399 protein-coding genes, 4 tRNA genes, 1 other RNA gene, 6 pseudogenes and 1 riboswitch (1 of these 411 only partly in view) are annotated in these 456,564 nt (G+C 71.9%); of the genes and pseudogenes, 205 read left to right on the top strand and 205 right to left on the bottom strand.

Annotation, left to right across the window (positions count from 1 at the left end):
- On the bottom strand, positions 1-1,175 hold the 5' portion of the coding sequence (locus ACZ42A_RS03515) for an MFS transporter (protein WP_468525455.1). 286 nt of this gene lie to the left of the window's left edge; only the first 1,175 of its 1,461 coding nucleotides appear in the window; its start codon is at positions 1,173-1,175; the stop codon falls past the left edge of the window.
- A 77-nt stretch (positions 1,176-1,252) separates the two neighbouring features.
- Here ACZ42A_RS03515 and dusB point away from each other — a divergent pair, with 77 nt between their 5' ends.
- On the top strand, positions 1,253-2,407 hold the full coding sequence (gene dusB / locus ACZ42A_RS03510; protein ID WP_468525454.1) for a tRNA dihydrouridine synthase DusB: 1,155 nt from the start codon (positions 1,253-1,255) through the stop codon (positions 2,405-2,407).
- On the opposite strand, the gene ACZ42A_RS03505 is transcribed toward dusB, so the two are convergent.
- Positions 2,408-4,075, bottom strand: coding sequence for an alkaline phosphatase family protein (locus tag ACZ42A_RS03505; protein ID WP_468525453.1), 1,668 nt, complete (start codon positions 4,073-4,075; stop codon positions 2,408-2,410).
- Between the two features lie 190 nt (positions 4,076-4,265).
- Here ACZ42A_RS03505 and ACZ42A_RS03500 point away from each other — a divergent pair, with 190 nt between their 5' ends.
- Positions 4,266-4,763, top strand: coding sequence for a hypothetical protein (locus tag ACZ42A_RS03500; protein ID WP_468525452.1), 498 nt, complete (start codon positions 4,266-4,268; stop codon positions 4,761-4,763).
- Between the two features lie 13 nt (positions 4,764-4,776).
- Here ACZ42A_RS03500 and ACZ42A_RS03495 read toward each other — a convergent pair whose 3' ends face one another.
- Both ACZ42A_RS03495 and ACZ42A_RS03490 read right to left on the bottom strand, forming a co-directional pair.
- Positions 4,777-6,729 carry an amylo-alpha-1,6-glucosidase gene (locus tag ACZ42A_RS03495; RefSeq protein ID WP_468525451.1) on the bottom strand — a complete coding sequence of 651 codons (1,953 nt, stop codon included), beginning with the start codon at positions 6,727-6,729 and terminating at the stop codon, positions 4,777-4,779.
- Positions 6,726-8,165, bottom strand: a complete 1,440-nt coding sequence (locus tag ACZ42A_RS03490) for an MGH1-like glycoside hydrolase domain-containing protein (protein ID WP_468525450.1) — start codon at positions 8,163-8,165, stop codon at positions 6,726-6,728. Before ACZ42A_RS03490 ends, ACZ42A_RS03495 begins: the two co-directional genes overlap by 4 nt.
- Before the next feature lie 120 nt (positions 8,166-8,285).
- On the opposite strand from ACZ42A_RS03490, the gene ACZ42A_RS03485 reads away from it, so the two are divergent.
- Both ACZ42A_RS03485 and ppdK read left to right on the top strand, forming a co-directional pair.
- Complete coding sequence (locus tag ACZ42A_RS03485; protein WP_468525449.1) at positions 8,286-9,512, top strand: ROK family protein; 1,227 nt, start codon at positions 8,286-8,288, stop codon at positions 9,510-9,512.
- Positions 9,513-9,945: 433 nt separating this feature from the next.
- Positions 9,946-12,693 carry a pyruvate, phosphate dikinase gene (ppdK, locus tag ACZ42A_RS03480; protein WP_468525448.1) on the top strand — a complete coding sequence of 916 codons (2,748 nt, stop codon included), beginning with the start codon at positions 9,946-9,948 and terminating at the stop codon, positions 12,691-12,693.
- Positions 12,694-12,805: 112 nt separating this feature from the next.
- Here the strand turns inward: ppdK and ACZ42A_RS03475 are convergent, their stop codons facing one another.
- The 4 genes and pseudogenes from ACZ42A_RS03475 to ACZ42A_RS03460 form a co-directional block, all read right to left on the bottom strand.
- A complete protein-coding gene (locus ACZ42A_RS03475; protein ID WP_468525447.1) occupies positions 12,806-13,747 on the bottom strand; it encodes an SMP-30/gluconolactonase/LRE family protein in 942 nt (313 codons plus the stop codon).
- Positions 13,748-13,899: 152 nt separating this feature from the next.
- Entirely contained in the window at positions 13,900-15,057 is a 1,158-nt protein-coding gene (locus ACZ42A_RS03470; RefSeq protein WP_468525446.1) for an alkaline phosphatase PhoX, read from the bottom strand.
- A gap of 66 nt (positions 15,058-15,123) precedes the next feature.
- Positions 15,124-15,927, bottom strand: a pseudogene (locus ACZ42A_RS03465) (sensor histidine kinase); the annotation flags it as partial.
- A 176-nt stretch (positions 15,928-16,103) separates the two neighbouring features.
- Positions 16,104-16,802: a response regulator transcription factor gene (locus tag ACZ42A_RS03460; RefSeq protein ID WP_468525445.1), complete on the bottom strand. Its 699-nt coding sequence runs from the start codon at positions 16,800-16,802 to the stop codon at positions 16,104-16,106.
- 200 nt (positions 16,803-17,002) lie between these two features.
- Between ACZ42A_RS03460 and ACZ42A_RS03455 the strand changes: the two genes are divergently transcribed.
- The 3 genes from ACZ42A_RS03455 to ACZ42A_RS03445 are packed head-to-tail and all read left to right on the top strand — an operon-like array spanning position 17,003 to position 19,705.
- A complete protein-coding gene (locus ACZ42A_RS03455) occupies positions 17,003-17,593 on the top strand; it encodes a carbonic anhydrase (RefSeq protein WP_468526124.1) in 591 nt (196 codons plus the stop codon).
- Positions 17,590-19,257 (top strand): SulP family inorganic anion transporter, encoded by a 1,668-nt coding sequence (locus tag ACZ42A_RS03450; protein ID WP_468525444.1) that lies wholly within the window; start codon positions 17,590-17,592, stop codon positions 19,255-19,257. The genes ACZ42A_RS03455 and ACZ42A_RS03450 overlap by 4 nt, the downstream gene beginning before the upstream one ends.
- Before the next feature lie 37 nt (positions 19,258-19,294).
- Positions 19,295-19,705 carry a VOC family protein gene (locus ACZ42A_RS03445; RefSeq protein WP_468525443.1) on the top strand — a complete coding sequence of 137 codons (411 nt, stop codon included), beginning with the start codon at positions 19,295-19,297 and terminating at the stop codon, positions 19,703-19,705.
- Here the strand turns inward: ACZ42A_RS03445 and ACZ42A_RS03440 are convergent.
- The 4 genes from ACZ42A_RS03440 to ACZ42A_RS03425 all read right to left on the bottom strand — a co-directional run bounded on the left by ACZ42A_RS03440 (position 19,669) and on the right by ACZ42A_RS03425 (position 25,112).
- Positions 19,669-20,817: an NADAR family protein gene (locus ACZ42A_RS03440; protein ID WP_468525442.1), complete on the bottom strand. Its 1,149-nt coding sequence runs from the start codon at positions 20,815-20,817 to the stop codon at positions 19,669-19,671. The two genes, ACZ42A_RS03445 and ACZ42A_RS03440, sit on opposite strands and share 37 nt — an antisense overlap.
- 112 nt (positions 20,818-20,929) lie before the next feature.
- Positions 20,930-21,283 (bottom strand): nitrite reductase small subunit NirD, encoded by a 354-nt coding sequence (nirD, locus tag ACZ42A_RS03435; RefSeq protein ID WP_468525441.1) that lies wholly within the window; start codon positions 21,281-21,283, stop codon positions 20,930-20,932.
- Complete coding sequence (gene nirB, locus ACZ42A_RS03430) at positions 21,280-23,898, bottom strand: nitrite reductase large subunit NirB (protein WP_468525440.1); 2,619 nt, start codon at positions 23,896-23,898, stop codon at positions 21,280-21,282. Before nirB ends, nirD begins: the two co-directional genes overlap by 4 nt.
- Positions 23,898-25,112: an NAD(P)/FAD-dependent oxidoreductase gene (locus tag ACZ42A_RS03425; protein WP_468525439.1), complete on the bottom strand. Its 1,215-nt coding sequence runs from the start codon at positions 25,110-25,112 to the stop codon at positions 23,898-23,900. The genes nirB and ACZ42A_RS03425 overlap by 1 nt, the downstream gene beginning before the upstream one ends.
- 297 nt (positions 25,113-25,409) lie before the next feature.
- Between ACZ42A_RS03425 and ACZ42A_RS03420 the strand changes: the two genes are divergently transcribed.
- The gene (locus tag ACZ42A_RS03420; RefSeq protein WP_468525438.1) at positions 25,410-26,951 is read left to right on the top strand and encodes an outer membrane protein assembly factor BamB family protein; all 1,542 of its coding nucleotides are present in this window, start codon (positions 25,410-25,412) and stop codon (positions 26,949-26,951) included.
- Between the two features lie 43 nt (positions 26,952-26,994).
- Here ACZ42A_RS03420 and ACZ42A_RS03415 read toward each other — a convergent pair whose 3' ends face one another.
- Positions 26,995-27,933, bottom strand: coding sequence for an NAD(P)-dependent oxidoreductase (locus tag ACZ42A_RS03415; RefSeq protein ID WP_468525437.1), 939 nt, complete (start codon positions 27,931-27,933; stop codon positions 26,995-26,997).
- A gap of 108 nt (positions 27,934-28,041) precedes the next feature.
- Between ACZ42A_RS03415 and ACZ42A_RS03410 the strand changes: the two genes are divergently transcribed.
- Positions 28,042-28,389: a winged helix-turn-helix transcriptional regulator gene (locus ACZ42A_RS03410; RefSeq protein WP_468525436.1), complete on the top strand. Its 348-nt coding sequence runs from the start codon at positions 28,042-28,044 to the stop codon at positions 28,387-28,389.
- 6 nt (positions 28,390-28,395) lie between these two features.
- On the opposite strand, the gene ACZ42A_RS03405 is transcribed toward ACZ42A_RS03410, so the two are convergent.
- The gene (locus ACZ42A_RS03405) at positions 28,396-29,016 is read right to left on the bottom strand and encodes a class F sortase (RefSeq protein ID WP_468525435.1); all 621 of its coding nucleotides are present in this window, start codon (positions 29,014-29,016) and stop codon (positions 28,396-28,398) included.
- 125 nt (positions 29,017-29,141) lie between these two features.
- Positions 29,142-29,660 carry a hypothetical protein gene (locus tag ACZ42A_RS03400; protein WP_468525434.1) on the bottom strand — a complete coding sequence of 173 codons (519 nt, stop codon included), beginning with the start codon at positions 29,658-29,660 and terminating at the stop codon, positions 29,142-29,144.
- Positions 29,661-29,946: 286 nt separating this feature from the next.
- Between ACZ42A_RS03400 and ACZ42A_RS03395 the strand changes: the two genes are divergently transcribed.
- Positions 29,947-30,528 (top strand): NADPH-dependent FMN reductase, encoded by a 582-nt coding sequence (locus ACZ42A_RS03395; protein WP_468525433.1) that lies wholly within the window; start codon positions 29,947-29,949, stop codon positions 30,526-30,528.
- A gap of 43 nt (positions 30,529-30,571) precedes the next feature.
- Here the strand turns inward: ACZ42A_RS03395 and ACZ42A_RS03390 are convergent, their stop codons facing one another.
- The gene (locus ACZ42A_RS03390) at positions 30,572-32,197 is read right to left on the bottom strand and encodes a M4 family metallopeptidase (protein ID WP_468525432.1); all 1,626 of its coding nucleotides are present in this window, start codon (positions 32,195-32,197) and stop codon (positions 30,572-30,574) included.
- A gap of 109 nt (positions 32,198-32,306) precedes the next feature.
- Between ACZ42A_RS03390 and ACZ42A_RS03385 the strand changes: the two genes are divergently transcribed.
- Positions 32,307-32,756, top strand: coding sequence for a gamma-glutamylcyclotransferase family protein (locus ACZ42A_RS03385; protein ID WP_468525431.1), 450 nt, complete (start codon positions 32,307-32,309; stop codon positions 32,754-32,756).
- Positions 32,757-32,769: 13 nt separating this feature from the next.
- Here ACZ42A_RS03385 and ACZ42A_RS03380 read toward each other — a convergent pair whose 3' ends face one another.
- The gene (locus ACZ42A_RS03380; protein WP_468525430.1) at positions 32,770-34,926 is read right to left on the bottom strand and encodes a molybdopterin oxidoreductase family protein; all 2,157 of its coding nucleotides are present in this window, start codon (positions 34,924-34,926) and stop codon (positions 32,770-32,772) included.
- A 388-nt stretch (positions 34,927-35,314) separates the two neighbouring features.
- Between ACZ42A_RS03380 and ACZ42A_RS03375 the strand changes: the two genes are divergently transcribed.
- The 3 genes from ACZ42A_RS03375 to ACZ42A_RS03365 are packed head-to-tail and all read left to right on the top strand — an operon-like array spanning position 35,315 to position 38,894.
- A complete protein-coding gene (locus ACZ42A_RS03375; protein ID WP_468525429.1) occupies positions 35,315-36,850 on the top strand; it encodes an amino acid adenylation domain-containing protein in 1,536 nt (511 codons plus the stop codon).
- Positions 36,847-38,091, top strand: a complete 1,245-nt coding sequence (locus ACZ42A_RS03370; RefSeq protein WP_468525428.1) for a ferredoxin reductase domain-containing protein — start codon at positions 36,847-36,849, stop codon at positions 38,089-38,091. The genes ACZ42A_RS03375 and ACZ42A_RS03370 overlap by 4 nt, the downstream gene beginning before the upstream one ends.
- Before the next feature lie 35 nt (positions 38,092-38,126).
- Positions 38,127-38,894, top strand: coding sequence for an enoyl-CoA hydratase-related protein (locus ACZ42A_RS03365; RefSeq protein ID WP_468525427.1), 768 nt, complete (start codon positions 38,127-38,129; stop codon positions 38,892-38,894).
- Positions 38,895-39,900: 1,006 nt separating this feature from the next.
- On the opposite strand, the gene ACZ42A_RS03360 is transcribed toward ACZ42A_RS03365, so the two are convergent.
- On the bottom strand, positions 39,901-40,578 hold the full coding sequence (locus ACZ42A_RS03360) for a SanA/YdcF family protein (RefSeq protein ID WP_468525426.1): 678 nt from the start codon (positions 40,576-40,578) through the stop codon (positions 39,901-39,903).
- Positions 40,579-40,713: 135 nt separating this feature from the next.
- On the opposite strand from ACZ42A_RS03360, the gene ACZ42A_RS03355 reads away from it, so the two are divergent.
- From ACZ42A_RS03355 to ACZ42A_RS03335, 5 genes are all read left to right on the top strand, one after another.
- Positions 40,714-41,475 carry a sirohydrochlorin chelatase gene (locus tag ACZ42A_RS03355; RefSeq protein ID WP_468525425.1) on the top strand — a complete coding sequence of 254 codons (762 nt, stop codon included), beginning with the start codon at positions 40,714-40,716 and terminating at the stop codon, positions 41,473-41,475.
- Between the two features lie 117 nt (positions 41,476-41,592).
- On the top strand, positions 41,593-42,855 hold the full coding sequence (locus ACZ42A_RS03350) for a deoxyguanosinetriphosphate triphosphohydrolase (protein ID WP_468525424.1): 1,263 nt from the start codon (positions 41,593-41,595) through the stop codon (positions 42,853-42,855).
- A gap of 104 nt (positions 42,856-42,959) precedes the next feature.
- Entirely contained in the window at positions 42,960-44,225 is a 1,266-nt protein-coding gene (locus ACZ42A_RS03345) for an NAD(P)/FAD-dependent oxidoreductase (protein ID WP_468525423.1), read from the top strand.
- 29 nt (positions 44,226-44,254) lie between these two features.
- Positions 44,255-46,168, top strand: a complete 1,914-nt coding sequence (gene dnaG / locus ACZ42A_RS03340) for a DNA primase (protein WP_468525422.1) — start codon at positions 44,255-44,257, stop codon at positions 46,166-46,168.
- A gap of 105 nt (positions 46,169-46,273) precedes the next feature.
- Entirely contained in the window at positions 46,274-47,518 is a 1,245-nt protein-coding gene (locus ACZ42A_RS03335; RefSeq protein ID WP_468525421.1) for an RNA polymerase sigma factor, read from the top strand.
- 40 nt (positions 47,519-47,558) lie between these two features.
- On the opposite strand, the gene ACZ42A_RS03330 is transcribed toward ACZ42A_RS03335, so the two are convergent.
- From ACZ42A_RS03330 to ACZ42A_RS03315, 4 genes are all read right to left on the bottom strand, one after another.
- Positions 47,559-49,487 carry an ABC transporter ATP-binding protein gene (locus ACZ42A_RS03330; protein ID WP_468525420.1) on the bottom strand — a complete coding sequence of 643 codons (1,929 nt, stop codon included), beginning with the start codon at positions 49,485-49,487 and terminating at the stop codon, positions 47,559-47,561.
- Positions 49,487-51,220, bottom strand: coding sequence for an ABC transporter ATP-binding protein (locus ACZ42A_RS03325; protein ID WP_468525419.1), 1,734 nt, complete (start codon positions 51,218-51,220; stop codon positions 49,487-49,489). Before ACZ42A_RS03325 ends, ACZ42A_RS03330 begins: the two co-directional genes overlap by 1 nt.
- A gap of 108 nt (positions 51,221-51,328) precedes the next feature.
- Positions 51,329-52,780 carry a xylulokinase gene (locus ACZ42A_RS03320; RefSeq protein WP_468525418.1) on the bottom strand — a complete coding sequence of 484 codons (1,452 nt, stop codon included), beginning with the start codon at positions 52,778-52,780 and terminating at the stop codon, positions 51,329-51,331.
- A 92-nt stretch (positions 52,781-52,872) separates the two neighbouring features.
- On the bottom strand, positions 52,873-53,145 hold the full coding sequence (locus tag ACZ42A_RS03315) for a YtxH domain-containing protein (RefSeq protein WP_468526123.1): 273 nt from the start codon (positions 53,143-53,145) through the stop codon (positions 52,873-52,875).
- A 167-nt stretch (positions 53,146-53,312) separates the two neighbouring features.
- On the opposite strand from ACZ42A_RS03315, the gene ACZ42A_RS03310 reads away from it, so the two are divergent.
- The 4 genes from ACZ42A_RS03310 to ACZ42A_RS03295 all read left to right on the top strand — a co-directional run bounded on the left by ACZ42A_RS03310 (position 53,313) and on the right by ACZ42A_RS03295 (position 54,505).
- Positions 53,313-53,385, top strand: a tRNA-Asn gene (locus ACZ42A_RS03310).
- A gap of 5 nt (positions 53,386-53,390) precedes the next feature.
- A tRNA-Asn gene (locus tag ACZ42A_RS03305) sits at positions 53,391-53,463 on the top strand.
- A gap of 189 nt (positions 53,464-53,652) precedes the next feature.
- Positions 53,653-53,726, top strand: a tRNA-Ile gene (locus tag ACZ42A_RS03300).
- A 302-nt stretch (positions 53,727-54,028) separates the two neighbouring features.
- On the top strand, positions 54,029-54,505 hold the full coding sequence (locus ACZ42A_RS03295; protein ID WP_468525417.1) for a DUF7919 family protein: 477 nt from the start codon (positions 54,029-54,031) through the stop codon (positions 54,503-54,505).
- A gap of 34 nt (positions 54,506-54,539) precedes the next feature.
- Here ACZ42A_RS03295 and ACZ42A_RS03290 read toward each other — a convergent pair whose 3' ends face one another.
- On the bottom strand, positions 54,540-54,770 hold the full coding sequence (locus ACZ42A_RS03290) for a hypothetical protein (protein WP_468525416.1): 231 nt from the start codon (positions 54,768-54,770) through the stop codon (positions 54,540-54,542).
- 245 nt (positions 54,771-55,015) lie between these two features.
- On the bottom strand, positions 55,016-55,567 hold the full coding sequence (locus ACZ42A_RS03285; RefSeq protein ID WP_468525415.1) for an STAS domain-containing protein: 552 nt from the start codon (positions 55,565-55,567) through the stop codon (positions 55,016-55,018).
- 163 nt (positions 55,568-55,730) lie between these two features.
- Between ACZ42A_RS03285 and ACZ42A_RS03280 the strand changes: the two genes are divergently transcribed.
- A complete protein-coding gene (locus ACZ42A_RS03280) occupies positions 55,731-56,039 on the top strand; it encodes an STAS domain-containing protein (RefSeq protein ID WP_468525414.1) in 309 nt (102 codons plus the stop codon).
- On the top strand, positions 56,036-57,013 hold the full coding sequence (locus ACZ42A_RS03275) for an anti-sigma factor RsbA family regulatory protein (RefSeq protein ID WP_468525413.1): 978 nt from the start codon (positions 56,036-56,038) through the stop codon (positions 57,011-57,013). Before ACZ42A_RS03280 ends, ACZ42A_RS03275 begins: the two co-directional genes overlap by 4 nt.
- A gap of 42 nt (positions 57,014-57,055) precedes the next feature.
- On the opposite strand, the gene ACZ42A_RS03270 is transcribed toward ACZ42A_RS03275, so the two are convergent.
- From ACZ42A_RS03270 to ACZ42A_RS03250, 5 genes are all read right to left on the bottom strand, one after another.
- Complete coding sequence (locus ACZ42A_RS03270) at positions 57,056-58,093, bottom strand: rod shape-determining protein (RefSeq protein ID WP_468525412.1); 1,038 nt, start codon at positions 58,091-58,093, stop codon at positions 57,056-57,058.
- A gap of 148 nt (positions 58,094-58,241) precedes the next feature.
- On the bottom strand, positions 58,242-62,735 hold the full coding sequence (locus ACZ42A_RS03265) for an SAV_2336 N-terminal domain-related protein (protein WP_468525411.1): 4,494 nt from the start codon (positions 62,733-62,735) through the stop codon (positions 58,242-58,244).
- Positions 62,725-63,735 (bottom strand): AAA family ATPase, encoded by a 1,011-nt coding sequence (locus ACZ42A_RS03260; RefSeq protein WP_468525410.1) that lies wholly within the window; start codon positions 63,733-63,735, stop codon positions 62,725-62,727. Before ACZ42A_RS03260 ends, ACZ42A_RS03265 begins: the two co-directional genes overlap by 11 nt.
- A gap of 26 nt (positions 63,736-63,761) precedes the next feature.
- Positions 63,762-65,423: a VMAP-C domain-containing protein gene (locus tag ACZ42A_RS03255; protein WP_468525409.1), complete on the bottom strand. Its 1,662-nt coding sequence runs from the start codon at positions 65,421-65,423 to the stop codon at positions 63,762-63,764.
- Positions 65,420-65,752 (bottom strand): CU044_2847 family protein, encoded by a 333-nt coding sequence (locus ACZ42A_RS03250; RefSeq protein WP_468525408.1) that lies wholly within the window; start codon positions 65,750-65,752, stop codon positions 65,420-65,422. Before ACZ42A_RS03250 ends, ACZ42A_RS03255 begins: the two co-directional genes overlap by 4 nt.
- A 209-nt stretch (positions 65,753-65,961) precedes the next feature.
- Here ACZ42A_RS03250 and ACZ42A_RS03245 point away from each other — a divergent pair, with 209 nt between their 5' ends.
- Positions 65,962-69,606 carry a S8 family serine peptidase gene (locus ACZ42A_RS03245; protein ID WP_468525407.1) on the top strand — a complete coding sequence of 1,215 codons (3,645 nt, stop codon included), beginning with the start codon at positions 65,962-65,964 and terminating at the stop codon, positions 69,604-69,606.
- Positions 69,607-69,675: 69 nt separating this feature from the next.
- Here the strand turns inward: ACZ42A_RS03245 and ACZ42A_RS03240 are convergent, their stop codons facing one another.
- Positions 69,676-71,025: a carboxyl transferase domain-containing protein gene (locus ACZ42A_RS03240; protein WP_468525406.1), complete on the bottom strand. Its 1,350-nt coding sequence runs from the start codon at positions 71,023-71,025 to the stop codon at positions 69,676-69,678.
- Entirely contained in the window at positions 71,018-72,466 is a 1,449-nt protein-coding gene (locus ACZ42A_RS03235) for an acyl-CoA synthetase (protein ID WP_468525405.1), read from the bottom strand. Before ACZ42A_RS03235 ends, ACZ42A_RS03240 begins: the two co-directional genes overlap by 8 nt.
- Before the next feature lie 284 nt (positions 72,467-72,750).
- On the opposite strand from ACZ42A_RS03235, the gene ACZ42A_RS03230 reads away from it, so the two are divergent.
- The 5 genes from ACZ42A_RS03230 (at position 72,751) to ACZ42A_RS03210 (ending at position 80,117) form a co-directional block, all read left to right on the top strand.
- A complete protein-coding gene (locus ACZ42A_RS03230) occupies positions 72,751-73,644 on the top strand; it encodes an ATP-grasp domain-containing protein (RefSeq protein ID WP_468525404.1) in 894 nt (297 codons plus the stop codon).
- 69 nt (positions 73,645-73,713) lie between these two features.
- Positions 73,714-74,991 (top strand): toll/interleukin-1 receptor domain-containing protein, encoded by a 1,278-nt coding sequence (locus ACZ42A_RS03225; protein ID WP_468525403.1) that lies wholly within the window; start codon positions 73,714-73,716, stop codon positions 74,989-74,991.
- On the top strand, positions 74,988-75,923 hold the full coding sequence (locus tag ACZ42A_RS03220; RefSeq protein WP_468525402.1) for an AAA family ATPase: 936 nt from the start codon (positions 74,988-74,990) through the stop codon (positions 75,921-75,923). Before ACZ42A_RS03225 ends, ACZ42A_RS03220 begins: the two co-directional genes overlap by 4 nt.
- Positions 75,924-76,080: 157 nt before the next feature.
- Positions 76,081-77,145 carry a hypothetical protein gene (locus tag ACZ42A_RS03215; protein WP_468525401.1) on the top strand — a complete coding sequence of 355 codons (1,065 nt, stop codon included), beginning with the start codon at positions 76,081-76,083 and terminating at the stop codon, positions 77,143-77,145.
- Positions 77,145-80,117, top strand: coding sequence for a hypothetical protein (locus ACZ42A_RS03210; protein WP_468525400.1), 2,973 nt, complete (start codon positions 77,145-77,147; stop codon positions 80,115-80,117). The genes ACZ42A_RS03215 and ACZ42A_RS03210 overlap by 1 nt, the downstream gene beginning before the upstream one ends.
- 50 nt (positions 80,118-80,167) lie before the next feature.
- Here ACZ42A_RS03210 and ACZ42A_RS03205 read toward each other — a convergent pair whose 3' ends face one another.
- Positions 80,168-80,695 (bottom strand): hypothetical protein, encoded by a 528-nt coding sequence (locus ACZ42A_RS03205; protein WP_468525399.1) that lies wholly within the window; start codon positions 80,693-80,695, stop codon positions 80,168-80,170.
- A gap of 286 nt (positions 80,696-80,981) precedes the next feature.
- Here ACZ42A_RS03205 and ACZ42A_RS03200 point away from each other — a divergent pair, with 286 nt between their 5' ends.
- The gene (locus ACZ42A_RS03200; RefSeq protein WP_468525398.1) at positions 80,982-81,461 is read left to right on the top strand and encodes a hypothetical protein; all 480 of its coding nucleotides are present in this window, start codon (positions 80,982-80,984) and stop codon (positions 81,459-81,461) included.
- Positions 81,462-81,505: 44 nt separating this feature from the next.
- On the opposite strand, the gene ACZ42A_RS03195 is transcribed toward ACZ42A_RS03200, so the two are convergent.
- Positions 81,506-82,072 carry a hypothetical protein gene (locus ACZ42A_RS03195; protein ID WP_468525397.1) on the bottom strand — a complete coding sequence of 189 codons (567 nt, stop codon included), beginning with the start codon at positions 82,070-82,072 and terminating at the stop codon, positions 81,506-81,508.
- A 70-nt stretch (positions 82,073-82,142) separates the two neighbouring features.
- Between ACZ42A_RS03195 and ACZ42A_RS03190 the strand changes: the two genes are divergently transcribed.
- The gene (locus tag ACZ42A_RS03190) at positions 82,143-82,541 is read left to right on the top strand and encodes an ACT domain-containing protein (RefSeq protein WP_468525396.1); all 399 of its coding nucleotides are present in this window, start codon (positions 82,143-82,145) and stop codon (positions 82,539-82,541) included.
- A 295-nt stretch (positions 82,542-82,836) separates the two neighbouring features.
- Here ACZ42A_RS03190 and ACZ42A_RS03185 read toward each other — a convergent pair whose 3' ends face one another.
- The 8 genes and pseudogenes from ACZ42A_RS03185 to ACZ42A_RS03150 form a co-directional block, all read right to left on the bottom strand.
- The gene (locus tag ACZ42A_RS03185; RefSeq protein ID WP_468525395.1) at positions 82,837-83,646 is read right to left on the bottom strand and encodes an FkbM family methyltransferase; all 810 of its coding nucleotides are present in this window, start codon (positions 83,644-83,646) and stop codon (positions 82,837-82,839) included.
- Complete coding sequence (locus tag ACZ42A_RS03180; RefSeq protein ID WP_468525394.1) at positions 83,643-83,885, bottom strand: Trm112 family protein; 243 nt, start codon at positions 83,883-83,885, stop codon at positions 83,643-83,645. Before ACZ42A_RS03180 ends, ACZ42A_RS03185 begins: the two co-directional genes overlap by 4 nt.
- On the bottom strand, positions 83,882-84,784 hold the full coding sequence (locus ACZ42A_RS03175) for a hypothetical protein (RefSeq protein WP_468526122.1): 903 nt from the start codon (positions 84,782-84,784) through the stop codon (positions 83,882-83,884). The genes ACZ42A_RS03180 and ACZ42A_RS03175 overlap by 4 nt, the downstream gene beginning before the upstream one ends.
- 15 nt (positions 84,785-84,799) lie before the next feature.
- Positions 84,800-85,537: a class I SAM-dependent methyltransferase gene (locus ACZ42A_RS03170; RefSeq protein ID WP_468525393.1), complete on the bottom strand. Its 738-nt coding sequence runs from the start codon at positions 85,535-85,537 to the stop codon at positions 84,800-84,802.
- A complete protein-coding gene (locus tag ACZ42A_RS03165) occupies positions 85,534-86,856 on the bottom strand; it encodes a condensation protein (RefSeq protein WP_468525392.1) in 1,323 nt (440 codons plus the stop codon). Before ACZ42A_RS03165 ends, ACZ42A_RS03170 begins: the two co-directional genes overlap by 4 nt.
- A 211-nt stretch (positions 86,857-87,067) precedes the next feature.
- Positions 87,068-91,183: pseudogene (locus tag ACZ42A_RS03160) on the bottom strand (DUF3367 domain-containing protein); the annotation flags it as partial.
- The gene (locus tag ACZ42A_RS03155; protein WP_468525391.1) at positions 91,180-91,992 is read right to left on the bottom strand and encodes a class I SAM-dependent methyltransferase; all 813 of its coding nucleotides are present in this window, start codon (positions 91,990-91,992) and stop codon (positions 91,180-91,182) included. The gene ACZ42A_RS03155 and the pseudogene ACZ42A_RS03160, both read right to left, overlap by 4 nt.
- A 5-nt stretch (positions 91,993-91,997) precedes the next feature.
- Entirely contained in the window at positions 91,998-93,137 is a 1,140-nt protein-coding gene (locus tag ACZ42A_RS03150; RefSeq protein ID WP_468525390.1) for a glycosyltransferase family 4 protein, read from the bottom strand.
- A 397-nt stretch (positions 93,138-93,534) separates the two neighbouring features.
- On the opposite strand from ACZ42A_RS03150, the gene ACZ42A_RS03145 reads away from it, so the two are divergent.
- Both ACZ42A_RS03145 and ACZ42A_RS03140 read left to right on the top strand, forming a co-directional pair.
- Positions 93,535-93,693: a hypothetical protein gene (locus tag ACZ42A_RS03145; RefSeq protein ID WP_468525389.1), complete on the top strand. Its 159-nt coding sequence runs from the start codon at positions 93,535-93,537 to the stop codon at positions 93,691-93,693.
- Positions 93,690-95,006 carry a PucR family transcriptional regulator gene (locus tag ACZ42A_RS03140; protein ID WP_468525388.1) on the top strand — a complete coding sequence of 439 codons (1,317 nt, stop codon included), beginning with the start codon at positions 93,690-93,692 and terminating at the stop codon, positions 95,004-95,006. The genes ACZ42A_RS03145 and ACZ42A_RS03140 overlap by 4 nt, the downstream gene beginning before the upstream one ends.
- On the opposite strand, the gene ACZ42A_RS03135 is transcribed toward ACZ42A_RS03140, so the two are convergent.
- The 3 genes and pseudogenes from ACZ42A_RS03135 to ACZ42A_RS03125 form a co-directional block, all read right to left on the bottom strand.
- Positions 94,934-96,058 (bottom strand): MBL fold metallo-hydrolase, encoded by a 1,125-nt coding sequence (locus ACZ42A_RS03135; RefSeq protein WP_468525387.1) that lies wholly within the window; start codon positions 96,056-96,058, stop codon positions 94,934-94,936. The genes ACZ42A_RS03140 and ACZ42A_RS03135 overlap by 73 nt on opposite strands.
- 230 nt (positions 96,059-96,288) lie before the next feature.
- Positions 96,289-96,615 carry an antibiotic biosynthesis monooxygenase family protein gene (locus ACZ42A_RS03130; RefSeq protein WP_468526121.1) on the bottom strand — a complete coding sequence of 109 codons (327 nt, stop codon included), beginning with the start codon at positions 96,613-96,615 and terminating at the stop codon, positions 96,289-96,291.
- A 123-nt stretch (positions 96,616-96,738) separates the two neighbouring features.
- Positions 96,739-97,053 (bottom strand): annotated as a pseudogene (locus ACZ42A_RS03125) (RidA family protein); the annotation flags it as partial.
- Between the two features lie 72 nt (positions 97,054-97,125).
- On the opposite strand from ACZ42A_RS03125, the gene ACZ42A_RS03120 reads away from it, so the two are divergent.
- Complete coding sequence (locus ACZ42A_RS03120) at positions 97,126-98,034, top strand: LysR family transcriptional regulator (RefSeq protein ID WP_468525386.1); 909 nt, start codon at positions 97,126-97,128, stop codon at positions 98,032-98,034.
- Here the strand turns inward: ACZ42A_RS03120 and ACZ42A_RS03115 are convergent.
- The 3 genes from ACZ42A_RS03115 to ACZ42A_RS03105 form a co-directional block, all read right to left on the bottom strand.
- Positions 98,006-99,211, bottom strand: a complete 1,206-nt coding sequence (locus tag ACZ42A_RS03115; RefSeq protein WP_468525385.1) for a tryptophan 2,3-dioxygenase family protein — start codon at positions 99,209-99,211, stop codon at positions 98,006-98,008. The genes ACZ42A_RS03120 and ACZ42A_RS03115 overlap by 29 nt on opposite strands.
- Positions 99,212-99,346: 135 nt before the next feature.
- Positions 99,347-99,922 carry an NADPH-dependent FMN reductase gene (locus ACZ42A_RS03110; protein WP_468525384.1) on the bottom strand — a complete coding sequence of 192 codons (576 nt, stop codon included), beginning with the start codon at positions 99,920-99,922 and terminating at the stop codon, positions 99,347-99,349.
- Between the two features lie 42 nt (positions 99,923-99,964).
- Entirely contained in the window at positions 99,965-100,420 is a 456-nt protein-coding gene (locus tag ACZ42A_RS03105; protein ID WP_468525383.1) for a nuclear transport factor 2 family protein, read from the bottom strand.
- A gap of 205 nt (positions 100,421-100,625) precedes the next feature.
- Between ACZ42A_RS03105 and sigJ the strand changes: the two genes are divergently transcribed.
- Complete coding sequence (gene sigJ / locus ACZ42A_RS03100) at positions 100,626-101,507, top strand: RNA polymerase sigma factor SigJ (RefSeq protein WP_468526120.1); 882 nt, start codon at positions 100,626-100,628, stop codon at positions 101,505-101,507.
- A gap of 85 nt (positions 101,508-101,592) precedes the next feature.
- Here sigJ and ACZ42A_RS03095 read toward each other — a convergent pair whose 3' ends face one another.
- From ACZ42A_RS03095 to ACZ42A_RS03040, 12 genes are all read right to left on the bottom strand, one after another.
- Complete coding sequence (locus ACZ42A_RS03095; RefSeq protein ID WP_468525382.1) at positions 101,593-102,147, bottom strand: DUF3291 domain-containing protein; 555 nt, start codon at positions 102,145-102,147, stop codon at positions 101,593-101,595.
- A gap of 217 nt (positions 102,148-102,364) precedes the next feature.
- Entirely contained in the window at positions 102,365-103,666 is a 1,302-nt protein-coding gene (locus tag ACZ42A_RS03090; protein ID WP_468525381.1) for a PucR family transcriptional regulator, read from the bottom strand.
- Between the two features lie 130 nt (positions 103,667-103,796).
- Positions 103,797-104,702: an ABC transporter permease gene (locus ACZ42A_RS03085; RefSeq protein ID WP_468525380.1), complete on the bottom strand. Its 906-nt coding sequence runs from the start codon at positions 104,700-104,702 to the stop codon at positions 103,797-103,799.
- The gene (locus tag ACZ42A_RS03080; protein WP_468525379.1) at positions 104,689-105,483 is read right to left on the bottom strand and encodes an ABC transporter ATP-binding protein; all 795 of its coding nucleotides are present in this window, start codon (positions 105,481-105,483) and stop codon (positions 104,689-104,691) included. The genes ACZ42A_RS03085 and ACZ42A_RS03080 overlap by 14 nt, the downstream gene beginning before the upstream one ends.
- Positions 105,484-105,558: 75 nt before the next feature.
- Positions 105,559-106,677 (bottom strand): ABC transporter substrate-binding protein, encoded by a 1,119-nt coding sequence (locus ACZ42A_RS03075; protein WP_468525378.1) that lies wholly within the window; start codon positions 106,675-106,677, stop codon positions 105,559-105,561.
- Complete coding sequence (locus ACZ42A_RS03070; protein ID WP_468526119.1) at positions 106,664-107,908, bottom strand: sulfate adenylyltransferase subunit 1; 1,245 nt, start codon at positions 107,906-107,908, stop codon at positions 106,664-106,666. The genes ACZ42A_RS03075 and ACZ42A_RS03070 overlap by 14 nt, the downstream gene beginning before the upstream one ends.
- A 139-nt stretch (positions 107,909-108,047) precedes the next feature.
- Positions 108,048-108,956: a sulfate adenylyltransferase subunit CysD gene (cysD, locus tag ACZ42A_RS03065; RefSeq protein WP_468525377.1), complete on the bottom strand. Its 909-nt coding sequence runs from the start codon at positions 108,954-108,956 to the stop codon at positions 108,048-108,050.
- On the bottom strand, positions 108,953-109,501 hold the full coding sequence (gene cysC, locus ACZ42A_RS03060) for an adenylyl-sulfate kinase (protein ID WP_468525376.1): 549 nt from the start codon (positions 109,499-109,501) through the stop codon (positions 108,953-108,955). Before cysC ends, cysD begins: the two co-directional genes overlap by 4 nt.
- Positions 109,498-110,619 carry a sulfotransferase family protein gene (locus ACZ42A_RS03055; protein ID WP_468525375.1) on the bottom strand — a complete coding sequence of 374 codons (1,122 nt, stop codon included), beginning with the start codon at positions 110,617-110,619 and terminating at the stop codon, positions 109,498-109,500. Before ACZ42A_RS03055 ends, cysC begins: the two co-directional genes overlap by 4 nt.
- Before the next feature lie 64 nt (positions 110,620-110,683).
- Positions 110,684-111,772, bottom strand: coding sequence for a type III polyketide synthase (locus ACZ42A_RS03050; RefSeq protein WP_468525374.1), 1,089 nt, complete (start codon positions 111,770-111,772; stop codon positions 110,684-110,686).
- 302 nt (positions 111,773-112,074) lie between these two features.
- Positions 112,075-114,369 carry an MMPL family transporter gene (locus tag ACZ42A_RS03045; RefSeq protein ID WP_468525373.1) on the bottom strand — a complete coding sequence of 765 codons (2,295 nt, stop codon included), beginning with the start codon at positions 114,367-114,369 and terminating at the stop codon, positions 112,075-112,077.
- Positions 114,370-114,445: 76 nt separating this feature from the next.
- On the bottom strand, positions 114,446-115,192 hold the full coding sequence (locus ACZ42A_RS03040; protein WP_468525372.1) for an LmeA family phospholipid-binding protein: 747 nt from the start codon (positions 115,190-115,192) through the stop codon (positions 114,446-114,448).
- A 98-nt stretch (positions 115,193-115,290) separates the two neighbouring features.
- On the opposite strand from ACZ42A_RS03040, the gene ACZ42A_RS03035 reads away from it, so the two are divergent.
- From ACZ42A_RS03035 to ACZ42A_RS03025, 3 genes are all read left to right on the top strand, one after another.
- Entirely contained in the window at positions 115,291-115,911 is a 621-nt protein-coding gene (locus tag ACZ42A_RS03035) for a TetR/AcrR family transcriptional regulator (RefSeq protein WP_468525371.1), read from the top strand.
- Between the two features lie 95 nt (positions 115,912-116,006).
- Positions 116,007-116,780, top strand: coding sequence for an IclR family transcriptional regulator (locus tag ACZ42A_RS03030; RefSeq protein WP_468525370.1), 774 nt, complete (start codon positions 116,007-116,009; stop codon positions 116,778-116,780).
- On the top strand, positions 116,777-117,622 hold the full coding sequence (locus ACZ42A_RS03025) for an SMP-30/gluconolactonase/LRE family protein (RefSeq protein ID WP_468525369.1): 846 nt from the start codon (positions 116,777-116,779) through the stop codon (positions 117,620-117,622). Before ACZ42A_RS03030 ends, ACZ42A_RS03025 begins: the two co-directional genes overlap by 4 nt.
- A gap of 410 nt (positions 117,623-118,032) precedes the next feature.
- Here the strand turns inward: ACZ42A_RS03025 and ACZ42A_RS03020 are convergent, their stop codons facing one another.
- The 6 genes from ACZ42A_RS03020 to ACZ42A_RS02995 form a co-directional block, all read right to left on the bottom strand.
- The gene (locus ACZ42A_RS03020) at positions 118,033-119,424 is read right to left on the bottom strand and encodes an FAD-dependent oxidoreductase (protein ID WP_468525368.1); all 1,392 of its coding nucleotides are present in this window, start codon (positions 119,422-119,424) and stop codon (positions 118,033-118,035) included.
- 61 nt (positions 119,425-119,485) lie between these two features.
- Positions 119,486-120,661 (bottom strand): MAB_1171c family putative transporter, encoded by a 1,176-nt coding sequence (locus ACZ42A_RS03015; protein ID WP_468525367.1) that lies wholly within the window; start codon positions 120,659-120,661, stop codon positions 119,486-119,488.
- A complete protein-coding gene (locus ACZ42A_RS03010) occupies positions 120,658-121,842 on the bottom strand; it encodes an MAB_1171c family putative transporter (protein WP_468525366.1) in 1,185 nt (394 codons plus the stop codon). Before ACZ42A_RS03010 ends, ACZ42A_RS03015 begins: the two co-directional genes overlap by 4 nt.
- Positions 121,839-122,345, bottom strand: coding sequence for a toxin (locus ACZ42A_RS03005; protein WP_468525365.1), 507 nt, complete (start codon positions 122,343-122,345; stop codon positions 121,839-121,841). Before ACZ42A_RS03005 ends, ACZ42A_RS03010 begins: the two co-directional genes overlap by 4 nt.
- Before the next feature lie 164 nt (positions 122,346-122,509).
- The gene (locus tag ACZ42A_RS03000) at positions 122,510-123,721 is read right to left on the bottom strand and encodes a DUF6545 domain-containing protein (protein WP_468526118.1); all 1,212 of its coding nucleotides are present in this window, start codon (positions 123,719-123,721) and stop codon (positions 122,510-122,512) included.
- Positions 123,722-123,744: 23 nt separating this feature from the next.
- The gene (locus ACZ42A_RS02995; protein ID WP_468525364.1) at positions 123,745-124,353 is read right to left on the bottom strand and encodes a toxin-antitoxin system, toxin component family protein; all 609 of its coding nucleotides are present in this window, start codon (positions 124,351-124,353) and stop codon (positions 123,745-123,747) included.
- Between the two features lie 232 nt (positions 124,354-124,585).
- On the opposite strand from ACZ42A_RS02995, the gene ACZ42A_RS02990 reads away from it, so the two are divergent.
- The 5 genes from ACZ42A_RS02990 (at position 124,586) to arfA (ending at position 130,317) form a co-directional block, all read left to right on the top strand.
- The gene (locus ACZ42A_RS02990; RefSeq protein ID WP_468525363.1) at positions 124,586-125,935 is read left to right on the top strand and encodes an extracellular solute-binding protein; all 1,350 of its coding nucleotides are present in this window, start codon (positions 124,586-124,588) and stop codon (positions 125,933-125,935) included.
- Positions 125,932-126,873, top strand: coding sequence for a carbohydrate ABC transporter permease (locus tag ACZ42A_RS02985; protein WP_468525362.1), 942 nt, complete (start codon positions 125,932-125,934; stop codon positions 126,871-126,873). The genes ACZ42A_RS02990 and ACZ42A_RS02985 overlap by 4 nt, the downstream gene beginning before the upstream one ends.
- A complete protein-coding gene (locus ACZ42A_RS02980) occupies positions 126,870-127,727 on the top strand; it encodes a carbohydrate ABC transporter permease (RefSeq protein ID WP_468525361.1) in 858 nt (285 codons plus the stop codon). Before ACZ42A_RS02985 ends, ACZ42A_RS02980 begins: the two co-directional genes overlap by 4 nt.
- Positions 127,724-128,695 (top strand): arabinan endo-1,5-alpha-L-arabinosidase, encoded by a 972-nt coding sequence (locus ACZ42A_RS02975; RefSeq protein ID WP_468525360.1) that lies wholly within the window; start codon positions 127,724-127,726, stop codon positions 128,693-128,695. Before ACZ42A_RS02980 ends, ACZ42A_RS02975 begins: the two co-directional genes overlap by 4 nt.
- A 107-nt stretch (positions 128,696-128,802) precedes the next feature.
- Positions 128,803-130,317 (top strand): arabinosylfuranosidase ArfA, encoded by a 1,515-nt coding sequence (arfA, locus tag ACZ42A_RS02970; protein WP_468525359.1) that lies wholly within the window; start codon positions 128,803-128,805, stop codon positions 130,315-130,317.
- 39 nt (positions 130,318-130,356) lie between these two features.
- Here the strand turns inward: arfA and ACZ42A_RS02965 are convergent, their stop codons facing one another.
- Positions 130,357-130,794, bottom strand: coding sequence for a hypothetical protein (locus ACZ42A_RS02965; RefSeq protein WP_468525358.1), 438 nt, complete (start codon positions 130,792-130,794; stop codon positions 130,357-130,359).
- Positions 130,791-130,949 (bottom strand): hypothetical protein, encoded by a 159-nt coding sequence (locus ACZ42A_RS02960; protein ID WP_468526161.1) that lies wholly within the window; start codon positions 130,947-130,949, stop codon positions 130,791-130,793. Before ACZ42A_RS02960 ends, ACZ42A_RS02965 begins: the two co-directional genes overlap by 4 nt.
- A 95-nt stretch (positions 130,950-131,044) precedes the next feature.
- On the opposite strand from ACZ42A_RS02960, the gene ACZ42A_RS02955 reads away from it, so the two are divergent.
- Complete coding sequence (locus ACZ42A_RS02955) at positions 131,045-131,461, top strand: ankyrin repeat domain-containing protein (protein ID WP_468525357.1); 417 nt, start codon at positions 131,045-131,047, stop codon at positions 131,459-131,461.
- A gap of 60 nt (positions 131,462-131,521) precedes the next feature.
- On the opposite strand, the gene ACZ42A_RS02950 is transcribed toward ACZ42A_RS02955, so the two are convergent.
- Positions 131,522-133,921 carry a proprotein convertase P-domain-containing protein gene (locus ACZ42A_RS02950; RefSeq protein ID WP_468525356.1) on the bottom strand — a complete coding sequence of 800 codons (2,400 nt, stop codon included), beginning with the start codon at positions 133,919-133,921 and terminating at the stop codon, positions 131,522-131,524.
- A gap of 160 nt (positions 133,922-134,081) precedes the next feature.
- Positions 134,082-135,665, bottom strand: a complete 1,584-nt coding sequence (locus ACZ42A_RS02945) for a phospholipase A2 (RefSeq protein WP_468525355.1) — start codon at positions 135,663-135,665, stop codon at positions 134,082-134,084.
- A gap of 520 nt (positions 135,666-136,185) precedes the next feature.
- On the opposite strand from ACZ42A_RS02945, the gene ACZ42A_RS02940 reads away from it, so the two are divergent.
- The 4 genes from ACZ42A_RS02940 (at position 136,186) to ACZ42A_RS02925 (ending at position 141,330) form a co-directional block, all read left to right on the top strand.
- Complete coding sequence (locus ACZ42A_RS02940) at positions 136,186-136,572, top strand: effector-associated constant component EACC1 (RefSeq protein ID WP_468525354.1); 387 nt, start codon at positions 136,186-136,188, stop codon at positions 136,570-136,572.
- Complete coding sequence (locus ACZ42A_RS02935; protein ID WP_468525353.1) at positions 136,572-138,794, top strand: caspase family protein; 2,223 nt, start codon at positions 136,572-136,574, stop codon at positions 138,792-138,794. The genes ACZ42A_RS02940 and ACZ42A_RS02935 overlap by 1 nt, the downstream gene beginning before the upstream one ends.
- A gap of 149 nt (positions 138,795-138,943) precedes the next feature.
- Complete coding sequence (locus tag ACZ42A_RS02930) at positions 138,944-139,912, top strand: arabinan endo-1,5-alpha-L-arabinosidase (RefSeq protein ID WP_468525352.1); 969 nt, start codon at positions 138,944-138,946, stop codon at positions 139,910-139,912.
- Complete coding sequence (locus ACZ42A_RS02925; protein WP_468525351.1) at positions 139,894-141,330, top strand: family 43 glycosylhydrolase; 1,437 nt, start codon at positions 139,894-139,896, stop codon at positions 141,328-141,330. The genes ACZ42A_RS02930 and ACZ42A_RS02925 overlap by 19 nt, the downstream gene beginning before the upstream one ends.
- Before the next feature lie 5 nt (positions 141,331-141,335).
- Here the strand turns inward: ACZ42A_RS02925 and ACZ42A_RS02920 are convergent, their stop codons facing one another.
- The 8 genes from ACZ42A_RS02920 to ACZ42A_RS02885 all read right to left on the bottom strand — a co-directional run bounded on the left by ACZ42A_RS02920 (position 141,336) and on the right by ACZ42A_RS02885 (position 151,504).
- Positions 141,336-142,874 carry a pyridoxal phosphate-dependent aminotransferase gene (locus ACZ42A_RS02920; protein ID WP_468525350.1) on the bottom strand — a complete coding sequence of 513 codons (1,539 nt, stop codon included), beginning with the start codon at positions 142,872-142,874 and terminating at the stop codon, positions 141,336-141,338.
- Positions 142,875-142,988: 114 nt separating this feature from the next.
- Complete coding sequence (locus ACZ42A_RS02915; protein ID WP_468525349.1) at positions 142,989-144,137, bottom strand: aldose epimerase family protein; 1,149 nt, start codon at positions 144,135-144,137, stop codon at positions 142,989-142,991.
- A gap of 58 nt (positions 144,138-144,195) precedes the next feature.
- The gene (gene mmsB, locus ACZ42A_RS02910; RefSeq protein WP_468525348.1) at positions 144,196-145,440 is read right to left on the bottom strand and encodes a multiple monosaccharide ABC transporter permease; all 1,245 of its coding nucleotides are present in this window, start codon (positions 145,438-145,440) and stop codon (positions 144,196-144,198) included.
- Positions 145,437-146,987, bottom strand: coding sequence for a multiple monosaccharide ABC transporter ATP-binding protein (gene mmsA, locus ACZ42A_RS02905; protein WP_468525347.1), 1,551 nt, complete (start codon positions 146,985-146,987; stop codon positions 145,437-145,439). The genes mmsB and mmsA overlap by 4 nt, the downstream gene beginning before the upstream one ends.
- A gap of 32 nt (positions 146,988-147,019) precedes the next feature.
- The gene (gene chvE / locus ACZ42A_RS02900) at positions 147,020-148,132 is read right to left on the bottom strand and encodes a multiple monosaccharide ABC transporter substrate-binding protein (protein WP_468525346.1); all 1,113 of its coding nucleotides are present in this window, start codon (positions 148,130-148,132) and stop codon (positions 147,020-147,022) included.
- Between the two features lie 93 nt (positions 148,133-148,225).
- Positions 148,226-149,194, bottom strand: a complete 969-nt coding sequence (locus tag ACZ42A_RS02895) for a glycosyltransferase family protein (RefSeq protein WP_468525345.1) — start codon at positions 149,192-149,194, stop codon at positions 148,226-148,228.
- A gap of 151 nt (positions 149,195-149,345) precedes the next feature.
- Positions 149,346-150,350: a zinc-dependent alcohol dehydrogenase gene (locus ACZ42A_RS02890; RefSeq protein WP_468525344.1), complete on the bottom strand. Its 1,005-nt coding sequence runs from the start codon at positions 150,348-150,350 to the stop codon at positions 149,346-149,348.
- On the bottom strand, positions 150,347-151,504 hold the full coding sequence (locus ACZ42A_RS02885) for a mandelate racemase/muconate lactonizing enzyme family protein (RefSeq protein WP_468525343.1): 1,158 nt from the start codon (positions 151,502-151,504) through the stop codon (positions 150,347-150,349). Before ACZ42A_RS02885 ends, ACZ42A_RS02890 begins: the two co-directional genes overlap by 4 nt.
- A 280-nt stretch (positions 151,505-151,784) precedes the next feature.
- Between ACZ42A_RS02885 and ACZ42A_RS02880 the strand changes: the two genes are divergently transcribed.
- Positions 151,785-152,735, top strand: a complete 951-nt coding sequence (locus ACZ42A_RS02880) for an SCO2400 family protein (protein ID WP_468525342.1) — start codon at positions 151,785-151,787, stop codon at positions 152,733-152,735.
- 89 nt (positions 152,736-152,824) lie between these two features.
- On the top strand, positions 152,825-153,694 hold the full coding sequence (locus ACZ42A_RS02875; RefSeq protein ID WP_468525341.1) for a hypothetical protein: 870 nt from the start codon (positions 152,825-152,827) through the stop codon (positions 153,692-153,694).
- A gap of 38 nt (positions 153,695-153,732) precedes the next feature.
- Here ACZ42A_RS02875 and ACZ42A_RS02870 read toward each other — a convergent pair whose 3' ends face one another.
- Positions 153,733-154,188 (bottom strand): MarR family winged helix-turn-helix transcriptional regulator, encoded by a 456-nt coding sequence (locus tag ACZ42A_RS02870; protein WP_468525340.1) that lies wholly within the window; start codon positions 154,186-154,188, stop codon positions 153,733-153,735.
- A 90-nt stretch (positions 154,189-154,278) separates the two neighbouring features.
- Between ACZ42A_RS02870 and ACZ42A_RS02865 the strand changes: the two genes are divergently transcribed.
- A complete protein-coding gene (locus ACZ42A_RS02865) occupies positions 154,279-155,301 on the top strand; it encodes an NADP-dependent oxidoreductase (protein WP_468525339.1) in 1,023 nt (340 codons plus the stop codon).
- A 95-nt stretch (positions 155,302-155,396) separates the two neighbouring features.
- Complete coding sequence (locus tag ACZ42A_RS02860; RefSeq protein ID WP_468525338.1) at positions 155,397-155,816, top strand: organic hydroperoxide resistance protein; 420 nt, start codon at positions 155,397-155,399, stop codon at positions 155,814-155,816.
- 65 nt (positions 155,817-155,881) lie between these two features.
- Here the strand turns inward: ACZ42A_RS02860 and ACZ42A_RS02855 are convergent, their stop codons facing one another.
- Entirely contained in the window at positions 155,882-157,033 is a 1,152-nt protein-coding gene (locus ACZ42A_RS02855) for a serine hydrolase domain-containing protein (protein WP_468525337.1), read from the bottom strand.
- 27 nt (positions 157,034-157,060) lie between these two features.
- Positions 157,061-159,595, bottom strand: a complete 2,535-nt coding sequence (locus ACZ42A_RS02850) for a M14 family zinc carboxypeptidase (RefSeq protein ID WP_468525336.1) — start codon at positions 159,593-159,595, stop codon at positions 157,061-157,063.
- A gap of 119 nt (positions 159,596-159,714) precedes the next feature.
- On the opposite strand from ACZ42A_RS02850, the gene ACZ42A_RS02845 reads away from it, so the two are divergent.
- The gene (locus ACZ42A_RS02845) at positions 159,715-160,509 is read left to right on the top strand and encodes an EI24 domain-containing protein (protein ID WP_468525335.1); all 795 of its coding nucleotides are present in this window, start codon (positions 159,715-159,717) and stop codon (positions 160,507-160,509) included.
- Positions 160,510-160,523: 14 nt separating this feature from the next.
- Here ACZ42A_RS02845 and ACZ42A_RS02840 read toward each other — a convergent pair whose 3' ends face one another.
- Positions 160,524-161,759, bottom strand: a complete 1,236-nt coding sequence (locus tag ACZ42A_RS02840) for a pyroglutamyl-peptidase I (RefSeq protein ID WP_468525334.1) — start codon at positions 161,757-161,759, stop codon at positions 160,524-160,526.
- A 126-nt stretch (positions 161,760-161,885) separates the two neighbouring features.
- Here ACZ42A_RS02840 and ACZ42A_RS02835 point away from each other — a divergent pair, with 126 nt between their 5' ends.
- Positions 161,886-162,119, top strand: a complete 234-nt coding sequence (locus tag ACZ42A_RS02835) for a fibronectin type III-like domain-contianing protein (RefSeq protein WP_468525333.1) — start codon at positions 161,886-161,888, stop codon at positions 162,117-162,119.
- Positions 162,120-162,206: 87 nt separating this feature from the next.
- Here the strand turns inward: ACZ42A_RS02835 and ACZ42A_RS02830 are convergent, their stop codons facing one another.
- Both ACZ42A_RS02830 and ACZ42A_RS02825 read right to left on the bottom strand, forming a co-directional pair.
- The gene (locus tag ACZ42A_RS02830; RefSeq protein ID WP_468525332.1) at positions 162,207-163,184 is read right to left on the bottom strand and encodes an aldose epimerase family protein; all 978 of its coding nucleotides are present in this window, start codon (positions 163,182-163,184) and stop codon (positions 162,207-162,209) included.
- 23 nt (positions 163,185-163,207) lie between these two features.
- Positions 163,208-164,110, bottom strand: a complete 903-nt coding sequence (locus ACZ42A_RS02825; protein WP_468526117.1) for an SGNH/GDSL hydrolase family protein — start codon at positions 164,108-164,110, stop codon at positions 163,208-163,210.
- A gap of 275 nt (positions 164,111-164,385) precedes the next feature.
- Between ACZ42A_RS02825 and ACZ42A_RS02820 the strand changes: the two genes are divergently transcribed.
- A complete protein-coding gene (locus tag ACZ42A_RS02820) occupies positions 164,386-164,880 on the top strand; it encodes a DUF3145 domain-containing protein (RefSeq protein WP_468525331.1) in 495 nt (164 codons plus the stop codon).
- Between the two features lie 76 nt (positions 164,881-164,956).
- Here the strand turns inward: ACZ42A_RS02820 and fabF are convergent, their stop codons facing one another.
- The 5 genes from fabF to fasR form a co-directional block, all read right to left on the bottom strand.
- The gene (fabF, locus tag ACZ42A_RS02815) at positions 164,957-166,228 is read right to left on the bottom strand and encodes a beta-ketoacyl-ACP synthase II (RefSeq protein WP_468525330.1); all 1,272 of its coding nucleotides are present in this window, start codon (positions 166,226-166,228) and stop codon (positions 164,957-164,959) included.
- A gap of 75 nt (positions 166,229-166,303) precedes the next feature.
- The gene (locus ACZ42A_RS02810; protein ID WP_043500565.1) at positions 166,304-166,552 is read right to left on the bottom strand and encodes an acyl carrier protein; all 249 of its coding nucleotides are present in this window, start codon (positions 166,550-166,552) and stop codon (positions 166,304-166,306) included.
- A 78-nt stretch (positions 166,553-166,630) separates the two neighbouring features.
- Positions 166,631-167,632, bottom strand: a complete 1,002-nt coding sequence (locus tag ACZ42A_RS02805) for a beta-ketoacyl-ACP synthase 3 (protein ID WP_468525329.1) — start codon at positions 167,630-167,632, stop codon at positions 166,631-166,633.
- Between the two features lie 22 nt (positions 167,633-167,654).
- Positions 167,655-168,566: an ACP S-malonyltransferase gene (locus ACZ42A_RS02800; protein ID WP_468525328.1), complete on the bottom strand. Its 912-nt coding sequence runs from the start codon at positions 168,564-168,566 to the stop codon at positions 167,655-167,657.
- 89 nt (positions 168,567-168,655) lie between these two features.
- A complete protein-coding gene (fasR, locus tag ACZ42A_RS02795; protein WP_468525327.1) occupies positions 168,656-169,861 on the bottom strand; it encodes a fatty acid biosynthesis transcriptional regulator FasR in 1,206 nt (401 codons plus the stop codon).
- Positions 169,862-169,934: 73 nt separating this feature from the next.
- On the opposite strand from fasR, the gene ACZ42A_RS02790 reads away from it, so the two are divergent.
- Positions 169,935-170,588, top strand: coding sequence for a pirin family protein (locus ACZ42A_RS02790; RefSeq protein WP_468526116.1), 654 nt, complete (start codon positions 169,935-169,937; stop codon positions 170,586-170,588).
- Between the two features lie 10 nt (positions 170,589-170,598).
- On the opposite strand, the gene ACZ42A_RS02785 is transcribed toward ACZ42A_RS02790, so the two are convergent.
- Positions 170,599-171,426 (bottom strand): serine hydrolase domain-containing protein, encoded by an 828-nt coding sequence (locus ACZ42A_RS02785; protein ID WP_468525326.1) that lies wholly within the window; start codon positions 171,424-171,426, stop codon positions 170,599-170,601.
- Between the two features lie 77 nt (positions 171,427-171,503).
- On the opposite strand from ACZ42A_RS02785, the gene ACZ42A_RS02780 reads away from it, so the two are divergent.
- Both ACZ42A_RS02780 and ACZ42A_RS02775 read left to right on the top strand, forming a co-directional pair.
- Positions 171,504-171,965: a MerR family transcriptional regulator gene (locus ACZ42A_RS02780; RefSeq protein WP_468525325.1), complete on the top strand. Its 462-nt coding sequence runs from the start codon at positions 171,504-171,506 to the stop codon at positions 171,963-171,965.
- A complete protein-coding gene (locus tag ACZ42A_RS02775) occupies positions 171,962-172,975 on the top strand; it encodes an aldo/keto reductase (RefSeq protein WP_468525324.1) in 1,014 nt (337 codons plus the stop codon). Before ACZ42A_RS02780 ends, ACZ42A_RS02775 begins: the two co-directional genes overlap by 4 nt.
- Positions 172,976-173,056: 81 nt before the next feature.
- On the opposite strand, the gene ACZ42A_RS02770 is transcribed toward ACZ42A_RS02775, so the two are convergent.
- The 3 genes from ACZ42A_RS02770 to ACZ42A_RS02760 all read right to left on the bottom strand — a co-directional run bounded on the left by ACZ42A_RS02770 (position 173,057) and on the right by ACZ42A_RS02760 (position 175,931).
- Entirely contained in the window at positions 173,057-173,935 is an 879-nt protein-coding gene (locus ACZ42A_RS02770) for a DUF4429 domain-containing protein (protein ID WP_468526115.1), read from the bottom strand.
- Positions 173,936-173,992: 57 nt separating this feature from the next.
- A complete protein-coding gene (locus tag ACZ42A_RS02765) occupies positions 173,993-175,210 on the bottom strand; it encodes an alpha/beta hydrolase (RefSeq protein ID WP_468525323.1) in 1,218 nt (405 codons plus the stop codon).
- 79 nt (positions 175,211-175,289) lie between these two features.
- The gene (locus ACZ42A_RS02760; protein ID WP_468525322.1) at positions 175,290-175,931 is read right to left on the bottom strand and encodes a TetR family transcriptional regulator; all 642 of its coding nucleotides are present in this window, start codon (positions 175,929-175,931) and stop codon (positions 175,290-175,292) included.
- A 114-nt stretch (positions 175,932-176,045) separates the two neighbouring features.
- Here ACZ42A_RS02760 and ACZ42A_RS02755 point away from each other — a divergent pair, with 114 nt between their 5' ends.
- Positions 176,046-177,665: an MFS transporter gene (locus ACZ42A_RS02755; protein ID WP_468525321.1), complete on the top strand. Its 1,620-nt coding sequence runs from the start codon at positions 176,046-176,048 to the stop codon at positions 177,663-177,665.
- A gap of 207 nt (positions 177,666-177,872) precedes the next feature.
- Here the strand turns inward: ACZ42A_RS02755 and ACZ42A_RS02750 are convergent, their stop codons facing one another.
- Together ACZ42A_RS02750 and aceE are read right to left on the bottom strand one after the other, a co-directional pair.
- Positions 177,873-178,613 (bottom strand): potassium channel family protein, encoded by a 741-nt coding sequence (locus ACZ42A_RS02750; protein WP_468525320.1) that lies wholly within the window; start codon positions 178,611-178,613, stop codon positions 177,873-177,875.
- Between the two features lie 71 nt (positions 178,614-178,684).
- On the bottom strand, positions 178,685-181,432 hold the full coding sequence (gene aceE, locus ACZ42A_RS02745) for a pyruvate dehydrogenase (acetyl-transferring), homodimeric type (protein WP_468525319.1): 2,748 nt from the start codon (positions 181,430-181,432) through the stop codon (positions 178,685-178,687).
- Between the two features lie 370 nt (positions 181,433-181,802).
- On the opposite strand from aceE, the gene ACZ42A_RS02740 reads away from it, so the two are divergent.
- From ACZ42A_RS02740 to ACZ42A_RS02715, 6 genes are all read left to right on the top strand, one after another.
- Positions 181,803-182,249, top strand: a complete 447-nt coding sequence (locus ACZ42A_RS02740; RefSeq protein WP_468525318.1) for a DUF3052 domain-containing protein — start codon at positions 181,803-181,805, stop codon at positions 182,247-182,249.
- A 120-nt stretch (positions 182,250-182,369) separates the two neighbouring features.
- On the top strand, positions 182,370-182,828 hold the full coding sequence (locus tag ACZ42A_RS02735) for a peroxiredoxin (RefSeq protein WP_468525317.1): 459 nt from the start codon (positions 182,370-182,372) through the stop codon (positions 182,826-182,828).
- Positions 182,829-182,941: 113 nt separating this feature from the next.
- Complete coding sequence (locus tag ACZ42A_RS02730; RefSeq protein ID WP_468525316.1) at positions 182,942-183,517, top strand: calcium homeostasis/redox stress adaptation protein; 576 nt, start codon at positions 182,942-182,944, stop codon at positions 183,515-183,517.
- Positions 183,518-183,632: 115 nt separating this feature from the next.
- Positions 183,633-184,208: a TerD family protein gene (locus tag ACZ42A_RS02725; RefSeq protein WP_468525315.1), complete on the top strand. Its 576-nt coding sequence runs from the start codon at positions 183,633-183,635 to the stop codon at positions 184,206-184,208.
- 58 nt (positions 184,209-184,266) lie between these two features.
- Positions 184,267-185,409: a DUF475 domain-containing protein gene (locus ACZ42A_RS02720; protein ID WP_468525314.1), complete on the top strand. Its 1,143-nt coding sequence runs from the start codon at positions 184,267-184,269 to the stop codon at positions 185,407-185,409.
- Positions 185,410-185,534: 125 nt separating this feature from the next.
- Positions 185,535-186,272, top strand: coding sequence for a TerD family protein (locus ACZ42A_RS02715; protein WP_468525313.1), 738 nt, complete (start codon positions 185,535-185,537; stop codon positions 186,270-186,272).
- 103 nt (positions 186,273-186,375) lie between these two features.
- Here the strand turns inward: ACZ42A_RS02715 and ACZ42A_RS02710 are convergent, their stop codons facing one another.
- On the bottom strand, positions 186,376-187,158 hold the full coding sequence (locus ACZ42A_RS02710; protein ID WP_468525312.1) for a TerD family protein: 783 nt from the start codon (positions 187,156-187,158) through the stop codon (positions 186,376-186,378).
- A gap of 209 nt (positions 187,159-187,367) precedes the next feature.
- Here ACZ42A_RS02710 and ACZ42A_RS02705 point away from each other — a divergent pair, with 209 nt between their 5' ends.
- From ACZ42A_RS02705 to ACZ42A_RS02695, 3 genes are read left to right on the top strand one after another with little or no spacing between them, the layout of a single operon-like run.
- Positions 187,368-188,537 carry an HpcH/HpaI aldolase/citrate lyase family protein gene (locus ACZ42A_RS02705; RefSeq protein ID WP_468525311.1) on the top strand — a complete coding sequence of 390 codons (1,170 nt, stop codon included), beginning with the start codon at positions 187,368-187,370 and terminating at the stop codon, positions 188,535-188,537.
- 43 nt (positions 188,538-188,580) lie between these two features.
- Positions 188,581-191,064 (top strand): phosphoribosyltransferase, encoded by a 2,484-nt coding sequence (locus ACZ42A_RS02700; RefSeq protein ID WP_468525310.1) that lies wholly within the window; start codon positions 188,581-188,583, stop codon positions 191,062-191,064.
- Positions 191,064-191,879: an HAD family hydrolase gene (locus ACZ42A_RS02695; protein WP_468525309.1), complete on the top strand. Its 816-nt coding sequence runs from the start codon at positions 191,064-191,066 to the stop codon at positions 191,877-191,879. The genes ACZ42A_RS02700 and ACZ42A_RS02695 overlap by 1 nt, the downstream gene beginning before the upstream one ends.
- 86 nt (positions 191,880-191,965) lie before the next feature.
- On the opposite strand, the gene ACZ42A_RS02690 is transcribed toward ACZ42A_RS02695, so the two are convergent.
- From ACZ42A_RS02690 to ACZ42A_RS02675, 4 genes are all read right to left on the bottom strand, one after another.
- The gene (locus tag ACZ42A_RS02690) at positions 191,966-192,181 is read right to left on the bottom strand and encodes an FmdB family zinc ribbon protein (RefSeq protein ID WP_468525308.1); all 216 of its coding nucleotides are present in this window, start codon (positions 192,179-192,181) and stop codon (positions 191,966-191,968) included.
- 9 nt (positions 192,182-192,190) lie between these two features.
- Complete coding sequence (locus tag ACZ42A_RS02685; RefSeq protein ID WP_468525307.1) at positions 192,191-192,772, bottom strand: DUF4383 domain-containing protein; 582 nt, start codon at positions 192,770-192,772, stop codon at positions 192,191-192,193.
- A 91-nt stretch (positions 192,773-192,863) separates the two neighbouring features.
- Positions 192,864-194,273 carry a hypothetical protein gene (locus ACZ42A_RS02680; protein WP_468525306.1) on the bottom strand — a complete coding sequence of 470 codons (1,410 nt, stop codon included), beginning with the start codon at positions 194,271-194,273 and terminating at the stop codon, positions 192,864-192,866.
- A gap of 74 nt (positions 194,274-194,347) precedes the next feature.
- Entirely contained in the window at positions 194,348-195,175 is an 828-nt protein-coding gene (locus ACZ42A_RS02675; protein WP_468525305.1) for a DUF4097 family beta strand repeat-containing protein, read from the bottom strand.
- 196 nt (positions 195,176-195,371) lie between these two features.
- Between ACZ42A_RS02675 and ACZ42A_RS02670 the strand changes: the two genes are divergently transcribed.
- Positions 195,372-195,443: transfer RNA gene (locus ACZ42A_RS02670), tRNA-Val, on the top strand.
- A gap of 159 nt (positions 195,444-195,602) precedes the next feature.
- Here ACZ42A_RS02670 and ACZ42A_RS02665 read toward each other — a convergent pair.
- The 4 genes from ACZ42A_RS02665 to ACZ42A_RS02650 form a co-directional block, all read right to left on the bottom strand.
- The gene (locus ACZ42A_RS02665; RefSeq protein WP_468525304.1) at positions 195,603-196,271 is read right to left on the bottom strand and encodes a class I SAM-dependent methyltransferase; all 669 of its coding nucleotides are present in this window, start codon (positions 196,269-196,271) and stop codon (positions 195,603-195,605) included.
- Between the two features lie 78 nt (positions 196,272-196,349).
- A complete protein-coding gene (locus tag ACZ42A_RS02660) occupies positions 196,350-196,805 on the bottom strand; it encodes a glycine-rich domain-containing protein (protein ID WP_468525303.1) in 456 nt (151 codons plus the stop codon).
- 236 nt (positions 196,806-197,041) lie between these two features.
- Positions 197,042-197,590, bottom strand: coding sequence for a DUF6415 family natural product biosynthesis protein (locus tag ACZ42A_RS02655; protein WP_468525302.1), 549 nt, complete (start codon positions 197,588-197,590; stop codon positions 197,042-197,044).
- A complete protein-coding gene (locus tag ACZ42A_RS02650; protein WP_468525301.1) occupies positions 197,587-197,796 on the bottom strand; it encodes a hypothetical protein in 210 nt (69 codons plus the stop codon). The genes ACZ42A_RS02655 and ACZ42A_RS02650 overlap by 4 nt, the downstream gene beginning before the upstream one ends.
- Before the next feature lie 172 nt (positions 197,797-197,968).
- Between ACZ42A_RS02650 and ACZ42A_RS02645 the strand changes: the two genes are divergently transcribed.
- From ACZ42A_RS02645 to ACZ42A_RS02635, 3 genes are all read left to right on the top strand, one after another.
- Positions 197,969-198,721, top strand: a complete 753-nt coding sequence (locus ACZ42A_RS02645; RefSeq protein ID WP_468525300.1) for a DUF6879 family protein — start codon at positions 197,969-197,971, stop codon at positions 198,719-198,721.
- Positions 198,722-198,731: 10 nt separating this feature from the next.
- Positions 198,732-199,583 (top strand): helix-turn-helix domain-containing protein, encoded by an 852-nt coding sequence (locus ACZ42A_RS02640; protein WP_468525299.1) that lies wholly within the window; start codon positions 198,732-198,734, stop codon positions 199,581-199,583.
- 162 nt (positions 199,584-199,745) lie between these two features.
- Positions 199,746-199,967, top strand: a complete 222-nt coding sequence (locus tag ACZ42A_RS02635) for a hypothetical protein (protein WP_468525298.1) — start codon at positions 199,746-199,748, stop codon at positions 199,965-199,967.
- 321 nt (positions 199,968-200,288) lie between these two features.
- Here the strand turns inward: ACZ42A_RS02635 and ACZ42A_RS02630 are convergent, their stop codons facing one another.
- Entirely contained in the window at positions 200,289-200,513 is a 225-nt protein-coding gene (locus ACZ42A_RS02630; protein ID WP_468525297.1) for a hypothetical protein, read from the bottom strand.
- A 1,546-nt stretch (positions 200,514-202,059) separates the two neighbouring features.
- A complete protein-coding gene (locus ACZ42A_RS02625) occupies positions 202,060-202,407 on the bottom strand; it encodes a hypothetical protein (protein ID WP_468525296.1) in 348 nt (115 codons plus the stop codon).
- A gap of 134 nt (positions 202,408-202,541) precedes the next feature.
- On the opposite strand from ACZ42A_RS02625, the gene ACZ42A_RS02620 reads away from it, so the two are divergent.
- Together ACZ42A_RS02620 and ACZ42A_RS02615 are read left to right on the top strand one after the other, a co-directional pair.
- Positions 202,542-202,823 carry a chaplin gene (locus tag ACZ42A_RS02620; RefSeq protein WP_468525295.1) on the top strand — a complete coding sequence of 94 codons (282 nt, stop codon included), beginning with the start codon at positions 202,542-202,544 and terminating at the stop codon, positions 202,821-202,823.
- 76 nt (positions 202,824-202,899) lie between these two features.
- Positions 202,900-203,406 carry a GNAT family N-acetyltransferase gene (locus ACZ42A_RS02615; protein WP_468525294.1) on the top strand — a complete coding sequence of 169 codons (507 nt, stop codon included), beginning with the start codon at positions 202,900-202,902 and terminating at the stop codon, positions 203,404-203,406.
- 21 nt (positions 203,407-203,427) lie between these two features.
- On the opposite strand, the gene ACZ42A_RS02610 is transcribed toward ACZ42A_RS02615, so the two are convergent.
- A complete protein-coding gene (locus tag ACZ42A_RS02610) occupies positions 203,428-204,327 on the bottom strand; it encodes a ketopantoate reductase family protein (protein ID WP_468525293.1) in 900 nt (299 codons plus the stop codon).
- A gap of 135 nt (positions 204,328-204,462) precedes the next feature.
- Here ACZ42A_RS02610 and ACZ42A_RS02605 point away from each other — a divergent pair, with 135 nt between their 5' ends.
- From ACZ42A_RS02605 to ACZ42A_RS02595, 3 genes are all read left to right on the top strand, one after another.
- Positions 204,463-204,693, top strand: a complete 231-nt coding sequence (locus tag ACZ42A_RS02605) for a DUF2277 domain-containing protein (RefSeq protein WP_468525292.1) — start codon at positions 204,463-204,465, stop codon at positions 204,691-204,693.
- A gap of 111 nt (positions 204,694-204,804) precedes the next feature.
- On the top strand, positions 204,805-206,262 hold the full coding sequence (locus ACZ42A_RS02600) for a basic amino acid/polyamine antiporter (RefSeq protein ID WP_468525291.1): 1,458 nt from the start codon (positions 204,805-204,807) through the stop codon (positions 206,260-206,262).
- Positions 206,263-206,292: 30 nt separating this feature from the next.
- The gene (locus ACZ42A_RS02595; protein WP_468525290.1) at positions 206,293-207,555 is read left to right on the top strand and encodes an arginine deiminase; all 1,263 of its coding nucleotides are present in this window, start codon (positions 206,293-206,295) and stop codon (positions 207,553-207,555) included.
- Between the two features lie 66 nt (positions 207,556-207,621).
- On the opposite strand, the gene ACZ42A_RS02590 is transcribed toward ACZ42A_RS02595, so the two are convergent.
- The 5 genes from ACZ42A_RS02590 to ACZ42A_RS02570 form a co-directional block, all read right to left on the bottom strand.
- Complete coding sequence (locus ACZ42A_RS02590; RefSeq protein ID WP_468525289.1) at positions 207,622-208,227, bottom strand: DedA family protein; 606 nt, start codon at positions 208,225-208,227, stop codon at positions 207,622-207,624.
- Between the two features lie 134 nt (positions 208,228-208,361).
- A complete protein-coding gene (locus tag ACZ42A_RS02585; protein ID WP_468525288.1) occupies positions 208,362-208,820 on the bottom strand; it encodes a DoxX family protein in 459 nt (152 codons plus the stop codon).
- Between the two features lie 79 nt (positions 208,821-208,899).
- Positions 208,900-210,792, bottom strand: a complete 1,893-nt coding sequence (locus ACZ42A_RS02580; RefSeq protein WP_468525287.1) for an FAD/NAD(P)-binding protein — start codon at positions 210,790-210,792, stop codon at positions 208,900-208,902.
- Positions 210,793-210,995: 203 nt separating this feature from the next.
- Positions 210,996-212,639 (bottom strand): alkaline phosphatase D family protein, encoded by a 1,644-nt coding sequence (locus tag ACZ42A_RS02575; protein ID WP_468525286.1) that lies wholly within the window; start codon positions 212,637-212,639, stop codon positions 210,996-210,998.
- A gap of 74 nt (positions 212,640-212,713) precedes the next feature.
- On the bottom strand, positions 212,714-213,358 hold the full coding sequence (locus tag ACZ42A_RS02570; protein ID WP_468525285.1) for an HNH endonuclease family protein: 645 nt from the start codon (positions 213,356-213,358) through the stop codon (positions 212,714-212,716).
- Between the two features lie 388 nt (positions 213,359-213,746).
- Between ACZ42A_RS02570 and ACZ42A_RS02565 the strand changes: the two genes are divergently transcribed.
- Together ACZ42A_RS02565 and ACZ42A_RS02560 are read left to right on the top strand one after the other, a co-directional pair.
- Complete coding sequence (locus ACZ42A_RS02565) at positions 213,747-214,328, top strand: TMEM165/GDT1 family protein (RefSeq protein WP_468525284.1); 582 nt, start codon at positions 213,747-213,749, stop codon at positions 214,326-214,328.
- A gap of 196 nt (positions 214,329-214,524) precedes the next feature.
- Complete coding sequence (locus ACZ42A_RS02560) at positions 214,525-215,196, top strand: HAD family hydrolase (RefSeq protein ID WP_468525283.1); 672 nt, start codon at positions 214,525-214,527, stop codon at positions 215,194-215,196.
- A gap of 10 nt (positions 215,197-215,206) precedes the next feature.
- Here the strand turns inward: ACZ42A_RS02560 and ACZ42A_RS02555 are convergent, their stop codons facing one another.
- A complete protein-coding gene (locus ACZ42A_RS02555) occupies positions 215,207-216,190 on the bottom strand; it encodes a peptidoglycan-binding protein (protein WP_468525282.1) in 984 nt (327 codons plus the stop codon).
- A gap of 211 nt (positions 216,191-216,401) precedes the next feature.
- On the opposite strand from ACZ42A_RS02555, the gene ACZ42A_RS02550 reads away from it, so the two are divergent.
- Entirely contained in the window at positions 216,402-218,465 is a 2,064-nt protein-coding gene (locus ACZ42A_RS02550) for an MDR family MFS transporter (RefSeq protein WP_468525281.1), read from the top strand.
- Between the two features lie 11 nt (positions 218,466-218,476).
- Here ACZ42A_RS02550 and ACZ42A_RS02545 read toward each other — a convergent pair whose 3' ends face one another.
- Positions 218,477-218,995, bottom strand: a complete 519-nt coding sequence (locus tag ACZ42A_RS02545) for a GNAT family N-acetyltransferase (RefSeq protein ID WP_468525280.1) — start codon at positions 218,993-218,995, stop codon at positions 218,477-218,479.
- 85 nt (positions 218,996-219,080) lie between these two features.
- Here ACZ42A_RS02545 and ACZ42A_RS02540 point away from each other — a divergent pair, with 85 nt between their 5' ends.
- Positions 219,081-219,755 carry a hypothetical protein gene (locus ACZ42A_RS02540; RefSeq protein WP_468525279.1) on the top strand — a complete coding sequence of 225 codons (675 nt, stop codon included), beginning with the start codon at positions 219,081-219,083 and terminating at the stop codon, positions 219,753-219,755.
- A gap of 5 nt (positions 219,756-219,760) precedes the next feature.
- Positions 219,761-220,789 carry a hypothetical protein gene (locus tag ACZ42A_RS02535; RefSeq protein ID WP_468525278.1) on the top strand — a complete coding sequence of 343 codons (1,029 nt, stop codon included), beginning with the start codon at positions 219,761-219,763 and terminating at the stop codon, positions 220,787-220,789.
- A gap of 6 nt (positions 220,790-220,795) precedes the next feature.
- Here ACZ42A_RS02535 and ACZ42A_RS02530 read toward each other — a convergent pair whose 3' ends face one another.
- Positions 220,796-221,203 carry a DnaJ family domain-containing protein gene (locus ACZ42A_RS02530; RefSeq protein ID WP_468525277.1) on the bottom strand — a complete coding sequence of 136 codons (408 nt, stop codon included), beginning with the start codon at positions 221,201-221,203 and terminating at the stop codon, positions 220,796-220,798.
- 106 nt (positions 221,204-221,309) lie between these two features.
- Here ACZ42A_RS02530 and ACZ42A_RS02525 point away from each other — a divergent pair, with 106 nt between their 5' ends.
- Positions 221,310-221,702 carry a hypothetical protein gene (locus ACZ42A_RS02525; protein ID WP_468525276.1) on the top strand — a complete coding sequence of 131 codons (393 nt, stop codon included), beginning with the start codon at positions 221,310-221,312 and terminating at the stop codon, positions 221,700-221,702.
- 87 nt (positions 221,703-221,789) lie between these two features.
- Here the strand turns inward: ACZ42A_RS02525 and ACZ42A_RS02520 are convergent, their stop codons facing one another.
- Positions 221,790-222,461, bottom strand: a complete 672-nt coding sequence (locus ACZ42A_RS02520) for an O-methyltransferase (protein WP_468525275.1) — start codon at positions 222,459-222,461, stop codon at positions 221,790-221,792.
- The gene (locus ACZ42A_RS02515; protein WP_468525274.1) at positions 222,458-223,552 is read right to left on the bottom strand and encodes a DUF2330 domain-containing protein; all 1,095 of its coding nucleotides are present in this window, start codon (positions 223,550-223,552) and stop codon (positions 222,458-222,460) included. Before ACZ42A_RS02515 ends, ACZ42A_RS02520 begins: the two co-directional genes overlap by 4 nt.
- 290 nt (positions 223,553-223,842) lie before the next feature.
- On the opposite strand from ACZ42A_RS02515, the gene ACZ42A_RS02510 reads away from it, so the two are divergent.
- Positions 223,843-225,978, top strand: coding sequence for a bifunctional glycosyltransferase 87/phosphatase PAP2 family protein (locus ACZ42A_RS02510; RefSeq protein WP_468525273.1), 2,136 nt, complete (start codon positions 223,843-223,845; stop codon positions 225,976-225,978).
- Here ACZ42A_RS02510 and ACZ42A_RS02505 read toward each other — a convergent pair.
- Positions 225,909-226,121 (bottom strand): annotated as a pseudogene (locus ACZ42A_RS02505) (ATP-binding protein); the annotation flags it as partial. The gene ACZ42A_RS02510 and the pseudogene ACZ42A_RS02505 overlap by 70 nt on opposite strands.
- 229 nt (positions 226,122-226,350) lie before the next feature.
- Between ACZ42A_RS02505 and ACZ42A_RS02500 the strand changes: the two are divergent.
- The gene (locus tag ACZ42A_RS02500; RefSeq protein WP_468525272.1) at positions 226,351-227,196 is read left to right on the top strand and encodes a helix-turn-helix domain-containing protein; all 846 of its coding nucleotides are present in this window, start codon (positions 226,351-226,353) and stop codon (positions 227,194-227,196) included.
- Positions 227,156-227,359: a DUF397 domain-containing protein gene (locus ACZ42A_RS02495; protein ID WP_468525271.1), complete on the top strand. Its 204-nt coding sequence runs from the start codon at positions 227,156-227,158 to the stop codon at positions 227,357-227,359. Before ACZ42A_RS02500 ends, ACZ42A_RS02495 begins: the two co-directional genes overlap by 41 nt.
- Here ACZ42A_RS02495 and ACZ42A_RS02490 read toward each other — a convergent pair.
- Entirely contained in the window at positions 227,343-228,512 is a 1,170-nt protein-coding gene (locus ACZ42A_RS02490; protein WP_468525270.1) for a steroid 3-ketoacyl-CoA thiolase, read from the bottom strand. The two genes, ACZ42A_RS02495 and ACZ42A_RS02490, sit on opposite strands and share 17 nt — an antisense overlap.
- Before the next feature lie 179 nt (positions 228,513-228,691).
- Between ACZ42A_RS02490 and ACZ42A_RS02485 the strand changes: the two genes are divergently transcribed.
- Positions 228,692-229,924 carry a cytochrome P450 gene (locus ACZ42A_RS02485; protein WP_468525269.1) on the top strand — a complete coding sequence of 411 codons (1,233 nt, stop codon included), beginning with the start codon at positions 228,692-228,694 and terminating at the stop codon, positions 229,922-229,924.
- A gap of 92 nt (positions 229,925-230,016) precedes the next feature.
- Here ACZ42A_RS02485 and ACZ42A_RS02480 read toward each other — a convergent pair whose 3' ends face one another.
- The 8 genes from ACZ42A_RS02480 to ACZ42A_RS02445 all read right to left on the bottom strand — a co-directional run bounded on the left by ACZ42A_RS02480 (position 230,017) and on the right by ACZ42A_RS02445 (position 237,851).
- On the bottom strand, positions 230,017-230,436 hold the full coding sequence (locus ACZ42A_RS02480; protein ID WP_468525268.1) for an aggregation-promoting factor C-terminal-like domain-containing protein: 420 nt from the start codon (positions 230,434-230,436) through the stop codon (positions 230,017-230,019).
- 265 nt (positions 230,437-230,701) lie between these two features.
- The gene (locus ACZ42A_RS02475; protein WP_468525267.1) at positions 230,702-231,619 is read right to left on the bottom strand and encodes an ECF transporter S component; all 918 of its coding nucleotides are present in this window, start codon (positions 231,617-231,619) and stop codon (positions 230,702-230,704) included.
- On the bottom strand, positions 231,580-233,280 hold the full coding sequence (locus ACZ42A_RS02470) for an ABC transporter ATP-binding protein (RefSeq protein WP_468525266.1): 1,701 nt from the start codon (positions 233,278-233,280) through the stop codon (positions 231,580-231,582). Before ACZ42A_RS02470 ends, ACZ42A_RS02475 begins: the two co-directional genes overlap by 40 nt.
- Entirely contained in the window at positions 233,277-234,389 is a 1,113-nt protein-coding gene (locus ACZ42A_RS02465) for an energy-coupling factor transporter transmembrane component T (RefSeq protein WP_468525265.1), read from the bottom strand. Before ACZ42A_RS02465 ends, ACZ42A_RS02470 begins: the two co-directional genes overlap by 4 nt.
- The gene (locus ACZ42A_RS02460; RefSeq protein WP_468525264.1) at positions 234,382-235,017 is read right to left on the bottom strand and encodes an SCO2322 family protein; all 636 of its coding nucleotides are present in this window, start codon (positions 235,015-235,017) and stop codon (positions 234,382-234,384) included. Before ACZ42A_RS02460 ends, ACZ42A_RS02465 begins: the two co-directional genes overlap by 8 nt.
- Entirely contained in the window at positions 235,014-236,249 is a 1,236-nt protein-coding gene (locus tag ACZ42A_RS02455; RefSeq protein WP_468525263.1) for a prenyltransferase/squalene oxidase repeat-containing protein, read from the bottom strand. The genes ACZ42A_RS02460 and ACZ42A_RS02455 overlap by 4 nt, the downstream gene beginning before the upstream one ends.
- Positions 236,250-236,355: 106 nt before the next feature.
- Positions 236,356-236,429, bottom strand: a riboswitch (cobalamin riboswitch).
- Positions 236,430-236,470: 41 nt separating this feature from the next.
- Positions 236,471-237,535, bottom strand: a complete 1,065-nt coding sequence (locus tag ACZ42A_RS02450) for an MBL fold metallo-hydrolase (RefSeq protein WP_468525262.1) — start codon at positions 237,533-237,535, stop codon at positions 236,471-236,473.
- A gap of 64 nt (positions 237,536-237,599) precedes the next feature.
- A complete protein-coding gene (locus tag ACZ42A_RS02445; protein ID WP_468525261.1) occupies positions 237,600-237,851 on the bottom strand; it encodes a hypothetical protein in 252 nt (83 codons plus the stop codon).
- A 110-nt stretch (positions 237,852-237,961) separates the two neighbouring features.
- Here ACZ42A_RS02445 and ACZ42A_RS02440 point away from each other — a divergent pair, with 110 nt between their 5' ends.
- Together ACZ42A_RS02440 and ACZ42A_RS02435 are read left to right on the top strand one after the other, a co-directional pair.
- Positions 237,962-239,413 (top strand): aldehyde dehydrogenase, encoded by a 1,452-nt coding sequence (locus tag ACZ42A_RS02440; RefSeq protein ID WP_468525260.1) that lies wholly within the window; start codon positions 237,962-237,964, stop codon positions 239,411-239,413.
- Positions 239,414-239,427: 14 nt separating this feature from the next.
- Entirely contained in the window at positions 239,428-239,661 is a 234-nt protein-coding gene (locus ACZ42A_RS02435; RefSeq protein WP_468525259.1) for a ferredoxin, read from the top strand.
- Between the two features lie 10 nt (positions 239,662-239,671).
- Here ACZ42A_RS02435 and ACZ42A_RS02430 read toward each other — a convergent pair whose 3' ends face one another.
- Positions 239,672-240,106 (bottom strand): hypothetical protein, encoded by a 435-nt coding sequence (locus tag ACZ42A_RS02430; protein ID WP_468525258.1) that lies wholly within the window; start codon positions 240,104-240,106, stop codon positions 239,672-239,674.
- A gap of 5 nt (positions 240,107-240,111) precedes the next feature.
- Positions 240,112-240,735, bottom strand: coding sequence for a TetR family transcriptional regulator (locus ACZ42A_RS02425; RefSeq protein ID WP_468525257.1), 624 nt, complete (start codon positions 240,733-240,735; stop codon positions 240,112-240,114).
- 219 nt (positions 240,736-240,954) lie between these two features.
- Between ACZ42A_RS02425 and ACZ42A_RS02420 the strand changes: the two genes are divergently transcribed.
- Genes ACZ42A_RS02420 through ACZ42A_RS02410 form a run of 3 tightly spaced genes read left to right on the top strand, consistent with a single transcriptional unit; the run spans position 240,955 to position 244,270 of the window.
- Positions 240,955-242,430 (top strand): glycosyltransferase family 4 protein, encoded by a 1,476-nt coding sequence (locus ACZ42A_RS02420; RefSeq protein ID WP_468525256.1) that lies wholly within the window; start codon positions 240,955-240,957, stop codon positions 242,428-242,430.
- Positions 242,424-243,197 carry a class I SAM-dependent methyltransferase gene (locus tag ACZ42A_RS02415; protein ID WP_468525255.1) on the top strand — a complete coding sequence of 258 codons (774 nt, stop codon included), beginning with the start codon at positions 242,424-242,426 and terminating at the stop codon, positions 243,195-243,197. The genes ACZ42A_RS02420 and ACZ42A_RS02415 overlap by 7 nt, the downstream gene beginning before the upstream one ends.
- Positions 243,194-244,270 (top strand): prenyltransferase/squalene oxidase repeat-containing protein, encoded by a 1,077-nt coding sequence (locus tag ACZ42A_RS02410; RefSeq protein ID WP_468525254.1) that lies wholly within the window; start codon positions 243,194-243,196, stop codon positions 244,268-244,270. The genes ACZ42A_RS02415 and ACZ42A_RS02410 overlap by 4 nt, the downstream gene beginning before the upstream one ends.
- A 13-nt stretch (positions 244,271-244,283) precedes the next feature.
- On the opposite strand, the gene ACZ42A_RS02405 is transcribed toward ACZ42A_RS02410, so the two are convergent.
- On the bottom strand, positions 244,284-244,577 hold the full coding sequence (locus ACZ42A_RS02405) for a hypothetical protein (RefSeq protein WP_468525253.1): 294 nt from the start codon (positions 244,575-244,577) through the stop codon (positions 244,284-244,286).
- A gap of 143 nt (positions 244,578-244,720) precedes the next feature.
- On the opposite strand from ACZ42A_RS02405, the gene ACZ42A_RS02400 reads away from it, so the two are divergent.
- The 3 genes from ACZ42A_RS02400 to ACZ42A_RS02390 are packed head-to-tail and all read left to right on the top strand — an operon-like array spanning position 244,721 to position 248,359.
- A complete protein-coding gene (locus ACZ42A_RS02400; protein WP_468525252.1) occupies positions 244,721-246,010 on the top strand; it encodes a hypothetical protein in 1,290 nt (429 codons plus the stop codon).
- The gene (locus ACZ42A_RS02395; RefSeq protein WP_468525251.1) at positions 246,007-247,599 is read left to right on the top strand and encodes a substrate-binding domain-containing protein; all 1,593 of its coding nucleotides are present in this window, start codon (positions 246,007-246,009) and stop codon (positions 247,597-247,599) included. The genes ACZ42A_RS02400 and ACZ42A_RS02395 overlap by 4 nt, the downstream gene beginning before the upstream one ends.
- Positions 247,580-248,359, top strand: a complete 780-nt coding sequence (locus ACZ42A_RS02390) for a hypothetical protein (protein ID WP_468525250.1) — start codon at positions 247,580-247,582, stop codon at positions 248,357-248,359. The genes ACZ42A_RS02395 and ACZ42A_RS02390 overlap by 20 nt, the downstream gene beginning before the upstream one ends.
- Here the strand turns inward: ACZ42A_RS02390 and ACZ42A_RS02385 are convergent.
- From ACZ42A_RS02385 to ACZ42A_RS02365, 5 genes are all read right to left on the bottom strand, one after another.
- A complete protein-coding gene (locus ACZ42A_RS02385) occupies positions 248,334-249,374 on the bottom strand; it encodes an LLM class F420-dependent oxidoreductase (protein ID WP_468525249.1) in 1,041 nt (346 codons plus the stop codon). The two genes, ACZ42A_RS02390 and ACZ42A_RS02385, sit on opposite strands and share 26 nt — an antisense overlap.
- A gap of 100 nt (positions 249,375-249,474) precedes the next feature.
- The gene (locus tag ACZ42A_RS02380) at positions 249,475-250,314 is read right to left on the bottom strand and encodes a DUF5336 domain-containing protein (protein ID WP_468525248.1); all 840 of its coding nucleotides are present in this window, start codon (positions 250,312-250,314) and stop codon (positions 249,475-249,477) included.
- Between the two features lie 157 nt (positions 250,315-250,471).
- Positions 250,472-251,425 (bottom strand): N-acetylmuramoyl-L-alanine amidase, encoded by a 954-nt coding sequence (locus tag ACZ42A_RS02375; RefSeq protein ID WP_468525247.1) that lies wholly within the window; start codon positions 251,423-251,425, stop codon positions 250,472-250,474.
- 31 nt (positions 251,426-251,456) lie between these two features.
- Positions 251,457-252,902: an MFS transporter gene (locus tag ACZ42A_RS02370; RefSeq protein ID WP_468525246.1), complete on the bottom strand. Its 1,446-nt coding sequence runs from the start codon at positions 252,900-252,902 to the stop codon at positions 251,457-251,459.
- A 116-nt stretch (positions 252,903-253,018) separates the two neighbouring features.
- Positions 253,019-254,371, bottom strand: a complete 1,353-nt coding sequence (locus tag ACZ42A_RS02365; RefSeq protein WP_468525245.1) for a glycoside hydrolase family 10 protein — start codon at positions 254,369-254,371, stop codon at positions 253,019-253,021.
- A 215-nt stretch (positions 254,372-254,586) separates the two neighbouring features.
- On the opposite strand from ACZ42A_RS02365, the gene ACZ42A_RS02360 reads away from it, so the two are divergent.
- From ACZ42A_RS02360 to ACZ42A_RS02330, 7 genes are all read left to right on the top strand, one after another.
- Entirely contained in the window at positions 254,587-256,329 is a 1,743-nt protein-coding gene (locus ACZ42A_RS02360) for an MFS transporter (protein WP_468525244.1), read from the top strand.
- Between the two features lie 181 nt (positions 256,330-256,510).
- Positions 256,511-256,765, top strand: coding sequence for an RICIN domain-containing protein (locus tag ACZ42A_RS02355; protein ID WP_468526114.1), 255 nt, complete (start codon positions 256,511-256,513; stop codon positions 256,763-256,765).
- 38 nt (positions 256,766-256,803) lie between these two features.
- Positions 256,804-257,328, top strand: a complete 525-nt coding sequence (locus tag ACZ42A_RS02350) for an RICIN domain-containing protein (protein WP_468525243.1) — start codon at positions 256,804-256,806, stop codon at positions 257,326-257,328.
- Positions 257,316-258,452, top strand: a complete 1,137-nt coding sequence (locus tag ACZ42A_RS02345) for a sialidase family protein (RefSeq protein WP_468525242.1) — start codon at positions 257,316-257,318, stop codon at positions 258,450-258,452. Before ACZ42A_RS02350 ends, ACZ42A_RS02345 begins: the two co-directional genes overlap by 13 nt.
- A gap of 105 nt (positions 258,453-258,557) precedes the next feature.
- Positions 258,558-259,208 carry a class I SAM-dependent methyltransferase gene (locus tag ACZ42A_RS02340; RefSeq protein WP_468525241.1) on the top strand — a complete coding sequence of 217 codons (651 nt, stop codon included), beginning with the start codon at positions 258,558-258,560 and terminating at the stop codon, positions 259,206-259,208.
- Positions 259,209-259,312: 104 nt separating this feature from the next.
- Entirely contained in the window at positions 259,313-259,852 is a 540-nt protein-coding gene (locus tag ACZ42A_RS02335) for a SigE family RNA polymerase sigma factor (protein ID WP_468525240.1), read from the top strand.
- A complete protein-coding gene (locus ACZ42A_RS02330; protein ID WP_468525239.1) occupies positions 259,852-260,679 on the top strand; it encodes a hypothetical protein in 828 nt (275 codons plus the stop codon). Before ACZ42A_RS02335 ends, ACZ42A_RS02330 begins: the two co-directional genes overlap by 1 nt.
- 8 nt (positions 260,680-260,687) lie before the next feature.
- Here the strand turns inward: ACZ42A_RS02330 and ACZ42A_RS02325 are convergent, their stop codons facing one another.
- Positions 260,688-261,305 (bottom strand): GNAT family N-acetyltransferase, encoded by a 618-nt coding sequence (locus tag ACZ42A_RS02325; RefSeq protein ID WP_468525238.1) that lies wholly within the window; start codon positions 261,303-261,305, stop codon positions 260,688-260,690.
- 253 nt (positions 261,306-261,558) lie between these two features.
- Between ACZ42A_RS02325 and ACZ42A_RS02320 the strand changes: the two genes are divergently transcribed.
- From ACZ42A_RS02320 to ACZ42A_RS02310, 3 genes are read left to right on the top strand one after another with little or no spacing between them, the layout of a single operon-like run.
- On the top strand, positions 261,559-262,416 hold the full coding sequence (locus ACZ42A_RS02320) for a MaoC/PaaZ C-terminal domain-containing protein (protein WP_468525237.1): 858 nt from the start codon (positions 261,559-261,561) through the stop codon (positions 262,414-262,416).
- Positions 262,417-262,461: 45 nt separating this feature from the next.
- Entirely contained in the window at positions 262,462-263,538 is a 1,077-nt protein-coding gene (locus tag ACZ42A_RS02315; protein WP_468525236.1) for a Zn-dependent alcohol dehydrogenase, read from the top strand.
- A 19-nt stretch (positions 263,539-263,557) separates the two neighbouring features.
- Entirely contained in the window at positions 263,558-264,496 is a 939-nt protein-coding gene (locus ACZ42A_RS02310; RefSeq protein WP_468525235.1) for a 3-oxoacyl-ACP reductase, read from the top strand.
- Positions 264,497-264,622: 126 nt separating this feature from the next.
- Here the strand turns inward: ACZ42A_RS02310 and ACZ42A_RS02305 are convergent, their stop codons facing one another.
- Positions 264,623-264,781, bottom strand: coding sequence for a hypothetical protein (locus ACZ42A_RS02305; protein ID WP_468525234.1), 159 nt, complete (start codon positions 264,779-264,781; stop codon positions 264,623-264,625).
- Positions 264,782-264,875: 94 nt separating this feature from the next.
- Positions 264,876-266,258, bottom strand: a complete 1,383-nt coding sequence (locus ACZ42A_RS02300) for a hypothetical protein (RefSeq protein WP_468525233.1) — start codon at positions 266,256-266,258, stop codon at positions 264,876-264,878.
- A 198-nt stretch (positions 266,259-266,456) separates the two neighbouring features.
- On the opposite strand from ACZ42A_RS02300, the gene ACZ42A_RS02295 reads away from it, so the two are divergent.
- From ACZ42A_RS02295 to ACZ42A_RS02285, 3 genes are read left to right on the top strand one after another with little or no spacing between them, the layout of a single operon-like run.
- Complete coding sequence (locus ACZ42A_RS02295) at positions 266,457-267,308, top strand: Nif3-like dinuclear metal center hexameric protein (protein ID WP_468525232.1); 852 nt, start codon at positions 266,457-266,459, stop codon at positions 267,306-267,308.
- A complete protein-coding gene (locus ACZ42A_RS02290) occupies positions 267,305-268,048 on the top strand; it encodes a zinc ribbon domain-containing protein (protein WP_468526113.1) in 744 nt (247 codons plus the stop codon). The genes ACZ42A_RS02295 and ACZ42A_RS02290 overlap by 4 nt, the downstream gene beginning before the upstream one ends.
- A gap of 11 nt (positions 268,049-268,059) precedes the next feature.
- Entirely contained in the window at positions 268,060-269,340 is a 1,281-nt protein-coding gene (locus tag ACZ42A_RS02285) for a bifunctional RNase H/acid phosphatase (RefSeq protein ID WP_468525231.1), read from the top strand.
- Here the strand turns inward: ACZ42A_RS02285 and eda are convergent.
- On the bottom strand, positions 269,315-270,001 hold the full coding sequence (gene eda, locus ACZ42A_RS02280) for a bifunctional 4-hydroxy-2-oxoglutarate aldolase/2-dehydro-3-deoxy-phosphogluconate aldolase (RefSeq protein WP_468526112.1): 687 nt from the start codon (positions 269,999-270,001) through the stop codon (positions 269,315-269,317). The two genes, ACZ42A_RS02285 and eda, sit on opposite strands and share 26 nt — an antisense overlap.
- A gap of 69 nt (positions 270,002-270,070) precedes the next feature.
- Positions 270,071-270,853, bottom strand: a complete 783-nt coding sequence (gene yaaA, locus ACZ42A_RS02275; RefSeq protein WP_468525230.1) for a peroxide stress protein YaaA — start codon at positions 270,851-270,853, stop codon at positions 270,071-270,073.
- 74 nt (positions 270,854-270,927) lie between these two features.
- On the opposite strand from yaaA, the gene ACZ42A_RS02270 reads away from it, so the two are divergent.
- From ACZ42A_RS02270 to ACZ42A_RS02235, 8 genes and pseudogenes are all read left to right on the top strand, one after another.
- Complete coding sequence (locus ACZ42A_RS02270; RefSeq protein ID WP_468525229.1) at positions 270,928-272,361, top strand: RNB domain-containing ribonuclease; 1,434 nt, start codon at positions 270,928-270,930, stop codon at positions 272,359-272,361.
- Positions 272,362-272,418: 57 nt separating this feature from the next.
- Positions 272,419-273,249 (top strand): AraC family transcriptional regulator, encoded by an 831-nt coding sequence (locus ACZ42A_RS02265; RefSeq protein WP_468525228.1) that lies wholly within the window; start codon positions 272,419-272,421, stop codon positions 273,247-273,249.
- 23 nt (positions 273,250-273,272) lie between these two features.
- A pseudogene (locus tag ACZ42A_RS02260) lies at positions 273,273-274,052 on the top strand (DMT family transporter); the annotation flags it as partial.
- A 115-nt stretch (positions 274,053-274,167) separates the two neighbouring features.
- Positions 274,168-274,569: RNase P RNA component class A (rnpB, locus tag ACZ42A_RS02255), an RNA gene on the top strand.
- 211 nt (positions 274,570-274,780) lie between these two features.
- The gene (locus ACZ42A_RS02250; protein WP_468525227.1) at positions 274,781-275,122 is read left to right on the top strand and encodes a DUF429 domain-containing protein; all 342 of its coding nucleotides are present in this window, start codon (positions 274,781-274,783) and stop codon (positions 275,120-275,122) included.
- 154 nt (positions 275,123-275,276) lie between these two features.
- Positions 275,277-275,606, top strand: coding sequence for a plasmid mobilization protein (locus ACZ42A_RS02245; RefSeq protein ID WP_468525226.1), 330 nt, complete (start codon positions 275,277-275,279; stop codon positions 275,604-275,606).
- A complete protein-coding gene (locus ACZ42A_RS02240) occupies positions 275,603-276,088 on the top strand; it encodes a hypothetical protein (protein WP_468525225.1) in 486 nt (161 codons plus the stop codon). The genes ACZ42A_RS02245 and ACZ42A_RS02240 overlap by 4 nt, the downstream gene beginning before the upstream one ends.
- A 221-nt stretch (positions 276,089-276,309) precedes the next feature.
- Positions 276,310-276,438 (top strand): DUF397 domain-containing protein, encoded by a 129-nt coding sequence (locus ACZ42A_RS02235; RefSeq protein WP_468525224.1) that lies wholly within the window; start codon positions 276,310-276,312, stop codon positions 276,436-276,438.
- Between the two features lie 76 nt (positions 276,439-276,514).
- On the opposite strand, the gene ACZ42A_RS02230 is transcribed toward ACZ42A_RS02235, so the two are convergent.
- The 8 genes from ACZ42A_RS02230 to ACZ42A_RS02195 form a co-directional block, all read right to left on the bottom strand.
- Positions 276,515-279,610 carry a restriction endonuclease gene (locus ACZ42A_RS02230; protein ID WP_468525223.1) on the bottom strand — a complete coding sequence of 1,032 codons (3,096 nt, stop codon included), beginning with the start codon at positions 279,608-279,610 and terminating at the stop codon, positions 276,515-276,517.
- A complete protein-coding gene (locus tag ACZ42A_RS02225) occupies positions 279,611-281,605 on the bottom strand; it encodes a site-specific DNA-methyltransferase (RefSeq protein WP_468525222.1) in 1,995 nt (664 codons plus the stop codon). It lies immediately after the preceding gene.
- Between the two features lie 45 nt (positions 281,606-281,650).
- A complete protein-coding gene (locus tag ACZ42A_RS02220; RefSeq protein ID WP_468525221.1) occupies positions 281,651-282,421 on the bottom strand; it encodes a DUF4391 domain-containing protein in 771 nt (256 codons plus the stop codon).
- The gene (locus ACZ42A_RS02215) at positions 282,418-285,594 is read right to left on the bottom strand and encodes a helicase-related protein (RefSeq protein WP_468525220.1); all 3,177 of its coding nucleotides are present in this window, start codon (positions 285,592-285,594) and stop codon (positions 282,418-282,420) included. The genes ACZ42A_RS02220 and ACZ42A_RS02215 overlap by 4 nt, the downstream gene beginning before the upstream one ends.
- Positions 285,595-285,873: 279 nt before the next feature.
- Positions 285,874-287,238 carry an AAA family ATPase gene (locus ACZ42A_RS02210; RefSeq protein ID WP_468525219.1) on the bottom strand — a complete coding sequence of 455 codons (1,365 nt, stop codon included), beginning with the start codon at positions 287,236-287,238 and terminating at the stop codon, positions 285,874-285,876.
- Positions 287,235-288,746: a hypothetical protein gene (locus ACZ42A_RS02205; RefSeq protein ID WP_468525218.1), complete on the bottom strand. Its 1,512-nt coding sequence runs from the start codon at positions 288,744-288,746 to the stop codon at positions 287,235-287,237. The genes ACZ42A_RS02210 and ACZ42A_RS02205 overlap by 4 nt, the downstream gene beginning before the upstream one ends.
- Positions 288,743-289,861 carry a hypothetical protein gene (locus tag ACZ42A_RS02200; RefSeq protein WP_468525217.1) on the bottom strand — a complete coding sequence of 373 codons (1,119 nt, stop codon included), beginning with the start codon at positions 289,859-289,861 and terminating at the stop codon, positions 288,743-288,745. The genes ACZ42A_RS02205 and ACZ42A_RS02200 overlap by 4 nt, the downstream gene beginning before the upstream one ends.
- A gap of 84 nt (positions 289,862-289,945) precedes the next feature.
- A complete protein-coding gene (locus tag ACZ42A_RS02195) occupies positions 289,946-290,821 on the bottom strand; it encodes a hypothetical protein (protein WP_468525216.1) in 876 nt (291 codons plus the stop codon).
- 146 nt (positions 290,822-290,967) lie between these two features.
- Between ACZ42A_RS02195 and ACZ42A_RS02190 the strand changes: the two genes are divergently transcribed.
- From ACZ42A_RS02190 to ACZ42A_RS02175, 4 genes are all read left to right on the top strand, one after another.
- Positions 290,968-292,593, top strand: a complete 1,626-nt coding sequence (locus ACZ42A_RS02190) for a PD-(D/E)XK nuclease family protein (RefSeq protein ID WP_468525215.1) — start codon at positions 290,968-290,970, stop codon at positions 292,591-292,593.
- The gene (locus ACZ42A_RS02185; protein ID WP_468525214.1) at positions 292,590-293,768 is read left to right on the top strand and encodes a pPIWI_RE_Y domain-containing protein; all 1,179 of its coding nucleotides are present in this window, start codon (positions 292,590-292,592) and stop codon (positions 293,766-293,768) included. Before ACZ42A_RS02190 ends, ACZ42A_RS02185 begins: the two co-directional genes overlap by 4 nt.
- Positions 293,761-297,198, top strand: a complete 3,438-nt coding sequence (locus tag ACZ42A_RS02180) for a pPIWI_RE_Z domain-containing protein (RefSeq protein WP_468525213.1) — start codon at positions 293,761-293,763, stop codon at positions 297,196-297,198. The genes ACZ42A_RS02185 and ACZ42A_RS02180 overlap by 8 nt, the downstream gene beginning before the upstream one ends.
- A 61-nt stretch (positions 297,199-297,259) precedes the next feature.
- Positions 297,260-300,127 (top strand): pPIWI_RE module domain-containing protein, encoded by a 2,868-nt coding sequence (locus ACZ42A_RS02175; protein WP_468525212.1) that lies wholly within the window; start codon positions 297,260-297,262, stop codon positions 300,125-300,127.
- Between the two features lie 201 nt (positions 300,128-300,328).
- On the opposite strand, the gene ACZ42A_RS02170 is transcribed toward ACZ42A_RS02175, so the two are convergent.
- The 3 genes from ACZ42A_RS02170 to ACZ42A_RS02160 form a co-directional block, all read right to left on the bottom strand.
- Positions 300,329-301,837, bottom strand: a complete 1,509-nt coding sequence (locus ACZ42A_RS02170; RefSeq protein ID WP_468525211.1) for a hypothetical protein — start codon at positions 301,835-301,837, stop codon at positions 300,329-300,331.
- A gap of 71 nt (positions 301,838-301,908) precedes the next feature.
- Positions 301,909-303,498 (bottom strand): acyl-CoA carboxylase subunit beta, encoded by a 1,590-nt coding sequence (locus ACZ42A_RS02165; RefSeq protein WP_468525210.1) that lies wholly within the window; start codon positions 303,496-303,498, stop codon positions 301,909-301,911.
- A gap of 134 nt (positions 303,499-303,632) precedes the next feature.
- Entirely contained in the window at positions 303,633-304,427 is a 795-nt protein-coding gene (locus tag ACZ42A_RS02160; protein ID WP_468525209.1) for an AfsR/SARP family transcriptional regulator, read from the bottom strand.
- A gap of 315 nt (positions 304,428-304,742) precedes the next feature.
- Here ACZ42A_RS02160 and ACZ42A_RS02155 point away from each other — a divergent pair, with 315 nt between their 5' ends.
- The 4 genes from ACZ42A_RS02155 to ACZ42A_RS02140 all read left to right on the top strand — a co-directional run bounded on the left by ACZ42A_RS02155 (position 304,743) and on the right by ACZ42A_RS02140 (position 309,279).
- Entirely contained in the window at positions 304,743-304,964 is a 222-nt protein-coding gene (locus ACZ42A_RS02155) for a hypothetical protein (protein WP_468525208.1), read from the top strand.
- Positions 304,961-307,204 (top strand): TOMM precursor leader peptide-binding protein, encoded by a 2,244-nt coding sequence (locus ACZ42A_RS02150; protein ID WP_468525207.1) that lies wholly within the window; start codon positions 304,961-304,963, stop codon positions 307,202-307,204. Before ACZ42A_RS02155 ends, ACZ42A_RS02150 begins: the two co-directional genes overlap by 4 nt.
- 182 nt (positions 307,205-307,386) lie before the next feature.
- Positions 307,387-308,637 carry a histidine kinase gene (locus ACZ42A_RS02145; protein WP_468525206.1) on the top strand — a complete coding sequence of 417 codons (1,251 nt, stop codon included), beginning with the start codon at positions 307,387-307,389 and terminating at the stop codon, positions 308,635-308,637.
- A gap of 33 nt (positions 308,638-308,670) precedes the next feature.
- The gene (locus tag ACZ42A_RS02140) at positions 308,671-309,279 is read left to right on the top strand and encodes a response regulator transcription factor (RefSeq protein ID WP_468526111.1); all 609 of its coding nucleotides are present in this window, start codon (positions 308,671-308,673) and stop codon (positions 309,277-309,279) included.
- An 8-nt stretch (positions 309,280-309,287) separates the two neighbouring features.
- Here the strand turns inward: ACZ42A_RS02140 and ACZ42A_RS02135 are convergent, their stop codons facing one another.
- The 4 genes from ACZ42A_RS02135 to ACZ42A_RS02120 form a co-directional block, all read right to left on the bottom strand.
- Positions 309,288-310,523, bottom strand: coding sequence for an acyltransferase domain-containing protein (locus ACZ42A_RS02135; RefSeq protein WP_468525205.1), 1,236 nt, complete (start codon positions 310,521-310,523; stop codon positions 309,288-309,290).
- A gap of 56 nt (positions 310,524-310,579) precedes the next feature.
- Positions 310,580-312,328 carry a fatty acyl-AMP ligase gene (locus ACZ42A_RS02130; RefSeq protein ID WP_468525204.1) on the bottom strand — a complete coding sequence of 583 codons (1,749 nt, stop codon included), beginning with the start codon at positions 312,326-312,328 and terminating at the stop codon, positions 310,580-310,582.
- A gap of 134 nt (positions 312,329-312,462) precedes the next feature.
- Positions 312,463-312,669: an acyl-CoA carboxylase epsilon subunit gene (locus tag ACZ42A_RS02125; RefSeq protein ID WP_468525203.1), complete on the bottom strand. Its 207-nt coding sequence runs from the start codon at positions 312,667-312,669 to the stop codon at positions 312,463-312,465.
- A gap of 130 nt (positions 312,670-312,799) precedes the next feature.
- Positions 312,800-313,420 carry an antibiotic biosynthesis monooxygenase gene (locus ACZ42A_RS02120; RefSeq protein ID WP_468525202.1) on the bottom strand — a complete coding sequence of 207 codons (621 nt, stop codon included), beginning with the start codon at positions 313,418-313,420 and terminating at the stop codon, positions 312,800-312,802.
- Positions 313,421-313,673: 253 nt separating this feature from the next.
- On the opposite strand from ACZ42A_RS02120, the gene ACZ42A_RS02115 reads away from it, so the two are divergent.
- The 9 genes from ACZ42A_RS02115 (at position 313,674) to ACZ42A_RS02075 (ending at position 320,147) form a co-directional block, all read left to right on the top strand.
- The gene (locus ACZ42A_RS02115) at positions 313,674-313,832 is read left to right on the top strand and encodes a hypothetical protein (protein ID WP_468525201.1); all 159 of its coding nucleotides are present in this window, start codon (positions 313,674-313,676) and stop codon (positions 313,830-313,832) included.
- 55 nt (positions 313,833-313,887) lie between these two features.
- Positions 313,888-315,594 (top strand): acyl-CoA dehydrogenase family protein, encoded by a 1,707-nt coding sequence (locus ACZ42A_RS02110; protein ID WP_468525200.1) that lies wholly within the window; start codon positions 313,888-313,890, stop codon positions 315,592-315,594.
- Positions 315,595-315,780: 186 nt separating this feature from the next.
- Entirely contained in the window at positions 315,781-316,521 is a 741-nt protein-coding gene (locus ACZ42A_RS02105) for a 4'-phosphopantetheinyl transferase family protein (RefSeq protein ID WP_468525199.1), read from the top strand.
- Positions 316,522-316,586: 65 nt separating this feature from the next.
- A complete protein-coding gene (locus ACZ42A_RS02100) occupies positions 316,587-317,411 on the top strand; it encodes a thioesterase II family protein (RefSeq protein WP_468525198.1) in 825 nt (274 codons plus the stop codon).
- An 18-nt stretch (positions 317,412-317,429) separates the two neighbouring features.
- Positions 317,430-318,272, top strand: coding sequence for an AfsR/SARP family transcriptional regulator (locus ACZ42A_RS02095; RefSeq protein WP_468525197.1), 843 nt, complete (start codon positions 317,430-317,432; stop codon positions 318,270-318,272).
- A 36-nt stretch (positions 318,273-318,308) separates the two neighbouring features.
- Positions 318,309-318,569: an acyl carrier protein gene (locus ACZ42A_RS02090; protein WP_437065070.1), complete on the top strand. Its 261-nt coding sequence runs from the start codon at positions 318,309-318,311 to the stop codon at positions 318,567-318,569.
- A complete protein-coding gene (locus ACZ42A_RS02085) occupies positions 318,566-319,309 on the top strand; it encodes an SDR family NAD(P)-dependent oxidoreductase (RefSeq protein WP_468525196.1) in 744 nt (247 codons plus the stop codon). Before ACZ42A_RS02090 ends, ACZ42A_RS02085 begins: the two co-directional genes overlap by 4 nt.
- The gene (locus tag ACZ42A_RS02080) at positions 319,309-319,698 is read left to right on the top strand and encodes a SchA/CurD-like domain-containing protein (protein ID WP_468525195.1); all 390 of its coding nucleotides are present in this window, start codon (positions 319,309-319,311) and stop codon (positions 319,696-319,698) included. The genes ACZ42A_RS02085 and ACZ42A_RS02080 overlap by 1 nt, the downstream gene beginning before the upstream one ends.
- Positions 319,695-320,147: an anthrone oxygenase family protein gene (locus ACZ42A_RS02075; protein WP_468525194.1), complete on the top strand. Its 453-nt coding sequence runs from the start codon at positions 319,695-319,697 to the stop codon at positions 320,145-320,147. Before ACZ42A_RS02080 ends, ACZ42A_RS02075 begins: the two co-directional genes overlap by 4 nt.
- Before the next feature lie 200 nt (positions 320,148-320,347).
- Here ACZ42A_RS02075 and ACZ42A_RS02070 read toward each other — a convergent pair whose 3' ends face one another.
- The gene (locus tag ACZ42A_RS02070; protein ID WP_468525193.1) at positions 320,348-320,728 is read right to left on the bottom strand and encodes a SchA/CurD-like domain-containing protein; all 381 of its coding nucleotides are present in this window, start codon (positions 320,726-320,728) and stop codon (positions 320,348-320,350) included.
- Between the two features lie 176 nt (positions 320,729-320,904).
- Between ACZ42A_RS02070 and ACZ42A_RS02065 the strand changes: the two genes are divergently transcribed.
- From ACZ42A_RS02065 to ACZ42A_RS02010, 12 genes are all read left to right on the top strand, one after another.
- Positions 320,905-321,240 carry a TcmI family type II polyketide cyclase gene (locus tag ACZ42A_RS02065; RefSeq protein WP_468525192.1) on the top strand — a complete coding sequence of 112 codons (336 nt, stop codon included), beginning with the start codon at positions 320,905-320,907 and terminating at the stop codon, positions 321,238-321,240.
- Positions 321,237-321,674, top strand: coding sequence for a cupin domain-containing protein (locus ACZ42A_RS02060; RefSeq protein WP_468525191.1), 438 nt, complete (start codon positions 321,237-321,239; stop codon positions 321,672-321,674). Before ACZ42A_RS02065 ends, ACZ42A_RS02060 begins: the two co-directional genes overlap by 4 nt.
- Complete coding sequence (locus ACZ42A_RS02055) at positions 321,671-322,957, top strand: beta-ketoacyl-[acyl-carrier-protein] synthase family protein (RefSeq protein WP_468525190.1); 1,287 nt, start codon at positions 321,671-321,673, stop codon at positions 322,955-322,957. The genes ACZ42A_RS02060 and ACZ42A_RS02055 overlap by 4 nt, the downstream gene beginning before the upstream one ends.
- Before the next feature lie 2 nt (positions 322,958-322,959).
- The gene (locus ACZ42A_RS02050) at positions 322,960-324,180 is read left to right on the top strand and encodes a ketosynthase chain-length factor (protein ID WP_468525189.1); all 1,221 of its coding nucleotides are present in this window, start codon (positions 322,960-322,962) and stop codon (positions 324,178-324,180) included.
- 54 nt (positions 324,181-324,234) lie between these two features.
- The gene (locus tag ACZ42A_RS02045; protein ID WP_468525188.1) at positions 324,235-324,699 is read left to right on the top strand and encodes an SRPBCC family protein; all 465 of its coding nucleotides are present in this window, start codon (positions 324,235-324,237) and stop codon (positions 324,697-324,699) included.
- Positions 324,700-324,709: 10 nt separating this feature from the next.
- Positions 324,710-325,165: an anthrone oxygenase family protein gene (locus tag ACZ42A_RS02040; RefSeq protein ID WP_468525187.1), complete on the top strand. Its 456-nt coding sequence runs from the start codon at positions 324,710-324,712 to the stop codon at positions 325,163-325,165.
- Between the two features lie 29 nt (positions 325,166-325,194).
- Positions 325,195-325,950 (top strand): SDR family NAD(P)-dependent oxidoreductase, encoded by a 756-nt coding sequence (locus tag ACZ42A_RS02035; RefSeq protein WP_468525186.1) that lies wholly within the window; start codon positions 325,195-325,197, stop codon positions 325,948-325,950.
- Positions 325,950-326,273, top strand: a complete 324-nt coding sequence (locus tag ACZ42A_RS02030; protein ID WP_468525185.1) for an antibiotic biosynthesis monooxygenase family protein — start codon at positions 325,950-325,952, stop codon at positions 326,271-326,273. Before ACZ42A_RS02035 ends, ACZ42A_RS02030 begins: the two co-directional genes overlap by 1 nt.
- Positions 326,263-326,595 (top strand): antibiotic biosynthesis monooxygenase family protein, encoded by a 333-nt coding sequence (locus tag ACZ42A_RS02025; RefSeq protein WP_468525184.1) that lies wholly within the window; start codon positions 326,263-326,265, stop codon positions 326,593-326,595. The genes ACZ42A_RS02030 and ACZ42A_RS02025 overlap by 11 nt, the downstream gene beginning before the upstream one ends.
- A gap of 77 nt (positions 326,596-326,672) precedes the next feature.
- Complete coding sequence (locus ACZ42A_RS02020) at positions 326,673-327,548, top strand: NAD(P)-dependent oxidoreductase (protein WP_468525183.1); 876 nt, start codon at positions 326,673-326,675, stop codon at positions 327,546-327,548.
- A gap of 4 nt (positions 327,549-327,552) precedes the next feature.
- Positions 327,553-329,235 (top strand): FAD-dependent oxidoreductase, encoded by a 1,683-nt coding sequence (locus ACZ42A_RS02015; protein ID WP_468525182.1) that lies wholly within the window; start codon positions 327,553-327,555, stop codon positions 329,233-329,235.
- Positions 329,232-329,534, top strand: coding sequence for an antibiotic biosynthesis monooxygenase family protein (locus ACZ42A_RS02010; RefSeq protein ID WP_468525181.1), 303 nt, complete (start codon positions 329,232-329,234; stop codon positions 329,532-329,534). The genes ACZ42A_RS02015 and ACZ42A_RS02010 overlap by 4 nt, the downstream gene beginning before the upstream one ends.
- Before the next feature lie 291 nt (positions 329,535-329,825).
- Here the strand turns inward: ACZ42A_RS02010 and ACZ42A_RS02005 are convergent, their stop codons facing one another.
- Entirely contained in the window at positions 329,826-331,283 is a 1,458-nt protein-coding gene (locus ACZ42A_RS02005; RefSeq protein ID WP_468525180.1) for an MFS transporter, read from the bottom strand.
- A gap of 208 nt (positions 331,284-331,491) precedes the next feature.
- Here ACZ42A_RS02005 and ACZ42A_RS02000 point away from each other — a divergent pair, with 208 nt between their 5' ends.
- From ACZ42A_RS02000 to ACZ42A_RS01990, 3 genes are read left to right on the top strand one after another with little or no spacing between them, the layout of a single operon-like run.
- Positions 331,492-333,327: an asparagine synthetase B family protein gene (locus tag ACZ42A_RS02000; RefSeq protein WP_468525179.1), complete on the top strand. Its 1,836-nt coding sequence runs from the start codon at positions 331,492-331,494 to the stop codon at positions 333,325-333,327.
- Positions 333,324-334,529: a M24 family metallopeptidase gene (locus ACZ42A_RS01995; RefSeq protein WP_468525178.1), complete on the top strand. Its 1,206-nt coding sequence runs from the start codon at positions 333,324-333,326 to the stop codon at positions 334,527-334,529. The genes ACZ42A_RS02000 and ACZ42A_RS01995 overlap by 4 nt, the downstream gene beginning before the upstream one ends.
- An 8-nt stretch (positions 334,530-334,537) precedes the next feature.
- The gene (locus ACZ42A_RS01990; protein ID WP_468525177.1) at positions 334,538-336,103 is read left to right on the top strand and encodes a multicopper oxidase family protein; all 1,566 of its coding nucleotides are present in this window, start codon (positions 334,538-334,540) and stop codon (positions 336,101-336,103) included.
- Between the two features lie 79 nt (positions 336,104-336,182).
- Here the strand turns inward: ACZ42A_RS01990 and ACZ42A_RS01985 are convergent, their stop codons facing one another.
- Entirely contained in the window at positions 336,183-337,823 is a 1,641-nt protein-coding gene (locus ACZ42A_RS01985; protein WP_468525176.1) for an FAD-dependent oxidoreductase, read from the bottom strand.
- Between the two features lie 151 nt (positions 337,824-337,974).
- Between ACZ42A_RS01985 and asnB the strand changes: the two genes are divergently transcribed.
- The 8 genes from asnB to cydC all read left to right on the top strand — a co-directional run bounded on the left by asnB (position 337,975) and on the right by cydC (position 348,998).
- On the top strand, positions 337,975-339,828 hold the full coding sequence (gene asnB / locus ACZ42A_RS01980; RefSeq protein ID WP_468525175.1) for an asparagine synthase (glutamine-hydrolyzing): 1,854 nt from the start codon (positions 337,975-337,977) through the stop codon (positions 339,826-339,828).
- Between the two features lie 245 nt (positions 339,829-340,073).
- On the top strand, positions 340,074-340,940 hold the full coding sequence (locus ACZ42A_RS01975; protein WP_468525174.1) for a DUF6410 domain-containing protein: 867 nt from the start codon (positions 340,074-340,076) through the stop codon (positions 340,938-340,940).
- Positions 340,941-340,964: 24 nt separating this feature from the next.
- Positions 340,965-341,726 (top strand): GNAT family N-acetyltransferase, encoded by a 762-nt coding sequence (locus tag ACZ42A_RS01970; RefSeq protein ID WP_468525173.1) that lies wholly within the window; start codon positions 340,965-340,967, stop codon positions 341,724-341,726.
- A complete protein-coding gene (sbnA, locus tag ACZ42A_RS01965; protein WP_468525172.1) occupies positions 341,723-342,691 on the top strand; it encodes a 2,3-diaminopropionate biosynthesis protein SbnA in 969 nt (322 codons plus the stop codon). Before ACZ42A_RS01970 ends, sbnA begins: the two co-directional genes overlap by 4 nt.
- Before the next feature lie 205 nt (positions 342,692-342,896).
- Positions 342,897-344,198, top strand: coding sequence for a cytochrome ubiquinol oxidase subunit I (locus tag ACZ42A_RS01960; protein ID WP_468525171.1), 1,302 nt, complete (start codon positions 342,897-342,899; stop codon positions 344,196-344,198).
- A gap of 35 nt (positions 344,199-344,233) precedes the next feature.
- Positions 344,234-345,241: a cytochrome d ubiquinol oxidase subunit II gene (locus ACZ42A_RS01955; protein ID WP_468525170.1), complete on the top strand. Its 1,008-nt coding sequence runs from the start codon at positions 344,234-344,236 to the stop codon at positions 345,239-345,241.
- Positions 345,242-345,291: 50 nt separating this feature from the next.
- Positions 345,292-347,301 (top strand): thiol reductant ABC exporter subunit CydD, encoded by a 2,010-nt coding sequence (gene cydD, locus ACZ42A_RS01950; RefSeq protein ID WP_468525169.1) that lies wholly within the window; start codon positions 345,292-345,294, stop codon positions 347,299-347,301.
- On the top strand, positions 347,298-348,998 hold the full coding sequence (gene cydC / locus ACZ42A_RS01945) for a thiol reductant ABC exporter subunit CydC (RefSeq protein ID WP_468525168.1): 1,701 nt from the start codon (positions 347,298-347,300) through the stop codon (positions 348,996-348,998). Before cydD ends, cydC begins: the two co-directional genes overlap by 4 nt.
- Before the next feature lie 102 nt (positions 348,999-349,100).
- Here the strand turns inward: cydC and ACZ42A_RS01940 are convergent, their stop codons facing one another.
- Positions 349,101-351,023, bottom strand: a complete 1,923-nt coding sequence (locus ACZ42A_RS01940; protein WP_468525167.1) for an ABC1 kinase family protein — start codon at positions 351,021-351,023, stop codon at positions 349,101-349,103.
- Positions 351,024-351,234: 211 nt separating this feature from the next.
- On the opposite strand from ACZ42A_RS01940, the gene ACZ42A_RS01935 reads away from it, so the two are divergent.
- The 7 genes from ACZ42A_RS01935 (at position 351,235) to ACZ42A_RS01905 (ending at position 363,201) form a co-directional block, all read left to right on the top strand.
- The gene (locus tag ACZ42A_RS01935; RefSeq protein WP_468525166.1) at positions 351,235-353,415 is read left to right on the top strand and encodes an MMPL family transporter; all 2,181 of its coding nucleotides are present in this window, start codon (positions 351,235-351,237) and stop codon (positions 353,413-353,415) included.
- A gap of 407 nt (positions 353,416-353,822) precedes the next feature.
- Positions 353,823-355,346, top strand: a complete 1,524-nt coding sequence (locus ACZ42A_RS01930) for a peptide MFS transporter (RefSeq protein WP_468525165.1) — start codon at positions 353,823-353,825, stop codon at positions 355,344-355,346.
- A gap of 86 nt (positions 355,347-355,432) precedes the next feature.
- On the top strand, positions 355,433-357,124 hold the full coding sequence (locus ACZ42A_RS01925) for a trypsin-like serine peptidase (protein WP_468525164.1): 1,692 nt from the start codon (positions 355,433-355,435) through the stop codon (positions 357,122-357,124).
- Positions 357,125-357,165: 41 nt separating this feature from the next.
- Positions 357,166-359,559 (top strand): tetratricopeptide repeat protein, encoded by a 2,394-nt coding sequence (locus ACZ42A_RS01920; RefSeq protein WP_468525163.1) that lies wholly within the window; start codon positions 357,166-357,168, stop codon positions 359,557-359,559.
- Positions 359,556-361,067, top strand: coding sequence for a VWA domain-containing protein (locus ACZ42A_RS01915; protein ID WP_468525162.1), 1,512 nt, complete (start codon positions 359,556-359,558; stop codon positions 361,065-361,067). The genes ACZ42A_RS01920 and ACZ42A_RS01915 overlap by 4 nt, the downstream gene beginning before the upstream one ends.
- Positions 361,064-361,996: a hypothetical protein gene (locus ACZ42A_RS01910; RefSeq protein ID WP_468525161.1), complete on the top strand. Its 933-nt coding sequence runs from the start codon at positions 361,064-361,066 to the stop codon at positions 361,994-361,996. The genes ACZ42A_RS01915 and ACZ42A_RS01910 overlap by 4 nt, the downstream gene beginning before the upstream one ends.
- Positions 361,993-363,201 carry an ABC transporter substrate-binding protein gene (locus ACZ42A_RS01905; protein WP_468525160.1) on the top strand — a complete coding sequence of 403 codons (1,209 nt, stop codon included), beginning with the start codon at positions 361,993-361,995 and terminating at the stop codon, positions 363,199-363,201. Before ACZ42A_RS01910 ends, ACZ42A_RS01905 begins: the two co-directional genes overlap by 4 nt.
- 34 nt (positions 363,202-363,235) lie before the next feature.
- Here ACZ42A_RS01905 and ACZ42A_RS01900 read toward each other — a convergent pair whose 3' ends face one another.
- Positions 363,236-363,802, bottom strand: coding sequence for a DoxX family protein (locus ACZ42A_RS01900; RefSeq protein WP_468525159.1), 567 nt, complete (start codon positions 363,800-363,802; stop codon positions 363,236-363,238).
- A 219-nt stretch (positions 363,803-364,021) separates the two neighbouring features.
- On the opposite strand from ACZ42A_RS01900, the gene ACZ42A_RS01895 reads away from it, so the two are divergent.
- A complete protein-coding gene (locus ACZ42A_RS01895) occupies positions 364,022-364,348 on the top strand; it encodes a nuclear transport factor 2 family protein (RefSeq protein WP_468525158.1) in 327 nt (108 codons plus the stop codon).
- 203 nt (positions 364,349-364,551) lie between these two features.
- Here ACZ42A_RS01895 and ACZ42A_RS01890 read toward each other — a convergent pair whose 3' ends face one another.
- Positions 364,552-365,334 (bottom strand): SDR family oxidoreductase, encoded by a 783-nt coding sequence (locus ACZ42A_RS01890; protein ID WP_468525157.1) that lies wholly within the window; start codon positions 365,332-365,334, stop codon positions 364,552-364,554.
- 134 nt (positions 365,335-365,468) lie between these two features.
- On the opposite strand from ACZ42A_RS01890, the gene ACZ42A_RS01885 reads away from it, so the two are divergent.
- Positions 365,469-367,109, top strand: coding sequence for an alkaline phosphatase D family protein (locus ACZ42A_RS01885; RefSeq protein WP_468525156.1), 1,641 nt, complete (start codon positions 365,469-365,471; stop codon positions 367,107-367,109).
- On the opposite strand, the gene ACZ42A_RS01880 is transcribed toward ACZ42A_RS01885, so the two are convergent.
- Positions 367,096-368,142 carry a Gfo/Idh/MocA family protein gene (locus tag ACZ42A_RS01880; protein WP_468525155.1) on the bottom strand — a complete coding sequence of 349 codons (1,047 nt, stop codon included), beginning with the start codon at positions 368,140-368,142 and terminating at the stop codon, positions 367,096-367,098. The two genes, ACZ42A_RS01885 and ACZ42A_RS01880, sit on opposite strands and share 14 nt — an antisense overlap.
- Before the next feature lie 89 nt (positions 368,143-368,231).
- Between ACZ42A_RS01880 and ACZ42A_RS01875 the strand changes: the two genes are divergently transcribed.
- From ACZ42A_RS01875 to ACZ42A_RS01865, 3 genes are read left to right on the top strand one after another with little or no spacing between them, the layout of a single operon-like run.
- Entirely contained in the window at positions 368,232-369,551 is a 1,320-nt protein-coding gene (locus tag ACZ42A_RS01875) for a multidrug effflux MFS transporter (protein ID WP_468525154.1), read from the top strand.
- The gene (locus tag ACZ42A_RS01870) at positions 369,479-370,678 is read left to right on the top strand and encodes a serine hydrolase domain-containing protein (RefSeq protein ID WP_468525153.1); all 1,200 of its coding nucleotides are present in this window, start codon (positions 369,479-369,481) and stop codon (positions 370,676-370,678) included. The genes ACZ42A_RS01875 and ACZ42A_RS01870 overlap by 73 nt, the downstream gene beginning before the upstream one ends.
- 37 nt (positions 370,679-370,715) lie before the next feature.
- A complete protein-coding gene (locus tag ACZ42A_RS01865; RefSeq protein WP_468525152.1) occupies positions 370,716-371,735 on the top strand; it encodes a small ribosomal subunit Rsm22 family protein in 1,020 nt (339 codons plus the stop codon).
- Between the two features lies 1 nt (position 371,736).
- Here ACZ42A_RS01865 and ACZ42A_RS01860 read toward each other — a convergent pair whose 3' ends face one another.
- Positions 371,737-371,916, bottom strand: a complete 180-nt coding sequence (locus ACZ42A_RS01860) for a DUF6243 family protein (RefSeq protein ID WP_468525151.1) — start codon at positions 371,914-371,916, stop codon at positions 371,737-371,739.
- Between the two features lie 108 nt (positions 371,917-372,024).
- On the opposite strand from ACZ42A_RS01860, the gene ACZ42A_RS01855 reads away from it, so the two are divergent.
- Together ACZ42A_RS01855 and ACZ42A_RS01850 are read left to right on the top strand one after the other, a co-directional pair.
- Complete coding sequence (locus tag ACZ42A_RS01855) at positions 372,025-372,654, top strand: TetR/AcrR family transcriptional regulator (RefSeq protein WP_468525150.1); 630 nt, start codon at positions 372,025-372,027, stop codon at positions 372,652-372,654.
- 212 nt (positions 372,655-372,866) lie between these two features.
- Complete coding sequence (locus ACZ42A_RS01850) at positions 372,867-373,601, top strand: bifunctional DNA primase/polymerase (protein WP_468525149.1); 735 nt, start codon at positions 372,867-372,869, stop codon at positions 373,599-373,601.
- A gap of 11 nt (positions 373,602-373,612) precedes the next feature.
- On the opposite strand, the gene ACZ42A_RS01845 is transcribed toward ACZ42A_RS01850, so the two are convergent.
- Genes ACZ42A_RS01845 through ACZ42A_RS01835 form a run of 3 tightly spaced genes read right to left on the bottom strand, consistent with a single transcriptional unit; the run spans position 373,613 to position 376,564 of the window.
- Entirely contained in the window at positions 373,613-374,584 is a 972-nt protein-coding gene (locus tag ACZ42A_RS01845; protein WP_468525148.1) for an SCO2278 family lipoprotein, read from the bottom strand.
- Complete coding sequence (locus tag ACZ42A_RS01840; protein WP_468525147.1) at positions 374,562-375,473, bottom strand: heme ABC transporter ATP-binding protein; 912 nt, start codon at positions 375,471-375,473, stop codon at positions 374,562-374,564. The genes ACZ42A_RS01845 and ACZ42A_RS01840 overlap by 23 nt, the downstream gene beginning before the upstream one ends.
- Entirely contained in the window at positions 375,473-376,564 is a 1,092-nt protein-coding gene (locus ACZ42A_RS01835; protein WP_468525146.1) for a FecCD family ABC transporter permease, read from the bottom strand. The genes ACZ42A_RS01840 and ACZ42A_RS01835 overlap by 1 nt, the downstream gene beginning before the upstream one ends.
- A gap of 371 nt (positions 376,565-376,935) precedes the next feature.
- Between ACZ42A_RS01835 and ACZ42A_RS01830 the strand changes: the two genes are divergently transcribed.
- The 3 genes from ACZ42A_RS01830 to ACZ42A_RS01820 are packed head-to-tail and all read left to right on the top strand — an operon-like array spanning position 376,936 to position 379,942.
- Positions 376,936-378,432 carry an HtaA domain-containing protein gene (locus tag ACZ42A_RS01830; protein ID WP_468525145.1) on the top strand — a complete coding sequence of 499 codons (1,497 nt, stop codon included), beginning with the start codon at positions 376,936-376,938 and terminating at the stop codon, positions 378,430-378,432.
- Between the two features lie 41 nt (positions 378,433-378,473).
- Entirely contained in the window at positions 378,474-379,301 is an 828-nt protein-coding gene (locus tag ACZ42A_RS01825) for a hypothetical protein (protein WP_468525144.1), read from the top strand.
- Positions 379,298-379,942, top strand: a complete 645-nt coding sequence (locus ACZ42A_RS01820; protein ID WP_468525143.1) for a PhzF family phenazine biosynthesis protein — start codon at positions 379,298-379,300, stop codon at positions 379,940-379,942. Before ACZ42A_RS01825 ends, ACZ42A_RS01820 begins: the two co-directional genes overlap by 4 nt.
- Here the strand turns inward: ACZ42A_RS01820 and ACZ42A_RS01815 are convergent.
- Both ACZ42A_RS01815 and map read right to left on the bottom strand, forming a co-directional pair.
- Positions 379,939-380,586: a biliverdin-producing heme oxygenase gene (locus ACZ42A_RS01815; RefSeq protein WP_468525142.1), complete on the bottom strand. Its 648-nt coding sequence runs from the start codon at positions 380,584-380,586 to the stop codon at positions 379,939-379,941. The two genes, ACZ42A_RS01820 and ACZ42A_RS01815, sit on opposite strands and share 4 nt — an antisense overlap.
- Positions 380,587-380,737: 151 nt before the next feature.
- The gene (gene map, locus ACZ42A_RS01810) at positions 380,738-381,595 is read right to left on the bottom strand and encodes a type I methionyl aminopeptidase (RefSeq protein WP_468525141.1); all 858 of its coding nucleotides are present in this window, start codon (positions 381,593-381,595) and stop codon (positions 380,738-380,740) included.
- A 58-nt stretch (positions 381,596-381,653) separates the two neighbouring features.
- Here map and ACZ42A_RS01805 point away from each other — a divergent pair, with 58 nt between their 5' ends.
- Positions 381,654-381,887, top strand: a complete 234-nt coding sequence (locus ACZ42A_RS01805) for a hypothetical protein (protein WP_468525140.1) — start codon at positions 381,654-381,656, stop codon at positions 381,885-381,887.
- On the opposite strand, the gene ACZ42A_RS01800 is transcribed toward ACZ42A_RS01805, so the two are convergent.
- Together ACZ42A_RS01800 and ACZ42A_RS01795 are read right to left on the bottom strand one after the other, a co-directional pair.
- Complete coding sequence (locus ACZ42A_RS01800) at positions 381,888-383,219, bottom strand: MFS transporter (protein ID WP_468525139.1); 1,332 nt, start codon at positions 383,217-383,219, stop codon at positions 381,888-381,890. It lies immediately after the preceding gene.
- A gap of 66 nt (positions 383,220-383,285) precedes the next feature.
- Positions 383,286-383,888, bottom strand: coding sequence for a hypothetical protein (locus ACZ42A_RS01795; RefSeq protein WP_468525138.1), 603 nt, complete (start codon positions 383,886-383,888; stop codon positions 383,286-383,288).
- A gap of 101 nt (positions 383,889-383,989) precedes the next feature.
- On the opposite strand from ACZ42A_RS01795, the gene ACZ42A_RS01790 reads away from it, so the two are divergent.
- The 3 genes from ACZ42A_RS01790 (at position 383,990) to ACZ42A_RS01780 (ending at position 386,044) form a co-directional block, all read left to right on the top strand.
- Positions 383,990-385,063: a sialidase family protein gene (locus tag ACZ42A_RS01790; protein WP_468525137.1), complete on the top strand. Its 1,074-nt coding sequence runs from the start codon at positions 383,990-383,992 to the stop codon at positions 385,061-385,063.
- A gap of 37 nt (positions 385,064-385,100) precedes the next feature.
- Entirely contained in the window at positions 385,101-385,814 is a 714-nt protein-coding gene (gene npdG, locus ACZ42A_RS01785) for an NADPH-dependent F420 reductase (protein WP_468525136.1), read from the top strand.
- Positions 385,815-385,876: 62 nt separating this feature from the next.
- The gene (locus ACZ42A_RS01780; RefSeq protein ID WP_468525135.1) at positions 385,877-386,044 is read left to right on the top strand and encodes a hypothetical protein; all 168 of its coding nucleotides are present in this window, start codon (positions 385,877-385,879) and stop codon (positions 386,042-386,044) included.
- Here the strand turns inward: ACZ42A_RS01780 and ACZ42A_RS01775 are convergent.
- Positions 386,034-386,834, bottom strand: coding sequence for a site-2 protease family protein (locus ACZ42A_RS01775; protein ID WP_468525134.1), 801 nt, complete (start codon positions 386,832-386,834; stop codon positions 386,034-386,036). The genes ACZ42A_RS01780 and ACZ42A_RS01775 overlap by 11 nt on opposite strands.
- 179 nt (positions 386,835-387,013) lie before the next feature.
- Here ACZ42A_RS01775 and ACZ42A_RS01770 point away from each other — a divergent pair, with 179 nt between their 5' ends.
- Positions 387,014-390,289, top strand: coding sequence for an AfsR/SARP family transcriptional regulator (locus ACZ42A_RS01770; RefSeq protein ID WP_468525133.1), 3,276 nt, complete (start codon positions 387,014-387,016; stop codon positions 390,287-390,289).
- 7 nt (positions 390,290-390,296) lie between these two features.
- On the opposite strand, the gene ACZ42A_RS01765 is transcribed toward ACZ42A_RS01770, so the two are convergent.
- The 3 genes from ACZ42A_RS01765 to panB all read right to left on the bottom strand — a co-directional run bounded on the left by ACZ42A_RS01765 (position 390,297) and on the right by panB (position 393,171).
- A complete protein-coding gene (locus ACZ42A_RS01765) occupies positions 390,297-391,106 on the bottom strand; it encodes an ABC transporter permease (RefSeq protein WP_468525132.1) in 810 nt (269 codons plus the stop codon).
- Complete coding sequence (locus ACZ42A_RS01760) at positions 391,103-392,122, bottom strand: ATP-binding cassette domain-containing protein (protein WP_468525131.1); 1,020 nt, start codon at positions 392,120-392,122, stop codon at positions 391,103-391,105. Before ACZ42A_RS01760 ends, ACZ42A_RS01765 begins: the two co-directional genes overlap by 4 nt.
- 173 nt (positions 392,123-392,295) lie before the next feature.
- Entirely contained in the window at positions 392,296-393,171 is an 876-nt protein-coding gene (panB, locus tag ACZ42A_RS01755; RefSeq protein ID WP_468525130.1) for a 3-methyl-2-oxobutanoate hydroxymethyltransferase, read from the bottom strand.
- 193 nt (positions 393,172-393,364) lie between these two features.
- Between panB and ACZ42A_RS01750 the strand changes: the two genes are divergently transcribed.
- From ACZ42A_RS01750 to ACZ42A_RS01730, 5 genes are all read left to right on the top strand, one after another.
- A complete protein-coding gene (locus tag ACZ42A_RS01750) occupies positions 393,365-394,957 on the top strand; it encodes an MFS transporter (RefSeq protein WP_468525129.1) in 1,593 nt (530 codons plus the stop codon).
- A gap of 87 nt (positions 394,958-395,044) precedes the next feature.
- Entirely contained in the window at positions 395,045-395,656 is a 612-nt protein-coding gene (locus ACZ42A_RS01745) for a TetR/AcrR family transcriptional regulator (protein ID WP_468526110.1), read from the top strand.
- Positions 395,657-395,862: 206 nt separating this feature from the next.
- Positions 395,863-396,912 (top strand): endonuclease/exonuclease/phosphatase family protein, encoded by a 1,050-nt coding sequence (locus ACZ42A_RS01740; protein ID WP_468525128.1) that lies wholly within the window; start codon positions 395,863-395,865, stop codon positions 396,910-396,912.
- Between the two features lie 171 nt (positions 396,913-397,083).
- Positions 397,084-398,310: an MFS transporter gene (locus tag ACZ42A_RS01735; protein ID WP_468525127.1), complete on the top strand. Its 1,227-nt coding sequence runs from the start codon at positions 397,084-397,086 to the stop codon at positions 398,308-398,310.
- Between the two features lie 43 nt (positions 398,311-398,353).
- Entirely contained in the window at positions 398,354-398,905 is a 552-nt protein-coding gene (locus ACZ42A_RS01730) for a CbrC family protein (RefSeq protein ID WP_468525126.1), read from the top strand.
- An 11-nt stretch (positions 398,906-398,916) separates the two neighbouring features.
- On the opposite strand, the gene ACZ42A_RS01725 is transcribed toward ACZ42A_RS01730, so the two are convergent.
- Positions 398,917-399,381 (bottom strand): MarR family winged helix-turn-helix transcriptional regulator, encoded by a 465-nt coding sequence (locus ACZ42A_RS01725; protein ID WP_468525125.1) that lies wholly within the window; start codon positions 399,379-399,381, stop codon positions 398,917-398,919.
- A 62-nt stretch (positions 399,382-399,443) separates the two neighbouring features.
- Between ACZ42A_RS01725 and ACZ42A_RS01720 the strand changes: the two genes are divergently transcribed.
- Together ACZ42A_RS01720 and ACZ42A_RS01715 are read left to right on the top strand one after the other, a co-directional pair.
- Positions 399,444-399,953: an SgcJ/EcaC family oxidoreductase gene (locus ACZ42A_RS01720; RefSeq protein WP_468525124.1), complete on the top strand. Its 510-nt coding sequence runs from the start codon at positions 399,444-399,446 to the stop codon at positions 399,951-399,953.
- A gap of 93 nt (positions 399,954-400,046) precedes the next feature.
- Positions 400,047-400,793: a sensor domain-containing protein gene (locus ACZ42A_RS01715; protein ID WP_468525123.1), complete on the top strand. Its 747-nt coding sequence runs from the start codon at positions 400,047-400,049 to the stop codon at positions 400,791-400,793.
- Here the strand turns inward: ACZ42A_RS01715 and ACZ42A_RS01710 are convergent.
- The 3 genes from ACZ42A_RS01710 to ACZ42A_RS01700 form a co-directional block, all read right to left on the bottom strand.
- Positions 400,765-402,519, bottom strand: a complete 1,755-nt coding sequence (locus ACZ42A_RS01710) for an NAD+ synthase (RefSeq protein ID WP_468525122.1) — start codon at positions 402,517-402,519, stop codon at positions 400,765-400,767. The two genes, ACZ42A_RS01715 and ACZ42A_RS01710, sit on opposite strands and share 29 nt — an antisense overlap.
- An 84-nt stretch (positions 402,520-402,603) precedes the next feature.
- Positions 402,604-403,224, bottom strand: coding sequence for a DUF305 domain-containing protein (locus tag ACZ42A_RS01705; RefSeq protein WP_468525121.1), 621 nt, complete (start codon positions 403,222-403,224; stop codon positions 402,604-402,606).
- A 64-nt stretch (positions 403,225-403,288) separates the two neighbouring features.
- Positions 403,289-403,954 carry a DUF3105 domain-containing protein gene (locus ACZ42A_RS01700; RefSeq protein ID WP_468525120.1) on the bottom strand — a complete coding sequence of 222 codons (666 nt, stop codon included), beginning with the start codon at positions 403,952-403,954 and terminating at the stop codon, positions 403,289-403,291.
- Between the two features lie 377 nt (positions 403,955-404,331).
- On the opposite strand from ACZ42A_RS01700, the gene glnA (ACZ42A_RS01695) reads away from it, so the two are divergent.
- Positions 404,332-405,693, top strand: coding sequence for a type I glutamate--ammonia ligase (gene glnA / locus ACZ42A_RS01695; RefSeq protein WP_468525119.1), 1,362 nt, complete (start codon positions 404,332-404,334; stop codon positions 405,691-405,693).
- 84 nt (positions 405,694-405,777) lie between these two features.
- Here glnA (ACZ42A_RS01695) and ACZ42A_RS01690 read toward each other — a convergent pair whose 3' ends face one another.
- Positions 405,778-406,440 (bottom strand): hypothetical protein, encoded by a 663-nt coding sequence (locus ACZ42A_RS01690; protein WP_468525118.1) that lies wholly within the window; start codon positions 406,438-406,440, stop codon positions 405,778-405,780.
- Positions 406,441-406,623: 183 nt separating this feature from the next.
- On the opposite strand from ACZ42A_RS01690, the pseudogene ACZ42A_RS01685 reads away from it, so the two are divergent.
- Positions 406,624-406,965 (top strand): annotated as a pseudogene (locus tag ACZ42A_RS01685) (GNAT family N-acetyltransferase); the annotation flags it as partial.
- A gap of 157 nt (positions 406,966-407,122) precedes the next feature.
- Here the strand turns inward: ACZ42A_RS01685 and ACZ42A_RS01680 are convergent.
- Positions 407,123-407,572, bottom strand: a complete 450-nt coding sequence (locus ACZ42A_RS01680) for a VOC family protein (protein WP_468526109.1) — start codon at positions 407,570-407,572, stop codon at positions 407,123-407,125.
- A gap of 33 nt (positions 407,573-407,605) precedes the next feature.
- A complete protein-coding gene (locus ACZ42A_RS01675; protein ID WP_468526108.1) occupies positions 407,606-408,133 on the bottom strand; it encodes a pyridoxamine 5'-phosphate oxidase family protein in 528 nt (175 codons plus the stop codon).
- A gap of 129 nt (positions 408,134-408,262) precedes the next feature.
- Here ACZ42A_RS01675 and ACZ42A_RS01670 point away from each other — a divergent pair, with 129 nt between their 5' ends.
- Positions 408,263-411,259, top strand: coding sequence for a bifunctional [glutamine synthetase] adenylyltransferase/[glutamine synthetase]-adenylyl-L-tyrosine phosphorylase (locus ACZ42A_RS01670; RefSeq protein WP_468525117.1), 2,997 nt, complete (start codon positions 408,263-408,265; stop codon positions 411,257-411,259).
- Here ACZ42A_RS01670 and ACZ42A_RS01665 read toward each other — a convergent pair.
- Positions 411,247-412,167, bottom strand: coding sequence for a DMT family transporter (locus tag ACZ42A_RS01665; RefSeq protein WP_468525116.1), 921 nt, complete (start codon positions 412,165-412,167; stop codon positions 411,247-411,249). The genes ACZ42A_RS01670 and ACZ42A_RS01665 overlap by 13 nt on opposite strands.
- Before the next feature lie 92 nt (positions 412,168-412,259).
- Between ACZ42A_RS01665 and ACZ42A_RS01660 the strand changes: the two genes are divergently transcribed.
- On the top strand, positions 412,260-413,147 hold the full coding sequence (locus tag ACZ42A_RS01660) for a LysR family transcriptional regulator (RefSeq protein WP_468526107.1): 888 nt from the start codon (positions 412,260-412,262) through the stop codon (positions 413,145-413,147).
- Positions 413,148-413,164: 17 nt separating this feature from the next.
- Here the strand turns inward: ACZ42A_RS01660 and ACZ42A_RS01655 are convergent, their stop codons facing one another.
- Positions 413,165-414,043 carry a phosphatase PAP2 family protein gene (locus ACZ42A_RS01655; protein WP_468525115.1) on the bottom strand — a complete coding sequence of 293 codons (879 nt, stop codon included), beginning with the start codon at positions 414,041-414,043 and terminating at the stop codon, positions 413,165-413,167.
- Between the two features lie 141 nt (positions 414,044-414,184).
- The gene (locus ACZ42A_RS01650; protein ID WP_468525114.1) at positions 414,185-415,219 is read right to left on the bottom strand and encodes a LacI family DNA-binding transcriptional regulator; all 1,035 of its coding nucleotides are present in this window, start codon (positions 415,217-415,219) and stop codon (positions 414,185-414,187) included.
- A 382-nt stretch (positions 415,220-415,601) separates the two neighbouring features.
- Here ACZ42A_RS01650 and ACZ42A_RS01645 point away from each other — a divergent pair, with 382 nt between their 5' ends.
- The 5 genes from ACZ42A_RS01645 to ACZ42A_RS01625 all read left to right on the top strand — a co-directional run bounded on the left by ACZ42A_RS01645 (position 415,602) and on the right by ACZ42A_RS01625 (position 422,223).
- Entirely contained in the window at positions 415,602-416,870 is a 1,269-nt protein-coding gene (locus ACZ42A_RS01645) for an extracellular solute-binding protein (RefSeq protein WP_468525113.1), read from the top strand.
- A gap of 95 nt (positions 416,871-416,965) precedes the next feature.
- Positions 416,966-417,970 carry a carbohydrate ABC transporter permease gene (locus tag ACZ42A_RS01640; protein WP_468525112.1) on the top strand — a complete coding sequence of 335 codons (1,005 nt, stop codon included), beginning with the start codon at positions 416,966-416,968 and terminating at the stop codon, positions 417,968-417,970.
- A 13-nt stretch (positions 417,971-417,983) separates the two neighbouring features.
- Entirely contained in the window at positions 417,984-418,892 is a 909-nt protein-coding gene (locus ACZ42A_RS01635; RefSeq protein WP_468525111.1) for a sugar ABC transporter permease, read from the top strand.
- A gap of 164 nt (positions 418,893-419,056) precedes the next feature.
- Positions 419,057-420,724: a glycoside hydrolase family 13 protein gene (locus ACZ42A_RS01630; RefSeq protein ID WP_468525110.1), complete on the top strand. Its 1,668-nt coding sequence runs from the start codon at positions 419,057-419,059 to the stop codon at positions 420,722-420,724.
- Positions 420,725-420,843: 119 nt separating this feature from the next.
- Positions 420,844-422,223, top strand: a complete 1,380-nt coding sequence (locus tag ACZ42A_RS01625; RefSeq protein ID WP_468525109.1) for an alpha-amylase — start codon at positions 420,844-420,846, stop codon at positions 422,221-422,223.
- 4 nt (positions 422,224-422,227) lie between these two features.
- Here the strand turns inward: ACZ42A_RS01625 and ACZ42A_RS01620 are convergent, their stop codons facing one another.
- On the bottom strand, positions 422,228-423,946 hold the full coding sequence (locus tag ACZ42A_RS01620) for a carbohydrate-binding module family 20 domain-containing protein (RefSeq protein WP_468525108.1): 1,719 nt from the start codon (positions 423,944-423,946) through the stop codon (positions 422,228-422,230).
- Between ACZ42A_RS01620 and ACZ42A_RS01615 the strand changes: the two genes are divergently transcribed.
- The 3 genes from ACZ42A_RS01615 to ACZ42A_RS01605 all read left to right on the top strand — a co-directional run bounded on the left by ACZ42A_RS01615 (position 423,945) and on the right by ACZ42A_RS01605 (position 430,149).
- On the top strand, positions 423,945-424,154 hold the full coding sequence (locus ACZ42A_RS01615; protein ID WP_468525107.1) for a hypothetical protein: 210 nt from the start codon (positions 423,945-423,947) through the stop codon (positions 424,152-424,154). The genes ACZ42A_RS01620 and ACZ42A_RS01615 overlap by 2 nt on opposite strands.
- A 179-nt stretch (positions 424,155-424,333) precedes the next feature.
- Complete coding sequence (gene pulA / locus ACZ42A_RS01610; RefSeq protein WP_468525106.1) at positions 424,334-429,742, top strand: pullulanase-type alpha-1,6-glucosidase; 5,409 nt, start codon at positions 424,334-424,336, stop codon at positions 429,740-429,742.
- A gap of 50 nt (positions 429,743-429,792) precedes the next feature.
- Positions 429,793-430,149, top strand: a complete 357-nt coding sequence (locus ACZ42A_RS01605) for a 5-carboxymethyl-2-hydroxymuconate Delta-isomerase (RefSeq protein WP_468525105.1) — start codon at positions 429,793-429,795, stop codon at positions 430,147-430,149.
- 12 nt (positions 430,150-430,161) lie between these two features.
- On the opposite strand, the gene ACZ42A_RS01600 is transcribed toward ACZ42A_RS01605, so the two are convergent.
- From ACZ42A_RS01600 to ACZ42A_RS01580, 5 genes are all read right to left on the bottom strand, one after another.
- Positions 430,162-430,851: a TetR/AcrR family transcriptional regulator gene (locus tag ACZ42A_RS01600; RefSeq protein WP_468525104.1), complete on the bottom strand. Its 690-nt coding sequence runs from the start codon at positions 430,849-430,851 to the stop codon at positions 430,162-430,164.
- A gap of 56 nt (positions 430,852-430,907) precedes the next feature.
- Complete coding sequence (locus tag ACZ42A_RS01595; protein ID WP_468525103.1) at positions 430,908-431,951, bottom strand: PDR/VanB family oxidoreductase; 1,044 nt, start codon at positions 431,949-431,951, stop codon at positions 430,908-430,910.
- Positions 431,951-432,874: a metal-dependent hydrolase gene (locus tag ACZ42A_RS01590; protein ID WP_468525102.1), complete on the bottom strand. Its 924-nt coding sequence runs from the start codon at positions 432,872-432,874 to the stop codon at positions 431,951-431,953. Before ACZ42A_RS01590 ends, ACZ42A_RS01595 begins: the two co-directional genes overlap by 1 nt.
- 69 nt (positions 432,875-432,943) lie before the next feature.
- The gene (locus ACZ42A_RS01585) at positions 432,944-434,869 is read right to left on the bottom strand and encodes a hypothetical protein (protein ID WP_468525101.1); all 1,926 of its coding nucleotides are present in this window, start codon (positions 434,867-434,869) and stop codon (positions 432,944-432,946) included.
- 49 nt (positions 434,870-434,918) lie between these two features.
- The gene (locus ACZ42A_RS01580; RefSeq protein WP_468525100.1) at positions 434,919-435,419 is read right to left on the bottom strand and encodes a tetratricopeptide repeat protein; all 501 of its coding nucleotides are present in this window, start codon (positions 435,417-435,419) and stop codon (positions 434,919-434,921) included.
- A 114-nt stretch (positions 435,420-435,533) separates the two neighbouring features.
- Between ACZ42A_RS01580 and ACZ42A_RS01575 the strand changes: the two genes are divergently transcribed.
- Entirely contained in the window at positions 435,534-435,941 is a 408-nt protein-coding gene (locus tag ACZ42A_RS01575; RefSeq protein ID WP_468525099.1) for a hypothetical protein, read from the top strand.
- Between the two features lie 59 nt (positions 435,942-436,000).
- On the opposite strand, the gene ACZ42A_RS01570 is transcribed toward ACZ42A_RS01575, so the two are convergent.
- The 8 genes from ACZ42A_RS01570 to ACZ42A_RS01535 all read right to left on the bottom strand — a co-directional run bounded on the left by ACZ42A_RS01570 (position 436,001) and on the right by ACZ42A_RS01535 (position 445,139).
- On the bottom strand, positions 436,001-437,593 hold the full coding sequence (locus ACZ42A_RS01570) for a DUF1996 domain-containing protein (protein WP_468525098.1): 1,593 nt from the start codon (positions 437,591-437,593) through the stop codon (positions 436,001-436,003).
- Between the two features lie 118 nt (positions 437,594-437,711).
- Positions 437,712-438,725 carry an SDR family oxidoreductase gene (locus ACZ42A_RS01565; RefSeq protein ID WP_468525097.1) on the bottom strand — a complete coding sequence of 338 codons (1,014 nt, stop codon included), beginning with the start codon at positions 438,723-438,725 and terminating at the stop codon, positions 437,712-437,714.
- Between the two features lie 68 nt (positions 438,726-438,793).
- Positions 438,794-439,354, bottom strand: a complete 561-nt coding sequence (locus tag ACZ42A_RS01560) for a winged helix-turn-helix domain-containing protein (RefSeq protein WP_468525096.1) — start codon at positions 439,352-439,354, stop codon at positions 438,794-438,796.
- Positions 439,355-439,764: 410 nt separating this feature from the next.
- The gene (locus ACZ42A_RS01555) at positions 439,765-441,414 is read right to left on the bottom strand and encodes a nuclease/transposase family protein (protein ID WP_468525095.1); all 1,650 of its coding nucleotides are present in this window, start codon (positions 441,412-441,414) and stop codon (positions 439,765-439,767) included.
- A 280-nt stretch (positions 441,415-441,694) separates the two neighbouring features.
- Positions 441,695-442,726, bottom strand: a complete 1,032-nt coding sequence (gene glnII, locus ACZ42A_RS01550; RefSeq protein ID WP_468525094.1) for a glutamine synthetase — start codon at positions 442,724-442,726, stop codon at positions 441,695-441,697.
- 352 nt (positions 442,727-443,078) lie between these two features.
- Positions 443,079-443,756 (bottom strand): RlpA-like double-psi beta-barrel domain-containing protein, encoded by a 678-nt coding sequence (locus ACZ42A_RS01545; RefSeq protein ID WP_468525093.1) that lies wholly within the window; start codon positions 443,754-443,756, stop codon positions 443,079-443,081.
- Positions 443,757-443,909: 153 nt separating this feature from the next.
- Positions 443,910-444,704, bottom strand: coding sequence for a hypothetical protein (locus ACZ42A_RS01540; protein WP_468525092.1), 795 nt, complete (start codon positions 444,702-444,704; stop codon positions 443,910-443,912).
- A gap of 75 nt (positions 444,705-444,779) precedes the next feature.
- A complete protein-coding gene (locus ACZ42A_RS01535; protein ID WP_468525091.1) occupies positions 444,780-445,139 on the bottom strand; it encodes an arsenate reductase family protein in 360 nt (119 codons plus the stop codon).
- Between the two features lie 246 nt (positions 445,140-445,385).
- Here ACZ42A_RS01535 and ACZ42A_RS01530 point away from each other — a divergent pair, with 246 nt between their 5' ends.
- Positions 445,386-445,700: a hypothetical protein gene (locus tag ACZ42A_RS01530; RefSeq protein WP_468525090.1), complete on the top strand. Its 315-nt coding sequence runs from the start codon at positions 445,386-445,388 to the stop codon at positions 445,698-445,700.
- A 51-nt stretch (positions 445,701-445,751) separates the two neighbouring features.
- Here ACZ42A_RS01530 and ACZ42A_RS01525 read toward each other — a convergent pair whose 3' ends face one another.
- A complete protein-coding gene (locus ACZ42A_RS01525; RefSeq protein ID WP_468525089.1) occupies positions 445,752-446,942 on the bottom strand; it encodes a winged helix DNA-binding domain-containing protein in 1,191 nt (396 codons plus the stop codon).
- A 236-nt stretch (positions 446,943-447,178) separates the two neighbouring features.
- On the opposite strand from ACZ42A_RS01525, the gene ACZ42A_RS01520 reads away from it, so the two are divergent.
- Complete coding sequence (locus tag ACZ42A_RS01520; RefSeq protein WP_468525088.1) at positions 447,179-448,540, top strand: DUF2252 domain-containing protein; 1,362 nt, start codon at positions 447,179-447,181, stop codon at positions 448,538-448,540.
- 6 nt (positions 448,541-448,546) lie between these two features.
- On the opposite strand, the gene ACZ42A_RS01515 is transcribed toward ACZ42A_RS01520, so the two are convergent.
- A complete protein-coding gene (locus ACZ42A_RS01515) occupies positions 448,547-450,187 on the bottom strand; it encodes a phosphotransferase (protein ID WP_468525087.1) in 1,641 nt (546 codons plus the stop codon).
- A gap of 131 nt (positions 450,188-450,318) precedes the next feature.
- On the opposite strand from ACZ42A_RS01515, the gene ACZ42A_RS01510 reads away from it, so the two are divergent.
- Positions 450,319-450,588 (top strand): hypothetical protein, encoded by a 270-nt coding sequence (locus ACZ42A_RS01510; protein ID WP_468525086.1) that lies wholly within the window; start codon positions 450,319-450,321, stop codon positions 450,586-450,588.
- Between the two features lie 13 nt (positions 450,589-450,601).
- Here the strand turns inward: ACZ42A_RS01510 and pspAB are convergent, their stop codons facing one another.
- The 3 genes from pspAB to ACZ42A_RS01495 form a co-directional block, all read right to left on the bottom strand.
- The gene (gene pspAB, locus ACZ42A_RS01505) at positions 450,602-451,186 is read right to left on the bottom strand and encodes a PspA-associated protein PspAB (protein WP_468525085.1); all 585 of its coding nucleotides are present in this window, start codon (positions 451,184-451,186) and stop codon (positions 450,602-450,604) included.
- 5 nt (positions 451,187-451,191) lie between these two features.
- Positions 451,192-452,112, bottom strand: a complete 921-nt coding sequence (htpX, locus tag ACZ42A_RS01500; RefSeq protein WP_468525084.1) for a zinc metalloprotease HtpX — start codon at positions 452,110-452,112, stop codon at positions 451,192-451,194.
- Between the two features lie 66 nt (positions 452,113-452,178).
- Positions 452,179-452,442: an SCO2583/SCO2584 N-terminal domain-containing protein gene (locus ACZ42A_RS01495; protein WP_468525083.1), complete on the bottom strand. Its 264-nt coding sequence runs from the start codon at positions 452,440-452,442 to the stop codon at positions 452,179-452,181.
- Between the two features lie 269 nt (positions 452,443-452,711).
- Between ACZ42A_RS01495 and ACZ42A_RS01490 the strand changes: the two genes are divergently transcribed.
- On the top strand, positions 452,712-452,948 hold the full coding sequence (locus tag ACZ42A_RS01490) for a hypothetical protein (RefSeq protein ID WP_468525082.1): 237 nt from the start codon (positions 452,712-452,714) through the stop codon (positions 452,946-452,948).
- 141 nt (positions 452,949-453,089) lie between these two features.
- Here ACZ42A_RS01490 and glnA (ACZ42A_RS01485) read toward each other — a convergent pair whose 3' ends face one another.
- Positions 453,090-454,499 carry a type I glutamate--ammonia ligase gene (glnA, locus tag ACZ42A_RS01485; protein ID WP_468525081.1) on the bottom strand — a complete coding sequence of 470 codons (1,410 nt, stop codon included), beginning with the start codon at positions 454,497-454,499 and terminating at the stop codon, positions 453,090-453,092.
- Between the two features lie 220 nt (positions 454,500-454,719).
- Here glnA (ACZ42A_RS01485) and ACZ42A_RS01480 point away from each other — a divergent pair, with 220 nt between their 5' ends.
- Positions 454,720-455,187 carry an RDD family protein gene (locus tag ACZ42A_RS01480; RefSeq protein WP_468525080.1) on the top strand — a complete coding sequence of 156 codons (468 nt, stop codon included), beginning with the start codon at positions 454,720-454,722 and terminating at the stop codon, positions 455,185-455,187.
- A gap of 128 nt (positions 455,188-455,315) precedes the next feature.
- Here the strand turns inward: ACZ42A_RS01480 and ACZ42A_RS01475 are convergent, their stop codons facing one another.
- Both ACZ42A_RS01475 and ACZ42A_RS01470 read right to left on the bottom strand, forming a co-directional pair.
- Positions 455,316-456,017, bottom strand: a complete 702-nt coding sequence (locus tag ACZ42A_RS01475; RefSeq protein WP_468525079.1) for a DUF4191 domain-containing protein — start codon at positions 456,015-456,017, stop codon at positions 455,316-455,318.
- Positions 456,018-456,108: 91 nt separating this feature from the next.
- Positions 456,109-456,309: an SCO2195 family GlnR-regulated protein gene (locus ACZ42A_RS01470; RefSeq protein ID WP_468525078.1), complete on the bottom strand. Its 201-nt coding sequence runs from the start codon at positions 456,307-456,309 to the stop codon at positions 456,109-456,111.
- Positions 456,310-456,564: the final 255 nt, after the last annotated feature.

Raw genomic sequence — 456,564 nt, 5'->3', positions numbered from 1 at the left:
GCCGCGACGCCCGCCTGGCTGCGCGGCATGCCGGACACCGCCGTGTTGGTGATCGGCGCATTGACGAAACCGAACCCGATGCCGAACAGCGCGTACCCGAGGAGGAGGGTCACGTTCGACGTCTCCGCCTCGAACGCCGCGAAGAGCACCGCGCTCGCGGTCATCGCCACCCCCGCGATCAGCAGCGGGAGCCGCGGGCCCCGGCTGCCCACCAGCCGTCCGGACAGGGGTGCGCACAGGAACGTCGGTACGGCCATCGGCAGCATCCACAGGCCGGCGTGCAGGGCGTCCAGGCCGCGCACGTTCTGGAGATACAGCGTGGACAGGAAGAGGAAGCCGCCCAGTGCGGCGAACGCCGCGATCGCGATCACCGTCGCGCCGCTGAACGGGGCCGAGCGGAAGAAGCGAAGGTCGATCAGGGGGTCCGTCCGCCGGGGTTCGTACAGCAGCAGGCCCAGTAGCGCCGCTGCCGCAACCGCCGCGAACGGGAGGACCGTCGCGAAGCCGGCCGCGGGCGCCTCGATGATCGCGTACGTCAGGCCGCCGAAGAGGAGGATGACCAGCACCTGCCCGAGCGGGTCCGCCCGGCGGGGCTTCGCCGCGCGGGACTCGGGGACGTACCGGAGGGTCAGCAGCAGGGCGGCCAGTCCCACCGGCAGGTTGATCCAGAAGATCGCCCGCCAGCCGACCGACTCGACGAGCAGCCCGCCCACCAGGGGGCCCGCGGCCATCGAGATGCCGACCACCGCGCCCCAGGCACCGATCGCGCGGGCCCGTTCCCGCGGGTCCGTGAAAGTGTTGGTGATGATCGACATGGCGACCGGGTTCAGCATCGAGCCGCCCACCGCCTGGACCATCCGGAACGCGATCAGCGCGTCCAGGTTCGGCGCCATGGAGCACAGGGCCGAGCCGACGGTGAAGACGACCAGTCCCGCCAGGAAGACGCGTTTGCGGCCGATGCGGTCCGCCGTCGACCCGGCGAGCATCAGCAGCGAGGCCAGCACCAGTGTGTAGGCGTCGATCGTCCACTGGAGTCCGGACGTGGTCGCGCCGAGGTCCTCCTGCATGGAGGGGAGCGCCACGTTCAGCACGGTGTTGTCGAGGCTGACGATCAGCAGGCTCATACAGCAGATCGCGAGGACGAGCAGACGTCGGCGATGGCTGAGCTCGGGCATGCCGCCATCGTACGCCGATTTCGATAGTGCGACTAACTAAAGAATTTTACCAACTCATTGCGCTGCACAATGGAGGAATGTCCACGCCCACGCAGCCGCCCGCGCAGCCGCTCCAGATCGGTCCGCACACCGTTCAGCCGCCCGTCGTCCTGGCCCCCATGGCCGGGATCACCAACGCGCCCTTCCGCACCCTGTGCCGGGAGTTCAGCGGCGGCAAGGGACTGTTCGTCAGCGAGATGATCACCACCCGGGCGCTGGTCGAACGCAACGAGAAGACCATGCAGCTGGTCACCTTCGACCCCACCGAGCAGCCCCGCTCCATCCAGCTGTACGGCGTGGACCCGGCGACCGTCGGCAAGGCCGTCCGCATGATCGCGGAAGAGGGTCTCGCCGACCACATCGATCTCAACTTCGGCTGCCCCGTCCCCAAGGTGACGCGGAAGGGCGGCGGCTCCGCCCTGCCCTACAAGCGCAACCTGCTCCGCGCCATCCTGCGCGAGGCCGTCAGCGGCGCCGGGGATCTCCCCGTCACCATGAAGATGCGCAAGGGCATCGACGACGACCACATCACCTACCTGGACGCCGGCCGGATCGCCGTCGAGGAGGGCGTCACCGCCATCGCCCTGCACGGCCGTACCGCCGCCCAGCACTACGGCGGCACCGCCGACTGGGACGCCATCGCCCGGCTGAAGGAGCACGTCCCCGAGATCCCGGTCCTCGGCAACGGCGACATCTGGTCGGCCGAGGACGCGGTGCGGATGGTGCGCGAGACCGGCTGCGACGGGGTAGTGGTCGGGCGTGGGTGCCTGGGGCGGCCGTGGCTGTTCGCCGACCTCGTCGCCGCCTTCGAGGGGCGCCCGCAGGACGTCGCGCGCCCCGCCCTCCGCGAGGTCGCCGACGTCATGGTCCGGCACGCCCGGCTGCTCGGCGAGTGGATCGGCGACGAGTCCAAGGGCGTCGTCGACTTCCGCAAGCACGTCGCCTGGTATCTGAAGGGCTTCGCGGTCGGCTCCGAGATGCGCAAGCGGCTCGCCATCACCTCCTCCCTGGAGGAGCTGCGCGCCGGGCTCGACGAACTGGACCTCGACCAGCCCTGGCCGGCCGGCGCTGACGGGCCCCGGGGCCGTACCTCCGGCAACAACCGGGTCGTCCTGCCCGACGGCTGGCTGAAGGACCCGTACGACTGCGCGGGGATCAGCGAGGACGCGGAGCTGGACACCTCCGGCGGCTGATCAGTCCGTCTTCCGCCTGGGCGTCGAGCCGTACGCCGTCAGGAAGCGGTCCCGGAACGCGCTCATCTTCCACACCGGCGCGTCCCGGGCCGGCTCCAGGCCGTCCGTCAAGCCCCAGCCGGCGATCTTCTCCAGCACCTCCGGGTCCTTGGCGACGATCGACACCGGTACGTCCCGGCTCGCGCCGTTGCCGCTGACCCGGGCGATCGGCTGGTGGTCGCCGAGGAAGACCAGGACGGTGTCCTCACCGCCGTAGCGCCGCAGCCACTGGGTGAGGCTGGTCACCGAGTACTGGACCGACCTGCCGTACTCGGTCTTCGAGCGGTCGGAGCTGGCGACGACCTCCGCCGGGTCGGCGCCCTTCTCCTCGATGCCCTGGAAGATCCGCCCGTCGCCCAGTTCGTCCCAGCCGACCAGCTCGGGGATCGGCGCCCAGGGCTGGTGGCTGGAGGTGAGGATGACCTCCGCCATCAGCGGCTTCTCCCGCTTCTTCCCGTGCTCCAGCCGCTGGAACGCCTCCAGCGCGTACTGGTCCGGCATCGTCGACCAGCTGAACTTCGGGCCGCGATAGCCCAGGTGGAAGGCGTCGTAGACGTGGTCGAGGCCGTAGAACTCCGCCTCCGGCCAGGCCTTCTGCACCCCCGGCATGACCCCGACCGTCCGCCACGCCCCCGTCTTCTGGAAGGCCTTGGTGAGGGTGAGGTGGTCGCCGGAGGTGACTGTGCGGTACCGCTGCTGGTTGGCGATCCACAGGCCCGACAGGAACGTGGAGTGGCCGAGCCAGCTGCTGCCGCCGTACGTCGCCGAGGTCAGCCAGCCGCTCTTCGCCCGGAACCCGGCCTTCGCCAGCGCCTCGGTGCTCGACTCCAGGGTGCGGTGGACGCCCGGGCGGATCGCCGGGTCCTCGATGGCGCTGCGGCCGTAGCTCTCGATGAACGTGAAGATCACGTCCTTGCCGCGCAGATCGGGGACCAGCTGCCCGGGCGGGGTCGCCCCGAACGCGTCGGCCTTGGCCTCCCTGGCGAACGCCGCCTCGTCCCGCAGGGTGGCCCGCACCCGCTCCGTCTGGATCCGGACCAGCGCCGACGCGTGGTCGGAGGCGACCGGCAGTCCCGCGAGCTGCACGCCCAGCGCGGCGGTCGTCGTCCATACGACGGCGGCGGCGAGCGTGGAGCGGACGGCGACCGTGCGATGGCGGGCCAGCAGCTCGCCCAGCCGGACCGTGGCCAGCGTGAGCAGTGCGCACAGCAGGAGGACGAGGACGATCACTCCGGCGGCCAGACCGAGCGCGCCCGCCGCGCCCATCGTGTCCCCGGCGTACGACTGGGCGTCGTCGAGCAGTTCCCAGTCCAGGACCAGGTTGAAGCCCCGGCCCAGATACTCGTGGAACCCCATATCCAGCAGGTTCAGCACCGTCAGCGCGGACAGCACCAGCCCGGCGGACACCGCCACCGCCAGCCGGGGCCGGCGCGGCAGCGCCAGCAGCAGCGCGGCGCCGATGATCGCCTCCACCGGGATCCGCAGGAACTTGCCCGGCGTGAGGGTGTGCAGGGTGTTCGGCAGCAGCAGGGCCAGCAGGACGAGCAGGGCGGACAGGACGGTGAGCGTCCGGCTCAGCACCCGCGCGGCGGTGGGATGGGCGGTGCGCCAGCGGGCGAGGACAGACACCCGGGGTCCTTCCGTACGGGGCTGGTCTGGCGGCGGACCCGGCGTGGGGGAACGGGTCCGCCGCCATGTCGTACGGCCGGACCCGGTCCAGCGTTCACGTCAAGTCCCGAATCTCCGTGCCGTGACCCGGGCTGCCGCCCTGGGGCTGAATGGAGGAGTCCCCTCCCCGAGCGTGCAAGGACCCCCTCCCATGACCCTCGCGAGCCCCCGACGCTTCGTCCTCCTCATGGCCGCCACCGTCCTGGCCGCCGGAGCCACCTCCCTCTCCGCGCCGGCGTTCGCCGCCACACTGGGCCAGGACCCCAAGGTCCCCGACACCTGCGGATGGATACTGACCGACGACGGCTACAACGTCTGCACCTACTCCGGCCCCTCCGACGCGACCGGTGGCGACACCGACTTCGGCGAGGCGTCCGACGGGGATCCCTCGGTCGCGACCGGCGGTGACACCGACTTCGGCGAGGTGCCCGACCAGGATCTCTCTGTCGTGACCGGCGGCGACACCGAGGCGCCGGCCGGGGGCTCCTCCGGCGCGGCCGGTGGTGACACCGAGCCGCCCAACGGGAGTTCGTCTGCCGCCACCGGCGGCGACACCGAGCCGCCCACCGGCGGCGGTCCCGGCCCCCGCGACGACATCGACTACGGCGGCTACACGCCCCCCATCGACTCCGGTCCCATCGTCAAGTGATCCCGGCCTCCGTCTAGGCGCCGCCCACCGCCGTCAGCAGGGCGAGCGGCGCCGCCGCCGACCGCGACTCCCGTACGCACGCGTGCGGGTACGGCACCGGCTCGGCGTGGGTGTCGCGGCCGTAGCCCGCCAGCACCTCCGGCAGCCGGTGCCCGGTCGCCGTCGCCGCGTCGACCAGGGCGTGCGCGACCGTGCGGGCCTCGTCGTGCAGGCCGTAGCGGGCCAGGCCCAGGGCGATCAGCGCGTTGTCGTGCGGCCACACCGAACCCCGGTGGTACGACAGCGGGTGGTACGCCGGCTGGCCCGCCGCCAGGGTGCGTACGCCCCAGCCGGAGAAGAAGTCCGGGTCGACGAGGCGCCGCCCGACGAGTTCCCCGTACTCCTTGTCCAGCAGCCCGGACCACAGCAGATGCCCGGCGTCGGAGGCCAGCGCGTCCACCTGGCGGCCGTCGCCGTCCAGCGCGAGCGCCGGGAAGGACTGCTCCGGCATCCAGAAGTCCCGCTGGAAGCGGTCGCGGAGATCCCCGGCCGCCTGTTCCAGCAGCGCCGCGTAGGTCTCGTCCGCCCAGACCGTACGGGCGAGCTGGGCGGTGCGGCGCAGGGCGTCGTACGCGTACCCCTGCGCGCCCGCCGCCATCACCGGGCCGCTCGGGCGGGTGCCGTCGGCCCAGCAGATCGCGCCGGGGGAGTCCTTCCAGTTCTGGTTGGCGAGACCGCCCTGGTCGGCGCGGTAGACGAGATAGCCGCGCGAGGTCAGTCCGCCGTGGTCCAGCATCCAGCCGACCGCCGCGCGAGCGTGCGGCTCCAGGCGGCGGGCCAGGGCCGTGTCCCCGGTCTGGTCGACGTACGCGCCGAGCAGCACCAGGAAGAGCGGGGTGGCGTCCACCGAGCCGTAGTACCGGCCGAACGGCACCTGCCCGAAGTGCGCCAGCTCGCCGTACCGCACCTCGTGCACGATCTTTCCGGGCTGTGCCACCGAACCGGGGTGCGCCTCGGTGGCCTGGGTCGCGGCGAGCGCGGGCAGGGTCGCGGCGGCCAGCTGGGGCCGGTAGGGCAGCGCGAACAGGGCGGTGAGCAGGGCGTCGCGGCCCAGCAGCGCCAGGAACCAGGGCGCTCCGCCCGCCGGCACGCGCAGATCCTCGCCGTCGGGGCCGGTCGCCGGGATCTGCAGCGAGGCCAGGTCGGCGAGGCCGCGGGCGCAGGCCGCCGCCAGTTCCGGCCAGCCGGTGGGGAAGGCCACGCCCTCCATGAACCGGCCCTCCCGCGCGAGCTGCCGGTCGCCCACGGCGGCCGGGGAGCTGGGCACCCGCAGCGCCCGCTTCTCGCCGTGCGGCCGGGCCATCACCCGCAGGGTCAGCTCGGCCGTGCCGTGCGGTTCGAGGTCGAGGGTCCACACCAGGCGGCGGGCCCCGGTGCCGGTCTCCTCGACGGCGTCCGGGGCGGGCTCGGCGGTGACCGTCGTGGAGGACCGCCACTCGCCGCGCTGGTAGGTGAACTCCAGTCCGTGGTCGAGGACCTGGCGGCGGCGGACGGCGCCCGGCTTGTGGTACGTGCGGTGGTCGGAGCGCAGCTCGAACTGGTCGGTGAAGTCGGCGTCGGCGGTGATGGCGAGCCGGACCGTGGTCGGCACCGGGCGGTTGCTGGTGACCCGCAGCCGCTCCACGAACGAGCTGTCGCCGACGGCCTGTTCCCGGAAGATCGTATACGCGGGCGGCTCCTGCCGTCCGCCGCGCGGGACCAGCACACAGCGCGCGGTGTCCCCGTCGGCCACCGGCGACAGGGTCTCCGGCACCGCGCCGTCGACGGTGAGCTGCCAGCGGCTCAGATGCCGGGCGTCGCGCACGAAGAGCCCGTCGGGCAGGCCCGGCCGCCCCGCCCCGCCGGTCCGTACCCCGCTGATGTCGCCGCCGTCGCCCACGGCGGCGAACGTCCCGCCGTGCACGAGCGGATGATGCCGGTCCGTCATCCCCGGTCCCCTCCCCTGAGGTCACTGCTGGGCTCACTGCTGGCGGTCTGGTCGGTCTCTTCCCGGTGGTCCGGATCGAGCTGGTGGTCCAGATCGAGGGCGAGGGCGGCGGTCCAGCCGAAGCCGGTCGCGCCGCAGGCCTCGCCGGTGTACGGATCGACGTACTCCGCGAACCCGGAGGCGTCCGCGAGGTCGAGGACCGCCGTGCGCAGCGCGTCGGCCCGCTCCCGCTCGCCGTGCGTGCGCAGCCCCCGCTCCACCAGCCAGCTCGTGTTGAACCAGGCCGGGCCGCGCCAGTACCGGTGCCGGTCGAAGGACTCGCCGAGCAGGTCGTAGCTCGGCACCAGGCGGGTGGTGTCGCCGAGGCCGAAGTGCGGGCCGGTGAGGGTCCGCACCAGGGCGCCGGCGAGGTCGCGGGGGAGGGTGGGCAGCAGCAGCGGGATCAGGCCGGAGACACCGCGCTCGGGGACGAGTTCGCCGGAGCGGACGTCACGGCAGAAGAACATCCCCTCCCGCTCGGCGTACAGGCGGTCGATCAGCACCCCGGTCAGCCGCTCGGCGCGGGCGTGCCGGGCCGTGCCGGTCGCGCCCAGTTCGCGGGCGATGCGGGCGAGGGCGTGCTCGGAGGCGATGAGCAGGGCGTTGAAGGCGGGGTCCTCGACGGCGAAGTCGCTCTCCCCGTCGGCATATCCCCGGTCCCGGTAGTCCGTCGCCAGGCGCACATACCGGCCGTAGTCCAGATCCGTCGGGCGGTCCTCGGGCGCGCCGTGGTCGAGGTCGGCGCGGCGGAAGGAGCGGGCCGGGGCCGGGGTGACGCGGGCGAGCGGGGCGTCCCAGCAGGGGCTGTTGTCCATGCCCTGCTCCCACGGGTGCACGACCGAGGCGAGCCCGGCGCCGCCCAGGTCCCGCCGGTGCAGCAGATAGCGGTGCCAGGCGGCCAGCCGCGGATACACCCCGGCGAGGAAGCCGCGCGCCCGCGAAAGACCCGGGTCGGCGCGGTGCACCAGCCAGGCCGCGAGCGCGTGCACCGGTGGCTGCACGATCCCGGACGTCTGTACGGTGCGCGGGGCGCCCGCGGCGCGCCCGGCGGTCGAGGAGCGCCAGAAGTCGGGGCTCGGGAAGTACGCGTCGAGCGGCACGGAGGGGTTGAAGACGATGTGCGGGATCCGCCCGTCGCCCCACTGGGCGGCGAGCAGCGTCTCCAGCTCGGTCTGGGCCCGTAACGGCGACAGGTGCCGCAGGCCGATCGCGATGAACGCGGAGTCCCAGGACCACTGGTGCGGATACAGGCCGCGGGAAGGCACGGTGGAGGTGCCCGTCCAGTTGTCCTCCAGCACCTGGGCGGCTCTGACATGCGGCGAACCAGCCGCGGGAGGCGGATCGTATGCGATGTCACGCTCGGCGCGACGGACTGTGAGCTGGGCAGTGCGATCCACTCGGGGCTCCCCGAAAGGCGTCCGGCCGACCGGTTCGGTCATGGCCACCGTAGAGTTACGTCTATTTAACACGCAAAACTCAATATGTAATGCAAGCTTGAGAAACACAAGGGGGTGCGCATGACCGGACGGCCGGGAAGGACCGGAAAGAGCGGCGGCCAGGCGAGCGCCGGCGAGCTGCTCGAACTGGTGCGCAGTGGCCGCGCCACCACACGGGGCGCGCTCCAGCAGGTCACCGGGCTGTCCCGGGCCACCGTCGGCCAGCGCCTGGACCGGCTCTTCCGCGCGGGCTGGCTGCGCGAGGGCGCCGGCGGACCGGTGGACTCCCCGCTGGGCGGCCGGCCCTCCATCACCCTGGAGTTCGACGACGAACACGCGGTCGTCCTCGCCGCCGACCTCGACACCCGGCACGCACGAGCGGCCGTCCTCTCGCTGACCGGCGAGATCCACGCCGAGCACTCCGGCACCCTCGTCATCGAGGACGGCCCCGACGCGGTCCTCGGCGAGCTGGGCCGCTGGTTCGCCGAGCTGCTGGAGAAGGCCGGACACCGCGCCGAGGAGGTCTGTGGCATCGGACTGGCCGTACCGGGCCCGGTGGACAACGGCACCGGCCGGGTCGTCCAGCCGCCGATCATGCCCGGCTGGGACGGCTACGACATAAGGGGCCGCCTGGCCAGGGCGTTCACCGACCACACGGGCGCCGGCGAGGTGCCCGTGCTGGTGGACAACGACGCCAACCTGATGGCGTACGGCGAACAGCGCACGTCGTACCCCGACTGCTCGGCGTTCGTCCTGGTGAAGGTCTCCACCGGTATCGGCGCCGGTGTCGTGGTCGACGGCTCGGTCTACCGGGGCATCGACGGCGGCGCCGGGGACATCGGCCACATCCGGGTGCCGGAGGGCTCGGGCGCGCTGTGCCGGTGCGGTTCCTACGGCTGTCTGGCCGCCGTGGCCAGCGGCGGTGCCGTCGCCCGACGGCTGGCCGAGAGCGGGGTGCCGGCGGCGTCCGGCTCGGACGTACGGGACCTGCTCGCGGCCGGGCATCCGGAGGCGGTGGGGCTGGCCCGGGAGGCCGGCCGCCGGGTCGGCGACGTCCTCGCCACGGTCGTGACCCTGCTGAATCCCGGGGTGCTGATGATCGCGGGGGATCTGGCCGGAACACCCTTCCTGACGGGTGTGCGGGAGCTGCTGTACCAGCGGGCGCTGCCGCGTTCCACCGCTCATCTGGAGGTCGTGACCTCGCGGCTGGGGGAGCGGGCGGGCCTGGTGGGGGCGGGGGCGCTGGTCGTGGAGCACCTGTACGCGCCCGAGCGGGTGGAGGAGCGGCTGCGGGCGATGGGGGTCTGAGAGACCCTGGTGTGACGGCCGGGTGTGACGGCTGGATTTCCATCTCGGGACGCGTCCGGATGGTGAAATCCGGCAGCTCGTGGCAGCGTGATTCTCGCCACCCTTGATAAGGGTTGCGCTCAGATGAGCGGATCATGGGCGACTGCACTTCTCCAAGGGGTGGCACTCAGTGCCACCCCTTGATCGTTCACCGATCGAACTCAGGCGTGCTGGAGTCCGCTCATGTGAGCACCAAATCCGGTCTACGGGCGTTGTTGCGTTCAAGAAGTGAAAACATGACCCGTCGGCGGCTTACCAAGCCTTGACTTTCGATCCGCTGGCGGACGACTGGTTACAGGCGCATGACGCGCAAGTAGACGTACCCAGCGGCCTTCGATCTGGGTATGTTCCTCGCCGTCAGGGCAGCCACCGCGTCCTCGAGGAGTCGAGACCCGTGTCGGAAAACAAAGATCCCCAGGTAGCCGAGCAGGGCGGCAGTGTTGAGGGCGTGAAGTTCGTTTACGACTTCACCGAGGGCAACAAGGACCTCAAGGACCTCCTCGGCGGCAAGGGCGCGAACCTCGCCGAGATGACCAACCTGGGCCTTCCCGTCCCGCCCGGCTTCACCATCACCACCGAGGCCTGCAAGGTCTACCTGGAGAGCGGCGAGGAGCCGGCGGCACTGCGTGACGAGGTGAGTGCGCACCTCGACGCGCTGGAGCAGCGGATGGGCAAGAAGCTCGGTCAGGCCGACAACCCGCTCCTGGTCTCGGTCCGCTCCGGCGCCAAGTTCTCCATGCCGGGCATGATGGACACCGTCCTGAACATCGGTCTGTCCGACAAGTCGGTGCAGGGCCTGGCCAAGCAGGCCGGCGACGAGCGGTTCGCCTGGGACTCGTACCGCCGCCTCATCCAGATGTTCGGCAAGACCGTCCTCGGCGTCGACGGCGACCTCTTCGAGGAGGCGCTGGAGAAGGCCAAGGAGGCCAAGAAGGTCACGGTCGACACCGAGCTGGAGGCCGCGGACCTGAAGAAGCTGGTCACCGCCTTCAAGAAGATCGTCAAGAAGGAGGCGGGCCGCGACTTCCCGCAGGACCCGCGCGAGCAGATGGACCTCGCCATCAAGGCGGTCTTCGACTCCTGGAACGGCGACCGCGCCAAGCTGTACCGCCGCCAGGAGCGCATCCCGCACGACCTCGGCACGGCCGTCAACGTCTGCTCGATGGTCTTCGGCAACCTGGGCCCGGACTCCGGCACCGGTGTCGCCTTCACCCGCGACCCCGCCTCCGGCCACCAGGGCGTCTACGGCGACTACCTGCAGAACGCCCAGGGCGAGGACGTGGTGGCGGGCATCCGCAACACCGTCCCGCTGGCGGAGCTGGAGACGATCGACAAGAAGTCGTACGACCAGCTGATGCAGATCATGGAGACCCTGGAGAACCACTACAAGGATCTCTGTGACATCGAGTTCACCATCGAGCGCGGCCAGCTCTGGATGCTCCAGACCCGCGTCGGCAAGCGCACGGCGGGCGCGGCCTTCCGTATCGCCACCCAGCTGGTGGACCAGGGCCTGATCGACGAGGCGGAAGCCCTCCAGCGTGTCACCGGCGCCCAGCTCGCCCAGCTGATGTTCCCCCGCTTCGACGACAAGGCGAAGGTCGAGCAGGTCGGCCGGGGCATCGCGGCCTCGCCGGGCGCGGCGGTCGGCAAGGCGGTCTTCGACTCGTACACCGCGGTGAAGTGGTCGCGCTCGGGCGAGAAGGTCATCCTGATCCGCCGCGAGACCAACCCCGACGACCTGGACGGCATGATCGCGGCGGAGGGCATCCTGACCTCGCGCGGCGGCAAGACGTCCCACGCGGCCGTCGTCGCCCGCGGCATGGGCAAGACCTGCGTCTGCGGCGCGGAGGAGCTGGAGGTCGACACCAAGCGCCGCCGGATGACGGTGCCGGGCGGCCACGTCGTCGAGGAAGGCGACCTGATCTCCATCGACGGCTCCAGCGGCAAGGTGTACCTCGGCGAGGTGCCGGTCGTGCCCTCCCCGGTCGTGGAGTACTTCGAGGGCCGGATGCACGCCGGCGCCCAGGACGCCGACGAGCTGGTCGAGGCCGTGCACCGGATCATGGCGTTCGCCGACCGCAAGCGCCGCCTCCGGGTGCGCGCCAACGCCGACAACGCCGAGGACGCGCTGCGCGCCCGCCGGTTCGGCGCCCAGGGCATCGGCCTGTGCCGCACCGAGCACATGTTCCTCGGCGACCGGCGCGAGCTGGTCGAGCGGCTGATCCTGGCCGACACCGAGGAGGAGCGCGAGGAGGCCCTGCAGCAGCTGCTGCCGCTGCAGAAGAAGGACTTCGTGGAGCTGTTCTCCGCGATGGACGGCCTGCCCGTCACCGTCCGGCTGCTCGACCCGCCGCTGCACGAGTTCCTGCCCGACATCACCGAGCTGTCGGTCCGCGTGGCCCTCGCCGAGTCCCGCCAGGAGCCGCACGAGAACGACCTGCGCCTGCTCCAGGCCGTGCACCGCCTGCACGAGCAGAACCCGATGCTGGGCCTGCGCGGCGTACGCCTGGGCCTCGTCATCCCCGGCCTGTTCACCATGCAGGTCCGCGCGATCGCCGAGGCGGCCGCCGAGCGCAAGAACGCCAAGGGCGACCCGCGCGCGGAGATCATGATCCCGCTCGTCGGCACCGTCCAGGAGCTCGAGATCGTCCGCGAGGAGGCCGACCAGGTCATCGCCGAGGTCGAGGCCGCCACCGGCACCGAGCTGAAGCTGTCCATCGGCACGATGATCGAGCTGCCGCGCGCCGCGGTGACCGCCGGTCAGATCGCCGAGGCCGCCGAGTTCTTCTCCTTCGGCACGAACGACCTGACCCAGACGGTGTGGGGCTTCTCCCGCGACGACGTGGAGGCCTCGTTCTTCACGGCGTACCTGGAGAAGGGCATCTTCGGCGTCAGCCCGTTCGAGACCATCGACAAGGACGGCGTCGGCGCGCTGGTCAAGGCGGCGGCGAAGGCGGGCCGCGAGACCCGCCCGGACATCAAGCTCGGCGTCTGCGGCGAGCACGGCGGCGACCCGGAGTCCGTCCACTTCTTCCACGAAGTGGGCCTGGACTACGTCTCCTGCTCCCCGTTCCGCATCCCGGTCGCCCGCCTCGAGGCCGGCCGCGCGGCGTCCACCTCGGAGGGCAGCGACCACCGCTGACCTCCCCCGGCCACCGGAGTCGCCGCTTGTCACCCGACCCTCACCGATCGGCGACGACTCCGGTCTCTTGAGAGAGGGCGGCACCCTTGTGCGGGGGTGCCGCCCTCTCGGTTCAGATCGGTACCGCCACCGCGTTGAACGTCGTCTCCGGCGTCTGCGGAGTCGTGAAGCGGGCGTTGACCAGGTAGAGGCGGTCGCCGTGGCGGGCCGCCGTGGTGGGGACGTCGAAGCGGGGGTCGGTGATCGTGGTGTGGAGGGTGGCCGCGGTGCCGGTGGAGTCGAGGTGCCAGACCGAGATCTTGTTCAGGCGGTTCTGGACGACGTACAGGGTGCGGCCGATGCGGTACAGGCCGTCGCCGTTGACCACCGTGTCCTGGCCGGAGAGGGTGATCTCCACGGCCTCGCCGGTCTTGAGGGAGACGTTGTACAGCTTGCCCGGCGTGCTCTTCACGACGATCAGGCCCCGGCCGTCGGGCGTGGTCACGATGCCGTTGGCGTTGATGATGTCGGGGAGCTGTTCCCAGGCGCCGGTGAGGGGCAGCTCCCGGACCTCCCCGTCGCCGCCGCGCGGGACGCCGTGGAGGATCGGGGCCCGGGAGTCGGTGAACCAGGCGCGGTCCTTGTGCAGGATCACGTCGTTGATGAAATGGCCCGTGGGGGAGGTCAGTTCGTACGTCCGCTGCACCGTGCCCGTTCGGGCGTTCACGATCTTCGCCGTGCCGCCCGCGCCTCCCGCCACGTACAGCAGCCCGTCCCGGTCCAGTTTCAGGCCGATCGCCGCCGTGCCCGGCGTGCCCGCGTGGACGATCTCGCTCGTGCCGGTGCGCAGGTCGGTGCGGAGGATGGCGCCGTTGGCGCGGGAGCCCATGTAGGCGTACGGCTTGGCGCCGATGGTGATGCCTTCGGGGAGCCAGCCGTCGGGAAGCGGGAACTCGGCCGGCCAGGTGGGGTGGGGGGTCGCGGCGGCCTCGGCCGTGGTGGCCACCGTGAGCGCGGCGACGGCGGCGGCGCCGAGGAGGGTGCGCCGGGAAGGGTGGGGGTGGTTCCGGGGCATGGGTCGGCCTCCGTGAGAGTGAGGCGTGCAGGGGCGGTGGGACTCGATGAAACGTCATTGCCGCGGCCGGCTCGACCGGTGCGGGGAAGTCGACAGCAAGTCGACAGCCCATGACGGTTCCGTCGGGTCCCACCTTGTCCGCGTCCGGGCGCTTACGCGCGGAACGGGCCCGTCACCTCGTACGTGATTCCGCCGGACGAGCTGCCCGTCGTACCGCGCTGGCTGGAGAAGTACAGGCGCCGGCCGTCGGGGGAGAACGCCGGGCCGGTGATCTCGGAGCCGGTCTGGCCGTCGATGCGGAGGAAGGGGGCGATGACGTCGTCGGGGGTGATGACGCAGATCTCCATGTTGCCGCCGTCCTCGGCCACGTACAGGTCGCCGGAGGCCGCGCCCGTGACGTTGTCGACGCCCGTCAGGGGGGCCGTGCCGCCGGTGACGAGGGAGTCGTCGTAGGCGAGTTGGATGGTCTGCGTCGCCGCGTTGTACTGCCAGACGCGGTTGTCGCCCTTCGTCGTGAACCAGCAGGTGTCGTTGGCGTAGTAGCAGCCCTCGCCGCCGTTGAAGCGCTTGGCGCCGGAGACCTGGCTGCGGGTGGCGGTGGCGCCGGTGGGGTCGGGGACGCGGGCCCAGGTGACCGGGCCCGAGGTGCCGGTGCCGGCGACCAGCACCTCCAGGGTGCCCGACGACAGGTCGCCCCAGGTCGTCGGCCTGAAGCGATAGAAGCAGCCGTCCGACACGTCCTCGGTCATGTAGATGACCTGGCGGACCGGGTCGGCCGCTGCCGCCTCGTGCTTGAAGCGGCCCATCGCGTCGCGGCGGATGGCGGCCTTGGTGCCCCAGGGGTCCGTCTCGTAGACGTAGCCGCGGTCGACCTCCTCGCAGGACAGCCAGGTGTTCCACGGAGTCTTGCCGCCCGCGCAGTTGGTGCGGGTGTTGGAGAGGATGCGGTACGCGCCGGTGATCGCGCCGGTGGACGAGAACTTCACCGCGCTCGCGCCGCCGCCCGGGTTGATCTCCGAGTTCGAGACGTAGATCCAGCCCGTGCCGTCGGCGTAGCAGGCGCCGCCGTCGGGGGCGTTGTGCCAGGTGTACGAGGTGCCGGCCACGCGCTGGCCGGAGCGGGCGATGACGCGGCTGGTGAAGCCGCTGGGGAGTCTGATGCCGTTGGCGTCCGGGCTGCCCAGGGGGCCGTACGGGCCGGTGCCGGGCTGGGCGGGGGCCGCGTACGCGGCGCCGCGCCACAAGGTTCCGCCGAGCGCGGCGGAAGAGCCGCCGATCAGGGCCGCACGCAGGAGGCTACGACGTTCCACTCTCACTCCAAGAGTGCCGTGTCCGCCCCGCCGCCGGTCGGTGGCGGGGTCGTGCGTTCCGGGACCTTAGAGGAGGCGGGTGGACGGGTCATGGATATGCCGTGACGGGTCGGCGTATACGGGGATGGCGCGTCGGGGGAGGAGCGCGGCAGGCGGTTCCGCCGAGCGCAGTCGTACCACCGCGTCCAACCCGCCCGTCGCCGCCGCCCGCAGCGTGATCTCGCCTCCGCTCGCCCGGGTCAGGCGCTGGACCAGGGACAGCCCGAGGCCGGTGCCGCCCTTCGGGGCGCCGGGAGCGCGCCAGAAGCGGTCGAAGGCACGGGCGCGCTGCTCGGGGGTCATGCCGGGGCCCTCGTCGGTGATGTGGAGGTCGACCCAGCAGGGGCGGCTGTCGCGCAGCGGGCGGCGGGTGGGCGTGTGGAGGCGGAGCTCCACGGTGACGGTGCTGCCGGCGGGGGAGGCGCGCAGCGCGTTGGAGAGGAGGTTGTCCAGGATCTGCTCCACCGCGCCGGGGAGCGCCAGGACCGGGCCCACGCTGCCGGCGAAGAGGACCAGGGAGACGCCCTCGCGGACGAACAGCGGGTGCCAGGCGCTGTGGCGTTCCGCGCAGACCGCGCCGACGTCCACCGGGGCCGGTGTCGCCGCCTGCTCCTCCAGGCGGGCCATCGCCAGCAGGCCCTCGATCATGCGGGCCAGGCGGTCGGTCTCCGTGACCGCCGACGTGAGGGTGGCGCGGGCCGGAGGGGACAGGGACGGTTCCAGGGTCTCCAGGCGCAGGCGCAGGGCCGCCAAGGGGGTCTTCAGCTGGTGGGAGGCCTCGCCCGCGAAGGCGTGCTGGGAGGTCAGCAGGTGTTCCAGACGGGCGGCCGTCTGGTGGAAGGCCTCCTCCAGCGTGCGGAGGGGGCCCGCCGCCCAGCGGGCCAGGGCGATCGCCGACGCCGCGGTGAGGAGGAGGGCGAGCGCGCCGGGCGTGCCGTGCGCGTGCGCTCGCGCCAGGATCCATCCGGCCGCCGCCCCGCACAGGTGACTTCCCAGCAGGCGGCGGGTCATGACGGGGTGTCGTCGCGCTGCGGGCGGACCGCCAGACGGAAGCCGACGCCGCGCAGGGTCTGGATCCACGCCGGGTCGCCGAGTTTGCGGCGCAGGGTGGCCACATGGACGTCGAGGGTCTTCGTCGGGCCCTCGTAGTGCTCGTCCCAGACGCGGTCCAGGATCTGCTGCCGGGAGTAGACCGCGCCGGCGTCCTCGGAGAGGAGGGCCAGCAGGTCGAACTCCTTGGGCGTGAGGGCTATCGGGGTCTCGCCCACCCACACCTGGCGGGTACGGCGGTCCACGACCAGCGGACCCGGCGTCTCCTCGCCGCCCGGCTCGCCCTCGTGCGCCGGCGGCCGCCCGTGGCGGCGGTGCACCGCGCGGATACGGGCCACCAACTCCCGTAGGGAGAACGGTTTCGCCAGGTAGTCGTCCGCGCCCAGCTCCAGGCCCAGCACCCGGTCGGCCTCCTCGCCCCGCGCGCTGAGGATCACGACGGGGACGTCGGAGGTCTCGCGGATGGCGCGGCAGACGTCGATGCCGTCCATGTCGGGCAGGCCCAGGTCCAGGAGCACGACATCGCCGTAGGGGCCCTTCAGGCCTTCCTCGCCCGTGGCCACGCGGTGCACCGTCAGGCCGTAGTGCCGCAGTCCCTCGGCGAGCGGTTCGGCGATCGTCTCGTCGTCCTCGATGAGCAGCACTTGTACGCCCATGGCGTTCTGTCTCTCCAATGAAAAGGGGGAGGGGAGTGGCACGCTACTGGAGACGGTGCTGTTTTCGGGCCCGATTCCGGAGTTTGTGAAAAGGGCCTCAGAAACCGCTTGCAATTCCTCGCTTTGGTCTTCGCTTAACCTTTCTCTGGTCTGCCCTCCCCTACGTTCTCGATGCGTCGGAACCGAAGTCAGGAGGCATGATGAAGGCGTTGCTGGATCGCGCACGATCGTTCGGGCGGCGGGTCGGATTCGAGAGCGACACATACCGGAAACTCGCCGTCGGGCAATTTCCCGAGGCTCTGTTCATTTCCTGTTCCGATTCACGAGTGATTCCCGCGCTCATCACCGGCGCACGGCCCGGTGAGATATTCGAGCTGCGCAATGCGGGCAACATCGTGCCGCCCTACGGCGCGCAGGGGTCCGCCTGCGGCGCGGCCGCCACCATCGAGTACGCGCTGGACGTGCTCGGCGTTCAGGACGTCGTGGTGTGTGGCCATTCCCACTGCGGGGCGATGGCCGCGCTGCGGGACGGGGCCGATCTGTCGGGGCTGCCGGCGGTGGCCGCGTGGCTCGACCAGGTGCGGGGCGGGCTGACTCCGGTGACGGGGGAGCTGGCCGACGTCGTGCAGGCCAATGTCCGCAACCAGCTGGACGCGCTGCGCGGCTACCCCGCCGTCCGGCGGCTGGCGGACGAGGGACGGCTGCGGCTGCACGGCTGGTACTACGAGATCGACACCGGCGTCGTCCACGAACTGGGCGACGACGGGCGGTTCCGGGTGCACGCCTCATGAGCGGGGCACACGCGCGCAGGGGCGCTTCCCCGAGGAGGAGCGCGGGCGCCGCAGGCACCAAGCCGGGTCCCGGCGGGGTCGACCTCGTCAACGAGATCACCGCCTCCCTCGTCGTCTTCCTGGTCGCGCTGCCCCTGTGCATCGGGGTCGCGGTCGCCTCCGGTGTCCCCGCCGAGCTGGGGATCATCTCCGGGGTCGTGGGCGGGCTGGTGGTGGGCGCGGTGCGCGGGAGCACGCTGCAGGTGAGCGGGCCGGCGGCGGGGCTGGCCGCGCTGGTCGCGGAGACCGTGCGGGAGCACGGGGTCGCCATGCTCGGGGTGATCGTGCTGTTCTCCGGGGTGTTGCAGATCGTGCTGGGGGTGGTGCGGCTGGGGCGGATGTTCCAGGCGATCTCCCTGGCCGTGGTCCAGGGGATGCTCGCGGGGATCGGACTGCCGCTGATGTTCGGCCAGTTGTATCCGATGGCGGACGCGAAGGCGCCGGGCACGCCGTTCGAGAACATCGCCGGGGTGCCGGGGCTGGTCGCCCGTACCGTCGCCGACGGGCAGGCGGTCGTCGCGGCGGGGCTGGGGATCCTCACGATCACGCTCGCGTTCGTCTGGAAGAAGGTCCCGGGGCCGCTGCGGAAGATCCCGGCCGCGCTCGTCGCCGTCGGCGTCGGCATCGCCGTCGCCGCCCTCCCCGGCGTGGACGTCAGGACGCTGCGGGTCGGTGACCTCGCCGACTCCGTCGACGTGCCGGGGCCGGAGCAGTTCGCGGGGCTCGCCGACGCCGGGATCCTCACCGCGATCCTCACCTTCACGGTGATCGCCTCGGCGGAGAGCCTGTTCACCGCGGCCGCCGTGGACCGGATGCACACCGGACCGCGCACCCGCTACAACACCGAACTCGTCGCGCAGGGCGCCGGGAACACGGTCGCCGGTCTGCTGGGCGCGCTGCCCGTCACCGCCGTCGTCGCCCGCAGCTCGGCGAACGTCCAGGCCGGGGCGAAGACCAGGATCTCCCGCACCCTGCACGGCCTGTGGCTGCTGGCCTTCGCGCTGCTGCTGCCCCAGGTGCTGGCGCTGATCCCGGTCTCGGTGCTGGCCGGGGTGCTGGTGCACAGCGGATGGAAGCTGTTCGCGCCGGAGGAGTTCCCGAAGATGTGGCGCCAGGACCGGGGCGAGTTCGCGGTGATGACCCTCACCACGGTCGTCATCATGGCCACCGCGCTGCTGGAGGGCGTGCTCATCGGGCTGGCCGCCGGAGTGGTGCTCGCCGCGCTGCGGATGTCCCGGGCGGTCGTACGGCAGGACGTCGCGGACGACACCGCGCGGGTGGTGATGTCCGGCAACGCCACCTTCCTGCGGCTGCCGCGGCTGATCGAGGCGCTGGAGGCCGCGGCGGCGTCCGGCAGGCCGCGGATCCGGCTGGACCTGCTCGGCGTGACCCACCTGGACCACGCCTGCCGGACCCAGATCGAGGAGTTCACGGCCCAGCAGCGGGGGGCCGGGGTGCGGGTGGAGGTGCTGATGCCGGATCCGGGCGTGCCGATGCCGGATCCCGGCCGGGCTCCGCGGGCACCGGCCGAGGCGCCCGTGCCGGGGCCCACCGCCGAGTGGTTCCAGCTGGACGCACGGCCCGTGGACGGGGCACGGGAATGGCCGGAGCCGTCCCGGAGTTGAGGGCCGGTCAGTGACCGTACGACCTTCAGGAGCCCCGATGTCCGACGCCCCCGCCGTCCGCGAACTGCGCCTCGTCGTCACCGCCGAGGACTACGACGCCGCACTCCGCTTCTACCGCGATGTCCTGGGCCTGCCCGAGCGGGCGGCGTTCAGCTCCCCCGGGGGCCGGGTGACCATCCTGGAGGCCGGGCGGGCGACGCTGGAGATCACCGACCCGAACCACGCGGAGTTCATCGACGAGGTGGAGGTCGGGCGGCGCGGCGTGGCCGGGCACATCAGGGTCGCCTTCCAGGTGGACGACTCGGCGGCGGCCACCGAGCGGCTGGCCGCCGCCGGGGCGGAGGTGGTCGCCGAGCCGACCCGCACGCCCTGGAACTCGCTGAACTCCCGGCTCGAAGCCCCGGGCGCCCTTCAGCTGACGCTGTTCACCGAGCTGGAGGACGGCTGACCGGAGTCCGCGCGCTGGACGTGGAGTTCCGCGCGGACCAGCTCCAGCAGCCGGCCCGTCCAGTTGCGCCCCCGGCCCCCGTTGTCACCCCAGAACTCGGAGTCGATGTCGTCGTAGACGAGCGTCGCGTCGCCCGTGTCCAGCAGGATGCGGGCGAGGTCCGGATGCTGGGTGTACTTGGCTCGCAGCAGGCGGGTCATGACGGCTGTACGGGTGTGCTCCCAGCCCTCGCGGCAGCCGGCCGCGACGGAGAGGTCCCGGGCGGCGGTCCAGGGGGTGTCGGCGTCCGCGATCGCGGCCCGCGCGGCGGGGTCGTCGGTGGCGAGGGCCCAGTACGCGTGGACGACGGACGGGTAGGTGACGCCGTCGATGTCGACGGGCGCCGGATAGCCGTTGCGCAGAGCCTTCTTGCCGGGGTCGGCGGAGGGCTTCAGCGGGTAGCTCTGGGGGAGGTGGAGCGCCGGGGCGACCGGCGTCGCGGGGCCGTCCGGCGGTACCCGCTTCGGCCGATCGGCGAGCCACTTCGCGCGGTCCTCGAAGTAGGCGACCGCCGAGTCGTACTCCTCCTGTGTGAGGGGCTCCTCCGGCCGGGACTCCATCCGTCCGCCGGGCCCCGCCACCAGCGCCTTCAGCGGCCAGTCCTTGCGGTCCATGTCCCCGAGGGCATAGCGGCGCCGTGTCTCCGGGATGGCGAGGTACGCCTCGCGGGCCGCCGCCCGCTTCTCCTCGGTGCGGTCGGCGAGGAAGGCATCCACGGCGGCCAGGCAGCGGGCCGTCGCATCGGGGCGGCCGTTGAGCTGGTCGATGGTGTCGCGGACCTCGGCGAGCAGCAGCTCGGGGGTGAGCCCGGTGTGCGCCTCGGCGAACCTCCACCAGGCGAGGTCGTGGGCGGACGCCAGGGCGCCCTCGGGGAGTTCGGTGGCGACCCAGCCGCTGCGCAGCTTCTCCTCGAACTCCTCCAGGGTCACCAGGCCCCAGCAGTCGACGAGGCCGTCGGCGTAGATGAAGAGGTCGGTCAGGAAGTAGTCGCCGTTGCGGATGAAGGCGTGCCGCCAGGTGCCGGGTATCCGCCTGCCGTCCGCCGTGCGGTGGATGATGCGTCTGCCGATCATGCGGGCATTCTTCTCGCGGGAACGCCGGACCGCCACCGTTCACCGGGCCGGGGCAGGGCAGGCAGGGTTGGCCGGTGAGCGGTGGCGGTCGGGGTGGGGCGGCGGTGTCGGCTCAGGCCGCCCGCACCTCGTACGCCGTCACACGTACGGTCTCGTCGTCCAGGCACTGCCCGGACAGCAGGTCGAACCGCTGCTTCAGGAGAGGGGAGGCGACGAAGGGGCGTCCCTGGTGAGTGCCCGTCAGGCCGCGGGAGAGGACGGCCGCGCCGGTGAACGGGTCGCGGTTGTCGATGCCGTACAGCTCCCCCTTGCGGTCGCGGAAGAGGGCCACCTGGCGGCCGTCCGGCAGCAGGGCCGCCACTCCGCGGCCCGGCATCAGCACGTGCAGGTCGCAGACCGTGAACCAGTCGTCGTCCGCCAGCCGGAGCTGGACCTTCAGGTCGGTCGTCTCGGGTGCCAGGGTCATCGCTGGGCGCTTCCTTCCAGAACGTCTTCGCCGGTGGGGCGCAGGCCGATCGACAGCAACGGCAGGTCCGGCTTCATCTGGTCGCGCTCGGGGACGAAGCCGACCACCGGGTCGGGGGTGTCGGGCGCGTTGATGAAGGACACGAACCGGGCGAGCTTCTCGGGGTCGTTGATGGTCTCGGCCCATTCGTCGCGGTAGTGCGAGACATGGGCGGCCATCAGGTTCTCCAGCTCCTCGCAGATGCCGAGGGAGTCGTGGACGACCACGTCGCGTACGTGGTCCAGGCCGCCGGGGATCCGCTCCAGCCAGGTGGAGGTGCGCTCCAGGCGGTCGGCGGTGCGGATGTAGAACATCAGGAACCGGTCGATCAGGCGGATCAGTTCGGCGTCGGAGAGGTCCTGGGCGAGGAGGTCCGCGTGGCGCGGGGTGGCGCCGCCGTTGCCGCCGACGTAGAGGTTCCAGCCGTTGGAGGTGGCGATCACGCCGAAGTCCTTCGACTGGGCCTCAGCGCACTCGCGGGCGCAGCCCGACACCGCCGACTTCAGCTTGTGGGGCGACCTGAGCCCCCGGTAGCGCAGCTCCAGGTCGATCGCCATCCGGACGGAGTCCTGGACGCCGTAGCGGCACCAGGTCTGGCCGACGCAGGACTTCACGGTGCGCAGCGACTTGCCGTAGGCGTGACCGGACTCGAAGCCCGCGTCGACCAGGCGGGCCCAGATCGACGGCAGCTGCTCCACGCGCGCGCCGAACATGTCGATCCGCTGGCCACCGGTGATCTTGGTGTAGAGGCCGAAGTCCCGGGCGATCTCCCCGATCACGATCAGTTTCTCCGGGGCGATCTCACCGCCGGGGATACGAGGGACGACGGAGTACGACCCGTTCTTCTGGAGGTTGGCCAGAAAGTGGTCGTTGGTGTCCTGGAGGGCCGCCTGCTCGCCGTCCAGGACATAGCCGTCGGCGCCGATGGTCGGGGCGAGGGAGGCGATGATCGAGCCGACCGTCGGCTTGCAGACCTCGCAGCCGTCACCGCCGCGCGCCTCCTCGCGGCCGTAGCGGTCGAGCAGGTCCTGGTAGGAGGTGATCCGCAGGGCGAGGACGATCTCGTACAGCTCCTCGCGGGTCTGCGAGAAGCAGGCGCACAGGCCCTTGTCGACCTCGACGCCGCTCGCCTCCAGCTCGGCGGTGACCAGCTGGCCGAGGACCTTGACGCAACTGCCGCACGTCGTACCGGCCTTGGTGCACTTCTTCACCTCGGGCACGGTGGTGCACTTGTGCTCGGTGACCGCCTCGCGGATCGTGCCCTTGCGGACGTTGTTGCAGGAGCAGATGATCGCGTCGTCCGGCAGCGACGTCGGGCCGAGCTGGACGGGCGCTCCGGCACCGGCCGGCAGCACCAGCGCCTCGGGCGAGACCGGCGGGACGGAGCCGGTGAAGGCCTTCAGGGTGCCGTAGGCCTCCGCGTCGCCGACCAGGATGCCGCCGAGCAGGGTGCCGTCGCGGCCGATGACCAGCTTCTTGTACAGGCCGGAGCGGGAGTCGGAGTAGACGACGTCGAGGCAGTCGTCGGCGGTGCCGTGCGCGTCGCCGAAGGAGGCCACGTCCACGCCGAGCAGCTTCAGCTTGGTGGACAGGTCGGCACCGGTGAAGGACGCCTCGTCCGCCGCGATGGTGGCCGCCGCCGTCTCGGCCTGCTCGTAACCCGGCGCGACCAGGCCGTACACCCGGCCGTCCGCGGCCAGCGCGCACTCGCCGATGGCGAACACGTGCGGGTCGGTGACGGTACGGCACTGCTCGTCGACGGTGATGCCGCCGCGCTCGCCGACCGCCAGGCCGCAGTCGCGGGCCAGCTGGTCACGCGGGCGGACACCGGCGGAGAAGATCACCATGTCGGCGGCGAGTTCCGAGCCGTCCGACAGCTTCATGCCCGTGACGACGCCCGCGGCGTCGGCCACGATCTCCTGCGTGCCCACGCCCGTGTGGACGGACAGGCCCATGTCCTCGATGGTGCGCAGCAGCGCCGCGCCGCCGCCCTCGTCGACCTGCACCGGCATCAGCCGCGGCGCGAACTCCACGATGTGCGTCTCGACGCCGAGGCCCTTCAGCGCGCCCGCGGCCTCCAGGCCGAGCAGACCGCCGCCGACCACCGCGCCGGTCTTCGCCTTCGTCTTCGCGTACTCCTCGATCGCGAGCAGGTCCTCGATCGTGCGGTAGACGAAACAGCCGGTCGCGTCCTTGCCGGGGACGGGCGGCACGAACGGGTACGAGCCGGTGGCCAGGACGAGGATGTCGTAGTCCACGACGAGACCGGAGCGCGCCGTCACCTTGCGGGACGCGCGGTCGACGGTCTCGGCCGGGTCGCCGATGTGCAGCTCGATGCCGTGTTCCTCGATGAACGCCATGTCCGTCATGGACAGGTCCTCGGGCGTCTTGCCCGAGAAGTACGAGGTGAGCGCCACGCGGTCGTACGCGGGACGCGGCTCCTCACAGAGCACGACCACGCGGTGCGTGGCGGTCAGGCCGCGCTCGGCGAGCGCCTCGAGGAAGCGCTGGCCGACCATGCCGTGGCCGACGAGCACGATCGAGGGGCGGTCCCCAGCAGGTGCGGTCGTGGACATCAGGAGCCTCCGTCGTTGGTGAGCAGGTGGAGCAGGGGGCCGCCGTCCGAGGGGAGCGGCTCTGCTCCCTCCCAGGCGCGGGCGAGCGCGCCGACGGTGCCGAGTTCGCCGACGAGGACCCCGCCGATCAGGCGGTCGTCGCGGACGACGACCTTGCGGTAGGTGCCGCGGGTGGCGTCGGTCAGCTGCACGACGTCGTCGCCGGGGCGGGGTTCCGTCTCGCCGAACGCGGCGAGGTCGAAGGGGGCCTGACCGGAGAGGGTGAGGCGGGTGAGGGAACGGGTGCCGGTGTAGCGGGCGCTGTCGTTCCCGGTGAGCAGGGCGGCGAGCACGTCGGCCTGTTCGAGGGCGGGCGCGGCGAGGCCGTACACGTTCCCGTCGTGCTGGGCGCAGTCCCCGATCGCGCGGATGTGCGGGTCGGAGGTGCGCAGCTCGTCGTCGACCAGGACGCCCTTGTGCACGGCGAGCCCGGCGGCCTTGGCGAGGCCGACGCGCGGGTGGACCCCGCAGGCCAGGACGACGAGGTCGGCGTCCAGGGCGTATCCGTCCGCCATCTCCACGGAGCGGACCGCGCCGCCGACCACGCGGACGTCCCGCACCCGGCACTCGGTGTGCACCTCGACCCCGAGGTCGATGAGGTGCCGCCGGACCAGCTTGGACGCGGCCGGGTCGAGCTGCCGCTCCATCAGCCGCTCGGACTGCTGGGCGAGCACGACCTGCGCGCCGCGCATCGCGAGGGCGCGGGCCGCGGAGACCCCGAGCAGGCCGCCGCCGATGACGACCGCGCGCACGCCCGGCCGGACCGCCTTGGACAGGCCCAGGCAGTCGTCCATGGTGCGGAAGGCGTGGACGCCCTCGGGCAGTTCGTGGTCGGGGGTGAACAGTCCGCGCAGCGGCGGCAGCACCGGGTTGGAGCCGGTGGCCAGGACCAGCGTGTCGTATGCGATCTCCGAGCCGTCCGCGCAGCGCAGGCTGCGGCTGTCGCGGTCTATCTCGGTCACTCGCGCACGGGTCAGCTCCGCGGGCGCCGGGAGGGCGATCACATCGGGGCTGTACCGTCCGGCCAGCACTTCGGCGAGCAGCACCCGGTTGTACGGCCGGTGCTCCTCCTCGCCGATCAGCAGCGCGGGCGTGCCGAGCTCACCGAGCCGCCGGGCGAGCCGTACGCCCGCGAGGCCGGCGCCGATCACCACCACACGCGTATTCGAGGTCATGCTCCTGAGCGTGCGGTGTGGGTGTTACCCGGCCGCATCACGTCTGTTTCACCCGGGGAACTCTGCCCTCAGCGGAGGCGGAGGAGGGGTGTGAGGGTTGCCGGAGGGCGGGGGCGGGGCGCTGTGAGGTGCGGAAGCCGAGGGGGCGGGGCGCTGTGAGGTGCGAAAGCCACGGCGGCGGGGAGGGCGCCCGGGTTCCGCTGACATGATCCACTCCGCCGCGTTATGCTCCGGCGCCGCCCTGTCGTGAGGCGGTGGCGCTGGGGAGCGCCGGATCGACGGAACAAGGGGGGCGACATGGCCGAGGGCGACGACAGACCGCGCGGAAACCGGGTGCTGCCGTGGGCCGGACTGGTGGTCCTGGCGGGGGCGGTGCTGGGGCTCGCGGCGGAGTACCACTACCTGGGATGGTCGTCCATCCCCGGCAACTCCTGCGGCGGGCGCTACAGCCCCTGCCCCGACGGCACCACGCCGACCATCCTGCTGGCCTTCCTCTGCTCCTTCGCCGGCGTCGTCGCGGCCCTGGTCGCCGTCGGCGGGTTCACCCACCGCCGCCCCGGCAAGGCACTGCCCCCCGTCCTCCTCGTGGTGGGCGCGCTGCTCGTGCTGTGGCCCGGCTGGCAGGGGTATCTGGCGATGCGCGGGCCGGTGCTCGACCTGGCCTGGAAGGCCGTACCGGACCGGCCCGCCTCGGTGCGCGGGCTCGGCGTGTGGAGCGTCGGGGAGGACGCCGGGACGGTCGTCCGGGCCCGCGGTGACGCGCTGATCGCATACGACTCCCGGGGCGGCGACCGCCGCTGGGTGCTGCGGGCGCCGGTGCGGGAGTCGGTGTGCGGGATGAGCGACACCGTCGTCGACGGCATCGGCCTGGTCGCCTTCGGCCGGCACGAGAAGTCGTGCGACACGGTGTGGGCGGTCGATGTGCGCGACGGCCGCAAGGTGTGGGAGCGGCACATCGACGGCGTCACGCTCTTCACGTCCGCCAGTGACGGTCTGCTCGCGGCCGACGCGGGCACGGCCGTCGCCCTCGCCGACGGCGCCGTGCACGGCTACGGGCTCGCCGACGGCGCCCCGCGCTGGACCACGAAGCTGACCGAGCCGAAGGGCGTCAAGCCGCCCGCCGACGAGGACGTGGAATGCGGGCCGAAGGTGGCCTCCGCCGCCGGCGGCACCACCCGTGTCGTCGTCGGCTGCGAGACGTTCAGCGAGTTCCGGTCCGCGTGGCTGGTCACGTTGGACAACGCCACCGGCGAGGAGCGGGCCCGCCGGCAGCTGCCCGTGGAGAGCGCCGTCAGCACGGCCATGGTGGTCGCGGCCGAACCGTTCACCCTGCTGCTGACGGAGGAGGACGAGCGAGGCGTGTCCGCCGTGCTCTCCTACCCGGGCGACGGCGACCCGGTCCAGATCCCGCTCACCGCCGACGAGGAGGACCTGACGATCGTCGGCGACGGCTTCGGTGCCCGCCCGGCACTGGCGGCCGTGGTGCGCGGCGAGGCACTCGTCGTCGCCGCCACCAAGCCCGGGGCCGACTCCGCCGAGCGGGTCGTCGCCTACTCGCTGCGCGATGGGCAGCGCCTGTGGCACGCCGACCTGGGCATCCCGGTCGTCGCCCTGGCCCCTGCGGGCGACGGTGACGTCGCGGCGCTCGGCGGCAACCAGCGGCTGTGGACCTTCGACGCGGCCGACGGCAAACGGCGCGGCGAGAGCGACGGCACGATGATCCGCGAGGCCGGCGGACTGATCGAGAGCAGCGCACAGCTGGTCAGGGCAGGCGACACCTGGGTCGTCGCCAACGCCGACGGTGACGGCCACCCGCCCCTGCTCGCGGTCAGGCCCTAGGCCGTGTCCGCAAAGTCCCGCCCTCCGGGCGGACGACGGGACTTTACGGACACGACCTAGCGGGACCGGGACGCACGGCGAGGAGGTCGATCACCCCGGTGGTGTCCTCGTCGCCGTGTCCCTCGTCCAGCCGGCGCTTCATCAGGTCCAGGTACGGCCGCAGCAGCTCCTGGCTCACGCCCTGCTCGTCGGCCGTGCGCAGCAGGGTCCGCTGTCCGGCCTGCACCTGCATGGCGAGGTTGGAGACCACGTCCTTCGTGTAGTCGCCGGTCGTCAGCTTCTCGGCCGTCTCGTGCACCGCGCCCGCCATCGCGTTCAGCCAGCCCGCCAGCAGCGGGGCGAAGTCCTTCGGCGCGATGTCCTCCCCGCGGATCAGCGCGAAGGCGTGCGCGATCCCGGAGAACATGCCGTACATCCCGCTCAGCAGCGCCACGTCGTGCAGCGCGGCGAAGCCCGGGTCCGTGCCGACGAACCGGGCGTCCGCCGGGACGGCGAGGGTGGCCCGGTGCTCCTCGAACAGCTCGGCCGAGCCGCTGTAGAACACATAGGCCCCGGAGTCCGGCTGCCCGATCATCGGCGGTACGGCCATGATCCCCGCGTCCAGGAAACGGGCGCCGCGCGCCTCGGCCCAGGCGGCGCGGGAGCGGCCCTCGGCGGGCGTGCCGGTGGTCAGGTTCACCACGTCCCGCCCGGACAGGTCGGCGCCCTCCAGCGCCTCGCCGACCGACGGGTCGTCCAGCAGACAGGCGATCACCAGCCGGTTGGCGGCGACCGCCGCGGCCGCGCTCGCGGCGACCGTCGCGCCCTCGGCGGCCAGCGCCTCGGCGCGGGCCGGGGTGCGGTTCCAGACGGTCACGGGATGCCCGGCGGCCAGCCAGGCGCGGGCCAGGGCGGTGCCCATGGCGCCGGTTCCGAGGAGGGTGAGGGGGGTGAGGTCGGCGCGGGGCGCGCGGGGGCTCGGGGAAGGGGTGGTGTCGGTCATGGCGCTTAGCCTCGTAGAGGGTCAACCGCCTGCTCAAGTACGCACTTCGGAGTGGGTGGTTACCACGAGGGAAGCGTCGAGGCAGCGGACGAGAGGCGGGGGTCGGACATGGCGATCGGACGGCGGGCGGGGGCGTACACCTGCGGGGTCGACGCGGCGATGGACGTGATCGGCGGGAAGTGGAAGGTGCTCATCCTGTGGGCGCTGGGCGAGCGGCCGCACCGCTTCGGCGAGTTGCGCCGCGCGCTTCCCGGGGTCACGGAGAAGGTGCTGGCCGCGCATCTGCGGGAGCTGGAGGCGGACGGGATCGTGCACCGGGAGGAGTACGCCGAGGTGCCGCCGCGCGTGGAGTACTCGCTGACACCGCGGGGCGTCACGCTCAACGAGGCACTGGAGCCGCTCGGCGTGTGGGGGAAGGCGAACGTGCTGGGCCAGGCGCCGGAGCCGGTGGCGTGACCGGAGTCAGCGGCTGCCCGTCAGATGGGCGAAGACGACCACGTTCCCCTGGTAGCCGGTGGTGCGCGAGTAGCCGCCGCCGCAGGTGATCACCCGCAGTTCGGGCCGGCGGGCCGGGCCGTAGACCTTCTCGTCGGGGAAGTTCTTCGCCTGGTAGACCTCGACGGCGTCCACCGTGAACACCGCGACCGAGCCGTCGCGCCGGTCCACCTCGATGGTGCTGCCGCGTCCGAGGGCGCCGAGGCGGTAGAAGACGGCGGGTCCGTCGGTGTTGTCGACATGCCCGGCGACGATCGCGGTGCCGCGCTCGCCGGGCGTGGTCCCGGCCTCGTACCAGCCGGCGAGGTTCGGCCGGTCGGGCGGCGGTGCCTCCAGGCTGCCGGACCGGGTCAGGCCCAGGCCGGTCAGCGGGGCGTCCACCCGGATCGCGGGGATGCGGATGCGGTCGGGCGGGGACGGCGGCAGCGCCGGGGCCGCCGAGCGCTCGGCGGCCGGGTCGGCCCGCGCCTCGGCGGCCGACGGCTGCGGCGGGGCCTGCGTCTCGGCGCCGTCGCTCAGCAGCCAGACGCCCGAGCACAGGGCGACGGCGGTGACGGTGGCTATGGCGGTGTCGCCGCGCCTGCCCATGGGAGCCTCCGTGGGACCGAGGGAACGGGGTGGGGCCCCGGTATCCCCCTCCGGGCCGCGAGGGGCGTCGGACCCGGAGGGGGCGGGGCGTGCGGTACCGGCGGACGGACAGCGGAGGGTGTCCGTCAGATCCCGTCGCCTCTCGCCCGGCGATGCAGGAGCCAGGTACCGCCCGCGGCGGCGACGGCGAGAGCCGCCACGCCGGCCGCGGTCTGCACGGGATCGGGGCCCAGTGCGCCGCCGACCCCCGTCTTCACACTTCCCCGGGGATACGCCGGCTGCGCCGCGGTCAGCGTGACCACCAGGTCGCCCTTGACCTCCCGGCCGTTCCCGGAGCACCGCGCGACGATCTCGTACGTCCCCGGATGCGCGCTCGGCGGCACCCGGAACTGGCCGATCGCGTCGTTCTCGTGGCTGCTGGGCGCCAGCGTGAAGGGCCCGGCGCCGACCGCGCTGGCGTCGCCCTCGGCGGCACCGTCGGCACCGCACGCCGCCGTGTTCACGCTGACCAGGCCGCCGGGCACCACGGAGGACGGATACACCTCAAGGTCGCCGGTGTCGTCGCCGTACGCGGGCGCGGCGGACAGACCCGCGGCGGCGACGGCGAACGCGGTACCGCTCAGCAGCCGGGCGATACGTCGCATCGGGTTCCCCCTCGATCGAGTGGAGCTGTCGGTGCAGTGCTCTTTCGAGGTAAGTGGCAGCGACGCGAGCGCGCTTCCTGATGTGCCGTCAGAAATACGGTGAACGGGTGCTCGCACGGACCGCCGAGCCGGCGCTTCACGGCTCGTTTCAGCAGGTCACCGGCGTGTGGCGAGCTGTCGGGGAAGAGGACCCGAAGGAAGCACGGTGAAGGTGTGAACGGGTGACCGGACCGCCGGGCGGGTCCGACTTGACCTCAATCAAACTTGAGGTACGAGCCTGTGCGGCATGAAGAACACAACCGCTCAGACCCCCCTCCACGTGACCGTCGTCATCGGCAGCAACCGCCACGGCCGGTTCGGGCCCGTCATCGCCGACTGGCTGCTGGACCGCGTCCGCGAACGGGACGACCTGGTCGTCGATGTCGTCGACGTCGCGGACGTCGCGCTGCCCACGACCATGGAGCCCGCCCCGCAGTCCGCCGACCCGGTCAGCGCGCGGCTCGACGCGGCGGACGCGTTCGTGGTCCTCACCCCCGAGTACAACCACTCCTACCCCGCCGCGCTCAAGAACCTCATCGACTGGCACTACACCGAATGGCGCGCCAAGCCCGTCGCCCTCGTCTCCTACGGCGGCATCTCCGGCGGCCTGCGCGCCGTCGAGCACCTGCGCCAGGTCTTCGCCGAACTCCACGCCGTCACCGTCCGCGACACCGTCTCCTTCCACAACGCCGGCGCGTCCTTCGACCGCGACGGCCGCCTGAAGGACCCGACGGGCCCCGACGCGGCGGCGAAGACGATGCTCGACCAGCTGGTGTGGTGGGGCAGGGCCCTGCGGGAGGCGAAGGAGCGGCGGCCGTACGGGGGTTGAGCCGGTCCGTGCGGCCGCCGCCATGGAGACCTGGTGGGATGACCTAGTTCACGCCCACCGCACTCCAGGCCGCCCCCACCGCCCGGTACTCCGCGCTGCCGGTGCCGTACAGGTCGCGGGCCGCGTTCAGGGTCGCGGTGCGGGCTCCGGCGTACGTCGTGGACGACGTCATGTAGACCGTCAGGGCCCGGTACCAGATCGCGCCGAGCTTGGCCCGGCCGATGCCGGTCACGGAAGTGCCGTTGCAGGTCGGCGAGTTGTGCGGGACGCCGTTGATGGTCTTCGCGCCGCTGCCCTCGGCCAGCAGGTAGGCGAAGTGGTTGCCGATGCCGGAGGAGTAGTGGACGTCGAGGGTGGCGACCGTGGGGCTCCAGCAGTCGGGGGAGTCGCCGTCCTTCGACGGGCGGTCCATGTACCGCAGGGCGCTGCGGCCGAAGCCCGAGCGGACGATCTTCTCGCCGATCAGCCAGTCGCCGGGGTCCTTGGTGTTCGCCGCGTGGAACTCCACCAGCGTGCCGAAGATGTCGGAGGTGGCCTCGTTCAGGCCGCCGGACTCGCCGGTGTAGGTGAGGTTCGCCGTCTTGGACGTGACGCCGTGGCTCATCTCGTGACCGGCGACGTCCAGCGAGACCAGCGGGCCGAACGTCGTCCCGTCACCGTCGCCGTACGTCATGCAGAAGCACGTGTCGTCCCAGAAGGCGTTGTTGTAGCGGGTGCCGTAGTGCACCCGGCTGTACGAGCCCTTGCCGTCGCCCGCGATGCCCTCGCGGCCGTGCTTGCTCTCGAAGTAGTCCCAGGTGACGTCGGTGCCGTACTGCGCGTCCACCGCCGCCGAGGCGCGGTCCGCGGTCGTGCCGTCGCCCCAGTGGTTGTCGGCGTCGGTGAACACCGTGGAGGGGGCGCGGCTGACGCAGAGGGTGCCCAGCAGGCACAGGTCGACCTGGTTCGCCGCGTCGCCGGTGTACGTGCCGCCGCGGGTCGGGTCCTTCAGCGCGTACCCCGATCCGGTCGGCGTCGTCTGCAGCGGGACCGTGCCGCCGTACAGGGAACGCCCGTCCCCGGACGCCGACTCCAGCGTGTCCCAGGCGTCGATCTGCGCCCCGGTCCGCGCGTCCGTCAGCACGGTCCGCGCCACCGGGTTGCCCTGCGCGTCGAGCGCCGCCGCCTGCGTCCGCCAGGCCAGCCTCGGCGTCCCGTGCAGGGCGTCGACCACCAGCTCCGGCTTGGCCGTCAGACGCTTCAGGGTCTCGCCAAGGTGCAGGGCCCGCAGCGCGTTCGCGGCCACGTCGGCGGCCTTCGGGGCGGACAGGACGGGGGTCACGCTCGGCAGGGAGACCGGCGCCGTCGTCGCGCGGTTCACCCCGTGGTAGCCGCCCTCGGGCGTCACGTGGAGGACGAAGTCGCCGCCGAGGACGGGGAGGTCGCGGTAGGTGCGGTCGTAGCGGATGTGCTGGGTGCCGTCCTCGTCGATGACGACGTCCCGGACCTTCGTCTCCTGGCCGGCGCCGAGTCCCAGGCTGCCCGCCCGGTCGGCGAGGATCGCGGCGGCGTTCGCCAGCGCGGTGGCCCGCGTGGGCCGGTCGGCCGCTCCGGCGGTGGGGGAGAGCGCCGTGGCCAGCAGGGCGGCGGCGGTCGTGGCGGCCAGGGCGTACGGCCGTATCCGGCTCATGGGTCTCCTTGAACTGATCACGCTGAGGGTGATCAAGATTCAAGGGGGCGTGCACATGCCAGGGCCAGGGGGAGGACGTGGAGGTGTGTGTGGGGAGAGAATCGCTTCTGTGAGTTCTGTGCGGTCCCGTGTCCAACTCCCCTTCTTCGTCTACGGCACCCTGCGCCCCGGCGAGCCCAACCACGACCTCTTCCTGCGCGGCCGGACCCACGCCGAGGAGCCGGGAGACCTCCGCGACGCGGTGCTCTACGACGGTCCCGGCTACCCGTACGCGATCGAGGAACCGGGCGGTGTGGTGCGCGGGGAGCTGGTGACCGCGCTGCCCGAGGCGTACGACGAACTGCTCCTCGTCCTCGACCGGCTGGAGGAGTGCACGACACCGGGCGACCCGCGCAACCTCTACGAGCGGGTCGCCCGTGACATCGTCCGCACCGCCGACGGGGCCGCCGTACGGGCCTGGGTGTACCTCGCCGCGCCCTCCGTCGCCGCCCGGCTGCGCGCCGGGGGCCGGCGGATCGAGGGCGGCGACTGGCGGACGCGGCGGACTTCGCCGTCGTAGCGCGAGACTCGGGTCAGTCCTCCGCGGTGACCGCCTCCACCCGCACCGCGCACGCCTTGAACTCCGGCATCCGGGACGTCGGGTCGAGCGCGGGGTTGGTGAGGGTGTTGGCGCGGCCCTCGCCCGGCCAGTGGAACGGCATGAACACGGTGTCGGGGCGGATCGCGTGGGTGATGCGGGCCGGTGCCACGGCCCGGCCGCGCCGGGAGACGACGGCCACCGGGTCGCCCTCGGCCGCTCCCAGCCGGGCCGCCAGCCTCGGGTGCAGTTCGACGAACGGGCCGGGCGCGGCGGCGTTCAGCTCGTCGACCCGCCGGGTCTGCGCGCCGGACTGGTACTGGGCGACCACCCGGCCCGTGGTCAGCAGCACCGGGTACTCGTCGTCGGGCTCCTCGGCCACGGCCCGGTGCGAGACGGGCACGAACCGCGCCCGGCCGTCCGGGGTGGCGAACCGGTCGAGGAAGAGGCGCGGGGTGCCGGGGTGCACGTCCCGGACCTCGGCGTCCTGCGCGGGGTCGTCCGGCGTCACGTCCAGCGAGGCGTCCTCGGAGTCCACCAGGGCCTGCGGCGCCGGGCACGGCCAGAACACCCCGTTCTCCTCCGCGAGCCTGCGGTAGGTGATCCCGGAATAGTCCGCGGGACCACCCGCGCTGGCCCGGCGCAGCTCCTCGAAGACCTCCTCGGGGTCGGTCGGGAAGCCCTTCTCCACGCCCAGCCGCGCGGCCAGCTCGTGCATGACCTCCAGGTCGCTGCGCACGCCCTCGGGCGGGGTGATCGCCTGGCGGCGCAGCAGCACCCTGCCCTCCAGGTTGGTCGTCGTACCGGTCTCCTCGGCCCACTGCGTCACCGGCAGCACCACGTCCGCCAGTTCGGCCGTCTCCGACAGGACCACATCGCAGACCGCCAGGAAGTCCAGCGACTTGATGCGGTCCTCGATGTGCGCGGCGCGCGGCGCCGACACCACCGGGTTGGAGCCCATCAGCAGCAGCGTCCGGATGTCCGTGCCGAGCGCGTCCAGCAGCTCGTAGGCGCTGCGCCCCGGCCCCGGCAGCGAGTCCGGGTCCACGCCCCACACCTCGGCCACGTGCCGGCGCGCCGCCGGGTCGTCCAGCTTGCGGTAGCCGGGCAGCTGGTCGGCCTTCTGGCCGTGCTCGCGCCCGCCCTGCCCGTTGCCCTGGCCGGTGAGGCAGCCGTAGCCGCTGTACGGCCGCCCCGCCCGCCCGGTCGCCAGGCACAGGTTGATCCACGCGCCGACCGTGTCGGTGCCCTTGGACTGCTGCTCGGGCCCGCGCGCGGTGAGCACCATCGCGGACTCCGGCTCGCAGAACATCCGTACGGCTTCCCGCAGTTGGGGCACGGGCACGCCGGTGATCCGCTCCACGTACTCCGGCCAGTGCGCCATGGCCGCCGCCCGCGCGTCCTCCCAGCCGCTGGTCCGCTCGCGGATGTACGCCTCGTCGGTGCGCCCCTCGGCGACGACCAGGTGCAGCAGGCCCAGCGCGAGCGCGAGGTCGGTGCCCGGCCGGGGCGCGAGATGCAGATCGGCCTGCTCGGCGGTCTTCGTGCGGCGCGGGTCGATGACGATCAGGGTGCCGCCGTTCTCCTTCAGCTCGGTGAAGTAGCGCAGCGAGGGCGGCATGGTCTCGGCGAGATTGGAGCCGACCAGGATCACACAGCCCGTCTTGGGGATGTCCTCCAGCGGGAACGGCAGCCCGCGGTCGAGACCGAAGGCCTTCATCCCGGCGGCCGCCGCCGACGACATGCAGAAGCGGCCGTTGTAGTCGATCTGCGAGGTGCCGAGCACGACCCGGGCGAACTTGCCCAGCGTGTACGCCTTCTCGTTGGTCAGCCCGCCGCCGCCGAACACGCCGAGCGCGTCCGCGCCGTGCTCCGCGCGGGCGCGGCGCAGCGCCCCGGCGATCCGGTCCAGGGCCTCGTCCCAGGTGGCGGGCACCAGCGTGCCCCCGGAACGCACCAACGGGGAGGTCAGGCGCACCCGGGACGAGAGCACCGCCGGCGCCGTACGGCCCTTGCCGCACAGCGCTCCCCGGTTCACCGGGAAGTCGGCGCGTTCCCGCACCTCGACGCCCCCGTCCGGCGAGGGCGACAGGTTCATCCCGCACTGCAGGGCGCAGTACGGGCAGTGGGTGGGCGTCGAGGTGCTGTTCATGCCCTTCAGGGTGCTTCGGTCGTGTTACGTGCGAGACGGCTCCCTGTTACACATGCCGCACGGCGACCTCCCCGGGGGTCCGGCGGCACCGTGAGGCGTCGCCACGCGGCCGCACCGTGAGGCGCACGGCGCCCCCACCCCTAAGTCGCCGCGCGCCGGGTCCGGAGTTGCCGCTGTGGCGGAAGTCGTCACATGTGGCGCATTCCGCCACCTTTCTTGGCCGACCGCACCTGCTTGAGAGCTGAACGACCGCCGCTACAGTCGAGCATCACGCGACTTCGCACCGTCGCGGCGCGACTCCGTACGGCGTTCGACTCCCCGGGCATGCCCGCCGCTCCTTTCCGGACCGGCACACCGTCACCCGAAACAGCCAGGAGGCCCCCCGACCATGCCCCTGCGCCACCTCACCCCCCGTGACCAGCAGCTCTTCTGGCAGTACGGCCGCGGCCCCGCCGTCGCCGTCCCCGATCCGCTGCTCCACCACGCCGTCGAACGGCACGCCCGCACCGCTCCCCACACCGTCGCCGCCGAACACCAGGGCGCGACGCTCACCTACGGCCGGCTCGACCACGCCGCCGACGCCCTCGCCGCCCGCCTCCGCGCGGACGGCGTCCGCCCCGGCGACCACGTCGGCCTCTTCGTGCGCCGCTCCCTCCCGATGCTCGTCGGCCTGCTCGGCATCCTGAAGGCGGGCGCCGCCTACGTCCCCCAGGACATCGGCCTGACCCCGGCCGCCCAGCTCGCCCACGTCATCCGCACCGCCCGCACCCGGGTGATCCTCACCCAGCGCGCGTACGCCCCGCGCGTCCCGCTCCCCGACGGCCACCGCCTCCTCGCCCTCGACGACGCCCTCGACGCTCCGCAGCCGTCCGCCCCCACCGTGCCCCGGCCCGCCGTCCACCCCGACGACGGCGCCTACGTCCTGTTCACCTCGGGCACGACCGGCCGCCCCAACGGCGTCAAGGTCACCCACCGCAACCTCGCCAACATCCTCCTCACCGCCCCCGGCGACCTCGGCATCCGCCGCGGCGACCGGGTGGCGCAGCTGCTCAACGTCGCCTTCGACATGGCGGCCTGGGAGATCCTGGGCGCGCTCACCCACGGCGCCACCCTCGTCATCCGGGGCAAGGACATCGCGGCCACCGCCCGCACCGCCACCGTCCTGATCGCCACCCCGACCGTGCTGTCCGGCCTCGACCCCGCCGCCTGCCCGCGGGTGCGCACGGTCGCCGTCGCCGGGGAGCCCTGCCCGCGCCCGCTCGCCGACGCCTGGGCGCGCCGGGCCGTCTTCCACAACTGCTGCGGCCCCACCGAGACCACCATCGTCAACACGATGCGCCGCCACGACCCGGCCGCCCCGCTGCTCACCATCGGCCGCCCGACCCCCAACAACACCGTCTACGTCCTCGACGCCCACCGCCGGCCGCTGCCCATCGGCGAGGTCGGCGAGATGTGGGCGGGCGGCGACTGCGTCTCCGCCGGCTACCTCGGCGACGACGCCCTCAACGCCGAGCGGTACGCCCCCGACCCCTTCCTCGGCGGCGGCCGCCGCATGTTCCGCACCCGCGACCTGGGCCGCTGGACCCCCGACGGCGAACTCGAACACCTCGGCCGCACCGACGACCAGGTCAAGGTCCGCGGCTTCCGCGTGGAACTCGACTCCGTCTCCTCGGTCCTGGAACGGCTGCCGGGCTGCGCCCGCGCGGTGACCCTGAAACGCGACGCCCGCACCCTGGTCTCCTTCGTCTGCCCCGCCGACGTCGACCCGGAGGCCGCCCGACGCGCGGTCGCGGACGCCCTGCCGTACTACTGCGTCCCGGAGCGGGTGCTGCCGCTCGCCGCGCTTCCCGAGACCGACCGCGGCAAGATCGACAAACGGGCGCTGCTGCGGATGGCCGAGGAGCGGCCGGCGGTGGCCCGATGACCACGTCACTCGACCGGGATGTCGAGCTTCCTCCGCTCACCCCTGGTGCGCGCCGCCTGTGGAAGCACCCGCGCCTGATGCACTACAACCGGCTGGCGGCGCTGGTGATCGCCGTCAATGCCGCTTTCGCGGCGGCCAGTTGGCCTCTCTCGACGCCGACACTGGGCCACACGGCCCTCGCCAATGTCACTCTGGCCGTCCTGGTCCGTCAGCAGTACGTCATCAACCTTCTCTTCCGGCTGGCCACTTCGGCGCCGACGAGCTGGCCGCTCAAGGTCCGCTGGACGCTGGGCAAGGTGTACCACTTCGGCGGACTGCACGTGGGCGGGGCGCTGGCGGGCACGGCCTGGTACCTGGCGCTGACGATCGTGACCCCGAACGGCCCGCTCAGGGCGGTGGGCTGGACCCTGCTGACTCTCCTCGCCCTGATCGTCGCCACCGCCCTGCCGCCCTTCCGCTCCCGCCACCACGACCACTTCGAGCGGATCCACCGCTTCGGCGGCTGGCTGGCCCTCGCCCTCTTCTGGACCCACACCCTGCTCGGCGCCCCGGGGCCGGTCCCCGTGACCGTCCTCGCCCTGGTCACCCTCAGCGTCGCCCTGCCCTGGCTGCGGCTGCGCAAGGTCGACGTCCGGATCGAACGCCCCTCCCCGCATGTGGCCCTGGCCCGCTTCGACTACGGCGAGACGCCCTTCGCGGGCTCCTCCACCGCCATCAGCCGCAGCCCGCTGACGGAATGGCACTCCTTCGCCAACGTGCCCGCCCCCGGCCGGTCCGGCTTCCGCCTCACCGTGTCCCGCGCGGGGGACTGGACGGGCTCCTTCATCGACGACATGCCCTCCACGGTGTGGGTGAAGGGCATCACCACGGCCGGGGTCGCCAACATCGAGGTGCTGTTCAAGAAGGTGGTGTACGTCGCCACCGGCAGCGGTATAGGCCCCTGCCTCCCGCACCTCCTCGCCGCCGAGGTCCCCTCCCGTCTGGTCTGGGCGACCCGCGACCCCCGCGCGACCTACGGCGACGCCCTGGTCGACGAGATCCTCGCCGTCCAGCCGGACGCCGTCGTCTGGGACACCTCCCGGCACGGCAAGCCCGACATGGTCCGCCTGGCGTACGCCGCGTACCGGGACTTCGGCGCCGAGGCGGTGATCTGCATCTCCAACAAGAAGCTCACCTGGCAGGTGGTGCACGGCCTGGAGCGGCGCGGGATCCCGGCGTACGGCGCGATCTGGGACTCATGACGACTCGCCGGAACTCCTCACCCTGGAGGAAGCCCATGAACCACCTCAAGCTCGAACGCGACGGCGCCGTGGTGACCGTACGCCTGCACCGCCCGCACGTCCGCAACGCCCTCAGCTCCGCGCTGCTCGCAGAACTCCTGGACGTACTACGCCCCTTGGACGCGGACCCGGAGACCGGCTGCATAGTGATCACCGGCTCCGACACCGTGTTCGCGGCGGGCGCCGACATCAAGGAGATGGCCGACCGCTCGGCCGTGCGGATGGCCGCGGAGGACTACTTCGCCGACTGGGAGCACTTCGCCGATCTGCGCACTCCGAAGATCGCCGCCGTCCACGGCCACGCCCTCGGCGGCGGCTGCGAACTGGCGATGATGTGCGACCTCGTCATCGCGGGGGAGTCGGCGGTCTTCGGCCAGCCGGAGATCAAGCTCGGCGTGATCCCGGGGATCGGCGGCACCCAGCGCCTGACCCGCCTGATCGGCCGGGCCAAGGCGATGGACCTGGTCCTCACCGGCCGCCCGATGGACGCGTGGGAGGCGGAGGCGAGCGGCCTGGTCTCCCGGGTCGTCCCCGACGACCAGGTACTCCCCGAGGCCCTCCGCACGGCGGCCACCATCGCCTCCTACGGCCGCGCCGCCGTCCGCGCCGCCCGCGAATGCGTCGACCACGCCCTGGAAACCGGCCTGCGCGACGGCATCCGCTACGAACGCCGCGTCTTCCACGCGTTGTTCGCCACGGAGGACCAGAAGGAAGGCATGACGGCCTTCCTGGAAAAACGCCCCGCCCACTTCACCGGCCGCTAGGACCTGCCTCCCGGCTCATGCCGACGTCGTGGGGTCCGCCCCTGAACCGGCCCCCACGGCCGCCGCCGGGCGGTCACCGCGGGCAGCGGGGCAGCGGGGCGGCGGCCGAGAGGCGGCTTGGAGCGGTCGCGCGCCCGCCCGCGCTGCCGCGCTGCCGTGCCCGCCCGCGCTGCCGCGCTGCCGTGCCCGCCCGCGCTGCCGCGCACCGGCCGCGCAGTTGGCGCCCGCCCGTTTCTCCGGCCGCTAGCCCGGCCCCTGCGGTCGTCGCGGCTGGCGCCGGGCGGTCGCCGGGGGCAGTGGGTGGTGGCCGAGCGGCGGCTTGGAGCGGCCGCGCATCGTCGGCGCTGCCGCGCACTGGCCGCGCAGTTGGCGCCCGCCCGCTTCTCCGGCCGCTAGCCCGGCCCCTGCGGTCGTCGCGGCTGGCGCCGGGCGGTCGCCGGGGGCAGCGGGTGGTGGCCGAGCGGCGGCTCGGAGCGGCCGCGCACCGTCGGCGCTGCCGCGCACTGGCCGCGCAGTTGGCGCCCGCCCGCTTCTCCGGCCGCTAGCCCGGCCCCTGCGGTCGTCGCGACTGGCGCCGGGCGGTCGCTGCGGGCAGCGGGCGGCGTCCGAGCGGCGGCTTGGAGCGGCCGCGTACCGCCCGCGCTGCGGCGCACCGGCCCGCGCTGCCGCGCACCGGCCGCGCAGCGGCGCCGGTCCGCTTCACCGGCCGCTAGGGCCTGTCTCCCGGGTCATGCCGGGGTCGCGGGGTCTGGCCTTAGCTGGACCTTGCGGTCGCCGCGGCTGGCGCCGGGCGGTCGCCGCGGGCAGCGGGCGGTGTCCTGGCGGCGGCCCGGACTGGCCGCGCACCGCCCGTGCTGCTGTGCACTGGCCGCGCTGCCGTGCACCGCCCGCGTCGCCGTGCACTGGCCGCGCTGCCGCGCACCGCCCGCGCTGCCGCGCACCGCCCGCGCCGCCGTGCATGCACTGGCCGCGCTGCCGCGCACCGGCCGCACCGCCCGCGCTCGCCTCATCGCCCCCCGGCCAGCGCCCGCTCCACCCCCGGTTCCTCCGGCCCGAGGAACCGGGGATCCGGCTCCAGGACCGCGTCCAGTGCCGCCTTGCCGCTCGCGAAGACCTCCCGGACGCCGCCGTAGTACCAGGTCGCGTCCCGCTTGGCGTAGACCCCGACGCCGTACGACTCCACGCCCGCCTCCCGGCACAGCGCCACCGCCCGCCGGATGTGGAAGTCCTGGCTGATCAGCACCGCCTCGTCCACGCCGAAGATCTTCTTGGCGCGGACACAGGAGTCCCAGGTGTCGAAGCCCGCGTAGTCGCTGACGATCCGCGCGTCCGGGACGCCGTGCCGGGTCAGATACGCGCGCATCGCGTCCGGCTCGTCGTAGTCCTCCCGGCTGTTGTCCCCCGTCACCAGGACCACCTCGATCCGGCCCGCCCGGTACAGCTCGGCCGCCGCGTCCAGGCGGTGGGCGAGATACGGCGACGGCTCGCCGTTCCACAGCCCCGCCCCGAAGACGACGGCGACCTCGGTGCGCGGCACGTCGGCGACGGTCCGCAGCCGGTCGCTCGTCGACACGTACAGCCAGGTCGACGGCAGCAGCGCCAGCACACACCCCGCCATCACGGCCTGCACCAGCCGCCGACGGCCGGTCCGAGTGCGCGGGAAACGGGGTCGTACGATCTTCATACCGAAAGGGACGGAATGTGAGGCGCCCTGGTTGCGTGCCCCTCACACACCCCCCGCCCCCCGCCGTGAACCCACGGAAAACGCCCGTGACCCCCACGCAACGGCTCGGCAACGTCCTCCCGGCACCCTCGATACATGGACAGCCAGCTCAGCCACCGCCCCGGACCCCCCGCGCTCGTCGTCGTGGCCCACGGCAGCCGCGACCCGCGCGCCCTCGCCACCGTCCGCGCCCTCCTGGACCGGGTCCGCGAGCTGCGCCCCGGCCTGCCGGTCCACCTCGGGCACATCGAGCTGAACGAACCCCTGCTCCCCGACACCCTCGCCGCCCTGGGCGACCGCGAGGCGATCCTGGTCCCCCTCCTCCTCAGCCGCGGCTACCACGTCAAACAGGACATCCCCGAGATGGCCGCCGCCACCCTGGCCCGCACCCGCCTGGCCGCCCCCCTGGGCCCCCACCCGCTGCTGGTCGACACCCTCCACACCCGTCTGACGGAGGCTGGCTGGCGCACCCCGGTGACGGAGACCGAACGCCGCACGACCGCCGTGATCCTGGCCGCCGCGGGCTCCCGCGACCCCGACTCGGCAACCGACACCGGCCGCACGGCCGCCCTCCTCGCCACCCGCCTGGGCGTCCCGGTGATCCCCGCCTACGCCTCGGCGGCGGCCCCCACGGTGGAGGCAGCCGTCCGCTCCCTGCGAGCACGGGGCCGCCACCACATAGCCGTGGCCTCGTACTTCACGGCACCGGGCCGCTTCGCAACGGAATGCGCCAAGGCCGCCCCGGATATAGCGTCGGACCCCCTGGGCGCCCACCCCTTGATGGCGGAACTCCTACTGCACCGCTACGACGAGGCAATGGCAGCAACGAGGAATCGGGCGCTGGCTGCGACTTCCTAAGGGGCGCGGGGCTGTATCGATGTGCGGCTCCGCCGCGTGGGCGCGACCAGCCCAAAACAACCCGCACCCGCAAACCAACAACAACCCGGCAGACGCATCTGCGCTTACTGTCAACACATGGAAGGCAACGCATACCCCGCATCCGCAACCGAACGCTGGGCCCCCGAGCCCGACAAACGCCCCGGCCGCACCGCCTTCCAACGCGACCGCGCCCGCATCCTGCACTCGGCCGCACTCCGCAGACTCGCAGGCAAAACGCAAGTCGTCACTCCCGGCACGACAAGCCAGGCGTGGGACCCCAGTCCCCGAACCCGCCTCACCCACTCCCTGGAGTGCGCCCAAGTCGGCCGCGAACTCGGCGCGGCCCTGGGCTGTGACCCCGACCTCGTCGAGGCCGCCTGCCTCTCCCACGACCTCGGCCATCCCCCCTTCGGCCACAACGGCGAAGAAGCCCTCAACGAGTTCGCCGAGGACTGCGGCGGCTTCGAGGGCAACGCCCAGTCCCTGCGGCTCCTCACCCGCATCGAGCCGAAACGCTTCACCCCGGAAGGCTCCGTAGGCCTCAACCTCACCCGCGCCACCCTCGACGCCGCCACGAAGTACCCCTGGCCGCGAGGCGCCCACCCCACCAACCCGGCGTCACCGAAATTCGGCGTCTACGAGGACGACCGCCCGGTCTTCGACTGGGCCCGCAAGGACGCCCCCGGCACCCGCACCTGTTTCGAGGCCCAGGTCATGGACTGGTCCGACGACGTGGCGTACTCCGTGCACGACGTCGAGGACGGCTTGCACGCCGGCCATATCGACCCCAACCTCCTGCACGCCGAGCCGGAACGCCAGGAGATCTTCCGCGTCGCCATCGGCCGGTACGTCCCCGCCGACACCGACCCGGCCGAACTCGCCGCGGCCCTGGACCGCCTCCAGGACCAGGAGTGGTGGCCGCACGGCTACGACGGCTCGGCCGTCGCCCAGGCCCGGCTGAAGGACGCCACCAGCCAGCTCATCGGCCGCTTCTGCCTGGCCGCGGAGGGCGCCACGCGGGAGGCGTACGGCGGCGGCCGGCTCACCCGGTACGGCGCCGAGCTGGTCGTACCGCGCGAGACGCGGATGGAGTGCGCGGTGCTGAAGGCCGTCGCCGACTGGTACGTCATGCAGCGCGCCGAGCAGACCCGGCTCCGCGCCGACCAGCGGATCGTCGTCGCCGAACTCGCCGAGGCGCTCACCGTTCGTGCCCCGGACGGCCTGGACCCGCAGTTCCGCGCGCTGTTCGACCAGGCCCCCGACGACCGGGCCCGCAAACGGGTGATCGTCGACCAGATCGCCTCGCTCACGGACGTCTCGGCCCGTTTGTTGCACGCGAGACTGACGGGACATATGTGACACCGATGTGACCGTGCGTGGCCTGATCGGGTCACCCCCTCTTCCCCCCTCACGCTCCGTGCGGGAGGCTCGCATCTGGCGGCACAGTGACGAGGAGGCATCAAGTGGTCGACGCGGATCAGACATTCGTCATCGTCGGAGGAGGACTCGCCGGCGCAAAGGCGGCCGAGACGCTCCGCGCGGAGGGCTTCACCGGGCGGGTGATACTGATCTGCGACGAGCGCGACCACCCGTACGAACGCCCTCCCCTCTCCAAGGGCTTCCTGCTCGGCAAGGAGGAGCGGGACAGCGTCTTCGTGCACGAGCCCGCCTGGTACGCGCAGCACGACATCGAACTCCACCTCGGCCAGACCGTCGACGCGATCGACCGGGCCGAGAAGACGGTCCGCTTCGGCGAGGACGGCACGATCGTCCGCTACGACAAGCTGCTGCTGGCCACCGGCGCCGAACCCCGCCGCCTGGACATCCCGGGCACCGGCCTGGCCGGCGTCCACCATCTGCGCCGCCTCGCCCACGCCGAGCGCCTCAAGGGCGTCCTCCACCACCTCGGCCGGGACAACGGCCACCTGGTGATCGCGGGCGCCGGCTGGATCGGCCTGGAGGTCGCGGCGGCGGCCCGGGAGTACGGCGCCGAGGTCACCGTCGTCGAGCCGGAGCCGACCCCGCTGCACGGGGTGCTCGGCCCCGAGCTGGGCCAGCTCTTCGCCGAGCTGCACCGGGAGCACGGGGTGCGCTTCCACTTCGGCCTCCGGCTGACGGAGATCGTCGGGCAGGACGGCGTGGTGCTGGCGGCCCGTACGGACGACGGCGAGGAGCACCCGGCGCACGACGTGCTGGCGGCGATCGGCGCGGCACCGCGCGTCGCTCTCGCGGAGGCGGCCGGGCTGGAGATCGCCGACCGGGCGCACGGCGGGGGTGTCATCGTGGACGAGCGGCTGTGCACGTCGGATCCCGACATCCACGCGGCCGGGGATGTCGCCGCGTTCCCCCACGCGCTCTTCGGCACGCGGATGCGGGTGGAGCACTGGGCGAACGCGCTGAACGGCGGCCCGGCGGCGGCGCGGGCGATGCTGGGGCAGGACGTCGTCTACGACCGGGTGCCGTACTTCTTCTCCGACCAGTACGACCTGGGCATGGAGTACTCGGGGTGGGCGCCGCCCGGGTCATACGACCAGGTGGTGATCCGCGGTGATGCCGGGAAGCGGGAGTTCATCGCCTTCTGGGTGAAGGAGGGGCGGGTGCTGGCCGGGATGAACGTGAACGTGTGGGACGTCACAGAGCAGATCCAGCGGCTGATCCGGTCCAGGGAGCAGGTGGACACCGAGGCCCTGGCGAACCCGCACGTTCCGCTGGAAAGCCTCGTCCCGTGACTGTCACACCACCCCCGTAGAATTCATCCGTGGCAGGACGGATCAACGACGAGGACGTGAAGGCGGTACGGGACGCGGTCCCGATCGACGCCGTGGTGTCCGAGTACCTCCAGCTGCGCAACGCGGGCGGCGGCAACCTCAAGGGGCTGTGCCCGTTCCACGACGAGAAGTCGCCGTCCTTCCAGGTCAGCCCGAGCAAGGGACTCTTCCACTGCTTCGGCTGCCAGGAGGGCGGCGACACCATCACCTTCGTGATGAAGGTCGACCACCTCTCCTTCTCGGAGGCGGTCGAACGCCTCGCCGCCCAGGCGGGCATCACCCTGCGCTACGAGGAGGGCGGGTACAACCCGTCCCACCAGCGCGGCGAGCGCATCCGCCTGGTCGAGGCCCACAAGATCGCCGCCGAGTGGTACGCGGAACAGCTCGCGACCTCCCCCGAGGCCGAGACCGGCCGGATCTTCCTCGCCGAGCGCGGCTTCGACCAGGCCGCCGCCGTCCACTTCGGCGTCGGCTACAGCCCGCAGGGCTGGGACCACCTCACCCGCTATCTGCGCGGCAAGGGCTTCAGCGACAAGGAGCTGCTGCTCTCCGGGCTGTCGCAGGAGGGCCGCCGCGGCCCGATCGACCGCTTCCGCGGCCGCCTGATGTGGCCCATCCGCGACATCGGCGGCGAGGTGGTCGGCTTCGGCGCGAGGAAGCTCTACGAGGCGGACAACGGGCCGAAGTACCTGAACACCCCCGAGACGGCGATCTACCGCAAATCCCAGGTCCTCTACGGCATCGACCTGGCGAAGAAGGACATCGCGAAGTCCTCCCGCGCGGTCGTCGTCGAGGGCTACACGGATGTCATGGCCTGCCACCTGGCCGGGGTGACGACGGCGATCGCGACCTGCGGCACGGCCTTCGGCGGCGACCACATCAAGATCCTCCGGCGTCTGCTGATGGACAACGGCTCGGCCCGCGTGATCTTCACCTTCGACGGCGACGCGGCCGGCCAGAAGGCGGCCCTGCGCGCTTTCGAGGACGACCAGAAGTTCGCCGCCGAGACCTACATCGCCATCGCGCCGGACGGCATGGACCCGTGCGACCTGCGCCTCGCCAAGGGCGACGAGGCGGTGGCCGACCTGGTCGAGCCGCGCACCCCGCTCTTCGAGTTCGCCCTGCGCCAGATCGTCTCCCGCTACGACCTGGACACCCCGGCGGGCCGCGCCGCCGCGCTGGACGAGGCGGCGCCCATCGTCGCCCGCATCAAGAACAGCGGCGCCCAGCACGAGGTCGCCGTCCAGCTCGCGGGCATGCTCGGCATCCTCGACACCCAGTTCGTGGTCAAGCGGGTCGCCCAGCTGGCCCGGTGGGCGCGTGACCGGGGCGGCAAGGGACAGGGCGGCGGCCCGTCACAGCAGCGCGGCCCCCAGCCGTCGTACGACGCCGCCCCCCGCCCCACCACCGCCGGCCCGGCGCTCAACCTCCGCAACCCCGTCTACGCCACCGAACGCGAGCTGCTCAAACTCGCCCTCCAGCGCCCGGAGCTGGTCTCCCCGGCGTTCGACGCGTACGGCGTCGACGAGTTCACCGCCCCGCCCTACGCCGCCGTGCGCCAGGCCATCCTGGACGCGGGCGGCGCCGAGTACGGCACCCAGGACCCGCAGGAGTACCTGGTCCGGGTCCGCGAGGCGGCCCCCGACGACACGGTCCGCGCCATGGTCACCGAGCTGGCCGTCGAGGCGATCATGCGCCGCACGGTCGACGAGGCCTACGCGGGCGAACAGCTGGTCTGGGTCCGCCGCCGCGCCGTCGACCGCCGCATCCAGGACATCCAGTCCACCCTCACCCGCCTCGGCACCGGCGGCGACCCGGCCCAGCTGGCCGCCGTACAGAACGAGCTGTGGGTCCTCCAGCAGTACGGCCAGGCGTTGCGAGAGCACGGCGCCGCCGCGCTCTGACCCCTCGGACGTCCGCCAGGGTAACCACGCGGTCACGCACCGGACTCAAAAAGTCCACGCACGCCCCTCGTGGCGGAGATGTGTCTTACCCCACACTGGGGGGCGGTGCCTGAGTCCTCGGAGCGCGGCCGGTCCGTCCCCCCACGGGTCCCTCCCCGCGGTTCCGCCACCTCAGCAGCGATCACCCTGGAGGTCGCCCCCGTGCAGACCCAGACCCTCGTCCCTACCGACAGCCCCACCACCGCGGAACCCGACGCGGAGCCGGACGTGCTGGTGGCCGTGCCGCCGCAGAGCCGTGCGGCGCACCACCCGGAGACGCGGCCGGAGACGGAACCGGAGCCCGGGCCGCCGCCCGAAGCCGAGGCCGAAGCCGAGGCCGAAGCCGACCCCGCGACCGAGCCCGTCGAGCCGCCGCCCGGACGGGTCGTCGACACCGGCGGTCCCTCCTCCGACCTGTTCCGGCAGTATCTGCGCGAGATCGGACGGATCCCGCTGCTCACCGCCGCCGAGGAGGTGGAACTCGCCCGCCGGGTCGAGGCCGGACTGTTCGCCGAGGAGAAGCTGCTCAACACCCCCGACCTGGACAGCAGGCTCGCCCACGACCTGGACCGCCTCGTCGTCATGGGCCGGATGGCCAAGCGCCGGCTGATCGAGGCGAACCTGCGGCTGGTGGTGTCCGTCGCCAAGCGGTACGTCGGCCGCGGGCTGACCATGCTCGACCTCGTGCAGGAGGGGAACCTGGGCCTCATCCGGGCCGTCGAGAAGTTCGACTACGCCCGCGGCTACAAGTTCTCCACCTACGCCACCTGGTGGATCCGCCAGGCCATGTCCCGCGCCCTCGCCGACCAGGCCCGCACCATCCGCGTCCCGGTGCACGTCGTCGAGCTGATCAACCGGGTGGTGCGGGTGCAGCGCCGCATGCTCCAGGAGCGCGGCTACGAACCCACGCCCGAAGAGGTCGCCGCCCATCTCGACCTGCCGCCCGAGCGGGTCGGCGAGGTGCTGCGGCTCGCCCAGGAGCCCGTCTCCCTGCACGCCCCCGTGGGCGAGGAGGACGATGTGGCGCTGGGCGACCTGATAGAGGACGGCGACGCCGCCTCCCCCGTGGAGTCCGCCGCGTTCCTGCTGCTCAAGGAGCACCTGGAGGCGGTCCTCTCCACCCTCGGCGAGCGCGAGCGCAAGGTCGTCCAGCTGCGTTACGGCCTCGTCGACGGACGTCCGCGCACCCTGGAGGAGATAGGCCGCATCTTCGGGGTGACGCGGGAACGGATTCGCCAGATCGAGTCCAAGACCCTCAACAAGCTCCGCGACCACGCCTTCGCGGACCAGCTGAGGGGCTACCTGGACTGAGAGGAGGGGCCGCTCCCACGGCGAGAGCGGCCCCATATCGCTAGTCGACCTCCGCGACCGCCTGCGCGAACTGCGCCTTGTACAGCCGCGCGTACGCCCCGTCCGCCGCCAGCAGCTCGCTGTGCGCGCCCTGTTCGACGATCGAGCCGTTCTCCATCACGAGGATCGTGTCCGCGTCCCGGATGGTCGACAGCCGGTGCGCGATGACGAACGACGTACGCCCGTGCGCCAGTTTGGCCATCGCCTTCTGGATCAGCACCTCGGTACGGGTGTCGACCGACGACGTCGCCTCGTCCAGCACCAGGATCACCGGGTCGGACAGGAACGCCCGCGCGATGGTGATGAGCTGCTTCTCACCCGCGCTCACGCCCGAGCCCTCGTCGTCGATCACCGTGTCGTAGCCGTCGGGCAGGGTGCGGATGAACCGGTCCGCGTGGGCGGCCCGCGCCGCCTCCTCGATCTCGCCCCGGGTGACCTTCCTGGACGCCCCGTACGCGATGTTCTCCGCGATGGTGCCGCCGAACAGCCAGGTGTCCTGGAGCACCATGCCGATCCCGGCGCGCAGTTCGTCCCGGGACATCGTCGCGATGTCCACGCCGTCGAGGGTGATGCGCCCGCCGGTCACGTCGTAGAACCGCATCAGCAGGTTGACCAGCGTGGTCTTTCCGGCGCCGGTCGGGCCGACGATCGCCACCGTCTGGCCCGGTTCCACGGTCAGCGTCAGATCCTCGATGAGCGGCTTCTCCGGGTCGTACCGGAAGGACACCCGCTCCAGCGCGACCCGCCCGCGCAGCTCCTCCGGCCGCACTCCCGGCACCGGATCCGCCGACTGCTCCTCCGCGTCGAGGAGTTCGAAGATCCGCTCGGCGGAGGCGACACCCGACTGCACCAGGTTGGCCATCGAGGCGATCTGCGTCAGCGGCATCGAGAACTGCCGCGAGTACTGGATGAACGCCTGCACGTCACCGATCGACAGCGACCCGGACGCCACCCGCAGCCCGCCGACCACCGCGACCAGCACATAGTTCAGGTTGGACACGAACATCATCAGCGGCTGCATGACACCGCTGTTGAACTGCGCCCTGAACCCGGCCTCGTAGAGCGCCTCGTTCTGCTCGGCGAACTGCTTCGCCGACTCCTCCTGCCGCCCGAACACCTTCACCAGGGTGTGCCCGGTGTACATCTCCTCGATGTGCGCGTTGAGCGTGCCGGTGGACCGCCACTGCTGCACGAAGTGCGGCTGCGACCGCTTCCCGACCCACGTCGCCACGTACAGCGACAGCGGGACCGTCACCAGCGCGACCAGCGCCAGGATCCACGACACCCAGAACATCATCGCGAGCACGCCGATGATGGTCAGCAGCGAGTTGATGAGCTGGCCCATCGACTGCTGGAGGGTCTGCCCGATGTTGTCGATGTCGTTGGTCGCCCGGGACAGCACCTCGCCGCGCTGCCGCTTGTCGAAGTACGACAGCGGCAGCCGGGACAGCTTCGTCTGCACGTCCTCGCGCAGCCGGTACATCGTCCGGTTCACGGCCCGGTTCACCAGCCGGGTCGCCACCGCCATCAGCAGTCCGGCGACCACGAACACGGCGAGCGCGACCAGCAGGACATTGCCCACGGCGGTGAAGTCGATGCCCTCGCCGGGCGTGAAGTCGGTGGAGCGGAGCATGTCGGCGACGTCGCCGTCACCGCGCTCCCGCATCCCGTCGAGGACCTGCTCCTTCGAGGCGCCCTCGGGCATCTGCCGTCCGACGACGCCCGCGAAGACCAGGTCGGTGGCCTTTCCGAGGATCCACGGCCCGACCGAGTTGAGGCTGACGCTGATCACCACGCACAGCAGCAGCGCGTAGATCGTGAACCGCTCCGGCCGGAACTGGGCGACGAGCCGCCGGCCCGACCCCCTGAAGTCCAGCGAGCGGTGATCCGGTCCGGTCCCGGCCATCATCCGCCCCATGGGCCCGGCCATCAGGCAGCCTCCGCTTCCGTCAGCTGGGAGAGCACGATCTCCCGGTAGGTCTCGTTGTCCGCCATCAGCTCGTGGTGCCGTCCGGTGCCGACCACCCGGCCCTCGTCGAGGACGACGATCCGGTCGGCGTCGCGGATGGTCGCCACCCGCTGGGCCACGATCACCACGGTCGCCTCGGCGGTCTCCCGGGCGAGCGCGGCGCGCAGGGCCGCGTCGGTGGCGTAGTCGAGGGCGGAGAAGGAGTCGTCGAAGAGGTAGATCTCCGGGCGCTGGACGAGGGTGCGGGCGATGGCCAGCCGCTGCCGCTGACCGCCGGAGACATTGGTCCCGCCCTGCGCGATGGGGGAGTCGAGCCCGTTCTCCAGCCGCTCCACGAAGTCCCTGGCCTGCGCCACCTCCAGCGCGTGCCACAACTCCTCGTCGGTGGCGTCCGGATTGCCGTAGCGCAGGTTGGTCGCAACCGTGCCCGCGAAGAGATACGGCTTCTGCGGGACCAGTCCGACGGTCTTCGCCAGCACCTTCGGGTCGATGGTCCGTACGTCCTCGCCGTCGACGAGGACCTCCCCGTCCGTCGCGTCGAACAGCCGGGGGACCAGGCCCAGCAGGGTGGACTTGCCGCTGCCGGTCGAGCCGATCACCGCGGTCGTCTCGCCGGGGCGGGCGACCAGGTCGATGGCCTTGAGCACCGGCTCCTCGGCACCCGGGTAGCGGAAGCCCGCGCCCCGGATCTCCAGGTGCCCGTGCCGGCGCAGCTCGGTCACCGGCGCCGTCGGCGGCACGACGCTGGACGAGGTGTCCAGCACCTCCTGGACGCGCTCGGCGCAGACCTCCGCGCGGGGCACCATCATGAACATGAAGGTGGCCATCATCACGGACATCACGATCTGCATCAGATAGGCGAGGAACGCGGTCAGATCACCGATCTGCATCCCGCCGCTGTCGATCCGGTGCGCGCCGAACCACACCACCGCGATCGACGACAGGTTCACCACCGTCATGACGATCGGGAACATCAGCGCGAGCAGATTGCCGGTGCCCATCGCCATGCCGGTCAGCCCGGCGTTCGCCTTCCGGAAGCGCTGCTGCTCGTACTCGTCGCGGACGAAGGCGCGGATCACCCGGTTGCCGGTGATCTGCTCGCGCAGCACCCGGTTCACCGTGTCCAGCCGCTCCTGCATGGTCCGGAACAGCGGCCGCAGCCGCCGCACGATCAGCGTCACGGAGATGCCGAGCACGGGCACCACGCCGACCAGCACCCCGGACAGCGGCACATCCAGCCCCAGCGCCAGCACGATGCCGCCCACGCACATGATCGGCGCCGACACCATCAGCGTGAACGTCATCAGCGCCAGCATCTGCACCTGCTGGACGTCGTTGGTCGTCCGGGTGATGAGCGAGGGAGCCCCGAAGTGACCGACCTCACGCGCGGAGAAGGACTGCACCCGGTCGAAGACGGCGGCCCGCACGTCCCGGCCGAGCGCCGCGGCCGTACGGGCGCCGTAGTACACCGCACCGATGTTGCAGACGACCTGGGCCAGCGAGATGCCGACCATCAGGGCGCCGAAGGAGAGGATGTAGCCGGTGTCCCCGGTCACGACACCGTTGTCGATGATGTCCGCGTTCAGGGTCGGCAGATAGAGGGTCGCGCAGGTCTGCAGGAACTGCAGCAGCACCAGCAGGGCGATGGGTTTTCGGTAGGGCCTGAGATAGGTCCGCAGGAGTCGTATGAGCACGCTGAGGTCTCTCGGTGGTCGGCGGGAGGGGCCGGATGGTTGCCCCTGGCCCCTATCGTCGGACACTCCACCCGCGTTACCTCAACCGATTAACCCGACGGGCGGTCGCTACGACCGGAACGCCCCTGGATGGGTCTGCTCCCGTACGGACACGAACTGCTGCCGTACCGCCTGCCCCACCGCGAGCTCCTCGCCGGGCTCCAGCACCTGCGCCACCGCCCCCTGCCAGGCCGGCGGAGTGCGCGGGTCCAGGCCGCCCTGCGACACCCCGAGCGCCCAGGCGGCCTGCCGGGCGGCGCCGATCGCCGCGTAGTCGGCGGGCTGCGGTACGACGACCTGCGCGCCGAACAGGGACGGCGCCGCGGCCTGCACGGCGGGCAGCTCGGCGGCCGGGCCCAGCAGGAAGATCCGCCGGACCTCCACGCCCCGCCCGCGCAGCACGTCGAGCGCGTCGGCGAGCCCGCACAGCATGCCCTCGAACGCGGCCCGCGCCAGATGCTCCGGCTTCATCGACTCCCGCCGCAGGCCCGCCAGCGTGCCCGCGGTGTGCGGCAGCGACGGCGTCCGCTCGCCCTCCAGATACGGCAGCAGGACGAGTCCGTGGGCGCCCGGCGTCGACTTCAGCGCCAGGTCGGACAGGCTCTCCAGATCCGGCAGACCGAGGAGTTCGGCGGTGCCGCGCAGGGTGCGCACGGCGTTCAGCGTGGTCACGACCGGCAGATGCATCCCGGTCGCGTCGGCCAGGGAGGTGATCGTCCCCGTCGGGTCGTGCAGCGCCTCGTGATGGACGGCCATCACGGACCCGGAGGCCCCGAGCGAGACGACGGCGTCACCGAACCCGAGCCCCAGCCCGAACGCGGCCGCCATGGTCTCCACGGTCCCGGCGGAGATCAGCAGTCCCTCCGGCGTCGTACCGGCCGCGTCCGACGGTCCGATCACCTCCGGCAGCATGGCCTGATGCCCGAGCGCCAGCTCCACGAGATCGGGCCGGTAGCCGCCGGTGGCGGCGGACCAGTAGCCGGTGCCGGAGGCGCCGCCGCGGTCGGTGGTCCGGCGCACCGGCCGGCCGAGCAGCTGCCACACCAGCCAGTCGTGCGCCTGCAGCAGCACGGCGGTGCGCGCGGCGGCCTCCGGCTCGGTCTTCGCCAGCCAGCGCAGCTTGGTCACCGGGTGCGCGGCCTGCGGCACACAGCCGACGGCCTGCGCCCAGGCCTCCCGGCCGCCGAGCGCGTCGACCAGGTCGGCCGCCGCGACCTGGGCGCGCTTGTCGCCGCCGACCATGGCCGGGCGGACGGTGTTGCCCTGCGCGTCGAGCGGGACCACCGCGTTCGCCTGCGCGGACACGCCGATCGCCTGGACGCCCTCGAGCAGGCCACCGCCGGCTGCCTCGCCGAGGGACAGCAGCCAGGCCTGTGGATCGATGTCGCTGGGCCGGCCGCCGTCGGGGCTCTCCAGCGGATGGGGGGCATATCCCTGCCTGAGCACGGCCCCCGTCTCCGTGTCGCAGACGACGATACGAGTGAAATCAGGCGCACTGTCCAGCCCGGCGACTATCCCCATGGAACAGATTGTGCCGTAGCGCCGCGCTTGCTCGAGCCGGGGCGCATGGGCGCCCTCAGGGAGCGGCAGTCGCCTGCGATCAAGAGGAACCGCTACGTGGCGCTCGTGCCCCAGTCGTCGTCTCGGCCGTTGTGGCGGAAGCGGTCGGGCATGCGGTCGCCGACCTTCTCGCTGACCTTGTGGTAGGCCTTGCCGGCGTACTGGCGGCCCTGCTGGGCGGCGGTCTCCGCGGTGTTGCGGACGGCCGGGTTCTGCGCGACCCGCTGGGCGGACTTCTTCAGCTGTTCGTAGCGCTCGCGCCCGGCCCGTGTGCCCAGGACGTAACCCAGAGCGAGTCCGACGACGAACGTGAGCCGGTAACGCATGGCGGCCACCCTTTCCTTGCGTAGTCCCTGGCACGGTTCCGGTGCGGCATCGGGCCCGGGGGTACCGATTGGCGGAGCACCCCCCTGCTTGCGCTAATGTATGTGTCGCAGCGAGCGAGCGCCCCCTGGCGGATACCCAGGTAGGTACGTTCGATGCAACGAGGCATTCCTCCGTAGCTCAATTGGCAGAGCAGCCGGCTGTTAACCGGCAGGTTACTGGTTCGAGTCCAGTCGGGGGAGCTCGGTCCTCCGTAGCTCAATTGGCAGAGCAGCCGGCTGTTAACCGGCAGGTTACTGGTTCGAGTCCAGTCGGGGGAGCATGCTGAACGAGGACCCTCCGGGGTCCTTTTTCATGTTGGTTCACGCCCGGTTTCCTGTCCGGTGGAACCACTCGGGCCGTGGCGGAGTCCTCATGGTCGTGCGAAGCCGACCATGCCGGAGCAGGAGATCGTATGAGCGGCTATGCTGCGGCAGACGGCGCGCACAAATGTGCGCGACGCGCCGCGAGGGGCGGTAGCTCAGCCGGTTAGAGCAGCGGACTCATAATCCGTCGGCCGTGGGTTCGAGTCCCACCCGCCCCACCTCTGCGGGTCGGTGCAGGAACGTTTTCACCTGCACCGACTGTGCGCCCCGCATCCTGCAGACGCGTGTAGCGACACGCCGTAGATCGTTAGCTCGCTCAACGCTCGACCGAAGCGCAGGCGATCAAGACATGGAGCGGCCCGGTCGGCGTCGGGGGCGCTGGCCGGGGGCGCGGCTCAGCGGCGAGCGGAGACGATTCTGGACGCCGGCTTCGGGCGGAGCCTGACGGCACCACCATGGCCCATCCGCAAGCGCCCCAGCCTGCAGATGGTCACCGAGACGGTGCGGCAATGATGTGCGGGTGTTCTACGAAGATCTCAGCGAGTACGACTACCAGGACGAGGACGAGTTCACGGACAGGGAGTCAGGCTTCTACGCGCTCTGGTATCGCCCCGCATACACCCGCCTGAGTGTCGGGTGGCTGGAAGCCGGCAAGCCGTACTCGACAGGAACGGTCCCCGCGGGGTTCGTGGAGAGGCTGAGGGCTGTTCAGGAGATCCAGTGGGTGAACGTCTGCCTCGGGGTGCACGAGTGCGACCTGTGCCCTGAGGCGGTCGCTCCGGAAGGGAACGGGGAGGTACGGATCCCGGGCAAGCCCGGCCTCACCTATGCCGCTCCGTTCCTGATCACCCACTACATCACCGCCCACGGCTACCGACCGCCACAGGTCTTCATCGATGCCGTTCTCGCCGTCGATCTCGATGCATGGGCGGCCGCGCGATGGCCCGACGTTCCCTTCCCCTGGGTTCCGGATGACGCGGAACGGGTGCTGGGGTAGAGGCGGGCGAACCTCACGCGCGCAGCGTTGATGGTCACGTGATGACGTGGGAGTGGTCCGCGGCCAGGTGCTCCTCGAACCGCTCCTTCAGGGTGGACAGGTCGCGCGCGGTTTTGCCGACCTTGCCCTCGGTTCGGTGGACGCCGTCCTTGATCGATTCGCCGCCGTTCGGCGTCAGCTCCTGCACCGCGTTCGCGATGACGACGATCCGCCGGTTGATCCGCCACACGCCGCGGGCGAGCGCGCCGAGGGCGAGCAGGTCCATGGGCGCCCAGCTCCCGGTCGACGCCCGTGCCGCTGACGACGTACTCGATGATGTACGCCGCGCTGAAACCGTTCGCGGTGGCCCGGTGGGCCCGGTACACCCATGCGTACAGCCGCGCGGGGCGGACATCGCGGGCTACCACGCGCCGCTCGTCACCGACCGGCCCGTGAGCGTGTGGCTGGAGGATGTGACGTTCACGCCGCCACCACTCGCCCGGGCAGGCCGTCGCTGTCCCTGAGCTTCTGTCAGCCCCGGACGCGGGCCACCGCCGTGCGCAGCGCCCGGTCCACCTTCTCCGGCGGTGTCGCGGACGCGTCCTCCGTGCTCGCGGTGACCGTCGCGGCGACCGTGCGGAGCTTGGTGTTGGAGAGCTGGGAGGCCTCGCGCAGGATCTCCCAGGCCTCGTCGGAGGTGCAGGCGTGGGTGGCCATGAGGATGCCGCGGGCCTGGTCGATGACCGGGCGGGTCGCCATCGCCCGGCGCAGCTGCTCCACCTCGCGGCACAGCTCCCAGAAGTCCCGCGGCTGGCCGCGCCAGTTCACCGCGGCCACGGGGATCATGTGGCGCTCGCCGAAGTCGCGCAGCAGGTCCAGGAAGCCGCGGCCGGCCGTGTCCATGAAGTCCACGCCGGACATGTCGACTTCGATGCGGCGGGTGCCGGCGGGCAGCCGGGCCAGGGCCCGGGCCAGGATGCCGGCGCAGCCGTGGACGAGTTCGCCGCGCGCGGTGAGCAGCGCCCGGCCGGAGTCGTCCGTACGGCTCTCGATGGTCAGCGGGTTCGACTCGGCAGTCTTCACAACCGTCCTCGACTTGGGCCGTTATCGGTGTCGGTCCTCGCGTCACCGTGCGCCTTCCCGGTGCGCGGCGTGGTACACCCGCTCCGGCGCGGGCGGCCGGGAATGACCTCCGCCCGCCGGGGGTACGTGCGTTGACATCCGAAGGAGAGAGCGCGGAGACGGTGTGCAGCTGACGGTGTACCCGCTGGCCGAGCGGAGCGGGGTGCGGGCGGCCGGAGAGATCGGCCTGGCCACGCATCCCGTCTGGGAGCGCACGCTGGAACGGATCGTCCAGGACGGCGAGGAGGTGTGTCATCTGGAGCTGTCCGCCGTGACGTTCGTCGACGTGGCGGGCGCCGGTGCGCTGGTGGCCGCCGCCCGTCGGCTGCCCGGGGGGCGACGCCTCGTGTTGCACAGGCCGCCGGCCGCGCTGTGCCGCACCCTGGAACTGTTCTGGCCCGACCTGCCGGCGATCGAGGTGTCGATGTCATGAGTGCCGATGCCGTGCCCAACGATGTCGTGCACCACGCCGACGACCCGTTCGTCCACCCCGCCCTGTTCTACCGCGACGACCGGGAGTACCTGGCGGGGACCGTCCCCTTCGTCCTCGACGGTCTGACCGCCGGGGAGCCGGTCGCGGTGGCGGTGCCCGGGGAGCGGCTGCGGCTGGTGCGGGACGGGCTGGGCGACGCCGCCGCCGAGGTACGGCTGCTGGACATGCGCGAGGCGGGCCGCAACCCTGGCCGGATCATCCCCGGCGTGCTGCGCGCCTTCGCCGACGCCCAGCCGCCCGGCCGCCGGGTGCGGATCATCGGCGAACCCATCTGGGCGGGCCGTAGCGCCACCGAGTACCCGGCCTGCGTCCAGCACGAGGCGCTGATCAACGCCGCCTTCAGGGGCCGCCCGGTGACCATCCTGTGCCCGTACGACCTCAGCCGCCTCGACGCCGACGTGCTCGCCGACGCGTACGCCACCCATCCGACGGTGGTGCACGCGGGCACCGGCCCGTCGGCGGAACAGGTGGAGCGGGTCAGCGAAGCCTACGACCCCGACGGGATCGTCGCCCGCTACAACCGGCCGCTGCCCGTCGTCCCCGGCGCCCTGTCCTTCGCGTTCGACGCCGGATCGCTGCCCGCCGCCCGGCACACCGTCACCGCCGAGGCGGAGCGCCTCGGCCTCACCGGCGCCCGGCTCGCCGACCTGGCCCTCGTCACCGCCGAACTGACCACCAACAGCGTGGTGCACGGCGGCGGCACCGGCACCGTGCGGGTGTGGGCGGAGGACCGGTACGTGGTGTGCGAGGTGCGCGACAAGGGGCGGCTCGCGGACCCCCTGGCCGGGCGCCGGCCCGCTCCACAGGAGCAGCGCGGCGGGCGCGGGCTGCTGCTGGTGAACCTGGTGGCCGACCTGGTGCGGCTGCACACCGGGGACACGGGGACGACGGTGCGCTGCTGGTTCGCGGCCTGACCGGCGCCGCGCCCCGGGGGTTCTCGGGAGCGCGCCGGTGGCTCAGGTGGCCAGCGGGTCCAGTACCAGCGGCTCGATCTTGCCCTCCAGCATCGCGCCGAGCCCCTGCACCGCGCACACGTCGGGTCGTTCGGCGATGTGCACCGGCATGCCGGTCGCCTGCCGCAGCATCTGGTCCAGGCCCGGCAGCAGCGCGCTGCCGCCGACCATCATGATCCCCCGGTCGGCGAGGTCGGCGACCAGGTCCGGCGGGCAGTCCCGCAGCACCTTGCCGATGCCGTCGAGCACCGCGGTGAGCGGGGTCTGGATGGCGTCCCGCACGGCTGCGGTGTCGACCTGCACGGACCGGGCGAGGCCGGTGGCCACGTCCCGGCCGTGGATCTCCGTCGAGGCGGGTCCCTGCGGGGTGAGCCCGTTCCCGGACAGGGCGAGCTGCAACGGCCGTACGGACTGACTCGGCAGCATCAACTCGTGCTCGTGGCGCAGATGCTGCACGATCGCGTGGTCGACCGCCTCGCCGCCGACCGGGATGCGCTCGGCGGTCACGATCGACCCGAGGGACAGCACGGCGACCTGCGTGGCGGCCGCGCCGCACACCAGCACCATCGTCGCCTCCGGCTGCTCCACGGGCAGTCCGCAGCCGACGGCGGCAGCGATGAGGGTGTCGACGAGTTCGACCCGGCGGGCGCCGAGACCGACCAGGGTCTCGACGGTCGCCCGCTGGGCCAGCGGGTCCGCGTCGTGCGGGGTGCAGGCGGCGGCCCGCAGCCGGGGCTTGCGACGCAGACTGCGGCGGATCTTGTCACCGAGCAGATGACGCAGCATCCGCTGCGCCATCTCGATGTCGACGACCGTGCCGCCGGAGACCGGCCGTACGACACGGATGTAGCCGGGGGTACGGCCCGTCATCTTCTCCGCGAACTCGCCGACCGCGATCAGCGCTCCGGTCTTGGTGTTCACGGCGGCGGCGGACGGCTGGTCGACGACGAGCCCGGCGCCCTTGACGTACACCCGCGTCCTCGCCGCGCCCAGGTCGACGGCGAAGTGGCAGCGGCGCAGCTGCTCCAGACTGGCGGTCATGGCAGGGTCCTCCCGAGAGCACAGACCGTGGGCCGCCGGGCGGCGGGCCTCTGTTCGCATCGTGCGCGGGCCGGGGGCGGGGGCGCCTTTTGTGGGGGGCCGGGCGGGGCGCGGCTGAATGGGCGATTCGGGGGTGGTCGTGGTCCGGTCACAGCTCCCGGGCGGCGTCGAGGAGCGGGCGGAGCGCTTTGGGCAGGAAGGGCGCACCCGCCGCGCGCGCCGCCTGTTCCTCGGCGGTCGTCGTGCCGACCACGAGGCACTCGGCGGGCGGTACGCCGAGCCGGACGATGGCCCGCCGCACGGTGTCGGGGTCGGGTGGCAGCGGGGTACGACCGGTGTCGCGGCCGTGGACACCGCCGTCGAAGGAGTCCAGGAGGCCGCGGCGCTCCAGGTAGGCCGTCGCGACGTGCGGTGCCGTGTCGGTGACCACGGCCAGCTTCTTGCCCTTGTCGGCGAGCGTGCGGACGACCAGGTCGGCGTTGGGGGCGGGCATCGCGGCGCGGGCCGCCACTCGTTCGGCCGCCGAGAGGCGGATGTGCAGTGCGTGGGCGTGGGGGCTGTCCCTGAAGGTCCGGAGGAGGTCCAGGGGGTGGAGGCGGTGACCCTGCGGTGTGACCTCGACCCCCGGCGGCAGCAGGGGGCGACCGGTGAGGGCGTCGTCCGGGCTTCTGTTCTCGGTGAGGAGCCGGGCGAGGTCGCGCAGGGTCTCGGAACGGCTGTCCTCCGTGTAGAGCCGCGTCAGCGTGCCGTCGAACCCGAAGATCACGGCCTCCGCAGCGCGGAGTGCCCGGGCGGCGGTGGTGTCGGAGCGGCGGGGGAGGGCGGGGGCGGGGGTGAAGTTGGCGGTGAGGGAGACGGCCCAGCGGACTTCGTGGCCGGGTACGGCGAAGTCGGCCAGGCCCTCCTGGAGGGCCGTGTGGGCCTGGGTCGCGCTGGTGGGAGGGTAGTGAAGCGTCAGCCGGCGCAGCTGGGCGGCGACATGCCTCCGCACAAGGTCGCCGACGTCCTCCGGTCCCTCGAGGGTCGCTTCCTCCAGGTCGGAGACCCACCAGACCGCCTCGCCGCGCGCGGTGAAGACAGGGAGGCCGTTGACCGCCGGGCCGGTCTCGTCGAGCTCCGTGTGGTGGTAGGCGATGACGGGGCGTGTCTCTCTCAGCTCGCTCAGGAGACCGGGTTCGATGCGGATCAGGCCCTGTACGGTGTCCAGGCCCTGCCGGGTCGTCTCCTCCTCGTCGGACATGCCCTGCCCCGGCGCGGACCGGTAGGTGACGAACAGCCGGGTGCCGTGGAGATTGGTGAGGAGTTCGGGGAAGCGGTCCCTGAGGGCCCGGAACCTGTCCGGTGTGGTGGGCATGGAGTAGCCGACGTCCCGCCTGATCAACGGGTACTGTTCCGGACCCCGGCCGTTCTCCGTCTCCCATCGCGTGATCGTCCGCGCCAGCAGCCGGTGGGTCTCGGCGTCCTGGGGGCCGTCCGCGAACTCGAAGTCGGCCCACCTCCGCTCCTCCGGGAACAGACTCTCCGGCACCTCGTCCCGCGGCAGCGGCCTCTCTTCCTGCGACTCCTCGTCCTGTGCGAGCAGCGACGGCAGGTCCTCCTCCGTGGGGAAGGAGCCGGCCGGCAGGTCGTCGGGTTCGGTGAGGTTGTCCTCGTGAGTCGCCTGCTCGGTCTCCTCCGGCGGCTCGCCGAACTCCTCGCGCAGCTCTTGTCCCAGGGCCAGCAGCTCGGGGCTGGTGCCGCCGGAGAGTTCGTACTCCTCATAGGCCTCCAGGGCCTCCTCTATACGGCCCTGGCGGCGCAGGGCAATGAGGTAGAGGCGGCGGAAGTCCTCCCGGGACGGATAGGCGTGGACGAGGTTGGCGAGGTCGTCCGCGGCGCGGTCCACCTCGTCGAGGTCCAGGTCGAGTTCGGCGCGGGTGCGCCACAGATTCAGGCGGAGCTGGAGCAGGCGGGTGCGGGCGGTCTGGGCGGCCGGGCCGGAGACGTCCTCCAGCGCGGGTCCGCTCCAGAGGTCCAGCGCGGCGGACAGATGGCCGCGCGCCCTCTCGGTATCACCGGCGGCGCGTGCCGCCTCGGCCCGGGCGACCAGCTGCTGACAGTCCAGCAGGTCGACGTGGTCGGCGCTGGTGTGCAGGGCGTAGCCGCCGGGCAGCGCGGCCAGCACCCCGGGACCCAGCGCGTTGCGCAGCCGGGAGGCGTAGGTGCCCAGCAGTTCGGCGGCGCGTGGCGGGGCCTGTTCGCCCCAGATGCCGTCGACGAGCTTCGCGTGGGACACCATGCGTCCGTGGGACAGGAGCAGCATGCACAGCATCGCCCGCTCCTGCGGTGAGCCCGTGGCGACCGGCTGTGCGGCGCCACGGGTGACGGCGGGGCGGCCGAAGAGGACGTAGCGAAGCGGAACGTGGTCCGCTCGTGCCAGGTCGAGCAGGGTACGGCGCTGCAGCCGGGCCGCACCCTCCCGCTGCCGGGTGAGGCTTCCGGACAGAGTGTCGGCGAGCGCGGCGCTGTAGAGGCCGCGCAGCGCGGACGGGAGCGCGGACAGCCGGTCCGCGGTGACACGCGTGCCGGGCTGGAAGGGGCTGCCCGACGACAGCTGCCAGAGCAGCGCCCCGAGGGCGTGCAGGTCCCGCGCGAATGCCTCCGGGCCCGACTGCTGCCCGAGGTCGGACAGCGTCAGCTTCGCCGTCCCGTCGGGCAGGAGCACCACGCGTGTCAGGTCGAGGGCTCCGTGGACCGCGTTCGCCCGGTGCAGGGCGATCAGGGCCCGGGCGAGCTGGCTCCCGATCGACACCACGAGGAGGGCCGGGAGACGAAGCCCTCCCGGGGAACCGAGGGCGTCCAGGCGGATGCCGTCCAGGTACTCCGTCACGACGTACGGCATGCCGTCCCGGAGGCCGTGGTCGAGGACGGCGACGATGTTCGGGTCGTCGAGCCGGGCCAGGGCCTGCGCGTCCCGCAGGAAGGCCTGGCGGCGCTCCGCGGTGACGGGTGCGGAGGCGAGCCGCACCATGACCTGCCGGTCCCTCTGTGTGTCGTGCGCCTGCCACAGCGAGCCACCCGGTCGCACGGGCTTCAGCAGCCGGTACCGGTCCCCCGGGCCCACCGGCGCGGGCACGGTCCCCGTCAGCCGCCGCACGCTCTCCTGGCTGACCGTCGCGAACGCCTCCCCCTCCGCCGCGGTCCCCGTACCGCCCTCCGCCGGAGTCGCCGCCAGGAACTCGCCCGGTGCCCTGCCCGCGCGGGTGTCGATCAGGCCGCCGACCCGCTCCAGGAGTTCCGTCGTGCGGCTGCGGGCCGTGCGGGGCAGGCCGCGGAGCAGGAGGTCGCGTACTCCGGGGCGGAAGGCGTACGAGCCCGGCGGGCCGGGGACCGTCGTCAGCAGGCCGCTGAGGATGACCTCGGCCAGGTGCCGGGGGCGCGGGTCGGGTTCCACCGCCGCCTGGACCAGGCGCATCACCGGCAGGTCGGGGCGGCCCACCGCCACATGTGCGGCCAGGCGGAAGGCCTCCGGGGAGGCGGTCGCGCGGAAGCGGAGGACCAGTTCCTCGGGGGTGAGGAGGGCCAGGTCCGTGCGGGCGTCCGGGGGCGGCGGGGTGGTGGTCAGGCGGGCCACGGCCGCCGGGTGTTCCGTGCCGCCGGTACTCGCGGTCAGGCCCGCCCAGTTCGCCAGCCAGTCCGGTTCCGGTTCCAGGACCGGGAGGGGGACGGCGGCGTCCCACTCGTCCTCCCCGGGTCCGTCGTACGGGGTGAACAGCAGTGAGGCCGTGGGCGCCGCCGGGGCCGGTGCCGACAGGCGGCCCGGCGTCGTCGGCAGTGCCGTGTCGCGCCACAGGTGTTCGGGCAGGGGCTGGATGACCGCCAGCGGCATCCGGTGCGCCCAGCGGTGCAGTGTGGCGTACCAGCGGTCGGCCGCCGGGCCCTTGCGCCACTGCGGGCCCATGCAGTCGCTGACGAGCAGGGTGACGGTGCGTCCGTCGGCGGGGGTGTGCGCCGTGTCGCCGGGCACCGTGCCGTCGGGGTCGGCGCGGTGCAGGGTGACCGTACGGAAGATCCCGGACTGGGCGAGCGCGGTGTGCAGTTCGCGGATCAGGGGGCGCCAGACGGGCATGGTGGGGCCGGTGTCGTGCACCAGGCGCAGGCGCAGCCAGCGTTCCCGGGCCGGGCGCAGGACCGGCAGCCACCAGTCGGGGTCCGCGCCCAGGCGGGCGATGTGCTCGGCGGTCGCCCGCTCGTCCAGTTCCTGGCCGTACGGTGCGTCGGTACGGCGCTTCAGGGGGCGCAGGGCGCGTTGCAGGGCCAGCGGGTGGCGCAGCATCGGGGGTGCGGGGGCCAGGAGGGAGGCGTGGCGGGGTCCCGGCCGGTCCTGGGCCGCCGTCGTGGTCGAGGACGGCAGGTGGAGTGGGGCGCGTGGGGTCTCCGGCCGCTGCTCCTCGGGGTCGCGCGGCGGCGGCGGGGGCCGGTCACCGGCCTGGGGCCCGGCCTTCCGTGCCTGCTCCCGCTCCCCACTCGGCTGCTCCGGCGCGGGCTCCATCCGCCCCGCCAGCCACAGCAGTTCCGCCAGTTCCCGCGGGGTGGGGCGGTCGCCGGAGGACGCCTCGGCGAGGAGGCCGGCGAGGCGCGTCAGCGCGTTCTCAGAAGGCATCGGGCTGCGGGGCCTGGCCCAGGTACGGCATCAGCTGTTCGGCCAGCTCGTCCAGGGACTCGGCGCCCAGGTCGGAGGCGCGGGCCAGGTAGATGGCGTTCAGAAGTTGGTCGGTGGCCAGGTCGCCGCCTCCCACCCTGGACAGGAACCGCTCGATCAGACGCTGGGCGTAGTCGTCCGGCTCGCCCAGGTGGGCGCGGACGATGTCGGCGAGGTGCCGGTCGTCGGGCTGGCGCAGCCGCAGGGTGACGCAGCGGCGCAGGAACGCGGGCGGGAACTCGCGTTCGCCGTTGCTGGTGAGGACGACGAACGGGAAGGCCCGGCAGCGGACCCGGCCCCGGGTGACCGGTACGCGGGCGTCGGTGCCGTCCGCCAGGACCTCCGCGACGGGCGTGTGACGGGCCGCGCGCACCAGCTCGGGGATCTCGTACTGGCCCTCCTCCAGCACGTTCAGCAGGTCGTTGGGCAGGTCGAGGTCGCTCTTGTCGATCTCGTCGATCAGCAGGGCGCGGGGGCGGGTGTGGGGGAGGAGCGCGGTGCCCAGGGGGCCCAGGCGCAGGTGGTTCTCGACGCCGGACTCGCCGGGGCCGCCGCTCAGGCTCTGCCGGGCGGCGTACAGGCGGGAGAGCGGGTCGTACTGGTAGAGGCCGTCGTGCAGGGTGCTGCGGCTGGTGATGTTCCAGCGCAGCACCGGGCCGAGCCGCAGTTCGCGCGCCACCGCGTACGCCAGCGAGGACTTGCCGGTGCCGGGCGGGCCGGTGACCAGCAGCGGGCGGCGCAGATAGAGGGCGGCGTTGACCAGCTGCACGGTCTCGGGCGTGGCCTGGTAGGTCTCCGCGCGGTGGGTGCGGTCGGGGGAGCCGGCGGAGGCGTCGTCGGCGTCCGACGGCGGATCGAGCACCGGGCCGCCGTCGAAGGCCCGCCAGGGCGGCGGCGGGGGCAGCTTGAGGATGCCGTCGTGCGGCTCGTTGGTGCCGGTGTAGACGGGCCACAGGGGCATGACGGGTCCTTCTTCGCGATGAGTGGTCAGGCTACGGGCGAGTGCAGGCAGGCGGTCGGCTCGGGGAAGCAGCGCGGGTCGTCCCACATCAGCTGCAGGTCGCGGGCCCAGTGCCGGTCGGGTTCGTCGGCGGCCTCCGCGGTCTCGCGCAGGGTGCGGACATGGCGGGGCAGGTCGGCGGGCGGGACGCCGGTGACGGACTCGGTGAGCTCGTCGAGGAAGGCGTCGCCGTCGCAGGGGCCGTCGTGGGCGGTGCCGGGGCAGCCGGTGCGCGGCCACAGCAGGACGGGGACGGGCACGTTGAGGCCGACCTCGAAGTGCTGGCGTACGGCGGTGGGCGGGGCGGCGTAGGCCGCCAGCCCGGCGTCGTGGTCGCGCAGCCGCTTGCGCAGGCTCGGGGGGCGCTCCGGGGTGCCGCAGCCGATCCGGTGCGGGGGCGTGCCGCCGCAGACGTCCAGCTTCTGCCACTTCTTGGCGAGCTGGTGGCGCAGCCGGCCGCTGCGGTGCCGGGCGCGGTCGGCGACGACGAGGGGATAGGCGCAGCCCAGCGGGGTGGGGTCGTCGGGGCTGCACTCCCAGCGGGCGACCGGCTCGTTCAGCCACTCCCGCGGCAGCACGAAGGTGATCAGCTCCTCGGCGTCCGGCGCGAGCTGGGTGAACGCCTCGTCGATGCGCTCCTGTACGTAGGCCCGCACCCCGGTGCGCGGCAGGCGGCGCGCGCCGACCGGGCGGCGGTGGCCGTCGCGGTACGCGGAGACCTCGACGGTGACCTGGTCGGCGCCCGCGCCGCTGTGCTCTATCTCGACGACGATGGGCGACCAGCCCACGGGCGCCGCCGCGGGCTCCGCGGGCCGCGGCGCCAGCAGGTCCGCCAGCCGGTCCGCGAAGCGCGTCACCGCGTCCGGGTCCGGCACCTCCCACTGCACATACGCCGCCGCCCGTGCCAGGGAGCCGAAGCCGCCCTCCGGCAGCGGCGGCCCGAAGGCGCCCACCGCGTCGACGTAGAGCCGGTTCGGGTCGCACGGCAGGCGGGCGTCCTCCGCCTGCCGGAGCAGCGCGTACAGCCGTCCGCGCGTGTCCGCGCCGTGCCCGGGCGTGGGCACCAGTTCGCCCAGCCCGTCCCAGTAGCGGGCCATGACCTCGGTGGGCAGCATCCGGCCCACCCGTACGGCCCGGTCGCCGGCGATCGCGGACACCATCCCGACCACCGTGCCGTCCGCCAGGGTCACCGCGGCCCCGCTGAACCCGGCGGCCAGCGGCTGCCCGTGCGCGGTCAGGGCCTCCAGCTGGACCCACTCGCCGGAGATCAGCGGCCCGGGCAGCGCCCGGTACTCGGCGAGCATGCCCTCCTCGTACCCCTTGGGAAAGCCGTACGCCACCAGCTGCGGGCTGCCCTGCTCGGCGCCGGGCGGGGCGAAGGCGGCCGGGGCGACCGGCACCTCCCGCGCCAGCTCCAGCACCGCGAGATCGCCGGGATCGGCGGCGCCGCCCCGCCAGCCGCCGTGCACGGCGACGGTGGCGGTGACGGCGCCCAGGTCGCGCCGGCCCGGGAAGGTGACGGTGATCTCCGCGGTGTCGCTGAACCGTACGACGTGGGCGCAGGTGAGCACCCGGCGCGCGGAGACCAGGAAGCCCGCGCCGACTTCCCTCCCGCACACGATCCGGGCGTGCCAGGCGGACGTGCTCATGCCTGCCCGGCGGCCTGCTCCGGCGTCCAGCTCAGCCGGACGAGGATGTGTCCTTCCGCGGCACCCTTGGCGATCACCGCCCCGGTCTCCGCGCTGAGCTTGATGCCGAACTCCAGCTCCACCGCGTCCGGTTGGAGCGAGCCGTCGCGGAACACCCGCAGCGCGGACTCCGCCGCCGCGCGTACCCCGCCCAGCGCTCCCTCGAAGGTGCGCGTCGCCTGCGCGGGTCCGTCGCCGCGCGAGACCAGCCGGGCGCCGGCCTCGTCCTCGACGCCCTCGACGACGATCAGCGCGCCCTCCTCGGTCTTGAACTCCACCAGGCCGTCCATGCGTTGTGCGCTCCCCCGTGTGTGGTGCGTGTGACCTCGACGAACTCCATTGTTGCCGAGCGCACTTCGGGATGTCCGCCCTTCCGGAACGCGCTCTTCGTCGCGCTGGCGGAAACCCGCCACAGCGCGAACCCGCCACGTCCGGTCAACTCACTTGCAACACAAGCCCCCTGACACTCGTCCCAGCACTCCACCGAGAGGGGCTTGGGATGATCAGAGGACCAGTCGGACGCGGGGCGATCCTCCTGGCGGCGGGGCTCGTGCTCCCGCTGCCGCCGACCGCGCAGGCGGGCGCGGCGGACACCACGGACGGTGCGGCGAAGGCCCCGGCGGCCACCCGGGCGGCGAGCGCCGCCCGGACCGTCACCCTCGTCACCGGCGACAGGGTGACCGTCACCGACCTGGGCGGCGGGAAGAGGACCGTCGAGGTCGAACGGCCCCGGGGCGCCACCGGGACGGTGCGGACCCAGACGTCGAACGGCGCCGTCACCGTCGTACCGGACGAGGCACTGCCCTACCTGCGCGCGGGCAGCCTCGACGAACAGCTCTTCGACGTCGACGCGTTGATACGGCAGGGGCTCGCCGACGACCACGCGGACGCGCTGCCGCTGATCGTGACGTACGAGAAGGGCATGCGGGCCGCCACCCCGCGCGGCACCGAACGGACCCGCGCGCTCCCCTCCGTGCGCGGGGCCGCCGTCGAGGCGCACAAGGGGCGTGACTTCTGGCGGGAGTTCACCCGGCGGGGCGCCGGGATCGACGCGGTCTGGCTGGACGGCCGGGTCACCGCCGACATGGCCGAAAGCAATGCCCAGATCGGGACCCCGACGGCCTGGGAGGCCGGGCTCACCGGCAGGGGTGTCACCGTCGCCGTCCTCGACACCGGCGTCGACGCGAGCCACCCGGACCTCGCCGGACGCGTCGCCACGAGTCGGAGCTTCATTGAGGGGGAGAACCCGGAAGAAGGCGCCGCCGACCGTAACGGTCACGGCACGCACGTCGCCTCCACCGTCGGCGGCAGCGGCGCCGCCTCCGACGGCCGGGAGCAGGGCGTCGCGCCCGGCGCCACCCTCGCCGTCGGCAAGGTGCTCGGCGACCAGGGCTCGGGCAGCGAGTCGCAGATCATCGCCGGCATGGAGTGGGCGGCCCGCGAGGTCGGCGCCGACATCGTCTCCATGAGCCTCGGCTCCACCGAACCCAGCGACGGCACCGACCCCATGGCACAGGCGGTGAACACCCTCTCCGCGGAGACCGGCGCCCTCTTCGTCGTCGCGGCCGGCAACACCGGCGCCCCCTCCTCGATCGGCTCGCCCGGCGCCGCCGACGCGGCCCTCACCGTCGGCGCCGTCGACTCCGCCGACGAGGCCGCGTACTTCACCAGCGGCGGACCCCGGTACGGCGACAACGCCCTCAAGCCGGACCTGTCCGCGCCCGGTGTCGGTATCCTCGCCGCCCGTTCCTCGCTGAGCGCGGGCAGCGGCGCCTACACCTCCATGAGCGGTACGTCCATGGCGACCCCGCATGTCGCGGGCGTGGCCGCGCTCCTCGCCGAGCGGCACCCGGACTGGACGGGCGCCCGGCTCAAGGACGCGCTGATGTCGACGTCCACGCCGCTGGACGCCTCCGCGTACCGGCTGGGCGCGGGCCGGGTCAGCGTGCCGGACGCGGTGCGGGCGCGGGTCACCGCGACGGGCAGCGTGGACCTGGGCTTCCACCGCTGGCCGTACGAGTCGAACGAGCCGGTGACGAGGACCGTCACCTACGCGAACTCGGGTGACGAGCCCGTGGAGTTGAGCCTGTCGGTGGAGGGCGGCGACGGGGTCGCCACCCTCGCCGACTCCACCCTCACCGTGCCCGCGCACGGCACCGCGTCCACCACCGTGACCGGGGACGGGGCGAAGGCGCCGGTCGGGAACACCAGCGGGCGGATCGTGGCCGCCGTCGCCGGCGTCCCGGTCGCGCACACCGCGTTCGGGCTGGTCAAGGAGGAGGAGCGATACACGCTCACGGTCCACGTGAAGGACCGCGACGGCGCTCCCACCCCCGCCGACCTGGTCGTGCAGCGGCTCGCCGAGGGTGCCGACCCGGCCCGGGCGTACGTCGGCGACTCCGGCACGCTGCGGCTGCGGCTCGCGCCCGGGACGTACGGCGTGACCTCCTTCCTCGACGTGCGCGGCAGCCATGGCGCCGACTCGCTCGGCCTCGGCTTCCTCGCGGACCCGGAGATCGTCCTCGACCGGGACACGGAGATCACGCTCGACGGCCGTGAGCTGCGGGAGATCAGGGCCGACGTCGACCGGCGCACCGAGAGACGGCAGCTGCTCATGGAGTACGACCGCCGCGCGCACGGCGCCGAACTGTTCGGCGCGGCGCTGGTGCCGGTGAAGTACGACAGCGTCTTCGCCGCGCCCACCCGGAAGGTCACCCAGGGCGGCTTCGAGTACCGGACGGTGTGGCGGCTCGGCAAGCCGCTGCTGGAGGTGAAGGGCGTCCGCGAGGCGCTGGCCCAGCCCGGCAGCACGCTGCTCGACGGGCGCACCCGCCTGCCGCTGGTGGACGTCGGGGACGGACCGCTCACCGGCGACCTCGCGGGCCGGGCGGTACTGGCCGAGCTGACCGAGGGCACGGAGCCGGCCGCGCTCGCCCAGGCCGCCCAGGAGGCGGGCGTGAAGGCGCTGTTCGTGACGGACGACGCGCCCGGCCGGCTGAACGCCTGGTGGGGCTCCGACGACAACGGCGACCGTCCCTTCCCGATCGCCACCCTCGACGCGGCCGACGCGGCCCGGCTGCGGGACGCCGGGAGCGTCGACATGACGGGCACGCGGAACACGCCGTACGTCTACGACCTGTCGAAGGGCTACCCGGGCGCCGTCCCGGACCGCGATCTCACCTACGCACCCGCACCCGACGACCTCGCGGCCCTGCGGACCCGGTTCCACGCGCCGAAGCCGGTCTCCGGCGGGGAGTTCCGCTACTCGATCACCGACACCTTCCCCATCGGCGTCGGCTTCAAGGAGCGCGTCGACTATCCGGCCGAGCGGACCGACTACGTCTCCACCGGCCCCGGTCAGCTGTGGCACGAGTCGGTGGACCTCGGGGACGGGGAGCTGGAGCAGCGCAGCGGCCTCGTCCGCTACCGGGGCGGCACGCGCCCCGCGCTGAACTGGTTCAGGCCGGTCTGGCACCCCTGGCTCGGCACCGGCCTCGGCTGGGGCCAGCAGCGCACCGGCAACCAGCTCCAGTTCAACACCCCCGGCTGGGGCGACTCCGGGCCCGACCACACCGGCTTCGGCGACGTGTGGAGCGAGGAGACCGGCATGTCCCAGACCACGGAGGTGTATCTGGACGGGGAGCTGGTCGACCGGCGCAAGAGCAGCGCCGCGTATGTGTGGGACGCGCCCGCCGAGGAGCGCACCTACAAGGTGGTCACCGACACCGCGCTCGACCCGGCCCACTGGGACCCGGCGACGAAGGGCTACACCGAGTGGACGTTCCGCTCGGCCGAGACCCCCGAGGACCGGCGCACCTTCCTGCCGCTGATCAACCTCGGCTTCGACGTCGGCACCGACCTCGCGGGGACGGTGGGCGAGGGACGGCTGCCGGTCGGGCTGTACGCCGAGTACGTGCGGGGCGCGCCGGACACCGGGACCCTCGGTGGCGGGAGGCTCGAAGTGTCGTACGACGAGGGGAAGTCGTGGCGCGAGGTGGCGCTCACCGGGGACGGTCCAGCCGCCTGGCGCGGCACGCTGACCGTGCCGGAGGGCGCCGCGTACGTCTCCCTGCGGGCGTCGGCGCGGGACGACCGGGGCGGCTCGGTGGTCCAGGAGATCATCCGGGCGGTGGGCGTGCGCTGACCCTGGCTGTTCGGCACGGACGGCGTCGCCTCCCCGTGAAGACGGGGAGGCGGCGCCGTCGTGCGTTCCTCAGGGGCTCTTGTCACCCGGCTGCTCGCCTGTCCGGACCCGGGCGACCCCGAGCCGCTCCAGGTCCTGGGGGCGGATGAGGAGTTGATCGGCCGTGGCCTTCGTCTCCGTGGGTGGCCTCTTGAGGATCGCCGCCGCCAACTCCGGTGCGATGACGGAGAAGTAGCTGTCCGGGGTGGCCCAGGTGTTGCCGGGCGCCGCCAGAGCCAGCGCGCCGCCCGAGCCGCCCTCGCCGACCACCAGCGTGGTCACCGGCGTACGCGCCCCCGCCACCGCGCCGAACAGCTCCGCGATCGCCGCTCCCGCCCCTTGCCGCTCCGCCGCCGCGTCATTGGCGGCGCCCGGGGTGTCGACCAGCGTCAGCACCGGGATGCCCAGCCGGTCGGCGAGCCGGATCAGGCGGGCGGCGGTGCGGTATCCGGCGGGGCGGGTCGCCGTGCCGGTCTGGGCGGCGTAGGCGATGGTCCGGCCCTCGTGCGTGCCGAACCCGCAGAGCATGCCGTCGTCGGTGCCGCCGCAGCGGTCGCCGCTGATCGCGGCCCGGTCGGTGAAGTAGGCGTCCAGATAGCGCTCGGCGCGCGGGCGGTGGGGTGCGCGGGCGCGCAGCACGGCGTCCCAGCCCGTGGCGGGCAGCTCGGCCGCACCGAGCGGGAGGGGCGGGGGAGCGGGCTCGGCGGACGGGGAGGTCAGCAGTCGCAGCCAGCGCCCCAGCGTCGCCCGCAGCTCCTGCGGCGGGACGACCGCGTCCGCCGCGCCCGCCGCGACCTGGGCCTCCGCCGTGTACGCCGCCGGATCCGCGTCCGCCGGGCGCACCCGGGAGCCCGCGAAGCCGACCTGGGCGCCCGGCAGCGCGAGGACCACGTCCGCGCCCGCGCCGAGGGTGGCCCAGCCGCCGCCCGTGGTCGGATCGCGCAGGACCGCGATCTGCGGCAGCCCGGCCTCCCGGGTGAGCACCGACTGGCGGGCCACTCGCTGGAGCTGGGTGAGGGCGAGCATGCCTTCCTGCATCCGGCTGCCGCCGGTGGCGATGAGCGGCACGACCGGCAGCCGGTGCTCGCGCGCGTACGTGTACGCCGCCTCCAGCCGGTCCCCGGTGCGCTCGCCGAGGGAACCGCCGAGGAAGCCGAACTCGAAGGCGATGAGCACCGTGCGCGTGCCCTCGATCTCGGCGGTGCCGCACACCACGGACTCGTCCTCGCCGGTGCGCTCGGCGGCGCGGGCGCGGGAGGCGTCGTAGCCGTGCCAGCCGAGGGGGCCGTCGGGCGGGGAGTCCCGTATGGGACAGGGGAGTTCCCGGAACCCGTCGGTGACGAGGGCGATGACCGCGCGGGCGCCCGGACGCTCAGCCACGGCCCAGCGCCCGCTTCATGATCTTCCCCATGTCGTTCCGGGGCAGGACGTCGAGGTGGTGGACGACCCGGGGCCGCTTGTGCGGGGCGAGCCGCCGGGCCACATGCTCGGCCAGCTCGTCGAGCGTGGGCGGCCGTTCGCCGTCGCTGGGAACGATCCAGGCGACGATCCGCTCGCCCAGATCCGGATCGGGCTCCCCGGTGACGGCGGCCTCCCGCACCCCGGGGTGCTCCAGCAGCGCGTTCTCGATCTCCCCGGCCCCGATCTTGTACCCGCCGCTCTTGATCAGATCGGTGGCCTTGCGCCCCACGATCCGGACATAACCGTCCGGGTCCCGCACGGCCATGTCCCCGGTCCGGAACCAGCCGTCGGCGGTGAACGCGGCGGCGGTGGCGTCGGGCCGGTTGAGGTACTCGGTGAACAGATTCGGCCCCCGCACCTGGATCTCCCCGACGGTCTCCCCGTCGTACGCCGTGATGGCGGTGCCGTCCTCCTCCACGAGCCGCAGCTCGACGCCGGGCAGCGGAACGCCCACGGTCCCGGCGCGGGCCTCGCCGTCGGCGCGCACGCTCGTGTTCATCAGCGTCTCCGTCATGCCGTACCGCTCGATCACCCGGCGCCCGGTCGCCGCCGCGATCCGCTCGTGGTCGTGCACGGGCAGCGCGGCCGACCCGGAGACCAGCAGCCGGGCGCCCGCGAGCGCCTTGACCAGCTCGGGATCATCGGTCAGCGCCTCGGCGATCCGGTGATACATGGTCGGGACTCCGAAGAGCATGGTCGCGCCGGCGTTCAGCTCCCGCGCCACGCCCTCAGGGCTGAACCGCCCGAGATGCCGCACGGCCCCGCCCCGCCGCAGCGGCCCGAGAATCCCCAGCACCAGCCCGTGCACATGGAACAGCGGCAGCCCGTGCACCAGCACGTCGTCGCCGGTCCACTGCCAGGCGTCCGCCAGCGCGTCCAGGGTGGCGGCGACGGCGCGACGCGGGATGACGGCGCCCTTGGGCGGCCCGGTCGTACCGGAGGTGTAGACGATCAGGGCGGGTTCACCGTCGCCGGCGGTCTCCTCAGGGGCGGCTCCGGTGGCGGTGACGTCGACGTCGATCCGCTCAAGCCCGGCGAGCGGGGCGGGGAGCTGCTCACCGGGCGCCGCCAGCACGGCGGCGGGCGCGCTGTCGCCCAGGATGTGCCCCAGCTCCTTCTCCCCGGACTTCGGATTCAGCGGCACCACGGGCACCCCGGCGAGCAGCGCGCCCACCACCCCGACGGCCGTCTCCAGCACCGGCGTCGCCCACACGGCGACCCGCCCACCGCCCCGCACCCGCTCGGCCACGGCACCGGCGGCGGAGGCGAGCTGCGCGTAGGTCAGCGAACGGTCACCGAATCGAAGAGCAGGACGTGCACCGGCCGCACCGTCGGCGAGCGCGGGGAAGGGGGAGGACACGCGGCGTACTCCTTAACCGTCGGGACAGGCTGTCGGGGTCGACATCCCCGTTCCTATCAGGCGACCACCTCGCCCGCGTCCGCCACCGCACAGCCGACGTCATCCGGGCTGCCGCCGCCGAGGGTCTCGCTCGGCCTGTTGACGCCAACCGGAACTCCGCCGCGGCCACCCTGCTCCTGACTTGAGGCTCCCCCACTGCCGCGGCCCTGTCACCGGAGGGTTGTTAGCCTGCGGGTCGATCGGCTGTTCGTCCAGCCGGATGCCGTACGAGGAGGAAGCCCGCCGTGTCGCCCCGTATCGCCCTCGCCACATGCCGGCCCGGGCCCGAGATATCCGTCGACCGTGATCTGCCCGTGCTGGAGGCGGCCTTGCGGGACGCGGGGGCCGAGGTGCGGGTGGTGGTCTGGGACGATCCGGAGGTCGAGTGGGCGGGGTTCGATCTCGTGCTCATCCGGTCGACCTGGGACTACAGCTGGCGGGCCGGGGAGTTCCTGGAGTGGGCGGAGAAGTGCCAGGCGGTGACGCGGCTGGCGAATCCGGCGGAGGTGGTGCGGTGGAACGCCGACAAGCGGTATCTCGGGGAGCTGGCGGCGGCCGGGGTGCCCACCGTGCCCACCCGGTATCTCGCGCCCGGTGATCCGGTCGAGCTGCCCGAGGGGCGGGAGTACGTGGTGAAGCCGACCTCGGGCGCCGGTGGGCGGTTCGCCGCGCGGTACGCGCCCGGCGAGCGGGAGGCGGCCGTACGGCAGCTGGGGCGGATGCACGCGGAAGGGTTCACGGCGATGGTGCAGCCGTATGTGCGGGCCGTCGACGTCAGCGGGGAGCGGGCGCTGCAGTTCTTCGGCGGGCGGCTGCTGCACGCCAGCCGGAAGGGGGCCGTGCTCGCGCCCGGGACGCCGTACGACGCGCGGAAGGTGGCCCACCCGGGGCTGGAGGTCTGGAAGCCGACCGACGCGGAACTCGCCGTCGCCGAGCGCGCGCTGGCCGCCGTGCCGGACCCGTCCCGGCTGCTCTACGCGCGCGTCGACCTCGTCGACGGGGAGGACGGGCGGCCCGTGGTGATGGAGCTGGAGCTGGTCGAGCCGAATCTGTTCCTCGGGCTGCACCCGGAGTCGGTGCCGCGGGTCGCCGAGGCCGTCCTGGCCTGGCGGAACTCGCCGGAGAACAGGGGGAGTTGACCTCCGCCCGGATCGCCTGGGACGCTCTGGCTTCCACAGGGGCAGGGGCGGCAGGACGGTCAGCGGTCGATGGCGACGGTCTTCATCAGTCACAGCAGGGCGGGCGACGAGGAGGACCGGGAGAACGCCGAGGCCGTGCGGGCGCTGCTCAAACAGCGGCTGCGGGACCGCCAGTGGGTGGTCCGGGTGGACGAGGACGATCTGCACGGCGGTGAGCGCTGGCGGTCGGTGCTCTTCCACTGGATGGCGGAGTGCGACGCGGCGTTCATCCTGGTGACCCGGCGCGGGCTGCGGTCGGCCTGGCTGAAGCGTGAGACCAATCTGCTGCTGTGGCGGCAGGAGCTGGGCGCCCGGCTGACGATCGTGCCGGTGCTGCTGGCGGGCGTACGGTCGAAGGACGTACGGGAGTCGGAGATCCCGTACCTGGCGGATCTGCAGTCCATCGTCATCCAGGACGAACTGGGGTGCGCGGACCGCGAAGGGGTCGTGGAACGGATCGCCTCCCGTGTCGCGGACCTGGCGACGACGGCCCCGCTGCCCGACGACACCTCCGCCATGCGCCACTGGCTCCTCGAGATCATTCACTGTCTGGACGCGGTGAAGGACGAGCGACCGCTGCGCAACGCCGCCCGGGAACTCGGCGCGGACGACGACTGGTCCTTCCCCACCCCGTGGGAGGGCCGCCGCTATCTCGCCCACCAGTTCGTCGGCCACGTACCCACCCAGCGGACCCGGCGTGCGCTGAAGCAGGTGTGCACCTTTCTCGGCCCGGACCGGCTGCGCGGGCTCAGCAGCCTGGTGCTGCCCACCTGGATCGATCCGGAAGCCGTCCGCGAACTGCTGCCGAACGGCGAGCAGGTCGTCGCCACCCTCAACAGCAGCCGTTCCGGCACGGCCGAACAGCACCTCTCGCGGGCCACCTGCTTCTCCCTGGACTACTGGTTCAAGACGGTCACCCTGGTGGCGGGCGAGGGACAGCAGCGGGAGTTCCTGCGGGACTGCCTGGACGCCGTGCGCTACATGATCCACCTGCCCGACGACGAACCGCTGGACAAGGACAGCGGGCCGTCCGACGGAGAGGTGGTCTTCCTCGTCATCGATCCCTGCGGCGTCGCCCTGCGCGACGTCGGCACGCTGGTGGGCGAGCTCGTCCGCCGGCTGCCCTGGCTCAACGTCGTCGTCCTGGCCGGCGAGACGGACCCGGCCGAGCTGGGGCGGCAGAACAACACCCGCGCCCTGCATGTGGTGCTCAACCCCGCCGACGAGAAGGAGATGCGGCGCACCGCGGTGGCGCTGGCCCATCTCGTCGAACGGCTGGAGTCCCGAGGAAAGGACCTGACCACATGACCGGCGACCCCCATGCCGAACGCCCGCTCGACGCCGGCGACGCCCCCGACCGCCCCGACGGCCGGGCGTACATCGTCCGCGGCGACCTCGGCCTCGCCGTGGACGTCGCCCTCGCCACCGGACGTCCGCTGCTGCTGCGCGGCGACCCCGGCTCCGGCAAGTCGTCGTTCGCCGCGCACATGGCCCGGACGTGGAACTGCGCCTACCACGAACACGTGGTGACCTCTCGCACCCAGGCGCAGGACCTGCTGTGGTCCTTCGACCAGGTGCGCCGCCTCGCCGACGCCCAGGCCCAGCAGCTGCGCTACATCGACGACTACGTCGAACCCGGCGTCCTGTGGAAGGCCTACGCCCCGCGCTCGGCCCGCGAGCACGCCCGCCGCCGGCAGCAGGAGCCTCTCTGGGAGGACGCGGCCGACGAGTCCGGGCGGTGGGCCGAGCGCTCCGTGGTGCTCATCGACGAGATCGACAAGGCCGACCCCGACCTGCCCAACGGACTGCTCGTGCCGCTCGGCTCCCGGCGCTTCACCGTTACCCACACCGGGGAGCAGATCCAGGCGGAGCCCGGCACCGAGGTCCTGGTCGTCATCACCACCAACGAACAGCGCGAACTGCCGGAGGCGTTCCTGCGCCGCTGCCTGGTCGTGGTCCTGGAACACCCCGACCGGCACGAGCTGGTCCGCGTCGCCCGCGCCCATGTCGAGGCCTACGACGGCCAGTTCGGCGCGGAGGACCAGGAACTCGCCTACGAACTGGCCGTCCTGCTGGACGAACTGCGCGCCGACGCGGCCCGCGCCGCCCACCGCATGCCCAGCACCGCCGAGTTCCTGGACGCCTTCCACGCCTGCCGCCGCCTCGGCATCCGCGTCGGCGGCGAACGCTGGGACGCGCTGAGCCGGATGGCGCTGCTGAAACGGGACACCGTGTCGTGAGCGGGGGTCGGTTCGGGGGGTGGCTGAGTGGGGATCGGCCAGGGGGACGGCTTAGCGCGGATCGGTCCGGTGCGTGGCTGAGCGCGGGCGGGCCGGGGGTGTGGCTCGGGGACGCCGGTGGTGGTGTCCGCGCCGCGCTGGAACGGAGGGTGGTGTGGTGAGCGGGGGCGTGCCCGAGGTGTGGCTCGGGGATCTGGTGCGGGCGCTGGAGGCGGTCGGCGACAGCCCGGCCCGCCGCGACCGGGTGGCCCGGCTGCTCGGCCTCGCCGCCACGCCGTCCCGCGCGGCCGGCCCCGGCCTCGCCTCCGGCCGGCCGCCCGTCGTGCCGCCCGCCGCCCCCGAGCCCGCACCGGCCGGACCGCCCGCCGAAGCCCCCGCCGAGCAGCCGTCGTCCGCGGGGGAGCCCGGACCGGGGGCGGGGGCGGGTACGGGGACGGGGACCGGCACGGGCACCGCGAGTGGCACAGGGACCGGCACGGGCCCCGCTCCGGCCCGGATCGGCGATCTCCCCCTCCTCCGGCCCGTCCGCACCGACCCGCCGCCCGCCGCCACCGACTGGGCCTCCGTACCCTCCCTCGACCCGGTCACCGACGGCCATCTCGAAGCCCGCCCGCCGCTGGAGCCGCTGCTCGCCCGGCGGTCCTCCGCCGCGCTGCTCACCACCGCGCTGACCACCACCGTCCCCGACGGCGAACCCGACATCGACACCCTCGTCGACGCGTTCGCCCACGCCACCCCGCTGACCCGGCTGCCCCGGACCCCGCGCCCCACCCTGCGGTTCGGCGTCCAGCTCCTCGTCGACCTCGGCGACGGCATGCAGCCGTACCTGCGCGACCAGCGGGAGCTGGTGCGGCAGATCACCGGCCTGGTCGGGCCCGAGCTGACCCAGGTCCGCTACTTCGCGGACGTCCCCACCCGGGGCGCCGGACCGGGCGGCCGGCGCACCTGGCAGCCGTACCGCACGCCCGGCGCGGGCACCCGCGTGCTGATCGTCTCCGACCTCGGTGCCGGCGGGCCCGTCTTCCGTCCCCGCCGGGCCTCGGCCGCCGAATGGCATGCCGTCCTCGAGGAGATCGCCCGGGCCGGCTGCACCGCCCTCGCGCTCGTTCCCTACCCGGCCGCCTGGGTGCCCCCGGACCTCACCGGACTGCTCTCCGCGCTCACCTGGGACCGTACGACGACGGTGAGCACGGTGGCCGCGCTCGCCGGGAGACGGCCCTGATGGGCGGCCCGGAGCAGGGGCCGACGGCACAGCGCGTCCGCGCACTCGCGACCGCGCTCAGCGTCGCCGTCCGTATCGAACCGGAACTCGTCCGGTCGGTGCGGCTCGCGCTGTTCCCGAGGTTCGGCGTGGAGACCGAGGCCGCCCTGTGGTTCAGCGACCTCGTCCGCTCCCACGGGCCGCGCGGCATCGTCCTCGACACCGGGGAACGCCGGGCGCTCCAGGACGAGCTGAGCCGCTGGCTGCGCGAGCAGCCGCCCGGCGCCCCGGTGCACACCCTCTGGGACGTCGTGGAACGCGCGCACGCCGCGCTGTCCCCCGCGCTGCTGCTGGAGGAACGCGTCACCTGGCTCGCCGTCGCCGGCCGCCGCGCCGAACTCGACGACGCCCTGGCCCCCGCCCTCAAGGCGGTCACCGTCGAACGCCGGGAAGGCCTGCGCCGCTGGTTCGCCGCCGCGTGGGACCGGCTGCCCCGCTCCGTCCAGCAGTCCGCCGCGGGCTGGCAGCTGGCCCAGGCGGCCCGCCCGTACTTCGCCCCCGGCAGCTTCCCGCTGGCCACGCCGCGCGCCCCCGTCCCCAACCGGCTCCTCGGCGACCTCGCGGCCCTCCTCGACGACGTCCACATCACCGTGCGCCGGGACGGCGACCACCTGGAGATCGACGGCGCCCCGGTCGACCCCGCCGTACGCACCGAGATCCCCCCGGACACCTACGCCCTGACGGTCCCCGACACCGCCCCCCGCACCCTCACCGTCCTCGGCGCCGGTCCCCGGGGCGCCGACCGGGAGCTGTCCGTGCCGGTGAACTGGCAGGTGCGGGTGCCGGTGCGAGCGGGCGCGGCGCAGGTGCGCAACGCCCGCGGCGAGGTGTTCGTGGTGCCGGAGAGCACGGTGGGGGAGGGGTCGGGCGGCCGGGGGCTGCGGGGGCGGTTCCTCGCGATCACGGTGGAGCGGTACGACGACCCCGGACTGGAGGTGACACCGGGTGCGCACGAGGTGGGGCGGGCGATCGGGGCCGAGCTGGAGGGGCAGTACGTCACGGAATACGTCCGCGATCCGACGTTCTTCGAACTCCGGCGGCAGTTGCGGCGGTTGGTGGCGCCGGGCGCGCCGTTGGTGGTGTACTTCGCGGGCCATGCGGTGCCCGACGCCGACGAGGGGACGGTCCTGCTCTTCGCGCGGGACAGCGATCCGCGGAATGCGGACACTCTCTTCCGTAGGTCGGAGCTGATTCGAGCCTGCGCCGCGTCGGGTGCGTCGCAGGTTCTGATCGTGGTCGACGCCGCGAACCCGTCGGATGTCGGAACGTTCGCCGAGACAGAAGAGCTGCACGTGCTGCAGGGGACGGAGTGGTACGGCCTGGTCCGCTCCGGCTCCACCCGCGACGCCCGGCCTGCCGACGGAATCGGCGCGCTGCTGGCCCGCGTGCTGCACCACGGGCCGCAGGAGCCCACAGTCCGCCAGAGCTGGTCGCCGGAGCGCAAGTTCGTGCGTGGAGACGATCTACTGGATGCCTTGGCCGAGTCTGACCCGGAGGCCAGGTGGGTCAGGGTCGGCACCGCTGCCGACCTCCTCCCCAACCCCCGCTACGCCCTCCGCGCCTTCCCGGACGACGTCGACCCCGCCGGCTTCGGCGAGGCGTACACGAACCAGGCCGGCACCTTCCTCCGCCAGATCATCGCCGACCCCGACACCCTCGCCGAGACCCGCGACCGCGCCGTCACCAACATGCTGCTGCTCGGCACGGAACAGGGCATCCAGGCCGGCCGTGCCCTGCACGACCTCGCGACCCGGTACGCCCGCGCCGGGCGCCGGACGGAAGCCGTCAGCACGGGCCAGGCCGCCGTCGCCCTGCTGGGTCCGCTCGTCGACCTGCGGCCGTCCGCCGCCCTCCCCGCCCTGGGCATCGCCCTGGACGGCCTGACCACCTGGCTGCTCGAGGCGCACCGCACGGCCGACGCCGTCGGCACCGGCCAGGAAGCCGTACGGGTCTGGCGCCGCGCGGCCGAGGCGGAGCCGTCGAACCGGCTGCTGGTCGCGGAGAGCCTGCAACGGCTCGCGAGGGTGCTGCTGGCGGCCGGGCAGCACGTGGACGCGTTCAACGCGGCCGACGAGGCCGTACGCGAATACCGTGCGCTGCCCTTCCCGGCGGGACTGGCCGACGGCCTGTCCGTACTGGCCCGGGTGCAGGGAGCGCTGGGGCTCGACCAGGCGGGGCTGAGCGCGGTCACCGAGGCCGTTCAGCTCCGGCGGCAGCTGGTCGCCGAGGACGCGCCGCTCTCCCGTGAGCGCCTCGCCCAAGCACTGCGCCAGCTGTGGAACTGGCAGCGCGACGCCGAGCGACCCGCCGCCGCGTACGCGACGATCAGAGAATGCGCGCAGCTCCGCCGGGACCTCGCGGCCCAGGACCCCGAACCGCACCGCGCCGACCTCGCCGACACCCTCACCTGCCTGGCCATCAGCGAGGCCGACGAGGGACGTATCCGGCAGGCACTGGCGGTCGGACAGGAAGCCGTGGACCTCTACACCGACCTGGCGGCGACGGACCCGGCCCGGGACTGGCGCCCGGCGCTCGCCCTCAGCCTGCGCAACCTGTCGGTCTGGCTGGGCTCGGCACGGCGGACGGAGGCCGCCCTCACCCGCATCACCACCGCGGTCGACCTCTACCGCCGCCTGGAAGCGGAACAGCCGGGCCGCCACCGCGCCGGACTGGCCGCCGCGCTGGAGGGACTGGCGCACTTCCGGACGGAGTCGGGGGACGTGGCGCAGGCCGTCGACACAGTCCGCGAGGCGGTGTCCCTGTACCGCGCGCTGATGGACGACCACCCGGCCGAGCACCGACTGGCCCTGGCCCGCGCCACCAACACCCTGTCGATCGGGCTGGACGCGCTGGGCCGGCGGCGGGAGGCGGCCGAACTGCGCGCCGAAGTACAACGCCTGATCATGGGCGGGAACGGCGGCGGCACGCGCTAGCCGGGCAGCCGGGCCGCCGGCCACCAGGAGGCGGTCGGCGGTTGTCTCTCCTAGCCCAGCCACTCCCGCAACAGCCTCTCCCGCTCCGCGCCCCGAGGTGTCCCGTCCTCCCGCGCACGGCCCCACTCCGACATCGCCGTCAGCGTCGTGGCCATCGTCGCGGCGCCCTCCGTGAGGCGGGACAGGAGGGCGCGGGAGAGATCCACCTCTGTCGGGGAGTAGCCGACGGCAGCGGCCACGTAAGCCGTCAACTCGTGTTCACCGTCGGACGACGCCACGCGCACCGTCATCATCGGCGGGGCCTCGTCCGTCGTGACCGGACCGATGGGCAGAGCCAGGTTCACCACCGCGTCCACGGCCAGGTCCTTCACCACGCCGACCTGCCGCCTGAGGGACTTCACGGGGACGTCCGCCACCGTCAGGGCACGCACGTCCTCCCAGAGGTGAAGGCCGGACTGCCCGTCGCCGAGCGCCACCACGCCCTCAGGGGTCAGGCGTACCCCGGGAGCCAGACCGGACGGCTTCGCGCCCACGTACACATCGCCCTCGGCGATCCAGAACAGGCCGACCATGGCCATGAGTTGCTCACTTCCCCCGTTGACGGCACCGCCGCCGGGTCACACATCAGACGATCAGGTCGTCCCTCGCAACGCGCGAAGGAGCCGGGAGGTTCCCGGAGTTCCCCGCCTCCCGGCACGGCACCGTGCGAGGGCGTTGCCGGATTCACCGGACCCCTGCCGCATCGGCGGATTACTGTACGGATGCGCCACGTCACCCACCGCGGTCGGACGAGGAGGAAACCCTGTGTCGTCGTCGCCCTGTGACCCCCAGCACGCTCCCGCCGGCGATGTGGGCGCGGCGCTCATGATGATCGACTCTCGGCTCAAGGCCATCTACGACGGCAGGACCGGGCCCGACCCCGAACAACAGGCGCTGGTCGACCAGTTCGCCGCGTCCCTGGGCCCCAGGGGAGTGGATGACCTGCTGGACGGCACCTGCACCCTCATCTACATGTTCATGCAGTGGCTGCGGATGGCCTACGAGGACCACGACAAGGACGTCATCGAGTACGTGGTGCCCAACCTCGTCGCCACGATGCGCATCATGCCCAAGAGTGTCCGTCCCGAGGTCATCCCCACGATGGTCGGCCTGATCGTCGCCGCCGGTACCGGCCTGAGCCCCAGCCTGTGGCGCCGGCAGTACGGAGACTGGACCCAGGACGAGATGACGTCCCTCGAAGCCACCGCTCTGCTCCTCGCGGAACACATCAACCGCATCACCGACGACCGCGACTTCGCCACCCGCATGATCACCCGAGCACTGTCCGGGCCTGGCAAGGACTGACGTGCCGCATCCTCCGCGAGAGCCCTTGCAGGCCGCGGCACGGCCTAGCCCGGCAGCAGCCGCTGGAACAGCCCCCAGGTGAACTCAGCCACCACTTCCCGCCCGTCCGGCCCGGTGAGCGCGAGCCCCCAGCGCGTCGGCGCCGTGCCTTGGAGGGGCCGGGCGGGGGAGAAAGCCCGGGCGGCCTCGTCCACGGTGCAGCACCAGGGAGTGAGATCGTCGATCGCGCGCAGCTCGGGCCCCGCCGCCCCCGGCGCCCGTACCAGCCACTCGTTCCATACGGCCCGGCCCTCCCCGACCAGCACCTCGAACCGCAGATCCGGCCACAGCGGCACCGGCCACTGCCAGGCCTCGCACTCCAGGTCGCCGATGCGGCGGGGGATCTGGGACTCGGGTGTGCCGAGGACGGAGCGGTACCGGCCGGCGGCCGAGCGGGCGCGTGGGGAGCGGAGCATCGCCTGCCAGCGCTTGTTGGCCTCCCGCATGTCGGTCAGGGAGACGCCGAGCGTACGGCGGGCGTCGGCCACCAGGTCGGGGTTGTGGTCGGCCATGCGGCGCAGGAGGACCAGCTGGAAGTCGAGGGGGGTGAAGGGGCGTGGGGGACCGCTCATGGGGCGAGTGTCGCAGAGCCATGCGAACGGCTCCCGCTGGTCGTGACGCATGGCGCGTAGTGTGGTGATCATGACTGGCGAGACTGATCTGCGGAAACTGCTGAGCGGCATGCGTCCGGAGCTGAATGCGGGCCGCTATGTGTTCACCACGGTCGAGGGCGGTGTGCCCTCCGGCGTCACTCCGGTGGTCACGGTGGCCGAGGAGGAGGGTCTGACCCTGGTCGTACGGAGAGAAGAGGCGGACGCGGCGGGGATGGCGTACGACTATCTGGCCGGCTGGATCACGTTGCGCATCCACTCCGCGCTCGAGGCGGTCGGGCTGACCGCCGTGGTCGCGCGGGAACTCGCCGACGCCGGCCTGAGCTGCAACGTTGTCGCCGGGTTCCACCACGACCACCTGTTCGTGCCGTACGAGCACGCTGACCGCGCGGTGGCAGTCCTGGAGGACCTGGCGCGGCGCTCCGCCTGAGCTGACGGGATTGCGCCGGTCACAGTCGGGCAGCCCGATCACGCCCCGGAGCCGGTGGCGACGCCGGGATTGGTCGTGTCGAAGCAGACCCTGTCGGTGTCCGGATCGAGAGAGAAGGCACCGGGGTACGCCCCGCCCGTCACCCCGGCGTGCCGCCGGAATCCGGTCCGGAGTCTCCGGCCGGAAGTCCCGCCGCGACGCCCTCACGATGGCGGCGACCGCGCCCGCTCTCAGCTGGGCGGTTCCCACCACGCGGACATCGGTGGGGCCCGGAGCGCCTGTCGTCTCCTGCCGTCTAGCGCCGGGACCGGCGGAGCCGGGCAGGGCTCCCGGGGGCTCCCGGTGTCCGGCCGTCCGGCAGGAACAGGACCGAGTTGATGTACCGGGGGCGGTTGCCCACGGGGAGGACTCGGCGGAGGAGGCCGTGGGCGGCTACGTGGGAGGTGGCCGCCTGGTGGGTTTCCAGGGGGAACGTGGAGAGGGGGACCCAGGTGGTCGTGGGGAGGACCCAGCCGGCGTAGCCCAGCAGGGACAGGTATGTGACCACCGGGTTGATCGGCTGGATGCGGGATTCCAGTTCCACGAAGAGGGCCGGGCGGTCGCGGGACAGGAGGGCTGTCGCGCCGCGGAGGACCGACAGCTCGCTGCCGTCCACGTCGATTTTGATGAAGCCGACGTCCCTCAGGGCCAGGTCGTCCAGGGCCACGCAGTCCACCTCCACGGCGTGCGCGTGGATGTCCCGGCGGATCAGGGACGAGACGCCCCGGGTGCCGGTGTCGTCCGGCGGCAGCCACAGGCGGGCGGTGCCGGGGCGATCCGCGGCGGCGGCCCGGATGACCCGGACGTTGGCGGGGGCCGTCGCCGTCAGGAGGTCCGCCAGGTGCGGGACCGGCTCCACGGTCACCACCCGTCTGGCGCGGCGGCTGAGGCGGCGCGTCCAGGGGCCGTACCAGCCGCCCACGTCGACCGCCGTGCCGCAACCGGGCGGGCACAGGTCCGCGAGTCTCGCCAGCTCCGGTTCGAAGCGGGGATAGACCGCGCGGGCCGTCGCCGCGATCAGGCGGGCGGGGAGGTGGGGGGCCAGGCGGGCCGCGAGCGTCGTCATGGGGACACCTGGGCGCTGCCGGGTCCGTCGGTCATCCGCTTCAGCAGCTCCTCGTGCTCCTCCTCCGACACCTGCTCGCCGGACGCCGGCAGCAGCTGCGGTATTCCGTCGACGATCGGGTAGCGGCGGCGCAGTCGCGGGTTGTACAGAGCCGGCGGCTCCTCCTGGGGCAGCAGGTGCAGCGGGCCCTTGTCCAGGGGGCAGGCGAGGATCCGCATCAGGGGGTCGTCGGGGGTCATGGGGTCAACTCCTTGCGCGCCGAGGTCGATTGCGGGGCCGTGTCGTGTTTCGGCATCGTCAGCAGGACGGCGACCGCCAGCGCCGTACCCGACAGGCGCAGCGCCAGCCGCAGCGGGTCGTCGGGGAGGGCCTCGCCGAACGACAGCGTGCCCAGTACGGCCGTGTAGAGGCAGGTCACCGTCGTGCACACCGGCACGATCAGCGAGGCCCGGCAGCGTTGCAGCGCGGCCTGGGACATCACCAGGCCGAACGCGCCGGTGAACAGCAAGAGATAGGGATACGGGGAGCGCAGGACCGCGGTGAGCGTGCCCAGGAGGTCGCTCGACGCCCAGTAGCCGGAGACTCCCTTGATCGCCAGCGAGCTCACGCCGTACAACAAGCCCACCGCCACGCCGTACTCCACGCCCGTCGTCGGCAGGCGGTGGCGGCGCAGGGCGCGGCGCTCGGCGGCGCGGTAGAGCCAGACGCCGGCCGCCAGGGACGGTACGCACAGCAGGAGCAGCAGGGGGTAGGGGGCCGCCTGGCTGACCGTGTCCGTTTTCTCGTCCAGCGACAGGACGACCATCAGGAGCGCGGCGAGGATCGCCGTCAGCGCGTACCGCTCCCGACCGCTGGTCTCCTCGCCCAGCAGCCGCGCCGACAGCAGCACCAGCAGGACCAGTCCGGACACGAACAGGCCCTGCGCCGCAGCGATCGGGAGCGTGCGGTAGACCACCAGCTGGGCGGCGAAGCCGGACGCCAGGGCGAGCGAACCGGCGATCCACAGCGGGCTGCCGAGCACCAGCCGCAGCAGCCGCGCCGGCTCGCGCACCGTCACCTCCGGCAACCCGGCCAGCGCCCGCTTCTCCAGCACGAAGCCGCCGCTGTAGAGGACGTTCGCCAGCAGCGCGGCGGCCACTCCCCACCACACGGCCTACGTCCTTCGCGCGTGGAGGAGGAGGATCGAGGCGAGGGGCGGTCTCGCGCAGGCCAGCCGGTCGAGCGCGCGCAGCGGGCGCGGTACGCCGTGGAAGGGGGCCCCTGCCAGGCGTACGACCTCGAAGCCCGCCGCCGCGACGAACTGCCGGAGCGCGCGGGCCGTGTAGAGGCGCAGGTGGCCGACGACCTCCCGGCCCGGGCGGCCGTGGATCGCGCGCAGGCTGACCTCGGAGAACACCGGCTGCACGCCGACGGCCAGCAGACCCCGGTTGTACCAGGCGGCCAGGTTCGGGGTGGACAGCATGAGGTGGCCGCCGGGGCGCAGCACCCGGCGGATCTCGTCGAGCGCGGCGTCCGGGTCCACCAGATGTTCCACCACCTCGCTGAACAGCACGGCGTCCACCGCCGCCGAGCGGAACGGAAGGCCGCCGTCCGTGAGTTCGCCGCGGATCGTGTACGGCAGCCGGGTCCGGGCGCGGGCGAGGGCGTCCTGGGACCAGTCGACGCCGACGATGCGGTGGCCGGGGAGGAGGGGTGCGGCGGTCGCGGCCGCCGTGCCGTCGCCGCAGCCGATGTCGAGGATCGTGCTCCCGCCCCCGGGGCCCGCCGGGCCGAGGGCGGCGGCCAGCATGCGGGCCTGGCGGAGCGAGCGGGGGGTGCCGGAGGCGACCGGGACGGCGGGGTTCTCGTAGAAGTCGCGCAGGCCGGCGGGCTTCTCGGGCGCGGTCGTCATGGGGCCGGGACCTCCGTCGCGTGCAGGTGGTGTGCGAACAGGTCCCGCAGGCGCGCGCCGTCGCCCTCGCCGAGCAGGGCGCGGGACCAGCGCAGGGCCAGGTGCAGCCGGCCGGCCGTGGAGGCGGTGGTGACCGTCAGGCCGCGCGGCATCCGGGCGGGCGCCGAGAACCACACCGCGTGCGCGCGGCCCGCCTCCGCGCCGAAGTCCAGCGGGTACGGGATCCGGCCGATGTTGCTGAGCAGGGTCGTCGACGTCCACGGGGACGCCGCCCGGCGCAGCGCCCGGGTGGCGGCGGCCCGCCAGGCGACGGGCGCCACGGGTGCCGTCAACAGGGCGGCGCCATGACCGAGTTGGGGGCGGGGAAGGGACTTCAGGGCGCGGGTGCGGGTGGCGGTGCGACGCAGCAGAGCCGCCATGTCGGTGTCGGCCCCGCCCGCCAACTCCTCATCCGCGAACGGTACTTCCACCAGTCTCGTCCCGTTGCCGATGGGCATGGTGAGGTCGCGGGGGCGGTCGTCGACGGGCATGGTGATGCGCAGCGGGCGGGGACGGGCACCGTGTTCACGGTTCCAGTGGGCGATCGTCAGCGCGGTGGCGACCATGAGCTGGTCGTTCACCGTGTACGGGGCGCCCTTGGGGCGGTGCGGGAGGGCCAGTTCGGCGACGAGCATGCCGTTGCCGGGGGACGCGTCCGGGGTGCCGGGGGCGACCCGGGCGGGCCGGGCCCAGTTGGAGGGCGTGTCGGCGGGGGCCTGCGGCGGCTCGACGGCCCGTACCGGCGCCGGGGTGGCGGGCGAGTTGTCCCGGCCGCCGTACAGCTCCGCGGCCGTCGCGACGACCCGGAGGCAGGCCGGGCCGTCCAGAGCCGTGTGGTTGAGGGTGAGCAGCAGCACCGTGCCGCCCGCCTCCGGCACCGCCTCCAGCCGCACCGGCGGCGCCAGCGTCAGCGGCGGCGCCTGCGTCAGCGCCCGTCTCCGCGCGTCCCGCACCGCGTCCGGCCCCGGCGCCGGGAACGTCACCACCTCCCCGTCCGGCTCCGCCGCCAGCTCCCACTCGTACCGCCGCCGGTACCAGCGCCCCGGAGCCTCCCGCATCAGGATCCGCGGATGCCGGCGCAGCGCCTCCCCGAAGGCCGCCCGCAGCCGGGCCGGATCGACCGGACCCGGCAGATGCACCTCGATGTGCACCGTCTCCGGCTCCTCGTCCTGGAGACAGTGCCGGGCGATCTCGTCCACGACCGGGAACGGCACACGCCCCGCCGGGCGGTGGCGGTGGTGGTGCGGGCCGGGGCGCGCCGGCCGCTCGACTGCGGTCATGTGCGGTCGCCTCCCGGCGTGTCGTCGAGTGCGTCGGGCTTGCGGAAGGGGGCCGAGGGGTCGGCGGATCGGGGACGGGGGTGCCGGGGCCGCGCGCGGTGAGGGTGGGGCCGGTGTCGGGGTGTCGGCGGGGCAGCGGTTCGGTGGGTGGCTCGGGAGTGGTGGGCGGCAGGCCGCCGCCCGGGACCGGCGGCAGCACCGCCGTGGTGCCCGGCTCCCCGGAGCCGTCCCGCGCCCGCACGCTCACCAGCGCCGCGAACAGGCCCAGCAGCGCCAGCAGTTGGGCCGTACGGCCGAACGCGCCCGCCCCGTCCGCCACCGGCTCCCCGGCCCCCGCCGCAGCGGCGAACCCTGCCCCCGCGAGCGCGAGGAACGCCACCGGCACCAGCAACGTGTGCCGTCGGTAGGCCAGCACCGCCAGCGCCGGGACCAGCAGGGCGAGCCACCCCGCGATCACCACGGCCACCACGGTCAGCGCCACCGTGCCCAACCACAGCCCCGGCGCCGGCGGAACCGGCTGCGGTGGGTCGGGGTTCGCGGCGCGGCGGCGCCACAGCGCCAGGCCCGCCAGCACGGCCAGTCCGACGCCGCTGCCGATCAGCGCGGCCTCGTAGGTCGTCGACGGCTCGTACGACAGCCGGATGACGCCCCCGGCCCCGGCCGGGACGCGCCAGCCCTGCTGCCAGCCGTCGAGGCGGACGGGGGTCAGCTCCTCGCCGTTCAGGGTGGCGCGCCAGCCGTCGTTGTGGTTCTCGTACGTCGTGAGGTAGGTGGCCGCCCCGGAGCCGACCGTCAGTTCGCGGCGGTCGCCGAGCCAGTCCCGGACCCGCAGGTCACGGTCGGCGGTGACCGGCCGCGGGGCGGTTCCCCGGGTGAGGGTGACGTCGGTGACGACCAGGGGGCCCGCGTCGCCCGCCTCGACCCGGTGCGCACCGGAGGTCAGGTCCAGGCCGTCCGTCCCGCAGAGGGTGACGTCCACCGGGCGCCGTTCCGTCAGGTCCCGCACGGTGCCGCGCACGCTCGTCCGGTACAGCTCCCCGTCCACCGCCAGCACCGGTCCCTTGCCGCACGGCAGTGTGAAGGTGCGGGAGGGGTCGGGCTGCGGGGTGCGGTAGCGGTCCAGGGACGGGACGTACGCCTCCGTGAGGCCGACCGGGAGTTGCAGGTCCTCGTCGACGACCGGGTTGTAGAGGGTCAGGGGAGCGGTCCTGGTGATGGTGATGTCCAGGCGGTCCGTGGTGATCGGCGGGAAGCGGACCCAGCCGTTCTCGTCGACCGAGGCGATCGCCGCGCCGTCCGGGGAGCTGAGGTGCACCTCGGCCGGCCGGGACGACAGCCCGCCCGCCGCGGCCAGCACCAGCTCGTCCACCGGCTGTTTGTCCGGCCAGCGCAGATGGAAGGTCGGCCGGTCGCCCGCGATCCACGCCGTGGTCAGGTCGCCGTCGGTGAGGTTGCGGGCCGCGAGTCCGGTGCCGAGGCGGGCGGTGGAGTCGGCGGTGGCGGTGATGCGCTGCCGCTGGTCGGGCGCGATCTCGTACAGCAGCCGGTCCAGTTCCGGGCCGGGCACGGCCACCGCGCTCGCCGAGACCTCGTACGTGCCCGCCGTGCCCGTGGTGAAGCGGCGGTGCAGCCCCGGTTCGGTGCCGGTGGGGGACATCCCGGCGGGGTCGGCGACCCGGTGCAGGGAGACGATCTCCGTGTCAGCGGTGGTGCGGGCCGCGTCCGTGGGCAGCCGCAGCATCCGCGTGACCTGCACCCGGGGCAGGTCGATCTCGGCGAAGCCCGCGCCGAGCAGCCCGGCGCGCCGCGCCACCGAGTCGACGATGGTCAGCTTCATCCAGCGCGTCTCGCCCTTCGGCGCCTTCACGGTCTGCGTCGCGCCGTCCGGGCGGAGGTGGCTGGTCACCTGCCCCCGCTCGGTCTCCACCCGCACCCGGGTCGGCGCCGACCGCACGCCCTCCTGCGGCAGCGGCGTCACCTTGAACGAGGACGGCATCGCATAGCTGTCACCCGTGAACGCGATCCTCAGCCACTCCCCGTCCGGTGAGCCGTCGGAGCCCTCCGTCCAGACGGTCTCCGGGTTGCCGTCGAAGGCGTTCACCGGGTCGAACTGCGGCAGGTGGAAGAACCAGCTGCCGTACGAGGACGCGCTCACCGACCGCGCGCCGCGCAGCTCGGCCACCGTCTGGTGGTCGAGGCCGGTCACCGGCAGGATCTGGTGCGGCGGCTCGCCCGCGTCCTGGTGGGCGCCCGGCGCGTTGCGCTCGTCGCGGGTGTACGGGTACGAGGTGTTGGCGTTGACCAGCCCGAACCGGGTGTCCGCGCGGCGCAGCCCGTCGCCGGTCACCTGGAGCTTCGGAGAGCCGAGCCCGGGGTGGTGGTCGCCGGTGAGGACCGCCGCCCGGCCGCGCAGCTCGGCGGCGAGCGGCAGCAGGGCCTCGGGCCCGCCGGAGACCTGGGCGGTGTCGGCGACCGGCCGCAGTGCCGCCTGCCCGGGGCGGGGCACGTCCGCGTCGGCGGGCCGGTAGATCTCCACCGCCCGCTGCCTCGGATACAGGCCCTCCACCTGGAGCGGGGTGTCGTCGGCGATCCGGCCGCCGGTCATGACGGGCCCGAGTCCGGTGACCCGCTCGTAGCCGGACTGCTCCAGGGCGCGTTTGACGGTGGTGGTCGGGGTGTAGCCGATCTGGTCGGGATCGAGGTCGTTGCGGACGACGACGTAATGGATCCCCGCCCGGCTCAAGTAGTCGGCGAGGCCGGGGACTTGTCCTCCGGTCCGCAGCGCCTGCTCGACCGCGTCCATGGCGCGCCGGTTGCCGGGGGTGCCGAAGGGGACGTAGTCGCGCTGCGCCCAGCGGGAGTCGGCGAGCACGTCGAGGGGCTGGTCGATGGTCGAGCCCCAGGTGTACACGCCGTGCGCGGTCGCCGGGACGACGAGGGCGCGCGAGTCGGGGGAGTACTTCTCCAGCCAGTCGGCGGTCGCCCGCCAGTACTTCGGGATCTCCTGGAAGGACCCGGGGTTCAGGATCGACCCGTTGAGATACGGCCACACCAGGCCCGGCAGCACCAGCACCGCCGCGATCAGCGGGGCGTACCGGCGCCCGCGCACATGACGCGCGCCGCGCGGCTCGGCGGCGACCGCGACGAGATGCGCGAGCCCGAGGACCAGCGCCAGCGCGAGCCCCGTCTGGAATTTGTAGATGTTCCGGAAGGGCGCCAGCCAGCCGTTCAGCCAGTCCTGCACGGTCGCATGGAAGGGCGCCCCGAACCCGCCCGCGTACCCGGCGAGCAGTACCAGAGCGCACACCAGCACCGTCAGCACCAGCCAGCGCCGCTCCGGCATGTCCCGCCGCGCCAGCCCGGCCAGCCCGAGGCCGGCGGCGAGCGCCGAGCAGAGGATCACCACCGCCGAGGCGGCCACCGTCCACCCGGCGGGCAGCCACGCCTCGCCGAAGTGCAGATACGCCACCCAGTTCCCGGCGCCGCGCAGTGCCTCCGTAGCCGACATGGTGGCCGTGGTCGTCTGCGAACTCTCCACGTAAGGGAGGAAGTTCTCGCCGTAGACACCGAGCAGCAGCAGCGGGATCCACCACCAGGCCGTGGCGACGATCACTCCCGGCGCCCACCAGGCGATCAGCTTGCGCTGCCGGGGCCCCGGCGGCCGGGACAGCAGATAGAGGCCCACCGGCAGCAGCGACGCCAGCGTGGACGCCGCGTTCACGCCGCCCATGAACGGTACGAGCAGCGCCGAGCGCAGCGCGGCGACCCGGGCGCTGTACCGCTCGTCCGCCAGCGGCAGCAGCACCCACGGCAGGAACGCGCCGGGCAGCGCGGCGGCCGAGGTGGAGCCGACGACCGTGGTGAACACCGGCCACAGCGCGTACGCCACCGCCGCGAGCAGCCGGGTCGCCGGGCTGCCGACCCGCAGCCGCTCGGCGAGCCGCAGCGCGCCCCAGAAGGCGACGGTCACCACCAGCGACAGCCACAGCCGCTCGGCGATCCACACCGGGATCTCCACGGTCCGGCACAGCCAGTGGAACGGCAGCATCGGCCACAGATAGCCGACGTACTGGTCCTGGATGCCGCCGAACCCGGCCCGGTCGTGCCACAGCTGCCCGAGATCGGCGAGGAACCGCCCCGGGTCGACGGTCACACCGAGCTTGGTGTCGAAGGTCTGCCGACCGGGCCGCACGGCCAGGAACAGCACCAGAACCACGGCCCAGAACCCCAGCAGCCAGCGCCGCGACCGGGGGCCCTGGGGCGGACCCGCGGTGGTCGCGGTGGTGGGGACGGCTGCCGGGGGAGGGGCCTGGACCGTGGTCGTCATTCGGGACACCGCCGGAGGATGAGGAGGAGGTTCCAGGTGGCCACCTCACGCAGGCCGGGGACCTTCACGATCGCCTCGGTGAGGAACGGCCAGTAGCGGGAGCGGGCCGAGACGAGCGTGACGTCGTCCCGGGCGCGCACCTGCCGCAGGGTGGGGCCGATGTGCACGGCGAACAGGTTCTCGCCGAGGGTGTGCTTGGCGGGCCGCCCGGTACGCCGCCGGTAGCGCGCCCGCGCCCGTTCGGCACCCAGGTAGTGCCAGGGCGCCCACTCGTGACCGCCCCACGGGGACAGCCAGTTGGTGAACGCCACGTAGATCAGCCCGCCGGGCCGGGTGACCCGCGCCAGCTCGCTCAGAAAGGTCTGCGGGTCGGCCACGTGCTCCAGCACATTGGAGGAGAACGTGACATCGGCGACCCCGTCGGACAGCGGCAGCAGATACCCGTCCGCCACCACCGCCCCCTCGGGCGGCTTCTCGCCCAGCTCCCGCACGTCCGGCTCGAAGAGATACGCGTGCGCACCGCGCCGCCGGAACTCGGTGGTGAAGTACCCACTGCCGCCACCGACGTCCACGACGGTCCGTCCGGCGACGGGACCGTCGTAGGCCTCGACCTGATCGACGGAATAGCGCGCGAGCAGCGAATAACAGGCATCCGGATCCTCCTGCTCACGCAGAAAGGCACGGAACAACTCAAGGGACGGATGCGTAAAGAAGGGGCGCGGGGCTGTGACATTTGCGGCTCCGCCGCGTGGGCGCGACCAGCCACGACGGACTGGCACTCGCGCGACGGCGTTACGCACACGGCGCATAGGCGTCACCGAACCGCTTCAGCCGCAACGGCCCGAAACTGCTGAACCGTCCGCTCCCACCGATACCGCGCGGCACGATCACGCGCGGCCTTACCCATGATCTCCCGGCGCCGGCCCGACAGGGCCAACGTGCACCACGCCGCGGCAAAGGACGACTCCCCGTGCGCGAGCACACCCGTCTCCCCGTCCACGACGGAATCCCTCAACCCAGGCACGTCGAAGGCGACAACCGGCGTCTCCCGAGCAGCCGCTTCCGTGACGACGAGCCCCCAGCCCTCCACGGCCGACGGATGCAGCAACAGCCAGGCCGCGCACAGCAGCCGGTGCTTCTCCGCGTCGGAGACATGGCCGGTGAACTCGACGCCCGGACCGGCGAGCCGTTCCAGCCGCTCCCGTTCGGGCCCGTCCCCGACGACGACGAGCCGCCCGCCGGTGACCGGCCGCACCCGCTCCCACAGCCGCAGCAGCAGATCGATCCGCTTGTACTCGACGAGCCGGCCCACCGCCACGAACAACGGCTCCGGCGACCGGTCGGCGCGCGGCCCGGGGTCCTCGACCCCGTTGTGCACGACCCGGATACGCTCCCGCTCGACGCCGAGCGCGCGCAGCGCGTGGGCCGTCGACGGGGAGACGGCGACCAGCAGTCCGCGGGCCCGCGCCCCGGCCAGCGCCCAGTGTTCGAGTCTTCGGCCGATCCGGGCGGCGGGCGCGAGGGGGCCGCCGAACCGCATCTTCCACAGGTCGGTGTGGACATGGTTGACCAGGCACAGGGTCGGCCCGCGATGCCACAGGGGCGCGAGGTACGGCATGCCGTTGCAGACCTCCACCAGCAGATCCGTCTCTCCCACCTGGCGGGCGAAGGCGGACCGGGCGCGCAGATAGTGGTCGTAGGTGCCGCCCGCCGAGACGACGCGGTAGTCGCGGTAGGACGCGGGCCCGCCGCACAGCAGCGTGACCTCGTGGCCCAGCCGGGTCAGCCCCTCGGCGAGCCGGTCGACGAGCAGTTCGGAGCCCCCGGCGGCGGGATTGCCGAGGTCACGGTGGGCGAGGAAGACGATCCGGCGCGGGGGTGGGGGGAGCGCCGAAGGGTGGCGCTGCGGCGGCCTGGGGAGAGCTGCGCGCAGCGGGGGCACGTGCTGGGGCATGGGTGCTCCAACTCGTCTCGGGGTGCGGAACGCGGTGTGGGGGAAGGGGTGTTCCGGTGGGGCGTCGCGGCGGAGTGTTGCGGGGGGTGTTGCGGTAGGGCTTTGCCGGGAGGCGGTGGGTTTCCTGCGAAGCGTGCGTGGGGGCTGTGGACAGGCTGTGTCCGGGGTGGGTGGACAGTTTTGGCCCAGCGCATCGCCACGGCTACTCACGGGGATGACAATTTCGGCGGTTGTTATAGCTGACGTCACGTCATTTCGTGAGCCTCGTTCGGCACCTTCCCTTGACGCGGCGTCAACACCTTGTCGACACTGAGCAGCGACAGGCAGGGGCGGGACACCCGGGGTGGGACGACCTCCGGAGCATCTCCGGACTTCGGACCAGAGAGGCAGACCCCGCATGTCCAGACTGCTCGCCGCCACCCTCACCGTCGTGGCCGCCGCCGCGCTCGCCGTCGGTGCCGCGTTCGGCGTCGTCGCGCTGCTCGAAGCCACCCCTGACCAGCCCAACGCCCCGCTGATCACATACGAGGAAGCGGGCCGGGGGAGCCGGCCGTGACCGCTCACCCGGCGGCGACCGTCCCGCCCCGCTCGGCCTGGCACGACGTCCCCCGGCTCCAGGTGCGCCGGTTCGCCGCGATCGCCCTGGCCGAGGCGCCCGCCCTCGCGGAGGAGATCCTGCGGGAGATCCGCCGCGAGTACCCGCACCTGCCCGTCGTGCTCGACGAGAACGGCGAGCCCATGGCGCTGGTCGGCATCCGCCGGGCCATCGAGTCCTTCGTCCAGCACCTCGAACACGCCCATGACTCGGCGGGCCGCCCCACCGTGCCGCCCGGCGTCTTCGAGGACTTCGGCCGCGGCGAGGGCCTGAACGGCCGCAGCCTGGACTCCCTCCAGGCCATCTACCGGATGGGCGTACGCCTGGCCTGGCGCCGTTTCGCCGACATCGGCCAGCGCGTGGAGATCCCGCCGCCCGCGATGTACGAACTCGTCGACGCGGGCTACGAGTACCTCGACGGCCTCGTCGACCAGTCCGTGCGCGGCTACGCCGAGGCCGCCGCCCGCCAGGCCGGGGAACGGCTGCGCCACCAGCGCCGGCTGCTGGAGGTGCTGCTCGCCGAACGGCACCGCGACGACCCCGCCGACGCCCTCGTCGAACGGGCCGCGCGGATCGGCTGGCCGCTGCCGGAGAAGGTCGCCGTCGGCGTGCTGCTCCGCCCGGCCCGCGAGGCGGTCGCGCCCGCCGTCGCGGAGGGCGTGCTGCTCGACATGGAGTACGAGCGGCCCCGCATGGTCGTGCCCGAACCGGACGCCGCCGGCCGCCCCGAACTGCTGCACCGGGCGCTCACCGGCTGGGCGGGCGCCATCGGCCCGCCCGTACCGCTCGCCGAGGCCGCCAAGTCGCTCAGCTGGGCGGAGGCCGCCGTAGGCCTGATGGAGCGGAGACTGCTTCCCGCCGGAGAGGTGCTGTTCTGCACCGAGCACACCGAGGCGCTGGTGCTGCTCCAGCCCGAGGAGCTGATCGACGACCTCGCCGTACGCTGCCTCGCCCCGCTCGCCAACTGCGGCCCCGCCCACGGGCGGCGCCTCGCGGAGACCCTGCTGGCCTGGCTGGAGACGAGGGGCGGGGCGCCCGAAGTGGCCGCTCGGCTCGGCGTACATCCTCAAACCGTCCGCTATCGGTTACGCCAGATACGGGAGTTATGGGGCGACGGCATCGACGACCCCGACCGCCGCTTCGAACTGGAACTGGTCCTGCGCGCCCAGCGCCTGCGCGGCGAGATCGGCCGCACCGGCCCTCAGCCGCGCCGCGCCGCCCGCCCCACCGGCAGGCGCACGAGATCCCGCCCCACGACGACCCGCCCCGAGTAGCCCTTCTGCACCTTGGCGAGCCAGGTGGTGTCGGGCACGATATTGATCGCGCCGGGCACGAGATGACTGAGCACCAGCGTGCGCACCCCGGCCCGCTCGGCCAGCGGTCCCAGCCGACCGGCATCGGTGTGACTGATCTCCATGTGCCGCAACTGGGCGGGCTTGAGCCCGCCGAGCTTGAGCGTGGCGAGATCCATGACCTCGTGCACCAGGAGGTCGGCCCCTCTCGCCAGCCGCTCGACGTTTCCACAGGGGGCCGTGTCCCCGCTGAACACCACGGACCCGTCGGCGGTGTCGAACCGGAAAGCGAAGGACGGAAAGACCGGCGGATGCTCCACCAGCACGGCCGTCACCCGCACCCTCTCATCCCGCATCACCTCGAACGGCTTCATCGGCGGCGCCATCAGCCGGTCCGGCCCGGCCCCCTTGGGCATCCGGAACCGAATGTCATGGGGAACGATCAACTCCCGGATGTCCGGCCACCCCTCACTCCGCATCCGTACGTTGATGTCGTACGCCGTCCCCTGAATGTGCCGCCGCAGCAGCTCGGCGGTCCCGGGCGCCGGCGACGAGGGGCTCACGGTGTCCACGTCCCGCCCGGCCGGCCACACCTCCGGCAGCTCGCCCGCCGACCCCGGCCCGTACACGTGCACGGGCCCGCCCAGCGGCTGGAACCCGCCGAACCGCAGCCACAGCAGGGCGTACAGGTCGGCGAGGTGATCGGAGTGGAGATGGGTGATGAACACCGACCCGAGTTGCCCTGCGGTCAGCGCGGCCTCGCCGTACCGCCCGAACGCCCCGGGCCCGCAGTCCACCAGGTACACCCGCCCGTCCACGACCAGCGCGGACGAGATCCCCGCCCGTCCGAACATGGGCACGGGCCCGCCACTGGTGCCGAGCAGCACCAGCTCGGTCCGTGAGCCGCCCGTGGCCGCGGCGGGGGTGGGCCGCAGGGTCAGCGCGGCGGCGGTCAGTCCGGAGGCCGCGGCGGCGGTGCGGAGAACGGTACGACGGCTGGGCGAAGAGGCGGGGGCTGCGGCGGAATTGGGCATGGCGGATCCCGAGGGGTGAGGGGGCGTACGGACTGCGGGTACGCGGTGGGGACGCGTCGACAGGTGCTGTCTGCTGTTCTGCTTGCTGTTCTGCTGTTCTGCTGTTCCTGTCAGCAGTCAACGGCGCCGACGCCCCTCGGGCTTTGGTCTCACCGCCCAAACTCCGGGCGGTGTTTGGGATCGGCGTACATCATCGGACGCGATGCGCTAGGCAGTTCCGGCGGCGGGACCTACGCTCGCGTGAAGCCGTGGCTGCGTTCCACTTTCGCCACGTGCAGCGTGTAGCTCTGGTACCACTCGGCTCGCCCGCGCTGTTGCGCCGCGCGGTGCTCGGCGTTGGTCCGCCACTGCGTGAGGGCGTCGGCGTCGCGGAAGTAGCTGACGGTGATGCCCAGCCCGCCGGGAGTCTGCGCGTGGTCCATCCCCAGGTAGCCGGGGATCTCCTTCACCAGGTCTTCCAGGCGTGCGTCGGTCTCGCTGAAGCCGCTCTGGTCCTGGGTCCGCACCGTGGTGAAGACAGCCACGTAGTAGGGAGGTTCATAGGCCGCGACGGGCATGACGGGCACGACGGGCGCTTCCGAGCGCTTGCTCACGGCGCCACCGTGAGGCGGGATGTGCCGCCGCGCGTACACCTCTATTTCGATCTTCATCCGCGGGTCGGCGAGACCGCACATGAGCATCGTGGCGGCCGGCCGGACATCGCCGAAGTAGCGGCGCAGGACCGGCCAGCAGGGTTCGAAGTCCTCGCGGTCGGGCAGGAGGTAGCGCACGCGCACCACATCGGCGAGGGTGCACTTCGCCTCGGCCAGTGCGGCCTCGATGTTGCGCAGGCACTGCTCGGCCTGCTCCACCACATCGTCGGAGATCGTCATGGTGGCGTAGTCGAACCCGGTCGTCCCGGACACATGCACCCAGTCGCCGTCGACCACAGCACGGGCATAGCCGATCTGCTCCTCAAAGGCCGAGCCGCTGAGAATCGCACGTCGCTCTGTCATGCGCCGAACGCTAAAAGACCAGCACTGATACGTCTAATACGGCCACACGCATGACCTGATATCTCTGGGCGTATGGAGCGCCCCGAACTCCCCCTACCGCAGCTGCACGCCTTCGTCGTGCTCGCAGAGGAACTTCACTTCGGCCACGCGGCCGCCCGCCTGGGCATAGCCCAGCCGCCGCTGAGCCAGCAGATCCGCCGCCTGGAGGACAAGGTCGGCCACGCGCTGTTCACCCGCGCCCCAGGGCGCGTCACTCTCACGCCAGCCGGCAGCGAACTGCTGCCCGCCGCCCGGCGGGCGCTCACCGACCTCGCGGACGGCCTGGCCGCAGCCCGGGCCGTCGGCAGTGGCCGGGCCGGCTGCCTACGGATCGGCTTCGCCGCCTCCCTGGCCCTGACGATCCTGCCCGGCCTGCTGCGCACCTTCCGTCACCGGTCTCCCGGCGTGCACCTGGACATCCACGAGATGACCACCGCTCCGCAGATCGCCGCCCTGCACGACAAGACCATCGACATCGGTCTCCTGCGCGAACCCCCAGCCGACGAGCCAGAGCTCGGCTTCAGGACGGTACTCAGCGAGCCTTTCGTGGCCGTGCTGCCGTCCACCCATCCTCTGGCCACCCAACGGACCGTACAACTGGCACAGTTGGCGGACTCGCCCTTCGTGCTGCTCCCCCGCACGGTCGGCCCGCCCCTGCATGACCAGATCATCGGCCTGTGCACCGCGGCAGGGTTCACACCGCAGGTGGTCCAGCACGCGGTGGAGTGGCAAACCGTGTGCGCCCTCGTGGAAACCGGTCTGGGCGTCTCCCTGGCCCCGGCGAGCATCCGACGCATCCGTCTCAAGGGCGTCGCCTTCCGCAGGATCGAGCCCGGTACCGCCCGCACACGAGTGGCCGTCGCCTGGCGCGAGAACGACCATAATCCCCTGGTGACACGCCTGCTGGCGACCATCAGCCAAGATCCGCCGGACAGGCCCTAGCTCGGCTCGCTGGGGTGGGGTGCTCACCGAGCTGCCAGAAGAGCCGGTTGTCCAGGCATTGGGTCAGGTAAGGGACGCCATCGGTGTAACCCGATCCATGCGCGCTCCCGAGCATGCGCGCGGCGAGGCTTCGGTGGGTGGACTTCCAGCGCTGGTGCCTGTCCTCCAGCCGGCCGAGAGAGGCATCGAGGAGATTCCACTCGGCCTCGCCGAAACAAGCCTCGCGGCGGAGGTCGAGATATGCGCGCGCGACCGTGTCATGACCGTGTTCCTCCGCTTCGGCCTGTACGGCGGGCACACTCGTGAAGGCCGCCGACCGCAAACGCGGGGCGGGCGGGACGCCGCACAGAATCTCGAACCGTTTGTACTGTTCGGACTGAATGGCACTGGCGCCCTGAGTGAACTGCCGGAACTTGGAGAAATGCACCGGCCGCATTGTCGCGACCATCCGGAACAGCGCTGCTGCCCGGTCGAACAGGGCAGCAGCCTGATCTACATATTCAGCCGCTGCTGCCGGTCCGCTGGTGCGCAACGCGGCGATCGCCTCCCGCATATCCGTCGTGATCGCCGTGAAGAGCATTTCGTGGGCCTGAAGGGCGCGGATGAAGAAGTATTCGTCATGCAGCACGTACACGGGCTGGACCGTCACGTCGAACCAGCGGCCGGCCTTTGTCGCCGGGGGCCGCGGAAGGAGGTCGGCGATGTCTGCCCAGCGGGACAGAGACATGTGGTCCGCTCTGGACGACGTCATGTCATCGGCGTCCCATCCGCCGAGGTCGTGGGCCACGAATCGCAGAGCGTGACGCAGTCGCTTACGCAAGGTGACCGGCCCGGGCGGATCCCGGTCCTCGGCTGCCTGTGACGGGGCTGTCGCCTGGATCTCGAAGCGTACGACGTCGGATATGAGCAGGGTGGCCATGTGGTTCGGCCCCAGTCCGTGATCAGGTTCCTCCAGGAGGAGTTCCAGCAGCGGGAGGGCAACGTAGGTCCGATTCCAGTAACGCCCGTCGTGCTTGTCGAGCAGGCAATCGAGAAATGCCCGGAGGAAGGAGCGGTGGCCCGTGGCGTGGCGGCATCGAATATCACTGAGGCGAAGCAGGAGGGGCTGCGGCAGAAAATGCTTTCCGGTCCGTCGCACCTCTTCCGTGACCGTACGGGCCAGATGTATTCCGTCCATTTCCCCATTCGCCTCCTCGGTCCGGGGGCCTCACACCGTCCGAGTGAGGCAGAGGCTTTAAGTAGGCATGATCGAAACCCCTCACGTCATGGCTCGAATATTCGTGTCTTGACAATGCGCGGCCGCGGTGGTTGATCAGGCGGCGGCCTGTGGAGTGGCGCGCAGCGGCGCGAGCGCGGTGCTCCAGGCGACGATCTGGTCCAGCAGTGCGTCCAGGGCGGTGGCGCTGCGGTCGGCCGGCTTGAGGGTGGTGTAGTTCTCGAACTCGGTCATCAGGGACAGCGTGACCTGCCGGCCCACGGTGGCCATCTGCAGCGTGCCGCAGATCGCCCGTAGTTGTTCGGCCGCCCGGGCGCCGCCGAGGACGCCGTAGGAGACGAACCCGACCGCCTTGTTGTTCCATTCCGCGAAGAGGTAGTCAAGAGCGTTCTTGAGCACCCCGGGGGCGGAGCCGTTGTACTCGGGAGTGACCATGACGAACCCGTCGAACGAAGCGATCCTGGCCGCCCAGGCCCGCGTGTGCGCGTGCTGATAGTGACCGTGCATGGCCGCCTGCGGCTCGTCCAGGTGAGGCAGCGGGTGGTCACACAGATCGATCAGCTCGAACTCGGCGTCGGTGCGGCGCGACGCCGTGTCATGGACCCACTTGGCGACCTGTTCGCCGTTGCGCCCCGGGCGGGTGCTGCCAATGATGATGCCGATCCTGATCATGTTGTCCGGTTCTCCTGTCCTGTGTGTGGTGCGACGAATCCGTCAGCAGGCGTCCGTGCCGCGCGGGGGCACGGAGCCCGTCAGGGGACTCTCATCGAGGTACCGGATCTCGTAGACGCGTTCGGTGAACTTCCAGCCGTCCGGGGTGCGCCGGTAACGGTCGTGATAGATGGCGTAGTTCACCCCTGACCGGCCGTCGCGTCCGCGCCCGATCTCGGACATGTACGCACGGCCGGACGCGGTGTCGCCGTCGAGCCGGATCATGCCCGGATGGGTGTTCTGCACCAGGAAGTCCACGAGATCCGGCACCTTTCGGCCCCACGCGCGGATCTGCTCCTGGCCGGACATCTCGGCGGGGATGTCGGGCATCCGCCACACGCCGTCCGGTGTGAACAGCGACGCGACACGGTCGTAGTCGCGCATCATCGCCGCGTCGGTGAACTCACCGCGCAGCGCCTCGATCTCGACCCGGTCCGCGATCGCCTGAAAGTCGCTCATCGTTTGGTTTTCCTCTCTGCCACATCCACGGGGGATGCTGTGCCGGTCTCAGCGGTACGACGACGCAGCTCCCGGAAATGTCAGGTGAGACGCCGACCTCACATTCCGGCGCGTTGTCTCGTCGGTCCGGTGAGTGCAGATCCGGCCGACGCAGGGCAAGGGGAGGACCGTGACCACCGGAGACGATCAGAGCCTGGGCGCGATCATGAGCGAGCGGCGTCAGCTGATCAATCTCGCCTACCGGCTGCTGGGCTCCCTGGCCGAGGCAGAGGACGCCGTCCAGGAGACCTACGCCCGCTGGTACGCCATGTCCCGCGAACAGCAGGACGCCATCGAGTCCCCCGGCGCCTGGCTGACGAAGGTCGCGGGCCGCATCTGCCTCGACCTGCTCGGCTCGGCACGGGCCCGGCGCGAGCGATACGTAGGTGAATGGATCCCCGAGCCGCTGCCCGAACCCACCCAATGGACCACCGAGCCGGCAGGCGGCGCCACGGCCGACCCTGCCGACCGGGTGACCCTCGACGAGTCGGTCAACATGGCCTTTCTCGTCGTGCTCGAATCGATGACCCCGGCCGAACGCGTCGCGTTCATCCTGCACGACGTCTTCCGCTACTCCTTCGCCGAAGTCGCCGAGATCGTCGGCCGCACACCCGCGGCCTGCCGTCAGCTGGCCTCCTCCGCCCGCCGCCGCATCCGCTCCTCCCGGACGCCCGCGACCCCGGCGGCCCACCAGGCCGGCATCGTCAGGGACTTCGGACAGGCATGGCAGGCCAAGGACATCAATGCCCTCATCGGCCTTCTCGACCCCGACGCCACAGTGATCGCCGACGGCGGCGGCCTCACCAGAGCCTCACTCCACCCCATCGAAGGCGGCGAGCGGATCGCGCACTACCTGACCGACCTCGCCGCGAGCGCCTCCGACTCCCTGACCGTCGTGGAGCGCACGGTCAACGGCCGGCCCGGCCTGGTCGCTCAGCAGGACGGCCGCACCGTGGCGGTCTACGCGTTCGACATCGCGGGCGATCAGATCACCCACATCTGGGCCGTACTCAATCCCGAAAAGCTCCGCCTCTGGACAACGGGCTGACCCGCGGCCGGCCGCCACGCAGTGCGCGGCCGAGCTCGATCATCGAGTCGTACTGCAGAACGGGTTCCGCAGGCAGACTGACGAGTCAGCGAACCTTGCTCTTCGTTCCGACGCCTTCGAGTCCGGTCGGTGTTCCGCCTGGGGCAAACGAGCGGTGGAAGGTGAAGGCGTACGGCGCGGAGCCGTATTCGTGGAGGTGCTCCAGCCTGGAAACCCCGTCCTGCCAGGTAGGTATCGCGCCGTCGGCGACCCACCAGAACACGTAACTCGGGTGTCCTGTCCGCTCGAACCAGTCGTAACGCCTGTTGAGCGCCACGCGGTGCAGACCGGTGTAGATGGCATCGAAGGCGGATCGCAGGTCGCTCCAGAGTGAGAGGGTCGCGGCCAGGGCGGTGGTTTCCGCACTGAGGCCTTTGCCGTACCAGGCCGGAACAACAAACTCTCCCCATTCACCCCAGTCCGCATCGAAGAGTACGCCCTGGATGTGGTGTGCCGGTTCAGCATGAGCGATGTATCCGGGGTGCCGGCGGATCTCCCGGTAAACGGCCTCACCGCTCTCGTAGAACTCCCGCACAAGAGGTGCGGGATCGGTGAGGGGTAACTTCAGGACGCCGAACGTGTAGAGAGCAAGATGGGGCATTCGTATCTCCCTGGCCGAGTGGGCCTGATCGACTCAGCCTGATGGAACTCCTATGCGACTGCGGGCGCCGCCGAATGGCAGGTGACGATAGCCACCTCCGCAGACTCTGTCGAAGTTGCGTTTTCCCTCTTCAAGTGGCCTCTCGCAGAGGCCTGCCGCCGACGTTTGGTACGTCCCCGGGACTGCACCTCGGCGATCATCGACGTGTCCTCCGTCGTCAGGGTTTGTCCGGCGGTCCCAGCAGGCGGGTGATTTCCAGGGCCAGGCGGATGTCCAGGGGGTCCGGGTCCAGGGGGCGGCCCAGGAGTTGGGTTGCGCGGCGGACTCGGTAGGTGACCGTGTTGCGGGCGATGAAGAGGCGTTCGGCGGCGCTCTGCGGGCTGCGGCCTTCGGCGAGGTAGACGCGGAGGGTTTCGCGGAGTTCGGCTACCCGGGGGTTGTCCGCGGACAGAGGGCCCAGGACTCCCGCGGCGTACCAGCGGGCGTGTTCGGGGTCCGCGGTCAGGAGGGCGGCCGTGCCGACGTCGGCGTAGTCGCAGAGCCAGCCGGTGTGGCCCAGGCGGGCCATCCGTTCGGCCTCGCGGGCGCCGCGGTGGCTGCGGCGGAAGCCCTCGGGGCCGTAGGCGACGGGGCCCACGGCCACCTTGAGCGGTTTGCGTTCGGGGAGCAGGCGGGGGAGGCGGGTCAGGGCGTCCCGGGGTGGGCGTGCCGGCCAGCTGGTCCAGGCCCACAGCTCCGTGCCGCCCGCCGCCACCGTCAGGAGGGCCTCGGCGCCCGCCGCTCGGGACAGGTTGGTGGCCAGCAGGCGTAACGCCCGGTCCGAGGAGTCGGGAATGGCGGAGGTGATGATGAACGCGGCGTGGTGGCGGGCCAGGTCGTAGCCGAGGGTGCGGGCCGCGACCGCGCTGCCGCCGACCGGGCGGCCGGCGAGCAGGTCGTCGACGATGCGGCGGCGGGCCGCCTCGGTGCTGCGCCGCCAGCGGTCGCGTTCGGCGACGTACTCCTCGGCGAGGCGGCTGGCCTGTACGTCGGCGTAGATGAAGAGGAGTTCGCTGATCCGGTGGGTTTCCTGGGTGCGGGTCTCCTCCGGTTCGCGGTTCAGGGCCTCCATCAGGCGTCCGTGCAGGTGGGCGTGGCCCAGTCGGACGCCCCGGAGCACGCGGTCCAACGGGACGTTCCTCCGGGCCAGTTCGGCGTTGCCCGCGACCGCCTCCGGTGGGACCAGTTCGGCGGTCGGCGAGGGTTCGGTGAGCAGGCCTCGTAGTGCGGTCAGGACCGTCGCCTCCACCGCGCGGTGGAAGGGCGGGAACGCGCCGGGGGTGCCGTGCTCCGGCACCTGGTGGACGATTTCTGTTGCCATGTCTCTGGCAACCTGGATCGCCCAGCCGACCGGGCCCCGCCCGAGCTCCGCCTCCGCCGCCGCCAGTGTCTCGGGTGGGCAGGCGGCTTCCGGGGGCACGCCCTCGGGGGCGAGGCGCAGGAGCCAGGCCTGGGCGGCGGAGTCCGCGGTCGTCGTCATGTCGTCGAGTAGAGCAGTGTGTTGTCGAGTTGAGCAGAGGGGGGCGATGGGAGGCGGAAGCGCCCCGGGCGGCCTCAGGGGGTGGGCCGGGCCCGGGGCGCGGTCAGGGACGGGCGTCCGCCAGGCCTCGTCAGGGGCGGGCGCCCGCCAGGCCCCTGGAGCGCAGCACCCGGCGCTCCAAGGGGGCGAAGAGGAGAAGGTCGACGGCGACGCCTACGACCAGGATCTCCCCGATGGTGGCGAGGACCAGGGCCATGTCCTGGTACGAGCGGGCGTTCTCCAGGAGCTGGCCCAGGCCCAGACCCAGCTCCGGCGAGCTGGCGATGAGTTCGGCCGCCATCAGCGAGCGCCAGGAGAACGCCCAGCCCTGTTTGAGGCCCGACAGGTAGCCGGGCAGGGCGGCCGGCAGGAGGATGTGGCGGACGCGGGCGGCCCCGGTGGCGCCCAGTACCCGGCCCGCGCGCAGGTACAGCGGCGGCACCTGGTCCACGCCCGCCAGCAGCCCGTTCGCGATGGACGGTACGGCGCCGAGCAGGACGACGGCGTAGATCGTGGCGTCGGTCAGGCCGAACCACACCACCGCGGCCGGCACCCACGCCACCGACGGCAGCGACTGCAGGCCGGACAGCACCGGGCCGAGCGCGACGCGTACGGGACGTACCGCGCCCAGCAGCAGGCCCAGCGCGGTGCCGATCAGCACGGCGGCGGCGAAGCCGAGTGCGCCGCGTTCCATGCTGGTCCAGACGGTGGAGAACAGGGTGCCCTCGTACCACTGGTCCGACAAGGCTCCCCACACGTCCGCCGGCGCGGGCAGCAGGTAGTCCGGCTTCAGCTCCGCCTCGTACGCCGCCTGCCACAGCAGGAGCACGGCCACCACGGCCACCACGGGCGGTAGCACCCGCTGCCGCAGGATCCGCCGCAGCGGGAGGCGGCCGGCGCCCGAGGGTGCGCTGTCCAGCGCGTCCAGGCCCGCTCCGACCGCCGCGGTCTCGGCGCCGCCCTGTGCCTTGGTCGTGATCGTGTCACCGGCGCCCATGGCGGCGTATCTCCTCCCGCAGGGCGTCGGTGACCTGGGCCGTCAGCGCGGCCTCCGGGGTGCCGGGGTCGGCGGCCCACTCGCGGACCACCCGGCCGGGGCGCGACGACAGCAGCACCACCCGCTGGCCGAGCCGGACCGCCTCGCGCACGTTGTGGGTGACGAACACGACCGAGAGCTTGTTCTCCGACCAGATCCGGGTCAGCTCCTCGTGCAGCACATCGCGGGTGATCGCGTCGAGCGCGGCGAACGGCTCGTCCATCAGCAGCACGTCCGCGTCCTGCGCGAGGGCCCGCGCCAGCGCCACCCGCTGGCGCATACCGCCGGACAGCTCGTGGACGCGTTTGCCGTACGCGTCCTTCAGCCGCACCAGCTCCAGCAGCCGCCGTGCCTCCTCCGGCCGCTCCCGCCGGGGCACCCCGCGCAGCCGCAGGGCGAGTTCGACGTTCCGTCCGGCCGTCAGCCACGGGAAGAGGGCGTGGTCCTGGAACATCAGCGCGGCCCGCCGCCCGCCGGGCACGTCGATGGCCCCGGCGGACGGCCGGTCCAGGTCCGCGACCAGGTTCAGCAGAGTGGACTTGCCGCACCCGGAGGCGCCGAGGACGCACAGGAACTCGCCGCGGTCCAGGGTCAGGCTGATGTCGTCGAGGACGGTCTGGCGCCGGCCGCCGTTGTCGAACCACTTGGAGACATGGGTGAGGCGTACGGCGGGAGGCTCCGCCCCGGCCGGGGCGAGCGCGGGGCGAGCCGGTGCGCCGGCCCGCAGCACCGTTTCTGACATGTGATCAAATCCTTTGCTTCATCGGGAGCCGGTGGTCTTGAGCCGGTGGTCTTGAGCCGGTGACTGGAGCCCTTGTCAGGTGCCGTCCGGTACGCCGAGGCCCACGTCGTCCACCGCCGGTTCGCCCCGCTGGGCGCGCACCCGGTTGAGCACGCGCAGGTCGAAGATGCCGCGCAGGGCCGTGGAATCGCCGCCCAGCAGGCCCAGCCGGTCCGCCCGGCCGGCCTCCTCGGCGAGGGTCGCGGCGAGCGGGTCGGCGGTGAGGCGGACGTTCCGCCAGGCCGCGTCGAGGACCTCCGGCGGCAGCGGTCTGCCGGTCGCCGCCTCGATGGCCGCGTTGACGCCGGCCTTGCCCTCGCGGGGACTGCGTGCCAGCCACCGGTTGGTCTCCAGCGCACCGCGCAGCACGGCCTCCACCACGTCCGGGTGGTCGTCGAGGAACGACTGGGAGACCACCACCAGCGCGGTGACGAACGCCCCGTCCCGCCACAGATCCGCCTCGTCGACGAGCACGCGCCCGCCCGCCGCGACCAGCTGCGCGGCCACCGGTTCCGGCACCCACGCGCCGTCGATCGCGCCGCGCCGGAAACTCGTCGGGATCTCCTTGGAGGACTGGCGTACGACGGTGACGTCGCCGCGCCCGGTGCGCGGGTCGACGTCCCAGCCCTGCTCGCGGATCCAGTGCAGCAGGGCCACGTCCTGGGTGTTGCCCGCCTCCGGGGTGGCGATCCTCAGGCCCCGGATGTCGGTGCCGCGCACGTCGGCGTCCTTGTCGACGACCAGCGAGACCCCGCCGGACGCGGCGCCCGACACGATCCGCAGCGAGCGGCCCCCGGAGCGGAGGTAGCCGTTGACGGCGGGCGACGGACCCATCCAGGCGATGTCGACCGCGCCCGCGTTCAACGCCTCCAGCGCCGACGGGCCGCCGTTGAAGATCTGGGTGCGCAGCCGGGTGCCGCCCAGCTCCTTGGTGAAGAAGCCCTTCTGGACCCCGGCCAGCGGGGTGGCGTGGGTGACGTTGGCGAAGTACCCGAGCGTGACCGACTCCGCCGACAGCGGCGGCCCGCTGCCGACGGCCGGCGCGGCCGCCGTCTTCGGTGCCCGCGACCCGTAGCCGCAGCCGGCCACCCCGAGCACCAGGAGCAGCAGGAGCACAGGTGTCAGGACAGCACGCGTGCGCTCACTCAGGCGCATGGGCCGTGCCGATCATGCCCGCGGTGAGGGTGGCGCCGTCGGCCGGGTCGATCAGGACGAAGGAACCGGTGCGGCGGCTGTCCTCGTAGCGGTCGTACGCCAGTGGCTCGGCGGTGCGCAGTTCGATCCGGCCGATGTCGTTCAGGTCCAGATGCCCGGCACCGCCGATCCGGCGGACCACCGCGCGCACCGTCCGCGTGGTGTGCCGCAGCAGGACGTGGTCGCCGGGGCGCAGCGGCTTCTCGTGCAGGTGGCACGCGGCCGCCGTGACGTCCCGCGCCATCGTCGGGAGCGCTCCCGACGGCACGATGACGTCGCCTCGGGAGACGTCCAGGTCGTCGGCGAGCCGCAGCGCCCCCGACTGGGGTGCGCCGATCCGGTCGGCGGGGGTGCCCAGCAGGTCGATGCCGGTGACGGTGGTGGTGCGGCCGGACGGCAGTACGGTCACCTCGTCGCCGGTCCGCAGCACGCCCGCGGCGAGCTGACCGGCGTACAGGCGGACGTCCCCGGACCGGATGACGTACTGCACCGGGAAGCGCGCCCCCACCCCGGACGTCTCCTCGGCGACCGGCACGGTCTCCAGGTGCGCGAGGACCGTCGGGCCGCCGTACCAGTCCATCCGGGTGGACGGCTCGACGACGTTGTCACCGGCGAGCGCGGAGATCGGGATCGCGGTGACGTCGGGGATGCCCAGGCCGGCGGCCAGGCGGGCGAACTCCGCGGCGATCTCCGCGAACACCGGCTCCTCGTAGCCGACCAGGTCCATCTTGTTCACCGCCAGCACCACGTGCGGCACCCGCAGCAGCGCCGCCACCGCCGCGTGCCGCCGGGTCTGCTCGACCACGCCCTTGCGGGCGTCGACGAGGATCACGGTCAGCTCGGCGGTGGAGGCGCCGGTGACCATGTTGCGGGTGTACTGCACATGGCCCGGGGTGTCGGCGAGGATGAACCGGCGGCGCGGGGTGGCGAAGTAGCGGTAGGCGACGTCGATGGTGATGCCCTGCTCGCGTTCGGCGCGCAGGCCGTCCGTCAGCAGCGCCAGGTCGGGCGTGCCCTGCCGGGACACGGACTCCAGCTGGTCGGCGAGGACCGACTTGGAGTCGTGCAGCAGGCGTCCGACGAGGGTGGACTTGCCGTCGTCGACCGAGCCCGCGGTGGCCCAGCGCAGCAGGTCCGGCTCGGCCGCCGGGCCGGTGGGGGACACGGCACGGTCCTGGGTGAGGTGGGGCATGGGATTCGGGTGTCCCTCCTGTACGGCGGCCGCGGCCCCGGTGGTCAGCCGGGACCTGGCCTCCTGGAAGATGCCGCGCATCATGAGGGCGGCGGTGACATGCGGGGGGTGGCCGAAGGCCGACAGGTCTGCCGTCATGTCAGAAGTACCCCTCGCGTTTGCGGTCCTCCATGGCGGCCTCGGAGAGCCGGTCGTCGGCGCGGGTGGCGCCGCGTTCGGTGAGCCGGGACGCGGTGATCTCGGCGATCACCGCGTCGACGTCGGCCGCCTCGGAGAGCACCGCGCCGGTGCAGGACATGTCGCCGACGGTCCGGTAGCGCACCCGGCGCCTCTCCACCGGCTCGCCCTCCTTCGGGCCGCCCCACTCGCCGGGGGCCAGCCACATCCCGGAGCGCAGGAACACCTCCCGCTCGTGGGCGAAGTAGATCGACGGCAGCTCGATCCGCTCGCGGGCGATGTACTGCCACACGTCCAGCTCGGTCCAGTTGGAGAGCGGGAAGACGCGGACGTGTTCGCCCGGCAGGTGGCGGCCGTTGTAGAGCTGCCACAGCTCCGGGCGCTGGCGCCGCGGGTCCCAGGTGCCGAACTCGTCGCGCAGCGAGAACACCCGTTCCTTGGCGCGGGCCTTCTCCTCGTCGCGCCGCCCGCCGCCGAACACCGCGTCGAAGCCGCCGCCGGTGATGGCCTCCAGCAGGGGCAGCGTCTGCAGCGGGTTGCGCGTGCCGTCGGGGCGTTCGCGCAGCACACCGCGGTCGATGTAGTCCTGTACGGAGGCCACATGGAGCCGTAGCCCATGTGCGGCCACCACACGGTCGCGGTAGTCCAGCACCTCGGGGAAGTTGTGCCCGGTGTCCACGTGCAGCAGCGCGAACGGCAGCGGCGCCGGCGCGAACGCCTTCAGCGCCAGATGCAGCATGACCACCGAGTCCTTGCCGCCGGAGAACAGCAGCACCGGCTTCTCGAACTCCCCGGCCACCTCCCGGAAGATGTGGACGGCCTCCGACTCCAGGACGTCGGTGTGTGTGAGGAAGCCCGCGGCGGCCGTCACAGCAGCCCCCGTTCCGCCATCAGCGCGTGCAGGGTGTCCACCGACTCGGCCACGGACTGGAGCTGGGTCTCCACCCGGGCGTCCGGCGCCTGCGGCGGCTCGTACGGGTCGTCGACGCCGGTCAGCCCGGAGAGCCGGCCGGCGCGGGCCTGTGCGTACAGGCCCTTCACGTCGCGGACCGCGCACACCTGGAGCGGGGTGGCGACGTGCACCTCCAGATACGGGGTGCCGCTCGCCTCGTGCCGTTTGCGCACCGCCTCGCGGCTGTCGGCGTACGGCGCGATCACCGGGACCAGGACGAGGATGCCGTTGCGGGCCAGCACCTCCGCGACCAGCCCGATGCGCTGCACGTTGGTGTCCCGGTCCTCGCGGGTGAAGCCGAGGCCCGCGCTGAGGAAGGTGCGGATCTCGTCGCCGTCCAGCACCTCGACCCGGTGTCCTTCGCGGGTGAGGCGGCTGGCCAGCGCCTGCGCGAGCGTGGTCTTGCCGGAGCTGGGCAGCCCGGTCAGCCAGACCGTGGCGCCCTGGGTGGGCGGAGTCCTCATGCGCCGCTCCTCACGGTCGAGGCCGTCGTACCGGCCTGGGGCACCACACCGTGCGCGGCGAGCACGGAGAACCCGGCGGCGCACGCCTGGTCCAGCTCCTCGCGCTCGGCGTCGGGCAGATCGCGCCAGGTGGAGGAGGGTGCGCCCACCTTGGCCGCGGCCCGGCTCTCCCAGTCGGCGTCCACGAAGTCCGGGCCGAGGAACTCGGCGATCCGGTGCAGCTGCTCGCCGGGCTCGGCGAGCAGGTCCTCGTACCAGACGTGCAGCACGTTCTCCTGCGGCAGCGCGGACATCGCCTCCATGCCGCGCTTCATCTCGTCGGCCCAGTAGGTGCCGAACAGCGACACCGGCAGCCGGTAGTCGCGCACCGCCTCGGCGTCGAAACGTTCCGGCAGGAACGGCAGCAGCTCCTCCGGTACGAAGCCCAGGTCGCGCTCGGTGTCGCCGGCCGGCTCCTCGGCGTACGGGTCGTGGCCCAGGGTGAGGTGCAGGGCCATCACCACCGCGGCCATCCGGAAGCCGTTGTGGCGGCTCATCGACAGCGCGGTGTCCCGGCCGTCGCGCACGATGTGCAGATAGCGGGCGTCGGGGAAGTGCTCGCGGAACTGCCCGGCGAGGATCAGCGAGCCGCCGCTGCGCTCGGCCCACAGGGTCTTGCCGAACCGGGCGCACAGCCAGGAGAACAGCCGCGCGTAGTGCTCGCCGATGCCCGCCTCCGGGAACTCGGCGACGGCCGCGCCGAGTTCGTCGTACAGCTCGTCGGGGGTGTCGGTGAGGTGCGGCAGGGTGGTCAGCAGGACGGCCGGGATGCCGGTGTCGGCCTGGAAGCGGGTGGCCGGCGACGGGCGGTAGAGGACTTCCTTGGGGGCCAGTCCGTTGGCGGTCAGCAGACGGTTGACGGTGTTGCGGGAGGACAGGACCCCCCAGAACTCCTCGGCCGTGACCGGGCCTTCGGGGAAGACCCGGGCGGTGAGCCGGTACATGTCCGTGAGGTGGTTGAAGAGCTCCGACAGGCTGAGCACCTTCGGGTGCTCGCGCAGCAGCTCGGAGACGAGCGTCGAGCCGCAGCGTCCGGTGCCGGTGACGAAGACCTGGCCCGGCTGGGTCGGGTTGGGCATGGCGCAGCTGTTCCTTCCGTGCGTCCGTCGGTCGGGCGTGGAGGGTGTTGCTCGGTCGGCTCGGTCAGGAGGAACGGCGCAGCAGGGCCGCGTACAGGGTCAGGCCGGGGCCGAAGGCCATGGCGACCACCGGGCCGTCGGTGCGGGGCAGGCGCTGCAACACCATCAGGACGGTGGGGGAGGAACAGTTGCCGCACTCGTCGAGGACGCCGTACGAGGCGTCCAGGGCGTCGGCCGGCAGGTTCAGCCGCTCGCCGACGACCTCCAGGATGCGCTTGCCGCCGGGGTGCACCGCCCAGCCGGTGACCTCCTCGGGGGTGAGCCCGTGCGGGGCGAGCAGCTGGTCGCGGACCACCTCGCCGACGTACTGCCCGAGCACATCCGGCACCTTGGGCGACAGGCCCATCTTGAAGCCGAGGTCGGTGATCTGCCAGCTCATGTGGTCGGCGGTGGAGTGGTCGGTGACCGCGACGACGTCGATCACCTCGTAGCCGCTGCCCGCGTCGGGCTCCAGGACGACCGCGGCGGCGGCGTCCGCGAACAGCGCGTGCGCCACGATCTGTTCGATGTCCTTGGAGGGCGGCTGGACGTGCAGCGAGGTGAGTTCGAGGCAGAGCAGCACGGCCGGCTTGCCGCGGGAGGCGACGAAGTCGGAGACCGCGCCCAGCGAGGGGACGGCGGCGTAGCAGCCCATGTGGCCGATGAACAGCCGCTGGACCCTGCTGCTCATGCCGAGTTCGTCGGCGAGCCGTAAGTCCAGGCCGGGCGTGGTGTAGCCGGTACAGGACGCCACCGCCAGCAGGCCGACGTCCTGCGGGGCGAGGCCGGCCGACTCCAGGGCCTGGGAGACGGTGCGCTTGCCGAGCGGGACGGCCTCCTCGATGTAGCGCTCCATCCGCTGCCCGGTGCTCCACCGGGAGACTTCCTTCTCGGCACGCGGGTCGACGGCCGTGGAGCGGGAACTGATTCCGGAATTCTGGAATATCCGGCGGGCCAGCGGAAAGCCGTCGTAGTGCTCGTGGAAAAAGTCCTGCCACAGCTCGTCCTGGCTGCTCCGGGTGCCCGGAAATGAATGGGCCGAGCCGGTGATGACGGGCCGGGCGGCGGCGCGCAGACCGCGCGGAGCAGGGGCAATCTTTTCTTCGATGTGCATGCGTGATCCCTTTTCTTCGGGCGTGGAAAACAGCCGCAGGAGGGTAGGAGGGGAATCGTGCATGAAGGCGCGAAAACAGCGCCTGGAAAACCCGATGCCGCGCGACTTTGCGCAGGTCAGATCGGGTGGTCGAGGTTTCGTACCCTCAGTCAAACACAGGTTCTCCGGTGGAATCAAATATTCCGGAGGTAATTTCCTTGACGGAAACAACGGACGGCTTGAAAATGACGGCCCGCCTCCCGGTGGAACCGGAAGGCAGGCCGGATTTCTATGTTGGTAATTCAGCCAGTGGTGTCTTGCTTTCAGTCGGCGGTGACGTGGCTCACGGTTACTTCGTGGGGTGTTTCACTTTTCTCCGCGGGTGGCTCGCGGTGCTGCAGCCGCGCCCCCTCGATGTCCAGATCCGGCAGCACCCGGTCCAGCCCGCGTGGCAGCCACCAGGCGCCGCGCCCCACCATCGCCAGCACCGCCGGCACCAGCGTCATCCGGACCACGAAGGCGTCCACCAGCACGCCGAACGCCAGAGAGAAGGCGATGGGTTTGACGATGGCGTCCTCCGTCGTCACGAAACTCGCGAAGACGAAGAACATGATCAGCGCCGCCGCCGTCACCACCCGCGAGGCGTGCGCCGCCCCGTCGATCACCGCGTCCCGGGCCCTGCGGGTGCGGACCCACTCCTCCCGCATGCTGGACACCAGGAACACCTCGTAGTCCATGGCCAGTCCGAACAGCACCGCCATCAGCACGATCGGCAGGAAACTGACCACCGGTCCGGTCCGCGCCACGCCCAGCGCGTCGGCGAGCCAGCCCCACTGGAACACCGCCACGACCGCGCCGAACGACGCCCCGACCGACAGCAGGAAGCCGGCCGTCGCCTTCACCGGCACCACCAGCGACCGGAAGACCAGCAGCAACAGGATCAGACACAGCCCGACGACGACCGCCGCGAACGGCAGCAGCGAGGCGCGCAGCCGGTCGGAGACGTCGATGCCGATGGCCGTCGTACCGGTCACCGACACCGTGGCGCCGGTCTCCCGCTCGATCGTGTCCGCGTCGGCGCGGATCGCGTCGACCAGGTCCTGGGTGGCCTCGTCCTGCGGGCCGCCGTCCGGGACCACGGAGATCACCGCCCGGCCGGACTCCGGCGCGTACTGCGGCTGGCCGACCTTCACCACGCCCGGCAGCTCCTTCAGCCGCGCGGCCACCGCTCCGGCCTGCCGCTGCCCGGCCTGCCCCTCGGTGTTCGCCTCGGCGAGGATCAGCAGCGGCCCGTTGAAGCCCGGGCCGAAGGCCTCGTCGATGGTGTCGTACGTCTCGCGCTGCGGGGTGTCGTGCGCGGCGGTGCCGTTGTCGGGGAGGGCCAGGCGCAGGTCGGCGGCCGGTACGGCCACGGTCACCAGGGCGGCGACCGTGGCGAGGAGGAAGAGGAGCGGACGCCGGGTGACCAGACGGGCCCAGCGGCGGCCCATGACCGCGGGGGGCCGCTTGCCGTCCGGAGCGTCCGCTTCCGAGTCGGAAGGCTCGGAAGAGTCGTCAGAGCCGTCCGCGTCGTACGCGGTGGCCGCGGCCCGCCGGGCCGCCCGGGAGCCCGGCCGCGGGGCCAGCCGGGCGCCCGCGAAGCCGAACAGTGCGGGCAGCAGGGTGACCGCCACCAGGACGGCGACGAGCACGGTCGCCGCCGCGCTGAGGCCCATCACGGTCAGGAACGGGATCCGTACGACGGCCAGCCCGACCAGCGCGATGATCACCGTCGTACCGGCGAACACCACCGCGCTGCCCGCCGTGCCGACCGCCCGCCCCGCCGACTCGCGCGGATCCATGCCCTGGGCGAGCTGGGTGCGGTGCCGGGAGAGCACGAACAGGGCGTAGTCGATGCCGACCGCGAGCCCGAGCATCAGGGCGAGACTCAGCGCGGTGGAGGAGACCGTCACCGCGGAGGACACCGCCAGCAGGCCCACCAGCCCGGTGCCGATCCCGACGAACGCGGTCAGCAGCGGCATCCCGGCGGCGAGCAGCGAGCCGAAGGTGATGGCGAGCACGGCCAGCGCGACGACCACGCCGAGCAGTTCCAGGACGCTCGGGGTGAGGACGCCGTTGCCGTACGCCTGTCCGCCGACGGAGACCTCCAGGCCCGCCTCCTCGGCGGCCTTCGTCGTGTCCTCGAGCGCGTCGAGCGTGCCGTCGTCGAGGTCGGAGCGGGTGACGTCGTAGTTCACCTGGGCCAGGGCGGTGCGGCCGTCGGGGGTGACGGTCCCGGCCTTGTCCGGCGGGATCACGGCGGCGACCTGGGGGGCGTCCTGGGCGGCGGCGAGGGTGCGCTGGACGGCCTGGGCCGCCGCGGGATCGGTGACCTTCGACCCTTCCGGCGCGGTGAACACGATCTGGGCGCTGGTGCCGGCGGCGGCCGGGAAGTCCTCCGCCATCGTGTCCTGCGCCTGCTGGGATTCGGAGCCGGGAATCGTGAACTCGTTGTCGAGTTTGCCGCCGACGGCCATCAGCGTGCCGACGGCGGCGGCCAGGACCGCCAGCCAGACGGCCAGAACCAGCCGTCGGCGACGGTGGGCGCCGAGCCCGAGCCGATAGAGCCAAGTCGCCACGGAAACGCTCCTCGTGCAGTAGTGGCAGGTGCGGGGGAGAGGGCCGGGGAGGGGGAAGGAGGGAGGGGGCGGGGAGTCAGGCCTTCACGGTCGCCGGGCCTCCCGTCAGCTCCAGCCGGAGCCCGTCCGAGGTGACCGCGACACGGTCCGGCTCCAGCCCGAGCGGCAGTTCGGACAGGTCGAGCTCCTGCGGGGTGTCCCCGAGCACCTGGGAGGCAAGGGAGTCCGGCAGGACCCGGTCGCCGATCCGTACGCCGGTGCGCTCGAATCGGATGCCGTCCTTCTGGAGCACCGGCCGGAATCCGACGGCGATCCGCCCGGCGGGCCCCGCGTGCACCACCAGCTCGTGCGTGCCCGGGTCGGTCGTCACGGCCGCCTGGCCCAGCGCGCCGCCGGTCATGGTGCTCACCGCGTCCGCGAGCGCCGCGTCGGTCAGTTCGGCGCTCACCCGGCTGTCCCGCACCGACAGGCCGTCGCCGGTACGGACCACGTCGGCCAGCTCGGCGTGCAGGTCCACCCCGCTGAACCGGCGGAACGTGGCGCCCTCGCCCTCGACCTCCACGCGCGGGAAGGAGCCGCGCGCCAGCTGATAGGTCACCGGCGTCGGGCCGAAGCCCACGTCGAGCCCGGTGTGCAGGCGCTTTTCCATCCGGTCGGCGAAGCGGTCCGCCGTGTAGTGGCGGGCCACCGCCTCCGTGATCCCGCCGACGGCCAGCACCGCGCCGACCGCCGCGAGGGCGACGAGACGCGCTCTGCGGGACGCGAGCCGGGACCCGGGCCGGGGCGCGGTTCGAGCCCCAGGCCGGGCGCCAGGCCGGGACACACGCCCCCTCCGTAAAAGTGTCATGACTGACAGCATAGCGAAAGTGTCAGGACTGACAGATTCTTTGCCGTCGGTTTTGAGCCTGCGATACTCCTCGCATGGCAACCCTCGACACCCCCGCCGCCGAGCCACGGGGCCGGCGCGAGGCGCACAAGGCGGCGACCCGCAAGGCCCTCCAGGAGGCGGCCCACCGCATGTTCGAGGAGCGGGGCTACGCGCAGACGACCGTGCGGGACATCGCGGCCGCCGCCGGGGTCACCGAGCGGACCTTCTTCCGCTACTTCCCGTCCAAGGAGGACCTGGTCCTCGACGAGATCCTGGAGCTGATCCCGGTCGTCCAGGCCAAGGTCGTCGCCCGCCCCGCCGCGGAGGACCCCTACGCCGCCGTCCTCGGCGCCGCCCTGGAACTCACCGCCGCCGGCGGGGTCGGCCTGATGTTCAGCGGGCCGCCGCAGCGCTTCCCCGGTCAGCAGGTACGCCAGTTCCTGCCCGTCCTCAGCAGGTTCGAGACCGGCCTGGCCGACGCCCTGCTGGAGCGGCTGACCGCGCGGGACCCGGAGACGGCGACGCCGCTGCGCGCCGCGGTGCTCGCCCGGGCGGCCGTCGGCGCGATGCGCTCCGCGCTCTTCGCGTACACGGCCCTGCCGGAGGAGGAGCGCAGCCCCGCGGACGCCCGCGAGCTTCTGCTCACGGCCTTCGCGCACCTCCGCGAGAGCTGACGCAGCACCATTGCCCCGCCGAAGACTCCATGAGTAGCCTGTGTTCGCCATTCCGATCGTCAGTTGAAATTTCGAACACAGGGAGGGGGCCGGCCGTGGGACGCCTCGTACCTGCCGTGACCCGGGCTCTCGACATCCTGGAGCTCTTCCTCGACGGGGACGGGACGCTCTCCGCCCCCGACATCGTGCGCAAGCTCCAGCTGCCCCGCACCACCGTGCACGAGCTGGTCACCACGCTCGCCGCCCGGTCGTACATCGTTCCGGTGCCCGGCCAGCCCGGACGCTACCGGCTCGGCGTACGGCCGTACCAGCTCGGCAGCCGTTACGCCGAACAGCTCGACCTGGCCGCCGAGGGCCAGCAGGTCGCCCGGTCCGTCGCCGAGACCTGCGACGAGACCGTGCACGTCGCGATCCTCGAAGGCACCGACGTCATCTACATCGCCAAGGTCGACTCCACGCACGCCGTGCGCATGGTCTCCGCGGCCGGCCGGCGGCTGCCGGCCCACTGCACCTCCGTCGGCAAGATGCTGCTGGCCTCCCTTCCGGAGCAGGAACTCGCGGCCCGCGTCCCGGACGACGCCGAGCTGGCCGCGATGACGCCGAACAGCATCACCGACCCGGGCGCGCTGCGCGAGGCCCTGGCCGAAATCCGCCGCCGCGGGATCGCGGTGGAGAGCCGGGAGTCCAACCCGGACGTCAGCTGTGTGGCCGCGCCGGTCCGTGACCGCACCGGGCAGGTGGTGGCCGCGCTCTCCATCTCCGTGCCGATGATCCGCTGGAGCGAGGAGCGCCGCGGCGAACTGGAACAGCTCGCCGCCAAGGGCGCGGCGGAGCTCTCGGAGCGGCTCGGTTACCGGAGCGTGGCATGACGGCGTACGACGTCGCGGTCCGCGCGGAGGCGACCCTGGGTGAGGGCCCCACCTGGGACGCGGCCCGGGGCCGCCTGCTGTGGATCGACATCCTCGGCTCCCGCATCCACACGTACGATCCGTCGACGGGCCGCCGCACGGTCCGTACGACGGAGCAGCACATCGGCGCGGTGAAGCCGCGCGCGGGCGGTGGGCTGGTGATGAACCTCCGCGACGGCGTGGCGCTGCTCGACGAGGACGGGTCGTTCCGCTGGCTCCACCACGAGCCGGTCCCCGGCCGCCGCGCCAACGACGCGGCGGTCGCTCCCGACGGCGCGCTGTGGGCGGGCACCATGCGCTACGACGAGGCACCGGGAGGTGGCACGCTGTCCCGGCTGACCGGCGAAGGCTCGGTGGACGTGGTGCTGGACGACGTCGCGGTGAGCAATGGCACGGGCTGGAGTCCCGACGGCCGTCTGATGTACTACATCGACTCCCCGACCCGTCGCGTGGACGTCTTCGACGTCGAGGGGCCCCGGGTGACGAACCGCCGTCCCTTCGCGGAGATCGAGGAGGGGGCGGGCTTCCCGGACGGCCTTACGGTCGACGCGGACGGCTGCGTCTGGGTGGCCCTCTGGGACGGCGGAGCAATCCGCCGCTACACGCCTTCCGGCGCCCTGGACCGCGTCATCGACCTGCCGACGCAGAGGGTCACAGCCTGCGCCTTCGGGGGCCGGGACCTCACGGACCTCTATGTCACGACAGCGAGAGTGGGCCTGACGGCCCCGCATCCCCTGTCGGGTTCGGTGCTGGTGATCCCGGGGGTGGGGAAGGGGCTACCGCAGCCGGCGTTCGCTGGTTGAGGCGATGCCTGCGGCGGCCTGCGCGGGTCCGGTGGGGGTTGTTGTAGCGCCTACGGTTCGTGGGGGGGGCGGGGCCGCGCCGGGGGTATCCGTCCTCGGTCTGGCGCGGTTGCCGTATCCACGGCTGTGCCCCGTGCCGGACGCGCCAGCCGCTGCGGGCGGACACCCCCGCCCCGTCCCCTCCTCGCCGTGGGCGGGTGCAGCCGTCCTGTGGTGGCTGCGGGCAGCCGTGCCGCCCATGCCGCGGGCAGCTCGTCCGCCGAAGCCGCGGGCCGTGCGTCCGCCAAGCCGCGGGCCAGTGCCTCCGCCCAAGCCGCGGGCATGCGTGCCGCCTGGGGCGGCACGGGTGGGCGCGGGCGGCGCCCCGTCAGCGCCGGGTTGCGCGACTCCCCCGGCCCGACGCCGGGTGCCTACGGCAACCCCGCCAGCTTCCGTTCCTCCACGCTCAGTGGTGGCGCGGCCAGCGGTTGTTTCACCGGTCCCACCGCCGCGGCCAGCAGCGCGCCAGGTCGCAACAGTCGCGTCGGGGCCGCCGTCATGCTCGTCACGTCCCAGACAGCCGTAGCCGCGCGGTACGAACCGGTCGTGGCGCGCATCATGCGGCGGGTGTAGCGCTTCATCAGGCGGTCGGTGAACGCCGGCGTGCCGCCGCGCGTTCCGGGGAACCAGATGTCCTGGCCGACCGCCATGGTCCAGGCCGCCTCGACCGCCGCGGCGGCCCCGCGCTGCACCCGCCGGGCGAGGCCGGGCCCGGTGAGGCCGGCGCCGGCCAGCTCCCGGTTCAGGACCCGCGCACCGAGCGCCGCCACGGACATGCCCTGCCCGTACGCGGGGTTGAAGGTGGCCAGCGCGTCGCCGAGGACGACGAAGCGTTCGGGCCACTGCCGGGACTTCTCCGCATAGCGGCGGTGGTTGCTGGTGGAGCGGCTGACATGGACGCCGGTGAGCGGTTCGGCGCCGGAGAGCAGGCGGCCGACGATGGGGTGCGGGAGGTCCAGGGCGTACTGGAGGAAGGCGTCGGGGTCGGACGGCGGCTCGCCGCCCCGCGTGCCTGCGAGGCTCGCCATCCAGCGGCCGCCCTCGATGGGGAGGACCATGCCGCTGCGGCCCGGTCGCGACCCGTACGGGTCGGCGTTGACGATCGTGAGGGGGAAGTCCTCGGCGCCCTGGGGTATGCGGTAGATCCGTGTCGCGTTGACCAGGCCGGCGTCGATGGTCCGTTCGCGGACGTCCGTGATGCCGAGGGCCTTGAGCCAGCCGCTCACCCTCGAGCCCCGGCCGCTCGCGTCGACCACGAAGTCGGCCCCCACGTCCTCGGCGCCGTCCGGTGTCGAGACGCGTACGCCCTCGATCCGACGGCTGTCTCCGGCCAGTTCGAGCACCTGGCCCTTGCGGACCCGCACGCTCGTGGCGGCCAGTACCGCGTCCCGTACCGCCCAGTCCAGCAGCGCCCGGCTGCACGTCAGCATCTCCGGCCCCGGACCGCGCCAGCGCCGGTACCAGCCCTCGGGGCCCAGGGACACCATGCCCGAGGCGAGGGAGACCTCACGGGCGCCCGCCGCGAGCAGTCGCTCCCGCATGCTCACGCCCGACAGCAGGTTCTCCATGGCAGCGAGGCCGCCTGCCATGAGGAGGTGCGCGTGGCGGCCCTGCGGCAGCCCCTTGCGGTGCTCCGGGCCGTCGGGCAGGTCGTCGCGGTCCCAGACGACGACGTCGTCCGCGACGGTGGACAGGGCCGCCGCGGCCAGCATGCCGGCCAGACCGGCACCGATGACGACAGCTCTTCGAGCTCTACGCGACATGGGGCTCCTCGCACTCAGCCGTGAGGACGGCACGCACTCAGGCGATCAGTCCTGAAACCGATCAGTCCTGAAACGCTCTCACCGTACCTTCACGCGCCGTTCCCACGGCGGGAGTTCGCCCCAGTGCCTGCGCCAACTCCACCAGCCCACCGGCACCGGACACCTCCGTGGCGTGCAGCCGGTAGGTGCTCGGAGTGCTGAGCGGCGCCTCGCGGGCGGCCGCCCGGTGCGCGGCCGCGTCGAGCATGGCCGCCTCCGCGGCGACCCGCGCCTCGTGCGGTGAGCGGCCGTCCCCGAGGGCGGCCGACAGCGCCGTCCGCCGCACCCGGTCGTCGAAGTACGGCGCCAGGGCGAGCAGCGCGTCGTGGATGGCCACCTCGCGCCAGTGCAGCCGCTCCAGCGGCAGCTGCCACCAGGACACGGGCGGCTTGGGAGCCGTGGACACGAAGGCGACGCGGGACCACAAGGGGCCGAGACGCCAGTAGTCCCGCAGGCCGCACCAGTGCGCCACGGCCGCGGGCAGCAGCCGCGGCAGCACGAAGCCGGCGGAACAGACGAGGGCGCCGAGGGAGGCCATCGGCGGGGCGACGGTCGTGGAGAGGAAGTCGAGGTCGTGGCCCGTCCACCGCGCCACCACGGCCGTGTACTTGGCCAGCTGGAACCCCACCAGGTCCAGCAGCGCCCCGGCCAGGATCAGCCGCAGCCCGGCGCGCAGCAGCCCGGTGACCTCGCGGCCCCACTTCACGCACACGACGCACATCGCCACCATGGCTGCGGTGTGCCCGAGCAGATAGAGCACGATCATCTCGCGCATGAACGGCGTGTTCGCGTAGTAGGTGTCGAGATCGGTCAGCCGCTCGGTGCGCGCGTCCGCGAGCGCGAACAGCACCACGATGGCCACGATCAGCAGGCCGTAGGCGGCCATGCTGTCCCGGATCAGCCGCCGCACCCGCTCCCGCGCCCCGCCCCGCCAGTTGACCAGCAGGATCAGCAGCGAGCAGCTGTACGCCGAGAGCATGCCGTAGGTCAGCGGCGCGCCGAAGTTGGGGGTGCCGGTGAGGTCGTTGACGGCGGCCAGGGTCACCGGCGCCGAGCAGCAGAACACGATCGCGCCCAGCAGGATCGCCACGCAGGTGGACACGGTCAGCGGGTTGCGTACGGGCGTGCGCGGCCGGCGGAACAGCACGACGGCGGAGAGCGCGAGCGCCACGGCCGCCACATAGACGACGAGGCTCATGAGCGAGCGCCCCGTGCGGCGGTCACCGGCAGCGGCCCGGCGGCGCCCCGCGCGAGCGCGGAGGTGACCAGGGCGTCGGCGATGTCCACCAGCGCGGCCGGGTCGGGCGCCCGGTCCGGGAAGCGGTCGGACACGTCGAGGGGGCGGGCGCCCTCCGGGTCCGCCGCCTGCCGCACCGCCGCCGCGATGACCGCCGCCCACGCCACGGCCGCGGCCCGCTCCGGATCGCCCGTCGTGCGCAGCGCGGTGCGCAGGGTCTCGTCGTACAGCTCCCGGTCGACGTACGCGTCCAGATAGCTCAGGGCGTTGTGGATGCTGGTCTGGCGCCACACCAGCCGGGTGGCGGGCGAGGCCCAGCGCGGGCGCGGCAGGCGCAGGGAACGGCGGGCGAGGATGTCGTCCAGTTCGCGCTCCAGGGGTGCGAGGCGGAGGTAGGCGCGCCGGGCCCGCCGCCATTCCGTGAGCCGGGGGCCGGCGAGCGGGACCAGGATGCCGGCGACCGTCAGGAGCGCGCCCAGACCGGCCGCCGCCGGCGACACGCTGCGGTCGAGCGCCGACCAGTCGTGGCCGCCCCAGCGGGCGGCGACGGCGACGAGCTTGGTCCCGCTGTACCCGGCGCCGCACAGGATGCCGAGGCCCAGCGTCACCAGGCCGGTGCGCAGCCAGCCGTCCACCCGGCGGGCCCAGCGCAGGGCCGAGTACGTGGTGACGGCGACGGAGGTGAGATGCGCGAGCAGATAGAGCAGGATCATCTCGCGGATGTACGGCGTGTTCGCGTAGTAGGTGTCCAGGTCGGTACGGCGCTCCACCGGGGCGTCGCCGAGGGCGAACATGGCCACGATGCCGGTGACGACCGCCGCGTACGCGAGGATCCAGCGCCGGGTCGTCCGCCGCACCCCGGGTCCGCCGCGCCAGCGGACGACCAGCACCTGGGACGCGGCGCTGTACGCGGTGATCGCCACGTAGGTCACCGGCGCGGCGAGGTTGGGGATGCCGCTGATCCGGTTGACGGCGCCGACGGTGGGCGGGGCGCCGAGGACGAAGCAGAGGGCGGCCAGGGCCAGGACCGTGCAGATGGAGCGCAGATAGGGGTCGTGCCGGTGGCGGAACAGGTCCGGCGACTTCATCAGCAGGCCGAACCCGAGGACGCCGGCGCTGAGGTAGTTGGTCAGTGCGTTCATCGCCGGGTCCCGCGGTAGTTGAGCGCGGCCCCGATGCGGCCGGCGAGGTCCTGTGGGGCATGGCCGCGGTCCGCGTACACGGAGTCCGCCGGGGCTTCGAGCCAGGTGCGCAGCCGACGGCCCATCAGTATGCCGAACCGGTCGGCCTCCTGCTCGTCGGCGAGGGTGAAGTCGGTGCGCGCGGCGGCCGCCCTGCCGTCCTGCCCCGCGGCCGTCTGCCGCTGGTGCATGTGCCACACCTCGTGGCAGAAGATCACGATCTGGTGCCATACGGCGGCCCGCTTGTCGACGACGACGTCGTCGTGCGTCTCGCCCTCCAGCCAGAGCCCGCTGGCGGTGTGGGGCGGGAAGACCGCCCGGTGCACCACGATCTCCCGTCCTCGCCATTTGATGGCCGACTCGACGACGGCCTGGAACATCACCTCGGGATCCGCGGGAACCGGCACTCGGATGGGGTCGATGAGGGCGTCGGCGAGGCGACGCATCTCCCTGTTCGTACGCACGGTTCTCCCCGTGGCTGCGCGGGTGTTCGATGCAGCAATATGCCAAGAGCGGCGTCGCTTCAGCCACCTCTCGCCGCCCGGGCGCGGGGCGGCAGGGCGGGAGAAACGCGGGTGTAACGGACGAAGACGGTCGGGGTGGCGGACAACAATGGCCGAAAAGCTGGTCAGTTGGAGACGCGCAGATCGTCCTCGGCGGCGGTCGCGCGGAGCCGTATCTCCCGCAGGGCGGCCTCCTGCCGCAGGGCCCGGGACACCGCCCCGATCTCCCGCAGCAGCTCCGCGGTGTCCACGGGGTCGCCGGCGCGCTCGCGGGTGCGGCTTCTGAGCTCCACGGCGTCCAGGATCGTCACCGCGGCGGCCAGCGCCCTGGCCCGGTCCGCCGGGAAGCCGAGGCGGATCGCGGCGGCGTGGGACCGGCGACGCCTGTCCTCGTCGGCGAACCTGGCCAGTGAGAGCAGCGCGTCACGAATGAACGTCTCCCGGCGGATCAGCCGCAGTTCGGGGGTGGCCCGCAGGGCGCGCGGGACACCGTCGCCGTTGACGTTCCTCAACAGCAGGTACAGCGGGCGCAGTTCGCGGTGGGCGAGCCGGACCCGGCGACGGTCGTGCAGGTACTGTCCGGCGTGCGGCAGGATGAAGCCCACCGCCACGAGGACGGCGGACAGGGCGGCGATGGGCGGTGCCGCGACCGTGTTCAGCCAGTCGAGGTTCCGGCCGGTCCGGCGGGCCGCCACCGCGGTCAGCTTGACGGCGTCGAAGAGCAGCTGGAGCGCGAAGCCGGCGCCCAGGAACCTCAGGCCGGCGTGCAGCCAGATGTCGAGGCCGTCGGCGCGGACCCAGTTCCAGACCAGCCGGTTGATGACCAGCCCGGTCGCGGTGTGCGCCAGCAGATAGAGCAGGATCATCTCCCGCGCGTACGGAGTGTCGGCGTAGTACGTGTCCAGGTCCCGTAACCGCTCCTCGGGCATCTCCGCGAGGAGGAACAGACCCCAGATCGCGGCGATCACCCCGGAGCAGCCGGTGGTCACCCAGCGCAGGGCGCGGCGGGTGCGTGCCCTGCGGCCGGCCGGGCCGTCGCGCCAGGTGATGATCAGCCGCAGGCTGGAGCCGCACAACGCGGTGAGCAGGGAGTACGCCCAGGGCGCCGAGATGTTCGGCACGCCCGTGACCCGGTTGCCCCAGCCGATGGTCGACGGCGCCACGAAGACGCACACGGCGCAGGCGAGCAGCAGCAGGCCGCCGACCGAGCGCAGCACCGGGTCCCTCCACAGCCGGAGGATGCTGGGCAGTTTGATCGCCAGGGCGGCGGCGAGGATCCCGGCGGGAATCCACCAGAGGGCGGGATAGAAGCCGTGGACGTACTCGACGGGGTTCAGCTCCGGAGGTGTGGCGGCGGCCGTCACCGGGCCGTCCCTCGGCGTCCGCGGTAACCGAGGGATCGCTGCATCGGGTCGAGGGGTGCGCCGTCGTCGCCCCCGCCGGACACCAGCGGCCGGAAGACGGCGGCCAGCCGGTGCCCGAAGTCGTCCGCCTCCGCCTCCTCCCGCTCCCGGGAGCCGTCGCGGGCGGCGACGGTGAGGGCGATGTCGCGCCAGCCCGTCCTGGCGGCGATCGCGTGCGCGGCCGCCGTGCCGGACAGGTGGTGATGGCCGTGCCCGGCGTGCATGTGCCACAACTCGTGCCCGAGGATCACCAGTTGCTGGACGGCTTCGGCCCGCTCCTCGACGATGACCAGGTCGAAGTCCTGGAACTCCACCCACAGGCCGGTGACCTCGATCTCGTCGGGGAACCGCTCGAAGCGCAGCTCCACCGGCCGCCCGCCGCGCCGTGCGCCCATCTCCTCGCACACCGCCCGGCACACCTGACGGACGTCCGTGGGGGGTTCGGGCCGGGCCCGCAGCGCGGCGCCGAGCTGGGCCGCCAGCTCGCGCATCGCGGCGCCGGTCCGCGCGCGCCGCAGCGCCGTGGCGATCCGGCCCGCCCTGGGCCGCGCGCCCGGGTTCTCCATCGTGCCCCCTTCTCGCCGCCGCCTCACCGCTGCACGGCGACGCGTCCGAGAGTACGCGGCGGGGTCCGGGGACGACCACGCCTGTTTCGAAAGATTCGCGCGCGACCCATTGACGTGCAGACGCTTCGACCTTACGGTCCGTTCGAAGTTACGAGCGGTATCCGAAATTTCGAACAACCACCTTGATTCTTACTGACGTGTCTCGATAGAACTTCAAGAGCAGGGGCAGGGAATGGGACAACCTGGCCTGAACCGCAGGCAATTGCTGGCCACCCTGGGCGGACTGACGGTCGCGGGAAGCTTCGGCTTCGCGGCGCTCGGCACCGGGGCCGACGCGCTGGCCTCCGGCGCGGACACCCGGGTGCGTTACTGGAACCTCTTCAGTGGCGGCGACGGCGTGAACATGATCGCGATGCTGGACGCCTTCCGTAAGGACAACCCCGGCATCGACGTGAAGGACTCGACCCTCCAGTGGGGCAACCCCTTCTACACGAAGCTGGCGATGGCTGCCGCGGGCAACCGCGCCCCCGAACTCGGTGTCATGCACCTGGGCCGGGTCGCGGGCTTCTCGCCGGGACGTCTCCTCGACGCGTGGGACATGGATCTGCTCGCCAAGTACGGCGTACGCAAAGAGGACTACAACCCCGCGCTGTGGAACCGCGGCGTCATCGACGGCAAGCTCTACGCCCTGCCGCTCGACATCCACGTACAGCTCTGCTTCTACCGCAAGGACGTGCTGAGGAAGGCGGACCTGCTGGGTGACGACGGCCGGATGGTCCCGGTGACGTCCACGACCGAGTGGTTCGACGTTCTGAAGAAGGCCAGGAAGGTCCAGAAGAAGGGGCTGCAGACCATCGGCCTGTGGACCAACGACCAGAACTTCCAGTGGTGGTTCTTCGTCGCCTTCTACACCCAGCTCGGCGGCACCTGGTTCAACGACGCCAACACCGAGGTCACCTTCGACGTCGACAAGGCCACCCAGGTCCTGGAGTTCTTCCGGCAGCACGTCACCGACGGGTACGTCATCCCCGGCGCACCCACCGGCGAGCAGTTCGTCAACGGCGCCCCGTTCACCTGGGAGGGCAACTGGTCGGTGCCGGTCTTCTCCGGTGCCAAGCTCGACTACGGCGCGACCCCGCTGCCGCCCGTCTTCGGCAAGCCGGCCACCCACGCCGAGTCGCACGCCTTCGTCCTGCCCCACCAGGCCGACCGCGGCGGCGCCGCCAACGAGGCCGCGCATCGGCTCGCCGCCTACATCGTCCAGAACGCCCAGGCCTGGGCGGGCGGCGGCCACATCCCCGCGTACACGCCCACCCTGTCCACGCCCGAGTACCGGAAGCTCGCACCGCAGAACGAATACGTGAGCGCCATGGACCACCAGGCCACCGAGCCGAAGGTGTGGTTCGCGGGCTCCACCGGTGTGCTCGCCCAGGACCTCGGCCCGATCGTCGTCTCCTCGACGATGGGCTCCGCCAAGCCGGCCGCCGTCGCGGCGCGGATGAAGTCCCGGCTCACCACACTCCTCGCCTCGAAGAACCCGATGGACGGCACCACCGCCGCGCAGGGAGGTGCGGTCGCATGACGACGACCAGCGCAGAGACCGTCATCGCACCGGCCCGCACGAAGACGGCGGCGGCGAGCGCCACCATCCGCCGCAGGCAGGGCTTCCAGCACGGCGGCTGGTTCGTCGCCCCGTTCCTGGCACTGTTCGCGCTGTTCGTGATCTGGCCGCTGCTGCGCGGCGTCTACCTCAGCTTCACGGACGCCAACATCTCCGGCGAGGGCGCGAGCTTCGTGGGCCTCGACAACTACCGCGAGGCCCTCGGGGACCCGCAGATGTGGGACGCGCTCGGCCACAGCGCGTACTTCACGCTGCTGGTCGTCCCCTGCATCACGGTCCTCGCCTTCCTGCTCGCGATGCTCGCCCACAACATCGAGCGCGGCAAATGGCTGTGGCGCCTGTGCTTCTTCGTGCCGTTCCTGCTGCCCTCGACGGTCGCCGCCAACATGTTCCAGTGGCTGTTCACCCAGGGCATCGGCCTGATCAACGAGACCTTCGGGCTCGACACACCCTGGCTGACCGACAAGTCGTACGCGATGCCCGCCATCGTCATCGAGACCCTGTGGTGGACGGTCGGCTTCAGCTTCCTGCTCTACCTCGCCGCCCTGCAGGGCATCCCCGACCACCTCTACGAGGCCGCGAAGCTCGACGGCGCGAACGCCTGGCACCGCATGGTCCACATCACCCTGCCGATGCTGCGCAACATCACCGGGCTGGTGATCGCGCTCCAGATCCTCGCCTCGCTCCAGCTCTTCGACCAGGCCGTCGTGATGATGGACTTCACGCCGGGACCGGAACTCAGCACCCGCTCGTTCGTCCAGTACACCCTCGAACAGGGCTTCACCAGCTACCGCGTGGGCTACGCCTCCGCGATGTCCATCATCTTCTTCCTGATCATCGCAGTCGTCGCCCTGGCGCGGATGTGGCTGCTGCGCAACCGTGAGGAGGGCACCCGATGAGCAGCACCCAGATACGGCTCAAGCCCCGCAGTTCCTGGACACCCAGCCAGATCGTCCTGACGGTGCTCGGTGTCGCCGTCTCCGCCGTCTTCGTCGCGCCGATCGCCGCGGCCCTGCTGACCTCGTTCAAGTCCGAGGCCGAGGCGGCCCAGATCCCGCCGCACTGGCTGCCGACGGAGTGGACCGGCCAGGCGTGGAAGGCTCTCTTCGAGACCGGCAACATCACCAACTGGTTCGTGAACTCGCTGGTCGTCTCGGTCTGCGTCACGACCATCGTCCTGATCGTCAGCGCCCTCGCCGGCTACGGCTTCGCCCGCACCGAGTTCCGCGGCAAGAACGTCCTGCTGGGCGTGGTCATGGCCGGCCTGATGATCTCGCCCGCCGTGCTCGGCGTCCCCCTCTTCACCACCGTCCAGCAGATGGGGATGGTCGACACCTACTGGGGCATGATCCTGCCCCAGTGCGCGCCCGCCGCGATGGTCTACATCCTCTACAAGTTCTTCCAGGGCATCCCGCGCGAACTCGAGGAAGCTGCCTTCATCGACGGCGCGGGCCGCTGGCGGGTCTTCTTCACCATCGTCGTCCCGCTGGCCCGCCCCTCCCTCGCCGCGGTCGGGATCTTTACCTTCATCGCGTCGTGGAACAACTTCCTGTGGCCGTACATGGTCACCAACAACCCCGACCTGATGACCATGCCGAACGGCATCGCGACCGTCATGAACTCCTACGGCATCCAGTGGGCCCAGCTCATGGCCGGCGGCCTCATGGCCGGCCTGCCCCTGATCATCGTCTTCGTCTTCTTCCAGCGGCAGATCGTGGCGGGCGTCGCCCACACGGGATTGGCAGGACAGTGACCGTGCGCAGAACCCTCGCCGCCGTGGCGACGGCGACGCTGATGGCCCTGCTGCCCACCACGGCGCAGGCAGCGGAAAGTTACCCGGACCCGCGGCCCATCACCGGCCAGCAGATCATCCACGACCCCACGGTCATGCGCCTGAAGACGGGCGGCTACGTGGCGTACTCGACGGGCGGCATCATCGGCGCCCGCCTGTCCACGGACGGCAAGCACTGGGACGACGCGGGCAACGCCTTCGCCGAGCCGCCGCGCTGGTGGTACGAGTACAACGACAAGGCCGACCCGTGGGCCCCCGACCTCTCCTACCGCGACGGCAAGTACTGGCTCTACTACGCCGTCTCCTCCTGGGGCAGCAACCACTCGGCGATCGGCGTCGCCACGTCGGAATCGGGCCGCCCCGGCACCTGGACCGACCACGGCAAGGTCTTCAGCTCCGAACGCACCGACACCTGGAACGCCATCGACCCGGCGCTCATCAAGGCCGACGGCAAGCTGTGGATGTCGTTCGGCTCGTACTGGACGGGCATCCGCATGGTCGAACTGGACCCGGAGACGGGCAAGGCGGTGAAGGACGCCCCGGTCCACCACCTGGCGACCCGCCCCGACGCTCCCTACGCCGTCGAAGGCCCGTACATCGTCAAGCACGGCCGCCACTTCTACCTGTTCGCCTCGTACGACGCCTGCTGCTCGGGCGTGAACTCCACGTACAAGATCAAGGTCGGCCGATCCACCTCTGTGACGGGCCCGTATGTCGACAGCACGGGCAAGCCCATGCTTGAGGGCGGCGGCGACCTGCTCCTGGAGGGCCACGGCCGGTTCATCGGCACGGGCGGCCAGTCGGTGTTCAAGGACAAGGGCAAGGACTGGCTGGCGTACCACTACTACGACGCCCAGGACGAGGGCACGCCGAAGCTGGGCCTGAACAAGCTCGACTGGTCGAGAGACGGCTGGCCGAAGGTCTTTTAGGGGCGCGGGGCTGTGCCCGATATGCGGCTCCGCCGCGTGGGCGCGAGAAACCACAGACAACCCGCACCCGCCAACGAATGACAAGCCACGCACATGGAAAGGCGCTCATGCGAACCGCCCGCTTCACCCTCGACCCCGCCTTCACCATCGGCAAGGTCGACCCCCGCCTCTTCGGCTCCTTCGTCGAACACCTCGGCCGCTGCGTCTACACCGGCATCTTCGAACCGGACCACCCCACCGCGGACGAGGCGGGCCTCCGCCAGGACGTCCTGGATCTGGTGAGGGAACTCGGCGTCACAGCGATCCGCTACCCGGGCGGCAACTTCGTCTCGGGCTACAAGTGGGAGGACTCGGTAGGCCCCGTCGAGGACCGCCCCCGCCGGCTGGACCTGTCCTGGCACTCCACGGAGACGAACCGCTTCGGCCTCTCCGAGTACATCGCGTTCCTGAAGAAGATCGGCCCGCAGGCCGAGCCGATGATGGCGGTGAACCTGGGCACGAGGGGCGTGGCGGAGGCCCTGGAGCTCCAGGAGTACGCCAACCACCCGTCCGGCACGGCGCTCTCCGACCTCCGCGTCTCCCACGGCGACAAGGACCCCTTCGGTATCCGCCTGTGGTGCCTCGGCAACGAGATGGACGGCCCCTGGCAGACCGGCCACAAGACGGCGCAGGAGTACGGCCGTATCGCCGCCGAGACGGCGCGTGCGATGCGCCAGGCTGACCCGACGGTCGAACTGGTCGCCTGCGGATCCTCGGGCCAGGCGATGCCGACGTTCGCGGAGTGGGAGGCGACGGTCCTCCAGGAGACGTACGACCTGGTCGACTACATCTCCCTGCACGCCTACTACGAGCCGGTCGACGGGGACGTGGACTCCTTCCTGGCCTCAGCCGTGGACATGGAGTCCTTCATCGAGAACGTGGTGGCGACGGCCGACCACATCGGTGCCAGGCTGAAGTCGAAGAAGAAGATCAACCTCTCCTTCGACGAGTGGAACGTCTGGTACCTCTCCCGCTGGGAGGCGCAGGCCAAGACGTTCGAGCAGCACGACTGGCCGGAGGCGCCCCGCCTCCTGGAGGACAACTACAGCGTCACGGACGCGGTGGTCTTCGGCTCGCTCCTGATCGCCCTCCTCCGCCACGCGGACCGCGTGACGGTCGCCTGCCTCGCCCAGCTGGTGAACGTCATCGCCCCGATCATGACGGAGCCCGGCGGCCCGGCGTGGCGCCAGACGACCTTCTTCCCGTTCGCGCAGGCGTCGAAGTACGGCCGGGGCGAGGTGCTGGACGTCCGCGTCGACTCGCCGACCTACGAGACGGCGAAGTACGGCGAGACCGACCTCCTCCACGCCACCGCCGTACGCGCCGAGGACGGCACGGTCACCGTCTTCGCCGTGAACCGCAGCCGCACCGAGGCGCTTCCGCTGGAGGTCGCCCTGGGCGCCCTCGGCCTGACCCGGGTCGTCGAGCACAGCGCCCTCGCGGATGCCGACCCCGACGCCCGCAACACCCTCGACGCCCCCGAGCGGGTCACCCCGCACCCGGTCGAGGGCACGTCCCTCGAGGACGGCCGGCTGACCGCCGTACTGGAACCCCTGTCCTGGAACGTGATCCGCCTGGCCTGACCCGGAAACGAACCCCACCGACGGAGCCGCCGAAGGGACTCACCCTCCGGCGGCTCCGCCCTGCTCTCCCCAGCTGAACAGATACCGATTCCGCTCCCGGTCGAACGTAAGGCCGATATCGACGCCCCTGATGCCATGGTTCTGCTGCAGACACTCGATCACGGCCGCGGCGGCGACCTCCTCCTGGTAGTCGGCCGGCATCGGCTGGTCCCAGGCGAGCACCCGCACCAGCACGGCGTCGCACCCGCCCCGGAGCCCGTCGAGCTGGTCGGCCACCAGTCCCAGCCCGAACCGCATCCACTCCTCGTCCACCGGCACGATCCCCGGCGGCGGCACCCACCACACAGATGAGCCGCCGATCCTCTGCGCCCCACGCGGCACCTCACCCAGGCCCTGCACCTCGAGGGAGACCCGGGCGACGAGCCCCCAGGGTCCGATGCGCTTCTTGTACATGTGCGTGTTCAGGGCGTCGCTCATCGGGCGGCCGCCTGGGCCAGCCTCCGGTCCAGCTCGCTGTCGAGGTCCTGCTCCTGAGCGGGTGTCGGTGCGTAGCCGTTCCACTCCCTGAGCGTGGCGCGGGCCTGCTCGGCGCGGGCGGCCCGCTCTTCCGGCGTGATGGTGCTGTCAGGCATCAAAGCTCCCTCCCACGCCTAGGGTATGGGTACGTACCCGTGCCAGCCGCGCACGAGCGGGCCGCTACCGTGGCGGGCATGGCGGGGAGCAACGTATGAACAGGCGGCGGCAGAAGAAGCTGAGTGCGCGGCTCGTGTCGGCCGCGAGGCTTGGTGAACACGGGGATGTGCGGGCGCTGTTGCGGGCCGGGGCCGATCCGCGGTTGGCCGACTCCGAGGGGACCACGCCGCTTTACGCCGCCGCCGTTCATGGGGCCACGGACGTCGTCCGGGCGCTGTTGGCGGCCGGTGCCGTGCCCGATGTCGAGAGTGGGCACGGGAGTGAGGGAACGCCCCTGTGTGCCGCTGCCTGTTGGGGGCATACGGAGACGGTTCGGGAGCTTCTCGCTCATGGGGCCGATCCCCATCTGCGCGAGGACGGCGGGACCGGTCTCAGCCCGTTGGCCTGGGCCCTCAACGGGCCGCACCCGGAGACCGCCGACGTGCTGCGGGCCGCGGGCGCCGTGGCGTAGCGGGCGGGGAATGCCGCGGCCCCCGGCGGGGGAAGCCGGGGGCCGGGCGTGGGAGGTGGCTCAGAAGGTCAGCGACCAGCCGTTGAGGGTGCCGGTGGCGCCCCCGGAGATGTCCTCGACGCGGAGCTTCCAGGTGCCGTTCGCCGGGGAGGCACTGGCGTCGACCGTGTAGACCTGCTGGATGGTGCCGCCGGTCTCGGTCGCGGAGTCCGCCTTCACCAGGTACAGCTTGCCGTCCGGGGCGACCAGGTTGATCTCCAGGTCACCGCGCCACTCGTGGGTGGCGTCGACGTACACCTTCAGCTTCCTGGGCGCGGCCCCGGTCAGCCCGCTCACCGCGACCGGCACGTCCACGGTGCCCGGGTCGGGCAGGCTGTGCTTGGTCTGGTTCTCGTATGAGGGGAACGTCAGGGACCAGCCGTTGAGCGTGCCCACGGCGCCCGTCGAGGTGTCCTGGACCTGCAGCTTCCAGACGCCGTTGGCCGGGGAGGCGCTCGCGTCGACCGTGTACGTCGTCTTGATGTCGCCGCCGTCCTCCGTCGCGGAGGGCGACTTCAGCGGGAGCGTGGTGCCGCTCGGGGCGACCAGATCGATCTTCACGTCACCGCGCCACTCGTGCACGGCGTCCACGGACACCTGCAGCGCCCCCGGCGCGTTGCCGGAGATCCCGGCCACCGTGATCTCGGACGTGAGGGTGCCCGCGTCCGGGACGGCGACCGCACCGGTCTTCTCGAACGGGGTCGGGAAGGTCAGCGACCAGTCCTTCAGCGTGCCGACGGCGCCCTCCGAGGTGTCCTGGACCTGGAGCGTCCAGACGCCGTTGGCCGGGGAGGTGCTGGCGTCGACCGTGTAGGTGGTGCTGAGCGTGCCGCCGTCCTCGGTCCCGGAGGGAGACTTCAGCGGGTACAGCCTGCCGTTCGGGTCGGCCAGGGAGATGGACAGGTCACCGCGCCACTCGTGCGTGGCCTCCACGTGCACCTGGAGGTTCTTCGGCGCGTTGCCGGAGAAGCCGGCCACCGTGATCGGCGACTGGGCCGTTCCGGGGTCCGGGACGGTGTGGTCCGTGTTGTTGACGATCACGGACGGCCGGGGCTTGGCGGTGGGCGCGGGCTCCGGCTCGGGCTGCGGCTGAGAACCGCCCAGCGCCTTGCCCAGGTCGATCCGGGGAGTCGTGGCACCGGTGTACGTGATGGTCTTCCCGGAGGTCTCCAGGAGCGACTCCAGCTCCCCGACGCTCTTGGTCGGGAACGCCTCCCGCAGGACCGCGAAGGCACCGGCCACGTGCGGCGCGGCCATCGAGGTGCCGTTCTTCGAGCCGTAGCCGTCGCCGGGCACGGAGGAGATGATCCCGGTGCCGGGGGCGAGGACGTCCAGCAGCGCGCCCCGGTTGCCGAACGTGGACAGCTGGTCGTCGTCGGTGGAAGAGCCGACCGCGATGGCGGAGGAGACACAGGCGGGTGCGCTGACCGCGTCGCCGTAGCCGTTGTTCCCGGACGCGACGACGGTGGCGACACCGGCGTTGAACAGGTTGTCGATGGCCAGCTTGCGCGGGTCCTTCTCACAGGCGGCGTTGTACCGCCCGCTGCCGAGGCTCAGGTTGGCCGCGACGACCGGCGTCCCGGCCTGCCGGAGCTTCAGCACCTTCTCCAGGCCCGCGATCTGGGCGCTGGTGAAGCTGAGGACGCAGGGCGCGGCGCCGGGGCCGCAGAAGTCCTCGGAGGTGAACTTGCTGAACACCTGGATGGCGACGATGTCGGCGCCGGGGGCGACACCGCGCTTGGGGGCGCCGGCGAGGCCGGTGCCGTCACCCGCGGCGATACCGGCCACATGGGTGCCGTGGGAGCACACGGCGGCACCCATGGTCGCGCACCCACCGGTCTCCACGTCGGCGGTGCCCGGACCCTCCTGGGCCGCGGTGCCGTCGGGGCAGAGGCTGGTGGCGGAGTACTCGGCGTCGGCCGGCGAGTAGCAGGCCTCGGCGATGACCCGGCCGTCCAGGAACGGGTGGCCGGTGGCGACGCCGGTGTCCAGGACGGCGATCGCGCTGCCCGCGCCGGTCTTGCCGGCCGCGGTGGCCGCGTCGCCGCCGATGAGCGGCACGCTCTGGTCGAGCGTGGGCGGCACCGGCACGTCCTCGGTGACGCTGACCACGCCCGGCTGGGCGGCCAGTTCGTCCAGGCCGCCGCGGTCGACCCTGAGGGTGACGAGCGGCAGGGTCTCGAAGGTCTGCACCGTCTCACCGGCGCTGGCCGCGCCGGACAGGTCCGTGCGGTTCTCGGTGACGACGTTGACGCGGACGGTGCCGCCGTCGGCGGTCCCGTCGTACAGCGGCGGGTCGACCGGGCCGCTCTCCGCCGTGGTGGCGGTGGGGGTGTTCAGCGGTGCGGCGGTGGCGAGCCCCGCGCCGAGGGACACGGTGACCATCGCCATGACGACCGCGGACCATATCGGTCTCTTCAATTTCTCTCCAACAGGGAGGCGGGCACGGCATGCCCGTGGGGAGGCGCGAAGCCAGGGGTGGGGTGGGACGCCGAAGGCCGGATGGCTGAGAAGTCCGCCGTCCGGCCTTCATGCCCGAGTCGCGTTGTCCGTCAGCGGGTGCTGCCGGGGACCAGGTCGATCAGGTGGCGTTCGCGCCGTTCTTGGCCCGGCCGATGGCCGCGACGAACACGAAGTACGTGTCGGCGAGGGAGCGGCAGGTGCTGGCCCAGAAGTAGGCCTGGCACGTCTTGACGTAGAGCGAGGTCCAGAAGACGCCGTCCACGTTCAGGCCCTTGTTGCGGGAGAGGTACTTGTAGTAGCCCTTGTACGAGTTGCCGATGGTGCCGTAGCCGTAGTCGTGCTGGTCACAGGCCGGGCGGAAGTCGTAGCCGAGGGGCCGGTCGGGCGCGGTGGTGCAGTGGTCCTCGAAGATGCCGCGCACCCAGGTGCCGTTCGGCAGCTTCTTCCACGAGGGGTAGTGCCAGCCGTAGTGCGCCACCTTCGTGGTGCAGCCGGACTTCGTGTAGTACATCCAGCTCGTCGCCGTGTCGCAGTGCGACGGGTACGACGCCGGACCCGACAGGTCCTCGGAGACGAACTCGGAGGCGGGCGGCGTGTCGGCGGCGGTGGCGTCCGGGCTCGGGGCGTCGCCCTCGACGGAGGCGCCCGGGGTCGGCACCTCCCCGTTGGGGGTGGCGTCCGGCAGCGCGGACCCGGACGAGAAGTCCAGGTTCCAGCTGCCGTTGGTCGGCGAGGTGAGGTCGGTCAGACGGTCCGCGGCGTCGTAGGCGTACGTGGCCAGCGGCTCGCCGGACTCCGCCGGGTTGGTCACGGTGCGCAGCAGGCCGGACGAGTCGTAGGAGTACCGGGCGAGGGTCTGCGTGGTGGCACCCTCGGTGACGGTGATCTGCTTGACCCGGCCCGCGTAGTCGCCGGGCGAGGAGGACGTGGCCGTGGTGGCGGTCGCGTAGCTGATCACGGAGGTGCTGGCCGGCTTCTCGCCGATGGCGGGCCTGTTGATCTCGGCGACGCGGCCGTGGGTGTCGTACTCGACGCCGGTGGCGTAGGTGTTGTTGCCGACGCTGATGACCCGCCAGGTGTCGGCGCCGGTCGCGGCCTGCTCCCACTTGTAGGTGGGCTTGAGGTTCGCGGCCGCGATCGGCTGGCCGGACGCGTCGGTGAAGGTGTCGTCGCCGGCGACCGTCGCGGTGAGGTCCACGTTGATGACCTCGACGATGGAGGTGTCCAGGGTCCCCGTGGTGTCGTTCCACTTGGTCGTCTCGGTGATCTGGAACCCGTCCGCGGTCGCGTACTTCTTCACGCCGCCGCCGCTCGGGTACTCGATGCTGGACTTCAGCTCGTACCGGAGCGTCTCGTTCACACCCAGGTCGGTCACCAGGATGACGTCGCCCTGCTGCTCCAGCTTCCGGTTGAGCTGACCGCCGACGAACTCGGCTTCCCAGCTGGGGCCGAAGACGCCCATGTCGGCACGCGTGGTCGGGGCGTCCTCGGGCGAGGCGACGCCGTCGGCCTGGGCGCTCACCGAGTGCCGGCGGTTCATCAGGATGCCGGGCACGTCGGTCTCGGTGACCTGGAACTCCTGGGTCCCCGAGAAGTACAGGCCGGGACCGACGTCCTGGATCGTTCCCTCGGCAAGCGGTTGGTCGACGGTCTCCGCCGCGACGGCCTGATGCTGCGGGAGCAGCAGCGAAAGCCCGAGCACAGCAGCGACAGGCAGCGCAGTTCTGCGCACAAGTCCCCCCTCGATGTAGATCATCTTGAGTGATCGCTGCGGACACTAGGGCGCTGTTGATCACGCCCACAAGGAGTCAGAAGAGGAGCTTCACCCTCCACTTGGCTGGCGGGGCGTGATGGCTCAACTCCCTTGCGTTGCAGGGGGGAAGAGGTTGTCGGGGGCATGCATATATCGGCGGCGTTCATGCTTCTGGCACATGCCACGTGCAGATGCGCGGAGCCTGCGATCGGTCCGTTCCCGTACGTGAAGGAAAAGTGGCGGCCATCCGTGTCGTGTGATCCAGATCACATCAATTACGCCCGCATGCTGGGAACCGAAAGGTGGCCGGCGACATCGGGTCACTTCCTCCTGAGGTCGACGAAATCGGACCGCGTGGGCTGGAGTTGACCGAGTCGGTGGAGTCTGCGGAGTCGGTGGTGCCTGGGGCGGGTGGCGATCACACTGGGCTGTGAGGCAACGGCCGGCGGGACGACGAGGGGGAGGCGCTGTGGAGGTTCGGATCGCGGTCGCGGAGGCGGAGCGGGACACCGCGCTGATCGATCTGTATCGCTGGCTGCGCCGAGACGCGGACGTCCATCGGCACACCACCGTGGGACTGGCGCCGAGCTCGCCGGGCAGCGGGAGCATGGGCGCCGTCGACGTGATCGAGCTGATCGTGGGACAGGGCCTCACCGCCCTCAACCTGGCGCTGTCCTACGCCGCTTGGCGCAGAACCCGTCCCTCCGCGCCGCCCGTCACCATCCATGTGAACGGCGGTTCCCTCACCGTCCATGACGCCTCCGAGGAGACCATCCGCCGGATCGTCGCCGAACTCACCGCTCCGGAAGAGGGAGAGGACGGAGAGCCGCACGACGACGGACCGGGCGCCGCCTGATGCCGCTGCCCGATCCCGCGGCGTCGCGAGCCGTGATCGTCGGCGTGGACACGTACGAGAAGCTCGACGATCTGCCTGCCGTCGCCAACAACATCGAGAGACTCGCCTCCCTCCTCACCGCCGAGGACGTCTGGGGCCTGCCCCCGGAACACCTCGCCGTTCTGTCCAACCCGACGAGCAAGGACGAGGTCCTCGACGCCGTCCACACCGCCGCCACGGAGGCCGAAGACGCCCTGCTGGTCTACTTCGCCGGACACGGCCTGCTCACCGCGGACGCCGAACTCCGCCTCGCCCTGCTGCACACCGACGCCGAGCGGCTGTACCGAGGCGTGGCCTACGACGACGTACGCGACCTGATCGTCGACACCGGCCGGGCGCTCGCCCGGGTCGTCATCCTGGACTGCTGCTACAGCGGCAGCGCGCTGACGGGCTACATGGGCGCCGCGACCGGCATCGCCAACCGCACGATGGCCGAGGGCACCTACGTGATGACGTCCTCCGCCGAGACCAAGCCGGCCATGGCGCCGCCGGGCGAGAAGTACACCGCGTTCACCGGCGAGCTGCTGCGCGTGATCGAGGAGGGCGTACCCGGCGGCCCCGATCCGCTGCCCATGGACGTCCTCTTCACCGAGGTCCGCGACCGCCTGGCCGCCCGCACGGGCATCCCGGCGCCGCAGCAGCGCGCGCGCAACGGGGGGCACGCGATCGCGCTCGTCCGCAATCGGTGGGAGCCGCGTTCCGCCGAGGAGAACGTACCGGCTGAGGGAGGCGCACCGGACGAGGAGGAGATCCCTCCCGTACGTCCCCCTGCCCTCGGCCGCTTCGCCAGGCTGCTGCACCCCCTGCTCGTCATGGCGGCCGTCGTGAGCTTCCCCTTCGTCGCTGTTCCGACCGCGCTGCTGGGCGGCGACGACCCGTGCGCGAGCCTGAGCGCGCACGAGGTGACGCCCGAATGCGGCGGAGTGTCCGACGGGCGCCACTCCTTCATGCCCGAACTCAAGTCCGTCTCCCGGGCGATCGCGGACGACAACGCCCACATCCCCGACGGCAAGCCGTTCGTCACGATCGCGCTGCTCGCTCCGCTGATCGCTGACGACGCCGCCGCCAAGGAGCGGATCCTGCACCAGGTCCAGGGTGCGTATGCGGCGCAGCGCCGGACCAACGAGGGGGGCGACTCGCCGTACGTCCGTCTCGTGCTCGCCCATCCGGGCAGCCGGTCGTCGCGCGTGTCCGACCAGCTGGTGGACATGGCGCAGTCGGAGGAGCACAACCTGCGCGCGGTCGTGGGGTTCGACGTGAACCATGCTTCCGTCCGTCACGTCGTCCAGGACGTCACGGACTGGGGAGTGCCCGGGGTCGCCGGCTCCTTCACGCCGAACTCGCCGCCGCGCGACTACGGGCTGAGCAACGGCAGCATCGCCTGGATCATGCCCAGCGCCGACGATCAGGTCTCCGCCCTGGCGTTGATGAAGAAGGAAGCGGCCACGGAACGGAGTGGCGTCCTCGTCCACGAGAGGGACAAACAGGGGTACGTGCGGGACTTGCGCAACGCCTTCCTCAAGCGGTGGGCAGCCCTGCACGAGACGGTCATCTACAGCTCGGCTTTGGACGAGGAAGACATGGAACGGCAGTTCCGGAACCTCGCCTTCGACATCTGCGCCCAGCCCGCCGATGTCGAGAACGTACTCTTCGCCGGCGCCTCGGAGGACCTGCGTCACCTCGTCCACGCGCTGGGGGACCGGCCCTGTCAGGACCGCGAGTTCACGGTCCTCAGCGGCTCCGGAGCCTCCGCCCTGTACCGGGACCCCGAGCTCGACTGGGGCGCCCTGCGCAGGAGCATCACCGTCGAGTACACCTCCGGGGCCCACCCCGATGGGGCTAAAGGGCGCGAGATGGAGAAACTGGAGGAACTCGTCCGACGTCTGCGGCCGTACATGGGCGCGGTCGACCTCGCCGACGGCGAGACCATCTCCGCGTACGACTCGACGCTGACGGCGGCCCAGGCGATCCGGCGGATGGCTCAGCCCTACAAGGTGCCCAACACCAGCGCCGTCACCGCCGGGTTCCTCACCCTGCGGTTCGAGGCCGCCACCGGCCGGATCTGCCTCGACGACCAGGGCTACGCGTCCGGTCAGGCGGTCTCGGTCCTCCGGCTGGACCCGGCGGACAGGGCGCCGAAGCTGGTCGCTACGGCACCTCCCCGCGAAGGCGAGTGTGGCTGAGGCAGGTCGATCTGCCGGGTTGGTTCCGTCTGTTCCGTGCATGACAGGGCGATGTCTGCGTAAACCGTTGACGCGCAAGGGGTTCGATTCTACGTTCCCGTTCGCAGTGGCGATCGATGTTCGAAATACAGAACAGGAGCGACCCCCACATGAGCCGCACCCGCACCGCCCTTCTTGCCCTGCCCGCCGCCGCCCTCCTCGCCCTGGTCCCCTCCACGGCGTCGGCCTACCCCAACCCCGGCTACGTCACCGGGTCCACCGTCGTCCACGACCCGACGATGATCCGCACCTCGTCGGGGCAGTACCTGCTGTACGCCACCGGCGGCGGCATCGCGAACAAGACGTCCACCGACCGCACCGCCTTCCGCGCCGGCGCCGACGCGTTCTCGACGCGGCCGAGCTGGTGGTCGAACTACTCCTCCGTGCCGGAGGCGTGGGCGCCGGACATCTCGTACCACGGCGGCAAGTACCTGATGTACTACTCCGTCTCGAAGTTCGGGTCGAACACGTCCGCCATCGGTCTCGCCGGCTCCACCACCGGGCAGCCGGGCAGCTGGACCGACTACGGGATCGTCTACACCTCCAACTCCTCCAGCGACTACAACGCCATCGACCCCAACCTCTTCGTCGACAGCGACGGCAAGTGGTGGCTGTCCTTCGGCAGTTGGTGGACCGGGATCAAGATGATCCAGATCAATCCCAGCACCGGGAAGCAGCTGTCCACCAACACCACCCGCTACTCGCTCGCCTCCCGGCCCACCGGCACGAAGGCCGTCGAAGCGCCGTTCATCGTCAAGCGCAACGGCTACTACTACCTCTTCGCCTCGTACGACACCTGCTGCGCCGGCACCAGCTCCACGTACAAGGTCAAGGTCGGCCGGGCCACCTCCATCACCGGGCCGTACTACGACAAGAACGGCGTCTCGATGATGAACAACGGCGGCACGCCGGTGCTGGAGTCGCACGGCAGCATCATCGGCCCGGGCGGTCAGTCGATCATGAACGACGTCGACGGCGACCTGATCGTCTACCACTACTACGACGGCAACGACAACGGCACGCCGAAGCTCGGCATCAACCTCCTGAACTGGAGCAGCGGATGGCCCGTCGCCTACTGACCCTGCTGGCCGCGCTGGTCTTCGTCCTCGCCCTGGGGCAGACCCCCGCCAGTGCCGCCTCGTTCGCCAACCCCGTGAAGTCGGTCAAGGGCGCCGACCCCTGGATCTCGTACCACAACGGCAACTACTACCTGATCACCACCAGCTGGACCGACGCGATCACCATCCGCAAGTCCGCCACCCTCGCCGGGCTCTCCACCGCGCCCAGCGTCCAGGTGTGGAAGGGCGACGCCGCCTCGCGGTGCTGCAACATCTGGGCGCCCGAGCTCCATTTCGTCAACGGGCGCTGGTACCTGTACTACGTCGCCGGGCAGAACGTGTCCGACTACAACCCGACGCAGCGCAGCCACGTGCTGGAGAGCGCCGGGTCCGATCCCATGGGGCCGTACACCTACAAGGGCCAGCTCAACAGCGCGTGGATGCTGGATCCGAGCCTGCTGAACGTGGGTGGCCGGCTGTACATGCTGGGCAGCGCGATCACCGAAGGCACGCAGAACCTCGTCATCGCGCCGATGTCCAATCCGTACACCGTCAGCGGCTCGTACTCGACCATCTCCAGGCCGACGTACGACTGGGAGCGGCAGGGCGGCACCGTCAACGAGGGAGCGGAGGTGCTGCAACGGGGCGGCCGGACGTTCCTCATCTACTCCGCCAGCGGCTGCTGGACCCCCGACTACAAGCTCGGCCAGCTGGAGCTCACCGGCTCCAACCCGCTGTCGGCGTCCTCCTGGACGAAGAAGTCGACGCCCGTCTTCCAGCGCAGCGACGCGAACGGCGTGTACGGGCCGGGGCACAACGGGTTCTTCACCTCGCCGGACGGGCGTGAGGACTGGATCGTCTACCACGCCAACGACAGCGCGAGCGAGGGGTGCGACAACGGGCGTACGACGCGGGCGCAGAAGTTCGGCTGGAACGCGGACGGTACGCCGAACTTCGGTACGCCGGTGCGGCTGGGCGCGTCCCTTGCCGGGCCCTCCGGTGAGCCCTCCACCGCCTCCACCACCTACACCCTCACCAACCGGAACAGCGGGAAGTGCCTGGACGTCTCGGGTGGCTCGACCGCCGACGGGGCCAACGTCCAGCAGTACGCCTGCAACGGCGGCACCAACCAGCGCTGGCGCCTCGAGGACCTGGGCGACGACACCCACCGGCTCGTCAACGTCGCGACCGGCAAGGTGCTCGACACCCAGGACTGCTCCGCCGCCGAGGGGGCCGATCTGCGGCAGTGGTCCTGGCTGAACAACACCTGCCAGCGGTTCCGGTTCCTGGCCACCGACAGCGGTTACGTCCGGATCGTCAATCAGGCCACCGGCAAGGTCGCGGATGTCGCGAACTGTTCCACCGCGGATGGCGCCGACGTACGGCAGTGGACGTGGCTGAACAACGGCTGCCAGCAGTGGAGGCTGAACCCGGTGTAGGCCGGCTACGCGGATGCTGTGCCCGGCCAGCCGCCCGGGCTGGGCCAGCCCGTCGCCGGGGCCGGGGTCAGGCCGTCGGTGCCGCGTACCTGGGCGGCGGTGAGGCCGCCGCGCGCGGGGACGCCGGGCGGGGTGGGGCCGGCCGCCGCCGGGGCGGGTACGGGCACGGGCTGCGGGGGCGGCTGGGGCATCGGCTGAGGCGCCGGTATCGGCTGGGGGGCCGGTACCGGCTGCGGTGCGGGCATCGGCTGGGGTGCGGGCATCGGTACCCCGGCGGGCACGCCCGCCCCGGCGGCCGCTCCGGCCGTCAGCCCCGCAGGGAGCTGCGCTCCCGTCCCGTTCGTCGCCCCCACCAACCGGTCAACCGCCGCCGTGCCCGAGCTGTAGCTGGTCCCGGTGCTCAGCTCGGGCACGGCGGCTCCCCTCCTGGTCCCGTAGAGCACCTGTTCCAGGCCGGACACCAGGCGACGCACGTCGACCTGGGGGCGCACCACGAGTCGCAGGAAGCGGCTGGACGAACCGATCTTGTTGCCGCACTCGCGGACCAGGATCCGGTGCTCGGTGAGCAGCCGGTCCCGGACCACGGTGCCTTCGGCGCCGACGGGGAGGCGGACGAAGAGGAAGTTGCCCTGGGACGGGTAGACCGTCAGGCCGGGCAGAGCCGACAGCGCGCTCGCCATCTCCAGGCGGTCCCGGCGTACCTGCTGGAGGCTCTGCGCGTACTCCGGGCCGTGCTCGCGCAGCATGAAGACCACATGCTCCGCGAACGAGTTGAGGTTCCACTTCGGGAGCATCGAGCGGACCTTGCCCGCCAGCGCCGGATTCGCCACCAGGTAGCCGAACCGGATGCCGTGCAGGCCGAAGTTCTTGCCGAGGCTGCGCAGCACGATCACGTTCGGCCGGAGCATCGCCTCCTGGGCGACGGACGGTTCCGTCTCGGCGTCGCAGAACTCGAGGAACGACTCGTCGACGATCACCAGGTCCCGGTCGGCCATCGCGTCCAGGAACTGCACGACCGCGTGCCTGTGGAGGTAGCCGCCGTCGGGGTTGTTGGGGTTGCAGAGGACGGCCACCCTCGTGCCGCGCGTGCGGATGAAGTCCGCGTACTGCGCCAGATCCAGGGCGAAGCCGCTCGACTCCTGGAGCGGGAACATGTCGACCCGCTTGCCGGTCTCCATGGGCTGGTCGGTCCAGCGGCCGAAGGTGGGGACGGGAATCGCCAGGGACTCGCGGACCAGGAGGTGGTCGATCCAGGTGATCAGCTCTGTCGAGCCGTTGCCCATGGCCACGCACTGCGGCGGGAGCTGGAGCAGGTCGCAGAGTTCGGCGGTGATGGTGTCGGCGCCGCTCGGGTAGTACGTGAGGATGTCCCGCAGCTTCGCCGCCATGTCCTCGAACATCGCCGGGGTGGGGAAGTACGGGTTGCAGGGGATGCAGAAGTCCAGCGGGCCGGCCCCGTCGCCGCCGCCCTGCCGTGCCAGCGCCGCCATCGACGGGCTGTGCGCGGCGCCGCTGCGGAACAGGGCGGTGACGTTGTCAGCCATGGGGCCGGCCAAGGGAACCTCCGTCTGTGGGTGGCCCGCGCGGGGGAGCACGGGCCGCCCTTACATACGGAGGCCCACGGGGAGCCGTTCAACTCCCGTGAAGAGAAAGCGCGTTTACGCGCTGAACGAGTGCACCGTCGTCGAGCGGTACGTCTGCCCCGGTCGCAGCGTCGTCGACGGGAACGACGGCTGGTTCGGGGCGTCCGGGAAGTGCTGGGTCTCCAGGCAGAGCGCGTCGCCCTGGCGGTAGATCGCGCCGCCGGTGCCGACGAGGGTGCCGTCGAGGAAGTTGCCGGAGTAGAACTGCAGGCCCGGCTCGGTCGTCGCGATCTTCATGGTGCGGCCCGAGGCGGGGTCGCGGAGCGTGGCGATGTGCTCCGGGCGCGCCGTGATGCCCTTGTCCAGGACCCAGTTGTGGTCGATGCCCTTGCCGTACAGCAGCTGCTGGTGGGCGACCCGGATGTCCTCGCCGATGGTCTTCGTCCGGCGGAAGTCGAAGGGAGTGCCCGCCACCTTCGCCAGCTCGCCCGTGGGGATCAGGCCCGCGTCGACCGGCGTGTAGCGGGAGGCGGCGATCCGCAGCTCGTGGTCGTAGATCGTGCCGCTGCCCTCGCCCGCCAGGTTGAAGTAGACGTGGCTGGTGAGGTTGCAGATCGTCGGTTTGTCGGTGGTGGCCTCGTAGTCGATGCGCCAGTCGCCGGTGCGGGTGAGGGTGTAGGTCACCTTGGACCTGAGCGTGCCGGGGTAGCCCATCTCGCCGTCGACGCTCGTGTAGTGGAGGTGCAGGCCGACGTCCGAGCCGTCGACGAACGGCTCGATGTCCCACACCCGCTTGTCGAAGCCCTGCGCGCCGCCGTGCAGGCTGTTCTCGCCGTCGTTGACGGAGAGCTGGTGGGCCTTGCCGTCGAGGGTGAAGCGGCCCTTGGCGATGCGGTTGCCGTAGCGGCCGATCAGTGCGCCGAAGTAGGGGCTGGAGGAGACGTAGTCCTCGATGTTGTCGAAGCCCAGCGACACGTTCGCGTAGCGGCCGCGGCGGTCCGGGATCTCCAGGGACTGGACGATCCCGCCGTAGGAGAGGACCTTCATCCGGGTGCCGCCGTTCTCCAGCGACCAGCGGTACACCTTGGTGCCGTCCGCGAGTTTGCCGAAGAGTTCCTTCACCGGCTTCCTGCCTCCCGTGGCGGCCTCAGCCGTGCCGCCGAGTGTTGTCGCGGCGAGGCCCGCCGCGGCTCCTGCGATGACCGTGCGTCTGTTCAGTTCCATAGGTGCGGCTCCTGGGAAGGAGAGAGGGCCCCGCACCGAGTGCGGGGCCCGAGCTGACTCACGAACCGGACTTGCGCTTGTTCCATACGTCGAACCCGACCGCGGCCAGCAGGGCGAGCCCCTTGATGACCTGCTGCCAGTCGGTGCCGACGCTGAGGAGGTTCATGCCGTTGTTCAGCACGCCGAGGACGAGGCCGCCGATGATCGCGCCGAGGACGGTGCCGACACCGCCGCTCATGGACGCGCCACCGATGAACGCGGAGGCGATCGCCTCGAGTTCGTAGTTCAGGCCCGCCTTCGGAGACGCCGCGTTCAGCCGGGCGGCGATCGCCAGACCCGCCAGGGCCGCGAGCACGCCCATGTTCAGGAAGACCAGGAAGGTGACCTTCTTGTCCTTCACACCGGACAGCTTCGCCGCCGGCAGGTTGCCGCCGATCGCGTAGATGTGCCGGCCGAAGACCGAGTTGCGCATCAGGTAGCCGTAGCCCACGACCAGGGCGCCCAGGATGAGCAGGATGATCGGCGCGCCCTTGTAGCTGGCGAGCAGCAGGGTGACCGTGAGGAGCGCGGCGGCGATGGCGACGAGCTTGAGCAGGAAGAGGTTGAGCGGGACCACGTCCAGCGCGAACTCCTGCTGGCGCTTGCGGTCGCGCAGCTCCTGGAGGACCACGAAGGCGATCAGGACGAAGCCGAGCAGCAGCGTGATGTTGTGGTAGTTCGTCTCCGGGCCGACCTCGGGCAGGAAGCCGTTGCCCATCTTCTGCAGGCCGTCGGGGAACGGGCCGAGGGTCTGGCCCTCCAGCAGGATCTCCGTGACACCACGGAAGACCAGCATGCCGGCGAGGGTGACGATGAAGGACGGTATGCCGAGATACGCGATGAAGAAGCCCTGCGCCGCGCCCGCGACCGCGCCCGCCAGCAGGCAGAGCACGACCGCGACCGGCCACGATATGTCGTGCTGCACGGTCAGCACGGCCGCGAACGCGCCCACGAACGCCGTCAGCGAGCCGACCGACAGGTCGATATGGCCGGCGATGATCACCAGCATCATGCCGATCGCGAGGATCAGGATGTAGCTGTTCTGCAGGACCAGGTTGGAGACGTTGCGCGGCAGCAGCAGGTCGCCGTCGGTCCACACGGCGAACAGCGCCACGATCAGACCGAGGGCCAGCAGCATGCCGTACTGGCGCATATTGCGTCGCAGGCCGTCCAGCACCAGGTGGAGCAGGCCCCCGCCGGAGGCCGATCCGGTGCCGCCCGGCGGCGCCGGGGCCGGGCTCTTGGCGGTCACTTCCGTGCTCATCGGGTTACCTCTTTGTCCTTCGTCATCTGGCGCATCAGCGATTCCTGCGAGGCCTCGGCCCGGGAGAACTCACCCGTCAGCCGCCCGGCGGCCATGGTGTAGATGCGGTCGCACATGCCGAGCAGCTCGGGCAGCTCGGAGGAGATGAAGACGACCGCCTTGCCCTCGGCGGCCAGCTTGTCGATGACCGTGTAGATCTCGTACTTCGCGCCGACGTCGATACCGCGCGTCGGCTCGTCCAGGATCAGCACGTCCGGACCCGCGAAGATCCACTTGCTGAGGACGACCTTCTGCTGGTTGCCGCCGGACAGCTTGCCCACCGGTTCGAACACGGTCGGCGCCTTGATGTTCATCGACTTCCGGAACCGCTCGGCGACCTGGCGTTCCTCGTGCTCGTCGACGACGCCGCGCTTCGCCACCTTGCTCAGGGCGGTCAGCGAGATGTTCCGGTTGATGGTGTCGATCAGGTTCAGGCCGTAGTGCTTGCGGTCCTCGGTGACGTACGCGATGCCGTTCTGCACCGCCTCCGCCACCGTCTTCGTACGGATTTCCCTGCCGTCCTTGAGGACGGTGCCGCCCGCGTAGCGGCCGTAGGTGCGGCCGAAGACGCTCATCGCCAGCTCGGTGCGGCCGGCGCCCATCAGGCCCGCGATGCCGACGATCTCCCCGCGCCGGACGTTGAGCGACACGTCATCGACCACCTTGCGCTGCTGGTCGATCGGGTGGTGCACGGTCCAGCCCCGGATCTCCAGCGCGGGGGCCGTGCCCTCCTCCGGGTCGTGCGGGGTGCGCTCCGGGAAGCGGTGGTCGAGGTCGCGGCCGACCATGCCGCTGATGATCCGGTCCTCGGTGGTGCCCGGGTCCTTCACATCGAGCGTCTCGATCGACCGGCCGTCCCGGATGATCGTCACCGAGTCGGCGACCTTGCGGATCTCGTTCAGCTTGTGGGAGATGATGATCGAGGTGATGCCCTGGTTCTTCAGCTCCAGGATCAGATCGAGGAGCTTGTCGCTGTCCTCGTCGTTCAGAGCCGCGGTCGGCTCGTCGAGGATGAGCAGCTTCACCTTCTTGGACAACGCCTTGGCGATCTCCACCAGCTGCTGCTTGCCCACGCCGATGTCGGCGACGCGGGTCTCCGGGTGGTCGCTCAGCCCCACCCGGCGCAGCAGCTCGGTGGCGTGCCGCAGGGTCTCGTTCCAGTTGATGAGCCCGCGGGTGGCGTGCTCGTTGCCGAGGAAGATGTTCTCGGCGATCGACAGGAACGGCACCAGCGCCAGCTCCTGGTGGATGATGACGATGCCGTGCTGCTCGCTCGCCCGGATGTCCTTGAACCGGCAGACCTCTCCCTCGAAGAGGATCTCGCCCTCGTAGCTGCCGTGCGGATGGACGCCGGAGAGGACCTTCATCAGGGTCGACTTGCCGGCGCCGTTCTCCCCGCAGATGGCGTGGACCTCGCCCTGCCGGACGGTCAGCGTGACGTCCGACAGCGCCTTGACGCCGGGAAAGGTCTTGACGATCGAGCGCATTTCCAGGACGGGTCCCGCCATGGTCGTGCCTTCCAATCCTTAAAGGGCGCGGATTACTTGAGGTCGCTTTCCTTGATGTAGCCGGAGTCGACGACGACCTTCTGGTAGTTGGCCTTGTCGACGGCGACCGGCTCCAGCAGGTAGGCCGGCACGACCTTCGCCCCGTTGTCGTAGGTCTTGGTGTCGTTGACCTCGGGCTTCTTGTCGTTGAGCAGCGCGTCGACCATGTTCGAGGCGACCTTGGCCAGCTCGCGGGTGTCCTTGTAGACGGTCATCGACTGCTCGTCGGCGATGATCGACTTCACCGAGGCGACCTCGGCGTCCTGACCGGTGACGACCGGCAGCGGCTTGCTCTTGGAGCCGTAGCCGTCCGACTTCAGCGCCGAGAGGATGCCGATGGAGATGCCGTCGTACGGCGAGAGGACCGCGTCGACCTGGCCGCTCTTGTAGGACTTGGTGAGGATGTCGTCCATACGGCGCTGGGCGGTGGCGCCGTCCCAGCGGAGCGTGGTGACCTGGGTCAGCTCCGTCTGGCCGGACTTCACGACGAGCTGCTTCTTGTCGATGTAGGGCTGCAGGACGTTCATCGCGCCCTGGAAGAAGTAGCGGGTGTTGTTGTCGTCGTTGGAGCCGGCGAACAGCTCGATGTTGAAGGGGCCCTTCTCGCCGCCGTCCTTCAGGCCGAGCTGCTCGACGATGTAGGTGCCCTGGAGCTCGCCGACCTTCTCGTTGTCGAAGGACGCGTAGTAGTCGACGTTCTCGCTGCCGAGGATCAGGCGGTCGTAGGAGATCACCGGGATGTCGGCGTCCTTGGCCTGCTGCAGGACGTTGTTCATCGACTTGTTGTCGATGGCGGCGATGATCAGGGCGTCCACACCCTGCGTGATCATGTTCTCGATCTGCGAGACCTGCTGGTCGGGGTCGTCCTCGCCGTAGACCAGCTTGGTCTCGTAGCCCTTGTCCTTCAGGTGCTGGACAACGTTGTTGCCGTCGGCGATCCAGCGCTCGGAGGACTTCGTCGGCATGGAGATGCCGATGGTGGCACCTTCGCTGCTGTCCTTGCCCTCCTCGCTGCCGCCCTCACTGTTCTGGCCGCAGGCGGTCAGGGTGAGGGCCAGGGAGGCGGCGGTGGCTATCGCGGCGACTGCGGCTCTGCGGTTGCGCATGGTCATCTTCCTTGACGTCGGTGTCCAGCGGGGTGGGGATGTGTGGGATTCTGTTGGGCTCCGTCCTCTTCTGTGAAGAGGGAGTCCGAAAATTTATGAATGTGTTTCGAACCGCTGGAGCTGCCCGGGCAGTCGCGAGCCGAGTGGTGCCATGTCCGCGTCAGCGCCATGCCGCGCCAGCAGGTCCAGCGCCAGCCGGCCGCGCCGCACCCGCTCCTTGGCCGTGGCCAGGGTGAGATCGCGCAGGTGGTGGCCGTAGGGGTAGATCCCGGGAGCCTTGGACAGGCCGAACTTCAGATAGAGCGGTGCGCCGCGCCGGATCAGCTCGGCCACCTCGTACATCCGGACGTAGCCGCCCAGGTCGTCCGGCGCCTCGATGTACATGTCCATCGGCGCGCCCGACACCCGGCGAATCTCGGTGAGGTGATCCAGCGTCAGATCGCTGGGCACGTTGACGGAGTCGGCGCCCAGCCGCTCGTACACCGCGTACGCGGCCGGGTTGACCGGGCCGATCAGCGCCGAAACTTTCAGCGTGGTGTCGGCGGGGATGATCCCGGCCTCGCGTGCCCGGTGCAGCGTCCACAGCACGCCCTCGTCGGCCACGAGCAGGCACTTGACGCCCAGCTCGGTGGCGCGCACGGCGTCCTCGACGCAGCCGGCGACCGCGTCGTGGCCGCGGGCGCGCAGTCCGGCGCCGCGGGAGTCGGTGCGGGTCGAGCCGCCGATGTCCCAGGTGCCGCGCGGGCCGGTGAACAGGCAGAGCTCGATGTCGCGTTCGGCGGTCGCCTCGACCATCTCGGTGATCTCGGCGTCGGTCAGCATCCACACGCCGCTGCCCTGGCTGATCCGGTGGATCGGCACATCGAGGCGCGAGGCCTCCTTGAGCACCACGGCCAGCGCCTCGGGACCCTCGCACGAGGGGATCTCGGTGCGCCAGCGGCCGCCGCCGGGGAAGGAGTGCGGCGAGGCGTCGGCGGGGTCGAGGGTGGGCGCGCCCAGTCCGAGTGCGGCGAGCGCCTGCTCACCGGGTCGACGGGCTGCCGGGGCGGAAGCGTCGGTCACAAGCTGTCCTTTGTGTTCGATATTTCGGACGAAGTTCGCGGCTCAAGGCGTACGGGGTCCGCGACCCAGGGCGTACGGGTTGGAAGTACGCCGGTACGGGGGCCGTCAGGAAACCCCCGTACCGGCGTACGGCTGGGGTGGCCGGCGGTGACTAGGGACGCAGCAGCACCTTGCCCACCTTCGGATCGCCGGCCCCCACCAACTCGATGGCCTGCGAGAACTCGGCGAGCGGCAGCTCGTGCGTGACCAGCGGCACCGGGTCGAGCAGCCCGGCCCCGAACACCCGCACCGCGTGCGACCAGGCGTCCGGCGGTGCGCCGAAGACGGTCTGCACCTCCAGCTGCCGTACGACGAGATCGGTCGGGTCGAGACCGTCCGCGCCCGGCGCCGGGATGCCCGTCAGGACCAGCCGGCCGCCGCGCCGCAGCAGCGCCGCCGCGTTCCGGGCGGCGTCCGCGGAGCCCGCGGTCTCGATGACGACGTCGAAGTCGTCCGGCAGCTCCTCGTCCTTGGTCCGGAAGTCGGTCGCCCCGAACTGCCGGGACAGCGCCTCGCGGTCCCGCCGGGTGCCCACCACCAGCAGCTCGGCCGGGGACGCGGCGCGCAGGAACTGCACGGCGAACATGCCGAGCGTGCCGGTGCCGACCACGGCGACCCGCTCACCCGGCCGCGCGTTCGCCTTCAGCGCGGCGGCCGCGATACAGGCGGCCGGCTCGAGCAGGGCGGCGGCGGTCAGATCCGCGTCGTCGGGCAGCACGTGCAGCAGCCGGGCCGGGAGGGTGAGGGTCGGCGCCATCGCGCCCGGCTGGGTGAAGCCGGTCTCCTCGTAGCCGTCCGTGCACAGGGTGGTCTCGCCCGCGTGGCAGCGGTGGCACACCTGGCAGTTGCGGAAGCCCTCGCCGACGACCTTGCGGCCCACCAGGGACCGCGGCACCCCGGCGCCGACCGCCTCCACCGTCCCGGACCACTCGTGGCCCGGGGTCAGCGGATAGCGGACGTACCCCTCGGGCCGGTTGCCCTGGTACACCTCGCGGTCGCTGCCGCAGATCCCCACGGCGTGCACCCGCACCAGCGCCTCCCCGGCCTCGGGGCGGCGCGGGGTGTGCTCCACCAGCCGGTGGTGTCCGGGGGAGTCGACGACGACCGCGGTGCTCACTTCGTGCCCTTCGGCTTGCGCTGTTCCCAGCCCTCGGCCCACAGGTCGAACCGGGCCTGCTGCTGCGGGAACTCGGCGGCGGCGTCCACGTCCAGTTCGACACCGAGGCCGGGGGCGTCGGAGAGGTGGAAGTACCCGTCGATCACCTGAGGGGCACCCTTGACCACCTTCTTGATCTCCGAGTCGGCGAAGTCGTTGAAGTGCTCGAGGATCTTGAAGTTGGGGGAGGTGAAGCCGACCTGGAGGGAGGCGGCGGTCAGGACGGACCCGCCGACGTTGTGCGGGGCGACCAGCATGTAGTGGGTCTCGGCGGTGGCGGCGAGCTTCCGGGTCTCCCAGATGCCGCCGATGTGGCCGACGTCCGGCTGGATGATGTCCACGGCCTGGTTGTCGAACAGCTCGCGGAACTCGATCCGGTCGTGGATCCGCTCACCCGTGGCGACCGGGATGTCGACCTTGGCGGCGACCTTCTCCAGCGCCTTCAGGTTCTCCGGCGGGCAGGGCTCCTCCAGCCAGGCCGGCTTGAACGGCGCCATCTCCTTGGCCAGCCGGACGGCGGTGGCGGGGGAGAAGCGGCCGTGCATCTCCAGCATCAGCTCGGCCTCGGGGCCGATGGCGTCGCGGACGGCCTCGATGAGGGAGACGGCGTACAGGGTCTCCTGGTGGTCCAGCTCGAAGTGCCCGGTGCCGAAGGGGTCGATCTTCAGCGCCTTGTACCCGCGCTCCATGACCCCCTGGGCGGCCTTGTGGTACGCCTCGGGCGTCCGCTCGGTGGTGTACCACCCGTTGGCGTACGCCTTCACCTTGTCGGTGACCTTGCCGCCGAGCAGCTGCCAGACCGGCACGCCCAGGGCCTTGCCCTTGATGTCCCAGCAGGCCATCTCGATGACGGCGATCCCGGACATGACGATCTCGCCGGCCCGCCCGTAGTCGCCGTACTTCATCCTCTTCACGAGGTCTTCCACGGCGAACGGGTCGGAGCCGAGAATGTGGTTGATCTCGGCTTCCTTCAGGTAGCCGAGGAGGGCGTCGGTGTGTCCCAGCATCCGGGTCTCGCCGACTCCGGTGATGCCCTCGTCGGTGTGCACCTGGACGTAGGTCAGGTTGCGCCACGGCGTCCCGACCACGTGTGTGCTGATTCCGGTGATGCGCACGGCAGTTGCCCCTCGTGAAGCGTTCGGCTCTGTTCGAAATTTCGTCACACGTTCGAAATGCTGGCGTGACAGTAAGGACGGGGCGGCGGGGGTGTCAATGGGGCGAACGGATAACGGTTTCGGCACTTTCGAAACTCCGCGCCGAAAGTCGCTTTCGGTCGAAGCGGGAGGGATGCCTGAGGTGTCCTCAACTCGCCACGCCGGAAGGGGCTGTTCCCCACAGAACATTCACAGGGGCGACTAGGCACGTTACCGACCCGGAACTTAATCTTCCCGCGTCATGGACTACTGCCACCCGTGCCGACGGCACCTGAACGGCGCCCTCGCCTGCCCGGGGTGCGGCATGCCGGCCGAACAGCTCCGCGCGTACGCGGAGGAGGACGTCGTGCACGCGTACGACGCCCCGCCCGCACCCGAGGAGGACGCCGCCCGCCCCGGCCGGGCCGCGGCCCGCCGCGCCCGGCGGGCGGACGGGAGCCCGGCCGACGGGGAGGCGGCTCCGGGCGGCGACGACCGGCGGGCCGACGCGAGCCACCCGGACGGCGAGGTGGCTCCGGGCCGCCGTGGTCGGCGGGGCGCGGGGGGCGACGCCGGCGGCGAGTCCATCTCCGGCCGCCGCGCCCGGCGGGCCGGCGGAAGTCCTGCCGACGACGAGGCGGGCGACCTCGACGCCGAGCCCGGGCCGGGCCGTCGCGGTGGACGCAAAGGGGACCTGAGCCGGCGCGACCGCAAGGCCGCCGCGCACCGGCGGCGCCGTCGCCGTGCCCTCCTCGTCACGGCCGGGTTCGTGCTGGCCGCGGGCGGTCTGAGCCTCGCGGAACTCGGTATGGACGCCCCCGGGTCCGCCCCGGCTCCTTCGGCGGCGGGCGATGCCTCGGCGGACGGCGGCGCGTCGGAGGAGGCGGGCGAGTCGGCGGACCCGCTCTCCGGCACGACGGCGGCACCCGGCGCGGGCGGGGGCGCGGGCACGACGGCATCCCCCTCCGGCTCGGCCTCCCCGTCCTCCTCGGCCTCGAAGGAGTCGGACGAGCCGAAGGACAAGGCCACCCTGACCAAGGACCCCCAGTCCGCCCCCGCCGACACCCCCCAGGACACCGCCCCCAGCACCACGGCGGCCCCGCCCGCCCCGGACCCGACCCCCACCCCCACGTCGAACCCGACGACCGCCGTCCCGGACCCCGAGCCCGAGCCCTCGGAGACGTGCGACCGGTTCCTGTGGTGGTGCACCTGACGCTCCCGGCCGGAGGGGGCAACCTTCGCGGGGGCCGCGGCGACTTGTGGCCGAGTTGCCGTCGTCCCCCACACGCGAAGGAGTTCAGCATGCCCAGACCCCAGGCGTTACCCCGGTACGTCGCGCGGTTGCTCACCGTGCTCGCCGTCCTGGCGGCGCTCGTACCGGCGACCGGTGCGGCCGCCACCCGCGCGCAGGCGGCCGACACCTGGAATCCGCCCGCCCACCTGGTGCAGCCGCTCGGGGAGGTGTGGAACCACGTCGAGTCGACGTACCCGGACCTCTACGGCTTCCGCAACTACGGCTGGGACCAGGTCATGGCCAACAAGGGCAGCGTCAACTACTGCGTGCGCTGGGAGTCCGACGCCCCCGTCAGCGCCGCCCTGCGGGACCGGATCCACGCCGCGCTGAAGAAGCAGTTCGGCAAGTGGATGGCGGCCATGGTGGACAACGGCGTGGGCCACAACGCCTGGCCGTACACCAACGTGTCCGTCAACATCGTCGGCTGGGCCGTGAAGAACCGCTCGAGGCTCCAGTGGACCGACAACTCCGTCGACATCCACACCGGCATCCTCGACGGCGGCGGCGCCCCGCAGTGCGCGCCGGACTGCGGCCGCTTTTTCCACCAGGACGGGGACTACTCGAAGTGCCCAGGCGGCGCGGCACGCCACTACGACCAGTCACTGTGGCTGACCAAGGGCTTCCAGGGCGGGGCCGGCGGCGACTGGGGGCAGCGGCTCGGACAGGAGTACTTCACCGGCGCGCTGGCCCAGGAGAACATCCACATCTATCTGCACGAGGTCGGCCACACCTTCGGCCTCGACGACTTCTACGACTGGACGCCGACCGGCCAGTGCTGCTTCCTGATGAAGGCGGGCAGCGCCACGCAGATCACCGAGTTCGACAAGTGGATGCTGCGGGACTTCTGGCGGCACCTGAAGAGCCGGTACGGCTACTGATCAGCCGCTGATCCGCTGATCGCGCAGCCGGCCGGTGCTCACGCCGGCTCCGACCCCGATTCCACCATCCGCCGCAGCAGATCCCGCAGCGCCAGCCGCTCCTCCTCGCTGAGCGCGGCCAGCGGCTCGCGGGCGAAGCGCAGGGACTCGCGCAGGTCGCGGGCGACGCGGCGGCCCTCGTCCGTGACCGCCGCGACCTTGATGCGGCGGTCGGCGGGGTCGGGTCGGCGTTCGACCAGGCCGCGGGACTCCAGGCGGTCGACGATCCCGGTGACGTTGGACGGCTCGCACCGCAGCTTGTGGGCGAGCTTGCGCATGGGCAGCGGGCCGAGGGAGAGCAGGATGAGGAGCTTCGCCTGGGCGCCGGTGAGGGCGTGCCCGGCGGCGGCCTCCTCGAATTCCGCGTGGTAGCGGGCCACGACCGCGCCGATGAGGTCGACGACTTCCAGGGTGAGGTCATCGGGGCGGCGGGTCGGGTGTGAGGTGGTGGCCATGGCTTCCAGGGTACCGGGTTGCTTGACATCCTGAAATATTCAGGCGCATGGTTGTTTCAGGTCCTGAAACATCCGAGAGGTGCACCTGTCATGTCCGACACCCCCACGCTTCCCGCCGTCAACCGTGAATGGCACCTGCTGAGCCGCCCGGTCGGCTGGCCCAAGCCCGAGGACTTCGCCCTGGTCGAGGCGGAGGTTCCGACCCCGCGCGAGGGTCAGGTGCTGGTGCGGAACCTGTACCTCTCCGTGGACCCGTACATGCGCGGCCGGATGAGTGACGCCAAGTCGTACGTCGCCCCCTTCGAGCTGGGCAAGGTCATGCAGGGCGGCGCCGTCGGCGAGGTCGTCGCCTCCAACGCCGAGGGCTTCGAGGCCGGCGACCACGTCCTGCACTTCCTCGGCTGGCGCGAGTACGCCGCCGTCAGCGCCGAGCACGCCGTCAAGGTCGACCCGAACGCCGCGCCCCTGTCCACCTACCTCGGCGTCCTCGGCATGACCGGCCTCACCGCCTACGCCGGCCTGCTGCGCACCGCCGCGTTCAAGGAGGGCGACGTCGTCTTCGTGTCCGGCGCGGCCGGTGCCGTGGGCAGCCAGGTCGGCCAGATCGCCAAGCTCAAGGGCGCCTCGCGGGTGATCGGCTCCGCCGGGTCCGCGGAGAAGGTGAAGCTGCTGGTCGAGGAGTACGGCTTCGACGCCGCCTTCAACTACAAGGACGGCCCGGTCGCCGAGCAGCTGCGCGAGGCCGCGCCCGACGGCGTCGACGTCTACTTCGACAACGTCGGCGGCGACCACCTGGAGGCCGCCATCGGCTCCCTGAACGAGGGTGGCCGGATCGCGGTCTGCGGCATGATCTCGGTCTACAACAACACCGAGCCCGCCCCCGGCCCGAGGAACCTGGCCCGCCTGATCCAGACCCGCGGCCGGATCGAAGGCTTCCTGGTCGGCGACCACTACGACCTCCAGCCGCAGTTCGTCCGGGAGGTCGGCCCCTGGGTCGCGTCGGGCGCGCTGAAGTACCGCGAGACCGTCGTCGAGGGCATCGAGAACAACCTGGAGGCGTTCCTCGGCGTGCTGCGCGGCGACAACACCGGAAAGATGATCGTCAAGCTGTAGGGCTGTTGCTGAATTTTCGGCATGCGGTAACTTCTTTCCGAAACCGCCGTCGATCGTGGGCGCGAGTCGAGGCGGACGAGGAGGAAGACCACCGCATGCCCATTCAGCAGTCCGACGTCCTGTACACCGCCGTCGCCACCGCCGAGAACGGCCGCGACGGCCGGGTCGCCACCGACGACGGCAAGCTCGACGTCGTCGTCACCCCGCCCGTCGAGCTGGGCGGCAGCGGCACCGGCACCAACCCGGAGCAGCTGTTCGCCGCCGGTTACAGCGCCTGCTTCCAGGGCGCCCTCGGCGTCGTAGCCCGCCAGGAGGGCGCCGACGTCTCCGGCTCCACCGTCACCGCGAAGGTCGGCATCGGCAAGAACGACGACGGCTTCGGTCTGATCGTCGAGATCTCCGCGACCATCCCGAACGTGGACGCGGAGGCCGCCCAGGCCCTGATCAAGAAGGCCCACGAGGTCTGCCCGTACTCGAAGGCGACCCGCGGCAACATCACCGTGACGCTGGTCTGACGCCACTCGTTGCGTACGACGAAGGCCGCACCCTTGGACGTGGGGTGCGGCCTTCGCCTCTGCGGTCATGCCGCCAGTGCCGCGCTGTGCACCGCCCGCACGAACCGTTCGTTCTCCGGCGCCGCGCCGCCCGGGTAGGCGAAGCGGCGCCGGGTGTAGCCGTAGGCCAGGCCGGAGCGGGGGTCGGCGAAGCCCTGGGAGCCGCCGGCGCCGCTGTGGCCGAAGGTGCCGGCCCCCAGGAACGGGTACGCCACGGCGGCCGTGGCCTGGAAGCCGAGGCCGAAGGCGCGGAAGCCCTGGGACACCAGGTCGTGGCCGGCGGAGTGGATCTGGCCGACCTCGGCGATGGTGTCGGGCTTGAGCAGCGGCGGCCGCCCGTCCAGCTCGCCGATGGCCGCCGCGTACATCCCGGCGATCCCGCGCGCGGCCGCCACCCCGCCCGCGGACGTCGGCCCCTTGGCCCGCACCAGCCGGGAGTTGGCGTGGTCCACCAGCGTCCCGGCGCCCGGCGCATGGGCGTTGAACGCGATGGAGCCCAGTGAGTGCGGCCCCGTCGGCTCCGCGTCCAGCTCCGCCTGCTGCTCCGGCGTCGGCGCCATCGGCAGCACGTTGCGGAACCGCGGCTCCAGCGCCTCGGGCAGCCCGAGGTGGAAGTCCAGGCCGTACGGCGCCCGCACCCGTTCCTCGAACAGCTCCTGGGTGGTACGGCCCGTGGCCCGCCGCACCACCTCACCGGTGAGCGCGCCGATCACATACGCGTGGTAGCCGAACGCCGCACCGGGCCGCCAGAACGGCCGCTGATCGGCGAGCCGTTCGGCGATCGCCCGGTCGTCCGCCAGCTCCTCGTGGCTGAACCCGGCGTCCAGCCCCACCACACCGGCCCGGTGCGCGAGCAGATCCCGCAGGGTCACCGCACCCTTGCCCTCGGCGCCGAACTCCGGCCAGTAGTACGTGACCTTCCGGTCCAGCTCGAGGGTGCCGTCCTGCACGAGCAGCGCGACCACGAGGTGTGCCGCGCCCTTGGTCGTGGAGAACACGCCGTACAGGGAGTCGGCGCGCACGCCCTCGCCGGCCCACAGGTCGACGACCTGTCTGCCGTGCACATACGCGCACAACTGCCCCTCGTAGTCCGGCCGTTCCTCCGCCACGAACGCGGCGAACTCCTCCCGTACCGCCTCGTAGCCGTCGGCGACGGTGCCGTGGATCTCCTGCGTCATCCGCTCTCCCTCGTCTTCGTCGTCGGCTCAGCCCCTGCCGGTCTGCTCCATGGTCAACAATGCCCTGGCCACCTGCGAGAACACCCCCTTGGGGTGCGCCCGGAACAGCGGCTCGGTCCCGAACAGCACGGCCTGCGGGCCGCTGACGACCGAGGCACGCCCGGCCGCCTCCGCCGGACCGCCGGCGCCCGTCTCACCGGCCCGCCAGTGCCCGGACAGCAGCGGGTCGCCGCCCGCGTACGACTGCTCCACGCGCACACCGGGGCCCAGATCCGTGAACCACACCGGCGCGTAGACGAAGCTGTGGGACGGCGAACCGGCCGTCAGCGGACCGGAGTTCACCACTCGCACCACGCCGTTGGCGTCCCCGTTGCCCTCCACGGCGTGCGCCTTCAACAGCCCCGTCGCCTCGCTCAGCGCGGCCCCGTCGGCCCCGCGGCCGACCAGCCCGTGCCCGGCGGCCAGGAACGCCTCCAGCGCCTCACGCGCCGCCGGGGTCAACGCGCGGTGGTCCAGCCCGGCCGACACGAACAGCACATCCACGCCCGACCAGTCGAAGCCCGCGTTCAGCACACCCGTCGAGACCGGCGTCACCTCGAAGCCCATCTCCCGCAGCGCGAACAGCTCACCCGGCGTGACGGCGGCGGCGACGCGGACGCGCTCCAGCGGAGCGGTGCCCCGGGCCGTCGTACCGTCGAACGCCACGTCGTACGTCCGGGCCGCCTCGGCCGCCTGACGGCGCGCGGACCCCGGCACGATCGCACTGCCGTCGGCGGACCGCCGTACCGTCACGCCCTGACGCAGCAGGGAGTTGAGGGCCGCGATCTCGCGCGGGTCGTCGAGGCGGAGCCGCAGGTCACCGTGCGGGGCGACGTGAGCCACGGGCGAGGCGGCGCGCACCGGGCGCAGGACGGCGTACGGAAGCCGGCCGTCGGGCACGGGCCGCACCTCGGCCCCCCACAGCCGGCCGAGGCTCCAGCCGGAGATGTCGTACATCACCGACACCTTGTCGCTGATGTCCCGCCCGTCCGCGAGCAGCGCGTTGGCGAGCCCGCGCCTGGGCTGGCGCATGTCGACGACGTACGAGCCCTTCGGATAGCCGGGGACGGCGTGGGCGACGCGGGTGACGCGGACCTCGTTGGCGACGAGGTGGTCGACGAGGCGGGCGGTGGCCGGGCCGCCCGGCGGGAGGACGTAGGCGCGCGGGAAGGTGGTGGTGTAGACGTCCTCGGGGCCGATGCCGGGGACGCCCGGCACGGTCCGCTCCGAGACCGGGACCTGCGCCGCGCCGGCCGCCCCGCGCCGGAAGACCTCGATCTGGTCGGCGACGAGAGCGCCGCGGTGCCGCTGGACGTGGCCGAGGGTGGCGGTCATGGCCGCCTCCGCGACCGCCACGTTGATCGCCGACCGGCGGCGCAGCTCGCTCACCGGCAGGGTGTCGTAGGAGGCGTTGTTCACCCGCAGCGGGATCTCCACCGTGTGCGCGGCGACCGCGCCGTGGAAGGCGGCGTACTGCGGGGTGAAGATGGGCGGCCAGTCGTCCCAGCCCTCCTCCTGGTCGCGGAAAGGTATCTGCGCGGGCTGCACGCCGTCCTTCTCGGCGGTGTAGCCGAGGCCGTTGACGGCGGCTTCCATGTCGAGGGCGTTGGCGTAGGTGTTCTTCAGGAACAGGTCGTACTCGTAGTTCTCGCCGTGCGGCGGGGTCGTGGGCTCGATCAGCGTGCCGTTGACATAGCCGTGCAGGTCCAGCATGACGACCGGCTGCTTGTCCAGCATGATCTGCCGCATCGCCCGGGTCTCCGGCTGCGAGGCGGTGACGAAGTCCCGGTTCAGGTCGAAGCCGTTGGCGTTGGCGCGGGTCCCGGCGATCCGTCCGTCGGGGTTCGCGGTGATGTTGAAGTACAGCCGGCTGTGCGCGAGCAGCTCCTTCGTCCTCGCGTCGTTCGCGGTCGCGAGGCGCTCGATGAGCCGGAGGGAGGCGTCGGTGCCCTCCCACTCGTTGCCGTGGATGTTGTTGTTGAAGAAGACGGGGGCCTTGTACGCCGCCTTCAGTCGCGGGTCCTTCGCCGCGGTCGCCGGGGCCCGCTCGATGAGCTCCCGCATCCGGTGCTGGGCGCGGGCCTGGGACGCGGTCTCCGGGGCGGTCACGGTGACGAGATAGAGCCGGTGACCGCCCGCCGAACGCCCCGCCACCTCGACGCTCACCCGGTCGCCCAGCTCCTGGAGGGCGTTCAGCCGGGAGGCGATGGCGTGGTACGGGACGAGGCCGAGCTTGGGGGACTTGTCGGCCGGGTTCTCGGGATCGGGGGTGAGGGTCTGTTCGCGGGGGTAACCGCGCATGTCGGCCGCCGCGGGGGCGGGTGCGGCCGCGAGAGCCCGGCGGGCCGCGCTCTCCGGGGACATGGCGGCCCGGCTGCGCTCGACGGCCGGGGACTCCCTCGTCGCGGGGACTGTCTCCGCACCGGCGGCGCCGGGTTGGACCAGCAGAAGGGAACTCGCCGAGGCGAGGGCGAGGGTGGTGATCAGGACGGGTCTCGCAGCGGTGGTTCTCGTGGTGCGCACGCGTACCTCCTCCGGGCTTCCTGAGATCGGTACGGCGAGGTGTACATGTTCGACTCATCCGCAACAAGAGGGACTTGCCGTCACCCGAGGCCGCATCCGCCACCCGATAGAGTTCGGCCATGCGCGATCTCGGGGTTGGCTTCGGCTATCTGATCAAGGGCCAGCGATGGGTGGCCCGGCACGGCAGGCAGTTCGGGTTCGGGTTGCTGCCCGGGCTGATCACCCTGGTGCTGTACGCCGCCGCCCTCACCGCGCTCGCGCTCTGGGGCGCCGACTCCGTCGCCTGGGCGACGCCGTTCGCGGACGACTGGTCGGACCCGTGGCTGGGCCTGTTCCGCGGCCTGCTGACCGTCGTCCTGTTCGCGCTGTCGCTGCTGCTGGCCGTCGTCACGTTCACGGCCGTGACCCTGCTGATCGGACAGCCCTTCTACGAGAGCCTGTCGGAGGCGGTGGACCGGGACGTCTCCCCGGACGGCACCGCCCCCGAGTCCGGCCTGCCGCTCTGGCGGGAACTGTGGATCTCCGGCCGGGACAGCCTGCGGATCGTCGTCCGGGCCGCCGTGTGGGGTGTGCTGCTGTTCGCGCTCGGTTTCATTCCGGTCGTGGGGCAGACGGTCGTCCCGGTCCTCGGCTTCTTCGTCACCGGCTTCTTCCTCACCGAGGAGCTGACCGCGGTCGCCCTCCAGCGCCGCGGAGTCGTGCTGCGCGACCGCCTCGCCCTGCTCCGCTCCCGCAAGACCCTGGTCTGGGGCTTCGGCACGCCCCTCGGCGTGGCCTTCCTGGTCCCGTTCGTGGCGGTCTTCCTGATGCCGGGCGCGGTCGCGGGCGCCACGCTGCTCGCCCGTGACCTGCGCGGGGAGGAGACCGCCGGGGACGACGGCAACGACCGGCAGCACGAGGGTGCCGTCCGCTGACCCGGGCGGCCCGTTCAGGGCCGACCGGTCGCGACGGCCACGATCGACCGCACCTGCGCGATGATGTCCAGCCGGTTGCGGACGAACTCGGGGTCGGTGATCTCCGTGGTGTTCCCGGCGGCGAACTGGAGCACGGGCGTGTGGACATGGCCGCCGGGCAGGGTGTCGCGCAGCCCCAGCCGGTCCCGCAGCAGCGTCGCCCGGTAGGCGATCTCGTTGGAGAGGTAGTCCCCGCCGCCCCCGGCCCGCGCCGTCGATCCGGGCGTCGGCCCGTCCGGCCGTACGACGGGCTCGGCGCCACCCGCCGGTATCTCGGTCACGGCGGTGTTGTCGCGGACCGGGAAGCGGCCGGTGTCCGCCGCCACGATGTCCTTGTACGGCAGCGTCGTCGACGTCCACTGCGGCTGCGTGGCCGGGTCGGCGACCGGGACGGTCTCCGCGCGGCCGGTGTTCTCGTTGTCGGCGAAGCCGCCCCGCCACGCGCCGTTGGTCCGCTCGAGGTCGAACCGCCCGATCCGGCCCTGGCTCACGGTCGCGAACAGGTCGATCCGCGGCAGGTGCGGCCGTAGCGTCCGCTCGACCGTCCCCTCGGTGAAGTCCCGCCAGCGCACCGGGAACACCGCGGTCTCCACCCGCGCCGGCCCGTCCGCCGTCTCCACCACCGTGCCGTCGAGGGCGAGCGCGGCGGCCCCGGACGGGTTGGAGATACGGATGTCCCGGTCGAGGGTGAAGGGGTCGAAGCCGGTGACCAGGACGCGCTTGAGGCCCCTGTCGTCGTTGTGGGGGTAGCGGAGGTCGGCCTGCCCGCGAGAGGTCCGCTCCAAGGCGTCCAGCAGCGCGGCCCGTTGCGGCTCGGAGAGACCGAACTCCGGCTGCCAGGCCCGCACCTCCCGAGTCATCCCCAGCCGCGCCCAGTACAGCGGCCGGTCGTCGTCGCGGCTGAGATCCCCGCCCAGCGGCCCCCGCCCCTGCGCCCGGTCGACCGCCCGCCGCCACAGGGCCGCCCCCTGGCGTACGACGACGGCGCGCGCCTGGCCGTAGGAGCGTGCCGCGCCCAGCACCTCGGCGAACTCCGGTGCCACGTCGGCGAATCCGGAGCGGCGCAGGATCTCCTGCGGGACGGCGCGGTCCAGCCGCTGTTCCTCGACGGTCGCGGCGGTCGTGCCGGTGGTGGCGGTGGCCGGGGCGGTGAGGCCGGTGACGAGCGCCAGTCCGAGGAGAGCGCCGATCCGGACACGTACGGATATCACGGCGGTTGGGTTCCTTCCGTCGCCGGGAGAGCATGGTGCGGGACGGCGGAAGTCTCCCCGAGACACGTGTGGTCTACGCGGTCACTCCTCGCCCAACAGGCTGAGGAAGTCCCGGAACGCCCCGGCATGTCCACCGAGTCCGGGTCCAGCTACTCGGCGCGCAGGACCTCCGCGGTCGCTGCCGCCAACCTGAACACCGCCCCGGCCGTGCCCGTCGAAGAGGTCGTCGAGATTCCGCGCCGGGCGTTCGAGATCTGGGACGAGACGACCAACTCGTGGTCGTTTGTGAAGGGTTCGTACGAAATCCAGGCGGGGCGCTCGAACGCCGACCGCGGGATCACCGCGACGGTTAACGTCTGAGGCGGGACGACTCGTCCTGCCGAGCAGCCCCGGTCCGGCACCTGACCCCGGACCGGGGCTCGTCCCTGTCGGGCCCCGGTCGAGAAGTCAGCCCCTTGTCGAGAAGCCGTAGACGGTCTCCGACCGGAAGGTCTCGCCCGGCCGCAGCACCGTGCTCGGGAACTCGGGCCGGTTCGGCGAGTCCGGGACGTGCTGGGTCTCCAGCGCGATTCCGGCGCCGGGGGAGAGGGGGCCGTCGAGGTGGTCCGCGGTGTACAGCTGGAGGCCGGGCTCGGTGGTCGCCACCGTCAGCACCCGCCCGGACGCCGGGTCGTACAGCTCGGCGACCTCCTCCGCCGTCGCCGTGACGCCCTTGTCCAGCACGAAGTTGTGGTCGTACCCGGAACCGGTCGGCCGCGCCTTGCGGAAGTCGAACCGGGTCCCGGCGACCTCCGCCACCCCGGTCGGGATCAGCTCGCCGTCGACCGGGGTGTACCGCGAGGCGGCGATCCGCAGCTCGTGTCCGCCCGCGGGGCCGGACCCGGCGCCGGCGAGGTTGAAGTAGCTGTGGTTCGTCAGGTTCACCACCGTCGGCGCGTCCGTGACCGCCTCGTACCCGATCCGCAGCGCCCCGTCCGCGTCCAGCGTGTACGTCGCCGAGACCGTCAGCCGCCCCGGGAACCCCTCCTCGCCGTGCGGGCTGACCCGGCTCAGCCGCAGCCCGTGCTCGACCGGCGTCACCTCCCACACCCGCCGGTCGAAGCCGCGCTCGCCGCCGTGCAGCGAGTTCGGACCGTTGTTCGGCGCGAGGGCGTACGTCAGCCCGTCCAGCTCGAAACGGCCGCCCGCGATCCGGTTGGCGTAGCGGCCGACGAGCGCGCCCAGATACGGGCCGGGGTTCTTCAGGTAGCCGTCCAGCTCCTCGAATCCCAGCACGACGTTCGCCGTCCGGCCGTCCCGGCCGGGCACCTCCACCGACTGCACGATCCCGCCGTACGAGAGAACCCGCACCCGCACGCCGGCCCGCTCCAGGGTCCAGCGCCGCACCGGCGTGCCGTCGGGAAGTGTGCCGAAGTGTTCGTTCATGAGCGGAACCCTAGGTCACCGGCCTAGGAGGGCGCCTCGCGGGCCGTCACCGTGCGATAGGCGATCTCCGCGAGCCGCGCCTGGCCGTCCTTGCTCGGATGGAACCAGTCCCAGGGGCTCAACTGCTCGCCGTCGAACCGATATTCGAACACCGCGCCGCCGTCGGAGCGGCAGTACCGGTCCTTCGCGCACACCTCGCGCAGCACCTCGTTGTACGCCTCCACCCGCTGCTGCACCGTCGACCGCCGCAGGTTCGCCGCCGCGTCCAGGGCGTCCGCGTCGTCCAGCATCGACGGGCAGATGCCCAGCTTCCACACCTGCTTGCCCAGCGCGCTGGTCCGGCCCTGCGACCACAGCCGCTTCAGATCCGGCACGCTCGCCACGTACACCTGCGCCTTGGGCGCGCTTCGGCGCAGGGTGCGCAGGGCGTCCGTGAAGTCGGCGCGGAAGTCGGCCACCGAGGTCATCGCGTCCGTGGAGGCCCGGCAGGCGTCGTTCGCGCCCGCCATCACCGTCACCAGCTCCGGCTTGCGGGCCGCCGCCCGTGCCATCTGCCCGGGCAGATCCGCCATCCGCGCCCCGGTGGCCGCGTAGTTCCAGCTGTGCGAGGCCGCGCGGGCCCGCCCCAGCAGCCGTACGGCCAGACTGTCCACGTCCGGGCTGGTGCCGGTCGCCCAGGACACCTCGGGGCAGTCCGACAGGACCGAGCAGGCGTCGAAGCCGCGGGTGATGGAGTCGCCGACGGCGGCGATCGAACGCGGGGTGGAGTCCCAGGCCGGCGTCGGCGTGGGCGACGGCCGGCGCGACTCGCCGCGCGACGGGCCCGGCGAGGCGCTGCCCACGGCGTCGCAGCCGGTGATCCCCAGCACGGCGGCCGCGGTCAGGGACGCGAGGACGGCCCGTGAACGATGGTGCCGGTTCCGCAGGTTCCGCATGCCCTGGTCCATCCCCTTGTCACCCGTGATGTCGTGTCATGTTCCCCAACCCATGACAACGCGCCAGGGTTCCCGGCGCACCCCATGCAACGGGTCACACCCGCACAGGCGTCCTGCCGGGTGAATGGCGGACGTTTCCCGGTACCGGGACCGACGGTACGTCACACTCCTTGCGCCGCCGCACGGTAGCCTCGCCATCAACGTGGCCTGCCCGGCCACCACCGCCCGCCCATCCGCACCCTGTCCCGCTCTGCCCGGAGGTCCCGGTGACGACACGTGGAGTTCTGTACGTGCACTCCGCGCCGCGCGCGCTGTGCCCGCACGTCGAGTGGGCCGTCGCCGGGGTGCTCGGCACGCGCGTCAACCTCGACTGGATCCGGCAGCCCGCCGCCCCCGGCACCTGGCGCTCGGAGTTCTCCTGGCAGGGCGAGGCGGGCACCGCGTCCAAGCTGGCCTCCGCGCTGCGCGGCTGGCACCTCCTCCGCTTCGAGGTCACCGCGGAACCCTGCCCCACCGCCGAGGGCGAGCGCTACAGCTGCACCCCCGACCTCGGCATCTTCCACGCCGTCACCGGCATCCACGGCGACATCCTCATCCCCGAGGACCGCCTCCGCGCGGCCCTGCTCCGCAGCCGGCGCGGCGAGACGGACCTGGAGGAGGAGATCGCCAAGCTCCTCGGCAAGCCCTGGGACGACGAGTTGGAGCCGTTCAGGTACGCGGGCGAAGGTGCCCCGGTGCGCTGGCTCCACCAGGTGGTGTGAGTTTCCCGTCCACGCCGAAGGGCCCCCACCGCGCGGTGGGGGCCCTTCAGGTTCGTACAGAAGCGTCCTACGGTGCTCAGACCGTGCGGAACGCCAGGACCACGTTGTGGCCGCCGAAGCCGAACGAGTCGTTCAGCGCGGCGATCCGGCCGTCGACCGGCAGCTTGCGGGCCTCACCGCGCACGATGTCCGCGTTGGCCTCCGCCTCCGGGTCGAGGTTCTCCACGTTGATGGTGGGCGGCGCCACGCGGTGGTACAGCGCGAGGATGGTCGCGACGGACTCGACACCACCGGCGCCACCGAGCAGGTGACCGGTCATCGACTTCGTCGCCGACACCGCGAAGTGGTCGGCCTCGTCACCGAACACCTTCCGCAGCGCCTTCAGCTCGGCCACGTCACCGGCCGGCGTCGACGTGGCGTGCGCGTTCACGTGCACGATCTCCGCCGGGTCCAGGTCGGTCCGCTCCAGCAGGTTCTGCAGCGCGTGCGCGATACCGCGGCCCTCGGGCTCCGGCTGCACGATGTCGTGGCTGTCGGCGGAGATGCCCTGCCCGACCGCCTCGGCGTACACGCGGGCCCCGCGCCTCGCCGCGTGCTCGGCGGACTCCAGGACGATCACACCGGCGCCCTCGCCGAGGACGAAGCCGTCACGCGCCACGTCGTACGGCCGGGACGCGCCCTGCGGGTCGTCGTTGTTCTTGGACATCGCCATCATGTTGCCGAACGCGGCGATCGGCAGCGGGTGGATCGCCGCCTCCGTGCCACCCGCGACGACGACGTCGGCGCGGCCCGTGCGGATCATCTCGATGGCGTAGCCGATGGCCTCGGCGCCGGACGCGCACGCGGAGACCGGCGTGTGCACGCCCGCGCGGGCGCCCACGGCCAGACCCACGTTGGCCGACGGGCTGTTCGGCATGAGCATGGGGACGGTGTGCGGGGAGACGCGGCGGACGCCCTTCTCCTTCAGCACGTCGTACTGGTCCAGCAGGGTCGTCACACCGCCGATACCGGAGGCGATGACGGCGCCCAGCCGGTCCGGGTCGACGGAGGAGTCCTCGCCGGCCTTGCCGGTGAAGCCCGCGTCGGCCCACGCCTCCTGGGCGGCGACCAGTGCGAACTGCGCCGACCGGTCCAGGCGGCGGGCCTGCGGCCGGGGGATGACCTCGGTGGGCTCCACGGCCACGGGCGCGGCGATACGGACCGCCTGCTCGGCGGCCCAGTCCTGCTCGAGGGGCTTGACGCCGGAGCGCCCGGCGATCAGGCCCTCCCAGGTGGAGGCTGCGTCGCCACCCAGCGGTGTGGTTGCGCCGATACCGGTGACGACCACGGTGCGATTGGTCGGGCTCACGGGAATTCTTTCTCCAGATAAGAGGGATTCAACGGCGCCACCGCCGGGTGGCGGGGCAGGCAACGAGCCTGAGGATCAGGCCTGGTGCTTAAGGATGTACTCGGTAGCGTCGCCGACGGTCTTGAGGTTCTTGACGTCCTCGTCGGGGATCTTGACGTCGAAGCGCTCCTCGGCGGCGACGACGACCTCGACCATGGACAGCGAGTCGACGTCCAGGTCGTCGGTGAAGGACTTGTCCAGCTGGACGTCCTCAACCGGGATGCCGGCGATCTCGTTCACGATGTCGGCGAGACCGGCGACGATCTCTTCCTGAGTGGCGGCCATGTTGGCGCTCCTTCGTTGATTTTCCAGAGGGTGTGGCGGTGGACTCCGTAGCGGACCGGGTGATCCGGCACGGAGTGCCTAGGGGAGGGTAACGACCGTGGCGGCGTAGACGAGACCCGCCCCGAATCCGATGACGAGCGCGGTGTCGCCGCTCTTCGCCTCGCCGGTCGCCAGAAGCCGCTCCATCGCGAGCGGAATCGAGGCGGCCGAGGTGTTGCCGGTGGTCCGGACGTCACGGGCGACCGTGACGGACTCCGGCAGCTTCAGGGTCTTCACCATCGAGTCGATGATCCGCTCGTTGGCCTGGTGCGGGATGAAGACATCCAGGTCGGCGGCGCTGATCCCGGCCGCGTCCAGCGCCTGCTGGGCGACCTTCGCCATCTCGAAGACGGCCCAGCGGAACACCGCCTGGCCCTCCTGCGTGATCGCGGGGAAGCGCTCGACGTCGCCCGTGCGGTAGTCCGTCCACGGCACGGTCTGCTTGATGGTCTCGGACTTGTCGCCCTCGGAGCCCCAGATGGTGGGGCCGATCGCGGGCTCGTTCGAGGGGCCGACGACGACCGCGCCGGCGCCGTCGCCGAACAGGAAGGCCGTCGCCCGGTCCTCCAGGTCGGTCAGGTCGCTCAGCCGCTCCACGCCGATGACGAGTACGTGCTCTGCCGAGCCCTCGACGATCAGGCCCTTGGCGAGGGTCAGGCCGTAGCCGAAGCCCGCGCAGCCCGCCGAGATGTCGAACGCGGCGGCCTTGTTCGTGCCGAGCTTGTCGGCGATCTCGGTGGCGACGGCCGGGGTCTGCTTGAAGTGTGTGACGGTGGAGACGATCACCGCGCCGATCTGCTCGGCGGTGATTCCGGCGTCCGCGATGGCCTTGCCGGACGCCTCGATGGACATCGCGGCGACGGTCTCCTCGTCGTCCGCCCAGTGCCGCGTCTGGATGCCGGACCGCGAACGGATCCACTCGTCCGAGGAGTCGATCGTCTCGAGGATCACCTCGTTGGGCACCACGCGGGTGGGCCGGTAGCCGCCCACGCCCAGGATGCGGGCGTACGGGGCGCCCTTGGCGGGCTTGATCTTCGACATGTGTCGGTCGGCTCCTTAAGCCTCAGGCGTGCTCTGCGATGAGCTCGCGGGCCGCGTCCAGGTCGTCGGGGGTCTTCAGAGCCAGCGTCTTCACGCCGGGCAGCGCGCGCTTGGCGAGACCGGTGAGGGTGCCGCCGGGGCAGACCTCCAGCAGGGCGGTGACGCCCAGCTCCTTGAAGGTCTCCATGCACAGGTCCCAGCGGACCGGGTTGGCGACCTGGCCGACCAGCCGGGAGACGACCTCGTCACCGGTGGCGACGGCCCGCCCGTCCTTGTTGGAGATGTAGGTGACCTTCGGGTCGGCCGGCGTCAGCTCGCGCGCGGCCTCGGCCAGCTTGTCGACCGCGGGGGCCATGTGGTGCGTGTGGAACGCGCCGGCCACCTTCAGCGGAACGATCTTGCGGACGCCCTCGGGCTTGTCCTCGTTCAGCGCGGCCAGCTGCTCCAGCGTGCCCGCGGCGACGATCTGGCCCGCGCCGTTGACGTTCGCCGGGGTCAGGCCCAGCTTCTCCAGGTGGGCGACGCTCACCTCGGGGTCGCCACCGAGCAGCGCCGACATGCCGGTCGCGGTGATCGCCGCGGCCTCGGCCATGGCCAGGCCGCGCTTGCGGACGAGGGTCAGGGCGGCGGTGTCGTCGAGGACCCCGGCGAACGCGGCGGCGGTGATCTCACCGACGCTGTGGCCCGCGACCGCACCCGGCTGGATGTCACCGAGTGCCGTGGCCGACAGGATGCCGGCGGCGACCAGCAGCGGCTGGGCGACGGCGGTGTCGCGGATCTCCTCCGCGTCGGCCTTCGTGCCGTAGTGGGCGAGGTCCATTCCGATGGCGTCCGACCAGGCCGCGACACGGTCGGCGGCGCCGGGCAGTTCGAGCCAGGGGGTCAGGAAGCCGGGCGTCTGGGCGCCCTGGCCGGGAGCGACGAGTACGAGCACTCTCACACTCTCTCTTGGGGACGGGCACGGCCGCCCGTGGGGACAAGGACGAAGAACAGCAAGGGGTTTTGTGGGCCCCTCACAAAAGCCTAGGGCTGGAGATCCCCGTCGGCCAGACGCCCCAGGATCAGCGCGATCCGCAGCGTGAACGCGGACCGTACATCGGAAGGCGACCAGCCGGTGACGTCAGTCACACGTCGGAGCCGGTAGCGCACGGTGTTCGGGTGAACGAAGAGCATCCGGGCAGCCCCCTCCAGGCTGCTCGCCTGCTCCAGATAGACGCTCAAGGTTTCCAGGAGCGCCGACCCGGCCTCCTCCAGCGGTCTGTAGATCTCCTCCACCAGCTGCTCACGGGCGCTCGGGTCTCCGGCGATCGCGCGCTCCGGCAGCAGATCGTCCGCCAGCACCGGCCGCGGGGCGTCCTGCCAGGCGGAACACGCCTTGAGCCCGGCCGCGGCCGCCTGCGCGGACCGGGTCGCGGCCAGCAGATCCGGCACGATCGGCCCGGCCACGACGGGCCCGGCGGCGAACGGCCCGATCAGCGACTTGGCGACGGCGAGCGGATTGTCGCTACCGCCCGCGATCACCACCAGCCGGTCCCCGAGCACCCCCGTGAGCACCTGGAGCTTGGCATGCCGTGCCGCCCGCCGGATCGCCTCCACGGTCAGCTCGGAGTCACCGTCGGGTGCCGTGCCCAGCACCACACACACATGCTCGGGCGAGTTCCACCCGAGGGCGGCGGCGCGGCTGACCGCCCCTTCGTCGGCCTCCCCGCTGAGGACGGCGTTGACGACCAGCGACTCCAGCCGGGCGTCCCAGGCACCGCGTGCCTCGGCGGCCTGGGCGTAGACCTGGGCGGTGGCGAAGGCGATCTCGCGGGCGTACACGAGGAGGGCTTCGCGCAGGACGGACTCGTCGCCGGGAGCGGCGACCTCGTCGATCGCGCTCTCCATGACCTCGATGGTGGTGCGCACCATCTCCACGGTCTGGCGCAGCGTGATGGCCCGGGTCAGCTCGCGCGGCGCGGTCCCGAAGACGTCGGTGGAGATCGCCTGCGGCGCGTCCGGATGCCGGAACCACTCGGTGAAGGCGGCGATACCGGCCTGCGCGACCAGCCCGATCCAGGACCGGTTCTCCGGTGGCATGGCCCGGTACCACGGCAGGGTCTCGTCCATCCGTGCGATGGCCTGCGCGGCGAGGGATCCGGAGGACTTCTCCAGCCGCTTCAGGGTCGCGGAGTGCGGATGGACGGCGTGCGCTGCGGCGTCGGACTTGCTGGTTTCGGGTTCGGGCACGGGACAAGACTGCCTTATCGGGACGTGAGCCTGCGCCGCCGGGTCCTCACTGACGTCTACGGTGGGATCCGTGATGGACATACGGCGCGCCGGCGAGCGCTATACCGGAGGGGACCCGGAGGCGGGGATCGTATCCCGGCACGCCTTCTCCTTCGGCCCGCACTACGACCCCGACAACCTGCGCTTCGGCGCGCTGATCGCCTGCAACGAGGAGCGGCTCGCCCCGGGCGCCGGCTTCGACGAGCACCCGCACAGCCACACCGAGATCGTCACCTGGGTCGTCGAGGGCGAACTCACCCACCGCGACTCCACGGGCCACGAGACCCGGGTCCGCCCCGGAGACGTCCAGCGCCTCAGCGCCGCGGCCGGCGTCCGCCATGTGGAACGCAACGACGGCGCGACGCCCCTGACCTTCGTCCAGATGTGGCTGGCCCCCCTGACCCCGGGCGGCGACCCGTCGTACGAGATCGTCCCCGGCATCGCCGACTCCACGCCGTACGCGGTCCCGGAGGCGGGCGCGATGCTCCACGTCCGCCGCCTGACGCCCGGCGAACGCACGGCGGTCCCGGACGGGGCCTACGTCTACGTCCATGTGGTCCGCGGGGAGGCACGGCTCGACGGCGAGACGCTCGGCCCGGGTGACGCGGCGCGGATCACGGAGGCCAAGGACCTGGAGGCGGAGGGCGTGACGGAGTCGGAGCTGCTGATCTGGGAGATGGCGCCGTAGCCGGGCGCGGCTACGCCCGCTGCCGCGACTCCGCCAGCACCGCATCGGTGAACGGCGGCCACGCTTCGACGGCCCAAGGCCCGAAGGCCCGGTCGGTCAGGGCAACGCAGGCGATGCCCGCATCCGGATCGATCCACAGAAACGTCCCGGACTGCCCGAAGTGTCCAAAGGTTCGCGGCGAGGACGAAGAGCCCGTCCAGTGCGGGGACTTCCCGTCCCGGATCTCGAACCCCAGCCCCCAGTCATTCGGGTTCTGATGCCCGTACCCCGGCAGCACCCCCTTCGTCCCCGGGTACTGCACGCTCATCGCCTCACCCACCGTCCGCGGATCCAGCAGCCGCGGCGCCTGCACCTCCGCCGCGAACCGCAGCAGATCCGCGACGCTGGACACCCCGTCCTTCGCGGGGGACCCCTCCAGCGAGGTCGACGTCATGCCCAGCGGCTCCAGGACCGCCTGACGCAGATACTCGGCGAAGGGAATGTCCGTGGCCTTCGCCACATGATCGCCCAGCTGCTCGAACCCCGCGTTCGAGTACAGCCGCCGCTCCCCGGGCGCACCCATCACCCGATGCTCGTCGAAGGCCAGCCCCGAGGTGTGCGCCAGCAGATGACGCACCGTCGAGCCGTCGGGCCCTGCCGGTTCGTCCAGCTCGATCGCGCCCTCCTCGTAGGCGACCAGCACGGCGTACGCGGCCAGCGGCTTGGTGACCGAGGCCAGCGGGAAACGCCGGTCGACGGGGCCGTGGGTGCCGAGGACGGTCCCGTCGGCCCGTACGACACCCGCCGCGGCGGCGGGGACCGGCCAGTTCTCGATCAACGCAAGGCTGTTCAGCGACATGCCGTCGAGCCTAACCCGTCCCGTTCCCGACCTTTTCGCTTGCTTGGAGCGCACTCCAAGGTCATAGCGTGGAAGCCATGACGGTGATGCAGACCATGCCCGCGGCCACCGAGGACAAGCCCACCAGGACCGACATCTGCTCCGCCGCGCCACCCCGGCACCCGCGCCCCGACGGCCAGGACCGCTACACGATCAGCGAGGTCGTCGCCTTCACCGGCCTCACAGCCCACACCCTGCGCTGGTACGAGCGGATCGGCCTGATGTCCCACATCGACCGCTCGCACACCGGCCAGCGCCGCTACACCAACCGCGACCTGGACTGGCTCGACCTGGTCGGCAAGCTCCGGCTGACCGGCATGCCGGTCGCCGACATGGTCCGGTACGCCGAGCTGGTGCGCGAGGGCGACCACACCTACGGCGAACGGCGCGAGCTGCTGGAGGCGACCCGCCGGGACGTCGTCGCCAGGATCACCGAACTCCAGGACACGCTCGCCGTACTCGACCGGAAGATCGACTTCTACTCGGAGAGGACCCGATGACCGACAGCACCATCCCCACCGTCCGACTGGGCGCGGAAGGCCCCGAGGTGGGAGTGCAGGGCCTCGGCTGCATGGGCATGAGCTTCGCCTACGGCCCGTCCGACGCCCAGGAGTCCAGGGCCACCCTGGAACGCGCGCTCGAACGCGGCGTCACCCTGTACGACACGGCGGACGCGTACGGCGACGGCGACAACGAACGCTTCCTCGCGCCCTTCGTCAAGGCCCACCGCGACGAGCTGACCATCGCCACGAAGTTCGCCCTGTCGATCCCGCCGGACGACCCGACCCGGCGGATCATCCGCAACGACCCGCCGTACATCCGCCAGGCCGTCGAGGCCAGCCTCAGGCGCCTGGACATCGACGTCATCGACCTCTACTACATGCACCGCCGCGACCCGGCCGTCCCCATCGAGGAGACCGTCGGTGTCATGGCGGAGCTGGTCCGCGAGGGCAAGGTCAAGCACCTGGGCCTGAGCGAGGTGACGGCTTCGGAGCTGCGCGCCGCGCACGCGGTGCACCCGATCGCCGCCGTCCAGTCCGAGTGGTCCCTGTTCAGCCGCGACATCGAGAAGAACGTCGTCCCTGCGGCAGCCGAACTGGGCGCGGCCCTGGTCGCGTACTCCCCGCTCGGCCGAGGCTTCCTCACCGGCTCCTTCGCCCGCGCCGAGGACCTCACCAGCGACGACTTCCGCCGCCAGCAGCCCCGCTTCACGGGCGACAACGCGGCGGCCAACGCGGCCCTCCTGACCCAGATCCGCAAGATCGCCGACAGTCACGGGGCTTCCCTGGGCCAGATCGCCCTGGCCTGGGTCCACCACCAGGCCACGGTGCACAACCTCCCGGTGATCCCGATCCCGGGCACCCGCAAGCCGACCCGGGTGGATGAGAACACGGCGGCGACGGGAATCGTCCTCACCGAGGAGGACCTGGCGGCCCTGGAGCCCATCGCATCCCAGGTGGCGGGAGACCGCTATGCAGACATGACGTTCACATCGGCCGGACGTGAGTAGAGACACCTCTAGGGGCGCGGGGAACTGCGCGACCAGCCACAAACAACCCGCACCCACAAGAAGACAGCAACCCGGCAGACGCTAAAGCTCCGCCAGCAACTCCGCCTTCTTGACGGAGAACTCCTCATCCGTCACCAGCCCAGCCCGATGCAGTTCCCCGAGGTGACGGATCCGCTCGGCGATATCCGCGGGGTCGCGGCGCTGTACCGACGCCACCGGTACAGCCGCCGCCACCCCGCGGGAGCGCACCGCCTCCAACACCGCCGCAGCGAACGGCAGTGACTCGTGCACGGGCCCGTACCCCAGCCCGAACACCACCGCCGCCGGATCCTGGTCGGCCTGCGCAGGCTGATCCGCCGGCTGCTCGGAGCCGGAACCCTCCCGCCGCAGCAGCCGCAGATACCCCTCGAACAGCTCCGGCGACCGCCACTCGACGCCCCCCAGCTCGGCGACGGCGAAACTCTGGTCCCCGGCCTTCCACTTCGCCGACGACGCCCCGGTCCAGAACCACCGGAACCGCACGGTCGTCCCGTCGAAGGAGGCCTTCCCGTCGTACGCCTTGAACGACAGCGGAGCGTCAGGCGCGGCCACGAGAAACCGATCAGCCGGCCCCGACTCGGTCAGCTGCGCGCGCAACTCCTCGGCGTAGTACTCCGCGAGCGTCTCCTTCTCGGCCGGCAGCACCAGCCGATACGGATCCCCGTTCTCCTTGAGCTGCCCGTCCGCCGCCTCCAGCAGCGGATCGGCCCCCGGCCGCACCTCCGCGCGCAGGACGACGGTCCCGCGCCGACCGGGGCTCAGCGACACCCCCTGCAGCGCCGCCAGCGGCACCCTGCGCTCACCGAGCGCCTGGAACAGCTTGGGTGTTCGAATCCCCCGTTCGTAACGGATGAGCACGGAGTCGGACTCGAACTCCCAGGCGGCATGAAATCCGGCCAGTACGTCACCCATGCGGCTCATCGTATGCGGCACGCGCTCTTTCGTCCCCTCCCTGCGCATACCGCAGTTTCTCCGCGTCTACGCGCGTCCGGCCGTCATCGTGCCGGACAAACCCGCCCGGCACATGCCCTGATCGTCGGCGCAGTCCACCGCGCGGTACGCGCCAACCCCGATCTCGGCGAGGTTCGCGAGGCTCTCCGTGCCGGGTTCGAAGTACCCGGCGTGTCCCTTGGCGCCGCGCGCCGACAGCAGCCGGGCGCCGAAGGAGGCGGACATCGGGTCCGCGCCGTGGCCCAGGCCGCCGAGCTCGAGGTACGGCACGTCCTGGATCCAGTCGTCGGCGTCCCGCATCGCCCACACATGGGCGGAGGTGTCGAGGTGCGCCGCCGTGGCGGCCCGCATGCCGGGGCTGCCGGCGACGGCTATGTCGGTGACCCGCCGCGGCAGCGCGGGCGCGGCGACGCCGCAGACCACGGAGCCGTAGCTGTGGCAGAACAGGGAGACCGGCGCCTTGCCGGGCAGCGCGCGCACCAGCGCGGTCAGCCGTACGGCGCCGTCCTCGGCGCGCCGCGCGGTGGCCGCGTCCATGCCGACGCCGCTGGGGGCGGTGTAGTCGGCCCAGGCGATGACGGCCGTACGCGTGCCGGGGCTCGCGGCGCGTTCGGCGGCGTAGAGCGACTTCGCCATGCCGACCGGGGCCGAGTACTTGCGGTAGGTGCGCTGGAAGGTGAGCAGGTCGGTGTCGACGCCGGGGACGACGACGGAGACCCGCTCGGCCCGGGCGAGGTTCCCGAAGACCTCGGCGACCCGGCCGGAGCCCTCCGGGTCGAAGGCGAGGATGTGGCGCCCCTCGCGCATCAGCGCCTCGAAGCGGTGCATCCGGCGGCCCGCCTCGTGCTGGCCGGCCGGGGTGAGCCGGCTGTCGTGCATGCGGTCGCGCTCGACTCTCAGGGCCTGGCCGAGGGCGATGCGGTTGGCGCGGTAGCGCAGGCCGACCGGGGCGCCGTTCATGTTGCCGACCGCGAGCGGATAGCGGTGGGCGAGCCGGGCGCGCTGGGCGTCGGTGAGCGAGGCGAAGAAGCGGGCCAGCCGGCCGGGGCCGGAGTCCGGGTCCGGTAGCCGGTGTCCGTCGATCCGCCCCCGCTCCCAGGCGGTGAGGGAGGCCTGCATCGGGGTGGTCTCCCGATGGGCCTTCAGGGCGGTCCATCCGGTGGTCGCCAGCATCACGAAGACCACCGCCAGCGCGAGCAGCGCGCGCCAGAGGTTGAGCTGCGGGGAGGTCTCGAAGGAAGTCACTGGGAGGACACACTAGGAGAACGGGAGGGTCTCGCGTGAACCGTGTGACAGGCATCACGTTTCGATCACGGGCTGTGGATCAGGGCGTGCGCCAGTTCCCCGCGAGCGCCGGTCCCACCTGATCGAGGTAGGTCGCCGTCAACGTGCGCAGCGCCTCCATGCTGAAGTCGCCCCCGGCGCTCCACAGTCGCTCGCTGACCCGGATCACCCCGCCGAAGACGGCCACCGCGACCCTGGGCCGCGGGTCGGTGTCCACCTCCAGGCCCTCCCGCTCGGCGATCAGCCGCGCGATCTGCTCCTCCGTCTCCGTGGACCGGCGCAGATACGCGGCGAGCAGCACCGGCGTCGACTCGATCACCCGGTACATCCGCAGATAGAGATCGACCGGTACGACGGACTCGACGACCTCGTGCAGGTTGTCCCAGCCGTCCTGCACCGCCCGGCGCATCGCCTCCAGCGGCGGTTCGTGGGCGGGGCGGGCGCGCAGGGTGGCGACGAAGTGGTCCACCGCCAGTTGCTGGGCGGCGAGGGCGGCCTCCTCCTTGCCGGCGAAGTACCGGAAGAAGGTGCGCTGGGAGACGTCGACGGCCGCGGCGATCTCGTCGACGGTGGTCTGCTCGTATCCCCGGGTGGTGAACAGCTCCAGAGCCGCCCGGATCAGCGCGTCCCGGGTGCGCTGTTTCTTGCGCTCGCGCAGGCCGGGCGGTGTCGCCGTGTTCATCGCACCTCTTCTCTGAACTGTTCTCCCAGTTCAGACCCTACGGGAGTGACGTGACAGTTACCGACACGTGAAATGGTTTGTCAACTGTCAGTGGCTGTCATTAGCCTCGAACGCATGACTAGTCAGACCACCATCGACAAGACGGGGCCGGGGGACGGCGCATCGTCAGCCCCGTCTGATCCGACGCCGGCCAAGGGGCTGCGCGGGCACCCGTGGTTCACCCTCATAACCGTCGCCGTCGGGGTCATGATGGTGGCCCTCGACGGCACCATCGTGGCCATCGCGAACCCGGCGATCAAGGAAGACCTGAACGCGAGCTTCGCGGACGTCCAGTGGATCACCAACGGCTACTTCCTCGCCCTCGCGGTCTCCCTGATCACCGCGGGCAAGCTCGGTGACCGCTTCGGCCACCGGCAGACCTTCCTCATCGGCGTCGTCGGCTTCGCCGTCGCCTCCGGCCTCATCGGCATGTCCGGCAGCATCGCGCTGGTCGTCACCTTCCGGGTGCTCCAGGGCCTGTTCGGCGCGCTGCTCATGCCGGCCGCGCTCGGCCTGCTGCGGGCCACCTTCCCGGCCGAGAAGCTGAACATGGCCATCGGCATCTGGGGCATGGTCATCGGTGCCTCCACCGCCGGCGGCCCGATCCTCGGCGGTGTGCTCGTCGAGCACGTCAGCTGGCAGTCGGTCTTCTTCATCAACGTGCCGGTCGGCGTCCTCGCCGTCGTCCTCGGCGTGATGATCCTGCTCGACCACCGCGCCGAGAACGCCCCGCGCTCCTTCGACCTGCTGGGCATCGCCCTGCTGTCCGCCGCGATGTTCTGCCTGGTCTGGGCGCTCATCAAGGCCCCGGAGTGGGGCTGGGGCGACGGCCTGACCTGGACCTACATCGGCGCCTCGGTGCTCGGCTTCGCCCTGTTCGCCTTCTGGGAGACCAAGGTCAGGGAGCCGCTGATCCCGCTGGGCCTGTTCCGCTCGGTCGCGCTCTCCGCGGGTGTGGTCCTGATGGTCCTCATGGCCATCGCCTTCATGGGCGGCCTGTTCTTCGTGACGTTCTACCTCCAGAACGTGCACGGCATGAGCCCGATCGACGCGGGCCTCCACCTGCTGCCGCTCACCGGCATGATGATCGTCGGCTCGCCGCTCGCCGGCGCGATGATCACCAAGCTGGGCCCCCGGATCCCGCTGGCCGGCGGTATGGCGGTCACCGCGCTCGCCATGTGGGGCATGTCCACGCTGGAGGCGGACACCGGCAGCGGTCTGATGTCCCTCTGGTTCGCCCTGCTCGGCCTCGGCCTCGCGCCGGTCATGGTCGGTGCGACCGAGGTCATCGTCGGCAACGCCCCGATGGAGCTGTCGGGCGTCGCGGGCGGTCTCCAGCAGGCGGCGATGCAGATCGGCGGCAGCCTCGGCACGGCCGTCCTGGGCGCCGTCATGGTCTCCAAGGTCGACAGCGACCTCGCCGGCAACTGGGCCGACGCGGGCCTCCCGCCGCTCGACCCCGAGCAGCAGGAGCAGGCCGCCGAAGCCGTCCAGGCGGGCGTGGCACCGGTCCCGCCCGGCACCCCGGCGGAGATCGCCGCGAAGATCACCGAGGTCGCCCACGACACCTTCATCTCCGGCATGTCGCTGGCATCGCTGGTCGCCGCGGGCGTCGCGGTCGTGGCGGTACTCGTCGCGTTCCTCACCAAGCGCGGGGAGAACGCCCAGGCGGGAGCGGGCGCGGCGCACATCTGACGCCTCAGCCGTCCCGGGCGTCGTTTCCCCTATCAGGGTGACAACGCTAAAGATTCCTCCCACCCCACCAGCGCCACAGGTCACAGTGGCTCCAGCCCTCCGTACGGCATGTTCCCTTGGCAAGTTCGTACGGCGAGCAGGGCACCGACCTGTGGCGCGCCGCTGGAGGGGGGCGGCGCGCTCGCAGGTCCAGCCCCCGGGCAACGGTTAACGCGGCTGCTCCGAAACCCCCCGCAACGCCGCCACCTCCGCCCGCAACGCCCGCACCTCCTCCGTCAGCGCCGCGATCGCCTCCGTCTGCCGCCGCTCCTCCGCATCGTCACTCTCGAACCGCGAGATGAACCACGCGGCGATGTTCGCGGTCACCAGACCCAGCAGCGCGATCCCCGACAACATCAACCCCACCGCCAGCAACCGCCCCACCCCGGTCGTCGGCGCGTGATCCCCGTACCCCACGGTCGTCATCGTGGTGAACGACCACCACACCGCGTCACCCAGCGTCCGGATGTTCCCGCCCGGCGCCTCCCGCTCCACCGACAGCACGGCCAGCGAGCCGAACATCAGCAGCCCCACCACGGCCCCGGCGACATACGTCGTCAGCCGGATCTGCGAGGCCATCCGCGCCCGCCGCCCCACCAGCAACAGCGTCGACACCAACCGCAGCAGCCGCAACGGCTGGATCAGCGGCAGCGCCACCGCGCACAGGTCGAGCCAGTGCCGCCGTACGAACTCCGCGCGCCGCTCGGCGAGCGCCAGCCGCACCAGATAGTCGACGGCGAACGCCCCCCACACCGTCCACTCGACCACCGCGCACGCGAACGTCACCGACTCGCTCGCCGCACTGTCCACGATCGGCACGGCGTAGGCGACGGCGAAGGCCACGGCCAGCGCCATCAGGGGTTTCTGGCTGCGCTGTTCCCACCGGACCTGCGCGGACTGTTCCTTCATGCCGGGCATCGTAGGAAACGTGAAGGGGCGGTGTACGCGCAGGTACACCGCCCCTCACCACCACACGCGTGCTACGCGTCGCCGCCCGCGACCCCCGGGTCCGCCGCCGACACGTCGAGCAGCTGGTACCGGTCCACGGCCTGCTTCAGCACCGACCGGTCCACCTTCCCCTCCTTCGCCAGCTCGGCGAGGACCGCCACCACGATCGACTGCGCGTCGATGTGGAAGAACCGCCGCGCCGCCCCGCGGGTGTCGGCGAAGCCGAACCCGTCCGCGCCGAGCGACTGGTACGTCCCCGGCACCCACCGCGCGATCTGGTCCGGAACCGACCGCATCCAGTCGGAGACGGCCACGAACGGCCCCTCGGCGCCGTTCAGCTTCCGCGTCACGTACGGCACCCGCTGCTCCTCCTCCGGGTGCAGCAGGTTGTGCTGCTCGCAGGCGACCGCATCCCGCCGCAGCTCGTTCCAGGAGGTCGCGGACCACACGTCGGCCCGTACGTTCCACTCCTCGGCGAGGATCCGCTGCGCCTCGACGGCCCAGGGGACGGCCACACCCGAGGCGATGATCTGCGCCGGGATCTGGCCGGCCGTGCCCTCGCCGAACCGGTAGAGGCCCTTGAGGATGCCCTCGACGTCCACGTTCTCCGGCTCGGCCGGGTGCTGGATCGGCTCGTTGTAGACGGTCAGGTAGTAGAAGACGTCCTCGCCGTGCGGGTGCTCCTCGCTGGCGCCGTACATCCGCCGCAGACCGTCCTTGACGATGTGCGCGATCTCGTACGCGAAGGCGGGGTCGTACGCCACACAGCCCGGGTTGGTCGAGGCGAGCAGCTGGGAGTGGCCGTCCGCGTGCTGCAGACCCTCACCCGTCAGGGTCGTGCGTCCGGCGGTCGCACCCAGGACGAATCCGCGCGCCAGCTGGTCGGCCATCTGCCAGAACTGGTCGCCGGTGCGCTGGAAACCGAACATCGAGTAGAAGACGTACACCGGGATCAGCGGCTCGCCGTGCGTGGCGTACGCCGAGCCCGCCGCGATCAGCGACGCAGTACAGCCGGCCTCCGAGATGCCGTCGTGCAGCATCTGGCCGGTCGGCGACTCCTTGTACGCGAGCAGCAGATCGCGGTCGACCGCCTCGTACTGCTGGCCCAGCGGGTTGTAGATCTTCGCACTCGGGAAGAACGAGTCCATGCCGAAGGTGCGGTACTCGTCCGGCGCGATCAGCACGAACCGCCTGCCGATCTCCTTGTCCCGCATGAGGTCCTTCAGCAGCCGGACGAACGCCATGGTCGTCGCGATCGACTGCTGACCGGAGCCCTTCTTCACGGTCGCGTACGTCTGGTCGCCCGGCAGCGTGAGCGGCTTCGAGCGGACGACGCGCGTGGGCACGTACCCGCCGAGCGACTTGCGGCGGTCGTGCATGTACTGGATCTCCTCGGAGTCCCGCCCGGGGTGGTAGTACGGCGGGAGCCCGCTCTCCAGGTCCTTGTCGGCGATCGGCAGGTGCAGCCGGTCCCGGAAGCGCTTGAGGTCGTCGACCGTCAGCTTCTTCATCTGGTGGGTGGCGTTGCGGCCCTCGAAGTTCGGGCCCAGCGTCCAGCCCTTGATCGTCTTGGCCAGGATCACGGTCGGCTGGCCCTTGTGGGCGCGGGCCGCCGAGTACGCCGCGAAGATCTTCCGGTGGTCGTGACCGCCGCGCCCCAGGTGCAGGATCTGGTCGTCGGTCATGCCCTCGACCATCGCGCGCAGCCGGTGGTCGTCGCCGAAGAAGTGGTCGCGGATGTACGCGCCGGACTCGGTGGCGTACGTCTGGAACTGGCCGTCCGGCGTGGTGTTCATCTTGTTGACCAGCACACCGTCGCGGTCCTGCGCGAGCAGCGGGTCCCAGCTGCGGTCCCAGACCAGCTTGATCACGTTCCAGCCGGCGCCCCGGAACACCGACTCCAGCTCCTGGATGACCTTGCCGTTGCCGCGCACCGGGCCGTCGAGCCGCTGCAGGTTGCAGTTGACGACGAACGTCAGGTTGTCCAGGCCCTCGCGGGCGGCGATGGTCAGCTGGCCGAGCGACTCCGGCTCGTCCATCTCGCCGTCGCCCAGGAACGCCCAGACGTGCGACTTCGAGGTGTCCGCGATGCCGCGCGCGTGCATGTAGCGGTTCATCCGGGCCTGGTAGATCGCGCCGATCGGGCCGAGGCCCATGGACACGGTCGGGAACTCCCAGAAGTCCGGCATCAGCCGCGGGTGCGGATACGAGGACAGCCCGTACGGCGCCTTCGACTTCTCCTGGCGGAAGCCGTCCAGATGCTGCTCGGAGAGCCGGTCCAGCAGGTACGCGCGCGCGTAGATGCCCGGCGAGGCATGGCCCTGGAAGAAGACCTGGTCGCCGCCGTCGCCCTCGTCCTTGCCCCGGAAGAAGTGGTTGAAGCCCACGTCGTACAGGGACGCCGAGGAGGCGAAGGTGGCGATGTGGCCGCCGACGCCGATGCCCGGGCGCTGGGCGCGCGAGACCATCACGGCGGCGTTCCAGCGGGTGGCGTTGAGGATCTTGCGCTCGATCTCCTCGTTGCCCGGGAAGAACGGCTCGTCCTTGGTGGCGATGGTGTTGACGTAGTCCGTGCTGCGCATCTCGGGCACGGCCACGCGCTTCTCGCGGGCCCGCTCGATCAGCCGGAGCATCAGATAGCGGGCACGCTCACGGCCCCGCTCGTCGATGGCGGCGTCGAGGGAGTCGAGCCACTCCCGCGTCTCCTCGGGGTCGAAGTCAGGAACCTGACTCGGAAGGCCGCCAATGATGATCGGATTGCGATCGGATCCGGGAACCACGCTGGTCCTTACCTGTCAGAGGGCTGATTGAGGGCTGTTTGAAGCCTTTTTCCGCATGCTTGCGCCGTTCCCCATCGTGTACCTCACGGCGCCAAACGTCACCTCTACCGAGAGGTAACCGCAGTACGTTCGAATCTCGCACCCGTGCATGATTCCCAAAGGTGCAAACAGGGCAGATAGGTGTGGTGTGTGTCACCTTGGCCTGAGAGCGGGTGCCTGGAGTTGCGGCGACACGGCCGGGATCGTCACCGTTTCGGCGGTCTGAACCGCCGGGTACTTGCGCGATCCGCCCCGCCCGTGTGGACTACGGCCAATGCTTCGCGCACGCGCGTGGCTGAGATATTCCCAAGACATGATCAGGAGGCAACCCGTGAGCGCGACCGCGGACCACGCGGAGGAGCGGACGAACCCTGCCGCCAGGCTGGGGTTCCAGCCCGGGCAGGTGGTCCAGGAGATCGGCTACGACGACGACGTCGACCAGGAGCTCCGCGAGGCCATTGAGGAAGCCATCGAGGGCGACCTGATGGACGAGGACTACGACGACGTGGCCGACGCCGTTGTGCTGTGGTTCCGTGACGACGACGGCGACCTGACGGATGCGCTGGTGGATGCCACCACGTACATCGAGGAAGGCGGCGCGATCCTGCTCCTCACGCCGAAGACCGGCCGTGCGGGGTACGTGGAGCCGAGCGACATCTCGGAAGCCGCGACGACCGCGGGTCTGACGGCGTCCAAGAGCGTCAGCGTGGGCAAGGACTGGAGCGGCAGCCGCCTGGCCACGCCCAAGGCCGCGAAGGCCGCCACGAAGAAGCGGTGACCGTCCGCTGAACAGCCGGACACGGACGGGCTGACATCGCTCAGCCCGTCCGCAGGCTTCCCCTGACCGCTGCGTAAGGTGTCATCCGTCCGAACGGCCCACCGAAGGGATGACACGACGATGGCGATCCAGGTCGGCGACAAGGCGCCCGACTTCGAGCTGAAGGACAACCACGGCCGCACCGTGAAGCTCTCGGACTTCCGCGGCGACAAGAACGTGGTGCTGCTCTTCTACCCCTTCGCCTTCACCGGTGTGTGCACCGGCGAGCTGTGCGAGGTGCGCGACAACCTCCCGAAGTTCGCCGACCGCGACACCCAGGTGCTCGCCGTCTCCAACGACTCCATCCACACCCTGCGGGTCTTCGCCGAGCAGGAGGGCCTGGAGTACCCGCTGCTGAGCGACTTCTGGCCGCACGGCGAGGTCAGCCGCGCCTACGGCGTCTTCGACGAGGACAAGGGCTGCGCGGTGCGCGGCACCTTCGTCATCGACAAGGAGGGCGTGGTCCGCTGGACGGTCGTCAACGGCCTGCCGGACGCCCGTGACCTGAACGAGTACGTCAAGGCCCTCGACACCCTGTGAATCTTCGGCCCCAGGGCCTGCGGGCCACGGGAACCCGTCACTAGGATCGACTCGTTTGATCCGATACCAACGCACGACGGGGCTCCCCGCCCCTGGACACCAATGGAGGACTCGTGGGAGTCAGCCTCAGCAAGGGCGGCAACGTATCGCTGACCAAGGAGGCCCCGGGCCTGACCGCGGTCATCGTCGGTCTGGGGTGGGACGTGCGCACCACGACCGGCACGGACTTCGACCTCGACGCGAGCGCGCTGCTGCTGAACAACGCAGGCAAGGTCGCCAGCGACCAGCACTTCATCTTCTTCAACAACCTCAAGAGCCCCGACGGCTCGGTCGAGCACACCGGTGACAACCTCACCGGTGAGGGCGAGGGCGACGACGAGCAGATCAAGGTCAACCTGGCCGGCGTCCCGGCCGACGTCGAGAAGATCGTCTTCCCGGTCTCGATCTACGACGCCGAGAACCGCCAGCAGTCCTTCGGCCAGGTCCGCAACGCGTTCATCCGCGTGGTGAACCAGGCCGGCGGCGCCGAGATCGCCCGGTACGACCTCAGCGAGGACGCCTCCACCGAGACCGCCATGGTCTTCGGTGAGCTGTACCGGCACGGCGCGGAGTGGAAGTTCCGCGCCATCGGCCAGGGCTACGCCTCGGGTCTGCGCGGTATCGCGCAGGACTTCGGCGTGAACGTCTGAGCGAACGTCTGAGCCGTCTGAAGGTCTCTGTCCGGCGTCGCACGGTTTACGTGCGGCGCCGGACGCGCAGGACAGCCAGAGAAGCAGCGCATCACCTCGGGGAGGGACCAGCATCATGGGTGTCACGCTCGCCAAGGGGGGCAATGTCTCCCTGTCCAAGGCCGCACCGAACCTCACGCAGGTGATGATCGGGCTCGGCTGGGACGCGCGCTCCACCACCGGAGCCCCCTTCGACCTCGACGCCAGCGCCCTGGTGTGCGGCAACGGCCGGGTGCTCGGCGACGAGTGGTTCGTCTTCTACAACCAGCTCAAGAGCCCTGACGGCTCGGTGGAGCACACCGGTGACAACCTCACCGGCGAGGGCGACGGCGACGACGAGTCGATCCTGGTCGACCTGTCGAAGGTGCCGGCCCAGTGCGACAAGATCGTCTTCCCCGTCTCGATCCATATGGCCGACGAGCGCGGCCAGACCTTCGGCCAGGTCAGCAACGCCTTCATCCGGGTCGTCAATCAGGCCGACGGCGTCGAGCTCGCCCGGTACGACCTCAGCGAGGACGCCTCCACGGAGACCGCCATGATCTTTGGCGAGGTCTATCGCTACCAGGGAGAATGGAAGTTCCGGGCCGTGGGCCAGGGGTACGCGTCGGGTCTTCGGGGCATCGCTCTAGACTTCGGAGTCAACGTTTCGTAAAGCCGGGTGCGGCGCGGGGGAGACCCGTACACCCCGTACACAAGGGATTGGGTAGCCAGTGGTTCTGAAAACGTTCGGCTGGTCGTTCGCGGTCACCGCGCTCGGCCTCGTCGCGGCGGTCTTCTACGGGGGGTGGACCGCCTTCGGTATCGTGGCGATCCTCTCCGTCCTCGAGATCTCGCTGTCCTTCGACAACGCGGTGGTCAACGCCGGAATCCTCAAGAAGATGAGCCCCTTCTGGCAGAAGATCTTCTTGACGATCGGCATTCTGATCGCCGTCTTCGGTATGCGACTGATCTTCCCGGTCGTCATTGTCGCCGTCAGCGCCCAGCTGGGGCCGATCGAGGCCGTCGATCTCGCGCTCACCGACAAGGACCGCTACCAGGAGCTGGTCACCGACGCCCACCCGGCGATCGCGGCCTTCGGCGGCATGTTCCTGCTGATGATCTTCCTGGACTTCATCTTCGAGGACCGGGACATCAAGTGGCTCGGCTGGCTGGAGCGCCCGCTGGCCAAGCTCGGCAAGGTCGACATGCTGTCGGTCTGCATCGCCCTGATCGTCCTGCTGATCACGGCGATGACCTTCGCCACCCACGCGCATCTGCACGCCGGGCCCGCCAACAAGGCGGAGACGGTTCTCCTCGCCGGCGTCGCCGGCCTCATCACGTACATGATCGTCGGCGGTCTCTCCGGCTACTTCGAGGACAAGCTCGAGGAAGAGGAGGAGCGCGAGCACGAGATGGAGGAAGAGGCCGAGCGCGCCGGCAAGCCGCGCCCGGCGATCGTCCTGGTCGGCCGCGCCGCGTTCTTCATGTTCCTCTACCTCGAGGTCCTGGACGCGTCCTTCTCCTTCGACGGTGTCATCGGCGCCTTCGCCATCACCAACGACATCGTGATGATGGCCCTCGGCCTCGGCATCGGCGCGATGTACGTCCGGTCGCTGACCGTCTACCTGGTCCGCCAGGGCACCCTCGACGAGTACGTCTACCTGGAGCACGGCGCGCACTACGCCATCGGCGCCCTCGCGGTCATCCTGCTGGTAACCATCCAGTACGAGATCTCCGAGCTCATCACCGGCGGCATCGGCGTCGTCCTGATCGCCGCGTCCTTCTGGTCCTCCGTCCGCCGCAACCGGGCGCTGGCGGCGGCCGAGGGAAAAGCTGACTCCCCGGGCAAGACAGAGGTCTCGTCCGGGGTGTGACGCCCCTGCGGGTGAGGAACGCTCTGAGCGGGGCGGTCGTCGAGGACGTACGTGTCCTCGGGGCCGCCCCGCCGTGTTGTGCGACAGCTGAATCAGCCGAATCAGCTGAATGACAGGGGGCGGGAATGGGCTTGCTGGACGGGTTCTGGCGCGGGCGGGCGGCCGAGTTCGACTCGGGCAACGCGGCCACGAACGCGATCGAGCTGACCAAGCGGCACGGTCAGGTGTCCCTGACCAAGCAGGGCGCGGCCACCGGGCATCTGCGGATCAACCTGGCCTGGCGGATGCGCAGCTCCGACATCGGGGGGCCGCAGCGGGAGAGTCTGCTGCGGCATCCGTTCAAGGCGCTGAAGCCGCCGGAGGTTCTCGGGCACACCCAGAGCATGGTCAATGTCGACCTGGACCTGGGGTGCCTGTACGAGCTGCAGGACGGCACGAAGGGCGTGGTGCAGCCGCTGGGCGGCTACTTCGGGGACGTCAACGCGCCGCCGTATGTGAAGCTCACCGGGGACGACCGGTTCGGGTCGGGGTCAGGGGAGACGCTGTACGTCAATCTCGATCACCGGGAGTCGATCAAGCGGTTGCTGGTGTTCGTCTACATCTACGACCAGACGCCGGCGTTCGACCGCACGCAGGCCGTGGTGACGCTGTATCCGAGCAATGGGCCTCGGGTGGAGATCCATCTGGACGAGCGGCATCCGCAGGCGCGGTCCTGTGCGGTGGTGATGATCGAGAACGTGAAGGGGGAGATGATCGTTCGGCGTGAGGTGAAGTTCGTGTACGGGTTTCAGGCCGAGTTGGATCGGTTGTATGGGTGGGGGTTGCAGTGGGGGCGGGGGCACAAGAGCAAGGCGGAGCGTTGAGGTTGGGTGCGGTGCCTACTGGCTCGGGTGGTTCTGTCGTCTTGCGGCTGCGGGTTCGTTGTGGCTGGTCGCGCAGTTCCCCGCGCCCCTGGGTATCTGAGCCTTACCGGCCGATGAATTGTGGGCCTTGGGGTGGCATGCGGAATTCCTGCGGGGTTGGCTGCGGGTAGCCGTAGGACGGGGCGCCGCTTGTCGGCTGGGGGTAGCCGTAGGCCGGTGCGGTGGCCGGGGGCTGCTGGGGGTAGCCGTAGGAGGGCTGTGGGGGGACCGTCTGGGTGGGCTGTTCCGGGGGGAGGGGCTGGGAGACCTCCGATGTCGGCGGGGCCGGCTCCTCCTGGGCCTCCGACTCGTCCACCGAGATGCCGAAGTCCGTGGCCAGGCCCTTCAGGCCGTTGGAGTAGCCCTCGCCGAGCGCGCGGAACTTCCAGGTGTCGCCGCGGCGGTACAGCTCGCCGCAGATGAGGGCGGTCTCCTCGCCGGTCTCCGGCTTGACGTCGAAGTACGCCAGCGGCTCACCGTCCGGGGCGGCGGCGTCGTACAGCAGGATGCGCAGATCCCGTACGCGGTCGAAGGTGACGCCGTCCGCCGAAGCGACGAGGAGAATCTGTCCGACGCCGGGCTCGACACCGGCCAGATCTGTCTGGATCGTATCGGTCAGGCCTTCGGCGATCCGCTTCTTGCCGAGCCGCCAGACCTTGCCGGAGGGGTGCCGGGGCTGGTTGTAGAAGACGAAGTCCTCGTCGGAGCGCACACGACCGTCGGGGCCGAGGAGCAGCGCCGAGGCGTCGACATCCGGAACCCCCTGCCCGGGCGTCCAGCGCAGCACGGCGCGCACCGTCGTGGCTTCGAGCGGGACGTTCGACCCCTTCAGCATGGCGTGCGTCATGCGGTCATCCTGCCTTCTCCGTCCTGGTCACGACAACGCGGGGTGGGGTGTCGCGGAGCGCGTCGTGTGGAGACCCCGTTACCTGAAATTCATGCCCGGCGGGAACCCCGGACATGGAGTTCTACGTACTATTACCGGCCACCTGTCACAGTTTTCCGGGCACACCTCTCGACACACCATCGGCCAGTCCCGCGCCACGGGGGAGTTTTATGCGTCATTTCGGGCACATCGCCCCTGAGGTGCGGCAGCGCCTCTTCCACCAGGAGCCGTGCGAGTTCTCCGCCGACTCCCCGGCCCGGCTGCTCTCCGCGGCCCTGGGCGCCACGCTGTACAGCCCGGCCACCCGGCCGCGGCTCGCCGACGACATCCTGAAGCAGACCGGACGCGGCGTGGTCTCGATGGTGCTGTGCCTGGAGGACTCGATCGACGACGCGGACGTCGGCGCGGGCGAGGAGAACCTCGTCCGGCAGTTCACGGACCTCGCCGGCCGCTCCGGCGCGGCCGAGCCGCCGCTGCTGTTCATCCGCGTCCGCACCCCCGAGCAGATCCCCGACCTGGTGCGCCGGCTCGGCCCGGCGGTGCGGCTGCTGTCCGGTTTCGTACTGCCGAAGTTCACCGAGGAGCGCGGCATCCCGTTCCTGGAGGCCGTGGCGACGGCCGAGGCGGCGAGCGGGCGGCGGCTGTTCGCCATGCCGGTGCTGGAGTCGCCGGAGCTGCTGTACCGGGAGTCGCGGGTGGAGACCCTGGAGGGAATCTCCCGGGCCGTCGACAAGTACCGGGAGCGCGTGCTGGCGCTGCGCCTCGGCGTCACCGACTTCTGCTCCTCGTACGGCCTGCGCAGAGCGCCCGACATGACGGCGTACGACGTCCAGATCGTCGCCTCCGTGATCGCCGACGTGGTGAACATGCTGGGCCGCGCCGACGGCACCGGGTTCACCGTGACCGGGCCGGTGTGGGAGTACTTCCGGGTCCCGGAGCGCATGTTCAAGCCACAGCTGCGGCGCAGCCCCTTCCTGGAGGGGCAGGCGGAGGAATTGCGCGAGAGACTGATCGAGCACGCCATGGACGGGCTGCTGCGGGAGATCTCCCTCGACCAGGCCAACGGCCTGCTCGGCAAGACCTGCATCCATCCCTCCCATGTGCTGCCCGTGCACGCCCTGTCCGTGGTCAGTCACGAGGAGTTCAGCGACGCGCAGGACATCCTGCGGCCGGAACGCGGCGGCGGGGGTGTGCTGCGGTCGGCGTACACGAACAAGATGAACGAGGTGAAGCCGCACCGCGCGTGGGCCGAGCGGACCCTGCTGCGCGCCGAGGTCTTCGGCGTGGCGCACGAGGACGTCGGCTTCGTGGATCTGCTGGCCGCCGGGATTCCGACCTGAACCGGCCGCTCAAGGCACGCAGGAACCTCTACTCAAGGGACGCATGAACAAGGCAGTGAACGACGGGGTCTGGTCCGGCAGCTGGGTCGCCCAGCGGCTGGGTGTCGAACTCGAGGGCGACGAGACGCTGACCGAGCTGCTCGGCCTGGCGCTGCGCCGCAACCCCAAGCGGGCCCATCTGCTGGTGTCGAACGTGCTGGGCAAGCACGTGCCGCAGGCACCGTCCGTGGTCTACGGCCACGGCTTCGCGCTCGGCCGCCGGGTGCGCGAGCTGCTGGGGGACGACGCGGCCCGCGAGGCGGTCGTCCTCGGCTACGCGGAGACCGCGACCGGCCTCGGCCACTCCGTCGCCGACGGCCTGGCCCTCGCCCCCTACCTGCACTCCACCCGACGCCCGGTGGCCGGGGTCGCCCAGGCCGGCGGCTTCGAGGAGTCCCACTCGCACGCCACCTCCCACCTGCTGCTCCCCGAGGACCCGGCCCTGCTGGCCGGCTCCGGCCCGCTGGTCCTGGTCGACGACGAGTTCTCCACCGGCAACACGGTCCTCAACACGATCAGGGACCTGCACGCCCGCTACCCCCGCGACCGGTACGTCGTGGTCGCCCTGGTCGACATGCGCTCGGCGGCGGACGCGGGCCGCCTTGACAACTTCGCCCGCGAGATCGGCGCCCGCGTGGATCTTGTGACGGCGGCTTCGGGCACCGTACGGCTGCCGGAGGGAGTGCTGGAGAAAGGGCAAGCGCTGGTCGCCGAGTACGACACCCAGCCAGGGGCGCGGGGAACTGCGCGACCAGCCCCCACCGGCCCGCAGACGCCAGACGACCACGCCACCCGCGTCGATCTGCGCTGGCCCCACGGCCTGCCGGACGGCGCCCGCCACGGCTTCACCCCCGAGCACCGCACCCGCCTGGAGGCCGCCCTCCCCTCGATGGCGGCGCGACTCGCCGAGGCGCTGCCGAAAGACGCACGCCGCGTGCACGTCCTCGGCTTCGAGGAGCTGATGTACGCCCCCCTGCGCCTCGCTCGCGAGCTGGAGCAGGTCCTCCCCGGCACGGAGATACGGTTCTCCACCACCACCCGCTCACCCGTCCTCGCCGTAGACGACGCGGGCTACGCGATCCGCACCCGCCTGGTCTTCCCCGCCCACGACGACCCGGCCGACGGCCCCGGCGAGCGCTACGCCTACAACGTCGCGGACGCCGGCTTCGACGCCGTCGTCGCCGTCGTCGACTCGGTCGCCGACACCCCCGCGCTGCACGCCCCCGACGGCCTGCTGGCCCGGCTCGCCGAGCACACCCCGCACGTCCTGCTGACGGTCGTCCCGTCGTACGTCCCCGGGGCCGCCGAGGCCCCCGAAAGGCACAACGCCATGCTGCCCGAGCCCCTCCGCGGCCCCGCCTTCTCCTCGTACGCCCCCGACGAGGTCGGCTGGCTGCTCCAGGACCTGTCGGACGTCACGCTGGAGGCGCCGACCGAGGAGCGCGAGGAGGCCATCCAGAGCGGCGGCGCGCACTACGCCGAGTCGCTGCCGGTGGAGTACCAGCCCAGCGAGGAGTACCAGCGGCTGTTCCACGCCGCGCTGGACGCCTCCGCGGCCCGTATCGCCACCGCCGTCGGCGTGGTGACGGAGACCGTTCTCGCCGAACGCTCGCCCCGCCCGGTCCTCGTCTCGCTGGCCCGCGCGGGCACCCCGATCGGCGTCCTGATGCGCCGCTGGGCGCGAGACCGGCACGGCCTGGACCTGCCGCACTACGCCGTCTCCATCGTGCGCGGCCGCGGCATCGACGCCAACGCGCTGCGCTGGCTGGCCGAGCACCACGACCCGGCCGACGTCGTGTTCGTCGACGGCTGGACCGGCAAGGGCGCGATCACCCGGGAACTCGCGGTGGCCCTGGAGGAGTTCGAGAAGGCGGAGGGCGTCACCGGCTTCGACCCGGAGATCGCGGTGCTCGCCGACCCGGGCTCGTGCGTGCGGACGTACGGCACCCGGGAGGACTTCCTGATCCCCTCCGCCTGCCTCAACTCCACGGTCTCCGGGCTGATATCCCGCACCGTGCTGCGCGCCGACCTGGTCGGTCCGCACGACTACCACGGCGCCAAGTTCTACCGCGAACTGGCCGGCTCCGACGTCTCGGTGGCCTTCCTCGACGCGGTCTCCGCCCGCTTCACCGAGGTCGGCGACGCGGTGGACGCGCAGGTCAAGGAGCTGCTGGCCGCCGACCGCGCACCCACCTGGGAGGGCTGGGCGGCGGTGGAGCGGATCAGCGAGGAGTACGGCATCCACGACGTCAACCTGGTCAAGCCGGGCGTCGGCGAGACCACGCGCGTGCTGCTGCGCCGGGTACCGTGGAAGATCCTCGCGCGCGCCGGGGCGGGCGCGGACCTCGACCACGTCCGGCTGCTGGCCGAACAGCGCGGCGTGCCGGTCGAGGAGGTCGCCGAACTGCCCTACACCTGCGTGGGGCTGATCCATCCCAAGTACACGCGCGGCGCGACGGGCGCCGACGGAAAGGCGGTGGCCCTCTGATGCCGGTGCTCGTGGCGAGCGACCTGGACCGAACGTTGATCTACTCGTCGGCGGCCCTGTCGCTGACCATGCCGGACGCGCGGGCGCCCCGGCTGCTGTGCGTGGAGGTGCACGAGAGCAGGCCACTGTCGTACATGACCGAGACCGCGGCGGGGCTGCTCGGCGATCTCGGCGACGCGGCGGTGTTCGTACCCACGACCACCCGGACCCGCAAGCAGTACCTGCGCATCAACCTGCCGGGCCCGGCGCCCACCTACGCCATCTGCGCCAACGGCGGGCATCTGCTGGTGGACGGCGTCTCCGACCCCGCCTGGCACGCCCGGGTGACCGCGCGGCTCGCGGACGAGTGCGCGTCGCTGGACGAGGTGCGGGGGCATCTGCTGGCCACGGCCGACCCGGTGTGGGTGCGCAAGCACCGGGTCGCCGAGGACCTCTTCGCCTACCTGGTCGTCGAGCGGGAGCTGCTGCCCGAGGACTGGGTGAAGGAGCTGGCGGTGTGGGCGGAGAACCGCGGCTGGACGGTCTCCCTGCAGGGCCGCAAGCTCTACGCCGTGCCGAAGCCGCTCACCAAGAGCGCGGCCATGCACGAGGTGGCCCGCCGCACCGGCGCGGAACTGACGCTGGCCGCGGGCGACTCGTTGCTCGACGCCGACCTCCTCCTAGCCGCCGACCGAGCCTGGCGCCCCGGCCACGGCGAACTGGCCGACACCGGCTGGACGGCCCCCACGGTCACCGCTCTGTCGGAGCGGGGAGTACTCGCGGGGGAGCGCACACTGCGAGAGCTGCTGAAGGCGAGCCGGACTGCAACTCCCTAGGGGCGCGGGGCTGTGTCAATATGCGGCTCCGCCGCGTGGGCGCGACCAGCCCCCACGCACCCGCAGCCGACAGCGCACCGACCGGCCTAGCCGCAACAGCCGCCCCCGCAACAACCGCCCCCGCCGCCCGCACGGGCCGTCGCGGGGGCGCTCGCGGTGCCCCCCACGGCCACCGTCGACAACAGCTTCACCGTGTCCTCATGCCCCGCAGGGCACTCCGCGGGCGCGGCGGACTCCGCCATCGGACGGCTCAGTTCGAACGTGTCACCGCAGGTCCGGCACCGGTACTCGTAGCGTGGCATGCGCCCAGGTTAACGCTCGGCCTCCGGCGGCCGCAGCGGCTTCGGCCGCAGGTGCGCACGCCGGACCCGGTCCTCGTCGACCTCCGTGGCCAGCTCCGGATGACGCGCCCGGAAGTACGGGTTGTCGCGGGGCAGCGCCGAGCTGACCCGCCCGTACATCCCGAAGGTCATCAGCACCACGCCGTACACGAAGCTGAACAGCACGTTCTGAATCCGGAACGCGAGGAAGTTCTGCTCGGTGTCCAGCAGACCGAGGTTCAGGAACCCGCTGAGGATGAACGCCAGGCCGACGATCATGTTGAGCGTCGAGGCGAAGTTGCCGCCGATCACCATGCCGACGAAGAGCAGCAGCCCCACACAGATCGACAGCACACTGAGCGCTCCGTTGGTGTTCAGCCCGGCGACCTCGTCTCCGCGCGTGTCGAAGAAGCCCACCTTGTCGATCAGGCCGAGGATGCCGAACGCGATCAGCACCAGGCCCATCAGACCCGCGCCGATCCGGTACACCATGTTCAGCCGGTGGTCGACAGGCAGATGGTCGTTGAAACTGATCCGTCGCCGCGATCCCCTGTGCACTGCGTGTGCGGCCATATCCGCCTCCCTAGGGCGTCAGCGGTCGGCTCATACGTCCCTTTCGTTCACCAATATCCGCCTGCCCCGGATCAGGCGCCACCAAAACAGGTCAGTGGCCGGCCCCGGCGCCGCGCTCCTCGCGGATCTGGGCGACCACCCGCGCCACCGTCTGCCGCACCGCCTCCGTCTCCGTGAGGAAGTGCCAGTAGTCGGGGTGGCGGCCGTCCAGCGTGGCGACGGCGCGCTCCAGACGGGCCACGGAGTCGTCCAGCGGGCGGGCGTGCCGCGGGTCGGGGGTGTGGCGGCCGGCCATGGCGAGCCGCTGGGCGTCCCGGATGGCGAACCGGGTCCGTTCGATCTCCTGCTGCGGGTCCTTCTGCACGGCGTTCAGCCGCCGCAGCCGGTCCCCGGCGGCGGAGACCGCCTCGTCGGTGGAGTTCAGCAGCGCCCGCGCCGTCGACAGCAGCGCGGTGGCGTCCGGCCAGCGCTGGGCGTCCCGCGCGGCCTGGGCCTCGCGGAGCTTGGCCTCGGCCTGCCGGAGGCTCTCCGCGGCCTGGTCGGGCACCCGCTGGAGGTCCTGCCAGCAGGCCAGCGTGAAGCGCCGGCGCAGTTCGCTGAGGATCGGCTCCACCTGCTCGGCGCGGGTGGTCAGGGCCTCGGTGCGGGTGCGCAGGGAGACCAGCCGGTGGTCGATCTCGGCGGCCCGCTCCGGCAGCCGCTCGGCCTCCGCGCGGATCGTCTCGGCCTCCCGGGCGACCCGCTCGGCGCGCTCCAGGGTCTGCGGCACGCCGTGCTGTCCGGCGCCCTGGTTCAGCCTGGTCAGCTCGGGGGCGAGGGCGGCGAGCCGGGCGGCGAGGTCGTCGGCCTTCAGCCCGGTGCCGCGGACGGTGTCCAGCGCGTTGGAGGCGGCGAGCAGCGCCTGCCGGGCGCGCTCGACGGCCGGGGCCAGCCGGGCCAGCTGGGTCTCGGCCTTGCCGAGCAGCGGGCCGAGCCCTTCGGCGAACCGGTCCAGGTCGTCCTTCACCCGGCCCAGCTCGTCCTTGGCGGCGGTCAGTTCGGCGCGGGCGCGGGCGGCGGCCGAGGCCTCCAGGTCGTCGCGGTCGAGGTCATGGGCGTCGACCGCCTGGATGTACCGGTGGCTGGCCTCGTCGATACGCAGGCCGAGCGCCTGGAAGTCGGCGGCGGCCCGGCGGGCGGCGGGGGAGTCGTCGACGGCGGCGATGGTCTCGATGGAGATACGCAGATCCCGCTGAGCGGTGTCCAGCTCGTAGAACGCGGCCGCGGCGGCGTCCTTCGCGGCCTGCGCCTCGGCCCGCTGACTCTCCGCCCGCCCACCGAACCAGCGCCGGGTGCCGCCACCGGCGAAGGCGGCGGGCAGCGCGAGCGCGGCGACCAGCGGCAGGGTGATCAGGGTGAGGACGTCACGGATGGCGGCGGAGCCTGGGGCTCTCTGTGGGGTGGCACGGTGGTGGCCGTGCGGCATCGACGGCGAGTACGGCTGCTGCGGTGTCGCCGTCACATCCCTCTCCCGTGCTGTCATCCGCCCTGCCCGGTGTCATTCTCCCACCGGTTAAGGACGAACACACGGGCCCGTTAGTTCGCCGTACGGACCGTGACTTTGCCGTCGCCGGTGCGGGCGGAGACCACGTGGTCGCTGGACGCGTCGCGCGGGACGGACACGTCCACCGCGCCGTCGCCGGTCTCGGTGGCCACCCGGTAGGTGGCGCGAGGCAGGTCGATGGTGACGGAGCCGTCGCCGCTGCGGGACTCCACCAGGTCCGGTACGGCGCCCAGTTCGAGCCGCACCGAGCCGTCGCCGGTGCGGGCGCGCACCTCGCGGGAGTCGACGTCCGCGTGGATGGAGCCGTCCTCGGTGTGCATCCGGAGCGGACCGGTGGCGTCCTCGACGCGGACCGAGCCGTCGCCGGTGCGCAGGTCGAGCGGGCCGGTGGAGTCGGTGACACGGACCGAGCCGTCGCCCGTACGAATGGTCAGCGCGTCCTCGAAGCCGCTCGCCCGGACGCTGCCGTCACCGTCCTCCACCTTCACGGTGACCCCGCGCGGCACCTCGATGCGGTGCTTGGAGGAGCAGTCGGCGATGAAGCCGGAGCACTCCTGCCGCAGCACCAGCCGGTCGCCGTCCTCCATGGCCCAGGTCGTCCGCACGTCGCCGCCCGCCACGACCGAGCCGTCGAACCAGCGGGTGACCTCGATACGGCCCTCGGCGTGCTCGTCGGCGGCGACGATCTCCAGCGCGGAGTCGTCCGAGTCCACGGTCAGGGTGGTGCCCTCCAGGGCGAAGGACCGCTTCTCGGGGTCCTCGTCGTCACCGGCCGAGGAACAGGCGCCGAGCCCCGCGACGAGCAGCGCGACGGCGCTCACGGCGAGGGCGGTGCGCGCGTGGACGGAACGACGGGCCATGACGGTCTCCCCCTGGGCCGGGCCGCGAGGCGTGGACTGCGCTGCGGCTGCGATGTGCTTCGACCGTACGGATCCCCGCCCGGCTGGGGGATCCGGGACGCTCCAGGATCCGCGGTGGGGATAACCCCCGGATCTCCCCGAGCCAACGGGTTTGCAGGACAGTGCCCCGGGCAAGGTAGGCTGTCGACTCGTTCTCGGGTGCGTAGCTCAGGGGTAGAGCGCCTGCCTTACAAGCAGGATGTCGGCGGTTCGAAACCGTCCGCGCCCACCGGTCGTTAAGGCCCAGGTCAGGATCCATTTGGCGGCCCCTCGGAAGACTCTCCGGGGGGCTCGTTGTCGCGACCAGGACATCGAAGCAGGCCCCCGGCGGAGGCGCCCCCGGCCGCTGGCTTCGTATCGTCGGCCGGAGTCGCGTTGTGCGTAGCAGTCAGGCTCTGGCCTGCACGATCAGCGTGCCGATCGTGCGTGGGCCAGGCGGCGCCGGCAGCACCTCCGCGTGCACGTCGGTGAAGCCGTGCCGGGCGATCAGCTGCTCCCACACGGTCGGCTCGTAGTCCCACCGCTTCACGACGAGCGGGTCCTCGTCGGCGCCGCGGGGAATGTAGGAGGCCTGGCAGCCGTAGCACCCCTCGACCGGGGGCCGCTGCGAGAACACGAGCCGGCCGCCGGGGCGCAGCCGCTCACGCACCGCGGGCAGCAGGCGGGCCGGCTCGGTGAACCACAACGCCCCGTACACCGAGTACACCGCGTCGAACCGCTCCGCCGTGCCCTGCAGGAAGCTGACGGCCTCCGCCTGGTGCAGCTCCAGGTCGTGCGTCCGCCCCCAGCGCTCGCGTGCGGCAAGCAGCTGCGCGGCCGAGATGTCGATGCCGACGGCTCGCATTCCGAGGGCGGCCAGGTGTGCGGCGTTGCCGCCCTTGCCGCACCCGAGGTCCAGGGCGTGGCCACCACGGGACAAGCCGAGAAGTTCGGCGCCGGGCCCGTGATCTTCGTACTGCGTCCAGTTGAACCAGGTCGTCTCACCGGCCGCGTTCGTCGGTCGGCGCGCAGGGCGCTGCCGCGAGTAGGTGTCCCAGGCGATCTCCGTGTCTGTCACGTAGTGCTCCGCTCGTAGGGGCAGCCGCCCGGCTGTGACACCGGACGGTTGGAGTGTCGTACAGGTGATGCTGGGAGGTCAGCCGCTGTTCGGACTGTCGGTGCATCCGGCGTGGCACTGGGAGCAGGAGGACGAGTCCCCCCACAGCTCGGAGTCGACCGTGTACCCGGCGGCGCGGATCGCGGTGAGGGTGCGCTCCCGGGTGGCCTGCGGACCGCCGGGCGTCTCGTCGGTCGGGACGTGGTGGACGAAGCGTCCGACGACCCGTTCACAGAACGACGCGTAGTCGACGGTGTGCAGGATGAACGCGTGCCAGCCGTGGTCGACCAGCTGGCTCGGGGCGAGGGACCGTCCGGGCTGGTGGCCGGACGCGGCGACGAACGCGGCGGCCTGGCCGACGATGCGGCGCGCGGTCGCCTCGTCGATGCCCGGGTGGTCGAGGGTGATACGGCGGGCGAGCCGGTCGGTCACCTCAGGGTCGACCAGGGTGAGCGGATCGGTGGTGTCCACGGGACGCTCTAACGCGATGGTCACGTCGTTCCTCCTTGTGGATGTGTGCCTCCGGTTGGAGGCGGCGGAACCCGCCCGTCCCGACTGGTCACGGGGTTCGGGGCGGGCGGGGGTCTGGGTGGGGTGGGTCGCGGCGGCCACCCTCGGGGGCGGGTGGCCTCATCCGCTACCGGTGCGGTCGGCGTCGCGGCCGGTAGCGGGGTCATCGGGACGCTGGCACTGGCCGTCGCGGAGTTCTACGGGGTGGATGGCGCTGACGGTCATGCCCGGCCCTCTGCCGACCGCGCCTGCCAGTAGGCGTGGTACAGCTGTTGGGCGTCCGTGCACGGCAGTTTGGCGTTCACGCCGGCATCGTCCGTGGTTGAGCAGGTGACGCACTGGATGCAGTGGGTCCACCAGTGGAGGAGTGCGGCCTGCCTCTCGTCGAGGATGTCGGGCTGCTCGCGGCTCAGGTTCTCGTAGTGGTCGCACAGGGCGTTGACGGATCGGGCGAGCCGCTGTGCGTGCGCGATTCGCGCGGGCAGCGAGCGGCCGGGGTCCAGGCCGAGACGGGTGCGGGCCTCCCCGACGCCGGCGTGCGCGCAGGCGCGCGGCACGTCGTCCTCGGGGAAGCGCTCGGCCAGCGCCTCGACGACCGGGATGGCGAGCATGAGGTGTCCACGCAGCTGGAGGATCAGCGTGTTCAGCTCCTCGTCGGAGGGCAGTTCGGCGTCCTCCGCAAGCAGGCTGCGCGCGGTCCCGCGCATCACAATGACGTCGATTGGGAGGCGCTGTTCCACATCCAAGGCGCCAATCTGGCTCTTGGTCATGCTGGCTGCCGTCCTTTCTGGAGCGCGATCGCGAGCCGCAGCGCAACATCAGCACGGACCCGCCCGAGGTCGACGAGGCCCAGCTGAGGCGTCGCCAAGTCCGCGGCGAGGCACGGCAGAAAGATCCCGGCCTGGTCGAGGGCCGCGTGGAGGGACTCCACGGCGGAGAACGGGTCGACGTCGGTCGACATCTGCGGGTTGGCCATGGCTCGGACCGTACGGAGGCTGTGGCGGCCGTCACCATGCTGTGTTCTCGAATGTTCTCAACAGGTGGCCGGATGTTCTCTCGTGGTCTCACCAAGGTGAGTGCACGCTGTATTACCTGGCGCCTGGGGTGGCGATGCTGAAGGCCGAGAACAGCTACGGAGGGGACCCGCCATGGCGCGACGACTGCGGTTCAACGGCACCGACAGCAAGAACGGCAGCTGCCCGGCCGTGCACGAGGACGTGGACAGCGGTGAGATCATCGTGCAGGGCCAGCCGGTCACCGACCCCGACGAGCTGCGCCAGCTCCAGCACTTCGGGCCCGGCGACGCTGCGGTCGTCGTGCCCCGCGAACTGCTCGTGAATCACGGCCCGAAGGAGATGCGCCGCGTGCCCAAGCTGGTGGACCTGGAGGAGTTTGGGCGGCTGTTCCACCACTTTGAGCACTCGGCGTGGCACCTGGAGACCCGCCGCGGGTACGCCTCAGACCGGGAGGACGAGGGCTACGCGCAGTTCCTGGCCACGGGCCAGGCGCCGATGGACTTGGACAGCGAGTGGTGCCAGAACATCCTGCGGCAGACGCAGGCGGGGAAGTATGTGGGCCGGGTGCGCGTGGTCGACAACCCGCCGACCGAGGGCCAGCAGTTCCTGCTCTCGTACGCGCGGTGCAACGCGGCCACGGGCGAGGACGCCAGGTGCGTCTGGCGTGAGGACGCCGAGCGGGTTCGCCTTCCGGAAGAGGACTTCTGGGTCTTCGACAGTCGCCTTGTCGCGATCCTCCGCTTCGACGACGAGGACGTCTTCCACGACGTCGAGATCACCACCGAGCCCGCGGAAGTGCTGCGGTACTGCCAGGTGCGGGACGCCGCCCTCCACGCGTCCATCCCGTACGACGAGTTCGCCGCCCAGCTCGACACGAAGGGCTGACCGAACGCAGGTGAGCACGGACTACCAGCAGGCCCGGGAGGCGCTCGGCGTGCGGCTGCGCGAGCTGCGTCTCTCGGCTGCTGGTGGTCGCCTCACCGGACCCCAGCTCGCTGAGCGCCTCGGTTGGGTCCACTCGAAGGTCTACAAGCTGGAAGGCGGCCGGCAGACCGCGACCAGCGATGACCTGCGCGCATGGGCTGAGGCAGTCGGCCGGCCCGACGTGACCGAGGAACTCCTCGCCCGGCTACGCGGCTTCGAGTCGCACATCCGGTCCTGGCGGCGCCAGCTCGCCTCCGGTCACCGGCCCGTGCAGGACACCTGGAACATAGCCGTCGACCGGGCCCGCACGATCCGTGCCTGGGAGGAGGCCGTCATCCCGGGCATGCTCCAGACCGCCGACTACGCGCGGCACATCTTCCTGCGGTACGCGAGCCTGCACGGCACGAAGCCGGACACGGAGGAGGCGGTGCGGTCCCGGATGGAGCGGCAGGCGTGGCTGTACCGGGGCGGCCAGGCCTTCCGGGCTCTGGTCTGGGAGGCTGCGCTGCACGCGCTGGTGTGTCCGCCGGCCGTGCTCGTCGCCCAGCTGGACCGGCTTACCGGACTGGTCGGGATGGACACGGTGGAGATCGGCATCGTCCCGCTCGGTGCGTCGCTGAAGATCCCGACGGCCAACGGGTTCTGGGTCCTGGACGAGCAGCTCGTCATCACCGAGGACTGGCACGCCGAGCTGTGGCTTGACGACGCCGAGACGGTGGCGTCCTACATGCGGGTGTGGGAGACGTTGGCCGAGTCCGCGGTGTACGGCACGGACGCGCAGAACGTGATCGCCCGCGTACGACGGTCGCTGAATCCCCGCTGAGGCCGACACGACGAAAGGGCCCCCTCCCGCCGCAGGCGAGGGGGGCACCGTTTCAGCGAAGGAAGAGGGCTGCTGCGCCAGTCGCTGTCCCGACCACGCAGGGAGAATGCTTACGGTCTGGAGCGGTCAACGCCGGTTCTCCAAGGCCACCAGGCACTGCTCGTGTTCGGTCAGGGGCTTGTCGGTCTGCTCGCTACGCTGCACGAGGAGCGCGAGCTGGCCGTCGACGCGCGTGAATCCCACCTCCATCGTCCGCTGAAGCTCGGACAGTTCGAGGGCGATCTGCCTCGACTCAGCGTCACCGCAGGGTCCCCCGCCCTACTGCACAGTGCTGGCCACGCGCTGGGCGAAGGCCTCGGCTTCGAACTGGAGGCGCACGCTTAGCGGCACGGTGGTGGGCTGGACGTACTGCGGCCGCCTGGCCCAGCAGCAGACCGGCCACCACGGGAACGACCGTACGCGTGAGACTCGTGAACAGGTTGGGCATGGGTCAGTCCTTCACGTCGAAGCCGCGGCGGCGGCCGAGCTTGGTGAGCGATGCGATACCTGGCACGCCGTCGGCGTCCCGGCCGGTCCAGCCGCAGCGGCGCCGTCACGCGGCGTACGCCTCGCGGGTCGCGGTCCCGAAGCGGCCGTCAGCGAGCGACCGGGCGAGGAGCCCCTCGCGGACGAGGGCGTCCTCCACGACCTTCACGCCCGCGTAGCTCACGGGTGTGCCCTTCTTCGGAGGTGCTCGATCGCGTCGCGCATCGCGTGCAGCAACTCGTCCGTCGGCTCGGTCACGCCGCTGGAGCTGACCAGGCCGAGCACGGCGTAGTGCGCCCGGTTGAGGGTCTGGTTGCCGTTGGCGCCGGTCCGGTGTCCGGTGCCGCGGCCCTCGAGTACGTAGCCGTGGACGCAGGTCGGCGCCTCCATGAGCGACCCGGCCACGCGGACGACGACCGTGCGGGTAGGCGCGAACAGCCTATCGGGCTGGACGGCGTGGGCGACGCGCAGCGACTGCGGCCCGGGCGGCCCGTTCAGGGTGAGGACTTCGCCCTCCCACAGCGCGCACAGCGGGCACTCCAGCGGGCGTCCGACACGATCACGAGCCCTACGCCGATCTCGGCCGGGGCGTCGATGTGGCCCTCGACCACGGCCCGGGCGGTGACCGACCGTACGGCCATCTCCGCGTATGGCGACGATCCGCCGGTGCGCGTCGATGACCGCGCGAGTGATCCGCTGCGCAGTGAACCTCCCTGGCTCGCTTGGCTAAGACGCAGGAGCGATCACCGTCTCCTTCGTCGGCGCGAAGGTGTCCACGTATGTGCTTTCGGGGCCATTGCGAGCGAGACTCTCCTCGACGTCCACTCCTGAGCATTCGATTCCAGGGAAAGAGGCGCATTCGTTTTCTCGCGCCAGGGCAGCAGTCCAGGTCACCGTCGAAGCTTCGGGCACCGTAAATTTAGCTGTCCAGGTTTTACTTCGTTTATTGATTGTTGCTTTCTGTACATCCCAGGGCGGGTAAGTACCCGACGCGGCTTTGTGGATTTCCAATTTTCCGAGCGCGTATATGGTCCATCCCTCTTGCAGTCCGTCGTAGTCCCCGGCGAGTGTCACGACCACCGTGTTGGCTTCGCTGGAGGCGCGATCCTCTGTAATCGAATTGACATGGACGAAAGGACCTGACGTGACGACTGGCGAGGGTGATTTAACGGTCGACTCCGAACCGCTGCCCCCGTCGCCTCCGCTCTGCAAGAGGGGCACGGCTATGGCTGCTGCCGCCGCGACCAGCGCCGCGAGGAGCGTTTGCCATCCATGCGAGGCAGCCAGTGCCCGGCGTGCTCGGCCTGTTTGCCGGGCTGCAGATTGGTTGGGCTGCGAGGGAGGACTTCTATGCGATCGTGAGGGTGACATGTGAACCCCTCAATGGGTTGCACTACCAGAGTCTCTCGCATTTGGATTGAGTGCATTCTCGAAGCCCTCTGCACCTCTGCCTGGACCTGTTCCTTGGTCCCAGTCGGGGTTCTCGTCTCGACGAGGGTCTTGGTCGATGCGACCTTGGGCCGGTGCAGCAGCTCGGCTGGGCGTCCTCGGTCATCGACGTGTCGAAGGTGAGGCCGATTTCGGCGGCGATCACGGACACGGTGCGCGACCGATACAGCGGGCGATCTCGTTCCGGCCGTGGCCCTGCGCGTGCAACTCGGCGACCGGGCGGTAGTCCTGGTGGGTGACCGGGCGGCCGCACTGGTTCGGCATCGTCACCTCGCGGGTGATGCTGGCAGGGGCCGGGGAGGCATCCTCGGGCGGGGCGGCGGCGTCCTGGGTGGGCTGGGGTGTCGCGGGTGTGGGGGCGGGCGGGTGGAGGCTGAGTACAACCGCGAGCGCGAGCCAGGTGGCGACGCAGACCGGGAGGGCGACATCCCAGCCGGGCCAGCCGCGGAGGAACCCGGCCGCAACGGCCGGGGTCTTCGTCGTCCTACGCCGTCCTGCCGTCTCAGCTCTCCTCCGGCTCCCCGGCACCCCCATGCGCGTGCTTCAGTTTGGAGCGGGCGTCGACGCGGTCCGGGCCGGACAGTTCCGACCAGTAGCGGTGGGTGCTGACGAAGACCGCGAGTTCGTGTTCGCGGCGGCGCAGTTTCTCGACCTCGGCCTGTTCCTCGGCCGACCAGCCGGGGGAGGCGGGGCGCTCCACCTTGCGCCAGCCGCCGTCGTCGCTGAAGCCGTCCAGGGGCTCGACCGACCAGGGGAGCCGCTTCAGCAGGGCCGACAGCTCGGCCCGGACCTGATGCAGCTCCTCCTGACCGGCGAGGAGGTCGCTGGGGAAGTCATAGGTCGTAGCCACGCGCCAATGCTACGCCTGTTCGATTTTGGGTCGCGAGTGACTTCCCCCGTTCGGGGTAGCAGTGGCGGCGGTGCGGCTGTCCTCCTGCGCAGAATCAGGGCACATCCCTTCCTTTCCGACAAAGGAGAACAATCGTGCGCATCACCGCGAGGATCGCCGTGACCGTCGTCGCCGGCGCCGCCCTGGCCCTGGCCGGGACCACCACCGCCACCGCCACCGACGACGACACCGACACCGGCACGGGCATCTGCGACGACGGCGGCGCCTGCGCCGTCGGCGTGGCCGCCAACTCGCCCGGCGTCCTGTCCGGCAACCTCATCCAGATTCCGGTCGACCTGGACCTGAACGTGTGCGGCAACTCCATCGGCGTCCTCGGGCTCGGCAACTCCGCGACGGGCAACTACTGCGAGAACTGAGGCATGGAGGGGGACCCGGTCCCTCGTACGGCCCGAGCCGGGCCCGTTGTCAGTGCCGGCGCCTAACGTGGTCGGCATGGACAGCGAGGTGCGGCTCGTGCCGTGGGGGGAAGACGACTTCTGGCTGCTGCGCAGGAGCAACAGCCCGGAGATGACGGAGCACTTGGGCGGGCCGGAGAGTGAGGAAAAGCTGGCCGACCGGCACCGGCGGTATGTGGCGCTGAGAGTGGGGCGGATGTACCGGGTGGTGCTCGCGGACGGGGGCGAGACGGTCGGCTCGATCGGCTTCTGGGAGCGCGAGTGGCGGGGCGGGACGGTGTGGGAGACCGGCTGGTCGGTGCTGCCCGAGTTCCAGGGACGCGGCCTGGCCGTGCGGGCGGCCCGCGCCGTCGTCGAGGAGGCACGGGCCGCCGGGCGGCACCGCTGGCTGCACGCCTATCCGAAGGTGACGCACACCGCGTCCAACCGGGTGTGCGAACGGGCCGGGTTCACCCTGCTCGGGCCGGTCGAGTTCGCATACCCGAAGGGGAACCGGATCACCTGCCACGACTGGCGATACGACCTGACCGGCGAGGACGGCTGACCCGGCGCCGCACGGGGGGCGTCAGTGGCCGGCGTCGCGTAGGTCGCGTACCACCCTTTCCGCGACCGGCACGGAGATGCCGTGGCGGTCCGCCGCGCGCAGCAACGCCCCGCCGATCGCGTCCAGTTCGAGTGGGCGGCCGGACTCCGCGTCGCGCTGCATGGAGGACTTGGTGGCGGGCGGGAAGGCGTCGTAGCGGGCCAGGGCCTGTGCCGGGTCGGCCGGGCCGCCGCAGGCGTGGCTCACCGCGGCGGTCTCCTCGACCAGGGCGGTCAGCTCCGCGCGGTGACGGGTGCGGACCTCGCCGAGCGGGACGGCGTACCGGGTGGTGAGCAGGGCGAAGGGCGCCAGGAAGGACATCTTCGCCCACAGCGTCGCCGCCTCGTCGTCCAGCACCCGGGTGGCGGGGCCGGCCGCCGCGAACGCCGCCGCGAGGGCGTCGAGGCGGGCGCGCGGGACCGGGTCGCCGGTCAGGTCGATCTCGGCGAACGGGCTGGCGTGCTCGATCTCGCCGGGCGCGACCCGGGTCGACTCGACGCGGATCGCGGCCGGGGCCACCTGGCCGGGGCGGTAGCGGTCGCGGAGCAGGGAGGGGTGTTCGACGCCGTTGAGGAACGGCACGAGCAAGGTGTCGCCGAGGGTTTCCGGGTCCGCCGGGAGGCGGGTCAGGGCGGCGTCGAGGGCGGTGTGCTTGACGGTGATCAGGCATGCGTCGACCGGTTCGCGCAGTGCGGTGTCGGCTTCCACGGGTGCGGTGAAGTCGCCGAAGCGGGCGCTGCGGACCCGGATGCCGGTGGTGCGCAGGGTGCGCGCGGTGTCCTCGCCGGACAGGCAGATCACGCGGTGGCCGGCGCGGGAGAGCAGAGCGGCGAGCAGGCCGCCCACGCCGCCGGGACCGAGCACGGCGATGGTGTGTGCCACGAGGTGGCTCCTCTCGTTGGTCGGCCCCGGGGTCGGTGGCCGCCTGGTGTGGATCATGGCAGGCGGGGCGGGGGTGCGGACAGCGGGGGTTCGAAGGGCGAGACGTGCGAGGCGGGAGAGGGGGAGACTGGGACCATGTGCCGGAGTATCAAGACGCTACGTCCGCCCGTGTTGCCCGAGGAGGCGACCGAGGAGGACATTCGGGCCGCCGCGTTGCAGTACGTACGGAAGGTGTCCGGGTTCCGGGCGCCGGCCGCGCACAACCGCGAGGTCTTCGATCACGCCGTCGACGCCATCGCCGAGGCCACGGCCGAGCTGCTGGCCGGGCTGGAGGTACGGGGGCAGCCCGCCCGCAAGGCCGGCTAGCCGGGAGGCGGTGTCTCCGTGACCTACGGCCGTACCGTCCCCGTGACCCACGGCCACCCAGCGTCACGGCACAACGTGCGATACGTGGACGCTTGGCACAACCTGTGACGTATGACCCGAGCCGAGGCCGCGGACGGCCCCGCCAGGACGTCGCACACCGCCAGGCTGACCCTGCCCACGCTGACCGCCATGGTCGTGGGCTCCATGGTGGGCGCCGGGGTGTTCTCCCTGCCCCGCCGGTTCGCAGAGGAGACCGGCGTCGCGGGAGCGCTCATCGCCTGGCTCGTCGCCGGGACCGGCATGCTGATGCTCGCCCTGGTCTTCCAGACCCTCGCCGTCCGCAGGCCCGACCTCGACGCGGGCGTCTACGCGTACGCCAAGGCGGGCTTCGGCGAGTACCTGGGCTTCTTCTCCGCCTTCGGGTACTGGGCGAGCGCCTGCGTCGGCAACGTGACCTACTGGGTGCTGATCATGTCGACCGTGGGCGCCCTGTGGCCCGCGCTCGGCGAGGGGGACACCCTGCTGGCGGCGGCGCTGTCGTCGGTCGGACTGTGGGGGTTCTTCCTGCTCGTCCGGCGCGGGGTGAAGGAGGCCGCGGCGATCAACAGGATCGTGACGGTCGCGAAGATCGTTCCCATCCTGGTCTTCGTCGTGCTGGCGCTCTTCTACTTCGACGCCAAGGTCTTCGCCGACAACTTCGGCGGCGCCGACTACGCCGGATCCCTCTTCAGCCAGGTCCGCGGGACGATGCTCGCCACCGTCTTCGTGTTCCTCGGCGTCGAGGGCGCCAGCGTGTACTCGCGGCACGCCAAGCGCCGGGAGGACGTGGGCCGGGCGACCGTCCTGGGCTTCCTCAGCGTCTTCGCCGTGTTCGCGTCGGTGACGATCGTGTCGTACGGGCTGATGCCCATGGCCGAGATCGCCGAGCTGCGCCAGCCCTCCATGGCCGGCGTACTGGAGCACGCGGTCGGCACCTGGGGCCAGGTCTTCGTCAGCGTGGGTCTGATCATCTCCGTGCTCGGCGCCTATCTGGCCTGGACGCTGATGGCCGCCGAGGTGCTCTTCGTGGCGGCCAAGGACGAGGACATGCCGCGCTTCCTGCGCCGCGCGACCGCCGACGACGTGCCCGTGGCGGCGCTGCTGATGACGACCCTGCTGTCCCAGGTCGTGCTGATCGTCACGCTGTTCTCCGACGACGCCTTCGCCTTCGCCCTCGATCTGACCAGCGCGCTCTCGCTGATCCCCTACCTGCTGGCGGCGGCCTTCGCCGCGAAGATCGCCTGGCAGTGGCGCCGACTGCCCGACGCGGCCGGGGGCGGCAGGACCGGGGAACTGGCCGTCGGCGTGGTCGCCACCCTCTACACGGCGTTCCTGCTGTACGCGGCGGGCCTGAAGTTCGTGCTGGTGTCCTTCATCCTCTACGCCCCGGCGACGATCCTCTTCGTCAAGGCGCGCCGCGAGCAGCGCAGACGCCTCTTCTGGCCACGTGAAGTCGCCGTCCTCTGTGTCTCGGTGGCCGGCGCGCTGCTCGGGATCGTCGCGCTGGCGGTGGGCTGGATCGAGTTGTGACACGCTCCCGGAAAGGCAAAGGCAATCGATATGACCGCGCAGGACAACGCATCGCAGCCCGCCTACGGCGTCCACTCCGAAGTCGGCAGACTGCGCAAGGTGCTGGTGTGCGCGCCGGGTCTCGCGCACCGCAGGCTCACCCCCACCAACGCCGACGATCTGCTCTTCGACGACGTGATGTGGGTGGAGAACGCCCAGCGCGACCACGCCGACTTCGTGAACAAGCTGCGCGGCCGTGGCGTCGAGGTGGTCGAGCTGCACGAGCTGCTCGCCGAGACCATGGCGATCCCGCAGGCGCGGGACTGGCTCCTCGACCGCAAGATCGTCGCCAACGAGGTCGGTCTCGGTCTGATCGACGGCACCCGGTCCTTCCTGGAGACGCTCGCGCCGCCCCGGCTCGCCGAGTATCTGATCGGCGGCCTGGCCGTGGCCGATCTGCCGGAGGAGTTCCGCTCCGGGTATGTGGCCCTGGCCCGCGAGTCGACGGGCGTGCGCGAGTATCTGATGCCGCCGCTGCCCAACACCCTCTACACCCGCGACACCACCTGCTGGCTGTACGGCGGGGTCACCCTGAACCCCCTGTACTGGCCCGCCCGGCACGACGAGACCCTGCTGATGAAGGCCGTCTACACCTTCCACCCGGACTTCAAGGGCGCGACCGTGTGGTGGGGCGACCCCGAACTCGACTGGGGGCAGGCCACGTTCGAGGGCGGCGACATCATGCCCGTCGGCAACGGCGTGGTGCTGATGGGCATGAGCGAGCGGACCTCACGGCAGGCGATCACCCAGGTCACGGCGGCCCTGTTCGCGCAGGGCGCGGCGGAGCGGGTCATCGTCGCCGGGATGCCGAAGCTGCGCTCGGCGATGCACCTCGACACCGTCTTCACCTTCGCCGACCGTGACCTGGTCACGCTCTACCCGCGCATCATGGACGGCGTCCACACCTTCACCCTGCGCCCCTCGGACCAGGCTCCCGGCGTCGACATCACCGACGAGGGCGCGCGGCCGTTCACCGAGGTCGTCGCCAAGGCGCTCGGGCTGCCCGGGCTGCGGGTCGTCGAGACCGGCGGCGACGTCTACGCCTCCGAGCGCCAGCAGTGGGACAGCGGCAACAACGCGGTCGCCCTGGAGCCGGGGGTGGTGTTCACCTACGACCGGAACACCCAGACGAACACCCTGCTCCGTAAGGCGGGGGTGGAGGTGATCACCATCGTCGGCGCGGAACTCGGCCGTGGCCGGGGCGGCGGGCACTGTATGACCTGCCCGCTCGTCCGCGACCCCGTCGACTTCTGAATGCCGGCCCCCGGATGAGCCCGGCCTTCGGATGAGCCAAGCCCCCGGATGAAGCCGACCCCCGTCTCAGGCCCGCCGCATCAGATACGTCGCCGCCGCGCCCGCCCCGAACAGCGCCAGCAGGGACACCCCCGTCGCCAGCCAGGTCGCGCCCAGCCAGTGGGCGCCGAAGTAGCCGAGGGCGACGCTGTAGGTGGCCCAGGACAGGCCGGCCAGGGCGGACCAGGGAAGGAAGTCGCGGGCCCGGCGGTGGGCGGCGCCGGCGCCGAGGGAGACGACCGAGCGGCCGGCGGGGGCGAAGCGGGCCAGGACGACCAGGGCGCCGCCGCCCCGGGCCAGCGCCGCGCCGAGACGTTCCTGCGCGAGGCTGAGGCGGGGCGAGCGGGCGATCGCGCGGTCCAGCCGGTCGCCGCCGCGCCAGGCGAGGCGGTAGGCGACGAGGTCGCCGAGTATGGACGCGGTCGTGGCGCACAGCGTCAGCATCAGGATGTCGGGGACGTCGCGGGGGACCTTTCCGGTCGCCGCGCCGGTGCCCGCGGCCGCCGCGGTCGCCGCCATGATGACCAGCACCCCGCTCGGCAGCACCGGCAGGAACACGTCAAAGAGGACCGACGTGGCCACCACCGCGTAGATCCATGGACTGCCTGCCAGCGACCCCAGATTCTCGAGCACCGTTACTCCCCGTTGTCCCCCGTGTGCCCTACGAGGGTACGCCCGGGGTGTGACAGGGGGGTCGCAGGGGGCTCGTGTGTTCGACACGAGCCCCCGCGGTGTCAGACCGTCACGCCGCCACCGGCGTCAGTCCGTCACGCCGCCACCGGCGACTTCCGCGCCGCCGGCTCCGCCTCGGCCTCGGCGGACCGCTTGGCGAACAGCCGGTCCAGGCCGAACGCGCCGGAGCCGGTGAAGACCAGCAGGAAGAAGGCCCAGCAGAACATCGCCGAGGCCTCGCCGCCGTTCTCCATCGGCCACAGGGCCATGGACTGGTGGACGTCGAAGTAGGCGTACGCCATCGACCCGGAGGCGATGAACGCCGCCGCGCGGGTGCCGAGGCCGAGCATCACGAGTGCGCCGCCGACCAGCTGGATGACGGCCGCGTACCAGCCGGGCCAGGTGCCGGCGGGGATGGTGCCGCCGGCGCCGCCCGCCGCACCGCCGAGCACGCCGAACAGGGAGGCGGCGCCGTGGCAGGCGAAGAGCAGGCCGACCACGATCCGGAACAGGCCGATCACATAGGGCTGTGCGCTGTTGAGACGTGCGGTCATGTGGGGGGCTCCTTCGGTCGGGCGGGTCCGGCGGACCCGTCGGGGACAGAACCGAGTGGAGCACCCACGTTAGGCGGACCTAATCAATGCTTGCAAGTTCAACATTTAGCCGTTGCTTACGTTCCGCTTGCGGTCCCGCGTCCGCCCCCGGCGCCGTCCGGCCCTCCTCCGCCGCTTTCCGCAGCACCGCCCGCGCCATCGCGTCCGCGTCCGCCAGCGTCACCGAGTCCACCCCAGGCCGGGCCCCTGCGGCGGTCACCCAGTGCACCCCTTCCGTGGGCACCCCGAACGCCAACCGGCGCTCGTGCGAGCGTCCCTGACGGTCGATCAGGAGGTACGGCCGCGGCGACACGTCCAGCCCTCCGGTTTCGTACCCGTCGACCGTGTGGGGGCGCGCCTGCCCGCTCTCCAGCAGCCCGGCGAGCAGGTCGTCGGCGGTCCGCCGCAGGTCCGGTTCCGGCAGCCGGGCCTCGACGAGCGTCGTCACCCGCACCTCCGACCCCGGCACCAAGGGCGACCGCGCGATCCAGGCCCCGTCCGCGCACCGCACCTCCAGCCGCGGGCCCAGCACCTCCACCACGCCCGCCGCGATCAGCGCGGCCAGTTCCTCGATGCGCCGGCGGGGCGGGCCGATGGAGAGGAAGGCGTTGAGCGGGGTGTACCAGCGGTCGAGGTGGTCCCGGCGGGAGGCGCCGGTCAGCCCCGCGTGGTCGACGATCAGCCGTATCTCGTTGCGCAGATCGCGCAGTACGTCGAGGGCCGCCTTGAGTGGCCCGCGGACGTTCCCCAGGGCGGCCTGCGCGGCGTCCTCGCGCAGATGGCCCAGGAGCCACGCCCGCCACTGCCCCGGACCGGCGAACTCCCGCTCCCCGTACGGCCGGGATATTCGCTCCCAGGACCAGCGTTCGCCCTCCGGCACGCCGAACTCGTCGAGCAGCCGCGCCTCTTCCAGATCCCCGTGCGGCACCGCGAGGAAGCGGTCGGCGAAGTCCGGCCGCCGCAGCAGAGCCGTGTAGTAGACGGTCTCCACCTCCTTCGCCACCAGCGGCCATATCTCCGCGAGGAAGTCCGGCGCGTCCCCCGAGTCCGCGCGTTTGCGGAAGCCGGAGATCATCTCCGGGGTGAGCACCAGCGGGGTGTGCCGGCCGTACGGCCCCTTGGCGTTGTCGCCGCGCGCCTGGTACGGCACGCCGCGCCGGGACCCGGCGTACAGCCGTGGCTCGTGGCCGGAGGGGACGTAGCGCAGCTCCTCGCCGGCCCGCTCGAAGCGACCGCCCCGGCCGGTCGTCAACAGGGCCATGTGGTCGAAGAAGTTGAGGCCGAGCCCGCGCAGCAGTACCGGTTCGCCGGGTGCCACGGCGGCCAGGTCCACGTCGGCCGGATTGGCGGGCGGCACATGGCGCAGACCGTGCGCGGCGGCGTACGACGTCAGGCGGCGCTGTTCCGCGTCGGCGGTGACCGGCAGATGGCCCTGGGCGAGGACGACGGCGCTGAGGCCGGTCAGCGCGCGGCCGTCGTCCAGGGTCAGGGTCTGGCGCCCGTCGGGTCCGTCCGCCAGCCGTACCGCGCGGGCGCGGTGGGTCTCGACCCGCACGCCGGGCGGCGCCTCGCGCACCACCTTGGCGAACACCCATTCCAGATAGCGGCCGTAGTGGGCGCGGGTCGGGTAGTCGTCCGGGCCCAACTCGCCGTCCGCCCACTCGTACAGGCTCGGGCCCGGGCGGATCGGGCCGGAGCAGTCCACGCTGTCGTCGGTGAACAGGGTCACCTGCGAGGCGACCGTGTTCATCAGCAGCTCGGGGGACTGGTCGGTGCGCCAGACCCGGCCGGGGCCGGGCGGTGCCGGGTCGACGACGTGCACCGTCAGCCGGGTCCCGGGCGGCAGGAGGGACGGGGCGGAGGCGCAGAGGCGTTCCAGGACGCTGGTGCCGCGCGGACCGGCGCCGACCAGGGCGACGTTCGCTGTAGACAAAAGGGTGACTCCCGGGCGTGTGGGGCGCGTTGGAGCAAAACGTCCGCAGGGAGCGGACGACGGACGCCCGCAGGAAGCGGACGGTCCGCCTCATCGACGCCTCATCATGCCGTCGGCCGCCACCCAAGCCAACGCGCGCCCCAACAGATCCCGGAGATCCCTGATGTCCCGTAAACAGGCTTCATGGACCGGTTGAACAGGCCTTATGGGCCGGTCAGCACCGACTCCTGCACCGTCGTCAGCCGGGCCCCGCCGCGCCCGTTCGCCCGCGCCTGGTCCAGCCGCAGTACGGCCGAACGCCCGCGCAGGGTCAGCGTCATGAGCTGGTTGCCGAACCAGGGCCCGCCGGTCCGCCGCCAGTCCAGCGGCGGGCGCGGGATCCGCCCGTGCCCGGCGAACCGGCGCCCCAGGAACCGCGCGGCACCGCTCCAGCCGAACCGGAAGCCGAGGCGGATGGAGAGCGGGATGGAGTTGTGGACGGGGGAGCAGGTCAGTTGCAGCACCCGGGCGTCGGGGCCGCGCCCGGCCGGCCACTCCGGCTCGGCGACGTAGGCGTGGTGCACGTCCCCCGACAGCACGGAGATCGTCGCCGGCGCTCCGGGCCCCGAGCCCGCCTCGGCGATCAGGTCCGCCAGCTCCGCGAAGGACTCGGGGAAGGCGGCCCAGTGCTCCAGATCGGCGGCCCGGCGCAGCCGCTCCCCGAACCGGGCCCAGCGCGGGCCTTTCTCGCCCCGGCACAGCGCCGCGTTCCAGCCCTCGGCGTCGTGTACGAGGTGCGGCAGCAGCCAGGGCAGGGAGGTGCCGATGAGCAGGTGGTCGCAGGAGCCGGGGTCGGCCAGGGCCTGGTCGCGCAGCCAGGCGGCCTCGCCGGGGTCGAGCATCGCGCGGGCGCCCTCGTCGAGGACGCGGGCCGCGCGGGTGTCGACCATCAGCAGCCGGACCCGGCCGAAGTCGCGCCGGTAGCTCCAGCGCACGGAGGCAGGGTCGGCGTCGGCCTCGGCGGCGAAGGCGCGCAGCACGTCGGTGGCGTCGGGGGTGGCGCGGACGGCGGCGTAGAGCGGGTCCTCGGCCAGCTCCTTCGGGGTCAGGTTCCCCAGGTGCTGGTAGACCCAGTACGACATCAGCCCGCTCAGGACGCGCTCGCGCCACCAGGGCGTGGCCCGCATGTCGGCGAGCCAGGCGGCGGAGGTGTTCCAGTCGTCGACGACGTCGTGGTCGTCGAAGATCATGCAACTGGGGACGGTGGAGAGCAGCCAGCGCACCTCGGGGTCGAGCCACGACTCGTCGTAGAGCCGGGTGTACTCCTCGTAGTCCGCGACCTGGTCGCCCGGGGGTTCGCGCAGGTCACGGCGGGCGGCGAGCCAGCGGCGGGTGGCCGGGGAGGTCTCATCGGCGTAGACCTGGTCGCCGAGCAGCACCAGTACGTCGGGTCGCTCGCCGTCCGGGTCGGCGGCGAGGCAGGCGGCGAGGGTGTCGAGGGCGTCCGGTCCGACCGGGTCCGGCTCGCCGGCGGGAGGCGCGGCCCAGCGGCAGGAGCCGAAGGCGACGCGCACCGGGTCGTCCGCGAGGCCGGTGCGGATGACCGAGGGCGGGAAGCGGGAGTCCGGCAGCGGCCACACGCGGGTGCCGTCGAGGAGTACCTCGTACGCCGTCGACGTGCCCGGTGTGAGTCCGGTCACCGGCACCAGCGCGTAGTGGTGGCCCGCCACCTGGAAGGTGCGGGCGGTGCCCCGGGAGCCGTCGGCGCAGCGCACCTCGGCGGTGCACGGACGGCTCGCCTCGACCCAGACGGTCGCGGTCGCGCCGTCGGCGTACCTCAGCAGTGGCCCGAGGCGCAGTCCCGCCATGCGATCACCCTCCTCCGTCGCCCCGTACGGTACGGAACGACGGAGGCCGGCGGGGAGGTTCCGGACGGGAAGGATCAGCAGGCAGCCAGGTGGTTCTGCAGCGCGCTCTTCTCGGCGGAGTCCACGGAGAGGCCGTAGTAGTACTTCACCTGCACCCAGGCGCGGACGTAGGTGCAGCGGTAGGTGGTGCGGGACGGCATCCAGGTGGCCGGGTCCTGGTCGCCCTTGGCCTGGTTGACGTTGTCGGTGACGGCGAGCAGCTGCGGGCGGGTCAGGTCGTTGGCGAAGGCCTGGCGGCGGGAGGTGGTCCAGCTGTCGGCGCCGGAGTCCCAGGCCTCGGCGAGCGGCACGAGGTGGTCGATGTCGACGTCGGAGGCGGCGGTCCAGGTGGCGCCGTCGTACGGGGAGTACCAGCTGCCGCTGACGGCGGCGCAGGAGGAGTCCTGGACGACGTTGGTGCCGTCGCGCTTGAGGACGACCTCGCGGGTGTTGCAGGTGCCGGACTGGGTGATCCAGTGCGGGAAGAGGTCGCGGTTGTAGCCGGTGCGGTCCTCGGTGGCGACGGGGAGGGAGGCGAGGTAGGTGCGGGCGGTGGCCGCGCTGACGGGGGTGGGGAGGGCGGCGGAGGCGGAGGGGGCGTTGAACAGCGCGACGGTGGCGATCAGGGCGCTGAACGCCGCGACTATGCTCAGCCGTCGACGCGCGTAGAACCGGGCCATGCGAACTCCCTTGGAATGTGGGGGTGTTGGCGTGCGAGCGTGGGAATGCTCGCGGTGGGGTGTTGCGTACAGGTGTGCGTTCGGTAAGAAGCTAGTGACGCGTACATGACACGACAAGGTTCAGGGTCGAACTTCTCTTCGCGTACGATGGACGGCGCAGAAGGGGAGTAGCTCTTCGCCGGACCGTCGACATACTGCTCAGCTCAGCTGGGCCGGCGCCCGGAGCCGGGTCTCACGGATTCCTCGTGGACCGGCCAGCGAGACCTTCGGCAAGCAGTGCACGCCCGTGCCGCACGGCACGGGTGCCGAGTGCACTGCCCTTGCCGAGGTGTCGTGTCGAAGGGACTCAGCACTCTCGGTGGGGGCAGTCCCGACCGATTGAGGAACCTTGATCAGCCTGACCGTCACGGCGCTCGTCTTCGGCGTCGTCTTCCTCGCCGAGCTGCCCGACAAGACCGCGCTGGCCGGCCTCGTCCTGGGCACCCGCTACCGCGCCTCCTACGTCTTCGCCGGCGTCGCCGCCGCGTTCGCGCTGCATGTCGCGCTCGCCGTCGCGGCCGGCAGTGTGCTGACCCTGCTGCCGCAGCAGATCACGCACGCGCTGACCGGTGTGCTGTTCCTGGGCGGCGCGGCGATGCTGCTGATGAAGAAGGACGAGGACGAGGAGCACATCCGCAGGCCGGAGAACCAGTCCTTCTGGAAGGTCGCCGGGTCCGGCTTCATGCTGATCCTCGTCGCCGAGTTCGGCGATCTCACGCAGATCATGACCGCGAACCTCGCGGCCCGCTACGACGATCCGCTCTCCGTCGGCCTCGGTGCGGTGCTCGCGCTGTGGGCGGTGGCCGGGCTGGGCATCGTCGGCGGAAAGGCGCTGATGAAGCGGGTTCCGCTGCGGCTCATCACCAAGATCGCGGCGATGGTCATGCTGGTGCTGGGCGTGTGGAGCCTGTGGGAGGCGGTGGCCGGCTGAGCCCCCGCCGGGCGGCCGCCGAGTTGAACGGCGGGTGAAGGTTTCGCCGGGGCGCTGGCGGGATGCCGGAATTGTTTTGTACCGTGGAGGAACAAAGTGGCTCCCGCCCGTTTTCCCTGACCGGCGGGCGGGGCCGCTCTGTTTTCCCGGGGGCCACCATCCCTGTGCCCCGCCCCACGTCCTGGAGCTGCTGCCGATGACGGCCACCACCGTGCTCACCGCCCGCGCCCTCCTGCTCGACATGGACGGCACCCTCGTCAACTCCGATGCCGTGGTCGAGCGGATCTGGCGCCGCTGGGCCGACCGGCACGGGCTCGACGGCGACGAGGTGATGAAGGTGGTGCACGGCCGCCAGGGCTACGCCTCGATGGCCGTCCTGCTGCCGCACCGGCCCATGGAGCAGAACCACGCGGACAACGCGCGCATGCTCGCCGAGGAGACCGCCGACCTGGACGGCGTTGTGCCGGTCCCCGGCGCCCCCGCCTTCCTCGCCGCCCTGACCGGCGTCCCGCACGCCCTGGTGACCTCGGCGGACGTTGCCCTCTCCACGGCCCGTATGGCCGCCGCCGGCCTCCCGCTGCCCGACATCCGCGTCACCGCCGAGTCCGTCGGCGCCAGCAAGCCCGACCCCGAGGGCTTCCTCAAGGGCGCCGCCGAGCTGGGTGTCGCCCCCGCCGACTGCGTCGTCTTCGAGGACTCCGGCGCGGGCATCTCCGCCGGCCGCGCGGCCGGCATGCGGGTGGTCGGCGTCGGCCCGCGCGCCGCCGTGCACCGGCCGGACGTCCTGGTACGGGACCTGACCGAGGTGCGCGTGGAGAACGCCGGGGACGGCACGATCCGGCTGCACATCACCACCGCCGGTCGCTAGAGGCGCCCGCTCAGGGCTCCCGGGTCTCCGACTCCAGCATCTGCCGCGTCTTCGGCCCGTACACGCTCAGCTCGTCCTGGAGACCCCGGGACCACTGGTAGTTGCGCAGGGCCTGCTCGACGGGCTCGTTGAAGTTGCCGTGCGCCTCGTCGTTGTAGAGGTACAGCTGCCGCAGACGCAGCTGGAGCTCCGTCACCTCCGGGCCCCGGTCGCCGCGCCGGAGCACGGGGGCGGCCTCCGCCGGGGCACCGGCCGACGCGGTCGCGCGGGCGGTGGTCGCGGACTGGGTCGGCGTGGGTGTCGGGGTGGGCGTCGGCGTCGGGGAGGCGCTGGACGCCGACGGGCTCGGCGACGCGGACGCGCTCGCGCTGACCGACGGGGACGGGGCGGCGGACGTCGGGGACGGCGAGGCGGTGCTCGGCGTCGGGCCGGCGGACGCCTCGCTGGTCCGGGCGTCCGGTACGGCCTCCCGGACGTCCTCCGGCAGCGCGGTGTCCCGCGACGGCGTGTCGTACGAGAAGAGCCCACTCGCCAGCCCCGCCGCCGCGACGACGGCGACCACCGCGCCGGACACCACGAGCGCGACGGTACGGCGACGGCGCGGACGGTCATCCGCGTGCGGCCCGCCGGTCGTCCCGTCCTGCGGGGCGTCCTCGAACAGATCCAGGTCGGTCGTGCTGGGCGCGGCGGCCGGGGGTGCCAGTGGGGTGGGCAGTACGGCGGTGACCGGCTCGGGCTCCACCGGGCGCAGCGGCATCGTCGGCTCCGCGTCCGCGGCCGCGGGTGCCGGGGGCGTCGCCGGGGCGCCGGTGCCGTCCAGGTCGACGTACGGGCGTATGCGCAGCGGGTCGAAGTCCTCCGCCGCCGCCTGCTCCGCCGTACGGGCATCGCGCAGCGCCTCGGACGCCCGCTGCCCGCAGCCGCACGACGGGGTGTTGCCGGCCCCCCGGGCCGCCCCGCACTCCGGGCACGCGTGCCCCTTCGGCTCCGCCACGGGTTCGTCCCCTCCCCTTCGCGAACTTTCGCGATCTTTCGCGAACTTCGGTCCCCCTCGCGAACTCCAGTGATTATGCAGATTCCGTGGAGGCCGCGACCGGGAGTCCGGTCAATCCATAGGACTCGACAGGCCATAACGGGACACACCGATCACGATGGAATGGTGTCGACTCACCACGGCAGGCGTCGACCGAGCCTCGGGAGGTCCCATGGCCGAGGATGCGCGCAGCACAGCGGCTCAGGCACGCGGCCCGCAGCGCGGGGTGAGCACCCAGGAACACGTCTCCGGCGACGTCCTGGTCTCGATCGGGGCCCTGCTCCTCGGCATGCTGCTCGCCGCGCTCGACCAGACCATCGTCTCCACGGCGCTGCCCACCATCGTCAGCGAGCTGGGCGGCATGGAGCACCTGTCGTGGGTGGTCACCGCCTATCTGCTGGCGTCGACGGCCGCGACCCCGCTGTGGGGCAAGCTGGGCGACCAGTACGGGCGCAAACGGCTCTACCAGGCCGCCATCGTCATCTTCCTGATCGGCTCGGCGCTGTGCGGCATGGCGCAGAACATGGCCGAGCTGATCGCCTTCCGCGCGCTCCAGGGCCTGGGCGGCGGCGGGTTGATGGTGCTGTCGATGGCGATCGTCGGCGATCTGGTGCAGCCCCGCGACCGGGGCCGCTACCAAGGTCTCTTCGGCGCGGTCTTCGGCGCGACGAGCGTGCTCGGCCCGCTGCTCGGCGGCGTCTTCACCGAGCATCTGAGCTGGCGCTGGGTCTTCTACATCAACCTGCCGGTCGGCGTGGTCGCGCTCGCCGTGATCGCCGCCGTGCTGCACATCCCGCGCAAGGCCACGCAGCACGTCATCGACTACCTCGGCACCTTCCTGATCGCCTCCGTCGCCACCTGCTTCGTCCTGGTCGCCTCGCTCGGCGGCACCACCTGGAGCTGGGGATCGCCGCAGATCGTCGGCCTGGCGGTGCTCGGCGTGCTGCTCGCGGTCGCGTTCGTGGCGGTGGAGCGCAGGGCGGCGGAGCCGGTGCTGCCGCTGAAGCTGTTCCGGATCCGCACCTTCACCCTGTCCGCGATCATCAGCCTGGTCGTCGGCTTCGCCATGTTCGGCGCGATGACCTACCTGCCGACGTTCCTCCAGGTCGTACAGGGCGTCTCGCCGACCATGTCCGGTGTCCACATGCTGCCCATGGTGCTGGGCCTGCTGCTGGCCTCGACCGTGTCCGGGCAGATCGTCAGCCGCACCGGCCGCTGGAAGGTGTTCCCGATCGCGGGCACCGGCATCACCACGCTCGGCCTGCTTCTGCTCCAGGAACTGGACGAGCACAGCTCGGACACCCAGATCAGCGGCTTCTTCTTCGTCTTCGGCCTCGGTCTCGGCCTGGTCATGCAGGTGCTGGTGCTGATCGTGCAGAACGCCGTGTCGTACGAGGATCTGGGCGTCGCCACCTCCGGCGCGACCTTCTTCCGGTCGATCGGGGCCGCGTTCGGCGTGGCCGTGTTCGGCACGATCTTCGCCGGACGCCTCGGCGACAAGCTCACCGACGCCCTCCGCGGCGCCGAACTCCCGCCCGGCGTCTCGGTGGACGCCCTGGAGGCCGACCCGCGCGGCCTGGCCCAGCTGCCGCCGGAACTGCGCCCCGCCGCGCTGCACGCGTACGCGACGGCCATCACCGACGTCTTCCTCTACGCCGCCCCGGTCGCCCTGGTCGGCTTCCTGCTGGCCTGGTTCCTCAGGGAGGACCGGCTGCGCGGCTCGGTCACCGCGCCCGACGTGACGGAGACGCTGGCCAGCAACCCGGTGGAGCGGTCGTCGTACGACGAGGTGTGCCGGGCGCTGTCCGTGCTGGGCACCCGGGAGGGCCGGCGCGAGGTGTACCGGAAGATCACCGCGCGGGCGGGCTACGACCTGCTGCCCGCGGCGAGCTGGCTGCTGCTGCGGATGAAACGGTACGGCTGGGTGGAGCCCGGGGTGCTCGCCGAGCGCAGCACCGTGCCGCTGGGCGCCATCATGGAGGCCGCCCGCCAGGTCGAGGAGCGCCGGCTGGCCACCCGGGACGGGCTGGACCTCTACCTGACCAAGCAGGGCCGCGAGGTCGCCGAACGGCTGGCACACGCGCGCGAGGAGTCCCTGGCGGAGCTGCTGGGCGACTGGTGGGGCCCGGACCGCCCGAGGGACCTGCGGGAACTGGTGCGGGAGCTCAACGACGAGCTGTGCGGCTCGGACCGCGAACAGCCGCACGACGGCCGCCCGGCGTCGAGGTTCAGCTGAGGCCGAGGCCCTCAGCCGAGGTCCTTCCCGAACCAGTGCTCGGCGTACGGCGCGTCGTTGTGCGGCGCGGTCTCCTCGTAGCCGAGCCGCGCGTACAGCGCCCGCGCCTCCACCAGGTCGCCGCGCGTGTCCAGCACCAGCCGTTTCGCGCCCAGCGCCCGGGCGGCGTCCTCGGCGGCGGCCACCAGCGGCGCGGCGCCGCCCTTGCCGCGGAAGTCCGGCAGCAGGAAGACCCGCGTCAGCTCGGCGACGGCCGGGTCCGCGGTGCGTCGTATGCCCGCGGTGCCGGCGGGCACACCGCCGTACCGCGCGACCATCAGCCGCCCCCCGGGCGGGGTGAGCCCGCCCTCCGCCCCGGCCGCGATCTCCCGCTCCAGTTCGTCCGGGTCGGTGCGGCGGCCCTCGTACAGCAGGTACCAGCGGTCGCTGACCTCCGTGTAGTACGCCCGCCAGAGCGCTGCGGCGTCGGGAGAGGCGACGGGTTCGGATGTGACGGTCCAGGACGTTGCCGGTGAGGTCATGCCGGCCATTCTCGGGGAGGGGGCGTCGTTTGGGCCAAGGCCGTGGGGCAACCCGGTCAGCGATCCGAGGCCCGAAACCAGGAGGGCGACCCAGATGGACACAGGCTTGATCATTGCGTTGATCGTGATCGGGGCGGTCGTCGTCATCGCCGCGGCTGCCCTGATGACCCTGCGGCGGCGCCGGCACGCGACGACGGGACGGGACCTGAAGCGACGCTTCGGACCCGAGTACGAGCGGGCCGTCGCCCGGCACGACGGCGACAGCAAGGCCGCCGAGCGGGAACTCGCCGGGCGCCTGGAACGCCACGGCGGCCTGCACGAACGGCCGCTGGAGCCGGAGCGGCGCCGGGAGTACGAGGAGCGGTGGCAGGCGGCGCAGGAACGGTTCGTCGACTCGCCGCGCGACGCGGTGACCGAGGCGGACCGGCTGCTCGCCGAACTGGCCGGGGCACGCGGCTTCCCCGACGGCGGCCACTACGAGGAGCAACTGGCCGCGCTGTCCGTGCACCACGCGGACCACGTGCACGGCTACCGGCGCGTCCACCGCATCGCCCGCGCGGACGGCGGTGCCGACGGGCAGCCCGAGCAGGCCGCCACCGAGGAGATGCGCGAGGCCATGGTCGAGGCCCGCGCCCTGTTCGACGACCTGGTCGCCCCCGCCCGCCAGGACACCGGCGACTCCGGCGACCGCCGACCCCCGTCCCACGCCCGCCGCGGCCGCACCCACCTGCCGTGGGGGTTCACCAGGCATCACGCGAAGGGGAGTTGAGCCAGATGACCGACACACCACGGCCGAGCGAGGACGACCTCCGCCGCCCGAGGGGCGGCGAGCCACCGCCGACGCGCTCGGCGCCGGGCGAGGAGGGGCTGCGCTCCGCGCCGGGTGACGAGGCCGTACGGCCCGCGCCGGGCGGCGTGGCGATGGGCCGTGGCGCGGGCGCCGAGGACGCGCCTGGCGGGGCGGGGGTGGGACCGGGCCCGGAGGGTGAGTTCGGGCCGAGCGGGCGGACTCCGCCGGTGGCAGGCGATGCAGAGCGCCGGGCCTCGGGTGACGAGGCGGTGCAGCCCGCGCCGGGTGGCGGGGCTGTGCCCGGCGGGGCGGAGGGGCGCCCGGGGCTGGGCGGTGAGGCCGGGCCCGGTGGTGAGGCCGGGCCGGGTGGCCGGACCCCGCCTCCGGCTCCTGACGCCACCCGCCCCGCCCCCGGCGACGAGGCCATGCGGCCCGCGCCCGGCGGGCAGGTGCCCGGCGTCGCCGGGCAGGTCCCCGGTACCGCTGGTCCGGTGCCGGGCGTTGCCGGTGACGTGCCGGCGGGCACCCGCCCCGTGCCGGGGATCTCCGACGAGGCGCCGGGGCGTGGTGCCGAGCCGCCCGAAGTGCCCACGGAAGCGGGGCGTACCGCTCAGCCCACGGAAGCGGAGCATGGTGCGGAAGGCGCCCAGCGTGAGGTTCCTCCGGCGGGCGGCGAAGCGGCGACCGGAGTCGAGTCGGGGCGTGCCCGCGCCGAGAAGGCCCCCCATCTCGCGCCGATCCTGCCGCACACCGAGTGCGACAAGCTCTCCGAGCGGATGCAGCACGCGGTGTCCCGGTTCGTCGACGGGCCCCGGGCGGCCGTGGAGGAGGCCGATCATGTGATGGAGGACATCGCGAAACGGTTCACGGACGCGGTGACCCAGCGGCGCCGCACCCTGCGCCGGTCCTGGGAGATGACCGACGAGGCCACTCCCGCGACGACCGACACCGAGCAGCTGCGGCTGGCCCTGCGGGACTATCGCGAGCTGGCCGACCGGCTCCTGCACCAGTGAACCGCCTCAGGCCTGCGCCCGGCCCTCCCGCCATTGGCGTACGACCTCCTCGACGTCGTACGGCTTCAGCCCCAGCGGGGGGCCGGGCGGCGGCTTGAACATCATGTCGCGGATCTTGACGTTGACGGTGTCGATGATCTTGCGTACCAGCCGTTCCGACGGCGCCGAGAGCGCCGCCAGCAGCGCGTCCTCCGCCTCCTTGCGCAGCGCCAGCGTCGGCGGCAGCACCGAGACGCCCTCCCGGGCCAGCTTCCGCCTGATCCACCACTGTTCGTCGTAGTCGGCCTCGATGTCGGCCGGCAGTGGTTTCCCCGCGCCCGGCAGCCGGTCGAACTCGCCACGGGCCTTGGCGTCACGGATCTGTTTGTCGGTCCAGGACTCGAAGCTCACGCCGGGTGGCTTTCGCTCGGTCATGCGGCCATTGTGCCGGACGCCGCCGCTCGGGGCGATTTATCATGCGGCGGCGGCAGGCCAACCGGGCCGTCGCACAAGGGCGTTACCAGACAACGAGGAGCGGCACGTGCTCGAACTGACCATGGCCTCCGTCTCCGGCGCGGACGCGGGCGCCACGGCCGGCATGCTCATGGCCGACGCGCCCAGCGCGCCGGGAGCCGTGCTGCGGGTGGGCCGCGACAAGTCCATGTGCCGGCTGGCCACCCCGGACGACTGGCTGTTCGTCTCCCGGGTGCACCTGGAGTTCGCCTGCGGCCAGGACGGCGCCTGGCACGTGACCTGGCTACGCGGCTCGCAGGCCGAGCCCTCCTCCGAGGTCCGCCTGATGGTCGGCGAGTACGCCCAGCCCCTCGCCTACGGCGGCACGATGCCGCTGCCGCGCGGCGGCAACGGCGAGGTCGTCATCCAGGACCGCACCGCCCCGCGCAGCGTCAACGTCGGCTTCTATCACGAGGTCTGAGACCAAGAGGTCAAAGAGGTCAAAGAGGCCAAAGAGGCCTGAGCGTCCGGGACAAAAGCGTCCGAGACAAAAAGGCCCCGGACCGCCCTACGCCAGCACCCGCGCCAGCGCGAACCCGTCGTACCCCTTCGTCCCCACCGTCTGGATCGCCGTCCCGCTCAGCCTCGGGTGGGAGGCGATCAGTTCGATGGCCGCGCGGGTGCCCTGGACGTCCGGCTCGTCGCTGACCGCGTTGGCGATCCGCCCGCCCCGCACCACGTTGTCGACGACGATCACGCTGCCCGCGCGGGTGAGCCGCAGCGCCCACTCGACGTAGTGGGCGTTGTTGGCCTTGTCGGCGTCGATGAAGACCAGGTCGAAGGGCGGCGGGTTCTCGTCGGCCAGCTGGGGCAGCGATTCCAGCGCGGCCCCCACCCGTACCTCGACGATCTTGTCCAGGCCCGCCCGGGCGATATTGCGGGTGGCGACCTCGGCGTGCTTGGGGCTGTACTCCAGCGAGATCAGCCGGCCGTCGGCGGGCAGCGCGCGGCCCAGCCAGATGGTGCTGTAGCCGCCGAGCGTGCCGATCTCCAGGATGTTGCGCGCTCCCTGGATCTCGGCGAGGAGCTGGAGCATCTTCCCCTGGGGCGCGGTGACGTTGACCCGCGGCAGGTCGGCGGCCTCGCTGTCACGCAGGGCCGCCCGCAGCGGCTCGTCGTCGGGGGAGAGGTGGGCGGAGAAGTACTCGTCGACGGTGTCCCAGATCTGCGACTCGCTCATGTGATCAGGCTCTCACGCCGGGACCGCCGTACGGCGAATACCACCCCGGCCGTGATCGCCAGGACGGCCCCGCCCACCGTCACCAGCCACGCCGGCACCCCGGCGATCCTGCGCAGTTTGTCGTCATAGACGACCTGCTGGAACGTGGCGTCGGTGGGCGTGCGCCGCAGTTCGTGGTCCCCGGAGATCTGCGACGGCACCGGGAAGTCCTGGGTGACGGCGGTCAGGAACGGGGTGCCCTCGGCCAGCTCGGCCAGCGGACCGGACGCCGGACCGGACGACTCCTCGACCCGCCCGGCGTACGTCACCCGGGGCGCGCCGCCGCCGATGCCGTCGCGCGGCTCCATCCGGTGGTCGGCGAGCACGTACAGGCCCAGCGACTGCGGGGTCGTCGCCAGCCGGGACAGCCGCATCGGGTAGACGGGGGCGTCGGCGGCGAAGCTGAGATGGAGGGGGTCGAGGGTGCCGGTGAGGGCCGTTCCGTCGGCGGCGTCCGGGGCGAGGCGGACCGCGACGTACTCCCAGCGCTGCTCCACGTACGGCTTCAGCGCCTCGCGCAGCCGGTCCGGGAAGGTGAACCCGTTCTCGCGGAGCCAGGTGTCCAGCGCGGCCGGGTCGGTCGCGGTCAGCCGGGCCACGTCGAACGAGCCGAGCCGCTGCCGCCCGACCACGCCGACGCCCGACCCGGCGCCGTCGCCGGGCATCGGCGCGCCCACCATGTCGCCGTCGCCGATGTTCAGCGGCCAGTCGCCGTTCCGGGGCCAGAAGTAGTACCGGTCCCGGTGCACGGGCGCGGTGACGTCCCGCACCTCCTCGAACAGCTCCGGGTCACCGAGCTTCACGGTCGCCCGGTTCGGCACCGGCATGATCCACGCGGCCCGCTGGGCGTCCCCGTCCACGGTCAGGCTCATGACGATCTGCTCGCGCCGCCCGTCCCACCGCACGACGGACTCCTCGCGGCCCACGCTCATATGCCGCTGGTCGTCCGGCAGCATCGCCCCGCAGCCGCACGCGTACGCGGGCGCGATCAGCAGCGAGCCGAGCTGGAAGCCGAGGAGCGCGAGGACGACGGCGACGACCCGCCCCCGCATGCGTGACCTGACTGATCTGGCGGTGTTCATGCCACGTACCGACGGCGGGGCGGACCGCCCGGTTCCGCCGAAACCCGCAGCGTGATCGATGTGTGATCGATCTCCCTCCTTATAGAGGCAACCGAACCACCGCCCCTATATCGTCTTCCGGACAAAAGGAGATCGGACGCCAGGTGAAGCGGGGGTGGCCTGCGTCTTCCTCCGGGGGTGCGCGAGCCCCCACGGTTCGCACGGCAGACGGGCCCACGTACGGGACACGTGGGACGAATGGGGCGGGAGGCCGACGGGGCGTGGTGAATGCGGAGCACACTGGGCGACCGGCGGGAGCCCTGGGAGCGACGACGGTCGGCGGGGCCGGGACCGGAGCGCGGGTGCTGGCCGCCCGCGTGGCCCTGTGGCTGGTCGTCGCGGTCCTCGCCGTACGACAGCTGGCCGTGGTCCTCGGCACGCCCCGGGGCGAACGCCTGACCGACCTGGAGACCTGGGTCGGACCGAACGGCGTGCTGCACGTCGAGGGCTCGCTCTACGACTCGACGCGCTTCACCGGCACCCCCTTCGGCGGCCTCGTCCTCAAACCCCTGACCCGTGCGGCAGAACAGGCCCTCGGCTGGGGCTGGACCTTCGGCACGCTCCTGCTGGTCGTCGGCCTCGGCCTGGTGGCCGCCCGCGCCCTGCCGAAGCCGGTCAGCCGCCGTACGGCCCTCTTCGCCGCCCCCGCCGCGATCAGCCTGCTCATGCTGTCCCTGCCGGTCCGCAACGCCTTCTGGCTCGGCCAGACCAGCATCATCCCCGTCCTGCTCGTCCTCCTCGGCTGCTTCGCCGTGCGCGGCGAACGGGCCAGCGGCGCCCTCATCGGCCTCGCCGCCGCCCTCCAGCCCACCGTCCTGCTCTTCGCCCCGCTGCTGTGGTTCACCGGCCGCCGCCACGCCGCCGCCTCCCTCGGCACGGCCTTCGCCGGCTGTACGGCGCTGGCCTGGGCGGCGATGCCGCACGACTCGTACACCTACTGGGTGCACCACCTGGCCGGCACCGGCCTCGGCGGACCCGCCGACGACCTCGCCAACCAGTCCCTGCACGGCGCCCTGCTCCGCCTCGGCCTGACCGGCCCCCTGGAGATCGGCCTCTTCCTCGTCCTCGGCACGGGCGTCGCCGTCCTCGGCGTGCGCCGCGCGGTGCGCTACGCCCGCGACGGCCAGCTCCTGCTCGCCGTCGCCATCACCGGCTGCGCGGCGATCGTCATCTCCCCGACCACCTGGCAGCACCAGCTCCTCTGGGTCCTCCTGGCCGTCGTCGGCCGGGTCGGCAAGCGAGCCGCCGACCGCCCGGTCTGGCCGGTCGCCGTCATCCTCGTCATGACCCTCCCGGCGAAGATGATGCTGCCGGACATGGGCTTCCTGCACCCGCTGCGGGACAACATGATCCTGCTCGCGGCCGTCCTCGCCGCCACGGCCGTCCCCTTCCTCTCCCGCACCTCCCCGAACTACCGCTCACCCATCCCCACGGACTACGCCGCCCCGGCCCCGGCCCGCTTCCAGCGCATCCCGCTGCTGCCCTTCCTGCGCCGGGTGTTCGCCCGCCCCAACCTGCTCCTGGAACTGCTGCTCATCCGCGTCACCTACGCCGCGTACTCCCAGGTCCGGCTCGCCGCGACCGGCGGCACGATCTCCGGCGGCCGGGAGCGCGCGGAACACCACGGCGAGCAGATCCTGTCGATCGAACGCTTTCTCCACATCGACATCGAGCGCGCGGTCAACCACGCCGTCGTCAAGATCGACTGGCTGCGCGGGTTCTTCGACTTCTACTACACGTCCTTCCACTTCGCCGTCCCGCTGACGGTCCTCGGCGTCCTGTACTGGCGCCGCCCGGTGGACTACCGCTGGGCCCGCTCCACGCTCGGCCTGACCACGTTGCTGGCCCTGGTCGGCTTCTGGGCGTACCCGCTGGCGCCCCCGCGCCTGATGCCGGACCACGGCATCATCGACACCGTCCACGGTGTCCAGGACTTCACCCAGCCCGACTACGGCACGCTGACCTCGCTGACCAACCAGTACGCCGCCATGCCCTCGCTGCACTTCGGCTGGTCCCTGTGGTGCGGGCTCGTCATCGCGATCGTCGCCCCCAAGCTGTGGATGAAGGCCCTCGGCCTGCTCCACCCGCTCTTCACCGTCATGGCCATCGTCGCCACCGGCAACCACTGGGTCCTCGACGCGGTCGGCGGCGCGGCCGTCGTCCTCGCCGGCTTCGGCCTCGCGTACGTCCTTCAGGGCCCGAGGGCGTCGGTCGCTGCCGCGCACTCGAACCAGACCGTTTTGCCTCCGGCGCGGGAGGAGTCCACGCCCCACTTGTCGACGACGGCGTCCAGCAGCAGGAGTCCCCGCCCCGTCTCCGAGTCCAAGGACACCTCACTGGAGAAGGACGGCAGCTGATCCGAGCCGTCGCTGACCTCCACCCGGACCGCCGCGGTCTGCCGTAGCAGGACGACCGTGCAGCGGCGGTCCGGGACATGCCGTACGACGTTCGCGACCAGCTCGGTCACCCCCAGCTCGGCGGCGTCCGACAGCTCGGGCATGCGCCACTCTTCGAGGAACGAGCGGACGATCCTCCGGATGTGCCGCGCGGAGTGCTCTCCGACGGTGAGGCTCATGCGGTACTGCGGGGTGCGTGGCCCCAGGAGGGGCGAGAGAAAGTAATCGTTCATGGGACGAGGCTGACGTGCCGTAGCTACGCTGGGCTACCGAACGGATACAACGGGTCCCCGCGTGGGCGGAGTTGACCGAGTTGTCAGAGAGGGGCCGTGCGTGCACATCAACGTCCTGGATCCGGGTGCGTCGCCGCTTGATTACTACGGCTTCGAGTTGCGTCGGCTGAGAGAGGCGGCGGGACTGACGCAGCGGCAGCTCGGGGAGATCGTCAACTACACCGGTTCGCTCATCGGTCAGATTGAGACGGCCAGGAAAGTGCCCACGGTGGAGTTCAGCGAGCGGGTGGACGCGGCGCTGGGGACGGATGGGTTGCTGTCGCGGCTCGTCACACTGGTGCTGCGCAGCCAGCTTCCGGCGTGGTTCCGGCAGGTGGCGGAGCTGGAGGCGCGGGCCATCGAGATCAGCACCTTCCAAATGAACATGGTGCACGGTCTCCTCCAGACCAAGCCGTACGCGCGCGCTGTCCTGGGCGTGTTGGACGAGACCGACCTCGACGACCGCACCGCCGTCCGGCTGGCCCGCCAGCAGATCTTCGAGAAGGAGACGCCGCCGGTGTTCTGGGCGGTGCTGAGCGAGGCCGCGCTGCATCAGGAGATCGGTGGCCGGGAGGTCATGCTCGGGCAACTCGAGCGCCTGTTGTCGTTTGAGAGGAACCCTCGGATCAACATCCAAGTGCTGCCTTACGAGGTTGGTGAGCACGCGGGGCTTACAGGCTCATTCACCCTCTTCCAGTTCGCGAGCGACCCGGCCATCGTCTACACAGAGGGCTATGGCAGCGGCCATCCCAGCGCCAACCCGGAGACCGTCAACGACTGCTCACTCCGTTACGATCATCTGCGAGCCGCCGCCCTCTCCCTCAGAGATTCGGCGGAGCTGATCCGACGCGTGATGGAGGAACGCTATGGGGAGCAACGCGATTCCGGCGGGGGTCCAGTGGCGTAAGTCGAGCTACAGCAGCGATCAGGGCGGCGAATGCATCGAGGTTGCTGAGCTCCCCGCTGTCGTAGCCGTACGCGACTCCAAGAACCCCGGCGGGCCCGTGCTGACGCTCGCGCCCGCCGCCTTCTCCGAGTTCGTCTCCTGGACGACTACAACCGCTGAATGATCGTCCCGGTGGCCAGTCCGCCCCCGGCGCACATGGTCACCAGCGCGAACTCCTTGTCCGCGCGCTCAAGTTCATGCAGTGCGGTCGTGATGAGCCGGGCCCCGGTGGCCCCCACCGGGTGCCCGAGCGCGATCGCACCGCCGTTGACGTTGACCTTCTCCAGGTCCTGCTCGAAGACCTGGGCCCAGCTCAACACAACCGACGCGAACGCCTCGTTGATCTCGACGAGGTCGATGTCCTTCAGGGACATGCCCGCCTTGCCGAGGACCGCCTTGGTCGCGTCGATCGGACCGTCGAGGTGGAAGTGCGGGTCCGCGCCCACCAGCGCCTGGGCCACGATCCGCGCCCTCGGTTTCAACTTCAGCGCACGCGCCATCCGCTTCGACGCCCACATGATCGCCGCCGAGCCGTCGGAGATCTGCGACGAGTTGCCCGCCGTGTGAACGGCCGTGGGCATGATGGGCTTCAGGCCCGCCAGGGCCTCCATGGAGGTGTCGCGCAAGCCCTCGTCACGGTCGACGAGTCGCCACATGCCCTGCCCGGCGTACTGCTCCTCCTCCGTTGTCGGGACCTGGACGGCGAACGTCTCGCGCTTGAACCGCTCCTCGGACCAGGCCATCGCCGCGCGCTGCTGGGACAGGAGGCCGAGGGAGTCGACGTTCTCGCGGGTGAGGCCCCGGTGGCGGGCGATGCGCTCGGCGGCCTGGAACTGGTTGGGGAGGTCGACGTTCCACTCGTCGGGGAACGGCTTGCCGGGGCCGTGCTTGGAGCCGGAGCCGAGCGGGACGCGGGACATGGACTCGACGCCGCACGAGATGCCGACGTCGATGACCCCGGCCGCGATCATGTTGGCGACCATGTGGGAGGCCTGCTGGGAGGAGCCGCACTGGGCGTCGACGGTGGTCGCGGCGGTCTCGTAGGGCAGGCCCATGGTGAGCCAGGCGGTGCGCGCGGGGTTCATGGACTGCTCGCCGGCGTGGGTGACGGTGCCGCCGACGATCTGCTCCACGCAGTCGGCGGGGATGCCGGTGCGGCCGAGCAGCTCGCGGTAGGTCTCGCCGAGCAGGTAGGCGGGGTGGAGGTTGGCGAGCGCGCCGCCGCGCTTGCCGATGGGGGTGCGGACGGCTTCCACGATCACGGGTTCGGCGGCCATGGGGGGCGGGTCCTCTCGGGGGGCGGGAACCAGCACGGGAACTAGTACGTGTTCTAGTTCCTGTGGGCAGTGTGCTGATGTGACGTACGCCACCGCAAGGGTCTTGCAGCCTTCAGGGCATTGAACTACCTTCCCCGCAACCCATTTCTGATGAACCGTCAGATGGCTGGAGCCGCCGTATGCCCTGTCCAGCGCTGCCCGACGGGTTCGACTTCACCGATCCCGACCTGCTTCATCACCGCGTCCCCCTCCCGGAGTTCGCCGAGCTGCGCCGGGCCGAGCCGGTCCGCTGGATACCGCAGTCGGGCAATGTGGCCGGCTTCCAGGACGCGGGCTACTGGGCGGTGACCCGCCACGCCGACGTGCGCTACGTCTCCACCCACCCCGAGATCTTCTCCTCGACCGTGAACACCGCGATCATCCGCTTCAACGAGCACATCGAGCGCGACGCGATCGACGCCCAGCGGCTGATCCTGCTGAACATGGACCCGCCGGAGCACACCCGGGTCCGCCAGATCGTGCAGCGCGGCTTCACGCCCCGGGCCATCCGGGCGCTGGAGGGGCGGCTGCGGGAGCGGGCGCGGGCGATCGTGGCAGGGGCGCGCGCCCGCTCCGGGCCGTTCGACTTCGTCACCGAGGTGGCGTGCGAGCTGCCGCTCCAGGCGATCGCGGAGCTGATCGGGATACCGCAGGACGACCGGGCGAAGATCTTCGAGTGGTCGAACCGGATGATCGCGTACGACGATCCCGAGTACGCCATCACGGAGGAGGTCGGCCGGGAATCGGCCACCGAACTGATCGCCTACGCCATGAACATGGCCGCCGACCGCAAGCAGTGCCCGGCGCACGACATCGTGACGACGCTGGTCGCGGCGGAGGACGAGGGGAATCTCGGGTCGGACGAGTTCGGCTTCTTCGTGCTGATGCTGGCGGTGGCGGGGAACGAGACGACGCGCAACGCCATCACGCACGGCATGCACGCCTTCCTGACCCACCCCGAGCAGTGGGAGCTGTACAAGAGGGAGCGGCCGGGGACGGCGGCGGAGGAGATCGTGCGCTGGGCCACTCCCGTCGTCTCTTTCCAGCGCACCGCCACCCAGGACACCGAGCTGGGCGGGAAGCGGATAAAGAAGGGCGACCGCGTCGGTCTTTTCTACGCGTCCGCGAACCATGACCCCGAGGTCTTCGAGGCGCCGGACGTGTTCGACATCACCCGCGACCCGAATCCTCATCTGGGCTTCGGCGGCGGGGGGCCGCACTACTGCCTGGGTAAGTCCCTGGCCGTCCTGGAGATCGACCTCATCTTCAACGCCCTCGCCGACGCGATGCCGGGCCTCCGGCTGGTGGACGAGCCCCGGCGGCTGCGGTCGGCGTGGATCAACGGGGTGAAGGAACTGCGGGTCGAGGCGTGAACGCCCGAAGGCGGCGGCCCGGGGATCGGGGCCGCCGCCTTCAGGCGTGCGTGCGGGTGCCCTTTCGGAGGAAAGGGGCCGGCAGGTTCGGCTCAGTACCAGCCGTTCGCCTGCCAGAAGTTCCAGGCGCCGGCCGGGCTGCCGTAGCGGGAGTTCATGTAGTCCAGACCCCACTTGATCTGGGTCTTGGCGTTGGTCTTCCAGTCAGAGCCGGCGGCGGCCATCTTGGAGCCCGGCAGGGCCTGGACCAGGCCGTAGGCGCCGGAGGAGGGGTTGGTGGCGTCGACGTCCCAGCCGCTCTCGTGCTCGACGATCTTGCTGAAGGCGTTGAACTGAGCGGCGTTCGGGATCATCTGCTTCGCGATCGCCTTCGCCTCGGAGGGCGAAGCAGTCGTCGCGGCGTGCGCCGGAGCGGCGGTCAGCGCCATGCCGGTCGCGGCGGCGGCCACGACGGCGGTGGTGAGGGCCTTCTTCGGGGACGCGATGCGGCGGGCGATGCGGGAGACAGACACGGAGAACCTTTTTCTTCGGGGACTGGGGTGTCGCGGCATGCCGGAGCCACGCGATGCGAGGCGGGGGGACATGCGTCGGCGCCGAGGCCCGTGGGGCTCGTCGGCGCCGTGCGACGTCATCCAGAGAAGCAGGCCGGAAGGGGGTCCGCAATGACCCCCTTTACTAGTTGTCGTCGCATACGAGTCGAAGGTCTTTTGTGTGACGCGGCTCTCAATCCCCAGGTCAGGCGGGCAATTGGCGTGAACATGGCGTCCGATTTGTCTACTATGCCCTGTCGTATGTGATCTGCGTCCTGTGGGGTGCTTCACGCCCTGAGGCCGCTTTCGGCGGCTCGAATGTGACCCCGGTCTCGAAGGCGGCGCGTCGCGTGGCCCGCCGGAGCGCCTTCAGCACGGCCGGACCCACGGCGAAGGTGAGGACGACCGTCACGAGCGCGCGGCCCAGGTCCCAGCCGAGAGAGGTGGCCAGGCAGTAGGCGAGGAAGCGGGCGAAGTTCGCCGCGGTGCCCGCGGCCGGGTCCGGAGCGATCTCCGACTCGTCCCGGGGGAGGAAGGGCCAGCCCTCCGCGTTCATCACCAGGCCGTACGCGAACGCGGCCAGGAAGCCGTAGCCGGCGAGCAGCAGCAGTTCGGCGCGACCGCGCAGCCGGTGCGGGCCCGGCAGCAGCCCGGCCCCCATCGTGAACCAGCCCATCGACAGCATCTGGAACGGCATCCACGGCCCCACACCCCCGGTGAGCAGCGCGGAAGCGAACATGCTCAGCGAACCCAGGGCGAAGCCGAAGCCGGGGCCGAGGACCCGGCCGCTCAGCACCATCAGGAAGAACATCGGCTCGATACCGGCCGTGCCGGCGCCGATCGGCCGCAGCGCGGCACCCGCCGCGGCCAGCACCCCCAGCATCGCCACCGCCTTCGCGCCCAGCCCGGACTCCGCGATCGCGGCTCCCACGACCGCGACCAGCAGGACCAGCAGGCCCGCGAAGAGCCACGGGGCGTCCTGGCCGTGCGCCGCCACCGCCGCGGTGGGCGGGGAGAAGAACGGCCACAGCAGCGCCGCCGCGCCGACCGCGCTGGTCAGGGCGAGGGTGATGATCGAGCGCGGGCCGAGACGGACCGGCCGGGCCTGGCGGGCCTGGGAGGGGGTCACCGCAGCGCCTCCCGCACCCGGCTCACCGTGAGCCATCGCTGCGGCGCCAGGATCTTCGTCACCTGCGGCGCGAAGGAAGGAGAGGAGACCACCACGTCGGCCGTCGGTCCGTCGGCGATCACCTCGCCCTCCGCCAGCAGCACCACCCGGTGGGCGATCTCGGCGGCCAGCTCCACGTCATGGGTGGCCAGTAGGATCGCGTGCCCCTCCGCCGCCAGCTGTCGCAACTGCGTGACCAGGCGGGACTTCGCCGCGTAGTCCAGACCCCGGGTCGGCTCGTCCAGCAGGAGCAGCGGCGGGCGGGCGGCCAGCACCACCGCCAGGGCGAGCGTCAGGCGCTGGCCCTCGGAGAGATCGCGCGGGTGGGTGTCGTCGGTGATGCCCGGCAGCAGCTCGGAGACCAGGGCCCGGCAGGTGCCGGGCGCGGCACCCGCGTCCTCGTCGGCCGCCGCACACTCGGCGGCGACCGTGTCGGCGTACAGGAGGTCCCGGGGTTCCTGCGGGACCAGGCCCACGCGGCGGACGAGGTCGCGGGGCGAGGTGCGGTGCGGCACCGCGCCGCCGACGCGGACCGAGCCGGAGGCCGGTTCGACCAGCCCGACCAGGGAGGAGAGCAGAGTGGACTTCCCGGCGCCGTTGCGGCCCATCAGGGCGATGGTCTCGCCCGGGGAGACGGTGAGATCGACGTGCCGCAGCGCGGGGATCCGGCCGCGGCGGACGGCGAGGGAGCGGACCTCGGCGGCATACGGGGAGGCGGGGGCGTCGGCGGGCGCCGGCCTGCGGAACCAGCGGCGGGGCCTGGGCGGCGCGACGTCCGGGGCGGTGGACGCGGCGGGTGCGGGCGTGATGTCCTCCCCCTGCCGGCGATCCGGGCGTTCCGTGCGTTCCAGGCGTTCGCGCAGGTCCGCCGCGCGGCGGCGGGCGTCGCGGACCGTCAGGGGCAGCGGGGACCAGCCCGCCAGCCGGCCCAGCTCCACCACCGGCGGGCACACCGGCGACACGGCCATCATCTCGGCCGGGGCGCCGAGCACGGGCGGGGCGCCGGGGGAGGGCAGGAGCAGGACCTGGTCGGCGTACTGGACGACCCGTTCCAGCCGGTGCTCGGCCATCAGCACGGTCGTACCGAGGTCGTGGACGAGCCGCTGGAGCACGGCGAGGACTTCCTCGGCGGCGGCGGGGTCCAGGGCGGAGGTCGGCTCGTCGAGAACGAGCACGCTCGGGTGCGGAGTGAGCACCGAGCCGATGGCGACCCGCTGCTGCTGCCCGCCGGAGAGGGTGGCGATCGGCCGGTCCCGCAGCGCGGCGAGCCCCAGGAGGTCCAGCGTCTCCTCGACGCGGCGGCGCATCACATCCGGGGCGAGGCCCAGCGACTCCATGCCGTAGGCGAGTTCGTCCTCGACGGTGTCGGTGACGAAGTGGGACAGCGGGTCCTGGCCGACCGTGCCGACCACGTCCGCGAGTTCGCGCGGCTTGTGGGTGCGGGTGTCACGGCCGGCGACCGTGACCCGGCCGCGCAGGGTGCCGCCGGTGAAGTGCGGGACCAGGCCGCTGACGGCGTTGAGGATCGTCGACTTGCCGACGCCGGACGGCCCGACGAGGAGGACCAGTTCGCCCTCGGGGACCTCGAAGTCCACGCCCTGGACGGTCGGTTCGGCGGCTCCGTCGTAGATCACGGAGACGTCCTCGAAGCGGATCACGACGGCTCCTTAGGATTCTGCGTCGGATTCTCTGGTGGAGGGGTGACGAACGCGGGGAGCAACCCGAGGAGTACGCCCACCGCGGGCCACGCGGGGAGGGTGGGGGCGGTCAGCGGGATGACGCCCGGGTTCAGGGCCGCGGGGTCGGCGGAGGCGGCCAGGGCGAGGGACACGGCGACCGCGACACCGGAACCGGAGACCAGCCAGGCGCGCGGGCCCCACGGGTCCGGGCGGTAACGGGTGCGCAGCGAGCGGCGACCGCCCAGCCACAGCCCGGCGAGCGCGGCCCCGACCCCCGCGAGCAGCACCGGCACGCCGTACGTGCCGCCCTCCGCGGTGAGCAGGCCGTACGTCCCGGCACAGACGCCGAGCAGCCCGGTGAGGGTGAGAGCGGCGGTCGTACGGCGGACGGCGGGCGGGACCTTGGCCGTACGGCCGTAGCCCCGCGCGTCCATCGCCGCGGCGAGCGCGACAGAACGCTCCAGCGCGCCCTCCAGGACCGGCAGGCCCACCTGGAGCAGACCCCGGATCCCCTTGTCCGGGCGCCCGCGCAACCGGCGGGCGGCGCGCAGCCGCTGGACGTCCGCGATCAGACTCGGCGCGAAGGTGAGGGCGACGACCACCGCGACACCCATCTCGTACAGCGCCCCCGGCAGCGACTTCAGCAGCCGGGACGGGCTCGCCAGGGCGTTCGCGGCGCCCACGCAGATCAGCAGCGCGGCCAGCTTCAGACCGCCGTACACCGCCCTGACCACCTCTTCGGCGGTCACCTCGCCGCCCAGGCGGATGCCCTGCGCCCAGGCGGGGAGGGGGACTTCGGGGAGGGTGAGGAGGGTGTGCGTGCCGGGGATCGGGGAGCCGAACAGGAGGGTGAAGACCAGGCGGATCAGCAGGACGGCGAGGGCCAGCTTGAGGAACGCGCCGTAGGAACGGGCCCACGGGGCGTTCGGGCGGCGGGCCGCGACGACGTACGCCGAGACCGCGATCAGCAGGCCGAGGAGGAGGGGGTTGGTGGTGCGGGTGGCGGCTATGCCGAGGGAGAGGGACCAGAGCCACCAGGCGCCGGGGTGGAGCGACGCCGAGCGGCTGCCCGGGCGCGCGTCAGCCATTCCTGCGTCGCCGAGCCTGCCAGACCGCCGCCGCGCCCAGGGCCGCCACCGCTGCCGCGCCCGCGAGGAGGCCGAGGGACGGCCCGCCGTCGGAAGAGTCCTCCTTGGCAGTGTCCTTCTTGCCTTCGTTGCTCACCTGCTCCCCGCACCCCTTCTTCGGATAGCCGGAGATCGCGCAGAGGAGCGCGTTGGTGTCGTAGCGCAGGGGCTTGGCGACGGCGGCCAGTGCCTCCGCGGTCGTCGCGTCGGGGGCGACGCTCGCGCAGACGGTCCGGCGGGCGGGCGGCGTCTCATCCGAGGGCGCGTCCGACGCCGTACCGAAGTCGAGGACGAGCGCGACCCGCTTCCTGCCGTCCTGGGCGGGCGTCCGGGCGCAGATGACGTCGAAGTCCGCCGTGCCACGCGGCTGGGCGGCGTCCTGGGAGTCCCGGCTGACGGCGAACCGGAAGCCCTGCACGTCCCCGTCGGACGGGCGGGCGGTGGCCGGGCCCTGTGTGGCGTAGACCCAGCGGTCGCCGTCGCGGTCCCAGAAGGACCAGTAGCGGTAGCCGGCGGCCTGCGCGAGGCCGGTGTTCAGCAGCAGGAACAGCACGGCCACGAGCAGCGCGGCGGCACGGCGGAGCCTCACGCCTGCCGCCCCTTCTTCTTCCGGCCGCTGATCAGGAAGCCGACGCCGATACCGGCGACGAACAGGGCACCGACGGTCCACCAGACGGTGTCGCCGTCGTCGTCCTTGTCGGCGACCCGCTTGCCGGTGTCGGTGATGCCCTCGGCGGGAACCGGGGCCGGGCCGGTCGCGTTGAGCTGCCGGACGAGGTCGTTGCCGCCGAAGTCGCGGGGGTCGGTGCCCGTGGCGAGGGCGGCGAAGACAAGCTGGGCGTAGGCGGCGGGGCCGCTCTGCTTCGCCCAGTCGGCGGAGTTCTGCTCCAGCCACTTCAGCGGCTTCGCGGCCCGCTCGGCACCGCCCTGCGCGGCGAGGGCGACGACCGCGTCGGCGGTGTTGCCGTAGTCGGGCTGGTCCTCGGCGCCGGGGAGGGCGGAGACGAGGTGGCCGTCCTCGGCGACGGCGGCGGCGAGGTAGGCGGCGCCGTTGGCGGCGGCCTGCTCGGGCGTCTTGGGCTCGGCGCACTCGGGCGCGCCGGCCTCCTTGCCCGCCTTGGCGTCGAGCCCCTTGCCGAGCGCGCCCAGCACACCGGCGGCGGTGGCGTCCGCGTTGGCGGCGAGCTTGCCCTTCTTGTCCGGCTGGTAGGCGAAGGCGCCGCCGCCGTCCTCGTCGCAGGGGAGGGCGAGGGCGAGCAGGGCGTCGTAGGGCGACTTGCCGCTCCGGGTGACGGCGTCGGGCTTCTCGCCGACGGCGGTGAGGGCGCCGATGACGACGGAGGTGGAGTTGGCGTCGCTGGGGGAGCCGGGGTTGTAACCCCAGCCGCCGTCCTTGTTCTGCACGGACTTCAGCCAGTCGACGGCCTTGCCGGTCGCGGCGTCGTGGTGGCTGAGCGCGGCGAGCGCCTGGACGGCGGCGGAGGTGGCGTTGGTGTCCAGCATGGTCTTGGCGTCGCAGGCCTTGGCGGTGTCCGCGCGGAAGGAGGCGAACGCGCCGTTGGCGCACTGCTGGCCGGTGAGCCAGTCCACGGCCTTGCCGGCGGGCCGTACGCCGACCGCGTCCTGGGCGAGCAGGGCGAGGGACTGGCGCCAGACGCCGTCGTAGGCCGGGTCGGTCGTGCCGTACAGGCCGGACGGAATCGCCACGGACGGGGACGGCTCGGCGGACGGGGACGAGTCGGCGGCGTGGGCGACCGGAGCCGCGACGGCGCCGATCACTGCGGCGGCGGCCAGGGCCGCGGCACTGCGGCGGACGTTCATGATCGGCGGATGCCCTCTCCTGCGGGGAGCCGGGCAGCACGGGAGGACCCCGGGCGGCTCGGCTCCGTAGACCTCGACGGTGCGTGAGCCGTTTCACGTCCGCACAGGGCGATCCGGCTTGCCGTCTTCCGACGACGGCTCACGGTTGCGGGTCAGCGCCGGATTTGCACCGGCTTCCCCCCGTACGGGTGTGATGACGACGCGGCCACTTTACCGGCCGGTCAGGAGGGCTGGGCGGAGTGGTCGGCGACGGCCGCCACGTACGCCACGGGCTCGGTCCCGGGGACCGCCTCGGCCCGCCCCAGCTTCACCAGGCGCCGCAGATGGGCTTCCGCCTCGGAGACGGCGATGTTCCGGGAGCCGTAGGGGATTTCGTCCCAGGGGCGGTTCCAGTCCATGCGCTCGGCGAGCTGCCAGGGGGTGAGGGGGGTGGTGAGGAGGGCGAGGAGGCCGGTGAGGCGCGCTTCGTGGTGGTCGAGGAGTTGGCGTACGCGGGCGGGGGCGTCGGTGAAGGCGTACTGGTGGGCCGGGAGGACTTCGGCGGGGGCGAGGCGGGCGACGCGGTGCAGGGAGTCGAGGTAGTCGCCGAGCGGGTCGATGGTCGTGCTGTCGTCGTCCGGGTCCTCGTAGAGGCCGATGTGCGGGGTGATCTCGGGGAGGAGGTGGTCGCCGGAGAAGAGGCGGCCGTGGCCGGGGTGTTCCGCCTTCGCCGGGTGCTCCTCTTCGAGATGCAGGCAGACATGGCCGGGCGTGTGCCCCGGCGTCCAGATGGCGCGGAGGCGGCGGCCGGGGAGGGGCAGGAGTTCGCCGGGGACGATCTCGCGGTCCGGGAGGGCGGGGGAGAGGCCGCCGGGCAGGGCGCGGAGGCGCGGCGAGCGGAGCGGGGCGACGTGGGACTCGGGGGCGCCGGCGGCGGTGAGCTTGGCGGCCATGTACGCGAACCAGTGCTCGGGACGGGCGTCCCGGGTGCGCCGTACGACCGCCGCGTCGGCCGCGTGCATCGCGATCCAGGCGCCGGACGCCTCGCGGACTCTGCCCGACAGGCCGTGGTGATCGGGGTGGTGATGGGTGATGACGACACCGTGGATGTCGGAGACGGCGGTGCCGCAGGCGGCGAGACCGCCGGTGAGGGCGTCCCACGACGCGGGGTCGTCCCATCCGGTGTCGATGAGCACGGGACCGTCGTCGGTATCGACGACGTGGACGAGGGTATGGCCGAGGGGGTTGTCGGGGATGGGGACGCGGAGGGAACGGACGCCGCCGCCGTGGTCGTACACCTGCGTCATGGGATCCCCCCGGATGTCCTGGGCTTCGCCACTATAACTAGAACACGTTTTAGTCCGACAGGCTTCACCAGCAGTCCGGATCCAGCAGGGACGTCCAACCAGAGCAGACCGGCACCATCGGCATTTCCACGGGTTTGGCCTGCCTGATGCGTTCCGGGGTCCAGAAGCCGGGGGGTGCCGGGGGTGCCGTGTGGACCGACACCCCGTTGCTGCGGGCGACTTCGTCCCATGTCGTCGCCATCCAGACGGCACCGCTGACCGCCACCGTCATCGCCGTGCCGAAGATCGCCCAACTGCGGGCGCGGGTCTGCGTCATGGGTGGTGATGGTAGAGGTCGTGGACTCCTCCGAGTGGAACTGGTATCAGTTCCCGTATCGCTGAATCTGATGGAGCGTCAGTAGGCAGGCTCCGGGGAGGCGGACGGCCATGACCGAGCTCGTGGAACACCGGCAACTGTTCATCGGCGGGGAGTGGACGGACCCCCTGGGCAAGGACGTCATCGAAGTGATCTCCCCGCACACCGAGGAGGTCATCGGCCGCGTCCCGCACGCGTCGACGGCGGATGTGGACCGCGCGGTGGCGGTGGCGCGGCGGGCCTTCGACGAGGGGCCGTGGCCGCGCCTGACCCTGGAGGAACGGATCGAGGTCGTCGGCCGCATCAAGGACGGCATCGCGGCCCGGCACGAGGAGATCGCCCGCGTGATCTCGGCGGAGAACGGCTCGCCGTACTCCTGGAGCGTCCTCGCGCAGGCGCTCGGCGCGATGATGGTGTGGGACGCGGCGATCAGGGTCGCCCGCGACTTCACGTACGAAGAGCGGCGTGACGGGGTGCTGGGGAAGATCCTCGTGCGCCGGGAGCCGGTCGGGGTCGTGGCGGCGGTCGTCCCCTGGAACGTCCCGCAGTTCGTCGCGGCCGCCAAGCTGGCGCCCGCGCTGCTGACGGGCTGCACGGTGGTGCTGAAGCCCTCGCCGGAATCCCCCCTGGACGCGTACGTGTTGGCCGAGATCGCCCGGGAGGCGGGCCTGCCGGAGGGCGTGCTGTCGATCCTGCCGGCGGACCGGGAGGTGAGCGAGTACCTGGTCGGCCACCTCGGTATCGACAAGGTGTCCTTCACCGGCTCCGTGGCGGCCGGGAAGCGCGTGATGGAAGTGGCCGCGCGGAACCTGACCCGGGTGACGCTGGAGCTGGGCGGCAAGTCGGCGGCGGTGGTCCTGCCGGACGCGGACGTCTCGGCGGCCGTCGCCGGAATCGTCCCGGCGGCCTGGATGAACAACGGCCAGGCCTGCGTGGCCCAGACCCGCATCCTCCTGCCCCGCTCGCGCTATGCGGAGTTCGCGGACGCCTTCGCCGCGGCGGCGAGCGCCCTGATGGTCGGCGACCCGCTGGACCCGGCGACGCAGGTGGGCCCGCTGGTGGCGGAGCGGCAGCAGCGCAGGAACCTGGACTACATCCGCATCGGCCAGGAGGAGGGCGCGAAGATCCTCACGGGTGGCGGACGCCCGCCGGGCCTGGAGCGAGGCTGGTACGTAGAGCCCACCTTGTTCGGCGACGTCGACAACTCCATGCGCATCGCCCGAGAGGAGATCTTCGGCCCGGTGATCTGCCTGCTGCCGTACGGCGACGAGGCGGAGGCGGTGAAGATCGCGAACGACTCGGACTATGGGCTGAGCGGCAGTGTCTGGACGGCGGACGTGGACCGGGGCATCGAGGTGGCGCGCCAGGTCCGCACCGGCACGTACTCCGTCAACACCTTCAGCCTGGACATGCTGGGCCCGTTCGGTGGCTACAAGAACTCTGGCCTGGGACGGGAGTTCGGCCCGGAGGGCTACGGCGAGTACCTGGAACACAAGATGATCCACCTCCCGGCGGGAGCGTGAGGGGGAAGACGACGATGGGCGACCGCTGGCACATCGAGGTCGACCGCTCCCTGTGCATCGGCTCGGCGCAATGCCTCCACCACGCGCGCGAGGCCTTCCACCTGGACACCGGCCGCCAGTCCCGCCCCGTCGCGACGGAGACGGACGCGGACGAGCGGATTCTGACGGCGGCGGAGAACTGTCCGGTGGAGGCGATCACGTTGACGTTGCTGGGGAGTGGGGAGGTGGTGTTTCCGCCGGAGGAGTAACAGTTGCCGCTCAGGAGAACCGGTGCAGGACCACCCAGTAGTCGTCCTCCTCCTCCGAGGTGGCGCAGAGGCGGCGGCCATCGAGCGAAACGGCGATGAACTCGGGGGAGCCCGTCACCTGGGCGATGCGTGAGGGCAGGTTGTCGGCCACGGTGTCTCTGACCCTCACCCAGCCGACCTCACTGCCCTTCGGCATGGGCGGAAGGATGAGGAACTCGCCCGTGTCGTCGTACAGCGAGACGCTTGATGCATGGAGGTGCCACTGCGTGTCCAGATCGCCGGCGGCTCGTGGTGACGAGATGGGGACGGTGGCGACCGGCACGACCTCGAATCCGCTGACGGCGCGGATGGCGGACAGCACCGTGGGGCCCTTCTGCCCCTCCCTCCGCAGTACTTGAAGGCCGCAGGACTCCAGGACATCCCGCCATGCGGGCTTCCCCTGCACTTTCCTCACCTCTGACTGCCGTCGGTCCCCGTCAGGTCGATCAGCCTGCACACCGTCTCGATGTCTATCTTCACTTGTGCGATCGAGGCGCGGCCCGAGAGCCAGGTGATGAGGGCCGAGTGCCAGGTGTGTTCGATGACGCGGACGGCGGAGAGCTGGGCGGGGGTCGGGTGGTCCTGGCCCATCGCGTCGAGGATGATCGCCGTCGTCTGGCGGGAGACCTGGTCGACCTCGGGGCTGACGCTGCGGTCGGCGAAGGTCAGGGCGCGGACCATCGCGTCGGCGAGGTGGGGTTCGCGCTGCAGTGCGCGGAAGGCGCGCATCAGGGTTTCCGCGACCCGTTCCGCGGGGGTCTCGCCCGCCGGGGGCTTCTTGCGGAGGGTGCCGTGCATGTGTTCCAGCTGGTCCTGCATCGTCGCGACCAGGAGGTGGATCTTGGAGGGGAAGTAGCGGTACAGGGTGCCCAGTGCCACCTGTGAGGACTCCGCCACCTCCCGCATCTGCACCGCGTCGAAACCGCCCCGGCTGGCCAGCTGTGCGCTCGCGCGCAGAATGCGGCGCCGGCGCGCCTCCTGCCGCTCGGTGAGGGGCGAGGCGGGGCGTGCGGTAGCGGCTTCCACCTTCTCCATGGGTCCCGTTCCGTGACAGTCCGTGAGGGAGTGAGATCACACAGCATGACAGGGTTCGCGACCGGTGTGTGCCGTGGCGTGAATCACCTGATCCACTTCTCACAGCGGCGCTACCTGCCGGTAGATTCAGAGCCTCTTGAACGATCAAGTCTGAAACTTGTTCTAGGTTAGCGTCCCGGCATAATCTCGCGGGACAGTGCAGGGAGAAGGGGGCCCAGAGTGACCGCTGAGGCCAGGGAGGCAGGGTCCCCGGAGGACCCCGCAGCCGACGGCTTGCGTCCGCTCCGTATCGCACTCCTCACCTATAAGGGGAACCCGTTCTGCGGCGGTCAGGGCGTCTACGTCCGCCATCTGTCGCGTGAGCTCGCCCGCCTCGGTCACCACGTCGAAGTCATCGGCGCCCAGCCGTACCCCGTCCTCGACGAGGGGTACGACGACCACCTTCGCCTCACCCAGCTGCCCAGCCTGGATCTCTACCGGCAGCCCGACCCCTTCCGCACCCCCAAGCGCGACGAGTACCGGGACTGGATCGACGCCCTCGAGGTCGCCACCATGTGGACCGGCGGATTCCCCGAGCCGCTGACCTTCTCGCTGCGCGCCCGCCGCCATCTGCGCGCCCGGCTCGGCGACTTCGACGTCGTCCACGACAACCAGACCCTGGGGTATGGGTTGTTGGGGGATCTCGGTGCGCCCCTCGTCACCACGATCCATCATCCGATCACCGTCGACCGGCAGCTGGAGCTGGACGCCGCCGACACCTGGCAGCGGCGGTACTCCGTGCGGCGCTGGTACGCGTTCACCCGGATGCAGAAGCGGGTCGCGCGCCGGCTGCCGTCCGTGCTGACCGTCTCCGGCACCTCGCGGCAGGAGATCGTCGACCATCTCGGCGTACGCCGGGACCGGGTCCACGTCGTCCACATCGGCGCCGACACCGAGCTGTTCTCGCCCGACCCGTCGGTGGCCCGGGTGCCCGGGCGGATCGTCACCACCTCCAGCGCGGACGTGCCGCTGAAGGGGCTCGTCTTCCTCGTCGAGGCGCTGGCCAAGGTGCGCACCGAGCAGCCCGACGCCCATCTCGTCGTCGTCGGCAAGCGGCCCGCCGAGGGGCCGGTCGCGCAGGCGATCGAGCGGTACGGCCTCGAAGGCGCCGTCGAGTTCGTCAAGGGCATCTCGGACGCGGAACTCGTCGACCTGGTGCGCTCGGCGCAGGTGGCGTGCGTGCCGTCGCTCTACGAGGGCTTCTCGCTGCCGGCCGCCGAGGCCATGGCCACGGGGACGCCGCTGGTCGCCACCACCGGCGGGGCGATCCCGGAGGTCGCCGGACGCGACGGCGAGACCTGCCTCGCCGTACCGCCGGGCGACGCGGGCGCGCTGGCCGCCGGGCTGAGCCGGCTGCTGGGGGACGAGGAGTTGCGGGCCCGTCTGGGCGCCGCCGGCCGCGAGCGGGTGCTACGGCACTTCACCTGGGCCCGCGCGGCGGAGGGCACCGTGGCCCGGTACCGCGAGGCCATCGCCCGCTCCGCGGCCCCGGACCGACGCCGCTCCGCGGCAGCCGTCGACCGCTTCGCGGCCGCGACACCCGGCCGCTCCGCGGCCCCGAGAGACGGGGCGGCCGCCACCCCCGAGGGTGAGACGTCCACGTCCCCGGACGTTGTCACAGCTGGATCCAACCCCGAAAGCAGGGCCACGTGCTGACCGTCGACTTCTCCCGGTTCCCGCTCGCCCCGGGCGACCGTGTCCTGGACCTCGGCTGCGGCGCCGGCCGGCACGCGTTCGAGTGCTACCGGCGCGGTGCGCAGGTGGTCGCGCTGGACCAGAACGGCGAGGAGATCCGCGAGGTCGCGAAGTGGTTCGCGGCCATGAAGGAGGCCGGCGAGGCCCCCGAGGGCGCGACCGCCACGGCGATGGAGGGCGACGCCCTCGCCCTGCCCTTCCCCGACGAGTCCTTCGACGTCGTGATCATCTCCGAGGTGATGGAGCACATCCCCGACGACAAGGGCGTCCTCGCCGAGATGGTCCGCGTGCTCAAGCCGGGCGGGCGCATCGCGATCACCGTCCCGCGCTACGGCCCGGAGAAGATCTGCTGGGCCCTGTCCGACGCCTACCACGAGGTCGAGGGCGGCCACATCCGCATCTACAAGGCGGACGAACTCATCGGCAAGATCCGCGAGGCCGGGCTCAAGCCGTACGGCACGCACCACGCCCACGCCCTGCACAGCCCCTACTGGTGGCTGAAGTGCGCCTTCGGCGTCGACAACGACAAGGCGCTGCCGGTGCGGGCGTACCACAAGCTGCTGGTCTGGGACATCATGAAGAAGCCCCTCGCCACCCGGGTCGCCGAGCAGGCGCTGAACCCGCTGATCGGCAAGAGCTTCGTGGTGTACGCGACCAAGCCGCACCTGCCCCGGATCACGGAAGCCGGGACCGCCGCCGAGTCCGACACCCGGGCGGCCGCCAAGTGACCACCCCCCGCACGGAACACCTCGTCCTGCCCGGGGTGCTCACCGCCGAGCAGGCCGCCGCGACCGTCCGCGGCATCCTCGCGGTGCAGCGGGAGGACGGGGCGATCCCGTGGTTCCGCGGGCACCACCTCGACCCGTGGGACCACGTCGAGGCCGCGATGGCGCTGGACGCGGCGGGCGAGCACGAGGCCGCCGAGCGGGCGTACCTGTGGCTGGCCCGGCACCAGAACGCGGACGGCTCCTGGTACGCGGCGTACGCCGACGGCGACCCGCACGACATCACCGACCGGGGCCGCGAGACCAACTTCGTCGCCTACATCGCCGTAGGCGTCTGGCACCACTACCTGTCCACCGGCGACGACACCTTCCTCGACCGCATGTGGCCGGTGGTGCACGCCGCCGTGGAGTTCGTGCTGCGGCTCCAGCAGCCCGGCGGGCAGATCGGCTGGAAGCGCGAGGACGACGGCACGGCCACCGCGGACGCGCTGGTCACCGGCAGCTCCTCCATCCACCACGCGCTGCGCTGCGCGCTCGCCATCGCCGAGCAGCGCGAGGAGTCCCAGCCGGACTGGGAGCTGGCTGTCGGCATGCTGCGGCACGCGATACGCCGGCACCCGGAGCGGTTCCTCGACAAGGACCGCTACTCCATGGACTGGTACTACCCGGTGCTGGGCGGCGCCCTGACCGGCGCGGAGGCCAAGGCCCGGATGGAGGAGGGCTGGGACCGGTTCGTGGTGCCCGGCCTCGGCGTGCGGTGCGTGGTGCCGAACCCCTGGGTCACCGGCGGCGAGTCCGCCGAACTCGCCCTCACCCTGTGGGCGACGGGCGAGTCCGACCGGGCGCTGGACATCCTCCAGTCCATCCAGCACCTGCGCGACCCGGAGACCGGCCTGTACTGGACCGGCTACGTCTTCGACGACGACGCCATCTGGCCCCGCGAGCTGACCACCTGGACGGCCGGCTCCCTGCTCCTCGCGGTCGCCGCGCTCGGGGGCCACGAGGCGACCTGCGCGGTCTTCGGGGGCGACCTGCTGCCGTGGGGCCTGGAGGATCCGGAGTGCTGCGAGGCCTGAGCGCGCCCTGGGGTCAGTGCCGGTAGATGCGGTTGGCGATCGCGTGGCCCACGAAGAGGTACACCACCGCCGCGAGACCGTAGCCCGCCACCACCCGCGCCCACGCCTCGTCGAACGTGAACAGATCGTGCGACCAGCCCGCCAGCCAGCGGGCCATCTCGTGGACGAACTGCACGAAGTCGTTGCCGCGGTTGGCGTCCAGCAGGTACATCAGGATCCACAGCCCCAGGATCAGCGCCATGACGTCGGCGACGATCGCGATGACCCGGCCCGCCTGGTTGGCTTCCATGCGATATCGAGGGGACATGACCGCCGGGTAGCCGCCCCGGCCGGCTCGAAACCGGGGCTGTGCGGCCATTTGCCCGCCGTTCTCCTGGAGTTGACCCTTCCGCGGGCCGTCGTTCCGCCGGGTCACCGATGATCCTGCCCCCTTGAGCGGCAGGAGGGCCGTTGTCCGACGACAGAGCACCCACCATCGAGGAACCGCGACTCACCACCCGGCGCACCGGCCGCCGCCGCGTACCCCGGCACGTCCTGGCCGTGCTGCCCTTCGCCGTCGCCGGACTGGTCTCCCTGCTGCTGTCGGGCAACACCCTGCGCCCCCTGGAGCACATCACCACCATCGAGGCCCGGATGGGCTCCAAGTCCGACTACTTCAGAGACCCCGAAGTGCAACGGCTGTTACTCCGGCACGGCATACGCGTCGACATCCACCGCCTCGGCTCCCGTGGCATCGCCACCCAGTCCCTGGACGGCATGGACGTCGTCTTCCCGTCCGGCCAGCCCGCCGCCAAACTCGTCCTCGACCGCCAGAACCGCTCCGTCCGCTCCGCCCGCCCCTTCGTCAGCCCCCTCGTCCTCGGCACCTTCCGCGACTACGCCGAGACCCTGGTCGAGGCGGGCGTCGCCACCCCGCAGCCCGCGAACGGCACCGGCGACACCCTCTACTACGACCTCGACATGGCCCGCTTCACCGGCCTCCTCGACGGCGTCGACGCCCCGGAGAACCCCAAGGACGGCACCGGCCGCACCGCCGACACCTGGAACGGCATCGGCTACGACGAGGTCAGCCGCGACGGCCGCAGCAACAGCGGACGCGTCCTGGTCCGCACCTCCAACGTCTGCGAGTCGAACTCCGCCGGCACCTACCTCAGCATCCTCGCCTTCGTCGCCAACGGAAACCGCACCCCGGGCACCCGGAACGGCGACGACGGCCGGGTCGCGGCCAACTCCGTCCAGCGTCTCGCCGCCGAGATCAAACCCCTCATCGACCTCCAGGGCATGTGGGCCGACGAACAGGCCGACAGCTACTTCTCCGACCTGGGCGAGTCCATCGCCCCGATCTCCCTGATCTACGAGCACCAGTACCTGGCCCACCAGATCGCCCACCACGACCGCGAGGGCCGCCAGGACACCAGTCGCGTCCTGCTCTACCCCACCCCCTACGCCCTCACCGAACCCCAGCTGATCTCCCTCACCGACGACGGCGACCGGCTTGTCCAGGTGATCCAGGAGGACGACGACCTGCGCCGCCGCGCCCTCGAACTCGGCTTCCGCGTCCGCTTCTCCGGCGCGGACGGCACCAGCGACCAGCTCAACGCCTACCTGACCGAACACGGCATCCAGGTACCGAAGGAGAACAGCGACCAGACCAAGGTCTACGAACCCGACCTGGAGATCCTGGAGGACATCATCGACCACGTGGGCGACTGCCCGCCGCCCGTCCAGGACACGCCATGAGGGCCGCCGCAGCCGCCGCCGTACGGGCCGTGCTCGGCCTGGCCCTGCTCGGCGCCGCGCTCACCTCCTGCACCACCGACGACGACCCGGTCACCCTCCGCGTCCTCGCCAGCCCCGAACTCGCCGACGTGGCACCGCTGCTGGCGGACCTGGAGGACGACACCGGCGTCCGGCTGGACATCGACTACCGGGCCAACGCCGACCTCGACGGCCAGCACCCGGCGGACGGCACCACCGCCTACGACCTAGCCTGGCTCGCCTCCGACCGCTCCTTCCTGCTGCGCGTCCAGGATTCCGACGGCCGGATCAGCCGCCCCGAATCCACCGCGATCATGCGCTCCCCGGTCGTCGTCGGCCTTGCCCCCGCCACCGCCGAGGCCCTGCGCGCCGACGCCGACGGCGGCCGGATCTCCTGGGCCGACATCGCGGACGCCGCCGCCGACGGCACCGTACGCTTCGGCATGGCCGACCCGCGGCGCAGCGACACCGGCCGCGCCGCGCTCGTCGGCGTCGCCACCGCCGCCGCGGGCACCGGCAGCGCCCTGCGCGAGCAGGACGTCTCGTGCGACCGGCTGCGCGGCTTCCGCTCCGGCCAGACCCTCACCGCGCCCAGCTCCCGCGACCTCGTCGAGCGCTACCCCGGGCACCAGGACGACACCAACGCGCTCATCGCCCACGAGGCGGAGCTCCTCGCCCTCAACGCCTCCGGCACCCTGCGCGCCCCCCTGGAGATCGTCCACCCCGACGACGGCATGGTCCTCTCCGACTTCCCGCTGCTGCTCCTCGACCCCGGGGAGCGGCGGGCGTACCGGGAGGTCGTCGACTGGCTGCTCGGCGCGGACGTTCAACACCGCCTGATGGAGCGGACGTACCGCCGCCCGGTCAACCAGGACGTGGAGCCGTCCGCCCGCCTGCGCACCCCGGTCGGCAACGCGCTCTCCTTCCCCGACCGCCTGTCCATCGTCGAGCAGCTGATCACCGACTACGGCGATCCCGGCCACCGCACCGCCGACCAGGTCGTCTTCGTCCTCGACTTCTCCACCTCCATGCGCGGCGCCCGCATGGCCGGACTGCGCGCCGCCTTCGCCGGCCTCAGCGGCGCGGACCAGTCGGCGACGGGCAAGTTCGCCCGCTTCTACCGGGGCGAGCGGCTCACGGTGCTCCGGTTCGGCGGCCGGGTGCTGGAGGAGCGCACGGTGACGGTCCGCGGCGACGCCGACCTGCGCGACCTCAACGCGACCGTCGCGAACGGGGGGTACGACGACGCCACCGCCCTCTGGTCCGCCCTCGACCGCGGCTACCGCGTCGCCACCGCCGCGGTACGCGACGAGCCGGACCGACCCGTCGCCATCGTGCTGATGACCGACGGCGAGAACAACGCGGGCATCACCTACGAGGAGTTCCTGCGCCGCCACCGCGCCCTCGGCGCCGAGGCCGAGGCAGTGCCCACCTTCCCCGTCCACCTCGGAGAGGCCGACGCGCACGCCCTGCGGCGGGCCGCCGACGCGACCGGCGGCCGCATGGTCGACGCCGGGCTCTCCTCCCTTTCCGATGCGTTCAAGGAGATCCGTGGGTGTCATCGACAGTGAGTGGTGGGCCCTGTGGTGGCCCTGGCTGGTCGTCTGGGCGGGCACGGCGGCCTGCTGGGCCGTCCTGCTGCGGCACGGCCTGATCCGCCTGGGCTGGCTGCGCAGACGCCGCCGGCAGGGCGGCCGTACGGTCCACGGCATGTGCTTCTTCCTGCACGAGCAGCGGGTGATGGACCTCTACCAGCAGGGCGGCTTCTCCGCCGCGCTGGAACAGGAGGTCGCCGACCGGATCAACGTCACCAGCGGCCTCGGTCTGCGCGCCCGGTTCGGCCTGGGCGGCGGCAAGGCGAGCCGGGACGTCACCAAGGAACGCGTCACCGCCTACATCCAGCAGAGCACCCCGATCACGGTGATACGGCTGCTCATGGACACCATGCGCAAGGAGGACGTGGTCGTCCAGGCCGACCTCACCACCGGCCTGATCGTCCCCAACCGGGCCCTCGCCGACACCCTCCGCGACCGCGGCGACCGCGTCCCGCTCACCTCCGTGGCCGTCGTCTCGGCGTTCGTCTCGGTCACGGGCCGCTTCACCGCGAGCCGCTCCTCGGAGAGCGGCGACATCGTGCTGCGCGCCCCCTATGGCGACGGCCCGCGCCCCGCCCACGTCCGCGTCACCTGCGAGGCGGCGGGCGTCCGGGAGGGCTTCCAGAACGCGGAGTACTTCACCGGCGAGTTCCAGGCCCGCTGCCTCGGCAAGGTGCAGACGTGGAACAGCGAGACGGGCGAGCTGTCCCTCAACCCCGTGGCGATCTTCCTCTGAACGGCTGGGAGTTGAGCTCGGCGAGCGTGCGGAGGGTGAGCGGGTCCGGGGACACGACCAGCAGGTCGGTCACCGGGCCGTCCCGCCACACCTCCAGCCGCCGGGCGATTCTGCGGCGCGGCCCGACGAGCGCGATCTCGTCGGCGAAGGCGTCCGGTACGGCCCGTACGGCCTCCTCCCGCCGCCCGGCGAGGAACAGCTCCTGGACCCGCCGCGCCTCCTTCTCGTACCCCATACGACCCATCAGCTCGGCGTGGAAGTTGCGGGCCGCGTGCCCCATGCCGCCGATGTAGAAGCCGAGCATGGCCTTGACCGGCAGCAGCCCCTCGCCGACGTCGTCGCACACCCGGGCCTGGGCCATGGGCGCGACGAGAAAGCCGTCCCGGGCGCCGGCGAGGGCGTCCGCGTACAGCTCGGCCCGCTCCGGCGACCAGTACAACGGCAGCCAGCCGTCGGCGATCCGCACGGTCTGCGCGATGTTCTTCGGCCCCTCGGCACCGAGCAGGACGGGCAGATCGGTGCGCAGGGGATGGGTGACGGACTTCAGCGCCTTGCCCATGCCGGTCCCGTCGGCCCCCTGGTAGGGCAGGGGGTGGAACCGCCCGTCGAGCCGAACGGGGGCCTCGCGCCTGAGGACTTGCCGTACGACCTCGACGTACTCGCGCGTCGCGGTCAGCGGCGAGGACGGGAACGGCCGCCCGTACCACCCCTCCACCACCTGCGGCCCGGACAGCCCGAGCCCCAGCAGCAGCCGCCCGCCGGAGAGATGGTCGAGGGTGAGGGCGTGCATGGCGGTGGCGGTGGGGGAGCGGGCGGCCATCTGCGCGACGGCGGTGCCGAGCCTGATCCGTGAGGTGTGCGCGGCGATCCAGGTGAGCGGCGTGAACGCGTCGGAGCCCCAGGACTCGGCGGTCCACACCGAGTGATAGCCGAGCCGCTCGGCCTCCCGCGCCAGCGCGAGGTGGTCGGGGGAGGGGCCGCGACCCCAGTAGCCGAGGGCGAGTCCGAGCCGCATACCGCTCACTCCTGACGGTCAGTCAGATACGGGTCTGCGACTGTACGACAACGGCCCCCCGCCCGGAAGGGCGAGGGGCCGTGGCGAACCGTGCGGTGGCTCAGCCGCGCTGAATGCCGCTGGTGTCCTGCAGGACGCCCCGGCGGCCGTCCTGCGTCTGGGCGACCAGGGCGGCGCCGCGCTGCTCGACGGCCAGGTACCAGGTGCCCGGCGCGAGTTCGGCGATCGGGGACGGTGAACCGTCCTCCGAGAACAGCGGACGGGGGACCGGCACCGCGAACCAGAACGGCGAGAAGTCGCTCGCCGGCTGCTGCGGCGCCTGCGCCTGCTGGGGCTGCTGCGGCTGGCCGCCGTAGGACGGCTGCTGCGGACCCGGCTGCGGCTGGCCGCCGAAGGGCTGCTGCTGGGCGCCCGGGTAGCCGTAACCGCCCTGGGGCTGGCCGCCGTAGGGCGGCTGCGGGGCGGCCGGACGCGGGGCGCCGACGAGGGCGGCCTTGAGGGCGGGGACCAGCGGGGTGGCGATCGCGGCGGCGGCCATGAGCAGGGTCGCGATGAGCGCGAGGATCAGGCCGATGCCGGGGCTCGGGGCGCCGTCGTCCGAGCCGCTGCCGATGTTGTCGATGCCGCCGTTCACGTCGAACATGTTGCCGAGCGTGCTCCAGGCGGCGAACACCGTGAAGGCGACGCCGAACTGGGCGAGGTCGAGGCCCGCGATCTTCCGCGGCTGCGGCAGCCCCCGGGAGACGACGACGAGCGCGGCGCCGATCACACCGGCGAGCACGACACCGAGAACGACCGGTCCGCTCCCCCAGAGGTTCGGGAGGTCGTAGTCGTCGGGAACCCCGTCGATCGAGTAGAGATCGAGGAACGACGCGATGAACAGCAATACCGCTGCTCCGATCACCACGCCGTCGCCTCTAGTGAGGGAGCGGATATTCACTTCAGGTCCTTCGTCAGTCGTCTCGTCGTCGGTAGAGGCGTCGCTGTCACCATGTCGCCGTCAGGCCCGGTGTGAAGCGCGGGGGTGGCCCCTCATCGTACGGACGACCCTATCGTCCGCCCGTCGGGGCTGTCCGCCGGGATCAGCGCGCTGATCACTACCCGCGCAGGAAACTCACGATTCCGTCAGAGATCCCTCGCGCCGCCTTCTGCCGCCAGGCGCCACTGGTCAGCAACGCCGCGTCCTTGCTATCGCGCATGTTGCCGCACTCGATGAACACCTTGGGAACCGTTGACAGATTGAGACCGCCGAGGTCCTTACGCGTGACGAGTCCGGTGCCGTCGCCCACGTAGTTGGAGGGCGCACTGCCCGTCGCGCGCACGAAGTTGCCCGCGACGCGCTCACCGAGTTCGCGCGAAGGCCCCACGATGGCACGGGTGTCGGCGGCTCCCGCCCGCACCTCGCCCGGCAGGATCACATGGAACCCACGGTTCCCGGATCCCGACCCGTCGGCGTGGATCGACACCACGGCGTCCGCGTCCGCGTCGTTGCCGATGCGCGCCCGCTCGTCGATACAGGGTCCGTACGGCCGGTCGGCGTCCTGCGTCAGCTTCACCGTCGCGCCCTGCCGCTCCAGCAGCGCGCGCAGCCGGTGTGCGACGTCCAGCGTGAACTGCGCCTCGGTGTACCCGGCGTTGGTGGAGGTCCCGGTGGTGTCGCATTCCTTCCGGCCCGTCCCGATGTCCACCGTCCGATTGATTTCGGTGGTGTGCTGGAAATTGCCGGGATTGTGCCCGGGGTCGATGACGACGACCTTGCCCTTGAGCGGGCCGGAGGGGGACGTGGTCGTGGGCGCGGAGCCCGGCTTCTCGTCGGCGGAGGCGGAGGCGGAGGGGGAGGCAGAGGAGGAGGGAGTGGACGGGGCGGGCGACGACGATGTGGCCGCCGTCCTCGAAGCCTCCGTGCCTTCTCCGCCCGATCCCCCGGCGCCCCGCACCACCAGCCACCCGGCCAGCGCCCCGACCACCAGCGCGCCCCCCACCACGGCGATCAGCCTGCGGCGCGGGCGACGGACGGGGGGAGGATCGAATTCCGGACCTGCGTACGACACGGGGGCCACCCTAGCGGGCGGGTGGGGAAGATCATCGGCTGCGTGCGGGGACCGGATTCGTGTCGGGGCTCCTCGGCAGCCACACCGCCATCACCACAGCCCCCACCGCCAACACACCCGCCGACACCCGGAACGCCAGCGCGTACCCCTCCGTGAGCGGTACGGCCCCCTCGCTCTCCCCGGTCCGTGCCGCCGCGATCGTCGACATCACGGCGAGGCCCAGCGAGCCGCCCATCACGCGGGAGGTGTTGATCATGCCGGAGACCAGTCCGGCGTCGCCGGGCTCCGCGCCCGAGGTGGCGAGAGAGGCGAGCGGGGTCGCGGCGAGGCCGGCGCCGAGCATCATCAGGATGCCCGGGAGCATGATCCCGGTCAGATACGCGCCGTCGGCGCTCATCGTCGACTGCCAGCCGAACCCGGTCGCGGCGACCAGCGTCCCGAGCACGGCGACCCGGCGCGCGCCCAGGCCGCGCATCAGGCGCGGGGCGACCTTGGAGCCGACGATCACCGCGAGCGAGCTGGGCACCAGGGCGAGACCGGCCTCCAGAGGCGTGTAGCCGAGCACGTTCTGCGCGTACAGCGTCATGAAGAACCACATGCAGAACATCGCGGAGCCGCTGAGGAACATCGCCGCGTTCGCCGACGACACCGGCCGCAGCCCGAGCAGCCGCAGCGGCATCAGCGGCGCCGCCGTACGCGCCTCCACCAGCAGGAACAGGCCGATCAGCAGCAGACCGGCGAGCAGCGGGACCAGGGTGGCTCCGGCCGTCCAGCCCGTCACCTCCGTCTGCGAGATGCCGTATGCCAGCGAGCCCAGCCCGGCCGTGACCAGCACCGCGCCCGGCAGGTCCAGGCGGCGGCCGTCCCCGGCGCGGCTCTCGGGGAGCCGGCGCAGGGCCGCCGCGAGGACGACGGCGCCGATCGGGACGTTGATCAGCAGCACCCAGCGCCAGGACAGCCCGTCGACGAGCACCCCGCCGACGAGCCCGCCCGCCGCGCCGCCGCCCGCGCCGACCGCGGTCCAGGTGGCGATGGCCCGGGCCCGCGCGGCGCCCTCCGGGACGGCGGCGGTGAGGATGGTGAGCGTGGAGGGGGCCAGCACGGCCGCGCCGAGGCCCTGCGCGGCCCGCGCGGCCAGCAGCTGCCAGCCCTCCTGCGCGAGCCCGCCGCCCAGCGAGGCCAGGGTGAACAGCGCGAGCCCGACCAGGAACATCCGCTTGCGGCCGTACAGGTCACCGGCCCGCCCGCCGAGCAGCATGAACCCGGCGAAGGCGATCGCGTACGCGTTCACCACCCACTGCAGTCCCGGACCGCTCAGCCCCAGGTCGGACCGCATCGACGGCAGCGCCACATTGACGACGGACACGTCGAGCACGACCAGGAACTGTCCGGCACAGGCGAGCGCCACCACCAGCCAGGTGGCGGGCGGCGCGGTGCGACGGGAGGTGCGGGTGACGGTTTCCGCGGCTCGGAGCATGACTGCCATGGTCTCAACGACGCACGGTCCCGTCATCGGCATTTCGTCCCATGACGACTCGGTCGTACGACCCGGGGAGAGGTCGTACGACCGGGAGAGCACGGCTTCCTCGCGGGTCAGGAGGCTGTACAGCCGCCGATCACCGGCGCCGCCGAGCTGCCGTTCTTCATGACGGTGAAGCCGAAGCTGGTCGAGGTACCGGCGGCCAGGCTGCCGTTGCCGTTGGGCCGCATCGTCATGACGTTGCCGCTGCTGTCCCAGGTGGGCGAGCCGTTCCAGGTCGCGGAGATCTTCTGCGGCGAGGTGATGGTGACCGTCGTCGTCCAGCTGGTGATCGGCGCGCTGCCCGCGGTGATCGTCACCTTGCCGTTGAAGCGGTCGCTCCACTCCTCCTGCTTGCTGTAGGTGGCGGTGCAGGTGGCGCCGCCCGGGGTGCCGGGGGTGCCCGACGAACCGCCGAGCGCCGAGAGCACGGCGGTGTACGCGGGCTTCTTGTTGTAGTTGGAGTCGAACAGGAGCGGGGTGCCGCTCGCCCGCCACGAGTACTTGTCGGTGATGCCCCAGACGGTGATGCCGGTGCAGCGGGTGACGGCGAGGCAGGCCTTGACGACGTTGCCGTAGCTGGTGGCCTGGGCGGTGCCGGAGCCCTCGATGTCCAGCTCGGTGATCTGGACCTCGACGCCGAGGTCGGCGAAGCGCTGGAGGTTCGCCTGGTAGTCGGCGGGGACCGGGGAGGCGCTGTTGAAGTGGGACTGGAAGCCCACGCAGTCGATGGGCACGCCGCGGGCCTTGAAGTCGCGGACCATGTTGTAGACGGCATTGCTCTTCGCGTTGACGCCGTCTGTGTTGTAGTCGTTGTAGCAGAGCTTGGCGGCGGGGTCGGCCGCGCGGGCGGTGCGGAACGCCTCCTCGATGAAACCGTTGCCGAGCTTGTCCTGGAAGGGCGAGCTGCGGCGGGCGCCGCTGGTGCCGTCCTGGAAGGCCTCGTTCACCACGTCCCAGGAGTGGATCTTGCCCTTGTAGTGGCCCATGACCTGGTTGATGTGGTTGTTCATCGCCGCTCTGAGGTCGGTGGCGCCCAGGCTGCCGACCCAGCTGGGCAACTGGGAGTGCCAGACCAGGGTGTGGCCGCGGACCGTCATGCCCCGGCTCTGGGCGTGGCTGACGATCCGGTCCGCGGTGGCGAAGTTGAACGAGCCGCGGCTGGGCTCCAGGGCGTCCCACTTCATCTCGTTCTCCGGCGTGACCGAGTTGAACTCGGTGTCGAGCGTCGAGACGTACGGCGCTTCGCCCAGGTGGTTCGCCGCGACGGCGGTGCCGAAGTAGCGGCCTTTCTCGGCGGCGGCCGCGCCCAGCGTGCTCGCCGCCTCGGCGGTGCCGGCGCTCAGGCCGAGGCCGGCCGCGGCGAGCAGGCCCGTGAGGAGGGGGACGAGTGCCCTTCGGGCACGGGAGGACGTGCTTGTGCGCATGACTGATCTCCCGAAAGTTTCGTGCGGGTTTCCGATTGGATGCGCAGACCGTACGGGCGGACGGGGTAGGCGTCAACAGGGTGCGCAGGAGGGGAAGTTGGGGCGCCTGGAGAGCTGGAGAGTCACGCCGGATGGACGAAACTTTCGGGCATCACTCCGACGGAGTTCGAAGGGCATCGGAATAGTTGCCCTGGCACACCGAGTTCATGCTGCACATGACACGCACGACGACCGACCAGCCCGCCCGGACAGCCCACGGGGCCGTGGTCCCCGTCCTCGCCTTCGCGGGCATCGTGGTCGCGGTGATGCAGACCCTGCTCGTCCCGGTGATCAAGGACCTGCCGCAGCTGCTGGACACCGACCCCGGCAACGCCACCTGGGTGCTCACCTCCACGCTCCTCTCCGGAGCCGTGGCCACCCCGATCATGGGCCGGCTCGGCGACCTCTACGGCAAGCGGCGCATGCTGGTCACCAGCCTCGCCGTGATGGTCGTCGGCGCGCTGATCAGCGCGTTCACCAGCGCCCTGCTGCCGATGATCGCCGGCCGCACCCTCCAGGGCTTCGCGATGGGCGCCATCCCTCTCGGCATCGGCCTGATGCGCGACATGCTGCCGCGCGAACGGCTCGGCTCCGCGATGGCCCTGATGAGCTCCTCGATCGGCGTCGGCGGCGGCCTCGCGCTGCCCGCGGCGGCCCTGGTCGCCCAGCACACCGACTGGCACGCCCTCTTCTACGGCGCCGCGGGCCTCGGCGCCCTGGCCATCGCCCTGGTCCTGCTCGTCGTACCGGAGTCCCCCGCCCGCGCGCCCGGCTCCTTCGACCTGCCCGGCGCCCTCGGCCTCTCCGCCGGACTGGTGCTGCTGCTCCTGCCGGTCACCAAGGGCAGCGACTGGGGCTGGTCATCCGCCACGACGCTGGGCCTGTTCGCCGCGTCGGTCGTGGTGCTCGTGCTGTGGGGCCTGATGGAGCTGCGGGTCGCCGCGCCCCTGGTCGACCTGCGCACCACCGCCCGCCGCGAGGTGCTGCTCACCAACCTCGCGTCGATCATGGTCGGTGTCTCCTTCTACGTCGTCTCCCTCGTCCTGCCCCAGCTCCTCCAGCTGCCCTCCGAGACCGGCTACGGCCTCGGCCAGTCGATGGTCGTCGCTGGCCTGTGCGTGGCTCCGCTCGGCCTGACGATGATGTTCACCGCGCCGGTCTACGCCCGCCTGTCGGCGAAGTACGGCCCCAAGGTGACCCTGATCATCGGCCTGCTCGTCATCGCCCTCGGCTACGGCGGCGGCCTCGGCCTGATGGACGCCGCCTGGCAGACCGTCGTCACGTCGGTCGTCCTCGGCGCGGGCATCGGCCTCGCGTACTCCTCGCTCCCGGCGCTCATCGTCGGCGCGGTCCCGGCCTCCGAGACGGGCGCGGCGAACGGCCTCAACACACTCATGCGGTCCATCGGTACGTCGGTGTCGAGCGCTGTCATCGGCATGGTGCTGGCGAACACGGCGAACGAGGTCGGCGGCGTCGAGATCCCCACGATGCACGGCTTCCGCGTGTCCTTCCTCATCGCCACCGCCGCGGTCGCCGTCGGCCTGCTGCCGGCCCTGTTCCTGCCCGGCCGGCGCCCCTCGGGCCGGCCGCGGCTGCGGGTGAGCAGCGAGGAGGACGCGAACCTGGAGCACGCGACCGAGGCCCTGCGCGGCTTCCGCGGCCGGGTCCTGGATGCCGACGGCACGCCGGTCGCCCGTGCCAAGGTCACGCTCATCGACCATCGAGGCCGCCAGGCGGGAGCCACCCTCTCGGCGGAGGACGGCAGTTACAGCCTCGCCGTCCCCGCGCAGGGCTCGTACCTCCTGGCGGCGAGGGCCACGGGTCACGGACCGCACGCCTCGTCCGCGGCCCACGCGGGCGACGACCGCGCGGTCGACATGGACCTCTCGCTGCCGGGCGGATCGCTCTCCACGCCTTGAGCGATCCAAGGAGATCCCTTCTCCTCTCATCCACCCGGCGTTCACGACGAGAAGGGTTCACCGGCGCACCATCCGTCCCTGTGATCGCCGTGTGAGCGGAGATCGCCGTACGTGTCCGACGGGGACTCAGGGGCGGGTGGGGCGGGGGTGATCGGGACGGTGATCCGGTGCGCGGACGTGCCTGCGGAGGACAGGCTCACCTACTGGCGGGAACAGCCTGGACTGCATCGCGATCCCCAACGCCGGCACGCAGGCCGTCCAGTGGCCCTGCGACTCCCGCAAGTCCGAGCAGGTCTTCATCAAGGACAGCTGGGGCCGGCTGCGCAACGCCAACAGCGACCTGTGCCTGGCGGTCCCCAACTCCAGCACGGCCAACGGCACCAAGGTCATCCAGTGGACCTGCAACGAGAACTTCGACCAGCGGTGGTCCTGGTGACACCCGGCCGTTGAAGTGACGAAGGAATTTTCTCTGTCATGAACCTGAGAAGAAAGGCGGCCGCCGTTCTGGCGGCCGCCGCCCTCGTGGGCGCGCCCGTCCTGACGGGCTCGTCACTGACCGGCCAGGCTTCGACGGCCGAGGCCGCCGAAGCCGCGGTCTACGCCCGTCTGCACAACATGGGGACCGGCTTCTGTCTGGCCAACCCGGGCTCCAGCACGACCAGCGGCACCGTGATGATCCAGTGGTCGTGCAGCAACAGCAACAGCAACTACTGGTCGCTCCAGCCCATGACCGGCGGCGGCCACCACGTGGTCAACAAGGCGAGCGGCCAGTGCCTTGCCATCCCCGGCGGGAGTACGACGCCCGGCGTCGAAGCCATCCAGTGGCCGTGCGGCAGCGAACAGGGCGACGAGCAGGTCTGGATCCAGGACGAGGACGGCCGGCTGAGGAACGCCAGGACCGGCCTGTGTCTCGCCATTCCCAACACCAGCACGACCGTCGGCACGGAGGCCATCCAGTGGGGCTGCAACACCAACGCGGACCAGCAATGGCTGTGGTGACCCGCAAGCGGGCCTGGACCGCACTCCCGACCGCGCTCGTCCTCGCCGTCCTGACCGGCCTTCTGCTGCCCGGCCCGGCCTCCGCCGAGGGCACCTCGGCGGAGAAGAGCGTCTACGTCAACACGACGACCGAGGGCGACGGCCCCCGCACCCCCGACATCATCAGCACGAGCGCGAACAACGCGGTCGTGGTCTGGCGGGAGGGCCTGACGCCGGGCAAGGTCGACATGGGGTACGTCCGGTACAAGTACACCACCGACGGCGGCGCGAACTGGAGCCGCCCGCTGACCCTGGCCCAGGAGACCGACCAGCGCGCCTGGCACTACGTCGTCCTCTACCAGTCGGGCACCGAACTCTTCGCCTACCTCGGCTGGAGCAAGCCCACGGCGACCAACGGCCTCGACATCACGGGTGCCGTCGTCAAGCGCAGCACCGACGAGGGGCACACCTGGCAGGACTACCCCGCCACCCTGCCGGTCGACAACCCGGACACCACCGCCGACGAGGGATTCCGGAACCTCATCATCGCCGGCCGCCCGGTCCGGCTGGCCAACGGCAAGCACGTCATGCCGTTCTGGGCATCGGGCCGGGAGAACGGGGTGCTGATCTCCTCGGATCTGAAGACCTGGACGGCGGGTGGCGTCGTACCGGACCCGAACAACCTCGACGGCGGCGAACCCCAGATCGCCGTCTCGCAGGACGACCCGAACAAGCTGGTCATGGTCGCCCGGAGCGGAAAGACCCAGACCCGCGCGGCGACGGCCACGAGCTCCGACGGCGGTCTGACCTGGACGCCCTTCACGCTCGACGCCAACCTGCCGAGCCACGACGTCAAGGTCCAGTTCACCAAGGACAGCAACGGCCAGTACCTGTCCATCCACAACACCGCCACGAACCGCGACGTCCTGAACTACAAGACCAAGCGCCCCGGCGCGGCCTGGAGCGCGGGCAAGTTCTTCGCCAACGGCACCGCCGACCTGGACCCGACCCCGGCCGGCACGGGCGCGGGCTGGGACACGTACGCGATGGCCGACGAGTACGCCCCCGGCAAGTTCTACGTCGTCTGGGAGTACGACACCTCCCGCATCAAGGTGAGCAAGCTGGACATCTCCGACGCACCCTGATCCACCCCCGCCGTATCCCCTGGCCGTACCCCCTGCCGCCCGTCGCCAGTGGGTACGGCAGGATGGGCCGCCCATACTCACCCGTACGACCGGAAGGCCCCCGTCATGACCGCGGCCCCCAAGCCCGAGATCCTCGCCGCTTTCGAGGCCGCGAAGGGCTTCATGCCCACGGACGAAGGCCTGGCCCTGTACGCGGCGGCGGTCGAGGCCGGGCGGCTCGGACTCCCCCTCCTCGAGGTCGGTACATACTGCGGCCGCTCCACGATCCTCCTCGCCGACGCGGCCCGCCAGGCCGGGGTCACCGCCCTCACCGTCGACCACCACCGGGGCAGCGAGGAGCAGCAGCCCGGCTGGGACTACCACGACCCCGAGACGGTCGACTCCGAGCTGGGCCTGATGGACACCCTGCCGACCTTCCGCCGCACCCTGCACAAGGCGGGCCTGGAGGACCACGTCATCGCCCTGGTCGGCCGCTCCCCGCAGGTCGCGGCGGTCTGGCGGACCCCGCTCGCCCTGGTCTTCATCGACGGCGGCCACACCGACGAACACGCCACCGCCGACTACGAGGGCTGGGCCCCGCACGTCACCGAGGGCGGCCTCCTCGTCATCCACGACGTCTTCCCCGACCCGAAGGACGAGTTCACCGGCCAGGCGCCGTACCGGATCTACCTGCGGGCCCTGGAGTCGGGGGCGTTCGCGGAGGTGTCGGTGGCGGGGTCGATGCGGGTGTTGCGGAGGGTGGCGGCGGGGGTCTGACGTCGCGGCGCCTGGCCGGGCCGGACCGCCGGTTGAGAAAGCCTGATCGACGGGGCAACGGTTTCGGTGGCCCATGGACTCCTTTGTGTGTCTAGGAGGTGCCCATGGGGGATCGGAAGCAGGCCCGGGACGAGGAGTTCCAGGGCTTCGTCATCGGTCGCTGGCCGCGGCTGATGCGTACGGCATTTCTCCTCACGGGGGAGCAGCACGCCGCGGAGGACCTGGTCCAGTCGACGCTCGAGCAGGTCTACGTGGCCTGGCGCAAGGTCGGCTCGGCCGATGAGCCGGAGGCGTATGTACGGCGCGTGATGATCAACGCGCACGCACGCAAACACCGCAGACGTCTACGGGAGTTCCTGGCACCGAAGGACGACTCGGGCCTCGCGCACGAGGTGCCGGACACCGGTGACCGGATCTCCCAGGCGGACGACCGCAACGCGCTGCTGAAGGCGCTGGCCCAGCTGCCCCCGCGGCAGCGGGAGGCGGTGGTGCTGCGGTACTGGGAGGACCTGACGGAGACACAGGCGGCGGAGGCGATGGGCTGTTCGGTGGGCGCGGTGAAGAGCAACGCGGCGAAGGGGATCGCGAAACTCCGCGCCATACCGGGACTGGCCGAGATGGTGACGCAGGGAGGGCGGAAGTGATGGGCGCGAACCGGGAGACCGACCACGAGATGGGCCACACGTCGCACACGGACATCGCCTTCCTGCTGGCCGAGGCCGCGGACGAGGTCGAGATCGGTATAGCCCCCTACCAGTCGGTGATCCGGGGCGGACGCCGCCGCAGAGCCCGCCGCTGGGCGGTGGCGGCGGCCACGGCGCTGGTGATCAGCGGCTCGTCGGCGACGCTGGCGGTCGCAGGGCTGCCGGGCGGGGGCGGCGACCGGGTCGCGCCGCCGGCCGGCTGGTCGCAGTCCGCGAGCCCGGACGTGCTCGCCCCGCAGCGGACCACGCTCGCCACCGGGAGTGACGGGGGCAAGGAGTGGTCGGTCGTCCTCGACGTGTGGCCGGCGCCGCGCGACGAGCTGGAGGCCCGGGCCCAGCTGCAGGCGATGGCCGAGTACGGGGAGATGCCCGAGGAGACCCGCCACGCCTACCAGATGGTCGGCAGCAGCTGGTACTTCGTCCACCGCACGGTCGGCGACGCCGAGTCCCGAGTCATGTGGTCGGCCTTCGCGGAGGGCGACGGCTCGCCGCGCGACCTCCAGACGGCCGCGGTTCCCCTGGAGCCCGGCTCCGACGGCCCGCACCGCCTGGTCGTCGGCCAGGTCACCAGGGCCGCCGGCCAGGTCACCTGCACATGGAAGGACGGCACCAGCAGCGTCGTCGACCGAGCCCCCGGGGACACGGAGGTACCCGCCAACCAGAGGTTCATCCTGCGCGCCGAGGGCTCCCCGGTCGACTGGTTCGTGTGCCTCGCGCCGAAGGGCACGGAGTACGAGTCCGCGGAGGTGACCAGGCTCGCGGACTAGCCCCCCCGTCAGGCGCCGGCCGGGCGGTGCGGTTCCCTCCGCATCGCCCACAGCGCCGGCCCGTCGCCCGGCAGCCGCAGCTCCGCACGCACGGTGAAGCCGAAGTGCTCGTAGAAGGGAAGGTTGGACGGCTTGGAGGACTCGAGGTAGACGGGCAGCCCGGCCGCGTCGGCCTGGGCCAGTCCCGAGCGCAGCAGTGCGGCGCCGTGGCCCTGGCCCCGCGCGGCGGGGTCGGCGCCGATCACCGCCAGGTACCAGTGCGGTTCCTGCGGGCTGTGCTGGGCGGCGGCCTCGACGGCGTCCCGGAACAGCGGGGCGCGGTCGCCGAGGATCTCCTGGAGCTGCTGGATGGTCGTCGCGTCGGGGACGGCCTTCTCCTGCCCCTCCGGCGGAACCCAGAACGCGGCCGCGGCCCCGGTGTGCTCACAGACGCCGTGCTGTGCGTACTGCCGGGTGAGGAGCGTGGTGAAGTACCGGGCCAGGCCCGCCTCGCGGGTGGCGTCGTCGGGGAAGAACCAGCGCATCATCGGGTCGTCGTCGAAGGCGCGGGCCAGGGTGCGGCTGACGAAGGGGGCGTCGTCGACGGTGGTCGGCTGCGGTTCGTTCTTTATCGGCATACGGGTCATTGTGCGCCGAGCGATCTTGGGTGGGTGAACTGCCCCCCTGTAAGTGCCCCTGTGGGCGGGGCGGTTGCAGAACTGACGTTCCGTCAGGCAGGCGCCGTCGGGTGTATTCACAACTCCGGGGAGGTGGGCTATACAGAGGATCGCCGTACTGGAACGCGTTCTAGAAGGGCGGGTTCCACGGCTTCAGGACGACCTCGGTGCGGCCGACGGTGCGGACGGTCGCACCGGGGTTTCTTACATCGTCAGGAGCCCCATGCCCATCGACGCAGCCAAGGCGCTCGCCGCCGAACCCCGGACCGGCGAGATCTCCTGGACCCCGAAGGACGTCCTGCTCTACCACCTCGGCATCGGCGCGGGCCGCCCCGCCACCGACCCCGACGAGCTGCGGTACACCCTGGAGTCCCGGCTGCACGTCCTGCCGAGCTTCGCCACCGTCGCGGGCGCCGGCTCCCCGGGAGTGATCAGCAGCCTGTCCATGCCCGGCGTCGAGGTCGACCTCGCCCGCGTCCTGCACGGCGGCCAGTCGCTGACCCTGCACCGGCCCCTCCCGGCCGAGGGCACCGCGACCGCCACCGGCCGTATCGCGGCCGTGTACGACAAGGGCAAGGCGGCCGTCCTGGTCATGCGCACCGAGGTCGCGGACGCCGAGGGCCCGCTGTGGACCAACGACGCGCAGATCTACGTACGGGGGGAGGGCGGCTGGGGCGGAGACCGGGGCCCGGCCACCCGGCGCGAGCCGCCCGCGGGACCGCCCGACCGGACCGTCGAGCGGCCCGTCCGCGAGGACCAGGCGCTGATCTACCGCCTCTCCGGCGACTGGAACCCGCTGCACGCCGACCCGGAGTTCGCCAAGCGGGCCGGTTTCGACCGGCCCATCCTGCACGGGCTGTGCACCTACGGCATCACCCTCAAGGCCGTCGTGGACACGCTGCTCGGCGGGGACGTGACGCGGGTGCGCGGCTACACCACACGCTTCGCCGGGGTCGTCTACCCCGGGGAGACCCTGCGCGTGCGGATGTGGCGCGGGGAGGGGGAGATCCGGGTGAGCGTCGGTGCCGTCGAGCGGGACGACGCGCCGGTCCTCGCCGACACCAGCGTCCACTACGCGTGAGCCACCGAGCCGTCGATTCACAGCGCCTTCGAGGGGAGCCGCACCATGCGCGCAGCCGTACTGCACGAGATCGGCCAGGAGAAGCTGGAGGTCCTCGACGACGTCGAGGCGGTGGGCTTCGGGCCCGGCAGGGTGAGGATCCGGGTGCGGGCCACGGGGCTGTGCCACTCCGATCTGTCGGCGATGAGCGGTGTCCTGCCGCAGCCGGCGCCGTTCGTGCCCGGACACGAGGGCGCGGGGGAGATCGTCGAGGTGGGGGAGGGCGTCACCGGGCTCAGTCCGGGGGACCGGGTCGTCGTGTGCTGGCTGCCCGCCTGCGGAGCCTGCCCCGCCTGCAAACGCGGGCAGACCGAGCTGTGCCTGGCCGGCTTCATGAACGCCGGCACCCCCAACTTCAGGCGCCCGGGCGGTGACGTCTTCGGCTTCGCCGGTACCGGGACCTTCGCCGAGGAGGTCGTCGTGGACGCCGGGTGCGCGGTGCCGGTCCCGGACGACGTGCCCTACGACATCGCCGCGCTGATCGGCTGCGGCGTGACGACCGGACTCGGAGCCGCGCTCAACACCGCTGACGTGGAGGCCGGTTCGTCCGTCGCCGTCATCGGCTGCGGAGGCGTCGGCGTCGCCGCGATCCAGGGGGCGCGACTGAGGGGCGCGGCCGAGATCGTCGCCGTCGACCCGGTCGCCGGGCGCCGCGAGGCCGCGCTGAAGTTCGGCGCCACTCGCGCGGTGCCACCGGAGGAACTGGCCGACGCCAAGCAGTCCGTGACCGGCGGCGAGGGGTTCGACTACGTCTTCGAGGTCGTCGGCAGGTCCGCCACCGCCCGGACGGCGTACGAGGCCACCCGGCGCGGCGGCACCCTCGTCGTGGTGGGCGCGGGCGCCATGGACGACTTCCTCCAGCTCAACATGTTCGAGCTGTTCTTCGACGAGAAGCGGATCCTGCCGTCGATGTACGGCGGCGGAGATGTGCTGCGCTCCTACGAGCGGACCATCGCCCTCTGGCGCGCCGGCCGGATCGACCTGGCCGGACTGATCACCCACCGGGTGCCGCTCGCGGAGATCAACGAGGCGCTGGACCAGATGCGCACCGGCACGGCCCTGCGCACCTGCATCGAGATCTGACCCCACCCGAAGGACCGGTATGTCACTGCCACTGGAGGGACTGTCCGCGATCGTCACCGGCGCCGGGCGCGGGCTCGGCCGGGCCGAGGCACTGGAGCTGGCCCGGCTGGGCGCGGCGGTCGTCGTCAACGACTACGGACAGCCGGGCCGGGACGGTTCGGGAGAGGCGTCCGCCGGGCCCGCCGAGGAGACGGCCGCCCAGATCCGGGCGCGCGGCGGCACCGCCCTCGCCCACACCGGGGACGTCGCCGACTTCGACCAGGCCCGCGCTCTCGTCGGCGCGGCGATCGAGGCGTTCGGCAAGCTGGACGTCCTCGTCAACAACGCCGGCATCCTGCGCGACCGCATGGTGTTCTCCATGACGGAGGACGAATGGGACGCGGTGATCCGGGTCCACCTCAAGGGCCACTTCAACACCACCCGGTTCGCCGCCGCGCACTGGCGGGAGCGGGCCAAGGCACGGGGTGGGCCGGTGTACGGGCGGATCGTGAACACCTCCTCGGAGGCGTTCCTCGCGGGCTCCGCCGGACAGCCCAACTACGCCGCCGCGAAAGGCGGAATCGTCGGGCTGACCACGTCCACGGCCCTCGCCCTCGCCAAGTACGGCGTGACCGCCAACGCCATCTGCCCGCGCGCCCGCACCCGGATGACCGAGGACGTCTTCGCGGGCCTGACCCCGCCCGACACCGGTCTCGACCCGCTGGCCCCCGAGCATGTCGCCCCACTCGTCGGCTACCTCGCCTCGCCGGCCGCCGCCCGCGTCAGCGGCCAGCTGCTCGTCGTCCACGGCGGCATGGTGGCGATCGTCGAACGGCCGTGCGTTCAGGCGAAGTTCGACAGCAAGCAGGACACCTTCACCTACGACGAGCTGGACGCCCTGCTCACTCCGCACTACGCGGGACGACCGCCGGGGGAGACGTTCGCGGCGGCGGAGGTGCTGGGCCTGCGGCGGGAGTAGCCAGGTCCTCTCCGTTTCCTCCGCTACCTTCGCTTCCTTCGCGCACGACAAGGCCCCGCCGCGCACGACAAGGCCCCGCCCACCGCGAGGTGGACGGGGCCGGTTGCCGTGCCGATTGACGTACCGTCAGGCCGCCGTCTCGGTCTGCTGCTCCACCGGCTTGCGGTGCCGGCCGCGGGGGGCCGACTCGGTGTCGTGCGCCGAGACCGGACCGCGGTGCTTGCCGTGGCCGGGTGCCTCGGCGCGGTCGGCGGACAGCGGCTGGGACGTGCTGGCGTCGCTCATCGGAAGAATTCACCCCGTCAACATGATCTTTTACAGCCGGGGGAGTTTAACCGGCACACCTCGGGCCGAATCCAGGCGGCCACGCCAACCGCCACTACTTCGTTACAAGATGCCCCAACGCGGCCTTCCCCAACGGCGCTTGCTGCAACGGCACGGGCCGCGGCGCGACCGGCTCCGGAGGACCCGGTTCCGACGGCTTCCCCGAGGGCGAAGCCGTGCCGTCCCGGACCGGATCCTCCGGGCTTGTGTCCCCCGTAGCCCCCGTAGCCCCCGTAGCCCCCGTAGCCCCCGTAGCTCTCGTGGTCCTTGTGCCGCTCGTGGCCTTGGCGATCCCTGAAGTCTCTGTGATCCCTGCGCCTCCCGTGCCCCCAGGGCCATCGGCGCCCCCGGGCCTCTCGGCGCCCCCCGCGCCACCGATGCCCCCACCGGTGCCCCCCATCTCCCGCGCAGGCGCCGCCAGTTCCGCCACCCCGCAGGGCGTCCCCTCCGTGGCGTACGGCAGCCGGAGGATCCCGTCCCGGGTCCACAGCCCGGCCCCGACCAGCCAGCCCTGCGGTGCGGGCAGTTGGTGGACCCGCCGTTCCGCCGGGCGCCACACCCCGATCCAGCTCCCCGCCGGACCGTCGATCCGCAGCGCCACCCCGCAGCTCTCCGGTGTCAGCACCTGCCCCGGCTGGATGGCGAACGGCGTCACCGCGCAATCCGCCGACCCGCGCAGGCACTCCGGGAACCGCACCGGCAGGGTGCTGCCGAGCACCCCCCAGCCGAGCCGGGCGTGACCGGGCGAGGGCGCGTCGGAGCGGATCAGCAGCAGCCCGCTGTCGGGGTCGGCGAGCAGCAGCCGGTCGTCGCTGTCGGCGGCGATCTGGAGCAGCGGCGACACCTCGCCACCGCACTCCAGGTCGACCACGACGGATTTCGTCCGGCCGTCCAGTTCCCGGTCCAGCGCGAGCATCCGCCCGGCCCGGTCCAGCCACACCCCGCCCGAGCAGCGCCCCGGGATCTCGGCCGCGTGCTCCGGCCCGAAGGCGCCCCCCGCCACCAGCCACACCGCGCTGGAGCGCGGGCCGACGGCGAGGGCGTACGCGCGGTCGCCGCCCGGCGCGGGCGGCAGCAGTCGCAGCTCGGCGTCGCCGCACTCGACCGCGCCCAGCGGCAGCTCGCCGGTGCCCGGACCGGTCGGGTAGAGCAGGGAGAAGGCGTGCCGGCCGTCGATGCGGCGGCGGATGAGGACGCGCCCGTCGCCCATCGGCTGCACCTCGGTGCCGGGCTCCTCCGGCTGGTTGCCGGGCAGCGGCACGGCGTAGGGCTCGGGGCCGTCCAGGGTCCAGCGCTCCGGGAACCAGGAGTCGCCGCTGCGGGCGAGACGCGCGGCGTAGCCGCCGTCCACCGTGATCACGCAGCCCGGCCGCGGGGAGAAGCCGTTCCGGTCGCCGTCCCGGTCTCCCGCCGTGGGCTCGATCGCACAGGCCGTCATCGTTCGGTCACCTCCAGCGACGAAGCTAGTTTTCGTACGCACAGACGGAGGACCGGCCGACCGCCGCTTCACACATACGGGTGGCCGCCGGGCGATTCACCTGAGGGAACGGGGGCCCATGTGCTCCACGAGGCGCGGGGGCCCAGACGGCACACGTACCGGTTCAGGCCCGCGGAGCAGGCAGGTAGCCTGTCTCCCGTGCCCCGTCTGTCTGAAGTCATCACCGCGCTGGAGAACCTGTGGCCCGCCGAGCGGGCCGAGTCCTGGGACGCGGTCGGTACGGTCGTGGGCGACCCCGACCAGGAGGTCACCCGGGTCCTGTTCGCCGTCGACCCCGTCCAGGAGATCGTCGACGAGGCGGTGAAGCTCGGCGCCGACCTGCTGGTCACCCACCACCCGCTCTATCTCCGCGGGACGACGACGGTCGCGGCGTCCACCTTCAAGGGCCGGGTCGTGCACACCCTGATCAAGAACGACATCGCGCTGCACGTCGCCCACACCAACGCCGACACCGCCGACCCCGGCGTCTCGGACGCCCTGGCGGGCGCGCTGGACCTGCGCGTCGTACGGCCCCTGGTGCCGGACCCCAGCGACCCCGACGGCCGCCGCGGCCTCGGCCGGATCTGCGAACTGGACCATCCGCTGACCGTCCGCGAGCTGGCCGCCCGCGCCGCCGAACGGCTGCCCGCCACCGCGCAGGGCATCCGCGTGGCCGGCGACCCGGAGGCCACCGTCCGCACGATCGCCGTCAGCGGCGGCTCCGGCGACAGCCTCTTCGACCACGTCCGGGCGGCCGGCGTGGACGCCTTCCTCACCGCGGACCTGCGCCACCACCCGGCGTCGGAAGCGGTCGCCCAGAGCCCCCTCGCGCTGCTCGACGCGGCGCACTGGGCCACCGAGTGGCCCTGGTGCGAGCTGGCCGCGAGCCAGCTCGACGAGATCTCCGACCGCAACGGATGGGGCCTTCGGGTCCATGTCTCGAAGACGGTCACCGACCCCTGGACCGCCCACGCGGCGTCCACCACATCAACTGCAGGAGCCCCCAACTGAACGCCGCGCCCGCCGACCAGATCCGACTCCTCGACGTCCAGGCCCTCGACGTCCGCCTCCAGCAGCTCGCGCACAAGCGGAAGTCGCTGCCCGAGCACGCCGAGATCGAGTCGCTGACCAAGGACCTCACGCAGCTGCGCGACCTGCTGGTGGCCGCGCAGACCGAGGAGAGCGACTGCGCCCGCGAGCAGACCAAGGCGGAGCAGGACGTCGACCAGGTGCGCCAGCGGGCCGCCCGCGACCAGCAGCGGCTGGACTCCGGCGCGATCACCTCGCCGAAGGACCTGGAGAACCTCCAGCGCGAGATCGCCTCGCTCGCCCGCCGCCAGGGCGACCTGGAGGACATCGTCCTGGAGGTCATGGAGCGCCGGGAGTCCGCGCAGGCGCGGGTCGCCGAGCTGACCGAGCGGGTCGCCTCCGTGCAGTCGAAGATCGACGACGCCACCGGGCGCCGGGACGCCGCGTTCGAGGAGATCGACGGCGAGGCGGCGAGCGTCACCAAGGAGCGCGAGGTCGTCGCCGCCTCCGTCCCCGCCGACCTGCTGAAGCTCTACGACAAGCTGCGCGGGCAGCAGGGCGGCATCGGCGCGGCCAAGCTGTACGCGCGCACCTGCCAGGGCTGCCGCCAGGAGCTGGCCATCACCGAGCTGAACGAGATCCGCAAGGCCGCGCCGGACACCGTGGTGCGGTGCGAGAACTGCCGCCGCATCCTGGTGCGCACGGCCGAGTCGGGGCTGTAGGGGTTCACGCGGTGCGGGAGTTCATCGTCGAGGCCGACGGCGGGTCACGGGGCAACCCGGGGCCCGCGGGCTACGGTGCCGTCGTCATCGACGCGGCGACGGGGGAGACCCTGGCGGAGCGGGCGGAGTTCCTGGGCACGGTGACGAACAACGTCGCCGAGTACCGGGGGCTGCTCGCCGGGCTCCGCGCCGCGCGCGAACTCGACTCCACCGCTCGGGTGCACGTCCGGATGGACTCCAAGCTGGTCGTCGAGCAGATGTCCGGCCGCTGGAAGATCAAGCACCCCGACATGAAGCCGCTCGCCATGGAGGCGTCCCGGGTCTTCCCGCCCGAGCAGGTCACCTACGAGTGGATCCCGCGCGAACAGAACAAGCACGCGGACCGCTTGGCGAACGAGGCGATGGACCGAGGGGCTTCCCCCATCCCACCTGCCGTTGAACCGGCTGCCGAGCCCGCCGCCGAACCGGTCGCCGCCTCACCCGCCGAACCGGTCGCCGCCTCACCCGCCGAACCGGTCGCCGCCTCACCCGCCGAACCGGTCGCCGCCTCCCCTGCCGAACCGGTTGCCGCACCCGCCGCCGAGCGCACGGCCAAGGCCGACGCCGACCTGCGCGCCGCCCGCACCGTCGCCACTCCCTCCGTCGGCTGGGGCTCCGCCCCGGACCTCGGCGCGCCGGCCACCTTCGTCCTGCTGCGGCACGGCGAGACACCGCTCACCCCGCAGAAGCGCTTCTCCGGCAGCGGCGGCAGCGACCCGTCCCTCTCCGCCGTCGGCCGCGAGCAGGCCGAGCGGGTCGCGGCGGCGCTGGCGCGGCGCGGCACGATCCAGGCGATCGTGTCGTCCCCGCTGGCCCGCACCCGGGAGACCGCCGGGATCGTCGCCGCCCGCCTCGGCCTGGAGGTCGGCATCGACGACGGGCTGCGCGAGACGGACTTCGGCGCGTGGGAGGGGCTGACCTTCGCCGAGGTGCACGAGCGCCACCCGGACGACCTGGCCGCCTGGCTGGCCTCCCCGGACGCCGAACCGACCGGCGGCGGCGAGAGCTTCGCGGCGACCGCCACCCGGATCGCCGCCACCCGCGACAAGCTGATCGCGGCGTACGCGGGCCGCACGGTCCTGCTGGTCACCCATGTGACCCCGATCAAGACGCTGGTCCGGCTCGCCCTGGGCGCCCCGGCGGAGTCCCTGTTCCGCATGGAACTGTCGGCGGCCTCCCTGTCGGTGGTGGCCTACTACGCCGACGGCAACCCCAGCGTCCGCCTGCTCAACGACACCTCGCACCTGCGCTGAGCGCGTCCGCGCTGACCGCATCCGCGCCGCCCGCGTCCGCGCCGAGCCCGGCCGCCTCCCGGGCCAGCCGCTCGATCCGCGCCCAGTCCCGCCCCGCCACCGCGTCCGCGGGCAGCATCCAGCTCCCGCCGACGCACCCGACGTTGGGCAGCGCCAGATACCCGGGCGCGGAGTCCGGCCCGATCCCGCCGGTCGGGCAGAACCGCGCCTGCGGCAACGGCCCGGCCAGCGACCGCAGATAGGCCGTACCGCCCGCCGCCTCGGCCGGGAAGAACTTCATCTCCCGCACACCGCGCTCCAGCAGCGCCACCACCTCCGAGGCGGTCGACACCCCCGGCAGGAACTGCACCCCGGACCCGCGCATCGCCTCCAGCAGTACGTCCGTCCAGCCGGGGCTGACCAGGAACCGGGCCCCGGCCGCCACGGACTCCGCCACCTGCCCGGGCGTGATCACGGTCCCCGCCCCGACCACCGCCTCCGGCACCTCGCCGGCGATCGCCCGGATCGCGTCCAGCGCGCCCGGCGTCCGCAGCGTCACCTCGATCGCGGGCAGCCCGCCGGCGACCAGGGCACGGGCCAGCGGTACGGCGTCGGCGGGGTCGGCGACGACCACGACGGGAACGACGGGCGCGAGATCGAGCACAGACGGGGCGGAGGGCATGACCATGCCCTCATCCTGCCCGCGCCGAAGCGCGCTGCGCAAAGGTCGTTGCACATCGTGCAACGACTGTCAGTGAATCTCCTCCACCAGCACATCCAGCGCCCACGCCTGCCCCGCCTTCGCCGGAGCCTGCGCCTCCACCTCGTACCCGAGATCCCGCAGCGCCTCGACCAGCTCCGCGGGCCCCGAGGGCTCCGCCCCGGCGGTCAGCAGACTGCGCACCATCCGCCCCTTGGTCGCCTTGTTGAAGTGGCTGACGACCTTCCGGGTCGGCGCGTGCAGCACCCGTACGGTCGCCGTCCGCCCGGCCACCTCGCCCTTCGGCTTCCACGCCGTCGCGTACGCCGCCGACCGCAGGTCCAGCACCAGGCCGTCCCCGGCCGCCTCGGGCAACGCGGCGGCCATCGGCGTACGCCAGTACGCGCCCAGCGCGCCGAGCCCCGGCAGCTTCACGCCCATGGAGCAGCGGTACGACGGGATCCGGTCCGTCACCCGGACCGCGCCCCACAGCCCCGAGAACACCAGCAGCGAGCGCGCGGCACGCTGCTGCGCGGTGGTCTCCAGCGAGGCCAGGTCCAGAGCGTCGTAGAGCACACCGGTGTAGATCTCCCCGGCGGGACGCGCCCCCGCCGTACGCAGCTCCGCGTTCTTCGTGACCTCCCCACGCAGGCCCTCGCTCAGCCCCAGCACCTCGCGTGCCTTGTCCTCGTCGCCCGCGCACAGCTCGACCAGCTCGCCGAGGACGGCCTCACGGGCCTCGGTCAGCGCGGGCAGCGACAGCGACTCCAGCTTCAGCGGGGCGCCCGGGCCGGATGAGGCCTTTCCCTCCGAGGGCGGCAGCAGGACCAGCACACGTACTCCTTCTGTTGCGGCTCCCCGCCAGCGTACGGCGTGCCGGTCGGCACCCTCCGACCTACGCTCGCTGTATGCCCCGCCGTCCCCTCCGCGTGACCGGCGCCCCCGACGACCCGCTGCGGGCCGCCCTCACCGCGCTGCGCACCGAACTCGGCGTCCCGGCCGGATTCCCGCCCGAGGTCCTGGCAGAGGCCGAACGGGCGGCCGCGGCACCGGCTCTCCCGCCGTACGACGCCACCGACATCCCCTTCTTCACCATCGACCCGCCCACATCCACGGACCTGGACCAGGCGATGCACCTGTCCCGGCAGGGCACGGGCTACCGCGTCCGGTACGCCATCGCCGATGTCGCCGCCTTCGTCACCCCCGGCGGCCCCCTGGACGCGGAGACCCACCGCCGGGTGATGACCCTCTACTTCCCGGACGAACGCATCCCCCTGCACCCCGCGGCGCTGGGCGAGGCCGCCGCGAGCCTCCTCCCCGACGGCCCCCGCCCCGCCGCGCTCTGGACGATCGACCTCGACGCGGACGGCCGCACCCTCGCCGTCGACGTCCGCCGCGCCCTGGTCCGCAGCCGCGCCGGACTGGACTACGCGTGGGTCCAGCGGCAGATCGAGGACGGGCGAGCGGAGGAACCGGTCGCCCTGCTCAAGACGATCGGCCTGCTCCGCGAACGCCTGGAGGCGGACCGCGGCGGCATCTCTCTCAGCGTCCCCGAACAGGAGATCGTGAAGAGGAACGGGACCTACGAACCGGCCTACCGCGCCCCGCTCCCGGCCGACGCCTGGAACGCCCAGATCTCCCTGCTCACCGGCATGGCCGCGGCCGACCTGATGCTCGGCTCCGGCACCGGTGTCCTGCGCACCCTGCCCGCCGCCCCCGACGGCGCCGTAGGCCGCCTGCGCCGCACGGCCCACGCCCTGCACATCGACTGGCCGCACCACGTCTCGTACGCCGACCTGATCCGCTCCCTGGACCCGCGCGAGCCACGCCACGCCGCCTTCCTCCTCGAGTGCACCACCCTCCTGCGCGGCGCCGGCTACACCGTCTTCCGCGACGGCGCCCTGCCACCGATCACCACCCACTCCGCCGTGGCCGCGCCCTACACCCACTGCACCGCCCCCCTGCGCCGCCTCGCCGACCGCTACACCACCGAGCTGTGCCTCGCCGCCGTGGCCGGCCAGGACCCACCCGACTGGGTCCTGGCGGCGCTCGACACCCTCCCCGCCGAGATGACCGAGGGCGCGCGACGGGCGGGCACGGTGGAGCGGGAGTGCGTGAACGTCGTCGAGGCGGCGGTCCTCGCCCACCGCGTCGGCGAGACCTTCGACGCCTGCGTCGTCGACATCGACGAACGCCGCCCCACCACCGGCACGGTCCAGCTCACCGACCCCGCGGTCATCGGCCGCGTCGACGGCGACCGGCTGCCGCTGGGCGAACGGCTCCGGGTGCGGCTGACGGAGGCGGATCCGGCGAGGGCGACGGTGCGGTTCGTGCCCGCGTGAGCTGGACACCGCCCGAGTTCGTCTGATCCCCTGATCCGGGGGGATGGGGGATGCCAAGTGGGGATACGGGAAGACGCCCGATGGACACGGGCCAGGCTCGGGCGGTGTGGGCCCGCGCTGGATCTGCTCACCGCCCGCTTCGACCGGCACGTCTACGCGCCGCACGCGCACGACGAGTTCACCGTCGGGGTGACCGTCGGCGGGCTGGAGTTCATCGACTACCGGGGCGGGCGCATCCACTCCGGGCCGGGATCCATCGTCGTTCTCGAACCCGGCGAGATGCACACCGGCGGCCCCGCCGCCCCCGACGGCGGCTACTCCTATCGCGCCCTGTACGCCGCCCCGGACCTGCTCGCCGACGGCACCCTCGGCACCGGCCCGCGCCACTTCCGCGAGCCCGTACTGGACGACCCCGAGCTGGCCGCCGCCCTGCTGCGCACCCACACCGAGCTGAGCGCCTGCCCGGATCCGCTGGAGGCGGAGTCCCGGCTGCCGTGGCTGCTCAGCGCACTCGCCCGCCGGCACTCCACAGCCCGCGCGGTGAGCGACACCGTGCCCGGCGCCGACGGCATCGCGCGCGCCGTACGCGACCGCCTCGCCGACGAACTCACGGACCCGCCCTCCCTCGCCGCCCTCGCCACCGACCTCGGCCTGTCCCGGTACCAGCTGCTGCGTGCGTTCCGTACGACGATGGGGGTGCCGCCGTACGCCTGGCTCGCCCAGTACCGGGTCCACCGGGCGCGCGGCCTGCTGGAGTGCGGACTGCGCCCGGCGGACGTGGCCGCGCTGGTGGGGTTCGCCGACCAGGCGCATCTGACGCGGTGGTTCCGGCGGGTGCTGGGGGTGACCCCGGCGGCGTACCGCAACAGCGTTCAAGACCGCGGCTGAGTGCCGCCCCGACACTGGGGAGCATGACTGCACGAGGCTGGGCCCTGTTCTCCCTGATGGGAGTGGTCTGGGGCATCCCCTATCTGATGATCAAGGTGGCGGTGGACGAGGTGTCCCCGTCGGGGGTGGTGTTCACGCGGTGCGCGCTGGGCGCCGCCCTCCTGCTCCCCTTCGCCCTCCGCCAGGGCGGTCTCGCACGGACCGTCCGCACGCACTGGAAGCCCATGCTGGCCTTCGCGGTCATCGAGATCGTCGGCCCCTGGTGGACGCTCACCGACGCCGAGCGCCACCTGTCCAGCTCCACGGCCGGGCTCCTCATCGCGGGCGTCCCCATCGTCGGCGTCGTCCTGGCCCGCTTCTTCGGCGCCGAGGAACGGGTCGGCGCCCGCCGGATCACCGGACTCGCCCTCGGCCTCGCGGGCGTCGCCGTCCTCACCGTGCCGCACCTCACCGGCGGCGACGCCCGGTCACTGGCCGAGGTGCTGCTGACGGTCGTCGGCTACGCCACCGCGCCCCTGATAGCCGCCCGGCACCTCAAGGACGTCCCGACCCTCCAGCTGATCACCCCCTGCCTCACCCTGGCCGCGGTCGTCTACGCCCCCGCCGCCTTCCTGACCCGGCCCGCCGCCCTGCCGTCGACCGAGGCCCTGGCCGCCCTCGCCGGCCTGGGCGTCATCTGCACCGCGATCGCGTTCGTGGCCTTCCTGGAGCTGATCAAGGAGATCGGACCGACCCGGGCCGGCGTCATCACCTACGTCAACCCGGCGGTCGCCGTCGCCGCGGGCGCCCTCTTCCTGGACGAGGAGCTGACCGTCGGCATCGCCGTCGCCTTCGGGCTGATCCTGGCCGGCTCGGTCCTGGCCACGGCTGCGGCGCCGAAGCGGGATGTCCGCCGGGTACCATGGTCCACACGGCAGACGAGCCGGGCGGACGGCCGCGTGGAGTCCCCCTAGGGGGCTTCCCGAGGAACGTCCGGGCTCCACAGGGCAGGGTGGTGGCTAACGGCCACCCGGGGTGACCCGCGGGACAGTGCCACAGAAAGCAAACCGCCCAGCACTCTGGTGCTGGGTAAGGGTGAAACGGTGGTGTAAGAGACCACCAGTGCCCAGGGTGACCTGGGCAGCTAGGTAAACCCCACCCGGAGCAAGGTCAAAAGGAGACACTCCGTGTCTCTGCGCGGACGTTCGAGGGCTGCCCGCCCGAGTCCGCGGGTAGACCGCACGAGGCCGGCGGCAACGCCGGTCCTAGATGGATGGCCGTCGCCCCGGGCTCCGCGAGGAACCCGGGGAACAGAACCCGGCGTACAGCCCGACTCGTCTGCCATCGGGGCTCTCGCGCCCTGCCCATGATGCGGCTCCACCCGGATCTTGCGTGAGAGGCGAGGCGGGATGCCCTGGGGCTCGATGCCTATGCAAGCAGCATCGAGAAGGGCTGGCGCGCCGCGGATCCACAAGCGAGGGCACTGCTACGGCTTCGGCACGGCAGTGTTCTCCACGTGGCACCGCGACAGGCGTGGCTGGAGTCGGACTAAGTGGCGGCCGGCAATCGGTGTCATGAGCTCACCGGTCATCGGCTGAGTCGGCAGGCGCGGGCGCTGGCTCCGAAGCTTCTTGAGGCTCGGGCGTGCCGGTTCGCCGATGAGCGAATCCAAGGGGTGTACCCCGAAATATCCTTCCCGACACACGCCCAGGCATTGTGCCTGGAGTCCTACGCCGACCCCGACACGGCCCGCCGCTGGTCGGCGGCCTGGGGCCGCCTCAGCCGGGCCTGTCATCACCACGGGTACGAACTCGCCCCGATGTATGCCGAGTTGCGCGCGTGGCGGGATGACGTCGAGCGGGTGATCGGGGCCTTGGCGCCTCTGATGCGGTGACGGATCGCCCGCGGACCGCGGGTCCGCCGCGCGGGCGGGCGGCGGAGGCCGGCAGGCCGGGGCGGTACAGAACGGGGCGCCGGGGGGGGGGCTTGCCCGGTCGCTCACCGTGACCACACTCGCACTGTCGTCATACGCATATTACGATGCCTTCGTGGCAAAGGCGCGCATCACCATCAGCTTGGAACAAGACCAGGCCGAACGCATCAGGCAGCACGCGGAACGGGCGGGCATGGACGTCTCGGCATACCTGGTGCATGCCGCAACGCGCCAGATGGCGGAGAGCGATGCCATAGAGGAACAGTTCGCCGAGGTGGACGCCGTCATCGCCCGGGCGGAGCGGGCGGCGGATGGGCTGCCCGCTGAACCCGCCCCGGAACCGGCCGTAGAACTGACGGAGCAGGAACGCCGCGAGGTCGAGGAGGCCCTGGGTCTCGCCCACGGCCGGGACCGGCACGGCCGCCGTCCGGGACACGCCGCGTGAGCGCACGGGTGCCGGTCTACGACACCGGCATGCTCATCGCACTCGCCGACCGCAAGGCGAAGGCGGTAGCTCTTCACGAGGGACTGCGCACGCTCCCGCATCGGGCACTGGTCCTCGGCCCGGTTCTCGCCCAGGTGTGGCGCCCTCAACCGGCACTGGTGCACGCCCTGTCCGGTGTTCTGAAGGATTGCACGGTCCCTCGGGCCCGTACGTCCGAGCCGCCCATGCGGGAGACGAAGGCGGGCTGTCCGGAGTGTCTGGCCTGTGCGACAGGCCTGGACCTCGCGGACTGGAGGCGCATTGGCACCGCTCTTGGGCGAGCGGCCCTGCCGGCGAAGAAGCGGCCGGACGCGGTGGATGCCTGGGTGGCCCTGGCGGCGGCGCGGCATGGCAGCGCGGTGATCTTCACCACCGATCCGGGGGACATCCACGCCTATCTGACGGTCCTCGCGCCGACGGACGTGCACGTGGTTGCCGTCTGACGACCGGGAGCCACGTTCCGCCTCGTCCAGATGGTCGCGCAGGCGGTGAACGAGCTCTATCGGCAGAAGCGGGGCGCGGAGCTCGGTCCTTTGCAGGCTTACTCCGCGCGCGGGTGCCGAGGCGATCAGCTAGCAACGGCAACGGCCATCCAGTGCCACGGCTCCTGGTTGGAGCTCCGTCAGCTGTTGGGTGGGCGGTGCAGGTGCCGTGATCGACTGCGGTGGCGGAGGTGGGATGGCCGACCGAACAGGTTGTGTGCGTGCGGGACTCCAAGGACGTGACGCGCGCTTACTTCACCGTCTGCCGTGAGGAGTGGTCGCGGTTCGTGGGGTTCGCGACGGAGGCCTGAGGCGCGCAGGTACTGATGGGCGCCGAGCGGTGTGCTGCGGGAGTGGCGCTGCCTGATTCCGCAGCACACGGTGACCTCAAGCGCCCCGTTCCATCACGGCGGTCGCCGCCTCGATGCCATTGACGACTTCGTACTCGAGATCGTCTATGCCAGCGTCCCGCTTCACCGCGGCGAAGTGTCTGCGGGCGGAAGCGATCTTCTTTTGCTCTTTGGGGCGCAGCAGTGCCAGCTCGTTGACGTCCTTGGTCTCGAAAACGATGTAGCGGCTGCCGTCGGTCCTTTCCACGGTCAGGGCCCAGTCGGGGTTGTAGTTCCCCAGAGGGGTCGGGATTTCAAATGATGGCGGGAGCTTGACGAAGGCCTTGACCTCGGGGCGCCGCAGGAGTGCGAGGGCGAATTCCTTCTCCGGAGTCGAGTCGATGATCAGGTAGCGGTACACGGACTTCTCCTCGAACGAGACCGCATTCCCGTCCGCGTCCGTGACGATGTTCCCTCCGGGGCCGGCGTAACCGGCGAGGTCGGCCTCGTGGAACAGGCTTATCGGATACCGGCGGTCCGCTTCTGGGCGGGAGGCGTCCACCAAGTCATAGCGCACCCCCTCGACCAGGAAGTGCTCCTTGGTGATATTGAGAAGACGGCCCACCTGGTCGATGTACGCCTGCGGATTGTTCCGGAACTGCCCGAGGGTGCCCGATTCGGTGAGGACATGGGCGAGCGTGGCACGGGTCAACTGGGTGCGGTCCGCGAGGACGGACAGGATGTCGGGCAGGTCTTCACTGTCCGCGTAGGTGACGTCCGTACGGCGAGTGGCCGCCGCTTCGGCGGTCAGACCGCTCTGGTCTATACGCCGAACGCGGTGCGTGAGCCACTCGCCGCGGCGCTTGGGCACGGGGAGCATACTGCGCAGTGCCTTGACCATCGCGGCGCGCAGTTCGGTCTCGTCGACCTCGACGCGGTACTCCGTGCGGTGCCGGATGCGGTTCCACAGCTCCTGGAACTCGGGGCTGACCAGACGTTCCTGGACGACTGGCACCGCAATGCGTTCACCGGCCTTCTTGACGTCGATCGGCTTGGCCAGGCGTTTGATGAGCCCAAGTACCGCCTTGGTCGCGGCCTCCGAATTCACGGCGTCACCGACAATCTTCGTGAGTTTTGAGTCGCCAGTTTGTACGGCTTGGCGCAGGCTGTCCTGCACCTTCCCCTTGGCGTCGACGTACCCTTCGAAGAACAGCGCCTGGTACAGCTGTTGCGCGGCGGCCGCGCCCACGGGGACGACGCTCCCGTCTTCTGCCTTGAAGGTCAGACGCGCGAATCCGTCCACGGTGACGATGCCGAACCGGATACCCAGGTCGTCGGCCATCTCGCGCTGGAGGCGTTCGGCGAACTCCTCGTAGGACTCGTTCGCGATCACAGTGAGGCGGTTGGTGTCGAAGCCATGCACCCGGTTGCCGGACCCGTCCACGCAGAGGCGCAGGCCGCGGCCGATGGACTGGCGCCGCCACCGCTCGGTGCCCATGTTCCTCAGGACGCAGATCTGGAAAACGTTGGGGTTGTCCCAGCCCTCCTGCAGCGCGGAGTGGCTGAAGACGAACCGGATGGGGGTGCCGGGTGTGGTCAGGCCGACCTTGTCCCGCATGATCTGCTCGTAGGCCAAACCGGCCTGCTGGCGCCCTTTGTCGGTGGTCTCCTTGGTTTCCACCAGCACCTCGGCGCCGCCCTTGCGGCGGTCCACGGAGAAGTACCCCTGGTGGGACTCCTTCGCGGCTTGGTCGGCGGGGGAGTCGCCCAGCAGGGTAGTGAACTCCGGCTCGGAGGCGATGCGCGTGTATTCCTCCTCGAAGATGCGCGCGTACTCGCCGGGAAGCGCTTCTCCGCCAGGGCCGTACTCCCGGTACTTTGCCACGGAGTCGACGAAGAACAGGCTTAGCACCTTTATGTCGCGTCCGTGGATCGCAAACTCCTGCTCCTTGCGCAGGTGTTGCCGGATGGTTTGGGCGATCATCTGACGGGCCCGCTCACCGATGCTGACCTCGGCCCCGATACTGTCGCCGATACCTAGCGGCCGCGCGACGGTGTCGAAGGAGATGCTCTGCTGCCCCTCGGCCGCGTTAATGGCGACCACCGTGAGATCCTTGTACAGGTCACGTCCGGTCACATCTGCGAGGTTGCTGCGTGACGCGGTGTCGACGGTGACGGCCTTACGCTTGAGCTCGTTCCCTTCCTCGATGTCCGCCTCGACGCGGGCCGTGATTGCTCCACCCTTGCCACGCTTCGCCCCGAGGAATTTGACGTACGGGGTCGTCCCGCTGGCGGATGTGACCAGGGAGTCGACTTCGATCTGCTTGACCAACTGCTTCTCGTAGGCGGCGATGGCGTCTAGGCGGTAGACCAGGTTGGCTTTGTCATCCTTGGGGTGAGTGGCTGAATACCGCAGCGTGGCCAGGGCGTTGAAGTCCTCCAGCGCGCTGCGCCCCGCCCCCTTCTTCCTGCCGTTACCGGTGTCTCCGTACACGCTCTGCGGTTCGTCGACGATGATGATCGGGTTCGTGGCCCGGATCAGATCTGCGGGAACTTCGAAGTCGAGGTCCTCGGCTGGCTGGTAGATCTTGTTGGTCTTCTTGTTGATCGCCGCGACGGTGACGATCATGATCTCGATGCTCGGCGAGGTGGCGAAGGAGCGGACACGGGACGGGTTGCCGCCGTCGAACTGGAAGAAGTTCATCGGCGGGTTGCCGTACAGGGTCGCGAAGTGCTCACGCAGCATCCGGATGGACGACTCGACGCCCTCCTTGATGGCCACCGATGGCACCACCACCATGAACTTGGTGAATCCGTAGAGCTGGTTGAGCTCGTAGATGGTCCGCAGGTAGACATACGTCTTGCCGGTGCCGGTCTCCATCTCGATGGTGAAGTTCATCGAGTCCAGCGACGGCTCCGGGGCGAGACCGGTACGGATCTGCACCTCGCGCAGGTTGGCGAGGATCGTCTCCCGGTCCAGGTGCAGCATGTTGCCGTACCCCAGGTCGGACAGCCCCTCGAACCCGGCGTGCGCGGACGGATGCGCGTGCACGGTGAACTGGGAGGTCATGGCCTCCTGGCCCTTGAACAGGCCCGTGACCGCGTCGATGGCCTGACGCTGGTAGTCGAGGTCCGCGTCGAAGGAGAACTTCATTCAGATGCTCCGCAGCGTGGTGAAGCCGGCCTGCTTGAGCGCGGCGGCGAAGTTGAGCTTGGTGGCGGAGTCGACGAAGCCGGTGTCGCGGACGACGACCGTGGTGTCGGCGTCGCCTGGCTCCTCGTCGCGCCAGGCCGCCAGAGCCTTGGCGACCTCGTTCGCCCGGTCGATCGTTATGTCGGTTCCGAAGTACGCGAACAGCGTGCCCGCCAGGTTGTACAGCAGACCGCCGACGACCTCACGTGTCTCCAGCGGCGTAGTCAGTTCCACGCCCATGCGCAGCATCATCTCGACCAGCAGATCATCCGCGGTACGCCCGGCCACGAGGTTGTCCACGGCTTCGAGCAGGTCCAGCTGGTCGGGCGTCCCGTCCCAGGCCTTCACATTGCTGGAGGCCAGGCGGTATGACCGGAAACCGGTGTCGATGGGCGCGGCGTCGGGGCTCCGCTCGGACGCGATCTGCTGGCCCGCACGGCGGAGGCGTTCGCGGGTGATGTCCGCGATCGTGTTGTAGCCGTCCTTCCCTTCGATCCGCTCATCGAGCTGGACCAGGATGTAACGACGGTTGCCACCGTCGGCGGCGTTGAGGTCCATGACGGCGTGGCCGGTGGAGCCGGATCCTGCAAAGAAGTCAAGGAAAACTGCATCACTGTTTCGGATTGAAACGATGTCAAGCCATCTTGCCACGACGTTGACATCCTTGGGGAACGGGAAAACGTCCTCACCCAGCAGCTTCACCAAGGCCTTCCCCGCTGCGGTTCGCTCTTGACTGAAGACCGATTCCGCTACTTGGTCGGACATCTCATCCAGGAAGATCTTCCCGCGGGGGATCTTTGTTTCGTCATCACCGAAAGCGATACGGCCCTCGCTGATCATCTGGCGAGCGGATTCTTCCGTCATGGCCCACCCGCGCTGAGGCCGAGTGACAGCCTTGCCGGTAACGGGGTGGTAGATGTCGTAGATCCCGCTCGCACGAAGATTGGGAGAGGAAAGGTCGCGATCAGCGTTGTACGGGCGTCCGGTCGACTCATCAAGGTTCGCGAATCTTAGAACGCCTGCCGTCGCTCCCATCTTCTCCATGCTCTTGAGGAATTTCCTATAGACCTCATTGGCGGTCTTCTTGTCCTCGTGGGACGACCAAATTTCGGCAGCACGTGCCAGGATTTCATCAACGCCGGGCTTCTTTTCTCGCCATCGGATATCCCCTTGGCGTAGAGCCGACTCGTTCTTTGCGTAAATGAGCATGTAGTCATGCCCCACGGAAACGTACCGCGAGTCGTTCTTTCGGCCCCCTTGCCAAATGATACTGGCGATGAAGTTCTCCGCTCCAAAGATCCGGTCCATGAGGAGCTTGAGTCGTGCGTGCTCGGTGTCGTCAATGGCGACGATGATGGCGCCGGTCTCCTTGAGCAGATGGTGGGCCACGAGAAGGCGCGGGTACATCATCGAGAGCCACTTTGTATGCAACGAGGCGCCGGCCTTGCGGTCCTGCACCCGGTCAGAGCCCATGCCCGTCTGGAGCACTCCATCGTCGTCGCGCTGGCCCGCTGCCGTCTCGTGCTCGACCCGGGAGGTGGTGCGCTTGTCCTCGTAGACGAAGTCGTTGCCCGTGTTGTAGGGCGGGTCGATGTAAATCACGTCGACCTTGTTGGTGTACCCGCGCCGCAGCAGCCGCAGCACCTCCAGGTTGTCGCCCTCGATCACGATGTTGCGGGTGTTGTCCCAGTCCACGGACTCCTCGGGCTTCGGCAGGAGCGTGCCCGTCGCTGGGAGGGTGGAAAGGCGCCGGGCCTCGGCCATGCCGGGCCAGCGAAGGCCGAACGCCTCGGCAGTCGTGGGAGCGGCGCTCTCACCCAGCAAGTCCCGGAGGGCCTCGACGTCGACGGTGCCGTCGACGACGGCGTCGGGGAAGAGGCGGGCCAGTACATCGAGGTTCGACTTGGCCTCGCCGGGGCCAGTCAGGTCGTCGACAGGTTCGAAGTCCAGGCTCACGGGTGGTGTCCTTCTTGTGTGGATAGGTACTGATTTACGGGCTGCTCAGGCGGTGTCGTGGTCGCCGTCGGCACTGTATAAGCTGCCTCTGACATGTCCGATCTGTGCACGTAGCGTCCGCGCCGCCGTGTTCAGATCGATGCGCTGCTGCTGGTTCTTCGCACGTTTCGCGTCCCGTACGACCGTAACCAGTTCGCTCTCTAGGTCGGTCAGCCGTCGGCGCAGCGCGATGGCGTCCGCTGCCCGCAGGGCGGTGCCGGCCGGGCGGCCGTCAGCGGCGGCGATGCGCACGAGGTCGCGGTATAGCGCCCACATGTCCGTGCGATCCAGCCGGGTCACGTGCAGGGCGCCCGGTTCGATGCCTCCCGTCGGCACCATGACGTGCGCGTCTATCACGGAGGTGGACCGGGTGGGGTCCGTGCGGCTGACATGGCTGAGCGCCAGCGAGAGGGTTGTGGTGCCTTCGGGCATATGCGCGAACACCACCACCGGCTTGGCCATGCTGCGGTGGACGAGTTCGGCCACGCGGGTCCTGTCGGATGCCGATGTCTTGTCGGCCAGGAAGATCTCGAGGACTGGGATGTCGACGACGGCACGCTCGCCGTCCTGGTACCTGGGCACCTGAATGGTCTCCGGGCGCAGGATACCGACCAGTTGAGCCGAGGCCACCGCCTTGGTGATCAGACGGGCGTCGGCGGGGGCCTGATCCTCGAACTGGTCGGCGAGCATCTTCTTCGTGACGCGATGGTACTGGCGTGCCGTGTCAGGCAGAGCCAGCAGGTTGGTACCGGTGTAATCGCGGGGTAGGTCCGTCATGGCAGCACCGCCAGCCATGCGATCACGTCCACGGATTCCAGGCCGGGCGCGGCGGCCTCCGTCCCCAGTTGTGAGGGACCTGCTGAGAACAGGGAGGCCACCATGCTCTCCTCAGCCTTGCCGGAAGCGGCTCGGACCGCCACGTCCAGAAGGTCGCGGTAGTGCCGCATGGACCTGCCCGACCTGGTCGCCCGGTCGAACTCCGCGAGGACGGCGGCGTCGGGTTCGGTGTTGCCCAGGCAGTGGTGGCGCAGGACGTCGAGGGCCAGTTTGGGTTCCTCGATCTCGTGGGCAAGGCTGCCGTCGTCGGTCACGTAGGCGAGCACGTACGGCTCCAGCGGGTACGCCTCGGAGAAGGCGAACGCGTCGTCCCGTACGCGCAGGAGGAAGACCGCTCCGGGAGCGAGTCGGTCGTCGGCGAGGGCCTTGTCGAAGCGGGTGACGCCGAAGAGAGCCAGGGGCCACCCGGTGATCTCTTGAAGCTCTCCCCGCGCGCGGGCGGCGGCGTCCATCCGGAAGTCGGAGAGGGTCAGGTCGGTGATGCTCAGACTGCCGGCGAGGTCCTCCATGGTGGGCGCGGCCTGCTGCATCTGCTGCAACTGCTTGCGCCGGTAGTCGAGGTCGTTCATGTCACCGGACGTGACGTCAAGAACGTTCTCCTCGCCGGTCGCGGAGACGTCCAGGAGAGTCATACGGCTGGACACGCGCGCCTCGAGGTTGATGTAGGCGTCCAGGTCCATGTTGGGCCAGAAATTGACGAGTTGGACACTCGCGTTGGTGGTGCCCAGGCGGTCGACGCGGCCGAAACGCTGGACGATGCGCACCGGGTTCCAGTGGATGTCGTAGTTGATCACCGTGTCGCAGTCCTGGAGGTTCTGGCCCTCGGAGATGGTGTCGGTGGCGATCACGATGTCGATCTGCGGGTCGTCCGGGTCGCCGTCCTTGGAGCGCGGTGAGAACGCGGTGAGGACGTCGATCATGTGGACGCGCTTCATCGGGAGGGTGGTCCGGGTGCTCTGCCCGGTGACCAGGGCCACGTGCACGCCCAGTTCGTCACGTGCCCAGCGGGCCACATGCTCGTAGAGGTACTCGGCGGTGTCGCTGAACGCCGTGAACACCAGGGCCTTGCGGTTGCCGTCGTTGGTGGGGTGCTCGGCCTTGGCGCGCAGGAACCGCCTGAGCTCGGCCAGTTTGGCGTCGCGTTCGGCGTCGACCGCCGTCACCTCGGCGAGCAGGGCGGCCACGGTGTCCCGATCCTGTTCGAGTTCCTGACGCCACCGCACCCGGTCGATGTCCGCGAGGAAGACCTTGACGCTGCCGCCGACAGTGTCCTCGAACTGGGGGTCGTCCAGGTCGATCTTCTCCAGGTCGGTGAAACTGTCGATGGACGTTCCCTCAGCCCCGGTCGCCTCGTAGGCGTCGATGCTGGCGATCGCGCCCTCCATGGTGGCGAGGATCTTGCCGAGCGTCTTGCCCAGGGAGTTGACGGAGGACTCCAAACGCTTGAGCAGACCCACTCGCAGCAGGTGGACCACATTGTTTTCACGGTCGGTCTGCCGCCATACGCGCCGTCCGCCCGTGCGTACCCTCTGGTCGTACACGGCGGCGTACTTGCTCTCGTGCTTCGCGCTGACATACGAGGTGGGCTTGTAGGCCGCCAGGTTCAGGCGCAGGATCGACCGGTTGATGTCCTCCAGCGGGATCATCCTGTCGGCCGTGTCGATGGGTGGGGTGAGGTTGACCGGAGCCAGGCGGGTGGGGAACTTCCCGACGTCCTTGGTGCCGTAGTACTTCTCGATGTGCTTGCGGGAGCGGGCAATCGTGACCAGGTCCAGCAGCCGGATGTAATCCATACCGAGCGTGCCGACCAGGGACTTCGTGCTCCGGGTGGCCGCAGGGAGGCGCTGCCACTCATTGAAGTGCCTCTGCGCTTTGTTCAGTGTGGTCTCGATACTTCTGATCCCGTCCGAAGCCAGTGCGTGGTCGTCTCCCTCGGTTGCGAACAGAACCTGATTTTTCAGGTCGGCCAAGCGCGTGTTCACGGGCGTTGCACTGAGCATAAGGACCTTGGTCCTCACACCGGACCTGAAGACCTCGTCCATGAGGCGCTCGTACCGGGTCGTCCGTCCCTTGACCTGAGGGTTGTTACGGAAGTTGTGGGACTCGTCGATCACGACGAGGTCGTAGTTGCCCCAGTTGACGTTTGCCAGGTCGATGTCCCCCGACAGCCCGCTGGTCCGGCTGAGATCGGTGTGGTTGAGGACGTCGTAGTGGAAGCGGTCCGCGGCCAGCGGATTCCGTCTGTCGTTGCCGCGGTAGATTGTCCAGTTCTCCCGCAGCCGCTTGGGTGCCAGGACGAGGACACGGTCGTTGCGCAGCTCGTAGTACTTGATGACGGCGAGTGCTTCGAAGGTCTTTCCCAGGCCCACACTGTCGGCGATGATGCAGCCGTTATGGCGCTCGAGCTTCTCGATCGCGCCGAGCACGCCGTCACGCTGGAACTTGTAGAGCTTCTTCCACACGACGGAGTCGTAGAAGCCCGTTCTGCCGCGCTCGGCGGTTTCCTCGCCGGCCTCCTCAACGAAGTCCTTGAACAGGGACGTCAGGATACGCAAGTAGACGGACTCGGGGGCCCTGTCCTCGAAGAGGGACCGGGCAGCGTTGAGGAACTCCTCCTGGACGTTACTGCTGGTCCCGTCGTCGTGCCACATGCGCTCGAAGCGGACCACGGCTTGCGCTACCTTGTCCGCTTCTGTGGTCTCCAGAGGGAAGTACAGGTCCTGGGATGCCACCAGGCCGAGGCTCTCAGCCTCAAGGCCCGCACCGTCGACGACATAAGGAAACGACCCGTCGACACTGGTCCAGGTACCGCGCGTGCGCCGCTTGAGCGCCCTTGCCTGAAGATGTTCTTCGGCCCAGGTCAGGAACGCGCGAGCAATGCGGTGCTGGTCCAGCCGGGCGCGATGGAGATTTTCCTCCTCGAGGCCGTTCAGGGCGAAGTCGTCGAGGCTGTGGCCATGCAGGAGGAGGCGCAGGTCGACAGCGGCCAACTCGTCCTGGAGAGCCTCGTAGACGAACACGGAGAACGACTCCGACAGCGAGTCCAGACGCGTGGCGCCGGTCAGATGCTTGCGCAACCGGTCGATCGTGCGGCCCGCGTCGCTGGGGACCATGAAACGGAACCTCCGGGGTGTGTGGACGTGGACTTACTGTCGTAGGTCACACCGGGTGACCCGTGATCGAAAGGGGATCTCGCTCGGGCGGTGACCCTGGAAGCCGTTCCCACGTCAGCGGCCCCCGCTCGTCCAGTTCCCAGTGCCAGGTTGGCTCCGCATACGGCGAATTGATGATCGGGTTCTCAATCGCTGCTGCCATGTTCTAGATATCCCCCTCACGCCACATCTGCGTGGACCGTACATCCTGCCACCGACAATGACCCCATTCGTGCATGATCAGGCAGCCCGCACCCTGTGCTCCCCCCGCTCCAAATGCCCCATCACCACCTGATGCGCCCGCCACCCATCCGGAAACTTAGGCGGCACATCCAGGTACACAGGACTGCTCCGCGGATGCCGATCCAGCAGATCCCGGATGCCGGCCCGGGCCACCACGATGCACGCGAAGCGATGCCGGGAGAGGAGGACGCACAGGCGGCCCGTCTCCAGGTGGAAGGCGGAGGCGTCGTGGCGGCCTGACAGCGGGTGCCAGACGAGCGTGACGTCGAACTCGCGGCCCTGGAGGCGGTTGGCGGTGTCCACCGTGATGTCGGTCAGGCCGCGGTTGGCGAGGCGGGCGCGGACAGCGTCCGCCTGTACGGTGCGTGCCGCGCCGATCGCAATGCGCGACTCGGTCAGGCGCTCCCCGTTGACCAGCGCGCCGCGCTCCAGCAGCCGGGCCGCCGTCGCCGCGAGGGCATCCGCCACCTCCGGGTCCTGGTCCAGGGTGTGGCGTGCCGGGAGTTCCAGGTGGCCCCAGCCGGAGTCGGCGGCCCGGGCGAGGACGTCGTCCAGCGGGCCGGAGCCGTGCGGCAGGCTGGCGTACGACAGCACACGTTCCGGTGCCGTCGTGCCGGGGACGAACCGGTAGAAAGGGTAGAAGGCCTGCTCGACCAGGGGCGCCGCCGTTTCCGGCAGGCGCCAGGAAACGGGGAGCTGGTGGCGGACGAGGTCGGGGTTGTGGGCGAGGGTGACGTCGACCGCGTTGCGCAGGGGGTCCCAGGTCAGGCCGTGCCAGCGGTCGGTCTCCACGGTGGCGAAGGGATCGAGCTGGCCGGGGTCGCCGACGAAGAGGACCTGCGAGTCGTTCTCACCGAATAGCGGGGCCGTCGCCAGGAGCGCGTCCGAGCGCATCTGGTACGCCTCGTCGACGATGGCCCACCGCCACGGCGCGCACTTGTCCGGTGTGACGAACGACCACTTCTTCGCCGTGGACACCACGACGGGCAGGTCGCGCAGGTTCGTCACCTGGCTGCTCCCGGTGACGTTGGGGTGCCGGGTGACGCGGGGCGGGAGGGTGTGGCCGCTGGCGTGGAGGCGGCCGAGCCTCAGGCCAGGGTGCTCCCGCGCGATGCGGTCCACCAGGTCGTCGACCTGCTCGTTGGTCTGCGCGACGATCATGAGTTGGTTGCCCGCGGACGTCAGGTGCCCGGTGGCCCGCACCACCAGAGTCGACTTGCCGGCTCCAGGAGGCGAGTCCACGACGACGCCCCGGCCGGGCGCGGTGTCGAGGCTGGTCAGGATCCCCGCGACCGCCCGGTCCGCGCGTTCGCCGGGGGTGAGGGCTTCGGGCTCCCCGGTGTCGGGAAGGAGGGCGGTCACTCCCAGGTCTCCTCTGCGTCCTCGTCGGTGGGTTCGTACGGCTGCGGCGGACCACCGTGGGTCCAGGGGGTGTTTTCCTCGTCGGGCAGGGCGGACGGCATGGCGGTGGGGTTGAGCGTGGTGTACGTCACCTCCTCGCCGGTCTCCGCGAGGGTGCCGGCCGGTGCCGGAGGTGTGCGCTTTCTCGCGAAGCCGCCCTTGAGCTGAAGAACCACGGTGTGGCTGCCGTCGTCGCCTTGTCGTACATCAAGGATCCGTGCCTCCTGACCGGGCCGGGCGGGAGACTTCACCTCCGTGCCGACCGCGAGGCCGACGCGGGTGTCGGTGCGGAGTGTGATCGTCGGGCGCCACACCTGGGAGCCGGGACGGTTGCCGGGGACGAAGCGGTCCTCGTCCCTGGCTGTCACCGTGCCCGTGAACGCCTCGCCGTTCAGCTCATACTCCGCCATCACCAGCGGGTCGTCGTACGCGCGCTCCGCCTCGTAGCGGGCGACCGCGTCCTCCAGCCGGGCCAGGCGGCGGGCGGCTCGGACGGCCTGGTCGCGGCGGGCCTGTGGGCGGCCGTCGGCGTCCAGGTACTCGGCGTACTCGGAGAACCAGCGGCGGTCGTCGGCCCAGCGGTCGGGGACGTGGGCGCCCTCCGGCAGCTCGCGGAGCAGCTCCACGCCGCGCCACATCAGGCGCCACGTCGGCAGCATCTGGCCGTGCAGCTCACCGTCGACCTGGCGGCCGACCGCCTCGCGTCCGCGCTCGTCGGACGCCTCGTCGTAGCGCGTCATCAACTCGTGAAGGGTCCGGTCGAAGACCGGGTCCGTGGACGGACCGGCCGGCGGCCACACGGCGGGGTCCTCCGCCTCACGCGCCGCCCGCGCGCCGTCGCTGCCCTCCGGCGGATCGATCCAGGCGAGCAGGGACGCGAGGTGGGAGTCCTCGGAAGGGCTCTGGCCCGTGGCCCAGTGCGCGGCGAGCAGCCGGGTCATCGCGAGGAGCACATTGGAGTTCGGGAATTCGGCCAGCTCAGCGAACCAGGTCAGCCACTTGCCCAGGGCGGGCACGGACGGTTCGACCGCGTACGCCCCCTCGGTGGCGCGTAGTCTGGTCAGACGGCCGAGTAGACGGACGTACGCGATGCCCTCGCCGTTGGGCACGAGGAGCTGCGGGGCGCGCAGGAAGCGGCGGCGTTCCTCCTTCTCCTTGCCGCGGCCGACGGTGTACGGCTCCGTCTCCATCCTGCACTCGTCGATGTACGCGAGCAGTAGGGCGCCGAGACGCTCGGCGAACCGGAAGCGCTCGGCACGGTCCCGTGGCTGCCGGACCGTCAGCAGCACCGGGTTCTCCGGGTCCGTACCCGCGAGCGCGGCCAGGGGCGCGCACGCCTCTCCAGCGAGCGTGAGCGGCACCAGGACGAAAGGCTTCTCGTCCACGTGCTGGTGGCGGACGGTCGTCAGCGGCTCGGCGCGGCCGGTTCGGGACGCCGTGAGAGCGGCGACGGTGGACAGGACGCTCATGCGGCCCCCCGGCGGAGTCGGCGCAGCCGGGCGGCGGCGCGCAGCTGGTCGGCGGCTTCCGCCTCGGCGTCTCCCGGGGCGGCGATGCCATCCAGGTAGTCGAGAGCGGTGCGCGTGGAGTCGATGCCGGGCAGGTCGTTGCGCACGCCGCTGCCCAGACGTGCCGGTGCGGCGCATGCCTCGGCTTCGTCGCGGCAGTAGCGCGCCATCTCGCAGAAGGAGAGGCAGGCGGGCGTGTACGAGGCATCCAACGCCTCTATGGACGAGGAGAGTTCGTCTCCATCCTGATCGGTGTCCAGGGTCGCCGTCGCTGGGAGCTGTGCCGCGAGGTCCTCGGCGCGCCGCAGCCGGGACAACTGGAACTGGAGGGCGTCGAGTTCCTGACGGAGGTCGATCAGGCGGCCGTAGGGCCGGTTGGAGAAGTCCTTAGGACAGACGAGCAGGAACTCGTGGGCGATCTGCTCGGTGGGCAGGCCGGCGCTTTCTAAGGCGCGGCGCAGCGCGAGGACGTACACGGCGGCCTGTTTGGCCGCCTCGGCGACGGCCGTCGGGTTGGCCTGCCCGTCGATCGCGGCGAACGAGCGGATCACGACGACGTAGAACTTCCCGTCGATGCGGTGAGTGAGAGCGTCCGGCTCCAAGTATGCCGTGCGGCCCGCGACTTCGAGGGTAAGCACGGGGCGGTCGAGGATCAGCCGTACGTCCTGGCCGGAGGCCACGTGCGCGATCAGGCGGCGGGTTTCCCGCTCCCTTACGGTCAGGGAGGCGTTGCCTCCCACCTCGTTGAGGTCTTCGACATGGGCCTCCGCCACGGGGACGGAGAGCTGTTCGCGCAGCAGCCGGATGAGCTCGGCGTACCCGCCCCACTTCACGAGGCTGTGGAACGCCTGCTCGCGTGCGAGGGCGAAGGGTGACTGGCCGAAGCGCGGCTCGTACCCGACCCGCTGCGCGAGCAGCGCCTTGTCCACCCCGGCTGCGTCGAGGACGGCGCGGCGGGCGCAGGCGGGGTTGGCGGTCAGGGCGGTGATCTTGCGGGCGGTGTACGGCTGAGGGGGCCGCGGTCCGCGCAGCCGCGCGAGTCTGTCGTCGGGGGGTTCGGACTGCTGCGAGGGCATCGTCTCTGCTTCAGGTACGTCTTATGCGTCTTGGGGTAGGTGTCGGCGCGCTGGGCGGCCGCCGCCGTCGCTGCCGGGAACAGGTCAGGGCATGGCCCCGCCCGCGTCGCGCAGGGCATCGCGCAGCGGTGGCGCACCAAACAGTTGCTGTACATCGGCGAGTTGGGAACGGGCACGCTGCGCGGCGGCTTGCCGCTGCTGGTCGTCCTCCTGCTGGTGGACGGCCACTTCGGCGTGAGCGGCGGCGATCACACGTGCGGGGTCGGGTTCCGAGGTCGAGTCGTCGTAGGCGCCCGGGATCGTGAGGGCGAAGCGGCGCAGCAGGCGCCAGGCCGCGTCCGGGGCCGGATGCCCCGCGGTGGTGAGTCGTTGGATCTGCTCGGCGGTTCCGACCGCGTGGGTGAGGAAGTCCGTGCGCGGGCTGAGCGGGGCGATGATCCGTCGTTCGACGGGCCAGGTGGACAGGGCCAGGAGCCCGCGTGCGGGTACGAGGCGGTCGTGGGTCAGTGCCGCGCAGATGTAGTACGGGCGGGCATAGCCCTGCGCTGTGAAGGAGCGCTCCTCGTCTCGGCGGAGCGACGCGAGCTTGGTGGCGACGAGCGGCTCGGTGAAGAAGGCCTCGTACGTGGAGGAGATGAGCTTCGGGGAGGCGGGGGCGCCCAGCAGCGTGAGCGCCTGGTGGACCTGTTCGCGGACCGGGATGGAACCGTGCGCCTGTCGCTCCTTGCGGCGTGGCTCGCCCTCGGTCGTCGGCGCCGGCGAGGTCAGGGGTTCGGTCAGGAGTTGCTCGCCGGCCGGTCCCGCCTCGGACTCGAGGGCGTGCTCCCACGCCGCCTCCGCCTCGCGTAGGGCGCGCCGGATGCGTGTGGTCTCGGCCTTGTCCCGGGCGCGTACCGCGCCGCGCAACTCGGTGCGCAGGTGGGACAGGCGCTGCTCCAGCTCCTCCAGTGTTGCCGCCATGCGGGGCAGTTTAGCGCAGCAACCAACCTATGCCAAGAACTTCCAAGGAGTTCCAATGTTATGTGCTACGGTCGAATACGGCGGCACACCCGGCTCGCCTCAGGGGTGCCGTATGTCACGAGTAGGGGGAGGCAATGAGCCACGACATGGCATGGCGCAGGCCACACTGGCTGACCGGGGACGACGGCCTCATTCGCGTCGGGCCCGGTACGGGCGGGGACGAGGAGCACACCTGCCCCTCGCACGCTGCCGCCAAGGCCCGGCCTGCGCTGTGGCCCGCCCAGCGCTTACGGCTGCCGAAGCCGGAGATCGAAACCTTCACTCTCGGGCCGGTCATGGACGCCATCGACCGGGTCGAGTTCCACGAGGAGACACTCGACCAGGCCCTGGAGACGCTGCGCTCCAGGGCGCCTGCCCTCCACCCCGGCCATCTCACCTACGCCGAGCACGCCCTGCGGTCGTACAGCCAGGCGTTCGCCGAGGGCGGTGACAAGGAGCTGCGGCCCGTCCGTCCCTACTGGGTGGTGCAGCGGGAGAACGGCAAGTTCTGGGAGATGTACGCCTGGTGGCGGAGGTACGAGTCTGCCGACGGACGGCTGCGCGAGTACCGGCGGCTGCGGCACGGCCAGGTCAAGGGTTCCGAGCCCGGCGAGATCGCGATCGCCGTGTACGTGGCGGTCCACGGGCGACCGGCGGCCTGGCCGCCCAAGTGGTCTCGGGCCTTCCAGCCGCACGGGCCCGTCGCCCGGCCCGAGCGCGTGCGCGTCGTCGAGGTGGGACTGGCCGACGGCCGGCCGCGCGTGCAGTTCGACGGCACGGTCGAGGACGCCGAGGCGTACTACGCCGAGCACGGGCACGCGCATGTCGCCCGGGTCGTGGCAGGCGGGGCGCGGACGCCAGGCTCCTCCTGTGTCGACTGCAAGCAGTTCACGGGGTGCGAGGCCGTGCCGCGCAGGCCAGGCATCCTCGGGATCTCCTCGCGCGTCGCACCACTGCGGAAGGTGTCCGTCAGTGACCTCCGTTACCACGCGGCCTGCCCCGCGCAGGGTTTTCTGCGCGCGCTACACCTGCCCAAGTCCGACGAGTACGGCAGCGCCGCGAAGCTCGGCCAGGCGGTGCACGGCTGGATCGAGACGCTGCACCGGCGCGACGGGTGGCCGCCTTGCACGGTCGCGGACATGCCCGCAGAGGGTGAGAACTGGACGGAAGGCCGGTGGCGAGTCTCCGACGAGGACGCCGCGATTGGCCGGGACATGCTGCTGCACCATGTCGGCGCCTGCCCCTTCCAGGATCCGGGACTCATCCAGCGGGTCGAGCCCGAAGCGCTCCGGGTCGTCCACGACACCGCCGCGCAGGCCGTGGTTATCGCCAAGCCCGACCTGCTGTACCAGGAGGACGGCTCCTGGGTGTGGCGAGAGCTCAAGACGACGAGGAAACGGCGCCGAAACCAGGAGGATCTCCTTGAGACGTATCCCCAACTGGCCCTGGCCGTCATGCTGCTGGCCCAGGGCTCGCTGGGCGGTGACCCGGCCGGATCGCGCGTCGAGGTGGAGATTCTCCGGCCCGACGGCTCCGATCCGCATGTGATCGATCCGACGGATTCCGGGCAGCAGGCCAAGGCGCGATCCGTGCTCCAGCGGTACGCCGGTCCCTGGCGGGAGGACGAGGCCTGGGAAGCCCGGCCCGGACCGCATTGTCAGTCCTGTCCGGTATCCCAGTGGTGTCCGAGTGCCGCGCGCGGCTTGGCCGTCGCGGGGGAGGGGGAGGTATGACGACCACGGACCAGCTGCTCGCGGTTCCCGAGGGCGCCGGGACCACCGACGAGGCGCTGCTGCGCCTGATCGCCAGCGCCCTTGCCTGCCTATCCCGGCAGCGGACGGTGCCCAACCCGGTCTACCCGGCCAAGGTGCAGAACGCCTACAACCGCCTCGTGCTGCACTGCCTGTGGCGTGGTGAGGAACCGCCGGGCAGCGTGCCGGAGATGGTGCGCTGGGCTTGCGAACGACCGCTGGGCGAGTGGCCGTTGTCCCCGCCCGACGAGGCCCGCTCGGGTACGGACCTGCTCGTCGACCCCGAGACCAGGCTGCCGCACCAGCTGTGCCTGGAGTGGGAGGTGAGCGCGGCCGACCCCGCCGCCGAACTGTTCGAGAACGACCGCATCCTCGAAGCTCTCGCAGTCTGCCGCGCGGCCAAGTCACCCCGGGCCTACACCGCGTTCCGCGCCCTTCTCACCTCGCGGCCGGTGCTCACGGGTGCTGAACTGGCGCTGCTCGGCGGCGATCCGGAGTGCGGGATGCTGCTGCACAGCGTCATTAAGCGGTGCTACGAGCCGGTTCCCGCGTCCTACCTGCGTGAGGGTGCTTATCGTCAGTGCGGTCGGTGCTGCTGCCTCATGGTGCCGCTGCTCGGCGGTGGTCACCGCTGCGAACTGGACCGGTGCCGCCGTGACGGGACGCAGGACGAGGGCACTGTGCTGCGTCCCGACAAGGGCGGGGTCTTCCAACTCAGCCGCCCTCTGCGGATGTTCGTGACCAGTCCCGGACTCGCCGAGACGGATCTGGAAGGCGCCCTGAAGAAGAAGTTCGGCATTACGGCCGAGATGTGGCCGAACTACGACGCGTACGACCTTCGAGTCCCTCTGCCTGGACGACAGTACTGGGCCGTGGACGTCAAGGATCGCGTGAACCCCGCCCTCCTGGCTCGCACTCTCACCCCCTTCCGGGGGGACCCGCCGTACGACCGGGCCTTCCTCGTCGTACCCCGCTACCGCTTCCGCGAGAACGAGGCGTACGGGCGGCAGTTCCGCCGCAACCTGCCCGACGAGATGGCCGGGCGGATCACCCTTCTGGACGACCAGACCTTTCTACGGCTGGTGGGCCGCGAACTCTCCGCCCTGAGCCAGCAAGACACGTGGCCGCCGCGTACGGAAGGAGGCCGCCATGCGTGACCGCAGCGGATGGCACCGGCGCTGCTCACCGAAGCAGCTCACTGAAGTATGGCCGGCGAACCTCGGCAGCTTCCGTCCCGGCGACCTCCTCGACATCGAACTGGGCCTGTACCTGCTTCAGGACGTGACGCCGACCCGCACCGCCGCCGACGTCTGGCCGCTGCTGGGTGGCTACCCGTACAGCGAGGCCTTCGGGGACGTGCGTACGGACGAACAGCGACTGCGCGTCCTGCGGGCCCGCCACTACCTGTGGGACTTGCGCCGGCGCCACGCGTGGCGCGAGGCACTGTCCGACTATCTGGCAGTCCCTCAGCAGCTGCGGGGCTACGACCTCGACGGACCCGACGACGTGCCTCGTCGCCGCGAGCCCGCGCGAGCCGCGCAGCGCTTCAAGGTTTTCGAGGATCTGCTCAGCACCGCGCCCGACTTCTCGACACGCTCCATTCCGCTCGCCGAGGCGGGAGAGCACACCTTTCGTGTGCAGGACCGCACCCACTCCGTCGTCTTCGAGGAGGAACTGCTCTCGGACAACCTGCCCCGCGCGCACGCGCTCGACGCGCCGCCCGCAGGACAGGGGGAGCCTGTCGACGTCACTTGGGAGGATCTCGAAAAGGCCGCCGACGCCATGGACACTGTGGAAGCGGCGGCACCGGATGGTCCCCGCAACGACTGGGCCGGACGTCTTCAGCGCGTCAAACTGCTCGTGCGTGACGAGACGTCCGGGGGTTTCACGGAGAAGGGGCGGCTGACGGTCGACCGGCTGCTGCACCTGGTGGGCATGGTCGGCGCCGGCAAGTCCACGATCCGCGACATCCTGACGTACCACGCCGTGACGCAGACGTCCCGCCGGGTGACCATCGTCGTCGGGGATGTGGCGGAAACGCTCGCCGTCGTGGAGCAGTTCGATCGGCTGGGCGTGCGGGCCGCGCCGATCCTCGGGCACTCCACGCGCGAGCGCAACATCAACCGGCTGCACCGCCGCACCGCCACGGCCGGCGCCGCCACCATGCTGGGTCACGATCATGCGGGCTTCGCCTACCTGAGCAGCGCCTGCCCGGTCGACGTCCTGCGCGGCCTGGAGGCCCGGCGTCCGCTAGGCATCCGTGAGGCGCCGTGCCTGACTCTCTTCACCGTCCCCGAGGCCGAGGCGACCGAGGGGGATCCGCTGCTCGATGACGAGAGTCCGGCGGTGCGCGACTCCCGGCGGCCGAAGCCACAGCGACGGTTGTGCCCGCTGTGGAACCGATGTCCCCGGCACCGCGGGGCCCGTGACCTGGTCGACGCGCAGGTGTGGGTCGCCACCCCGGCCGGACTGGTGCACAGCTCCGTGCCGCAGCATCAGCACGACGAGCAGCTGCGGTACCTCGAACTCGCCTGTCGGATAAGCGATCTGATCATCGTGGACGAGGCGGACCGGGTCCAGATGCAGCTCGACACGGCCTTCGCGCCGGCCAGCACCCTCGTGGGCAAAGCCCCGAACTCATGGTTCGACGAGGTCGCCGTGCATAAGTTCCAGCAGATGGCCCGCGACGGACGGCTCCAGCTGTCCGCCCGTGACGTCGACGACTGGACCAACGCCGTCAACACGGTCAGCGCGGCCACCGACCGCCTCTACGCGCTCCTCGTCAAGGACGACGGTCTCAGGCGGTGGATCAGTGTGGACTACTTCAGCGCCTTCACCCTGCACAACCTGCTGCTCGACAGCTGGTTCCCCGAGCGGAAGGAAGGCGAGCGCCCGCCCGCGGCGGCCCGGACTCTGGACGCCGCGCTCGGTCGGTTCAGGGACGATCCGCTGCACGAGCAGCAGAGCGACGCGGGCGACGACGAGGTGACGCGCCTGGTTAACACCTTCGTCCACCTCACTCTGGAGCTCCTGCACGCGCCCCAGGGCGCCCGAACTCGCGAACGGCTGCGCGAGACCTTGACCGACATCGTCTCGGACGACGCCGGCGTACTCGCCGATATCGAACTCCAGGCTCGCCGCTTCGAGTTCACGCTCATCCTGTCCGCTCTGCACAGCCGCCTCGACTTCATGACCACGCTGTGGCCGCGCGTCGAGGCCGCCCTCAACCTGGAAAGCGCCTCCAACGTGCTCTCCCGCAGGCCCCCGAAGGACTACGAGGCGGTCATCCCGGAGTCGCCCATGGGCAACGTCCTCGGCTTCCAGTTCCGCCACGACGACCGGGAGCGCGACGGCGACCGCAGCGGTGAACTCCGCTTCTTCCACTGCAACGGTGTCGGCCGCGAACTGCTCATGCGCCTGGGCGACATGTGTGCCGTGGACGGACGCCCCAGACCACACGTCCTGTTGATGTCCGCCACGAGCTGGGCGGGAACGTCCAGCAGGTATCACGTGCACGCCGAGGTGGGTGCCGTACTGCGGCCCCGCGATGAAGAGGTCGAGGCCGTACTGGGCACCGAGTTCCGCAAGGAATTCCTGTACTGGCCCGGAGGCGACCAGCCCAAACCTCTGCGTCTGTCGGGGTGCGACCCCGAGGAGCGGCCGCAGGCCCTGCTGCACATGCTGCACCAGCTCGCCGTGCCCGACCGCAGCTTGCCCGGCTCGCTGAGCATGCTGGACGCCGAGCTGGACGAGATCGAGGACCCGGAGCGACGCCGCATCCTGCTCCTCGTCGGCAGCTATGACGAGGCACGCAGGGCCGCCGAGTACCTCAACCAGATCCCCGAGTGGAACGGCCGGGTCACCCAGCTCGTGTCCGACGACGCGGACGCTGACACCGCCTGGACCCGGCTGCCGGAGAACACTGCCGCACGCACCCTGCCCCGCGGGGACGTCAAGGCGTTCCCCTCCGTCGGCGGTGACCTCCTCGTCGCCCCGCTGCTCGCGGTGGAGCGTGGGCACAACATCGTGCTACGCGGAGGCAAGGCCGCCATCGGCACCGTGTACTTCCTGGCCCGTCCCCACCCGCGGCCCGACGACATCTCGCTCGCCATCCAGTCCATCAACGACTGGGCCGTACGCCAACTCCGCGACGGCAGCGGCACGTTCCGGCAGGGAGCACTCGCCGCGGCCACACCCGACCGGGCCGCCGTGGCGTTCCGCAGCCGCGCCCGCCGTCAGTGGAACCGGTTCCTGACCCGCAAGCTCGCCTGGTCGAGCCTGCGAGACGACGAGAAGGTGGCGTTCACCTGGGACCAACTCGTCGTCATGTGGCAGGTCATCGGCCGCCTCGTGCGCGGCGGTGTGCCGGCCAGGGTGGTCTTCGTCGACGCGGCTTTCTCACCCCGCGAAGCCGGGTTTCAGGCCGCGGACACACCCGACACCAGTCTCCTGGCGAGCATGCGCGAGGTACTGGCTCCCTACTTCGGGGACGACGGCACGCCCGACCGGGAGCCTGCCTCGATCGACAAGTCGCTCGTCCACGAGCTGTACGAACCGCTCTACCGAGCTCTGGCGGACATGGGCTGACGGCCGTCGACACACCTCACGCTCGCACGCCACTCTTCACCTGCAAGGGAGAACCAGCCCCGTGGAATACCAATACCTCCGGGCCGCCGCCTACGTGCCCGACCCGGCGCAGGGACCGTTCGCCGTTCCGATGTACACGCTCGCCCTCCCTGCCCACTGGGAGGAACCCGTCCTGCGCCTGTACCACGACGGGCTGAGCGAGCGGCAGTCCGAAAGGCGCCGCCGCGTCCCGACGAAGCACATCAACCAGCTGCTGCGCGCCACGGCCCCGGACATCGTCACGGTCGATTCCACGGCACGGTTCGGCTCGGCCAACCCCTGGCTGTACTGCACGGACCCGTATCCGATGGCGGTGACCAACCTCTACCTCGCCACCTGGCTCAAGAGCCTCCAGCGGAACCCGGACGATCCCGAAACCGCCGGTCTGTTGATGGACTGCTTCCGGGACCTGGACACGTCCGCCCTCAGCTGGCAGCCGGGCATGGTCGATCTCCTCGCACTGCAGGACACGCCTCGAAAGACCGCGGTCCCCGCTCCGCACGTGTACCGGCTTCTCCCCGACGTCCTCGCAGCCAGGATCACGCGCCTGGCGCCGTATGAGCACAACGGGAAGAGGCTGGCCTTCCGCCAAGTGGCGGGCCTCGGCGGCTCCCGCGGCGCCGGCATTGGAGGCGCCGAGCTGATGTCCGAGCTCATCGAATACGTGCCCACACGCCGTGGCGGGGGAGACGGCAAACCGGCGTACTACGCCGCGACCATCCGGGTCACCGTGCGCACCGTGCCGTTCTCGCCCGTCCCGCGGGTACACCTGAGCGCCGGTATCCGTCGGTTCGTGAGCGGCAAGGTGTTCATTCCTTACGGCAAGGGTGTTTCCGCCTACCTCCTGCCGGACGCCTCCCTTGTGCACGACGGCCCGGTCCCGCAGCGCTTGGCCGTCGCCATGCTGGACTGGAAGAACGGCACCACCGACTGGCGACAGGGCGGGCCGGAGGGAATGCTCACCCAGGTCACCGCCCTCGAAGCGCTGCCGTCCCCGGACCGGCTGGTCAAGGAGGCTGACCACTGGATCCACGGCCGGGACGGCATCCAGATCGCCGTCGGGCATCACGCCGCCATGGGCAAGCACACCATCGGCACGGGACTGATGCCCAGCGAGCGACGGCGGCTGATCGAATGGGCGGAACAGGCACTGGCCCCGGAGTTCGTTCCCGTCCCGAGACTCACGCGTAGCTCGTACGCTCGACCGCCCAAGAAGCAGTTGAAGAAGCTGCCGTCCATCCCCACCAAGAAGGAGAAGACACCGGAGGAGCTCGCGGCGATCCATGACAAACGGGACCAGTACTCGGCGTACAACGCTCAGGTGCTGCGCGAACGCCTGGCAGAGGCGGTGGAGGGAGAGGACCTCACGGCGCTCGTTCTCTACCAGTCGGACATCATGCGCGACCAGATCGTCGCCGCCGCGGAGGCCGAACTGGGTCTCGCCGGGCGCCGACGGGAAGAGGCGCCTGACACGTGGATCTGGGAGTCGGAGGAACTGACGGTTCGGCTGCATGCCCGGCGTCTGGGCGCCCTGGGCGGTCCGCTCGGTGGTGACCACGTGCCCCGCAGGGGCAAGGAGCACGACGAGGCCATCGCGGACCGTCGAACTGAGGTGGCGAACGCCATGACCAGACTGCGCACGACCGTCCCGGGCATGCGGTTGGCCATCGTGGAACTCGACGGCCAGGATGCCTTCCGCCGTGGCAAGCGGCGCAGCGATCCCAAGTACGCGATCCGTCTGGGCTGCGCCGACGCGGGCCTGGTGACCCAGTTCGTCCGTCCCCTGGATGCCACCATCGAGAAGCCGGAGAAGGCCATGGAGGACGCGCGGATGCGCGCCACCTCGGCCTGGTCGGACGGTATGCGCCAGACCGGTGTGCGTTTGCTGCCGCAGCACACGCTCGGCGACCTCATCCCTGCCGGCCTGAATCAGGTTGCCTTCCATCTCGTGGAGCGACGCCACGACGGGCCCACGGGCAAGCAGCAGTTCACACCCATCGCGATCCTCATCCGGCCAGGGGCGAAGTGTGTCCTCGGCAGGTCCGCGGACATGCACGAATGGGTTCCGTATCCCGAACTCCTCAAGGCGCTGACCGGACGCGTCGAGGCGAAGAGGACCAGCGCCGACCAGGCGGCTCTCATGGCGGCCTTCATCAAGCAGACGTTGTCGAGCTTGCGCAGCACCCCGACACTCGTCCTGGCACACGCCCAGGACGTGCGGAAACGGTGGGCGTGGCTGAAGAACGACGGATTGGAGCAGGACAGGCTCGGCCTGGACGCCGGCCCAGCACAGCGGATCGGGCTCTACGGCAAGCAGCTCAGGGTCGTCCGGGTCGCCGACGGCACCAGGGACGAAACGGCGCAGTGCTGGGCGGAGCGCGAGGAACTCAACCCCGAGCTGGAAGGGCAGCAGCGAGGAGGCATCGCGATGGGGTTGTGGACGTCCGAGGTGCAAGGCGATTCGGGCCGTGTCTTCTACAGCACGGTCGGCAAGTCCGGCACCCAGAGCAAGCTCACCAACGATGACGCGAAGCTGACGCCGCACACCAACCCGTCGGGCAACAGCGCACACCGTCCGACAGTGAATGCCTGGAACCCGGATCTTCTGGAATTCACGGTGGCCTGTCTCCAGCCGGGCGACGACGCCGAGGCCTGGGCCGCGTTCGTGCACCAGCAGCGTTTCAGCGAGGACTTCCGAGAGGCGCGCGACGGTCTGGGCTTGCCCCTCGTCTTGCACCTCGCCCGGCTGGCGGATGACTATGCCCTGCCGCACGAGATCGAAGACGCCGTGGACCCGACGCAGTCCCAGCCCACGGCTTCCCCGGACGAGGATCCGTTGGGTCAGCTTGCCTTCGACTTCGACCTCGGTGACCGGGAAGATGACGAGTGACCTGCAAGCGGCATATGCCTGCAAACGGTCTCGTCGCGCTTAGGGCCTGCCTGGCATGTCGGTTCCTCTCGCAGGTCTGTCAAGATCGCGAGACGCGCACCAGCTTGAGCGCCGGGTGTCGGCTCGCAAAAGCGCAGGCAAAAGGAAGCGTCAGATACACCCGGCGTACAGCCCGACTCGTCTGCCCCACGCTCCCGGCTGTCATCCACACCTGCCCCCACCCCCCTCCGCAGGCACCAGCCAAGCCTTGCCGGCCGGCAGTTTCACCGGCTTGTCGGCGGCCTGGTCCCACAGGACGATCGTGTCGCCCGCGACGTTGATGAGCAGGTAGGGGCGGTCCGGGGCCAGGGCGGGGCCCTCGCCGGGGACGGCGCCGAGGGTGGTCGTGGTGCGGACGCAGGTCCAGGACGGTTCGATGCCGAAGTACGGAGGTGGCGTCGTGCCGCGGTCGGCGGCGGTCTTGGTGCGTTCCGCCGCCGTGCCCGCGGAGTCGAGGGCGTAGCCGCCCGTGACGGCGAGTATGGCGAGGAAGATCGCCACGTGCAGGACGACGTTGGTGCGCTCGCCGGGTGCCGCGTAGAAGTGGTGGCGGTGCCGGGCCACACCCCACCAGGCGGGCACCAGCAGCACGTAGGCCAGGATCGACAACAGCTTCAGTGCGGCGAGGAACTGCCAGACGGGCGGGACGTCGAGGTCGCTCGTGCTCAGGTCCAGCTCGTCGGCGTACAGGGCGTGGAGCACGGAGCCCGCGGCCACGAAGGTCGAGACCAGAACGGTGACCACTAGAGGGACCGCCCACGCGACCCACTCGCCCCACGTCCACTGCCGCACCAGCAGCCACAGTCCGGTGACCACGCCCACGACGAGGGCCAGGTAGAACACGTCCGACGGCGTCCAGCCGTCACTGCCGACGAGTCCCAGGCCGCCCGCCGTGAAGAAGCCGGACGCGGCCAGGACCAGGACGGCGCCCATCATCCTGCCCTCGGGGAACAGCCGCCAGCCGGAGCGTGCGGCTCCTACGGCCCCGATGGCCGTCAGCAGGCCCCAGAACCACCAACTCGCCGGGACGGCATGGGCGGCGCACACCAGAGCGAGGGCCGGTACCAAGGCCCAGGCGACCGCGTGAACGGCCCTGCGCTCGCCCTCCTCCTCCGGCCACCGCCGTACCGGGTCCTTCCACATGCCGTCCAAGGGGCGTACGGCCACCGCGGAGGGGTCCGTTGGATGGCCGGCACGGGCCAGGCGCAGGGCCTGGCCCGCGGGGCCGGTCACCATGCCTCCGGCGTCGTAGGAGCCGCGTGCCAGGGCCCAGCCGGCGAAGTGCCTGCGCCAGGAGGAGCGCAGGGCGCGTCGCCTGCGCCGCGCGTCGATGACGCGCCACGCCGAGCGTGTCTCCCGGTCCCGGTGCAGGGGCTCGGCGCGCAGCACGTACGCTTCCAGCCGCGCGGCCCGGGCCATCTTGCGGACGCGCTCGGCGGCCCCTCGGTCGCATCCCCCGGCGATGCCGAAGAGACGTACCTCGATCTCGTAGACACGTGAGTCGGGGGCGGGTTCGACGGCGCTGCCCAGCGGTCCCTGTCCTGCGGGGTGATGCGAGCGGACCGGCCAGCCGTGCCGGGCGAACCGGTCCTCGGCCTCCTGCCAGTCGTCCTGCCCGCCCCGGACCTCGACGAAGACGCGTACCCGCTGGTCATAGCGTGCCTGCACCATCGGCCGAGGTTATGGGGAACGCGAGTGCGATGGGTCGGTTTTCGGCCACGGTGGTGACAGTGGCAGCACCGTCACATCGGCGGGTTCCCGTGTTTGCGCTCCGGCAGCGGCGCCTGCTTCGCGCGGAGCATCGCGAGGGAGCGGATGAGGACCGTGCGGGTCTCGCCCGGGTCGATGACGTCGTCGACGAGGCCGCGTTCGGCCGCGTAGTAGGGGTGCATCAGTTCCGACTTGTATTCCTTGATCAGACGAGCGCGGGTGACCTCCGGGTCGTCGGAGGCGGCGATCTCGCGGCGGAAGACCACGTTCGCCGCGCCCTCCGCGCCCATGACCGCGATCTCGTTCGTCGGCCAGGCGAAGGAGAGGTCCGCGCCGATGGAGCGGGAGTCCATGACGATGTAGGCGCCGCCGTACGCCTTGCGGACGACCAGGGAGATGCGGGGCACCGTGGCGTTGCAGTAGGCGTAGAGCAGCTTCGCGCCGTGGCGGATGATGCCGCCGTGTTCCTGGTCCACGCCGGGCAGGAAGCCGGGGACGTCGACCAGGGTGACGAGGGGGATGTTGAAGGCGTCGCAGGTCTGGACGAAGCGGGCGGCCTTCTCCGATGCGTGGATGTCGAGGACGCCTGCCAGCGCGGCGGGCTGGTTGGCGATCAGGCCGACCACCTGGCCGTCCAGGCGGGCCAGCGCGCACACCACGTTGCGCGCCCAGGCCTCGTGCACCTCGAAGTACTCGCCGTCGTCGACGATCTCCTCGATCACCGCCCGCATGTCGTACGCCTGCTGCGGGTCCGCCGGCACCAGTGAGGTCAGCGCGTCGGTGCGGCGGTCGGCGGGGTCGTCGGAGCGTACGGCGGGCGGGAGTTCGCGGTTGTTCTGCGGGAGGAGGGAGAGGAGGTGGCGGACGTCCTCCAGGCACGCCTCCTCGTCGTCGTAGGCGAAGGCGGAGACACCGGAGAGCGCGGCGTGCACGTCCGCGCCGCCGAGGCCGTCGTGGGTGATCTGCTCACCCGTCACGGCCTGGACCACGTCGGGGCCCGTGATGAACATCTGGGACGTGCCGCGCACCATGAACACGAAGTCGGTGAGCGCGGGGGAGTAGGCGGCGCCGCCCGCGCACGGGCCCAGGATGACGCTGATCTGCGGGATCACCCCGGAGGAGCGGGTGTTGCGGCGGAAGATGCCGCCGTAGCCGGCGAGTGCGGTGACGCCCTCCTGGATACGGGCGCCGGCGCCGTCGCTCAGCCCGACGATGGGGGCGCCCGCCGCCTCCGCGAGGTCCATCACCTTGTGGATCTTCTGGGCGTGGGCCTCGCCGAGGGCGCCGCCGAACACCCGGAAGTCATGGGCGTAGGCGAAGACCGTACGGCCGTGGACCAGACCCCAGCCGATCACCACGCCGTCGCCGTGCGGCTTGCGGTCCTCCAGGCCGAAGCCGGTGGCGCGGTGCCGGCGCAGCGGCTCGATCTCGGTGAACGTGCCCTCGTCGAAGAGGAGTCGAAGGCGCTCGGGGGCGGTCAGCTTGCCCTTGGCGTGCTGGCGCCGGGTCGCTTCGGGGTCGGGGCCGCGGCTCAGCTCCTCCTTCAGCCGTGTCAACTCGTCGGTGGAGCGGCGCAGATCGGGCGCGGGGGCGAGGGCGAGCAGTTCGTCGAAGGTCGTCATTGCGGCACCGTAGGGGCCCGTCCTCAAAGGCCTGGGCATGTCCTCTGGAGGACGGCTCGACGGCCGCCTGAGCGGTCGCACGGTCCGTGGGGGGTGGTGCGGTGGGGGGTGGGGGGAGAGGAGGGCGGAGTGGGTCAGTCCGCAGTGGCCGGGTGCAGGGTGCGCTCCGGGTCGCCGGAGAGGACCGCCTGGTGGAGTTCCTGGAGCGTGGCGGAGGGTTCCAGGCCGAGTTCGCGGACCAGGGAGCCACGCAGGCGCTGGTAGGCCTCCAGCGCGCGCCAGCTGCCGCCGGAGCGGTGCAGGGCGCGCATCAGCTGGCCGCAGAAGCCCTCATGGAGGGGGTGGCGGGCGGCCAGCACCCGCAGCTCCGGGACCACTTCGGCGTGGCGGCCGAGCCGCAGGTCCGCCTCGATGCGCCGCTCCAGGGCCGTGGTGCGCTCCTCGTTCAGCCGCAGCACCTCCAGCTCCAGCACCGGGCCGGCCGGTACGTCGACCAGGGCCGGGCCCTGCCACAGGGCGAGCGCGCGGCGCAGCAGGTCGGAGGCCATGCGGTAGTCGCCGAGCTCGAACGCGGTACCGCCGTTCACGGCCAGCCGCTCGAACTCGTGCGCGTCCACGCGGCCCGGCTGCACCTGGAGCAGATAGCCGCCGAACCGGGTGACCAGGACGTCCTTCGCGTCGCGCCGCGGGTCTCCGTCCAGCGCGGCGGTGATCCGGCGGCGCAGCTGGAGGACGTACGTCTGGAGTGTGGTGGAGGCGCTGCGGGGAATGCTCTCGCCCCAGATCTCCTCCATGAGTGTGGGTACCGACACCACTCGGTCGGCGTGCAGTGCGAGCAGGGCCAGCAGCTGGCGGGGCTTGGCCGCGCTCGGCACCACTGAGACGCCGCGCTCCTGCGCGGCGAGCGACCCCAGGACCTGGATCTCCATTGGTGTCCTCTCCCCGTTGGGTCACGGCCGCCGGCGTCCCCCTGGCGGCCTTGCGGACTCAGGTTCCCGAGGTTCCCACCGCGCAGGGTGCGCGGCCCAGTGAGCGACGCACGAGCACAATCATGAAAATGTCATGGGTCGCCAGTGAGCCTCGCACTGACGGACGAGAGAGTTCCGGCCGCAGACTTCCGACCCGGACGCCGACACGGTCCGGTTGGCGGATTCGTTTCCCCGGGCCTGTCGCAGGTCTGTACCTCAACCTTTGTTCCTCATCGTGTCACTCGTGAACGGCTTGTTCATCTCTTGGGGGTAGGTATGAACGTCATCGCAGAAGACCTTCGCTTCGCGGAACTGGTGGCGCGGACCGGGCTGGAGACCCGGCTCGACGGGGGCCTGGGCGCGGAACTCGACGCGATGCTCGGCGAGTTCGGCAAAGGCGGGGAGCGTGTCCGGGTCGAGAACCTGACCACGGACCTGGCGGGCGCGGAACGGTGCATATGCGCTTCCCTCCTCGTCGACACCCGGGCGGGTGCGTGACCGGGGCTCAGTACCCGGCACCCGGCCCGTATGTGGCGCTGAAGCGTCATGTGCGGGCCGTGCCGGTCGCGGGGGAGTTCGTGCTCATGTGGTCCGACAAGGACGTGACAGCCGTGCGGGGCGCGGGCGCCGAGACCCTGGTGTCGCTGCTCGACGGCAGTCGTACGCTTCCCGAGCTGCTCCGGGAGGCTGCGAAGGCCATGCCCGCCGCCGAGGCGGGCCTGGTGGTGCGGCGCCTGGCGGAAGCCAACCTGGTGGGCTACCGCCACGGTGTGCGGGGCTCCGGAACCGAGTGCCCGCCGGCCGAGGCGTACTGGGACCGTGCCGGGCTGGACGGAACCGTCGCCGAGGACACGGTGCGCGGCACGCCGGTGGCGCTGATCGCCGTCGGGGACGTGGACGGCGAGGCGGCCCGGGCCGCCTGCCGTGCCTCCGGGATCACCGCGGTCGCGGCGGACGCCGACGCGCCCTTCGCGCTGGTCCTGTGCGACGACTATCTGGCGCCCGAACTGGGCGCCGTCGCGGCCCGGTTGCGCGCCGCGGGACGGCCGTGGCTGCTGGCCCGGCCGTTCGCGCCCGAGCCGTGGACCGGGCCGGTCTTCGAGCCGGGCGCGGACGGTGCGTGCTGGTCCTGCCTGGCGCACCGGCTGCGCGAGCACCGCCGCGGCGAGCTGTCGCTGCGGCAGGCCGCGGGCCTGGACCGCGCCGGGACCGGCCCGGCGCCCTCGCTGGCCGCCGTCCGCGCCATGGGGGTGCACGGCGCCGTACTGGAGACCGCCAAGTGGCTGGCCGGTCTGCGGTGTCCGGAGCAGCGCGCGGTCTGCGTGCTGGACAGTCTCACCCTGCACACCACGCACCACCCGGTGCGAAGACGCCCGCAGTGCCCGGCGTGCGGAGATCCCTCGCTGGTCGCCGAGCGGACGCGGCGGCCGGTGGCGCTGGTCTCGCGGCCCAAGGCCGGCGGCGCCGGCAGCAACGACCGGGCGCTGTCGGCCGGGCAGATGCTGGAGCGGTACGGCCATCTCGTCGGGCCGGTGACCGGCATCGTGACGGACGTACGCCCCATGGCGGGGCTGCCGGAGGGGCTGTACGCCTACGACTCCGGGCACAACCTCGCGCTGCGCGGGCACTCGGCCGCCGGGGTGCGGCGCGTGCTGCGGGCGCGCAGCTCCGGGAAGGGAACGACGGCGACCGAGGCCCGGGTCAGCGCCCTGTGCGAGGCGGCGGAACGTTACTGCGCCGCGCGTCAGGGCGACGAGCTGACCATCACCGACTCGCTGAACGGCCTCGGCGAGGCGGCCGTCCACCCGAACACCTACCAGCTGTTCCACGAGCGGCAGTACGCCGAGCGCGACCGCTGGAACGCCTCCCACACGGCGTTCCACCAGGTGAGCGCGCCCTTCGACGCCGACGCGCCCACCGAGTGGACGCCCGTCTGGTCCCTCACCGGCCACACCCACCGGCTGCTGCCCACCTCCACGCTGTACTTCCACTCGACGCCGGGCGGCGCCGCGGACGGCCTGTGGGCCGACTCCAACGGCAACGCGGCGGGCAGCAGCCTGGAGGACGCCGTGGTGCAGGGGTTCCTGGAACTCGTCGAGCGCGACGCGGTGGCCCTGTGGTGGTACAACCGGCTCCGGCGGCCGGGCATCGACCTCGACGCCTTCGACGAGCCCTGGCTGGCCGGCCTGCGGGACGCCGTCGGCCGGGCGGGCCGCCGGGTCTGGGCGCTCGACCTCACCTCCGATCTCGGCATCCCCGTCGTGGTGGCGGCCTCGCGGGGCGAGGACGGCGGCGCCGGGCAGACCGTGTATGGCTTCGGCGCGCACTTCGATCCCCGCCTGGCGCTGCGCCGCGCGCTGACCGAGATGGTCCAGATGCTGCCCGCCGTGGCCGCGGGGTCCACTACGTGCGCTCAGGACCAGCCGTATCTGCTGCCCGACCCCGGGCAGTCCGGGCGGACTCCCGGCTCGTGGCGCCGGCCCCGCCGCAACGACGACCTCCTCGCCGACATCGAGGACATCCGCTCCCTGGTGGCGGCGCACGGCATGGAACTCCTGGTGCTCGACCAGACCCGGCCGGACGTCGGGATTCCGGCGGTGAAGGTGCTGGTGCCCGGCCTCCGGCCGTTCTACGCCCGGTTCGCCCCGGGGCGGCTGTACGACGTGCCGGTGGCTCTCGGGCTTCTCGGCCGTCCTACCTGCTACGACGAACTCAACCCCCTACCGCTGATGTTGTAGGCCCCGTGAAGGTGCTGTACAGGTCCCGAACCCGGCATGTGTCGGCTTATAGTTCGGTCACGCAAACTCCCCACTTCCACGCGAGGAGTCGACACATGGCGGGCCGTTTCCGGATTTCGGACAACGAGCTCAAGCGAGGCAACGGCTTAGCGGAGGGCGCGCGTCCGGGTACTGGGAGAGGCGTGCCTCCGGCAGCGCCGTCGGCGGAGGCGAAGACCGGGGGCGGGGGGCGGGACACCCTGGCCCCGCGCCTCGCGCGGGGCATCAGTGCCGTGGTCTTCTCCGGCTACGGCGTGGTCACCATCCTCAACGTGGAGAACGTGGTGTCGGGGGCAGGCGCCCTCGCGGTCTGCACGGCCGCGGTGGTCGTGCTCTACGCCGTGCAGGTGCTGCTCACCTCGCCCGGGGCCCGCAGATGGTCCACCCGCCGCAAGGCGCTCACCCTCGGTGTGCAGGCGGTGCTCACCATCGGGCCCCTGGTGTGGCTGGGGGTGGCGTGGGGAAGCATGGCGGGACCGCTCGGCGGATCGATTCTGCTCATTCTCCCCGGCCGTATCGCCTGGCCCTGCTACGCCCTCATGCCGCTGATGATGCTCGGCTGGTCCGTCGCCGAGGGCGTGCCCGCGATGGACGTGGGCTACTTCACCATCTCCACCGCTCTGACCGGCCTGGTCATCTACGGTCTGACCCGGCTCACCGACCTGGTCCGCGAAGTCCACGAGACCCGCGCCGAGATGGCCAGGATGGCCGTCACCCAGGAACGGCTGCGGTTCGCCCGGGACCTGCACGACCTGCTCGGCTACAGCCTCTCCGCGATCACCCTCAAGAGCGAGCTGATCCACCGCCTGGTCCCGCTCAACCCGGAGCGGGCCCGCGACGAGGTCGCCTCCGTGCTCGGGGTCGCCCGGCAGGCGCTCGCCGACGTGCGGCTCGTGGCCAGCGGCTACCGGGACATGTCGCTGGAGGCGGAGGCCGAGTCGGTGGCCGAGGTGATGGCGGCGGCCGACGTCGACGTCCGGATCGACATCCGGTGCGGCAGACTCCACCCGCTGGTGGACACCGTGCTCGCCACCGCCCTGCGCGAGGGGGTCACGAATATCCTCAGGCACAGCAAGGTGCAGTCCTGCACCATCGAGGTGGAGACCGTGGGGGAGACCGTGCGCCTGAACCTCGTCAACGACGGTGTCACGGCGGAGAACCGGGCCGGGTCCCCGGACCGGGGCAGCGGGCTCGGCAACCTCCAGACCCGGCTGGCCGCGATCGGCGGCGAGCTGACCGCGGGGGTGGTACCCGGCGGCCGGTTCCGGCTGACCGCGGTGGCCCCGGTCAGCCCGGCCAAGAAGGAGGGCGCGGAGATCGTGCCGGCACGGGGGCAACCGGTCGCCGACACCGCGGCGGCCTGGACCGGGCAGGCGGACAGACCCGCGGTCTGAGCGGTCACCTAGAAATCGGGGGAACGAATGCTCTTGGTCAAGATCCTGCTCGCCGAGGACGTGCACATGGTCCGTGGCGCGCTGGTCGCCCTGCTGGAGCTGGAGCCGGATCTCCAGGTCGTCGCCTCGGTGGACCGCGGCGACCTCATCGTGCCGGCGGCGCTCGAGACCCGTCCCGATGTCGCGGTCATCGACATCGACCTGCCCGGCACCGACGGCCTCACCGCCGCCACCGAACTGCACGAGCGGGTGCCCGACTGCCGCACCCTCATCCTCACCAGCCTCGGCCGGCCCGGGACCCTGCGCCGGGCGATGGCCGCCCGGGTCTCCGGCTTCCTGCTCAAGGACTCGCCCCCCTCCCGGCTCGCCCAGGCGGTGCGGTCCGTCGCCGCCGGCCAGCGGGTCATCGACCCCGAACTCGCGCTCAGCGCCTGGGAGGCACCGGACAACCCGCTCTCCCCCCGGGAGACCCAGGTGCTGCGGCTCGCGGCGCGCGGCGCCGACGCGGCGGAGATCGCGGACCATCTCTTCCTCACCCAGGGAACGGTACGGAACTACCTCACGGCCATCGTGGACAAGCTCAACGCCCGCAACCGGATCGACGCGATACGCATCGCCGAGGAAGCGGGCTGGATCCCCTAGAGCGGCCGTCAGATCTCCGCCAGCGGACCCGCGTCCAGCTTGGACAGTACGCCCGCCAGGTCCACCGCGTTGCTCTCCGGACCGCGGCACGCGGCCAGGCACATGGGGCCGCGGGCGCCGGCCATGCGGCGCAGGAAGGGGCTGAGCACCGCCTTGGGGCCGATCTCCACCACATGGCTGGGCGCCTGCTGGGCCAGCATCTGGCGGGCGGCGTCGGCGAACCGCACCGGCGCGGTGATCTGCGCGGTCCAGTAGTCGCCGGACAGCGGACCGGCGTAGCGCCGCCCGTACACCGTCGAGTAGTAGGGCAGGTCCGGCGCCCGGCCGGCCAGGTGCCGGGCCGCGGCCTCGAAGCGGGGCGTCACCGGTTCCATCAGGGGCGAGTGGAAGGCGTGCGTCACCTGGAGATAGGTGCTGGCGATACCGACCGCCGCCAGCCGCTCCCGCACCCGCTCCAGGCCGTCGACGGCACCGGAGAGCACCGTGGCGCGGGCCGCGTTGAACGCGCCGATCGACACCTGCGGCTCGGCCGCCGCGGCGTCGGCCGCCTCGAACGGGCTGGCGCAGGTCGCCATCATCCCGCCGCCGGACGGCAGGTACTGCATGTAGGCGCCGCGGTAGCACACCAGCCGGGCGGCGTCGTCCAGCGACAGCGCCCCGGCGACCACGGCCGCCGCGACCTCGCCGGTGCCGTGCCCCAGCACGGCCACCGGGCGCACCCCCTCCTCCTCGACGAGCGTCATCGCCAGGGCGTACCCCACGGCGAACAGCGCGGGCTGGGTCAGCGCCGTCTGGTGCACCCGGGGATCGCCGTCGAGGATCAGCTCGCGGACCGACCGGCCGAGGTACGGGCCGATCGCCTCGTCGGCCTCGGCGAGATGGCGTCGGTACCCGGAGAGGGCCTCGTGCAGGCCCGCGGTCATCCGGGGATGCTGACAGCCCTGCCCGGTGAACACGAACACCGCCCGCACCCGCCCGGGGTGGCGCCCCATGCCGTGCCGCATCGCCAGGTAGCGGGCGAGGTCGCGGACGGTCGGATGGGCCCAGATGTCCGCGGGGTCGAGCAGCGGCCCGAACTCGGCCTCGATGTCCCCGAACAGGCCGAGCAGGGCGACCGAGTCGAGCCCCCACTCGGACAGCTCCTCGTCCTGGTGGACCTCCCGTCGTGCGTACCCGCCGATCCGCTCGGCGAGCCAGGCGGCGAACACCCCCTCGTCGGGGTCGCCCGGTGCCGCTGCGCTCACGTTCTGCCCCTTCCGTTCCCGTCACTGTCCATCAGTGCTCGTCGACCGTCCGCCCGTCAGCCCCGCGTACGGCGGGAGGGGCCCGCCGGGGCTACCAGGTCGTCGGTCAGGTCCTGGTACACGGGCCGCAGCCCGCCGTTCAGAAACAGCCGGCGCATCGCGGCCCGCTCCACCTTCCCGCTGGTGGTGCGCCGGACGGTGCCGGGCCGCACCAGCAGCACCCCCGCCACGGCCACCTCGAACTCCTCGCTGAGGCACCGCCGTACGTCCTTCGCCAGCTCGGCGAGGTCGAGGGTGTACCGCTGGTGGGTGCGCAACTCCTGGACCACCACGACGCGTTCGCGCTCGCCGGGCACCGAGAAGGCGCTGCCCGTGCCGAACAGGGTGCTCACGCGCTGCACCGTGCGTTCCAGGTCCTGCGGATACAGATTGCGCCCCGCGACCACGATCATGTCCTTCAGCCGGCCGGTGACATACAGCCGCCCCTCGTGCAGGGCGCCCAGGTCGCCGGTGCGCAGCAGGCCCGTACGGCCGTCGGCCGTACAGGCGCCGAAGCGTTCCGCGGTCGCCGACCGGTCGCGCCAGTAGCCGCCGGTGACGCCGGGACCGCTCACCCAGATCTCGCCGATCCGGCCGTCCGGCAGCACCTCGCGCGTCTCCGGGTCGACGATCAGCACGTGCCCGGTCGCCCGCGTCGTGCTGCCACAGGCCACCAGGGTGTGCGTCGGCCGCCCGGGGCGGGGCTCGCTCAGCCGGCCCTGCTCCAGGGCCTCGGCGTCGACCGTGCGGTCGCCGTCCGCGGACGGGCCGCCGGAGACCAGCAGCGTCGCCTCGGCCAGACCGTACCCGGCGTGCATCGCCTCGGGGCGCAGACCGGCGCCCGCGAACCGCTCGACGAAGGCCCGCCGGGTCTCGGCGCGCACCGGCTCCCCGCCCGAGACCGCGACCCGCCAGCCGGACAGGTCGAGCCCCGCCAGCTGCTCGTCGGTGACCCGCCGCACGCACAGGTCGTACGCGAAGTCGGGGGCACCGCTCACCTCGATGCCGTACCGCCCGATGGCCTCCAGCCAGCGGGCCGGCCGCCGGACGAACGCCTCCGGCGACAGCACCACCGAGGTCGCGCCGAGCCACAGCGGATGCAGCAGCTGGCCGACCAGCCCCATGTCGTGGTGGAAGGGCAGCCAGCCGCCGATCCGGGATTCCGGGCCCGCCCCGAGCAGTCCGGCCAGCGCCTCCTGATGGGCGAGCAGATTGCCGTGGGTGACCACCACGCCGTGCGGGCTGCCGGTGGATCCGGAGGTGAACTGCAGATACGCCACCGTGTCCCGGTCCAGGCGCGGCGGCTGCCAGTCGGCGGGGCCGTGCGCCGCGTCGGCGGCGAGGCACGGGACCGAGCCGTGGCCGTGCCGGGCCAGCAGCCGGGAGATGTCCGGGGCCAGCGCGGCGTCGGTGAGGGCGGCGCGCGGGGACGTCTGCCGGACGATCCCGGCCACCCGCTCCTCGTGGTGGCTGCGGCCGCCGTACGGGGGAACGGGTACGGCGATCGCGCCCGCGTAGAGACACGCCAGGAACGACACGGCGAACTGGCGCCGGGAGGCGTGCAGCAGCAGCACCGGCTCCCCGGCCACCCCGTCGGCCTGGAGCCGGCCGGCCAGGCGGCGGGCGGCGGCGTCGAGCGTCCGGTAGGAGACCGTCGCGGGGCGGCCGCGTTCGTCGCTGTCCGGCAGCAGGAGCAGAGCGGCGCGCTCGGGCGTCTGCTCGGCTCTCGCGATGATCAGTTCGGTGAACGTCCGGTAGTCGCTCATGTCGGGACCCCCTGCGTGTCGTACGGGCGCGGACGCCTCCCCGTCGTCGGCGTCGGTTTCCACCCGGTCTCAGACGGTATGTGCGCCTTCTCGAAGGGCACTCGACCGCTGCTGGGCCGCCCGGCGCCGGGAGATCACCGCGGCGCCGTCCAGCCGACACGCGGGCGGGCCCGGCGCGGCCGGCCCCAGGGCGCCGCCATCGCGGCGTCCGCGGCCCCGTCCCCCTCGTCCAACGCCCGCAGCCTGGCCAGCAGTACGGCGGTCAGCGCGGCGAGCTCGACATGGTCCGGCCGTCCGCGAACGACGACGAAGGCCGGCTCTGCTTCGGTGGACTCGTCCATGCCGCGATGGTGCGACCGGCTGCTCGAGGAACGCTCGGGGGAGGGCTGGGCGGGAGTGGACGCCGGTGGGCGGGCGTCGAGAGGGCTGGGTGGCCCCTCGGGGGACGCGGGTCGGCGTGGGCCCGAGTGGTCAGCGGGTGTCGAGAGGCTGGGCCGGGTCCTCGGTGATGTGGGACGTGGCCGCCAGTTTGGCGAGGCGGTCCTGGTAGCCCGCGCTCGCGCGGGCCCGCTCGCAGGCCGCGGCGTCGCGCCACCACAGCAGCCCGGTGTAGACGTTCGGATCGGCCACCGAGCGCAGCAGATCGCTGCCGCCGAAGTCCTCGTCGGACACGCACTGGCCGACCAGGGTGCCGAAGTCCAGCTCGAACCGCTCCGGCTCACCCGTCACCACGGCCCGTACCAGCACCAGCCGCGCGGCGTCGGCCGGCGTGCCGTCCAGCGTGATGTGCCCGACGCTGATCAGGAGTTCGGCCTGCGCGCGCAGACTGGCCGCGAGCCCCCGCGGGCCGGCCGGCGCCGCCGGGTCCTGGTGCACCACCCGCAGCAGGCGGTCCAGGCCGGTCCACCGGTCGAGGTGCACATAACCACCGGGACGCTCGGTCAGCGCGGCCGTCACCCGCCAGACGAACCCCTTGCGGGACTCCCGGTACCGGGCGTATCCGAGGAGTTCGCGCTCGAACACCGTGGGGGCGGACGTGGTGGTGAACCGCTCGACCACGGTCAGCTCTGAGTTGCCATCGCGCTGGGACACCGACCGGCCCCCTCCTCGTCCCGGCATGCATGCCTGACGTTCATCCGACCACACACCGCTCGAGTCCCACTTGAGAGGAGCCTTTGGCCCGCCCGCGCGAGAGTTCCTCGAGGATCCACCGAGCCGCCGCCGCGATCGTGGCCTTTCCCGATCTCAGAAGGGACGGCACGATATGCCCGCAACCCGACACAGCGGCGGCACCGTCGCCCGAGTCGCACTCGAGCGCCTGCTGCGGCCGATATGGAACTCACTCGTGGCCTACGGGTCCCTGTGGCTGCCCGGCGACCAGACCCCGTTCTGGCAGCAGTACCGATACGACACCATGCCGGACCCGGGGCTGATGAACCCGGCGTTCACGCCCGGCACCAGCGATGTGACCGAGTCTCGCCGGACGACCTTGAGCGCGTCTTGAGCCGTGCCGGTCGAGCAGTGGCCCGTGAGGTTCCGGACGAGGACGGAGGGATGCCATGACAGCGGCGGTGAACACGGTGGACTCCTCGGAAGCCGCCGTACAGGAACGCATCGCCCGGCTCGAGCACGACTTCGGAGACCTCGACGACCCGGGCAACCCGCTCGGCGCCCAGCAGTTCCTCGCCGCGGACGAACGCGGACACCTGCTGCCGGCCGCCGAGCGGCTGCTCGACGCCTTCGGGCTGAACGCCGAGTTCGTGCCCAGGGAACTGGGCGGCCGACTCGACCGGCTGGACGCGCTGGCCCGGGTGCTGCGCGCGGTGTTCCGCCGCGACGCGGCACTCGGCCTCGGCTACGGCCTGACCTCGTACCTGGCCGCGGTCGTCGTCTGGGCCGGCGGCACCCCGCGCCAGTGCCGGGAGACCGCCGACCTGCTGCTCGCCGACGGCCGCATGGCCTGCGCCTACCCCGAACCACCGCAGGGCAACGACTTCCTGCGCAACCGGCTCACCGCGCGGCCGGACGGCGACGGCTACCGCCTCAGCGGCCGCAAGGAAGCCCTCAACAACGCCGCCCGCGCCGAGGCACTGGTGATGTTCGCGCACACCCAGGAGGGACTGAGCGCCTTCCTCGCCCCGGGACCGGCGCACCCCGACGGCCGGGACATGCGGCTGCTGCCCCGTCGTACGACCGTCGGGGTGCGCGGCTGCGCCATCCAGGGACTCGCCCTCGACGGCCACCGGCTGGACGCCGGGCGGCTGATCGGGGCGGCGGGCGGCGGGGGGCGGCTGGCCGAACTGGTCTTCCCGCTCACCCGCAGCGCGGGCCTGTCGATGGCGCTGGGCTGTGCCGACACCGCGCTGCGCACCACGACCGCCTTCGCCCGCTCGCACCGTTCCCGCAGCCGGGCCTCGCTGCACTCCGCGCGCACCCGCACCGCGCTGGCCAACGCCTTCGCCGATCTGCTGGTGTGCGACTGCCTGTCGCTCGTCGCGACCCGGGCGCCGCATCTGCTGCCCCGGGAGAGCCGCACCCTGGGCGCCGTCGCGAAGTACCTGCTGCCGACGATCCTCAACGAGACGATGGACGACCTGTCGATCGTGCTCGGCGCGGAGGCGTACGCCTCCGGCGGCAGTTACGGCATCTTCCGGAAGACCGCGCGTGATCTGCCGATGATCGGCCTCGGCAGTGCGGGGACGTCGGCGAGCCGGGCCGTGATCATCGCTCAGCTGCTGCGGCTGCCGACGCTTGCCCCGCCGGGCGGGACCGAGGAGTTCGCCGGGTTGTTCCGGCCGTTCGACGCGGGCCTGCCGCCGTGCCGGCCGGCGGAGAACGCACTGACTCCCGAACGGGATTCGCTCCTGGGTTCGTTGGAGGAGTCGGCGCGGGGTGTCGTCGGGCCGCTGGAGGAGGCGGTGGGGGTACTCGTCGCGCAGGCGCGGGAGTTGTCCGACGCCTGTGCGGGGCTCGCTGCGCGGCCTTTCGGGCGTCCGGTGAGTCCTCGTGCGTACGCGCTGGCCGAGCGGTACGCGTTGCTCGTGGCGGGGGCGGCGTGTCTTGGTGTCTGGAGGCATCGGCCGGCGCGGGGGTTTCTCGCGGATCCGGCGTGGGCGGTGGTGGCGCTTTCGCGGATTGCCTGTCGACTCGACAAGTCGGTGGGGCGGGTGCCGGCGGAATGCCTGGACCGGATGCTTGCGGAGGTGCTGCATCGGTTCGATGACGCCCGTAGTTATGACCTGTATGCGACGGCTTTGGGGCGTTGAGTGCGCCTACTGGGGTGCGGCTTCGTGTTGTTCGGCGGGTGCGGCGTCGTTGTGGCTGGTCGCGCCCACGCGGCGGAGCCGCATATCGATACGGCCCCGCGCCCCTAGCGTAAGTGGAGGTGGGACATGATGGGGCCGGTGCGGCATCGGGGGCCCAGGTACTCGTGGCAGGCCGTGCGGCGTGTGATGGCGGACGAAGGGAGCTGTGTCGTCTACGCCGTCGTCGACGACTGGGTGCCCGCCGAGCTGGACTCGTCCTCGCTGGTCGATGATCTCGGGGCGGATCACGCCCGGCTGGCGCGGATGCCCGTCTCGCGGAACCGGGATCGGTTCGTCGCCTCGCGGCTGCTGCTGAAGTCGGCGGCGAGTGCGGTGCTCGGCACGCTGCCCAGGGAGCTGGAGCTGGCGTACAAGCCGGGTGGCCGGCCGTATCTGCGCGGGATCGACCAGCTGGACGTCGGGCTCAGCCACACCGAGGGGCTGCTGGTGGTGGGGCTGACCCGGTTCGGGCGGATCGGGGTGGACACCGAACCGGCGGACCGGCGGATGCTGGAGCTGGGGACCGAGCTGAAGGCCTGCACGCCGTACGAGCTGGAGGCGTTGCAGCGGGTGCCCGAGGAGGGGCGCAATCGCGAGCTGGTGCGGCTGTGGACGCTGAAGGAGGCGTACAGCAAGGCGATCGGGCAGGGGCTGCGGTTCCGGTTCACCGAGTTCGGGTTCGGACCGGACGACGCGCGGGTGCGGATGCTGCGTCCCGACGGTACGCCGGGCACCGGGCGGGAGTGGTCCTTCCACAGCTGGCTGGTGGAGGACTCCTACACCGTCAGCGCCGCCGTCTACGACCCGGGATTCGGCGACCGGCAGGAGGCCGGCGGGGTGCTGCCGCTGCTGCCGGTGCTCTCCGATCCGCGCTCCAGTGCGAGTTGAGCGGTGACCGAGCCCCTGCGGTGACTCTCGGATCGCGCATCTGACCGAAAAGGTGCGGCGAAACGATGCTGCAACGAAGGGGGGTCCGGGTGCAGCGCTATCTCGCGGTCCGGCCGACGCCCGGCGGTGACGGGATCCGGCTGTTCTGCTTCCACCACGCCGGCGGGGGCGCCCTGACCTTCGCCGGGTGGCAGCGGCGCGTCGGCCCGGAGGTGTCCGTCCTGCCGGTGCGGCTGCCCGGCCGGGAGACCCGGCGCAGGGAAGAGCGGGTCACGGACGGTGCCCGGCTGGTCGACGAGCTGCAGAGCGATCTCGGGTCCCTGCTGGACGAGCCGCACGCGTTCTACGGACACAGCCTCGGGGCGCTGGTCGCCTACCGGTTCGCCCAGCACCGGGTGCGCGCCGGAGAGCGGCCGCCGGACCTGCTGACGGTCGGCGCGTGCGCCGCACCGCAGCTTCCGGCACCGCTGGCGAAGACCCTGCTCCGTCCCGAACTTCCCGACGAGGAGCTGATCGTGGCCCTGGGCGGCCAGGACAGCATCCCCGCCCCGCTGCGCAGCCGGGTCGGCTGGCTCGGCGCCACCCTCGCCACCCTGCGGGCCGATCTGCGCCTCGCGCAGAGCCTGCGCGCCGCGCCCGTGACCGCGCTGCCCTGCCCCCTCGACGCCTACGCGAGCGCTGCCGACCCGCTGGTCTCCGCCTCCGAGGTGCACGCCTGGAAGCACTGCACCACGACCCGTTTCCGGTTCCGGACCGTCCGCGGCACGCACTTCTTCGTACGGGGCCGGGACGTGCCCCGCGCGGTGGGGGAGGCCCTGCGGTCCCAGGTGACAGGACCTGGCGCGGCGCGGCCCGGAGCGGCGCCGCGGCAGGCCGGCCGACCCACGTAAACCGAAGGAGATCCGCGCATGGAAATCAGCGTGCTCGGCCCGTTCCGGGCCACCCTGTCCGGAGTGCCCGTGCATCTCACCGCCGTCAAACCGCGCAAGGTCTTCGCGCTGCTCGCCCTGCAGGCGGGCGAGGTGGTGTCGGTGGCCTCACTGGTGGAGGAGGTCTGGGGCGAGAGCCCGCCGCGCAGCGTCCAGACCACCCTGCAGACGTACATCCTCCAGATCCGCAACGCGATCGCGGCGGCGCTCGGCGACGACGGCACCGGCGACGGCGCCTGCCTGCCGCACGGCGCCAAGAGCGTCCTGGTCACCGAGCCCGGCGGGTACCGGCTCGACATCCACGGCGGGCTGCTCGACGCCCACGAGTTCGACGCGCTGTCCTCGGCCGGGCACCGCGCCCTGGACCGGGGCGACTGGACGGACGCCTCCTCGTTCTTCGCCCGGGCGCTGTCGCTCTGGCACGGCCGGGCGCTCGCCGACGTCCAGTGCGGGCCGCTGCTGGAGGTGGAGGCCACCCGGCTCGACGAGTCGCGGATGAGCGTCCTTCAGCGCCGGATCGAGGCAGACCTGAGGCTGGGCCGCCACCATCAACTCATCGGCGAGCTCTCCGGACTCGCCGCCCGCCATCCGCTGCACGAGGCGGTGCACGAGCAGCTGATGCTCGCGCTGTACCGGGTGGGGCGCCGCAGCGACGCCTTGGCCGTCTACCGGCAGCTGCGCCGCTGCCTGAACCAGAGCCTCGGGCTCGATCCCTCCCCCAGCGTCGAGCATCTGCACCGGGCGGTGCTCGACTCCTCGCCGCAGCTCGACCTGAACACCGCGGCGCCCGCCGCGGGCCCGCAGCTGGCGAGGGCCAACTGACCCGTCAAGGAAGCGAGAGGAAGCATCGTGAGCGACATGACCCTGTCCGAACTCGGAGAGCTGCTGCTCGAATGCGTCGGTGCCCCGGAGGAGGGCATGGCACTCGAGGGAGAGGAAGCCCTCGACACCCCGTTCCTGGAGTTCGGCTATGACTCCCTCGCCCTGCTCCAGGTCACCAGCGTGATCAACCGCAAGTACGGCATCGTGCTGGACGACGACGCCGTCGGCGAGGCGGAGACCCCGCGGATGCTGCTGCAGATGATCAGCGTCGCGCCGCGCGCCGGGGCGGTCCGGTGACCGCTGCTGCCACGGCACGGCGGGTGGTCGTCACCGGCGGGACCAAGGGCATCGGCCGGGCGACGGCACTCGCCTTCGCCCGGGCCGGTGCCCGGCTCGTCGTGTCGTACGGCCATGACGACGAGGCGGCGAAGTCGCTGGCCGCCGAGCTGGACGCGCTGGGGGCCGAGGCCGAGACCGTGCGGGCCGACCTGACCACCCGCGAGGGCGCCGAGACGCTCGCCCGGGCGGTCGTGGACCGGTTCGGCGAGGGCGGCCTCGACGTCCTGGTCAACAACCTCGGCGTCGACGGGCACCGGAGTTTCGCCGACCTGACCGACGACGAGTGGCGCCGGGTGACCGACCACAACACCACGTCCGTCTACCTGGTCACCCACGCGCTGCTGCGGGCCCTGGCCGAGGGCGCGTCGGTGGTCAACGTCGGCGCGTCGGTGGCCCTGCGGGGCCGCCCGTTCGGCGTCCACTACAGCGCCTCCAAGGCCGCCCTGGTCGGCTTCACCCGGGCCCTCGCCAAGGAACTCGGGCCACGCGGCATCCGGGTCAACCTGGTCGCGCCCGGCGTGACCCGGACCGAGCCGGACGGCGGACCGCCGCCCCCGGTGGCCCAGAAGCTCGCCGCACTCACCGCGCTGGGCCGGCTCGGCCGACCCGAGGACGTGACGGGCGCGGTGCTGTTCCTCGCCGGGGAGTCGGCCGCGTACGTCACCGGCACCACCATCGAAGTCGACGGAGGAATCTGATGCCCTACGCCGCCATCACCTACCGGGTCAAGCCCGGCCACGAGGACGAGATCGCGAAGATCTTCGAGGAGTTCCAGCGGGTCGACACCCCCGACTTCGCGGGGGAAGGCGGGACCCCGGCCGGCCGGCTGCTCGGCACCGCGGTGTTCGTCAAGGACGACGTCGTGGTCCGGGTCATCCACTACGAGGGCGACTTCGCGGCCATCGGCCGGCACATGGCCGCCCAGCAGGGTGTGCACTCCGCGGAGGCGCGGCTCGCGCCGTTCCTCGCGGAGCCGCGCGACACCAGCTCGCCGCAGGCGTTCGCCGCGTACTTCCGCAACGCCACCATGCGGCGGGTCTCGCAGCTGACCGTGGACACCCACCCCGCGGGGGCCGCGGCGTCATGACCGAGGTGCTGGGCGTCGCTGCCCTGATCGGCAGCGGCGTCACCGCCGGAGTGCTGTTCGCCGTCGCGCTCAGCGTGCTGCCCGCGCTGTTCGCGATGGAGACCGGCACGTATGTCTACGCGCACAAGCTGCTCGGGCGGAACTGGGATCCCACGATGCCGGTCATCGTGCTGAGCAGCACGCTGGCCGACGCGGTGCTCGCCGCGCTGGCCGATGGTGCGGCGAGGCTGCTCTTCGGGGTCGGTGCGGTGCTGTTGCTGGGGGTCTCCGGGGTGTCCCATCTGTGCAACGTGCCGATCAACCGCCGGGTCAAGGCGATCTCCGATCCGGCGGTCATCCCGGCGGACTGGGAGGATCCCCGGCCGCTGTGGCGTCGGTATCACTATCTGCGCACGGTGCTGGCGGTTCTGGCCCTGGCCGTGAACGCGGCGGCGCTGACGGCAATGTGAGAACGGCAGCGCGCCGAGGCCGCACTTCCCGTCCGGGGGTGCGGCCTCGGCGTGTTTCGTCGTCGGGTGCGGGTGGTCGGTGGCTGGTCGCGCAGTTCCCCGCGCCCCTGAGGTGGGGACGGTCGCCCGAGTCGTTGCGGCGCCCCGTACCGCCGGGCTGCGGACCCACCCCCGGCCGGCGACGACCCAGGGCGCGCTCGTTACGCCTGTGCAGGCACATCCCGAGCCGAGATCTGCGCCACCGTCGTCAGCAGGCTGCGCTTGAACGTCGCCACGAAGCCCTCCACCGTGTCGGTGTCCCGCGGCTTGCTCAGATAGGGCTTGAGCTTCTGCTCGACCTCCCGCACGCCCGGCTGGGAAGCCATGTGCCGCGCGACGGCCTCGAGGTCGCCGGTGTACTCGATGACCCGGACGAGGGTGTCGTCGCGCAGGAAGACCGCGGTGGCCAGGATGGTGCCGGCCTCCTCGCCCGAGGCGTTCTCGACGCGACTGCCGCGCACCCGCTTGAAGTTGCCGAAGATCTCGGTGAGTTCCTTCTCGTAGCCCGGCTTGATGTCGTACGTGATGGCTGCGAACGGCATGCCTGTGCCTCTCTTCCTGCTCTTCCTGCCTGAACGGGGGACGGTTCCCCCGCCCAGCACAGCCCCGGCGGCTCGGGCTCCGCTCGAGGTCCCCTCACTGAAGGGGAGTTCGAGCCACCCTCCAGACCGCGATGCGACGTTCCCTTCCGAACACCGACCCGAATGGGAGGGACGACGTGCACCGCACCCTGATCGTCGCCAAGCTGCGGCCGGACAAGACGGACGACATCGCCAAGATCTTCGAGGACTCCGACTCCACCGATCTGCCGCACATGATCGGCGTCAGCCGCCGCACGCTCTTCAAGTTCCACGGCCTGTACTTCCACCTCGTGGAGGCCGACCAGGACATCAACGACAACCTCTACCGGGCCCGCAGCCACCCGCTCTACGACGACATCAACACCCGGCTCGCCCAGTGCGTGGAGCCCTACGACCCGAACTGGAAAGAGCCCAAGGACGCGATGGCCGAGCCCTTCTACATCTGGACCAAGGACGGAGGGCGGATCCAGTGACCACCGCCATCACCCGCACCGTGAAGGTGGCCGCCGACGAGGTCGAGGCCAACACCAAGCGCGGCGGCGACATCCGCGTCACCCTCAGCCCCAAGACGGTCGGCTGCGGCTCCGGCTTCGGCGGCGTCATGACCCTGGAGCCCGGCGACTGGGTGACCGAGCACTACCACCCGTACTCCGAGGAGTTCATCCACGTCATCGACGGCACGCTGGAGATGACGCTGGACGGACGGGACGTCGTGCCGCTCGGCGCCGGCGACTCGCTGCTGGTGCCGATCGGCGTCCGCCACCGTCTCGTCAACACCGGTGAGACGACCGCCCGTTGCGCCTTCCACCTGTCGCCGCTCGCGCCCCGCCCCGAGCTGGGCCACGTCGACACCGAGCAGGCGCAGCGTCCCGAGCAGGCCAACCCCGATGTCGGCGGTGCCCGGTGACCCGACGTGCCGTCATCACCGGCATCGGCGCGGTCGTGCCGGGCGGGGTGGGCCGGGAGGCCTTCTGGCGGACGCTGTCCGAGGGCCGTACGGCCACCCGGCGGATCACCCTGTTCGATCCGGCGGCGTTCCGCTCGCAGGTCGCCGCCGAGGTGGACTTCGACCCGGCCGCCGCCGGACTGACCCCGCGTCAGGTCCGGCGGATGGACCGCGCCGCGCAGTTCGCCGTGGTCTCCGCCCGTGAGGCCGTGGCGGACAGCGGGATCGAGCTGTCCGCCGTCGCCCCCGAGCGGGTCGGCGTCTCCCTCGGCAGCGCCGTCGGCTGCACCATGGGCCTGGAGGAGGAGTACGTCACCCTCTCCGACAGCGGCCGCAAGTGGCTCGTCGACCACGAGTACGGCGTACCGCACCTGTACGGCTACATGGTGCCGTCCACCCTGGCCGTCGAGGTCGCCTGGGAGACCGGCGCCGAGGGGCCGGTCGCGCTGGTCTCCACCGGCTGCACCTCCGGCCTGGACTCCATCGGGCACGCGGTGCAGCTCATCGAGGAGGGCTCGGCCGACGTCGTGATCGCCGGCGCCACCGACGCGCCGATCTCGCCGATCACCTCCGCCTGCTTCGACGCGATCAAGGCGACCACCCCGAACAACTCCGACCCGGAGCACGCCTCCCGCCCCTTCGACGGCAACCGCGACGGCTTCGTGCTCGGCGAGGGCGCCGCCGTCATGGTCGTCGAGGAGCGCGAGGCGGCCCTGGCCCGGGGCGCTCGTATCTACGCCGAGATCGCCGGGTTCGCGGGGCGCAGCAACGCGTACCACATGACCGGACTGAAGCCGGACGGCCGGGAGATGGCGGAGGCCATCACCGTCGCGCTGGACCAGGCGAGGCTGGACCCGACCGCCGTCGACTACATCAACGCGCACGGCTCCGGCACCAAGCAGAACGACCGCCACGAGACCGCCGCCTTCAAGCGCAGTCTCGGACAGCATGCCTACGACATCCCGGTCAGCTCCATCAAGTCGATGGTCGGGCACTCGCTCGGCGCGATCGGGTCCATCGAGGTGGCCGCCTGCGCGCTGGCGCTGGACCGCCAGGTGGTGCCGCCCACGGCCAACCTGACCACGAAGGACCCGCTCTGCGACCTGGACTATGTGCCGGTCACCGCCCGGGAGCACGCCATGGACGTGGTGCTCTCCGTCGGCAGCGGCTTCGGCGGCTTCCAGAGCGCGATGGTGCTGGCCCGGCCCGGGACCGCGGCCGCCGCCGCGGGAAGGGGGGAGTGACCATGAGCGCATCGACCGCTCCCGTCATCACGGGACTGGGGATCTGCGCGCCCACCGGCATCGGCGTCGAGGCCCACTGGTCCTCGGTGCTGGCCGGCAAGTCGGCCATCGGACGCATCGAACGGTTCGACCCGACGCCGTACCCGGTGCGGTACGCCGGGCAGGTGCCGGGCTTCGACGCCACCGAGAGCGTGCCGGGCCGGCTGATCGCGCAGACCGACCACTGGACGCATCTCGCGCTGGCCGCCGGCGAGGCCGCGCTGACCGACTCCGGCGCGGACATCGCGGCCATCCCCGAGTACGAGATGGCCGTCGTGACCTCCTCGTCCTCCGGCGGCACGGAGTTCGGCCAGAAGGAGATGACCGCCCTCTACCAGAACGACCCCAGCTGGGTGGGCGCCTACCAGTCCATCGCCTGGTTCTACGCGGCCACCACCGGCCAGCTGTCCATCCGGCACAAGATGCGCGGCCCGTGCGGGGTGCTCGCCTGCGAGCAGGCCGGCGGCCTCGACGCCATCGGCCAGGCCAGGCGGCTGGTCCGCCGGGGCTCCCGGCTGGTCGTCACCGGCGGCACCGACGCCTCGCTGTGCCCGTACGGCCTGACCGCGCAGCTCAGCACCGGCCGGCTGTCCACCGTGCAGGACCCGGAGCGGGCCTACCTGCCCTTCGACGCCGAGGCCTCCGGGCATCTGCCCGGGGAGGGCGGGGCGATCCTCGTCGTGGAGAGCGCGGAGCAGGCCGCCGAGCGCGGCGCGGGCACCGGCTACGGCCGGGTCCTCGGCTACGCCGCCGGGTTCGACCCGGCCCCCGAGTCCGGCCGCCCGCGCGCCCTGCGCCGTACCGCCGAACAGGCCCTCGCCGACGCCGGACTCGCCCCGTCCGACATCGACGTCGTCTTCGCCGACGCCTCCGGCGTCCCGGCGGACGACCGCGACGAGGCGGAGGCCATCGCCGCCGTCTTCGGGCCGTACGGCGTCCCGGTCACCGCGCCGAAGACGCTCACCGGCCGGCTGTACGGCGGCGGCGCGCCGCTCGACGTGGCCACCGCGCTGCTCGCGCTGCGCGAGGGCGTGATCCCGCACACCGCGCACATCCGCGAGATCGCCCCCGGCCTGGCCGTCGACCTGGTCACCGGCGCCCCGCGCGAGCTGCCGCTGCGGCACGCGCTGGTGCTGGCCCGCGGCCACGGCGGTTTCGCCTCGGCCCTGGTGCTGGGCCGCTGACCCGTCCGATCCCGACTTTCGATCGTCCGAACGATTCCGTACCGAGGAGTTGTCATGGCCGGACACACCGACAACCACATCGTCATCGACGCCCCCATGGACGTCGTCTGGGAGATGACCAACGACGTCCCCAACTGGCCCCACCTGTTCAGCGAGTACGCCTCCGCCGACGTGCTGGAGCGGGACGGCGACACCGTCGTCTTCCGGCTCACCATGCACCCGGACGAGGACGGCAACGTCTGGAGCTGGGTCTCGAAGCGGACCAGCGACCCGGCCACCCGCACGGTGCGCGCCGAGCGCGTGGAGACCGGCCCCTTCGAGTTCATGAACATCTACTGGGAGTACACCGAGGAGCCCGGCGGCGGCGTGCGCATGCGCTGGGTCCAGGACTTCCACATGAAGCCCGAGGCGCCCGCGACCGACGACGCGATGACCGAGCACCTCAACATCAACACCAAGGTGCAGATGGCGCTCATCAAGGAGCGGGTCGAGGCCGCGGCGCGCGTGCTCACCCGCTGAGGAGCCCCCGGTGCTGAACCTTCTCGCCCCCCTGCTCCTGCTCTGCAACGGCCTGGCCGCCGGGGTCCTCTTCGGCACCCAGCTCGGCGGCTTCCCCTACCTCGCCTCGCTGCCCACCGACCGCTATGTGCACGCCCACGCGTTCTTCGGGCAGCGCTACGACCCGGCGATGCCGATCTGCCTGATGGCCACCGTCGTCCTCGACGCGGTGCTGGCGGCCGGCGCGTCCGGCACCGCGGCGCGCACCCTGTTCGCGGTCGCCGGGGTGCTCGCCGCGGCCACCGCGCTGATCTCGGTCACCAAGAACGCGCCGGTCAACCGGTGGATGCGGACCATCGACCCGGACAACCTGCCGAAGGACTTCCGCGACCCGCGCCGCGAGTGGGGCGCGTGGAACCAGCGGCGCAGCGTGCTCACCATCATCGCGCTCGTCGCCAACTGCGCCGCGCTCGGCTTCCTGCTCTGACCCTTCGCACGACTTACGGAGGAACCCCCATGGATCTCGGCCTCAAGGGCAAGAAAGCCCTGGTCACCGGCGGCACCCGAGGTGTCGGCCGGGGCGTCGTGCTGGCCCTCGCCCGGGCCGGCGTCGACGTCGTCACCTGCTACCAGCGCGACAGCGAGTACGTCGCCTCGCTGGAGCGGGAACTGAAGGAAACCGGCGGCGACCACCACGTGCTGCGCGCCGACCTGTCCCAGCCCGAGGAGATCGCGGCGCTGCTGGGCAAGGTGCGCGAGCTGCACGGCGACCGCCTCGACCTGCTCGTCAACAACGCCGGCGCGATCAGCCACATCCCGTACGCCGAACTCCCGCTGGAGGAGTGGCAGCGCATCCTGGCCACCAACGTCACCGGCGCCCACCTCGTCATCCAGCACGCCCTGCCGCTGCTCGGCGAGGGCTCCTCGGTGGTGTCCATCGGCTCCCGCGCCGTCGAGGCCGGCATACCGCTGCGCGCCCACTACACCACGACCAAGGCCGCCCTGGTCGGCCTCAACCGGTCGCTGGCCAAGGAGTTCGGCCCCCAGGGCATTCGCTTCAACGTGGTCGCGCTCGGCGTCATCGAGACCGAGAACTTCCACGCCATGCCCGAGGAGCAGCAGCGCCTCATGGCCGAGCGCTACGGCGCCAAGACCGCCCTGGGCCGGCTCGGCACCCCCGACGAGGTCGCGGGCGCCATCCTGTGGCTGGCCAGCGACCTGTCCCGGTACGTCACCGGCAACACCATCGGCGTCGACGGGGGGATCTCCTGATGGCCTTCCGGGTGATGCTGCGCATGGAGATCGAGCCGGGCAAGGAGGCCGACTTCGAGAAGGCCTGGCTGGAGGGGACCGAGGCGGTCACCGGCCACCCGGCCAACCTCGGGCAGTCGCTGTCCCGCGAGGAGGGCACCGACGGCAGCACGTACGTCATCGTCAGCGACTGGGTGGACGAGCCGCGGTTCCGCGAGTTCGAGGAGAGCCCGGCCCACCTGGAGCACCGGGCCACCCTCCACCCGTTCCGCAAGGGCGGCACCTTCCACGTCATGGAGGTGCTGCACGGCATCGAGGGCAAGGCGGCCGCCGGTGCCCGGTGAGGGCGGCGCGGGCGGCGGCGAGGTGCGGGTCGTGGTCTACCAGGCCGCGTACGACGAGGAGCAGCTCGCCGCCGTCCGCGCCGCGTACCACCAGGTGAGCGAACGGCTCGCGGGGGCGCCCGGCATGCTCGGCAACGAGCTGCTGCGCAGCCCCCACGACCCCACCGCGCTCGCCGTGCTGAGCCGCTGGGAGTCCCTGGAGGCCTTCCGCGCCTGGGAGGCCGGCGCGGACCACCGCCAGGACACCGCGCCGCTGCGGCCCTTCCGCGACGACCGCACCGGCGCCCCGTTCGCCGTCTACGAGGTCGACGCGGCGTACTGAGCACCCCGCTGCCGCGCGCCCTCACCCCCACGCCCCCGACAAGCACCTCCTTGAGACCAGAGAGAAGAGAACTCACCATGGCAAACCGCCAGTTGGCGTTCATCGGCCTCGGCAACATGGGCGGCGGCATGGCCCGGCGGCTGCTGGACACCGGCCACACCCTGACCGTCTTCAACCGGACCGCGGCCAAGGCCGCCCCGCTCGTCGAGGCCGGCGCCCGGCTCGCCGACGCCCCGGAGCGCGCGGCGGCCGGACACCAGCTCGTCATGCTCAGCCTCAGCGACGAGGCGGCCGTCGAGGAGATCCTCTTCGGCCGGATCGTCCCCGTCCTCGCCCCCGGCACGGTCATCGTGGACACCTCCACCGTGTCCCCCGGCTACGCCCGCGAGGCCGCCGCCCGGCTGGCGGCCAAGGGCCTGCGCCGGGTCGAGGCCTGCGTCGTCGGCAACCCGCTCCAGGCCCGCAAGGGCGAGCTGCGGGTGTTCGTCTCCGGAGCGTCGGAGGACCTCTACGAGGCGCGCCCCGTCCTGGAGGCCATCGGCACCGAGGTCGTCCACCTGGGCGCCCCCGGCACCGCCGCGAGCATGAAGCTGATCCTCAACCTGCTGCTGGGCGCCCAGGTCGCCGCGCTCGCCGAGGCCGTCGACTACGGCACCGCCGCCGGACTGGACCGCGACCAGCTGATCGGCGTCGTCTCGGCGAGCGGCTTCAGCTCCCTGGTGATGCGGTTCCGCGCCGAACTGATGCTCAAGCGCACCTACGAGCCGGCCTTCTTCCGCTCCGAGCTGATGGAGAAGGACATCCGGATCGCCATGGAGGCGGCCGCCGAACTCGGCACCGCCATGCCCGTGCTGGGCACGGTGCGGGAGCGGTTCGCCCAGGTACTGGCCGCCGGTGACGGGGACAAGGACGCGTCCGTCCTCGTCGAACACCGGCCCGAGCAAGGAGGGTGACACTGTGCTGAGTACCACCCGGAGCACGCTCCGGAACACCGATGTCCTGGTGGTCGGCGGGGGACTCGCAGGACTCTCGACCGCCGTCTTCCTCGCCCAGCAGGGCGTGGACTGCCTGCTGATCGAGCGGCAGCCCGAACTCTCCGGCCACCCGCGCGCCCGCGGCGTCCATCCGCGGGCGATGGAGCTGATGCGGGCCGCCGGCGTCGAGGAGGAGATCCGGGCCATGCCCTCGGCCCGGCTGCTCGCCGGCAACTCCGGGGTGATCGCCGCGCGTTCGCTGGCCGGTCCCGAACTCGGCGCTCTCGACGAGAAGTACGTCATGGACGTCGGCGCCGACGTGGGCACGCTGTCCCCGACCGGCTGGTGTCTGTGCCACCAGGGGGAGCTGGAGGACGTGCTGCGCGGCCGGGCCGAACGGCTCGGCGTCGCCCTGCGCTTCCACACCGAGCTGCTCTCCTTCACCCAGGACGGCCCCGCGGGCGAGGAGATCACCGCCCGGGTCCGGGACCGGGTCACCGGCGCCGAACGCACGATCAAGTCCCGCTACCTGGTCGCCGCCGACGGTGCGCACAGCGGGGTCCGGGCCGCGCTCGGCATCCCCTTCGACGGCGAACTGCTCGGCCACTACGTCAACGTGCACTTCCGGGCCGACCTCACCGAGCAGCTCGCCGGCCGCCGGTTCCTGATGTGCTACACGTTCAACGAGCAGGTGCGCGGCGCCCTGATGCCGCTGGACAACGCCACCGACTGGCTGCTGCACATCGCGTACGACCCCGCCGCGACGGATTTCGAGTCCTTCACCGAGGAGCGCTGCGCCGACCTGGTCCGGGCGGCCACGGGCGTACCGGACCTCGACCCCCGCATCCTGTCCGTCTCCCCCTGGGAGGGCGCCGCCAGGACCGCGGACCGGTTCCGCGACGGGCGGGTCTTCCTGGTCGGGGACGCCGCGCACGTCATGCCGCCCAGCGGCGGCTTCGGCTCCAGCACCGGCATTCAGGACGCGCACAACCTGGCCTGGAAGCTCGCCGCCGTCCTCGACGGCTGGGCCGGTCCCGAACTGCTCGACAGCTACGACGAGGAGCGCCGGCCGATCAGCCGGGCCACCGTCGAGCAGGCCGTCCTGCGCTCCAAGGACCGGCCGCGGCTCGTCGACGAGCCCGGGGAGCGGCCGCCGGTGCATCCCGGCATCGTCGAGGACGCCCTCGTCTGGCTGTCCTGGCGGTACCGCTCCTCGGCCGTGACCTCCTGGGAGGACGGCATCCTGCCCGGCTACGGCGTCTGGTCCGCCGAGAACGACGGCCGCCCCGGCAGCCGGGCCCCGCACCTGCGGCTGCGCCGCGGCGGCGCGGAACTGTCTGTGCTGGACCTGTTCGGCTCCCGCCCGGTGCTGCTCACCGGCCCCGACAACCGGGCCTGGCGGGAGGCGGCCCCGGCCGTCTCGCACGAACTGGGCGTGCCGCTGGAGGTGTACGGCATCGGGGCGGAGCTGACCGACGTCGACGACCGGTGGCCGGAGCGGTACGGCGTGACGGCGCAGGGCGCGGTCCTGGTACGGCCCGACGGGGTCGTCGCCTGGCGCTGCGCGGACGCGCCGGTCTTCGCCCGCAACACGCTGCGCGCGGTGGTGTCACGGCTGCTCGCGCGCAACGGCACGACCGACGACGGAAGGGACGGAGAACGGTGACGCACAGGGTGATCCTCCGCATGGAGATCTTCCCGGAGATGGCCATGGACTTCGAACGGACCTGGCGGGAAGTGGGGGAGTCGATCTCCCGGGAACCGGACAACCTCGGCCAGACGCTGGTCCGGGACACGGAGGAGGAGGGCGTGTACTGGGTGCTCAGTGACTGGACCTCCGAGGCGAGCTTTCGCTCGTTCGAGGTGACCGAGCGGCACCTCACTCATCGCCTCAAGCTCAAGCCGTACCGCAAGGGTGGGGCGATGTATGTCACCGAGGTGATCCGCGAGATCGCTCCCGCCTGACACCGGTTCACGCGCTCCCAGGGCGCCCCCGCGGAGGCTTCTCCGCGGGGGCGCCCTTTGCGGTGCGAAGAGCGCCGTAGGGGTGTGGGTGCGTTGCGGGCTGCGGGTCGTCTGTGGCTGGTCGCGCAGTTCCCCGCGCCCCTTTTGAGCTGGGACCAGTGGACCCACCTAAAGGGGCGCGGGGAACTGCGCGACCAACCCCCACCGGCCCGCACCCCGCAGCCGGCCCCAGTCCACCACTTCGCCCCCGGCCGAAGGACGACGGCCAGGGGCGAGGCAGGAGCCGGAGGCTCAGTGCGGCTGGTGTTCGCGCACCGGGGCGCGGGGGACGGGGGCCTCGGTGGGGCGGGTCGGGCGGGGGAGGCCTGCACGGAGCAGCGTCAGAGCCAGGACGTACATCACCAGCTGGCAGGCCAGGGCCCAGGACACCGCCCGGACGGAGTCCGTTGCGTTCGCTGCCAGGCCGTAGAACACCGAGCCCACGAGGGCCACGCCGAACGCGTTGCCGATCTGACCGAAGGTCGAGAAGACCCCGCTCGCCGAGCCGATGCCGCCGTGGGGCATCGCGGAGAGCGTGAGGTTGTACAGCGGAGGGCTCAGCAGGCCCATCCCCGCGCCGCACAGGACAAGGCCGGGGAGGATGTGCAGAGGGCGCAGGCCGAGCCCGCGGTCCAGGCTCTGCCAGAGCAGAACGGCGGTGCCGAGCACCATCAGCACCGCCCCGCACTCCAGCATGGGCCGCCCCAGGCGCCCGGTCAGCGGGACCGATGCGCCGGAGGCCACCGCCGCCGACAGGGCGAAGGGCAGCAGGGTGAAGCCCGCCTCCTTCGCGCTGTAGCCGAGTCCGTCCTGGAGGTGGACCACGTAGACCAGGAAGAAGGACGCCACCGCGCCCAGCACGAGGAAGTTCACCGCCGCGCCCGCCGGGAAGGCACGACCGCGGAAGAGGCCCGGGGCGAGGAGTGGGGTGCGGCCGGCGCGTTCGGCCCGGCGCTGGAGCGGGGCCAAGAGGGCCAGCACCCCGACACCGAGCGCTGCCAGCGGCATCAGCAGCAGCGGGTGGCCCGTCTCCCGGCCCTGGACCAGGGGGACCAGCAGCAGGAGCAGGCCCGCCGTCGCCACCGCCACGCCCACCAGGTCCAGGCGGGGCGCACGCTCCGCCCGCTCGGCGGGCAGCCAGCGCGCGGCCATCACCAGGGCGACCGCCCCCACGGGCAGGTTGACCAGGAACACGGCCCGCCAGCCGAGGCCGAACAAGTCGGCGTGGGCGAGCAGTCCGCCGAGCACGGGCCCGCCGCAGGTGGCCGCGGCGATCACCGCGGCCTGCACCCCGAACGCCGGTCCGCGCCGCTCCTTGGGGAACAGCAGGATGATCACGGGGGCGATCTGCGGGGCCAGCAGGGCGGCGGAGAGGCCCTGGAGCACGCGGGCCGCGATCAGCACCGCGGCGTTCGGCGCCGCCGCGCACAGGGCCGAGGCCAGGGTGAACGCCACGATGCCCCACAGGACGAGGGGCCGGCGGCCGTACGCGTCGCCCAGGCGGCCCGCGGTGACCAGCAGCAGCGCGAAGGCGAGGCTGTAGCCGGCCAGCAGCCACTGCACGGCCGCGTCGGACGCGCCGAGTCCGTCCTGGATCGACGGCGCGGCGATGCTCACCACCGTCACGTCGAAGGTGTGCAGGAATCCTGCGAGCAGGACCGCGCCGAGCGCGAGCCAGGAGCTCCGCGGCACGGTCGGTTGGGTGGTCACGTACGCCTCCTCGAGGTCTTGACTCACGTCGCCGCCACTGTCCGCAGGAACCGCGGAGGACGGCTCGAGGATCGTTCGACGACCGGCCGCGCGGCCTGCGGTGTCGACCGCGGCTCTAGCGGGGTGCGTCCGGGGCGCGACCGTGCGCGCGGATGCTGCCGGTGACCTTCACAGACGTACCGACAGATGTGGGACGAGAGGTGACGCCGTGTCCGGGCTCGTTGGCTGGATCGACTTCGAAAGGGACCTGCGCAGGCATCGGCCGGTCGTCACGGCGATGGCGTCCACGCTGGCGCAACGCGGGCCGGACGGGGAGGCGGTGTGGACCGGCGAGCACGCCGCGCTCGGGGCCCGGCTGCTGCATCTCGACGGGGTGAGGGACGAGCAGCCGTACGTGCTGCCGGCGGGCGAGCACGACATCGTGGCCTGTGTCACCGGCTGGCCGACCGGCACCGAGGCCGTGCGCGCCGACCTGGCGGCGGCCGGGGTGCGGGTGCCGGCGTCGGACGGGCCGACGGCCCTGGTCGCGCACGCCTACCGGGAGTGGGGCGCCGGTTTCCTGCCCCGGCTCACCGGCGCCTGGGCGGTGGCGATCTGGGACGGCCGTACCGAGGAGATGGTCCTCGCCCGCGACCACCTCGGCGGCCAGCCGCTGTACTGGACCCGCACCGCCACCGGCATGGTGTTCGGCTCCGAGCGCAAGGTACTGCTCGCCCACCCCGAGGTGGACCCGGTCGTCGACGCGGCCGGGCTGCGCGAGGCGGTGTCCCAGGCGCTGCCGCACGGCGGCATCTTCTCCGGCTTCGACCGGATCGGCGCCGCCGAGATCGCCCGCTGGGGCCGCGACGGCCTCAAGCGCAGCAAGTACTGGGGCATCAGCACCCAGCCGCACACCGACGACTACGACACGACCGTCGCCACCGTGCGCGAGATCCTGGCGCGCAGTGTCGAGGAGAACCTGACCGAGGACCCCGCGCAGATGCTGGTGATGCTGTCCGGCGGCGCGGACTCCTCCGCCGTCGCGGGCCTCGCCGCGGACTCGCTGGCCCGTTCGCAGAGCGGCAGCCTGCGCGCGTTCACCATCGAGTTCCGCAGCAGCGAGTTCCGCGCCGACGTCATGCGCAGCACGCACGACACACCGTTCGCCACCGAGGTCGCCCAGCACATCGGCGCCGACCACACCCTGGTGGAGCTGGAGACCGGGGACATCCTCGACCCGATCGTCCGGGTCGGGATGCTGAAGTCGAAGGACTTCCCCACCCGCCAGTACGACATGGACACCGCCCAGTACCTGACGGTGCAGCGCGCCGCGCAGGAGGGCTGCAAGGTGGTCTTCGCCGGGTACGGCGGCGACAAGTACTTCCAGGGCGCGACCTGGTTCACGCACAAGGACCTGGTGCTGTCCGGCACCTTCCCGTGGGTGGCGCTCGCCCAGAAGTTCGGCGCCGCCAACGGTTTCGGCACCGGCCTGTTCAACGCGGACGCGCTCGCCGCGCTCGACTTCCCGACGTACTACCGCGACGTGTACGCGACCGCGGTCGCCGAGGTCGAGTACCTGCCCGAGGAGGACGAGTGGCAGCGCCACATGCGGCGCGTCGCCTACCTGATGAACACCCGCTTCGGCATCGACGCGGGCTCCTACTCGGCGGCCGGCCTCCAGCTGCGGACGCCGATCAACCACCCCGAGCTGGTCCAGTACGCGTACAACATCCCCAACGAGATGCACAACCGGCGCGGCATCGAGAAGGGCGTCCTGCGCGCGGCCGTCGCCGACCTGCTGCCCGAGTCGGTGCTCAACCGGCACCGCAGCGCGTCCCCGGTCTCGAACCACCCCGACTACCCGGCCGGTCTTCAGCGGGCGATGAAGGCGGTGCTCGCCGACCCGGACGCGCCGGTGCGGCAGATCATGGACGTGGAGGCGGCCGGAGCGGTCGCGGCGAGCCTGGAGCGGCTCACCAAGGACCGGATGGCCCGCGCCGACGTCGAGCTGATGCTCCAGCTGAACCTGTGGCTGGACCACTACCGGGTGAGGCTCGCGCTGTGACCGCCGACGCGTCGCGCGCCCGGCGCCTGGCCCGCCACCTGGACGAGGCGGGCCTGGACGCCCTGGTCGCCACCTCGGCGGAGAACGTCCTCTACCTGACGGGGATCTCCAGCGTCGGCGGCCAGAACCACCCGTACAGCAGCCGCGCCCTGGCCGTGGTGACCCGGGACCGCCCGGACGCCCCGTACTTCGCCAGCTCGCGCGGCGACGTGGACCAGTTCCTGGACGCCACCACCGCGCTCAGCGGCGTCGTCGCCTACGGGACCTTCCACCGGGTGCTGCCGGAGGGGCTGGAACTCACCCCGCGCGAGCAGCGGTTCCGGGAGGTCGGGGTGGACGCCCCGCCCGCGCCGGACGCCCTGGCCGCGCTGGTGCGGATCCTCACCGAGGCCGGGCTGGCGAAGGCCCGGATCGGCGTGGACGAGAACGCCGCCCCGCTCGGCTTCCTCGACCGGCTCGCCGAGGCCCTGCCGGCCGCCGCGGTGCGCCCCGCCGCGGCCGTGCTCCAGCAGGTCCGCAAGGTCAAGACCGAGGCGGAGGTGCACCGGCTCGCCGAGGCCGCCGCCCTCGCCGAGTCCGGGATCCGGGCCGCCCTGGGCATCGCCGCCGAGGGCGTCACCGAGCAGGACATGGTGCGGGAGTTTGAGACCGCCGTCGCCCGCGGGGGCGGCCGTCCGCGGTTCACGCTGATCAAGTTCGGCCGGGACGGGGTGCTGGGTCAGACCCGGCCGTCGGACACCCCGCTGCGCCGCGGCGACTCGATCTGGTTCGACGTGGGCTGCACCCGGCGCGGGTACTGGTCCGACATCGCGCGGACCGCCAGCTTCGGCCCGCCCTCGCCCCGGCTCACCGCGACCTACGCGGCGATGCTGGCCGGAGAGCAGGCCGCACTGGAGTCCGCCAAGCCCGGCATGACGGGCGGCGAGCTGTTCGACCGCACCGTGGAGGCGGTCCGCGAAGCCGGGGTGCCGCACTACCGCAGGCACCACGTGGGTCACGGCATCGGCGCGGAGATCTACGAGCCGGTCCTCCTCACTCCCGGCAACGGGGACGTGATCGAGGAGGGAACCGTCGTCAATTCCGAGACGCCGTACTACGAGTTCGGCCTCGGCGGCGTCCATATAGAGGACCCCTTTGTCGTCGAGCCCGGCGGCAACCGGCTCCTGACCACGCTGGACCGCTCGCTCATCGTCATCGACTAGGAAGGCACATGTCTCTTTCACGACGCCGTTTCCTGGGTGCCGTCGGCGCCACCTCCACCGGACTGATCCTCCCGTTCGCCGCCGGCTGCAACAACGGCGGCGGCGACGAGGGCGTCATAGAGTCCGGGGACGTGCCGATTCCGGCCGCCTTCAGCCTCGCCTTCAAACGGCCGCCGGTCATCACGCCGACGTCGTCCGAGGGCACGACGGACTACTTCGACGTCCGGGCGTACGCCACCAAGGTGCAGATCCTGCCCGGTGTGCAGACCGAGATCTTCGGCTACAACGGCACGTTCCCCGGCCCCACCTTCAAGGTCCGCAAGGGCCGTACGGCGGTCGTGCGGACCCGCAACGACCTGCCGGTGCCGATCGTCACCCACCTGCACGGCGGCAAGACGCCGGCGGAGAGCGACGGTTACCCGACCGACCTGCTGCTGCCCACCTCCGGCTGGACGGCGTCGGCCCACCAGCACCACTCCGGGGTGGCGATGGAGGGCACGACCGCGGAGGGCACCCGGAACTACACGTATCCGAACGCCCAGCGGGCGGCCACGCTCTGGTACCACGACCACCGGATGGACTTCACCGGGCCGCAGGTCTGGCGCGGGCTCGCCGGCATGTACCTCGTCCACGACGACGAGGAGGACGCGCTGCCGCTGCCCAAGGGCGACCGCGACATCCCTGTGATGATCATGGACCGGGCGTTCGACTCCAACGGCGCGCTGGCCTACCCGTCCATCGACCCGACCCTGAAGACCACCCCCGGTGTCACCGGCGACGCGCACAACGGCATGACCGGCGACGTCATCCTGGTCAACGGGGTGCCCTGGCCGCGTCTCGAGGTGCCGGGCGCCCGGCACCGGCTGCGGCTGCTCAACGCCTCGAACGCCCGCCGCTACCGGATCAAGCTGGACCCGGAGCCCCCGTCGGGCGAGCCCTTCACCCTGATCGGCAGCGACGGCGGACTGCTCGCCAAGCCGCAGGAGATGGACTCGATCTACATGGTGCCGGGCGAGCGGTTCGACGTGGTCGTGAACTTCGGCCTGTACGCCCCCGGCACGAAGGTCACCGTGAAGAACAGCCTCGGTTCCGGCTCCACCGCCGACATCATGCAGTTCGTCGTCGGGGACAAGATCACCGACAGCACCTCCGTGCCGGCGACGCTGTCGACCGTCGAGCGGCTCGACCCGGCCAAGGCGGTCCGCACCCGGTCCTTCACCCTCGCCCGCAACCAGGAGAACGGGCACTACGTCTACAAGATCAACGGTTATCCGTTCTCCACCGACCGCAGCTGGGCCGACGTCAGGCGCGGCGAGATCGAGATCTGGGAGTTCAGCTCCACCACCCACCACCCCATCCACCTGCATCTGTCGCCCTTCCAGGTGTACAGGCGCGGCGGCTCCACCACGCTCAACCCCGAGGACGTGGGCTGGAAGGACACCGCGCGCATGATGCCCAACGAGAAGCTCAGCCTGCTCGTCCGCTTCGACGACTACACCGGCAAGTTCGTCTTCCACTGCCACAACCTCGAGCACGAGGACATGGCGATGATGGCCAACTTCCGCGTGTCGTAACGCCGCTCCTCCCCGCGGCAAAGAAGGAAAAAGAAAGAAGGGGCCGCCGTCCTCCCGGACGGCGGCCCCTTCCGCGTGCTCAGTCCCGCGCCAGCGTGCGCCGCAGGGCCGCCTCCAGCGCGGCGGCGCCGTCCGCCGGGGCGCCGGCCGAGCGCCAGGCGACGAACCCGTCGGGGCGCACCAGCACGGCACCGTCGGCCGTTACCCCGTACCGCGCGTGCCAGCCCTCTTCCGACAGGTCCCGGACCGCCGTGCCGAACGCCACCGTGCGCAGCCGTGCCCCGACGCGCCGCGCGGCGTCCTCGCCGGCCCGCCGCCACGGCGAGCCCTCGGCACCGCAGAGCAGCACCAGCGACGAGCCGTACAGGTCCAGCAGGGAACCGGGACGGGCCTCGTCCCCCTCGCGCAGCTCCACCGGAACGTGCGGGGCGCGGGTGCCGGGCTCGCCGGTCAGCTCCGCCGGCTCCCGGAACCGGGCCAGGCTCGTGCCCGGCTCGGCGGCGGTCGGGTAGCCGTGCCCGAGCATCACCGCGAGCACGTCCACGGTGGCCCGGCGCTGCTCCTCGCCGGCCCGCCCGGAGCGCACCAGCAGCCGCAGCTGGGCCTGCTCGATGGTCGCCTCGGCGACCGGCCTGCGCTCCGCGTCGTAGGTGTCGAGCAGCCCCTCGCCCGCCTCGCCGTTCAGCACCGCGGCGAGCTTCCAGGCCAGGTTGTGGGCGTCGTGTACGCCGGTGTTGGCGCCGTAGCCGCCGATCGGCGGGATGACGTGCGCGGAGTCCCCGACCAGGAACACCGAGCCGTCCCGGAACCGCTCCGCGGACAGCGCGGCCAGCTCCCACGGCAGGACGCCGATGATCTCCACCTCCGCGTCCGGGTCGCCGATCGCCGAACGCACCAGCCGCACACTGCGCTCGGTGTCGAAGTCCTCCGGCGCCTCGCCCTGTTCGGGGCGGTACTGGAGGATGAGGGTGCCGCGCCCCAGCGTGTCGTCGTGGCCCAGCACCGCGCCGCTCATGTCCGCGTTCTCGATCTGGCAGATGGAGAACCGGCGCCCGGCCAGCGGCCCGCGCAGATCCGCGCGGAAGAGGATGCTCACCTGGTGCTGGAGGGTGCCGCGGCCGACCCGGCGGATCCCCAGCGTCTCCCGCACCGGGCTGCGCCCGCCGTCGGCGGCGACCAGCCAGCGGGCGCGGATCCGCCGCTCCTCGCCGGTGTCCCGGTCCTTCGTCGTGGCGACGACCGGGCCGTCCACGCCCTCCGGCCGCTCGAACGAGGTCAGTTCGGTGCCGTAGCGCAGCACCGCCCCGGCCCGGTCGGCGGCCTCGCGGACGATCGGCTCCATGACGTCCTGGCCCAGCGCGATCTGCCGGGACGGCGTCACGGCGCTCAGATCGCCCGGCTCCGGCAGCATGGTCGCCTTCAGCTCACGGCCCGCCAGCGACTCCACGGTCGCCTGGCGGCGGTGCTCCGCGTAGCCGGCGGCGGCCCGCAGCACCGGCTCCTCCACCCCGACGGACCGGAACAGCTCCAGCGTCCGCGGGTACCACCCCCACGCCCGGGGGTGGACGGAGGTCGACGCGTGCCGCTCCACCAGCACGCACCGCACCCCGTGGTGCCGCAGGAACAGCGCACAGCTCAGTCCGGTGATCCCGCCGCCCACGATCAGAACGTCCGCCGACTCCTCGGACCGCTCCAGAAGTTCCTCGGGCTCCTTGCCCACAGCCACACTCCCTTCGGTACGGACGGCCGGACCCGGTCGCCCGGATCCCGTCCGTGGAGCATCGTCCGCACGACTGCTGGAGAGGCCGTCCAGTCAAACTTGAGGTGCCGCGGCCAGCCTGTGGCTCCCTTACCGAGAGGAGCCCCACGCCGTGTCCGGAATCGCAGGATGGATCGACCACGAACGGGATCTGCGGCGCGAGCGGCCCACGCTGCTCGCCATGACCGCCTCCCTCGCCCAGCGCGGCCCCGACGGGGAGAAGCTGTGGCTCGCCGAGCACGCCGCCGTCGGCGCCCGCTGGTCCGACGCGGACGGCACCGGCGCCCCGCGCCAGCCGTGGGTGCTGGAGGAGGGCGGGCGCACGGTGCTCGCCGCCGCCGTCACCGGCACCCTGTACGACGCCGAGGCCCTGCGCGCCGACCTCGGGGTGACCGGCCGGCCCGTCACCCAGGCCGAACTCGTCGGCCGCGCCTATCTGCGCTGGGGCGAGCGGTTCGCCGAGCACCTCGACGGCGCCTTCGCCGTCGCGATCTGGTCCGAGCGCGACCAGGAGCTGGTGCTGGCCCGCGACCGGCTGGGCAACCAGCCGCTCTACTACTACCCGCTGGCCTCCGGCGTGCTGTTCGGCTCCGAGCGCAAGGCGATCCTCGCCCACCCCGCCGTCGAGCCGGTCATCGACGCGGACGGTCTGCGCGAGCTGTTCTCCTACGCCGGCACCTCCGGCCACGGCATCCTCAAGGGCTTCGCCCAGGTGCCGCCCGGCCATGTGCTGCGCTTTTCCCGTGGCGGCCGCACCAGCCACCGGTACTGGCAGCTGACCGCCCAGGAGCACACCGACGATCAGGCGGAGACCATCGCCCGGATCCGCGAGCTGCTCGGCGCCTCCGTCCGGCGCAGCCTGGGCACCGGGGCCGTCCCCGGCATCCTGCTGTCCGGCGGCATCGACTCCAGCGCCGTCACCGCGCTGGCCCACCAGGCGCTCGCCGAGCGCGGCGGCGGCACCGTCCGCACCTTCACCGTCTCCTTCGGCGCCGCCGAGGAGTTCAAGCAGGACGAGATCTGGGGCAGCCCCGACGCGCCCTTCGTGCAGTCCGTCGTCCGGCACCTGGGCACCGAGCACACCGACCTGGTGCTGGACACCGCCGACATCATCGACCCGGCGGTGCGCGCCGCCGTACTGCGGGCCAAGGACGTGCCCAGCCCGCTCGGCAACATGAACACCTCGCTGCACCTGCTGTGCCGGGCGGTGCGCGAGCACGTCGGCTCGGTGCTGCTCGGCGAGATCGCGGACGCCGTCTTCGGCGGCTTCGCCTGGGTGCACAACAAGGAACTCGTCGAGGCCCCCACCCTGCCCTGGGTCGCCATGGCCCGCTTCGGCGGCGGCAAGCACGGCCTGGGCGGCGACCTGCTCGCCCCCGACCTGCTCGGCAAGCTCGACCTCAACGGCTACTGCGCCGACGCCTACGCGACCAGCATGGCCGAGGTGCCGCGGCTGGACGGCGAGAGCGGCCAGACCCTGCGCATGCGGGAGATCACCTACTTCCACCTCACCCGCTGGCTGGAGACCCTGCTCAGCCACGACGAGTCGCTCGGCTCGGCGGCCGGTCTCGGCACCCGCATGCCGTTCTGCGACTGGCGCCTGGTCAACTACGCCTACAACGTGCCGTGGTCGCTGAAGAGCTTCGACGGCCGCGAGAAGTCCCTGCTGCGCGCCGCCGTCGCCGACCTGCTCCCCGACGACGTCGTCAACCGCGCCAAGAGCCCCTACCCCGTCACCCAGGACCCGGCCTACGGCCACGCCCTGTGCGAGGGCATGGCGGCCCTGCTCGCCGACCCCGCCGCCCCGGCCGCGCCGCTCGCCGACACCGCCGGTGTCCGCGCCCTCATCGACGACCCGTCCGTCCTGGACAGTGGCATGCGCGCCTGGGTCGCCCGGGCCAACGTCGAGATGCTGCTCGGCCTGAACGACTGGCTGCGCCGCTACGGCGTCCGGGTGGAGCTGTGAGCGCGGCGGGCACACCCGGGACCGACCGGGCGACTCGCCGCGCGGGGTCCGATGGGGCGGCTGTCCGCGCGGGGTCCGACGGGGTGACTCGTCGTGCGGGGTCCGATGGGGCGGCTGTCCGTGCGGGGTCCGAACGGGACACTCGCCGTGCGGGGTCCGACGGGGTGGCTCGTCGCGTGGGGACCGGGCGGGCCGGGGGAGCCGGGAGGGCGGTCGCGGGCGCGCCGCGCCGGAGCCGGGCCCTCGTGCTCGGACGGGACGCCGGGCCGGTCGGCCGGACCGTGCGCGTCGCGGCGGGCGCCGCCGCGCTCACCCACATCCTCACCACCAAGGCCCCCGACCACGGCGGCGGCGAACTCCTCGCGGCGGCGGGCACCGCCCTCGCCCTGGCCGCCGCCTACACCGGGCTCCTCGTCCTGCTCCGCCCGCAGCTGGAACGCGGCCCCCGCACCGGCCTGTCGGGCTGGCCCGGCGGCGCCCTGCTCCTGCTGCCGATGCTGCTCTACCCGATCGGCGTCCTGCCCGACGGCCCCGCACTCGGCGTCGCGCTGTACGTCGAGCTGTCCGTGCTCGTCGCCGGCCTCGCCGGATACGGAGGCATCGAACTGGCCGCCCTGCCCGTGCTGCTGCTCGGCCGGCGGCCCGTGCTGTACGGCCCGTTCAACGCCGTCGACCTCGCCGAGCGGGGCATGCGGCGCCGGTGGCACGGCACGCCCGAACGGTTCGCCGGCGCGCTCGCCGCCGCCGGGCTCGCCTGGTTCTGGGTGGTGCCCCCGCTGGCCGCCGTGCGAGGCGCCTTCGGTGACGCCTTCGACGCGCTGACCGTCCTCGACCCGGCGGCCTGCGGCGCCCTGCTCGTCGCCGGCGCCCTGCTCGCCGTACCGGCGCCCGGACCGGCCCGGCCGCGGTGGCTGCGCGCCGCGGCGTTCGGGCTGCTCGGGCTCGGCGGAGCGGTCGGCGCCCTGCCCGACGTGCTGTGGCCGCTGATCATCCTGACCGGCCTGGTGACCGGTGCCGTACGGCTGGCGTCCGGCGGCCGGCGGGGCGCGGGCGCCCGCTTGCCCGGGAACCCGGCCCGTCCGCACGTCGAGACGTCTTCCACCACCCGTTGAGACCGTCTGCGGAGCATTCCACCCATGGCAGAGAACATCGCTGAAAGCACCCGGACCACACCGGGCGCACCGCACGACGGACCGGCGGCCGCACCCGGCGGCCACCGCGCCGCCCTCGCGGTCTGGGCGCCCCAGTTCCGGCTCCGGCTCACCACCCCCCGGCTGGAGCTGCGCGTCCCCGACGAGAGCGATCTGCGCTCCCTCGCCGAACTCGTCGCCGACCAGGGCATCCACGCCCCCGACGCCTCACCCTTCCAGGGCGGCTGGAGCAACGCGCTGCCGCAGGTGGTGGCGGGCAGGGTCCTCCAGTACCTGTGGAAGGGACTCGCACTCAGCCGCCCCGACTACTGGAACCTCGGCCTCGCCGTGTTCCTGGACGGCCGCCCGATCGGCGTCCAGGGCCTGCAGGCCCGGGGATTCCCCAAGCTGCGCGAGGTCGCCTCCGAGAGCTGGGTGGCGCGTGGCCACCAGGGCAAGGGCATCGGCACCGAGATGCGCGCCGCGGCACTCCACCTCGCGTTCGCCGGGCTCGGCGCCCGGCACGCCACCTCCGCCGTGTTCGAGGACAACTCCGCCGCCCTCGCCGTCAACAAGAAGCTCGGCTACCAGCCGGACGGCATCGAGGTGCAGGACCGGCGCGGCGAACCGGTGGTGCTCACCCGCTGGCGCATGACCCGCGCCCAGTGGGAGCTGAGCCCCGCCGCCGAGGTGACCTGCGAGATCGACGGACTCGACGGGTGCCGAGCCCTGTTCGGCGCCCCCTCCGCCCACCGGGAGACGGCGTGATCCACGACTCCATCACCGACTGCGTCGGCGGCACCCCGCTCGTCCGGCTGAGCCGGCTCTTCCCCCAGGACGGCGTCGAGGTCCTCGCCAAGCTCGAGATGCTCAACCCGGGCGGCAGCGTCAAGGACCGCTCCGCGCGCTACATCGTGGAGCGCGGCATCGCCGACGGCATGATCCGCCCCGGCACCCACATCGTCGAGAGCACCTCGGGCAACTTCGGCGTGGCGCTCGCCATGGTGGCCGTCCGCTACGGGCTGCGGTTCACCGCCGTCGTGGACCCCAACGCCTCCCGCACCAACCTGCGGATCCTGCGCCAGTACGGCGCCGAGATCGAGATGGTCCGCGAGGTCGACTCCGCCGGCGGCTATCTGCACACCCGGCTGGCCCGGGTGCAGGACCTGATCACCGAGGATCCCGACGCGGTCTGGATCAACCAGTACGCCAACCACCTCAACTGGGAGACCCACGCGGTCACCACCGCCCGCGAGGTCATCGAGGACTGCCCGGAACCCGTCGACGTCCTGGTGGCCGCCGTCAGCACCACCGGCACCCTGCACGGACTCGCCCGCGGCCTGCGCCGCGTGTGGCCCCGGCTCCAGGTGGTGGCGGTGGACGCCGTGGGCTCGGTCATCTTCGGCACGCCACCGGGGCCGCGGATGCTGCCCGGCGTCGGATCCAGCCGGGTGCCGGAGCTGCTCACCCCGGCCGAGATCGACCGGGTGGTGCACATCGACGACGCCGCCGCCATCCGCGGCTGCCACCGGCTGCTGCGCCAGGAGGCCATCTTCGCCGGGGGTTCCTCCGGTTCGGTGGTGGCCGCCGTCGAGGAGCTGCTGCCCGACCTGCCGCGCCCCAGCCGCGTCCTGACGCTGCTGGCCGACCGGGGGGAGCGCTACCTCGATCTCGTGTACACCGACGAGCTGGCGATCGAGCACGACGAACTCGCCTACTCCAGCCGCCCCTGAGACGGCCGCCCGGCACCGGCCGCGGCCGTCCCCGCGTCAGGGACGGCCGCGGGCCCGGGAATCCAGCGGGGCTCCAGCGCGGCTCGAGCGGCCCTCCAGCCGGCTCCGCTGAAGTGGGGAGGCCGTCCATCCACCCGCTGAACGACGCAAGCCATCACACGACACACGGCTGCTCAGCCGACCGAGGGGAACCATCGTGGACGACGTGCTCGTACTCGCACGGCTCCAGTTCGCCATCACCGCCATCGCCCACTTCCTGTTCGTCGCCCTGACGCTGGGACTGGTGACCTACCTGGTGGTGATGCAGACCCGCTGGGCCATCACCGGCAAGGAAGCCCACCGCCGGCAGACCCGCTTCTGGGGCCAGCTCTACGTCATCAACTACGCCCTCGGCATCGGCACCGGCATCGTGATGGAGTTCCAGTTCGGCCTCACCTGGAGCGGACTGACGCACTTCGTCGGCAACGTCTTCGGCGCCCCGCTGGCCATCGAGACCCTCGTCGCGTTCTTCGCCGAGTCCACCCTGCTCGGTCTGTGGATCTTCGGCTGGAACCGGATGGGCCGCGTCCTGCACACCACGCTGCTGTGGCTGGTGGCGCTCACGGCGTACTCCTCGGTCTTCTTCGTCCTCACCGCCAACGGCTTCCTCAACCACCCGGTGGGCTACGAGATGAAGGACGGCGAGGCCCGCCTCACCGACTTCACGGCGCTGCTCACCAACCCCAACGCGCTGTCCGCGGCGTTCCACATCCTCGCCGCCGCCGTGGTCACCGGCTCCTTCTTCATCATCGCCGTCAGCGCCTGGCACCTGCGCCGCCGCACCGGCCACGAGGAGTTCTTCTGGTCCTCGATGAAGCTCGCCCTGCCGCTCACCCCGGTGTTCATCCTGGTGACGGCCTCGCTGGGCGGCTGGCAGATCGGCCACTCGGTGAAGCAGACGCCCACCAAGTACGGCGAGCGGTCGGACCGGGCGCAGGCCCTCGTCGAGGAGTTCACCCGGAAGTTCGGGCCGGACGACTACTTCCCGCCCGGGTTCAGCCAGACCGCCGAATTCGTCATGATCATCCCGGCGCTGTTCATGATGCTGATCGCCGTCATCGGCGTGCTGTTCATGATCAAGCGCAATCTGATCCGCCGCAAGGTGCTGCTCTGGCTGCTCACCGCGGCCCTCGTCCTGCCGTATGTCTCGAACATCTCCGGCTGGATCTTCCGCGAGGTGGGACGCCAGCCCTGGGCCGTCTACGGCCTGCTGAAGACGGAGGACGCGGTCACCCCCGGGCTCGGCCACGGCACCGTCCTCACCTCGCTGCTCGTCTTCGGCACCCTCGTCGTCGCCCTGATCGTCGTGGACTGGGCGCTGCTCTTCCGGTTCGCCCGGCGCGGCCCCGACGGCTCCCACCTCGGCCGTACGCCCGGTGAGGCCGAGGTGGACGCCCCCGAGGTCCCGGACCTGCCGAAGCAGGCGTCGGCCTCGTCCTCCGCCTCGTCCTCCGCCCCGACCTTCTGACAGCCCGACGGCGCCGAACGCACTGGGAGTTCATCGTGTGGCACAACATCTGGTACGCGCTGCTGGGGCTGTTCCTGGCGGGCTACCTCGCCCTGGACGGCATCACCCTCGGCACCGGGATCATCGGCCGGTGGCTGGCGCGCGACGACGCCGAACGGCACACCGTCGCCGCGGCCACCGGGCCGTTCTTCCTCGGCAACGAGGTCTGGCTGGTCGCGGCGGCCGGCATCACCCTCGGCGGCTTCCCCGGCCTGGAGTCCAGCGTCATCAGCGGGATGTACCCGGTGATCGTGTTCGCCGTCGCGGCGCTGCTGGTTCGCGAGGCCGCGACCCAGTTCCGCCGCCGGGTCTCCGGCGAGCGCGCGCGGCGCCGCTGGGACGCCCTGGTGTGGCTCACCTGCCTGGTCCTCGCGCTGATGTGGGGCACGCTCGGCGGTGCGCTGCTCGGCGCGGTGCCGGTCCACGACGGCCATCTCGCTGTCGACGCGGGCGTGCTGCTGCGCCCGGTGACGGTGCTGTCCGCGCTGACCGCGGTCGCCGTCTTCGCCGTGCACGCGGCGGTGTTCCTCGCGGTGCGCACGGAAGGGCCGGTGTCCGGGCGGGCCGCGGACCTCGCCCGCCGGCTGGCGCCCGGGGCGGCCGGGCTCGCCGCCCTCACCGCGGTCGCCGCGGTCGCCGACGGCACCGCGCGCGACGGCCTGCTCAACCCGCTGCCCGCCGCCCTGCTGTTCCTGGCCGCCGTCGGGGCCCTGCTGCTGGCTCCCCGCCTGACCGCCTCGGCCGGCTGGAAGGCACCCGTCGTCAGCGCCTTCGCCGCGCTGGCCCCGGTGCTGCTGCTCGGCGCCGCGCACTTCCCCGAGGTGGTGGTCGGCAGGACGGGCGGCGAACACGTCTCGGTCTCCGACGCCGCGGCCGACCCCTCCACCCTCAGCGTCGTCGGACCGGTGGTGCTGCTGGTCCTGCCGGTGCTGCTCGCCTTCCAGGCGATGCAGTGGTGGGCCCACCGCGCCAAGGCGGACGAGCGGTCCCCGGCGTACTTCTGACGGTACGTCAGAGAGCGGCGCGAGACCGGTGACGGAACGGGGGAGGCGTGGTGGCCGGGTTCGGTGACGGCACGGTACGACGGCGCAAAGGGGACTCGTCGGACGGGTCGCCCGGCGGGGCGGCGCGGGGGGATGCGTCGGCCGGGCTCGGCGAGCGGGCGGCGCGGTGGGACGCGTCCGGTGCGGCCGGTGACCGGGTGGCGCGGCGGGATCGGTCGGGCGCGGCCGGTGACCGGGTGGCGCGGCGGGATCGGTCGGGCGCGGCCGGTGACCGGGTGGCGCGGCAGGATCGGTCGGGCGCGGCCGGGGAACGGGCGGCGCGGCGGGATCGGTCGGGCGCCGCCGGTGAGCGGGCGGCGCGGCGGGATTCCTCCGGTGCTGCCGGTGACCGGGCGGTGCGCGGGCGGCTGTTGCGGCTGACTCCGCGCAGCCGGGGTGCGGCGGTGCTGGTCGCGGCCGGGGTGCTGCTCGGCGCGGCGGGCACCGTGGGGCAGGCCCTCGCGCTGGCCCGGCTGCTCGGGGAGGCCTTCACCGGGCGCGGGCCCACGGCCGCCGCCGTCACCTGGGTCGCCGTGGCGGTCGCCGCGCGCGGACTCGCCGGCTGGGTACGGGCCGCCGCCGCGCAGCGGGCCGCCGCCGAGACCAAACTCGCCCTGCGGACCGGCCTGCTGAAGGCCGCCGCGCGCCGCAGCGGCTACGACGCCCAGGACCGCCGGGCGGGCGAGATCAGCACCCTGCTCACGCGCGGCCTGGACGCCCTCGACCCGTACCTCGTCGGCTATCTGCCGCAGCTGCTGGTGGCCGCGCTGGTGCCGCCCGCCGTCCTGGCGGCGATGCTGCCGCACGACCCGCTCGCCGCGACGATCCTCCTGGTCACCCTGCCGCTCATCCCGGTCTTCGGCGCCCTCGTCGGACTGCACACCCGGGACGCCACGGCCCGCCAGTGGGCGGCCCTCGCCCGGCTCGGCGGCCACTTCCTCGACGCCCTGCGCGGCCTGCCCACACTGCGCACCTTCGGCCGCGCCGAGGCCCAGGAGGAGATCGTCGCCGGGGTCGCGGACACCCACCGCCGGGCCACCCTGCGCACCCTGCGCATCACCTTCCTGTCCACCCTGGTCCTGGACACCGTGGCCACCCTGTCGCTGGCCCTCATCGCCGTCCCGGTCGGCCTGCGCCTGCTGCACGGCTCCCTCGACCTGACGACCGCGCTGACGGTGCTGCTGCTCGCCCCGGAGGCGTACCTGCCGCTGCGCGTGCTCGGCAGCCAGTTCCACGCCGGAACGGAGGGGATGGCGACGGCCCGTGAGGCGTTCGCGCTGCTGGACGCGGAGGACGGGGACACCGGGTCGGCCAGGCACCCGGGGGACGCGGCGTCCGCCGAGGGCCCGGTGCGCATCCGCTTCGAGAACGTCACCGTCCGGCTCCCCGGGCGGCCCGAACCCGTCCTGCGCGGTGTCTCCTTCACCATCGAACCGGGAGAACGGGTCGCCCTGACCGGCCCCAGCGGAGCGGGCAAGTCGACGCTGCTCGCCGTGCTGCTCGGCCTGGTCCGCCCCGACGAAGGCCGCGTCCTCGTCGGCGGACGCGACCTCGCCTCGCTCGACCAGGACGCCTGGCGCCGCGGCATCGGCTGGGTGCCGCAGCGGCCGTATCTCTTCGACCGCAGCGTCGCCGACAACATCCGGCTCGGCGATCCGGGCGCCACGGACGAGGAGGTGGTGCGCGCCGCCCGGGCCGCCGCCGCCCACGGCTTCGTCGCCGCGCTGCCCGACGGCTACGCGACCCGGCTCGGCGCCCGCGGCACCGGACTCTCCGCCGGGCAGCGGCAGCGCATCGCGCTCGCCCGCGCCTTCCTGCGCGACGCGCCCCTCGTGCTGCTCGACGAACCCACGGCTGGTCTCGACGCCGACAGCGAGTCGGCGGTCCTCGCGGCCGGCGAACGGCTGATGACCGGCCGGACCGTCCTGGTCGTCGCGCACCGGGCGAGGCTCCTGGAAGGCGCCGACCGCCGGCTCGACGTACGGGACGGGACGGTCCGCGAACGGGAGGTGGCCCGGTGAGGGCGTTGTTCTCGGTGCTGCGGACGGCGGGACCGTTGCGGCGGTTGCTGCCCGCGGCCGTTCTGGCGACGGCCGCCGACCTGGCCGGGGTGGCGCTGATGGCCCTGGCGGCGTGGCTCATCGCGCGCGCCGCGCAGCACCCCCCGATGGGCGCGCTGTCGGTGGCCATCGTCGCGGTACGGGCGCTGGCCGTGACCCGCGGCCTGTTCCGGTACGGGGAGCGGCTGGCCGGCCATGACGCGGCTCTGCGCGCGGTGGCGCGGCTGCGCGCCCGGGTGTTCGGCGCGCTGGCCCGCCGGCCCGCCCACGAGGACGCCCGCACGGTACGGGACGCGGACGCCGCCTCCCGGCTGGTCGCCGACGTCGACCTGGTCCAGGACGCGCTGCTGCGGGTGGCGCTGCCGGTGCTGTCCGCGGCGGCGGTGTCCGCCGCCGCGATCGCCTGCGCGGCCGTGGTCTCCCCACCGGCCGCACTCGTCCTGGCACTGGGCCTGGCCTGCGGCGGCCTGCTCCTGCCGGCCCTGACGGCGGCCGCCTCGACCCGCGCCGCCCGCCGGGGCGCGGCCCTGCGCGCCGAACTCGCCGTCCGCACCGTCGATCTCCTGGACGGCGCGGCCGACCTGCGTGTTTTCGGCGCGGCGGACCGCGAGACCGCGCGGGCCGCCGACACCGCCCGCCGCCTGCGCTCCCACGACCGGGGCGCCGCCCTGCTGAACGTGCTCGCCGCGGCCGCCCTGACCGTGGTGCAGGGCGCCACGACCGTCGCGGTGGCCGTCGTCTGCGCGCGGACCGTGCCCGGGGTGTGGTCGGTGACCCTGCCCCTGCTGGCCCTGGCCTCCTTCGAGGCCCTGTCCCCCCTGCCGACGGCGGCCCAGCACCTGACCGCCCTGCCGGAGAGCGCCCGCCGCGTCCGCGCACTGCTGGACCCACCGCCTTCGCCCCGGGCGGCCACCGCGGCCACCGCCGCCCCCACGACACGCCGACCGGTGCTCGCGGCGGTCGCCCCGCATCTCTCCGTCCGCGACCTGTACGTACGCCACCGCCCCGACGGGCCGTTCGCCCTGCGTGGGGTCGATCTGGAGCTGCCGCCGGGGCGGCGGGTGGCCGTCGTCGGGGCGAGCGGCGCGGGCAAGTCGACGCTGCTCGCGGCGATCGCCCGGTTCGCCACGCCGAGCCGGGGCGAGATCCTGCTCGGCGGTGCGGAGCTGGCGCGGGTCCCGGAGGCGGAGCTGCGGCGTACGGTCAGCGGGGCCCTCCAGGACGCGCACGTCTTCCACACCTCCGTACGGAACAACCTGCTGCCCGCCCGCCCCGGCGCCACCGACGCCCAGCTGCGCGACGCGCTGCGCCGCGCGGGCCTGCTGGACTGGGTGCTCTCGCTGCCCGAGCGGCTGGACACCGTCGTCGGGTCCGACGGGGACCGGCTGTCCGGCGGACAGCGCCGGCGGCTGGTGCTCGCCCGGGCGCTGCTGGCCGCTCCACCGGTGCTGCTGCTCGACGAACCGACCGAGGGCCTGGACCCGGCGACCGCCGATGCGGTGCTGGCCGATGTGCTCGCCTCCACCCGGGGCGGCTCCCTGGTCCTCGTCACCCACCGCACCGTGGGGTTGGAGGAGATGGACGAGGTGCTGGTGATGGACGGCGGACGGGTCGTCCGCCGCGGCGCACCCCGAGCGGTCCTCCCCGTTCCGGTGTGACCGAAGAGGGCAGCGCACGACCACGGCCGGCCGCTCTCGTCGCGGCCGGCCGTGGCGGTTTGGCTCGGTGGTGGATCGCTGAGGGCCGTTCCGCCCCCCCCGTCAGGACAGCGGTCGGCTCAGGACGTGGATCGTGCGGAGCACCATCGCCGCCGACAGCACCAGCAGGTGATAGCCGATCACCGCGTACAGGCTGAGATCGGCCGTCACCTCGGGGCCGCCCTCCAGGCCGAGCAGTTGGACCCCGAGCACTCCGAAGAACACGCCCAGCCCAGCCAGCAGGACCCGGCTGAGCAGTTCGCCGATCACCCGGCGGTCCCGCTGGTCCGCGAGCAGCCGGACGTTCACCCCGAGCCGGCCCTCCTCCAGCGCCCCGGTGATCCGGTCGAGGCGGCGGGGGAGCCGGCGCAGCACCGGCAGCAGGGTGAGCAGCTCGTCGCGCGCGGCGTCCCGGACGGTCTCGGGTTCCAGCTGCCGGGTGAACCGGGCCGAGGCGTACGACCGGGAGGCGGCGAGGATGTCGAAGCCCGCCGAGACCCGGCTCAGCGTGCCCTCCAGCGTGGCCAGGGCCCGGAACACGGCCGCGATCTCGGGCGGCACGGCCAGCCGGAAGTCGGCCACGAGCCGGAAGAGATCGGTGAACATGCGGACGTCGGGGGCCGAGCCACGCGCCAGATGACGGCCGCTGAACTGGCCGAGCGCCCGCTGCAGCCGCTGTTCGTCCACGTCCTCGGGCCGCTCGGTGACCTCCAGCAGGGCGTCGCGCAGGGCCGCCGGGTCGCCGCGGTCCACGGCGAGGAACAGGCCGACCATGGCGGAGCGCAGCCCGCCGTCGAGGCGTCCCACCGAGCCGAAGTCGAGCAGCGCCGGGCTTCCGTCGGGCAGCAGCAGGATGTTCCCGGGGTGCGGGTCGGCGTGGAAGACCCCGTCGTACATGATCTGGTCGAGGAGCGCGGTGAGCAGGGTCCGCGCCAGTTTCGCCCCGTGCTCGGGGCTGTCCGGCCGCGCCTGGCCGAGCGGCACCCCGTCGATGCGGCTCATCACCAGGATCTGCTCGGTGCTCAGCTCCTCGTACACCGCGGGCAGGGTGACGCTGCCGTCGCGGCGTTCCTCGGCGGCCCGGCGCACGACGGTGAGGTTGCGCGCCTCCACCCGGAAGTCCAGCTCCTCGCGCAGCGCCACCGCGAATCCGCGGGCGAGTTCGCTCAGGCCCAGCGAACGGCCCCACTCGGTGCGGTTCTCCAGGGTGCGGGCCAGCCGTCCGACGATGTCCAGGTCGCGTTCGACGGCCTCGCGGATGCCGGGCCGCCGCACCTTGACGATGACGCGGGTGCCGTCGCGCAGCTCGGCGGCGTGCACCTGTGCGACGGAGGCCGCGGCGAGCGGTTCGCGGTCGAACTCGGCGAACACCTCCTGCGGCGGTGCCCCGAGGCTCTCCAGCAGCACCGCCTCGACCTGCGGCCAGGGCGCGGGCGGCACCCGGTCCTGGAGCCTGCTGAGTTCGGTGACGTATGCCTCGGGCAGCAGGTCGCGGCGGGTGGACATCAGCTGGCCCAGCTTCACGAAGGTGGTGCCGCCGGCCTGCAGCGCCTCGCGCAGTTCGTGGGCGAGCTGCTGGTGCCGGGTGCCGCCGTTGTTCCTGGCCCGGCCGGTGACGTACGGGCCGAGACCGTGCCGGCCGATGATCCCCACGATCTCGGAGTAGCGCCGGGCACGGGCCAGCCGCCCGCGGACGGCCCGGAGCCGGCCGAGCGGGCGGATCCGGCGGTCCGCCACGATCAGGTCGAGCACGACCAGGCAGACCATCGCGGTCAGCAGGCCGATGCCGAGCATCAGCGGCAGGAGCGCCCAGCCGCCTCCGGCGTTCTGGAGCTGCGGGCCGACGAGCGTCCCGGACACCGAGACGCCGACCAGCGCCGCGACCACCACCCGCAGCGCGCCGGCCCGGATGCCGAGCAGTCTCCGCGCGAGCAGCGCGGGAAGGACGATGACGGCGAATGCCCCGAGTAACCCGATAAGCCACATATGGGACAGGGTAGTGAATTCACCTACGATAGAAGGGAGTTGTGGTCGAGAACCGCTTGAGCCCCGCTTGAGTCCCCTCGCGCCGGAAGGCGAGACGCTCGACCCCGGTGACGGTCTGACGCTCCGTCATACCACCGCCGCTCGACAGCGGCTCGAGTCGCCCTCGACACCTCCGTGGCATCACTGAACATCCTGTCTCAACAAGGAGTTCATGGTGACCATGACACCGGTCCGGGGCGACACCCCCACCACGCCGCCACCCCCACACCGCCGCTCCCTCCTGGAGCGCACCGCCGGTTTCGCCCAGCGGCACCGGTGGACGGCTCTGCTGCTGTGGGTCGTGGTCCTGTTCACCGTCTGGGGCGGCGCCACCGCCGCCGGCGACGCCTACCGCGACGACTTCTCCCTGCCCGGCACCGAGACCCAGCAGGCGCTGGAGACCATGCGCGAGCACGGCTCCGCGCAGGCCGGCGACACCCTCGACATCGTGCTGCACGACGAGGCCGGCCTGAACGGCGAGGACACCCGCCGCCGGGTCACGGCCATGCTGGACAAGGTGGCCGGCCTGCCCAAGGTGGCCCAGGTGCGCAGCCCGTACGAGGACCGGCAGGCCATCTCCCGCGACGGCACCGTCGGTTACGCCACCGTCGTCCTCGAGGGCAGGTCCGAGGAGATGACCACGGACGACACCCGGCGCATCCACGACACCGCCCTGACCGCCCGCTCCGGCGGCCTCACCGTCGAACTCGGCGGCGAGGCGGCCCGCGCGCTCGCCGAACCGGAGGGCGGCGCGGCCGAAGGCGCCGGCATGCTCGCCGCGCTCGTCATCCTCGGCCTGATGTTCGGCACCGTCATCGCGGCCGGACTGCCCGTCATCACCGCGGTCTTCGCCGTCGGCAGCACCCTCGGCGCGATCATCCTGCTCTCGCACGTCTTCACGATCGCCAGCTACACGCCGTACATCATGATGCTGGTCGGCCTCGGCGTCGGCATCGACTACGCCCTGCTGATCTTCGCCCGCTACCGCAGCGAACTCGTCCGCGGCGCGACCCCAGAGGAGGCGGGCCGGCGCGCCCTGGACCTCGCGGGCCGCACCGTCTTCTTCGCCGGGTGCACCGTGATCGTGGCCCTGCTCGGCCTGGTCGCCCTCGGGATCGGCTCGCTCCAGGGCACCGCCGTCGCCGTGGCCCTCACCGTCCTGGTGACCATGCTCGCCTCGCTCACCCTGCTGCCCGCGCTGCTCGCCGTGTTCGGCAACCGCTTCGCCCGGCAGTTCCGGGCGCGGGCGGCCAAGCGCGAGGCCAAGGGCAAGGTGACCGGCGGCGAGGTGCGCTGGCGCCGGTGGGCGACTCTGGTGCAGCGCCGCCCGCTGGCCGCCCTGCTGCTGGCCGTGGTCGCGCTCGGCGCCCTGGCCGTCCCCGCGCTCGACCTGCGGCTGGGCTTCGGCGACGCGGGCAACGACCCGGCGAGCAGCACCAGCCGCAAGGCCTACGACCTGCTCGCCGACGGCTTCGGCCCCGGCTTCAACGGCCCGCTCGTCGTGGTCACCGAGGGCGACGCGGAAGCGGGCGCGGCGCTCACCCGCACGCTGAACGACACCGAGGGCGTCGCCGCCGCCACCGAACCGATCCCCGCCGAGGACGGCAAGGCGTTCACCGTGATCGCCTTCCCGGAGACCTCGCCGCAGGACGCGCAGACCACCGAACTGGTGCACACCCTGCGCGACGACGTCCTCGTCGACCTGCGCCAGGAGACCGGCGCCCGCTATCTCGTGGGCGGCGCCACCACGGCCGTCATCGACTACGCCGACACGGTCTCGAACCGCATGCCCGTCTTCGTCGCCATCGTGGTCGGCCTGTCGCTGCTGATCCTCGTCGCGGTGTTCCGCTCGGTGCTGGTGCCGCTCAAGGCGGCGCTGCTGAACCTGCTGAGCATCGCGGCCTCGCTGGGCGCCATGGTCCTGGTCTTCCAGAAGGGCCTGTTCGGCGTCGAGCCCGGACCCATCGAGGCGTATCTGCCGATCATGATCTTCGCGATCGTCTTCGGCCTCTCCATGGACTACGAGATCTTCATCATCTCCCGCATCCGGGAGGAGTGGCTGCGCACCCAGGACGCGACCGCCGCGATCCGCGAGGGACTCGCGCACACCGGCTCGGTCGTCACCGCGGCCGGCGCGATCATGATCGCCGTCTTCGGCGCCTTCATGCTCGGCGGCGACCGGATGCTCCAGCAGTTCGGCTTCGGCATGGCCGTCGCGGTCTTCGTCGACGCGGTCGTCATCCGCTGCCTGATCGTCCCCGCCGCGCTCCAGCTGATGGGCCGCCGCGCCTGGTGGATCCCGGCGGCACTGGACCGCCGGCTGCCGCAGGTGGACTTCGAGAAGCACGGCTGACCAGCACGGCTGACGCCACGGCGCAGCCGTCCCCGAACCGGAGCCCGGGCGTCCTGACGCGCCCGGGCTCCTCGCCTGCGGGCGAGCGGGGCGCGAGCGCCTTCCTAGGGAGAGACGGTTCCCTGAAGGCGTGAGGGGTACGGCGGCCGGCAGCGCAGCCGGCGCCGGGCCGGCCCGCGGGGCCACGGGTGGCAGTCCCCCGTCGCCACCGCCACCCCGCGGGCCCGCCCGCCCCTCCCGCCCCGCGGCGCCCGGCACCTTCCCCCGGCCGGGCGCCGCGCGCGTGCTGTCCATGGTCGGCCGCGCCTTCGCCCACGCATCCGGCCCCCGAGCAGTCCTCGAGCGGTCGTCGAACGGCTCCGGTGAGGCTCGGCGTGCGCCCGTTCGCTGCGTTCACCGGAGGAGCCATGGCAGCCCCGACCCAACCGTCCGCCGCCGACCGGCGGTCCGCCACCGCCGCCCCAGAGGCCACCGACGCCGCCCGCCGGAGCACCGGTCTGCTCGGCCGGCCGCGCTGGTTCACCACCCTCTTCGGCACCGACGTCTGGGAACGCTTCAGCTTCTACGGGATGACCGCGATCCTCGTGCTGTACGCGACGGAGGACACCGACCGCGGCGGCCTCGGCATGTCCGCCGGCGACGCCGGGCTGCTGTACGGCCTGTACATGGCCTCCGTCTTCCTGGCCTCCGTGCCCGGCGGCTGGATCGGCGACCGGATCCTCGGGGCGTACCGCGCCGTGCTGTACGGCGGCGTCCTGATCGCCCTGGGCCATGTGTCGATGGCGGTGCCCGTCGCCGGATCCCTCTACCCCGGCCTGCTGTTCATCGCCCTCGGCACCGGTCTGCTCAAGCCCAACATGGCCAACCTGCTCAGCGCGTTCTACGACCGCGAGGACCGGGCCGGCCGCGACGCGGGCTTCTCCGTCTTCTACATGAGCGTCCAGGTCAGCGCCCTGGTCGCGCCGATCGTCGTGGGCGCGCTCGGCGAGGGCGTCAACTGGCACCTCGGCTTCGGCGCCGCCGCCCTCGGCATGGCCATCGGCCTCTTCCAGTACGTCCGCGGCTCCCGGCACTTCGGCGACACCTGCCGCGCCCCCGAGCGGTCCGCCACACCCGCCGAGCGCACCCGCGTCCTGCGCGTCACCCTCGCCGCCACCGCCGTGGTCGTCCTCGTCTACGGCGTCGACGCCGCGCTCGGCACCTTCCGCCTCGCCCATCTCATGGCGCTGATCGGCCTGCTGTGCGTGACGCTGCCGGTCCTCTGCTTCTGGCGGCTGCTGCGCAACCCGGTGCTCACCGCCGTCGAACGCGTCAAGGTGCGCACGTACATCTGGCTGTTCGCCGCCTCCGCCGTCTTCTGGGCCCTGTTCCTCCAGTCCGGTTCGGCCTTCTCCCTGTTCGCCAAGCACGCCACCGACCGCGAGATCCTCGGCCGTACCGTGCCCGCCAGCTGGTTCCAGTCGGCGATCCCGCTGTTCGTCCTGGCGCTGGCGCCGCTGTTCGCCTGGCTGTGGACCCGGGCCGGCGACCGGGTGCCGACGGCGGTCAAGTACGCGGTCGGCATGGGCGCCACGGCCGCCGCGTACTTCGTGATGGCCCTGGCCGCGACACTGGCGGCGGACGGAGCCCGGGTGTCCCCGCTGTGGCTGCTGCTGGCCTTCCTGCTGCTGGCGGCGGGCGAGGTCTCCTTCGGCCCGATCGGGATGAGCGCCACCACGGCGATCGCCCCGGCCACCTTCGTCAGCCAGATGGTGGCGCTGTTCTGGCTGGCCGGCGCGCTCGGCGGCGGCCTCGGCGGCAACGCCCTGAAGGTGTCCGGCGACCGGGTGCCCGGCTCCGGCTACTTCCTCGCCCTGGGCGCCGCGGCGCTCGTCGCCGGTGCGGCCCTGCTGCTCGGCCGCCGCCGGCTCACCCGCGGCCTCGGCGTCTGAGGCGGTCAACAAGCGATCATCCGACGCTTGTTGAATAGCTGTCACATCTGTATGCGGCGCCACCAAGCGCCCGTATAGTTTCGAATATGGCTGCTGGCGGGGGAGTCCGAGCCGCCTCGTCGACGGAGACGCCGAGCTGGGCTGTGCGCATCCGGGGAGCGGACGGGGAGATCGCGGGGGCCGGCATTCTGCTGAGTCCCGACCGGGTGCTCACCTGCGCCCATGTCGTCGGCAGGGCGGCGGCCCGGGTCACCGCGGAGTTCGTCGGCGCCGCCGGTCCCCATGTGCCCTCGGTGCCGGCCTGGGTGGACGCGTACGTCCCGGAGAGCGTGGACGCCGACGGCGAGCCCAGCGGGGATGTCGCGCTGCTGCGGCTGGCACGGCGCCGGCCCGCGGAGGAGGCGGTCAGGCTCCACCGGCTGTCCGCGCCGGGCCGCGAGGTGCGGATGTACGGCTTCCCGCACGGCCATGACGGCGGCATCCGGGCCACCGTCGTCGGCGGCCGGGGACGCGACGGACGGGTGCGGCTCGTCCCGGCAGGCCCCGGCGAGCCGGCCGGCCCCGGATGCAGCGGCGCCGGGGTGGCCGACAGCCTCACCGGCGAGGTCATCGGCATGGTCCTCGGCGCGACGCGGGACCGGCACGGCGACCCGCTCTCCTTCATGAGCCCGGCCGAGACCATCGTCCGGCACCTGCCCCAGGTCGGCCGGTGGACCGCCGGGCGGACCGCCGTCGACGACCAGCTGAAGTCCACCGAGGACGACGTCTCGGAGGCGCTGCTCGACGAGCCGTTCGCCCAGCGGCTCGCCGCCTGGCTGCGGGACGACGGACAGCAGGTGAAGATCAGCGTCGTGCCGCACGGCGACGGCGCCCGCGCCGCCACCCTGCGCCGCGCCATCACCCTCGCCGACCGCGAGTTACGCACCGCCGTCTCCGTCGAGCGGGCCTCACAGGACCCGCCGGGCACGGTCCCGTCGGCCGGCGGCCACGATCTGGCGGTGGACGCGGGCGGGCTCACCGCCGCCGAGATCGCCGAGCGGATCGCCGAACGCATGGGCCTGTGGCACGACCCGGCCGTCCTCGCCGCCGACCGGATCAGAGCCGCGAAGGTCACCCTGACCCTGGTCGTCGTCGGTGTCGACGAAGCCCTGGACCCACCGGCGCTGCTGGACCTGCTGGAGGTGCTGCGCGCCGGGGGCAGCCGTCTGCTGCTCGTCTTCCGTACGGCCGGCGCCTGCCATCACCAGGCCCGCCGGCGGTTGCTGCTCCAGCCCGCGCAGGAGCGCCGGGCGCGGCTCGTCGAGGCGCTGAAGGAGATCACCGGACCGCTCGCCAGGGCGCTGCACGAGCGCAAGGCCGCCGTGGTCCCCGACGGCCTCCGGCCCCTCGACGCGGACCTCGTGGCCGCCCACGCCGCCCTCGCCGACCTCACCCGCACCCAGGGCGACCCCGGTCATGGCCCGGACCTCGCACGCTACGAACGGCTGGCCGACCGGGTGGCCGCCCGGCTGGCGCACGGCATCCGCCACCTCGACCGGCTCCGCGACCGCCGCGAGGAACTGCGCGGCCGCCTGCGCAGCTACCACGTCCTGCACCAGCACTCCATCCAAGGCGAGGAGGACCCGGCGGTGGACGCTCTCTATCTCCGGGCACACGACCTGCTGCAGACCAGACCCTGCGACATACGGGCGGCCGAGGCGGCGGTGCACGCCTACACCCGCCGCGTGGACCGCCACGACGGCCAACGCCAGAACCAGGGCGGGGGCTCGTCCTCATGACCGGCGAGGCCTGTGTCAGACCCGGCTGTGGGGGCCGGATCATGGTCACCGGGTTCTGTGACACCTGCTTCCGGCGGCCCCTCGCGCCCGAGGGGCGGCCGGAGCCGCCTCGGCAGGAGCAAGAGCAGGAGCAGGAGCCGGGGCGCGCGGGGGAGGGCGAGCGGGGCGGGGCCGCGCGTCGGCCCTCCGGTCCGGTCTCCGGGGAACTCGACCGGGACGGTCTGCCGGTCCTGCCGTATCTGCCCTCCCCGGATCCCTCGGAGGCCGCCGACACCGTCCCCCGGCCGCCCACCGGAGGACGCCGCTGCGGCGTGAACAACTGCCCCGGCACCATCGGCGTCGCGTACGACGGCGGCCCCCCGCCCGACCACGGGTTCTGCCCGGAGTGCGGCACGCCGTACTCGTTCCGGCCCAAGCTGCACCCCGGTGACGTGGTCGGCGGTCACTACAAGGTGCTCGGCTATCTCGCCGTCGGCGGCCAGGGCTGGATCTATCTCGCCGAGGACACCCGGGTACAGGGCCTCCACGTCGTCCTCAAAGGGCTGATCAACACCGGGGACGCCGCGGGCCGGCGCGCCGCCGTCGAGGAGCGCCGCTCGCTCACCACGCTCCACCACCCGGACATCGTCCGCATCATCACGTACGTGGAGCACCAGGCGCCCGGAGACCCGGAGCCCACCGGCTACACCGTGATGGAGTACGCCGGCGGCCGCTCGCTCTCCTGGATCCGGTTCGCCCCGGACGAGGAGCTGAGCCGGCTGCTCGGCGGCCCCCTGGAGTTCGGGCATGTGATCACGTACGGCTGCATGATCCTCGGTGCCCTGGAGTACCTGCACGACCAGGGCCTGCTCTACTGCGACATGAAGCCCGAGAACGTCATCCACTACGGCAGCCGGATCAAGGTCATCGACCTCGGCGCCATCCGCCCGATCGGCGACCGGACCTCCGAACTGACCTACACGCACGGCTATCCGCCCCACCGGAAGGAACTGGACGAGCGCGGCTTCCACATCGACAGCGATCTGTTCACCGTGGGCCGCACCCTGAAGTCCCTCGCCACGCGCGCCACGGACCCCGTCGGACTCGCCGCCCGCTCCTTCGAGAAGCTGATCCACCGCGCCACCCACCCGGACCCGGCCGCCCGCTTCGGCTCGGCGGCCGAGATGTCCCGCCAGCTGTGGGAGGTGCTGCGCGAGCACCAGGCGCTCAGCGGCCACGAGCCGTATCCGGAGCGGTCCACCCGTTTCCAGCCGACCGCGGCGGTCTTCGGCGCCCGCATCGGCACGGTCCCGGCGCTGGAGCACTGGACGCGCCGCCCCGGCACCCGGAAGCCGCGGCTGCCCGTCGGGGCCCCGGACCCCCGGGACACGGCCCTGGCCCTGCCCGTCCCGATCCCCGACGCCGCCGACGCCGCCACCCTGCTGCTCGACGGACTCGCCGCCGACACCCCGGACCGCATCGCCGAGCGGGCGCGGCAGGACGCGAGGCTGCACACCGTGGAGGCCGCGCTCTGGCTGTGCCGCGCCTATCTGGACGCGGGGGAGGCGGACCGGGCCGAGGAGTGGGTGCGGACGGCCAAGGGGCGTGGCGGCGACTACGACTGGCGGATCTTCTGGCACCAGGGCCTGGTCCATCTGATGCGCGGTGAGGTGGACCGGGCGGAGGGCGAGTTCGCCGCCACCTACGCCGCCCTCCCGGGCGAGGCCGCGCCCAAGCTGGCCCTCGGATACTGCGCGGAGTACCTGTCCGAGCGGCTGCGGGAATCGGCCGAGGAGCCGGTCGAGGTCGCGTCGGCCGGAGCGGCCCTGGCCCGGATCCGGCGCGCCGAGGAGCAGTCGGTCCGGCGGGCGCAGGCCCGTGAGCGGCAGGCCGAGGAGTACTACGAGGCCGTCCGGCGGCGGGACCGCACCCAGGGCAGCGCCGCCTTCGGACTGGCCCGGATCCGGCTGCGCGGCGGCGACCGGCGGCGGGCCGTGGCCGTCCTGGACGAGGTGCCGACGACGGCACGGCACCACGACGCCGCGCGGATCGCCGCGATCCGGGTGCTCGGCGGCAGGCTGCCCGACGGATCCGGGCCCGGCCCGGCCGAGCTGGCCGAGGCCGCCTGGCGGCTGGAGGGGCTGCGGCGGGCCGGCGCCGGCTCCCGGGAGCAGCCGTCCCGGGACCGGCTGGAGACGGAACTCCGCGAGTACGCGCTCGTCTGCCGTCCGCCGGGCGGCTGGGGCTCCGGTGTCCTCCCCGCGGAGGTCTTCGGGGCGGTGGACACCCCAGACGCGCTGCGCAAAGAGCTGTCCGAGTCGCTGAAGCGGCTCGCGGAACAGGCGGGCAGCGCGGACGAGCGCGGTGATCTGCTCGACCGGGCGTACGCGGTGCTGCCCGTGCCGGCCGGTCTGCGGGATCTGCTGCGCGGCCGGCGGCGTACGGCCAGGGCGTGACGGCGTACGGCAGCGACGACGACGGGGAGGTGCACGGACACATGGAGACCGGAGCGCCCGGAGCGGGCGAGACGGCCGGGCAGGTCACGGCCGGGCAGGTCGCGGTCGGGCTGGAGATCAGCCAGTGGAAGTACCTGTCCGGTGAGGCGAGCGACCCGCAGATGCATGCCATCCTCAGCGTCCGCGTGGACGGCGCCGAGGGCGGCGCGGGCCCCGGGCCGGTGCTCGCGCAGGTGCTGGCCGTGGACTGCTCCAGCTCGATGACCTGGCCGCCGGAGAAGCTGCACGCCGCCCAGCAGGCGGCCGTCGCGGCGATCCGGATGCTGCCGGACGGCACGCCGTTCGCGGTGGTCCGGGGCAACGAGACGGCGGCCATGGTGTATCCGGACGTCCCGGGCATGGCCCGCGCCGACGCCCGGCGGCGGGCGGAGGCGGAGCGGGCCGTGCTGCGGCTGGTCGCGGGCGGCGGCACCTGCATCGGCGCCTGGCTGGATCTGTCCCGCCGGCTGCTGGCGGAGCAGGACGCGCCCCTCGGGCATGTGCTGCTGCTCACCGACGGCAAGAACCAGCACGACGAACAGATGCCCTTGGCGGAGGTGCTGGAGACCTGCGCGGGCCGCTTCGTCTGCGACGCCTGGGGCATCGGCGACGGCTGGGACGGCCGGGAGCTGCTGCGGATCACCCGCCGGCTGCACGGCACCGCCTCCTCGGTGCGCGAGGAGGCGGCCCTTCCGGCGGAGTACGAGAAGCTGATGGACCGGCTGCTCACCAAGACCGTGCCCGAGCTTGCGATCTCGGTGACCCCCATGGCCGGGGCGGCCGTGCGCTATCTCAAGCAGGTCTTCCCGACCGAGGCCGAGCTGACCCCCGAGGAGGGCACCCGGTTCGTCACCCGCGCCTGGGGCGACGAGACCCGCCGCTACCAGCTGTGCCTGTCCGCCGACCCGGACGGCCGCCCGCGCGGCGAGGACCTCCAGCTCGCCGTGGTCGCCGTCGACGTGCCCGGCGACGACGTAGTGCTGCCGCCCCCGCAGCCCTGCCTGGTGCACTGGACCGACAACCCGGCCCTGTCCGCGCACACCGACGCCCAGGTCGAGCACTTCGAGCAGCACCAGCGGCTCGGTGAGGCCGTCGCCGCCGCCACCGACGCGCACCGCCGCGGCGAGCGCGACCTGGCGGAGCATCAGCTCGGCCGGGCCGTGCAGCTCGCCCGCGCGATGAGCGCCGACGAGCAACTCGGCCGGCTGGCCCGCCTGGTGGAGATCGACGACGCACAGGCCGGCCGGGTCCGGCTGCGCCCCGAGGTGACCGCCGTCGACTTCGAGCACCTGATCACCGCGAGCAGCCGCAGCACCTTCGGCCCCGGCTCCGGTACCGGCGATGGCAGCGGTACGGGCGCCGCGGGTGCGGGCGGGGCCACCGTCACCTGCCCGGTCTGCTCCCACAAGGCCCCCGCCGGGGCCCGGTTCTGCCCCTCCGGCGGGCACCGCCTGGAGGAGCGGCCGTGAGCACCACCGGCCGCGAGCTGGTCCGCAGACTCCGGCTGCTGCTGACGCTCGGACTCGCCACCACGCTCGCGCTGTTCGTCGCCTACCGGGGCGTGCACGACGACACCGTGCCGCTGTCGTCGGCGAGCACGCCCGGCATCCTGGCCGTCGACACGGCGCGGTACGCGATGAGCCAGGCGCAGGACGTGGTCGGCGGCGGACCGCAGGACGAGACGAGCGGCGAGTTCCACACCTGGGTCTCGGTCGCCCAGCAGAGCCTCGCCCTGGCCGCCTCCGAGAACGTCACCGGCCTGCAGGGCCGCCACGACCTCCAGACCATCACCGGGCTGATCGCCGTCTACTCCAGCTGGGTGGAGCGCTCGGGCCGGCAGCCCGAGTCCTCGCCGCTGCGCACCGCCTATCTCCACTACGCGAAACAGGTGCTCGACTCGGAGGACGAGGACGCCACCGGAGACATCATGAGCCGCCTCGACGCCCTGCGAGCCGAACAAGTGGCCGAGGCCGAGCGGCAGGCGATGTTCCCCTGGCAGCAATGGCTGTTGTGGAGCGTGGTCGCGGCGCTGTACGTCGCGCTGTGCCTGGCTCTGCTGGAGACCCAGCGGTTCCTGCGGCACCGCTTCCGTAAACCGGTGCACCTGCGGCTGCTCGCCGCGACCGTGGTGTGCGCGCTCGGCGTGCCGGTGCTGGTGTGGATCACGATCAGGGCACACGGCGCGATGGCCGACACCGTCGGCTGGATCCGTGAACGGAGCAGCGACCGGGACGACATCCCCCTGGTCGCGGGCCGGGTGCAGGCCGCGCTGGACGACGCGGGCTTCTGGGCGTCGCTGTCCGACTGGGTGCTGTGGGGAGGGGCCGTGGTGATGGCACTGACGCTGTGGGCGCTGCGACCGCGTATCGCCGAGTACCGGTTCCGGGGGTCGCGATGAGACGGCCACGACCTCGCACACTCCTCGTCCTCGCCGTCTGCCTGGCGCTGCTCGGCGCCGGCGTGTACACGGGGGTGCGCTGGGCGCGGGCCTGGAAGGGGACGGTGACGCTGCTCGCCAGCTGGACCGGCGACGAGGAGACGGAGTTCAGGAAGAACATCATCGACGACTTCCAGAAGCGACATGACATCAAGGTCGTCTACCAGGGCAGCTCCGCACTGAGCCAGGTGCTCGCCGCCGACATAGCGGCCGGGAACCCGCCGGACGTGGCGGTGGTGCCCGGTCCGGGCGAACTCCTGACGTACGCCGGTGACGGCCGGCTCCGCTCACTGGACGGCCTGTTCGACGCCGGGCACTACGACGAGATGTGGGCACCCAAGGTGCGGGGCGAGGACGGTGGCCTCCACACCTACTGGCTGCCGGTCAAGACGAGCCTGAAGAGCATGGTCTGGTACACGGGGAAACAGCCCACGAGGCAGTCGCCGGGCACACCCGGGGAATGGTGCCTGGGCATGGAGGACGGCGCCGCCTCCGGGTGGCCCGGCACCGACTGGGTGGAGGACATCCTGCTCCAGCAGGCCGGGCCGCGGGCGTACGCGGACTGGGTGAACGGCGAACTCCCCTGGACCGACCCGGCCGTGGAGAAGGCCTGGACGACCTGGGGCGAGTTGGTCGGCGCGGGCGAGGCCGACCGCGTCGATCAGGCGCTGACAGCCGGGTTCCGCGAGGCCTGCGCCGCGGGCGGACGGCTGGAGCACCAGGGCTCCTTCCGCGCCGGCCACTGGCGGAAGCAGGGCGGGACGTACGTCTCCTCCGCCGAGGTGATCCCCGGCGCCGGGCCGGAGGCAGGGGCCCGGGAGGTCTCCGGCGACCTCGCGGCCCTGCTGACCGACAAGCCGGAGGCGAAGAAGCTGATCCGCTATCTGGCGAACCCCGGCACCAAGCTGCCCGACTACACCGTCAACACGGCGGCGACCCCGGAGTCCGAACAGGGCACGACCGAGCGGCGGATCGGCGGGATCCTGCGCGAGGAAGGCACGACCCGCTGCTGGGACGCCTCCGACGCCATGCCCCGCACCCTGCGGGACGCCTTCCACCAGGCGGTACTGCGCCATCTCGTCGAACCGGACGCGCTGAAGGGCCAGTTGAAGAGCCTCCAGAAGCTCAGCGCCAAGCAGGAACTGAAGGTGTGCGGCGACCCCTGAGCCAGGGCAGCCGGCCTGATCCACACGACAGGCCCTAGCTCGCCGTCACCTCGTCGAACAGCGGATCCTGCTCGCCCTCCGCGCGCCGTGCCTCCCGCTGGAGCCGCTTGACCCGGGTGCCCACCACGACCGCGGTCGCGGCCGCCGCCACGCCGAGCGCGACCGGGACCATCCAGCCGCGGTCCAGGACATGGCCGAGGGCGTGGTCGAGGGAGAGACGGCCGGGCCCGGTGACGGCGAGGCCGGTGGCGGCGAGGCCGAGGGTGGCGGCGTACTCGTAGCCGCCGCTCGCGTTGAAGAAGCCGTTGGGGGCGTGCACGGCCGCCGCGCCCGCCATCGCGCCGGTTGCCGCAGCGCCCGCCGCCGGGGTGGCCAGGCCCAGCGCCAGCAGGGTGCCGCCGCCGGTCTCGGCGAGGCCGGCCATGGTGGCGCTGACCTTGCCCGGTTTGTAGCCGACGGACTCCATGAACCGGCCGGTGCCCTCGATCCCGCCGCCGCCGAACCAGCCGAACAGCTTCTGCGTGCCGTGCGCGGCGAGCACCCCGCCGGTGCCCAGCCGAAGCATCAGCAGGCCCAGATCACGTCGGTCGTAGAACGTCACGTTGACTCCCGGAGCAGAGGAACAAAGCAGCAGAGGAACAAAGCAAGCGTGTGTGCGGCCCCGCCCCGGTTTCCCCGGACCCACCGTCGCATCCCCGGCCCGCGCCGGTCCCTTCCGCGAGGGCCGTTCGGGTGGCGGCCGACGTGCCGGCTCCGGGTGGCGGCCGTGTGACGGCTGCTTCGTGTGGCGGGGGACCGGGGCCGGTGTGACGCTGACGGCATGACGATTCATGCTGCCAAGCTGAGCGACCCGGCCGTCCGCGCCTTCGTCACCGCCGTCAACGCGCATGACCGCGAGGGCTTCATGGCGTTGCTCGCCCCCGGCGCGACCATGGCGGACGACGGCGCGGACCGGGACCTCGCCGAGTGGATCGACGAGGAGATCTTCTCCTCCCACGGCCACATGGAGGTCGACAACGAGTCCGACGGCGGCCGCGCCCTCATCGCCCGCTACCGCAACGACACCTGGGGCGAGATGCGCACCCGCTGGCGCTTCACCGTCGAGGACGACGGCCGCATCTCCCGCTTCGAGACCGGCCAGGCGTGACCGCCGCCGTGCTCGTGTGACGCGGCAGCCGTGCCACGGCCGGTGCCGTGGCACGGCTGCCGCCTCCCCCCTGGCGATGGCCTGCGGAAACTCGGTACTCCAAGTGTGAAGTTCCTGTGGAGAAGAGTTGAGCATAGGCCACCCACCGGGGGCAATGGGGCGGATGGTCGAACTCCGCTTGTGCAGCTCGACCCGGCCACGGGTCAGCCGCGGCCCACGTACGGCATCGCCGTCGCCAGCACCGTCGCGAACTGCACATTCGCCTCCAGCGGCAGCTCCGCCATGTGCCGCACGGTGCGCGCCACATCGGCCACGTCCATGACGGGCTCGGGCACGATCCGCCCGTCCGCCTGGAGCGCCCCCGTCTGCATCCGGGCCGTCATGTCGGTGGCCGCGTTGCCGATGTCGATCTGGCCGACCGCGATGTTGTACGGCCGCCCGTCCAGGGACAGCGACTTGGTCAGGCCCGTCAGCGCGTGCTTGGTGGCCGTGTAGGCGACCGAGTGCGGGCGGGGGGTGTGCGCCGAGATCGAGCCGTTGTTGATGATCCGGCCGCCCTGCGGGTCCTGCTCCTTCATCTGCCGGTACGCCGCCTGCGCGCACAGGAACGCCCCGTTGAGGTTGGTGTCCACCACATGCCGCCAGGCGTCGTACGACAGCTCCTCGACGGGCACCCCGCCCGGCCCGAACGTCCCCGCGTTGTTGAACAGCAGGTCCACCCGGCCGAACCGCTCGACCGTGGCCGAGAACAGCGCGGCCACGTCCTCGGGGCGTGACACGTCCGTCCGTACGGTGAGCGAGGCACCCTCGGGCACCAGCGCCGCCGTCTCCTCCAGGGTCTCCGCGCGCCGGCCCGCCAGCGCCACCGACCAGCCCGCGCGCAGCAGCTCCACGGCGACCGCGCGCCCGATGCCCGAGCCCGCGCCGGTCACCACGGCGATCCTCGACCGGCTCTCCGACCGGCTCTCCGTTCGCTTCTCGTTCATGGGCCCGCAGCGTACGGGAGGGTCCGCCATGCGGAACTCATTCGTCCGCCATCTGGTTGTCCTGTACGCGCCTATCGGGAGTCGTCCCCGGCCACTCCAATGCCTGACGCATCCATTCGTCAGGGGAGGACCGGATGACTCACGCAGCCCCTCGGCCGCAGCACGCCCCCGAACTCCGCGCCGCCGCCCGCCACATCGGACGGCGGCGCTTCCTCACCGGCACCGGAGCGGCCGCCGCCCTCGCCTTCGCCGTGGGCCTCCCGGCCGCCGGCACCGCGAGCGCCGCCGAACTCGACGCCGCGCGCATCACCGACAACCCCTTCACCCTCGGCGTCGCCTCCGGCGACCCGCTGCCCGGCTCGGTCCTGCTGTGGACCCGCCTCGCCCCCGCCCCCTACCAGCCCGACGGCGGCCTCCCGGCCGAACGCGTCACCGTGCACTGGGAACTCGCCCACGACGAGGGCTTCCGCCGGATCGTCAGACGCGGCGCCGCCCACGCCCACCCCGAGTTCCACCACACCGTGCACGTCGAGGCCGCCCACCTCGCCTCCGGCCGCGTCTACTACTACCGCTTCCGCGTCGGCGACTGGATCAGCGAGACCGGCCGCACCCGCACCGCGCCCGCGACCGGAGAGCGGGCCGCCGCGCTCCGCCTGGCCGCCGTCTCCTGCCAGGCCTACCACGACGGCTACTTCACGGCGTACGGCCATCTCGCCCAGGACGACGTCGACGTCGTCTTCCACCTCGGGGACTACCTGTACGAGTACGCCGTCAACTCCGCGGGCGGCCAGCGCCGGTACACCGACCGCGTCCTCCCGGCCCACTTCAACCGCGAGACCGTCACCCTGGAGGACTATCGCCTGCGGTACGCCCTCTACAAGACCGACCCCGACCTGCGCGCCGCGCACGCCGCGCACCCCTTCGTCGTCACCTGGGACGACCACGAGACCGAGAACAACTACGCCGGCGACACCCCCGAGAACGACGTCCCGCCGGAGGAGTTCCTGCTGCGCCGGGCCGCCGCCTACCGCGCCTACTGGGAAAACCAGCCACTGCGCCGCCCCCAGCGGCCCGAGGGCCCCGACATGCGGCTCTACCGCCGCCTGCTCTGGGGCGACCTCGCCCAGTTCGACATCCTCGACACCCGCCAGTACCGCACCAACCAGGCCTACGGCGACGGAGCCCGCGTCCCCGGGCCCGAGGTCGACGACCCGGCGCGCACCATGACCGGCGAGACCCAGGAGCGGTGGCTGCTCGACGGCTGGCAGCGCTCCCGGGCGCTGTGGAACGTCGTACCGCAGCAGGTCGTCTTCTCCCAGCGGAAGTTCGACCTGACGGAGCCGTCGCGGGTGTCGATGGACGCCTGGGACGGCTACCGCGCCTCGCGCCGCCGGGTGCTGGACGGCGCGCGGGCGGCCGGCGTCGAGAACCTGATGGTGCTCACCGGCGACGTGCACGTCGGTTACGGCTTCGACATCAAGGAGAACTTCGACGACCCGGGCTCCCGCACGCTGGGCACGGAGATCGTCGCCACCTCCATCGCCAGCGGCCGCGACGGCGCCGACCGGCCCGCCAACTGGGACACCTACATGCGGGCCAACCCGCACCTGAGGTTCTACAACGGGCGGCGCGGCTATGTGGCGGTCGCGCTCGGCCGCGAGCAGGCGCGGGCCGACTTCCGGACCGTGCCGTACGTGACGACGCCCGGGGCGCCGGTCACGACGGCCGCGTCCTTCGTGACCCGAGTGGGCGAGCCGGGGCTCACGCCGGCGTGAGCTGTGCGGTGGGGTCCTCGTCGGGGTCGCCGTAGGGGGCCTCCCCCGGGTAGCGGACGCCGACGCGGTCCCGGATCGCGTCGAGCGTCCGCATCACGGCGAGCGTGCCGTCGAGCGGGACCAGCGGGGACTCGGTCTCGCCGGCGCGCAGGGCCCGCATCACCTCGCGGGCCTCGTGCTTGAGGCTGTTGTGCGGGGCGTCGGCCGGGTCGTGGACGAACTCCTCCGGCTCGCGCCCCGCGCGGTGCAGCACGAACCGCTCCGGGTGGAAGAAGCCGTACGGGATGTCGATACGGCCCTGGGAGCCGGTGACCGACGCCGCCACCGGCGTACCGCCCACGATGGAGCAGTGCACCGAGGCGAGAGCGCCGCTCTCATAGGAGAGCACCGCCCCCGTCTGGAGATCGACGCCCTCCTCCGAGAGCACCGCACTCGCCGCGATCCCCGCCGGCTCACCCAGCAGCAGATGCGCGAACGAGACCGGGTACACCCCCAAGTCCAGCAGCGCGCCCCCGCCCTGCAACGGATCCCGCAGCCGGTGCGAGGGCGGGAACGGCCCCGCGAGCCCGAAGTCCGCCTGCACACTGCGCACCTCGCCGACCGCCCCGTCGTCCACCAGCGCCTTCAGCCGCCGCATCAGCGGGCTGCAGTACATCCACATGGCCTCCATCAGGAAGCGCCCGTGCTCCCGCGCCAGCGTCACCAGTTCCCCGGCCTCGCGCACGTTCAGCGTGAACGGCTTCTCCAGCAGCACGTTCCGCCCCGCCGCCAGACACAGCCCGGCCGCCGCCCGGTGCGCCGCGTGCGGAGTGGCGACGTAGACGACATCCACGTCCGCGTCCCGCGCCAGCGCCTCCCATTCGCCGTACGCCCGGTCGATCCCGAACCGCTCCGCGAACGCCTTCGCCGACGCCTCGGTCCGCGACGCCACCGCCACCACCTCCGCGTCCGGCAGATCGACCAGATCCGCCGTGAACGCGGCGGCGATCCCGCCGGTCGCCAGGATCCCCCACCGCACGCTGTCCGCCGTCATTCCCCGCCCCACGCTCGTCTCAGTAACACCAGGCACTCTGTTCGAGCTGAGAGCATAGGGACCGGACCGCGGAGAAAGGGAGGGGCCACATGCCCGAAGGCGGGGCATCCATACCGGAACTGTCGCAGGCGGCCGCACCGAAGGCGCGGCCGCCCCTCCGTGCGCAACGCGCCGCCGGACTGCTGCTCACCCTGGTCCTCGGCGGACTGACCGCCACGCCCCCGCTGGCGATGGACATGTACCTCCCCGCGCTCCCGGAGGTCACCCGCTCCCTGCACGCCCCCGCCGCGACCGTCCAGCTCACCCTCACCGCCTGCCTGGCCGGCATGGCGCTCGGGCAGCTGGTGGTCGGCCCGATGAGCGACCGCTGGGGGCGCCGCCGCCCGCTGCTCGTCGGCCTCGCCGTGTACGTCGTCGCCACCGTCCTGTGCGCGCTCGCGCCCACCGTCGAAGCCCTGGTCGCCTTCCGGCTGGCGCAGGGCCTCGCGGGCGCCGCCGGAATCGTCATCGCCCGGGCCATCGTGCGCGACCTCTACGACGGCGTGGAGATGGCCCGCTTCTTCTCCACCCTCATGCTGATCTCCGGGGCCGCCCCGATCGTCGCCCCGCTGATCGGCGGGCAGATCCTGCGCATCACGGACTGGCGGGGCGTGTTCGTCGTCCTCGCCGCCCTCGGGGTGCTGCTCGCCGGGGTGGTGTGGGCGAAGCTCCCCGAGACGCTGCCGCCCGCCGACCGGCACGAGGGCGGGGTCGGCGAGGCGCTGCGCTCGATGCGCGGCCTCCTGACCGACCTGCCCTTCACCGGCTACATGCTCGCGGGCGGCTTCGCCTTCGCCGCGCTGTTCGCCTACATCTCCGCCTCGCCGTTCGTCATCCAGGAGATCTACGGCGCCTCCCCGCAGACCTTCAGCCTGCTGTTCGGCCTGAACTCGGTCGGCCTGGTCGTCGCCGGGCAGATCAACGGCAAGGTGCTGATCGGGCGGGTCCGGCTGGACCGGGTACTCGCCGTCGGCCTGACGATCGTGGTGCTGGCCGCGACCGCGCTGCTGCTGATGTCGCTCGGCGTCTTCGGCGAGGTCGGCCTCGCGCCGGTGGCCGCCGCGCTGTTCGTGCTGATGTCCGCGATGGGCATCACGCTGCCCAACACCCAGTCCCTCGCCCTGCTGCGCACCAGGCACGCGGCCGGCTCCGCCTCCGCCCTGCTCGGTACGTCCTCCTTCCTCATCGGCGCGATCGCCTCCCCGCTGGTCGGCATCGCCGGGGAGGACACCGCCGTGCCGATGGCGGTCGTCCAGCTGGCGGCGGCGCTGGTGGCGGTGGTCTGCTTCCTGGCCCTGTGCCGCCCTTGGACCGGGCGTCCGAGTGCGGAGAGGGCCGAGGACCCGAGCACGGAGGGGGAGGAGAGCTGAGCACGCCGAAACTGCGCAGCGGCACACCCGAACGGGCCGGGCTCGACCCCGGCGAACTCGGCCACCTCGTCCGCGAGGTCCACGACCTCACCACCGGGGACCGCCCCTGGGCGGCCGGCGCGGTCGTGGTCGCCGGGCGCGGGCCGGTGGTCGCGGTGGCGGAGGCGGCGGGCTGGGCCGTGCGCTACGCGGCGTACGACCCGCAGCGCGACGCCGGAGTGGAGCTGCCCGAGGCGGCCCGGGTGGCGATGACCGTCGACACCCCGTTCGACCTGGCCTCGCTGACCAAGCTGTTCACGTCGGTCGCGGCGGTCCAGCAGATCGAGCGGGGCACCCTCGGCATCGACGCCCAGGTCGGCGCGTACCTCCCGGAGTTCCGCGCGGCGGCCCGGCACGGCGTCACCGTACGGCAGCTGCTCACCCACACCTCCGGGCTGCGGCCCGAACTCCCGCTGTACGACTGCGCCGACGACGCCGAACGGCTGGCCCTGCTGCGCGCCGAGCCGCCCACCGGGGAGCCGGGCGTGCACCGTTACTCGGACCTGAACATGCTGCTGCTCCAGCACGTTCTCGAACGCATCACCGGGCGGCCGCTGGACACCCTGATCCGGGACGGCATCACCCGCCCGCTCGGCATGACGGCCACCCGCTTCGGGCCCTGCCCCGGCGCGGCGGCCACCGAGGACCAGCGGCGGCCGTGGGCGAGGGCGGACCGGGGCATGCTGCGGGGCGTCGTGCACGACGAGAACGCCTGGGCGCTCGGCGGGGTGGCCGGGCACGCCGGGCTCTTCTCCACCGGGCGGGACCTCGCGGTGTTCTGCCGTGCGCTGCTCGCGGGCGGCGCATACGGTCCCGCGCGCATCCTGGGGCCGGACTTCGTGGAGCTGCTGCTGACGCCGCCCGGCCTCGGCTTCGCCCTGGACCAGCCGTGGTTCATGGGCGCCCTGGCGGGCCGGGGCGCGGCCGGCCACACCGGCTTCACCGGCACGTCCCTGGTCCTGGACCCGGCGACGGACACCTTCCTGGTCCTGCTGGCGAACGCGGTCCATCCCCGGCGCAGAAGCCCGGACAGCAGGCCGAGGGCGGCGGCGGGGACCCGGGTGGCGCGGGCGGTGCGGGGGACATGACGGTCGTAGACCGTCGCCGACCTGAGAGAATCGCAGGGTGAACGCCCCCGCCCCCACCTCCCTCTCCGCCCCCGCCGACACCCTGCGTGCTGCGCTCGCCGGGCTGCTCGACGGGCTGCCGCCCAAGCAGGCCGCGCAGGCCGTGGAGCGGCTGATCGCCAACTACCGGGGCGCCACGCCGACCGACGCGCCCATCCTGCGGGACCGGGCGGATGTGGCGGCGTACGCGGCGTACCGGATGCCGGCCACGTTCGAGGCGGTGCGGTCGGCGCTCGGGGCGTTCGCCGACGCGGTGCCCGGGTGGGTGCCCGGCAGCCACACCGACGTCGGCGGCGGCACCGGCGCCGCGACCTGGGCGGTCGCCGCGACCTGGCCCGGCGTCCGGCCCGTCACCGTGCTGGACTGGGCCGAGCCCGCGCTCGCCCTCGGCCGGGAGATCGCCGCCGCGAACCCGGACCTGCGGGACGCCCGCTGGCAGCGCTCTCGGATCGGAGCGGCGCTCACACTCGAGAGCACTGATCTCGTCACCGTCTCGTACGTCCTCAACGAGCTGTCCGAGCCCGACCGCGCCGCCCTCGTCGACGCCGCCGCCGAGGCCGCGCAGGCCGTCGTCATCGTCGAGGCCGGCACCCCCGACGGCTACGCCCGGATGCTCGCCGCCCGCGACCGCCTCGTCGCCGCCGGCTTCCACATCGCCGCGCCCTGCCCGCACAGCGCCGCCTGCCCCATCGTCCCCGGCACCGACTGGTGCCACTTCTCGGCCCGGGTCAGCCGTTCCTCCCTGCACCGCCAGGTCAAGGGCGGCTCCCTCGCCTACGAGGACGAGAAGTTCAGCTACGTCGCCGCCGCCCGCTTCCCCGTCGCCCCGGCCCCCTCCCGCGTCGTCCGCAAGCCGCAGATCCGCAAGGGCCAGGTCCTCCTCGACCTGTGCGAGGCCGACGAGCGGCTGAGCCGTACGACGGTCACCAAGCGCCATGGCGCCGACTACCGCGCCGCCCGCGACGCCGACTGGGGCGACGCGTGGCCGCCGGCGCGGGACACCGACGGCCTGGACTGAATCACTTCCCTCTCTCCTGACTCTGCTCCTGCAACCGGCGCAGCAGCTCCCGCTTCTGCGCCTGCGCGTCCTGGCCGCCGCCGATCCCGCCGCTCCTGCCGCCGCCCCGCAGGGCCTTGCGGCCGAGCTTCTGCCGCGTCCCGCCGACGCCCAGCATGTTTCCGGCTCCGCCTCGGGTCATGGGTGTGCCTCCTCGTGGAATCTCTTCGCGACGAGACGTCTCGTCTCGTCATTGCCTCTCCAGAGTGAGGCGAGACGTGCCGTCTTGTCAACCTGATAGATTCACGCCATGTCCCCGAGCACCCGGAAACCCGCCCCCGACGCCACCCGCCGCAGCGAGAAGTCCCGCCGCGCCATCTACGACGCCGCCCTCGCCCTGGTCGGCGAGGTCGGCTACCCCAAGACCACCATCGAGGGCATCGCGGCCCGCGCCGGTGTCGGCAAGCAGACGATCTACCGCTGGTGGTCGTCCAAGGCCGACGTCCTCATGGAGGCCTTCCTCGACCTCGCCGAGCAGGCCAACGAGCAGGCCGGCGGCGAGCCCGGCGAGCACGCCCTCCCGGACACCGGCGACCTCGCCGCCGACCTCAAGCTGGTCCTGCGCGCCACCGTCGACGAACTGCTCGACCCGCGCTTCGAGGTGCCCTCCCGCGCCCTCGCCGCCGAGGGCGTCGTCAACGAGGAGATGGGCCGCGCCGTCGTGGCCCGCCTGCTCGAACCCTCGCTCCAGCTCTACGTCGACCGGCTGCGCGCCGCCCAGGACGCCGGACAGGTCCGCCCGGACGTCGACCCGCGCATCGCCCTGGAGTTGTTCGTCTCCCCGCTCGCCCAGCGCTGGCTCCAGCGCACGGCCCCGATCTCGCACGAGTACACCGACACCCTCGTCGACTACGCCCTCTACGGCCTCGCCCCCCGCTGAGCGGCCCCCGCCCGGCGCCGGCCGGCCCGCGCGTAACACCTGTAAGGCCCGTAAATCCCGGCAAAGCCTCCGATGGGTCCTGATCCCGGCCCATCCCGGTGTGGAGTACGTCTCGTCCCGCCTACCCCGGTTGGGGACTTAGGCCCCCCGGAGCGCAGGATGGTGGGACCATAGGGCATGCTGTTCCGCACGACAGCGAGGCGAGGGGATAGATGAGCGCGGAGTTCGGCGGCCGGACCGGCCTGCGGGGCAAACTCTCCCAGTGGCTGCGCGGAGGCAGCCGCACGGAAGCCGCCGACGACGGCGGCCGTGAGGCCCAGCTGCTCGCCGCCGCCGCAGCGGGGCTGCCGCTGGCGCCCGCCGCGCACCCGGCGCCCGGCTACCGGTGCTCCTGCGACCGGGTCGGCTGTCCGACCCCCGCCCGGCACCCGGTGTCCTTCGCCTGGCAGACGCAGTCCACCACCGACCGTGCCCAGATCGAACGCTGGGCCCGCCATCAGCCGCAGGCCAACTTCATCACCGCGACCGGCATGGTGCACGACGTCCTCGACGTGCCGCTGGAGGCCGGCCGGGAAGCGCTCCAGGGGCTGCTCGCCGCCGGGATCGACGTCGGCCCGGTCGCGGAGAGCGACGACGGCCGGATGCTGTTCTTCACCCTCACCCGGGGCACCCCCGAGGACGAGGACGAGTGGTGGCCGTGCGAGCTGGACTGCCACCCCGAGACCATGGACGAGCATCCGGGCCTGCGTTGGCACTGCCGCGGCTCCTACGTCCTCGTCCCGCCCGCGCAACTCCCCGGCGACGACCAGACCGTGCACTGGGTACGCGGCCCGGAGCACGCGCTGCCCGACCCGCTGACCCTGCTGGAACACCTCACCGACGCCTGCGCCCGGTACGCCGGGGAGGAGCCGGACCACGCAGGCGCGGCCTGGCCCCTCCGGCACTGACCGGGCAGGCGTTACTCGCCCTTCGCCCAGGTCATCCCCTGGATCCGCCCCAGCACGGACACCTGCCCCCCGGTGCCCTTCTTCGGGTCGAGGGCCACCTCGTTGGAGACGAACTCCATCGTCAGCGACTGCTTGATCTCGCCGGTCGTCAGCGCCAGTACGTCCTTGTCCGGCGTCGGCACGGCGGAACCCGCGTGCGCGGTCTGCTTCATCCAGTGGCGGGTGGTGAAGAACACCAGCGCCCCGCCGTCCTTCGTGCGCAGCGCCACCGGGGCGTACTCGCCCTCGGTCAGCGGCGTGTCGATGTACTGGGTCGCCAGGCCCGGCTTGCGCGCCTCCTTCTGCCGCTTGGTCCGCCACTGGCTGGTGTGCGTGCCGGGCGCGAAGTCCGAGCCGTTCTCCTTGAGGTAGGTGGTGTACGCCTTGCTCAAGGCGCCCGGAGAGACGGTCAGTTCGGGCGAGTTCGCGGGCACGGCCTCGGCCCAGCCGTCCTTGTCCTTCTTGAACTCCGGTACGGCGTCGGGCGCGACCAGCGTCAGATACGACACCTCCCACCGGGCGTCGAGGGAGTCGCGGGTGAAGATCATCAGCCAGCGCGCCTCGCCGCCCTTGTTCCCCTTGGCGTCGGCGAGGAACCAGCGCGGCCAGCCGGCCTTCTTGGGAATGGTGTACTCGGCGTCCGAGAACTCCAGCGGACTGTGATCCGGGTTGCCGGCCGGGTTGTTCGCCCGGCCCGCCTTCAGCCGGGCGCCGTCGATGTCGGCCAGCGGGCCGGTGACGTACTCGGCGTCGAGGGAGCTGTCGTAGTCCTTGTCGGCCTTGTTGTACGCGGCCGTGAACTCCTCCAGCGCCTTCGCGGCCTCGGCGCGGGTGGTCGCGGGCAGCACCTCGCGCTCTCCGTGCACCACGACACACCCGCTCGCCGTCAACGAGAGCGTTGCCACTGTGAGGGCGATGCGGTTACGCCTGTGATCCCTTGTCATCGGGCTCATTCACCTTCCCCTTCCCGGAGGCGAACCATACCGGGGCGGGTTCGGTGCCGGGTTCGGGGTCCCGGCGTGGAGTCACCAGCACCGCCCCCGTGCGTGGATGAGGCAGCACCTCCACCGGCTGGTCGTAGACCTCCGACAGGAGCCCGTCGGAGAAGATCCCGGCCGGCGGGCCGTCGGCCGCCACCCGGCCCGCCCGGAGTACGGCGACCCGGTGTGCGTAGGCCGCCGCGAGTCCCAGGTCGTGCAGGACGACGACCACCGCGTCCCCGGCCGCCGCCCGCTCCCGGCACAGCCGCAGGACCAGTTCCTGGTGTTTCAGGTCGAGCGCGGCGGTCGGCTCGTCGAGGAGCAGCAGCGGGGCCCGCTGGGCGAGCACCCGGGCGAGCGCGACGCGGGCCCGCTCGCCGCCGCTCAGCGCGGAGAACGGCCGTACGGCGAAGGCGGTCACCTCGGTCGCGGCCATCGCCAGCGCCACCGCGGTGTCGTCCTGGTCCTCCAGCGGAGTCCCGGCCCAGGGTGCCCGGCCCATCCGGACCACCTCCTCGACCGTGAACGGGAAGGACAGCGCCGCCGACTGCGGCAACACCGCCCGGCGCAGCGCCAGTTCGGGCGCGGACCAGTCGCCGGCCGGGCGGCCGTGGATCCGTACGACCCCCGCGGCGGCCGGGAGATCGGCGGCCAGGGCGCCGAGCAGGGTGGACTTGCCCGCCCCGTTGGGGCCGACCAGGGCCAGCACCTCGCCGGCGCGGACGGTCACGTCGACGCCCTGGAGCACCTGCCGGGCGCCGAGTCGGATGTGCAGGGCCTCGGTCTCGGCGAGGACGTCGCCCGCGGCCGGGGCGGGCGGGGGAGCGGGGCGCCGGGTGCGCAGCAGTGGCATCAGGCCCAGCCTCCTTGCTTGCGTCGGGTGCGGCGCAGCAGCCAGAAGAAGAACGGGCTGCCCACCAGGGCGGTCAGGACGCCGAGCGGCAGTTCGGCGGGGGCGGCGAGGGTGCGGGCCGCGAGATCGGCGGCGAGCAGCACCACCGCGCCGCCCAGCGCGCTGCCGGGGATGAGGAAGCGGTGGCCGGGCCCGGCGGCCATCCGCAGCAGATGCGGAACCACGAGGCCGACGAAGCCGATGACACCGGAGACGCTGACCGCGGCCGCCGTCAGCAGCGCCACGACCAGGATGAGCACGATCCGCAGCCGCTCCACGTCCACACCGAGGTGGCGGGCGGGCCGGTCGCCGAGCGCGAGCAGGTCCAGACGGCGGGCGTACAGCGGGGCGACGGCGAGCCCGATCGCCGCGCACGGCAGGACGGCGAGCACCTTGGGCCAGGTGGCCTGGGCGAGGGAGCCGAGCTGCCAGAAGGTGATCTGGTTCACCGCGGCGGTGTCGGCGAGGAAGATGAACAGCCCGACCAGCGCCCCGGCGAAGGCGTTCACCGCGATGCCGGTGAGGATGAGTGTCACGACCTCGGTCCGGCCGCCGGAGCGGGACATCGCGTACACCAGCAGCACGGTGACCAGACCGGCGACGAACGCCATCGCCGGGAGGGTCCAGTTGCCGAGGAAGTCCAGGCCCAGCGAGATCGCGGCGACCGCGCCGACCGCCGCGCCCAGGGAGACGCCGATGGTGCCGGGTTCGGCGAGCGGGTTGCCGAACACGCCCTGCATCAGCGCGCCCGCGCAGCCCAGCGAGGCGCCGATGAGCAGCGCGAGCACGATCCGCGGAAACCGCACGTTCCACAGCACGGACTCGGCGACCCGGTCCAACTCGCTCCCGCCGAGCCCGATTCCGTGCCGCACGGAGCCGAGCACGTCCCCGACCGGGATCGGATAGGCGCCGATGCCCCCGGCGACCGGCACCAGCACGAGCAGCACCACGACCAGCCCGGCGGTCAGCAGCCAGGCGGCGCCACGGCGTCTGCGGGGCGGGGGTTCGGCGGTGGCCGTGTCCTCGGCGGGGGTCTTCTCCAGTACGGTCATGCGCCACCTCTCGCGCCCGATGAGCCCCCGGACCTTCCGGAATCATCCAGTGAAGCTTAGGTTAGCCTTACCTTGCTGTCCGGATCGATTGCGCTCTCACCGACGACGCGGCCCTGCCCGACCTGCCCGACCTGGGCAGCGCGACGGCGACACCGGGCGCCAGTCCGGCCGGGAAGACGGCGGCCCCGCGGGCACGGCCCACGGCCGCCGCGGAGGACACGGGCGCCGCTGCTGCCGATCGGCCTGGGCGCCGGGGCGCCGCTGGTCGCCGCCGCGGCCCTCGCTTATGTCCTGCGCGGGCGCCGCCGCCCCGATACGATCACGGCCGCCGACGACAACTGATCTCCCAACTCACCGAGGAGCACACCCACATGCCCACCAGACCCCGCCGTACCACCGCCCTCGCCGCCGCCGTCGCCACGGCCGCCGCGCTGGGGGCCACGGCGCTCGCCACCGTCGGCGCCCCGGCCGCCGCGGCCGCCGAAGTGCCGCTGTCGGGCTACGAACTGACCTGGGGCATCAAGGAGTCGTACCGCACCTACGTCACCGGCTTCGCGGCGGGCGGCTTCACGCCCGGGGACGGCGCCTCGCAGGCCAAGGACAACGGCGCGTTCACCTTCGTCGACGGCACCGGCACCCACGACTCGACCGCGCACACCGTCGACCTCGGCTTCCAGGGCAGCCTGAAGATCGAGTCCAAGCCGCACGGCTTCGCCATCACCCTCGCCGACGTGCGCTTCGACAGCGGCGACGCCGAGATCACCGCCGACGTCACCAAGGACGGCACCACCACGCAGGACGTGCCGCTCGCCGAGGTCACCGTCACGCGCGAGATGACGGACATGGAGACCACCCTGACCAAGGAGGCCGCCGACGTCTTCGGCAGCGCGAGCTACGAGGGCGCGGCGGGCGACCCGCTGACCGTCGTCGAGAAGAAGACCACCGCGTCCCCGTCCCCGACCGCCACCACCTCGCCGACCACCACCCCGACGCAGTCCGCCTCGCCGACCGCCACCCCCTCCGCCACCGCGACGCCGACCCCGTCCGCGACCGGCAGCCCGTCCCCGACGGCCACGGCCCCCACCAGCCCCGCCCCGTCGTCGACCGACACCGAGGCGCCGGTCGACGGGGAGATAGCGGACGGCAGGCTGACGTGGGGCGTGAAGAAGTCCTTCCGCACCTACGTCGTGGACGGGGTCAACGGGAAGATCACCGTCTCGGGCGGCGCCTCCCAGGCCGCGGGCAACGGGGCGTTCACGTTCGTCGACGGCAAGGGCACGTACGACACCGCCGCCGACACCCTCACCGCCGCGTTCGAGGGCGCCGTCACCTTCAAGGGCCATCCGGAAGGCGGCGAGCACGGCCTCGACCTCACCCTCACCGACCTCACCGCCACCCTCGACGCCGGCGCCGGCGAGCTGACCGCCGACGTCACCAGCCTCGGCGAGACGATCCAGGACGTGGTCCTCGCCGACCTCACGGCCGACTCGGAGGAGCTGGCCGCGAAGAACGACGTCCTCACCCTGAACGACGTCGCCGCCGAGCTGACCGAGGAGGGCGCCGAGGCCTTCGGCGGCTTCTACACCGCCGGGACCGAGCTGGACCCGCTGGACCTGTCCCTCGCCCTGACCGAGGACGCCGACCTGCCCGGCTCCGGCGTCGGCACCCCCACGGCCACCGCGGGCACCGGCGGGACCGGTTCCACCGCCGGCGGGGTCACCGGCTCCACCACCGGCGGCGTGACAGGCGGCCTCGCCTCCACCGGCTCCGACGTCCCGGTCGTCGCCCTCGGCACCGCCGCCGCGGTGGCCGTGGCGGCGGGCGCGGGCGTGGTGCTGGCGGTGCGCCGACGCCGTACCGAGGCGTAAACCGCTGTCGCACGCGGGCGCGGCTCCCTGAGACTGGTCCCATGCACAGGGCACACCGAGAGCCGTTCGGGCCGGACCGACTGGTCCTCACCGTCCAGGGCAGGTCCGGCCCGCCCCCGTTGCGCTTCGAGACGGACGGCGGCGGCCGCATCCTGCTCCGGCAGGGCGGCCGTCCGGTCCTGACGGGCCGCTACGAGGGCGAGGGCTGCTGCCGCGACCTCGTCCTGCACCGCCTCGACGGCTACCGCTCCCCGCTGCCGCCCCTGAGCGCGGCCCTGCAACGCTCGCGGACCAACTGGGCGTACCCGTACGCGGAGTGGCTGGAAGACGATGCCCAGAGCCCGCTGCACGACGGGCGTTGGCAGCTCGCTGCGCGCCCCGTGTTCCCACCCGGCATCTGGGACGAGGACTTCGTCCGCGACTGGCCCGACGCCCGCCTGGAGCTGCTGTGCGGCGGCGGCTGGCACGGGATCCTGCCCCTGCGTCCGCTGTCGCCTCCGGACGCGGCGCGCGTCAAGGCGTACCGCAAGCACGCCCGCGAGGGCACCCTCGCGCCCGTGCTGCTGTGGTGGGTGTCGTTCCTCGACGGCTGGCTCATCCTCGACGGGCACGACCGGGCGGTCGCCGCGCTCGCGGAGGGGATGCGGCCGACGGCCGTGGAGCTGGTCCGGCTGCGTGACGAGGCGGCCTGGCGCCGCACCGCCGAGGAGGTGACGCAGGCGTACGAGCGGGACAGGGAACGCCTGGCGGCCCGCCCGGAGCGGCAGCGAGCGGCCATGGAGCGCCAGCACGGCGACGTCCTCGCCTCCCTGCCGTACGACGGCGGCGGCACCCCGCTGTGGCCCGGTGATGTTTCAATTCCCCGGTGACTGACTACGACGTGCTGCGCGTGTTCTGCGCGGCGAACGGCGGATACGGCAACGAACTCGGGGTCGTCCGCGACGGATCGGTGCTGCCCGAGGAGAGCGAACGGCAGGCGTTCGCGGCGAAACTCGGCTTCAGCGAGACGGTCTTCGTCGACGACCCGGAGCGCGGTGTCGTCGACATCTACACGCCCACCCTGCGGCTGCCCTTCGCCGGCCACCCCTGCGTCGGCACCGCCTGGCTGCTGGATGTGCCGGAACTGGTCACGCCGGCCGGGGTGGTGGGGGCCCGGCAGGACGGGGAGTTCAGCTGGATCGAGGCGCGGGCGGAGTGGGCACCGCCGCGGACGCTGCGCCGGTACGCCACGGCCGCCGAGGTCGATGACCTCGCGGTGCCGCCGAAGGGGGAGTGGATCTACGCCTGGGCCTGGGAGGACGAGTCCGCCGGCCGCGTCCGCGCCCGCGCCTTCCCCGGCCGCGACGACGGCATCGACGAGGACGAGGCGACGGGCGCGGCCGCACTGCTGCTCACGGAGCAGTTGGGCCGCGCGCTCAACATCACACAGGGCGCGGGCTCGCAGATCCTGACGGCACCGCAGCCGGGAGGTTGGGTGGAAATCGGAGGGCGCGTCTTCCTCGAGCGCTAGGCGCTCAGCGGGAACTCCTCGCCCAGGGCCCGGAACACCGCCGTGTTCAGCGCGAACGCCCGCTTGCACTCCGACACGATCCGCTGCCGCTCCAGCTCGTCCGCGTTCACCGCGTCCAGCAGTTCCCGGTAACCCCGCTTGAACGCGGCCGGGTTGGGGATCTCCTCGAAGACGTAGAAGCGGACGCCGTCGCCCTTCTTCTCGAAGCCCCAGGTCTTCTCCGCCTTGTCGCGGATGATCTGCCCGCCGGAGAGGTCGCCCAGGTACCGGGTGTAGTGGTGGGCGATGTACCCGGCGGGCCACCGCTCGGCGCACTCGCGCACCCGGTCCGCGTACACCCGCGTCGCGGGCAGCGCGTTCAGCGTGGCCCGCCAGCCGGGGCCCCGCAGATGCTCCAGGTCCCGTTCCAGCGCGGGCAACCGGAACAGCTCCGGCCGGATGAACGGCCCCGCCACCGGATCCGACGCCAGCCGCTCCGCCCCGGCTTCCAGCGCCTCGTACACGAACCACAGCTGCTCGGTGTAGCGCGCGTACGCGTCGACCCCGAGCCGGCCGCCGAGCAGGTCGCTCATGAAAGTCGAGGTCTCCGCCTCCACGTGCTGCTCGTGGGACGCGGTGCGGATGAGGGTCGAGAACGAGTCCATGGTCCGATTCTCTATGGTTAGGCTTACCTAAGTCAACGTCTTGCCGACGCCCTGTCGGTAACTCTCTACCCCCATCCTCACCCGCCGCACCCCAACGCGCACACGAAAAGGCCCGCCCTCCGAAGAGAGCGGGCCCGTGAGCGTTGCGCGGCTACGGCAGGGTCAGAATCTCCGCCCCGGTCTCCGTCACCGCCAGGGTGTGCTCGAACTGCGCCGTCCGCTTGCGGTCCTTCGTGACCACCGTCCAGCCGTCGTCCCACATGTCGTACTCGTGCGTCCCGAGCGTCAGCATCGGCTCGATCGTGAACGTCATCCCCGGCTGGATCACCGTCGTCGCGTGCGGGCTGTCGTAGTGCGGGATGATCAGCCCGGAGTGGAACGACGAGTTGATGCCGTGCCCGGTGAAGTCCCGCACCACGCCGTACCCGAACCGCTTGGCGTACGACTCGATGACCCGCCCGATGACGTTGATCTGCCGGCCCGGCTTGACCGCCTTGATCGCCCGGTTCAGCGCCTCCCGGGTGCGCTCCACCAGCAGCCGGCTCTCCTCGTCCACGTCACCCACCAGGTACGTGGCGTTGTTGTCGCCGTGCACCCCGCCGATGTACGCGGTCACGTCAAGGTTGACGATGTCGCCGTCCCGCAGCACCGTCGAGTCGGGGATGCCGTGGCAGATCACCTCGTTGACCGAGGTGCACAGCGACTTCGGGAAGCCGCGGTAGCCGAGCGTGGAGGGGTAGGCGCCGTGGTCGCACAGGTACTCGTGCGCCACCTTGTCCAGTTCGTCCGTGGTGACCCCCGGCGCGATGATCTTCGCGGCCTCCTCCATCGCCCGCGCGGCGATCCGGCCGGCGATCCGCATCGCCTCGATGGTCTCCGGGGTCTGCACCTCCGGCCCGGTGTACGGGGTCGGCGCGGGCTTGCCGACGTACTCGGGGCGGCGGATGTTTCCGGGTACGGAACGGGTGGGAGAGAGCTCCCCTGGTACGAGCAGCGACTGGCCAGACATGCCAGCGAGTCTAACCAGCGGGCATGGGGCACCATGTCCCTGGCGAAAGGAGCCGGTCATGGCCCTGTTCAAAAAGCGCACGGTGGGCAAGCCGGGCGAGTGGTACTACTGCCTGGAGCACAAGAAGGTCGAGGAGGGCCCGGACTGCCCGGGCAAGGACCGCTTCGGGCCGTACGCCAGCCGCGTCGAGGCCGAGCGCGCGATGGAGACCGCGCGCGAGCGCAACCTCGAGTGGGAGACCGACCCGCGCTGGCACGACAAGTCCGCCCCGGACCAGGCCGACGAGGGCTGATCAGACGGCCGGCGCCGCCGCCTCCGGCGCTGTCTCCGCTTCCGCCTCGGCCGCGGCCGCGCGCTGCTCGCGCAGCCGCACCGCGTGCTCGTTGGTCCGCACGTCGTACGTCATCAGCTTCGGCAGACACAGCGCCAGCAGCGCCACCCCGGCCGCGCACAGCAGACCGCCCGACCAGACCGACGTCCGCACCCCGGCCCACGCGGCCACGCCGCCCGAGCGGACCTGGCCGAGCTGCGGGCCGACCGAGTACGACAGCAGCTCGATCCCGGCGAGCCGCCCGCGCAGCTCGTCGGGGATCGTCTGGTTCCACATGGCGCCCCGGAAGATCCCGCTGACCATGTCGAACCCGCCGGCCAGGGTCAGGAACAGCAGCACCAGCCATACATCGCCCACCACCCCCGCCGCGGCGATGGACAGCCCCCACAGCACCGCCGCGACCACCACCATCCGCCCGTGCCGGTGCACCCCCGAGGTCCAGCCGCTGGTCAGGCCCACCAGCAGAGACCCGGCCGGGATCGCCGCGTACATCAGACCCAGCGACCACTCGGCGTCCAGCTCGTCCGCGAGGAACGGCAGCACCGCGAGCGGCATCGCCAGGAACATGGCGGCCAGGTCGATCGCGTACGTGCCCAGCAGCTCCTTGCGGCTCCAGGCGTAGCGCGCGCCCTCGGCGATGGCCTTCAGGGACGGCTTCCGCGCCTCGTGCGAGGCGGGGGACCGCCGCAGCCGGACCACCAGGGCCACCGAGACCACGAAGGTCAGCAGGTCCACCGCGTACGCCCAGCCCATCCCGGCGTACGCCACCACCACGCCCGCCAACGCCGGGCCCGCGATCCCGCCGACCTGCCAGCGCAGGGAGTTCAGCGCGGCGGCGGCCGGAAGATGCTCGTGGGCGACGATGCGCGGGATCAGCGAGTCCAGCGCGGGACGCTGGATCGACACCAGCGCCGAGGCGAACGCGGCGATCACATACAGCGGCCAGACGGCGGGGCTCGGCAGCAGCGCGTTCACCAGCAGCGCCGCGCACAGCACGCCCTGCCCGGCCTCCGTCCACACGATCAGCTTCCGCTTGTCCCAGGCGTCGGCGAGTGCCCCGCCGTAGAGCCCGAACACCACCAGCGGCACCAGCTCCACGGCGCCGATCGCTCCCACCGCCGCCGCGGACCCGGTCAGCTCCTTGACCTGCACCGGCAGCGCGACGAAGGTCAGAAAGCTGCCGAAGTTGGTGATCAGACCGGACAGCCACAGCCGCCGGAAGTCCGCGGAGGCCCGCCAGGGCGCGAGATCGGGCAGCAGGGCGCGGAGGCCGGAGGGGGTGTCGTCGGTCACGAGAGGCCATGCTCGGGCGGGGGGCCGACCTGGGCAACCGTTTTTCCTGGTGGCCGGCAGGCGGGCCTACCAGCGCGTCGGCGGCGGTGCCGTCAGATGGTCGGCGAGCCGGGAGAGGCGGTCGCGGAAGCGGCGGCGGCCCCGGGGCGCGGGCAGGGAGTTCTCCCCGGCCGCCGCGCTGACCAGGTGCTGGACGGTGTCGAGGTCGAGCTCGCCGCCGTCGGGCACGGTCAGCGCCTCATGGGCCATGGTGGTCAGGTCGTCCTCGCCGGGGGTCAGGGCGAGCACCGTCACGCCGGCCCGCCGGGCGTCGTGCACCCGTTCGAGCAGCGGTGCCTGCGGTTGCGCGGGGGACACCACGAGCAGGGTCTCGCCCCGCCGGGCCGCCTCGATCCGGCCGGGCCCGACGGCCAGGTGCGGAGGATCCGCCGGGCGCGCGCCGTACCGCACGAGCGTCGGCGCCAGCTCCGGCGTCCCCGACCACGCGGCCTCGTCCACCAGATGCGCGGCGAGATGCCACGGCTCGTACTCCGGCGTCCCCACCAGCAGCAGCCCGCCCCCGTGCGACACCACGGACCCGCGCAGCACCCCCGCGAACCGCCGCGTGGCCGGCAACCACTCGGTTCCGGCGAGCACTTCGCGCAACAAGGCGACCCGTACGGCATCCATACGGCCGCATCCTGCCGCAACCGGACACTCGTGACGCGCAGTTCACCCCGAATTCGCCCAACGCGGGCACAAGCGAGGGTCACGCCAGCGAAGGAGCCGCCATGCCCGAAGCCACCGTCCCCTTCCGTGCGGGCCGCGAGGGCTACGCCAGTTACCGCATCCCGGCGGTCGTCGCCGCGGCCTCCGGCACCCTCCTCGCCTTCTGCGAGGGCCGGGTGCACTCCGCCCGCGACTGGGGCCACATCGACATCGTCCTGAAGCGCTCCACCGACGGCGGCCGCACCTGGGGCCCGCTCCAGGTCGTCGCGGACAACGGCACGAACCTCGCGGGCAACCCCGCCCCGGTCGTCCTCGACACCGGCCGGATCCTGCTGGTCCACGTCCGCTCCGCCGCCTCCGCCTCCGAGGAGCGCATCCTGCGCGGCGAGGTCCCCGAGGCCGACGGCCGCCGGGTGTGGGTGCGGCACAGCGACGACGAGGGGGCCACCTGGTCCGAGCCCCGGGAGATCACCCGGCAGGTGAAGGAGCCCGGCTGGCGCTGGTACGCCACCACCCCCGGCCACGGCATCCAGCTGCGCACCGGCCGGATCGTCGTCCCCGGCAACCACACCCTGCCGCCCACCGGCACGGACCTCGGCGACGAGCCGCGGTACAACAGCGGCCACTGCCTGCTCAGCGACGACCGCGGCGCCACCTGGTACCTGGGCTATCTCGACCAGAACACCGACGGCTACGTCAACGTCAACGAGACCACCGCCGCCGAACTCCCCGACGGCCGCGTCTACTTCAACACCCGCAACGACTCCCCCTCGCCGGGCAACCGCGCCGACGCCCACTCGACCGACGGCGGCCGCACCCTCGTCGCCCCCTTCCGTCCGCAGGCGGGTCTGGCCGGCCCCGTCTGCCAGGGCAGCCTGCTCCAGCTCCGCGACCCCGACGTCCTGCTCTTCTCCGGGCCCGCCTTCCCCGGCGGGCGCGCCCTGATGACCCTGCGCGCCTCCACCGACGGCGGCACCACCTGGCGCGAGGCGCACACGGTCGACGGCCTGCCCGCGGCCTACTCCGACCTGGTCCGCGTCGACGCCCGCACCGTCGGACTCCTCTACGAGACCGGGGACTTCGGGGCCTACCAGCGGATCGTCTTCCGCCGGGTGCCGGTGACGCGGCTCACCTGAGCCGGTAGGGCGACCAGGGCGGACGTAGAGTCGGCGCATGACCTCTACCGACAGTGCACAGACCCCCGCGAAGGCCCCCGCCAAGGACCCCTGGGACCTGCCCGACGTCTCCGGGCTCGTCGTCGGCGTGCTCGGGGGGACCGGCCCGCAGGGCAAGGGCCTCGCCTACCGGCTCGCCAAGGCCGGCCAGAAGGTGATCATCGGTTCGCGGGCCGCCGACCGGGCGCAGGCCGCCGCCGACGAGCTGGGCCACGGCATCGAGGGCGCGGACAACGCCGAGTGCGCGCGGCGCAGCGACATCGTCATCGTCGCCGTGCCGTGGGAGGGGCACGCGAAGACCCTGGAGTCGCTGCGCGAGGAGCTGGCCGGGAAGCTGGTCGTCGACTGCGTCAACCCGCTCGGTTTCGACAAGCAGGGCGCCTACGCGCTCAAGCCGGAGGAGGGCAGCGCGGCCGAGCAGGCCGCCGCCCTGCTGCCGGACTCGCGGGTCACCGCCGCCTTCCACCACCTCTCCGCCGTCCTCCTCCAGGACCCGGAGATCGATCAGATCGACACCGATGTCATGGTCCTCGGCGAGGTGCGGGCCGATGTCGAGATCGTGCAGGCGCTGGCCGGGCGCATCCCCGGCATGCGGGGCATCTTCGCCGGGCGGCTGCGCAACGCCCACCAGGTGGAGTCGCTGGTCGCCAACCTGATCTCCGTCAACCGCCGCTACAAGGCGCACGCGGGGCTCCGCGTCACGGACGTATGAGCCCATGGGGGACACTGTTGGGGCACGACCCCGCAGTGTCCCCCCGCAAGGAGCCGACCGACATGCCCCGCCTCGCCCTCTATGCCCTCGTCGTCTGCGTCCTCGCCGTCGTCGCGGCCGTGGTCTCCTTCGCCCAGGGCAGCTGGCTGGGGATCGTCTGGGTGCTGATGGCCGGGCTGTCGTCCAACATGTGCTGGTACTACCTGAAGCGCCGCAAGGTCACGGAGTGATCGAGCAGGCCGGGTTCTCGCCGCGCCAGAAGCGGTAGAGGTCGTAGCCGCAGTACCTGTCGACGTCGCTGATGCCCAGCCCGCGCAGGATCGTGTCGATCAGGTCGAAGAACGCGCCGTTCACCGCCGGGATCCACAGCAGCGCGAACACGATCAGCAGGCCGAACGGGGCCAGCGGCTCCACCTGCCGCCGCACGTTGTACGACAGCCAGGGCTCTATCACGCCGTAGCCGTCCAGGCCCGGCACCGGCAGGAAGTTGAGAATCGCCGCCGTCACCTGGAGCAGCGCGAGGAACGCCAGCGCGAACCGGAAGTCGCGTGGGACGCCCTCCAGCGCGTCCAGCCAGAACGGGGCCGTGCACACCGCCGCGAACAGCACGTTCGTCAGCGGGCCCGCCGCCGAGATCAGGCTGTGCCGCCAGCGGCCTCTGATCCGCCCGCGCTCGATGAACACGGCGCCGCCGGGCAGACCGATCCCGCCCATGATCACGAACAGCACGGGCAGCACGATGCTCAGCAGGGCGTGCGTGTACTTCAGCGGATTCAGGGTGAGATAGCCCTTCGCGCCGACCGTGATGTCGCCGCTGTGCAGCGCCGTGCGCGCGTGTGCGTACTCGTGCAGACACAGCGAGACGATCCACGCCGCCGTCACGAACAGGAAGACGGCCACCCCGGGCTGCTCCGCGAACCCCGTCCAGGTCGCCCAGCCCGTGACCGCCGTCACGGCGAGGATCCCGACGAAGACGGGACTGATCCGCCGGTCGCTCGGGCGGATGGTGGCGGTGGTCATGGCGAGGGCTCCAGGTGGTTCAGCGGGCGGGGCCGGTCGGGTGGATCGCGTCCGTGACGACAGCAGAACGTTCCGTGAGGGCGCCCGAGTTCCCGACGGCGATCCGGCCCTCGTCCGAAAACCGACGGTTCCCGTGGGGCCCGAAACCCGGAGGCGGCGCCCGGGCGTCCCCGGAGAGAATGGACCCCGTGCGCTACCGCATCCTCGGCACCACCCAGGCGCTCCGCCCCGACGGCACGGCCGTCCCCGTGGGCGGAGCGCGGCTGCGCGCGCTGCTCACCGTGCTCGCGCTGCGGGCCGGGCGGGCCGTGCCCGTCGGGCTGCTCGTCGACGAGGTGTGGGACGGAGATCCGCCCGCGGACGCGCCGGGCGCGCTCCAGGCGCTGGTGGGGCGGCTGCGGCGGGCGCTCGGCGCGGACGCCGTGGAGTCCGTGGACGGCGGCTACCGGCTCGGTGCGAGCCCCGACGACGTCGACCTGCACCGCTTCACCCGGCTCGCCGACGAAGGCGCCCGCGCCCTCGCCGACGGCGACCCCGCCAAGGCCGCCGTCCTCCTCGACGACGCCCTCGCCCTGTGGCGCGACCCGGCCCTCGCCGACCTGCCCGACCGCACCGCCGAGGCGGCCCGCTGCGAGGCCCGCCGCCTCGACGCCCGCCGCGCCCGCCTCACCGCCGCCCTCGCCCTCGGCCACGCCGAGCAGGCGCTGCCCGAACTGACCGCGCTCTGCGACGCCCACCCGCTGGACGAACCCCTCCAGGCACTGCGGCTGCGCGCCCTCCGCGACGCGGGCCGCACCGCCGAGGCGCTGGCCGCCTACGACGCCGTACGCCGTCTCCTCGCCGACCGGCTCGGCTCCGACCCGGGGCCCGGACTGCGGGCGCTGCACGCCGAGTTGCTGCGGCAGCAGGACGCGCCGCCGCCCGCCCCGCAGGCCATCCGCCCGCCCGGCAATCTGCGGGCCCGTCTCACCTCCTTCGTCGGCCGTGACGCCGACATCCAGACCATCCGCGACGACCTCGCCACCGCCCGCCTCGTCACCCTTCTGGGCCCCGGCGGCGCCGGGAAGACCCGGCTGTCGCAGGAGGCCGCGGAGGGCGCCGGGGATGCCGCCCGGGACGGGGTGTGGCTGGCGGAGCTGGCTCCCGTCGACGACCCGGCCGCCGTACCGGAGGCCGTGCTCACCGCGATCGGCGCCCGGGAGACCGTGCTGCACGGCGCCGGCGCGGAGGAGTTCCGGGCGGTCACCGAACGCCACGACGACCCTGTCGAGCGTCTGGTCGAATACTGCGCCCGGCGCCGGATGCTGATCGTCCTCGACAACTGCGAGCACGTCGTCGACGCCGCCGCCCACCTCGTCGCCGAACTGCTGGAACACTGCCCCCGGCTGACCGTGCTCGCCACCAGCCGCGAACCCCTCGGCGTCCCCGGCGAGGTGCTGCGGCCCGTGGAACCCCTGCCCGAGCCGTACGCGCTGCGGCTGCTCGCCGACCGCGGGGCGGCGGCCCGGCCGGGCTTCCGGGTCGAGGCCGACGAGGAGACCGCTGCGGCGTGCGCGGAGATCTGCCGCCGCCTCGACGGACTTCCGCTCGCCATCGAACTGGCCGCCGCCCGGCTGCGGATGCTCACCCCCCGGCAGATCGCCGACCGCCTCGACGACCGCTTCCGGCTGCTCACCTCCGGCAGCCGCACCGTCCTGCCCCGCCAGCAGACCCTGCGGGCCGTCGTCGACTGGTCCTGGGACCTGCTCGACGAGGAGGAACGGGACGTCCTGCGCCGCCTGTCCGTCTTCGCCGGCGGCTGCGACCTCGCCGCCGCCGAGGCCGTCTGCGGACCGGCCGCCCTGGACGCGCTCGGCTCCCTCGTCGACAAGTCCCTGGTGGTGGCCGCCCCGTCCGGCGACGGCGAGATGCGCTACCGGCTCCTGGAGACCGTCGCCGAGTACGCCCGCGAACGCCTCGACGAGTCCGGCCGGCGTCCCGAGACCGAGCGCGCCCACCTGACGTACTACCGCGAACTCGCCCGCACCACCGACCCGTCGCTGCGCGGCCCGGACCAGCTCGCCGCGATCGAACGGCTGCAGCGCGAGTACGAGAACCTGCGCACCGCCCTGCGCCACGCCGTCGCCGTACGCGACGAGCAGGAGGCGCTGTGCCTGGCGCTGTCGCTGTCCTGGTACTGGCAGATGCGCGACCTGCGGATCGAGGCCCGCAGCTGGTGCCGCGCGGTCATGGACCTCGGCCCCGACCCCTTCGCCGAGCCGGTCCGCAAGGCCGCCCCGGTCTGGGAGCGCTGCACCGCCGAACCGCCGCCCATGACGGGGGAGGTCCTCCAGGAGGCCCGGCGCGGCCTCCACCTGGCCCACCTCGCCTGCATGGACACCGAGCTGGACGCCTGGCAGACCCCGGAGGCCCAGCGCAAACTGGAGATCATCGCCCAGGTCTACGAGCCCGGCCTCCCGCAGACCTGCCGCAGTCCCGGCATGCTGTCGTTCTACGCGGTGATGCTGACCGGCGACATGGACCGGCTGGCCACGATCCTCGACGCCGCCGTCGACACCTGCCGCCGGACCCCCGGCTACGACTGGGAACTGGCCACCAGCCTCCAGCTCCGCGCCAACATCCTCGCCAACCGCCCGGAACGGGCGGGCGACGCGGGCCGGGACGCCGACGAGTCCCTGGGCATCTTCGAGCGCCTCGGCGACGCCTGGGGCAGTGCGGAGGCGCTCTCCGCGCGCGCCGAGACCCACGAGCGCAGGGGACGCTATCTGGAGGCCGCCGCCGACTACGAGGCCGCCATGGAGCACGCCCGGCGGCTCGGCGCCCGTGCCCAGCTCGCCATCCTCTCCGCCCGGCTGGGCAACGCGCTGCTGGAGGCGGGCGAGGCCGAGCGGGGCGAGCGGCTGCTGCGGGAGGTGGTCGACGCCGGGGAGGGCACGCACAACGAGGCGATGCCGTTCGGCCGGGTCATCCTCGCCGGATGGCTCAGCATCACCGGCCGGACCGCCGAGGCCCGCACCCATCTGCGGGTGCTGCGCGAGGAGTTCGCCATCGCCCACTTCGCCGTCTTCGACGCGTTCATCATGGGCCAGGAGGCGTGGGTGGACGCCGTCGACGGCCACTACGAGGAGGCCCGGGAGAAGGTCCGGCGCGGCCTGCGGCAGGCCGACGACCCGCTGTCGAAGGCCATGGCCCCGCAGCTGGTCTCGGCGTACCTCGCGATCGCGGGGCTCGCCCTGGCCGGGTGCGACGGCGGACGGGACGCCCGGGACGCCGCCCGCTGCCTGGGCGCCTCCGCAGCGCTGCTGCCCGTTGGCTATCTGCCGTCCCGGCTGGAACGCGAGGCCCGCGACCGCGCCACGGCCGCCGTACGGGCCGCGCTGCCCGCCGAGGAGTACGCGGCGGCGTACGCCGAGGGCGGCGGCCTCACCCTTCAGGAGGCCGCCGCCCTGGTGTGACGGCCGGTCAGCTTTTCGTCTTGAACTTGCGGATCGCGACCGGCGCCATCACCGCGGTCAGCAGCACCGACCAGCCCACGGTCATCCACAGGTCGTGCGCGACCGGGCCGCCCACCATCAGACCGCGCGCCGCGTCCGCCAGCGTGGACAGCGGGTTGTAGTCGGTGAAGGCCTGGAGCCAGCCCGGCATCGACTGCGGCGGCGCGAACACCGACGAGCCGAACTGGAGCGGCATCAGCACCAGGAACCCCATCGCCTGCACGGACTGCGCGTTCTTCAGGACCACACCGAGGGTCAGGAACACCCACATCAGCGAGGAGCCGAACACCACCGCCAGGCCCACGGCCGCGAGCAGCCCGGCCCAGTTGGTGATGTCGAACCCCACCAGCACGCCCACGACCAGCAGGATCAGCGTGGCGACCAGCATCCGCATCAGCTCCACCGCGATCTTCGCGAAGAGCACCGAGCCCCGGCCGATCGGCAGCGACCGGAAGCGGTCCATGACACCGGAGTTGAAGTCCTGGTTGAACCCGGTGCCCACCCCCATCGCCATGTTCATCCCCATCATGGCCAGCAGTCCGGGCAGCACGTACTGCACGTACTCGTCCTGCCCGCCGCCCAGCGCCTGACCGATCGACCCGCCGAAGACGTAGACGAACAGCAGGGTGAACACGATCGGCATCAGCACCGCTTCGAACATCGACTCCGGGTCCTGCCGGATCCACAGCAGATTGCGGCGGATGAGCGCGCCGGTGTGCCGCAGATGGCCGCGCAGCGGGATCGGGGCGTCGGCTGTCGTGACGGTGGTGGCGCTCATACGGCGACCTCCTCGCGGGCGTCGGTGGCGAGGGCGTCCTGCGGGGCACTGGCGCGGTGGCCGGTGAGGGACAGGAACACCTCGTCCAGGCTGGGGAGTTCGGTGGTGACGGAGGACAGCGTGATGCCGAGGCCGACGGTCGCGGAGACCACCGCGGTCAGCTGCTCGTCGCTGAGGATCGGCACCAGGACGGCGCCGCGCTCGGTGTCCACGGTGGTGGTGGCGAGGCCGGTGATGCCGAGGTCGTCCAGCGCGCGGGCCAGCGGCCGCAGCCGGAGCGGATCGGCCGGCTTCACCCGCAGGGTCCGCCCGCCCACCTTCGCCTTCAGCTCGTCGATCCCGCCGTTCGCGATGACCTTGCCGCGGTCGACGACGGTCAGCTCGGAGGCGAGCTGCTCGGCCTCCTCCATGTACTGCGTGGTCAGCAGGACGGTCACTCCGTCCCCGACCATGCGCTTGACCTCGTCCCACACCTCGTTGCGGGTGCGCGGGTCGAGACCGGTGGTCGGCTCGTCCAGGTAGAGGACAGCCGGCCGGCCCATCATCGAGGCGGCCAGGTCGAGCCGCCGCCGCATACCGCCGGAGTACGTCGCCACGGGCCGCTTGGCCGCCTCCGTCAGCGAGAACCGCTCCAGCAGCTCGTCGGCGCGGTTCCGCGCGTCCTTGCGGGACAGGTCCAGCAGCCGCCCGATCAGATACAGGTTCTCCCAGCCGGGCAGCTTCTCGTCCACCGAGGCGTACTGCCCCGTGAGCCCGATCACCCGGCGCAGCTGCCGGGGCTGCCGTACGACGTCGTAGCCGGCGACGGTCGCCTGCCCGGCGTCCGGTGCGAGCAGGGTGGACAGAATGCGGACGAGGGTGGTCTTCCCGGCGCCGTTCGGCCCGAGCACCCCCATCACGGTGCCCTCCCGCACCTCCAGGTCGACGCCGTCCAGCGCCTTCGTCTCCCCGTAGTGCTTCACCAGCCCTCGTACGGTCACGGCCGTGGTGCCGTTGTTCTTGTCGCTGCGTGTCATGCCGACGACGGTGTCAGGGCCCACCGACAAACGACCGACAGCTCACCGACAGCCCGTCGGTGGGGCTGTCGGCAGGGGCCCGCGACGGGACAGCCCCGCCGACGGGGGAAGATCGGCGGGGCTGTCCGGTACCGCGATGGCTCAGTGGAGCGTCGGCACAGTGGAGCGTCGGCTCAGTGGACGGAGTGCTCCTCCTGCGGGAACGTTCCGCCGACCACGTCCTCGGCGAACGCCTTCACCGCGTCGCCCATGACCGCACGCAGGTTCGCGTACTGCTTGACGAACTTCGGCACCCGGCCGCCGGTCAGTCCCAGCATGTCGGTCCACACCAGGACCTGCGCGTCCGTCTCCGGCCCGGCCCCGATGCCGACCGTCGGGATGTGCAGGGTCCGGGTCACCTCGGCCGCCAGCTCGGCCGGCACCAGCTCCAGGACCACCGCGAACGCGCCCGCGTCCTGGACGGCCTTGGCGTCCCGCAGCAGCTGCTGGGCCGCCTCCTCGCCGCGCCCCTGCACCCGGTACCCCATGGCGTTCACCGACTGCGGGGTCAGCCCGATGTGGGCCATCACCGGGATGCCGGACTCGACCAGCAGCCGGATCTGCTCGTGCGAGCGCTCGCCGCCCTCCAGCTTCACGGCCTGCACCCCGGCCTCCTTGACCAGCCGGGTCGCCGAGCGCAGCGCCTGCACCGGACCCTCCTGGTAGGAGCCGAAGGGGAGGTCGCCGACGATCAGCGAGCGCTTGGTGCCACGGACGACCGCGGCGGACAGCATGGTCATCTCGTCGAGGGTGACGGGCACGGTGGTCTCGTACCCGAGGTGGCAGTTGCCCGCCGAGTCGCCGACCAGGATCACCGGGATCCCGGCCTCGTCGAAGACGGACGCGGTCATCGCGTCGTAGGCGGTGAGCATGGGCCACTTCTCGCCCCGCTCCTTGGCGAGGGCGATGTCGCGGACGGTGATGCGGCGGGTGCCCTTGCCCCCGTACAGCGCCTTGCTGCCGTCGGAGGATTTCCGCGGTGCGGTCTGGGCAGCCGAAAGCTGCGTCATTGCAACGGCTCCTTACGTCATCTCGAGGCGCCCTGACGGCGTCCCCGGATCACTCCCATGGTGGCACCTCGTGCCACCGTCGGCTAGGGGACCCCCGGTCATGCCCCCGGCGGGGTAAGAGGCGACGTAAGAGATGGGTGAAAGTATTCGATACGGAACCGTCTCGTATCGTAAATCTCCTAGGCTCGGCGGTATGACTGATCCCGCCGTCCCCGCCCCCGCTCCCCGCATACCCGAAGCAGTGCACCGGCGCCGCTGGGCCATCCTCGGCGCGCTCATGCTGAGCCTGCTGATCGTGGTGCTCGACAACTCGATCCTGAACGTCGCCATCAAGACGATCTCCACCCCGGCGCCGACCGGTATCGGCGCCACCCAGAGCGAGCTGGAGTGGGCGATCAACTCCTACACGCTCGTCTTCGCGGGCCTGCTGTTCAGCGCGGGGCTCCTCGGCGACCGGCTGGGCCGCAAGAAGGTGCTGCTCGGCGGGCTGACGGTGTTCGGCGTCGGCTCCGCGCTCGCCGCCTTCTCCGGCACCCCGGGCGAGCTGATCGCCTACCGCGCGGTGATGGGCCTCGGCGCGGCCTTCGTGATGCCCGCCACCCTCGCCGTGCTGATGAACGTCTTCGAACGCGACGAACAGCCCAAGGCCATCGGCATCTGGGCGGGCGGCGTCGGCCTCGCCATCGCCATCGGCCCGATCACCGGCGGCGTGCTCCTCGACCACTTCTGGTGGGGGTCGGTCTTCCTCGTCAACGTGCCGATCGTGCTGCTCGCGCTGGCGCTGATGGTGTGGCTGGTTCCCGACTCCCGCGACCCCAGCCCGGGGCGGATCGACCCCGTCGGCGTGGCGCTGTCGGTCGTCGGCCTGGTGCTGCTGGTCTTCGGCATCATCAAGGGCGGCGAACTCGCCGACTTCACCGACCCGGCCGTGCTCTCGACCATCGGCGCGGGGCTGGCGGTGCTCGTCGCCTTCGTCGTCTTCGAGAAGCGCAGCGACCACCCGTCCATCGACGTCACGTACTTCCGGAACCGGGTCTTCTCGGCCGCCATCGCCGCCATCGCGCTGGTCTTCTTCGCGCTCATGGGCGTGACCTTCTTCTCGGTCTTCTACACCCAGAGCGTGCGCGGCTACTCCCCGCTGGAGACCGGCCTGCTGATGCTGCCGCTCGCCGCCGCCCAGATGCTCTTCGCGCCGCGCGCCCGGCTGATGGTGGACCGCTTCGGCAACAAGGCGACCACCACCGGCGGCATGCTGATCATCGCCGCGACGCTCGCCGTGTTCGCCACCTTCGACGCGGACACCCCGATCTGGCTCCTGGAGACCGTCTTCTTCCTGATGGGCACCGGCATGGCGCACATCATGACCCCCACCAGCGTGGTCATCATGCAGGCCCTGCCCCGCGAGAAGGCCGGCTCCGCCTCCGCGCTCAGCAACACCTTCCGCCAGGTCGGCGGCGCCCTCGGCATCGCCGTCCTCGGCTCGGTGCTGTCCGCCGCCTACCGCACCGGCATCGAGGGCGAGTTGACCGCCCTGCCCGCCGCCCTCCAGCACACCGCCGGCGAGTCCGTCGAGGCCACCCTCGCGGTCGCCGCCCGCCTCGGCCCGCGCGGCGAGGCCCTGGTCGTCCCCGCCCACGACGCCTTCCTGCACGCCATGCACATCACGGCCCTGTGCGGGGCGGGGGTGGCCCTGGCGGGGGCGATGGTGGTGGCGGTGTTCCTGCCGGGCCGGCGGGCCGCGGCGCGGCCGGACGCGGTGGCGCAGGAACTGGTCGGAGCGGAGTAGTCACGTCGCCGGCCAAGGGCTGTGACAGGGAGAATCGGCCCCAGCGATCATCGAGAGGACAGCGACGTGAGGCTCGAGGACAGCGACGTGAGGCTCGCCGACAGCCGCCCCGGCCAGGACGCCCCCACCCGCGGCCGCCCCCGCAGCGAGGCCGTGGAACGGGCCATCATCGAGGGCGTGGTGAAGCTGCTGGAGGACGGTGTACCGCTCGCGGAGCTGTCCATCGAGCGGATCGCCCGCACGGCCGGCGTCGGCAAGGCGGCCATCTACCGCCGCTGGCCCGGCAAGGAGGAACTGTTCGTCGACGTCGTCCGCGCCGCCGAGCCCCCCGACCCCGCACTGCCCGGCACCTCGATGCGCGACGACCTGGTGGCCCTGCTGGAACAGCTGCGCCGGCGCGGCCTGATGGCCCAGTCCTCGGCGATCCTGCTCAACGTCTACGCCCAGATGAAGAGCAGCCCGAAGATCTGGGCCGCCTATCACGCGAGCGTCGTCGAGCCGCGCCGCCGCGCCCAGTTGGAGGTGCTGCGCCGCGGGCAGGCCGACGGCGAGTTGCGCGCGGACGTCGATGTCGAGCTGCTGAACGACCTGTTCGTCGGACCCATGCTGCTGCGCACGGTGATGCGCCCGGGCGCGGACCTCCCCGAAGGCCTCTCCGAGGAGATCGTCGACCGGCTGCTGGAGGGCTTGCGGCCGTAAGCGGGAATCCGGGCGTTTCGCACGCCGGAATGTGCGCGTTTCGTCACAGTGGCCACCACGGGCGCCACAGCCGGAACTCCCGGCGCCGCCTTCGTCGTCCTCGTGCCCGTACGGCCGTCATGGGACGGCAGGAACGAAGCCGATCATCCCCTAGGGTCTTAGGCGCGGGGGACGACGGTGTGCACGGCAGGTAGCGAGGCGACGGTATGGCGCAGCAGGCGTACGTGACGGAGACGGACGGCGGCGGCTCGGGGCCCGAGCGTCGGGAACCCGGCTTCCGGCGCCTGGCGAACCGTCTCACCACCGGGTGGCGCGGCGACCCGCGGATCTGGCGCCGCGGCCTGGTCGTGGCCGCCCTCGCCGTCGTGCTCGCCCTGGTGATGGCCAGTCACTCCCACATCCCGAACCGCTTCGGGAACCTCGGCAGCCTCACCGAGACGTTTCTTCCCTGGCTGGGCCTGTGCGTTCCGGTGCTGCTCCTGGTGGCTCTGGTGCGGCGGTCCGCGACCGCGCTGATCGCGGTGCTGCTCCCGGCGATCGTCTGGCTCAACCTGTTCGGCGGACTGCTCACCGACAAGGCGGCCGGCGGCGGCGACCTCACGGTGGCCACGCACAACGTCAACGCCGACAACGCCGACCCGGCCGGCACCGCCCGCTCCGTGGCCGCGTCAGGCGCGGACGTGGTGGCCCTGGAGGAGCTGCGGGCCTCGGCGGTGCCGACGTACGAGGAGGCGCTGGCGTCGACGTACCGGTACCACTCGGTGCAGGGCACGGTCGGGGTGTGGAGCAAGTACCCGCTGAGCGGGGTCGCGCCCGTCGACATCAAGCTGGGCTGGACGCGCGCCATGCGGGCCACCGTGACGACCCCGCACGGGAAGATCGCGGTCTACGTCGCCCACCTCCCCTCGGTGCGGGTGAAGCTGGAGGCCGGGTTCACCGCGCGCCAGCGCGACACCAGCGCCGACGCGCTCGGCGAGGCCATCGCCGCCGAGCCGCTGGAGAAGGTGATCCTGCTCGGCGACCTCAACGGCACCATGAACGACCGCGCGCTCAACGCCGTGACCTCGCAGATGCGCTCCACGCAGGGCGCGGCGGGCAGCGGCTTCGGGTTCAGCTGGCCGGCCTCGTTCCCGATGGCGCGGATCGACCAGATCATGGTCAAGGGCGTCGAGCCGGTGAGCTCCTGGACGCTGCCGGAGACGGGCAGCGACCACCTGCCGGTGGCGGCCCGCGTGCAGATGGGCACGGACTCTTAGCCAGCCGGCACGGCCTCTCAGTCAGCCGGCACGGCCTCTCAACCAGCCGCAACGGACTCTTAACCGGCCGGAATACTGGGCGTGGCGACTTTGTTCCGCAATTGAACATACGATGGAACGGAACCCGTCCCCCTGCACGCCCCCTGAGAGCCCCTGAAAGGCAAGGCCTCCATGCCCCTGGCCCTGCTCGCCCTGGCCATAGGTGCCTTCGGCATCGGCACGACCGAGTTCGTCATGATGGGCCTCCTGCCCGACGTCGCCGCCGACCTGCACATCTCCATCCCCAGCGCCGGACACCTGGTCTCGGCGTACGCCCTCGGCGTCGTCATCGGCGCCCCGCTGCTCGCGGCGCTCACCGCCCGCATGTCCCGCCGCACGGTGCTGATCGGCCTGATGGTCCTCTTCGTCGCGGGCAACGCCCTCTCGGCGCTCGCCCCCGACGAGCACTACCTGCTGGCCGCCCGCTTCCTCAGCGGCCTTCCGCACGGCGCGTTCTTCGGCGTGGGAGCCGTGGTCGCCACCACCCTGGTGGCCCCGGAGCGCAAGGCCCGGTCGGTCTCCCTGATGTTCCTCGGCCTGACCGTCGCCAACATCGCCGGCGTCCCCGTCGCCACCCTCGTGGGCCAGCACCTCGGCTGGCGTGCCACCTTCCTCGGCGTCAGCGCGATCGGCCTGGCGGCGATCGCCTCCCTGGCCCTCCTGATCCCGCACGACGGCACTCAGGCGCCCTCGGCAGGCCTGCGCGGCGAACTGACCGCCCTGCGCTCCCTCCCGGTCTGGCTGGCCCTGGGCACCACGGTGGCCGGCTTCGGCGCGCTGTTCTCCGCCTACAGCTACATCGCCCCGATGCTCACGGACGCGGCGGGCTACGCCGAGACGAGCGTGACGGTCCTGCTGGCCCTGTTCGGCGTGGGCGCGACCATCGGCAACCTGCTCGGCGGCCGCCTCGCCGACCACGCGATGCGCGGCACCCTCTTCGGCGGCCTGCTGTCCCTGGCAGCGGTCCTCGCGGCGTTCCCGTTCCTGATGGCCACCCCGTGGACGGCGGCCCTGGCGGTAACCCTCCTCGGCACGGCCGCCTTCATCACCGGCTCGCCCCTCCAGCTGATGGTCATGGAAAAGGCCGCCGCGGCCCCGTCCCTGGCCTCCTCCGCCAACCAGGCCGCCTTCAACCTCGCCAACGCCGGCGGCGCCTGGATCGGCGGCCTCGCCCTGGCCGCGGGCTTCGGCACCACCTCCCCGGCCCTGGCGGGCGCCCTCCTGGCGGTCCTGGGCCTGGCGGTGGCGGCCGCGGCCTACGCGGTCGACCGCCGCCGGACCGCTCCGCGGAGCACCAGGGAACGCCTCGTCGCGGGCCGGGTGCCGACGGAGACGGAGCCGGAGTCGGTGCGCGACTGAGCCCGAGAGCGCGGGAAGGGGCGGGCTGTTACGGTCACCCCTCGTGACCGAGCCGCCTTCCCCGCTCCCCGACTTCCCCTACCACCCGGACCCGGTGGCCACCGGCGTGGTGATCCCGTCGGTCACCACGGCCTGCGCCTGCTGCGGCCGCGTCCGAGGCTACGTCTACACGGGCCCTGTCTACGCCGTCGAGGACCTCAGGGGCCGCCTCTGTGCCTGGTGCATCGCGGACGGCACGGCCGCCGACCGCTTCGACGCCCACTTCACGGCGGGCACGGCGCTGGGCGAAGACGTCCCCCGGGATGTGTTCGCCGCGGTCGACTGCCGCACCCCCGGCTTTCCCGCCTGGCAGGACCCCGCCTGGTTCTTCCACTGCGGCGACGGCGCGGCCTTCCTGGGTCCGGCCGGGGCCGACGACCTGGCCTCCCGTCCGGACGCGCTGGAGACGCTGCGACGGGAGGCGAGCGGGTGGGGCCGGCCGCCGGACCGGGTCGAGGACCACCTCGCCGCACTGGACAGGACCGGCTCGCCGACGGCGTACCTCTTCCGCTGCCGGGTGTGCGCGGCCCACCTCGCCTACTCGGACTTCGCGTAGCCGACGGATCGTCACTCCCTTTCCGTCAGTGCCCGGGTGGCCTCCTGCTGGATGCCGGCCGAGCGGTGGAGGAAGTCGAGGATGACGGAGAGTTCCGTGTCCGAGTAGTCCGCGTACAGCTCGGTCAGCCGGGTCGCGAAGGGGGCGAAGAGCGGCTCGAAGCGGGCCTCGACGCCCGGAACGACCTCGACGTTCACGCGCCTGCCGTCCTGCGCGTCCTTCACTCTGCGGGCGAACCCCTTGCTCTCCAGCCGGTTGATCAGCCCGGTCACGGACGCCGGTGCCAGACCGGTGAGTTCGCCCAGCTCGCCCGCGCTCAGCGCGCCCGAGCGCTGGAGCAGGTCGAGTGTCTTCTCCTCGACCGCGCTGAGACCCACCCGCTCGCTGATCGCCGCGTGATACATGACGGCCGCGTTGCTGTGCGCCCGCCCCGCCTCACGGAGCCGGGCGAGAAGTTCTTCCCTTGACGGTGCCATACTCGCTCCATATATTTAGTTTGGCCGAACGAAATAATAGCACGGAGAGAGCGAGGGACGACATGCACGACACCCGTGAGACGGAGATTCGCGAGCTCTTCGCGGAGTACTGCCGGACGTGGACCGAAGGGGACTCCGCCGGTTTCGGGCGGCTGTTCACGAAGGACGCCGACTACGTCTCCTACGACGGCAGCTGGGCGGCCGGCGTCGACCGGCTCCGGGACAACCACGACAAGCTGTTCCGCGGCGTGATCGCCGGCTCGGCGATGGTCGGCCGGATCGAGTCGCTGCGCTTCGTCACCGACTCCGTGGCCGTGCTGGTGGGCAACGGCTCGGTTCTCATGCCGTGGCGCAAGGCGCTGCCGAAGCGACGGCTGTCGCGGCAGATCATCGTCTGCGTCCGTACGCCGGAGGGCTGGCGGATCGCGGCGATCCAGAACGGCCGCCAGCGCCCGGTGACCATCCCGGAGCCCGACTCGATGCCCTCCAGGATGTCGCAGTCCCTGACCCGGCTGGCCCAGCGCCTCGGCATAGGCAGGGCACGCGAGGTCACACTGCCGCGCCTGTCCTAGTCCCGGAAGCGCACCTCCTTGGACGAGCCGGGCCGCCAGGCCGTAAGTTCTGCGCGTCCAGGAGAAGTCGATCAGCCGGTCAGGGGAGTGGCAGTGCGAGGAAGGCTCGGCAACAGGGCGCGTGCGGCGGTGGCTGCCGGGATGCTCGCCATCGCGGGGTGCGCGGGACAACAGGACACGACCGAGGCCCCGCGGGCCCGGGAGGCGACCCCGGCACCCTCGTCGCGCTCGCCCTCGGAACCCCGTCCCCTGACGACGGCCCAGTTGAAGTCCCTGCTGCTCCGCGACGCGGACGTGCCGCAGGCCGACGCCACGACGGAACAGGCCCCGGTCCCCAAGTACGACCCGCCGGTGCTGGTCGAGGGCGGCCCGGACTGCCAGGGGGTCTTCGACACACTCGTCGCCCACCACGCCTCCACATCCGTCATCCAGGACTTCTGGTGGAGGAAGGACCGCTGGGGCGGCCGGACCTGGCTGGCCTCCTACGGCGGCACGACCACGGCGGAGCGGCAATTCCAACGGCTCGAGGAGGGGATCAGGACCTGCGAGAACCTTCGGGGCAAGACCCCCGAAGGGCGACTCGACTCCCGTATCGACATCTCGACGCCCCGCGCGCTCGGCGACGAGGCCCTCGCCTTCGACCTGAGCATGACCGGCCCGGACGGCACGATCCTGACCGACCACCACGTCCTGATACGCGTGGGCTCCCTCACCGTCGACGTCAGCGACCGCGGCGCAGAGGGCGAAGCCCGGTTCCCGGTCGACGTGGTGGTCGACAAGCAGCTGGACCGGATCGAGCGGGCCGAAGCCGCTACGCCGTCTCCCGCCACCCGTTCGTGATCGGCAGCCGCCGGTCCTTCCCGAAGCCCTTCGGCGAGATCTTCGTGCCCGGCGGGTACTGGCGGCGCTTGTACTCGGCGGTGTCCACGAGGCGCAGCGTGCGGGTCACCAGCTCCGGGTCGAAGCCGGCCGCGGCGATGGTGTCGGCGCCCTCGTCACGGTCGACGTAGCGTTCGAGGATGGCGTCGAGGACGGCGTAGTCCGGCAGGGAGTCGGTGTCGACCTGGCCGGGGCGCAGTTCGGCGCTCGGGGGCTTGGTGATGGAGTTCTCGGGGATGGGCGGGGTCTCGCCGCGCTCCTCGGCCGCCCGGTTGCGCCACTGGGCGAGGCGGAAGATCGAGGTCTTGTAGACGTCCTTGATGGGGCCGTACGCGCCGACCGAGTCGCCGTACAGGGTCGAATAGCCCACCGCCAGCTCGGACTTGTTGCCGGGGGCCAGCACGATGTGGCCCTCCTGGTTGGAGATGGCCATCAGGAGCGTGCCACGCAGGCGGGACTGGAGGTTCTCCTCCGCCAGGCCGGTGAGGGCGACCGCGTCCATGTACGCGTCGAACATGGGGGCGATCGGGACCGTACGGAAGTTCAGGCCCGTACGGCGCGCCAGTTCCGCGGCGTCGTCCCTGGAGTGCTCGGAGGAGTACTTGGAGGGCATCGACACGCCGTACACGTGCTGCGCGCCCACCGCGTCGCAGGCGATCGCCGCGACCAGCGCGGAATCGATGCCGCCGGACAAGCCGATGAGGACGGAACGGAAGCCGTTCTTCGCGACGTACGCGCGCAGGCCCGTGACCAGCGCCGCGTACACCTCCTCGTCGTCGTCGAGGCGGTCCGCGTAGCCGCCGGCGTACTCCGGTTCGTATGCCGGGAGCGGGGCCTCGGAGAGGACCAGGCGGTCGACGCGCAGGCCGTCGTCGACCACGCCGGTCGGGGCGTCGGGCGCCGCGGGCGGCAGCTCCAGGTCCAGGACCAGGCACTCCTCGGCGAACTGCGCCGCCCGGGCGACGACCTCGCCGCTCGCGTCGACCACGATCGAGTCGCCGTCGAACACCAGCTCGTCCTGTCCGCCCATCATGGCGAGGTAGGCGGTGGTGCAGCCGGCCTCCTGGGCCCGCTTGCGGACCAGCTCGAGGCGGGTGTCGTCCTTGTCGCGCTCGTACGGCGAGGCGTTGACCGAGATCAGCAGGCCCGCCTTGGCGGAGCGGGCCGCCGGGACGCGGCCGCCCTCCTGCCACAGGTCCTCGCAGATGGCGAGCGCGATGTCGACGCCGTGCAGCCGCACCACCGGCATGGTGTCGCCGGGGACGAAGTAGCGGAACTCGTCGAAGACGCCGTAGTTCGGCAGGTGGTGCTTGGCGAAGGTGAGCGCGACCTCGCCGCGGTGCAGCAGCGCCGCCGCGTTCTGCGGGGCGCCGGCCGGCTGGCCGTACTTCGGCTGGGCGGTCTCGCAGCGGTCCAGGTAGCCGACGAGCACCGGCAGCTCGCCGAAGCCCTCATCGGCGAGCCGGGCGGCGAGCGTGCGCAGGGCCGCGCGGGACGCCTCGACGAACGAGGGGCGCAGGGCCAGGTCCTCGACGGGATATCCGGTCAGCGCCATCTCCGGGAACACCGCCAGGTGCGCTCCCCGCTCGGCGGAGTGCCGGGTCCAGCGGAGGATCGCCTCCGCGTTCCCGGCGAGGTCGCCGACGCGCGCGTCGATCTGATTCAGGGCGAGGCGAAGTTGAGGCACGCGCCCAGTGTAATCGTCAAAGCGACGCGATGGGGTGGCACGGCCGGTGGCCCGGCCCACATCCCGGCCCGCGCCCGCCGCGGCTCAGCGCGCCTTCGCGCTCCGCTCGGCCAGCATGTCGGCCATCAGGTCGATCTCCGACTGCTGCGCGTCGACCATGCCCTGGGCCAGGTCTTTCTCCACCTTCACCGTGCACTTCGCGACACAGCCCTCGGCCATGTGGATGCCGCCCTTGTGGTGGTCGGTCATCAGCTGGAGGAAGTAGATCTCGGCGGCCTTGCCGTTGAGCTTGCCCAGCTGCGCCATCTCGTCGTTCGTCGCCATGCCCGGCATCAGCGAGCCGTCGCCCTTGGACGGCGCGCCGCCCATGCCCATCCAGCTCATCGGCTCGCCGGACACCTTCGGCAGGCCCCACAGGTCCAGCCAGCCCAGCAGCATGCCGCGCTGGTTGGCCTGGGTCTGCGCGATGTCGTAGGCGAGGCGCCGCACCTCCTCGTCGTCGGTGCGGTCGCGCACGATGTACGACATCTCCACGGCCTGCTGGTGGTGGACCGCCATGTCGCGTGCGAAGCCGGCGTCCGCGGAGTCGGCGGCGGGCACCTCGTCCGCGCCGCCGTCCGAGGCGACCGCGTAGGTGATCGCGCCGGCCGCGACGAGCGCCGCCGCCGCGGCGCCCGCGATCCAGCCGGCCTGCGCCTGCCTCACTGTGCCCGCTCCACTTCGTGCCTCACTGTTCGTGCCTCACCGCTCGCGCCTTACGGCTCGTGCCTCACTGCGGCAGTCCGCCCGTGCAGGCGGCGCCCTTCTCGGGAGTCTGCTCGCCCTGCACGTACTTCTGGAAGAACTTGTCGACGTTCGGGTCGTCCGCGCCGGTCACCGTCCGCTGGTGGCCCCAGGCCGTCAGCATGATCGGGTCCTTCTGCTCCTCGTTCGGGCTCATCAGCGTGTACGGCGTCTTCTTGACCTTCTCGGCCAGCTTGTCGACGTCGGCCTTGTCGGCCTTGCTGGTGTACGTCACCCAGACGGCGCCGTGCTCCAGCGAGTGCACGGCGTTCACGTTGTTCAGTTCCTTGGTGTAGACGTCGCCGTTGCAGTTCATCCACGCCCGGTGGTGGTCACCGCCGACCGGGGGCTCCGCGGTGTACTTCACGTCCGTCTTGACGTGGTTGCGGGACAGCGTCCCCTCCCACGTCCGGACGCCGTCCGAGGCGGTGACGAACTTGCCCGTGGTCTTGTCGTCGCTCGCCGTGTTGCCGGAGTCGTCGGACTGCGACTGCACGAGCACGACACCGCCGACGACGAGAGCGGCGACGATCACCACGCTGGCGCCGATGGTGAGGATCCGGTTGCGGCGCTCGCGGGCCTGCTCGGCGCGCCGCATCTCGGCTATGCGCGCCTGGCGCGCCGCACTGCTCTTGTTCTTGGCGGAACCCATGGGGCCGGCCCTTCTGGGAAGCGGGAGACGGACGGGTGCGCTGATCGTAATGGGGTACACCGGTGATCTTGTAGGGAGGTCACGGGAATGCATGCGGAATGGCCCGATCCACACCCCACGGGACCGGGCGCGGCCCGGACCGGGCGCCGGGCACCCGGCGGCCATTACGGATGCCGGTGCGAGCAGGCAAGATGGGGATCAGCGCCGTACAGCGCCGTACACCTGCCGTACCCGAGCCGTTCAGACCGGGGTCGGCCGGCCGATCAAGGTCCGCAACGCGCATGAAATGGTGTTGTGGTGGGATGCTCAGGTGCCCGACCGCCTCCCGGTGGTGCGCGGGGCAGGCGGCCTGACCAGCAAGGATGGGGAAGCGGAAGATGGACAAGCAGCAGGAGTTCGTGCTCCGGACCTTGGAGGAGCGCGACATCCGGTTCGTACGCCTGTGGTTCACGGACGTGCTGGGCTTCCTCAAGTCCGTTGCCGTGGCCCCGGCCGAGCTGGAGCAGGCCTTCGACGAGGGCATCGGATTCGACGGCTCGGCGATCGAGGGCTTCGCCCGGGTCTACGAGTCCGACATGATCGCCAAGCCGGACCCCTCCACCTTCCAGGTCCTGCCCTGGCGCGCGGAGGCCCCCGGCACGGCCCGTATGTTCTGCGACATCCTCATGCCGGACGGCTCGCCGTCCTTCGCGGACCCGCGCTACGTCCTCAAGCGCGCCCTGGCCCGCACCTCCGACCTGGGCTTCACCTTCTACACCCACCCGGAGATCGAGTTCTTCCTGCTGAAGGACCGGCCGCTGGACGGCTCCCGGCCGACACCGGCCGACAACTCCGGCTACTTCGACCACACCCCGCAGAACATCGGCATGGACTTCCGCCGCCAGGCGATCACCATGCTGGAGTCGATGGGTATCTCCGTCGAATTCTCCCACCACGAGGGCGCGCCGGGCCAGCAGGAGATCGACCTGCGCTACGCCGACGCCCTCTCGACGGCCGACAACATCATGACGTTCCGCCTGGTCATGAAGCAGGTGGCGCTGGAGCAGGGTGTGCAGGCGACGTTCATGCCGAAGCCGTTCTCCGAGCACCCGGGCAGCGGCATGCACACCCACCTGTCCCTCTTCGAGGGCGACCGGAACGCCTTCTACGAGTCCGGCGCCGAGTACCAGCTCTCCAAGGTCGGCCGCTCCTTCATCGCGGGCCTGCTCCGTCACGCCGCCGAGATCTCCGCGGTCACCAACCAGTGGGTGAACTCCTACAAGCGCATCTGGGGCGGCTCCGAACGCACGGCGGGCGCCGGCGGCGAGGCCCCCTCCTACATCTGCTGGGGCCACAACAACCGCTCGGCCCTGGTCCGCGTCCCGATGTACAAGCCGGGCAAGACGGGCTCGGCGCGGGTGGAGGTCCGCTCCCTGGACTCCGGCGCGAACCCCTACCTCGCCTACGCCGTCCTCCTGGCCGCCGGCCTCAAGGGCATCGAGGAGGGCTACGAACTCCCGCCGGGCGCCGAGGACGACGTCTGGGCCCTCTCCGACGCCGAGCGCCGCGCGATGGGCATCGAACCGCTGCCCCAGAACCTCGGCGAGGCCCTGACCCTCATGGAGCGCAGCGACCTCGTCGCCGAGACTCTCGGCGAGCACGTCTTCGACTTCTTCCTGCGCAACAAGCGCCAGGAGTGGGAGGAGTACCGCAGCGAGGTGACGGCCTTCGAGCTGCGGAAGAACCTGCCGGTGCTGTAGGCGCGGGCCAGGGCGGGTGCGCTGCTGATTCGTCCCCGGGGGCCGACGGTCATCGGACCGCCGGCCCCGGGGAACCGGCCGAGCTCAGGGCGAGTTCGGCAGGTCTGTCACTTCCCTCCACTGGGACTGAGGGATCTGCCCCTGTGCCGGGGCGGGACACACGAGGGTCTGACCCGCACCGTTGCAGTGCAGGGTGTAGACGTCACCGTCCAAGGTGATGATCTTGTAGAACGCGTCACTCCCGTTGGCGTCGACCGAGACGTCGCAGACCGGGGAGTCGTCGGGGAAGCCGCTGATGGTGCTGAGGTCCGTCCAGCCGGGGGCGTTGGCCGGGCCTGAGGTGATGAGCGTGTTCTCCGGGTTGGGGGTGACGTCGCGTTTACCGGCGAACGGCACCCCGTCGTTGAGCGCGGCGAGATACTGCTCATTGCCGTTGGGCTGCGTCGAGTCGACGGCGGGGCCGCACGCGTTCCCGGGGGGAGGCGGAGGCTTGGGACCCCCGTTGTGGCACGGGTCGTTGTCGTTGTTGTCGCCGGACCCGGGCTTCTTCCCCGGCTGATCGCTCTTGCATGGGCCGTTGCCCGGCGACACGGCGGTGCGAGGGCTTGCGCTCTGCTCCGCTGCCGCTGCGGGGACGGCCGCGCCGGCCGCCATCACAACCGCGAGCGAGACGAGCATGCCGGTCTTCCTGATGACGTCTTGCGCCAGTGGCCCGAGCAGAGCAGTCCCTCTGAACTTAGGACTCATGTACGTGCTCCTTGCATCGATTTCGGGGGCTTCCCCGTAGTCGAGTGCGAGCTTGGCCTGCGCGCGCTGGGTCGCTGAGCACCCTCGATCGAGACACGCTTAATATCGTTAAATCGGACTAGTGGGGCCAATGCGCCTCCGGGTCGCCGGCTCGGGGAGGCTTCGCCGCTCATACGCCGGTGGGACGAGATACGCGAGCGCGCCCAGCGTCATCACCTGGAGGTCGCGTATCTCGGCGACGTGCTCGTGGGGTGCAGTACGGTTCGCCCGCCGACGGACGACAGCCTGACGGCCACCGTCATCGCCCGCGTGCTCCCCGCTCACCGGCGGCAGGGGTTCGGGGAGCGGCTCTACACCCGTGGCCTTCACCGGGGCCGGGAGCTGGGCGCCGAGGTGATCGAGACCGTCGTCCTCTCCTCCAATGAGGAAGGACTGCGGTTCGCCGAGAAGCACGGCTTCGTCGAGATCGAGCGGTATCTGCTGCCGGGCGACACCATCCCGTGGGTCGACCTGCGCCTCGCCTGAACTATGCCGACCGCAACCACCCGGTGGCAGCCTGTGGTCCTTCAGCGGCATGCGTCATCGTGCTGATACACCATCGCTGGAGGCAGGTGCCCAGAGCCTCGCTCCGTGGCTGATCGCCTCCGGTCCGCCCCCTTGTACCCCCACCGCCCCGCCCGACCTACTGCTGCTGCTTCCGCGCCAGCTCCGCCAGTACCTGGTACAGCGGCTCCTTCGCGCGCCTGCGGTACTCCTGGATGGACCATCCGTTCCCGTCGGGGTCCGTGAAGTACATGAACGTCGCGCCGTCGTCGGGGGAGTAGCGGACCGGCTCCGACACCTCCAGGCCCCGCCCGACCAGCTCCACCCGGGCCGCCTCGATGTCGGCCACGCACAGCTGGAGGCCCTGGTAGGAGCCGGGGGCCGGCTTCCGGCCCTTGGTGAGTTCCCAGATGCTGTCGCCGAGGGCGATGGAGCAGCCGGAGCCGGGCGGGGTCAGCTGGACGATGCGCATGCCCGGCATGACCTCCTGGTCGATGTCGACGTGGAAGCCGACCTTGTCGCGGTAGAAGTCCCGGGCGCGGTCGATGTCGCTCACGGGCAGCGGAATGACTTCCAGGGTGAGGGCCATGTCCATCACGTGACTCCTTCGTCGACGCCGGCGTCATACAGACCTATCACCGAACCGCCACCGTGTCTGGCTGAACGGCCGACCCTTGCCGAAGCCGAAGACCGTCCGCGGTGCCACCCGGTACACGACGGCGTGTCCGGGGCCGTGGTGGAAGAAGCCGTCCCGTACCTCGAAGTGCCAGAAGTCGCCGTACTTCTCCTCCCATGCCGCCGCCAGCTCGCGCAGCCGCCCGTCGTCCGTCACGCGCACCGCCTCGCCCTCCACCACCAGGTCGTAGCCCTGGTTCCAGGTGTTGGTGCCGGTCGTCAGGACCACGTGTGGGTTCTCCGCCAGGTTGCGGGCCTTGCGTTCCTCGGGGCCCGTGCAGAAGTGCAGTGCCCCCGCCGACCAGACGGCCGGCAGCGGGGTCACGTGCGGGCGGCCGTCCGGGCGTACCGTCGAGATCCAGAAGAGTTCGGCCGCCGACAGCAGCCTTTCGGCCTCCGGCCACGGCGTCGCGGTGGCCGTCTCGTCGCTGTAGCGCGGATCGAGCAGAGTGTGCGGCTCTCCGCCGGTGGTCATCGTCATGAGCCGTCCTCCCAACGTTCAGAAGGAGAGACTCCGTCCGCCCTTCGAACTCATCGGAGCCCGCGCACCCCGCTGCGGTTAGGCTCGGCTCGTACGACAGTGATCCGGAACGGGAGGCCTGGGATGACGGCGCCGGGGCGCAGGAGCAGTACCTTCACGCGGCTGCTGCGGCACGGCTTCACCGACGCCACCTCCGCCGAGCGGCTGCTGGACAGCGACGAGCTGGCGCCGGTGCGCAACGACCCCGTCCTGCTGGAGGCGCTGGGCGCCACCGCCGACCCGGATCTGGCCCTGCGGGGGCTCCTGCGGCTGCTGGAGGCGCAGCCGGACCCCGCCGCCCGCCGGAAGCTGCTCGACACGGTGATAGCGGCCAAGCCGCTGCGCGACCGGCTGCTGGGGGTGCTCGGCGCCTCCGCCGCGCTCGGCGAGCACCTGGCCCGGCACGCCGGGGACTGGCAGGCGCTGGTCATGTACGAGCCCCGGGACCTGCATCCGGGGGTGGAGGAGTTCGAGCGGGGGCTGGCCGAGGCCGACGACCCGGTCGCGCTGCGGGTGGCGTACCGGCGCTGTCTGCTGTCCATCGCCGCCCGTGACGTGTGCGGCACGACCGATGTCGCCGAGACCGCCGCCGAGCTGGCCGACCTGGCCACCGCCACGCTGCGGGCCGCGCTGCGGCTGGCCCGGGCCGCCGCGCCCGAGGAGGCCGCGCTGTGCCGGCTGGCGGTGATCGCCATGGGCAAGTGCGGCGGCCACGAGCTGAACTACGTCTCCGACGTGGACGTCATCTTCGTCGGCGAGGCCGCGGAGGGCGCCGACGAGAGCAAGGCCCTCAAGGCCGCCACCAGGCTCGCCTCGCAGATGATGCGGATCTGCTCCGAGACCACCGTCGAGGGCTCGATCTGGCCGGTCGACGCCAATCTGCGGCCCGAGGGGCGCAACGGCCCGCTCGTGCGCACGCTCTCCAGCCATCTCGCCTACTACCAGCGCTGGGCCAAGACCTGGGAGTTCCAGGCCCTGCTCAAGGCCCGCCCGGTCGCCGGTGATCTGGAGCTGGGGGAGCAGTACGTCGCCGCCCTGGAACCGCTCGTGTGGCAGGCCGCCGAGCGGGAGAACTTCGTCGCCGACGTGCAGAAGATGCGGCGGCGCGTGGTGGAGAACATCCCGGCCGCCGAGGTCGAGCGCGAGCTGAAGCTGGGTCCCGGCGGGCTGCGGGACGTCGAGTTCGCCGTGCAGCTGCTCCAGCTGGTGCACGGGCGGGCGGACGCCTCGCTGCGCAGCGGGACCACCCTCCACGCGCTGCGCGCGCTCGCCGCCGGCGGGTACGTGGGGCGCGCGGACGCCGCCCAGCTGGAGGACGCGTACCGCTTCCTGCGCTCCATGGAGCACCGCATCCAGCTGTACCGGCTGCGCCGCACCCACCTGGTGCCCGAGGCCGAGGCCGACCAGCGACGGCTCGGACGCTCGCTGGGGCTGCGCACCGATCCGGTGGCCGAGCTGAACCGCGAGTGGAAGCGGCACGCGGCCGTCGTACGCCGGCTGCACGAGAAGCTGTTCTACCGGCCGCTGCTCGACGCGGTCGCCCAGCTCGCCCCCGGCGAGGCCCGGCTCAGCCCCGAGGCGGCGCGGGAACGCCTGGTAGCCCTCGGCTACGCCGATCCGGCCGCCGCCCTGCGCCACCTGGAGGCGCTGGCCTCCGGGGTCACCCGCAAGGCCGCCATTCAGCGCACCCTGCTGCCGGTGCTGCTCGGCTGGTTCGCGGACTCCGCCGACCCGGACGCGGGCCTGCTCAACTTCCGCAAGGTGTCGGACGCGCTCGGCAAGACGCCCTGGTATCTGCGGCTGCTGCGCGACGAGGGCGCCGCCGCGCAGAACCTCGCCCGCGTGCTGTCCGCCGGCCGGCTCGCCCCCGACCTGCTGATGCGCGCCCCGGAGGCGGTCGCGCTGCTCGGCGACGGCGACGGCGCGGGCCTGGAGCCCCGCACCCGCGCCCACCTCGAGCAGGAGATCCTCGCCGCCGTCGGCCGCGCCGGGAACGGCGAGCAGGCGGTCACCGCGGCGCGTGGCGTACGCCGCCGGGAGCTGTTCCGTACGGCCGCCGCCGACATCGTCGGTTCCTACGGCACCGAGGCCCAGCCCGCCGAGGCCGATCAGGGCGCCCTGGTGGACCGGGTGGGCGCGGCCGTGTCCGACCTGACCGCCGCCACCCTCGCGGGGACGCTCCGCGCGGTGGTCCGCGACGGCTGGGGCGACGAGCTGCCGACCCGGTTCGCGGTCATCGGCATGGGCCGCTTCGGCGGTCACGAACTGGGCTACGGTTCCGACGCGGACGTGCTGTTCGTGCACGAGCCGCGCGACGGAGTCGACGAGCGGGAGGCCGGGGAGGCCGCCAACCGGGTCGTCGCCGAGATGCGCCGGCTGCTGCAGATCCCCAGCGCCGACCCGCCCCTGCTGATCGACGCGGACCTGCGGCCCGAGGGCAAGTCGGGGCCGCTCGTCCGGTCCCTGAAGTCGTACGAGGCGTACTACCGCCGCTGGTCCCTGGTCTGGGAGTCGCAGGCGCTGCTGCGGGCCGAGCCGGTCGCCGGCGACGAGGACCTGGGCCGGCGGTTCGTGGAGCTGATCGACCCCCTCCGCTACCCCGCCCGCGGGCTCCCCGACGAGGCCGTACGGGAGATCCGGCGGCTGAAGGCCCGGATGGAGGCCGAGCGGCTGCCCAGGGGCGTCGACCCCAAGCTGCACGCGAAGCTCGGTCCGGGCGGACTGTCCGACGTCGAGTGGGCCGTGCAGCTCCTCCAGATGCGGCACGGCGCGGCCCACGAGGCGCTGCGCACACCGCGGACGCGCGAGGCGCTGGCGGCGGCCCGCGAGGCCGGTCTGATCTCCGCCGAGGACGCGGCGATCCTGGACGAGGCCTGGGTGCTGGCCACCCGGGTGCGCAACGCGGTGATGCTGGTCAGGGGCCGGGCGGGGGACACCTTCCCGTCGGACGTGCGGGAAATGGCCGCCGTGGGGCGGTACCTCGGGTACGGGCCGGGCCACGTGGGCGACATGCTCGACGCGTACCGGCGTACGACGCGCCGGGCGCGGGGCGTGGTCGAGGAGCTGTTCTACGGGGCGTGAGTCACCTTCCGCGGTGAGCCGACGCTCTCGGGCGCCGCGTCCCGCTCGGCCGACGTCCACCGTGTCATCCCCACTCCCAGCAGCACGACCGCCATCCCCACCACCACCCGCGCCCCCACGTCCTCGCCGAGCACCAGCGCGCCCAGCGCCACCGACACCACCGGCAGCAGATAGCCGACCGTCGCCGCGCTCGTCGGGCCCTCGTCGGCGATGAGGCGGTAGTTGAGGTGGAAGGTCACGCCGGTGCCGAGCACCCCGAGGGCGGTGACCGCCAGCAGCGCGGTGGGATCGGCGTCGAGCGGGCCGGCCACCGGCAGGGCGAGGGTGCTCCAGGCGGTCGCGGTGAGCAGCTGGGCCGCCGACAGCGCCAGCGGGGCCCGGCGGTCGGTGAGGTGCCGGGCCATGTACGCGAACGCCACGGCGTAGCTCGCGGCGGCGGCCAGCAGCGCCGCCGCGCCCCAGCTCAGCAGGCCGGAGCGCTGCCACGGCGCGAAGATCAGCACGGTCCCGGCGAAGCCGAGCAGCAGTCCGGCCAGGCGGACCCGGCCCAGACCCCGGTCGGTGCCGAGCAGGACGCCGATCAGCAGGGACCACAGGGGCGTCGTCGCGTTCAGGACGCCCGCGATCCCCGAGTCGACGGTCTGCTCGCCGAGGCTGAACAGCGCGAACGGCAGGGCGTTGCAGAACAGGGCGGCCACCACGAGACGGCGCCACGTGGCCCGGTCGCGGGGCAGCCGCTGGCCGGCCCAGCGGGCCAGGACCAGCAGGACGGCGGTCCCCAGGGCGCAGCGCGCGATGGTGATCTGGGCGGGGGAGAGGCCGTGATTGAGAGCGAGCTTGATCCAGAGGAAGCCGGAGCCCCACAGGAGGGCGAGGACGGCCATGCGGAGGCTGGAGGCGAGGGGCATGCACTCCACGGTCGTCGTCGTCCGGTTTCAGGACAAGTGAAAAGTTCTGGATGGTCGTTAAGCTCAGCTGTATGACGCTTGATGTGCGACGGATGCAGGTGCTGCTGGCCGTGGTCGGCAGCGGCTCGGTGACCGCGGCGGCGGCCCGGCTCGGGTACACGCCGTCCGCGGTCAGCCAGCAGATCGCGGCGCTGGAGAAGGAGGCCGGCGTGGCGCTGCTGGAGCGGGTGGGGCGCGGGGTGCGGCCGACGGCGGCGGGTGTGCTGCTCACCGAGCACGCCGACGCGATCGCCCGGCAGGTCGCCGAGGCCGAGACCGCGCTCGCCGATCTGCTGGCGGGGCGCACCGGGCGGCTGTCGGTGCGGTACTTCGCGACGGCGGGCGCGGCGCTGGTCGCCCCGGCGGTGGCGCGGCTGCGGACGCTGCATCCGGGGGTGCGGGTCGAGCTACGGCTCGCGGACCCCGGGGATCCGCTGCCGGACGTACGGGAGGGGCGGGCGGATCTGGCCCTCGTGGTCGGGCGGCCCGAGGCGGGCGGCCAGGACGGCGTACGGCTGCTGCATCTGCTGGACGATCCCTACCTCGCCGTGCTGCCCAAGGGGCACCCGCTGGCGGCGCGGCGGAGCGTGGACCTGGCGGAGCTGGCGGAGGAGCCGTGGGTGGGCAGCGAGTGGCCGGGGCCGTGCCTCGACGCCCAGCTCGCGGCCTGCGCGGCGGCCGGGTTCCGGCCCCGGTTCGTCGTCGACAGCGAGGACTACGCCACCGCCCAGGGGTTCGTCGCGGCGGGCCTCGGCGTCACCCTGATCCCCCGCCTCGGCCTCGGCGGCCGCCACCCGGAGGTCGCCGTACGCCGCCTGAAGGCCCCCGGGCAGGCCCGTACGATCCACGCCGCCGTACGCCCGACGGCACCCCCGCAACCGGCCCTGACCGCGTTCGTGGAGGCGCTGCGGGAGGCGGCGCGGGAGGGGGCCGGGGCGTAGCGGCCCGGAGGGCCGGGCTAGGCCTTCGTGGGCAGGAGCGTCCGTCGTGCAGGCGCGTGCACCAGCCGTGGCAGGGCGTGCGGCAGTGCGCCGTACCAGACCCGGGCCACGCCGTATCCGAAGGTGAGGCAGAGGACGCCGCCCACCGCGTCCAGCCAGAAGTGGTTGGCGGTGGCGACGATGACGACGAGGGTGGTCGCCGGGTAGAGCAGGCCCAGGATCCGCACCCACGGGACGGTGGTCAGCGCGAAGAGGGTCAGTCCGCACCACAGGGACCAGCCGATGTGCATCGACGGCATCGCGGCGTACTGGTTGGACATGTTCTTCAGGTCGCCGGACGCCATCGAGCCCCAGGTCTGGTGGACCAGCACGGTGTCGATGAAGCGGCCGCCGTTCATCAGCCGGGGCGGGGCGAGCGGGTACAGGTAGTAGCCGACGAGTGCGACGCCGGTGGTCGCGAACAGCACCAGACGCGTCGCCGCGTAGCGGCCCGGATGGCTGCGGTAGAGCCACACCAGCACACCCAGCGTCACCACGAAGTGCAGTGTCGCGTAGTAGTAGTTCATGCCCACGATCAGCCAAGTCACGGCGTTGGCGGCGTGGTTGACGGCCTGCTCCACGGCTATGCCGAGCTGCTGCTCGGCCTTCCAGATCCAGTCCGCGTTGCGCAGCGCCTCCGCCTTCTGCTCCGGCACGGCGTTGCGGATCAGCGAGTACGTCCAGTAACTCACCGCGATCAGCAGGATCTCGAACCACACCCGGGGACGGCGCGGGGTCCGCAGTCGACCCAACAGGGTCTGTGTCGTCTGCCCCGTTTTGTCCGCGACATCGTCCGCGACGGGTTGCGGAACGGCCTTCTCTTGGCCTTCCAGTGTCGTCACGGTCGTCTCACTCATGAGCACAGAGTCTGCCAGAAAAGCGTTCCCTCACCGATCATCCCCCGGTCGGGTCCCGGTCGCACGTTCTACGCCGGGCGGACACCTGCCCGTACTACGCGCGCACGGCGTCCGGCCCGCGTTCTCCGCCTTACGGACGACTTACGGACGATTCCGGTCCCCAGGGGCCGAAGCGGTCGAACCGCGCACCACCAGCTCCGGCATGAACACGAACTCGCTGTGCGGCGCTGGCGTCCCGCCGATCTCCTCGAGGAGCGTGCGGACCGCGGCCTGGCCCATGGCCGGCACCGGCTTGCGGACGGTGGTCAGCGGTGGGTCGGTGAAGGCGATCAGCGGGGAGTCGTCGAAGCCGACGACGGAGATGTCCTTCGGGACGTCGAGGCCGAGCTGGCGGGCCGCGCGTATCGCGCCCAGCGCCATCATGTCGCTGGCGCACACCACGGCCGTGCAGTTCCGGTCGATCAGCGCGGTGGCGGCGGCCTGGCCGCCCTCCAGGGTGTACAGCGAGTGCTGGATCAGCTCGGTCTCGACCACGTCGGCGGCCAGCCCCAGCTGGTCCTGCATGGCCCGGACGAAGCCCTCGATCTTGCGCTGCACCGGCACGAACCGCTTCGGGCCGAGGGCCAGCCCGATCCGGGTGTGGCCGAGGGAGACCAGATGCGTGACCGCCAGCGTCATCGCCGCCCGGTCGTCGGGGGAGATGAACGGCGCCTGCACCTTCGGCGAGAAGCCGTCGACGAGGACGAACGGCACGCCCTGCGCCCGCAGCTGCTCGTAGCGCTGCATGTCGGCGGTGGTGTCGGCGTGCAGTCCGGAGACGTAGATGATGCCCGCGACCCCGCGGTCCACCAGCATCTCGGTCAGCTCGTCCTCGGTCGAGCCGCCGGGGGTCTGGGTGGCGAGCACCGGGGTGTAGCCCTGCCGGGTCAGCGCCTGTCCGATGACCTGGGCGAGGGCCGGGAATATCGGGTTCTCCAGCTCGGGGGTGATCAGCCCCACCAGGCCGGCGCTGCGCTGCCGCAGCCGCACCGGGCGCTCGTAGCCCAGTACGTCGAGTGCGGCCAGCACCGACTGGCGGGTGGTGGCGGCGACGCCCGGCTTCCCGTTGAGGACGCGGCTGACGGTCGCTTCGCTCACCCCCGCCTGCGCAGCGATGTCCGCAAGCCGTGTGGTCACAGGGTGGGACTGTACCGGCCGGGTCTCACCTTGCCCACCAACCGGACGCCGGGTGCGAGCGTTTGACCGGCGCGCTGCTGGTTGCTGCGACATGGCGTCCCCTCATGAAAACAACGGCAAGACCTTGCAGAGTCTTGCACAACACGGTCCGTGCCCGCTCAACCCCGTAGAACTACGGTCTCACGGCGATCTACGAGAGGTCACGCCCGGATAACTTCGGTGATGCCTTGCACTTTTTTTCTGCAAGGTCTTTCGCAACTATTGCATCGCTGTTACGTTCACGTCGCCCGGCGGCCGCAACGGCGCAGTCGGCAAGTCGGCGGGAGATGGCAGACGGGGCCGCCTCCTGCACCACACGGGCTTTCACCCTCAAGGAGAACTCATGCGGCGTGGCATAGCGGCCACCGCGCTGGTGGCGTCCCTCGCCCTCGCGGCGACGGCCTGCGGCGGAGACGACAGCAGCGACAGCTCGGACGGGCCGGTCACCATCACCTGGTGGGACACCTCCAACGCGACGAACGAGGCGCCGACGTACCAGGCCCTGGTCAAGGAGTTCGAGGCCGCCAACAAGGACATCAAGGTCAAGTACGTCAACGTCCCGTTCGACCAGGCGCAGAACAAGTTCGACACGGCCGCCGGCTCCAAGGGCGCCCCGGACGTGCTGCGCTCCGAGGTCGGCTGGACCCCGGCGTTCGCCAAGAAGGGCTTCTTCCTGCCGCTGGACGGCACCGAGGCCCTCGCCGAGCAGGACAAGTTCAAGCCCAACCTGATCGAGCAGGCCAAGTACGAGGGCAAGACCTACGGTGTCCCCTTCACCACGGACACCCTCGCCCTGGTCTACAACAAGGAGCTGTTCGAGAAGGCCGGCGTCGAGGCCCCCAAGACCTGGGACGACCTGAAGAAGGCCGCCGCCACGATCAAGCAGAAGACCGGCGTCGACGGCTACTGGGGCTCCACCCAGGCCTACTACGCCCAGTCCTTCCTCTACGGCGAGGGCGCCGACACCGTCGACGTCGACGCCAAGAAGATCACGGTCACCTCGCCCGCCGCCAAGAAGGGCTACGCGACCTGGGAGTCCCTGTTCGACGGCAAGGGCCTGCACAAGGCCGACACCACCGCCGACGCCTACGCCCACATCCAGGAGGCGTTCGTCAGCGGCAAGGTCGCCTCGATCATCCAGGGCCCGTGGGAGATCACGAACTTCTACAAGGGTTCCGCCTTCAAGGACAAGAACAACCTCGGCATCGCCACCGTCCCGGCCGGCTCCACCGGCAAGGCGGGCGCCCCGACCGGCGGCCACAACCTGTCCGTCTACGCCGGCTCCGACGAGGCGCACCAGAAGGCCGCGCTGAAGTTCGTGAACTTCATGACCTCGGCGCACGCCCAGGAGACCATCGCCCTGAAGAACAACACGCTGCCGACGCGCGACGACGCCTACACCGCCGAGGTCAAGGCCGACCCGGGCATCGCCGGCTACCAGACGGTGCTCGCCGCCGCCCAGCCGCGCCCGGCGCTGCCCGAGTACAGCTCGCTGTGGGGCCCGCTCGACGACGAACTGCTGAAGATCGCCGGCGGCAAGGTGTCCCTGGACGAGGGTCTGGGCAACGCTGAGACCGCGATCGCCAAGCTGGTCCCGGACTTCAGCAAGTAAGCCCGCGTGGCCGCCGGATCCTCCAGATCAGAGGGGGAAGGATCCGGCGGCCATCGGCCTGTGAGCCGTAACGGAACTTCCAGAAGGTGTCGAACATGACAGTCGCCATCGACCGCGCGACCGGCAAGCGGAGCGGTGACCGCGGTCCCCGGCCCGGGCTGGGCCGGCGTCTCAAGAACAGCTACCAGAAGTACTGGTACGCCTACGCGATGATCGCCCCGGTGATCGTCGTGCTCGGCGCCCTCGTGCTGTACCCCCTGGCCTACGGCTTCTACCTGACGCTCACCGACGCCGACAGCCTGAACACGGCCCGCACCATCGGCGTCAACGAGATCGAGGCCACCTACAAGTTCATCGGCATCGACAACTACGCCGACATCCTGTGGGGCGAGACCGCCTACGACCGCTTCTGGTCGCACTTCATCTGGACGATCGTGTGGACGGCCGCCTGTGTGGCCCTGCACTACACCATCGGTCTCGGCCTCGCTCTGCTGCTCAACCAGAAGCTGCGCGGCCGCACCTTCTACCGGCTGATCCTGGTCCTGCCGTGGGCCGTGCCGACCTTCGTGACCGTCTTCGGCTGGCGCTTCATGCTCGCCGACACCGGCCTGATCAACTCCGCCCTCGACTTCCTGCACCTGCCGACCCCGGCGTGGCTGGAGGACACCTTCTGGCAGCGGTTCGCCGCGATCATGGTCAACACCTGGTGCGGTGTGCCGTTCATGATGGTCTCGCTGCTCGGCGGCCTGCAGTCGATCGACAGCACGCTGTACGAGGCCTCCGAGATGGACGGCGCGAGCGCCTGGCAGCAGTTCCGCTACGTCACCCTGCCGGGCCTGCGCACGGTCAGCTCCACCGTGATCCTGCTCGGCGTCATCTGGACCTTCAACCAGTTCGCGATCATCTTCCTGCTGTTCGGCAACACCGCCCCGGACGCGCAGATCCTGGTCACCTGGGCGTACCAGCTCGGCTTCGGACAGCAGCCGCGCGAGTTCGCCGAGTCGGCCGCCTACGGCATCCTGCTGCTGGGCATCCTGATCGTCTTCACCTCCTTCTACCGCCGCTGGCTGAACCGCAATGAGCAGCAGCTCGCGATCTGAGGCAGGAGTCCCCATGAGCACCACGACCGTCACCAAGTCCGCCGCCGCGGACCAGGCCGCTCCCGCCCCCGCGCCCCGCAAGGCGCGCCGGCGCGGCGAGCGCAGCCTCGCCGGGACTCTCGCCTCCCACGGCCTGCTCACCGTCGCGAGCCTGATCGCGCTGTTCCCGATCGCCTGGCTGGTCTTCCTGTCCCTCGGCCCGGACAAGGACGACTATCTGCACCCCGGGCGCATCTGGTCGACGATGACCCTGGACAACTACACCTTCGTGCTCCAGGAGACGAACTTCTTCGACTGGCTGAAGAGCTCGCTGATCGTCTCGCTCGGCACCACCGTCATCGGTGTGATGATCGCGGCCACCACGGGCTACGCGGTCTCCCGCATGCGCTTCCCCGGCTACCGGAAGTTCATGTGGGTGCTGCTGGTCACCCAGATGTTCCCGATCGCCGTGCTGATCGTGCCGATGTACCAGATCCTGTCGGAGCTGCAGCTCATCGACACCTACCTCGGCCTGATCCTCGTCTACTGCTCCACCGCGGTCCCGTACTGCGCCTGGCTGCTCAAGGGCTACTTCGACACCATCCCCTTCGAGATCGACGAGGCCGGCCGCGTCGACGGACTCTCCCCGTTCGGCACCTTCCTGCGGCTGATCCTGCCGCTCGCCCGCCCGGGTCTGGCGGTCGCCGCCTTCTACAGCTTCATCACCGCCTTCGGCGAGGTCGCCTTCGCCACCACGTTCCTGCTGGACGACGAGAAGTACACCTTCGCCGTCGGCCTGCAGAGCTTCGTCAGCGAGCACGACGCCCAGCGCAACCTGATGGCCGCGACCGCGGTGCTCATCGCGATACCGGTGTCCGCGTTCTTCTACCTCGTGCAGAAGAACCTGGTGACCGGACTCACCGCGGGCGGCACGAAGGGCTGACGCCCGGTCCCTCTCAGACTCCCGCGCCCTGTCCGCGCGGGTGGCGGCCCGGCCGCGGTGTCCATCCGACCCCGCTGTCGCCGTGGCCGGGCCGCCTCGTCACCCACCCCTGCCGCCGTACCCACGCCTCCATGACCTCGAATCGGTTACAGATCAAGGACGCCATGAGCCAGCACACTGCCGACCCGGCACCGAACTCCGCCGTCGCCACCGTCGCCAAGCACCGCGACTGGTGGCGGGACGCGGTGATCTACCAGGTCTATCCGCGCAGCTTCGCCGACAGCAACGGCGACGGCATGGGCGACCTGGAAGGCGTACGCTCCCGCCTCCCGTATCTGCGCGACCTCGGCGTGGACGCCGTGTGGCTCAGCCCCTTCTACGCCTCCCCGCAGGCCGACGCCGGCTACGACGTCGCCGACTACCGGGCCGTCGACCCCATGTTCGGCAACCTCCTGGACGCCGACGCGCTGATCCGCGACGCCCACCAGCTGGGCCTGCGCATCATCGTCGACCTGGTGCCCAACCACTCCTCCGACCAGCACGAGTGGTTCAAGCGCGCCGTCGCGGAGGGCCCCGGCTCCCCGCTCCGGGAGCGCTACCACTTCCGCCCCGGCAAGGGCGAGAACGGCGAACTGCCGCCCAACGACTGGGAGTCCATCTTCGGCGGCCCGGCGTGGACGCGCATGCCGGACGGCGAGTGGTACCTGCACCTCTTCGCCCCCGAGCAGCCCGACTTCAACTGGGACCACCCGGCGGTCGGCGACGAGTTCCGCTCGATCCTGCGCTTCTGGCTCGACATGGGCGTCGACGGCTTCCGCATCGACGTCGCCCACGGCCTGGTGAAGGCCGAGGGCCTGCCCGACCTGGGCTCCCACGATCAGCTGAAGCTGCTGGGCAACGATGTCATGCCGTTCTTCGACCAGGACGGCGTGCACGCGATCTACCGCCAGTGGCGCCTCATCCTCGACGAGTACGCCGGTGAGCGCATCTTCGTCGCGGAGGCCTGGACCCCGACCGTCGAGCGCACCGCCAACTACGTCCGCCCCGACGAGCTGCACCAGGCGTTCAACTTCCAGTACCTGGGCACCGAGTGGGACGCGAAAGAGCTGCGCACGGTCATCGACCGCACCCTGGAGGCCATGCGCCCGGTGGGCGCCCCCGCCACCTGGGTCCTCTCCAACCACGACGTCACCCGGCACGCCACCCGCTTCGCCAACCCGCCCGGCCTCGGCACCCAGATCCGCACCGCCGGCGACCGCGAGCTGGGCCTGAAGCGGGCCCGCGCGGCCACGCTGCTGATGCTGGCGCTGCCCGGATCGGCCTACATCTACCAGGGCGAGGAGCTGGGCCTGCCGGACGTCGTCGACCTGCCCGACGAGGTGCGCCAGGACCCGGCGTACTTCCGCGGCGCGGGCCAGGACGGCTTCCGCGACGGCTGCCGGGTGCCGATCCCGTGGACCCGCACGGGATCCTCGTACGGCTTCGGCAGCGGCGGCAGCTGGCTGCCCCAGCCGCAGGAGTGGGCCGAGCTGAGCGTGGAGGCGCAGACCGGTGTGCCCGGCTCGACGCTGGAGCTGTACCGCTCGGCGCTGGCCGTCCGCCGGGAACAGTCCGACCTCGGTGCGGGGGACTCCGTGGAGTGGCTGAAGGCGCCCGAGGGCGTGCTGGCCTTCCGGCGCGGGGAGTTCGTCTGCGTCGCCAACACCGGCGGCGAGTCGGCGACGACCCCGGCGTACGGGCGGCTGCTGCTCGCCAGCGGTGAGGTGCTGGAGGGCGACGGAGAGGTGAAGGTGCCCGCCGACACCACGGTGTGGTTCAGCACGGCTCGGTAACTTCTTGCAGTAACTTCACACGGCCCGCTGCCCTTTCGGCCAGCGGGCCTTTAACATCTGGCCACCGCAAGGTTTCTGAAAGATTTCAGCAAGGCCCTTCAACGGTGAAGGAACCCCACATGGCCAGCATCAGAACCCTCTCGGGCGCGGCCCTCGCGCTCGCCGCCGGGGCGGCGCTCCTCACGCCCGCCCCGGCCCAAGCCGCCCCGCCCGGCACCAAGGACGTCACCGCCGTCCTCTTCGAGTGGAACTTCGCCTCGGTGGCGAAGGAGTGCACCACCCGCCTCGGCCCCGCCGGCTACGGCTACGTGCAGGTCTCCCCGCCTGCCGAGCACATACAGGGGTCCCAGTGGTGGACCTCGTACCAGCCGGTCAGCTACAAGATCGCCGGACGGCTCGGCGACCGCACGGCCTTCAAGAACATGGTCGACACCTGCCACGCGGCCGGAGTGAAGGTCGTCGTCGACACCGTCATCAACCACATGGCCGCCGGAAACGGCACCGGCACCGGCGGCTCGTCGTACACGAAGTACAACTACCCCGGGCTCTACTCCTCGTACGACTTCGACGACTGCACCGCCCAGATCAGCAACTACGCCGACCGCTGGCACGTCCAGCACTGCGAGCTGGTCGGCCTCGCCGACCTGGACACCGGCGAGAACTACGTGCGCGGCGCGATCGCCGGCTACATGAACGACCTGCTGTCGCTGGGCGTGGACGGCTTCCGTATCGACGCGGCCAAGCACATGGACGCCGCCGACCTGGCGAACATCAAGTCCCGCCTGACGAACCCGTCCGTCTACTGGAAGCAGGAGGTCATCTACGGCAGCGGAGAGGCCGTCCAGCCCACCGAGTACACCGGCAACGGCGACGTCCAGGAGTTCCGCTACGCCTACGACCTCAAGCGGGTCTTCAACAACGAGAACCTCGCCTACCTCAAGAACTACGGGGAGGGCTGGGGCTATCTGAACGGCTCCGGCGCCGGCGTCTTCGTCGACAACCACGACACCGAGCGCAACGGCTCCACCCTCAGCTACAAGGACAACGCGAACTACACCCTCGCCAACGTCTTCATGCTGGCCTGGCCCTACGGCGCGCCCGACATCAACTCCGGGTACGAGTTCACCGACCACGACGCGGGCCCGCCGAACGGCGGCCGGGTGGACGCCTGCTGGCAGAGCGGCTGGAAGTGCCAGCACGCCTGGCCGGAGATCCAGCGCATGGTCGCCTTCCGCAACGCCACCCGCGGCGAGGCGGTCACCAACTGGTGGGACAACGGGGCCGACGCGATCGCCTTCGGGCGGGGGAGCAAGGGATACGTGGCCATCAACCACGAGGCCTCCTCGCTGACCCGGACCTACCAGACCTCGCTGCCCGCGGGCTCGTACTGCAACGTGCAGAACAACACGACGGTGACGGTGAACTCCAGTGGTCAGTTCACCGCCACCCTGGGCTCGAACACCGCGCTGGCGATCTACGCGGGCAAGTCGAGCTGCTGAGCCGTCACTTCCAGGTGTCGGCGGTCGTGTAGCCGCTCGCCGCGCCCGTGGTGTACGAGCGGTTCGCGCCCGACTCCCACGTCACGTTCCCGGAGCCGTCCTTCTTGATGAACTTGTACTCGAAGGACGTGCTCCGGGGCACGATGGCGAGCCTGCTCCACGTCGGGTACGCGGCCGAGGACAGCGGGATGGCGTCGGCCGGGTTCCAGGAGCCGAGGGAGGGCAGGGAGCCGACGACGTAGACGTTGGTGCCCCAGTCGGTGGTGGCGTTCACCTTGAAGGTGACGTCGGTGGCGTTGGCGGTGGCCACGTTCCAGGACGTGTTCAGGGTGAGCGCCGAGGCGGCCGTGGTCGCGGCGCGGTTGGCGTTCGACTCCCAGGTCACGTTGCCGGCCGCGTCCTTCTTGAGGTACTTGAACTCGAAGGACGTGTTCACCGGCACGCTCACCTCGCCCGACCGGAACGGGTAGCCGACGGAGGACAGCTTCACCGCCTTCGCCGGGTCCCAGGAGCCGAGCGCCGGGATCGAGCCGACGACGTAGACGTCCTGGTCACCGGTGGCGTAGTGGTTGAAGGTCGCGGTGACCGTCGTTCCGTCCTCGTCCTCCTCCTCGCAGGTCGTGCAGGGCGTGAACGCACCGTCGTAGAAGGCGACCGCGCCCTTCGCCGGGACGGTGAGGGTGGCGTTGCCGCCGGAGACGGTGACGGTCGAGCTGCCGTCGGTGACGTTGGTGTAGGTGCCGTCGGCCAGACCGGTCGCGAAGGTGTACGTCGCCGCCGACGAGCCGTTGTTCAGCGCGACGAAGCCCTTGCCGCCCCGGCCGAAGCCGATGACCTGGGACGACTTGGTGGACCAGTTGGTCACCGCCTCCGAGCCGACCGCGTTGTGCCACTTCACCATGCCGGTGATGGCGGTGTCCCGGTGCAGGCAGGACCAGCCGGCGGAGCAGTTCGTGTCCGTGACGAAGCCGCCGGAGTTCGGCGGGGCCTGGTCGGAGAAGGAGAACTCGAAGCCGGAGTAGACGGTCGGGGTGGACCACTTGTAGGCGAGCTGGAAGATGTTGGCGAGCTTGTAGGTGTCGCCGTCCTTGTAGCTCAGGTGGAGACCGTTGCGTTCGGTGTCGTGGTTGGTCACGAAGGACACCGAGTCCGCGGGGGTGAGGACCCCGGAGGAGGGCAGCGACTCCAGGTCGGACAGGTTGCCCTGGACGGCCGACTTGACCCGGCTCGCGTAGGTGAAGTCCAGGACGTCGCCGGAGGCGTAGTAGTCGCTCGCGGCCGGGGTGGCGCCGGGGTAGACCTCCTGGAAGATGTACGGCTCCGCACCCGAGGTCGTGTTGTCCAGTTTCGCCCAGATCGCGTTGAGGTCGGCGACCGGCATGTGCTTGGCGGCGTCGATGCGGAAGCCGTCCACGCCGAGGGCGAGCTGCTTGTTGAGGTAGGCGGCGATCCGGGAGCGGACGCCGTCCTCCTCGGTCTCCAGGTCGGGCAGGCCGAGCAGTTCGCAGTTCTGGATCTCGGTGAGGTTCGACCAGTCGTCGATGATCAGGTCGGGGTCGTTGCACTCGGCGGAGGTGTGGTAGTCGCCGGGGTCCCAGTCCGGGGTGTCGTACTTGTTGCCGATCGTCGTGCCGTTGTAGCCGGTGCCGGTCTGCGCGGCGGTGTGGTTGATCACCGCGTCGGTGTAGACCTTCACGCCCGCGTTGTGGCAGGCGTCGATCATGTTCGCGAACTCGGCCGCGGTGCCGAAGCGGCCGGGCGATGACGTCGCCGGAGGCGGTCGCGTCGGCCTGGGCGGGGGCGGCGGGCAGGGCCACGAGGCCGGTCAGGGCGAGGGTGCCGGCGGCCAGGGCGCGGCGGAGGACACCGGGATGGCGGTGTCTGGTCATGTGCGGCTCCGGGGGGATGGGTTCGGTTTCAACAACCGGTGACAGTGCGGCAGTTGAGAAGGGCACGTCAAGAAGGTGGTTGAAAGTTCTTGCTGTGAGTTGCAAGACCCTTGCTGTAAAGCTTTCGTTGGCGATACGGTCACGCGGGCGCCCGGCATCGGAGCCGAGCCGCGGCGCAGGGGTCGACCCGTTTGAGCCGTACTCGCAAGGAGTTCCCGCCTGTGATACCGAGATGGCCGGCGCCCCGGACGCGCCGTACCGTGCCAGTGAGACGGGTGGCGGCCGTCACCGCCGCCGCCCTCGCCGCAGCCCTGGTCCAGCCCCTGGCCGCGCAGGCCGCCGCCCCGCCGTCACCGCCGTCGGACGCGGCCCTGGCGAAGGCGCCCGCCCGGCACGACCTGACCCGCGAGCAGTTCTACTTCGTCCTGCCGGACCGTTTCGCCAACGGTGACCGGGCCAACGACAAGGGCGGCCTGACCGGCACCCGGCTGGCCACCGGCTACGACCCCACCGACAAGGGCTTCTACCAGGGCGGTGACCTCAAGGGCCTGACGAAGCGGCTCGACTACATCAAGGGCCTCGGCACCACCGCCATCTGGCTCGCCCCCATCTTCAAGAACCAGCCCGTGCAGGGCGAGGGCGCCAACGCCTCCGCCGGCTACCACGGCTACTGGATCACCGACTTCACCCAGGTCGACCCGCACTTCGGCACCAACGAGGACCTCGAGACCCTCATCGACAAGGCTCACGCCAAGGGCATGAAGGTCTTCATCGACGTCATCACCAACCACACCGCCGACGTCGTCGACTACGAGGAGAAGTCCTACGACTACCTCTCCAAGGGCGCCTTCCCGTACCTGACGAAGAACGGCGAGCCCTTCGACGACGCGGACTACGCGGACGGCGAGCGCGACTTCCCCGAGGTCGACGAGAACTCCTTCCCGCGCACCCCCGTGGTCGCCGAGGCCAAACAGGACCTGAAGGTCCCGTCCTGGCTCAACGACCCGACGCTGTACCACAACCGCGGCGACTCCACCTGGGCCGGTGAGTCCGCCACCTACGGCGACTTCGTCGGGCTCGACGACCTGTGGACCGAGCGTCCCGAGGTCGTCGAGGGCATGGAGAAGATCTACCAGCGCTGGGTCAGGGACTTCGACATCGACGGCTTCCGGATCGACACCGTGAAGCACGTCAACATGGAGTTCTGGACCCAGTGGGCCACCGCCCTCGACGCCTACGCGGCGAAGAAGGGCCGCGACGACTTCTTCATGTTCGGCGAGGTCTACTCCGCCGACACCAACGTCACCGCCCCGTACGTCACCGAGGGCCGTCTCGACTCCACCCTCGACTTCCCCTTCCAGGACGCGGCCCGCGCCTACGCCTCCCAGGGCGGCAGCGCGAAGAAACTGGCGTCGGTCTTCGGCGACGACTACAAGTACACGACCGGCAGGGCCAACGCCTACGAGCAGGTCACCTTCCTCGGCAACCACGACATGGGCCGCATCGGGACCTTCCTGAAGCAGGACAACCCGGGCGCGAGCGACGCGGAACTGCTGAAGAAGGCGCGGCTGGCCAACGAGCTGATGTTCCTCAGCCGCGGCAACCCGGTGATCTACTACGGCGACGAGCAGGGCTTCACCGGCGCGGGCGGCGACAAGGACGCCCGCCAGACCATGTTCGCCTCCAAGGTCGCCGACTACCTGGACGACGACCGGCTCGGCACCGACCGCACCCACGCCGAGGACGCCTACGACCCGAGTGCACCGCTCTATCAGCAGATCAGTGCTCTCGCCAAGCTCCGCAAGGCCCACCCGGCCCTCGCCGACGGCGTCCAGACCGAGCGCCACGCCGCCGACGGCCCCGGCGTCTACGCCGTCTCCCGCACCGACGCGAAGACCGGCGTCGAGTACGTCGTCGCCTTCAACAACGCGGGCGAGGAGAAGACGGCGACCTTCGCGATCGGTTCGGCGAACATGGCCTTCGCCGGGATCCACGGGACCGACGCCGACCTGAAGTCCGACGCCGACCGCAAGCTCACCGTCACCGTCCCCGCCGGATCCGCCGTCGTCTACAAGGCCGCCGGCAAGCTCCCCGCCCCCGCCGCCGAGCCCTCCCTCACCCTGAAGGCCCCGGCCCCCGGCGCCACCGGAACCGTCGAGGTCACGGCCGATGTGGACGGCGGACAGCTGAACCGCGTCGTCTTCGCCGCCCAGACCGGCAACGGCAAGTGGAAGACCCTCGGCTCCGCCGACCACGCCCCGTACAAGGTCACCCACACCATCGGCAAGGACGTACCGCCCGGTACCGCCCTGCGCTACAAGGCCGTGGTGATCGACCGCACGGGCCGCACCGCGAGCGCCATGGCCGCCTCCACCACGGGCACTCCGCCCGCCGAGGAGACCCCCACCGCGTCCTCCCGCGACCACGCGATCGTCCACTACAAGCGCGAGGACGGGAACTACGCCGACTGGGGCCTGTACGCCTGGGGCGACCTCGCCGAGGGCGAGGCCACGGAATGGCCGAAGAGCCACCCCTTCATCGGCCGCGACGCCTACGGCGCCTTCGCCTACGTCAAGCTGAAGCCCGGCGCCTCCAGTGTCGGCTTCCTGGTCATCGACAAGGACGGCAACAAGGACGTCTCCGCCGACCGCACGATCGACGTCACGAAGACCGGCGAGGTCTGGATCGAGCAGGGCAAGGAGACCGTCCGCACCGAGCGGCCGTCGGCCGACTACCCGGCGCCGGACAAGTCCAAGGCCGTCCTGCACTACCACCGCGCCGACGGCGACTACGACGGCTGGGGCCTGCACGTCTGGACGGGCGCCGCGAACCCCACCGACTGGTCGAACCCCCTGAAGCCGGTGAAGACTGATGCCTATGGCGCGGTCTTCGAGGTGCCGCTCACCGAGGGTGCCACCAGCCTCAGCTACATCATCCACAAGGGCGACGAGAAGGACCTGCCCACCGACCAGTCGCTCGACCTCAAGGCCAACGGTCACGAGGTGTGGCTGTTGAGCGGCCAGGAGAAGTACCTGCTGCCGCAGCCCGCGGGCTCCGCGGCCGCCGTCGACCTGACCACCTCCAAGGCGGTCTGGATCGACCGGAACACCGTCGCCTGGAACGGCTCCGACGCCGCCGCCTCCACCCAGCTGCGCTACTCCCGCACCGGCTCGATCAAGGCCGAGAACGGGGTCCTGACCAGCACCGACGAGCGGTGGCTGCGCCTGCACAAGACGTCTCTCACCGACGCCCAGAAGGCGAAGTTCCCGCACCTGAGGAACTACACCGCCTGGTCCGTCGACCCGCGCGACCGCGACCGGGTCCGCGAGGCCCTGCGCGGCCAGCTCGTCGCCTCCCAGCAGGCCGCGAACGGCGCGGTGCTCTCGGCGACCGGCGTGCAGATCGCCGGCGTACTCGACGATTTTTACGACGCGACCAAGGCGGACCTCGGCCCCACCTTCCACCAGGGCCGTCCCACCCTCGCGGTCTGGGCCCCCACTGCCCAGAGCGTGTCCCTGGAGCTGGACGGATCCCTCAAGCGGATGCACCGCGACGCCGCCACCGGCGTCTGGTCCGTCACCGGCCCGAAGTCCTGGAAGGGCAAGCCGTACCGGTACGTGGTGAAGGTCTGGGCGCCCAGCGTCCGCGAGATCGTCACCAACAAGGTCACCGACCCGTACTCGGTCGCCCTCACCACCGACTCGAAGCGGAGCCTCGTCGTCGACCTCGCCGACAGGTCCCTCGCGCCGAGCGGCTGGAACGGCTACAAGAAGCCGAAGGCCGTACCGCTCAAGGACGCCCAGATCCAGGAGCTGCACATCCGCGACTTCTCCGTCGAGGACAGGACGGCGCGGCACCCGGGCACGTATCTGGCCTTCACCGACAAGGACAGCGACGGCAGCAGGCACCTGCGCAAGCTCGCCGAGGCGGGCACCTCGTACGTGCACCTCCTGCCCGCCTTCGACATCGCCACCATCCCGGAGAACAAGGCCGACCAGGCCACCGTCGACTGCGACCTGGCCTCCCACCCGGCCGACTCGGAGAAGCAGCAGGAGTGCGTGGCCAAGGCGGCCGCCAAGGACGCCTACAACTGGGGCTACGACCCGTACCACTACACGGTCCCCGAGGGCTCCTACGCGACCGACCCGGACGGCACCGCCCGCACCGTCGAGTTCCGCGAGATGGTGAAGGCGCTCAACGAGGACGGCCTGCGGGTCGTCATGGACGTCGTCTACAACCACACGGCGGCGAGCGGCCAGGCGAACACCAGCGTCCTGGACCGGATCGTCCCCGGCTACTACCAGCGGCTCCTCGCCGACGGCTCGGTCGCCAACAGCACCTGCTGCGCCAACACGGCCACCGAGAACACCATGATGGGCAAGCTGGTCGTGGACTCGGTGGTCACCTGGGCCAGGGAGTACAAGGTCGACGGCTTCCGCTTCGACCTCATGGGCCACCACCCGAAGGCCAACATCCTGGCCGTCCGCAAGGCCCTCGACGCGCTGACCATGGAGAAGGACGGCGTCGACGGCAAGAAGATCATCCTGTACGGCGAGGGCTGGAACTTCGGCGAGATCGCCGACGACGCCCGCTTCGAGCAGGCCACGCAGAAGAACATGGCCGGCACCGGCATCGCCACCTTCTCCGACCGGGCCCGGGACGCGGTGCGCGGCGGCGGCCCCTTCGACGCCGACCCCGGTGTGCAGGGCTTCGCCTCCGGTCTGTACAACGAGCCCAACCCGGCCGCCGAGAACGGCACCCCGGCCGAGCAGAAGGCCCGGCTGCTGCACTACCAGGACCTGATCAAGGTCGGGCTGTCCGGCAACCTCGCCGACTACGCCTTCACCGACACCAGCGGCAAGCGGGTCAAGGGGTCCCAGGTCGACTACAACGGAGCGCCCGCCGGATACGCGGCGGCCCCGGGCGACGCCCTCGCCTACGCCGACGCGCACGACAACGAGACGCTCTTCGACGCCCTCGCCTTCAAGCTGCCCGCGTCGACGAGCGCCGCCGACCGGGCGCGTATGCAGGTCCTCGCCATGGCGACGGCCACCCTCTCGCAGGGCCCGGCCCTCTCCCAGGCGGGCACCGACCTGCTGCGCTCCAAGTCGCTGGACCGCAACTCCTACGACAGCGGCGACTGGTTCAACGCCATCCACTGGAACTGTGCCGACGGCAACGGCTTCGGCCGCGGTCTGCCTCCGGCGGCCGACAACCAGGCCAAGTGGCCGTACGCCAAGCCGCTGCTGACCAAGGTCGGCGTGGGCTGCCCGCAGATCGAGGGCACCTCGGCCGCGTACCGGGACCTGCTGAGGATCCGTACGACGGAGAAGGCGTTCTCCCTCGACACGGCCGCCCAGGTCCAGTCCGCGCTCTCCTTCCCGCTCTCCGGCACCGAGGAGACGCCCGGAGTGATCACCATGCGCCTCGGTGATCTGGTCGTGGTGTTCAACGCGACGCCGGAGCGGCAGGAGCAGCGGGTCGCCGCGCTGGCCGGTGAGGCGTACCGGCTGCACCCGGTGCAGGCGGCCGGGGCGGACGACGTGGTGAAGAAGTCGGCCTACACGGAGGAATCGGGCACGTTCACCGTTCCGGCCCGCACGGTGGCGGTCTTCACCCGGGCCGGCTGACCGAGGCTGCGGCTAGGGTGCTCCTGTCCGGACGTAGAACAGGAGCACCCATGCCGCAGATCACCGTCGACTACTCCGAGCAGCTGGCGGAGGACTTCGACCGGCCGGGGTTCGCGAAGGCGCTGCACGCCGCCGTCGTGGAGATCGCCGCGGCCAGGCCCCCGGCCTGCAAGACCCAGTTCCGCCGCACCGAGGACACCACGGTCGGCCCCGACACCGAGGGGCACGCCGTCGTGCACGTCATGATCGGCCTGCTGGCGGGACGTACGGAGGAGACCAAGGCGAAGCTCACCGAGGCCGTCCTGGAACTGCTGCGGCAGTACGTCAAGCCGGCCGCCGGGCTCGCCCTGCACGCCTCGGCGGAGATCCGCGACCTGGATCCCTCCTACCGGAAGTTCGAGATCTAGGGAGTTCCAGAGCTAGGACGCGAGCGAGATCAGCCGGGCCACCAGGTCGCCGAACGGGCCGTCGGCCGGTTCGTCCCTCAGGACGCGGCGGACCAGGGCGGCCATCTCCTCGTCGTAGGCGGCGCTGACGGCCATCAGCGCGGCGAGGTCGTGCACGAGCTGCGCCTCGAGCTCCTCGCGGGGGATGCGCCGCCCGTCCAGCCAGATCAGCGCCGTCGACTCGGCGAGCGAGATCCAGGAGCGCACCACCAGCTCCAGCCGGGCGGGCGGCTCCGGGACGCGCAGATGCCGGATGATCTGCTCGTAGGCGGCCTGGCGTACGGAGTCGATCAGCGCGTTGGTCGTCGAGGAGCCCACCGCCGGGCCGCCGCGCATCAGCGCGGAGAAGCCGGGCCCGTGCTCCTCCACGAAGTCGAAGAACCGTCCCATCACCCGCAGCAGCCGCGCGCCGAGCGGACCCTCGGCCGGCTCCACGAACCGGTCCGCGAGATCCTCCGCCGCACGCTTCAACGCGGCCTCGTAGAGGCTGAGTTTGCCGGGGAAGTAGTGGTAGACGAGCGGGCGGGAGATGCCCGCGGCCGACGCTATCTCGTCGATGGAGACCTCGTCGGGGGAGCGGCGGCTGAACAGTTCGAGGGCGACGCCGATCAACTGCTGCCGCCGCTCCTCGACTCCCATTCTGCGGCGAACCCCGGTAGTCATACGAACACCTTACCGATCGAATCCAGCCGTGAACGGTCTCGATCGGTCGCGGGTGTTCACATATCCAGCACGAGTCGCTCACTTCTCGCCCGCGACACACAGATCAGCATCGAGTCGTCGCGCTCGCCGTCCGTCAGCAGCTCGTCCCGGTGGTCCACCTCGCCCTCCAGTACCCGCTGTTGGCAGGTCCCGCAGAACCCCTGCTCGCAGGAGTAGAGGGTGTCCGGCAGCTCGTCCCGTATCGCCGCCAGCGCGCTCCGGTCCGCCGGGACCGTCAACGTCACACCGCTGCGGCGCAGTTCGACCTCGAAGGCGCCGCCGCCCGCCGCCGCACGGGGCGCGAAACGCTCCAGATGGACCTCGGGGAAACGATCCTCCACGGCCGCCATCAGCCCTTCCGGCCCGCAGCAGTAGACGGCGGCCCCCTCGGGCACGTCCGAGAACAGCCCGTCCAGATCCGGCAGGCCCTCCTCGTCCTCGGCGACGACCGTGACCCGGTCCCCGCCGATCTTCACGACCTCCTCCAGGAACGGCATCGACGCCCGCGTCCGCCCGCCGTACAGCAGCCGCCACTCGGTGCCCTCCGGCAGCGCCCGCAGCATCGGCAGGATCGGGGTGATTCCGATACCGCCGGCCACGAAGACGTACGAGTCCGCCTCGACCAGCGGGAAGCGGTTGCGCGGCCCGCGCACCTCCAGCTCCATGCCCTCCCGCACCTGCTCGTGCACCTCGCGCGAGCCGCCCCGCCCGTCCGCCACCAGCCGGGTCGCCACCGTGTACGACGAGGTGTCCTCCGGGTCGCCGCACAGCGAGTACTGCCGCACCAGACCCGACGGCAGCACCAGGTCCAGATGGGCGCCCGGCTCCCAGCGCGGCAGGTCGTGCCCCTCCAGGCGGACCTGGACGACCCCGTCGGCGATCTCCTCGTGCGCGGTGACCAGCAGGCGCAGCGCCCGCGTCCGGGGCCGGCCCGAGATCGGCTCCTCCAGGGCCGGCATCGGCCACAGCGGCGAGGCCTGGATCCGGCGGCGCAGCGCCCGCCGGGCGAGCAGCGCGGCACCCGCGACCAGCACCACGGTCTTCAGCTTCGGCGTCGGCATCAGGCGGCGCTCCTCTTCTCGGCGGCGATGGCGGCAGGGGAGCTCGCGGCGGGGGATGTGGCGAGGTACGCGACCGCCTGCTCGGTGGAACCCTCCTGGGAGGGGTGGTAGTCGCGGCTCAGATAGCGCGGGATGGACCTGAGCATGGCGCCCGTCGAGGGCAGCAGGCCCTGTCGTCCGCGCAGATAGAGGTCCTTGAACGTGGCCTTGCCGTCCAGCAGCGTCGGGTCGTTCTCCATGAAGAAGCGGGCCCCGCGCTGCCACAGGAACACCAGGGCGGTGAAGGCGGTCGCCCAGGTGCGGGCCCGGCGCCGGTAGCCGCCGTCGACGTGCATGAACAGCTCGAAGGCGACCGAGCGGTGCTCGACCTCCTCCGCGCCGTGCCAGCGCAGCAGGTCCAGCATGGTCGGATCGGCGCCCCGCCGGTCCAGCTCCTCGGCGTTGAGCACCCAGTCGCCGAGGAAGGCGGTGTAGTGCTCGATCGCCGCGATCAGCGCCACCCGCTCCATCAGCCACCAGCGGCGGGCCCGGCCCGGCGGCAGGGTGCGGTCGCCGAGCAGCTTCTCGAAGAGCCAGTCGACCTGCGCGGTGTACGGCGTCGGATCGAGCCCCTGCTCCTTCAGATGCGGCAGCACCTCGTCGTGGGCCTGGGAGTGCATCGCCTCCTGCCCGATGAACCCGATGACGTCCTCGCGCAACCGCTCGTCGCGTATGTACGGCAGCACCTGCTTGTAGACGTGCACGAACCAGCGTTCACCGGCCGGCAGCAGCAGATGCAGCACATTGATCGTGTGCGTGGTGAACGGGTCCCCCGGCACCCAGTGCAGCGGGGTGCCCTCCCACGAGAAGGACACCTTGCGCGCCTTGAGCGGAATCCGCTCGGACTCGACGGGCCGGGGCGCCCGGGCCTGCTTGTTAGACATGGCGTCAATGTACTGACGGGTACGCCCGGGGTGAACCCCTCTGCGTGACGTTGTTGACGCGGATGTCAGCTAACGCAGGGCGCTGATCGACCGCCCGCTCTCCAGGGTGGCCTTCAGCTCCGCCTGGACCCCCTGCTTCGTCCGTACGGTCAGCAGGTTGCCCTGCGCGGAGCCGTTCACCCCGCCCGTCGCGCTGACCGACGCGGTGTCCCTGCTCCCCGCGGCGAGCAGATACCAGTTCCCGCCCGACGACTTCCACAGCACCCCGGCCAGCACGTGCGGGTCCTTCGCCCCGCACGCCGGTCCGCCGTCGGCCTTCGCGGCCACCGCGCCGTACGTCCCGCCCGGCGTCTGGAACTGCGCCAGCACCCGCTCGCCGCCGCCCCGCCAGGTCTCCGCCCGGGTGCACACCCAGGCCGCCGAGCCACTGCCGTCCGGCAGCGACTGCCGGGCGTACGCCCAGGCGTTCACCGACCGCACGCCCTGCCCCCGGGCGTGCGCCAGCGAGCAGGCGAACGGCGCCCAGGTGCGCAGTGCCTCCGCGCCGGTCGCCTCCCGCACCGAGCCCGGCCGGCCGCTGGTCAGCCGGGCCGGCAGCAGCTCGCCCAGGTCGGACATCAGGCGGGTGCCGGAGGCGTCGGTCACCTGGAGCACGTTCCAGGACGTGCACGAGCCGGACCGGGTCACCGGGCTGGCCAGCGGCGAGGTGACCCCGTCGGTCAGGCTCAGCGCCATCGCGCCGGCACCCGGCTTCACCAGGTCCCGCTCGGCCGCCTTCGTCACCCAGGGGGCCATCAGATAGCGGACGTTGCCGTAGGTGCGGTCCAGCACCACCGCGCTCGCCTCGGCCCGTCCCGCGGCGTCCGCCCGGGCGAAGTCCAGGGCGGCCCCGGCCGTGCCGTCCTTCGGCTCGGCGTAGCGGACGAGGCGCAGACCGTCGTGGAGGATCACCACGCGCGCCTGGTTCGCGTTCCCCGCGTACAGCAGCTGCGGCGGTCCGGCCGGGCCGCCGGACGGGGTGCCCGGCGTCGCCGAGACCCGGACTTTCTCGCCGGGGCGGGCCCAGACGGCGAGGGCGCGGCGCAGCAGCGCGGTGTCGTCGGTGAGGTCGCCGCGCGCGGGCCACACGGAGAAGTCGGTGCGGGTCGCCGACTGCCAGGCCGCGGGCGCCACCTTGATCAGCTTGGCCGGGTCGAGCGCCGCCTGGGCCGACGGGTTGCGCGCGTACGGAGGTGCCGCGGCGCCGTCCGGGCCCCAGTCGTCGCCGGGCAGACCGAGCAGTGCCCCGGACACCGCGACCGCCACAGCCGCGGCGAGCGCGGCCTTCAGATGCTGGCGGCGGCGCATCAGGTCGGTGGGCCGGGCCTGGAGGGAGCAGGGGTCGAACTCGGCGGAGTCCAGCAGCGCGTACTGCGCGGCGACGGTGTCGGCCTCGGTGAGCGCGGCCTGAGCGTCCGCGACCCCGGCGGCCGTGAGCACCGTACGGACGTCGGGGTCGGCCAGCCGCTCCAGGCCGCGCAGCACATAGGCGGCGCGGGCGGGCGCCGAGAGGGCCGACAGCTTCTGGTCCAGGGCGAGTTCGTCGGCGCCGCCCGAGCGCGGGAACAGGCGCAGACCCCACACCTGGGGAAGCAGCGGCGGCAACTGGGACCGCTTCGGCCACGCCCTGCGCCGCAGCGGCAGCCCGGCCTCCAGTGCCGTACGCAGCACCTGGAGGCGGACGAAGGCGTACCCGGGGTCGCTCTCCCGGCCCGTCGACTGGGCCGGGATGACCGAGGCGCGGGCACGCCCGCGCGGCAGGGCCCGCTGGGTGAGGGAGTGGGCGGTCAGGACGCGCCGGTTGCGGCCCAGGCTCGGCGGCAGCACCAGGTAGGCGAGACGGACCAGCCGCGGGTAGTGCTCGACGAGCGCGGCCTCGGCCCGCTCGACGTCGACCACCGCTTCGGCGGCGGCTGCGGAGCTGCTCTGACGCTGGGCGACATCCTGTGACTGCACGTCCGGGAGAACGAGCGGAACCGCGGATGGTCACCCCCGTTCGGGGGACTCAGGCGTCGGGCTCGGTCAGGGCGCGGGCGTAGTTCGCCATGGAGCGCTGGTAGCGGGGGAGGTGGCGGGCGAGGGCGCCCAGGACGAGGGAGAGGCCCTCGCGGTCGCGGCCGAGGCTGGACAGACACAGGGCGAGAGTGGCGCGCACGGCGTCGTCGAGTTCGTCCGACGGGGCGTCCAGTTCCGGCGTCAACAGCTTGACGCCCTCCTCCGGCCGGCCGATGTTCCGCAGGGAGCTGGACAGCTGGATCTTCGCGCGGCGCGCCTTGTAGCCGGTGAGGCCGCGGGCCAGCGCCTCCCGGTACAGCGGCACGGCCTTGTCGGAGTGCCCCGTGGAGTCCCAGGCGCAGGCCTGCTCGAACGGCCCGTCCGGGCTGTCCTCGGGGAGTTCGGCGACGAGCGCGTCGATCACCGCGCGGAAGTCGGCCGCCCGGTCCTCCGGGTAGCTGTCGAAACCGGCCCACGCCGCGGCCACGCGGTCTTCCCAGTCCTGGTTCACCGGGCCACCTTCGCACGAACGGATGTGTGGCGGCAGCCGATTTGAGCGCAGGGCGGGCGGGAGCCGTATCGACCTGAGGCAGATGGCCCGTTCGACGCCGTACCGGAGGAACTCATGAGGCTGACCCGACCGTTGCTCGCCGTGGCCGTGCTGGCGCTCGCGGGCTGTGGCGGCGGGGGTGAGCGGGCGCAGGTGCCCGAGACCGCCGAGGGCGGTCTGGAGCAGCTGGCCGCCGAGGTGCGCTGCGAGCCGGACATCCAGACGGACGCCGACGAGATCCGGCAGGCCATCTGCAGGAACGACGACGGCCGGTTCATCCTCGCCACCTTCGCCACCGACCGCGGCCAGCGCGAATGGATCAACGGGGCGAAGGACTACGGCGGTCACTACCTCGTCGGCCGCAAGTGGGTCGCCGTGGGGGAGCCGAAGGTGGTGACGGCGCTGCGCGCCACGCTCGGCGGGACGCTGGAGGAGGGCAAGGACCACGGGGCCTCCCACGGCGCCTCGCACGGCGGGCACTGACCGGACATGCCGAAGGCCGGCGGTGAGGGAACGTCCCTCGCCGCCGGCCTTCGCCGTCCTCACTGGCACTTACGGCCGGTGTTGATGCAGTCGACCATCTTGTTCATCAGCTCCGGGGAGAAGAAGTTGATGAAGTCGTTGTGGTCGGTGATCGGCTTGTGCAGCTGCTCCGGGAAGGTGTCCACCGCGAACGGGTTCTGCACCACGCCGTTCTCGATGGTCGGGGTCGGCACCTCGTAGACCAGTCGCACCTGGAGCTGGGGGATCGCCTTGAAGCCGCCGGGGCAGGAGCCGTCGGCCTGGACGAAGGCCACGTGGGTGCGGTGGTTGGCGCTGTCGATGTTCTGACCGTCCCAGCAGCTCTGGAAGTTGGACGTGCGCACCACGTCGCTGCCCTCGGGGCAGAGCGGGTACTTGTCCGTCAGCTGCCGGTCCTCGAAGCCGGTGCAGCTCCAGGAGGTGTTGGCGTTCGCGAGGCCGTTGACGAAGGCCTTGGCGTCACCGGTGATGATGCGCAGCGCGGTCGGCATCGCGACGACCGGGCCCCGCTTGTTGCCGACGAACTTCAGCTGGGCCACCTTGGGCTCCAGGATCCGGCCGACGTTGCCCTCCGTGCCACCGCCGGCGTTGTTCTGGTCGAAGTCCTGCGTACCGTCCTGCAGACGCAGCACCGGCCAGAAGTACGACGACTTGTCGCCCGGGTTCTGGCAGCTGGTGTCGGCCGCCGCCAGGTCCTCGTCGCTCGCGAACGCGTCGTTGTTCTGGTTGCCGACGTAGTCGTGCAGGTGGTGGGCGCCGTTGGTGACACCGGGGGCGACGATCACGTTGTCCGTGTTGTGGTTGTCGTTGCCGTTGGTGCCGCACTTGGTGATGAAGACGCCCCGTGAACCGGTCCGGCCGTTGTTCGCGCGGAGCCCGTTGGGCAGGTTGCGGGAGCCGGGCTGGACGGTGGTGATGTCCTGGAAGTCCGCCGCCACCGGGCCGTTGCCGGCCTGACCGCCGTTGCCGCCCTGCTGGCCGCCGTCCTGGCCCTGGTCCTGGCCGCCGTCCTGCTGGCCGTCGCCGTTCTGGTCTTGGTTCTGGTCCCCGCCGTCCTGCTGCTGACCGTCGCCGTCCTGGCCGTCGTTCTGGCCGCCGTCCTGCTGGCCGTCGCCCGTCTGGCCGTCCGTGGTCTGCGGCTGCTCCGCGGGAGTGCCGGTGCAGCCCGCGAGGTTGTCCAGGTCCTCCGAGGCGCTGCCGCCCGCGCGGTTGATCTCCAGCTGGATGCGGTCGATGATCGCCTTCCGCCGGTCCTTCAGCGGCTGGAGGATCGCGTTCTGGACGTAGTTCGCGTCTCCGGCCTGCGCGTCCCGGGTGGTCGCCAGTCGCTGGTAGGCCTCGGTGATCTGCTGGTCCAGGGTGGCCAGTTCACCGTCCACCTCGCCGCGGGCCCGGTCCGGCACCTCGGTGAGCCGCTGGCCGACGTCCGGGCAGTCGATGGTGGCGACCTGCGCCGTCGCCGCCTTGGTCTGGTTCGGCCAGCGGTCCTCCTCGTGCGCCGAGGCGTAGAAGTTCGCCCAGATCAGCCCGCCCCCACCGAGCGCTAGGGCCGCCGATGCGGCTATGGCCTTGGTGGCCAGCGGCGTACGGCGTTTTCGTGTGTTGCGTCCCATGGAACTCCTCTGACTTCCTTGCGGGGCAGCATCGAGGCGCCCGACAGGAGTGAAGCGGCTCCCCTCCATACGGAACCGGTCCCACGGGTGTTCAAACGTCTCGGAAATTGCCCTGGGACTACGGGAGTTGACCGCCGTCGGCCTGGGCGAGCACCTTCGCCTCCGTCTCCGGGTCCACACCCTTCAGCGGCCGGTCGGCGCGCTGCGGGGCGACGCCGCCGAGGGAGCGCAGCCAGCGCCAGGTGTCGGCGACGGTCTCCTCGACCGAACGGCAGCGCAGGCCCGTGCCGAGCGCGCGGGAGACGTCCGCGCCGTGCAGGGCGTCGTGCAGATCGCTGCCCGGCGGCACCCACACCGGCAGGTGGGTCCACGGCTCGATCCCGGCCTCCAGGATCACCTCGGGGGCGGTCCAGCGCAGGTCGGCACCACCGCCGGTGACCGCGGCGCACGCCTCCAGGAGCGTGCTCATGGTGGCGTGCCCTCGCGCGGAGATCAGGTTGTACGGGCCGCTCAGCTCCTGCTCGACCCCGTCGAGGATCCACTCGGCGAGATCGCGGACGTCGATGTACTGGACGGGCAGATCCCGGGGACCCGGTGCCAGCACCGGACCCCCGCGGGCCATCCGGCCCAGCCACCAGGGCAGCCGGCCCACGTTCTCGTACGGCCCCAGGATCAGCCCGGCCCGCACCAGCAGCGTCCGGTCCGCGCCGAAGGCGTCGAGCGCGGCCAGCTCGCCGCCCCGCTTGTCGCGCGCGTACTCGGTCTGCTCCGCGTCCGGGTCGGCACCCTCGACCAGCGGCGCGTCCTCGGTGTATCCGGCGGGCGGCGCCCACTCGTACACCGAGCAGCTGGACACGTACACATACCGTCCGGCGCGGCCCCGCAGCAGCCGCGCCGTGTCGCGCACCGCGCGGGGCGCCGCCGACCAGGTGTCGACGACGGCGTCCCACGCGCCCTCCGCCAGAGCGGCGAGCCCGTCGGGCGCGGTGCGGTCGCCGTGCAGCGCCCGCACCCCGGCGGGCGCCGCGTGGCGCCCCCGGTGGAAGACGGTCACGTCCCAGCCACGCCCCAGGGCCGCCTCCACGACCGCCCGCCCCGCGAACTCCGTACCGCCCAGCACAAGAAGTCTCATGCCGGTGACTCTGCCCGCTCGCGGCGCGGGACGGAAGGCGGCTCTGCCCAGGGCAGAGGGTGCGGAGGTCAACGCCCGGTCGGCGGAGTGTACTTGTAGCCCACCCGGCGCACGGTGCGGATGGTGTCCCGGTGCTCGGCGCCCAGCTTGCGGCGCAGCCGGGCGATGTGCACGTCGACCGTGCGGCCGTCGCCCACGTGCCCGTAGCCCCACACCGTGGTGACCAGCTGGTCGCGGGTGTGCACCCGGTGCGGGTGGGCCACCAGATGGGCGAGGAGTTCGAACTCCAGGTACGTCAGGTCGAGTTCACGCCCGTCCACCGCGGCGGTGCGACGGACGGAGTCGACGCGGATGAGGGGTTCGGCGTCCCCGGGTGCCTCGTCGGTCTCCCGGTCGGGCACCGCCACCGGCAGGAACGGCGGCTGCTGGTCCGCCGGGACCAGCACCAGGTACCCGACCATCGGCGGGCGGCCCGGCAGGGCGGGCACGGTGTGCTGCGGGGCCGGCAGCCAGGTGGCGCCCGGCGGCAGGAAGTCCGCGACGTCGACCACGTCGTCGCGGTCGACGGCTCGCAGCCGGTGCCGGGGGGTGTGCGAGGGGACGGTGGACAGGGAACGAGTGGTCGCCATGAGAGGTCAGCTCTTTCGCGCGAGGAGTCCGTCGGGAAGGTCGACGGCCGCGACTTCGTGGTCGGGCTCGTCGAGGGACGTACGTCGTTGCGCGCTGGCCGAAGGCCGGAGTGTACGGCTTTAGAGGGCCCGCGCGTTCGTCGCGCGGCAACACACCTGGTCGAAGTCGTGGTGCTGACGGGAAGGCCAGAAGGGCTCGAGGTCATGGCGACCTGTCGTGGTGTACTTCTGGAAGCTGGCCATGAGCCCATTGAAGCAGACGCCCCCGCCCCGCGGACCCCTCCTCTCATTGCTCGGACGCCCCGACGACCGGAAATCAACTCCCGCCTCCCTCATCCCACCAGGCGTATCCGCCATCTCAAGCGGGCCGCCCGCGTGTTCATCGCGCGGCAACACACCATTCCTGGCGCTTATGGGCTGGTATCGGCCACTGCGCCGTGTACCGGATCGTTGATCCGGTGGCCCTCCGAACGGTCTTGGGGGCCGGGGAACAGCGCGAGCTGGTCACTTCGGCACAGTCGAGTCTTCCCGCCTGCGCTGGGCGTGCTCGCTGTCCTGGGTGAGCTCGCGGTCCCGCGCGGCCTTGGCACGGGCACGGTCTGGCCGGTAGCTCTCCGCGGTCCCATCCTCCGGTGGGGTGCGGTCACACCTGGCCGACGCCGTGCCCGGTGGCCAAGGCCACGCCTGCCGATCGCCACGGCGGCACCGTGATGCCGCGTGACGGATGTTTTCGATTGGGCCTGGAGCGGGGCCTTCCAGTACCTCTCGCCCCAGACAGAGGTGTAGGCGGGGTCCACGGCGATGAGGACCAGGCCCTGGTGGTAGGCCATGCCGCGCAGCCGCTCCCGGAAGCGCGCGGTGGGGATCCCGGCCACGGTGCGGCGGAACGCCTTGCCGCGTCGACCGCGGCCCATGGTTTCCCGGCCGGTGACCCGCGCGTCGCCGAAGCCCAGGTTCTCCACCACGATGGCAGCGCAGTGGTGCTGCCTGGCGAGGGAGATGAGGTGAGCGATCGCTTGCCGAAGCCGCCCATCCCGTGTGGAGGTGGTACCGACGAGTTCCAAGGGGAGCGTGTACGGTTCGCCGACCGCGTTGCCGTGCCGGTCGAGGACGCAGGCCGCCAGGTGATCAGCGTTGAGGTCAACGGCGAGAACGTTCAGGCCCGACGCCCGGATCTCCCCCAGACGGGGCAGGACCGTCATGTCGGCCGACCAGGAGGCGTCCAGGTACCAGCGGCCGCGGGCTGAGTCGCGGACGATGTCGTAGCGGACGGCCCGGCGGGCGGTCACCCGGTCCAGCCACTCCTCCCTCAGGTGGTGGAACGTGACCGTGCACGAGAGGCGATAGCGGCCTCGTGGGGCGTTGGCCATGTATCGCAGCGGCTCAGGGAGAACGACGGAGACCTCGCCCGAGATGGGGTCGACGGTGATGGTGTAGTTGCCGTGCGGAGCGCCGGACTCCCCGTCAGCGGTCAGGAACAGCCGGGCGGCATCCCACCGATGCCGCCAGTCGGCTTCGGTCAAACCGGCCTCGGCCAGGTGGTGACGGATCCTTGCCAGCCGGCGCCCGCCCACCGTGACCGACGGGCGCCCCTGCTCGATCTGCTGCTCCACCAACGCCAGCCGGGCTTCAAGCCTCTTCTGATGCTGCTGCTTCTGCCAGCGCTCGGCCTGGTTCGCGTACCCACGCATCCGACCACGCTTCTGGCCACACGGCACCGCCAGCCGCTGCCCGATCTTCCGGATCCGGCGCAGCAGACCGGCCCGCTCATCCGACAGGCAGCGCATCGACAGCTGATACTGATCCTCCGACACCCGGGTCATCGCCCCCGCCCACCGGGAAGAGGAAACCGCGGTCAGCTGCTTCTTTCGACTGGCCCGCTGGGTGTTCTTCGACGGAACGTTCCCGATCCGGATGCGTGTGGCGAGGTCGGCTCGCTGCTGGCGGCCAAGATGCTCGCCTACCAGGGTGAGGACCTTCACGTCCACCGCGGTCAGGCCCTTGAGCCGGTCCCGAATCCTCGCGCCAGACGGGGCGGCCACCGTGAACGGTGCAGCCATCGCACGCAGCTGACGCCTCCGCCCCCGCCTGCGTGCCATCCGCCTCCCCTGCCTGGATCGCATTGAACTCGGCTGTTGCCATCGATCATGCGTTCCGTGGACACGGGAGATACGGGGATCTGCCCTCGTTCACACGATCGAGGGACGCGCTGGCCGACAACGATCAACTTGGCTTCAGGCCAATACAGCCGGCCATGCGCATCCGCATGACCAGCGCCAGGCGCACGCGAAAGGGGCGCCCACCTCGGTGGGCGCCCCTTTCGGAGCCGTCTGGCATGGATCAGACCTGGCCGGCCTTCTCCAGGGCGGAGCAGCAGGTGTCCACCAGGAGGCGGGTCACCACGTACGGGTCGACGTTGGCGTTCGGGCGGCGGTCCTCGATGTAGCCCTTGCCGTCCTTCTCGACCTGCCACGGGATACGGACGGACGCACCGCGGTTGGAGACGCCGTAGGAGTACTTGTCCCACGGGGCGGTCTCGTGCAGACCGGTCAGGCGGTCGTCGATGCCGGCGCCGTAGTTCTTGACGTGGTCGAGCGGCTTGGAGCCCTCGCCGAGCGCCTCGCAGGCGGTGATGATCGCGTCGTAGCCCTCGCGCATCGCCTTGGTGGAGAAGTTGGTGTGCGCGCCCGCGCCGTTCCAGTCGCCCTTGACCGGCTTGGGGTCGAGGGTGGCGGAGATGCCGAAGTCCTCGGCGGTGCGGTAGAGCAGCCAGCGGGCCACCCACAGCTGGTCGGAGACCTCGAGCGGGGAGAGCGGGCCGACCTGGAACTCCCACTGGCCCGGCATGACCTCGGCGTTGATGCCGGAGATGCCCAGACCCGCCTTCAGGCAGTTGTCGAGGTGCTTCTCGACGATCTCACGGCCGAAGATCTCGTCGGCGCCGACACCGCAGTAGTAGCCGCCCTGCGGGGCGGGGAAGCCGCCCTCCGGGAAGCCGAGCGGGCGGGAGCCGTCGAAGAAGGTGTACTCCTGCTCGATGCCGAAGATCGGCTCCTGAGCGGCGAACTTCTCGGCGACCTCGGCCAGCGCGGCGCGCGTGTTGGACGAGTGCGGCGTCATGTCGATGTCGAGGACCTCGCACAGGACGAGGATGTCGTCGCCGCCGCGGATCGGGTCGGGGCAGGTGAAGACCGGCTTGAGGACACGGTCCGAGGAGTGGCCCTCGGCCTGGTTGGTGGAAGACCCGTCGAAGCCCCAGATCGGCAGCGCGTCCAGACCGGCGGGCGAACCCGCGATGATCTTGGTCTTGGAACGGAGCTTGGCCGTCGGCTCGGTGCCGTCGATCCAGATGTACTCAGCCTTGAAGGTCACGGGCCACATCCTTCGGGGGTGGGTCTGGGCGCGCTTGCGGGTGCTGCGGCGCTGCGGCACTGGGGCGCCGCGCTTGGTGCCCGCGAGCCTGTCAACAGGCGATTTCCCGATCATTGCCCGTTTGTGAACCCCGTGTTACCTGGTGGTGCTGTGGTGCGACTCACAGCGTGAGGGCGGCGTCGTTGCGGAAACTCACCGGTCGCGACCGCGGACGGTGAGCCGCCCGGCGGCCGGCGTGCCTCGTATGCGATGGGAATGCGCCGCCCCGGCGGGGGTAGGCGGCGGCCCGGGCGCACATGCCGCGGGCCGCCGCCTCAGCTCTCCCCTCCGTGGATTCCTCTCCGGCCGGGCCTCACCCCACCTTCTCGATCAGCGCCCGGCGGATCAGGAACTTGCCGGGCTCCCGGACCTGCTCGAACGCCGCGTTGTTGAGCAGGACGCAGCTGCCCGAGACCGACGTGACCTCCACCGTCGTGGACTTGTCGTTGTCCAGGTTGGTGACCTTCAGCTTCGTCCCCGCCGGGAACTGGTTGCTGGACGCGGCCGGGGCGCCGCCCTCGCCGGAGAGGGTGACGGTCGACCCGTTGCAGACCTGCTCACCGGCCGCCTCGGCGGGCTGCGACGGCTGCGCCTCCTCGGCGGGAGCGGACGGATCGGCGGGCTGGGCGGGCTCGGCGGCCTCCGCGGGCGCGGAGGGCTGTGCGGACTGGGAGTCCTGAGCCGACCCCCCGATCGCCTCGCCCACCTCGCACCCGGAGGCCTCCTGTTTGCGCTGGATCTCTGCGATGACCGCCTCGCGGTTGGCGATCCGTGCCTCCGACTGCGCGTCCGGATTGGCCCGCTGCGCCTCGATGAACCGCTGGTTGTTGCCGAGAGCGGTGGCGAGGCCCTGGCACACGTTCGAGTCCTTCGCGGACTGCGCGGCGTTCGACGTGCTCGCCATGACGAAGGCGCCGCCTCCCGCCACCGTGGCCGCGCTCACCAGCAGCGCGATCTTCTTCTTCGTACCGAGTGTTCTCCTACGCGACATGCGCGCCTCCTGAAGAGGTCGGTGGAGCGTACGCCGCTATGTACGAGATCCCGAACGAGGTTACTCAGTGGTTACAGGAGTACGTTGAAGTGGCTTGTGTCACAAGGGAGTTACGAGGATCACGGGGTTGCGGGGTCACGGGGGCCGCGAGGGTCACCCCTCCTCGTACGCCACCACGTTGTCGTTGACGTACTGGAGCAGCTCCTCGGTCTGCCGGGTGATCGCGGCCTCCTCCGTCTCCGCGCCGTCGCCCCACTGGCCGTTGGCGAACACCACCGAGCGGACCGTCATCAGCCGGCGGAACACCCCCGCCGAACCGGGCGGCACCGTGGGCATCCCCGCCTCGGGCGGCGGGTCGAGCGAGACGGTCTGATAGGTCACCGGGTCCATGGAGGCCATCGCGAACACCGACGAGGCGTCCTCGACGCGCCGGAAGCTCAGCACGGTCACCGTCACCTGCGAGCGCCGCTCCGCGTCCGTGAAGAGCGCGGCGGTCAGCCGCAGACAGCCCTCGCCCTGCTCGATCAGCGCGGCCAGCTCCGGGGACATGCCCTGGGCGCACTCGGGGGTGGTGGCCAGGTCGACGCGCTCGTAGCGGGAGCCGTTCGGCAGCCGCACGCTCGTCGCCGGGAACGCCCGCTCGGGGCGTATGACGGGGCGTGCGAGGAGGGAGGGGAGGGCGGACGGGGCGTCGGGCGGGAGCGAGGCCGTGACGGAGGGGGCCGGCGGCGCACTGCTCGCCGTCGGGGCGGCGGTCGTGGGCGGCGCGGCGGCCGGGGCCCCGTCGTCTCCGCCGGTGTACATCACGGTCCCGGCGGCGAGGGCGGCGAGCAGCACACCGCCGGTCACGCCGGCCACGGCGAAGCGGGTGCGACGGCGTCTTCGCAGCCGCTCCTGCTCCCTCGCCCAGTGGGTGTACGGGTCGATCCCCTGATCATGGAACGTCATGGCGGCGGAGGGTAACAGCGCGAGCCGCCCGAACTCCCGCCGCCCGACAAACAGTTGAGAAGGGGAGAAGGAGGGCTAACGGGACAGGGCGTCCCGTACGGCCTCGTCGGTGCGGGCCACCACGGCCGTACCGTCGTCCGCCGTGATGATGGGGCGCTGGATCAGCTTCGGGTGCTCCGCCAGTGCCGTGACCCAGCGGTCGCGGGAGGCGGCGTCCCGCGGCCACTCCTTCAGGCCCAGCTCCTTGGCGGCGGGTTCCTGGGTGCGGGTGATGTCCCACGGCTCCAGGCCGAGGCGGTCCAGTACGTCGCGGATCTCGTCCTCGGTCGGGACGTCCTCCAGGTAGCGGCGGACGGTGTAGTCGGCGCCCTCGGCGTCGAGCAGCTTCACGGCGCTGCGGCACTTGGAGCAGGCGGGGTTGATCCAGATTTCCATGCCGGACACGGTACGCCGCAGGTGGTCGCACGCCGGGGCGGCATCCTGCTCTGTTCGATTTTGACGGGGTATCCCACAGGCCCCGCCAGAACGGTCTGACACACCGGCAATTTCCTTGCTCACCTGGGGCTTTGGGCTGCTTCGCAGGCCCCCGATTGTCAGTGGTGGGCAGTAGAATTGAAGCAGTGTTCGAGGGGATCGCCGGGGGCTTCCGGGCGGTTCCCTGACCGCGACAGGAGGATGCCCGTGCCCGCTGCCGCACTGAAGCCGAAGCCGTTGCCCACCCAGTCCACCGCCCGCCGTGCCGTCCAGCTCGACCTGCCGTACGCCCCCGTCCCGAAGCGGCCGTTGCCGCCCGGGCGGCCGCGCGAGTGGTACATCTCGCACAACCGCCGGCTCAAGGCCATGCGCCTGGCCATAGCGCTGCTCGACTCCGGCGTCTACCTGCCGGGCCAGGCCCGCAACGAGACGATCCGGGACACCGCGCAGCTCATCGGCATCCACCCGCCGTCGGACACGACGTGCCACATGGTGCGGGCGCTGATGAAGTACTGCCGCTGAGCCGGTGTGACGCCGGGTGCCGTGTGCTGCGCGGTGCCCGGCGTCATGGCGTCAGCCGGCCAACTCCCGCTCCAGCGGCGTCCGGAACCGTGGCGTCACCCGCGTCCGCCCCACCCACTCCCGCAGCCGCTCCGCCTCCGCCCCGATCACCGCCTCGGCCTCCCGGCCGACCCCGGTGCCGTCCAGGATCCGCCAGACGATCTCGCCGTCGGCCCGCTGGGCCCAGCCGCCGACCACCCGCCCGTCCCACCACACCGTCGGCCCGACGTTGCCGCTGCGGTCGAACAGTGCCGCGCGCAGCTCCGGCGCGAGATACCAGTCCCGCTGCTGCCAGCCCATGGCGGTCGGGTCCAGGGCGGGCAGCAGCGCCGCCCAGGGTTCGGCAGCCCCCGGCACCGGTTCCTCGTCGCCCTCGACGACGTACCCCACGCCCTCGTCGAGCCCGACCTCCCGCGCCCCGATCGCCCCCAGCGCTCTCCGCACCTCCGTCACCCGCCACCCCGTCCACCACTTGAGGTCGGCCTCGGTCGCCGGACCGCACGCCGCGAGCCAGCGGCGCAGCAGGTCCGCCTGGGCTCCGGCCGCGTCCAGCTCGGGATGTTCCGGGGCCGGCGCCCAGCGGAACTGCGAGGACGTCCAGGAACCCAGCGGCCGCCCCCGGACCACCTTGCCCTCCACGCCCAGCACGCGCAGCAGCCTGCCGGAGACGGTGTGCATCCCCTCGTAGCTCTTCCCGGCCGCGTACACGAACTGCTCCCGCAGCCGTGGCTCGTCCTCCGCCAGCTCCGCCGCCGTCGCCTCCCCGCGCCGCGCCAGCGCGGCCAGCGCCGACGCCTCCACCTCGGCCAGCCACGCCGCGTCCGGTGCGCCCGCCTTCGCCATGTCCTTGACCAGCGAGCTTCGTTCCCGGGCGGCGACCGCGATCCCCGTGGAGGCGTGCACGACGGCGGTCAGCTCCGTCGGGAAGACGAACACGGTGTGCCGCATGCCGTGCATCCGGACCAGGGTTCTGTCCTCGTACAGCGCCCGCTCGGTCTCCGGCACCGTCTTCACCGGCTCCGCCAGCCGCGCGCCCACCGCCAGATACACCGTCGCCGGATCCGTGCCGTGCAGCGCCACGAGCGCCTCGGCGGCCTCCTCCGGGCGTGCCGCCCGCGCCCCCGGCGCCAGCCGGTGCCGCAGTCCCAGCCGGGCCTGCCGCTCCGCCGCGCCGATGTGCCGCCGTACCGCCGCGCCGCCCATGCCGACCTCCTGATCCGTCGAGTCCCAGCCCTGTCGTCCCAGCCCTGTCGATCCTGCCCGACGCCACTGACAATCGGCTCCGGCCCGCACCGCCCGCCCGTCACCCGTTCGCCGTACTGGGCATGCGCCGCCCCCGCCCCGGGCCGTTCACTGCGAACAGGAGGCGGCGACCCAGGGAGGTGTGGCATGCAGCGCAACGGCAACGACCACCGCATACGGGCATCGGCCGCCGCCCCATGACCACGCCCGCGCCCAGCCCCGCGACGCCCGCCGAACGCGCCGACCTCGGCCGGGCCGCCCGCAAACGCGTCCCGCGTACCGGGCACGCCGCCTGGCTGGCGTCCGTCGACCGGCCGGACCCCGTCGTCGTACTGGAGAAGCAGGGCCGCGACCGGTTGCCGGAGCTGCTGCCGATCCGGTACGGACGCATGGCCGCCTCCCCGTTCGCCTTCCTGCGCGGCGCCGCCGCCGTGATGGCCGCCGACCTCGCCGCCCAGCCGCACACCGGGCTGACCGTGCAGCTGTGCGGGGACGCCCATCTGCTCAACTTCGGTCTGTACGCCTCCCCGGAACACACCCTGCTGTTCGACCTCGACGACTTCGACGAGACCTTCCCCGGCCCCTTCGAGTGGGACGTCAAACGCCTCGCCGCCAGCGTCGCGGTCGCCGCCCGGGAGAACGGGCACACCGACGCCAAGGCGCACCGGGCCGCCCTGGAGTCGGCCGCCGCCTACCGCACCGCCATGCGGCGGCTGGCCCGGATGGGCGAGCTGGACGCCTGGTACGAGCGCATCGAGGCCGACCGGCTGCTGCCCCTGGTCCGCTCCGCGCGGCGCCGCCGCCGGGTCGAGGCCAGCCTCACCCGGGCCCGCCGGCACACCAGCCTCCAGGCGCTCGACAAGCTGACCGAGGTCGTCGACGGCCGCCGCCGTATCGTCCACGACCCGCCACTGCTGGAACCGGCCGGCGCCGCCGACACCGCCGCCCTGCGCAAGAGCTTCAGCGACTACCGCTCGACCCTTCCCGAGGAGCGCCGGCTGCTCCTGGACCGCTACCGCTTCGTCGACGCCGCCCGCAAGGTGGTCGGCATCGGCAGCGTCGGCGTCCCCTGCTTCATCGTGCTGCTGGAGGGCCGCGACCCCGACGACCCGCTGTTCCTCCAGCTCAAGGAGGCCGGTACGTCCGTCCTGGAGGAGCATCTGCCGAGCGGGCCGTACGACCATCCCGGCCACCGGGTCGTCGCTGGACAGCGGCTCCTCCAGGCCGCCGCCGACATCTTCCTCGGCTGGATGACCGGCCCACAGGGCCGCGCCCACTACTGGCGGCAGCTGCGCGACATGAAGGGCTCCGCGGACGTCGCCGGGATGAGCCCGGCCGACCTGCGCGCCTACGCCGCCCTGTGCGGCACCGCCCTGGCCCGCGCGCACGCCCGCTCCGGCGACCGCATCGCCATCGCCGCCTACCTGGGCGGCGCCGACACCTTCGACCGCGCGGTCGCCGAGTTCGCGCTGCGCTATGCCGACCAGACCGCCGCCGACCACACCGCCCTCGGCGCGGCCGTGGCGGCGGGGGTCGTCGCCGCCGCGCCGGAGGCGTGAGGGGCGTCAGCGGCCGTACCGTTCCAGCAGTCCGCGCACATACGCCGCCAGCCGCCCGCCCAGCACGTCCGGCGTCAGATCCGCGCGGCCCAGCTCCCGCCACGGACCGGCGAGCTTGGCCGCGTCGGGGGAGTAGCCGAGCGCGTCGAGGAGGCGCCAGTACAGGTGGTCGGGCCCGTCGGCCAGTGACCGGCCGCCGTGCCGCTCGTAGCGCTCCCGGAAGCCGAGCCCCCACTCCGGGCCGTGCAGCAGCGCCAGCGCCGTTGAACAGTGCGCGACGTCGAGGTCGGCCGGGCCCCACGAAGTCTCCACCCAGTCGACGACACCGGTGATCCGCAGGTCCGCTCCGGTGCCGTCGAAGAGGACGTTCCCGGGATGGAAGTCCCGGTGTAGGAAGCAGCCCTCGTACGGCGGCGGATCGCGGCGGATGGCGTCCACGGCCCGGTCCCACAGCGCGCCGCCGGGGGTGTCGGCTCGCTCCGGTGAGGTCCACGCCTGGTAGGCGCGCGGCCGCTCGTCCGGTACCACCGCGTGGATCCGGGCGAGTTGTCCCGCCAGCAGCTCCACGCGCCACTCCAGGTCCTCCTCGTCGACCCGTACGCGGCCGGGCAGCGACGTCATCAGCAGCGAGGGGTGGTCGCACAGTTCCGCGGTCGCGTCCACCGCGACCAGCTCCGGCGCCGGGATGCCGTCCCGCCCCGCGAGCAGTGCCAGGACATCCGCCTCGCGCGTCAGCAGACCGGGGGCGTGGCGGCGGAAGAAGGGCTTCACGAAGGACCGCAGCACCAGCGCGGAGCCGTCGTCCAGGGTGAGCCGGCGCATCTGCGAGCTCCAGCCGCCGCGCAGGGGGCGGCTGTCGACGACCCGGCGTCCCTCCGGCAGCCGCTTGGCCACCCAGGCGCGGGTCGCCGTCCAGCCGCCGTCGCCCAGCCCGGTGAGCACCGCGGTCACGAAGTCCCGCCGGTCGTCCGCGTGGTCGCGGAACCACAGGCCCAGCCGGTGCTCCGCGTCGGGGAGTTCGAAGCGGGTGTACTGGGCGCGGGCCGCCAGCGCGTCCTGCACCGCCTCCGTCACCTCCGGCGGGATCACCGCGTCGGTGCCGGGGACGGCCAGCACCGCCCGGCCCGGGTAGGAGCGCAGCACGTCGAGGGCGGGGGATTCCCGCCAGCTGTCCGGCGTGCGGAGGATCTCCGTGAAGCGGCCGGTGCCGTCCCCGAACGGTACGTCCCAGGCCTCGGGCGCGTAGACGGCGGGCGCGCCGAGGCCCACCGCCGCGACCCGGTCGCCGTAGTGCCGGATCAGGTCGGCCACCGTCTGCCCGCTCATGCTGAACCCGACCAGGACCAGCGGCGCGTCCGCCGGGACCCGCGCGTCGATCACCGCCATCGCCTGCTCGAACCGGCGGCGCAGGCTCAACTCGGCGAGGACGCCGGTGCTGTCGCCGTGGCCCGAGAAGTCGAGAGCCAGCGCGTGGCAGCCGTGGGCGGCGAACTCGCCGAGCAGCGGCAGCAGTCGCTCCTTGCTGCCGGTGCCCGCCCCGTGCAGCAGCACGGCCACGGGTCCGGCGCCGGTACCGCCGTACACCCCGCTGAGCCGTTCGCCGTCGTGGTCGTGGGTGAAGGACGTGAAGGGAAGCAGTGTGCTCATGCCGCCCATTCACTCACGGGTGCGCTCAACTCGCCCTGAACGCGGGGGAAAAGGAGATGCGGCACCCTGTGCGCGCAGGGCACCCTCGAAACACAGACCCCACCCCACGTTCCAGGGAAGGAGGCCCTGTCATGGGCACCATCGTGCTGTCCGGGGCGGTCGTCCTGGTCGTCCTGGGATTCGGAAACCACCTCTACTGGCTCGCCGCCGTCGCTCTGCTCTACCTGTACGTGCGGTACGGAGGCGGTACGTCCCCGAGGCCCCCCGCGGGTCCGGGGTCGGCACCGACCACCTACCAGGCGTACCGCGACCGCCGTGACCAGCAGGCCAAGTGGGAGCGCCGCTACCGCCGCGAGCGCCCCCTGGAGGCCCGCCGTCAGGAGCGGGAAAGGAGCAGGTGAGGGAGCGAGGGGATCACAGACCGGGGGCGCCCCACACCGGGAACCACCGCCCCAGGTCCTCCTCGATCCGCAGATCGTCCGCGAGCGCCGCCCTCAGCTCCAGCTCGAGTGCGTTGTCGCGCCGCTGCCCCGCGCCCGGCAGCGGCGCGAACGGGTAGAAGGTGCCGCGCTTGTAGAGATAGACCAGCGCCAGCCGGCGCCCCTCCGGGTTCCGGAACCCGGCCAGTGAGCACAGCAGCTGCGGCCCGAAGCCGCTGGCCTCCATCGAGCTGTTCACCGCGTGCAGATCATTCACGAGCAGCGGCAGGTCGTCGGGGGAGCGGCGGGAGACCAGCCAGGAGTAGCCGTACGCGTCCTGCTCCAGCTCCACCGGGGGCCCGGTGCGGTCGGCGTCCGCGTCCAGCAGGGCGCGCACCTCACGGTGGGTCTGCTCGAAGGCGGCGCCCTCGACCGTGGCGAAGCACACCGCGCCCTGCCCGGTCGGCGTGAAGGCGGCGGCGGCCTCCAGGGTCACCGCCGCCGAGGGCAGCGCGAACAGCCGGTCGAGATCGGGCGCGACCGGCTTGGTCCGGCCGAGCAGGATGTCCAGCAGCCCCATGCCGCTCACCCCGCCTTCCCGGGCGCCGCGGCCTCACCCAGCTCACCGGAGATCCGGCCCAGCTGCGCCAGCCGCTCCTCCAGGCTCGGGTGGGTGGAGAACAGCCGGCCGAGGCTCGGCCCCCGGCCCAGCGCGGGCGTGAAATAGAACGCGTTGAAGGCCTGGGCGGTGCGCAGGTCCCGGGTCGGGATCCGGGCGATGTCCCCGGACAGCTTGGTCAGCGCCGACGCCAGCGCGGAGGGCCGCCCGGTGAGCAGCGCGCCGGCCCGGTCCGCGGCCAGCTCCCGGTACCGGGACAGCGCCCGGATCAACAGGAAGCTGATCGCGTACACGGCCGCGGACACCCCCATGACCGTCACGAGGACGACGGCGGTGTTCTGATCCCGGCGCCCTCCCCCGAACAGTCCGGAGTAGAACGCGAACCGCACGATCAGCCCCGCGATCACCCCGAGGAACGACGCCACCGTGATCACGGCGACGTCCTTGTGCGCCACATGCGACAGCTCGTGCGCGAGCACCCCCTCCAGCTCGGCCGGCTCCAGCCGCCGCAGCAGCCCGGTGGTCACACACACCGCGGCGTGCTCGGCGTTCCGCCCGGTCGCGAACGCGTTCGGCATGTCCATCCCGGACACGGCGACGACCGGCTTCGGCAGGTCCGCGAGCGCGCACAGCCGGTCCACCACGGCATGCAACTCCGGATACTCCTCCCGCTCCACGACCCGCCCGCGCATCGCGTACAGCGCGATCCGGTCGGAGAACCAGTACTGCGCCCCCAGCAGCGCCGCCGCCACTACGACGACCAGCACCCAGGACTTCAGCAGCACGATCAGAGCGGCGACGAAACCGACGTACAACAGCCCGAGCAGAAACAGCGTGACCGCCATCCGCGCGGTCAGCCGCCGATCACTCCGAAAGCGGCTCCCCATGGCACACCACCTAGCAGCCGGGCACGGGCCCCTCTGCCAGTGTGCACCCGGTCGTCCCGGGGCGGGTCAGTACGGCGCCCGGAAGTCGATGTACCCCAGCAGCAGGATCACGGCGGCCACACAGCCGAGGACGACCGCCGTCGAGACCCACGACGACCGGCGGCGGGACGACGCCCGGTGATCGGGGGCGGCCCGGAACGGCACCGGTCCCGGCGGGTTGTCCTTCCAGCGCGCGGCGAGCATCCGCGCCCGGGCCGAGGGCTCCTTGTGCTCGGAGCTCTCCGCCCACCGAAGGTCGAACTCCCGCTCCTCGTCGTCCCGTTCGGACATCCCCGTTCCCCCTCCTGGTCCAGTCCCCTCCAGCGTAGTAGGACAAGATGATCGCCTGCCCTTGGTCCAACATGCTGAGTGATCGATGGGCGACTAGCCTTTTAGGGGAGGGCCGCAGCCCGGGATCCGCCTCTTCGCCGGCGAGATCCCGTTCACAACTCAGGCGGCAACACCTAAGACCGCGGCGCGCTGTCCCGATGCGTTCGCGGCCGTCCGTCCGGCTCGTGCCTCGACATGACCGCACGCTGGGATGGAAGGAAGGTATCTCCATGAAAGCACCACGCGCCAGGCGTCTCCTCGCGCTGTCCGCGGCCGGCGTCCTGCTGGCCGGTGGCGCCGCGATCGGCACAGCAGGTACGGCGTCGGCCGCCACACCGACGAGCGTTCCCGCGAACTGGGACGACGACGATCGTCGCTTCTTCCACGATGATCGTCGCTTCTTCCACGACGACCGTCACCACTTCGACCACTTCGGCAACGGCATCGTCGTGATCGTGCTGGGCTGACCGCGGTAGCCGGCGTTTCCACCGGACCGAAGGCGCACGACTGAGGGCCGCCACCTGTCGACAGGTGGCGGCCCTCACCGCGTCTCGGAGGCGCCGTCGACGCCCGCCGCGCTCTGTGCGCGCCGGGCGTCGACGGGCCTGTCACACGTCGAAGTAGAGCTCGAACTCGTGCGGGTGCGGACGCAGCTGCAGCGGGGCGATCTCGTTCGCGCGCTTGTAGTCGATCCAGGTCTCGATCAGGTCCGAGGTGAACACGTCGCCCTGGAGCAGGAACTCGTGGTCGGCCTCGAGGGAGTCGAGGACGGCGCCGAGGGAGGTCGGGACCTGCGGGACGTTGGCGTGCTCCTCGGGAGCCAGCTCGTACAGGTCCTTGTCGATCGGCTCGGCCGGCTCGATCTTGTTCTTGATGCCGTCCAGGCCCGCGAGGAGCAGGGCCGAGAAGGCGAGGTACGGGTTGCCGGAGGAGTCGGGCGCGCGGAACTCGACGCGCTTGGCCTTCGGGTTCGAACCCGTGATCGGGATACGCATGGCGGCGGAGCGGTTGCGCTGCGAGTACACCAGGTTCACCGGGGCCTCGAAGCCCGGCACCAGACGGTGGTACGAGTTCACCGTCGGGTTGGTGAAGGCCAGCAGCGACGGGGCGTGCTTGAGGATGCCGCCGATGTAGTAGCGGGCGGTGTCGGACAGGCCCGCGTAGCCCTGCTCGTCGTAGAACAGCGGCTCGCCGTTGCTCCACAGCGACTGGTGGACGTGCATGCCCGAGCCGTTGTCACCGAAGATCGGCTTCGGCATGAAGGTCGCGGTCTTGCCGTTGCGCCAGGCCACGTTCTTCACGATGTACTTGAAGAGCTGGAGGTCGTCGGCGGCGGCGAGCAGCGTGTTGAACTTGTAGTTGATCTCGGCCTGGCCGGCGGTGCCCACCTCGTGGTGCTGGCGCTCGACCTTCAGACCGGCCTTCTCCAGCTCCAGGGAGATCTCGGCGCGCAGGTCGGCGAAGTGGTCGACCGGCGGGACCGGGAAGTAGCCGCCCTTGTAGCGGACCTTGTAGCCACGGTTGTCCTCGAGGGCGCCGGTGTTCCAGGCACCCGCCTCGGAGTCGATGTGGTAGAAGGACTCGTTCGCGCTGGTCGCGAAGCGGACGCTGTCGAAGACGTAGAACTCGGCCTCGGGACCGAAGAACGCGGTGTCGGCGATCCCGGTGGAGGCGAGGTAGGCCTCGGCCTTCTTCGCCACGTTGCGCGGGTCACGGGAGTACTGCTCGCCCGTGATCGGGTCGTGGATGAAGAAGTTGACGTTCAGCGTCTTGTCGCGGCGGAACGGGTCGACACGGGCGGTCGACAGGTCGGCGCGCAGCGCCATGTCGGACTCGTGAATGGCCTGGAAGCCGCGGATGGAGGAGCCGTCGAAGGCCAGCTCCTCGTCCGGGTCGAACGCCTCAGCCGGCACCGTGAAGTGCTGCATGACGCCCGGGAGGTCGCAGAACCGGACGTCGATGAACTTGACGTCCTCGTCCGCGATGAACTTCTTGGCCTCGTCGGCGTTCTGGAACATCCAGCTCCTCCTACTCCCGACCGTCCCGCCGGGGTGGTAGATCGTTCGTGCGGCCAGTGCGGTGGCACACGCTGTCTTCGACCCTAGGGAGGCGTGATTTCTCCGGCGTGACCCATTTGTTTCGCACAAGTTAACCGGCTCGGGTTCCACAGTAGTCCGCATACGGCCCGGAAACACCCCGCCGTCCTCCGGTCATATACGGGCGCAGTACCGTGTACGGGTGGACAAGAGGCAAGCAATCGGATCATGGCTTTCCGGGCCGCGCGCGGCCATGGAGGAGGCCGGTGCCGACTTCGGATACCGGGGCGAGCAGCTCGGTCTGCCGGAGGACGGTCCGGGCTCCCTAGCCCGCCCGGGACGACGGCTCGGGGCGCTGGCCGTGGACTGGGGCCTGTGCCTGTTGATCGCATACAGCTTGATCACGGACGGCTACGGCCAGGCGACCGGCAACTGGGCCCTGCTGATCTTCTTCGTGATGAGCCTGCTCACCGTCGGCACGATCGGCTTCACTCCGGGCAAGCGCCTCTTCGGACTGCGCGTCGCCGCCCTGGACACCGGCACCGTCCACCCGGGGCGCGCCCTCCTGCGCACGGTCCTGCTCTGCCTGGCCATCCCGGCGCTCGTCTGGGACCGCGACGGCCGCGGCCTGCACGACCGGCTGGCCCGCACGGTCGAGGTCCGCATCTAGGCCCTCTCGTTTGGATGATGCCGGCGTCGCGGGGTGCCTAGCGCCCGCGTACGACGGCCGCGTATCCCCGTATACGACGACGAAGGGCGCCCGGAGTGATCCGGGCGCCCTTCGTCGTACGAGGGTCGTCAGCGGGGTCGCGGCCCGCCCTTCGGGAGGCGCATGCCCTTCGGCATCGGCCCCTTCGGCAGGGGCATGTTGCTCATCAGGTCGCCCAGCGCGCGCAGCCGGTCGTTGGTCGCGGTCACCTGGGGGCCGGTCAGCACCCGGGGCAGCTTCAGCATGGTGGTGCGCAGCTTCTTCAGCTCGACCTGGTCCTCGCCGGTGCCGACGATCAGGTCGTGCACGGGGACGTCCGCGACGATGCGGTTCATCTTCTTCTTCTCGGCGGCCAGCAGGCTCTTGACCCGGTTCGGGTTGCCCTCGGCGACCAGCACGATGCCGGCCTTGCCGACGGCCCGGTGCACCACGTCCTGGCTGCGGTTCATCGCCACCGCGGGGGTGGTCGTCCAGCCCCGGCCGATGTTGTCCAGCACGGCCGCGGCGGCGCCCGGCTGGCCCTCCATCTGCCCGAAGGCGGCCCGCTCGGCCCGGCGCCCGAACACGATCGCCGTCGCGAGGAAGGCGAGCAGGAGGCCCAGGATGCCGAGATAGTAGGGGTGACCGATCAAGAAACCGATCGCGAGGAAGACACCGAAGGTGACGATTCCGACAGCCGCGAGTACAAGACCGATCTTCTTGTCGGCCCTGCGGGTCATCTTGTAGGTCAGGGCGATCTGCTTCAGTCGCCCGGGGTTCGCAGCCTCGGCTGCCGTGTCCTTCCTCGCCATGCCACGAAGTCTACGTGGCTCCCGGAGCGCCTACGACGGCAGTGCCCCGGCGGTTACCGACGGCACCGCTCGGGACGGCCCGGCGGCACGCTCAGGACTGGGCGGCGTACACCTGCTCCAGGACGCGCTCGGCCTCGACCCGGTCCTTGGCGCGGCGGCGGTCCTCCAGGACGGAGGTCCAGGCGTTGCGGCGGGCGGTGCGGTGGCCGCCGCTCATGAGCAGGGACTCGACCGCACGCAGTGCGTCGGTGAAGGACGGAATCGCTGTCGCGCGGACGGGAGCGGCCTGCATGGTGAATCCCCCTAGGGCTCAGCACGGGTTCACGGGGTGTGAAATCAGGGTCACTGATTGGTGTTACCAGGGCGTGACCGACCGGTCAAACAGACATGAAGCCCCGATGCCGCCGGATGGCCGAGGAGTTGCCGTGCCGGAACGCCGTCGGGGGGGGGGGGGGGGGGGGGGGGGGGGGGGGGGGGGGGGGGGGGGGGGGGGAAGGGGGGGGGGGGGGGGGGGGGGGGTGTGGTTTGGTGTGTCGTCACGGCGGTG

The organism is Streptomyces sp. NPDC030838, from assembly GCF_055572035.1.
This window is presented reverse-complemented; position numbering and strand designations above follow the sequence as displayed.

Bases quoted from the DNA above. Each gene is read 5' to 3' on its own strand.
- ACZ42A_RS03010 (WP_468525366.1), bottom strand. From the start codon at position 121,842: ATGAACGCACTGACCAACTACCTCAGCGCCGGCGTCCTCGGGTTCGGC.
- ACZ42A_RS02985 (WP_468525362.1), top strand. From the start codon at position 125,932: ATGACGACGACCAGCGCAGAGACCGTCATCGCACCGGCCCGCACGAAG.
- ACZ42A_RS02100 (WP_468525198.1), top strand. From the start codon at position 316,587: ATGCTGCAACGAAGGGGGGTCCGGGTGCAGCGCTATCTCGCGGTCCGG.
- ACZ42A_RS02445 (WP_468525261.1), bottom strand. From the start codon at position 237,851: ATGACGCAGACCCGCGCCCGCAGTTGGGCGATCTTCGGCACGGCGATG.
- ACZ42A_RS02675 (WP_468525305.1), bottom strand. From the start codon at position 195,175: ATGGCCCGTCGTTCCGTCCACGCGCGCACCGCCCTCGCCGTGAGCGCC.
- ACZ42A_RS01845 (WP_468525148.1), bottom strand. From the start codon at position 374,584: ATGACAAGGGATCACAGGCGTAACCGCATCGCCCTCACAGTGGCAACG.
- ACZ42A_RS02345 (WP_468525242.1), top strand. From the start codon at position 257,316: ATGGCTGTGGTGACCCGCAAGCGGGCCTGGACCGCACTCCCGACCGCG.
- ACZ42A_RS02030 (WP_468525185.1), top strand. From the start codon at position 325,950: ATGGCCTTCCGGGTGATGCTGCGCATGGAGATCGAGCCGGGCAAGGAG.
- ACZ42A_RS02405 (WP_468525253.1), bottom strand. From the start codon at position 244,577: ATGTCCCCTCGATATCGCATGGAAGCCAACCAGGCGGGCCGGGTCATC.
- panB (WP_468525130.1), bottom strand. From the start codon at position 393,171: ATGACGCAGCTTTCGGCTGCCCAGACCGCACCGCGGAAATCCTCCGAC.
- ACZ42A_RS02045 (WP_468525188.1), top strand. From the start codon at position 324,235: ATGGCCGGACACACCGACAACCACATCGTCATCGACGCCCCCATGGAC.
- ACZ42A_RS03360 (WP_468525426.1), bottom strand. From the start codon at position 40,578: ATGAAGATCGTACGACCCCGTTTCCCGCGCACTCGGACCGGCCGTCGG.
- ACZ42A_RS01970 (WP_468525173.1), top strand. From the start codon at position 340,965: ATGGCAGAGAACATCGCTGAAAGCACCCGGACCACACCGGGCGCACCG.
- ACZ42A_RS01600 (WP_468525104.1), bottom strand. From the start codon at position 430,851: ATGACTACCGGGGTTCGCCGCAGAATGGGAGTCGAGGAGCGGCGGCAG.
- ACZ42A_RS02805 (WP_468525329.1), bottom strand. From the start codon at position 167,632: ATGTCGAAGATCAAGCCCGCCAAGGGCGCCCCGTACGCCCGCATCCTG.
- ACZ42A_RS01700 (WP_468525120.1), bottom strand. From the start codon at position 403,954: ATGGGTTCCGCCAAGAACAAGAGCAGTGCGGCGCGCCAGGCGCGCATA.
- ACZ42A_RS01750 (WP_468525129.1), top strand. From the start codon at position 393,365: ATGACTGATCCCGCCGTCCCCGCCCCCGCTCCCCGCATACCCGAAGCA.
- ACZ42A_RS02435 (WP_468525259.1), top strand. From the start codon at position 239,428: ATGGGCGACCGCTGGCACATCGAGGTCGACCGCTCCCTGTGCATCGGC.
- ACZ42A_RS02485 (WP_468525269.1), top strand. From the start codon at position 228,692: ATGCCCTGTCCAGCGCTGCCCGACGGGTTCGACTTCACCGATCCCGAC.
- ACZ42A_RS02725 (WP_468525315.1), top strand. From the start codon at position 183,633: ATGGGTGTCACGCTCGCCAAGGGGGGCAATGTCTCCCTGTCCAAGGCC.
- ACZ42A_RS01885 (WP_468525156.1), top strand. From the start codon at position 365,469: ATGACTCACGCAGCCCCTCGGCCGCAGCACGCCCCCGAACTCCGCGCC.
- ACZ42A_RS03085 (WP_468525380.1), bottom strand. From the start codon at position 104,702: ATGGGCGCCGGTGACACGATCACGACCAAGGCACAGGGCGGCGCCGAG.
- ACZ42A_RS03155 (WP_468525391.1), bottom strand. From the start codon at position 91,992: ATGCGCCGTGTGCGTAACGCCGTCGCGCGAGTGCCAGTCCGTCGTGGC.
- ACZ42A_RS03195 (WP_468525397.1), bottom strand. From the start codon at position 82,072: ATGAGCGGTCCCCCACGCCCCTTCACCCCCCTCGACTTCCAGCTGGTC.
- ACZ42A_RS02595 (WP_468525290.1), top strand. From the start codon at position 206,293: ATGACCGCGCAGGACAACGCATCGCAGCCCGCCTACGGCGTCCACTCC.
- ACZ42A_RS02760 (WP_468525322.1), bottom strand. From the start codon at position 175,931: ATGAACACGGCGACACCGCCCGGCCTGCGCGAGCGCAAGAAACAGCGC.
- ACZ42A_RS03145 (WP_468525389.1), top strand. From the start codon at position 93,535: ATGTCCAGACTGCTCGCCGCCACCCTCACCGTCGTGGCCGCCGCCGCG.
- ACZ42A_RS02160 (WP_468525209.1), bottom strand. From the start codon at position 304,427: ATGGAGATCCAGGTCCTGGGGTCGCTCGCCGCGCAGGAGCGCGGCGTC.
- ACZ42A_RS01620 (WP_468525108.1), bottom strand. From the start codon at position 423,946: ATGATCGACGCCTGCCACAACGCGGGCGTGAAGGTCTACACCGACGCG.
- ACZ42A_RS01675 (WP_468526108.1), bottom strand. From the start codon at position 408,133: ATGACCACCGGCGGAGAGCCGCACACTCTGCTCGATCCGCGCTACAGC.
- ACZ42A_RS01795 (WP_468525138.1), bottom strand. From the start codon at position 383,888: ATGGATGCCGTACGGGTCGCCTTGTTGCGCGAAGTGCTCGCCGGAACC.
- ACZ42A_RS02370 (WP_468525246.1), bottom strand. From the start codon at position 252,902: ATGCTCCGAGCCGCGGAAACCGTCACCCGCACCTCCCGTCGCACCGCG.
- chvE (WP_468525346.1), bottom strand. From the start codon at position 148,132: ATGCGCAACCGCAGAGCCGCAGTCGCCGCGATAGCCACCGCCGCCTCC.
- ACZ42A_RS03200 (WP_468525398.1), top strand. From the start codon at position 80,982: ATGATGATCGACTCTCGGCTCAAGGCCATCTACGACGGCAGGACCGGG.
- ACZ42A_RS02190 (WP_468525215.1), top strand. From the start codon at position 290,968: ATGGCATGGCGCAGGCCACACTGGCTGACCGGGGACGACGGCCTCATT.
- ACZ42A_RS02875 (WP_468525341.1), top strand. From the start codon at position 152,825: ATGCCCAGACCCCAGGCGTTACCCCGGTACGTCGCGCGGTTGCTCACC.
- ACZ42A_RS02490 (WP_468525270.1), bottom strand. From the start codon at position 228,512: ATGGCCGCCGAACCCGTGATCGTGGAAGCCGTCCGCACCCCCATCGGC.
- ACZ42A_RS02080 (WP_468525195.1), top strand. From the start codon at position 319,309: ATGCCCTACGCCGCCATCACCTACCGGGTCAAGCCCGGCCACGAGGAC.
- ACZ42A_RS01930 (WP_468525165.1), top strand. From the start codon at position 353,823: ATGGCAGCCCCGACCCAACCGTCCGCCGCCGACCGGCGGTCCGCCACC.
- eda (WP_468526112.1), bottom strand. From the start codon at position 270,001: ATGCCCTCCGCCCCGTCTGTGCTCGATCTCGCGCCCGTCGTTCCCGTC.
- ACZ42A_RS03275 (WP_468525413.1), top strand. From the start codon at position 56,036: ATGAGTGCCGATGCCGTGCCCAACGATGTCGTGCACCACGCCGACGAC.
- ACZ42A_RS02605 (WP_468525292.1), top strand. From the start codon at position 204,463: ATGTGCCGGAGTATCAAGACGCTACGTCCGCCCGTGTTGCCCGAGGAG.
- ACZ42A_RS03080 (WP_468525379.1), bottom strand. From the start codon at position 105,483: ATGTCAGAAACGGTGCTGCGGGCCGGCGCACCGGCTCGCCCCGCGCTC.
- ACZ42A_RS02835 (WP_468525333.1), top strand. From the start codon at position 161,886: ATGTCCACCGAGTCCGGGTCCAGCTACTCGGCGCGCAGGACCTCCGCG.
- ACZ42A_RS03390 (WP_468525432.1), bottom strand. From the start codon at position 32,197: ATGAGCCGGATACGGCCGTACGCCCTGGCCGCCACGACCGCCGCCGCC.
- ACZ42A_RS01515 (WP_468525087.1), bottom strand. From the start codon at position 450,187: ATGAGCACACTGCTTCCCTTCACGTCCTTCACCCACGACCACGACGGC.
- ACZ42A_RS02920 (WP_468525350.1), bottom strand. From the start codon at position 142,874: ATGGCTGACAACGTCACCGCCCTGTTCCGCAGCGGCGCCGCGCACAGC.
- ACZ42A_RS01805 (WP_468525140.1), top strand. From the start codon at position 381,654: ATGGCCCTGTTCAAAAAGCGCACGGTGGGCAAGCCGGGCGAGTGGTAC.
- ACZ42A_RS02365 (WP_468525245.1), bottom strand. From the start codon at position 254,371: ATGCGCACAAGCACGTCCTCCCGTGCCCGAAGGGCACTCGTCCCCCTC.
- ACZ42A_RS02955 (WP_468525357.1), top strand. From the start codon at position 131,045: ATGAACAGGCGGCGGCAGAAGAAGCTGAGTGCGCGGCTCGTGTCGGCC.
- ACZ42A_RS01740 (WP_468525128.1), top strand. From the start codon at position 395,863: ATGGCGCAGCAGGCGTACGTGACGGAGACGGACGGCGGCGGCTCGGGG.
- ACZ42A_RS03255 (WP_468525409.1), bottom strand. From the start codon at position 65,423: ATGAGCACGTCCGCCTGGCACGCCCGGATCGTGTGCGGGAGGGAAGTC.
- ACZ42A_RS03025 (WP_468525369.1), top strand. From the start codon at position 116,777: ATGACGGCGTACGACGTCGCGGTCCGCGCGGAGGCGACCCTGGGTGAG.
- ACZ42A_RS03395 (WP_468525433.1), top strand. From the start codon at position 29,947: ATGAAGAACACAACCGCTCAGACCCCCCTCCACGTGACCGTCGTCATC.
- ACZ42A_RS01760 (WP_468525131.1), bottom strand. From the start codon at position 392,122: ATGACACGCAGCGACAAGAACAACGGCACCACGGCCGTGACCGTACGA.
- ACZ42A_RS03115 (WP_468525385.1), bottom strand. From the start codon at position 99,211: ATGGACGGAATACATCTGGCCCGTACGGTCACGGAAGAGGTGCGACGG.
- ACZ42A_RS01615 (WP_468525107.1), top strand. From the start codon at position 423,945: ATGTTCGCGAACTCGGCCGCGGTGCCGAAGCGGCCGGGCGATGACGTC.
- ACZ42A_RS03015 (WP_468525367.1), bottom strand. From the start codon at position 120,661: ATGAGCCTCGTCGTCTATGTGGCGGCCGTGGCGCTCGCGCTCTCCGCC.
- ACZ42A_RS01525 (WP_468525089.1), bottom strand. From the start codon at position 446,942: ATGGGCGGCGCGGCGGTACGGCGGCACATCGGCGCGGCGGAGCGGCAG.
- ACZ42A_RS02645 (WP_468525300.1), top strand. From the start codon at position 197,969: ATGGCGCGACGACTGCGGTTCAACGGCACCGACAGCAAGAACGGCAGC.
- ACZ42A_RS03425 (WP_468525439.1), bottom strand. From the start codon at position 25,112: ATGACCTCGAATACGCGTGTGGTGGTGATCGGCGCCGGCCTCGCGGGC.
- ACZ42A_RS01575 (WP_468525099.1), top strand. From the start codon at position 435,534: ATGAGGCTGACCCGACCGTTGCTCGCCGTGGCCGTGCTGGCGCTCGCG.
- ACZ42A_RS01840 (WP_468525147.1), bottom strand. From the start codon at position 375,473: ATGCCACTGCTGCGCACCCGGCGCCCCGCTCCCCCGCCCGCCCCGGCC.
- ACZ42A_RS02980 (WP_468525361.1), top strand. From the start codon at position 126,870: ATGAGCAGCACCCAGATACGGCTCAAGCCCCGCAGTTCCTGGACACCC.
- ACZ42A_RS01790 (WP_468525137.1), top strand. From the start codon at position 383,990: ATGCCCGAAGCCACCGTCCCCTTCCGTGCGGGCCGCGAGGGCTACGCC.
- ACZ42A_RS03090 (WP_468525381.1), bottom strand. From the start codon at position 103,666: ATGACGACGACCGCGGACTCCGCCGCCCAGGCCTGGCTCCTGCGCCTC.
- ACZ42A_RS02270 (WP_468525229.1), top strand. From the start codon at position 270,928: ATGCCCCGCCGTCCCCTCCGCGTGACCGGCGCCCCCGACGACCCGCTG.
- ACZ42A_RS03225 (WP_468525403.1), top strand. From the start codon at position 73,714: ATGGCGACGGTCTTCATCAGTCACAGCAGGGCGGGCGACGAGGAGGAC.
- map (WP_468525141.1), bottom strand. From the start codon at position 381,595: ATGTCTGGCCAGTCGCTGCTCGTACCAGGGGAGCTCTCTCCCACCCGT.
- ACZ42A_RS02990 (WP_468525363.1), top strand. From the start codon at position 124,586: ATGGGACAACCTGGCCTGAACCGCAGGCAATTGCTGGCCACCCTGGGC.
- ACZ42A_RS02705 (WP_468525311.1), top strand. From the start codon at position 187,368: ATGCGTCATTTCGGGCACATCGCCCCTGAGGTGCGGCAGCGCCTCTTC.
- ACZ42A_RS03135 (WP_468525387.1), bottom strand. From the start codon at position 96,058: ATGCCCAATTCCGCCGCAGCCCCCGCCTCTTCGCCCAGCCGTCGTACC.
- ACZ42A_RS03350 (WP_468525424.1), top strand. From the start codon at position 41,593: ATGGAAGGCAACGCATACCCCGCATCCGCAACCGAACGCTGGGCCCCC.
- ACZ42A_RS03095 (WP_468525382.1), bottom strand. From the start codon at position 102,147: ATGCCCCATCTTGCTCTCTACACGTTCGGCGTCCTGAAGTTACCCCTC.
- ACZ42A_RS03400 (WP_468525434.1), bottom strand. From the start codon at position 29,660: ATGCGACGTATCGCCCGGCTGCTGAGCGGTACCGCGTTCGCCGTCGCC.
- ACZ42A_RS01780 (WP_468525135.1), top strand. From the start codon at position 385,877: ATGCCCCGCCTCGCCCTCTATGCCCTCGTCGTCTGCGTCCTCGCCGTC.
- ACZ42A_RS03120 (WP_468525386.1), top strand. From the start codon at position 97,126: ATGGAGCGCCCCGAACTCCCCCTACCGCAGCTGCACGCCTTCGTCGTG.
- ACZ42A_RS02350 (WP_468525243.1), top strand. From the start codon at position 256,804: ATGAACCTGAGAAGAAAGGCGGCCGCCGTTCTGGCGGCCGCCGCCCTC.
- ACZ42A_RS02125 (WP_468525203.1), bottom strand. From the start codon at position 312,669: ATGGACGAGTCCACCGAAGCAGAGCCGGCCTTCGTCGTCGTTCGCGGA.
- ACZ42A_RS03190 (WP_468525396.1), top strand. From the start codon at position 82,143: ATGACTGGCGAGACTGATCTGCGGAAACTGCTGAGCGGCATGCGTCCG.
- ACZ42A_RS02830 (WP_468525332.1), bottom strand. From the start codon at position 163,184: ATGAACGAACACTTCGGCACACTTCCCGACGGCACGCCGGTGCGGCGC.
- nirB (WP_468525440.1), bottom strand. From the start codon at position 23,898: ATGTCCACGACCGCACCTGCTGGGGACCGCCCCTCGATCGTGCTCGTC.
- ACZ42A_RS01835 (WP_468525146.1), bottom strand. From the start codon at position 376,564: ATGACCGTACTGGAGAAGACCCCCGCCGAGGACACGGCCACCGCCGAA.
- ACZ42A_RS02450 (WP_468525262.1), bottom strand. From the start codon at position 237,535: ATGACGCAGGTGTACGACCACGGCGGCGGCGTCCGTTCCCTCCGCGTC.
- ACZ42A_RS03180 (WP_468525394.1), bottom strand. From the start codon at position 83,885: ATGACCCCCGACGACCCCCTGATGCGGATCCTCGCCTGCCCCCTGGAC.
- ACZ42A_RS02785 (WP_468525326.1), bottom strand. From the start codon at position 171,426: ATGTCGCTGAACAGCCTTGCGTTGATCGAGAACTGGCCGGTCCCCGCC.
- ACZ42A_RS02855 (WP_468525337.1), bottom strand. From the start codon at position 157,033: ATGACGCAGGAGATCCACGGCACCGTCGCCGACGGCTACGAGGCGGTA.
- ACZ42A_RS02545 (WP_468525280.1), bottom strand. From the start codon at position 218,995: ATGGCCGGCATGACCTCACCGGCAACGTCCTGGACCGTCACATCCGAA.
- dusB (WP_468525454.1), top strand. From the start codon at position 1,253: ATGTCCACGCCCACGCAGCCGCCCGCGCAGCCGCTCCAGATCGGTCCG.
- ACZ42A_RS01775 (WP_468525134.1), bottom strand. From the start codon at position 386,834: ATGACCACCGCCACCATCCGCCCGAGCGACCGGCGGATCAGTCCCGTC.
- ACZ42A_RS01940 (WP_468525167.1), bottom strand. From the start codon at position 351,023: ATGTGGCTTATCGGGTTACTCGGGGCATTCGCCGTCATCGTCCTTCCC.
- ACZ42A_RS03375 (WP_468525429.1), top strand. From the start codon at position 35,315: ATGCCCCTGCGCCACCTCACCCCCCGTGACCAGCAGCTCTTCTGGCAG.
- ACZ42A_RS02790 (WP_468526116.1), top strand. From the start codon at position 169,935: ATGGACATACGGCGCGCCGGCGAGCGCTATACCGGAGGGGACCCGGAG.
- ACZ42A_RS03370 (WP_468525428.1), top strand. From the start codon at position 36,847: ATGACCACGTCACTCGACCGGGATGTCGAGCTTCCTCCGCTCACCCCT.
- ACZ42A_RS01720 (WP_468525124.1), top strand. From the start codon at position 399,444: ATGCACGACACCCGTGAGACGGAGATTCGCGAGCTCTTCGCGGAGTAC.
- ACZ42A_RS02925 (WP_468525351.1), top strand. From the start codon at position 139,894: ATGGCCCGTCGCCTACTGACCCTGCTGGCCGCGCTGGTCTTCGTCCTC.
- ACZ42A_RS01670 (WP_468525117.1), top strand. From the start codon at position 408,263: ATGACGGCGCCGGGGCGCAGGAGCAGTACCTTCACGCGGCTGCTGCGG.
- ACZ42A_RS03355 (WP_468525425.1), top strand. From the start codon at position 40,714: ATGGACAGCCAGCTCAGCCACCGCCCCGGACCCCCCGCGCTCGTCGTC.
- ACZ42A_RS02870 (WP_468525340.1), bottom strand. From the start codon at position 154,188: ATGGCCACCACCTCACACCCGACCCGCCGCCCCGATGACCTCACCCTG.
- ACZ42A_RS01680 (WP_468526109.1), bottom strand. From the start codon at position 407,572: ATGGCCCTCACCCTGGAAGTCATTCCGCTGCCCGTGAGCGACATCGAC.
- ACZ42A_RS01545 (WP_468525093.1), bottom strand. From the start codon at position 443,756: ATGTCGCGTAGGAGAACACTCGGTACGAAGAAGAAGATCGCGCTGCTG.
- ACZ42A_RS01725 (WP_468525125.1), bottom strand. From the start codon at position 399,381: ATGGCACCGTCAAGGGAAGAACTTCTCGCCCGGCTCCGTGAGGCGGGG.
- ACZ42A_RS03330 (WP_468525420.1), bottom strand. From the start codon at position 49,487: ATGGCCGGGCCCATGGGGCGGATGATGGCCGGGACCGGACCGGATCAC.
- ACZ42A_RS02165 (WP_468525210.1), bottom strand. From the start codon at position 303,498: ATGACGACCTTCGACGAACTGCTCGCCCTCGCCCCCGCGCCCGATCTG.
- ACZ42A_RS02035 (WP_468525186.1), top strand. From the start codon at position 325,195: ATGGATCTCGGCCTCAAGGGCAAGAAAGCCCTGGTCACCGGCGGCACC.
- ACZ42A_RS01555 (WP_468525095.1), bottom strand. From the start codon at position 441,414: ATGGCTGCACCGTTCACGGTGGCCGCCCCGTCTGGCGCGAGGATTCGG.
- ACZ42A_RS01570 (WP_468525098.1), bottom strand. From the start codon at position 437,593: ATGGGACGCAACACACGAAAACGCCGTACGCCGCTGGCCACCAAGGCC.
- cysC (WP_468525376.1), bottom strand. From the start codon at position 109,501: ATGAGGACTCCGCCCACCCAGGGCGCCACGGTCTGGCTGACCGGGCTG.
- ACZ42A_RS02600 (WP_468525291.1), top strand. From the start codon at position 204,805: ATGACCCGAGCCGAGGCCGCGGACGGCCCCGCCAGGACGTCGCACACC.
- ACZ42A_RS03440 (WP_468525442.1), bottom strand. From the start codon at position 20,817: ATGATCGGCAGACGCATCATCCACCGCACGGCGGACGGCAGGCGGATA.
- ACZ42A_RS02170 (WP_468525211.1), bottom strand. From the start codon at position 301,837: ATGGTGCAGGCACGCTATGACCAGCGGGTACGCGTCTTCGTCGAGGTC.
- ACZ42A_RS03265 (WP_468525411.1), bottom strand. From the start codon at position 62,735: ATGCCTTCTGAGAACGCGCTGACGCGCCTCGCCGGCCTCCTCGCCGAG.
- ACZ42A_RS02305 (WP_468525234.1), bottom strand. From the start codon at position 264,781: ATGAGCGACGCCAGCACGTCCCAGCCGCTGTCCGCCGACCGCGCCGAG.
- ACZ42A_RS02650 (WP_468525301.1), bottom strand. From the start codon at position 197,796: ATGGCCAACCCGCAGATGTCGACCGACGTCGACCCGTTCTCCGCCGTG.
- ACZ42A_RS01510 (WP_468525086.1), top strand. From the start codon at position 450,319: ATGGGCACCATCGTGCTGTCCGGGGCGGTCGTCCTGGTCGTCCTGGGA.
- ACZ42A_RS02585 (WP_468525288.1), bottom strand. From the start codon at position 208,820: ATGACCGCACGTCTCAACAGCGCACAGCCCTATGTGATCGGCCTGTTC.
- ACZ42A_RS02710 (WP_468525312.1), bottom strand. From the start codon at position 187,158: ATGACGCACGCCATGCTGAAGGGGTCGAACGTCCCGCTCGAAGCCACG.
- ACZ42A_RS02360 (WP_468525244.1), top strand. From the start codon at position 254,587: ATGACACGCACGACGACCGACCAGCCCGCCCGGACAGCCCACGGGGCC.
- ACZ42A_RS01765 (WP_468525132.1), bottom strand. From the start codon at position 391,106: ATGAGCGCCACCACCGTCACGACAGCCGACGCCCCGATCCCGCTGCGC.
- ACZ42A_RS02215 (WP_468525220.1), bottom strand. From the start codon at position 285,594: ATGGTCCCCAGCGACGCGGGCCGCACGATCGACCGGTTGCGCAAGCAT.
- ACZ42A_RS01735 (WP_468525127.1), top strand. From the start codon at position 397,084: ATGCCCCTGGCCCTGCTCGCCCTGGCCATAGGTGCCTTCGGCATCGGC.
- ACZ42A_RS02695 (WP_468525309.1), top strand. From the start codon at position 191,064: ATGCCGGTGCTCGTGGCGAGCGACCTGGACCGAACGTTGATCTACTCG.
- ACZ42A_RS02330 (WP_468525239.1), top strand. From the start codon at position 259,852: ATGGGCGCGAACCGGGAGACCGACCACGAGATGGGCCACACGTCGCAC.
- ACZ42A_RS01830 (WP_468525145.1), top strand. From the start codon at position 376,936: ATGCCCACCAGACCCCGCCGTACCACCGCCCTCGCCGCCGCCGTCGCC.
- ACZ42A_RS03290 (WP_468525416.1), bottom strand. From the start codon at position 54,770: ATGGACCTGCTCGCCCTCGGCGCGCTCGCCCGCGGCGTGTGGCGGATC.
- ACZ42A_RS03415 (WP_468525437.1), bottom strand. From the start codon at position 27,933: ATGACCGACACCACCCCTTCCCCGAGCCCCCGCGCGCCCCGCGCCGAC.
- npdG (WP_468525136.1), top strand. From the start codon at position 385,101: ATGACCTCTACCGACAGTGCACAGACCCCCGCGAAGGCCCCCGCCAAG.
- sigJ (WP_468526120.1), top strand. From the start codon at position 100,626: ATGAGCGAGCGGCGTCAGCTGATCAATCTCGCCTACCGGCTGCTGGGC.
- ACZ42A_RS03020 (WP_468525368.1), bottom strand. From the start codon at position 119,424: ATGTCGCGTAGAGCTCGAAGAGCTGTCGTCATCGGTGCCGGTCTGGCC.
- ACZ42A_RS02865 (WP_468525339.1), top strand. From the start codon at position 154,279: ATGTCCGACACCCCCACGCTTCCCGCCGTCAACCGTGAATGGCACCTG.
- ACZ42A_RS02770 (WP_468526115.1), bottom strand. From the start codon at position 173,935: ATGAGCCGCATGGGTGACGTACTGGCCGGATTTCATGCCGCCTGGGAG.
- ACZ42A_RS02615 (WP_468525294.1), top strand. From the start codon at position 202,900: ATGGACAGCGAGGTGCGGCTCGTGCCGTGGGGGGAAGACGACTTCTGG.
- ACZ42A_RS01860 (WP_468525151.1), bottom strand. From the start codon at position 371,916: ATGACCCGAGGCGGAGCCGGAAACATGCTGGGCGTCGGCGGGACGCGG.
- htpX (WP_468525084.1), bottom strand. From the start codon at position 452,112: ATGGGGAGCCGCTTTCGGAGTGATCGGCGGCTGACCGCGCGGATGGCG.
- ACZ42A_RS03070 (WP_468526119.1), bottom strand. From the start codon at position 107,908: ATGCCCCACCTCACCCAGGACCGTGCCGTGTCCCCCACCGGCCCGGCG.
- ACZ42A_RS02575 (WP_468525286.1), bottom strand. From the start codon at position 212,639: ATGGCGGGACTGCGCCTCGGGCCACTGCTGAGGTACGCCGACGGCGCG.
- ACZ42A_RS02130 (WP_468525204.1), bottom strand. From the start codon at position 312,328: ATGAGCGACTACCGGACGTTCACCGAACTGATCATCGCGAGAGCCGAG.
- ACZ42A_RS03220 (WP_468525402.1), top strand. From the start codon at position 74,988: ATGACCGGCGACCCCCATGCCGAACGCCCGCTCGACGCCGGCGACGCC.
- ACZ42A_RS02340 (WP_468525241.1), top strand. From the start codon at position 258,558: ATGACCGCGGCCCCCAAGCCCGAGATCCTCGCCGCTTTCGAGGCCGCG.
- ACZ42A_RS02335 (WP_468525240.1), top strand. From the start codon at position 259,313: ATGGGGGATCGGAAGCAGGCCCGGGACGAGGAGTTCCAGGGCTTCGTC.
- ACZ42A_RS02880 (WP_468525342.1), top strand. From the start codon at position 151,785: ATGGACTACTGCCACCCGTGCCGACGGCACCTGAACGGCGCCCTCGCC.
- ACZ42A_RS01935 (WP_468525166.1), top strand. From the start codon at position 351,235: ATGGTGACCATGACACCGGTCCGGGGCGACACCCCCACCACGCCGCCA.
- ACZ42A_RS03320 (WP_468525418.1), bottom strand. From the start codon at position 52,780: ATGGGGATAGTCGCCGGGCTGGACAGTGCGCCTGATTTCACTCGTATC.
- glnA (WP_468525081.1), bottom strand. From the start codon at position 454,499: ATGTTCCAGAACGCCGACGAGGCCAAGAAGTTCATCGCGGACGAGGAC.
- ACZ42A_RS02020 (WP_468525183.1), top strand. From the start codon at position 326,673: ATGGCAAACCGCCAGTTGGCGTTCATCGGCCTCGGCAACATGGGCGGC.
- pspAB (WP_468525085.1), bottom strand. From the start codon at position 451,186: ATGGGGCTGCTGGACATCCTGCTCGGCCGGACCAAGCCGGTCGCGCCC.
- ACZ42A_RS02105 (WP_468525199.1), top strand. From the start codon at position 315,781: ATGGCGGACGAAGGGAGCTGTGTCGTCTACGCCGTCGTCGACGACTGG.
- ACZ42A_RS03365 (WP_468525427.1), top strand. From the start codon at position 38,127: ATGAACCACCTCAAGCTCGAACGCGACGGCGCCGTGGTGACCGTACGC.
- glnA (WP_468525119.1), top strand. From the start codon at position 404,332: ATGGACAAGCAGCAGGAGTTCGTGCTCCGGACCTTGGAGGAGCGCGAC.
- ACZ42A_RS02560 (WP_468525283.1), top strand. From the start codon at position 214,525: ATGACGGCCACCACCGTGCTCACCGCCCGCGCCCTCCTGCTCGACATG.
- ACZ42A_RS02220 (WP_468525221.1), bottom strand. From the start codon at position 282,421: ATGACGGACCTACCCCGCGATTACACCGGTACCAACCTGCTGGCTCTG.
- ACZ42A_RS01890 (WP_468525157.1), bottom strand. From the start codon at position 365,334: ATGAACGAGAAGCGAACGGAGAGCCGGTCGGAGAGCCGGTCGAGGATC.
- ACZ42A_RS02465 (WP_468525265.1), bottom strand. From the start codon at position 234,389: ATGGCTGACGCGCGCCCGGGCAGCCGCTCGGCGTCGCTCCACCCCGGC.
- ACZ42A_RS03380 (WP_468525430.1), bottom strand. From the start codon at position 34,926: ATGAACAGCACCTCGACGCCCACCCACTGCCCGTACTGCGCCCTGCAG.
- ACZ42A_RS01540 (WP_468525092.1), bottom strand. From the start codon at position 444,704: ATGACGTTCCATGATCAGGGGATCGACCCGTACACCCACTGGGCGAGG.
- ACZ42A_RS02960 (WP_468526161.1), bottom strand. From the start codon at position 130,949: ATGCCTGACAGCACCATCACGCCGGAAGAGCGGGCCGCCCGCGCCGAG.
- ACZ42A_RS01490 (WP_468525082.1), top strand. From the start codon at position 452,712: ATGAAAGCACCACGCGCCAGGCGTCTCCTCGCGCTGTCCGCGGCCGGC.
- ACZ42A_RS03245 (WP_468525407.1), top strand. From the start codon at position 65,962: ATGATCAGAGGACCAGTCGGACGCGGGGCGATCCTCCTGGCGGCGGGG.
- ACZ42A_RS03445 (WP_468525443.1), top strand. From the start codon at position 19,295: ATGTCCGACGCCCCCGCCGTCCGCGAACTGCGCCTCGTCGTCACCGCC.
- ACZ42A_RS02715 (WP_468525313.1), top strand. From the start codon at position 185,535: ATGGGCTTGCTGGACGGGTTCTGGCGCGGGCGGGCGGCCGAGTTCGAC.
- ACZ42A_RS03150 (WP_468525390.1), bottom strand. From the start codon at position 93,137: ATGCCCCAGCACGTGCCCCCGCTGCGCGCAGCTCTCCCCAGGCCGCCG.
- ACZ42A_RS02425 (WP_468525257.1), bottom strand. From the start codon at position 240,735: ATGGAGAAGGTGGAAGCCGCTACCGCACGCCCCGCCTCGCCCCTCACC.
- ACZ42A_RS02515 (WP_468525274.1), bottom strand. From the start codon at position 223,552: ATGCGGGGGCGGGTCGTCGCCGTCGTCCTCGCGCTCCTCGGCTTCCAG.
- ACZ42A_RS02965 (WP_468525358.1), bottom strand. From the start codon at position 130,794: ATGAGCGACGCCCTGAACACGCACATGTACAAGAAGCGCATCGGACCC.
- ACZ42A_RS01850 (WP_468525149.1), top strand. From the start codon at position 372,867: ATGAGCGCGGAGTTCGGCGGCCGGACCGGCCTGCGGGGCAAACTCTCC.
- ACZ42A_RS02050 (WP_468525189.1), top strand. From the start codon at position 322,960: ATGAGCGCATCGACCGCTCCCGTCATCACGGGACTGGGGATCTGCGCG.
- ACZ42A_RS01895 (WP_468525158.1), top strand. From the start codon at position 364,022: ATGACGATTCATGCTGCCAAGCTGAGCGACCCGGCCGTCCGCGCCTTC.
- ACZ42A_RS01645 (WP_468525113.1), top strand. From the start codon at position 415,602: ATGCGGCGTGGCATAGCGGCCACCGCGCTGGTGGCGTCCCTCGCCCTC.
- ACZ42A_RS01535 (WP_468525091.1), bottom strand. From the start codon at position 445,139: ATGGAAATCTGGATCAACCCCGCCTGCTCCAAGTGCCGCAGCGCCGTG.
- ACZ42A_RS02395 (WP_468525251.1), top strand. From the start codon at position 246,007: ATGAGGGCCGCCGCAGCCGCCGCCGTACGGGCCGTGCTCGGCCTGGCC.
- ACZ42A_RS03205 (WP_468525399.1), bottom strand. From the start codon at position 80,695: ATGGCCATGGTCGGCCTGTTCTGGATCGCCGAGGGCGATGTGTACGTG.
- ACZ42A_RS01625 (WP_468525109.1), top strand. From the start codon at position 420,844: ATGGCCAGCATCAGAACCCTCTCGGGCGCGGCCCTCGCGCTCGCCGCC.
- ACZ42A_RS01690 (WP_468525118.1), bottom strand. From the start codon at position 406,440: ATGAGTCCTAAGTTCAGAGGGACTGCTCTGCTCGGGCCACTGGCGCAA.
- ACZ42A_RS02315 (WP_468525236.1), top strand. From the start codon at position 262,462: ATGCGCGCAGCCGTACTGCACGAGATCGGCCAGGAGAAGCTGGAGGTC.
- ACZ42A_RS02070 (WP_468525193.1), bottom strand. From the start codon at position 320,728: ATGCCGTTCGCAGCCATCACGTACGACATCAAGCCGGGCTACGAGAAG.
- ACZ42A_RS03035 (WP_468525371.1), top strand. From the start codon at position 115,291: ATGGCAACCCTCGACACCCCCGCCGCCGAGCCACGGGGCCGGCGCGAG.
- ACZ42A_RS02750 (WP_468525320.1), bottom strand. From the start codon at position 178,613: ATGAAGGAACAGTCCGCGCAGGTCCGGTGGGAACAGCGCAGCCAGAAA.
- ACZ42A_RS01495 (WP_468525083.1), bottom strand. From the start codon at position 452,442: ATGTCCGAACGGGACGACGAGGAGCGGGAGTTCGACCTTCGGTGGGCG.
- ACZ42A_RS01880 (WP_468525155.1), bottom strand. From the start codon at position 368,142: ATGACGGCGGACAGCGTGCGGTGGGGGATCCTGGCGACCGGCGGGATC.
- ACZ42A_RS02385 (WP_468525249.1), bottom strand. From the start codon at position 249,374: ATGCGGCTCGGACTCGCCCTCGGCTACTGGGGTCGCGGCCCCTCCCCC.
- ACZ42A_RS02180 (WP_468525213.1), top strand. From the start codon at position 293,761: ATGCGTGACCGCAGCGGATGGCACCGGCGCTGCTCACCGAAGCAGCTC.
- ACZ42A_RS02690 (WP_468525308.1), bottom strand. From the start codon at position 192,181: ATGCCACGCTACGAGTACCGGTGCCGGACCTGCGGTGACACGTTCGAA.
- ACZ42A_RS02455 (WP_468525263.1), bottom strand. From the start codon at position 236,249: ATGAACGTCCGCCGCAGTGCCGCGGCCCTGGCCGCCGCCGCAGTGATC.
- ACZ42A_RS01630 (WP_468525110.1), top strand. From the start codon at position 419,057: ATGAGCCAGCACACTGCCGACCCGGCACCGAACTCCGCCGTCGCCACC.
- ACZ42A_RS02935 (WP_468525353.1), top strand. From the start codon at position 136,572: ATGCCGCTGCCCGATCCCGCGGCGTCGCGAGCCGTGATCGTCGGCGTG.
- ACZ42A_RS03110 (WP_468525384.1), bottom strand. From the start codon at position 99,922: ATGATCAGGATCGGCATCATCATTGGCAGCACCCGCCCGGGGCGCAAC.
- ACZ42A_RS03165 (WP_468525392.1), bottom strand. From the start codon at position 86,856: ATGACCGCAGTCGAGCGGCCGGCGCGCCCCGGCCCGCACCACCACCGC.
- ACZ42A_RS01990 (WP_468525177.1), top strand. From the start codon at position 334,538: ATGTCTCTTTCACGACGCCGTTTCCTGGGTGCCGTCGGCGCCACCTCC.
- ACZ42A_RS02325 (WP_468525238.1), bottom strand. From the start codon at position 261,305: ATGACCCGTATGCCGATAAAGAACGAACCGCAGCCGACCACCGTCGAC.
- ACZ42A_RS03185 (WP_468525395.1), bottom strand. From the start codon at position 83,646: ATGACGACGCTCGCGGCCCGCCTGGCCCCCCACCTCCCCGCCCGCCTG.
- ACZ42A_RS02310 (WP_468525235.1), top strand. From the start codon at position 263,558: ATGTCACTGCCACTGGAGGGACTGTCCGCGATCGTCACCGGCGCCGGG.
- ACZ42A_RS01920 (WP_468525163.1), top strand. From the start codon at position 357,166: ATGGTCACCGGGTTCTGTGACACCTGCTTCCGGCGGCCCCTCGCGCCC.
- ACZ42A_RS03500 (WP_468525452.1), top strand. From the start codon at position 4,266: ATGACCCTCGCGAGCCCCCGACGCTTCGTCCTCCTCATGGCCGCCACC.
- ACZ42A_RS02735 (WP_468525317.1), top strand. From the start codon at position 182,370: ATGGCGATCCAGGTCGGCGACAAGGCGCCCGACTTCGAGCTGAAGGAC.
- ACZ42A_RS02495 (WP_468525271.1), top strand. From the start codon at position 227,156: ATGGGGAGCAACGCGATTCCGGCGGGGGTCCAGTGGCGTAAGTCGAGC.
- ACZ42A_RS02860 (WP_468525338.1), top strand. From the start codon at position 155,397: ATGCCCATTCAGCAGTCCGACGTCCTGTACACCGCCGTCGCCACCGCC.
- ACZ42A_RS01665 (WP_468525116.1), bottom strand. From the start codon at position 412,167: ATGCCCCTCGCCTCCAGCCTCCGCATGGCCGTCCTCGCCCTCCTGTGG.
- ACZ42A_RS03405 (WP_468525435.1), bottom strand. From the start codon at position 29,016: ATGGGCAGGCGCGGCGACACCGCCATAGCCACCGTCACCGCCGTCGCC.
- ACZ42A_RS01925 (WP_468525164.1), top strand. From the start codon at position 355,433: ATGGCTGCTGGCGGGGGAGTCCGAGCCGCCTCGTCGACGGAGACGCCG.
- ACZ42A_RS02550 (WP_468525281.1), top strand. From the start codon at position 216,402: ATGGCCGAGGATGCGCGCAGCACAGCGGCTCAGGCACGCGGCCCGCAG.
- ACZ42A_RS03495 (WP_468525451.1), bottom strand. From the start codon at position 6,729: ATGACGGACCGGCATCATCCGCTCGTGCACGGCGGGACGTTCGCCGCC.
- ACZ42A_RS03475 (WP_468525447.1), bottom strand. From the start codon at position 13,747: ATGCCCCGGAACCACCCCCACCCTTCCCGGCGCACCCTCCTCGGCGCC.
- ACZ42A_RS03460 (WP_468525445.1), bottom strand. From the start codon at position 16,802: ATGGGCGTACAAGTGCTGCTCATCGAGGACGACGAGACGATCGCCGAA.
- ACZ42A_RS03250 (WP_468525408.1), bottom strand. From the start codon at position 65,752: ATGGACGGCCTGGTGGAGTTCAAGACCGAGGAGGGCGCGCTGATCGTC.
- ACZ42A_RS01470 (WP_468525078.1), bottom strand. From the start codon at position 456,309: ATGCAGGCCGCTCCCGTCCGCGCGACAGCGATTCCGTCCTTCACCGAC.
- nirD (WP_468525441.1), bottom strand. From the start codon at position 21,283: ATGACCCTGGCACCCGAGACGACCGACCTGAAGGTCCAGCTCCGGCTG.
- ACZ42A_RS02540 (WP_468525279.1), top strand. From the start codon at position 219,081: ATGGACACAGGCTTGATCATTGCGTTGATCGTGATCGGGGCGGTCGTC.
- ACZ42A_RS03485 (WP_468525449.1), top strand. From the start codon at position 8,286: ATGACCGGACGGCCGGGAAGGACCGGAAAGAGCGGCGGCCAGGCGAGC.
- ACZ42A_RS02995 (WP_468525364.1), bottom strand. From the start codon at position 124,353: ATGGAGAACCCGGGCGCGCGGCCCAGGGCGGGCCGGATCGCCACGGCG.
- ACZ42A_RS01590 (WP_468525102.1), bottom strand. From the start codon at position 432,874: ATGTCTAACAAGCAGGCCCGGGCGCCCCGGCCCGTCGAGTCCGAGCGG.
- ACZ42A_RS01875 (WP_468525154.1), top strand. From the start codon at position 368,232: ATGCCCGAAGGCGGGGCATCCATACCGGAACTGTCGCAGGCGGCCGCA.
- ACZ42A_RS01565 (WP_468525097.1), bottom strand. From the start codon at position 438,725: ATGAGACTTCTTGTGCTGGGCGGTACGGAGTTCGCGGGGCGGGCGGTC.
- ACZ42A_RS03170 (WP_468525393.1), bottom strand. From the start codon at position 85,537: ATGACGACCGCGCCCGAGAAGCCCGCCGGCCTGCGCGACTTCTACGAG.
- mmsA (WP_468525347.1), bottom strand. From the start codon at position 146,987: ATGGCGGGACCCGTCCTGGAAATGCGCTCGATCGTCAAGACCTTTCCC.
- ACZ42A_RS03130 (WP_468526121.1), bottom strand. From the start codon at position 96,615: ATGCCCGTCGCGGCCTATGAACCTCCCTACTACGTGGCTGTCTTCACC.
- ACZ42A_RS01605 (WP_468525105.1), top strand. From the start codon at position 429,793: ATGCCGCAGATCACCGTCGACTACTCCGAGCAGCTGGCGGAGGACTTC.
- ACZ42A_RS02755 (WP_468525321.1), top strand. From the start codon at position 176,046: ATGACTAGTCAGACCACCATCGACAAGACGGGGCCGGGGGACGGCGCA.
- ACZ42A_RS02520 (WP_468525275.1), bottom strand. From the start codon at position 222,461: ATGAGCGAGTCGCAGATCTGGGACACCGTCGACGAGTACTTCTCCGCC.
- ACZ42A_RS02570 (WP_468525285.1), bottom strand. From the start codon at position 213,358: ATGGCCCGGTTCTACGCGCGTCGACGGCTGAGCATAGTCGCGGCGTTC.
- ACZ42A_RS02530 (WP_468525277.1), bottom strand. From the start codon at position 221,203: ATGACCGAGCGAAAGCCACCCGGCGTGAGCTTCGAGTCCTGGACCGAC.
- ACZ42A_RS01815 (WP_468525142.1), bottom strand. From the start codon at position 380,586: ATGGACTCGTTCTCGACCCTCATCCGCACCGCGTCCCACGAGCAGCAC.
- ACZ42A_RS02200 (WP_468525217.1), bottom strand. From the start codon at position 289,861: ATGCCCTCGCAGCAGTCCGAACCCCCCGACGACAGACTCGCGCGGCTG.
- ACZ42A_RS03420 (WP_468525438.1), top strand. From the start codon at position 25,410: ATGGCCGAGGGCGACGACAGACCGCGCGGAAACCGGGTGCTGCCGTGG.
- ACZ42A_RS03055 (WP_468525375.1), bottom strand. From the start codon at position 110,619: ATGCCCAACCCGACCCAGCCGGGCCAGGTCTTCGTCACCGGCACCGGA.
- mmsB (WP_468525348.1), bottom strand. From the start codon at position 145,440: ATGAGCACGGAAGTGACCGCCAAGAGCCCGGCCCCGGCGCCGCCGGGC.
- ACZ42A_RS02930 (WP_468525352.1), top strand. From the start codon at position 138,944: ATGAGCCGCACCCGCACCGCCCTTCTTGCCCTGCCCGCCGCCGCCCTC.
- ACZ42A_RS02535 (WP_468525278.1), top strand. From the start codon at position 219,761: ATGACCGACACACCACGGCCGAGCGAGGACGACCTCCGCCGCCCGAGG.
- ACZ42A_RS02685 (WP_468525307.1), bottom strand. From the start codon at position 192,772: ATGGCCGCACACGCAGTGCACAGGGGATCGCGGCGACGGATCAGTTTC.
- ACZ42A_RS01520 (WP_468525088.1), top strand. From the start codon at position 447,179: ATGACCACGCCCGCGCCCAGCCCCGCGACGCCCGCCGAACGCGCCGAC.
- ACZ42A_RS02440 (WP_468525260.1), top strand. From the start codon at position 237,962: ATGACCGAGCTCGTGGAACACCGGCAACTGTTCATCGGCGGGGAGTGG.
- ACZ42A_RS01640 (WP_468525112.1), top strand. From the start codon at position 416,966: ATGACAGTCGCCATCGACCGCGCGACCGGCAAGCGGAGCGGTGACCGC.
- ACZ42A_RS02230 (WP_468525223.1), bottom strand. From the start codon at position 279,610: ATGAAGTTCTCCTTCGACGCGGACCTCGACTACCAGCGTCAGGCCATC.
- ACZ42A_RS02775 (WP_468525324.1), top strand. From the start codon at position 171,962: ATGACCGACAGCACCATCCCCACCGTCCGACTGGGCGCGGAAGGCCCC.
- ACZ42A_RS03450 (WP_468525444.1), top strand. From the start codon at position 17,590: ATGAGCGGGGCACACGCGCGCAGGGGCGCTTCCCCGAGGAGGAGCGCG.
- ACZ42A_RS02095 (WP_468525197.1), top strand. From the start codon at position 317,430: ATGGAAATCAGCGTGCTCGGCCCGTTCCGGGCCACCCTGTCCGGAGTG.
- ACZ42A_RS02475 (WP_468525267.1), bottom strand. From the start codon at position 231,619: ATGGCTCACGGTGAGCCGGGTGCGGGAGGCGCTGCGGTGACCCCCTCC.
- ACZ42A_RS01475 (WP_468525079.1), bottom strand. From the start codon at position 456,017: ATGGCGAGGAAGGACACGGCAGCCGAGGCTGCGAACCCCGGGCGACTG.
- ACZ42A_RS01825 (WP_468525144.1), top strand. From the start codon at position 378,474: ATGCACAGGGCACACCGAGAGCCGTTCGGGCCGGACCGACTGGTCCTC.
- ACZ42A_RS02700 (WP_468525310.1), top strand. From the start codon at position 188,581: ATGAACAAGGCAGTGAACGACGGGGTCTGGTCCGGCAGCTGGGTCGCC.
- ACZ42A_RS02195 (WP_468525216.1), bottom strand. From the start codon at position 290,821: ATGGCGGCAACACTGGAGGAGCTGGAGCAGCGCCTGTCCCACCTGCGC.
- ACZ42A_RS01595 (WP_468525103.1), bottom strand. From the start codon at position 431,951: ATGCCGACGCCGAAGCTGAAGACCGTGGTGCTGGTCGCGGGTGCCGCG.
- ACZ42A_RS02810 (WP_043500565.1), bottom strand. From the start codon at position 166,552: ATGGCCGCCACTCAGGAAGAGATCGTCGCCGGTCTCGCCGACATCGTG.
- ACZ42A_RS02205 (WP_468525218.1), bottom strand. From the start codon at position 288,746: ATGAGCGTCCTGTCCACCGTCGCCGCTCTCACGGCGTCCCGAACCGGC.
- ACZ42A_RS03105 (WP_468525383.1), bottom strand. From the start codon at position 100,420: ATGAGCGACTTTCAGGCGATCGCGGACCGGGTCGAGATCGAGGCGCTG.
- ACZ42A_RS02090 (WP_437065070.1), top strand. From the start codon at position 318,309: ATGACCCTGTCCGAACTCGGAGAGCTGCTGCTCGAATGCGTCGGTGCC.
- ACZ42A_RS03315 (WP_468526123.1), bottom strand. From the start codon at position 53,145: ATGCGTTACCGGCTCACGTTCGTCGTCGGACTCGCTCTGGGTTACGTC.
- ACZ42A_RS01855 (WP_468525150.1), top strand. From the start codon at position 372,025: ATGTCCCCGAGCACCCGGAAACCCGCCCCCGACGCCACCCGCCGCAGC.
- ACZ42A_RS01635 (WP_468525111.1), top strand. From the start codon at position 417,984: ATGAGCACCACGACCGTCACCAAGTCCGCCGCCGCGGACCAGGCCGCT.
- ACZ42A_RS02300 (WP_468525233.1), bottom strand. From the start codon at position 266,258: ATGACGGCCTGTGCGATCGAGCCCACGGCGGGAGACCGGGACGGCGAC.
- ACZ42A_RS02780 (WP_468525325.1), top strand. From the start codon at position 171,504: ATGACGGTGATGCAGACCATGCCCGCGGCCACCGAGGACAAGCCCACC.
- ACZ42A_RS01770 (WP_468525133.1), top strand. From the start codon at position 387,014: ATGGACCCCGTGCGCTACCGCATCCTCGGCACCACCCAGGCGCTCCGC.
- ACZ42A_RS02655 (WP_468525302.1), bottom strand. From the start codon at position 197,590: ATGACCAAGAGCCAGATTGGCGCCTTGGATGTGGAACAGCGCCTCCCA.
- ACZ42A_RS03210 (WP_468525400.1), top strand. From the start codon at position 77,145: ATGGGCGGCCCGGAGCAGGGGCCGACGGCACAGCGCGTCCGCGCACTC.
- ACZ42A_RS01660 (WP_468526107.1), top strand. From the start codon at position 412,260: ATGCAGGTGCTGCTGGCCGTGGTCGGCAGCGGCTCGGTGACCGCGGCG.
- ACZ42A_RS01560 (WP_468525096.1), bottom strand. From the start codon at position 439,354: ATGGCGACCACTCGTTCCCTGTCCACCGTCCCCTCGCACACCCCCCGG.
- ACZ42A_RS03410 (WP_468525436.1), top strand. From the start codon at position 28,042: ATGGCGATCGGACGGCGGGCGGGGGCGTACACCTGCGGGGTCGACGCG.
- ACZ42A_RS03260 (WP_468525410.1), bottom strand. From the start codon at position 63,735: ATGCCCCTGTGGCCCGTCTACACCGGCACCAACGAGCCGCACGACGGC.
- ACZ42A_RS01905 (WP_468525160.1), top strand. From the start codon at position 361,993: ATGAGACGGCCACGACCTCGCACACTCCTCGTCCTCGCCGTCTGCCTG.
- ACZ42A_RS03050 (WP_468525374.1), bottom strand. From the start codon at position 111,772: ATGCACATCGAAGAAAAGATTGCCCCTGCTCCGCGCGGTCTGCGCGCC.
- ACZ42A_RS02075 (WP_468525194.1), top strand. From the start codon at position 319,695: ATGACCGAGGTGCTGGGCGTCGCTGCCCTGATCGGCAGCGGCGTCACC.
- ACZ42A_RS03455 (WP_468526124.1), top strand. From the start codon at position 17,003: ATGAAGGCGTTGCTGGATCGCGCACGATCGTTCGGGCGGCGGGTCGGA.
- ACZ42A_RS02110 (WP_468525200.1), top strand. From the start codon at position 313,888: ATGACAGCGGCGGTGAACACGGTGGACTCCTCGGAAGCCGCCGTACAG.
- ACZ42A_RS02845 (WP_468525335.1), top strand. From the start codon at position 159,715: ATGCGCGATCTCGGGGTTGGCTTCGGCTATCTGATCAAGGGCCAGCGA.
- ACZ42A_RS03270 (WP_468525412.1), bottom strand. From the start codon at position 58,093: ATGACCGCCAGTCTGGAGCAGCTGCGCCGCTGCCACTTCGCCGTCGAC.
- ACZ42A_RS02155 (WP_468525208.1), top strand. From the start codon at position 304,743: ATGAACGTCATCGCAGAAGACCTTCGCTTCGCGGAACTGGTGGCGCGG.
- ACZ42A_RS02915 (WP_468525349.1), bottom strand. From the start codon at position 144,137: ATGGAACTGAACAGACGCACGGTCATCGCAGGAGCCGCGGCGGGCCTC.
- ACZ42A_RS01655 (WP_468525115.1), bottom strand. From the start codon at position 414,043: ATGAGTGAGACGACCGTGACGACACTGGAAGGCCAAGAGAAGGCCGTT.
- ACZ42A_RS02320 (WP_468525237.1), top strand. From the start codon at position 261,559: ATGCCCATCGACGCAGCCAAGGCGCTCGCCGCCGAACCCCGGACCGGC.
- ACZ42A_RS03075 (WP_468525378.1), bottom strand. From the start codon at position 106,677: ATGCGCCTGAGTGAGCGCACGCGTGCTGTCCTGACACCTGTGCTCCTG.
- arfA (WP_468525359.1), top strand. From the start codon at position 128,803: ATGCGAACCGCCCGCTTCACCCTCGACCCCGCCTTCACCATCGGCAAG.
- ACZ42A_RS02185 (WP_468525214.1), top strand. From the start codon at position 292,590: ATGACGACCACGGACCAGCTGCTCGCGGTTCCCGAGGGCGCCGGGACC.